We start from the raw sequence: 458,655 nt of genomic DNA on the forward strand, positions 1-458,655 counted from the left end.
GCGTTTCGACGTCGACGGCGAGCGCAATGCGACGGGCCAGGGGCAACTGTCCGCGTACCTGTTCTCGGATCGCGGGCTGTATCGGCCCGGCGATCCGTTCCACATCGGCCTGATCGTGCGCGCCGCGAGCTGGGCGCGCAGCCCGGCCGGCGTGCCGCTGCAGGCGGAGATCGTCGACCCGCGCGGGATCACCGTCGAGCGCAAGCCGGTGACGGTCGACGCGACCGGCTTCACCGAGCTCGGCTATACGACGGCCGAAACGGCGCCGACCGGCACGTGGACCGTCAACCTGTATATCGTCAAGGACGGCCAGCCCGGCGCGGAGCCGATCGGCAGCACGACGGTGCAGGTGAAGGAGTTCCTGCCCGACCGGATGAAGGTCGACGCGAAGCTGTCGCAGCAGGTGGTCGAAGGCTGGGTGAAGCCGAAGGGGCTGAAGGGCATCGTCGATGCGCAGAACCTGTTCGGCACGCCAGCGGAGAAGCGCCGCGTCGCGGCGACGCTGACGCTGCGCCCGGTGTGGCCGTCGTTCCGCAGCTGGCAGGGCTATCACTTCTTCGACGCCCGCCGCGCGAAGGAGGGCTATACGACGACGCTGCAGGACGGCACGACCGACGACAAGGGCCATGCGGAGTTCGACCTCGATCTCGACAAGTACGCGGACGCGACCTACCAGCTCTACTTCCAGGCGAAGGCCTATGAAGCGGAAGGCGGGCGCAACGTCGCCGCGAACGCGCAGACGCTCGTGTCGAACAACGACTGGCTCGTCGGCTACAAGTCGGTCGACGATCTCGGCTACGTGAAGCGCGGCAGCCCGCGCACGGTGCGGCTCGTCGCGATCGATCCGACCGCGAAGGCGATCGACGTGAAGGACCTGCGTGCGCAGCTCGTCGAGGAGCGCTACGTGTCGGTGCTGACCAAGCAGGATTCCGGCGCATATAAATACGACTCGCGGCTGAAGGAAGTGCCGGTCGACGACAAGCCGCTGGCGATTCCGGCGGCCGGGCTCGACTTCACGCTGCGCACCGACAAGCCGGGCAGCTATGCGCTCGTGATCCGCAACGCGGCCGGCGCGGCGGTGAACCGGATCGAGTATTCGGTCACGGGCGACGCGAACGTCACGCGCTCGCTCGACCGCAACGCGGAGCTGCAGGTGACGCTCGCGAAGCACGACTACAAGCCAGGCGAGCAGGTCGAGATCGCGATCCGCGCGCCTTACGCGGGCAGCGGCCTGATCACGATCGAGCGCGACAAGGTGTATGCGCACGCGTGGTTCCATGCGGATACGACCAGCTCGATCCAGCACATCACGGTGCCGGCCGGCTTCGAGGGCAACGGCTACATCAACGTGCAGTACATTCGCGATCCGTCGTCGGACGAGATCTTCATGAGCCCGCTGAGCTACGGCGTCGTGCCGTTCTCGGTGAACCTCGACGCGCGCCGCAACGCGGTGTCGGTCGATGCGCCGGCGCTCGTGAAGCCCGGCGACACGGTGAACTTCACCGTGCATTCGGCGAAGCCGGCGAAGGTCGTGGTGTTCGCAGTCGACGAGGGCATCCTGCAGGTCGCGCGCTACAAGCTCGGCGATCCGCTGAAGTTCTTCTTCCGCAAGCGGATGCTCGAAGTCGGCACGTCGCAGATCCTCGACCTGATCCTGCCGGACTTCGAGACGCTGATGGCGATGGCCGCGCCGGGCGGCGACGCCGACGATGCAATCGGCCGCCAGTTGAACCCGTTCAAGCGCAAGCGCGACAAGCCGGTCGTCTACTGGTCGGGGATCGTCGACGTGAACGGCGACACACGCTTGAGCTACACCGTGCCCGACTACTTCAACGGCAAGCTGCGCGTGATGGCCGTGTCGGTGTCGCCGGACCTGGTCGGTACGTTCGAAGGCGCGACGACGGTGCGCGGCGATTTCGTGCTGTCGCCGAACGTGCCGACGACACTCGCGCCGGGTGACGAGGCCGACGTCAGCGTCGGTGTCGCGAACAACCTGACGGGTGTCGGCAACCAGCCGGTGCCGGTCGCGGTCACGCTGAAGACGGGGCCGCAGTTGCAGGTGATCGGGCCGACCACGCAGAACGTCGCGCTCGCACCGCAGCACGAGGGTGTCGCGATGTTCCGCGTGAAGGCGACCGACACGCTCGGCTCGGGCTCGCTGTCGTTCGGCGCGCGTTATGGCGCGAAGGGCGCGCAGCAGCGCGTCGACGTGTCGGTGCGGCCGGCCGCCGCATTCCGCACGCAGCTCGACATCGCACGCCTCGATCCGGGCAAGAAGGCGAGCGTGCCGAACCTGCGGTCGATGTACGACGCGTATGCATCGCGCGACGCGAGCATCTCGACCGCGCCGCTCGTGCTGTCCGAAGGGTTGTCGTCGTATCTCGTCAACTTCGAGCACACCTGCAGCGAGCAACTGGTGAGTGCGGCCGTGCCGCGCGTGTTCGCGGCGAAGTGGCTGTCGGTGCGGGCGCTGACGAGCGCGATGCACGCAACCGACGCCGGTGCCGACGCGACGAACGCGGCGGCGATCACGCAGTTCCTCGGGGTGCTGCGCAGCCGGCAGAACGCACAGGGCGGGTTCGGGCTGTGGAGCGCGACACCCGACGCCGATCCGTTCGTGTCCGCGTACGCGATGCACGTGCTGCTCGACGCGCGCGAGCGCGGCATCGCGGTGCCGAAGGACATGCTCGACGCGGGCAATCAGTATCTGCAGAAGCTCGCGGCGAACGATTCGCTCGGCTCGCTCGACCTGCTGCGGCAGCGCGCGTACGCGGTGTATCTGCTGACGCGCCAGGGCAACGTGACGACCAACAGCCTCGCGGCCGTGCAGAAGCGGCTGCAGGATGCGTATCCGAACGACTGGAAGAACGATCTCGCAGCCGCATGGCTTGCCGCGTCGTACCAGCTGCTGAAGCAGGACAAGGAGGCCGCGGCGCTGATCGCGGGCCCGCAGGCGCTGCTCGAGCGCAAGCGCGCATCCGACGGCGGCTACGTGACGGGCTACTACCTCGATCCGCTGACGCGCGACGCGAGCGTGCTGTACCTGATCGCGAAGCACTTCCCGGACCGCGTGCGCAAGCTGTCGCCGCGCGCGATGGACAACCTCGCCGCGCCGCTCGTCGACAACCGCTACAACACGCTGTCGTCGGCGATGACGATCCTCGCGCTCGATGCGTATGCGGCGTCGAGTGCAGGCCAGCTCGACCAGCTCGCGATTGACGAGGTGCGCGCGGGCGCCGCGCCGAAGGACGTGTCGTCGATCCAGGCGAACCTCGTGCGCTCGGGCACGTGGTCGGCCGGTGCGTCGCGCGTCGACTTCGTGAACGGCAGCTCGCTGCCCGCGTGGTGGATCACGAGCCAGTCGGGCTACGACCGCGGCACGTCGACGAAGGCGATCAAGAACGGGCTGGAGATCGTGCGCGACTACACCGACACGGACGGCAAGCCGCTCGACAAGATCACGGTCGGCCAGGAGATCGACGTGCACCTGAAGATCCGTGCGACGGGTTCGGCGAGCGTCGGCAACATTGCAATCGTCGACCTGTTGCCGGGCGGCTTCGATCCGGTCATCGCGCCGCCGCCCGTCACCGACACGCAGGAGGGCGACAGCAACGGCGACGGCGGCGCGTCGGCGCCGGTGGCCGATGCACCATGGCGGTCGCCGATCGGCGTGAAGGGTTCCACGTGGCAGCCGCAGTTTGCGGACGTGCGCGAGGATCGTGTGGTGATCTACGGCACCGCGACGACCGACGTGCGCGAGTTCGTCTACCGGATCAAGGCGAGCAACGCGGGTCGCTTCATCGCGCCGCCGGCCTACGGCGAGTCGATGTACGACCGCCGCTTGCAGGCCCAGGCGCCCGGCGGGTCGACACTGACGGTGGAGCGCGTGCGATGACGATGAAGCTGCAACGTCGTTGCCGGCCGCGCCGGGTGCGAGGAGCGCCCGCGCGTGGCTGACGACGTTTCGGTGCGCCGGCACGTGCTGCACGGCGCCGGCCGCTGGCTGCATCGCTGGCAGAACTGGATCGCCGGCGTGCTGCTCGTGTTCGGCGCGCTGGCCGCGTGCCGGCTGTGGCCGCATCCGCCGCTGCGCGACTGGAAGCCGTCGTCGGTCGCGGTAACCGACGCACAGGGCCACTTGCTGCGGCTCACGCTCGCGAAGGACGATCGCTACCGGCTGTGGGTGCCGCTCGACCGGATGTCGCCGCAGCTCGTCGAAGCCGTGATGCTGCACGAGGACCGCTGGTTCTGGTGGCATCCCGGCTTCAACCCGTACGGGCTCGCACGCGGCGCGTGGATCACGTATGTGCGCGGCGGCGATCCGCAGGGCGGCTCGACGCTGACGATGCAGCTCGCGCGCTCGCTGTGGCGGCTGAACACGCGCACACCGACCGGCAAGCTCGAGCAGGTGGCGCGCGCGGTGCAGCTCGAACTGTTCTATTCGAAACGGCAGATCCTCGAAGCGTATCTGAACGATGCGCCGTACGGCCGCAACGTCGAAGGCGCGGGCACCGCGAGCGTCGTCTATTTCGACCGGATGCCCGACGCGCTGACGCTGCCCGAGGCGCTCGCGCTCGCGGTGATTCCACAGGACCCGGCGCGACGGGTGCGCGGCGGGCAGGATGAAATCAACCGCGCGCTGGCCGTGTCGCGCAACCGGCTGTATGCGCGCTGGCTGACGAAGCATCCGGGCGATGCGTCGCTCAAGCCGCTGTTTGCGTTGCCGCTTGCAATGCGGTCGCTGTCCGCGCTTCCGTTCGATGCGCCGCATGCGGTCGACCAGGCACTCGCCGCACGCAGCGCGTGGCGAACGTCCTCGAGTGCGACGGCGAACGACAGCGACGCCGATGCGCGGCTCGTGACGACGCTCGATCTCGACCTTCAACGCACACTCGAACGGCAGATCGCACGCTATGTCGCGCGCAACGACACGCGCGGCGTGCGCAACGCGGCGGCGATCCTCGTCGATACGCGCGACATGGGCGTGAAGGCGCTCGTCGGTTCCGCGAACTTCTTCGACCGCACGATCGACGGGCAGGTGAACGGCACGCTTGCGCGGCGCTCGCCGGGATCGACGCTCAAGCCGTTCATCTATGCGCTCGGTTTCGACCAGGGCGTGCTGCATCCGCAGACCGTGCTGCGCGACGTGCCGACCGCATTCGGCCCGTATGCGCCGGAGAATTTCGACGGTCATTTCCTCGGGCCGATCACCGCGACCGATGCACTGAACCGCAGCCGCAACGTGCCGGCCGTGTGGGTCGCGTCGCAGCTCAAGTCGCCCGATCTGTACCGGTTCCTGCAGGAAGCCGGCGTGCGCCGGCTCGCAAGCGCGCAGCACTACGGGCTCGCGCTGGTGCTCGGCGGCGGCGAAGTGACGATGCAGGATCTCGCGGCGCTCTACGCGATGCTCGCGAATCGCGGCGAGTTCCGGCCGCTGCGGCTGCGCGCGGACGAGCCGGCGCTGCCTGGCAAGCGCCTGCTGAGCGCCGAGGCGAGCTACATGACGATGGACATGCTGCGCCAGCATCTGCGCCCTGACGAGACGAGCGGCGCGCAGCCGTCGAGCGTGCCTGTCTACTGGAAGACCGGCACGTCATGGTCGTTCCGCGATGCGTGGACGGCCGGCGTGTTCGGCCCGTACGTGCTGGTCGTGTGGGTCGGCAACTTCGACAACTCGACCAATACGGCGTTCGTCGGCGTCGACGCGGCCGCGCCGCTGTTCTTTCAGGTTGTCGATGCGCTGAATGCCGAGCGCACGCTCGTCGAGCCGCCGCGCGCGATGCCGCCGAAGCTGAAGCGCGTGCGGATCTGCCTCGCGAGCGGCGACTTGCCGAACGAGTGGTGCCCGCAGCAGGGCTGGACGTGGTTCATTCCGGGCACGTCGCCGATTCGCGTGAGCACCGTGCATCGGCCGGTCGTGATCGACGAGGCGACGGGGAAGGCCGCGTGCCCGCCGTACGATGGCAAGCGCACGCATGCGGCGATCTTCGAGTTCTGGCCGTCGGATCTGCAGCAGGTGTTCGTGCAGGCAGGCATTCCGCGCCGACGGCCGCCCCAGAATGCGGACTGTCGCGACGCGGGGCAGGTCGAGGGTGATCCGCCGCGCATCACGTCGCCGCTGCGCGGGAGTACGTATGCGATGCGTGTGAAGAGTACGGAGGAGACGCGCATCGCATTCAACGCGACCGCAGATGCGAGTGCGCACGCGCTGTACTGGTTCGTCAACGATGTGTTCGTCGGGCGCGGTGTGCCGGGCGATGCGCTGTTCTGGCAGCCGCGGACGGCCGGCAGTTATACGGTGCGGGTGGTTGACGATCACGGGCGCAGCGATCAGCGGCCGTTGGCGGTGGGGTTGGAGCAGTAGGCGTTGCGTGGCTGTCGCCCGGGTTGCTGTCGGGTGACTGCGTCGACCTGTTCTGTGCTTGGAGGATTTCCGCAGACATGGGGCAGGCTGTCGGCATTCGGCCGGCGTCATCGTTCGACAACAGTGCAACGAGAAATGACATGATTGCAATCGATGTCGCGTGGAAACACGCTTTCGAGACAGAGCCGGTCCGGCTCGTTTCGGTGCTGGATCGGGATCGCTATGAGGTGCGCAAGCTCGAATTCTTTCGCGACGGCCAGGTGGGATTTGCCGACGATGCGAGGTCGTCGCATGGAACGGAGCTTGGAACGGTTCCCGTGCCGTCGCTGGTCGAGATCAACGCCGATCCTGAATTCGATGGAAGAGAGATCACGCTGGAAGATTTCGAAACGCTATGGTCGCGCCATGTGACACGTATCGATCGCGTCGACTGAGTGTGCGGCGTTGGGCGGCAATCAGTCGCTCGACATCAGCGCGTAGATTGTCGGCCCGATAACGAGAGTGTCGAACGTCATCGTCCGCCGATATCGGCGATATCGGAACCTGGGAAGCTGTTGCTGATCCATGCAGTCCACTTATGCGATGCCTTATGGACAAGAAAGCAAGAAACATCCTGGTCAGAACCTACTGGAGCAGCAAGGGATGGGTCGACAAAAAGGACAGGAACATCAGCGACGCCGATCTTGCCTATGCAAAGGAACAAGGCGTGATGTTTGCCCCCGTCACGCTGACGCACGACCAGAGCATTACGGCGATCAAGGAAATTCTGCCGAAGGTTACGCAGGATGCCGTAGCCAGGGCATTTTTAAGCAGCCTCTCGACGCGGCGGCTGGAATGGCGTTCGGCGTTGGCTTCTTTCGTGTGCGCGCAACGATTGTCGCCGCCGCATGAATACGTACCGAAGGTGAGCGGATACGGGTACACGAACGGTGTCATCACGCACACCACCTATCGCTGCGGCGTCTGCGATGGATCTCGGGAGTATGAAGCGGTGGACTTGAGCGTACTGAATTTCGAGCGCATCAAATGGGGCGGCGTGCGTCTCGGCGACCGGATGTATACCTTGCTCGATTTGCAGCAATTCCTGCGCGAAGAAATTTCGGAGCCCACGCAGGCCGACATCGACATTCTCAAGTCGATGCTTTCAGTGATCGCTCATAGCCAGCCAGGTGACTACCCGAGTGCGCTGAGGGACAACCTGGCGCCGGTCATCAAATCGTCGAAAAACGAGCGCGACGTGTTAATGGAAATTCTGGCTTGCGTTGATATTCTGCGACCGTCGTCTTACGACAGGCCCTCGCGAGGCAGGCACGATTGGCATTTCGTGGAGCACTGGCGCGGAGAGGACAAATACAACGAAGCGGCCGTGAAGCAGTATTTCGGCAAGTATCTCGATTGACAGGAGACCGCAACTTGCCCGGTTTGCAGGCCGGGTTGGCAGCACCGATTCAGCCTGCCTCGATTGCTGATTCCGCATATCGAAGCCAATGCTGGGTTCGGCCGAGTGGCGGCATTTCAAGAATGCTGCATGTCTCTTGCGGGGCGTCAGGCAACATCCATTGCAATCGCCAACGCGCCTTTTCTTCTTCTCTTCCGGCGCTTGCCGTAGCCGCTGGCGCGTAACGCCCCGCCCACCCCATCACCCATCATCCGCCTTCGCCTGCAGCCCCTTCAACCCCTGAATCACGACCAGCAGCGCGCGCCCATGCTCATCCGACCCGTCCCACGCGTCGACGATCGCGTCGCGCAGCAGGTCGTTGTACTGGCGGCGCGACGGCCCGGTGTCGACACCATAGAAACTGCATAGCTTATTGAATGGCGCGCTGCGGCGCAGCCGGTGCCCGTTCGACAGCCTCAGGCGCGATACGGTCGGCTGGCTGACCCCGGAGAGTCGCGCAATTTCGCTGGACGAGCGTGTATCTGCCATCAGGCGGCGCAACAGGTCTTGAACGGGAAAATCTTGGTCCGGGGCTTCCATGCGATGCATTATACCTATACAGTTACGGCTGTTGAATGGGCTTGCTGTCACCAGCGAGGCTGTATCCCCGAGAAAGTTGATGACACTGAAACACCTCCCACCCACGTTCTGCTGGACCAAGATCGGTACCGAGTCCGGCGAGGATTTGCCGACCGTCGTGCTCCGCAAGGAATGGGAGCGCCGGCTCGGGGGCGGGCGTTTTCTGTGGGGCATCAACCAGCCGCTCGGCAGCAGCGCGCAAGTCGCCGCGCATCGCACGGGCTCGCTGCTCGCGCTGTTTTCTCCGGTCGCATCGCGCCCGCGCGCGGGCGAGCGGAAAGACATGCTGCTGTGGAACGCATGGGTCGACGCAAGCGGGCAGGTGCGCCCGTTGCCGCCGCACACGTTCATCGCCAGTCGCTCGACCCTGCCGTCGGGCCGGCGCCGCGAACAGCACTACGCGCTCGTGTGCGCGTCGTCCACCGCGCTGACGGTCGGCACGCAATTGCGCGTGTTTCCCGATCACCTGCGCAGCGTGAGCACCGGCCAGCCGCTCGGCGCCGCACAGGGCGCGGCCGTGGTCGATTGCGTCGGGCGGGCGAAGGAGCAGACGGGCAAGAGCTATCCGCTCGCGCTGTCGGTCGAGCTCGAAGCACCGTATTTCGTGCGGCTCGCACAACCGTGCGTGCTGAAGGCACGCGATCTCGCGGAAGTGAACAAGGCCACGCGCGCGGGTGATTTCGATCGCTTCGTCGAGCTCGTCGCGCGCTTGCGCGGCCGTTCGCCGACGGACGCCGTGCGCGGCGTCACGCGTGATCTGTTCGATGTGCCGCCGATCGAAACGGCCGCCGCGTATGTTGCGCCCACGCACGCGGCGCGATTGCGCAACCGGCCGGCGGCCGAGCATCCGCGTGATCTCACCGGCGACCTGTTCGACCTGTCGCCGGGTGAAGCGGCCGCGTTCGCGGGCCTTGCGCATCCCCGTATCGGGCGCGCGTGACGAAACGCGCGCAGCAGATCGCGCAAGAATTTGTTGCAATCTCGCCATAGCGGAGCGGCGAGCGCAGAGAGACAATCGGCACGAAGCGCGCTGCGCGGCGGCCGATGCGTCGAACCTCGATGGGTCGTGGTTCACGCCGCCGACATGCGCACCACGCACACTGAGCGTCGGCGTGCTTCACACTGCAACCCTGAGGGAGAAGTGTCGATGTCGACCCACATCTGTTCGCGGGAAGCCCGGGCCGCGCAGCGCTTCGTCGAAGCCACGCGCAACGTCGATCAGGCGTTTCGCGCCGTGCGCGGCGAAAGCGACGACGACGTTTCGTCGGCGGAATACGCACTTGCGATGTCGCGCCTCGATCGTGCGCTCGACGAGCTGGCGCGTGCGCAGGAATTTTTCGATCGCGTCGTCAGCGCCGACACAGCGCACGACAACTGATCGAGCCGCATCAACGTTAAAGCGCGTCGGGCGACGCGCTTTCATTATCTTGCCGGGCATCGCTCCCGGCATGTCATTCAGTCATCCCGTTCCGACTTCAAACCTTGCGGCCTTCTACCGGATAGCCGGGATCGGTATAGCCGTGCGTCGAGGCATGCCCGGGCGGCACGAGCGAATCGACGAACCGTTCGTCGTCCGGGCCGAGTGCGAGCTTCAGCGCATCGACGTAGCTGTCCCAGTGTGCTTCGGTGCGCGGCCCCGCGATCGTCGAGCTGACGATGCGGTTCTTCATGACCCACGCGAGCGCGAACGCAACCGACGTCGTGCCGCGCGCGGCGGCATGCGCGGCCACCTGCTGCGCGATGTGCAACGATTCGGGGCGCCATTCCGTTTGCTGGATGCGACGGTCGCCGCGGCCCGCGCGCGAATCGGCGGGCGGCTGCGCATCGACTGCATATTTGCCGGTCAGTACGCCGCGCGCGAGCGGGCTGTACGGCACGACGCCGATCCCGTAATGCGCGGCGGCCGGAAGCTGTTCGACCTCGGCCGTGCGATCGACGAGGTTGTACAGCGGTTCGCTCGCGACCGGGCGATCGATGCCAAGCTGGTCCGCGAGCCGCACGATCTCGGCGATGCGCCAGCCCTTGAAGTTCGACAGCCCGAAGTAGCGCACCTTGCCTTGCCGGATCAGGTCGGCGATCGCGCGCATGCCTTCGTCGAGCGGCGCATCGGTCAGCGCGCGATGGAAATAGAGGATGTCGATGTAGTCGGTGCCGAGCCGCTTCAGGCTCGCGTCGACCGATTCGACGATCCAATTGCGCGACTGGCCCTGCCGGTTCGGCCCTGCGTCCGGCCCGGCCGGATAGCCGAACTTCGTCGCGACGACCCAGCTGTCGCGACGCGACGCAATCGCGCGGCCGACCACTTCTTCCGAGCGGCCGGCGTGATAGACGTCGGCCGTGTCGATGAAGTTGATGCCCTGGTCGAACGCCTTGTCGATGATGCGCGCCGATGTCGCTTCGTCGGTTTCGCCGCCGAACATCATTGCACCGAGACACAGCGGCGACACCTTGAGCGCGCTGCGCCCGAGATAGCGGTAATCCATGAAGGCTCCATGCGGGCGCGTGCCCGCCGGTTGAATGTAGGGATGCTGCGCTTACACGCCGGCTTCGTCGAACACGCGCTGCGCGATCGTCAGCGCCGAGCTTGCGGTCGGCCAGCCCGAGTAGAACGCGAGGTGCGTGATCGCTTCGACCAGCTCGTCGCGCGTGAGGCCGTTGTCGAGCGCTTTCTTCAGGTGGAATGGAAGTTCGTTGACGCGATACAGCGACACGAGGCTCGCGACCGTGACGAGGCTGCGATCGCGCGGCGACAGGCCGGGGCGCTGCCAGACGTCGCCGAACAGCACGTTGTCGGTGTAGTCGGCGAGGGCGGGGGCGATGGCGCCGAACGCTTTGCGTGCGGCGGAAGTCGGTTCGGACATCGAGGGCTCCGGGGAAGGTGGGGAACACCGTCGATGGTAGCCACCGATGCGTCTATCGATAATCCCCGTCAATCCGCATGCACTTATCGACCCGATTCATGAATCGCGGCGCAGGTGCGGCGCAAAGCGGGCTCATGCGCGATAGCGCAGCGCCTCGACGATCACCGCGAGCGCGCGCGACGACTGCCGCCGGCTCGCGTAGTACAGGTGATGACCGGGGAACGTCGGGCACCAGTCGGCAAGCACGCTGTCGAGGCGGCCGGCGTCGACATGCGGCGCCGCGAGTTCGGCGGGCACGTAGGCGAGCCCGTAGCCCGCGAGCGCCGCGTCGAGCGTTTCGTAGGTGCCGTTGAACGTGACCTGCCCGTCGACGCGCACCTGCAGCATCTCGTCCCCGCGCGCGAGCTCCCACGCGTACAGCGCGCCGTGCGTCGGCAGGCGCAGGTTGATGCAGTCGTGCGCGACCAGATCCTGCGGCGACACGGGGCGCGCGCGTTCCGCGAAATACGCGGGCGCGCCGACGATCGCCATCTTCATGTCGGCCGAGATGCGCACGGCGATCATGTCCTTCGCGACCTGGTCGCCGAGCCGCACGCCGACGTCGAAGCGCTCCGCGACGATGTCGGACAGCCCGTAGTCGTTCACGAACTCGACCTTCAGGTCGCGATAGTCGCGCAGGACCGGCGCGAGCTTCGGCCACAGCAGCGTGCGGATCACGAAGTCGGTCGCGTTGATGCGCACGGTGCCCGCGGGCTGGTCGCGCAGTTCCGCGAGCGCAGCCAGTTCGGCCTCGATTTCGTCGAAGCGCGGCGCGAGATTGAGCAGCAGGCGCTCGCCGGCTTCGGTCGGCGCGACGCTGCGTGTCGTGCGCGTGAGCAGCCGCACGCCGAGGCGGGTTTCGAGCGAGCGGATCGTATGGCTGAGCGCGGATTGCGAGACGCCGAGCTGCGCGGCCGCGCGCGTGAAGCTGCGCTCTCGCGCGACGGCGATGAAGGCGAGGAGATCCGCAAAGTTGTCGCGCGGCATGGAAGGTGTCGGGTGGTCGAGGCCCGCGCATCGTACCACCGGGTTCGACGGGCCGCGTCGTGTCGCTGCGTCGTGTCGCGGCGATGCGGCGCGCGTCAGCCCGCGCGGGTCATGCCCGGCGCATGGGGCGCGGGACGGTACGCATAGCCGCGCTGCTGGAACGACGTCGCGAAGAACCGCATCTGGTAGCGGATCGCATTCGCCCAGTAATCCCACGTGTGGCCGCCCGGCCGCTCCGCATAGTCGTGCGGCACGCCGAGCGCGACGAGCCGTTCGTGCAGCGTACGGTTCGAGCCGACGAACGCGTCGTCGCGGCCGCAATCGATCGTCAGGTCGAGATGCGCCCGCACGAACGCGCTGGCGCTGGCGACGATCACGTTGCGATCCCAGAACGACGGATGGCGGCCGGGGTCGCCGAATACGTGGTCGATGCCCGGCTCGTCCGCGCAGCAGCGCGGATCGACCGCGCCGCTGATGCTGCCGACCGCGCCGAACGTGTCGGGCCGGTCGAGCGCGATGCGCAGCGCGCCGAAGCCGCCCATGCTGAGCCCGGTGATCGCGCGGGCGCGTTGCGTGGCGATCGTGCGGAAGTGCAAGTCGATGTACGACACGACTTCGTCGCCAATGAAGGTTTCGTAGCGGCTGCCGGAATCGAACGGGCTGTCGATGTACCAGCTCTCGTGCCCGCCGTCGGGCATCACGAGGATCACGTGGTAGCGGTCGGCCAGCGCGGCGATGCGCGTGTTCGACGTCCAGTCGGTGTGATCGCCGCCCGAGCCGTGCAACAGATAGACGACCGGATAGCGGTCGCCGTCGCGGGTGCCGCGCGCATAGGCGTCGGGCAGCACGACGGTGGCCTTGAGCGTCTCCTTCATCGCGGCGCTGGGAATCACGACGACCCGCGCGTGAAAGGCGAGAGCAGGGCCTGAAATGGCGACCAGCAGAAGCAGCCAGAAGGCGCGTGCCAGGTACATCGATCCTCGCATGTGTCGACCCCATCCGGCGCCGGGCGCCGGGAAAACCCTGTTCGGACGACTCTAGCAACCGCGCCTTTCAACCATATTTCGGCGAATCCTACGGGTTGTCAGGCGGGCGGCGTGGACACGATGCGCCCGAGCGCCGCGCGAAACGCATCGGGTTGCTCGGCCGCGATCAGGTGCCCGCAGCGCTCGATCGTGTCGAAGCCGGCGCAGCGCGCGAGCGCCCGGTCGGGCACGTGCCAGCCTGCGCGCGAGCGTTCGCCGGCCATCAGCCAGACCGGATGACGCTCGAACACTTGCGCGAGTGTCTGCAGATAGCCCGGTTCGCCGGTCGTCGCGACTACCGAGCGGCCCATCGCGCGCAGCGTCGATGCGGGCTGATGCGCGAGCCAGCGGCGGGCGTCGTCGACGAGGCCCGGCGACGGCGCGTCGATCGCGCCACGCAGCCAGCCGTGCGGATCGGCACGCAGGCCGTCCAGCATTGCATCGGCTTCGGCAGGCGTCATGCGGCCGACCGACGCCGACCAGAACGCATCGTCGAGCGTGAAGTTGCCCTCGACGTTGACGATCCGCCGCACGCGTTCCGGGTGCGCATGCGCGAACAGCATCGCGATCGCGCCGCCGACCGAGTGGCCGACGACATCGACCGGCTGCGCGCCGAAGTGCGTATCGACGGTATGGCGAAGGTGCTCGACCTGCGCGGCGAGTGTGATCAAGTCGAACGGTACTGCGCGATGCGCGCCGTAGCCGAGCAGGTCGGGCGCGAGATGCGGGCCGTTCCACCCGCGCACGTCGAGCGTGCCGATGAAACCGTGGATGAAGACGACGGGCGTGGACTGGGTCATGGGGCGGGCGCGGCAGGAAGGGGCGGCAACGCGAGTTCGGCGAGCAGTTCGTCGAGTTCGAGCACGTGCGTGCGGTCGTGGTCGAGCAATTCGCGCACGAGTTCGTCGAGCGACATGCGGCGGAGGCCGTCGCGCAGCCCGCAGCGTGCGAGTTGCGCGGAATCGAGCGCGGCCGCGGTTGCACACAGCGCGGCGCGGCCCGTGCGGAATGCCGTGACGGCAGCGTCGAGCGGTTGCGCGAGATAGTCGCGTTGCGCGGCGAGCGCGGTGCCGTCGACGGATGCAATCACGGGCAGGTCGAGCGTGCGTACGGCGTCGATGCGCTCGGCGAACACCGCGTCGAGATCGCGCAGGTGGCACGCATGCTCGACGAGCGAGAAGCCCGTGCCGTCGGGGCGGCGTGTCCACAGGGCGGCCGGCACGTGCGCCGCATACGCGGCGAGCCGATCGGGCAGGCGCGCCAGCGCGGCGACGACGTCGGTGAACGGCAGCACCTGCGGATACGCGCTGAACACCGCGCCGTAGCTGAACAGCGTGCCGCCGAGCCGCCCGCGCGCCTGCACGACGTCGTGGCCGTGACGGCGCATGACTTCCGCGACCATCGCGCCGCAGAACTGGCGGGCGGTGGTGTCGGTTTCGATTTCGGGGAATTTCAGTGCGATCTCGTGCTGGATCGCACCGATCGCGGCGACGCCCACGCGCGACAGCGCCGCGAATTCGACGTAGCGCTCGGGTTGCGCGATCAGCGCTTCGAGCTGGACGCCGAGCGCGGTGAGGCGGAAACGGTCGAAGCGGGAATGCATGACGGGAGGGTTTCGGCGAGTAACGTGTCAAAACGATACGTTACTCGCCGGGGGGCGTCAACTGACGGAAGCGGGCAAGACGTTGGCTCACTCCTTGCCTGCGCCCTTGGCTGCCTGTTCGATCAGCTTCGCGACTTCGGCCGGGTGCGAGATGTACGCGACGTGGCTCGACTTGAGCTCGATCGTCTTGCTGCCGGCGCGTTGCGTCATGAAGCGTTCGAGCTCGGGGTTGATCGCGCGGTCTGCCGTGGCGACCACCGCCCAGCTCGGCTTGGTCCGCCATGCGGCATGCGTGATCGGCACGCCGAACGACTGCGCGGCCGGCGTCACCTGCGAGATCGCCATGAATTTCGCTTCGGCGGCCGGCACGTCGGCCGCGAAGTCGGCGTGGAACGACGCTTCGTCGAAATACAGATGGCCGTCTTCGGTGGCCTTGATCGCCTTCGTCGCGGGCGGCGTCTTCCTGGTCAGGTCGAGCGGGCTTTCGCCGGTGTCGGGCTGGAACGCGGCCACGTAGACGAGGCCCGCGACCTTGTCGTCGTTGCCGGCTTCGGTGATCACCGCGCCGCCGTAGCTGTGGCCGACGAGGATGCTCGGGCCGTCCTGCGCGTCGACGACACGCCGGGTTGCCTTCACGTCGTCGTCGAATGACGTTTCGGGCTGCTGAACGACGGAAACCTTGTAGCCGTCGCGCGTCAGGATGTTCGAGACGGCTTGCCAGCCCGAGCCGTCGGCGAAGTAGCCGTGAACCAGCACGACGTTCTTGACGGGGGCGGCGACGGCCGCGTGCGAACCGAATGCGGCGGCGGAAACGGCGAGTGCCGCGGCGATGTGGCGAAGTTGGGAAAAGCGCTTCATTTTCATTCTCCAGAAGGAAGGCAGGGTGGGGAAACCGTCGGATATCGACAGGCGTCTTGTTCTATCGATGGAGTCATCCTACTAGTAGGTAGAATGTTAAACAAGGAGAATTTGAGGCTGGAAAAGACTATCTCAGGGCAGTAAACTATCGCTGTTTTTCATCCGACTAGATGGTAGGCAAATATGACGGTATCGGGGGACAGTACGGCGGGCCGCATTCTCGAGGCCGGGCGCCAACTGATCATGCGGCGCGGCTACAGCGGGTTCAGCTATGCCGACATCGCCGAAGCGATCGACATCCGGAAGGCGAGCATCCACCACCATTTCCCGACGAAGGCGGATCTGGCGGTCGCGGTGCTGCAGCAGTCGCAGGCGAATTTCGATGCCGATATGTCGCTGCTCGACGCGAGCGGCGCCGACGCGCTGGTGCAGATGCGCGCGTATGTCGGCTACTGGGAACGCTGCATCGCGGACGACAGCGCGCCGTTCTGCGTCGCCGGCATGCTCGGCGCGGAGCTGCCCGCGCTGCCCGACGACGTCGCGCGGGCGGTGAGGGCGCATTTCGACGATCTCGCCGCATGGCTGGTGCGCGTGCTCGAGGCGGGGGTGAAAGACGGCGTCGTGCAGCCGGACATATCGGTGCAGACCGAGGCCGCGACATTCGTGTCGCTGGTCTACGGCGCGATGCTCGCCGCGCGGGCGTACGGCAATGCCGGGATGTTCCGGGACGTGACCGGCGGCGCGGTCGAGCGGCTCGCGGTACCGCGCACACGCGGGTGAGCCGCGCACGCATCAGCGGGTCGGAGCGGCGTCCGGCGGTGATGCGAAACCGTCTGACGCCGCCGCGATTTACGCGTGTTTCCCGGCCTCGGCTTGCGCGCTCAGCCGCGCCTTTTGCTCTTGCAATGCTTCCGTGAACGCCGGGCTGAAGTCTTCCGCCTCGAACAGCGGGCGGATCTCGATGTCGGAGTCGCCGGGCATCGGGTTCGGGCAGCGCTTCACCCATTCGACCGCTTCTTCCATCGATTTCACCTGCCACAGCCAGAAGCCGGCGACGAGTTCCTTCGTTTCGGCGAATGGGCCGTCGACGACGGTGCGGTTCTTGCCGGCAAAATGCACACGCTTGCCGCGCATGCTCGGGTGCAGCCCGTCGGCGGCGAGCAGGATGCCGGCTTGCGCCAGTTCTTCGTTGAACCGGCCCATCGCGGCGATCATTTCAGGGTCGGGCATCCGGCCGGATTCGGAATCGGTGGTGGCCTTGACGATGACGAGGACGCGCATGGTGGACTCTCCTTGAGTGGAACGAGGGGGCGCCGCCGGCCGTGCCGACGGCAAAACGAGCGGTTACGACAACACGACGCGTGAAGATGGCGCGAATCGACATCGGGCGTGAAGAATTTTCGCGTGCGGCCGCACCGGTGGGCCTGGCTGCGGAACCCGTCGTCAAAACTGGTATGCTGATCTTCACCACGTTCACGCGGAGGACGCCATGGCTGCTAAGGAAGTCTCGAAGAAGAAGTACCTGAAAATCCTGAACAAACGCCTGCGCGCCGAGCCGGCGGCTCCGGCCGGCGCGTCGTTTGTCTTTTTCCCGCTGGGTGCGAAGGCGAAGAACGCGACGGGCGTCGTGTCCGGCGACACGCGCAGCAAGCGCGAACTGGCGGTGATGGCCGCGGTGCAGCGCAAGGCGGCCGAAGAGTTCGTCGTCGCCGGCGCCTGACCGGAACCTGCTGCACCGCCGCTGGATTGCCGCCTCCGCCACTTACGCGGCGGCGGCCTCGCAATGTGCGATCGCGCCGGCGAGCACGCGCGGGATGTCGTGCGTGATGGCCGGGCCGTGCATCGGCAGGATGACGTCAAGATCGAGCGCCTGGATCCGGCGCAGCGCACTCGCCAGGTGGGCGAGCGAAGGCAGGTAGTCCGAGCGGCGGATCGAATCGACGATCGTCGGCGGCTTCGTCGCCGTAGCGCATCAGGATGTCCGACGACAGCAGCGCCTTGTACGCCGGCAGATACACGACCAGTGCATCCCATTGATGGACGTGCTTCGTGAAGATCGGTACGAGCTCGACGCCGGAGATCGTCGTCGGCTCGCCGTCCTTCAGCGGCTTCGTGCGTACACCGAAGATGTCGGCCAGCCCGTGCGTGCAGATCGGATGTGCGTACGCGACGAGCGCCGGATTGGCCGCGAGGAAGTCGGGCAGTGCGCCCATCTCGTCGACCTCGAAATGCGGAACGATCACGCTGCTCACCCTCGACGGCGTGATGCCGACGCTTGCGAGGCTCGCGGTCAGTTGCGGAAAGTTGGAACGCGTACCCGTTTCGATGCAGACGACGTCGCCGTTCGGCGACCGGACGAAGAACTGGCTGAAGCCGAGCTTCAGCTTGTCGATATAGGTCGTTGCGCGAAACAGGCCGCTGCGGATTTCTTCGATACGAGCGTTATCCATCGATGCGATCCTTGCGCGGGCAGTGGCGGCCGGACACCACCGTCGCGCGATCGCCGCGATGCGCCAGGCAGGCGCGCGACACGCGACACGGTGCCTCGACTCAGTCTAGCAGTGTCGGTCCGGCCGCGAATCCTGTCAGGTCATGCAGCAGCCGGCCGGGCCCGGCACTGAGCGAGCGCGTTCCCGGTCGTCACGAATCCCCCAGGTCGATCAGGCGCTCAGGACATCTTGTCCGCCGCCGCCGCGTACCTGCCACCGCCATCCGCTTCGTCGCCCGCCGCGAGTTGTTCCAGCGCGAGGCCCTTCGTCTCGATCCCGAGCGTCCACACGGCCAGCGCGGCCGCGATGAACGACAGCGCGCCGAGCGTGAACACGCCGCCCTGGCCGAACACCGGCAGCACGACGCCGACCACGTAAGGCCCGATCAACGAACCGACGCGCCCGATCGCCGACGCGAAGCCCGAGCCCGTCGCGCGCGCGCCGGTGCCGTACAGCTCCGGCGTATAGGTGTACAGCGCGGCCCACATCCCGAACAGGAAGAACTGCATCGCGAGGCCGGTGCCGATCAGCAGCGCCATGCTGCCGCCATACAGCGCGCTCTGGCCGTACGCGTACGCCATCACGCCGCCGCCGATCAGCGACGCGATGCAGGTCGGCTTGCGTCCCCAGCGTTCGACGAGCCACGCGGCGCACAGGAAGCCCGGCACGCCGCCGAGCGAGATCAGCACCGTGTAGAACACCGATTTCGTGACCTCGAAGCCGGCCTGCTGCAGCAGCGCGCCGAGCCACGACGTGAGGCCATAGAAACCGAGCAGCGCGAAGAACCACAGCAGCCACACCATCACCGTGCGGCGGCGGTACACGCCGCTCCAGATCTCGCGCAGCGCGCCGCGCCCGCGGGCGGCGACCGGCTCGGCCAGCCGCGACGGCGGCGGCAGCGTCGTGACGCCGGCCGAGCGCATCACCTTCGCCTCGATCGTGTGCATCACCGTGTCGGCTTCCGCATGTCGGCCCGCATGCTCGAGCCAGCGCGGCGATTCCGGCACGATGCGACGCACGACGAGCACGAACACGGCGGGAATCGCGAGCAGCGCGAACACCGTGCGCCAGCCGAACTGCGGCAGCACGAAGTACGCGACGATGCCGGCCGTGATGAAGCCGAGCGGCCAGAAGCCGTCCATCAGCGCGATCAGGCGGCCGCGCTTCTCGGTCGGCACGAATTCGGACAGCAAGGTCTGCGCGACCGGGAACTCCATCCCCATCCCGATCCCGAGCAGCACGCGGTAGACGATCAGCGCGTCGACGCTCTGCGCGGTCGAGCACAGATACGAGGCCGCGCCCCACAGCACCATGCTCCACTGGAACACGGGCCGGCGGCCGAAGCGGTCGGCGAGCAGGCCGGCGACGGCCGCGCCGAGCACCATTCCGAAGAAGCTCGCGCTCGCGACGAGGCCGGCGGCCGCGGTCGACAGCCCGAACTCCTTGCGGATCGAGCCGAGCACGAACGTCATCGTGCCGAGGTCGACCGAGTCGAAGAAGAATGCGATCGCGATGATGAAGAAGATCCGCTTGTGATAGCCGGAGAACGGCAGGCGTTCGAGCCGGGCGGCGGCGGAGGCGGGAGCGGTGGCGGCGGGCATGGCGTCCTCTGAAATGAAAAGGGGCCGCGAAGCGCGTGCTTCGCGGCCCCGATGCTTCATCTTCAGTAGACGCGACCACAAAATGCCGCATCAGAGGAAAAGCGCCACCTGCTTGCCCAAATGCGTCATCGGCAGCAGTGCGGGATGCGGCCGTCTTGCGTCAATTCTTCAGCTTGTAGCCGGTGCGGAACATCCACGCGACGATCGCCAGCAGGATCACGAGGAACAGCGACGTCGCGCCGAGGCTGACGCCTACGTGCACGTCGGCGATCCCGTAGAACGACCAGCGGAAGCCGCTGACCAGGTAGACGATCGGGTTGAACAGCGTGACGACGCGCCACGCGGGCGGCAGCATGTCGACCGAGTAGAAGCTGCCGCCGAGGAACGTGAGCGGCGTGATGATCAAGAGCGGCACGAGCTGCAGCTTCTCGAAGCTGTCGGCCCAGATGCCGATCACGAAGCCGAACAGGCTGAACGTGACCGCCGTCAGCACGAGGAACAGCACCATCCAGAACGGATGCAGGATGTGCAGCGGTACGAACAGGCCGGCCGTGGCGAGGATGATCACGCCGAGCAGGATCGACTTCGACGCGGCCGCGCCGACGTACGCGATCACGATCTCCCAGTACGACACGGGCGCGGAGAGAATCTCGTAGATCGTGCCCGTGAAGCGCGGGAAGTAGATGCCGAACGACGCGTTCGAGATGCTCTGCGACAGCAGCGACAGCATCACGAGGCCCGGCACGATGAACGAGCCGTAGCCGATGCCGTTCACGTCGCTGATGCGCGAGCCGATCGCGGAGCCGAACACCACGAAGTACAGCGACGTGGAGATCACCGGCGCGATGATGCTCTGCATCAGCGTGCGGCGCGTGCGGGCCATTTCTGCGCGGTAGATCGCGCGGATTCCATGCAGGTTCAAGTGTCAGGCTCCTTGCATGCCGTTGCGGCGGTTGTCGATCAGGCTGACGAAAATGTCCTCGAGCGAGCTCTGCGTCGTGTGCAGGTCGCGGAAGCTGATGCCGGCCGAGCCGAGCGCGTTGATCAGCTTCGCGATGCTCGCGTCGTCACGCTGCGAGTCGTACGTGTAGACGAGCGCGGCGCCGTCGGCCGCGCGTTCGAGCCCGAACGGCGCGAGCGCGGGCGGCACGTCCGCGAGCGGGTGCTCGAGCTGCACGGTGAGCTGCTTCTTGCCGAGCTTGCGCATCAGCTCGTGCTTTTCCTCGACGAGCACGAGCTCGCCGCCGAGGATGATGCCGATCCGGTCGGCCATTTCCTCGGCTTCCTCGATGTAGTGCGTGGTCAGCAGGATCGTCACGCCGTTGTCGCGCAGCGAGTCGACGAGCTTCCACATGTCGCGGCGCAGCTCGACGTCGACGCCGGCCGTCGGTTCGTCGAGGAACAGGATGCGCGGCTCGTGCGACAGCGCCTTCGCGATCATCACGCGGCGCTTCATGCCGCCCGAGAGCGTCATCAGCTTGTTGTCGCGCTTGTCCCACAGCGACAGCGCCTTCAGCGTCTTCTCGATGTACGCGGGATCGGGCGCCTTGCCGAACAGGCCGCGGCTGAACGACACGGTCGCCCAGACGGTCTCGAACGCGTCGGTGGTCAGTTCCTGCGGCACGAGGCCGATCATTTCGCGGGCCGCGCGGTAGTGATCGCGGATGTCGTGGCCGCCGACCGTCACGCGGCCTTCGGTCGGCGTGACGATGCCGCAGATCGAGCCGATCAGCGTCGTCTTGCCGGCGCCGTTCGGCCCGAGCAACGCGAAGATCTCGCCGGGGCGGATGTCGAGGGTCACGTGCTTCAGCGCCTGGAAGCCGGACGCGTAAGTCTTGGAGAGGTCGGAGACGGAAAGGATCGGTTGCATGCTCACGGATGGGGCGGCCAGCCGGCGCGACGGCGTGCGCCGCACGTGCCCGGCGTCGCCGCCGCTGCGAAGCGGCCGGGACCGGGGACGGCATGGCGAACGGGCGTCATGTCGAACGGCGTTGTGGTGCGGGATCGCAGGATCGCCATATTAGCAATCGGTAGATGGAAATGCATTCTCGTGGAAAGGGCGTGGGTTGCCGGTGCTGGATTTGCATGAATTGACTGCGCATCGCTGAATAACGCGGCGATTTATTTGCGATGCGCGAACAATTTGAGCCATTTTCGGCGAACCGGGCTGCGATCGTGTTTCCGCTCGGTGGCGGCGCGGCCGGCCGGCCGACTGTGCCGCCCGAAGGCCGTCGCGCCGTACCGGGACGGCGTGCGCGGCGCTCGCGATAATGCGTTTCTTTCATCGTTTACGGAGCGGCGCGCATGTCTTTGGTCGATTTCAAATCCGTGGCGGCGGCGCAGGCCGTCGCATGGAAATCCACGATCGTCGGCGAGGTCGGGCCGGCCAGGATCAAGGTGCTGCGCATGGATGCGCAGGCTTACGAAGCGGAAGTGCACGACTACAACGAAGGCCTGCTGGTGCTCGACGGCCGGATGATGCTCGAGGTCGCAGGCGAGACGATCATCGTGGAGGCCGGGCAGATGTACCTCGCGCGCGCCGGTGTGTCTCATGCGGTGCTGCCGGGCAGCCACGGCACGCTCGCGATCATCGACGTGTAAGGTTGCGCCGCAACATGCAGGCGGGCGGCTGAGGCCCGGCTGGCTTGGCCAGGCGCGGATTGGCGGCCGCCATTCAAACGCGTGTTATACCGCCCGGGTATTTGTCTGAGCAAATAAATTGAAGGCTGTTTGAAAATCTGTCAAATACCGTGTAAACGCTAGGATGGCGTGGTTTCGGTCGTTTGGAACTCTGCATCCATTTACTTGTGGGTATCGTCCGATCATAGTCTCCACCAACGACGCATCACGATAACGAATCAAGCGTACGGATGGAGACCCATACATGAGACGCCTATCCGCGGGGCCAGTCGGACTGCCGTTTCCCGTTTTTTCGCTGAATGCAGGCGCGATGCCGATCGCGTACCTGCGTTGTCCTGTCGCCGTGTAGCGGCGAACCATTTCCCGTTTCGATTGTTCGCACGGCGCCGTGCCGCATGACGGCGCCGCGGGAGAGCGCTTGCCTGCCGCCGCGGCGTGTGCCGCATGTGCCTGACCGGCATCGCGGCTGTCTTGCGCGCACCGTCATGCGCCGCGCGTTCGTGCCGCGGCGCGATACCAACCGGCGGGCCATGCAGCCTGTCCGGACGAGACTTGTCGTACCTGAAAAGGAGGGGTTGATGATTTGCATTCCTGAATGGCGGAAAGCGATCCTGTCGTGCGCGGTGCTGGCGCTACCGTTCGTTGCCGGTTGCGGCGGCGGCGACGATCCGGGGCCGATCGACGTGCCGCAGTGCTCGGGCAGCGCATGCGGGCCGAGCGGGGCCGAAACGACGCCGCCGGTCGTGACGAAGCTGTGTCCGGACGCGCTCGATTACACGACGACCTATACGGGCGGCGCAGGTAGCGGCGAGTACGTGAAGGTGAAGTTCGACACCACGAAGCTCACCTATCAGATGCAGTTCCTGGAATCGTCGGTGCCGACGTCGGCAGGGCAAGTCAACAATACCCGCGCGGGCTTGACGATCAGCGGCGCATTCCATCATCCGACCACGCTCCCGACGGCCGAGCAGAACCGCTGCGCATTCGTGCTCGACAGCGGCGCGACGAGCGACGGTGCGTATTCGGTGACGATCAACCGTGCCGATCCGCCGATGCTGTTCGTCGGCAATGGCGTGGTGGGCGGGGGGATTCCGGGGGCGACGATTGCGTTCGCCGGTCTTGAGCCGTTCCCGGGCGTCGTGCTTGGCGTCGTGCCGTCGCGCACTTTCGATTTCTATCCGTTCATCGGCTTCACCAACACCGAAACGGACTTTACGAAAGTGGCGGGTAACTACAACGAACTCGGGATCCACCTGTCGCCGGTCGGCGGAAACGCGCAGAGCAGCGCGGGGGCCGTCGGCTGGCAACCCGATGTCGTCAACTGGAACCAGACGTTCAATGCCGACGGCTCGTGCACCATCACGGCAGGCAGCGACTACTCGTGCCAGACCACAGGAACGCCGTGGGCGTTGCGCAAGAACGCGGACGGCTCGTCCGACAACGTGTTCGTGAGCAATCCCGTGGCGACCGCGGGCGGCGTGCCCATGTATCCGCTCGCGGGGCAGGGGTCCGCGATCGTGATTGCCGCACCTAGTCAGGCGAAGGGCATCATGATCGTCGGCAAGTTGAACGGCGTACTGGTGCCGATCGTGATTCGCGTGGGTTACACGCATATCGACGCGAGCAACCTCCTGGCATCGGTCGCTGACGCCGAGGTGGGAATCTCGATGCTGTCGCGGACCGCCGCCGTCGCGGCCAATTCGCTGAAGGGTGGCTTCATAGGCGCAACGAGCGCTTCAGCGTGCGGTATCGTGGCGCCCAGCACTGCCACGTTTGCGATCGCGACGTCCGGACCGAGCTTCAACAACAACATCCCGCATCCGGATCTGCCGGGCACCTTCGACGGCACCTTCTTCCTGGCACAGGCCGGCAGTTGCAACGACGGCACGGCCGTGTCGACGATGGCCGCGAACTATACGTCGACGCTGTTCCAGGGGGCTACCGCGGCATTCATCGATCCGCAGACGTCATCGGTGACCTCGCAGTTCGGGCTCGACTACACGCAGGCGACACCCGGCAAGATCAAGGTCACGGCCACGCAGAACTTCAACGCGAAGGGCGCCGGCGGCGACGTGGCGATCTTCAAGAAGGGCGATACGGGCTGGATCGTGAAGGCCGGCAACGTCTACGCGATGGTCGTCAACAACAGCCAGGTCAATCCGTTCTTCACGGTCGGCGCATTCGTCCAGTAACACTGCGTTGAACATGTAACACCGGCGGCGCATGCGTCGCCGCCGGCGAATCGAATTTCAAGAGGATTCCTATGAATTTGAAGCAATGGATGGCCGCGGCCTCGCTCGCGCCCGTGCTGGCAGCATGCGGCGGAGACGGCGACCCGCCGCCCGCACCGGCGGTCCGGCTGTGCCCGCAGACGATCGACTACAACACGGTGTTCATCGGCGGGTCGGGATCGGGCGAGCTCGTGAAGGTGCAGCTCGATACGACGAAGATGACGTACCGGATGACGTATCTCGCATCGCCGGTGCCGACCACCACGGGCACCGTGCAGCCGACGCGCGACACGGCGCCGGCCAACGTGGTCGACGGCACACTCGCGGACGAAACGGGGCTGCCGACCGTGAAGCTGAACCAGTGCACGTTCCGGATGCAGAACGCGAGCCTCGACCCGAACCGGCCCGCGCGGCTGTTCCTCGGCGAGGGCGTGCTGGGCGGCGCGATTCCCGGCGCGACGATTCAGTTCGACGGCGTGATCGGCGTCGGCAAGATCACGAAGACGACGTTCCCGTACTACCCGTTCATCAGCTTCTCGTCGCTGGAAACCGACCTGACGAAGATCGCAGGCAAGTACAACCAGCTCGGCTATCACCAGGTGCCGTCGCAGAGCTTCCAGCCGGTGGCGCTCGACCAGCAGGTGACGATCAACGCGGACGGCAGCTACGTCGAGACCGACAACTTCGGCAAGAAGAACGGCGGGCAGCCGCTTGCATCGAGCGCGACCGTGAACCAGCCGTTCACGCTGCGGCCCGATGCGCCGGCGTTCCAGTCGCTCAACTACCTGCCGCAGATTCCGCCGACGCTCGCGGCGGTCGATCCGGCGAAGGCCGGCAAGGGGATCCTGATCGTCGGCAAGCTGCGCAACCAGCTCGTGCCGATCTTCATCCGCACCGGCGCGGCCAACGCGGATCTCACGCAAGGCCCGCCGAGCGCGGACGACGAATCGGGCATCTCGTTCCTGAGCCCGCAGACGGCGATCGCGCAAGGCTCGCAGAACGGCGAGTACACGGGCGTCGACAGCGCGTTCAACTACCGCGCGACCGCGCTCGTCGGCGCGCAGGCCACGCTGCTCGATCCGTTCAATGCGTCGCAGGCTGCGCTCACGCGTGCGCTGAACCTCGACTACACGCAGAAGATGCCGGGCGTCGTGACGACCGTGCATGCGGATGCGGCGTCGGGGCCGGCGACCGGCAAGTTCGTGTTCACCGGCGGCGTATTCGGGTTCCTCGACATGAACGATACGAGCAACCCGTACTTCACGGTCGGCGCATTCGTGCAGTGACGCACGCCTGGATGGAGACACGGTGGCGCCGCGCGCGGAAGCGCGGCGCCCGGACAGAATGAGGGGAGACTTCATGAAGAAGCTGATTGTCGCGGGTGTCGTCGCAGGCGTGTCGACGCTCGCATCGGCCCAGCAGGCGGGCGACAACGTCGCGACGCTGGGGTGGCTGCACATCATGCCGCAGGATTCGACCAACGGGCTGACGACGAATCTTGCCGGCATGCCGATCAATGGGCCGCTGCGCCTGCCCGGGTCGTTCACGTCGCCGGGCACGAGCCTGACGGTCAACAACGCCGATACCGTCGGCCTCACGCTCACGCACTTCTTCACCGACCATATCGCGGTGACGTCGGTGCTCGGCGTGCCGCCCGAGTTCACGCTGACCGGGCACGGCACGATCCGGCCGCCCGGCCCGGCCGGTGCGCTCGGCAGCGTCAACATGGACAACCCGGCGAACCAGCCGGCGGTGAAGAACGCGCGGCAGTGGAGCCCGACGGTCATTCTGCAGTACTACTTCAATTCGCCGACGGCGCGGTTCCGCCCGTTCGTCGGGATCGGCGTGGCCTACAGCTGGTTCAGCAACATCGAGCTGAACGGCAACTTCGCGAAGGACATCAACGAGAACCTCGGCAGCGTGCTCGCGGCCGGCGCCGGCAAGCCGGGCCCGACGTCGGTGGAGGGCAAGGCGTCGTCGTCGTTCACGCCGGTCTACAACGTCGGCGCAAGCTATGCGATCGACAAGCACTGGGGCTTAACGGCGACGCTGACGTACATGCCGCTGAAGACCTACTCGTCGCTCGTGATCAAGGCGGCCGACGGCTCGACGCTCGCCACCACGCGCACGCGGCTGAAGGCCGATCCGCTGATCACGTTCGTCGGGATTTCCTACAAGTTCTGAGCCGTCCGGCGCGCATGACGCGCGTCGGCGGCTTCCTGCGACCGGCTGGCCGGACCCTTCCGGCAGGAAGGTCGCGTTCCTGGCGGCGTGCCGCCATTTGTGAAGAGAGGGGGCAGTTCAAATGAGCATTCGCAAAATCGTATCGCTTGTTGCTGCAGTGGCTTTCACCGCGGTTTCGGCCGCGCCTGCTTTCGCTGTCACCGTTTCGCGTGCCGACGGCCAGCCGATGAACCCGAACGGCGAGCCGTTCTCCGTATCGGGGCTCACCAACCTCAGCAAGGGATCGATCAGTGCAGCCTGTACCGCGACGTTCAACGGCACGATTACGTCGACCGGTATCGTCAACATCACGTCGACGCAGTTTTCCGGCGGCGGCACGTGCGGCTTGATCAGCGGCACGGCGAGCAGCACGTCGCCGTGGACGGGCCAGGCCGACAGCACGACGCAGTTGTCGATCAACAACGTGCACGTGAACGTCACGCTGCTCGGCGCGTGCGGCCCGAGCAAGGTGGTAACGGCATGGAACGATGCGAACTCGTCGCTGACGTTCAATAACTCCGTCCTGACGCCGAACTGCACGGTGTCCGGCACGGTCACGACGTCGCCGAAGTTCCACGTGCAGTAAGCGTCGCGGATCTAAGCGGGTGCCCGCCGCGCGCGAGGGCCGTGCGGTATGTGCGGCGGGCTTCCGCGGTTTCGATGGGTTCGTGCCGTCGCGTGTATCGGCGCGGCGGCCGGATTCATTCTGCAGAGCGGTCGCGTTTCTCGTGTAAGGCCGCCATATATCAAGAGAGAGGGCCATACAGATGAAAATTCGTCAAATTGCATCGCTTGTTGCTGCAGTGGTGTTCACTGCGGTTTCGGCTGCACCTGCTTTTGCGGTGACCGTTTCGCGCGCGGACGGCCAGCCGATGAATCCGAACGGCGAGCCGTTTTCGGCGGCGGGGCTCTCGACGCTCCAGAAGGGTGCGGTCAGTCCGATCAACTGTACGTTGACGCTCAACGGTACCGTCACGTCGACCGGCATCATCAATATCACGTCGACCCAATTCACCGGTGATGCCTTGTGCGGGTTGATCACGGGTAGTGCGTCCAGTGCGGCGCCGTGGACGGGGCAGGTGGACAGCACGACGCAAGTGTCGATCAACAACGTGAAGTTGAATGTGACCTTGCTCGGCACATGCGGGCCGAGCAAGGTCACGGCGGCGTGGAACGATCAGAACTCGTCGACGGCGTTCAACAACACCGTGCTGACGCCCGATTGCAACGTGAACGGCACGGTCATGACGTCGCCGAAGTTCCACGTTCAGTAAGCGATCGCAGATCGAAGCGGGGTGCTCGCTGTGCACTAAGAGCGTGCGGGAGGCACGCGGCTTTCCGCTTCCTCGATGCTTTCGAGCCTTCGTCCATATCAGCGCGACGACAGGCTGACCGTACGTATCGCGATCCGATGCGCACGGTGTTGCAGGGGCGGCACGGCGTACCGCGCCATCCGATCCGACTGAATTAAACACGATTCCAATTGGCCAGAACACTCCCGGAAGACCCATGCTTACCGATCCAGCAAAGTATGGAGATGCCCGCGGCGCGACGCCTGACCGGCTGCGCACGGCCGCGTGGCTGCAGTATCTGATCGAACATCTCAACGCTGTCGCGAGTGCAGCGGAGGCGGGTGACGTCGACGGCACGACCGTCATCGCGTCGCACGCGATACGCATGCGGGCTGGCGCGAACCTGTCTCGGGAAGCGACAGCGATGCTTCACCGGCTCGCGCCGTGGATCGCCTCGGACGGCGGCATTTGCGCATGCGATCTGAGCGACCCGCGCAGTGCATGCTCGCATGTGCCGTCGATGCAGCAGCTCGCCGACGCTGAACGCAGTTGTCCCGGCTCGCGCGCCGTGTTCGACACTGCGCACGGTGTGATCGATGCATGCACGTTCGACGACCCCGATGTCGGCTGGGCCGCACTCGATCGGATTGCCGGTGGTGTCGAATGCGGCGGGGGCGATGACGGCGAATGCACTGAACATGAAAAGGGCGCGCAGGACGACATGCCGCCAGCGAAGAACCTGAGAGAAAGACTGGCCGTGGTCGCGGCGGCGAGTGGGGAAACGTCGGTCATGTCGGGCACCGTCATCGACGCGATCGTGCTGCGCGTGTGCGGGCCGCGCGACGATGCATCGCGCATCGACGAGATGGCGGCGCTCGTGACGTTCTCGGCCGCACTCGCCGCTGGCGACGGGGCCTCTGTTGCCGCGTATGGCGGTCAGCACAACCTCGTTGCCCGGGCGATCCGCACGCATCGCGCCGATCTCGCGTCGGTGGACGGGCTGCTCGCGGCGTTGTCCGTGTGCCGGCTCGATCGGCTCGTCGGCGCGGGCAGCTTCTGGGCGTACTACCTGCTGGCGGGCATCGTGATTGCAGCGCCGGATGCCGTTCGGGAAGTCGGTCGCCGCTTTCATGGTGATGAATGGCAGGCGTGGCTCGATCACGTGCTCGCGTGGCCGGCGGTCAGTCGATTCGGGCCGAAGGAGGACGACGCGTTCGAAGGCCTGCGCGGTGCAATGAGCCTGACGTCGCGATGGAATCCGATCGTCCGCGGGAAGCGGATGCGGAAGCGGGGTGTTGTAACGCCCTGATTTGAGGAACACGGGGACACGGCAGGCTAATGCATCGCTTTTGCCGAATCGATACTCAAGGATTCCAAACGAATCGCGCACGAGCACCCTGGCTCGCGCCGAAATGACGGGCCTCGTTCGTACGCGCAAACGGGCGTCAGGCGGCGCGCTGAGCCTTCGTGCTGTCAGCGTCCACACCGGCCGCGCGCCACGCCGTCCACGCCATCTATCCTTCCAGACCGCCAGACCGCCAGACCGCCAGACCGCCAGACCGCCAGACCGCCAGACCGCCAGACCGTCAGACCGTCAGACCGTCAGACCGTCAGACCGTCTCGCGCCACCCCCGATCCAGGCACCATCGACCGAACGCAGTATGATTCCGCAGTCGATGCCGGCGATCGCTCCGCTATAACGGCCCGCCCGCACCGCCAAAGATCTGCCAAGCTTGTTGTAAGCCGGACGCAAACAGCCGCCGCGTGAGAGCGCCGCCGCGAACCCGCCGCCGGACCCCCTTCATCGAAACGGTCAGTCAGATGTCAAAGCAAAACAAGAAGATCCTCCTCCTGAGCGTCAGCGCCGGCGCCGGCCATACCCGGGCGGCCGAAGCGATCCGCGCGTTCGCCGACCACCATCCCGCCGGCATCGAAGCCACCCACCTGGACGTGATGGATTTCGTGTCCACCGGCTTCCGCAAGCTGTACACCGATCTCTACATCAAGCTCGTCAGCAGCCAGCCTGCGCTGTGGGGCTACCTGTACCAGAAGACCGACGAAGTCGATCCCGCCGCGCCGTCGCAGAAGATCCGGCGCGCGATCGAGCGGCTCAATTGCCGGGCACTGCTCGCGGAGATCGAGCGGCAGCGCCCGGACGCGATCATCTGCACGCACTTCCTGCCCGCCGAGCTGCTGTCGCGCGAGATCCGCAAGGGGCGCGTCGACACGCCGGTGTGGGTGCAGGTCACCGATTTCGACCTGCACAGCATGTGGGTCGTACCGAACATGCGCGGCTATTTCGCGGCCAACGACGAGATCGCGTGGCGCATGCACGCGCGCGGCATGGCGCCCGACACGGTGCACGTCAGCGGCATCCCGATCATGCCGGCGTTCGGCCAGCCGCTCGATCGCGCGACCTGCGCGGCCGAATTCGGCCTCGATCCCGCGCGCCCGACCTTCCTGATGATGTCCGGCGGCGCGGGCCTCGGCGGGCTCGACGTGCTGGCCGCGCGCCTGCTCGAGATGGAGGCCGACTTCCAGCTGATCGCGCTGGCCGGCAAGAACAAGGCGATGCTGACGTCGTTGCAGGAACTCGCCGCGCAGCATCCGGGCCGGCTGTTTCCGCAGGGCTTCACGCAGCAGGTCGAGCGCCTGATGGCCTGCGCCGATCTCGTGATCACGAAGCCGGGCGGCCTGACGACGTCCGAATGCCTGGCGATGCAGCTACCGATGATCGTCAACTCGCCGATTCCGGGCCAGGAAGAGCGCAACGCGGATTTCCTGCTCGAACAGGGTGTCGCGCTGAAGGCGATCGACGACGATGCGCTCGTCTACCGGATCCGCGCGTTGCTGCAGACGCCCGAGCGTCTCGCCGACATGCGCCGCCGTCTCGCGCCGCTCGGGCGGCCGCTCGCCGGCCGCTTCGTGCTCGATCGCGTGCTGGGCCTGGAGCCGGCCGCATGAGCGTCGCGCGTTTTGTGCCGACGCGCCATACGGTGTTCGTCGTTGCGTGGGTCGTGCTGCTCGCGTACTTCTTCGCGAACGTCGAGATCCAGATCGAAGGCAGCGCGGGCTGGGCCGCCAACCTGCCGACGTGGCGCATCGAGCATCACTGGCTGCTCGACCTCTTCTGGGGTGGGCGGCCGATGACCGGCTACCACGCGTGGGTGTTCCCGTTCGTCGCGCTGTTCTTTCACCTGCCGGCCGTGTTCAACGGACGGTGGTCGTGGCGCATCGAAGCCCGCATCATCGCGTGCATCATGGTGTTCTGGCTGACCGAGGATTTCCTGTGGTTCGTGCTGAATCCGGCGTATGGCCTGGCCCGCTTCAATCCGGCGAATGTGCCGTGGCATATCCACTGGCTGGGCGTGGCCCCGACCGACTACTGGACGATGAGCGCCGCTGCGATCGTGCTGTTCATGCTTTCCCGCGAGCGCAAGCGCGCCTTTTACTGATCTCCGACCCGACATGAAAATCGCCATCATTGCCGCGATCGCCGTTGCGTTTGCCGGGCGCGTGCAGCCGGCCCACGCGGACCCGGCCTCCGCGGTGTCCGCCCGGCCGATCAAATGGGCGCAGAGCGTGACCGATGCGCATGTGAACAACCTGCATCGCATCACGCCGACGCTGTACCGTAGCGCCCAGCTGTCGCGTTCGGACCTGCCGGAACTGCAGAAGCTCGGCATCCGCAAGGTCATCAGCTTCCGTTCGTTTCACGCGGACGACACCATCCTGGCCGGCACGCAGATCCGGATGCAGCGCATCCGGATCAACACGTGGGACATCCGCGACGAGGACATGGTGACCGCGCTGAAGGCGCTGCGCACGGCCGACCAGGACGGCCCGGTGCTGATCCACTGCCAGCACGGCGCCGATCGCACCGGCCTCGTGTCGGCGTTGTACCGGATGGTGTACCAGGGCTGGACGCGCGAGCAGGCGCTCGATGAACTGCAGCACGGCGGCTATGGGTTCCATCCGATCTGGCAGAACATTACGAACTACTTGAAACACGTCGACGTCGAGCGCTTGAAGCGAGAAGTGAACAGCGGCTGACGAATCCATGCAAAACGCCGCCGACAATTGCTGTCGGCGGCGTTTCGAAAGTACGTCGATGCGCGGGCAGCACGCCCGCCGTCGTCAGACCGTCTCCGGCTGCCGCACTGCCTTCGCGATATTGCGGGCCATTGCCCCGTTCGCGACGAAGTAAGGCACGTCCACGCGCGCAAGCGGCTTGCGCCCGCGAATCTTGTCCGCGATCTTCTCGGCGATCATGATCGTCGGCGCATTGAGGTTGCCGGTCGTGATGATCGGCATGATCGACGCATCGACGACGCGCAGCCCCTCCAACCCGTGCACGCGGCCTTCTTCATCGACCACGGCCATGTCGTCGTAACCCATCTTGCACGAGCACGACGGATGGAACGCGGTCTCCGCGCGGGCGCGCACGAACGCGTCGAGCTCCTTGTCGGACTTGCAGTCCGCACCCGGATTCAGCTCGCGGCCGCGATATCGATCAAGTGCCGGCTGCCGCATGATCTCGCGCGTCGCACGGATCGCATCGCGGAATTCGCGCCAGTCGAGCGCTTCGGCCATGTAGTTGAACAGGATGCTCGGATGGTCGTTCGGATCGCGCGAGCGCAGCTTCACGCGGCCGCGGCTCGGCGAGCGCATCGAGCCGACGTGCGCCTGGAAGCCGTGCATCTCGATCGCGTTCGAGCCGTTGTAGTTGATCGCAACAGGCAGGAAGTGATACTGGATGTTGGGCCACAGATCGTCGTCGCGCGTGCGGATGAAGCCGCCCGCCTCGAAGTGGTTGCTCGCGCCGAGGCCGGTGCCGTTCAGCATCCATTCGAGGCCGATCTTTGGCTGGTTCCACCACTTGAGCGCCGGGTACAGCGAGACCGGCTCCTTGCACTCGTACTGGATGTACATCTCCAGGTGATCCTGCAGGTTCTGGCCGACACCGGGCAGGTCGAGCACGACGGGAATGTCGAGTGCCTTCAACCACGCACCGGGGCCGACGCCCGAGCGCTGCAGCAGTTGCGGCGACGCGATCGCACCGCTGCACACGAGCACTTCGCGGCGCGCATGCGCGGTCGCACGTTCGCTGCCGCGCAGGTACGTGACGCCCGACGCGCGCTTGCCGTCGAACAGGATGCGATCGGCGAGCGCGTGCGTGACGATCTCGAGGTTCGACCGCACCTTCGCCTGGTCGAGGTAGCCGCGCGCGGTGCTGGCGCGGCGGCCCTTCGGCGTGACGGTGCGATCCATCGGGCCGAAGCCTTCCTGCTGATAGCCGTTCAGGTCGTCGGTGCGCGGATAGCCGGCCTGCACACCTGCATCGACCATGGCCTCGAACAGCGGGTTCACGCCCGGCTTGCTGGTCGTGACCGACACGGGGCCGCTGCCGCCGTGATAGTCGTTCGGGCCGACGTCGCGCGTTTCGGCCTTCTTGAAGTACGGCAGGCAGTCGAGATACGTCCAGTTCTCGAGGCCCTTGTGCGTCGACCAGTTGTCGTAGTCGAGCGCGTTGCCGCGGATGTAGCACATGCCGTTGATCAGCGACGAGCCGCCGAGCCCCTTGCCGCGGCCGCATTCCATCCGGCGGTTGTCCATGTACGGCTCGGGGTCGGTTTCGTAGGCCCAGTTGTAGCGGCGGCCCTGCAGCGGATAGGCGAGGGCGGCCGGCATCTGCGTGCGGAAGTCGAAGCGGTAGTCGGGGCCACCTGCTTCGAGCAGCAGCACCGTCACGTCCGGATCTTCCGTCAGGCGCGTTGCGAGCACGTTGCCCGCGGAACCTGCGCCGCAGATGATGTAGTCGTATTCGCGTGTCGTCATGACGGTCAGTCTCCTTTCGTGATCCTTAAAACACCGGGTTGTAGCGGCCGAGCTCGACCTGAACCGACTTGATTCGAGTGTAGTGCTCGAGCGTCGTGATGCCGTTCTCGCGTCCGACACCGGATTGCTTGTATCCGCCAACCGGCATCTCGGCCGGCGATTCGCCCCACGTGTTGATCCAGCAGATACCGGCTTCGAGACGATGGATCGTGCGGTGCGCGCGCGACAGGTTCTCGGTCACGACGCCGGCCGCGAGGCCGTAGTGCGTGTCGTTCGCGCGGGCGATCACTTCGTCCTCCGATTCGAAATCGAGGATGCTCATCACCGGCCCGAAGATTTCCTCGCGAACGATCTTCATGTCGTCGCGGCAATCGCCGAACACGGTCGGCGCGACGTACTGGCCGCTGCCGAAGTGGCCGTCGGTCAGGCGCGTGCCGCCCGCAAGCAGCTTCGCGCCTTCGGCCTTGCCGCTTTCGATGAAGCCGAGCACCTTGTCGAGCTGCGCGGCCGACACGAGCGGGCCGAAGTTGGTATCGGCATCGGTCGGCTTGCCGACGCGGATGCGCTTCACGCGCTCGAGCACACGCTGCGTGAATGCATCCTTGATCGAGCGGTGCACGAACACGCGCGTGCCGTTCGTGCAGACCTGGCCCGAGCTGAAGAAGTTGGCGGTCACCGCGATGTCGGCCGCGCGGTCGAGGTCCGCGTCGTCGAACACGATCAGCGGCGACTTGCCGCCGAGCTCCATCGTCACTTCCTTCAGCGACGATGCACCGGCCAGCGACATCACCTTCTTGCCGGTTTCGACGCCGCCGGTGAACGACACCTTCGCGATGTCCGGGTGGCCGGTCAGCAGCGCGCCGACCGAGCCGTCACCCTGCACGACGTTGAACACGCCGGCCGGCACGCCGGCTTCCGTATAGATTTCCGCGAGCTTCAGCGCGGTGAGCGGCGTGACTTCGCTCGGCTTGAACACCATCGCGTTGCCGGCCGCGAGCGCGGGGGCCGTCTTCCAGCATGCGATCTGGATCGGGTAGTTCCAGGCGCCGATGCCCGCGCACACGCCGAGCGGCTCGCGGCGCGTGTAGACGAACGACTCGGCGCGCAGCGGCACCTGCAGCCCTTCGATCGCGGTCGCGAGGCCCGCGTAATACTCGATCACGTCCGCGCCGGTGACGATGTCGACCGCGAGCGTCTCGCCGATCGGCTTGCCCGTGTCGCGCGTTTCCAGCGCCGCGAGCTCGTCGTTGCGCTCGCGCAGCAGGTCGACCGCGCGGCGCAGGATGCGCGAGCGCTGCATCGCGGTCATCGCGGCCCATTCACGCTGGCCTTCCTGCGCGGACGCCACCGCGCGGTCGACGTCGGCCGCGCTGGCCTGCTGCACCTGCGCGAGCAGTTCGCCGGTGGCGGGATCGAAGGTGTCGAAAGTCTTGCCGCTCGTGGCGTCGACGTAACCGCCGCCGATGTAGAGGCGCTGCAAACCGAATACGGACATGAGGATCTCCTTGAGGGCGACTGCGTCGCGCGTCAGTCGGACGCGAGCAGCAGGTCGATGTAATCGTGGGCGAGCTTCAATGCAGCCCGGGTGTCGATGGGGCCGCCGGCGAGTGCGCCGCGCAGCCACAGGCCGTCGATCAGCGCGGCGAGGCCGCTGGCGGCTTCGCGCGCTTGCGTGCGCGGCAACGCCTTCGCGAATTCGGCGCACAGGTTCGAGTGGAGGCGCCGCGTGTTGACGTGCTGCAGGCGCTTGAGCATCGGGTCGTGCATGCTCTGCGACCAGAACGCGAGCCAGGTCTTCATCACGGGCGCGCTGACCTGCGTGACGTCGAAGTTCGCGGCGACGATCGCGCGCAGCCGGGCGCGCGGATCCTTGCGTGCCGCCACGCGGCGGCGCGTGGTGGCCGACCACAGGTCGCGCAGCACGTGCCGCATCGTCGCTTCGAGCAGGCCGTCCTTGTCGCCGAAGTAGTGGCTGACGATGCCCGTCGAGATGTTCGCGCGTTGCGCGACCGACGCGAGCGTCGTGCCGGGCAGGCCCGCTTCGTCGATCGACCGCAGCGTGGCGTCGATCAACTGCGCGCGGCGAATCTCCCGCATTCCGACTTTCGGCATCGCGACTCCCTTCGCCCGGACGGGCCGTCCATGGAAGTCGAGAGCTTAGCGGTTTTTTATTGATCGTTCAATCAACAAAAAATCGGGGTCTGACGATGAAGACGGGTACCCGGCAGGTGCGCGAGGCCCTCCGATCCCGCGTTGTGCAGGTGCGGAAAAATGATTGAAAGATGATTAAGAAAGATGAAGTTTGTTTAAAACGCTTTCTGAAGCGAGCAATCAATCCGGTTAATCGTTGCAGGTGTCGAATCGATTACGGAATGAAAGAATAATGAGCTGTGTGATATTTGGTTAAGCGTGGAAGCCGACGCGCGAAACAGCGTCACGATTCATTCATGAAAATCCGTTTGAAATAGGCGAATGAAACGAATTAACGTATTGATTGTAAATGGAAATGTTTCGATTAAATAGGGATCGGCTGCCGCTCCGCAAACGATTGCGACCGCCCTCGATCGGATTCCGCTTACCATAAAAAATGCTGGAATAATTTGAATCTGCCGTATTTCCTAACAGAGTAGAGGGTATCGTTGGAATGACTTGAGTCAGTAATATTGTCCGTATTAGTATGGCGCCGCACTACGAGGAATGAATCGATGCCGCCGGTATTGCCGCGGTGCATTGGCCAATCGCGCGATTCGGACGCGCGTGACAAACCGGCGCAGTCATTGCGCACCTGCAGCATGCCGCGACGTCGAGACGCCGCATCCACCGGAGAACGACGATGCTGACCGAAAAACACGTGGTCCCGTTGCCGAATGGTCTGAAGGTCTACGTCGAACGGAACGTGTTCGACCCGGCGTTCGACACGGCAATGCTCGTCAACGGCGCGCTCGCGACGACCGCGTCGTTCGGGCAGACCGTCCAGTATCTCGGCGAGCGGATGAACACGATCTGCTTCGACCTGCCGTATGCGGGGCAGTCGCGCCAGCACAACCCGGGCTGCTTCATCCTGACGAAGGACGACGAAGCCGCGATCCTGCAGCACCTGGTCGAGCGCTTCGCGCCGGCGTACCTCGTGTCGGTGTCGTGGGGCGGCGTCGCGTCGCTGTTCGCGCTCGCACGCGGCTGCCCGAGCGTGCGGCGCGCGGCGATCTGCTCGTTCTCGCCGTTCCTGAACGACGCGATGGTCGACTACGTGACGCGCGCCCGCGACCACATCGCGGCCGGCGAGAACCTGAAGGCCGCGCAGCTGCTGAACGACACCGTCGGCCGCTACCTGCCGCGCATCATGAAGCTGTACAACTACCGGTATCTCACGCGCCTGCCGCGCGACGAGCAGGACCAGGTCGCGTTCCACGTCGACCAGATCCTGTCGCTGCAGCCGGAGCGCTACCTCAGCGAGTTCTCGAACATCGGCTGCGAGCTGCTGTTCCTGAACGGTGAGCGCGACGAGTACACGACGCCCGCCGACGTGCGCCAGCTCGGCGCGCACGTGCCGCGCGCACGGTTCGCGACGGTGCCGGACGCCGGCCACTTCCTCGACATCGAAGGCCGCGCGCAGCGCGAATACACGCGCTCGGCGTTGCTCGACTTTTTCTGCGGCGGGTCGCAGCTCGCCGCCGGCATGGCGCTCGCCGCCGCGCAGTCGTGCGTGCCCGCACCCATGCACGCGCTGTCGTCGTGACACCGCACGCCGTGCGTCCGATACGCGCGGCGCTCCCGAACTCCCATCCCAACGAGGCAGGCCCGCCGTGAATATCGTTCAGACCATCGCCATCGTCGTTCCGTGGGCCGTGTGGCTCGCCTACTGGATCGCCACTTCGCAAGGCGTGAAGACGACCGTGCGCAAGGAAGCGTCGCGCTCGCGCACGTTGCAGTCGATTCCGCTGATCGTCGGCGGCGCGCTGATCATCCTGCCCGATCCGTCGTGGCAGGCGCTCGTGCCGGACTGGCAGCGCTTCGGCCTGCAGGCGCAGTGCGGGCTCGCGGTGCTGGTGGCCGGCCTGCTGTTCTCGGTGTGGGCGCGGCTGCACCTCGGCACGAACTGGAGCGTGTCGGTCACGCTGAAGGAAGACCATGAGCTCGTCCGCACGGGGCCGTATGGGCTCGTGCGTCACCCGATCTATACGGGCTGCCTGATCGCGCTCGTCGGCGCCGCACTGATCGGCGGCGAATGGCGCGGTGCGATCGGCGTGCTGCTCGTGTTCGCGTCGCTCGCGTACAAGGTGCGCGTCGAGGAGAGCTGGCTGACCGGGTATTTCGGGCCGGCGTACACGCAGTACCGTCGCGAAGTCGCGGCGCTGATTCCCGGCTTCTACTGAACCCCGCGAGGCGCGCGATGGCGAAGATGATCGTGACCGCGATCGGCTCGGCGGGCGACGTGCATCCGCTGCTCGGCGTCGCGCGCACGCTCGCGGCGCGCGGTCACGACGTCGTGTTCTGCACGCATGCGCCGTTCGAGGCGGCGGTGCGCCGGTGCGGGTTCGCCTTCGTGCCGATCGGCACCGCGACCGACTACGAAGCCGCGATGGCGAACCCCGCGCTGTGGGATTCGCGCACGTCGTTTCGCACGCTGTGGGAGGTGATCGCGCCGACGCTGCGCCCGCATTACGACGCGCTGCGCGCGCTGACCGACGACGATACGGTGCTCGTCGGCACGCTGTGGGCGTTCTCCGCGCGCTTCATGCAGGAGCTGCACGGTACGCCGTACGTGTCGGTGCAGGTGTCGCCGTCGACGCTGCTGTCCGCGCATGCGCCGCCGACGCACCCGCGCCTGACGATTCCCGCGCGCTGGCCGCTGCCCGTGAAGGCGGCGCTGATGACGCTGATCGAGCGGCAGGTGCTCGATCGCACGTGCGGCCCCGCGCTCAACGCGGTGCGCCGCGCGCTCGGGCTCGCGCCGGCGCGGCGTGTGCTGGGCCGCTGGCTGCATTCGACCGATGGCGTGCTGTGCCTGTTTCCCGGCTGGTTCGCGCCGCCGCAGCCGGACTGGCCGTCGAATCATCTGCAAAGCGGTTTCCCGTTGTTCAACGATATTGCGACCCCCGAAGACGATGTGGCACTCGATGCGTATCTCGCGGCCGGTGAACCCCCGGTCGTGTTCACGGCCGGTTCGACACGCGTCGATCACGCGGCATACGCGCGCGCGGTGGCGGACGCGCTGCGCGCGACCGGCGCGCGCGGGATCCTGCTGACGCCGCACGATGCGGCGCCGGACAGTGACCGCTTGCTCGTGCGCTGCTTCGTGCCGATGCGCACGCTGCTGCCGCGCTGCCGCGCGCTCGTGCATCACGGCGGGATCGGCACCGCAGCGCTCGCGTTCGAAGCCGGAATCGCGCAGGTCGTCACGCCGTTCGCGCACGACCAGTTCGACAACGCGCAACGGGTCGCCGTGAGCGGCTGCGGCGTGCGGGTCGATGGCCCGGTCGACGGTGCGCGTCTCGGCGCGGCGCTCGCGCGCGTGCTCGGTGAACCTTCGTTCGCGGTGCACGCGGCGCGCACGCGCGCGCTGCTTGCCGCCGAGCGGGACGGCTGCGACGCCGCCGCCGATTTCATCGAACGGTTCGCACCGGCGCACGGGCGGGCTGCCGTGCGGCCCGAAGCCGCGGTGGCCGGCGCATGAGCACCGCGTCGCCGCTTCACGACGGGCCGGTCGCGCCGTCCGCGTTCGACGTGCCGGCGCCAGCGCCGGCCGCGCGGCCGGTGCGTGGCGTCCGGCTCGCGCTGCTGACGTTCGCGCTGTCGCTCGCGACCTTCATCGAGGTGCTCGATTCGACCGTGACGAACGTCGCGGTGCCGGCGATCTCCGGCAGTCTCGGCGTATCGAACAGCCAGGGCACGTGGGTGATCAGCTCGTATTCGGTCGCGGCCGCGATCGCGGTGCCGCTGACGGGCTGGCTCGCGCGCCGCGTCGGCGAGTTGCGGCTGTTCGTCGGCGCGATCCTGCTGTTCACGCTGACGTCGCTGCTGTGCGGGCTCGCGCGCGACCTGCACGTGCTGGTGATCTGCCGCGCGCTGCAGGGGCTGTTTTCCGGGCCGATGGTGCCGCTGTCGCAGACGATCCTGCTGCGCACGTTCCCGCCGGACAAGCGCACGATCGCGCTCGCGCTGTGGGCGATGACGGTGCTGCTCGCGCCGATCTTCGGGCCGGTGGTCGGCGGCTGGATCGTCGACAACTTCTCGTGGCCGTGGATCTTCCTGATCAATTTGCCGATCGGGCTGTTCTCGTTCGCGGTCTGCACCGCGATGCTGCGCCCTGACGCGCAACGCGGCACGGCCGGCCCGATCGACGTGCCGGGCATCGTGCTGCTCGTGATCGGCGTCGGCTCGCTGCAGGCGATGCTCGATCTCGGCCACGATCGCGGCTGGTTCGGCTCGCCGCTGATCGTCACGCTCGCGGTGGTCGCGGCGCTCTCGATCATGTCGCTGCTGATCTGGGAGGCGGGCGAAGCGCATCCCGTCGTCGATCTCAGCCTGTTCCGCGATCGCACGTTCTCGTTCTGTGTCCTGATCATCTCGCTCGGGATGATGAGCTTCTCGGTGGTCGGCGTCGTGTTTCCACTGTGGATGCAGGCCGTGATGGGCTACAACGCGTTTCACGCGGGGCTCGCCACGGCGTCGCTCGGCGTGCTCGCACTGGTGTTCTCGATCCTCGTCGGGCTGCACGCGCATCGCTTCGACGCGCGCGTGCTCGCGACCTTCGGCTTCCTCGTGTTCGCGGCCGTGCTCGCGTGGGATGCGCATTTCACGCTGAAGATGACGTTCGCGCAGATCGCCGCGCCGGGGCTGATCCAGGGGATCGGGCTGCCGTGCTTCTTCATTCCGCTGACCGCCGCGACGCTGTCGCGCATTCCGGACGACCGGCTCGCGGCCGCGTCGAGCCTGTCGAACTTCCTGCGCACGCTGTCCGCCGCGTTCGGCACCGCGATGAGCGTGACGCTGTGGGACAACCGCGCGACCTATCACTACGACGTCGTGTCGCAATCCGTCACGCACGCGTCGGCGAACACGCAGCGCTTCGTGCATACGCTGAACGCGATGGGCGTGGACGGCGTGCGCGAGCTGTCGACGCTGCACCAGGTCGTGATGCAGCAGGCTTACATGATGGCGACCAACGACATGTTCTGGATGGCGAGCATGACGTGTCTCGCCCTCGCGGCAATGATGTGGCTGACGCGGCCGAAACGCGGCGCGGCGGCGTCGTTCGGGCATTGAGGAGAGGAACATGACGACACTCGGCGCACTCGTGATCCTGTATCACCCGAGCGATGCACAGCTCGACGCGCTCGGCGCATGGCGGCACGCGTGCGACGCGCTGCTCGTCGTCGACAACACGCCGCAGCCCGATGCGCGGGCCCGCGAGCTGTGCGCGCGCGAGGGCATCGCGCTGCTGCATCACGGCAATCGCGGCGGAATCGCGGGCGCGTACAACGCGGGGCTCGCGGCGCTGTTTCGCGATCGGATCGACGCCGTCGCGCTGTTCGACCAGGATTCGTCGGTGCCGGCCGCGTATTTCCCCGCGATGCGCGAAGTCTGCGCGGGGCTTGGCGGGCGCCCGTTCCTGGCGGGCCCGCGCATCTTCGACGAAAACGCGCGCAGCTTCCTGCCCGAACTGTCGACCAACGGGATCGGGCTGCGCCGCCTGCGCATCGAGCCGGGCGCGTCGTTGCAGCGCTGCGCGTTCCTGATTTCGTCGGGCTGCGTCGTGTCGCGTGACGCGTTCGACGTGCTCGGCCGCTTCGACGAGACGCTGTTCATCGATCACGTCGATACCGAATACAGCTTCCGCGCGTTGTCGCGCAACGTGCCGCTCTATGTCGTGCCGTCGCTGGTGCTGCCGCACCGGATCGGCGCGAAGCAGCGTCATGCGCTTGGCCCTTTTGAAATGACGTCGATGAATCACTCGTGGCAACGGCGCTATTACAGCGCGCGCAATGCGGTGCAGCTCGGGATGCAGTACGGGTTGCGCTTTCCGGTGGCGATCGTGCCGAACCTGTTGACGATATGGCAGGTCGTGCAGATCGCGCTCGTCGAACGCGACAAGCGCGCGAAGCTCGCCGGCATTCTGTTCGGCGTCGCGGATGGCCTGTTCGGCCGGCTCGGGCCGCTCGAACGCACGCGGCCGCGTCTGGCCGCGCGTGCGCAACGCGTGCAGCAGGGATGAGGGGCGCGATGCGGCGTGTGAATGAAGCGGCGAAGGTGGCGCGTGGCGTGAAGGGCGGCTCGATGATGATCGTCGCCGCGGCCGCGTCGCTGGCGTTGGGCGGATGCGTGCCGTCGGGCTTCCTGCCGTCGCTGTCGTTGCGCGCGCCGGCCGACGATGCGCTCGCGCATACGGCCGGCCCCGGCGTGAACGGCGCGTGGCCCGCGCCCGACTGGGTGAAGCAGCTGCAGGACCCGCAGCTCGACGCGCTGGTCGCCGAGGCTGCGCAAAACAACCCCGACCTGCAGGTCGCGCAGGCGCGGCTGCGGATCGCGCAGGCACAGCTTCAGCAGTTCGATTCGTTGACGGGGCTGACGGGCACGGCTGGCGCGACCGTCAGCCGCGCGCGGATGCCGAAGCCGGGCGACGACGTCGCCAACGTGTCGGTCAGCGGCTATCGCGTGCCGGTGGAGATCTTCGGCGATCCGAACACCTCGCCGTCGTCGGTGTTCGTCGGGCTGACCTACCAGCTCGACCTGTGGGGCAAGAACCGCGCCGCGACGAAGAGCCTGATGTCGCTGCGCGAAGCGGCGCGGGTCGAGGCCGAGCAGGTGCGGCTCACGCTGGCGATCGCGATCGTCACCGTGTACTGCCAGCTCGACCAGGCGTATGCGACGCAGGACCTGCTGCAGCAGAAACTGAAGGTCAGCCAGCGCGTGACGACGGTGTTGCGCGAGCGCACCGCGCGCGGGCTCGACAACGCGTACGACGCGAGCGACGCATCGATCAAGCGCAGCAAGCTGCTCGCGCAGATCGCGATGAACGACGAGCAGATCAAGCTCGCGCAGCTGCAGCTCGGCGTGCTGTCCGGCCGTGGTCCAGAGCGCGGGCTCGCGCTGCAGCGGCCACGCGTTGGTGTCTTCGCGGGCGGCGCGCTGCCCGCGCGGCTGCCGGCCGACCTCCTGGGGCGCCGGCCCGACATCGTCGCCGCGCGCTTGCGTGTCGAAGCCGCGTTCGCGAATGCCGATTCGACGCGCGCACAGTTCTATCCGGACGTGAACCTCGTCGCGCTCGGCGGCGTGTTCGCGTTGACTCCCGCGTCGCTGTTCTCGCGCGATGCGCTCGCCGGTTCCATCGGCCCGGCGATCTCGCTGCCGATCTTCGATCGCGGCCGGCTGAAGGCGAAGCTCGGTGCGGATGTCGCGCAGGCCGACGTCGCGATCGGGCTGTACAACAAGACCGTCGACGACGCGCTCGGGCAGGTCGCGCAGTTCGTCACGTCGCTGCAGACGTCGCAGACGCTCGTCGCGCAGCAGCAGGACGCGGTCGCGGCCGCGCAGAAGATCGTTGAGATCGCAACCGACCGGCACCGGCGCGGCGTGCTGATGCAGAAGGACGTGGACGTCGCCGATCTCACGCTGATCGACGAGCGCGCGCAGATGATCGCGTTGCTCGGCCGGCAGCGGTCGCTGCGCATCGGGCTGATCGGCGCGCTGGGCGGCGGGTTCGATGCGGGCGCGACGGTTGCGCAGGCGCCGGTCGTGCATCGGGCGCGTAGCGGGGCGGCCAAGCGTGGCGCTTCGACTACCGCGCCCGCGGCGCCCGCGGTGGTCGCTGCGACCGCACCGACCGCGTCGACCGTATCGAACGCGTCGACCGCGAGCCGACCGGTGGCGACGCCGTCGGCCGATGTGCGTGCGGCGAGCGTGGCCGTGCCGCCGATCGTCGCTGCATCGAATGCGGGTTCCGCACGACGCGACGACGCGGCACGCACGCCGGCCGTCGCCGCGACACCGCGCAGTACCGCCGTTCTCGCGCGCACGGCCGCGGCGAATCCGGCGCCGAGCCCGTCGGTCACACCATCGATTCCCTTGTTCCAGCACGATCGTCTGATCGTTACGCAAAGCGACTGATGCACCACGACAACCTCCATTCCGCCGCGCCGCCGGCCGCACTGAACGACCCGGCACTCGACGCGCGCCGCGCGACGCGCCGCAAGCGCTTCATCGCGTTCTTCGCGGTCGTGCTGGTGGCCGCGCTCGCATGGATCGCGTACTGGCTGCTGAGCGATCGCTATTACGAAGACACCGACGACGCGTACGTCGCCGGCAGCATCGTCCAGGTCGCCGCGCAGATCCCCGGATCGGTGACCGACGTCGTGGTGGCCGATACGCAGGCCGTGCGCGCCGGCCAGACCCTCGTGAAGCTCGACGACACCGAGGCGTCCGTCGCGTTCGCGCAGGCGAAGGCGCAACTCGCGCAGGCGGTGCGGCAGGTCGCGAACGCGAAGATCTCGAACACGATGTACGTCGAGGCCGTGAATGCGCGGCGCGCCGACCTGGCGCTCGCGCAGCGCGCGTTCGCCGCACGCTCGGGCGCATCGGTCGAGATCGTCGCGCCCGAGGAACTCGCGCGTGCGCGCGCGGCGGTCGCCGGTGCGCAGGCGAATCTCGCGGCCGCGCAGGCGCAGCTCGATGCGGCACGCGCGCTCGGCACCCGGTTGCCCGTCGACGAGAGCCCGGCGGTCGTGCAGGCGGCCGCGCAGTTCAAGCTCGCGTACCGGAACCTGAAGCGCACGACGATCGTCGCGCCGGTCGACGGCACGATCGGGCAGCGTTCGGTGCAGGTCGGCCAGCAGGTCGGGCCCGGCGTGCCGCTGATGTCGATCGTGCAGCTCAACCAGCTGTGGATCGAGGCGAATTTCAAGGAAGGGCAGATTCGCCACATGCGCATCGGGCAGCCGGTCGAGGTCGTGTCGGATCTGTACGGCTCGCGCGTGACCTATCGCGGCCGCGTGCAGGGCTTCTCGGCGGGCACCGGCAGCGCGTTCTCGATGCTGCCGTCGCAGAACGCGGCCGGAAACTGGATCAAGGTCGTGCAGCGCGTGCCGGTCGTGATCGCGCTCGATGCGCGCGATCTCGCCGCGCATCCGCTGCGCGTCGGGCTGTCGATGCGCGCGACGGTCGACACGCACGATCGCAACGGCCACGCGCTCGACAGCGAGCCGCCGACGCCGGCCGTCAGCACGCGCGTGCACGACGGCGTCGCGAGCGACGCGGAAAGCGCCGCGGCCGCGATCATCCGCGACAATCAGGGCGGGTAACGCCGGCCCGCGAGTGGGGGCGGCTGGTTGTCACGACCGGCCCGCCGCCCGGCGCGTTGCGGCGCTCGCCAGCGCCTCCAGCGCCTCCAGCTCCATCACTATCCAGCGCGTCCCCCCGCGCGTCAAACCCTCCCGTCGTTTCCCACCCGACTTTCGCATTTCCGCCATCGATGTCGGCGCCGTTCAAACGCGTGTCGCGTTTGAGACATCGGCGCCCCTGCCTCCGGGACTACTCTCGAACAGCACGTTGCGCGTGCGCCGCATGGCGCCGGCGCGCCGCGGCGCCATCCAACGAGACATGGAGACAATACGATGAGCAGCAATCGAGGTGTCGTCTATCTTGGGCCGGGCCAGGTCGAAGTCCAGAAAATCGATTATCCGAAGATGGTCGACCCGAGCGGCCGCGCGATCGGCCACGGCGTGATCCTGAAAGTGGTGAGCACGAACATCTGCGGCTCCGACCAGCACATGGTGCGCGGCCGCACGACCGCGCCGGTTGGCCTCGTGCTCGGTCACGAGATCACGGGCGAGGTGGTCGAGATCGGCCGCGACGTCGAGACGCTGAAACTCGGCGATCTCGTGTCGGTGCCGTTCAACGTGGCCTGCGGCCGCTGTGCGATGTGCAAGGACACGCATACGGGCGTGTGCCTGAACGTGAACCCGTCGCGTGCCGGCGGCGCGTACGGCTACGTCGACATGGGCGGCTGGATCGGCGGCCAGGCCGAGTACGTGCTCGTGCCGTATGCCGATTTCAACCTGCTGAAATTCCCCGATCGCGATCAGGCCATGGCGAAGATCCGCGATCTGACCTGCCTGTCCGACATTCTGCCCACCGGTTATCACGGCGCGGTGAGCGCGGGCGTGAAGCCGGGCTCGACGGTCTACATCGCGGGTGCGGGCCCGGTCGGGATGGCGGCGGCCGCCTCGGCGCGCCTGCTCGGCGCGGCCGTGACGATCGTCGGCGACATGAACGCGGAACGCCTCGCACACGCACGCGCGATGGGCTTCGAGACGGTCGACCTGTCGAAGGACGCATCGCTCGGCGAGCAGATCGAGCAGATCCTCGGCGTGCCCGAGATCGACTGCGCGGTCGACTGCGTCGGCTTCGAGGCGCACGGCCACGGTTCGTCGGGCCATGCGGAGGAAGCGCCTGCGACCGTGCTGAACTCGCTGATGGAAATCACGCGCCCGGCCGGCGCGATCGGCATCCCGGGCCTGTACGTGACGGACGATCCGGGCGCGAAGGACAAGGCGGCGCAACACGGCAGCCTGAGCATCCGCTTCGGCCTCGGCTGGGCGAAGTCGCACTCGTTCTTTACGGGCCAGACGCCGGTGCTGAAGTACAACCGCAACCTGATGCAGGCGATCCTGTTCGACCGGCTGCCGATCGCGAAGATCGTCAACGTCGAAGTGATTTCGCTCGACCAGGCGCCGGAAGGCTACAAGAAGTTCGACGGCGGCGCGCCGCGTAAATTCGTCATCGACCCGCACGGGTTGCTGGCGGCGTAACGCGACCGACCACCGCGCGGCAATCGAAAGGGGCCGGGGCGCGCAAGCGCCTCGGCCCCTTGTGCGTTCCGGAAGCGCGCGCTTAATGCCCGCGATGGAACCGGGCGGGAAGCTCACGCGTGAACGATCGACCGGGCGCCATTCGCCCAGCTCCGTTCACGCGGTGCGCTCCATCGCAGCGTCGTACTGACCGCAGCAGGCCGCACTGTTCAGGCGTGCACGCAGCAGCAGCGCCTCCTGCGCGGCGCGTACGTTGGCTGCCTGTCCCTTCCACGCGGCCAGCGGCGGCTCCTGCAGCGCGCGTCCATAGGAAAAGCTCAGCACCCACGGCCGCCCGTCAACGCGATTCATCGCATCGAGATGCGCGGTCGCTTCCTCGGGCGTCTGTCCGCCGGACAGGAAGAAGATGCCGGGCACTTCGGCCGGCACGATGCTGCGCAACAGGCGCACCGTGGCTTCCGCGACTTCGGCGGGGGCTGCCTGCGCGGTGTGCGTGCTGCCCGCGACGACCATGCTCGGCTTGAGCAACATGTGCGCCAGCGCGACCCGGTGCCGGTGCAGCGCGTCGAACACGGCGTGCAGCACGGCGTCGGTCACTTGTGCGCAGCGGCCGATCGAATGATCGCCGTCCATCAGCACTTCCGGCTCGACGATCGGCACGACGCCTGCCTCCTGGCAGATCGCCGCATAGCGCGCCAGCGCTTCGGCGTTGGCTTCGATCGCCGCGTGGCCCGGCAGCGTGGCGGACACGTTGTACACCGCGCGCCATTTCGCGAACCGCGCGCCTTGCCGCTGGTAGCCGTCGAGGCGTGCCGCAAGCCCATCGAGCCCTTGCGTGATTTCGTCGCCGGGCGCGAGCGCGAGCGGAATCTTGCCTGCGTCGACCTTGATGCCGGGCACGATCTGCTGGCGGGCGGCGAGTTCGGGCAACGGCGTGCCATCGTCCGTACGTTGCCCGAGCGTCTCTTCATACAGGATCACGCCGCTGACGAATTCGCCGAGGCCCGGCGTCGACAGCAACAGGGTGCGCCATGCGCGGCGGTTCTCTTCGGTCGATTCGACCGCGATCGTCTTGAAGCGCTTCGCGATGGTCGGCCCGCTTTCGTCGGCCGCCAGCAAGCCTTTGCCATCCTGAACGAGTGCCTGGATCGTCGCCTGGAGTGTGCTCTCGGTGCTCATGGAATTCCTCCGCTGAAACCGCCGCGCGGCCGTGCCGACCGCGCGCCGTTCACTTCGTCACGGTCGTCACGCCGCCTTCCGATTTCATTCTTTGTCGCGCACCGGCCAGAACGCAAGGCGCGTGCGCCGGTGGCATCGTCCGTGCCGGGGCGGGTGCGTGATGCACCGGCGTTCGACGCGCGTGACGCGTCGCGCGAAACGGGCGTTGCCGGAAACGGGCCGCCGTTTCTTGCCGGGGAGGTGCAGGGGAGAGCCGGCCACGCATACGTTCGGCGCGGCCCGGAACACGGGCGCCCCGCGATCCCGGGCACCCGCAATTGCTGCGATAATCATCGCCCGTTCCCGACCCCATCGCCGCCGTTCGGCGGCATATCCACGGATGGCCAAGTCACTTCCCCTCGCAGCGTTGCACACGTTCGTCGAAGTGGCGCGCTGCGGCAGCATGAAACAGGCGGCCGACCAGCTCTGCATTTCGCCGGGCGCCGTCAGCCAGCATGTCCGCAATCTCGAGGATCGCCTCGCCGTGCGGCTGTTCGAGCGCACCGGCCGCGAACTCGAGCTGACCGGCACGGGCCGCGCGCTGTTCGACCAGCTTGCCGGCGGCTTCAACGAAATCGAGGCCGCATGGGCGAACGTGCACGGGGCGAACCGGCGCGTCGTCCGCCTCGCGGTGACGACCACCGCGTCCTTCGCGAACACGTGGCTCGTGCAGCGCCTCGGCGCATTCAATGCCGCGTACCCCGACATCGAAATCACCGTCGAAACGCGCGCGCAGCTGGTCGACCTGCGGCGCGACTATGTCGACGTCGCGATCCGGCACGGGTTGGGCCACTATCCCGGGCACGCATCGTTCCGCATCTGGACCCCCGAGCTGTGGCCCGTCTGCAGCCCGCATCTGCTCGATCCCGCCCGCCCGATCGCCGCGCCGGCCGATTGCATGTCGTATCCGCTGCTGCAGGACGCGGATCGCGCCGACTGGGCACTGTGGCTGCGCGCGCAGGGCATCGAGGATCCTCGTGCGCCGCGCGGCGCGAGCTTCAGCGAGGATGCGTTGCTGATCAAGGCGGCGGCTGCCGGGCAGGGCGTGGCGCTGGTGCGCGACATCTATGCGCGGGACGAAGTCGCGGCCGGCCGGCTGGTGCGCGTGCTCGCACGGCCTTGGCCGACCGAGTTGTCCTATTACGTCGTGTGCAGCGAAGCGCGCCAGCACGAGTGGAAGATCGCCGCGTTCCGCGACTGGCTCGCGACCGAGATCGGCGGCGGCGACGACGGCCCGCGCGACCTACTGGCGTGACCCGCGCACGGTGGCGGTCGCGAAGCCCTTGAGCTTGCCGGTCGCGAGCGCGGTGCCGAGCAGGATGATCGCGCACCCGGCGAGCGTCTGCACGGTGACGGTCTCGTGCAGGAAGATCGCGCCCCATACGACACCGAAGATCGGAATCAGGAACGTGACCGACGCCGCATATTGCGCGCCCGCGTTGCGGATCAGCCCGAAATACAGCAGATAGGCGACGGCCGTACAGATCGCGCCGAGCAGCACCACCGCGATCCACGCGGATGGTTGAACGGGGCCGTGTGGCCACCTCGGCAGCGCGAGCGGCACGAGCGCGACCGCCGCGAACAACTGGCTGCCGAACGCCGACACGAACGGCCGGACGTTCGCCAGCCTGCGCTTCGAGTAATGCGCGGCGAACCCGTACGACAGCGTCGCGAGCATCGCGGCAGCGATCGCGCGCGATGCGCCGGGCGTGCCGGCGCCGACTGCCGAACCGGCGAGCACGACGACACCCGCAAAACCCAGCGCGAGGCCGATCGCCTGCGGTTTCGTCAGCGGCGCACGCAGCCACACGTACGCGACGATCGCGGTCCACAACGGCGTCGTCGCATTCAGGATCGAATCGGTGCCGGCCGACACGAACAGCGCCGCGTAGGTCAGCAGGCAGAACGGCAGCGCCGAGTTCGTGATGCCTACGACGAACAGCGGCAACGCATGCGAGCGGAATTCCTGTCGCGCCTGCGCGCTGCGCAGCACCGGCGACAACAGCACGGCCGCGATCGCGACGCGCAGCGCGATCAGCGGGACGACGCCGAATTCCGGCGCGCCCATGCGCATGAACAGGAAGGACGCGCCCCAGATGGCGGCAAGGGCCACGAGTTGCAGTGCATTCATCGATGACTCCGTTCGGTGGATCAGGCGGCTGGCCGGAACGCAATACGCGAGATGCGAGATGCGCCGGTGCGGGCGAATGACCCATTGAACGTCACGCGTGAGTCGCGACGCAAACGAGGTTTTGTGACGGGTGGTTTAGAAAAATGAATCGACGAACGCGCCTGCGCGGACCACGCCTGCGCGCTCAGTGGCCGCGATAGAGCTGCGCGATTTGCTGCGTATTGCCGGCGGGGCGTCGGGCACGTGCGGTGTGCGTGCTCACGCGGTGGAGGGTATGTGGGCGATGCGCGGCACCGTGATTGCCTTTCCAGCCCGCCAGGCGAACCGTGGCGCTGGGGTGCGGCCGGTCGGGTGCGCGCATGGCCGGCGCCGCTCGCGCGACTGCCGTCCGTCCCGCGGGTGCGCGGGCGGCCTCCGGGCCCGGGCTGCCCGGTCGGGCGACCGTCGCCTGCGTTCCGTCAGTCGAATGAAACGGATAGACGGGTGCGGGCAAGACCGGTAGCACGGGGTCGTTCGATGCGTACGGGGCGACATCGCTCGCCATCGCGCGCGAATCATTCGAACCGCGACAGGCGGGATCGGCCTTGCATGTCCGGTCGACCACCACATAGCCGCCAACCAGCAGCACGAGTGTCAGGATGCTCAGGATCGGCGCGGTCGATGCGCGAGGCTGCTGGAACGCCGCGTTGCGAAGCGCGCGCGCGATGCGCGACGACCACGTGTGAAAGGCGCGCGGAGCATGCGTGGCATCCGGTGCGCGGGGGATCGAATCGAACGGCCAGTTCCGCCGTCCGCAGACGGGGCAGTGCTCGAGCGCACGGAAGGCCACGAAGCCGCATTCCCTGCAGCGGAAGCTGGCGGTGCGCCGCGCTTCGGCTCGCGCGGTCAGGATCGCGCGCCAGTCATCGCGTGCGCGAATGGTGCGATTGGGGAGGACTCGCATCGCTGGAAGTGGGTGGGCGCCGTCAACGAGGCGAATGTTCGCCGGCCGTCATGATCCGTTCCGGCACGGCAGTCGATCGGCCCGTGCCGGAATGCAGGGGAGCGTACCTCGTCGACTGTCGTTCGCATGCGGTGTTCATGGGATTCTCCGTGACATCGGGTGCGCGGAACACGTTCGTCCGTGATGGGCTACCGCTTCATTCTTGGTCGCCGGCGCGTGAAACGCAAGGCACAAACCGGCTGTCGTGAGTCGTCGGTTCCACGCTAACCGTCCCGCCGCTGCCGGGCCGCGAGCGTCCCGATGGTCTCCATCGCGTGCTCGACCGCCGGCGTCCACGGCCGGCCGTAATTGAGCCGAAGATAGCGGCGAAATCCACCGGTCGCGGAAAAGATCGGCCCCGGCGCGATGCTGACGCCGCTTTCCATCGCATCGCCGAACAGGTGCATCGCATCCACGCGCGGCGGCAGTTCGATCCACAGGAAATACCCGCCGCGCGGCGCGAACACTTCGGTGCCGGCCGGAAAATACGCGCGCACGGCCGCGAGCATCTGCGCCTGGTGCGCGGCGAGATTGCGGCGCAGCTTGCGCAGGAAGCGGTCGTACGCGCCGTCGCGCAAGTAGCTCGAAATCGCCATCTGTGCAGGCACGTCGGCCGCCGGCGCGCTTGCGCCCTTTGCCTGACGAATTTGCCGCACGTAGCGTCCGGCCGCGACCCAGCCGATCCGGAACCCGGGCGCGAGGCATTTCGAGAACGAGCCGCAATGCAGGACGAGACCGCTGTCGTCGTACAGCTTGGCGGGGCGCGTGGGTGACGTGCCGAAATGCAGCTCGCCGTAGACGTCGTCCTCGATCAGCGGCACGTTGCGTGCCGCGAGCAGGTCGATCAGTGCGCGCTTGCGCTCGTCGGTCAGCGTCGCGCCGGTCGGGTTGTGGAACGACGTCATGAACCAGCAGGCCCGCACCGGATGCGTGTCGAGCGCTTTCTCGAGCGCGTCGAGATCGAGGCCGGTGCGCGGGTCGACCGGAATCTCGACGGCCTTCAGGTGCAGGCGCTGCACGGCCTCCAGGGCCGCATGAAACGCCGGTCGCTCGATCGCGACGATATCGCCGGGGCGCGTCAACGCCTGCAGGCTGAGCGTCAGCGCTTCGAGCGCGCCGGTCGTGATGACGATCTCGTCCATCGGCAACGCCGCACCCGCATTCAGGTAGCGCAGCGCGATCTGGCGGCGCAGCCCGTCGTGGCCGGGCGGCGCGCCGGACAGCAGCGCCGTGCGATCCATGTTGCGGGCCGCCGACGCCATCGCGCGCCACAGGCTGCTCATCGGGAACAACGAATAGCTGGCGAAGGCGGAGCCGAGCGGGACGATGTTTTCGCATCTGAGCGAGTCGAGCAGCCGGAACAACGTATCGCCGTTGCCCGCCGGCGGGGTGGCCGGCTTGCGCGGCGGTTCATGGCCGAACCGCACGCGCTTGTCGTCGACGTTCGCAACGAAATAACCGGACCGTGCACGCGCGACGATCAGGCCCTCGCCTTCGAGCGCGTAGTACGCACGAAACACGGTGGACGGGCTCACGCCATAGGCGCGACACGCGGCGCGCACGGTGGGGATGCGCGTACCGGGGGCCAGATCTCCCCGCCGGATCGACTCGGAAATCGTTCGGGCGAGCTTCGCATAACGCTTCATGCCTGCCTCAAGTCGAGCAGCTTTGTGCCGAAAAAAGAGTAGCACGGCGCGCGCTGCGCCACAGGGTCGTTATCCCGTGATCCGCTCGTTTTTCACGGGCTCTGATCCTGTTTTTCGGCGCGACGCGCTGGCATGCTTTCGCCCCTCGAGCAATCTTTGTTCCCGACATTGACCGATACGGAATTCACGCTGTCCGCCGGCTGATCCGTGCCCCGTGCGCCTGTGCGTGCGAGGTGTAGTCAGCGGTGTCATGACCCTAACCGGAAAACCTCAGCGTGAAATTGAATACTCTCGTCGCGGGCCTCGTGGCCGGCGTTGCCCTCAACCTTCTCGGCGGCGCCGCGCAGGCCGCCTGCATCAGCAATCCGCCCACGCAATCCAACGCGTCGTTCCCCGCCGCACTGACCGGCAAGCTCGTCTATCACAGCTACGTCAAGTACGGCGACGGCACGAGCCAGCTGTTCCTGTACGACTTCTCGGCCCGTACGCTGACGCAACTGAGCAAGAGCGCGTGGGGCATCACCGATCCGATGAACGGCGTGTTCAGCCCCGACGGCAAGTGGCTCGCGTTCATGGGCATCAGCAACGGCGCATGGAACGTGTTCATGCTGCAGCTCGGCGCCGGCACGCCGCCCGTCAACCTGACCAACAGCACGGGCGCCACGCGCAACGAGGATCCGAAATTCAGCACGGACGGCAAGACGCTCGTGTTCAAGCAGAACGGCGACGTCAAGCAGGCGACGCTGTCGTACACGAGCGCGGGCCCGGTGTTCACGTCGGTCGTGAGCCTGACGAACGCACCCTCCGGCGCCGAATACTCGATGCCGTATCTTTCGCCGGATGCGAGCGCCGTGTACTACGCGACCGGCACGGGCGCGAACATGGGGCTGATGAAGCGCACGCTCGCGACCGGCGCCACCGCCACGTTCGATCACCCGGCCGGGCTGCAGACGTACTACCCGATCGTGCGCGCGGACGGCATGGTGTTCTACGCGCGCTGGAAAGACAGCGGCCAGGCCGACCAGATCTATGCGAAGACCGCGGACCCGGCGTCGACGCCGAACGCGTTGCCGATCAACGACTGCGTGAGCAACAACTCGGATCCGGCGCCGGTGAGCGGCACCAACTACGTGTTCTTCTCGTCGACGACGGCGGGCGGCTACCAGCTCTACGTCGGTGACGTGACGACCGGCCAGCGCTGGAGCCTGTCGCAGTTCGGCGTGAACGCCGACACGACGAAGGCCAAGCTCGGGTCCAGCTACTACGGCGGCCCGGCCGCCGCGCAGCCGACGCTGCTGTCGCAGGGTCGTCCGGCTGCCGCATCGGCGAGCTACAACGCGTCGCTCACGGCCGACAAGGCGTTCGACGGCAACACCACGAGCACGCGCTGGGATTCGCCGGAAGGCGCGGGCGTCGATCCGCAATGGATCTCCGTGGATCTCGGTGCGACGAAGACGATCAGCAGCATCGATCTCTACTGGGATGCGGGCGCGCTCGTGTATCAGATCCAGACGTCGAACGACAATGCGAACTGGACGACGATCTACTCGACCAACAACGGCGTGTCGTACGGCCACGTGACGCTGCCGAACCTGAACGGGCATGGCCGCTACGTGCGGATGCTCGGCACGAAGCGCGCGACGCAGTGGGGGTATTCGCTCGACGAAATGCAGGTGTGGGGATCGTAAGCGCAAAGAAAAAGCGACCTTCGAGGTCGCTTTTTTTTGCATCAAGCGCGGCGAGGATCACGCATGCAGCACGTGCACCGGAAATGCGGGGCTGGCGCTCGCCGCACCCTGCGCAAGCGGCGCGACCTGCTTGCGGCGCTCGCGGGTCGGCGCGACGCCGAACGCGTCGCGATAGCTCTTGCTGAAATGGCACGCCGACTGGAAGCCGCACGCCATCGTGATGTGCATGATCGACATGTCGGTCTGCAGCAGCAGTTCGCGCGCGCGGCGCAGCCGCAGCGTCAGGTAGTAGTGCGTCGGCGTCATGCCGAGGTGTTCGCGGAACAGGCGCTGCAGTTGCCGCTGCGACATGTTCGCGAGCCGCGCGAGTTCCTCGCGTGACAGTGGCTCCTCGATGTTGTTCTCCATCAGCGAGATCACTTCGAACAGCGACTTGTTCGCGGAGCCGAGGCGCGCGACCAGCGGCATGCGTTGCTGCGCGCTCGTGTCGCGCACGTGTTCGACGATGAACTGCTCGGCGATCTGCGTGACGCGCGCGGTGCCCACGCGCGCGGCGATCAGGTTCAGCATCATGTCGAGCGGCGCGACGCCGCCCGTGCACGTGATGCGGTCGCGGTCGATCACGAACAGCTCCTTCAGGAAGCGCGTGTCCGGAAACTCTTCCTTCAGCGCCGACATGTTCTCCCAGTGGATCGCGCACGCGTAGCCCGCGAGCAGCCCCGACTTCGCGAGCGCATAGGTGCCCGTGCACAGGCTGCCGAGCGGGATGCCCGCGCGCGCGAAGCGGCGCAGCGTCGACAGATGGGCGGGCGTGGTCGCGCGCTGCACGTCGACGCCGCCGCACACGAACACGATGTCGGGCTGCCCCACGCATTCGGCCGGGCCGGTGTCGACCGTCAGGCCGTTGCTCGCGGTGACCGGGCCGCCGTCCGGGCTGATGACCGACCAGCGGTAGAGCGGCTGGCCGCTCAGGTAGTTCGCCATCCGAAGCACCTCGATCGCATTGGTGAACGCGATCATCGTGAAGTTCGGTAACGGCATGAACGCGAAATGGGACAGCGACGCTGTGCGGTCGGGCGACATGGGGAGCGTTCCTAGAATCTCTAATAGCTTTACGCCCGGGGGCACCGATCGGGCTGCGATATTGTGTGAGCCAGCGCAACAAGCGTGCCATACGGCTAAACCCTAGATCCATACGTTGTCTGGCTGAAAGCGGCATGCTGCACTGCACCGTATTCGTGACGGGCTGCACCCCGACCGGGCGGCAATCGCACCGCCGGCGTGCCTGTTCATAGGTGAACTGGCTCGACCACTTTTGTTGGTCATCCGAAAAAGCACGACCGGTCACTTGTATAAAACGGACGCGGATGGCGGAAAAGGCAAAGAACGCGTCTAAATTCATCAATCCGCCGAAAATCCGAACGACAAGAATAGAGCCGTCGGCAGCCTTGTACGGGACGAGCGGGAAACCCAGGCAGGGCGGGCCTTGAGCTTCGGTTTCAGCCCCTTATTCTTCGTCACGGACGCACTATGTCGAACACCCAGCCTTTCTTCTCGCAGCCCCTTGCCGAGCGCGACGCGCCGGTGCGCAGCGCCATCCTGAAGGAACTCGAGCGTCAGCAGTCGCAGGTCGAGCTGATCGCGTCGGAAAACATCGTGTCGCGCGCCGTGCTCGAGGCGCAGGGCTCGGTGCTGACCAACAAGTACGCGGAAGGCTATCCCGGCAAGCGCTATTACGGCGGCTGCGAATTCGCGGATGAAGTCGAGGCGCTGGCAATCGAGCGCGTCAAGCAGATCTTCAATGCCGGCTATGCCAACGTGCAGCCGCACTCGGGCGCGCAGGCGAACGGCTCGGTGATGCTCGCGCTGGCCAAGCCGGGCGACACGGTGCTCGGCATGTCGCTCGACGCGGGCGGCCACCTGACGCACGGCGCGAAGCCGGCGCTGTCGGGCAAGTGGTTCAATGCCGTGCAGTACGGCGTGAACCGCGACACGATGCGGATCGACTACGACCAGGTCGAGGCGCTCGCGCACGAGCACAAGCCGAACCTGATCATCGCCGGCTTCTCGGCCTACCCGCGTGCGCTCGACTTCGCGCGCTTCCGTGCGATCGCCGACAGCGTCGGCGCGAAGCTGATGGTCGACATGGCGCACATCGCCGGCGTGATCGCCGCGGGCCGCCACGCGAACCCGGTCGAGCATGCGCACGTCGTCACGTCGACCACCCACAAGACGCTGCGCGGCCCGCGCGGCGGCTTCGTGCTGACCAACGACGAGGACATCGCGAAGAAGATCAACTCGGCCGTGTTCCCCGGCCTGCAGGGCGGCCCGCTGATGCACGTGATCGCCGGCAAGGCCGTCGCGTTCGGCGAAGTGCTGCACGCGGACTTCAAGACCTACATCGACAACGTGCTCGCGAACGCGCAGGCGCTCGGCGAAGTGCTGAAGGCGGGCGGCGTCGATCTCGTCACGGGCGGCACCGACAACCACCTGCTGCTGGTCGACCTGCGTCCGAAGGGCCTGAAGGGCGCGCCGGTCGAGCAGGCGCTGGAGCGCGCGGGCATCACCTGCAACAAGAACGGCATCCCGTTCGACACCGAGAAGCCGACCGTCACGTCGGGCATCCGCCTCGGCACGCCGGCCGGCACGACGCGCGGCTTCGGCGTCGCGGAGTTCCGCGAGGTGGGCCGCCTGATCCTGGAAGTGTTCGATGCGCTGCGCGCGAACCCGGAAGGCGACCACGCGACCGAACAGCGCGTGCGCCGCGAGATCTTCGCGTTGTGCGAACGCTTCCCGATCTATTGATCCCACCGACCCGACAATACTGGAGCAACACATGAGCACGCTGCATCAAGACAGCATCATCATCGACGGGCTGAACATCTCGAAGTTCGAGAAGCCGGTGTTCGAAGACATGCGCAAGGGGGGCATCACGGCCGCCAACTGCACGGTGTCGGTGTGGGAGAACTTCACCAAGACCGTCGACAACATCGGCGTGATGAAGAAGAAGATCCGCGACAACAGCGAGCTGCTGACGCTGGTGCGCACGACGGAAGACATCTTCCGCGCGAAGAAGGAAGACAAGACCGGCGTGATCCTCGGCTTCCAGAACGCGCACGCGTTCGAGGACAACATCGGCTACATCGAAGCGTTCGCCGACATGGGCGTGCGCGTCGTGCAGCTCTGCTACAACACGCAGAACCTGGTCGGCACCGGTTGCTACGAGCGTGACGGCGGCCTGTCGGACTTCGGCCGCGAAGTGATCACCGAGATGAACCGCGTCGGCATCATGGTCGACCTGTCGCACGTGGGCGGCAATACGTCGTCGGAAGCGATCGCGTTCTCGAAGAAGCCGGTGTGTTACTCGCACTGCCTGCCGTCGGGCCTGAAGGAGCATCCGCGCAACAAGAGCGACGAACAGCTGAAGGAGATCGCCGATGCGGGCGGCTTCGTCGGCGTGACGATGTTCGCGCCGTTCCTCAAGCGCGGGATCGAAGCGAACATCGACGACTACATCGAGGCGATCGACTACGTCGTGAACCTGATCGGCGAGGATGCGGTCGGCATCGGCACGGACTTCACGCAGGATTACGCGAAGGAATTCTTCGACATGCTGACGCATGACAAGGGCCGCTATCGCCAGCTGACGAACTTCGGCAAGGTGATCAACCCGGACGGCATCCGCACGATCGGCGAATTCCCGAACCTGACGGCGGCGATGGAACGCCACGGCTGGAAGGAGTCGCGTATCCGCAAGATCATGGGCGAGAACTGGGTGCGCGTGTTCAAGGACGTGTGGGGCGCATAAGCGCCGCGAACGCCGAACCCCCTTCAGCGATTCAACATTAAAAGAAATCGGGACGTGCCCGTGCAAGCCGCACGGGCGCGCGGACGATGTCGCGCCGGCGCACTGAGCCGCGCGGCCACTTTCCTCACGGAGTCACCACGATGCAACCGCAACTGCCGATCAACGTCGATCCCGATACCGGCGTCTGGACCACCGACGCGCTGCCGATGCTGTACGTGCCGCGTCACTTCTTCACGAACAACCACGTCGCCGTCGAGGAAGCGCTCGGCGTCGAAGCGTATGCCGAGATCCTCTACAAGGCCGGCTACAAATCCGCGTACCACTGGTGCGACAAGGAAGCGAAGCTGCACGGCCTGACCGGCATGGCCGTGTTCGAGCACTACCTGAAGCGCCTGTCGCAGCGCGGCTGGGGCCTGTTCTCGATCATCGAGGCCGATCCGGCCAGCGCGCGCGCGAAGATCGAGCTGCGCCACTCGTCGTTCGTGCTCCAGCAGCCGGGCAAGGAAGGCAAGCTCTGCTACATGTTCGCGGGCTGGTTCGCCGGCGCGATGGACTGGGTCAACGACACGACACCGGAAGGCAAGGGCGCGCCGCGTGCGCAATCTAAGGAAGTGCAGTGCGCGGCCGAGCATCACGACCACTGCGTCTTCGAAGTGTCGCCGATCGCGCACTGACGCCCTGACGCACGGATTCACCGAAGCACAACAACACCCGCAACACGAGACATTCGAACGCCAGAGGTCGCCAGCGATGCGTTATCCCCACCTGTTCAAACCCATGCAGCTGAACCAGCTGACGCTGCGCAACCGGATCGTCAGCACCGCGCATGCGGAGGTGTATGCCGAGCCGGGCGGCCTGCCGGGCGACCGCTATATCCGCTACTACGAAGAAAAGGCGAAGGGCGGCGTGGGCCTCGCGATCTGCGGCGGGTCGAGCCCGGTGTCGATCGACAGCCCGCAGGGCTGGTGGAAATCGGTGAACCTGTCGACCGACAAGATCATCGATCCGCTCACGCGCCTCGCCGACACGATGCACAAGCACGGCGCGAAGATCATGATCCAGGCGACGCACATGGGCCGCCGCTCGTCGTTCCACGGCGAGCACTGGCCGCACCTGATGTCGCCGTCGGGCGTGCGCGAACCCGTGCACCGCGGCAACGCGAAGATCATCGAGATCGAGGAAATCCGCCGCATCATCGGTGACTTCGCGGCCGCCGCGAAGCGCGTGAAGGCGGCCGGCATGGACGGCATCGAAATCTCGGCCGCCCACCAGCACCTGATCGACCAGTTCTGGAGCAAGCGTTCGAACCACCGCACCGACGAATGGGGCGGCAGCCTGGAGAACCGCCTGCGCTTCGGCATCGAAGTGCTGACGGCCGTGCGCGAGGCGGTGGGCAAGGACTTCTGCGTCGGCCTGCGCATGTGCGGCGACGAATTCCACGAGGACGGCCTCGATCACGAAGCGCTGAAGGAAATCGCGCAGGCGATGTCGGAGACGGGCCTGATCGACTACCTGAGCGTGGTCGGCTCGGGCGGTGACACGCACAACACGATCGCCAACTGCATGCCGCCGATGGCGCTGCCGCCGGAGCCGTTCGTGCACCTCGCGGCCGGCATCAAGTCGGTCGTGAAGATTCCGGTGATGCACGCGCAGAGCATCCGCGATGCGGGCCAGGCGGAGCGCCTGCTCGCGACCGGCATGATCGACCTGGTCGGCATGACGCGCGCGCAGATCGCCGATCCGCACATGGTGATCAAGATCCGCGACGGCCGCGAGGACGAAATCAAGCAGTGCGTCGGCGCGAACTACTGCATCGACCGCCAGTACAACGGCCTCGACGTGCTGTGCATCCAGAACGCGGCGACGTCGCGCGAAGCGACGATGCCGCACATCATCGAGAAGTCGCGCGGCCCGAAGCGCAAGGTCGTGGTGGTCGGCGCGGGCCCGGCGGGCCTGGAAGCGGCGCGCGTCGCGAAGCTGCGCGGCCACGACGTCGTGCTGTTCGAGAAGAATGCCGAAGTGGGCGGCCAGGTGATGATCGCCGCGAAGGCGCCGCAGCGCGAACAGATGTCGGGGATCATCCGCTGGTTCGACATGGAAACGAAGCGCCTGGGCGTCGACCGCCGTCTCGGCGTGGCCGCCGACGAGAAGATGATCATGGCCGAGAAGCCGGACATCGTCGTGCTCGCGACGGGCGGGTCGAGCTTCACGTGGCAGGTGCCGGGCTGGGGCGTGGCCGAGGGGCTGGCCGTCAGCTCGTGGGACATCCTGACCGGCAAGGTCGAGCCGAAGCAGAACGTGCTGCTGTTCGACGGCGTGAGCACGCATGCGGGCGCCGGCGTGGCCGACTTCATGGCGAGCCGCGGCTCGAAGGTCGAGGTCGTCACGCCGGACGTGAAGGTCGCCGACGATTGCGGCGGCACGACGTTCCCGATCTTCTATCGCCGTCTGTACGCATTCGGCGTGATCCCGACGCCGAACACGATGCTCGATCGCGTCTACGAAGAGGACGGCAAGCTGATCGCCGTGCTGCGCAACGAGTACACGGAAGAGCTGGAAGAGCGCGCAGTCGACCAGGTGGTGATCGAGAACGGCTCGTCGCCGAACGACGAGCTGTACTGGAAGCTCAAGCCGGAATCGGTGAACCGCGGCCAGATCGATCCGCACACGCTGTTCGCGGCCGAGCCGCAGCCGTGCCTGTCGGAAGAGCTCGGCAACGGCCGTTTCCTGCTGTTCCGTGTCGGCGACTGCATCTCGATGCACAACGTCCACGGGGCGATCTACGACTCGCTGCGTCTCGTGAAGGATTTCTAAACGATGAACCCGTCCTTCCTCATTACCGCCCTGTTGTGGCTGTCGGTGGCGGGGCTCGCATTCGCGGTCGCGAAGCGCTCGTCCTACTGGCGTCTGGGCCGGGCCACCGCGCCCGGCTCGTTCGGCGTCGCGAACCTGTTCGCGATCCCGAAGCGCTACTTCGTCGACCTGCACCACGTGGTCGCCCGTGATCCGTACATCGCGAAGACGCACGTCGCGACGGCCGGCGGCGCGATCGGCGCGCTCGCGCTGGTGTTCATCAACTACGGCCTCGCGATCTACTCGCCGTGGCTCGACAAGCTGATCTTCCTCGCGGCGCTCGCGATGCTGGTCGGCGCGGTGTTCGTGTGGCGCCGGCGTGCGGCCAAGGACGTGCCGGCCCGCCTGTCGCGCGGCCCGTGGAATACGCTGCCCTGGTTGCTCGGCTCGTTCGCGCTCGGCCTCGTGCTGTTCATGCTGGTGCCGACCGGCGCGATGTCGGGCGCGTTCGCGGTGCTCTGCGCCGTGCTGATCGGTGTCGGCGCCTTCACGATGACGGTCGGCGCCGCGAAGGGCGGCCCGATGAAGCATGCGATCGCAGGCCTCCTGCACCTGGCCTTCCATCCGCGCCAGGAACGCTTCGCGGCCACCCGCGACTCGTTCACGGGCAACGGTACGGCCACGCCGCCGACCGCGCTGAAGCTGCCGGACATCGAGCATCAGGAGTACGGCGTCGAGAAGCCGGTCGAATTCCGCTGGAACCAGCTGCTGAGCTTCGACGCGTGCGTGCAGTGCGGCAAGTGCGAAGCCGCGTGCCCCGCGTTCGCGTCGGGCCAGCCGCTGAACCCGAAGAAGCTGATCCAGGATCTGGTCGTCGGGATGGCGGGCGGCACCGATGCGGCGTACGCGGGCAGCCCGTCGCCGGGCCTCGCGGTCGGCCAGCATCGCGGCGAGCCGAACGGCCCGATCGTGTCGGGTCTGATCGAAGAGCAGACGCTGTGGTCGTGCACCACCTGCCGCGCGTGCGTGCAGGAATGCCCGATGCTGATCGAGCACGTCGACGCGATCGTCGACATGCGCCGCAACCGCACGCTCGTGCACGGCACGGTGCCGGGCAAGGGCCAGGAAGTGCTCGCGAACCTGCGCGAGACGGGCACGATGGGCGGCTACGACACGGCCGCGCGCTACGACTGGTCGGTCGACCTGAGCGCACCGGTCGCGCAACCGGGCAAGCCGGTCGACGTGCTGTTCGTTGCAGGTGAAGGCGCGTTCGACATGCGCTACCAGCGCACGCTGCGCGCGTTCGTCAAGGTGCTGAACAAGGCGGGTGTCGACTACGCGGTGCTCGGTTCGACCGAGACCGACACGGGCGATGTCGCCCGCCGGCTCGGCGACGAAGCGACGTTCCAGCAGATGGCGAAGCGCCTGATCGGCACGCTCGGCACGCTGTCGTACCAGCAGATCGTGACGGCCGACCCGCACGTGATGCACAGCCTGCGCAACGAATACCGTGCGCTCGGGCTGCGCGTGACGGTCAAGCACCACACGACTTTCCTCGCCGAACTCGCCGACAGCGGCAAGATCGCGCCGAAGGCCGTCGAAGCGCTGCAGGACAAGCGGACCACGTATCACGATCCGTGCTACCTCGGCCGCTACAACGGCGAGACGGACGCGCCGCGCAAGCTGCTGAAGACGATCGGCATCCAGGTCGTCGAGATGGAGCGCAACGGCATGCGCGGCCGCTGCTGCGGCGGTGGCGGCGGTGCGCCGCTGACCGACATCCCCGGCAAGCAGCGCATTCCCGACATCCGCATCGCCGACGCCCGCACGATCGGCGCGGACGTGGTCGCGGTTGCCTGCCCGAACTGCACGGCGATGCTCGAAGGCGTCGTGGGCCCGCGCCCCGACGTGCTCGACGTGGCCGAACTCGTTGCCGCCTCGCTGGAGTGAATCGATGAACACGATCAAGCGAATCGATCCGCGCCGGCCGTTCATCATCACGGCCGCCGGCCTGAAGCGCATCACGCTCGGCGAGGAAGGCAGCGCCGATGCGAACGCCGTGCACGGGTTCGCGCATGGTCATGGCGCAGCGGCCGCGAAGCCGCGCCGCGCGGTGCAGGATCCGAAGCACGTGATGCTGGTGGTCGCGCACAGTGAACGCGGCGCGCTCGACGATCATTCGCGGCAGGCGATCGCCGCCGCCGCATTGCTCGCCGATGCGCAGACCGAAGTCGCGCTGCTCGCGTTCGGCGAGCTGAAGGACGACGTGGCCGAACTGGGCGTCGACAAGCTGCTGGAACTCGCCGGCTTCGATCGGCGTACGTTCGACCCTGAAAGCGAATTGCAAGCGCTGCAGGCCTGCGTGGCGGCGCTCGCACCGAAACACGTGTTCGTGCCCGACAACGCGACGGGCGACGGTGATCTCGGCCGGCGCTACGCGGCGGCCGCCGGCGCGAGCGTCGCGACCCACGTCGTCGAGATCGATGCGAAGCACGTCGGCGCGTATGCGCAGGCCGGGCGCGCGTTTGCCACCCGTGCGCTGCCCGACGTGATCCTGCTCGCGCAGAACGCGGTCGACGCGAAGCTGCCGTTCGTCGGTACGGGCGAACGGCTGGCCGCCGACTTCATCCGCCCGGCGCACGACGCCGCGCAACCATACCGCGATCTCGGCCTCGACGAAATCGACGCGGCCCAGGTCGCGCTCGAGGAAGCCGATTTCATCGTATCGGCCGGCAACGGCGTGTCCGACATCGGCGCGTTCGAGCGGCTGGCCGGCGCATTCGGCGCGGCGATCGGCGCAAGCCGCGTCGCGGTCGACAACGGCCACTTCACGCGCGACAAGCAGGTCGGTGCGACCGGCAAGACGGTCGAGGCGAGCGTCTACATCGCGTTCGGCATCTCGGGCGCGGTGCAGCACCTGCAGGGGATCAAGGATTGCCGCCACGTGATCGCGGTGAACCTCGACGGCAGCGCGCCGATCGCGAAGCGCGCGAACCTGACGGTGGTCGGCGACGCGCAGGGCACGATTGCCGCACTGATCGAACAGGTGCAGGCCGCGCGCGCCGCGCGTGGCGAATCGCCGGCCGCGGTCGGCACCCGTGAACCGGAAGGAGTCGCTGCATGAACGCCCCCCGCCAGTTGCAACGCATCGCGGTGCTCGTGTCCGTCGGCCGCCATCCGGTCAGCGGTGTCGCGCGCTATAGCCGCAACGACGCGGCCGCGCTCGAAACCGGCCGCCAGCTCGCGGAGCGGCATCGCGCGAAGCTCGACGTGATCCATGCGGGCGACCCCGCGAATGCGGCGCTTGCCGAATATCTCGCGCTCGGCGCCCGGGAGGTCGAGGTGCTGGCCTGCCGCGACGGCGACGACGCCGTGCATGCGCTCGCCGCGCGCGTCGAGAGCTACGACCTCGTGCTGACCGGCACGCGCGCCGAGGGCGCGTACGACACCGGCATGCTGCCGTATCGCGTCGCCGCGGTGCTCGGCTATCCGCTGGTGGGTTCGGCCGTCGACGTGACGATCGAAGGCGGTCGCGTGGCCGTCCGGCAATTTTTGCCGAAGGGGCTGCGGCGGCGTGTCGACGCGGCGCTGCCGGCCGTCGTCGCCGTCCATCCGCTTGCCAATGCCGAGCCGCGCTATGCGTATGCGCGGCTGCGCGCCGGCGCGATCCGGCCGGCGCTCGCGGCGCCCGGCGCGGACGCCGACGCGGCCGCGTGGAAGGTCGGCCCGATCGAGCGTAAACCCGTAAAGCTGGTCGCTGCCGAGAAGCGCTCCGGGCATGCCCGGATGCTGTCCGCGACGACGACCGAAAGCCGTGGCGGCAACGTCGTAAATGAAGGGAGTTCGGTCGAAAAAGCACAAGTGATCCTCGCGTATTTGCGCGAGCATCAGCTCATCGACTACTGATTTTGATGCCTGTCGGCAAGAACCCAGGGATGCAAGGAATCCGGAGCAAACGATGAAAGTATCGGCAGACATTCGTGCATTGATCGAGCGGCGCAAGGAAGGGCACAGCCTCGAAGCGCCGTTCTACACGAGCGAGGACATCTTCGCGCTCGACATGGAGGCGATTTTCCGCCAGCACTGGATCCAGGTGGCGGTCGAGCCGGACATTCCGGAGCCGGGCGACTACGTGACCGTGGAACTGGGGAGCGATTCGATCCTGATCGTGCGCGACGACGACATGGCGATCCGCGCGTTCCACAACGTGTGCCGTCACCGCGGCGCGCGCCTGTGCAATGAAGACAAAGGCTCGGTCGGCAACATCGTGTGCCCGTACCACAGCTGGACCTACAACCTGACGGGCCAGTTGATGTTCGCCGAGCACATGGGCGAGAAGTTCGACCGCTGCAAGCACAGCCTGAAGTCGGTGCACGTCGAGAACCTCGCGGGCCTGATCTTCGTCTGCCTCGCCGACGAGCCGCCCGCCGACTTCGCGCAGCTGCGCGCCGAGATGGAGCCGTACCTGCTGCCGCACGATCTGCCGAACACGAAGATCGCCGCGCAGGTCGACATCATCGAGGAAGGCAACTGGAAGCTCACGATGGAGAACAACCGCGAGTGCTATCACTGCGTCGCGAACCATCCGGAGCTCACCATCTCGCTGTACGAATACGGCTTCGGCTACCAGCGCTCCGACGCGAACGCCGAAGGCATGGACGCGTTCGCGGAAACCTGCGTGCGGCGCGGCAAGGAGTGGGCCGAGATGGGCCTGCCGTCCGAGGAGATCGAGAAGCTGCTCGACGTGACGGGCTTCCGCACGCAGCGCCTGCCGCTCGATCGCCACGGCGAATCGCAGACGCTCGATGCGAAGGTCGCATCGAAGAAGCTGCTCGGCGGCTTCGACAAGGCCGACCTAGGCGGGCTGTCGTTCTGGACGCAGCCGAACTCGTGGCACCACTTCATGAGCGATCACATCGTGACGTTCTCGGTGATCCCGCTGTCGGCCGGCAAGACGCTCGTGCGCACGAAGTGGCTCGTGCACAAGGACGCGAAGGAAGGCATCGACTACGACGTGAAGAACCTCACGGCCGTGTGGAACGCGACCAACGACCAGGATCGCGCGCTCGTCGAATTCTCGCAGCGCGGCGCGACCAGCAGCGCGTACGAGCCGGGCCCGTATTCGCCGTTCACGGAAGGTCTCGTCGAAAAATTCTCGGCCTGGTACATCGGCCGGCTCGCCGAAAAAACCGGCGCGTAGTACCCAGAAGCGGACAAGCGGAGCAAGACATGATGCGAGATGCGGCCAACTTCGAGCCGACGGACAGCCGGGTGACGCGCCCGGCGTTCTGGAACGCCCTTCCCGAGCGCTGGACGAGCGACGTCGAGGAAACGCTGGTGTGCTGCCACGTGCGGCAGGAAACGCACGACGTGAAGAGTTTCTTCTTCCGTTCGCCGCAGGGCCGCTCGTTCTCGTTCGAGCCCGGGCAGTTCCTCACGCTCGAGCTCGACATCGACGGCGAAACGATCAATCGCTGCTACACGATCTCGTCGTCGCCCGCGCGGCCGCACACGGTGTCGATCACGGTGAAGCGCGTGCCGGGCGGCAAGGTGTCGAACTGGCTGCACGACAACCTGCAGCCGGGCGCCGCGGTGCGCGTGCTCGGCCCGGCCGGCGAATTCACGTGCGCACGGCATCCGGCGCGCAAGTACCTGTTCCTGTCGGCCGGCTCGGGCGTCACGCCGCTGATGTCGATGAGCCGCGCGCACCATGATCTCGCGGAGGATCGCGACATCCTGTTCGTGCACAGCGCGCGCACGCCGGACGACATCATCTTCGCGCGCGAGCTCGACCTGATCGCGTCGAACCACACGAATTTCCGCACGTCGTTCGTCGTCGAGCGCGTCGGCGCCCGCACCAACTGGCCGGGCGTCACGGGCTTCCTGACGCTGCCGCTGCTGAAGCTGATCGCACCGGATTTCATGGAGCGCGAAATCTTCACGTGCGGCCCCGCGCCGTACATGAAGGCCGTGCGCGACCTGCTCGACGAAGCCGGCTTCGATCGCAAGCAGTATCACGAGGAAAGCTTCTCGTTCGAAACGCTTGCCGAAACCGCAAGCGACGAATTGCTCGCCGATCTCGCCCCGCTGGCCGACGGCGCCGACACCGACACCGCAACGAAGCAGTACACGGTCAGCTTCGCGAAGAGCAATCGCGAGATTTCGTGCGGCTCGGAGCAGCACGTGCTGGATGCGGCGCGCCAGTCGGGCGTGCGGCTGCCGGCCTCGTGCACGCAGGGCATGTGCGGCACCTGCAAGGTGAAGCTCGTGTCGGGGCAGGTTGAAATGAAGCACAACGGCGGCATCCGCCAGCGCGAGATCGACCAGGGGATGGTGCTGCTGTGCTGCAGCAAGCCGCTGTCGGATCTCGTGATCGACAAGTAGTCGCAACACGCCATCGGCTGCCCGGGCGCGTCGCGTCCGGACAAGCATCCGTCGGAAAACAACGATACCGCGGATTTGTGGTTGAAGAACCTAGAGAGGCAACGCGCACGGTGCGCATATCAAGGAGATCGACCATGAAGCTGTTCGGAAAACTGTTGTGGACCGGCGCACTGTCGGCCATGGTGGCGCTGAGCGCGTCCGCACTTGCCGATACGAAGCCCACGCTGAAGATCGGTTACGTCGAAGGCTGGGACGACAGCGTGGCGACGTCGAACGTCGCGGCGCGCGTGATCGAGAAGAAGCTCGGCTACGAAGTGAAGCTCGTGCCGGTCGCTGCCGGGATCATGTGGCAGGGCGTCGCGCGCGGTGATCTCGATGCGACGCTGTCCGCGTGGCTGCCGGTCACGCACGGCTCGTACTGGGATGAATACAAGGCCAAGGTCGTCGACCTCGGCGCGAATTTCCCGGATGCAAAGATCGGCCTGATCGTGCCCGCCTACGTGAAGGCGAAGAGCATCGACGACCTGAACGCGGAGAAGGGCAGCTTCGGCGGCCGGATCGTCGGCATCGATGCCGGTGCCGGCGTGATGCGCAAGACCGACGACGCGATCAAGAGCTACGGGCTGAACTACACGCTGATGCCGAGCTCGGGCAGCGCGATGACGGCCGAGCTGTCGCGTTCGGTCAATGCGAGCAAGCCGGTGATCGTGACGGGCTGGGCGCCGCACTGGATGTTCGCGAAGTGGAAGCTGCGCTTCCTCGAGGATCCGAAGAAGGTGTTCGGCGGCGCGGAGCACGTCGACAGCGTCGTGAATCCGGGGCTCGAAACGAAGGCGAAGCCGGTGGTCGCGTTCCTGAAGAAATTCCAGTGGAAGCCGGGTGAAATCGACAGCGTGATGCTGGCGATCCAGAACGGCTCGAAGCCGGAAGCAGCCGCCGATGCGTGGATTGCAGCCCATGCGGATCGCGTGAATGCATGGACGGAAGGCGTGCAGTAAGCCGGCAGTGAATCGCCTCGATAACTAGATGAAGAGACAGTCCGGGAAAGGTCGGTAGTAATGCGAAATAATTGCACTGCGACACGACCTTATCCCGGAATTATTTTTTTGATTCTGCAGAAAAGTGCGTAAGTTGTTACACTAGCGCCCTTGTGCGGAGTCATCACAGGAGGAATTGGATGAGTCAGGCAGGACTGCGTGCGAATCGCACCAGTGATGTTGAGGCAACCATCTCACATGATTCGCCGGGCCACACGCTGCATCGTGGCCTGACTTGGAAAGACGCTTTTTGGGTAACGAGCGGCGTGCCGGCAGGCGTGCTGTTCACGATCGGCGGCGTATGCGCGACGATCGGCCAGCCCGCGTGGGCGATCTGGATCGCCGCGATCACGATGGGGCTGGTTCAAAGCGCGACTTATGCGGAAATATCGGGGCTATTTCCCCATAAATCGGGCGGCGCGTCCGTATATGGCGCGATCGGCTGGGTCCGTTACAGCAAGCTGATTGCCCCGGTTTCCGTGTGGTGCAACTGGCTCGCGTGGTCGCCGATGCTCGCGCTCGGCTGCGGCCTCGCGGCGAGCTATGCGCTCACGAGTCTCTTTCCCGCCGATGCGGCGGTGCTGCACTGGCAGCTCAAGGTTGCGGACCTCGGGTTCATCAAGCCGGGTCTGTCCCTGCGGATCAATGCGACGTTCATCATCGCGACGATCCTGCTTCTCATTACGTTCAAGCTTCAGCACAGCGGTGCATCGAAGGCTGCGCGTACGCAGCGCATTCTCGGCATCGCGTCGCTCACGCCGCTGTTGATCGTCGGCATCGTGCCGTTCGTCACGGGCGACGTGCCGATGTCGAACCTGCTCCCGCTGCTGCCGCTCGGTCACGACGCGCACGGCAATCTCACGGCCGCGACGTTCGGCTCGTGGAACGGGCAAGGCGTCACGATGGCGCTCGGTGCGATGTTCATGGCCGGCTGGGCGTCGTATGGCTTCGAGACGGCCGTCTGCTACACGCGTGAATTCCGTGACCCGCGTCGCGATACCGCCAAGGCGATCTTCTGGTCGGGCGCACTGTGCCTCGTCGTGATGACGCTCGTGCCGATGGCGTTCCAGGGCGCGCTCGGCACGCAGGCGATGCTCGATCCGTCGATCGGCGACGGCACCGGCGTCGCGGCCGCGATGGCGAAGATCGTCGGCGGTGGCGCGTGGGTCGCGAATGCGGTCGTCGTGATGCTGATGCTGTCGATCCTGCTGATCGTGATGACGTCGATGATGGGCTCGTCGCGTACGCTGTACCAGGCATCGGTCGACGGCTGGCTGCCGAAGTACCTGTCGCACGTGAATGAGCACGGCTCGCCCACGCGCGCGATGTGGACCGATCTCGGCTTCAACCTCGTGTTGCTGATGATGTCGGACTACATGACGGTGCTGTCGATCTCGAACGTCTGCTACATGCTGTTCGTATTCCTGAATCTTCAGTCGGGCTGGATCCACCGGATGGATCGCGGCAACTGGGATCGGCCGTTCCGCTGCCCGACGTGGCTGCTCGTCGGCGGCGCGATCTGCGGGTATGCGAACCTCGTCTATGTCGGCGCCGGTGCGAACCTGCAGGGCGACGGCACGCTGCGCAACGGGCTGATCGCGATGCTGCTGATCGTGCCGGTGTTCCTGTTCCGCCATTACTGGCAGGACCGCGGCCGGTTCCCCGCGCAGATGCAGCGCGACATGGAGCTCGAAGTGCCGAAGCGCGCGATGTGGCTGAACCTGATGCCTTACGTTGCGCTGGTTGGCGCGGGGCTGACGATCTGGCTGTCGTATTACTTCGCGTGGGTAAAGTGACGCGGTAGCGCACGCGCTGCGGCGCGCGGCGGCTCCGGAAACCGCACCCGGAGCGTCGCGTGGCGCATCGCGCGCAACGCGGCGACAAAAAAGGCTCGACCGGTACCTACCGGTCGAGCCTTTCTCGTTTCTGCCGCGTGTCGAACGCGACGCCTTTTCGCTTACGGAAACACCACCGTCCGATCCCCGTTCAGGAACACGCGCCGCTCGATGAACGCCTTCACCGCGCGTGCGAGCGTGAGCGATTCGACATCACGCCCGACCGCGAGCAGCTGCTCGGGGCGCAGCGCATGATCGACGCGCTCGACGACCTGCTCGATGATCGGGCCTTCGTCGAGATCGTCGGTGACGAAGTGCGCGGTCGCGCCGATCAGCTTCACGCCGCGCGCATGCGCCTGGTGATACGGCTTCGCGCCCTTGAAGCCGGGCAGGAACGAATGATGGATGTTGATCGCCCGGTTCGCGAGCTTCGCGCTGGTTTCTTGCGACAGCACCTGCATGTAGCGCGCGAGGATCACGAGTTCGGCGCCGCTCGATTCGAAGAAGTCGAGCCACTGCGCTTCCTGCTGCGCCTTCGTCTCGGCCGTGATCGGGAAGTGGCGGAACGGCAGCCCGTGCTGCGCGGCGAGCGGCTCGAAGTCGGGATGGTTCGACACGATGCCGACGATGTCCATCTTCAGCTCGCCCATCCGCCAGCGGAACAGCAGGTCCGCGAGGCAGTGCTCGAGCTTCGACACCATGATCAGCACCTTCGGCCGGGCGTTCACGTCGTGGATCGCCCACTGCATGTCGCCCTGATGGCCACCGAGCCCGGCCGCGATCGGTGCGAATTCGTGGCGCAGCGCATCGATCTGCAGCGTTTCATCCGTCGGATGAAACACGCAGCGCACGAAGAAGCGGTTGCTGAGATCGTCGTCGAACACGTTCAGCGCATCGACATAGCAGCGATGGCGATCGAGAAAGCCGACGACGGCGGCGACCTGGCCGGCCGCGCTTGCGCACGACAGTGTCAGGACGAATTGATCGGGGCGGTGCTCGGCGGTCATGAGATTCCTCGGATGGCATGGGCGCACGTCCGTGCGGCGGCGCACGAAAGCGCCGCGCCGCGCGGGTTGCGGGAGGCTCAAGTAAATCAGGACGATTTCGGGGCGGATAGAACCAACGCGCCGTGTGGCTGGTATCGGCGCGCCAGCACGCGGGGGCAGGGGGCGCCCGTCAAGCGCTCGCGCACGCGTCGAGCAGCCAGCGCCGGAACACGTGGGTCGCGTCCGGCTCGGGCCGCTGCGGCGGCCGCACCAGGAAGTAGCCGCGCGACGTGACGACCGGCGCGTCGACGAGCTTCACGAGCTGCCCCGACGCGACGAGTTCGTCGACGAGCGGCGACCAGCCGAGCGCGACGCCTTCGCCGAGCAGCGCCGCATGGATCACGAGCGCGTAGCTGTTGAAGGTCACGCCGCGCGCGGCGACGGCCGTATCGAGGCCGTGCGCGTCGAACCAGCCGGACCACGACAGCCAGCGCTCGGGGCGCGTCGGCTGCACGTGCAGCAACGGCAGGGCCGGCAGGTGCTCGGCCCGCGCGACGTGCGGGTGCGCGTCACGGAACGCGGGCGAGCAGACAGGCGTGACCGATTCCGGAAAGAGTCGCGCGGCGGTGCACGATGGCCAGTGGCCGTCGCCGAACAGGATCGCGATGTCGCCGTGGTCGCGCTGCGCGTCGTAATCCTGTGATGTCACGACGCGCACGTCGACATCCGGCATCACGCGCTTCAGCCCGGCCAGGCGGGGCATCAGCCAGTAGGTCGCGAAGCCGAAGTCGGTGACGATCGTGAGCGCGCCGTGCTCGCGGCGCGCGCGCAGGGTCGCGGTCGCGCCGCGCAGCGTGTCGAGGCTCAGCCGCACGGCTTCGTACAGGCACTCGCCGTCGGCCGTCAGCGTGACGCCGCGCGGGCTGCGCTCGAACAGCGGCACGCCCAGTTCGGCCTCGAGCTGGAACACCTGCTGGCTCACGGCCGGCTGCGTGGAGCCGAGCTCGCGCGCGGCGGCCGTGAAGCTCGCGAGCCGGGCGGCCGATTCGAACGCGCGCAGCGCCTGCATCGACGGTAACGGTTCGGATTTCGACATAAGTCTCTCTAATGGCCCCATAAGGGCCGGACGCCTACCCGCGCGAATTCGGGCGGGTGATAGTGCTTCGGACGGTGCGGTACCTGCGCTTCGCGGCCTGCTTCAAAACCTGCTTTCAAAGCCCGCTTCACGGGCGCCGCGCCACGCATTCCGCGATTCTAGCCAGCGCGGCTCGCCCGTGCGGCACTTTCGTCGAGCCGCTTCCGTCATGCCGGACGTCCCGCTGCGCGAGCGGCGCGCCGGTCCATTCGAACACCGTTTTCCCCACGACAGCCGATGACGAACCCGACACCCAACATCCTGATCCTGATGGCCGACCAGCTCACGCCGTTCGCGCTGCCGGCTTACGGCAATCGCGTCGCGCGCACGCCGACGCTGGACCGTCTCGCCGCGCAAGGCGTGGTGTTCGACGCCGCGTACTGCGCGAGCCCGCTGTGCGCGCCGTCGCGCTTCTCGCTGCTGACGGGCAAGCTGCCGTCGGGGATCGGCGCCTACGATAACGCCGCCGAATTGCCGGCGCAAACGCTGACCTTCGCGCACTACCTGCGCGCTGGCGGCTACCGGACGATGCTGTCCGGCAAGATGCATTTCTGCGGGCCCGACCAGCTGCACGGCTTCGAGGAGCGCCTCACGACCGACATCTATCCGGCCGATTTCGGCTGGGTGCCCGACTGGGACAGTCCGACCGAGCGGCCGAGCTGGTATCACAACATGAGTTCGGTGCTGGAGGCCGGCCCGTGCGTGCGCACGAACCAGCTCGATTTCGACGACGAGGTCACGTTCGCCGCGAAGCAGAAGCTGTACGACGTCGCGCGCGAGCGCGCGGCCGGGCACGATGCGCGGCCGTTCTGCATGGTCGTGTCGCTGACCCATCCGCACGACCCGTATGCGATCACGCGCGACTACTGGGATCTGTACCGCGACGAAGAAATCGACATGCCGGCCGTGTACCTCGATGCGGCCGAAAGCGACCCGCATTCGCAGCGGCTGCGCTTCGTCTGCGAGAACGACCGCACGCCGCCCACCGATGCGCAGATCCGCGCCGCGCGCCGCGCTTACTACGGCGCGACGTCCTACGTCGACGCTCAGTTCGGCAGCGTGCTGGCCGCGCTCGAACAATGCGGATTCGCCGACGATACGATCGTGATCGTCACGTCCGACCACGGCGACATGCTTGGCGAACGCGGGCTCTGGTACAAGATGACGTTCTTCGAAGGCGGCTGCCGCGTGCCGCTGATCGTCCATGCGCCGGGCCGCTTCGACGCCGCGCGCGTGCGCGGGCCCGTGTCGCACGTCGACCTGCTGCCGACGCTCGTCGACCTCGCCGGCGCCGCGCCGGCCGGCGGCTGGCCCGACCCGGTCGATGGCGCGAGCCTGGTGCCGCACCTGCACGGCACGCCGGCGCACGACGTCGCGCTCGGCGAATATCTGGCGGAAGGCGCGGTTGCGCCGGTCGTGATGATCCGCAGCGGCGACTGGAAGTACGTGCATTGCCCGCTCGATCCCGACCAGCTGTACAACCTGTCGGACGACCCGCGCGAGCTGACGAACCTGGCCGACACGCCGGAAGCGGCCGACGTGCTTGCCGCGTTCCGCGCGCAAGCCGCGCAGCGCTGGAACCTGCCCGAGCTGGACCGGCAGGTGCGCGCGAGCCAGCGGCGCCGACGCTTTCATTACGCGGCCACGACGCAGGGCCGCATTCAGGCGTGGGACTGGCAGCCGTTCACCGACGCGAGCCAGCGCTACATGCGCAATCACATCGAACTCGACACGCTCGAGGCGATGGCGCGGTTTCCGCGAGTCGGGCGCTGAGCGTACCGCATCGCGATCATTGAGGAACGACGGAGGAAGCGAACCATGAAACGGCAACGCAATGCAGCAATCCGAAGGATCGGCGCGGCGCTCGCCGCCGCCGCGTGCCTGATGACGACGCAGGCCGCGCACGCGGCCGACCCGCAGGCGTGCGGCGACGTGAAGATGGCGGCGCCCGGCTGGACCGACATCGATGCGACGAACGCGATGGCGGGCGTCGTGCTGAAGGCGCTCGGCTATCGGCAGGACGTGGCGAACCTGTCGGTGCCGATCACGTACCAGGGGCTCAAGAAAGGGCAGGTCGACGTGTTCCTCGGCAACTGGATGCCCGCGCAGGCGCCGCTCGTGAAGCCGTTCGTCGACGAGAAATCGATCGACGTGCTGCACGCGAACCTGAGCGGCGCGAAATTCACGCTCGCGGTGCCCGATTACGTGGCGGCTGCCGGCGTGCATACGTTCGCCGATCTCGCGCGCCATGCGGACCGCTTCGGCGGCAAGATCTACGGGATCGAGCCCGGCGCGCCCGCGAACCAGAACATCAAGCGGCTGCTGTCCGACCACGTGCTCGGGTCCGCGAACTGGTCGCTCGTCGAATCGAGCGAGACGGGCATGCTCACGCAGGTCGAGCGCGCGGTGCGCGACAAGCGCTGGATCGTGTTTCTCGCGTGGGAGCCGCACCTGATGAACACGAAGTTCCACCTGACCTACCTGTCGGGCGGCGATGCGTATTTCGGCCCGAACTACGGCGGTGCGACGGTCAATACGGTCACGCGTGCCGGGTTCGCCGGCCAGTGCACGAACCTCGCCAGGCTGTTCCGGCAGATGACGTTCTCCGTCGACGTCGAGAACCGGATGATCGCCGACATGCTCGACCACAAGACGTCGGCCGCGCTCGCGGCGCAGCATGCGTTGAAGGCCGACCCGGCGCTGGTCGCCGGCTGGCTCGACGGCGTGACGACGGCGGCCGGCGCACCGGGCCTGCCGGCCGTGCGCGCGGCCCTCGACGGCCGCTGATTTCCTCCCTTCCGGCGGCCGGTTTTTACCGTGCCGCCTGTCTACGTGTTTTCCCGATCCGTCGCATCGTGACCATTTAGTGTCGCCTTCAGACGGGTGACCCGAAATATGGGTTTGTATTTTTCGCCAATGGCTGCGTTATTGCGGAAAACGAAATACCAAAGCCAGCGGGCGTACCGAAATCGAATCCACCGGCGCATCGCGGCACGCGCCGGGACGAGATTCTATCCATCGAACGGTTCAGGGAGGGTGGTCGATAATGAAGCATACGAAAGTTGCCGTAGCCGCCGCGCTTGCATGCGCGGCCTGTATTCCCGCCATTGGCCATGCGCAAAGCAGCGTGACGCTGTACGGGATTCTCGACGCCGGCATCACGTACGTGAACAACACGGGCGGCTCGCACGTGGTCAAGTTCGACGACGGCGTCGCGTACGGGAACCGCTTCGGCCTCAAGGGCACGGAAGATCTCGGCGGCGGCCTGAAGGCCGTGTTCACGCTCGAGAGCGGCTTCCACCTCGGCAACGGGCAACTCGGCTTCGGCGGCGCGGAGTTCGGCCGCCAGGCGTATGTCGGCCTGCAGAACGACTGGGGCACGCTGTCGTTCGGCAACCAGCTCGACATCACGAACGAGCTCGTATCGATCTACAACATCTCCGCGTGGGGCAGCGGCTATGCGATCCACCAGGGCGACTTCGACCGCTTCAACGGCGACCGCCTGCCGAACTCGGTGAAGTTCCTGTCGAACGACCTGAGCGGCTTCAAGTTCGGCGCGATGTACTCGTTCGGCAACGTCGCGGGCAACTTCCACCGCAACAGCGCGTGGAGCGCGGGCGCGAGCTTCACGAAGGGCGACTTCTCGATCGGCGCCGCGTACACGCGCCTGAACAACCCGAACGGCATCTATGCGTTCGACCCGTACGCGATGATCGGCACGCACACGTTCCTCGGCCAGCAGACCGTCACCGTCGATCCGGCGACCGGCGCCCGCACCGACCTGTTCTCGAACACCGCGATGGACGTCGACAGCCAGGGCACGTTCGGCATCGGCACCAGCTACACGATCGGCAAGCTGACGCTCGACGCCAACTACTCGTACACGACGATCAAGGGCTTCGGCCAGTCGTCGCACATGCAGGTGTACGAAGGTGGCGGCCTGTACCAGTTCACGCCGGCGCTGAGCCTCATCGCGGGCTACCAGCACACGCGCTTCGAAGGCCACCACTGGAACCAGGGCACGGCCGGCCTGCACTACCTGCTGTCGAAGCGCACCGACATCTACATCTCCGGCGATTACCTGCGCGCGTCGCAAGGCGTCGATGCGGTGATCGGCTACAGCTTCACGCCGTCGACGACGCAGACGCAGGCCGACGTGCGGATCGGGATGCGGCATTCGTTCTGAGCGGGATGGGGTGGGGCAGCGACGTCTTCAGCGAGCGGTCTCTCTTTGGCGCGAACCTCGGTTCGCGCTTTTTTTTGCCGGCGTGAGCGGGCACGAAAGCCGTCCGTCCCGTGCCGGCAGCCTGGCCCCCACCGGGGGAGCAGCGCTCGGATGGTATTGACCATTGCCGTCTATAGGCGCTAGCATCGTCCGCATGCTTGATCTCGCCATTTCCCCCTCCTCGTTCATCGGTGCATGTTGTCAGAACATGCCAGGGGGACGTTGCGTCTAGCGAATTCGCTAAACATTCAAGCAATCGCCTTCCGGCCGCCTGTGATGCAAGACAGGCGGCCTTTTTGTTTTTGGGCCGACACTTTCCAGACGGAGAAACTCGATGCCGCTTGCGCTGTATGACACCTGGTCGCGTACCGTGCGCTCCTTCACGCCTATCCGGGCCGGGCAGGTCGGCATGTATTGCTGCGGCCCGACGGTCTACGACGATGCCCACATCGGCAACCTGAGAACCTACGTGTTCGAGGACCTCCTGCGCCGCGTACTGGAGCGCAACGGCTACGCGGTTCGGCACGTCGTCAATATCACCGACGTCGGCCATCTGACGTCGGATGCGGACGAAGGCGAAGACAAGATGGAGAAGGGCAGCCGTCGGACCGGCGAATCGGCATGGGCCATCGCGCGGCGCTACACCGACGCGTTCGTCCGGGACTGGCACGCGCTCAACCTGCTCGAGCCGACGGTGTGGTGCCGCGCCACCGATCACATCGCCGAACAGATCGCGTTCATCGATACGCTTGACCGGGCCGGCTACGTCTATCGGACGGACGACGGCCTCTACTTCGACACCAGTCGGCAGGACGACTACGGGTATCTCGCGCGGCTGGACCGCGCGGGGTTGCAGGCGGGCAAGCGGGTGGCATTGGGCGGAAAGCGGAGCATCACGGATTTTGCGTTGTGGAAGTTCAGCCCGGCCGGCGTCAAGCGGCAAATGGAATGGGACAGCCCGTGGGGGCGCGGCTTTCCAGGCTGGCATATCGAATGCTCGGCGATGTCGGCGAAGTATCTCGGGACGTTGTTCGATATCCATTGCGGCGGCGAGGATCATATCGCCGTGCATCACAGCAACGAGATCGCGCAGACGCGGGCGGCCCACGGCACGCAGCTCGCGAACTACTGGATGCACGGGCACTTCCTGACGCTCGACGCCGATACGAAGATGTCGAAGTCGAGCGGCGACTTCGTTCGTCTGCAGACCTTGCAGAGCCGCGGTGTCGATCCGCTCGCGTACCGCTATCTGTGCCTGACGGCCCATTATCGAAGCAAGCTGCATTTCACGTGGGCGTCGCTCGACGCGGCGCACACCGCGCTGAATCGACTGCGGCACCTCCATGCCGGCTGGCCGGACGGCGGGCGGGTCGATGCGGATTTCGCGGCGCGCTTCGATGCCGAAGTGAACGAGGACCTGAACCTGCCGAGGGCGCTCGCGGTGCTGTGGGATTTGGTCAGGAGCAACCTGCCGCCTACCACCCTGAAAGCGACCGTCGACAGCTTCGACGCGGTTCTGGGCCTCGGGTTGCGCGAATGGCGGCCGGTTGCGTTCGACGTTCCGGAACATGTCCGCGGGTTGCTCGGTGAGCGTGAGCGCGCGAGGGCGGACAAGGACTGGGCGCAAGCCGACCGGATTCGGGCAGCGTTGAGCGCCGAGGGCTGGAGAGTCGAGGACACGCCGGAAGGGCAACGTCTGTTCGGCATCGCGATGGGTTCGAGCGATACAGGTGGCCTGCCGCAGTAAAGCGCGCGGGCCGCCTGCATCGGAAGATCCTGTAGCCGGGCATCGACCCGGCGGCCGCGATCGGCGTGGCCGCCGGAATCGTCGGCACCCACACCTGCGGCCCGTTTTTCGCGGTTGGCATATCATCGCGCTTTGGCCGCGTCGGCACCGTTGTCGCGCGCACGCGTCGGCGTGCGCCGTCGTTTCTCGAACGGTACCGGCGCGCAGCGCCGCCTGCCGAGACCTCGATGACCGACTCCGTGCCCGACCCCAGCCCTTTATCCCCGTTACCCGCCAACCTGTTCCGCCATGTCCCGTTCCAGCGTTTCTGGGGCACGCGCGTCATGTCTTCCCTGGCTTTCCAGATCCTGTCGGTTGCCATCGGCTGGTACGTCTATGCGCTCACGCACAGCGCGTTCGCGCTCGGTCTCGTCGGCCTCGCGCAGTTCGTGCCGATGTTCGCGCTGACGCTCGTCGTCGGGCAGGTGGCCGACCGCTACGATCGTCGACGCATCGCGACGATCTGCCAGGGCGTCGAGGCGCTGGCCGCCGGCGTGTTCCTGCTCGGCGCCACGCAAGGGTGGCTGGCCGCACCGGCCGTGTACGCGCTCGCGGCGATCGTCGGCACGGCCCGCGCGTTCGAGTCGCCGTCGGTGTCGTCGCTGCTGCCGGCCGTCGTGCCGCGTACCGACCTGCCGCGCGCAACCGCGCTGTCGACGTCCGCGAACCAGGCCGCGCAGATCCTCGGGCCCGCGTTCGGCGGGCTGCTGTATGGCGTGGGCGCGCCCGCCGCGTTCGGCACGAGCGTCGTTGCATTCGCGATCGCGGCGGTGCTGAGCGGCACGATTCCGCTGCGCAGTGCGCCGCCCGCCCGCGAGCCGGTCACGCTGCGCTCGGTGTTTTCGGGGATCGCGTTCATCCGGCGCGAGCCGGCGATTCTCGGCGCGCTGTCGCTCGACCTGTTCGCGGTGCTGTTCGGCGGCGCGACCGCGCTGCTGCCGATCTACGCGCGCGACATCCTGCAGGTCGGCCCGTGGGGGTTCGGCGCGCTGCGTGCGGCGCCTGCGGTCGGCGCGCTCGCGGGCACGCTGTGGCTCACGCGGTTCCCGCTGAAGGGGCGCCCGGGTCGCGCGATGTTCGGCGGCGTGATCGCATTCGGCATCGCGACGATCGTGTTCGGGTTGTCGCGGCACTTCGCGCTGTCGCTCGTGGCGCTGGCCGCGCTCGGCGCGTCGGACGTCGTCAGCGTCGTCGTGCGGCTGTCGCTCGTGCAACTGCGTACGCCCGACGACATGCTCGGGCGCGTGAGCGCGGTCAATTCGCTGTTCATCGGTACGTCGAACCAGCTCGGCGAATTCGAGTCGGGCGTGACGGCCGCGTGGTGGGGCGCGCCGGCGGCGATCGTCGTGGGTGGCGCCGCGACGATTGCGGTCGCGCTCACGTGGATGCGGTTGTTCCCGCAACTGCGAAACATGACTTCGCTGGAACGAGAGCGCTGAGGCAATACCGACGCCGTTTTTGCGATCGTGTGGGTGGCCGGCGCGTAACGGTTGACGGTCAGGCGCCGGCGTCGCGCGCGACCCGCACGGCCGTGCCGTAGCAGATGACTTCCGTGACGCCCGCCCCGATCTCGGTCGAGTCGTAGCGCATCGCGACGATCGCATTCGCGCCGAGCTTGCGCGCGTCGCCGAGCATTTTGTCGAACGCTTGCTGGCGCGCCTTCTCGCACAGTGACGTATACAGCGTGATGTTGCCGCCGAAGAGGGTTTGCAGCGACGCGCCGAACGAGCCGACGATCGAGCGCGAGCGCACGATGATCCCCTGTGCGACGCCGAGCGAGCGGACGGTCGTGTGGCCGGGCAGGTCGAATGCGGTCGTGACGCGTTCGGGCGTGAGATCGTCGAACGAGCGGGAGATATCGGTCATGGCATTGCACCGTGTTGCAGAAGTGAGCGAATGACGATTCTATCTGGAACGGCAAACGGGTTCGGCCGGGTTCGAACGGGCGCGCCCGCACCACGCGCCCGTTCCACCGCCCCCGGCCGTCGCCGGGTCAACGCTTGACGGTCGCGCTGCCATCCCCGCCGAGATCGACCGCGTAGGCCAGCGCCAGCTTGCCAAACTTCAGCGCATGATTCGCCTGCCGATCCGAATTCTCCAGCGTGTCGTTCACGGTGTGGATATACGGGCTGTCGTTCTGGTCGGCCTCGAACGGGAACGACGCCGGATACCCTTGCGCATTCCACGACGCGTGATCCGAGCACGCATACCCGCACTGCGACGTGCCGATCGCGAGTTCCGGCAGGTAGGTCTTCGCCAGATTCGTCAGGTAGGTGTTCTGCGACGCGTTCGTGTAGTCGGTGATCAGGTAGATATCCTTCGGATCGCCCTTGTAGTTCGTCATGTCGAGCTGCAGCACGCCGACCACGTTCGCATTCTGCGCGCGGAACTGCTTCGCGATCGCTTTCGAGCCGAGCAGCCCGGCTTCCTCGGCTGCGTACCCGACGAACTTGATCGTGCGCTTCGGCTTGTAGTTGTTCGCCAGCAGCACGCGCAGCGCTTCGGTGAGGCTGGCGATGCCCGACGCATCGTCATCCGCCCCGGGCGAGCGCGTGTTCTCCGTCGTGCGGCCGACCGTCGAATCGAGGTGGCCGCCCAGCACGACGGTGCCCGCGGCCGGATCGCTGCCGCGAATCGTCAGGATCACGGATTTCTGCGGAAAGCCGGTGTGCGCGAACTGTTCGACGGTGATGTCGGCGCGCGAGCCCGCCAGCTGCTTCCACTGCAGTGCGAGCCAGTCCGATGCGGCGACGCCGTGCGACGTCGTGTAGTAGCGGTTCGTGAAGCCGGACAGCGACGTGATCGTGCCGACGATGTTGCTGGCCTGCAGCTGCTGGACCCACGCGCCGATCTGCGGCGCGTTCGATACCTTGTACACGGAGGCGGCGGCCTGTTTCGCGAGCGTCGGCGGCAACGGCTGCAGCGCCTGGCGCGCGTCGTCGAACGAGTCGTGCACGACATAGCCGGGCCCGTGGCCGCGCGTATGGTGGACGGCGTGGGCCAGCTCGCCGAGCCGTGAATCGTCGATTTCGACGACGTGAACGGTTTCGCGACGCGCGACGCCGTCGGCCGTCTTGCCGGTGTCGAGGGTCGTGCTGTATTGCGCGGTGGCGCCGGCGTCGATGCGTTGCAACTGGCGGAACGCCGCGTCGCCGAGTGTGATCCACACCGGCGTCGCGTGCGCGGCGGCGGTCAGCAGCATGCCGCCCAGCGCGGCGCTCAGGCGGGTCAGTTTCAGAGTAGGCATGTTCGATCTCGTGAGGATGGCGATGTCGAGGAAGAGGGCGCGCCGCAGGTCGTGCGAGGCGCCCCCGCCTGCTGCGGAATTACGACTTCTTCGGTACGGTCACGCCGTACGTGCAACTCTGGTTGTACGCATTGCCGATCGCGGTCAGCTGCGCGCTGCTGTAGCCGAGCGCGGACGCTGCCGTCAGCACGGCCTGCGCGGCGGCCTTCTGGTTGGTCGAGCTGTTGGTCATCGACAACCCTTTCAGGAACGCCTTGTCCATCGCCTGCGCACCGATCGCATCGCGCGCGACGAGGTTGCACGACGCCCAGTACTGGCCGGCCGTATGGATCTCCGCGCCGCGTGCCTGCGCGTAGGTGCGCCCGACGTTCCAGTTGGTCACGCGGCCGCCCCAGAACTCGTTGTGGCCGTCCCAGTTGTAGACCCAGTGGTATTGGGCATCCGACGGGCTCCACTGGTTGAAGTCGCGGCTGTACGCGGCGGCGAGATAGTCGCCGGTGCCTTCCGACAGTCCTTCCTGTTGCGACAGGCCGCCGTTCGTCACCCAGTCGTGGATGCCGTGGCCGAGCTCGTGGATCACGACGTCCGCATCCTCCGCGTCGTCGACGCCGCCTTGCCCGAAGGTCAGCCGGCCGCTGCTCGACGAGTACGACGAGTTGTCGTCGCCCGATTCGCCGTGCGGGTCGTACTGCACGCCGCCGGTGTACTGGTACGGCATCGCCTTGATGCCGAGCGTCTGGTTCACGTAACGCAGGAACGTGTCGATGTGGTAGTACACGTTCACGGCCTCGAAATACAGGTTGCCGCGCGTGAACTCGAACGCGGGCGTCGACTGCACGGGGCACGCCTTGTCGAGCGGCGCGTCGAAATCGATGCACGACGCGTACGGGCCCGTCAGCGTGTAGCGCCCGCCCGACTGCGCGAGATCCTTCAAGGTCACGCGCACGCGTGCAGCGGTGAGCTGCGAAGAGTCAGCGTCGTTGCTGTCCTTGAATCCCGTGCTGCCGTAGCTGCTCCTGGTCGGCGACAGCGGGTCGGGCCGGAACACGAAGCCCGTGCCGTCGGTCGCATAGAACGCCTTGTCCTCGGCGCGCAGCACGTCGCCGCTGCCCGCGTCGATCAGCAGCTCCCAGTCGCCTTTCGGGCCGTCGTTCGGGCGGCCGCGCACTTTCCACGCGGTATGCGTGCCGGTCTTGTCGACGAACGCGACGAGCTGCGCATCCAGGTTCGTGAAGCCGCTCACGCCGAGATACGCGCGGGCGCGATCGAGCGCCTGCTGCTGGTCGACGGCCTGCGACTTGCGCGACGTCGCGACCACGCCGTTGATCGTGTTGCTCGCGACGTACAGGATGCGACCGTCCTTCGCGACCGTTACCGCGATATCGCTCCCGTACACGGGCAAGCCGGCTGCCTGTTGCTGCAGGCGCACGACGGTGAAATCGGCATCGTTGCGCTCCGACGTGACGACGAGGCTCGCGAGCGCGGTCGCATCGAGCCCGAGCTGCGCGGCCTGCGACGCGACGAAGTCGCGCGCGGTGGCGGCGGGCGTCGTGGCGGTCTTCTTCGCGCGATACGCGGGGTTGTACAGCGTGACGGCGACGCCGTCTGCGCGGAACTGCCCGGCGGCCGTATCGGCCTTGGCGGCCGGCGGCGCGACGCCGCGCGTCAGGCTTTCGCGCAGGCTCGTTGCTTGCGGGTTCGACACTTTCGTATCGGCCGCGGTGCCGCCGACGATGCCGAAACCGAGCGCGAGACCCAGGGCGAGCGGCAGTGCTTTGCGTGATGTCTGCATACGTGATCCTCATCTCAACGGTTGGATACGCCCGCGCGTTCGTGGCGCGCAGGCACGACACGGCCCGCGCGCCGGCGCGATGGCGCCGGTGCGGCGAAGCGGTGTTGGGAGCGTCGACTGACTAAGGAACCCTAAATGTCAGGTCGAAAAGAAACAGGCAGGCGAAGAGGGGGAGAAGCGGGAGAAGAAGCGAACGGCAGGCAGGTGCGGCGACGGCGAAGCGAGCATCGTCATGTCATACCCCTCGGATCGGATCGATATCGGCGGCAGCCCGCATGGCGCGACGCACGTCGCGATGCGGCATGCATGTCGTTAGGCTGCCTATCTAACTTTTTTTGGTATGTTACAGAATATTTTCAACGACATTCCAATTTATTTTCGACGACCGCTTCGGTCCGTCGATCAATCGCCGGCATTGTTCAGCAAGCGGCAGGAATCGCTGCCCGAACGCACAATTCCGCGCCGGATTGTGTGTGAAACCGGCGACGATCAGCGCGTCGCGCGCCGGTCGTTGCGCGGGCTCAGCCCGAATCGCGTGCGATATGTGCGCGAGAAATGCGACGGCGATTCGAACCCGCACGCGACGCAAACCGACGTGATGCTCATGTCCGTCTGCTGCAGCAGTTCACGCGCGCGATCGAGGCGCAGGTTCAGGTAGAAATGCGTCGGCGTGTCGTTCAGCGTCGCGCTGAACAGCCGTTCGAGCTGGCGGCGCGTGATCGACACCTCCTGCGCGAGTGCATCGGAGCCGAGCGGGGTTTCCATGTGCCGCTGCATCGTGCCGATCACCTGGATCAGCTTGCGGTTGTGCACGCCGTAGCGTGCGGCGATCTCGAGCCGCTGGCTGTCGGAGCGCTGCCGGATCCGGCTGACGACGAACTGCTCGGAGATCGCCGCCGCGAGATCGGCGCCATGCCGCCGCCCGATCAGGTCGAGCATCATGTCGATCGACGCGGTGCCGCCCGCGCACGTGATGCGCCGGTCGTCGATCTCGAACAGCTCCTGCGTCGCGTTCAGCCCGGGGTAGCGTTCGCGGAACGCGGCCAGTGCTTCCCAGTGCAGCGTGAGCGGCTGCGATGCGTCGAACAGCCCGGCTTCCGCGAGCACGAAGCTGCCCGTGTCGATACCGCCGAGCGTTGCACCATGACGGTGCTGGCGGCGCAGCCAGTCGCCGATCGCGCGGGTGTAGCACACGAGCGGATCGAAACCCGCGACGACGAACACCGTATCGACCTTGTCGACCTCCGCGCACGCGGCCTCGGCGGCGACCGGTATGCCGTTGCTCGCGGCGACGGGCGCGCCGTCGGCGCTGATCACGTGCCAGCGATAGAGCTCGGTGCGAAAGCGGTTCGCGACGCGCAGCGGCTCGACCGCGGACATGAAGCCGAGTGCGGAGAAGCCGGGCAGCAGCAGGAAATGGAAATCCTCGGGCATCGGGGCAAGAGATGGAATCGGGTAGTCGTCGTCGCGCATCGTGCGCGGCAGCGAGCGGACGGGCAGGCGCCGCGGCCGGCTCGCGCGCGCCGAACGGTCAGCGGGAGATTATCGCGGGTTTTGCGCGGGCTCAGCGCGTTTTTGCGTCGCGCACGGCCCGGCGCGCGGTGGTCGACGGCAACTCGCCGAACTGCGCCTTGTACGCGCTCGCGAAATGCCCGAGATGCATGAAGCCCCAGCGCGCGGCCGCGTCGCTGATCGGCAGGTCGGCCTGCCGCGTATCGAGCAGCATCCGCCGCACTTGCGACAGGCGCAGCGAGCGCACGTAATTCAACGGGCTGGTCTGCACGACTGACTGGAAGCTGTTCTGCATCGTGCGCCGGCTCACGCGCAATTGCGTGCACAGGCTCAGTACGTCGACCGGTGCTTCGGGATGGCCGATCACGTAGTCGTGCACGCGGCGCACGATGTCGGCGCGACAGGCGTGCGTGAGACGGTTCGAAGGTTCGGGAATCCGGTACGTGAGGAGATCGACGAGCACGTTGCCGATCTCGCCGCGCAGTTCGCGCTGCGCGCGTGCGTCGCGGTAGGCGTCGGGTGCCGCCAGCACGCGCTCGAGTTGCGTGGCGACCTGCACGCTCGCGCGCATCAGCACGGCGGTGGGCATGTCGACGACGCCGCGCCGCAACGTGGCTTCGTCGACGCGCACATCGGCCGCATCCTCGACCTGCTGCATCAGCGCGCGATCGGCGACGACACCGATCAGCGACATGTCGTCGGGTGAATGCAGCTCGAACGGCGCACCGCCGCGCGCCATCACCATCGTGCCGCGCTCGATGCGCGCACCACCGAATGCGAATGCACCCGAGCCGGTGAGCGGCATGCCGAACACCGTATGGTCGTGCGGCAGTCTTCCGCGCTGGATGATGCGCACGTTGGCGGCTTCCTGGAACAGCTGCATGCCGTCCAGCACCGCATGCTTGACCGCGCTGCGATACGCGCCGGAGCCGATCTGGTCGTAGCGCTGGTTCCAGCCGCGCAGCGCCTCGGCATGCCGGTCCGCGTTGTCGAACCTCTCGTGAAACACGAACACAGCGCCTCCGGGTGCGTCGATCAGGACCGCGCAAGATTAAACCGACCGCCTGGTCGGCGCAATAAGGGGGAGCGCTATTCCGCGCGCATTTGTCAGAGGGTCGGAAGCGTCCGGCCGGCGCGGCTTTCAGGCGGTTTTCCAATATCCCGAATCGGCAAGCACGCGGTGCCGGTCCGGGTGCTGACCGGATTTATTGTCGAACTACAGTCGCCCCACATCACGTGATTCCCCAACTGGAGGCGACATGAGGACAAGGCGACGAACCGCGGTGCTCGCGGCGACGCTGGCGTTCGCGGCGGCATGGGCCGGCAGCGCGAACGCGACGGAAAAGCCGGAGGAACTGGTCGTGCAGAAGATGCCGCCATGGCATCCGCACGAGGTCTATATCGTCGACATCTCGATGCCGTCGATGACCGACGGACGCATCTACGTATATGACGCCGATGCGAAGAAACTGCTCGGCCAGATCGACGGCGGCTTCGGCCCGGGCTTCGCGATTTCGCCCGACCACAAGACGAGCTTCGTCGCGACGACCTACTTCTCGCGCGGCTCGCACGGCACGCGCACCGACGTCGTCGAGATGACCGACAACACGACGCTCGATCATGCGGGCGAGATCGTGATTCCGGCAAAGCATGCGCAGCATGTGCCGTCGCCGTACAACACCACGTTCAGCGCGGACGGCAAGCGGCTGTACGTCGCGAACATCACGCCGGCGGCCTCGGTGACGGTGATCGACGCGGTGTCGAAGCAGGTGCTGTCGGAGATCGACACGGCGGCCTGCGTGCTCGCGTATCCGTCGGGCAACGACCGCTTCACCGCGCTGTGCGAAAGCGGCAAGGCGCTGACCGTCACGCTCGATGCGAACGGCAAGGAAGCGAAGCGCACGATGTCGGAGGCGTTCATCGACGTCGACAAGGATCCGGCGTTCGTGAACGCGTCGCGCTACCAGGGCGCCTATCTGTTCACGACGTACGGCGGCAACGTGCGCAGCGCGGATTTCAGCGGCGACAAGCCCGCGTTCGGCAAGCCGTGGCCGCTCGTGACGGATGCCGAGCGCGCCGAAGGCTGGCGCCCGGGCGGCATGCAGCAGACGGCCGTGCAGGCCCGGCAAAACCGCTACTACGTGCTGATGCACAAGGGCGGCGACGGCTCGCACAAGGATCCCGGCACGCAGGTGTGGGTGGTCGACCTGAAGTCGAAGCAGCGTGTCGCGCGTTGGGATCTCGCGCAGCAGAAGGTCGATCCGCTCGTGTCGATCCAGGTCAGCGAGGACGACAAGCCGCTGTTCTATGGGCTGACGGCGACGTCCGACCTCGTCGTGATGGATGCGCGCACCGGCAAGCTGCAGCACGTCGAGAAGCAGATCGGCAACACGTCGTCGCTGCTCGTCAACCCGTGAGGCCGCGATGACGATCGATCCCGTACTTGCCACCAGCGCGCAGGCCGGCGCTGCCGTCGTCGTGCTGCTCGGCGCGTTCGCGAAGATGCGGCGGCCCGCCGCGTTCAGCCAGGCGCTCGCCGGCTACCGGCTGCTGCCCGACGCGCTGACCGCGCCCGTCGCGTTCGCGATTCCGCTCGCGGAAGCGATCGGCGCCGCGGCGCTGCTGTTTCCCGATACGCGCACGGCCGGCGCGATCGGTCTGGTCGCGCTGCTCGTGGCCTTCGCCGCCGCGATTGCGATCAATCTCGTGCGCGGCCACACCGACATCGACTGCGGCTGCTCCGGCTTCGCGGCGGCGCGCGCGGATGCGCCGCGCGGCATCGGCTGGCTGCACGTCGGGCGCGCGCTGCTGCTCGCCGCGCTGGCCGCGACCGCGCTCGTCGAGCCGGGTGCACGCGCGGTCGTGTGGTTCGACTACCTGACGCTGTTCTTCTCCGTGCTGCTGATCGTCTGCGCATTGCTCACCGTCGACGTGCTGCTCGCCAACCTACCGCGCCTTTCCCACTTGAGGAATTCATGATGCAAACCGCTCTCACCGTTTCCACCGCGCTGCTGTGGGTGGCCGTCGTCGCGCTCGGCGCGATCTGTCTCGCGCTCGTGCGCCAGATCGGCATCCTGTACGAACGCATCATGCCGGCCGGCGCGTTGATGATCGACAAGGGGCCGGCGGTCGGCGCGATCGCGCCGACGTTCGAACTGACCGACATTCGCGGCGCGCAGGTGAAGGTCGGCGGCTTCGATGCGTCGGGCAAGGCGACGCTGCTGTTCTTCCTGTCGCCGACGTGCCCCGTCTGCAAGAAGTTGCTGCCGCTGCTGCCGTCGCTGCAGGCGAGCGAATCGACGCCGGTGAACATCGTGCTCGCGAGCGATGGCGATGCCGACGAACACACGCGCTTCGCACGCAAGCACGACCTCGGGCGCTTCCCGTACGTGCTGTCGCAGGAGCTTGGCCTCGCGTACCAGATCGGCAAGCTGCCGTACGCGGTGCTGCTCGACGAAACCGGCACGGTGCGAGCGAAGGGGCTCGTCAATACGCGCGAGCATCTCGAGAGCCTGTTCGAAGCGAAGGAGCGCGGCGTTGCATCCCTGCAGCAGTTCGTGCACGGCGATCACGGCCACGACCACGACCACGACGCGCACGCGCAGCACGCATGACCGGCCGCCCCTCTTTCAACGTCAAGGGAGAACAACGACATGGGCCTGTTTGATTCATGGTTCGAGCGGTCGGCGCGCGGCGTCGCGCAGCACAGTTCGCGGCGCAGCGCGATGGCGAAGCTCGGCAAGGTGCTGGTGGGATCGGCGCTGCTGCCGCTGCTGCCCATCGATCGCACCGCGTATGCGGCCGATGCGGCATCGGGTGCGTCGGCTGCGTCCGGGGGCGCCGCGACGGCGGCGAGCGACGATCCGATGAGCTGCGACTACTGGAAATACTGCGCGATCGACGGGTGGCTGTGCAGTTGCTGCGGCGGCACGTCGAGCAGCTGCCCGCCGGGCACGACGCCTTCGCCGATTACGTGGATCGGCACCTGCCGTAACCCGCACGACGGTTCGGACTACATCGTGTCGTACAACGACTGCTGCGGCAAGACATCGTGCGGAAAATGCTTCTGCAACCGCAACGAGCGCGAGAAGCCGCTGTACAAGCTGTCGCTGAACAACGACATCAACTGGTGCATGGCCAACGGAAATTCGAACTATCACTGTTCGGTTTCGGTTCTGCTGGGAGCGGCAAAACAATGAAAGGGAAGCAGGCAGGGAAGTTCGCCGTCGCATGCATGACGGCCGTGACGGCCTTCGCGTTGCCGGCCGCCGCCGGCGCGCAGGAAACCGTGCATTACCCGGCCGGCAAGAGTCTGTTCGACGCGCAGTGCGCGGTATGCCACCAGGCGGGCGGCAAGGGGCAGGACGGCCTCGCGCCGCCGCTGACCGAGTATCCGGGCAAGTACGCGACGGCCGAGCCGGGGCGCGCGCAACTGGTCGCAACGTTGCTGCACGGGATGTTCGGCGAGATCAAGGTGCGCGACAAGCACTACAACTTCAAGATGCCGTCGTTTGCGAGCGCGAGCGATGACGACATCGCGCACGTGCTCAACTACGTCGTGTTCGATCTCAACGCGCAGCATGGTGACGCGAAGCCGTTCACGGCGGCTGATATCCGTGCGGCGCGCGCGAAGGCGATGGATGGCACGGCCGTTCATGCGCAACGCGAAGTCGTCATCAAGGGGCTCGGCCTGTGACGCTCGCGTGCGCGCCCCGTGTTGGCGACGCCGCGGCCCGCACGCGGTGTGCGATGTCGTCGTGGCTCGGCAGCGTGTCGCGTCGGCTGTCGTCGTTGCTGATGCTGGCCGGAGCAGTCGCAGGTTTGACCACGGCACCCGTGCATGCCGAAGGCGCGGCCGACGCGGCGCTCGCGCGCCAGCACTGGGTGCTCAACTGCATGGGCTGCCATACGGCGACGGGCGGCGGCATCCCCGGCAAGGTGCCGCCGCTCGCCAACTCGCTCGGCTATTTCACGCATCTGCCGGCCGGGCGCGAGTACGTGATGCGCGTGCCCGGCGCGTCGAATTCGGCGCTGTCGGACCAGGATCTCGCCGACGTGCTCAACTGGGTACTCACGACCATGAACCGCGACGCACTGCCGCGCGACTTCAAGCCTTATACGGCCGCCGAAGTCGCCGCGCACCGCCGTCCCGCCTTGTCCGACGTCGCGACCGTGCGCGCCGGCCTCGTGCGCGCGTTGCAGGCGCGCGGGATCGACGGCGTCACGGATCGCTATTGACCGACTCATTCAGGAAAACGAGGAATCAGGAAGATGGAGACGAACGAACATTTCCCGCTGCTCGACGCCACGCGCGCGTTTCTCGCGAAGCCGAAGAAGATGCTGATCGGCGCCGAGTGGTGCGACGCAGCGTCGGGCCGCCAGCTCGACGTCGTGAACCCGGCCGACGGCACCGTGCTCGCGCACGTGCCCGAAGCGGACGAGCACGACGTGCAGCAGGGCGTCGCCGCTGCGCGGCGCGCATTCGACGCGGGGCCGTGGCGCACCGCGAAGACCACCGACCGCGAGCGCCTGCTGCTCGCGCTCGCCGACCTGATCGAAGCGAATGCGCGCGAGCTGGCGGAGATCGAGTCGCTCGACAACGGCAAGCCCGTGATGGTGGCGCAGGGGCTCGACGTCGCGATGGCCGCGCAGTGCTTCCGCTACATGGCCGGCTGGGCGACGAAGATCGAAGGCAGCGTGATCGACGCGGGCATGCCTTACATGCCGGACAGCGAGATCTTCACCTATACGCGCAAGGAGCCCGTCGGCGTGGTCGGTGCGATCATTCCGTGGAATTTCCCGCTGCTGATGGCCGCGTGGAAGCTTGCGCCCGCACTGGCCACGGGCTGCACCGTGGTGTTGAAGCCCGCGGAAGATACGCCGCTCAGCGCGTTGCGCCTCGGCGAGCTGATTCAGGCGGCCGGCTTTCCCGACGGCGTCGTCAATATCGTCACCGGTTACGGTCACACGGCCGGCGCCGCGCTGTCGCGCGATCCGCGCGTCGACAAGATCGCATTCACGGGCTCGACGCAGACGGGCAAGACGATCGGCCACGCGGCGCTCGACAACATGACGCGGATGTCGCTCGAACTCGGCGGCAAGTCGCCGGTGATCGTGCTGCCCGACGTCGATCCCGACAAGGCCGCACTGGGCGTGGCGAACGCGATCTTCTTCAACCAGGGGCAGGTGTGCACGGCCGGGTCGCGCGCGTACATCCATGCGACGGTGTTTGACGACGTGATCGAGCGCGTCGCGAAGATCGCCGCGAGCCTGAAGATCGGCCCGGGGCTGGACCCGTCGACGCAGATCGGCCCGCTCGTCTCGGCGAAGCAGCGCCAGCGCGTGTGCGGCTATATCGACTCGGGCTTCGGCGAGGGCGCGCGCGCCGCCGCGGGCGGCCGGGCGATCGACGGCCCCGGCTTCTTCGTCGAACCCACCGTGCTGGTCGACACGACGCAGGCGATGCGCGTCGTGCGCGAGGAGATCTTCGGGCCGGTGCTCGTCGCGATGCCGTTCGACGACGTCGACACGGCCGTGCAGCTCGCCAACGACACGCCGTACGGCCTCGGCGCGAGCATCTGGTCGAACGACCTTTCCGCGATCCACAAGTTGATCCCGCGCATCGCGGCCGGCACGGTGTGGGTCAACTGCCACTCGCTGCTCGACAACGCGATGCCGTTCGGTGGGATGAAGCAGTCGGGTTTCGGTCGCGAACTCGGCCGTGCGGTGATCGACCAGTACACGGAAAGCAAGTCGGTGATGATGAACTACGCGTGAGCGTCGCGGCGGGTGCATGCGTTGCCGGCGGTTCGGCAACGCCCACGCATGGGGCAGCGACGCGAGACGTCACGCCCGAACCAGCACCACCCCGAGAATGAGGCACGCCGCGCCGGCCAGGCGGATCGGGCTGGCCGCATGCTGCTGGATGCCGAGCACGCCGAAGTGGTCGAACGCGAGCGCGCCGGTCATCTGCCCGACGACGATCAGCGCGAGCGTCGTCGCGGCGCCCAGTCGCGGCACCATCAGGATCGCGATGCCGACGAACACCGCGCCGAAGAACCCGCCGGTCCAGCTGAACCATGACGCGGCGCCGGTGGCGCCCCCGCTCAAGCGCGGATGCGGGGTCAGCAGCGCGACCGCGAGCATCGCGGCCAGGCCGACGAGGTAGCTGACCGAACCGGCCCACCACGGCGAGCCGAGCTGCGCACGGAGATTGGCGTTGAGCACCTGTTGCAACGCCACGCTGACGCCGGCGGCCACGACCAGAAGATAGGACAGGAGAGTAGTCACGACGAGGCAGGCTCCGGCGAAGTGGCCGTGACGGCGGCTCCGGCACGGCAGGCTTCCATTCTGGAAAGCGCGACGGTATAACGCAAATATCAAATCAGGCGCTTATCCATCTCTTTTCGGCATGCCATCCCTGAGGCAAATCCAGTATTTCCTGACCGTGGCCGATCTCGGCGGCTTCACGCCGGCCGCGAGCGCGCTCCACGTCGCGCAGTCGGCGCTCAGCCGGCAGATCGGTCAACTGGAAGACGAGCTGGGGTTTCCGCTGTTCGACCGGGAGCCGAGAGGGGTACGACTCACGCCGGCCGGCGCGCTCTATCGCGATCGCGTGGCGTCGATTCCGGCGACCCTGACCGCCGCGGCCGACGAGGGCGCGCAGTTGTCGCGCGGCGAAGCGGGCGTCTTGCGGCTCCTGCATTCGAGCACCGTTCCCGTCGGCAGCCTGATGCCGGTGCTCGAGCGCTTCATGCGCGCGTGTCCGGGCGCACGGATCGATCTCGACCGCGCGTCGTCCGAGGATCAGGTGCTGGAGATCGCGAACGGCAACGCCGATATCGGGATCGTTCGTCTGCCGGTGCTGCGCCGCGATTCGCGCGTGCGCTTCGTCGAGCTCGCGGCCGAGCGTCTGTGTGCGGCGGTGCCGGCCGATCATCCGCTGGCGGGCCGCAAGCGCATGGCGATCTCGCGACTGCGGCACGAACCGTTCGTATCGGCCGTCTATCGGGAGCGGGGCGGGCTCGCGCGCGTCGTGATCGATCTTTGCCTGAAGCGCGGCTTCGTGCCGGCGATCGCCCGGATCGTGTCGCCGAAGACGTCGATGCTGAATCTCGTCGCGGCCGGGCACGGCGTCGCGATCGTGCCGGAACGGATGGCGAGTCTCGGGATCGACGGCGTCGTCTTCGTGCCGATTTCCGATGAAGACGCCAGGTCGGTGTGCGCGCTGGTGTTGCCGGTCGCGCCGACGGTGCTGGCGGATGCGTTCGTGCGGGTGATCGGGGCATAAAAAAACGCCAACCCGTAACGTCACGGGTTGGCGTTTCGCGTGGCGATGACCGGTATCAGAACTGGTTCATCGTGTTGTCCTTGCCGGCCGCCTTCAGCGCTGCTTCGCCGCTGAAGTATTCCTTGTGATCGTCACCGATGTCCGAGCCGGACATGTTCTGGTGCTTCACGCAGGCGATACCCTGGCGGATTTCCTTGCGCTGCACGCCGGCCACGTAGCCCAGCATGCCCTGGTCGCCGAAGTATTCCTTGGCCAGGTTGTCGGTCGACAGCGCGGCGGTGTGGTACGTCGGCAGCGTGATCAGGTGATGGAAGATGCCGGCTTCACGCGATGCATCGGCCTGGAACGTACGGATCTTCTCGTCGGCCAGCTTGGCCAGTTCCGTGTCGTCGTATTCCACGCTCATCAGCTGCGCACGGTCGTAAGCCGACACGTCCTTGCCCTCGGCCTTCAGCGCGTCGTACGCCTGCTGGCGGAAGTTCAGCGTCCAGTTGAACGACGGGCTGTTGTTGTACACCAGCTTCGCGTTCGGGATGACCTTGCGGATTTCGCTGACCATGCCGCCGATCTGGGCGATGTGCGGTTTTTCGGTTTCGATCCACAGCAGGTCGGCGCCGTTCTGCAGCGACGTGATGCAGTCGAGCACGCAGCGCGCTTCGCCCGTGCCGGCGCGGAACTGGAACAGGTTGCTCGGCAGGCGCTTCGGACGCAGCAGCTTGCCGTCGCGCTTGATGACCACGTCACCGTTGCCCAGCTGGTCGGCCGACAGTTCTTCGCAGTCGAGGAAAGCGTTGTACTGGTCGCCCAGGTCGCCCGGCGTGTTGGTCACGGCGATCTGCTTGGTCAGGCCGGCGCCCAGCGAGTCGGTACGGGCGACGATGATGCCGTCGTCCACGCCCAGCTCCAGGAACGCGTAGCGAATCGCGCGGATCTTCGCGAGGAAGTCCTCGTGCGGCACCGTGACCTTGCCGTCCTGGTGGCCGCACTGCTTCTCGTCGGACACCTGGTTTTCGATCTGGATGCAGCATGCGCCTGCTTCGATGAACTGCTTGGCCAGCAGGTACGTGGCTTCCGCGTTGCCGAAACCGGCGTCGATGTCGGCGATGATCGGCACGACGTGCGTGACGTGGTTGTCGATCTTCTCCTGGATCGCGGCCTTCGCCGTGGCGTCCTTGGCGGCGTCGAGTTCGCGGAACAGGCCGCCGAGCTCACGGGCGTCGGCCTGGCGCAGGAACGTGTACAGCTCGCGGATCAGCGCGCTGACCGAGGTCTTTTCGTGCATCGACTGGTCCGGCAGCGGGCCGAACTCGGAGCGCAGCGCAGCGACCATCCAGCCGGACAGGTACAGGTAGCGGCGTTCGGTGCTGTTGAAGTGCTTCTTGATGGAGATCATCTTCTGCTGGCCGATGAAGCCGTGCCAGCAACCCAGCGACTGCGTGTACTTGGCCGGATCGGCGTCGTAGGCGGCCATGTCGGCGCGCATGATCTTCGCGGTGTACTTGGCGATGTCCAGGCCCGTCTTGAACTTGTTCTGGGCACGCATGCGGGCGGCGTACTCGGGGCTGATCGCATTCCACGCGCTGCCGTGGTTTTCCTTCAAACCGGCAACTGCCTTGATGTCGTCTTGATACTGGGCCATGTCAATCTCCTGGGAGCAAAGCGCGTTTGAGTAACTGGTTGAGCGTGCCCGCTACGTCTGTCGAAGCGGGCTGCATGGGATAAATAGTAACGCCGCCCATCGCGCTTTTGGCGATGTCTTATATAAGACATAAGACATTATTTTCTGTTGATTTTCAATGGGTTACGTTTCAGTTTTTGCAATGCAAAACAAGTTTTCAAGCGACGAAAAGGCGTCGGCGCGGGAAATTGGCGGGGATTCCGCAATACGAAATGCTCTTTCGGCTGCTGGAGGCCGGGCAAGCCTCACATGCGCCCGTGACACCCGATCGTCGGGGCGGTGCGAGCGGCGCTGAACCGCAGCCGCGCCGGCATGCCGTTTCGTCCGGGCCGGAATCGAAAACATCGCGCCGCATGCGGACAAGCCTGATCCATCGGAAATACGCGTAAAAACCCCGCCCATCAAGCCTCTCAAGAAACCTAGTGGTTTCCACTCATAGTCGCAAATAGTCAAGAACAGGTCGCCGCCGGTCTTCTCGCGACCAATATGGCTCGTTACTTTTACTCCCACGATGCAGGCCGGGCACACCCCGCGCACCGGCTGCCGCGAGTCAAACCGGGAGGTAACGAACCATGAAGTCGACGAAGATCGCCGCGCTTGTCGCGGCCGTGCTGGCGACCGGCGCGTTCACGCACGCGGCGCAGGCCGAAACGGATGCCGCGGCCTGCCGCACCGTGCGTTTCGCGGATATCGGCTGGACCGACATCACGTCGACCACGGCGCTCGCGTCGACCGTGTTCGAGGCGCTCGGCTACAAGCCGACCACGACGATCGCGTCGGTGCCGATCTCGTTCGCCGGCCTGAAGAGCAAGCAGCTCGACATATCGCTCGGCTACTGGTGGCCCGTGCAGCAGAAGCAGCTCCAGCCGTTCCTCGACAGCAAGTCGATCAACGTCGTCGAACCGCCGAACCTGTCGGGCGCGAAGGCGACGCTCGCGGTGCCGAGCTACGAGTACCAGGCGGGCCTGAAGACCTTCGAGGACATCGCGAAGCACCGCGCGGAACTCGACGGCAAGATCTACGGGATCGAGCCGGGCAGCAGCGCGAACGCGACGATCCAGAAGATGATCGACACGAACCAGTACGGGCTCGGCGGCTTCAAGCTCGTCGAATCGAGCGAGGCCGGGATGCTGGTGACCGTCGAGCGCGCGATCCGCGAGAAGAAGTGGGTGGTCTTCCTCGGCTGGGAACCGCATCCGATGAACATCCAGATCAGCATGAACTATCTGTCCGGCGGCGATGCGTCGTTCGGGCCGAACTACGGCGAAGCGCGCGTGTACACGCTCACGGCCCCCGACTTCATTTCCCGCTGCCCGAACGCCGGCAAGCTCGTCACGAACCTGCGCTTCTCGACGCAGCTCGAGAACCAGCTGATGCAGTCGGTGATGAACAAGACGAAGCCGGCCGAGGCCGCGAAGGCGTACCTGAAGAAGAACCCGCAGGTGCTCGATCCGTGGCTCGCGGGCGTCAAGACGTTCGACGGCAAGGATGGCCTGCCGGCCGTGAAGGCGTATCTCGGCCTGTGATGGTTGGCCCGCGGGCCGCACGCGGCGCGCGCCGACGAAACATCCGCATTGCGACACAACCCGATTCAAGCGAGGCAACCAGCATGAACCACGAAGTCATCATCACCTGCGCCGTCACCGGCGCGGGCGATACGGTCGGCAAGCATCCGGCGATTCCGGTCACGCCGAAGGAGATCGCGGCCGCCGCGATCGAGGCCGCGAAGGCCGGCGCAACGGTGGCGCACTGCCACGTGCGCGATCCGCAGACGGGGCGCGGCAGCCGCGACCCGAACCTGTACCGCGAAGTGGTCGACCGCATCCGCTCGGCCGACGTTGACGTGATCATCAACCTGACGGCCGGCATGGGCGGCGATCTCGAGATCGGCCCCGGCGAGGACCCGATGCGTTTCGGCAAGGGCACCGACCTGGTCGGCGGCCTCACGCGGCTCGCGCACGTCGAGGACTTGTTGCCCGAGATCTGCACGCTCGACTGCGGCACGCTGAATTTCGGTGACGGCGACTACATCTACGTATCGACGCCCGCGCAGCTGCGCGCCGGCGCGAAGCGCATCCAGGAACTCGGCGTGAAGCCGGAGCTGGAGATCTTCGACACGGGCCATCTGTGGTTCGCGAAGCAGTTGCTGAAGGAAGGGCTGCTCGACGATCCGCCGCTGTTCCAGCTGTGCCTCGGCATTCCGTGGGGCGCGCCGGCCGATACCGGCACGATGAAGGCGATGGTCGACAACCTGCCGCCGGGCGCGCACTGGGCCGGCTTTGGCATCGGCCGCATGCAGATGCCGATGGTCGCACAGGCGATGCTGCTTGGTGGCCACGTGCGGGTCGGCCTCGAAGACAACATCTGGCTCGATCGCGGCGTGCATGCGACCAACGGCACGCTCGTCGAGCGTGCAAGAGAGATCATCGAACGGCTCGGTGCCCGCGTGCTGACGCCGGCCGAAGGCCGCCGCAAGCTCGGCTTGCCGGCACGCGGCGAGCGTCCGCTCGAACGCCGTGCGATCGCCGAGTTCGCGTGAGTTTTTACCAGACTGATTGACATGACGCGGCGGCACGCACAGGCGCGGCCGCCCACCGATTTCCCCTGATTTGAAGGATGCGTTGACATGGCTGTGAAGACCGACATCAAGACGTTCGCCGCCATCGGCACCGGCGTGATCGGCAGCGGATGGATTTCCCGCGCGCTCGCGCACGGTCTCGACGTGGTCGTATGGGACCCGGCGCCGGGCGCGGAGGCGCGGCTGCGCGCGAACGTCGCGAACGCGTGGCCCGCGCTCGAACGCGTCGGCCTCGCACCGGGCGCCGACCCTGCGCGGCTGCGTTTCGTCTCGACGATCGAGGCCTGCGTCGCCGACGCGGATTTCATCCAGGAAAGCGCGCCCGAGCGCGAGGCGCTGAAGCTCGAACTGCACGAGCAGATCAGCCGTGCGGCGAAACCCGACGCGATCATCGCGTCGTCGACGTCGGGGCTGCTGCCGACGGATTTCTACGCGCGGGCGACGCATCCGGAGCGCTGCGTGGTCGGCCATCCATTCAATCCCGTCTACCTGCTGCCGCTCGTCGAGGTGCTCGGCGGCGCGCGCACGTCGCCGGAAGCGGTCGAAGGCGCGATGGAGGTCTATCGCAAGCTCGGCATGCGGCCGCTGCACGTGCGCAAGGAAGTGCCGGGCTTCATCGCCGACCGCCTGCTCGAAGCGTTGTGGCGCGAGGCGCTGCACCTCGTCAACGAAGGCGTCGCGACGACCGGCGAGATCGACGATGCGATCCGCTTCGGCGCGGGCATCCGCTGGTCGTTCATGGGCACGTTCCTGACCTACACGCTCGCGGGCGGCGATGCGGGCATGCGACACTTCATGCAGCAGTTCGGCCCCGCGCTCGAATTGCCGTGGACGAAGCTGGTCGCGCCCACGCTGACCGATGCGCTGATCGACAGCGTCGTCGAAGGCACGACCGAACAGCAGGGCACGCGCAGCATCAAGGAGCTCGAGCGCTATCGCGACGAGTGCATCACCGAGGTGCTGAAGTCGATCGCCGCGGTGAAGGCGCGGCACGGGATGCGATTCGAAGACTGAGGACGACAGACGATGACCGGCGATACCCCGCTGACGATTTACCGCGACGTGGTGCGGCCCGAATGGGTCGACTACAACGGCCACCTGCGCGATGCGTTCTACCTGCTGATTTTCAGCTTCGCGACCGATGCGCTGCTGGATCGCATCGGCCTCGATGACGCCGCGCGTCGCGAGCGGGGTCGCTCGGTCTACACGCTCGAAGCGCACGTGAACTACCTGCACGAGATCAAGGAGGGCACGCCGGTGCGCGTCGATGCGCGCGTGCTCGCACACGACGCGAAGCGGCTGCACCTGTATCTCGAGCTGTTCGCTGACGGGCACGACGATGCGGTGTCGGCGAGCGAGCAGATGCTGCTGCACGTCGATACGCGCGACGGCGCGAAATCGGCGCCGTTCGACGACGACGTGGCCGCCCGCGTGGCCGAGCTGCATGCGTTGCAGCGCGATGGCGCGGCGCCCGCGTATGCGGGCCGCGTGATCGGGCTGCCGCCGCGCCGATAACCTGCGCGAACCTTCGACCTCGGAGCGCACACGATGCTCGAACCGGAAATCGCGACGTTCGTTGCCGCCGTGGACGCGTGGTATCCGGCCGACGCGGCGGCGCGCTCGCCCGCCGAACAGCGCCGCCTGTACGACCGCTTCGCGGCCGAATGGACGCCGGCCGCGCTGCCGGCCGGCATCGTGCAGCAGGACGCCGTCTGGCACGCCGCCGACGGCCGTGCGATCGCGCTGCGGCGTTACACGTCCGCGCACCGCACGCCACGCGGCACGGTGCTGTTCTTTCATGGCGGCGGCTTCGTCGTCGGCTCGCTCGACAGTCATGCGCTGATCACCGCGCAACTGGCGGCCGATACGGGGCTCGACGTGATCGCGGCCGACTACCGGCTCGCGCCCGAGCATCGCGCGCCGGCCGCGCTCGAAGATTGCCTGGAGGTCACGCGCGCCGCGCGCGACGCACGCTGGCCGTTCGGGCCGTGCATGCATCCGCTGACGCTCGCGGGCGACAGCGCGGGCGGCATGCTCGCGGCGGCGGTGGCCACCGCGCTGCGCGATGCGGGCGAAGGCGGTATTGACGGCATCGCGCTCGTCTATCCGATGCTCGGGTTCGAACCGCAATCGCCCGCGCGCGAAACGGAAGCGCACGCGCCGATGCTGACGCTCGACGACGTCCATCGCTATCGCGCGCTGTACTGGGAAGGCGGCTTGCTCGATGCGCTGGGAGACGGTGACCCGCTGCTGCGCGCGTCGATACCGCTCGCGGCTTCGCGTTTCGACGGCCTGCCGCCGGTGCTCGCGATCGGCGCGGAACACGATCCGCTGCGCGACGACGCGCGCGTATACGTCGAACGGATTCGCGCGGCCGGCGGGGCCGCGCATTACTGGATGGGAGAAGGGCTGGTGCACGGCTGCTGGCGCGCGCTCGGAACGAGCCCGCAGGCGGCGCGGCTGCACCGGACGGTCGGCGGTTTTCTGCTCGCACCACACGCGTAGCGGGCGTTTCCGGGAGGCAACGATGCAGGCAGCGCAACACCGTATCGAGGACTGGCGGACGTTTTCGGCCGACGCGGCCATTGCGGCGGCGACGATTGGCGACGGCGCGGTGGACGTCGAATGGAGCGACACGCGACGATCGCCGTTTCATTTCGACTGGCTGCGCGACAACTGCGCGTGTTCCGCGTGCGTGCATGCCGTCACGCGTGAACAGGTGTTCGAGATCGCCGATGCGCGCGAGGATCTCTCCGCGCTCACGGTGCACGTCGAAACCGACGGCGCGCTGCATGTCGAGTGGAATGACGGACACCGCAGCGCGTGGTCGCCGGGCTGGTTGCGCGCGCATGCGTACGACGACGCGTCGCGCGCGGAGCGGCAGGCCGCGCACGGGCGGCACGTGTGGGCCGGCGACGACGCGACGGCCATCGGCGTGTTCGCGTGGCGCGACGTGATGGAGGACGACCGCGCATTGCTCGCGTGGCTCGCCGCGTTGCAACGCACGGGGCTGACGCTCGTCGAAGGCGTGCCGGCCGAGCGTGGCCGTGTCGACGAGATTGCGCGCCGCATCGGCCTGATCCGCGAGAGCAATTTCGGCGTGCTGTTCGACGTCGAATCGAAGCCGCGCCCGGACAGCAATGCGTATACGTCGCTGAACCTGCCGCCGCATACCGATTTGCCGACCCGCGAGCTGCAGCCGGGTGTGCAGTTCCTGCATTGCCTCGCGAACGACGCGACCGGCGGCGACAGCGTGTTCCTCGACGGCTTCGCGCTGGCTGATGCGCTGCGGCGCGAGCATCCGGCCGATTTCGAACAGCTTGCGGTGACGCCGTTCGAGTTCTGGAACAAGAGTGCGAACAGCGACTACCGCTGCTCGGCGCCGGTGATCGGGCTCGACGCGCGCGGCAACGTGACCGAGGTGCGTGTCGCGAACTTCCTGCGCGGGCCGCTCGATGCGCCGGCCGGCTCGGTCGCGGCCGTCTATCGCGCGTACCGGCGGTTCCTCGCGCTGGCGCGCGAGCCGCGCTTTCGCGTGCAGCGCCGGCTGCGGGCGGGCGACATGTGGGCGTTCGACAACCGCCGCGTGCTGCATGCGCGCACCGAGTTCGATCCGTCTACCGGCCGCCGGCACCTGCAGGGCTGCTACATCGATCGCGACGAACTGCTGTCGCGGTGGCGCGTGCTGTCGCGTTCGGCGCCTGCCGCGGCCGCGTCGCGCTGACGGGCGCGCGCGGTTTCGTCCTGCTCGCACGCATCCCTCGGAAATGAAAAAACACCCGGACGCCAGGCGCCCGGGCGAAGCCCCCCGTTGCCGGGCGGCGGAGGTATGCGTTTCATCAAAAAGGACGAGCCCCGCAAGGGGGCTCGTCCTGACTTTCGTGCTTCATCGCGCGACGCGCGGCGCCCGCCGAGGGCGCATCGGCTTACTGGCCGAAGAAGATCGAGTCGCGAGCGTTCGACGATGCGGCCGGGGCGCCCGAGTGGACGGCCGGAGCCGGTTGTGCGCCGTAGCCGCTGGTGTCGGCGCCATGAACACGCGCTTCGGCGCTCTGGATGTCGTTCGGGTAGTACGGGCTCGCCACGCCCGGCTTGTAGCCGGCTTGTTCGAGCTGGACCAGTTCGTTGCGCACTTGAGCGCGGGTCACGGTGCTTTGAGCGAATGCGCCAAACGAAGCGGACAGGGCGGCAGCGGCAACGACTGCGGAAACGAGCGATTTCATGATGACCTCCGGTGTTTTATTGAGTTCGCTCTCGACACCTTGTCTTAAGCGATTGATCAAATCTTAGTCATCGGAAGGTTCAGGGTAAACGCTGGTTTTGACGATAAATTGTTTCCTGGGTGGTAACAGTGGCGCGTCGAATCAGGCTTTCAACCGGCTTTCTTTTCGGTCGGTGCAACAAGTATCGCGAATCTTGCGGACGGCGAAGCGCGGTTCAGCGCACCTCGGCCGCCGTGTCGAACGACCGGCCCGGCGCGCGTCCGGCCGGTGCGCCCGAACTGAGGAAACGCACGCCCGTCGCCGCTTCCGAGGCTTCCCACAGCAGCGCCGCGGAGGCCACGTCGCGCGCCGCGCGGGGCACGCTCGCGGGCGCCGGCAGCCCGCGCGACTCGAACCAGCCGGACGGCCCGATGTACGCGCCGCCGGCGAGATCAGGCGAGGTTGCCGCATGAATCGCGGGCAGCGCGCCCTGGTCGGCCGGCTGCGCGAGATAACGGTTCGCGGCGCGCATCAGTGCGGCACGGGCGGGCGAACTGTCCATCGCCGGGCCCGCGAACTGCAGGTTGGTCGCCGCGTAGCCCGGGTGCGCGGCCACGCTGATCCCGGCGAACGCCGCGCGCTCGAAACGGCGTTGCAGCTCGATCGCGAACACGAGATTCGCGAGCTTGCTGTCGCAATAGGCGAGATAACGGTTGTAGCGGTGTTCGGCACGCAGGTCGTCGACGCGGATCCGGCCGCCGCGGTTCAAGCCGCTCGACATCGTCACGACCCGCGCCCGGCGCGCGGCGCGCAACGCGGGCAGCAGATGGCCGGTGAGCGCGAAATGGCCGAGGTGGTTGGTGCCGAACTGCATCTCGAAGCCGTCGTGCGTATGGCGCAGCGGCAGGAACATCACGCCGGCGTTGTTGCAGAGGATATCGACGCGCCCATGGCGTTCGGCCACATCGGCCGCGAAGCGTGCGATCGACGCGAGATCGGCGAGGTCGAGCGCGTCGACTTCGACGCGGGCATCGGGATGGAGCCGGCGGATCGCGTCGGCCGCCTGCGCGGCGCGGGCCGCGTCGCGGCAGCCCATCACGACCGTCGCGCCTTTCGCGGCCAGCGTTTCCGCCAGCTGCCAGCCGAGCCCGCTGTTGGCGCCGGTCACGACCGCGACCTTGCCGCCTTGCGCCGGGACGTGGCGCGCGCTCCATGCATGCATGTCTGCCTCCATTGGCGCGGCCGGGCGGCCGCGGCGCGTAATCATTACATTGAGTGGTGTAACGATAGTGCGCGCGGGCGTGGCAGACAAGCGGGGGAATTAGACCGGCGCTTCTAGGGCCGGCGCATCGGATGGCGCCGCGTGCAGTGACGCGCGGCCGGCAGGATTTACCTGCCGCCGGCCAGCGCGAGCACTTCGGCGGCGGAGATCATCGCGGCCGCGTTCGCGGGCGCCGGGCGTTCGGCCGGGCGGAAGACTTCGTCGCCGCGGTGGATCACCTGGCGCGACAGCGCGCAGGTGCCGGTGCGTTGCGCGAAGCGGCGGCGCCAGCGCTGCTCACCGTAATGACAGCGGCCGGGCTCGACCCAGCGGACGACGAGCAGCGTATCGGAACGTTCGAGGATTTCGACGTGGACGTCGGCGGGATCGAGCACAGGCAGGGATTTGGAGGCCTTCATTTTGCCGTTTCCTAAAGCTCGTGCGGTTCGGTCATGGCAGTGGATGTCACTACCCGATGGCGAATCCGTAGCGGTTTCCATGAGTGGTGCGCTAAATGTAAGCGTCTGTGACCGGAAAAAACATCCTGTCTGGCTCAAATTACCTTTTGCCGATTTAGAAACAATCCAGGCTTATTTTCTTGGAAACCACAGACAAAAACGCCCCGGACACGAAGCCCGGGGCGGAAAATCGGCCTGCGCGCCGTGTCTGCTCGCCCAGTCACGGAGCCCATCGCCGGGGGGACGGAGGTGCCCGCAGGGATCGAACGCGGGCGGGGTGGCGATGGACCGGATGCGCAGTCCGGTACGTCATGATGGCGCGCGCATCCCGTTGAGACCCTGACGTGAACATGACTTTTTCGTCAGTTTGGCGGGATGTCGTGCCCCGCTTGTGCGAAAGAATCGACTGGAAGGCCCGCCGGTATTGGATTTGTCCGAATCCTGGGGGGGCTCCCGGGCGCTATCGAACGTCGAATCCTTGCTCAACAGGCCGATTTCCCCACCCGGGTAAATACTGAATCCTGATTCCGTGACAAACGCGGAATCACTTCCTAAGATTGGTTGGACCTTTAGTCCTTTGTGCCAATCGGCCGACGGGTGGCCGGCTTCTTCGGGAGGTTGCTCATGAGATTGCAGGGCAAGCGCGCGCTGGTCACGGCGGCCGGGCAGGGCATCGGCCGCGCGACCGCGTTGCGGTTCGCGAGCGAGGGCGCCGACGTGCTGGCGACCGACATCAACGAAGCCGCGCTCGTGCGGCTCGAGGCCGACGCCGAGCGCGTGGGCGGCCGGCTGGCCACGCGTCGGCTCGACGTGACCGATGCGCAGGACGTCGCGGCGCTCGCCGCGAGCGAACGCGCGTTCGACGTGCTGTTCAACTGCGCGGGCTTCGTTCACCACGGCTCGATCCTCGACTGCGACGACGAAGCGTGGGCGTTCTCGCTGAACCTGAACGTCACGTCGATGTACCGGCTGATTCGCGCGCTGCTGCCCGCGATGCTCGAAGCGGGCGGCGCGTCGATCATCAACATGGCGTCGGCCGCGTCGAGCGTGAAGGGCGTGCCCAACCGCTTCGTCTACGGCACGACCAAGGCGGCCGTGATCGGCCTGACCAAGGCGGTGGCCGCCGATTTCGTCGAGCGGGGCATCCGCTGCAACGCGATCTGCCCGGGCACGATCGAATCGCCGTCGCTGGAGCAACGCATCGCGGACCAGGCGCGCACGCGCCACGTGTCGACCGACGAGGTGCGCCAGGCGTTCGTCGCGCGCCAGCCGATCGGACGCATCGGCCGCGCGGAGGAAGTGGCCGCGCTCGCGCTGTACCTCGCGTCCGACGAAGCGTCGTTCACGACCGGCGCGATCCACCTGATCGACGGCGGCTGGTCGAACTGACCGTGCCTAACCGGCCGTGTCGAACTAACCGCGCCCTCCCATTCACTTTCCGTATCGGCTCAACACGACATGAAACTGCTGAGATTTGGCGACAAACACCATGAAAAGCCGGGCCTGCTCGATGCGCAGGGCCATATCCGCGACCTGTCCGGCGTGATCGACGACATCGCCGGCGACGTGCTGGCGCCGGCGTCGCTCGCGCGGCTGCGCGACATTCCGCCGTCGTCGCTGCCGCTGGTCGAAGGCACGCCGCGGCTCGGCGCGTGCGTCGGCCGCGTCGGCAAGTTCATCTGCATCGGGCTCAACTATTCCGACCACGCGGCCGAATCGGGGATGGACGTACCGAAGGAGCCGGTCGTGTTCGGCAAGTGGACGAGCGCGATCTCGGGGCCGAACGACGACGTCGAGATTCCGCGCGGCTCGGAGAAAACCGACTGGGAAGTCGAGCTCGGCGTGGTGATCGGCCAGGGCGGCCGCTACATCGCGGAAGCCGACGCGCTGTCGCACGTCGCAGGCTACTGCGTCGTGAACGACGTGTCGGAGCGCGAATTCCAGCTCGAACGCGGCGGCACGTGGGACAAGGGCAAGGGCAACGACACGTTCGGGCCGCTCGGCCCGTGGCTCGTGACGGCCGACGAAGTGCCCGATCCGCATGCGCTGCGGTTGTGGCTCGACGTCGACGGCCATCGCTACCAGAACGGCACGACCGCGACGATGGTGTTCCGCGTGCCGCACCTGATCAGCTACCTGAGCCGCTTCATGAGCCTGCAGCCGGGCGACGTGATCTCGACCGGCACGCCGCCGGGTGTCGGCCTCGGGCAGAAGCCGCCCGTCTATCTGCGCGCCGGACAGGTGATCACGCTCGGCATCGACGGGCTCGGCGAGCAACGCCAGCGCACCGTGCAGGCCTGATTTCCTTTAACGGACGGTTCGTCATGCCTATCATTCGATCGATGCGCGTCCTCGACGTGCGCTTCCCGACCTCGCGCCAGCTCGACGGCTCCGACGCGATGAATCCGGACCCCGATTATTCGGCGGCCTACGTCGTGCTCGAAACCGACCATGACGGGCTCGAAGGTCACGGGCTCACGTTCACCATCGGGCGCGGCAACGAAATCTGCTGCGCGGCGATCGACGCGATGCGTCACCTCGTCGTCGGCCTCGATCTCGACTGGATCCGCGAAGACATGGGCCGCTTCTGGCGGCACGTCACGTCGGACAGCCAGTTGCGCTGGATCGGCCCCGACAAGGGCGCGATCCACCTGGCGACGGGCGCGGTCGTCAACGCGGTGTGGGATCTGTGGGCGAAAGCCGAACGCAAGCCGCTGTGGCGGCTCGTGGCCGACATGAGCCCCGAGGAGCTGGTGCGCGCGATCGACTTCCGCTACCTGACCGACTGCCTGACGCCGGACGAAGCGCTCGACCTGCTGCGCCGGCAGGCGCCGGCCAAGGCCGAACGGATCGCGCTGCTCGAGCGCGACGGCTACCCGTGCTACACGACGTCGGCCGGCTGGCTCGGCTACAGCGACGACAAGCTGCGGCGGCTGTGTCGCGAAGCCGTCGACGCCGGGTTCGAGTACGTGAAGCTGAAGGTCGGCGCGAACCTGGCGGACGACATTCGCCGCGTGACGATCGCGCGCGAGGTGATCGGCCCGGACCGCAAGCTGATGATCGACGCGAACCAGGTGTGGGAGGTGGACGAGGCGATCGACTGGGTGCGCGAGCTGGCGTTCGCGCGGCCGTGGTTCATCGAGGAGCCGACCAGCCCCGACGACGTCGAGGGGCATCGCAAGATCCGCGAGGCGATCGCGCCCGTGCAGGTCGCGACCGGCGAGATGTGCCAGAACCGCGTGCTGTTCAAGCAGTTCATCGCGCGCGGCGCGATCGACGTCGTGCAGATCGATGCGTGCCGGCTCGGCGGCGTGAACGAGATTCTCGCGGTGATGCTGATGGCCGCGAAGTACGGGCTGCCCGTGTGTCCGCACGCAGGCGGCGTCGGGTTGTGCGAGTACGTGCAGCATCTGTCGATGATCGATTACATCTGCATCGCCGGCACGAAGGAAGGGCGCGTGACGGAGTACGTCGATCACCTGCACGAGCATTTCGTCGAACCGTGCGTCGTGCGCGGCGCGGCCTACATGCCGCCGACGGCGCCCGGTTTCTCGATCGAGATGAAGCCCGAATCGCTGGAGCAGTACCGGTTCCGCGGCTGACACGCGTCGAGCGTGCCGACAACATGAACGACGGAGACGCGAAGTGGATTTGAATCTGCGACACAAGGTCGTGATCGTGACCGGCGGCGCGTCGGGCATCGGCGCCGCGATCTCGATGCGGCTGGCCGAAGAAGGTGCGATACCGGTGGTGATCGCGCGCCACGCGCCCGACGATGCGTTCTGGCGCGCCCTCGTGCAGAAGCAGCCGCAGGCCGCATGCCTCTCGGTCGAATTGCAGGACGATGCGCAGTGCCGCGATGCCGTTGCGGAAACGGTCACGCGCTTCGGCCGGCTCGACGGCCTGGTCAACAACGCGGGCGTCAACGACAGCATCGGGCTCGATGCCGGGCGCGACGCATTCGTCGCGTCGCTCGAACGCAACCTGATCCACTACTACGTGATGGCGCACTACAGCGTGCCGCACCTGAAGGCGACGCGCGGCGCGATCGTCAATGTTTCGTCGAAGACGGCCGTCACCGGGCAGGGCAACACGAGCGGTTATTGCGCGTCGAAGGGCGCGCAGCTCGCGTTGACGCGCGAATGGGCCGTCGCGTTGCGCGACGACGGCGTGCGCGTGAACGCGGTGATTCCGGCCGAGGTGATGACGCCGCTGTACCGGCGATGGCTCGACAGTTTCGACGACCCCGACGCGAAGCTGGCCGGCATCGCGGGCAAGGTGCCGCTCGGCCAACGCTTCACGACGGCCGACGAAATCGCCGATACGGCCGTGTTCCTGCTGTCGGAACGTGCCTCGCACACGACGGGCCAGTGGCTGTTCGTCGACGGCGGCTATACGCATCTCGACCGTGCGATCAGCTGAGGGCGGCGATCCATGCAACCCGACCTGACTCCGAACGCCGCGCCACCGTTGATCGCATTGACCGGCATCGGCAAGCGCTTCCCGGGCGTGCAGGCGCTCGACGACTGCCGCTTCGACCTGCGTGCCGGCGAAGTGCATGCGTTGATGGGCGAGAACGGCGCCGGCAAGTCGACGCTGATGAAGATCCTGGCGGGCGTCTACCCGCGCGACGACGGCGAGATCCGGATGGACGGCCGCGCGGTGGAGATCGCCGATCCGCGCGCCGCGCAGGCGCTCGGGATCGGCATCATCCATCAGGAACTGAACCTGATGAACCACCTGAGCGTCGCGCAGAACATCTTCATCGGCCGCGAGCCGCGCGGCCGCTTCGGCGTGTTCGTCGACGAAGACAAGCTGAATCGCGACGCGGCCGCGATCTTCGCGCGGATGCGGCTCGATCTCGACCCGCGTACGCCGGTCGGCCGGCTCACGGTGGCCAAGCAGCAGATGGTCGAGATCGCGAAGGCGCTGTCGTTCGACTCGCGCGTGCTGATCATGGACGAGCCGACCGCCGCGCTCAACAACGCGGAGATCGCCGAGCTGTTCCGCATCATCGGCGACCTGCGCGCGCATGGTGTCGGCATCGTCTATATCTCGCACAAGATGGACGAGCTGCGCCAGATCGCCGATCGCGTGACCGTGATGCGCGACGGCAAGTACGTGGCGACCGTGCCGATGGCGGACACGTCGATGGACACGATCATCGCGATGATGGTCGGCCGCCAGCTCGCGACCGAATTCCGCACGCCGCCCGATACGTCCGCGAACGACGTCGCGCTCGAAGTGCGCGGGCTGTCGCGCGGCCGCGCGATCCGCGATGTCGGCTTCACGCTGCGGCGCGGCGAGATCCTCGGCTTCGCCGGGTTGATGGGCGCCGGGCGCACCGAGGTCGCGCGCGCGGTGTTCGGCGCGGACCCGGTCGATGCGGGCGAGATCCGCGTGCACGGCAAGACCGTGACGATCCGCACGCCGGCCGATGCGGTGAAGCACGGCATCGGCTACCTGTCCGAGGATCGCAAGCACTTCGGGCTCGCGGTCGGGATGGACGTGCAGAACAACATCGCGCTGTCGAGCATGCGCCGCTTCGTGCGCCGCGGCGTGTTCCTCGATGCGCGTGCGTTGCGCGACACCGCGCAGTCGTACGTGCGGCAGCTCGCGATCCGTACGCCGTCGGTCGCGCAGCCGGCGCGGCTGCTGTCCGGCGGCAACCAGCAGAAGATCGTGATCGCGAAGTGGCTGCTGCGCGACTGCGACATCCTGTTCTTCGACGAACCGACGCGCGGCATCGACGTCGGCGCGAAAAGCGAGATCTACAAGCTGCTCGACGCGCTCGCCGCCGACGGCAAGGCGATCGTGATGATTTCGTCGGAGTTGCCGGAAGTGCTGCGCATGAGCCACCGGATTCTCGTGATGTGCGAAGGGCGCGTGACCGGCGAATTGCGCGCGGCCGACGCCACGCAGGAAAAGATCATGCAGCTCGCGACGCAGCGCGAGTCGACCGTATTGTCCTGAATCAGACGCCGAGACGCTTACCCGATCATGTCCAACGATACGCATCCCGTTCCGCCCCTCGCGTCCGGCGACACGCCGGCCGGCGCATCGAGCCTGAAGTCGCGCTTCTTCAACCCGGCCGCGCGGCAGAAGCTGCTCGCGTTCGCGAGCCTCGTGCTGCTGATCGTGTTCTTCAGCGTCGCGTCGCCGAACTTCCTCGAGGTCGACAACCTCGTCGCGATCCTGCAGGCCACCGCGGTGAACGGCGTGCTGGCCGTCGCCTGCACCTACGTGATCATCACGTCGGGCATCGACCTGTCGGTCGGCACGCTGATGACGTTCTGCGCGGTGATGGCCGGCGTCGTGCTGACGAAGTGGGGCCTGCCGCTGCCGCTCGGGATCCTCGCCGCGCTGTGTTTCGGTGCGCTGTCGGGCAGCGTATCGGGCTTCGTGATCGCGAAGATGAAGGTGCCGCCGTTCATCGCGACGCTCGGCATGATGATGCTGCTCAAGGGGCTGTCGCTCGTGATCTCGGGCACGCGGCCGATCTATTTCAACGACACGCCGGGCTTCACGTCGATTGCGCAGGATTCGCTGATCGGCGACCTGATTCCCGCGCTGCCGATTCCGAACGCGGTGCTGATCCTGTTCCTCGTCGCGATCGGCGCGTCGATCGTGCTGAACCGCACGATCTTCGGCCGCTACACGTTCGCGCTCGGCAGCAACGAGGAAGCGCTGCGGCTGTCGGGCGTGAACGTCGATGCGTGGAAGATCGCGGTCTACACGTTCAGCGGCGCGGTGTGCGGGATCGCGGGGCTGCTGATCGCGTCGCGGCTGAATTCCGCGCAGCCGGCGCTCGGGCAGGGCTACGAGCTCGATGCGATCGCGGCCGTCGTGATCGGCGGCACGTCGCTGTCGGGCGGCGCGGGCAGCATCGTCGGCACCATCATCGGCGCGTTCATCATGAGCGTGCTGACGAACGGCCTGCGCATCATGTCGGTCGCACAGGAATGGCAGACGGTCGTGACGGGCGTGATCATCATCCTCGCCGTCTACGTCGACATCCTGCGCCGGCGGCGCCGCTGACGGTCGCATTCACGCAGGCAGGTGCTTCATCGCCGGTTCCGGCCGGCGTCCCAGTCGTTCCAGTCGGTTGAGTCGATACGAAAAAAGGAGACGCGAAGTGATCAGGAGCAAGGTGTTGAACGCGATCGTCGGGCTGACGTTCGCCGTCGGCGTCACGGCCGGCGCGCAGGCGCAGGAAACCTACATCCCGCTGATCTCGAAGGGCTTCCAGCATCAGTTCTGGCAGGCCGTGAAAGCGGGCGCGATGCAGGCCGCGAAGGACTACAAGGTGAGGGTGACGTTCGACGGGCCGGAGACCGAGGCGATGGTCGACAAGCAGATCGACATGCTGTCGGCCGCGATCGCGAAGAAGCCGGCCGCGCTCGGCTTCGCGGCGCTCGACAGCAAGGCCGCGCTGCCGCTCTTGAAGAAGGCGCAGGCCGAGAAGATCCCGGTGATCGCGTTCGACTCGGGCGTGGACAGCGACATCCCGGTGACGACGGCCGCGACCAACAACAAGGCCGCCGCGGCGCTCGCCGCCGACAAGCTCGCCGCGCTGATCGGCGATGAGGGCGAGGTGGCCGTGGTCGCGCACGACCAGACGAGCCGCACCGGCATCGACCGCCGCGACGGCTTCCTCGAACGGATGAAGTCGGCGCATCCGAAGGTGCAGGTCGTCACCGTGCAGTACGGCGAAGGCGACCAGCTGAAGTCGACCGAGGTGACGAAGTCGATCCTGCAGGCGTATCCGAAGCTCAAGGGGCTGTTCGGCACCAACGAAGGCTCGGCGATCGGCGTGGTCAACGGCGTGCGCGAGATGAAGCGCAAGGTCGTGATCGTCGGGTACGATTCCGGCAAGCAGCAGAAGGACGCGATTCGCAGCGGGCTGATGGCCGGCGCGATCACGCAGAACCCGGTCGGGATCGGCTACAAGACGGTCGAGGCGGCCGTGAAGGCGATCAAGGGCGAGAAGCTGCCGAAGGTCATCGATACCGGTTTCTATTGGTACGACAAGACCAATATCGACGATCCGAAGATCACGGCGGTGTTGTACGACTGAACGTTGCGTCGCGCGGCGGTGGCGCGCGCCGCCGCCGCGGCGACCGGCCACGAGGGCATCATGGGCGCAGTGCGTATCGATTCGCATCAGCACTTCTGGCGCTATCGCGCCGCCGATTACCCGTGGATCGGCCCCGGCATGGGCGTGCTCGCGCGCGACTACCTGCCCGATGCGCTGTGGCCGCTGATGCATGCGCAGGCGATCGGCGCGTCGATCGCGGTGCAGGCGCGCGCCGGGCGCGACGAGACGGCGTTCCTGCTCGATCTCGCGCGCGACGATGCGCGCATCGCGGCGGTGGTCGGCTGGGAGGATCTCGCCGCGCCGCAGCTCGCGGATCGCATTGCCCAATGGCGCAGCCCGAAGCTGCGCGGGTTTCGTCACCAGGTGCAGGACGAAGCCGATGCCGGCGCGTTCGTCGCGGAGCCGGGCTTCAACCGCGGCATCGCGTGGCTGCAGGCGAACGGCTACGTGTACGACGTGCTCGTGTTCGAGCGCCAGTTGCGCGAGGTGTGGGCGTTTTGTGCGCGGCACGACGCGCACTGGCTCGTGCTCGATCACGTCGGCAAGCCCGCACTCGCCGACTTCGAGCGCGACGACACGGCGCTCGCGCGCTGGCGCGCCGCGTTGCGCGAGCTGGGCGCGCTGCCGCATGTCGTGTGCAAGCTGTCGGGGCTCGTGACCGAGGCCGACTGGAAGCGCGGGCTGCGCGGGAAGGACGTCCGGCGCATCGAGCAGTGTCTCGACGCGGCGCTCGACGCGTTCGGCCCGCAGCGGCTGATGTTCGGGTCGGACTGGCCCGTGTGCCTGCTGGCCGCGTCGTATGACGAAGTGGCGTCGATCATCGAGCGCTGGGCCGAATCGCGATTGTCGGCGGCCGAGCGCACCGCGCTGTGGGGCGGCACCGCCGCGCGTTGCTACGCGGTGCCGACGTGAGCGCGCGGTCGTGTGCGTTGGGGCGTGGCTTCGTCGGACGAATGGCGACGGGCGCCACGGAGTGTCGATGGTTGCGGCCGCATCGATGCTGCGCCCGATGCCCGGGGCCGAACCTTTAGAATAGGCGCAAACGGTTGCGTGCGATGCGCGCGGCCGTCCGGAACGAAACCGATCACCAGTCCCGACGTATGTCCATCCAGCCGATTCAGAACCGCCGCCTCTACCAGCAGATCGCCGACAAGCTCAGTGCGATGATCGAGTCCGGCGATTTTCCGCCGGGCAGCTACCTGCCGCCCGAGCGCGAACTGGCCGAACAGTTCGGCGTGTCGCGCACCTCGGTGCGCGAGGCGCTGATCGCGCTCGAAGTGAGCGGACTCGTGAGCGTGCGCGTCGGCGACGGCGTGAAGGTGCGCCATCCCGAAGCGGCCGCCGCGCCCGAGCCCACGCCTGTCCCTGCGGAGAAGGCCGCGCCGTTCACGATCGTCGAGATCGATCCCGAACTCGGCATCGCACTCGACCTCGATACCGAAATCCCGCCGTTCGCGTTGCTGCAGGCACGCCGGCTGATCGAGCCGGAAGCGGCGTCGCTGGCCGCGAAGCACGGCTCGGACGAGCAGATCGAAGGGATCCACGAGGCGTTCCTGCGCAACCAGGCAGACAACCTCAGCGGCTCGCTTACGCATCCGGGCGACCGGCTGTTTCATATCCGCATCGCGGAGGCGAGCGACAACGCCGCGTATGCGCTGATGATCAAGCAGCTGCTCGCGCACAAGTACGACCTGATGTTCCAGCGGCTGCAGTCGCTGTACATGCCGAACGACATGCCGCACCGGTCGGAACTCGAACACCGCGCGATCCTCGATGCGATCCGCGCACGCGACCCGGACGCCGCGCGCCGCGCGATGGCCGAGCATCTCGACGAAGTGATCCGCATCTTCGGCCGCGCGCTCGATTGAGCGCGCGTCGAAGCGTGACCGGTTGCCCGTTCAGAAGCGATCCGCGCGATACGGCGCCGGATCGGTGAACGGCGCTTCGCCCGTCATCATCTCGGCCAGCAGGCGGCCGGTGACGGGGCCGAGCGTCAGCCCGTGATGGTTGTGCCCGAACGCGAACCACAGCCCGCGATGCGCGGGCGCGGGGCCGATCACCGGGCGCATGTCGGGCGTGCACGGCCGGAAGCCGAGCCAGGGTTGCGGGTCGAGCCGCTCGCCGAAACCGAACACGGGCCGCGCGACGCGTTCCGCGCGTTCGAGCTGCACGCCGGTGGGCGGCACGCCGCGCCGCGCGATCTCGACGCCGGTCGTCAGCCGCAGCCCGCGCTTCATCGGGGCGATCACGTAACCGTATTCGCGATCGACGATCGGCGCCGACGGCACGCCGCGCGCGGACGGCGCGTAGTGCATGTGATAGCCGCGCTTCTCGCGCAGCGGGATCGTGTAGCCGAACTTGCCGAACACCGTGTCGGACCACGGGCCGAGCGCGACGACCACGGCCGGCGCGGCCGCCAGGCCGTCCTGCGTCCTGACCTGCCAGCCCGGCGACAGCGCGTCGAGGCTCGCCGCGTCGCCCGTCAGCAGCGTGCCGCCGCCCTGCACGAAGAGTTGCGCGTACGCTTTGACGAGCGCGGACGGGTCGACGACGCTTTTCGGATCGAGCCAGTGCAGCGCGCCGCAGAAGCCGGGCGCGAGGCTCGGTTCGTGCGCGCTCAGCGCGGCCGCATCGAGCGGCGTGATGCCGAGCCCGTGGCGGCGCGCGGTGAGCCTGGCTTCGGCCACGCCGCGTTCGAATGCGGCCGGCGTGCGGAACGCTTCCAGCCAGCCGTTCGCGCGGATAAGCTCGCCGGCGCCGGCCCGCGCGATCAGCGCGTCGTGCTCGACGATGCAGCGCTCGATCAGCGGCAGCATGTCGCGCGACGCCGCCGCGTGACGCAGCGGCGCCGATTCCCACCAGAAACGCGCGAGCCACGGCGCGAATGCGGGCAGCGACGCGCTGTGCCAGTAGAGATCGGTCGAGCGGTTCAGCGCATAGCGCATCAGCGTGAACGGGCTGCGCGGGAACGGATACGGTTCGACCGACGAGCGCTCGATCAGCCCCGCGTTGCCGAAGCTCGTGCCTTCGCCGGGCGCGCCGCGATCGACGAGGGCGACCTTGCGCCCGCGATCCTGCAGGTGGAGTGCCGCGGAGACGCCGACGATGCCTGCGCCGAGAACGATGACGTCGAAATCCATGAATGACGGTGACAGAGTAGGGTTAGCGGATGGACCGCTTGCGTGAAGATGCATGGTCCGTTCAGAACCCGAGGATACCTCCGGAGCGCACGGGTGCGTCGCGCGATGCCCGACGGTTGGGCGCGCATCGGGTTTCATGCGCGTCATGCCACGAAGCGACACGTTCGCTCGCCGGCGACAATCCGTTGGCGTTTCGTCCGGAAATGCGTCAATCTCATGCGCGCGCGCAATTCGCCAGCGATAGTCGATTGCGTGATCGACAGGTGTGCGGCTCCAGTCATTCCGGAATGACTGACAATGCCGGAAAACCGCGTTGCGGCGCGATTCGCCGGGACTCGTTTGTTTTTAAATTGCCGACTTGTGGTTATTTACCGTATCGGTAAATTATCCCGTGCTGCATCGCGGAAATGTCAAAGTTACCCGTCCCGGGAAATGAAGGCGGGCTGCATAATCAGCTGGCTGCCGGAATTCGAGGGGACTACTTAATTGAAAGGTATGGACTCGCCCGAGGCGGGCCGTTATGATGGCGCCGCTTGTCGTGAGAGACAGCCGATCCCCGCCAAGAAAAAGACATAAGCGTGGGAGAAAATGCCGATTTTCTCGAATGTTTGCCTGCTGGCGAATGCGATTGCATTGATTGCCTGAAAGCCGCGAATCGCATTCCGTCGAAGATGCATTCGGAAATTAATATTTCGGACATCGACATGTAGTAATGCCGCGTCGCCTGCGTCGCGGCAATCAGAAAAGAAAGCGAGAGGGCCCATGAAAGAGTTGCCAGGAATCGCCGGATTGGCCGAGTCCGCGGGATCGTCCCCGCTTGCCGGCGCGCTGCAGTCGGGCGCGATGCAAATGGCCGCGGCGGCGAATCCCGTCGTCGGCAAGATCGCGCCGACCGCATCGGCCGTCATGCAGGCCCTGGCCGCCGGCGGGAATCCGGCGCAGATCGCGGCGTCGATGGCCGCACCGGCGGCCGGCATGCTGAATCCGCTTGCCGGGCAACTCGCGTCCGGCGCGATGGCCGGCATGCGCGGCGCGGGCGCCTCGGCGATGCCGATGGCGGCTGCCGACGCGCCGCCGGCTGTCGACGATCACCCGCTCGCCGGGCAGCCGCTTTCCGATCTCGCTTCCGCACCGCAATTCTTCGTTCCGGGCCAGACGGCCGCACAGCCCGGCGCTTCGGCCGCGTCGTTGCCGTTCAGCGAGACGACGCGCCTGCTGCGCTTCCAGTCGTCGCTGACCGGCAACCGCGCGCTGTCGATCGCGGCGATCACCGGTGGCGAAGCGCTGTCGGAAATGCCCGGCTACACGCTCGACCTGATCACGCAGAATCCGTCGATCGACCTCAAGGACGTGCTGAACCAGGCGGTCGCCGTGAACATCACGCTCCAGGACGGATCGGAGCGGCAGATTCACGGCTATCTGGTCCGGTTCGGCTTCGAGCGCAACGACGGCGGCATCGCGCACTATCGCGGCGACCTAGCGCCGTGGCTCTGGTATCTCGGCAAGCGGGTCAACAGCCGGATCTATCAGCAGGTCACGGTGCTCGACGTGCTGCGCAAGGTCTTCGCCGATTACGGCGCGCTGGTCGATTACCAGACGCACATCAAGCAGGAACTGAAGCCCGAGGATTACGTCGTCCAGTTCCAGGAAAGCGACCTGAATTTCGTCAGCCGGCTGCTCGAGCGGCACGGGCTGTTCTACTACTTCGAATACCGGCAGGACGGTCACACGCTCGTGATCGCTGACGATTCGGCGTCCTGTCCCGACCAGGCGCACGATCCCGTCGTGACCTACAACGCGGCGAGCGGCGTGCAGCAGGCGGACCGCCTGACCGCGCTGTCGGCGAGCCGCGAAACCCAGCCCGGCGTGGTGGCGCTGCATACGTTCGACTACAAGCACCCGAAGGGCCGGCCTTACGTCGAACTGCCGACGCTGGCCGATCAGGGCAATGCACCGAAGCTCGAGGTGTACGACGGCAGTTCGGCATTCGCCTACAAGGACACCCGCGCGGGCGAGGCGGAAGCCAAGCGCCGGCTCGAGGTGTACGAGTGGCAGGCCAAGGTATTTCGCGGCGAATCCGGTTGCCGCGGGCTCACGGTCGGCCGCAAGTTCAAGATCGACGGGCACTTCTGGTTCGACCCGGCCAAGCAGGACGACAACACGTTCCTGGTCGTCGGGATCCGGATCGACGCGAAGAACAACTTCGACGATGCCTCGGCGCAGCCCGGCAGTTTCCGCAACGAACTGACGCTGATCCGCAGCAAGATTCCGTATCGTCCGGTGCGGCAACATGACAAGCCGGTGATGCCCGGCCCGCAGAGCGCGATCGTGGTCGGCCCGAAGGGGCAGGAGATTCATACCGACGGCATGGGCCGGATCAAGGTGCAGTTCCCGTGGGACCGCTACGGCAAGAACGACCAGGACAGCTCCTGCTGGATCCGCGTGTCGCAGCCGTGGGCAGGGCGCGGCTGGGGCACCGTTGCGATTCCGCGCGTGAACCAGGAGGTCATCGTCGATTTCCTCAACGGCGATCCCGACCGGCCGATCATCGTCGGCCGCATGTTCAACGCGGAACAGACGCCGCCCTACGACTTGCCCGACGGCGCGCACCAGATGGGTTTTCACAGCAACTCCACGCCCGGCGGCGGCGGGTTCTGCGAAGTCGTGATCCACGACAAGAAGGGCGAGGAACTGGTCAATATCCACAGCCAGAAGGATATGGCCACGACGGTCCAGAACAATCACGTGACGGTCGTGAACGGCCCGAACCAGACCAACGTCGTCACGCAGGGCCAGCACGCGAGCATCGTGCGCAAGGCGATTTCCGTGCAGTCGCAGGACGAGCACATCCAGCACACGGCGAAGACGGCGGTGATCCTGCATGCGCAGGAACAGCACATGGCGCTCAAGGCGAAGGGCCCCGTGCAGATCGAATCCGATACCGAGCACGTGCACGTCAAGGGCTCCCAGTCGATCGTGCTCGAATGCGGGAAGGCGAAGATCACGCTGTCGGCCGACGGGCAGATCGTGCTCGACGGCACGCGCGTGGTCGTGCTGGGCTCACAAAGTGTCGACCTGAATCCCGATGGCGCGACCGGGCCCGCGGCGCCGCCGCTCGTGCCGGTGAACGATCCGACCGATCCCGAGCCGAACGCCGCCGCGCCGGCGGCAGGGGGTGGCGGAGGAGGGGGCGGCGGCGGTGGCGGAGGGGCAGCCGCCGCTGCGCCGGCGCACGGGAAAAAGCAGGCGAAAGGCGCGCCGAAGAAAGCCGTGGCGACCGGGCTCGGCGCCGACGTCGACAAGCTCGCCGCGAAGTCGCCGACGCTCGAACACGACATCGCCAAGTTGCAGAAGGACGGCTGGCATATCCAGTACGGTCCGGCGAATCAGGGGTCGTCCACGAACAAGCACGGCCAGCCGCCGACGATCGTGATCGACGGCAACGACCGCGGCAATCCGCAGGCCGTCGTCCAGGGGCTCGCGCATGAAACCGGACACGCGCTGTACCCGGGCGCGCCGGATTTATCGAGCAAGACCAATTACGTCAACAGCGAACTGGCGGACGAAGGCGCGGCGACGATGAACAACATCAAGGTGCAGCGCGAAATCCTCGCGCACGGCGGCCCCGACATCCAGATCGCCGGCAATCCGGCCAATTCGCCGGCCTACAATGCCGCGTACAACCAGTTCGTGAAGAACGGCGACGCGAACGCGGCACGGGCCGCAATCGGCCACGTCTATGGCACGGGCGAATACGCGTCGGTGCCCGTCAACGGCCAGTATGTCAATTATCAAACGTACTACGGAAGCTGGTATGACCGTACTTACCCCCCGTCCCATTAAGCGCGGCCGCGGCGCGGCGATCGCCGCCTCGCTGCTGCTCGCATTGTCGCTGGGCATGACACCGGCTTGTTCGCAAGGATCGAAGAAGATGCACACCACCGTTCAACTCAGTCTCTGGCAAGTGATCGACCAGATCGGCGCGCATCAGCCGATCCGGCGCGAACCCGTCGAGCACCTGCTGCACGCGAAGCTCGCGCGCAGCGAATCGAGCAACGAATACTTCACGTTCTGGAGCAACGACGATGGCGCGCCGATCAAGCTCGACGACGGCACGCAGATCGAGCGCGTCGTGCTGCGCACGAGCAATGAAGGCGGCGCGCAGGGTGCGCTGACGTTGACGCTGTCCGGCCGTTGCGTCGGCCGCGACGACGTGAAGGCGCATTTCGCCGGGATGCGGATCGCCGGTACGCCGACGGGCCGCTCGCCGAACGAGGAGACGACGTTCCGCTCGGAGACCCCCTGGGGCGAACTCGTGTTCGGGTTCGCGGAGCGTAACCCCGATTGCCTGTCGAGCGTCGGTTTCGGCGAGAAGGCGAAGTAACGCGCGCCCCTCACGCATGTGCGTGGATCGATAAAAGGAAAAACGGAATGGCGGCTTACCGATTGCACGAGGGGCGCATGGCGTTGCCCGACGGCTGGCGCGACCAGACCATGAATGTGTTCCATTTGCCGGATGCGTCCGGTCGCAAGGACGTCGCATTCGTGGTGACGCGCGACTACGACACGCCGCTCGATGACGCCGGCGCGTACGCGGATGTGCAGCAGACGGCGTTCAAGCGCCAGTTTCCGGGCTACAAGCCGCTCGCGCGGGAGGCCGTCACGATCGGCGGACTGCCGGGCATCATGCTCGACTACCAGTGGCGCAGCGACAAGACGGTGCTGCGGCAGCGGCAGGCGATGGTCCGGCTCGACGACGCGATGCTGGTGTTCACGCTCAATGCACGCGTGGAGGATTTCGAGCGGCACGTGCCCGCGTGGACGTCGATCCTGGCGTCGTTCGTCGTGATGCCTCCGGTGCCGGATGAAGCCGATACGCCGGCGGCCGCGCACGAAAGCCTGCCGCACGTGTTTGCGCTGTCGGCCAAGACACGCGTGCTGCGCGTCTATCCGGACCTGCGCACGGTGTGCGAGCGGATCAGCACGCGCGAAGTCGAAGGTCACGACTGGGTGTTCTTCGCGAGCGACGGCTCGCCGCTCGAACCGAGCATTGTCCAGCACAGCCGCCAGGGGTTGTTCAAGGCGGAAGGGCGCTACGAGTTGCGGCCCAGCCGTGGCTATTCGGGGCTCCCGCTGCTGCGCCGGCTCGACGCGGTCACGGCCGTGGAGGGGGTGCCGCCGCTGGTCTCGCTGCAGGATATCGAAGCACATCTGCGTCAGCAGGCCGCCGCGCGGCCGGACGGCGCGTCGTCATGAGCGGTGCCGAGGCCGCCCTGCGCGCGGCCCGCATGGGCGACGAGATCGGGCATGGCTTCGGCCTGCTCGGCATGATCGCGGGCGCGGTGGTCGGCGCGGTGGTCGCGGCGGCCATCGTGACGGCGACCGCGGCCACCGGCGGCCTCGCGCTCGTCGCGATCATCGGCGGCTGCGTGGCGGGTGGCGGCCTTGCCGGCGGCGCGCTGGTCCGCGGCATCCAGAAAGCGGCCAACCTGCCCGGTCCAACCACCGGCATGCTGCATCAGGGATCGCCGAACGTCACGGTCAACAGTCGCTCCGCGCTGCGCGCCGGCGTCGACTATGCGGACGAATGCAACGGCCTGCCGTTCAATCATTTTCCGCAGACGCGGTTGCTGGTCGCGCAGGGGTCGCGCACCGTGACCGTCAACGGCAAGCCGATGGCGCGCCTGTCGATGAAGATGGAATGCGGCGCGGCCATCAAGACGGCGAGCGACAACGTGACGGTCGGCGGCGAGACCGTCACCGTCGTGGAGATTCACGACACGGAAGCGATGTTCGAGACGGCCCTCGAAGTGCTTGGCTTCGTCGCGCTCGGCGCGGCCGGGCTGGGCGCGCTCGCGGCCGGCCTGGGCGCCACCGCACTGTTCGCGGGCACCGTGATCGGCGCCAACGTCGGCCTGAATGCGCTCCATTCATGGGGCGAGTCGCTGGGCCCCGGCTACGGCGACATCATGGTCGGTGTCGCCGGGTTCGCGCTGCTCGGCCTGGGCGCGAAGGGCGCCGACACGGAAGCCGCGAAGAACGCGGTCGATGTGTTGAACCGCACCAAGGTGGAGATCGAGCCGAACACGCTCGGCGCGAACGGCGGCAACGTCCGCGTCACGACCAAGGGCGTGCCGCGCACGCTGTACGATCAGCTGCGCGCCAAGACGCCGAGCTCGAAGATCCAGAAGATGGTCAACGAGAACTACGAGCCGGGCATGGACGATCCCGCGCTGCCGGGCCTGACGATCGACAAGCCGCTGCATGCGGACCACATCGTATCGATGAAGGAGATCACCGAGATGCCCGGGTTCAAGGATCTGTCCTTCGACAACCAGGTCAAGGTCCTGAACAACTCCGACAACTTCACCGGCCTGAGCGAGACGGCGAACACGTCGAAGGGGTCGAAGTCCTATGCCGACTGGACCGAATACAAGAAGGGCGGCATCAAGGTCGACGAAGGATTCAGGCAGCAGATGATGCAGCGCGAGGCCGACAACCGGACGATGCTGCAGCAGCAGATCAAGGATTTGCTTGGCGATCAGCCCAAGTAGAATGTGTCGACGACGAATTCAAGGGTGAGTGGCAATGATTGAGCTATCCGCAACGACTTACACGGCCGAACTGAAGCGCTTCAAGCTGCGCGGCCAGGTCTGGCTTGCAGCGAACGAGATTCCCGCCGACGTGCAGGTGCCGACCGCATGGCGCGTGCTGCTGGATACGCCCGACGCCGCGCTGGGCAACTGGCTCGCGAAGATGTGGGCGGGCGTCGCCGGCCGCTTGCCGGCGGTCGAGCAGTTCTTCGCGGAGAAGCTGCGGCGCCCCGCCGTGTTCCAGAAGGAGAACGGCGATCTGTGCCTGCTCTATCCGTACACGGTCGAACAGGACGACCTGAACTTCTTCATCGGCCATCCGCCGCTCGGCGATCTCGTATCGGATGACATGCCGCTGTGGCGCGCATTGCCCGACGATCTGCGCAGCTTCTACCAGTTCACGCACAACGGCTGGACGTTCTTCCCTGCGAACTCGATGGGCCCGTTGCCGATCGGCGACCAGACCGCGCTGACGGACAAGCTCGACCTGACGCCCGACGAGACGCGCCAGCTCGGCGTGAATCCGGATCTCGTGTGGACGGTGTTCCAGAATGGCGGCGGCGACTATCTGTGCCTCGACCTGCGCGACAGCGCCGGCGACGGCAGCGACGCAGGGCGGATCTGGTGGCATGAGAATCCGACCGAACTCGAGCCGGTGGATTTCTGGGCCGTGATGAACGCGTGGTTCGAGATTTTCGTCGAGGAAGCCGACAAGCGATGATGAGACACGCCCGGCGCCTTTCGGGCGCCGGGCGTGTCGGCGTGGGCCGTCCGGCGCGTCCGTCGTCAGCTCATTTCGAACAGCTTCCCCCATCGCGCCAGCACGCGCGTATCGACCCCCGCCATCCTCAGCGTTTTCCACACCACGGTCGACACCGTGTCATAAGCTGCGATCCCGGTCGCCTGCTCGAACGGCCCGACCAGATGGGCGGCATGCAGGTTCGTGCAGAACGTCGCCACCGCATCCGGTCGCGCCCGCGCAGCCTGGCGCATCAGCGCCGCAAGCTGCGTATCGGGCACCTCCGCGAAGCTGAAGTTGTCGCGCAACCCGAGATGCTGTTCGCCCACGCATTCGATGCCGAGTTGCGCATACTGGCGCATGATCCGCTGCTGCACGTCGTCGAGATACGGCGTGACGAGACCGAGCCGCCGCACGCCGGTGCGTTCGAGCAGTTCGTTCAACGCGAGCACGGACGTCGTCGCCGGAATGCCGGTGGCCTTCTCGATGACGCGGCACAGCGCCGCGTCGCGTTCGAAGCCGAGCCAGCCGGCCGACGTGCCGCTCCAGCCGATCACGTCGACGCGCGCGTCGGCGAGCTGCCGCGCCGCGACGAGCATGCGCGCCGCGTCGAACTGGTCGAGCGCGGCCTCGGTGAGCGCAATCTCGGTCACGGTGAAGCGCGCGAAATGCACGCTGACGTCTGGCAGCCCGGCGACGATCGCGGTCGTCAGCGGTTCGAGCGCGGTGTTCGACGACGGCGTCAGGATGCCGATGCGGATGCGCGGATTCATCGCGGGGCGTCCGTTCAATCGAGCAACTGCCGCACGGCGTCAACGGCCTCGCGGCGCAGCGCGGCCAGGTCGAGGCCTGGAATCTCGCCGTTGTCCACCACGACGCGGCCGTTCACGATGTTGTACTTCACCGGCGCGGGCTCGCCGGCCGCAACCGGGGCGATTGCGTAATCGTGGAAGCCGTTGAAGCGCGGCCCGCTCACGTCGTACAGCACGAGATCGGCGGCCTGGCCCGGTTCCAGCGTGCCGACCGCGTTCAGCCCGAGCACGCGCGCGCCGCCTTGGGTGCCCCAGTGCAGCACCTCCTCGGCGGTGGTGGCCGCCGCACCGTGCGCCGCACGATGCACGAGCCAGGCGAAATTCGCTTCGTGCGTCATGCTGCCGGATTCGTTCGACGCGACACCGTCGACGCCGAGCGACACCGGCACGCCGGCCGCCGCCATGCGCGGCGCGGGCGCGATGCCGCTGCCGAGCCGCGCATTGCTGACGGGGCAGTGCGAGCAGCCGGTGCCCGTTTCGGCGAGCAGCGCGATTTCGTTCTCCTCGAGATGGACGAGGTGCGCGAACCACACATCGGGGCCGAGCCATTCGTGTTCGGCGACGAATTCGACCGGCAGCTTGCCGTAGCGCTCGCGACAGAAGTCCACGTAACGCGTCGTCTCCGACAGGTGCGAATGCAGCCGCAGGCCCATCCCGCGCGCGGCGCGTGCCACTTCGGGCAGCAGGTCGGGCGGCAGCGAGAAGGTCGGTGTCGTCGGGGCGACGACCACGCGCCGCATCGATGCCGTGCCCGCGTCGTGATAACGCGCCTTCAGGCGCTCGATGTCGGCAAGCATCTGGTCGAGCGTCTCGGGCTGCAATGCCGTGCCGGCGAAGCCCGGATGATCGCCGGCCGCCTGCAATGCGCCGCCGCGACACAGCACGAAACGCATCCCGAAGCTGGCCGCTTCGTCGAACAGCAGGTCGCCGGTCTCGGTCGTGCCGCCCGCGTGATACAGGTAGTGGTGATCGGCGCAGGTCGTCACGCCGGACAGTAGCAGCTCCGCGAAGCCGAGGCGTGCGGCGATGCGCGCGAGTGCCGGCGTGAAGCGCGCGACACGCGGATACGGCACGGCCGCAAGCCATTCCTGCAGGCCGGCGTTGATCCCGGCCGGCACGGCCTTCAGCAGGTTCTGGAACAGGTGATGATGCGTGTTGACCCAGCCCGGGTAGACGACGCAGTCGGTCGCGTCGATCACGCGTTCACCGGGCAGCGGTGCGAGATCAGGCGCAATCGTCTCGATCCGGCCGTCGCGGATGCGCAGGTCGGCCTGGCCGAGCCGCGCGGCGTCGCCGGTGCGGCCGCTCATGACCGCGATCGGGTTGCGGATCAGCAGCGAAGAAGAAGGAACGCTCATGGTCGGGTCTCCTCGGATACGGATAGTCGGGTTGTTGTTCGCCAGGCGCCGCGCGCGGGCTCGATGCCGCGCGCGGCATGCAGCCCGTCAGTCGCACTCGCGCGCCATCGGGCTGCCGTGCGCGGCGTCGGCGTGGACGTGCGATTCAACGGGGGCGGCCGCCGGCACACCGTTGAGCAGCGCGTTGAGCAGCACCGACACGAGGCACGCGAGCACGACGCCGCTGTGCAGGAACGGCTGCGTCCAGTCGGGCATGTGCGCGAACACCTTCGGCGCCATCACCGGAATCAGCGCGGTCGCGATCGTGAAGCCGACGATCAGCACGTTGTAGCGGTTGCCTTCGAAGTCGACTTTCGCGAGCGTCTGCACGCCGGCGGCGACCACCACGCCGAACATCGCGATACCGGCACCGCCGAGCGCGGCCGACGGCGTCGACGCGACGATCGCGCCGATCTTCGGCACCAGCGCGACGACGCACATCAGCACGCCGCTGACCGCGACGATCCAGCGGCTGCGCACGCCGGTCAGGATCACGAGCCCGACGTTCTCCATGAACGCGATGAACGGGAACGCGGCGAACGTGCCGGCGATCGCGCTCGCGACGCCGTTCGCCCGCAGCCCGCGCACCACGTCCTCCTCGCTCACCTGCTTCTCGACGATGTCGCCGATCGCGACGAACAGGCCCATCGACTCGACCATCTGCACGATCATCACGACGACCATCGTCAGCACCGGCACGATCGCGAACACCGGTGTGCCGAAGTGGAACGGGTAGGGCACGGTGAACCACGGCGCGGCGGCGACGTTCGTGAAGTTGCCCATCCCGAGCGCGATCGCGAGCAGGCTGCCCGCGACGAGCCCGATCAGCACCGACAGGTTGCGCAGGAACGCGTTCGCGAAGCGGTTGACCGCGAGGATCACGACCGCGACGACGAGCGCGACCGCGAGAAACGACAGCTCGCCGAACTGCAGCTTCGCTGCGTCGCCGCCGCCGGCCCACTGGTACGCGACCGGAAACAGCTGCAGCCCGATCACGGTGACGATGCAGCCGGTCACGACCGGCGGGAACAGGCGGCGCAGCCGGCCGACCAGCGGCGCGGCGAAGGTCGTGATGATGCCCGCGCCGATCACCGCGCCGCACACGCCGGCGAATCCCACGCCCGGCGTCAGGCCGATCGCGATCACGGGGCCGACGCTGCTGAACGCGACGCCCTGCAGGATCGGCAGGCGCACGCCGAGTTTCCAGACGCCGACCGTTTGCAGGATCGTCGAGATGCCGGAACAGAACAGCGCGGTGCTGATCAGCACGGTCGTGTCGGCGGGCGACATCTTCAACGCCGATGCGACGATCAGCGGCACCGCGATCGCGCCGATATAGGCGACGAGCATGTGTTGCAGGCCGAGCGTCAGCATCTGGCGGCGCGGCAGGACCCGATCGACGGGATGTGAAGCAGCGTTCATGGGCGAGTCTCCTGAGGTTCGTTTGCGGGCGGGCGCGCGATGCGCCCGCCTGGCGTGCCCGTCAGGCCGCGACCGCCGCGGCGAGACAGGCATGGAAGCGGTCGGTCAGCGCGGCGCGATCGAGGTCGCGGCCGATGAAAACGATGCGTGACGAGCGCGGCTCGCACCCCCACGCCTGCGCGGCGCGCAGTTCGATCACGCCGTGCACGCCCTGCAGCACGTAGCGCTGCGCGCGGCCCTGCACGGCGAGGATGCCCTTCATCCGGAACAGGTTCGCGGTATCGGCGCGGCGCAGCTCGCCGAGCCACGCCTCGAGCGCGTCGAGATCGACGTCCGCCTCCACTTCGATGCCGACCGACGACACGCTCGCGTCGTGTTCGTGATGATCGTGATCGTCGTCGTGTGCGCGGGCTTCGTGCGCGTGGTCGTCGTGCTCATGCTTGTGCTCGTGCTCGTGCTCGTGCTCATGCTCGTGCGCGTGTTCGTCCGCATGCGGCGCATCGGCCTGCAGCCCGTCGCTCTCGACGAGGATCTGCGCGAATTCGTTCGCGCCGATGCCGAGGATGCGATCGAGATCGACCTGCGCATAGCTCGACGTGACGATCTCCGCCGTCGTGTTCAGCGCGCGCAGCCGCGCGGTCAGCGCATCGACGTCCGGTGCGTCGACGAGGTCGACCTTGTTGATCACGATGCGGTCCGCGCAGACGATCTGGTCGACCGCCTGGTTGTCGCGGCCGTCGAGCACCAGATCGTCGAGGTGCGCGCGGATATGCTTCGCGTCGACCATCGTGACGACCGCGTCGAGCGCGACCTCCTTCGCGATCGGATCGTCGAGGAAGAAGGTCTGCGCGACCGGATACGGATCGGCGAGGCCGCTCGTCTCGACGATGATGTGATCGAGCCGGTCGGGGCGCGCGACGAGCATCCGCACGATCCGCACGAGATCCTCGCGCACCGCGCCGACGCAGCACACGCAGCCGTTGGTCATCTCGTAGATTTCCTCGGTCGATTCGAGCACGAGGCCGCCGTCGATGCCGATCTCGCCGAACTCGTTCTCGATCACCGCGATCTTGCGGCCGTGCTTCTCGCGCAGGATGTAGTTCAGCAGCGTGGTCTTGCCCGCGCCGAGAAAGCCGGTGAGCACGGTGACCGGAATCTTCTCGACGTCGCTGTGGGTGGTGTGGATGTGGGTCATGATGCATCTCCGTTGAGTCGGTTGGGCTGCGGGTTCGGCTGTGATGCGTTTTCTTTCCAGCGATGGACGGTGCGGGAATCGAGGTCGAACAGGTCGAGCACGCGGCCGAGCGTGTGGTCGATCATCTGGTCGAGCGAAGCGGGGCGCGCGTAGAACGCCGGCACCGGCGGCGCGACGATCGCGCCCATCTCCGTGACGGTGGCCATGTTGCGCAGGTGCGTGAGCGTGTACGGCGTCTCGCGTGCGAGCAGCACGAGCCGGCGGCGCTCCTTCAGCACGACGTCGGCCGCGCGCGAGATCAGGCCGGAGGAAAGACCGCTCGCGATCTCGGCGAGCGTCTTCATCGAGCACGGCGCGACGATCATCCCGAGCGTGCGGAACGACCCGCTCGAGATCGGCGCCGCGATGTCGTCGCTGCGGTACAGCACGCTCGCGAGCGCCGTGATGTCGGACAGCCGGAAGTCGGTCTCGTGCGCCATCGTCAGCGCAGCGGCGCGCGACACGACGACGTGCGTCTCGATGTCGAGGTCGCGCAGCAGCGCGAGCAGCCGCATCCCGTACACGAAGCCGGATGCACCGCTGATGCCGACCACGAGCCGCCGCGCGCTCATCGCGACGCTCCGCCGAGTTGCGCGATCACGTGTGCGGCACGCTGCATCGCGGCGTCGCCGACGCGTGCGCGCACGCCGTCGAAGCGCGAGCCGCGCGTCGCGTCGATCCCCATCCGCGACGTCGTGCCGTCGGCCGACGACGACGGATCGAGCGGGCTGCCGGGCAGGCCGTCGACGACGAACAGGTCGCGGTGCGGCTGGAAGTGCGTCGCGATGGCCCACAGCACCTGCGCGTCGTCGGTGATGTCGACGTCGCTGTCGACCGCGACGACGTTCTTCAGGTACGGATCCCAGCCGAGCAGCGCGAGCATGATCTGGCGCGCCTCGCCGTCGCGCGACTGCTTCAGCGCGACGTAGCAGTGAAAGTGCGTGCCGGAATTCGGATAGTGAATCGCGGTGACGGCCGGAAAGCGCGCCTTCAGCTTCTCGCTCATCTCGGCTTCGCGCGGCAGGCGCGCGAGCGTCAGGTGTTCCGCGTACGGGCCGCCGACCACGTCGACGAGCCATGCATCCTTGCGCCGCATCATCGCGTCGATGCGCAGCACGTTGTTGGTCGAGCGGTCCGACGAGTAGCCGGTGAATTCGCCGAACGGGCCTTCTTCCGCATGCGCGTCGGGATCGATCGTGCATTCGAGCACGAACTCGGCGGCGGCCGGCACGCCGATGCCGTGTCGCGGCGTGCGCACGAGCTGCAGCGGCGCGCCGAACAACCCGCCGGCAATCGCGCGCTCATCCGCGCCGAACGGCACGCGAGCGGCGGCCGCGAGCATGAACAGCGGATGCGCGCCGATCACCATCGCCACCTTGAGCGTGTCGCCGCGCGCCTTCGCGGTCTGCAGCATCCGCCACAGATGGCCGCGCGAATGCAGGCTCGTCGCCAGCGCGTTGCGCGCATGCGGCATCGAGCGGTGGTAGCTGAGGTTCGCGACGCCCGTCACCGGATCTTCGGCGACGATCACCGCGTTGGTCACGTAGGGCCCGCGATCGGTTTCGAAGTGGCGGATCATCGGCAACTGCGCGAGATCGACCGCGTCGCCTTCGGTCACCTGATCGAGCACGGGGCCGTGCGGCACGACGACCGGCGCGACGGGCGCGTTCGCACGCTGCTGCCACGCGTCGAACAGGCCGTTCGCATCGACGCCGAACAGCCGGCCGATGCGCGTGCGGGACGCAAATACGTTGGTGACGAGCGGTGTCGACACACCGTCGACGCGCTCGCAGACGAGCATCTCGTGTCGCCCGCGCGCGGCGAGCGACGCGACGACGGCCGTGACGTCCTGGTCGGCGGACAGCGGCTGCGCGAGCGTCAGCACGTCGTCCGGAAAGCGTTCGCGATAGGCGTTCGCGAAGTGATGAAAATCCTGCTGCTCGGCGAAAAAGCTGGACGCCATGATGCACTCCGTCGGATGCGGAAGGGGAAAGGCCGGATCGCACGCGTGTTCGATGCGGCACGCGATCCGGCTGCCGGCGCGTTACAGGTAGGTCGACGTGAGGCGCTTCTGCGCTTCGTCGAGATCCTTCGGCGGCCTGGTCGGCTCGATGCCGACGAGGCGGGCGATGTTGTTGCCCATGTAGTCCTCGAGGCCGTCCTCGTCGAGATCCATCCCCTGCGGCGCGGGCCCGCACAGCATTTCCAGCTCGCGCAGCCACATGCCGGGTTCGTTCGGCGGCGAATCGGTGCCGAACACGATCTTGTTGCGCGGCAGCTCGCGGGCGAACTCGACGATCCGCGACTGGTAGCACCAGCCCGATTCGCAGTACACGTTCGGCGTATCCATCGCCATCCAGAACGCTTCGAACGAGTAGTTGCCACCCGTCTGGATCCCGAAGTGACCGATGATGAAGTTCACCATCGGAAACTCGCGGATGATCGGATAGAACTGCGTCGGGATCGTGTACGGGCCGTCACCGGTGTGGATCAGCACGACGATGTTGTACTTCGCGCAGACCTTCATCGCGGGGCGCAGCCAGTCGAGCGCGCGATCGGGCCGGTAGCCGTGCATGTTCGCGTGCAGCTTCACCATCTTGAAGCCGTACTCCCTGATGTGGAATTCGAGCTCCGCCGCGCCGTTCTCCGGGCCCCAGCGCGGGTTGTACGTGAAGTTGCCGATGAAGCGGTCGGGGTACTTCTGCGTGAGCTCGGCGATATACGCCATGTAGTCGCGAATGCCTTCACGGCCGCGGCGGTTGCCGTCGCGATAGCCGGTGTTGCCCGGCGGCGGCTGGATGAAGCCCATGTCGATGCGGCGCGGCTTGCCGTTGATGATGTACGGGCCGTCCATCATCTTCAGCAGGCGTTCGCCGGTGAACGGTTCGCCGGTGTGGCGCCAGGCCTCGTCGACGAGGTTGGTCGGGTGCAGGTGCGTATCGATGATCATGCAATGCTCCGGAATCGGGAGAGAGGGGCGCGGGCGTCAGGCGGCGAGCAGGGCTTTCGCTTCGTCGACGGTGCGCGGCGCGGGCGTCGGTTCGAGGCCGATCATTCGCGCGGTGTTGTTGCCGAGGTAATCCTCGAGCGTGTCCTCGTCGAGATTCATCCCTTGCGGCGGATCGAAGCACAGCACCTCGAGCAGCCGCAGCCACATGCCCGGTTCGTTCGGCGGCGTGTCGGAGCCGAACAGGATCTTGTGCTTCGGCAGCACCTTCGCGAATTCGACGATCCGCGACTGCAGGCACCAGCCCGATTCGCAATACACGTTCGGCAGGTCCATCGCGAGCTGGAACGGCTCGAAGCAGTAGACGCCGCCCGTCTGCACCCCGAAGTGCGCCATGATGAAATTGACCGTCGGGAATTCCTTGATCATCGGCACCCACTCGGTCGGGATGCTGTACGGGCCGTCGCCGGTGTGCAGCTTCACGAGCACGCCGAGTTCCGCGCATTTCTTCAGCGCGGGGCGCAGCCAGTCGAGTGCGCGGTCGGGCCGGTACGCATGCATGTTGGCCTGGAACTGCACCATCTTGAAGCCGAGCTTGCGCACGTAGTGATCGATCGCGTTCACGCCGTTCTCCACCCCGCAGCGCGGGTTGTAGACGAAGCAGCCGATGAAGCGGTCGGGGTGCTTGCGCACCATCTCGACCGTATACGCCATGTACGCATCGATCGATTCGGTGCCCGACTTCTCGCCGTCGGTATACGTATAGATGGTGTTGCCTTGCGGCGGCTGGATGAACGCCTTGTCGACGCGGCGCGGCTTGCCGTTGATGAGGAACGGGCCGTTCATCGTCTCGATCAGGCGCTCGCCGGTGAACGGCGGGCCGTCGTGACGCCATGCGAGGTCGACGAGATTCGTCGGGTAACAGCTGGTGTCGATGATCATCTACTCGATCTCCTTGAGAGGAACCGGAAAGGCCGGTTGCCGTATCGCGGGCAGGCACGTCGATGAAGCGACCTGTCGGTCGGATTCATGCGGCCCTTTGCAAGGCGCATTATTTTTTTGCGCCTTCCCCTCGCCGGCATCGAGTGACACACTGCGACGTGCACTGCTGCTTGGGACCGAGTGTCACCAGCCGAATGTGCTCTGTACAATATTTTTTACTGACGCTCTTGATACGTTTGCGATATGGACATGCGTGTGTTGCGTTACTTCGCGGTGCTGGCCGACGAACTGCATTTCGGGCGCGCGGCCGCGCGGCTCCATATCTCGCAGCCGCCGTTGAGCCAGCAGATCCGGCTGCTCGAGGAGCAGCTCGGCACTGCGCTGTTCGTACGCTCGCAGCATCGCGTCGAATTGACCGAGGCAGGGAAAACACTGAAGGAGCAGGTGCCGCTGATCGTCGCGCAGTTCGATCGCGCGATCGATCTCACGCGTTGCGCGGGGCGCGGCGAAGTGGGGCGGCTCGCGGTCGGCATCATCAGCTCGGCGATGGTCGTGCCGATTCCGCGTGCGTTGCGCGTGTTCGCCGAACGCCATCCGCACGTGCACTGGTCGCTGCACGAGATGACGCCGGCCGCGCAGATCGATGCGCTGAAGGAGAAGCGGCTCGACGTGTGCTTCTTCCGGCTGTTCCAGGACGATCCGGCGATCCGCAGCGAGATCGTGGTGCGCGAAACGGCCGTGGCCGTGCTGCCGTCAGGCCATCCGCTCGCGTCGCGCGACGCGATCGCGCTCGGCGAGCTGGCCGGCGAGCAGTTCGTGTCATTCGGCTTGCGGCATTCGCAACTGGCGCGCTTCCTGCAGCAGAGCTGTGTCGATGCGCGCTTCACGCCGCGGATCGCGCACGAGGTCGTCGAGGTGCACACGCTGCTGTCGCTGGTGCGTGAAGGGCTGGGCGTCGCGCTGCTGCCCGCGTCGTCGCGGCAGATCTCGACGGGCGGCGTCGCGTTCGTGCCGCTGCTGCCGCCGGCGCTCGAGGTGTCGCTGCAGGCGCGCTACCGCGCGGACGATACGTCCGCGGTGCTCGGCGCGTTCCTCGACACCGTGCGCGAGGTCGCGGCGGAGTTCAGCGCGTAGCGGCGCGCATCAACATGCGAGCGACTGCGCGACCAGCGTACCGATCGCGTCGACCAGCGGCTTGACGCGCGCATGGCGCTCGCGCGGCCAGATCGCGTGCAGGTTGTAGTGCGTCGGAATCGCGATCGTGCAGAGTTCGACGAGCCGGCCGTCGCGGCGCGCATCCGCGGCGAGCAGCCCGCGCACCAGCCCGGCGCCGAGCCCGGACGCGAGCGTTGCGACGAGCCCCGCCGCGTTGTCGAACACGGCGATCGTGTCCGGTTCGACGGGTTCGAGGCCCGCCGCTTCGAGCCACGGAATCCACGACCGCTTCGTATAGCCGAGCAGCGGCAGCTCCAACACCTGTTCGGGCGTGAGCGGCGCGGTCAGCCCGTAACGTTCGAGCAGCGCCGGCGCGGCCATCGCGGTCAGCCGGTCGGGGCAGACCAGCGCGCTGTCCACGCCTTCCCATTCGCCGTAGCCATAGCGCAGCGCGACATCGATGTGGTCGAATGCATCGCGATCATGGCGCGGCGCTGACAGCACCGTCAGCGTCGTGCCGTCGAGCGTGCGCATCAATGCCGGCAGCCGCGCGGGCAGCCAGCCCTGCATCAGTTCCGGATCGACGTCGAGCCGGAGTGACGGCCCGGTCGTGCGCCCCTTCACCGACGACAGTGCGCGATCGATCTGCTCGAGCCCGTCCGACAACTGGTTCGCGAACAGCGTGCCGGCATCGGTCAGCATCACGCGGCCGCCGGCGCGGGCGAACAGCGGCTGGCCGATGAATTCCTCGAGCGAGCGAATCTGCTGGCTGATCGCGCTGTGCGTGAGCGCCAGCTGGCGTGCCGCGCTGGAAAAGCTGCCGACCCGCGCGGCGTGCAGAAACGCCTGCATCGACTGGATCGAAGGGTATCGCTTGAGCATCTGTTAGTCCGACTGACAGGGATTCGACGAAATGATCGCTGGCGCACCCGCGCATCGCGTTTCGATAATGCTCCGGAACCGCGCGATGGGCGCGGGCCGACCCAGGAATGCGAATCAGGAGACCGCGCATGATCGACATCGTCGTGAACGATACACGCCATTCGCTCGAGAATGTACCGGGGGATATGCCGTTGCTGTGGGTGCTGCGCGACCGGCTCAAGCTCACCGGCACGAAGTTCGGCTGCGGCAAGGGCCTGTGCGGCGCGTGCACCGTGCATCTCGACGGGCAGGCCGTGCGCGCGTGCCTGATTCCGGCCGTCGCCGCGCACGGGCGGCACGTGACGACGATCGAGGGGTTGTCGCCGGACGGGCGGCATCCGCTGCAACTCGCGTGGGTCGCCGAGGACGTGCCGCAATGCGGCTATTGCCAGCCGGGGCAGCTGATGCAGGCGGCCGCGCTGCTGAAGGGCGGGCAGCCGGTGGACGACGATGCCATCGTGCAGGCGATGTCGGGCAATATCTGCCGCTGCGGCACGTATGCACGTATTCACCGCGCGATCAAGCGTGCGGCGTCCGGCGATCCGTCGCTGAAGGCCGCGGCCGAACCCGCGAAGGAGGCGTGACATGCGCGACGATCACGCACCGGATGCACCGCATGGCGATGGCACGCCGCGCCGGCGTTTTCTCAAGCAGGGTTCGGCGCTGCTGGCCGCAGGCATCGCGATCGGCTTCCGGATGCCCGACGCGGCGGCCGCCGGCAAGCACGCGAGCGGCGATCCGCATCCGGCCGCCGGCGAATTCGAACCGAACGCGTGGGTGCGCGTGCTGCCCGACGACACGATCAAGCTCGTCGTGCACAAGCACGATTCGGGCACCGGCACGCGCACCGCGCTCGCGGCAGTGGTGGCCGAGGAGCTCGACGTCGATCCGTTCCGGGTCGACGTGATCACGCCGGAAGATCCGTTCTTCGCCGACTACCTTCATCCGCTGTGGAAAGTGTTCTCGACCGGCGGCAGCACGAGTGTCGCGATGGAGTACGACCGGCTGCGTCGAGCGGGCGCGACCGCGCGTGCGATGCTCGTCGAAGCGGCGGCGCATCAATGGGGCGTGCCCGCTTCTGCGTGTACGACGGCAGACGGCGCCGTGCTGCAGGCGTCGAGCGGCCGCCGGGCGACGTACGGCGCGCTCGCGCAGGTGGCCTCGCAGTTGCCGGCGCCGAAGCAGGTCGCGCTGAAAGATCCCGCGCAGTTCCGCTACATCGGCAAGCTGCGCAAGAAGCGCGGCGCCGCGCAGAAGGCCGACGGCTCGTTTCCGTACAGCATCGACGTGTCGCTGCCGGGGATGCTGGTCGCGGTCGTCACGCGTGCGCCGGTGATCGACGGCCGCGTGCGCAGCGTCGATGCGAAGGCGGCGCTCGCGATTCCCGGCGTGCGCGACGTGCTGCAGATTCCGCCGCGCCCCGACGTGCTCGGCGGCAACCAGGCCGGCGTCGCGGTGCTCGCGGACGACTACTGGTCCGCGCATCAAGGGCAGGCCGCGCTGACGATCGAATGGGAGGACAGCCTGTTCGAAACCTTCGACAGCAGCACGCTCGCCGCGCGCCAGGCCGCGTGGCTCGACGATCCGGCCGCGCGCGTCGTGCCGACGATCGCCGACGGCGATCCGGCGAAGGCCCATGCGGCCGGCGCGCGCACGATCGAGGCGTCGTATGCGATGCCGCACAAGGCCGCGAATCCGCTGGAGCCGATCAACCTCACGGTGTGGGCACGCAACGGCGGCATCGAGTACTGGGGCGGGCTGCAGGTGCCGTCGACCGCGATGGAAGCGGCGGAGGTGATCGGCGGCATTCCTTCGCATCGGGTGACGCTGCACGAGCTGGTGTCGGGCGGCAGCTTCGGCGCGCGCGAATCGAAGTACTGGCTGTTCGAGGCGACGTGGCTCGCGATGAAGACCGGCAAGCCCGTGAAGCTGATGAACAGCCGCGAGGACGAGATGCGCGCGCTGTTCTATCACGCGGCAAGCTACCACCGTGCGCACGCGGTGCTCGATGCGCAGGGCAATCTCGCGTCGCTGTGGCTGCGCGCCGTGATGCCCGCCTCGCCGCAGCAGTGGGAGCCCGGCTATCTCGAGCGCGCCGACCGGATGGATTTCAGCACGACCGAGGCCATCACGAAATGGGAGTTCGCGTATGCGGCGCCGCATCGCGACATCGGCTGGATCAGGATGGAGACGGGCGTGCCGACCGGCTGGTTCCGCGCGGTGAGCTACATCCCGAACGTGTTCGCGGTCGAATCGGTGATGGACGAGGCCGCGCACGCGGCGAAGCGCGACCCGGTCGAGTTCCGGCTCGCGCACATGCGCGACCGGCCGCGCCATGCGGCCGTGCTGCGTGAAGCGGCGCAACGAGCGGGGTGGGGCCAGCCGCTGCCGGACGGTGTCGCACTCGGCATCGCGACGAACCAGGCGTACGACAGCTATGTCGCGGTGGTCGCGCGGGTCGTGCGCAAGGACGGCGCGGTGCGCGTGGAGAAGCTGACGTGTGTCGCCGATTGCGGGATCGCGGTGTCGCCGGCCGGCGTCGACGAGCAACTGTACGGCGGCCTGATGTGGGGGCTCGGCCACGCGACGTCCGATCGCATCGACTTCCGGCACGGCCGCGTGCAGCAGTCGAACTTCGATACGTATCGCGTGATGCGGATGAGCGACATGCCCGATACCGACATTCACATCGTGCAGGGCGATCCGGCGAAGCCGGGCGGTGTCGGTGAGCTGTCGAGCCCGGCGGTGACGCCGGCGATTGCGAACGCGGTATTCCGGCTGACGGGGAAGCGGTTGCGGGAGACGCCTTTCGATTTGTCGGCGGTGGCGTAGCGTGACCGAACGTATGAAGTTTGACTCGCATCGGCCGCTATTCCGCTGATCAATGCGTCGACGTCGCAGCCGGGTCGACATCGGCGCATGCGTTCGCCCGCATCGTCGCGCGCAAGCGCCGATTCCGCACAAGTTCTCGCGCTGCTCGCGGGTGTTTCCCACTGGTTGGTGATGCGAATTTTTACCTAAGATGAAGCCATCATGCGCGTAATTCGGTGCCTGCACGTGCATGGAGGGAGGCGGGAGGCAGCGCCGGAGCGACGCCAGCGGATGTTGCCATCATGGATGCGAAAGTGTGCGCGTCGGCTGCCAGTCTCGCGACTGCAGCGACGCCAGCGGACGCGGCGGCAATCGCCGCGCGAACGGTGCCCGGCTGCCCGGGTCGAACCGCTCCGCTGCGCCAGGCGCTGGTCGCAATCGTTTGCGTTCTGGGGGCTGCACAGGCCGTGCTTGCCGGGGCTTCCGCCGAGGCGCTCGATCCCGCCGACACGGTGCGCATCGTTGCGCCCGCAAGCCCCGCGGATCCCGCCGGTCCGGGCGGGGCGACATCCGACACGGCCGTGCGTCAGGTCGTGCTGGGCATCATCAGTTTCACCCGTTGGCCGACGACACCCGTGCGCCTGCATCTGTGCGTCACGGGCCGGACCGACTATGCGCGCGGCCTGACCGATACGCTGCAGGCCGGCTCGACGCTGCTCGACGTGCAGCGTGTGCGCTTCGACGATCCCGCGCTCGGCATCGCCTGCGACATCGTCTATCTCGGCAACCTGGGCGCAGAGGAGCGCGCGCGCGTGGGGGCGGCGGTGGCCGGCCATCCGGTGCTGACAATTTCGGAACACGATCCATCCTGCACCGCGGGCGGCATGTTCTGTCTCAACGTCGATGGCGAGCGCGTGTCGTTCGACATCAATCTCGACGCGGTCGCACGCAGTGGCGTGCGCGTGCATCCGAACGTGCTCAATCTTGCGCGACGGCCGGGGGCACCATGACACGGCGCGCCCCTCCGGTCCCCCTGTCGCGCGTGTCGCGCCCGACGCTGCAAAGCGTGCTGCGTCGCGCGCACCTGCGCCTCGCATTCGTCGCCGTCACGATGGCCGCCGTGTCGTTGATCGTGGTGGCCGTGATTGCATTGCGTGCGTATGCCGGCAACAACCTGAACCTGATGGCCCGCTCGCTCGGGTATACGGTGGAGGCCGCGCTCGTGTTCGGCGACCGCATCGCGGCGGCCGAGGCGATCGGGCTGATCGCCGGCGATGAGGATGTCGCGCAGGTCGTGGTCACGGATAGCAAGGGCCAGCCGTTCGCGACGTGGCAGTTGCCTGCCGGCAGCGGGATCGCGCGGCTCGAGCGCGTCGTCGCCGACCTCGCGTTGCCGGGGCCCGTGACCGCGCCGGTGGTGCACGACGGCATCGTCGTCGGCCACGTCGTCGTGCGCGGCCGTGGGCATCAGTTCTTCGGATTCCTGCTTGGCGGCGTGGGCGGCATTCTCGGTTGCCTGGCCGTCAGCGTGATCGGTGCGTATATCAGCTCGCAACGCCTGCTGCGCAGCATCGTTTCGCCGTTGCGCGCGCTGGCGGGCGTCGCCCACGCGGTGCGGCGCGAACGTGCGTTCGCGCAGCGCGTCGAGCCCGCATCGATTGCCGAACTCAACCAGCTCGGCGACGACTTCAATGCATTGCTCGACGAATTCGAAGAGTGGCAGAACACGCTGCGCGACGAGAACGCGTCGCTCGAACACAAGGCGACGCACGATGCGCTCACGGGGCTGCCCAACCGCGTGCAGTTCGAGTCGCGTCTCGCACTCGCCCTCGGCGAAGCCGGGGTGACGGGGCAGCGGGTCGCGATCCTGTATCTCGATTGCGACCGCTTCAAGGAAATCAACGACTGCCTCGGCCACGACGCCGGCGACGCGGTGCTGATCGGCATCGCGTCACGGCTGCGCACGCAGGTGCGCGAGACCGACCTGGTCGCGCGCCTGGGCGGAGACGAATTCGCGGTCATGCTGCCGGCCGTGCGCGACGCGGGTAGCGTATGTCGTATTGCTGACGAGATCTTGTCCGGTATGGCGCCGTCGATCGAGCTGTCCGACGGCCGCGTGGTGGCCACCATGATGAGTGCCGGCGTTGCGCTGTATCCCGATCACGCGTCGGACGCGAGCGGCTTGCTGCGGGCGGCGGATGCCGCGATGTACCGCGCCAAGCGCGCCCGGCCAGGCTCGTGGCAACTGGCCGAAGGGGTCGCGGGGGCGGCTTGAGGTCCATCGTTTCACGCTGCGGGCGAGGCCGCGGCAGTGGGTTGGAAGAGCGCTCGCGATGCGCGTGCAATCGAAGGGGTCAATGATGAACAACACGTTTCCGGTGGGCATTGGGCGCATGTGCGTCGGCAGCGCGCTGCTTTTGTGCATGCTGCTGGGAGGCTGCAAGACGCCGCCGCTTCATCGTGGATTGACGCAGACGCAGGTCACCGCGCTCAAGTCGGCCGGTTTCCAGGAAACCCAGCAGGGTTTCGAGTTCGGCTCGACCGGGCCGATCCTGTTCGATTTCGATCGCTACAACCTCAAGCCCGATGTGCGGCGGATCGTCGAACGGATCGGTCGCACGCTCCACTCGGCGGGGATCAACGGGGTACGGGTTTATGGATATTCGGACCAGGAAGGCGTGGACAAGTATGACGTCGAATTGTCCAGGCGGCGGGCGGAGGTCGTCGCCCTTGAACTGGTCGACGTGGGGCTCGATGCGAAGCGCATCGCGGTCGTCGGGAAAGGGAAGAGCGATCCGGTCGGGGACAACAAGACGCCGGGAGGCAGGGCGCAGAACCGGCGGGCGGCGATCGTGGTGTCGCCGCGGTGAGCCGATGAGGCGGCGCGTGGCGTGTCGGTATGCCGTGCCGACGCGCACGGCATACCGCCCGTTGTAACGGTTTGCCATCATTGGCCCGAACATGTCCGAGCGGTCGTGTGCAGGCGACGAGCCTTGATGTTCGCGGAATACAGAACGCTCATCGACCGAATTCGTCGTCGCCAACGGGTGGCCGCTCGATTCATTGGAAATCAAAAGCCGGATTGCCCGAATAAGATCGTGCCGCTTTCATGAACGCTGCATCGCCGGACGCGCATGCAGCGACGGACGGAACGAGTATGGCCATCGAACCCAAGGATCTGCTGCCGCACTTCGAACGCGAGATGACGCTGCTGCGCCGGTCGGTGCAGGTGTTTGCTCAACGTTTTCCGAAGATAGCCGCTCGGCTGGCGATCACCGGCGAGCATTCGGACGATCCGCACGTCGAACGCCTGTTGCAGTCGTTCGCGCTGATGGCGGCGTGTCACGACATGCGTCTCGAAGATGACGTGCCTGCGTTTACGCACGGCTTTCTCGACACGCTGCACGGCGCTTTCCTGCGCCCGTTTCCATCGTGCGCCATTGCGCAATTTCATGGCGACCGCAGCAGCGAACTCACTGCGCCACGCGTCGTGCCGCGCGGCGATCGGCTGATCGCGCCCGTCGGCAAGGAAGTATTCCGCGTCGCGGACGACATCGCGATCGTGCCGCTGACGGTGTCGTCGGTGCGTTACACGACATCGTCGATCGCGCCGCGCGACGTCGCGTTGCCGCCTGAAACGACCGGTCTGCTGACCTTCACGTTCGAGCTGACTACGCCGAAGGCGACGTTCGCCATCGTGCCGGACACCGTGCGCCTGCACTTCACCGGTGCGCGAGAAATCGTCGCGGCGCTCACCGATGCCGTGTTGCTCCTTGCCGGCCGAAGCTTCGCCGAAGCAGGCGATTCAACGCGCTGGAAGCGCCTGCCGGACGCGGCATTCACGGCCGTCGGCTTCGAGCCCGCCGATGCGCTGCTCGACGTGCAGCCGGACGACGCGCTCTGGCCGTTCCACTTGCTGATGGCGTATTGCGCGGTGCCGGAGCGCTTCGACTTTGTCGACCTGGACATGCGGGCGATCAAGCGAATCGCCGGTGGCAGCCATCGCGTCGCGCTCCACCTCGCGATCGCGGGCGTGCATCCCGATTCGCACCGCGCACAGCGCCTGGCTGCCGCCACGGCCGGCCACGTCCGGTTGTTTTGCACGCCGGTCGTCAACCTGTTTCCCGACGACGCGCAGCCGATCGAGACGCGTGCCGGTTGCGCCCATTACGCGGTGACGGCGCTCGCGCAGGCGGGCGCGCCGCGCACGGCGATCTGGTCGATCGATACCGTGCGTCAAGTTTCCGACTCGGGCACGTCGACGCTTGCGCCGTTCCGGTCGCTGCGGCATGGCACGGACAGGCGTGCCGGGTTGTTCTGGACGATGTTGCGCGACGAGGCAAGGCGGGCACCGAGGGAGCCTGTCGATCCCCGGACCAAGAAGACGGAGGTGGCCCCGCCGCCGGCTCCGGCCGACGTTGCGGGGTCGCTCCGCGGTGTCGAACTGGAACTGGTCGACCAGGATGGGCGCCCCGCCGATCCCGGCCATCGCAAGCTGGAGATCCGGCTGTCGTGTACGCAGGGCGATCTGTCCGGGATGCAGGAGCGCGAACTGGCATTGCCCGCGGGCGATCCGGCGGGCACGGTCATGCTGCTGAACCGGCCGACGTCGAGCCGGCCGCCCGCTTTCCGCTACGGGGAGTTGTGGGACCTGCTGTCGCTCCTCGTGCCGCAGGCGATCCGGCTGGACAAGGGCGGCCTGACCCAGCTCAGGCGGCTGTGTGGACGCTGGGCGGAAGACGCCGTCGACACCGGCCGGCGCTTCGATGCGCTCGTGTCGTTGTCGACCGCGCGCGTGCGGTGCTGGCTGCCCGGCAAGCCGGCGTCGGCTTTCGTGCACGGGCTGGAAGTGCGGCTGGTCGTGGACGAGCAGCGGTTCGCCGCGTTCAGCCTGAGCGGCTTCGCGCAGGTGATGGACCGCTTTTTCGCGCCCTACGTGCCGGTCACCAGTTTCGTGCAGGTCGTGCTGTTTTCGGCCGCTACCGGCGCGCCGCTTCGGCGCGGCGCCCCGCGTCCGGGCACCCAGCCGCTGGTCTAGTTTTTCGATTTTCAGGGCCCGAACGAAAACGTTTGCGGGTATCTTTCAAGCGTTCGGGTTTTACCCTACATTATCGGGGCTGCGGGCCGGCGAGCCGGCTCATGGAACCTGAGATCACACGCAAGGAACAAGAATGAGTTTCGCTCCGAACGGGGGTATTCCCAGTGGATTGGGCGGTGGTGCGCTCGGCTCGTTGAGCGCGCTCGGGGGGCTCGCCGGCCCTGTGGCGTCGAGCGTGGCCGGCAGCGTCGGGCCGCTCGCCGGCCTGGCCGGGCACGTCGACACCGTCCAGCGCGCGATGCAACTCGCGCAGACCGGCTTCTCGCTGATGGACAAGACGCCCGGCGCGATTGCCGAAGCGATCAACAGCGCCGCCAACCCCGCGCGCCTGACCCAGCTCAATCGTTACGTCACGCTCGATACACCACTCGGCCCGGATGTGCTGCTGGTCAGCGCGGCCGTCGTCGACGAGCACGTGAACCGGTTGCCGGAGATCCACCTCGACCTGCTGTCGCATCGCCACGACCTGCGCCCCGAGGACCTGATCGGCCAGCAGGTCAAGATCCGCTTCGACCAGCAGGCGCGCCTGTCGACGCTCGAACGCGTCGTTGCATCGGGCGCCGCCGACAACGACCGTTACTTCGACGGCTACGTCGCGTCGTTCGACCGGGCCGGCAACCCCGGGAACGTCACGCAATACCACCTGACGGCTGTGCCGTGGTTCTGGTTCCTGACGCGCTCGACCGACTGCCGGATCTTCCAGAACAAGACCGCGCAGGACATCCTCACCGAGATCTTCCAGGAACACGGTTTCTCCGATTTCGTGTTCGACATCCGGACGAACCAGAAGCCGCTCGAGTACGTCGTGATGTACCAGGAGAGCTACTACAACTTCTGCGCGCGGCTGATGGAGCAGGAGGGGCTCGTGTGGACGCACCGCTACGAGAAGGACAAGCATTTTCTCGTGATCGGCGACACGAACCTGCTGTTCCGCCCGATCGACGGGCTCGCCTCCGTACCGTTCGCCGCGACCGAGGCCAGCGAGGACAGCGGCATCGACCAGTTGCATGAAGGCCGGCGCTTCGGCGTCGGCAAGGTCACGTTCCGCGACTTCAATCACCAGAATCCGTCGTCGCCGCTGATGCTGGTGGAGGCCGGGCCGCAAAACCTCAAGCATGCGCGGCTCGATGCGACCGAGCGCTTCGAGCACCAGTCGCTGTACGACCACGGCGACGACGGCCACCGCTATGCGCGTTTCGCGATGGAGGCCGAGGAGGCGCAAGCCCATCGCTATACCGGCGGCGGCTACGCGTGGCGCATGACGACGGCCGGCGCCGTGACCGTCGCGAATCACCCCGTCCTCGAGAACAACCAGGATTACGTGATTCTGCACGTGCGTCACGAGGCCGTGAACGACTATACGCAGCACAGCGCGAAGCTGCCGTACCGCAACAGCTTCTCGCTGCTGCCGAAGAAGGTTCCGTACCGTGCGCCGCGCGCGACGCCGAAGCCGGTGATTCACGGCACGCAGTCCGCGATCGTCGTCGGTCCGAAGGGCGAGGAAATCTATACGAACGGCAGCGCGGTGAAGGTGCATTTCCCGTGGGACCGGCGCGGCAAGAAGGACGGCTCCGATTCGATGTGGGTGCGCGTGTCGCAACCGTGGGCGGGCGACGGCTGGGGCGCGGCCGCGATTCCGCGGATCAAGCAGGAAGTGCTGGTGGCGTTCAATCAGGGCGATCCGGACAACCCGGTGATCGTCGGCCGCGTGTTCAACGGCGAGCAGGGCAATCCGTATCACGGCGCGGCCGGCCAGACGATGGGGATCAAGAGCCAGACGCACAAGGGGCAGGGGTCGAACGAAATCCGCATGACCGACACGAACGGCATGCAGGAATTCTTCATGCACGCGCAGAAGGACATGAACACCGTCGTCGAGAACAACGAGACGCACAAGGTGCTGGGGCCGATGCGTACCGTGCTGGTGGCAACGGGGAGCGAAGAGAAGCAGATCCCGCAGGGCAACCTGACCGAGACGATCGCCGAGAAACGCAGCACCACGGCGACCACCGTCGAGGTCACGACGCCGGCCAAGGATGGCGGCGGCGGTACGCAGGTCTACATGGCCGAGCGCGGCATCCTGCTGAAGGTGAAGGACAGCTCCATCTCGCTCGCGCCGGAAGGCATCCGCCTCGAGCACAAGGGCTCCGTGATCCTGATGACCGACGACGGCGTGATGGTCAACGGCAAGCGCATCGACCTCAACAAGTAACTCGAACGAAACCAGCCATGCACTACGCAATCCATGAAGGCACATTCGAGCTGCCCGACGCGGCGCTCGATCGCACCGTCAATATGCTGATTCTTCCCGTCGGCCCGGGCGGGCTGAGCCTCGTCGTGTCCCGCGGCCGGCTGCGCGAGCAGGAGTCGATCGATGCGTTCGTCGAGCGCGAATGGGCGCAGGCGTCGCGCACCGCGCAGAATCTGAACGTGCAGTCGAGACGCCCGGTGACGGTCGGGCGAGCGGAATGCCCCGGCGTGCAAACGGAATCGACGCATGAACAGGACGGCCGCACCTTTCACCAGATGCAGACGGCGTTTCGGCTCGATGCCGGCGGGCAGGTGATCGTGATGACGTTGACCAATGCAGCGCCGCTCAACGACGAACAACGTGCGCTCGCCGCGCGCATGCTGGAGAGCTTCCAGCCGCGCCCGGTTGCGCCCACGCTGGTTTCGGATGCCGGCCGCCCATGAGTCAGCCGGCCGCTCGTAAGGACGATCCCTTTACCCACACGACGCTCGCGGGCGACCTGCTCGGCATGGGCGGGTCGCTGCTGGGCGGCCTGGGGATCGGATGGGCGCTGACCACGATAGCGGAAGGTCTCGTGTTCGGTGCATTGGGTGCGCTCGAAATCGGCACCGGCGGCTTGGCGACGCCGATCGTGCTGGCGATCGGTGTCGGCGTGGCCGCTTACATGCAAGGCTCGGGTCTCAACGACAAGATCGATGAGGCCGCGAAGGGGCTTGGCAATGCCATTTCTCCGCCCGAGGAGAAGGGCACGATCCAGAACGGCTCGCCCGATGTGTTCGTCAACGGGAAGCCGGCCGCACGCGCGGCCGACGGCGCGGACATGGATCCGGTTCTGTGCAGCGATCACCCCGGCCCGCAATTCGTCGCGCAAGGGTCGGACGTGGTGTTCATCAACGATCTGCCGGCGGCGCGCGTTGACGACAAGACCACCTGTGACGGCACGATCTCGAAGGGCTCGCCGGATGTTTTCTTCGGCGGCGGCACGAAGACCGTGCGCGACATCAGTGCAGCGCGGCCGTGGGTCGCCGGACTCGGCGCGGCGATCGGTATCGCGCTTGCGCTCTGTGGTCGAGGCAAGGGAAGCTGGGGCGATTTCGTCAAGGGCAAGCTGCCGTGTCTCGCAATGAATTTCGCGGCCGGCCTATTCGGTACATGGCTCGGCAGCAAGATGCAGCCGTCGGCCGGCCATCCGGTCAACGTGATCACCGGCGGCAAGATTCTCGACGGCAGCGACGATACGGACTTCGTGTTGCCGGGCCCGCTGCCGATCGTCTGGCGGCGTTTTTACAGCAGCCACGACGATCGCGCCGATGGCCTGTTCGGGGCCGGCTGGAGCGTGCCGATCAGTGTCGAGTTGAGGTTGGCGCGAGAGAACGGCGTCGTCACGTCGATCACGTACTGGGACGAACAGGGGCGCGATATCGAGTTCCCGGCGGTGCCGCCGGGTGAGAGTCATTTCAGCGTGCCGGAAGGCATTTACCTGATTTGTACGGCTGGCGGTCACTATGTGGTCGAAACGGTCGATGGTGTGTATCGCGATTTCGGCCGCGCGGGCAGCGATGCCGACAGCGAGACGCTCAAGCTACGGCGGCTGGAGGATCGCAACGGCAACTGGATCGAGGTCGAGCAGGAATCGGCAGATGAGGTCGTGCGGCCGGTGCGGTTGTATGACAGCGCAGGTCGCGTGCTGACGCTGGGTTACGAGAAACCGCATCTTCGACGCATTGCCACGATCGAACTGACGCGTGGCGTGGACGGTGAACAACCCGACACGCTGGTGCGTTATGCGTACAACGACGCCGGCCAACTCGTGGCCGTGACCGATCGCAGCGGCCACACCGGGCGACGGTTCGCCTACGAGCATGGGTTGATGGTCCAGCACACGCTGCCTGGCGGCTTGAACTGCTTTTATGCGTGGCAGGGTGTCGGCCGCGACGCGCGTGTCGTGCGCCATTGGACCGACGACGGCGAGGCGTACACGTTCGACGCAGACCTCGCGCAGCGTTCGGTGACGATCACCGATCAGATCGGACGCGTGACGCAATGGACGTGGAACGAGGATCAGCAGCCGACGCGCTACACGGACGCCGAAGGGCATGTCTGGCAGCTCGAATGGAATGCGATGCGGCAGCTGGTGAGCACGACCGACCCGGCGGGCCATGTCACTCGCTTCGAGTACGACGAGCGCGGGCGGCAGACGCAGCGCATCGACGCGCTCGGCCAGGTCGAGCGGACAGAATGGAACGGACACTACGATTTGCCTGTTGCGGAAATCGATCCGACCAACGCCCGATGGATCTATCGTTACGACGCGCGCGGCAACCTGACGATGGCGCGCGATCCGGCGGGTTTCGCGACCGAGTATTACCGGGACGCGCGCGGGCTCGTGCATACGATTCGTGACGCGCGTGGTGGCTACAAGTTCCTCGAATGGAATGGCCGGGCGCAGTTGACCTCGTATACCGATTGTTCCGGCAAGGTCACACGGTTTGCGTATGACGCACGCGGTGCGCTCGCGCGGGTGACCGATGCGGCCGGGCAGGCCACCGTTTACGAAACGGATGCGATGGGGCGGGTTACGGGGATCGGGACGGCTGATGGCGCACGTCAGATGTTCCGTTACGACGCGGCCGGAAGGCTGATTGAGGTCATCGATCCGAACCAGCGCAGCACGCGCTATGAACTCAATCCGCGTGGATTGCTCTTGTCTCGCACGGATGCGGCGGGCCGGATCGTGCAGTTCGGCTATGACGACGCGTTCCGGTTGGCGAGCCTGACCAACGAGAACCATGAGACGTATCGCTTTCAGTATGATCATCGCGATCTCGTTTCCGCGCAGATCGGTCTCGATGGCCACAAGCGTACGTACGAGTACGACGTGTGCGGTCAAGGAACGATCGTACGCGATGGGCAGCTCGAGACGCGATACGAGCGCGATGCGATCGGGCAGCTGACGGCGAAACAAGCCGCGCACGAGCGTTGCGAATACCTGTATGACGAGGCCGGCCGGATCACATCGGCCGAGTTGTACACGCTTGCCGCTCGTGGGCCATCGTTGAAGAATCGGGTCAGCCTGAAGTACGACAAGCGTGGGGAAGTCGTCGAGGAATACACGCCGACTGGCTGGCTCGCGCACACGTACGACGAGCTTGGCAATCGTGTCAGCACGACGATTTCCGGCGAGCGCACGATCGACTGGCTGCATTATGGGTCCGGACACGTGCACCAGATTCGTTTCGACGGTGCCGCGGTTGCGGACATCGAACGGGACGATCTGCATCGTGAGGTGCTGCGGACGCAGGGCAAGCTGACGAGTCACTTCGGATATGACGCGGTGGGGCGCCGCGCGCGGCAAAGTGCGCAGCGCGGCGCGGCGGGCAGCGAGTTGCTTGCGAAGCAGTGGCAATACGATGCCGCTGGCGACGTGATCCAGAAGCGCGATCAGCGTTACGGCACGACGAGCTATCGGTATGACCCGACAGGGCGTATCGAACAGGCGGCGGGGCCGGGATTGCCGTCGGAAGTATTTCGCTGGGATGCGGCGGCCAACCTGGTGTCGAGCGATCATCCGGGCGGGTATGTCGAGCACAACCGGCTCAAGATGTTCGAGGACAAGCGGTTCGAGTACGACACGTATGGGCGGCTCGTTCGCAAGCGCAGTGGGCATGGCCCGGCTAAAGAGCTCACGCTTGAATACGACGATTGGAACCAGCTCAAGACAGTCGTGACGAAGGACCGGCTCGGGATCGCGACGACGCATTTCGAGTACGACGCGTTCGGTCGGCGGGTTCGGAAGCTCAATGGGAGTTATGCGAGTACGGATTTCCTGTGGGACGGCATGCGGTTGGTGCAGGAGACGTATCACGACCGTCAGGGCGAGGAAGCGCTGACGTACTTGTACGAGTCCAATAGTTATGTGCCGCTGGCGCGGATCGATCAGGGTAAGGCGGCGGCCAATGATGCGGATGTGCGGGATGCGGTTTATTACTTCCACAATGATGTTTCGGGGTTGCCGGAGGAATTGACTGACGCTGGTGGCGAGCTGGTTTGGCAGGCGCGCTACAAGGTGTGGGGCAATGCGGTGCAGGAGGAGTGGGTTGCGCGGGTGTCGCAGCGGCCGACAGCGGTGTGGGGAGAGGTTCAAGCGGCTGCGTCAGCGCCGGCGCACGCACCGCGACCGCAGAATCTGCGCTTCCAAGGGCAGTATCTGGACCGTGAAACGGGGCTGCACTACAACACGTTCCGGTTCTATGATCCCGATATCGGAAGGTTCATCAATCCGGATCCGATCGGGCTGATTGGCGGGATGAACTTGTACCAGTACGGATCGAATCCGATCGTATGGATTGACCCGTGGGGATGGGCGGCCGATAGGTTGCCGCGCACCAACGGTCGTTGGGACGGTGAACCTGGGAACAGCAACTGGTATTCCGACAATGCGAAAGTAAATGCCATTACAGGCAATGATCCGATTCCTTTCAAGGGGGGGCGTCCTGACTTCTCGACATGGTCAAAGGGTACGTTGACCTTCGAGAAAGACGTTCTTAACGGTACGCGGACTGATTTCCCAACGGTCTATGCTGAGCTTGGTCGTATCAAGGGAATTAGTGCGAACGCCGCCAAGAATCTCTTGAAAGAGAAGGGACTTACACCCCATCATTTGAGTGCGACGGAAATTCAGTTCATTCCATCTGACCTACATGGGAATGTCCCGCACACGGGATCTGCGGCAGATATGAGGAAGACGCGATGCTAGACAAACTTTCGCAACTCGGAGCAACTCCTGACAAATTGTCGTCGGAAAGGAAGATGCAGCTTTTAGCTTCCTTGGAGGCCGAGGTTGGCCTGCTTCCGGACGACTATAGAAACCTGTTGCTGCATTTCGGCGGGGATATCGAGTTCAATTCGCTCATCAAGTTTCGTTCTGATGAACCGTCACCGTGGGCAGCACAGGACGGTACCGATTCTTTAGAGCTTCTCTACGGACTGTCGAGCAAATACGGATCGACAATACTCGAGAGGTTCGAGACATATAAGGGCCGTATTCCGGCTGATTGGATTCCAATCGGAGAAGCACCTGGTGGAAATCAAGTCTGCCTCAGAATTCATCCAGCAGGTGCTCGATCGGTTGAGTTCTGGGATCATGAGAGCGAGGTCGGTCCGGGCTTGCGGCCACGCGGTACGGGCTTGACGAAAATCACCGACACGTTGCAGGAGTTTGTTAGCCGACTCACGCCGGAAGATCCGCCGGAGAATGCGCCTCGTGCTGTAAAGGTGGATCTTCAGTTTTGATATGTACGCGGGGCTATTCCCCACGTCCAACTCTGCCCAAGCCTCCGACACACGCACCGGCGTGACCCTGTGGGTTACGACCGGCGCGCTGCAACCGCACGACGGGCAAGATCCGGAATTATTGCAGGATGGAATAGGTGCTCCGTTAGCGGGGACCGGATCCTGCACGTGCGTCACGAGGCCGTGAACGACTATACGCAGCACAGCGCGAAGCTGCCGTACCGCAACAGCTTCTCGCTGCTGCCGAAGAAGATTCCGTACCGTGCGCCGCGCGCGACGCCGAAGCCAGTGATTCACGGCAAGCAAAATGCGTTCGATAACGGAGTGGTCTCCCCCAATGGAAAATGGGAAGGTATTTCCGGAAATGGTGTAAAGATTTACAGTTTGGTCGAATGATGGTGGGGATATTAATTCTGAATTGTTGGGGTGGGTTGATGGGCGCGGAGTTGAGGGGGATATTTGAGAAAAGATTGCAAGAGATTTTAAAGGAAAATATAAGCGAGCGAGGTGTCAAGATATCAAGGGGCGAGATCGTTGTTGAGCGAGAGGGTATGGGTAATGGGCGCATCGGATTCAGATTTCTGAGAAATGCAAACGGATATATTCTTTCTGCTGCCGCTGATTCTCCTAGTCTTCAGGATTTTTATGCGAGCAGAAATCCTCCATACAGACCGAAGATACCAACTGGTCTGGTTATGGCGATGAATACGTCTATGGAAACGGTAAAATCATTTTCCCCGAATGTCGGTGGGGCAATTGATCTGCCGCGGGATGAGGTGGAGGTTGAGTCGGCATGTCGATGGATATGTGAAAAGGTAGCGAGTATTTATTTGCCGAGGGTAATAAATGTGGTGGAGGTCAATTCTGGGTTGGTTCGAGATGTAATGGAAAATCCAAATTACTATTCATACCCGTTTCTGACCATTGTTTTCGCTGCAAAGAGAAATGGTATCGGCCGGAATGAGCTTGATACTGATTTTTTGCTGGGTAAAAAAGTGTCGGGGAATAAGTCGTTCGATGGTGAAATTTTGAAGGAGTATTTGTAGGATATGACGCGGTGGGTCGTCGTGCGCGGCAAACTGCGCAGCGCGGTACGGCGGGCGGTGAGTTGCTTGCGAAGCAGTGGCAATACGATGCCGCTGGCGACGTGATCCAGAAGCGCGATCAGCGTTACGGCACGACGAGCTATCGGTATGACCCGACGGGGCGCATCGAACAGGCGGCGGGGCCGGGATTGCCGTCGGAAGTATTTCGCTGGGATGCGGCGGTCAACCTGGTGTCGAGCGATCATCCGGGCGGGTATGTCGAGCACAACCGGCTCAAGATGTTCGAGGACAAGCGGTTCGAGTACGACACGTATGGGCGGCTCGTTCGCAAGCGCAGTGGGCATGGCCCGGCTAAAGAGCTCACGCTTGAATACGACGATTGGAACCAGCTCAAGACAGTCGTGACGAAGGACCGGCTCGGGATCGCGACGACGCATTTCGAGTACGACGCGTTTGGCCGGCGGATCCGGAAGCTCAATGGCAGTTATGCGAGTACGGATTTCCTGTGGGACGGCATGCGGTTGGTGCAGGAGACGTATCACGACCGTCAGGGCGAGGAAGCGCTGACGTACTTGTACGAGTCCAATAGTTATGTGCCGCTTGCCCGGATCGATCAGGGGAAGGCGGCGGCTAATGATGCAGATGCGCGGGATGCGGTTTATTACTTCCACAACGATGTATCGGGGTTGCCGGAGGAATTGACCGACGCGGGTGGCGAGCTGGTTTGGCAGGCGCGCTATAAGGTGTGGGGCAATGCGGTGCAGGAGGAGTGGATTGCGCGGATGCCGCAGCGGCCGACAGCGGTGTGGGGCCAGACGCAAGAAGCTGCGCTGCCGTCGGCCCAAGTACCAAGACCACAGAATCTGCGCTTCCAAGGGCAGTATCTGGACCGCGAGACCGGACTGCACTACAACACGTTCCGGTTCTATGATTCGGATATTGGTCGATTTATTACACAAGACCCTATTGGTCTGAATGGTGGCGTAAACCTATATCAGTACGCACCTAACTCACTGACATGGATTGATCCTCTTGGGTTAATGGTTTTGTATCGGTCCATGAGTCTTGATGAGTATAGTGGGCTTATGGAATCCGGTAAATGGACTATTAATGGCAATATGGAAGGGAAGTGGTTTGCTGAGTCTTACCAGGATGCGGTCAGGTGGGGTAATACGATGGGACATGGCGAGGGGGCTTTTAGTGTGGTGCAAGTAGACGTGCCTGATGATATAGCAGGAAAAATGCACAAGGATCCACACCTCGATGGAATTGGGCCTGCACGATATGCTGAGATAGAAGATCTTAATAATCCGAGATCAAGGGTCACTTGGAGTAAAGAGGTTAATTATTCTGGCTGTAGGTAAGGGTTGGAGGTGTCAAGTGCATTCCGTTAGAGTGGTTTGGATTTCTGAGGCGAAGGGGGGGAGGAAAAAGCCTCCCGCGGCAGGAAAATATTATTCTGTGTCTCGATTTTCTGAGGATGTTAATTGGCAAAATAATGCGTGGAGTGTTGTTTTTGATTTGGGTGATCCTTTTGAGTCAAATGAAGGAATGGTGAGTCTTGGTGAGGTTGATTTTCTCGTGGATAATGCCCCGAAGGAGCGAATGATAAATCATAAAACATTTGATATTTATGAGGGTCCCAAGAAGGTCGCGGAGGTAACTATACTTGATTAATGTAAATTAAGAAGAATGCATCGTGCGGGCACAGCGGAAAATGGCGCTGTGCTGGGGGGCATATGTCACCACGTCCACAGTGCCCGTGCGTCGTGGCCATAGATCCGGTGGCTGGTTCGCAAGCTCAGTGGGCATGGCCCGGCTAAAGAGCTCACGCTTGAATACGACGATTGGAACCGGCTCAAGACAGTCGTGACGAAGGACCGGCTCGGGATCGCGACGACGCATTTCGAGTACGACGCGTTTGGCCGGCGGATCCGGAAGCTCAATGGCAGTTATGCGAGTACGGATTTCCTGTGGGACGGCATGCGGTTGGTGCAGGAGACGTATCACGACCGTCAGGGCGAGGAAGCGCTGACGTACTTGTACGAGTCCAATAGTTATGTGCCGCTTGCCCGGATCGATCAAGGGAAGGCGGCGGCCAATGATGCGGATGTGCGGGATGCGGTTTATTACTTCCACAACGATGTTTCGGGATTGCCGGAGGAACTGACCGACGCGGGTGGCGAGCTGGTTTGGCAGGCTCGCTACAAGGTTTGGGGTAACGCGGTAACGGAGGAATGGGTCGCGCGGATGCCGCAGCGATCGATGCCGACTTGGAGGGGTGTACAGGGGACGTCGTCGGTAGCGGTTTCCGTGCCGCGGCCGCAGAATCTGCGTTTCCAAGGACAATATCTGGATCGAGAGACGGGGCTGCACTACAACCTTTTTCGATACTACGATCCTGATACTGGACGCTATATCAGCCCGGATCCGATCAAGTTGGTCGGTGGAACTAACCTATATCAATACGCTAATAGTAATCCGATAAACTGGGTTGATCCGCTTGGGTTGTTCGGATGTGATCCCAAGGCACGTAAGCACATTCTTTATGGTGATAGCCCTACCAGCGGTGGGCATATGTGGCCCGGTAATCCGGGGAAAACCGTATTTCCGGAATCTTGGAATGCGACAAAGATAATTTCGGAGGTCGATGGTATTGTTAATTCCCCGAGCACTAAATGGTATGCCCAGACAGGAACTGGGGGGCTCTAACTAAGGCAGGGGAGCGGGCCACATGGGTGTCTTGGGAAGTTCGAGATGGCGTGCAAATTCGCACAGTTTATCAGCCGGCTATCGGTAGGATAGTGACGGCGTTCCCTGATAGTGGACCTATTCCGATTTTGCCGGAGGCGAAGTAAATGAAGGATTTGGAGAGATTGAGGGTGCTTGGAGGAAGATTTAAGAATCGTCTTCCGGATCAGGTTATAAGTTTTTCTTTGGGGTACATCGATTTTAATGAGGCTCCTTTGGCGCTTGATGCTTTGTGCAATTATATTTGTGAGCATGATGTTGAGGTGTCGAGAGAAGAGTATGGTGAGATAGTTTCTCTGAATGAGATTTTTGGTTCTCCTCTTGGAAAGAAAATAATCTCATATTTGAAAAATCTATGTTCAGGCATTCAAAGAAGCGAATATTTCAAAGGCTGATGCCACCGGATATACGTGGCACCATCTGAACGACTTCAATCCTGAGACGGGGCGCACGACGATGCAACTGGTTGAAACGCAAGCACATATCGACACTTTCCCGCATGCGGGTTCGGCGGATCAATTTGCAAAGCATTTTGGCGTTGCATACGATTCCGCCGAGGCCGTACGGGTCGCCCAAGAGCAGGGATGGTTGAAGGGGCGTAGTCCCAAACGAGGATGCTAACGGAGGAAGTATGAAGCAAAATGAGTTCTCGAAGTCTGGACCCGCAATTGACCGATCGGGCATAGAGAAGCTCGAGAGCGATTTAGGCGTCCAGCTACCGGAAGCGATGAAGGGGCACTACCTGAAGTTCAATGGTGGCATGCCAGTTCTCGACGGGTTTCCAATGGAGGATGATTGGGAGCCGATATGGATCCATGAATTCCTTCCTATCGGAACGCAGGACGCTAGCAAGCCTAACGTTCAAAGCATTTATGCGCGAGTCGCGGGTCAGGGAGGATACCCTCGAACCTTTGTTCCATTTGCCACTGATCCTGGCGGTAATCTTTTCTGTATCGACACTGATAGCGGTGCCGTACATTATTGGTTGACCGACACCTACGACGAAATGTTGACGGACTTGGAGAATCGCCAGAAAGCTGATCGGCGTCTGACTGATTCATTTGACCAATTCATCAGCTCGCTCGTTTCTGAAGACGAGGCATTCGGCTAGCGTTCGGTCCTGCGAAGCGATGGCAATCCACGGCTGGGCGAACATTTGTAAGAAAGTTGAAACTGATCAAGCTCGCCAAGTCGCTGACCGGCCGCACCTTTCACCAGATGCCATTAGGAAGTGAGTATGTTCGATATCGAGTCACATAAAAAATATCTCGAATCAGTTCTTGCTGCTGGAAAGCTCGATAACCTTGCTCGTTTTGGTGTTTGGTGCTGTATTGGACTTACGCACGATGATTCAATATTCGAATTCCTTGCTACGCATGCAGGAAGTGCAGGCGCACAGATCAGACAGAGAGTCGGCGACTACCTGGATCAAGTGTGGAATGGAAACGAAAACTCCAATCCGCTAAGTGATCTGGAGCAGGTGGACTGGGATCCTGATGCAGTCGAAATGGAAGACGACGCTGCGGCCCAGGGGGCGACTGATTTGCTGGCGGGGCTATCCTTTTTGGCTCAATGGTGTACTGGGCACAATGTTGAACGATTGGTTGCATGCGCCGAGGTTCTGATAAATCGGATTGACTACTTGGAAAGTTTCGAGTTGATTGGTGGGCATGCGATGAATCCGGTTGAAAATGAAATGAACGCACAGAAGAACTTTGCCAGGGATCTTGTTGCAGGAATCTTGTCCGATCAGGACAAGAGGAAATATCACGAGTGGCTATTCAATCTCGGAACACCTTGAACAACAAACCTGTGCTGCGAGCGTTGTAAATAGCGGCGGTGTGCTGCGGGAGTATCGCCGGGACTCTATGCAAGTCCTGCAGGGGATGTGATGCACCCGCTGCCATAGGCACCCGCACCGCGGGGGCAATGTGAGGACAAGGAGACGGGTCACATCTTGGAACCTCCTTGGTTGAAGAGAAGAGGTCACGTGATGTTTTGAAGCGCGTAAATAAAGTGGATCGGTTGCTTATGAGGAAAGAATATTTCTGTTCCAGAACAGAGTTTCCATGTGGCCTCGGAGAGATTTTCACGGAATTTGTTGATGGTGTCGCGACGCGCCAGATTAGTCGACCTGACAATGGATCTGTCTACGCGTCGTCATCCCGGCACGATTGGAATCCTGATATTGGTTTTTTGCTATTTGACGGGATGAAGGACGAGCTTGAAATCTCACCACATGACGAAATCAACGAGGAGGATTTCGAGCGCGCCTGGAATGCTGCCGTGGGAAACGTTTCTTAACGACATAGGAAATGTGGGATACCCGTGAAAATCACCCCCCCCCTCAGGTCGCGCAAGTCTTATTCGTGTCCGAAGATCGGTGGAATGTGGCTAATCGATGATGCATGTTTTGTGTCGGGCGCGATGTGCAGATCCTGATTGGATGGGCAGGCTGATCATCACGCAACTGTAAGGGCCAACGTCGCACGATACGGTCGCGCTGTGCGAAGTCGCGCATCGTGCCGAGTAGGGCAGCCACAGCCGGCCTCCCCCAAACACCTCACCAACCGATATTGCAAGACGACCGCGACGTCCCCGCACCGCCCGTCGCCGTGCACTTCGTCCCCGCGCCGTTGTCATAAAACGTCCGCGTTTCCGGCTGCGGCACCGAAGGATCGAACGGATTCGGCGCCCCATGCGGACCGCGCGGCGCATCGTACGGCCGCTGCGGCGCATACGAACCGCCACTACCAGCAGGCCGCGATCCGTTAGCGCGCAGGTATTCATTCCAGTTCTCCGCGCGCTGTTCATATCCAGGCACCGCGCGACCAAAACTATCCTTCCCACCCGCACCAATCGCCACGCGGTTCGAGGGCAATACCAAATCGGGCTCGTGCTCAACCGACGGCGTCGGCACCACAAGCGCATCGCTCGTCACCCGCAACGGCCGCGTATCAGGCGTATCGAACGGACCGCGCTCCGCCGGTGCTGCGTACTCCAGGCGACTGTGGCCCATCCGCGCCGCATGCCCGTCATCTCGAGCCGCAGCCCGACGCTCTGACCGAAACACATTGGCACCCACCGACCGATCGGTCAGCGAATCGCGTCCGGAAGCATCGGCGGTAGAAACAGAAAGCGCACACGCGATCGCGGTGGCGGAAGAGAGGCAGAAAGGGTGATTCATCAGCGTTCCGAAGCAGGTGATATGCGATGAGAAAAAAACGGCAGATCACTGGCTGGCGGCTGGGCGACGGACGGGCGTCGAAGCGGCCCTGAAGCGACTGCGAGGCGCTGCGTACGCGACTCACAGGAAGGCTGGCTGGATTGCAGAAGCGAATTCGTATTATTTCATAAAAATAACAACTAGCTTCCAAGTGTTTAGTTTTGTTTGTAAACAGTAGGATTGACCGCTTCGACCGACCGCCCCGAGTTGGTGCCCACCAAAGCAATCATCAGTTGATTGATTTTCGGCGATCAGACCCTTAGCAGCCCGAAAACGCGCCGCACGAAATCCAAGATCGCCGAAAGCCAAGCGCAGCAAGGCAACCACCCGATCCGACTCATCCAATAGCAACCCAATTGCACCCCTGGCAAACGTTCTTGCCCCTCACGCGGTTGCGCCCCCATCGCCACCCCCACCGCCAAAACCCTCCGTGTTTTCCCTCGGTCGACCGGCATTTTTGACAGACGATTTAAAAACGCCCATATAATTTCGACTGCCTTGCCAATGGCTGTCGGACCATCCCTCCGAACAAGCGATTTGGCAAGCGGGGCAGGCGAAACGCTTGCGCAATGCAAGACGCATCACGATGTCTTTCCGAACCAGACGTCCCCTTTCGGGGACTGCAAGAGCCGGGCCCCGCTACGCAACATTCCGCCGGAGTTCCGTCTTCTATGTGTCTCGGGCGTGTCCCATGTCCTCGCCCCGGGTGCTGTTCGATTGCGCAAGTCATGCCGCCTTTGCCCGTATGACTAAACAACATCGAGGAGCTCCCAGATGACGTTGTCCCGTCTTACGTCCATTTCCGCCGCCGTGCTGTTCGCCGCCGGCGCCGCCGCCGCGCAAGCGGAAACCGTGAAGATCGCCATCGCTGGTCCGATGAGCGGTTCGGTCGCCCAATACGGCGACATGGTGAAGGCCGGCGCGCTGACCGCGATCGAGCAGGTCAACGCTGCAGGCGGTGCGGGCGGCAACAAGCTTGAAGTCGTGATGATGGACGATGCATGCGAACCGAAGCAGGCCGTCGCCGTCGCCAACAAGATCGTCAGCCAGAAGATCAAGTACGTGATCGGCCACGTGTGCTCGGGTTCGACGATCCCGGCCTCCGACATCTACGAGAACGAAGGCATCGTGATGGTCACGCCGTCGGCCACCGCGCCGCAACTGACGGAAGGCAAGAAGCGCCACTTCATCTTCCGCACGATCGGCCGTGACGACCAGCAAGGCCCGGCCGCCGCGCACTACATCATCAACAACGTGAAGCCGAAGAAGGTCGCGGTCCTGCACGACAAGCAGTCGTACGGCCAGGGCATCGCATCGTCGGTGAAGAAGGACCTCGAAGCCGCGAAGATTCCGGTCGTGCTGTTCGAAGGCATCAACGCCGGCGATTCGGACTACTCGGCGATCATCACGAAGCTGAAGTCGCAAGGCGTCGACTTCGTCTACTTCGGCGGCTACCACCCTGAAATGGGCCTGCTGATGCGCCAGGCGCGCGAGCAGGGCGTGAAGGCCACCTTCATGGGGCCTGAAGGCGTGGGCAACAAGGACGTGACGGCGATCGCCGGCCCGGCCTCGGAAGGCATGCTCGTCACGCTGCCGGCCGACTTCTCGGCCGATCCGGCCAACGCGGCGCTCGTGAAGGCGTTCGCGGACAAGAAGCGCGACCCGAACGGCCCGTTCCAGATGCCGTCGTACGCCGCGGTGAAGATCATCGCCGACTCGATCGCCGGAGCGAAGACGACCGATCCGACCAAGGTCGCCGCGTACATGCACAAGACGACGTTCGACACGCCGATCGGCAAGGTCGCGTATGACGCACAGGGCGACCTGAAGGCGTTCAAGTTCGTCGTGTACACGTGGCACAAGGACGCGACGAAGACCGCCGCCAAGTAAGACGGAGTACCCGCCCGCGCATTCCGCCCTGTCCGAGACCCGGACGGGGCGGGTGCGTATTGGCCGCGCATCTGCCCATTGCGCGGCCATGGGGCGGCCCGAGACGACACCGTGCGTTGCGCGCGGCCACGCCGTGATCCGGCGACGGCAGGCGACACGACGCCAACGGGAGCTTCCCGCACATGACTGACTTCTTTCCCCAATTCGCCCAGCAGCTGGTCAACGGCCTGACGCTGGGTGCGATCTATGCGCTGATCGCCATCGGCTATTCGATGGTCTACGGCATCATCGGCATGATCAACTTCGCCCACGGCGAGATCTACATGATCGGCGCGTACGTGGGCCTCGTGACCCTCACTGCCATCGGCATTTCCGCCGGCTATCCGCTGCCGCTGGTGCTCGGCGCCGCGCTGATCGTGTCGGTGATCGTCACCGGCCTGTACGGTTTCGCGGTCGAGCGCGTCGCGTATCGGCCGCTGCGCGGCGGCCCGCGCCTCGTGCCGCTGATCTCCGCGATCGGCATGTCGATCTTCCTGCAGAACTACGTGCAGATCGGCCAGGGCGCGCGCGACGTGTCCGTGCCCGTGCTGATCTCCGGCGCATTCGACATTCACCTCGGTGGCGACTTCGACGTGACCATCCCGTATTCGCGCCTGATGATCGTCTGCGTGACGCTCGTGCTGATGATCGCGCTCACGCTGTTCATCTCGCATTCGCGGATGGGCCGGGCGTGCCGCGCGTGCGCCGAGGACATGAAGATGGCGAACCTGCTCGGCATCGACACGAACCGCGTGATCTCGTTCACGTTCGTGCTCGGCGCGATGCTGGCGGCCGTCGGCGGCGTGCTGATCGGGCTGACGATCGGCAAGCTGAACCCGTATATCGGCTTCGTCGCGGGCATCAAGGCGTTCACCGCCGCGGTGCTCGGCGGGATCGGCAGCATCCCGGGCGCGATGCTCGGCGGCGTGCTGCTCGGCCTCGCGGAAACCTTCGCCGCAGGCTACATGCCGGCCGAGTACAAGGACGTCGTCGCGTTCGGCCTGCTCGTGCTGATCCTGCTCTTCCGCCCGACCGGCCTGCTCGGCAAGTCGGACATCGAAAAGGTTTGAGGGAGACGCAGATGAGTCAAGTCATTTCCGTTCGCCGCCCGGCCGCCGACGCTTCGATCGGCCAGGCGCTGAAAAATGCCGTGGCCGCCGCGTTCCTGACGGCGATCCTCACGATTCCGGTGCTCGGGCTGCAGCTGAAGCTCGAAGGCTACCAGGTGGTGCTCACGCCGCACTGGCGGCCGGTGTGGATCGCGGTCGCGGGCGTGTTCCTGTTCCAGCTGTTCAAGCCGTGGCTCGTGCGCGCGAAATCGTCGGTGAAGCTGCCGGCGCTGCCCGCGATGGGCGCGCAGCAGCAGCGCGTGATCGTCTGGGTGCTGCTCGCGGTCGGGCTCGTGTGGCCGTTCTTCGGCTCGCGCGGCGCGGTGGACGTCGCGACGCTCGCGCTGATCTACGTGATCCTCGGCCTCGGGCTGAACATCGTGGTCGGTTTCGCGGGGCTGCTGGATCTCGGCTATGTCGGGTTCTATGCGGTCGGCGGCTATACGTACGCGATGCTGAACCAGTACTTCGGGCTGTCGTTCTGGGAATGCCTGCCGCTCGCCGCGATCGCGGCCGCGACGTTCGGCTTCCTGCTCGGCTTCCCGGTGCTGCGGCTGCGCGGCGACTATCTCGCGATCGTCACGCTCGGCTTCGGCGAAATCATCCGCCTGCTCGCGAACAACCTGACGAGCCTGACGGGCGGCCCGGACGGCATCTCGGGCATTCCGAAACCGACGGTGTTCGGCTTCGAGATGGCGCGCAGCGCGAGCGTCGAAGGCGCGAAGACCTTCCATGAACTGATCGGGCTGGAATACAGCGGCGACCATGTGGTGATCTTCCTGTACCTGCTCGCGCTCGTGCTGGTCGGCTTCACGCTGTTCGTGACGAGCCGCCTGATCCGCATGCCGATGGGCCGTGCGTGGGAAGCGCTGCGCGACGACGAGATCGCATGCCGTTCGCTGGGACTGAACCCGACGCGCATCAAGCTGTCGGCGTTCACGCTCGGTGCGGCGTTCGCCGGTATCGGCGGCGCGTTCTTCGCGGCGCGCCAGGGCCTCGTGAATCCTGAATCGTTCACCTTCATCGAATCGGCGCTGATCCTCGCGATCGTCGTGCTCGGCGGGATGGGCTCGCAGCTCGGCGTGATTCTCGCGGCGATCCTGCTGACCGTGCTGCCGGAAGTCGCGCGCGGCTTCGCCGAGTACCGGATGCTGATCTTCGGTCTCGTGATGGTGTTGATGATGATGTGGCGTCCGCAGGGCCTGCTGCCCGCGAGCCGTCCCCACGTGGAGCTGCCGCAATGAGCGCGAATACGGAACTGTTGAAGGTCGCCGGGCTGCAGATGCGCTTCGGCGGGTTGCTCGCGGTGGACGGGATCGATTTCGACGTGCGTCGCGATGAGGTGTTCGCGATCATCGGGCCGAACGGCGCGGGCAAGACCACGGTGTTCAACTGCGTCGGCGGCTTCTACAAGCCGACCGGCGGCGACGTCGTGCTCGACGGCCACGCGATTGGCGGGCTGCCGAGCCACAAGATCGCGTTGAAGGGCCTCGTGCGGACGTTCCAGAACATCCGCCTGTTCAAGTCGCTGACCGTCGTCGAGAACCTGCTCGTCGCGCAGCATCGCAAGGTGAAGGCGGGGCTGCTGCCCGGCCTGTTCTCGACGCCCGCGTATCGCCGTGCCGAGAAGGAAGCGCTCGAACGCGCGGCCGTGTGGCTCGACCGGATGGGGCTGACGTCGGTCGCGAACCGGCCGGCGGGCACGCTGTCGTACGGGCACCAGCGGCGCCTGGAGATCGCGCGCTGCATGATCACCGAGCCGCGCCTCCTGATGCTCGACGAGCCGGCGGCCGGCCTCAACCCGCAGGAGAAGATCGAGCTGCAGCACCTGATCGACAAGCTGCGCCGCGAGTTCGGCGTATCGGTGCTGCTGATCGAGCACGACATGAGCCTCGTGATGGGCGTGTCCGACCGCATCCTCGTGATGGAGCACGGCCGGCCGATCGTGATCGGCACGCCGGAAGCGGTCCGCAACGACCCGCGCGTGATCAAGGCGTATCTGGGGGAAGAGTGATGCTGAAGCTGGAACAGGTTCATACGCACTACGGCGCGGTCGAGGCGCTCGCGGGCGTGTCGATCGAGGTGAACAAGGGCGAGATCGTTACGCTGATCGGCAGCAACGGCGCCGGCAAGACGACGCTGATGATGACCGTGTGCGGCACGCCGCGCGCGTCGTCGGGCCGCGTGCTGTTCGAGGGCAAGGACATCACCGCGATGTCGACGCACCAGATCATGCGGCAGGGGATGGCGATCTCGCCGGAAGGGCGGCGCGTGTTCCCGAGCCTGACGGTGCTCGAGAACCTGAAGATGGGCGGCTTCTTCGCGAGCCGCCACGAGATCGACGACGGCATCGAGCACGTGTTCAAGCTGTTTCCGCGCCTGAAGGAACGGGCGACGCAGCGGGCCGGCACGATGTCGGGCGGCGAACAGCAGATGCTGGCGATCGGCCGCGCGCTGATGAGCAAGCCGCGTCTGCTGCTGCTCGACGAACCGACGCTCGGTCTCGCACCGCTCGTGATCGCGCAGATCTTCGACATCATCCGCACGATCCGCGACGAAGGCGTCACGGTGTTCCTCGTCGAGCAGAACGCGAACAAGGCGCTGGGTGTGGCCGATCGCGGCTACGTGCTCGAAACGGGACGCGTGGTGCTCGCCGATACGGGCGCGAACCTGCTCGCGAACGATCGCATCAAGCAGGCGTATCTCGGCGGTTGATGCCGAAAGCCGCCGGCCTGCAACGGGCCGGCGGCGCGTCCTCTTTGCTTTCTCGTGCAAGGCCGGTTCCCGGCCTTGTCTTCATCCGATCCGGAACGTGCTTTTCAGAACGTCGCGCAGATGCAGCGCGGCGCGATTGCTGTCGTCCGTCAGGATGGTGATCAGGTGCGGCGGAAGATCGGGCAGCACGATCCCGGCGACGTGGCTCGTCAGGTTGCCGGACACGCGATCGTGTTCGATGAGGCCGACCGCGAGGCCATTTGCGATACACGCCTCGACCGCCGGCGAACTGGCGCTCTCGAGCAGCATCCGGTGCGGGATCTTAGCCTTCTTCAGCGCGTTCAGCGCGGTGTCGCGGTACGGGCAGCCCTGCAGTTGCACGGCGATCGGCAGCGGCGCGTCGGGATTGAACTTGAAGGTTCGCGCGGCGACCCACACCGGATGGGTCTTGCTGAGCAGCTCGCCGTGCGGCGTCGCTTTCGGCACCACGGCGATCGTGATGTCCAGCTGGCCGCGCGCGAACAGCGACTGCAGCTCTTCGCTGGAGCGTGCTTCGACCGTCAGTTCGAGCAGCGGCCGGTCGGCGGCGAAGCGCGGCAGGAATTCCGCCATGAAGTGCGCGGCGTACGAATCGGGGATGCCGAGCCGCAGCTTGCCGGTCAGCATCTGCGGCGACAGCGATTCGACGAGCCGGTCGTGGCTCAGCAGAAACTCGGTGGTGTCGCTCAGCAGCTTGTGGCCGTACTGCGTGAGCTCGACGGCCTGGTTGTTCCGCGTGAACAGGCGCTGCGCGACCATCTCCTCGAGCTTCTGGATCTGCGCGGTGACCGACGACGGGCTGCGATTCACATGAGCGGCCGCATTCTTGAAGCGGCCGAGCTTCGCGACGGCGTGGAAGGTTCGCAGCAGGTCGACGTCCAGGGTGCGCGGCATGATTTGGTTTTTCCGAATCAGTGATTCAGGTAATGTCGATTGACGGAATTATTGAGCATCCCATATTCTCGGTCAACAGGCAGGCAACGGCACGGAACAGCGGGGCATGTGGCACGCCGACGGCACCCGCTCCGTGCGGAACATCGTGCCGTCGGATCGATCCGGCTACGACGGCGGAAACCTTCCGTTGTACGAATCGACTGCGGAAACGCTCGACCGCCACGATCGCGAACGCCGGCATTCCGCGTATCATCGTCAAAGGGCTGACGTTGCAGCGCGCCCTCCGGGACGACGCCGATCTGCAGTATCACCGCCTCGGGCTCGAACCGATTCGCCCCGGGGATCTGGCAGACCCGCGCCTGTCCCCGGCAACTTTCTGAGAGCCGTCGCCCCATGCAGCTATTCCTGCTCCAGCTCGTTTTCGTGTTGTCGTGGAGTTCCGGCTTCATCGGCGCCAAGCTCGGCGCGGAGACGGCCGGCGCGTTCAACCTGCTGTTCTGGCGGTTCCTGCTCGTCACGCTGTGCCTCGCGATCGTCCTCAACCGGCAGCTCGCGCGCCTGACGTGGGAGAAGCTGCGCTATCACGCGGTGATCGGCTTCCTGTCGCAATTTCTTTACCTGGCCTGCGTGTATGTCGCGATTCAGCATGGCCTGCCGCCCGGCATTGCCGCGATCGTCGCCGCGATGCAGCCGCTCATCACGGCCGCGATGACGTCGCTCGAAGGCAGCGAGCGCAGCGGGGCGCGCCAGTGGGCGGGGCTCGTCGTCGGCTTCGTCGGCGTGGGCATCGTGATCGGCGGGCAGTATGCGCTGCCGGCCGGGTCGGTCGGGCTCGTGATGTACCTGCTGCCGCTGGTGTCCGCGCTGGGGCTGTCGATCGCGACGATCTATCAGCGGCGCCGCGCGCTGACGGCCGCGCGCAGCAACGAGGATGGGCTGTTTCTGCCGCTGTTCGTGCAGGGCTGCGTGAGCCTCGTGCTGTTCGCGGTGTGCGGGATCGTCACGGGCGACCTGCACGTGCCGACCCAGCCGAACGTGTGGGTGTCCGTCGTGTGGCTGACCGTGTTCTCGACCTTCATCGCGTACCTGTCGTTGTGGGCGCTGCTCAAGCGGATGCCCGCGACGCGCGTGGCGACCCTCGTCTATCTCGAACCGCCCGTGACGCTGATGTGGGCCGCGTGGATGTTCGGTGACCGGATCGAGGTGACGACCTATCTCGGCATCGTGGTCGTCGCGATCGGCGTGTGGCTGGCCGGCAAGCACGTGGAACGGCCCGCGCGGGCGCGGCGGGAGAACATGGGGGCGGCCGGCCGTTGATGCACTGGTTGCGCGCGCGGTTCCGGTGTAGCGTCGCGGTACTGTCATGCTCCGCGAAGGAACCCGATGAAAGTCAAACGGATCGTCGCCAATATCGACACCCGGTCAGTCGACGACGCCAAGCGCTTCTACCAACGGATCTTCGGCCTCGACCTGCTGATGGACCACGGCTGGATCGCGACCTACGGCAATGCCGAGCAGATGGACGTGCAGATCAGCTTCGCATCGCAGGGCGGATCGGGCACGCCGACGCCCGATCTGTCGATCGAGGTCGACGACGTCGATGACGCACTCGCACGCGTGCTTGCGGCCGGGATTCCGGTCGAGTACGGCCCGGCTGACGAGCCGTGGGGCGTGCGGCGGTTCTATGTGCGCGATCCGTTCGGCAAGCTGGTCAACGTGCTTGCGCATCGCTGATTCCGAAATACATCGCGGTGAGCTGCGTCGTGCCCGGTCACGCCTGGGCGTGACGGGGGGCGTACCGAGCGACGTCAATGTGTAGCCGAATCGGCTTCGATCGTAGCCGGTTGTGCTACATCCGGGCAATTCGTCCGAATCGGGACAAAATCGGCAACGCGGGCTGTATCGGGTAGCCAGAACGCCGGTGCATCACGCATGCAACGCCAACCCCTTCACCGCCTTGTCGACCGCCTTCTTCGGCCCGCGCAGCGCCAGCCCGACGAAGTCGAGGTTCTCCGCATCGCCGGCCCGAAACACGTCGCGGTTGGCCGCATCGTGCCCGGTCGAAAACATCGCATGCACGTAGGGCACGATCGTGAGCTCGCGCGACAGCGCCTGCCGGTGCGCGGCCTGCAGGCCGTTCAGGTCGGCCGCGAACACCAGCATCGGCTGGCCCAGCATGCGGCCGTAGCGGCGTCCCGCCGCATCCTCGTAAGGCTCGCCGAGCGCTTCGGGCGCTTCGGCCGCGACGCCCGTCGCGAGAAACGCGACGACATTGAGTTTCTGCCACGCGGCGAGATCGTTGCGCACGATCAGCGCGACCTTGGTATCGAACATGAGTGCTCCTTGTAGAGACGCTCATGATCGGCTGCCGCGCGCGATCAGTCTGGAACGTTTGTGCAGAGTTGCCGGTAAGCGGCCGGCGTGATCCGGTACGCGCGGCGGAACCAGCGGCCCAGGTGGCTCTGGTCGGCGAAGCCGACGTCCGCGGCCGCCTGCGCGGGCGTGCGGCCGGCCGCCAGCAGCCGGCGCGCGGCACGCAGCCGCAAGCGCACCAGGTACGCGTGCGGCGACGTGCCGAACGCGCGCTGGAACAGCCGCGTCAGCCGGAACCGGTCGATCCCGGCGACATGCGCGAGTTCGTCGAGCCCGATGTTGCCGTCCATGTGTTCATGCAGCAGATCGCGCACGCGTGCGATCGCGGGCGGCACGACGGCGCTTTCCAGCACGAGCGACCCGCGCAGTTCGCCGCCGAGCCGGATCAGCAGGCGGTCGAGCGTCTGGTCGCGCGCGAGCTTGCCTTCGTTGCCGTGGATCGCGAGAAACGCCTGGCGGATCGCGTCGACGAGGCCGCGATCGTCGACGAGCGTATGGCCGAACGACGCCTCGACGCCGCCGAGGCCCGGCAGGTCCAGCCGGCGCGCCGCGCGCTCGACCCACGCTTGCGGCAGGTACAGCATCCCGTAGGTGAAGCCGCCGGCTTCGGGCGCATGGCCATCGTGCAGCGCGCCCGGCTCGATCAGGATCGCGCGGCCCGGCACGCTCGTGTGCACCGACCGGTGGCACTGGAATTGCTGGACGCCCTGTTCGGTGAAGCCGACCAGCATGTCGTCATGATCGTGCGCATCGTAGGCATGGCCGTTGAAATGCGCATGCAGGCTTTCGATGCCGGTTTCCGCATCGCGTCGCGCGACGAGCCAGTGGCCGGTTGTGTCGATGTGCTTCGCGGGTGTCGTCATCGGATGCGTCGCGCGTTGTCGTTGCGTGACGAATAGTGTACGCAGGTCGCGGGGCAGCGGGGGCGGGTGCGCATCATGCTTCGTTTGCCGTCGCCTGTTCGTCGCGCGCATATTGCGCGGGCGGCCGGCCGACGTGGCGTGTGAACGCGACGCTGAAGGTGCTCGCGGAACTGTAGCCCACGCGCCCCGCGATCTCGGCGATGCGGCCCTCGTTGCGGCGGAGCAGATTCTTCGCGAGCGCCATGCGCCACGTGAGCAGGTATTCCATCGGCGCGACGCCGACTGCGCGGCTGAAGCGTTCGAAGAAGGTCGAGCGCGACAGCGCGGCTTCCCTGGCGAGCTCGACGACCGTCCACGGGTGCGCGGGGCGTGCGTGCATCCCGCGGAGCGCGGCGGCGAGACGGCTATCGGCGAGCCCGCGCACGAGGCCGGGCGACGCATCCGTGCCGGCCGAGAATCGCAAGGCCTCGATCAGCAGCACTTCCACGAGTCGCGACAGCACGAGTTCGCGCGCGGGCCGCTGCGCACGCGATTCGTCCCGCACCAGTTGCACGAGCGTGGTCAGGCGCGGCTCGCCGCGCACGTGCACGTATTGCGGCAGTAGCGACACCAGCAGCGCAGCGTCGGGCGAACTGAAACTGCAATGGCCGGCCATCATGCGCGTGTCGACCGGGCGGTCCGCGTCGCCGATCCGGTATTCGCCGTTGTCGAGCACGACCGGGGCGGCCGTTTCGACACCCGGCGGCGGTAGTTCGAAGCTGGAGATCGACACGCCGTAGGCAGCCGGAATCAACACGAAATCGCCGGGCAGCAGCTCGATCGGCGGATGTCCGTCGATCGCGACGCGGCACCCGCCATCCAGGACCGCGCAATAGAACGGCTCGCCGGCGACCGTCCGGCTGATGCGCCAGGGGCTCGCGCCGTGAACCAGCTTGGAATACCGCGTGCTCGGTTGCAGCAGCGTCACGACCTCGGCTAACGGATCGATCATCGCCGGACTCTCGCAAATGAAAATCGGATTTTCGATTGTAGCGAATACGGATCCGGCCATCTATCGTACGAACCCATGCTCAACACATCACAGGAGTGAGTTCGCATGAAGACCGTATTGATCACCGGCTGTTCCTCCGGCTTCGGCCTCGAGATCGCCCGCTATTTCCTGGCCCGCGACTGGCAGGTCGTCGCGACGATGCGTACGCCGCGCGAGGGCGTGCTGCCGCCGTCGGCGAACCTGCGCGTGCTGGCGCTCGATGTCACGAACCCCGACAGCATCCGCGCGGCGATCGATGCCGCCGGCCCGATCGACGTGCTCGTCAACAATGCAGGTTTCGGCGCGGCCGCACCGGCCGAACTGATGCCGATCGACACCGTGCGAGCGCTGTTCGAGACCAACACGATCGGTACGATCGCGGTGACGGAAGCCGTGCTGCCGCAGTTGCGCCGGCGTGGGGCCGGCGTCGTCGTGAACGTCACGTCGAGCGTCACGCTGAAGGTGCTGCCGCTGCTTGCCGCCTATCGCGCCAGCAAGGCGGCGGTCAATGCGTACACCGAATCGATGGCGCTCGAACTCGCGCCGTTCGGCGTGCGTGCGCATCTCGTGCTGCCGGGGCGTGCGCCCGACACGCGTTTCGCCGACAACGCGCGCGCGCACATGCATGGCTTCGAGCACGAGGCTTATGCGGAATTTGCCGCGGCGGTCTTTGCGCGCATCGTGGACGAATCCGCGCCGGTCACCCACGCGCAGGACGTCGCCGAAGCGGTATGGCGCGCGGCGACCGATCCGTCGAGCCCGATGCGCATTCCGGCCGGCGCCGATGCCGTCGCGTGGGCGGCGGAAGCGGGCTGAGGCGGGCCGAGGCTCGTCGGCGCGCGCGAGCGGTTGTTTGCCGGCGACCGGCGCCTGGGTGATGCAGGATGACGCCGGCCTGCAACGGGCCGGCGGCGCGATGCCACGCGCGCGGCGCGCCCGGCGTGCCGTTACAGCGCGCGCCGGATCGCCTGCTCGAGCAACGACAACCCGAGATCGATTTCCGCGTCGCTGACGGTCAGCGGCGGCGCGATCCGGAACACGCCGCCCATGCCCGGCAACTGCACGATGTTCATGCTGAGCCCGAGCTTCATGCATTCGCGCGTGATCTTCGCGCCGAGCCCGTCCGCCGGTTCCTTCGTGCGGCGATCCTTGACGATCTCGACGCCGAGCAGCAGCCCGCGTCCGCGCACGTCGCCGATGCAGTCGAAGCGTTCCATCAGGTCGAGCAGGCCGCGCCGGAGCCGGTCGCCCATCACGTTCGCCCGCTCGACGAGCCCGTCGCGCTGCACGACATCCAGCACGCGCAGGCCGACGGCCGCCGGCAGCGGGTCCGACACGTGCGTCGTGTAGAACAGGTAGCCGAGTTCGTGCGCGCGTTCCTCGATTGCCGCGGACGTCACCATCGCCGCGAGCGGCAGCCCGGCGCCGAGCGTCTTCGACAGCGTCAGGATGTCGGGCGTCACGCCGTCGCGCTGGCACGCGAACATCGTGCCGGTGCGGCCGACACCGGTCTGCGCCTCGTCGAGGATCAGCAGCATCCCGCGTTCCTCGCACTTGCGCTTGAGCGCCGCCATGTAGCCGTCCGGCAGTTCGATGATCCCGCCCGAGCTGAGGATCGGTTCCGCGATGAACGCCGCGAGGTTGCCGCTCGACTGGCGATCGATCAGGTCGAACGCGTAGTCGAGTTCAGCCAGATAGTCGTAGGCGCCGTTGTGCTCGAAGCGCGGCCGGTACGTGAACGGCGCCGGAATCGCGAACGAGCCGACGGCGGCCGGCCCGACGCCCTTGCGGCCGGCGCTGTAGGTGGCCGACGCGGCCGCGCCGGTCATCCCGTGCCACGACTGCGCGAAGCCGACGATCTCGTACTTGCCGGTGACGAGCTTCGCCATCCGGATCGCCGCTTCGTTCGACTCCGCGCCGGTGCTGAGCAACAGCGCGCGATCGAGCCCGGCGGGCGTGACGTCGGCGAGGCGCGTCGCGAGGTCGACGACCGGCCGCGACAGCATCCCGCTGAACAGGTGGTCGAGCTTGCCCGCGTATTCGCCGATCACGGACACGATCTCCGGATGGCTGTGGCCGAGCACCGCGCTCATCTGGCCCGACGTGAAATCGAGGATCGCGCGGCCGTCCGCGTCGTACACGAAGCTGCCCTTCGCGCGCTCGATGATCATCGGCTCGAACGTGCCGCCGTAGCGGACCAGGTGCTGCGTGGCGTTGCGCCAGAAGGTCGGGTCGTCGTTCAGGGACATCGGGCGTCTCCAGGAAGGGGCAGGGGGCGCTTGCAGTCTAGGTGCGCGTCTGGTTTGATGGAAACGAATAGTTCTAATGCAAGGTAGAAAAGGAGCTAATACCTTGGCGCTTTCGCTCGAAATCGACCTGCTGCGCTCGTTCGTCGTGATTGCCGAGGTGCGCGCGCTCAGCCGCGCGGCCGCGCGCGTCGGCCGGACCCAGTCCGCGCTCAGCCAGCAGATGAAGCGGCTCGAGGCGGCCGTCGACCAGCCGCTGTTCCAGCGCACCGGGCGCGGCGTGGTGCTGACCCATCCGGGCGAGCGGCTGCTGGTGCATGCGCAGCGCATCCTGCGGCTGCACGACGAGGCGATGGCCGACCTGTGCGGCACGGGGTTGTCGGGGACGATCCGCTTCGGCTGCCCGGACGATTACGCGGAGGTCTGGCTGCCTTCGCTGCTACGGCAGTTTTCGAGCCAGCATCCGCAGGCAATCGTCGAGGTCGTGTGCGGGCCGACGCCGCGGCTCATCGAGCAGCTGGACAAACGCGCAGTCGATCTGGCGATGATTTCATTGCCGGACGACGGCGCGAACGACGACATCATTCGCCGCGAGCAACTGGTCTGGATCGGCTATCCGGGGCTCGAACCCGCACATTTCGATCCGTTGCCGCTGGCGCTGTCCGATCGCGACACGCTCGACCACGTCGCGGCCTGCGAGGCGCTGGATCGCGCGGGCCGCGATTACCGCGTCGCGTATGCGAGCAGCAGTCTCGCGGGGCTGATCGCGCTGGTGCGTTCGGGGCAGGCGTTCGCGGTGATGACGCAGACGGCGGTGCCGGCCGACCTGGCGATCGTCACCGGCGATCCGCGCTTGCCGCCGTTGCCGGCCGTGGGTATTACGCTGAAGTTCGATCGCAAGCGGCCGTCGCATCTGACGGCGGCGTTCGCCGAGCATATCCGGCTCACGCTGCCGCTGTTGTGATGCGCGCGGCCGCCGCGCCGACGCATCACTCGACCGTCGACGAGGCCGACATCGTTGCCGGGCCGCGTGCGTCGGCATCGGCCGCCGCATCGCGCATGCGGATCGCCGCCTGCATGCCGGACAACTTGAGTTCGGTCTCCTGATATTCGTTGGCCGGCTCGGAATCGGCGACGATGCCGCAGCCCGCGAACAACCGGCACGCGCCGCCGTCGACCAGCGCCGAGCGCAGCGCGACGATGAAGTCGCCGTTGCCGTGCGCGTCGATCCAGCCGACGGGCGCCGCATACCAGCCGCGATCGAAGCCTTCATGCGCGCGGATGTGGTCGAGCGCTTCGGCGCGCGGATGGCCGGCCACGGCCGGCGTCGGGTGCAGCGCCGCGATGACCTGCAGCAGCGTCGCGTCCGCCTTCAGCGTTGCGCGGATCGGCGTGCTCAGGTGCTGCAGCCTCGGCAGCCGGTGCAGCGACGGTTGCTCGGGCACGTCGAGCGTGCGCGACAGCGGCGCGAGCGCCGCGCGGATCGCGTCGACGACGAGCGCGTGTTCGAGCCGTTCCTTCGCGGAATCCATCAAGGCCGCGCCGAGCGCGCGATCGTCGTCGGGCGTGGCGCCGCGCCGGATGGTCCCGGCCAGCGCATGCGTGCGCACGTCGCCGGCCGCGACACGCGCGAGCCGTTCCGGCGTGGCGCCGACGAAGCAAGCGCCTTCACGGCGGACCGCGAACAGGTGCGCATGCGCGTCGCGCTTGCGCAGCCGGCGCAGCAGCGGCGCGATGGCAACGGGCCGCGCGTACTGCTCGAGCACGTCGCGCGCGAGCACGACCTTGCCGAACGCGCCGCCGTGGATCGCGTCCACCGCGCGCCGGACTTCGTGCTGCCATTCGCTTGCCTGCAGCGCCTGCGTGTGCAGCAGATGCGGGGCATCGTCGTCATGGGCGGCGGCGAGCGTGCCGAGCGACTCGATGCGCGCGAGGCACGCATGCGCGAGCACGGCCGGATCGTCGTGCGCGGCGACGACGTGCTGGCAGACGGCCCAGTGCGCATCGCCTTCGCGCACGATCAGCAGCTTCGCCACCGTCATGCTCGCGTCGGGAAACGGCGCCCAGTGCGTGCTGCGTGGGCCATGCGAGTCGAACCGGAAGCCGCCGAAGAGGCGCGGCGGTTGCGGGCCGGCCATCACCGCATCGCGAACGAGCGTGCGCCAGCGTGCATCGATCTGCGCGAAGCGCGTGTCGCCGGTGGCGGTCAGTTCGAGCGCGCCGTCCCAGCCGAACAGCGTGACGGACGCATCGCCGGCCTCGTGGAAGCACCACGGCGTGGCGCCGTCGTCCCACGCGGCGATCAGGTCGAAGAAGTCGAGCGGGCGCAGCGGCACCGACACCGACGCGAGTGTCGGCGTGCCGGTGTCGGCGGCGCGCCGGGCCGCACGGGCGAAGGTGTCGTGCAGCAGCGGGAGGCCGGCGTTCATGCGAGCCCCCGCTGTTGCCGCCAATACTGCGTCTGCTGCGCGATGTACCACGCGATCAGGCCCGAGAACAGCGTCTCGACGTAGTCGGCATCGAGGCCGGCCTGTTCGGCCCAGCGGCGCCGGTCGGGCAGCATCGCGGCCACCCGTTCCGGCGCGGCGATGCTCGCTTCGTCGGGCTTGAAGCGCGACGCAGCCTTCACATACTGCATGCGCAGGCCGAGCGCTTCGATGATGTCGGCGTCCAGGCGATCGATGGCTTCGCGAATGTCGGGCAGCCCCGTGCAGGCGTCCGGTGTCTTCATGTGTACTCCTTTCCGTAACGAAGGGATTGGTCGATCCGTTCGACCAGATGCGCGATCACCGCCGGGTATTGGTGGCGCAGGTAGAAGTGGTCGCCGCTGAACGTCTCGATGCGGATCGGGCGCGACGCGACGTCCTGCCACGCATGCGCCTCGTCGTGGTCGAGCTCGGAATCGGCAAGCGGCAGCATCACGCCGAGCGGCGTCGTGAGCCGCGGCGGCCGGTCGCGGCGATACGTCTCGATCGCGCGGTAGTCGCTGCGGATCATCGGCAGGTAGAGCGCGCGCATTTCCGGATCGGCGAGCAGCGCGGCGTGCTCGCCGGACAGCCGCGCGACATCGCCTACCAGCGCATCGTCGGATTGCAGGTGCAGGTCCGACAGGCGCTGGCGATGCGGCGGCGGCAGCGCGGAGACGGCCAGGTAAAGCGGCGTCGCGCCGCGCGCTTCGAGCCGCGCCGCCACCTCGTACGCGAGCGCCGCGCCGAGGCTGTGCCCGAACAGCACGAGCGGCGCGTGGGCATAGCGTTGCAGCGCGTCGGCGGCGGGGCCGGCGAGTGCATCGATCGACGTCAGGCATGGCTCGCCGAAGCGTTCCTCGCGGCCCGGATACTGCAGCGCGAGCAGGTCGACGTCCCACGGCAGCGCGCGGCTCCAGCCGCGAAAGAAATTCGCGGTGCCGCCGGCGTGCGGGAAGCAGACGAGTTGCGCGCGCGGGCACGGCGACAGGCGCAGTTCGCGGATCCAGTTCGAATCGGTCGGCCGCGCGCTCATGCGGCGGCCGCCTGCAACTGGCGGCGCAGCAGGTCGCGCAGCGATTTCTTGCTGGTCTTGCCGATGCCGGTTTCCGGGAAGCGCGGCATGAACTCGATGCGATCGGGAATCTTGAACGCCGCGAGCCCGCAGTCGCGCAGGTAGCGTTTCAGCACCAGCCGGGAGGGTGCGGGCGCACGGGCGACGACGAACGCGCACGTGCGCTCGCCGAGCAACGGGTCGGGCATCGCGACCACCGCCGCGTCGTGCACCAGCGGATGCGCGAGCAACAGGTTCTCGACTTCCTCGGCGGAGACCTTCTCGCCGCCGCGATTGATCTGGTCCTTGTCGCGGCCTTCGACGACGAGGTCGCCGTCCGCGGTGCGCCGTACGCGGTCGCCGCTGCGATAGAAGCCGTCGGCCGTGAACGCGGTCGCGTTGTGCTCGGCGAGCCGGTAGTAGCCGCGGATCGTGTACGGGCCGCGCACCTGCAGTTCGCCGATTTCACCGGGCGCGACGGGTTCGCCGGCATCGTCGACGATGCGCACTTCGTCGCCGTCCGACACGGGGCGGCCCTGCGTGTGCGCGATCCGTTCGGGCGAATCGTCGAGCCGCGTGCAGCAGATGAGCCCTTCGGCCATCCCGAACACCTGCTGCAGCTGGCAGCCGAGCACGTGCGTCACGCGCGCGGCCGCGTGGTCCATCAGTCGCGCGCCGCCGACCTGCAGCACGCGCAGGCTCGACAGGTCGGCCCGCCGTTGCGGCTGTTCGTCGAGCCACAGCAGCGCGAGCGGCGGCACGAGCGCGGTATGCGTGACGCGCTCCCGCGCGATCAGCGCGAAGCTCTGTTCGGGCTCGGGCCGCCCGGTCGTGATGACGCGGCCGCCCGCGAGCAGCGCGCCGATCGTGCCGGGGCAGCACAGCGTGAAGTTGTGCGCCATCGGCAGCGCGGCGAGATATACGGTGCTGGCGTCGAAGCCGCTCGCGGCGCTGCACGCGCGCACGTTGTACAGGTATTCGCGGTGACGGCGCGGGATCAACTTCGGCGTGCCGGTCGTGCCGCCCGACAACTGGAAGCACGCGATGTCGTCGGCGCGCGCCGCGCATTCGCGCAGCGGCGGCGCATCGTACAGCGCGTCGAACGGCGTGAACGCGTGATCGCCGCCGGCCAGCACGACGTGCTCGAGCGTCGGGCAATCGGCCTGCAACGCGGCCGCGAGCGGGCGGCAGTCGAATTCGCCGAGTTGCGCCGCGCCCAGATATGCACGTGCGCCGGCGAAGCGGCAGAACGCGCCGATCTCGTAGTGCCGGTGAGCGGGGAGGGCGAGCACCGGTCGCACGCCGAGCTGGAACAGCGCGAAGCACGTCTCGATGAAGCGAGCGCCGTTCGGCAGGTGGACGACGACCGCGTCGCCGCGCGTCAGGCCGAGACGCGCGAAGCCGCCCGCCAACCGGCGGATGCGCGCCAGCAGGTCGCGATAGCTGAGCCGGCACGCGCCGTCGACGATGGCGAGCGCATCGGGATCGCGCTGCGCTTGTGCGTCGAGCGCATCGAAGAAAGTCGTGTCTTGCCAATAGCCGGCGTCGCTGTAGCGGCGCGCGAAGTCGTCGGGCCAGTCGGGCGCGTCGGCCGGGAAGGCCGGCGCCACGGAGGGAAGGGAGGATTGCATGCGCTGACCTTGGGTTCCGGCAAGTTGTCAGAAAATGTAAATGAGAGGTATTATCATTTGTAACAAGTGCCGCGATAGCGCCGTTTCTTTCGATATCGCGGCAATTTCATTCGATCGGGCGCCTGTCGCGCGGCGCCCGCCCGGCCCGGCCGGACAATCGGCCGGTTGCCGCCGGTGCGCGCCGGGCCGCGCGTGCCGCCTAACCAACGGACCTCCGATGAGCTCGACCTCCTTCGCTTCGTCACGACGTCACCCGCCGGTGCTCGTGCCCGGCAATCATCCGGGCGTGGTGCACATCGACGCGGGCATGAAACTCATGAGCGGCACGCTGTGCTCGGATAGCCGCGACTGGTACGAGGAGCCGCTCGAAAAAGGGCTGAAGCTCGTCCTCGTGCAGAGCGGGCAGTTGCGCTGCCGTGTGCCGGGCCAGCCCGAGCAGTGCATCAAGGGGCCGGGTCTGTGCGTGATCGCCAACGACGGCGAATTCACGACGCACCAGATCTACGACCGCGACACGCCGCTGCGCTACACGATCGTGCAGCTCGGCCTCGACGCGCTCGACCGCAACCTGAGCCTGTTGCCGGAGAAGATGCTCGCGCCGACGGGCGGCGATCCGCGCATCGTCAGTTGCCCGGCGTCGAAGGCGCTGCAGGCGCTCGCGGTGCAGATCGCGACCTGCCCGTTCGAGGGCGCGGTGCGCGAGTACTACCTGAAGGCCAAGGCCTTCGAGCTGACCGCGTTGAGCGCGCAGCTGCTGGCGACGCAGCGGCAGTTCGCGCCGGCCGACGTGCGCGTCACGTCGTCGGATGTCGAGCGCGTGTATGCGGCGAGCGACATCCTGACGCGCGAGCTTCAGCAGCCGCCCACGCTTGATGCGCTCGCGGGCCGGGTGGGGATGAATTCACGCAAGCTGACGGCCGGTTTCCGCAAGGTGTTCGGCACGAGCGTGTATGCGTACCTGCAGGAATACCGGCTGCGGACCGCGCACGCGATGCTGTGCGCGGAGGACGCGAACGTGTCGACCGTGGCGTACCGCGTCGGCTATAGCCCGGCCCATTTTTCGATCGCTTTCCGCAAGCGCTACGGCATTTCGCCGAGCGATATTCGTGCGTCGTCGAACGCGATCGACGACGTCGAGACGGAGCGCGCGGCAATCTAAAACAACTGACCGGCAGCCTAAAGCAATCGACAAGGCTCATGGGAGTGAATGAGATAGATTCTCATTCACGGGTGGCCGCCGCCGCGCGGATCCGCCATCGAACGACCCATACAAGGCGTGCCCATGAGCCAGACCGCTGTCGATTCCAGCATCGATCATTCCGATCCTTCCCGTTTTTCTCCCATTGCCTTTCGCTCGCAGCTCGTCGCGATGATCGCCGAGCTGCTCGACGAGCCCGTCGACGAAATCGCGTCGCTCGACGATGACGAGGACCTGCTGAGCTGCGGCCTCGATTCGATCCGGCTGATGTATCTGCAGACGCGCGTGAACCGCCTCGGCTACGCGCTGACGTTCGATGCGCTCACGCGTACGCCGACGCTCGGCGCGTGGGCCGAACTGCTCGCGAATGCGCCACGCGTCGCCGCGGCGATGCCTGATGCCGAGGCGGCCGAGGTCGTCGACGTCGACGTGCATGCGCCGTTCGACCTGTCCGCGGTGCAGCAGGCGTACTGGCTCGGCCGCGGCGATGGCGAAGTGCTCGGCAACGTGAGCTGTCATGCGTTCCTCGAGTTTCGCTCCCGTGCGATCGATCCCGTTCGTCTCGACGCGGCATGCCGGCTCGTGCGCGAGCGCCATCCGATGCTGCGTGCGCGCTTCACCGGGGGCCGCCAGCAGATCGTCGCGGCGCCGGACGCGCCGGTGTTCGCGCATGCGGACTGGCGCGACAGGACGGCCGCCGAGGCGGAAACCGAATGGGCGTCGCTGCGCGCGCGCCGGTCGCACGAATGTCTCGACGTCGAGCGCGCGCAGGTCTTCATGATGGGGCTCGTGCAAATGCCCGGCGGCGAGGATCGCGTGTGGCTGAGCGTCGACCTGCTCGCGGCCGACGTGGACAGCGTGCGGCTGCTGATGCAGGAAATCGGCGCTGCCTATGCCGAGCCGTCGGCGTTGCCCGACGCACCGTCGACGTGGTTCCCGGCCTGGCTCGCGCGTCGCGCGGCCGATACGCGCGATGCGCGGGCCACGGCGCGTGATGCGTGGCAGGCGCGACTCGCTACGCTGCCGGAAGGGCCGGCGCTGCCGCTCGCCCGTGCACCGGAAACGATCCGTGCGCCGCGTTTCAGCCGCATCGCGCATACGCTGAGCACGGCCGAACTCGCGCGCCTGCAGGCACGGGCCGCGCAGCATGGCGTCACGCTGTCGTCGGTGTTCGGCGCGGCGTTCGCCGCGGTGCTCGCACGCTGGAGCGGCCGTCACGCGTTCCTGCTCAACGTGCCGTTGTTCGACCGGCACGGCGATGCGCCCGATCTCGGCCGCGTGATCGCCGATTTCACGACGCTGCTGCTCGTCGAATGCGACCTGCGCGCCGACGCGAGCGCGGCCGACGCGGTGCGCGCGTTCCAGCAGCGGCTGCACGGCGCAATCGCGCAGGCCGCGTATCCGGCGCTCGACGTGCTGCGCGATGCGCGCCGGCAGGGCATGCCGCGCGCGGCGCCCGTCGTGTTCTCGTGCAACCTCGGCGATGCGCCGTTCGTGCCCGACGCATTCGCGCGCGTGTTCGGCGATCTGCACGACATGATTTCGCAGACCCCGCAGGTGTGGCTCGACCATCAGCTCTATCGCGTGCCGGACGGCGCGCTGCTCGCGTGGGACAGCGTCGACGGCCTGTTTCCCGACGGGATGATCGATGCGATGTTCGGCGCGTATGTCGCGCTCGTGCAGGCGCTGTGCGATCGCGACTGGCGGCTGCCGATCGCCGTCGAGCTGCCGTCCGCGCAACGACGCGTGCGCGACGCGCTCAACGCGGTGCCCGCACCCGGGCGGCCGCGCACGCTGCATGCCGACTTCTTCGCATTGGCCGCGCGCGAGCCGGCGGCCGTCGCGTTGCGGTGCGGCGAGCAAGCGGTGACGCGCGGCGACCTGGCCGCACGGGCGCTCGCGATCGCGGGCGGCTTGCGCGCGGCGGGCATCGGTCACGGCGACGCCGTCGAGATCAGTCTGCCGCGCGGGCCCGCACAGGTGGCCGCGGTGTTCGGCGTACTGGCCGCCGGCGCATGCTATGTCCCGCTCGACATCGCGCAGCCCGCCGCGCGCAAGGCGTTGATCGAACGCGCGGCCGGGGTAAAGGCCGTGATCGGCGACACGACGCTCGCCGATGCAGCGTTGCCGCATGTCGGCGTCGCGGCGCTGATGCGGCACGAACCGCTGGCCGCGCCGCTCGCCGTGGCGCCGCAGGCCACCGCGTACGTGATCTACACGTCCGGTTCGACGGGCGTGCCGAAAGGTGTCGAGATGACGCACGCGGCGGCGCTCAACACGATCGATGCGATCGATGCGCTGCTCGGCGTGCATGCGCAGGATCGCTTGCTCGCGGTATCGGCGCTCGATTTCGACTTGTCGGTGTACGACCTGTTCGGCGTGCTCGGTGCCGGTGCCGAGCTTGTGCTGCCGACCCAGGACGACGCGCGCGACGCGGCGCGCTGGATCGAGCTGATCGCGCAGCATCGCGTGACGCTGTGGAATTCGGCGCCTGCGCTGCTGGAGATGGCGCTGGCGGTGCCGGCCGCGGCCGACGCGTGCCGCAGCGTGCGCGCGGCGCTGTTGTCCGGCGACTGGATCGCACTCGATCTGCCGGCGCGCCTGCGTGAACGGTGCGGCGACGCGTGTGCATTCCATGCGCTCGGTGGCGCGACCGAGGCCGGCATCTGGTCGAATGTGCAGACGGTGCGCGACGTGCCGCCGCACTGGCGTTCGATTCCGTATGGCCGGCCGTTGCCGGGGCAGGCCTATCGTGTTGTCGATGCCGACGGCCGCGACGTGCCGGACTACGTGCCGGGCGAACTGCTGATCGGCGGCGACAGCCTCGCGCGCGGCTACCGGAACGATCCCGAGCTGACCGCGCAGCGCTTCGTGCAGCAAGCGTCGGGCCGCTGGTATCGCACGGGCGACCGGGGCCGCTACTGGCCCGACGGCACGCTCGAATTCCTGGGGCGCGAGGATCGCCAGGTGAAGGTGCGCGGGCACCGGATCGAGCTGGGCGAGATCGAGGCCGCTTTGGCCGCGCATCCGCTGATCGACGGTGCGTGTGCGAGCGTGGTCGGCGGCGAGGCCGCGCGCATCGCCGCGGCATTCGTGCCGGCCGATCGCGCACCGGATGCAACACCGTCATCGCCTGTACTCGCGGAAGCGGACATTGCCGATACGCTGCACGCTGAGGCGGCCGTCGCGCGCGCGGTCGCCGCTCGGCTGCTCGACGGCGATGCGGGCTTGCCGCCGTCGCTGCGCGTGCATTGGCATGCAAAGGATGACGTATCGATGTCGATCGACGGCGCGCTCGATCGGCTTGGCTGGTTTGCCGCCGATCTCGACGACCTGACCGGCGCGCTGCGTGCGCTCGCGGCGGACCCGGAAGGCGCCGCGCGGCGTGTGCCGCTCGATCCGCGGATCGCACCGCTGGCGTTCGCGGCGCGTCTGCCGGACGGCGCACGCGCGCTGCGCGAGTTTGGCGATGCACTGCAGGCCCAGGCCGCCGCGCGCACCGAACCGATGCGGGTCGCGGTGCTCGACGCGCGCGCCGGGCAATGGTTCGATGCGGGGCTCGGCGTGCTCGACGATCCGCGCTTCGACGTGACGCTGTTCGACGCGTCGCCGGGTCTGCTGCACAACGCGCACGCGTACTTCACACGAACGATGCCGACGTTGCAGGCGACGCAGGACGGCCTGCTGCCCGCCCGCCATCTCGGCCGGTTCGATTGCGTGATCAGCTTCGCGGCGGCGCACCTGCGAGACGATCCGCGCGAGACGTTCCGGATCGCGGCAGCGTTGCTGGCGCAGCATGGCCGCCTGCTGCTCGCCGACGTGCTGCGCGATTCGCCGCTGCGCGAACTCGTCGCGGGCGTGACGGGCGATGCGTCGCTGCCGCGGCTGTTTGCACCCGACGCGCTGGCGTCGGCGGCACACGCATGCGGCTTTGCGCTGGATGATTCGCGGAGCTGGCGCTCGACTGCCTTTGCCTGCATCGACGCGCGCCGTGTCGGCGAATCGGTCGCGCAAGCGGCACTGGCCGACTGGCTGCGCGTCCGGTTGCCCGACGCGATGCGTCCCGATGCGCTGTGGTGCGTCGCGCGCTGGCCGCTCAACGCGAACGGCAAGATCGACCGGCGAGCGGTGGGCGATGCGCTCGCGCGGGCGCTTGGCGACACCCCGGCCGCACACGATGCGTTCGTGCCGGCGGACGAACGGCAGGCGACGCTGCTCGCGTGCTGGGAGCACGCGCTTGGCCGCCCGGCGAATGCGCGTGACGCGACGTTCTTCGCGCTCGGCGGCGACAGCCTGCTCGCGACGCGCCTGCTCGCGCAGCTGCGCGAGCGGCTCGGCGTGCGGGTGGGGATGGCAGCGTTCTACCGGCAGCCGACGCTCGCGGGTCTCGCCGCGCAGCTCGACGAGGCCGCACCGGCCGCGCCGCCCTCGCACGCTGCGGGCGATGCGCCGGTTGCGACGATCGAGGAGGGCGTGCTGTGAGCTTCGATGACGTGCTCGATCTTTGCCGCGAACGCCAGATCGAACTGTGGTGCGACGACGGCGGACAATTGCGCTATCGCGCGCCGGCCGGCGCACTCGATGCAGACCTGGCCGCGCGCATCAAGGCCGAACGCGATACGTTTATCCGCTTCCTGCAGGACGGCGCGTGGCGCAGCGATCCGGCGCGCCGGCACGAGCGGTTCGCGCTGACGCCGGTGCAGGCCGCGTATGTGCTCGGCCGGCATGAATCGTTCGAGTTCGGCGGCAATGCGTGCCATCTGTATGTCGAATACGGGGAGCCCGCGAATCTCGACTGCGTGCGCTTCGAGGCGGCGTGGAATGCGTGCGTCGCGCGGCATCCGATGCTGCGCGCGATCGTCGAGGACAACGCATGGCAGCGTGTGCTGCCCGACGTGCCGTGGCAGCCGCTCACGGTGCATCACCTGCGCGAGGCCGATGCGAACGCATTCGACGCGCACGTGAAACGCGTGCGCGAGCGCCTCGACCATGCGGTGCATGCGCTCGACCGCTGGCCGGTGCTGCAGCCGGAAGTGAGCCTCGGGCCGGATGGCGCGGTACTGCACCTGTCCATCGACTTCACGCTGATCGACTACGCGAGCCTGCAGTTGCTGCTCGCCGAATGGCGGCGACGCTACGACGATCCGCAATGGCAGCCCGCGCCGCTCGACGCGACGTTCCGCGATTACGTCGTCAATGAAGCCCAGGCCGGCACGCGCGCCGATCATGCGCGTGACAAGGCGTGGTGGCTCGCGCGCATCGACGATCTGCCCGCGCGGCCCGATCTGCCGGTGGTGCCCGCGATGCGTGCCGACGCGCGGCCGCGCTTCACGCACCGGCATGCGCGGCTCGATCGCGCGCAATGGGCTGCGCTGAGCAGCTACGCGAGCCGTTTCGGGCTGAGTGCGGCAAGCGTCGCGCTGGCCGCGTTCGCCGAAGTCGTCGGCCGCTGGAGCCAGTCGCCCGCGTTCTGCCTGAACCTGACGGTGCTGAACCGTCCGCCCGTGCATCCGCGCATCGACGCGGTGCTCGGCGATTTCACCGCATTGAGCCTGCTCGCGGTCGACGTAACGCAAGGGCGCGATTTCGTCGAGCGTGCGCGCACGATCGGCGCGCGCATGTTCGACGACCTCGACCATCGCGCGTTTACCGGTGTCGACGTGATGCGCGAACTCGCGCGGCGGCGCGGCAAGGATGCGGCGCTGATGCCGGTGGTGTTCACGAGCGGCATCGGCAGTGTCGGCCGCCTGCTCGGTGAGCGAACGACCCGCGCCGAGCCGCCTCTCTACATGATCAGCCAGACGCCGCAGGTCTGGCTCGACTGCCAGGTGACCGATCAGTTCGGCGGACTGGAAATCGGCTGGGACGTGCGCGACGACCTGTTTCCGGACGGCATGCCCGCGGCGATGTTCGATGCGTATGTCGCGCTGCTGGGCCGGCTCGCGGCTGAAGCCGAGTGGTGGTCGCGCGAGGGTGACATCGTGCTGCCGTCCGCCGCGCCCGCCGCCGAGATCCATCCGGATGCCGATACGCATATCGCGGCCGGCTTCGCCGCGCGGGCGTTGCGTACGCCCGAGGCGCCGGTGGTGATCGATGCACAAGGGGCGCGCACGTATCGCGACGTCGCGCAGCACGCGGCGGCGTTGCGGTCAGCGCTTGAACAAGCCGGCGTCGGCGAGGGTGACACCGTCGCGGTGCTGATGCCGAAGTGCGCGCACCAGCTCGCGGCCGTGCTCGCGATCGTCCAGGCGGGCGCCGCGTACGTGCCGGTCGACAGCCGCCAGCCGGCGCTGCGGCAGCAGGCGATCCTGCGTAATGCGCGGGTTCGGGCGGTCGTCAGCGTGCAGGCGCTCGACTTCGAACATGATGGTTGCACGCGCATCGATATCGACACGTTGCCGATCGATCCGCAATGGCCGCCGCGCGCTGCGCATGAAATCGACGGCAACGCGCTCGCCTACGTGATCTATACGTCGGGCTCGACCGGCGAACCGAAGGGCGTGATGCTGAGCCACGCGGCCGTGTGCAACACGCTCGCCGACATCAGCGCGCGCCATGAAGTGGGCGACGGCGACGTGGTGCTCGGCCTGGCCGAACTGAGTTTCGACCTGTCCGTCTACGACTTCTTCGGCGCGACCGCGCGCGGCGCGTGCATCGTGCTGCCCGATCCGGCGCGCGGCAACGATCCGTCGCACTGGGCCGAGCTGATGGTGCGCCACCGCGTGACGCTGTGGAACTCGGTGCCCGCGCAAGGGCAGATGCTGATCGACTATCTCGAAGGCGAACCGGCGCTCGACGTGCCGGGCCCGCGCCGCGTGCTATGGTCGGGGGACTGGATTCCGGTGACGCTGCCCGCACGCTGGTGGCGGCGCTGGCCCGACAGCGCGTTGTTCAGCCTGGGCGGCGCGACCGAGGCGTCGATCTGGTCGATCGAGCATCCGATCCGTGCGGCGGACACGCAGCTTGCCAGCATTCCGTACGGCCGCGCGCTGACCGGGCAGACGATGGAAGTGCTCGACGCACTCGGCCGGCCGTGCCCGCCCGGCGTGCGCGGCGAGATCCATATCGGCGGGGTGGGGCTCGCAACGGGTTACGCGAACGATCCCGTGCGCACGGCCGAACGCTTCATCCGTCATCGCGACGGGCGCAGGCTGTATCGCACCGGCGATCTTGGCCGCGTGCGCGCCGACGGTTCGCTCGAATTCCTCGGGCGGCAGGACGATCAGGTGAAGATCCGCGGCTACCGGATCGAGCTGGCCGAGATCGACGCGGCGCTGACCGCGCATCCGCTCGTCGGCGCGGCTGCAACGATCGTGCTCGGCGAAGGCGCGGAGCGCCGGCTCGCGAGCTTCGCTTCGCTGCACGGCGTGGAATCGGCGCCGAACGCACAGGACGACGCGCTGCACGAGATCGCAAAGCAGGTGCGTACGGCGTTCGCCGCCGCGCGCTGGCCCGCGCATGCGGACGTGGTGAAGTCGGTCGCCCAGCTCGAAGCGGCCTGCGTCGCGTCGCTGGCCGCGTGGATCGTGCCGGCAGGCGAGCTGATCGAGGAGGCCGCGACGGATTTCGCGACGTTGTGCGAACGGCTGCGCGTGCCGGCGGCGCGACAGCATCTGCTGCGTCACTGGCTCGCGATGCTCGACAAGCATGGCGTGCTGCAAGCGGATGCCGAAGCAGGAGGCTGGCGTCTGCGGCCCGATACCCGCCATGCCGACGCTCACGCGTGCTGGGATGCGTTTGCGCAGCACGCATCGCCCGAACTGTGGCCGGCCGTCCTCGTCGACTACTTCCGCGACAGCGCGGGACGCCTCGACGCGCAGGTGGACGGCAGTGTGTCGCCCGCCGGCCTGATGTTCCCGGAAGGCGCATCGCATATCGCCGACGCGATGTACAGCGAAGGCGAACATGCACACGCACTGCACAACGGGATGGCGCAGGCCGTGCGCGCGATCGTCGCACGCGAGCCGCAGCGACCGTGGCGCATCCTCGAGATCGGCGCGGGAACGGCCGCGGCGACACGCGCGATCGTCGACGTCCTTGCACCGCTGGTCGAAGCGGGCGCGCGGATCGACTACCTGTTCAGCGACGTGTCGAGCTATTTCCTTGCCGCGGCGCGCGAGCGCTTCGCCGCGTATCCGTGGATGCGGTTCGTGCGGTTCGACATGAACGCACCGTTCGACGCGCAGGGCATCGCGCCGCATTCGATCGACGTCACGATCAGTTCCGGCGCATTGAACAACGCGCGCGACACGGTCGCGCTGATCGCCGGATTGCGGGCGCTGTCGGCGGCCGATGCGTGGTGGGTGATCCAGGAACTGACGACCGAGCATCCGGAGATCAGCATCAGCCAGGGGCTGATGATGGAAACGCCGAACGACGCGCGTGCCGAGTCGGCGCGGTTGTTCGTGCCGCGCGCGCAGTGGCTCGAATGGCTGCAGTCGGACGGCGGCGATCGTGCGCTCGGTTGCGTGGCGCCCGGCACGCCGCTCGACGCGCTCGGCTACGACATCCTGCTCGCGCACGTGAAGCGCGGCGCGGCGCGCATCGCGCCGGACGCGCTGCTGGCGTTCGTCGCGGAGCGCGTGCCGGGCTACATGGTGCCGTCGCAATTGCGCGTGCTCGACCGTCTGCCGGTGACCGCGAACGGCAAGATCGATCGCCGTACGCTGGCCGGCATCGCCGACATCCGCGAACCGGAGCCGGCGGCCGCGCGACCCGTCCACACGCACACCGCTGCCGATCCGTTGCTGGCCCGGTTGATCGGCTTGTGGGAAGCGGTGCTCGATACGCGCAACGTCACGCCGGATCAGGACTTCTTTGCGGCGGGCGGCGATTCGCTGCTGATCGCGCAACTCGTGTCGCGGCTGCGTGGCGAGGAGCCCCTTGCGCAAGCGCATCCGTTCGACCGGCTGCTGCGCTGGGTGCTAGCCCAACCGACACCCGCTGCGTTCGCGCAATGCCTGCGCGATGCGGGCGAGCAGCAGGCGGCCGCGACATCGCCTGCTGCCCCGCGCACGACCCACGCGTCGGCGGTCATCCACGCACCTGCGCCACGCGTGCGTGCCGACGTACGCCCGATTCCGCTCGCGCCGGGCGACGGCGTGCCGCGCGTGATCGTGCACGAAGGGCTCGGCACCGTGCATGCGTATCGTCCGGTCATGCCGGCGCTCGCGCGGCTTGGCCCGGTGCTCGGCTTCGCGGTGCGCGATGCGCAGGACTATCTCGAGGTGCCGGCGCGCCACCTGAACGCGACGCTCGGCCGGCGCTATGCCGATGCGTTGTGGCGCACCGGCGTGCGCGAAGTCGACGTGCTCGGCTACTGCTCGGGCGGGCTGGTCGCGCTCGAAATGGCGAAGTCGCTGGTGCAGCTCGGCGTCGACGTGCGCACGCTGGACATCGTGTCGAGCTACCGGATTCCGTACCTGATCGAAGACGAACGGCTCGTGCTGTTCAACTTCGCGGCGACGCTCGGGCTGCCGCTCGACGCGCTCGGGTTTCCGGAAACGTACGTGCTGGCCGACGCGCTCGCCGACGCATTGAAGGCCGACCCCGCGCGTCTCGCGCCCGGCAGCCTGCAGGCACAGCTGGAAATCTTCGGCGATCGCTGCGAGCCGCTCGACGCGTTGCGCCGCCGCGTGCTGCGCGCGGCGGCCGGATTGTCGATGCAGGACGCGGTCGCGCATCCGCTGCTCGACGAACGCGAACGGCTGTACCGGCTCTTCATGCATTCGGTGCAGGCGAGCCACTGGGCCGGCGACGCGCCTTATGCGGGCGCGCTGCGGCTGTTCGTGCCGGAGCGCTGCAACCCGCTGATTCCGCAGCAGCGCGCAGCGCTCACCGAATACTGGACGGCGCAGGCGCTCGGCGGCATCACGGCCGTCGATATCCCCGGTGGTCATTTCGACTGCCTGAATACCGCGTTCGTCGACACCCGCCTGAAGGAGGCGCAATGAAGGTTCATCCGCTGCCGGTCGTCGTGGCCGGCTCACGCTTCGGCCAGTTCTATGCGGCGGGCCTCGCGGCGTCCAGCGCGTATCGTGTCGCGGGCATCCTGGGGCAAGGCAGCGCGCGCACCGCCGCGCTGGCCGCGCGTGTCGGCGCGCCCGTGTTCGATGCGCCTGAATCACTGCCCGAGGACGTGCGGGTCGCGTGCATCGCGGTCGGCGGCGCGGCGCGCGGCGCCGACGGGGCCGGGCTCGCGTGCCGGCTGCTCGAACGCGGGATCGACGTCGTGATCGAGCATCCGCTGCTGCCCGACGAATGGAGTCGCGTGCTGCGCACCGCGTCGCGCCATGGCCGCCGCTGTCTGCTCAACAGCTTCTATCCGAACCTGCCGGTCGTCTCGCGTTTCATCGCCGTCGCGCGACGGCTGCGCGAAACGAGCGCGCCCGTGCATGCGGATGTCGTGTGCTCGGTGCAGGCCAGTTTCGCGGCGCTCGACGTGCTCGCGGCCGCGCTGCAGGGCGTGGGCCCGTGGTCGGTCGAGCCGGTCGGGCCGGCGCTGTCGTCGATGCGCGAATGCGCGATGGTGCTCGCCGAAACACCCGTGTCGCTGCGTGTGCACAACGAGATGGCGGCGGCCGACGATGGCCGGATGAGCGTGCTGTTCAGCATCACGCTGACGACGGACGCCGGCACGTGGACGCTCGCGTCGCCGCACGGCCCGCTGTGGTGGGCCCCCGCGCTGCGTGAACCGGAGATCGACGAACACGGGCTGTTCCCGATCTTCGGCGAGACGGCGGGCAGCGACATGCCGAGCATCCAGATCTGCGACGACGCGCGCGACACGTGGGGCGCGATTCATGCGCGCAGCTGGCCGCAAGCGGCCGTGCGCGCGGTCGATCGGCTCGTGTCGGGCGAAGGGCTGCACGCGTGCAACCAGCGCAGCATCGACGTGACACGTGTCTGGCAGCAACTGACGATGCAGCTCGGGTTTCCGGAGCAGCCGCCGGGCGACGCACGCGCGGCCACGCTCGGCATGCTGCTGGAGCGTGCCGCATGAAGGGGCCCTTGCTTTCGATGTTGCGGCCGTTCGCGGTGCCGCTCGTCGCGGCGGTCGTTTTGCAAGCGCTGGCGGGTGTCGCGTCGCTCGTGCCGTGGCTCGCGCTCGGCCGAATCGCCGACGCGTGGCGTGCAACCGCGCGGCTCGACGCGACGGCGCGCGGCTGGCTCGTCGCGGCCGTGGTGGCCGGCGTGTGCTGGCTGGGTGGCCAGACGGTCGCGCTGCACCTGACGCACCGGGTCGACGCCGATCTCGCCGACCGCTTGCGCAGGCGCCTCGCCGATCATCTGCAACGCCTGCCGCTCGGCTGGTTCGCGCGGGCAGGCAGCGATCGCGTCGCGCGTCACGTCGACCAGGACGTGCGTGCGCTGCACCAGCTCGTCGCGCACGCACCGGCCGATGTCACGCAACTCATCGTCGTGCCGTGCGCGGCGCTCGCGTGCCTGCTTTACCTGAATCCCGCGCTGCTTGCGTTCGCGCTCGTGCCGCTCGTCGCGGGTGCCGCGCTGTTTCGCTGGATGCGTTCGGCGCGGTTCGTGCCGGCCGTCGCGTCACGCAACGCGGCACTTGAACAGCTGATGGGCGACTACGCGCAGCTCGCGCAGAACCCGGCGCTCGTGCGGCAGTACCCGGGCGCCGGCATCGAGGCGGCCGCGCTTGAGTCGACCGGGCGCTTCGAACAGGCGTTTTCGGCGTGGGTCGGCCGCGTCGGCGGGCCCGGTGCGTGCACGCAGGTGCTGCTCGGCACGCCGTTCCTGCTCGCGTGGGTCGTGTTCGGCGCGATGTGGCTCACGGCCGGCCGCTTGCCGGTGGGCGAACTGTGCGCGTTCGCGCTGCTGATCTGGGCGGTGGCCGCGCCGGTGCGCGCGCTCGGCCACGGTGCCGACGCGTTGCGCGAGGCGCGCGCGGCCGCGGCACGCGTCGATGCGTTGCTCGCACTGCCGGTCTTGCCTGAACCTGCCGTTGGCGCCGCACAGGTGCCGCGCGATGCGTCGATCGAGCTGCGCGGCGTGCGTGTCGACATCGACGGCACGCCGATCCTGCGCGACATCGACGCGTCGATCGCGGCCGGCACGACCACCGCGATCGTGGGACCGTCAGGCGCGGGCAAGAGCACGCTGCTGATGCTGCTCGCCCGCTTCATGGATCCGGACCACGGCACGGTGCGGCTCGGCGGCGCCGATCTGCGGCTGCTCGCGTCGGATACGCGGCGCGAACAGATGGCGATGGTGTTCCAGCAGGCCGCCGCGCTCGACGTGTCGATGGCCGCGAACATCGCGCTTTACCGGCCCGATGCCGATCGCGACGCGATTCGCGCGGCCGCGCGCGCGGCCTGTCTCGACGAACGCATCGACGCGCTGCCGGGCGGCTACGACTGCGTGTGCGGGCGCGACGTGCGGCTGTCCGGCGGCGAACTGCAGCGGCTGGCGATCGCGCGTGCGCTGTTGTCGCCGGCGCCGCTGCTGCTGCTCGACGAACCGGCCTCGGCACTCGATCCGCAAACCGGGCGCGCATTGCGCAATGCGCTGCGCGGCGACGCGCGCACGCGCGTGATCGTCAGCCACGATCTCGACGCGATCCGGCATGCGGACCAGATTCTCGTGATGGATCGCGGCCGCATCGTCGAGCGCGGCACGCATGCGGCGCTGCTGGCCACGCGCGGGTTGTATGCAAGGCTATGGCGCGAATGCGGTGCCGCGGGTGAGGAGGCTGCATGATGATGAAGTCGCTCAAACGTTTGCAGTGCCTGCCCGCCGAAACCCGTCGCGCGCTGTGGCGCGGGGCGGGCTGGGCGGTGGCCGCCGCATTGCTCGACGGCGCCTGCGGATTGCTGCTCGTGCCGTTGATCCGCGCATGGTTTGCCGGCGCGCAGGCGGCCGTGCTGCACTGGACGATCGCGCTCGGCGCGCTGACGCTGTGCCACGCGTTCGTGCTGTACGTCGCGCAACGCGGCGGCTATCGCGCGGGCGGCGCGCTTGCGGCCGGTCTCGTCGAGCGCCTCGTGCGGCACCTGCCGCGCATCGCATCGTGGCAGGCCGTGCGCGACAGTCATCCGGCCGGGCTGTTGCGCGGGCCGGTGATGCAGGCGATGGGGATTCCCGCGCACCTGCTCGGGCCGCTGATCGGCGCGGTCGTGACGCCGCTCGCGGTCATCGCGGGGCTCGCGTGGATCGACTGGCGCATCGCGCTGTGCGTCGCGGCCGCGGCCGTGCTGCTGTTCGCATTGCTCGAACGCGGCGGCACGCGCACGCTCGCGTTCGAGCAATCGCGCGCGGCGGGCGATCGCGACATGGCCATGCAGCTTCAGACCTTCGCCGCGCATCAGGGGCTGCTGCGCTTCGCGGGCCAGGAAGGCGAAGCGCGCGCGGCGCTGCAGCACGCATTCGACGAGCAGCATCGCCGCACGCGTGCGCTGATGCGGCGCTCGCTGCCGATCGAGCTCGGCTTCGCCGGCGCGGTGCAGGGCGTGTTCGTCGCGATGCTGGTCGGCGGCGCGTGGGCCGTCTCCGCCGGCCGGCTCGATGCCGCGACGGCCGTGGCGGTGCTCGTGCTGCTCGTGCGCTTCATCGAGCCGCTCGCGCAGCTCACGCAGCTCGACCAGGCGCTGCGCGGCGGCTGGCGCGCGCTCGACACGGTGCTCGCGGTGCTGCATGCGCCGCTTTTCGACAGCCCCGAGCGCGGCACGCCGGTGCACGATGCGAGCGTCGACGCGGTGCGCGTCGGCTACCGGTCGGCCGCCGGTGCGACGCTGCTCGACGGCGTCGACCTGCATTGCCCGGCGGGCGGCTTCGTCGCGATCGTCGGCCCGACGGGGGCCGGCAAGAGCACGCTGCTGGGCCTGCTCGCACGGCTCGACGATCCGGCCGCCGGGCGCGTGCTGCTCGGCCGCGCCGACGTGCGGCACCTGAGCGAGGCGACGCTCGCCGCGACGCGCAACCTCGTGTTCCAGGACAACGGGCTGTTTCGCGGCAGCCTCGCGTGGAACGTGCGAATGGGCCGCCCGGACGCGACCGATGCCGAGCTGCGCGATGCACTGGACGCGGTCGGCCTGCTGCGCGACGCCGAGCGGTTGCCTGACGGGCTCGAATCCGACGTGGGGCCGGGCGGCCAGTTGCTGTCGGGCGGGCAGCGCCAGCGCGCGTGTCTTGCGCGTGCGCTGCTGGCGCGTGCACCGGTGCTGATGTTCGACGAGCCGACCGCGAGCCTCGACGAACTGAGCGCGCGGCGCGTGCGCGACAGCCTCGTCGCGCTGCGCGGGCAGCGCACGCGCATCGTCGTCACGCACCAGCCGGCACTCGCGGCGGCCGCCGATACGATCGTCGTGCTCGACGCGGGCCGGGTGCGGGCGACCGGCACGCACGCGCAGCTGGTCGAGACCGACGCGTGGTATGCGACGTTCGCCCGCGCGGGGCGGCCGTCCGACGTGTCGCCGACAGCCGACGCGGACGCGGAAGCCCGGCCGGCCGAATCCGAACACTGACGTGAACAATGCGATCCGGCATGCCCGGAATCGATAGGAAAAGCCCCTCGATCGAAAAATCGCCCGCCGGTTCTATTTGATAATGAGAATGATTATCAAATACGGGGGCGTGAATGCGGTACGAGGTGCTGGAACCTGGGAGATCAAGGACGAAGGGCGCACGCGTCGCCCGTTTGGAGCGACGGCGCTGGCGTCCGTCGCTGTATCTGGGCCTGCTGATCGCCGCGCATCCGGCGGCGGCGTTCGCCGAGACGGCGCCGGCCTCTGCGCCGGCGTCCGGCGCGGAAGTCCGGAAGGAGGGCACGACCGCCGCGAAGTCCGCCGCGGGCGAGCTGAAGGCGATCTCAGTGACCGCGTCGCGCGGCGTGGCCGACGATCCGTCGGTGGCGACGGTCGGCAAGATGCCGCTGGCGTTGCGGGAGATTCCGCAGTCGGTCAGCGTGACGACGCGCGAGCGGATCGACCAGCAGAACCTGTTCTCGCTCGACGAGGTGATGCAGCAATCGGCGGGCGTCACCGTGCAGCCGTACGTGCTGCTTACCACCGCGTATTTCGTGCGCGGCTTCAAGGTCGATTCGTTCGAATTCGACGGCGTGCCGGTGGTGATCGGCGACATGGCGAGCGCGCCGCAGGACATCTCCGTGTACGAACGCGTGGAAATCCTGCGCGGCGCGAACGGCCTGCTGCACGGCTCGGGGAACCCGGCCGCGACGGTCAACCTCGTGCGCAAGCGGCCGCAGTACCAGTTTTCCGCGAACGCGAGCGTGAGCGTCGGCAGCTGGGACCGCTATCGCGCGGAAGCCGACATCGGCGGCCCGCTCAATGCGGCCGGCACCGTGCGCAGCCGGCTCGTCGCCGCGTACGAGGATCGCCATTTCTTCTACGACCATGCGAAGCAGGACACGCGCTCGATCTACGGGATCACGGAAGTCGACGTGACGCGCGACACGCTGCTCACGTTCGGCGCGCAGTATCAGACGACGCGTTCGATACCCGACATGTCCGGCGTGCCGATGGCGCGGGACGGATCGAGCCTCGGCCTGTCGCGCTCGACGTTCCTCGACACCGCGTGGGGCCACTTCGACTGGGACACGACGCGCGCGTTCGCGTCGGTCGAGCAGAAGCTCGGCGCCGGCTGGAAGGCGAAGGTCAGCGGCGAATATCAGAGCGTGCGCTCGGACCTGAAGTACGCGGGCTCGTTCGGCGCAATCAACCCGGCGACCGGCGCGGGCGGTGCGCTCACGGGCGGCGCGTACCAGTTCAGCAGCTACAGCCGCAGCCTCGACGCGAACGTGCAGGGCCCGGTGCATGCGTTCGGGCTCACGCACGATTTGCTGTTCGGCGTGACCTACGCGAACAGCAGCAGCGGGCAGATGTCGGCGCAGTTGCAGGGCAACGTGGTCGGCACGCCGGTGAACGTGTACCGCTGGAACCCGAGCAGCGTGCCCGAGCCGGACGTCGGCCCGTACCAGCAGTCGCAGCAGAACGACATCTCGCAGAAGGGCGTGTACGGGCTCGGCCGCATCAAGCTCGCGGAACCCGTCACGCTCGTGCTCGGCGGCCGGCTGAGCTGGTGGAACCAGGACAGCCTCGGCGCGCATTACAACACCGGCCACCAGTTCACGCCGTACGGCGGGTTGATCTGGGATTTCGCGCACGACTGGTCGTGGTACGCGAGCTATGCGGAAGTGTTCCAACCGCAAACCAAATCGATGTGGGGCGGCGGCATCCTGACGCCGGTGAAGGGGCGCACCTACGAGACGGGCGTGAAGGGCGAACTGGCGGGCGGCAAGCTGAACGTGTCGCTCGCGGCGTTCCGCATCGATCTCGACAACAACCCGCAGGTCGATCTCGCGCATCCGTGCGCGGGGCCGAACTGCTACTACGTGAACGGCGGCAGCGTGCGCAGCCAGGGCTTCGAATTCGAGGCGAACGGCCGCATCACGCCGTGGTGGAGCGTATGGGCGAGCTACACGTACGACACGATGCGCTACGCGGACAACCTCGCGAACGCGGGCTCGTCGTTCGCGCCGCTGCTGAACCCGCGCCACCTGTTCCGGCTGTGGACGAACTACGACCTGCCGTGGCAGGAGCGGCGCTGGAGCGTCGGCGGCGGCGTGCAGGTGCAGAGCAGTTACTCGGCGCAGGCGAACGGCGTCACGATGAGCCAGGGCGGCTACGCGCTCGCGAGCGTGCGGCTCGGCTACCGCTACGACAAGCACTGGAGCGCGGCGGTCAACGTCAACAACCTGTTCGACCGCAAGTACTACCTGAGCCTGAGCAACCCGGGCTGGAACAACCGTTACGGAGAACCGCGCAACGTGATGCTGACCGTGCGCGGGCAGTTCTGATGGCGGGCGGCTGGGGGACGCGGGCGGTGCTGGCGATCGGCGGCGTGCTGCCGGGCGCGATCGCGCTCGCGGTCACGCTGGCCCGTCATTACCCGGCCGACGGCCTGAACCGGCTCTACGCGGCCGTGCTGCTGTCGCTTGCCGCGGGCGTCGCCGCGCTGCTGTGGGTGCTCGTCGCGCCCGGGCGGCGGCAGGCCGCGTGGCGCGCGGGTGCATGGCTCGCGGTGCTCGTGCCGTGCGCGATGTGCTGGGGAGGGCGCTGACATGGACGCGTCATTGCGTTCACGCTGGCGCGCGCTGCATCGCGGCGCCGGTGCGCTGTTCGGCGTGGTGCTGTTCGTCGTGCTGTTCAGCGGCACGTGGAGCCTCGCGACCGATTCGATGCAGGGCTGGTGGCGGCCGTCGTCGGTCGCCGTCGCGCGGCCGTCGCTTTCGCTGAATGAACTCGTTGCGCGCGCAGCGGCGCTCGGCGTGCCGTTGCGCGAGGCGCGCGTCGTGCTGCCGCGACCGGACGATCCGGCGATCCGTTTCTGCGACGCGCGCCAGGCGTGCACGCTGGCGCTCGACCCGGCGACGGGCAAGCGGCTGGCCGACGGCGGACGCGCGGCGTTGCTCGTCACGCTGCACAAGACGCTGTTCGCGGGCTTTCCCGGGCGCATCTTCGTGAGCCTGTGGGGGATCGTGCTGCTCGTGCTCATCGTCGCGGGCTTGATCGTGCATCACCGGCGCTGGCCCGATGCCGCGCGCATCCGGCGCGGCAAAGGATTGCGCGCCGCGCTGTTCGACCTGCACGCGGGGATCGGCCTGTGGGGCTCGCCGTGGCTCGTGCTGTTCGCGTTCACCGGCGCGTTGTCGGGGCTCGGCGCGCTCGGCACGGTGTCGCTCGCGGGCGTCGCGTATCCGGGGCAGCCGCAGCGTGCGTTCGCCGAACTGCTCGGCGGGCCGCCGCCTGCAACAGCCGGCGGCGCGTGGCAACGCGCGCCCGATCTCGATGCGCTGCTGCGGCGCGACGCGGCGCGCATGCCGGATTTCCGGCCCGAAGCGGTCGTGCTGCATGGCTGGGGCGATGCGAACGCGCGCGTCGAGATTGCCGGTACGACCGCCGGCCTGCCGAGCACGGCGGTGTTCGAGCGTCACCTGTATCGCGCGGCGGACGGGCAATGGCTCGCGGATGCCACGTCGCGCGGCCGAGGCTTCTGGCTGCGCACCTTCATCGCGGTGCAGCCGCTGCACTTCGCGCAATACGGCTGGGTGGGGGCGATGGGCGGCGTGCTGCGCGTCGTGCATTTCCTGATGGGGCTCGCCGCGTGCGCGCTGTGCGCGACGGGGCTGCATTTGTGGATCGAGCGGCGGCGCGCGCAGCAGGATCGCTCCGCGAACGTGCTGGCCGCCGCCGCCGTCGGCACCTGCGGCGGGCTCGTGCTCGCGGGCGGCGTACTGCTGTTCGCCGGGCGTGCGTTGCCCGCTGGCGTGCACGTCGATCATGTGCTCGCGATGCTGTTCTGGGCCGTGTGGGGCGGCGCGGTCGCGCTGGCGGCGTGCGTGGCCGATCGCGCGGTCTGGCTGCGCAGGCTGATGCGCGCGGCCGGTGCCGCGTACGGGCTGGCCGGCGTGACGCACTGCGCGATTGCGCTGCTCGGCGCGGGCGAACCCGTGTACTGGCCGATCGACGCGGCACTCGTCGCATTCGGCGCGTTGCTGCTGCGTGCCGCGCGCCGTCCGCGCCGGGATGCGCTGCGGCCCGCGCGCATGCCGGCCGGCGCTGAACCTTTTTAATGTCATGCAACTGGAGACTTCGATGCGCGATCTGCTCGAACATCGGCGCCTGGTCATCACGATCACGCTGCTTTACCTGTCACAGGGAATCCCGATCGGCATTGCGATGGACGCGATGCCGACCCTGCTGCGCCACGACGGCGCGCCGCTTCACGCACTGGCGTTCCTGCCGCTCGTCGGTTTGCCGTGGGTCGTGAAATTCCTGTGGGCGCCCGTCGTCGACAACCGCTGGTCGCCACGCATCGGGCGGCGGCGCAGCTGGATGCTGCCGATGCAGACGCTCGTCGTGCTGTGCCTCGGCAGCCTCGCGCAGATCGGCATGACGGTCGCGACGGCCGGGTGGGCGGTCGGCCTGCTGGCCGTCGCGTCGCTCGCGAGCGCGACGCAGGACATCGCGAACGACGGAATGGCCGCCGAGCACTTCAGCGGCGACACGCTCGCGAAGATCAACGCGATCCAGATCGCGGGCGTGATGATCGGCTTCTTCGGCGGCGGCGCCGGCACGTTGACGCTGATCGGCCTGTTCGGGCAGCGTGCCGCGTTTCTCGCGCTGGCTGCCGTGCCGCTCGCGAGCCTCGCGTGCGTGCTGTGGGTGCTGCCGAGCGATGCGGATCGTGCACGGGTGCAAGCCGAACCCAACGCGAGCCTCGTGCGCTTCGCGAAGCGGCCGCGTTCGTGGTCGCTGCTGTCGCTCGCGCTGCTGTCGGCGATGACGGCCGTATCGGGCTTCGGCCTGTCGAAGCTGTTTCTCAACGACGCGGGCTGGTCGCTCGACGCGATCGGGAAGCTCGGGATGGCCGGCGGCATCGTGACGGTTGTGCTCGGATGCGGCGGCGGCGCGTGGCTTGTCCGGTGGCTCGGGTTGTGGCCTGCGTTTACGGCCGGCGTGAGCTGTGCGGGCGCGGCCGCGCTGCTGTGGTTCGCGCAGGCGAGCGGATGGCTGCCGGTGGCGTCGTCGTGGGCGTGGCTGTGCACGGTGCTCGGTTCGCTGGCGACCGGGATCACGTCGGTGTCGATCATGACGGCCGGCATGCGCTTCGCGGGCGGCAGCGACCAGGCCGGCACCGACGTGACGGCCGTGCAGAGCACGCGCGATCTCGGCGAGCTGATCGCGTCGTCGACGATTTTGTCGCTGACCGCGAAGGTGGGTTATACGGGCGGGTTTCTCGCCGGTGTGGCGTTGGCGGTGCTGGCCGCGTTGATCGCAATGCGGTTGCGGCGGCGGGAGGCGGCGTATGCGGTGAAGGGGGAGGATGCGCTGGCGTCGTGAGTGACATGACGTACGCGTACGCTTCCGGCTGTCCGGACGGCAGTCGGGAGCGCGCGAATTCGCAGCAGCATGGTGCCCGGTTGCAGCCTGATGTGGGAATCGGAAACAGCGGTGCGCGATTGCGCGGGATGATCGTCGATCGTTGCCGGAATGCGTTTGTCGCATGTCGCGCAACGATGAGAGAAGAAATCCTGGTGCCGACGGCGAGACTCGAACTCGCACAGCTTTCGCCACTACCCCCTCAAGATAGCGTGTCTACCAATTTCACCACGTCGGCACTGCAAGGGGCGCAATTCTAGCGCGACGTTGCGCGTTTGTGAAGGGGGTGTGACAAGATCGGTGAATGCACGCAGGCGATCCCGGTAGAATTCGGGCGATCGACCCGACGATCGTCGCAACCGCCACCTGTTTTCTTCGCGTGACACACACCCTCGAACAACTGCAGGCCGGCCAGCTCGCCGGCGCACGGCAACTCAAGCTCGCATGCGGGTTGACGGAATTCCCGCGCGCGATCTTCGATCTCGCCGACACGCTCGAAGTGCTCGACCTCACCGGCAATGCGCTGTCCGCACTGCCGGACGACCTGCCGCGGCTGCACCGCCTGCGCATCCTGTTCGCGTCCGGCAACCGCTTCACCGCGTTCCCCGACGTGCTCGGCGCGTGCGGGCAGCTCGACATGATCGGCTTCAAGGCGAACCGGATTCAAACGGTGCCGAGCGGGTCGCTGCCGCGCGCGCTGCGCTGGCTGATCCTCACCGACAACGCCATCGACGCATTGCCGGCCGATATCGGCGATTGCTCGCGGCTGCAGAAGCTGATGCTCGCGGGCAACCGGCTGCGCGCGCTGCCGGCGGAAATGGCCGCCTGCCGCGCGCTCGAACTGGTGCGCCTGTCCGCGAACCGGCTGGACGCACTGCCCGACTGGCTGCTGCGCCTGCCGCGCCTCGCATGGCTCGCCGCCGCAGGCAACCCGTTCGGCGCCGCGCCGGAAGCCGCGGCGTCGGCCGGGCCCGAGGTCGCGAACGTCGACTGGGCATCGCTGGCCTGCGAGCAGAAGCTGGGCGAGGGCGCATCGGGCGTCATTTACCGCGCGCAATGGCGCGCGGACGGGCATCCGCCACGGGCGGTCGCGGTCAAGCTGTTCAAGGGCGCGGTGACGAGCGACGGCCTGCCCGATTGCGAAATGGCCGCGTGCCTGCACGCCGGCCGTCATCCGAGCATGATTCCGGTGATCGGCAAGGTGAGCGGGCATCCGGACGGCACGCACGGCCTCGTGATGGAACTGGTCGATCCCGCGCTCACGAACCTCGCCGGGCCGCCGAGCTTCGCGACCTGCACGCGCGACGTGTATGTGGCCGATGCGAAATTCACGCCGGTGGAGGCGGTGCGGATCGCGCATGGCATCGCGTCGGTGGCGGGCCATCTGCACGCCCGCGGCATCATGCATGGCGACCTGTACGCGCACAACATCCTGCACGATGGCGAAGGCGGTGCGCTGCTCGGGGATTTCGGCGCGGCGTCGCTCTATGACGTGAACGATCGCACGCGCGCTACAGCATTCGAACGGATCGAGGTGCGGGCGTTCGCCTATCTGCTCGGCGAGTTGCTTGAACGATGCGAACCGCGCACGTGGGCCGGCAGGGGCGCGCTCGATGCGCTCGCGGTGGTCTGCCTGAATGAAGACGTCGATGCGCGGCCGTCGTTCGGCGAGATCGCGACCGAGCTGGCCGCACACACACGCTGACGAGCGCGCGTCGGCTCAAGCCTGACGCGCAGTCAGCAGCCTGATCCCCAGCCCGACGAACAGCAGCCCGCTGGCGCGCTTGAGCGCACGCACCGCGCGGCTCATGCCGAAGCCGCGATGGAAGCGGCGCACGCCGGCCGAATAGACGCTGTGAACGACCACCACCGTGCACGCGATCGTCGCGTACATCACGACGAACTGCAGCGCGAGCGGGCGGTCGTGCACGATGAACTGCGGCATGAACGCCGACAGGAAGATCATCGTCTTCGGATTGCTGCCCGACACGAACAGCGCTTCGCGGAACAGTTTCCCGCGGTCGGGCACGGCGATCTCCGCCGCCCCGGTCGAAGCGGCGGCCTTGCGGTCGCCGCGCAATTGCCGGACACCGAGGAAGATCAGGTACGCGGCGCCGACCACCTTCATCGCGACGAACAGCGGTGGCATCGCGGCCAGCACCGCGCCGACGCCGAGCGCGACGAGTATCACGACCACCCCTTGCGCGACGAGGTTGCCCGCGATCGTCGCGGCCGTACCGTGCGTGCCGTAGCGCACCGTGTTGCGGATGACGAGCAGCACGTTCGGCCCCGGCGACAGCGTCGTGGCGAGATAGGCTGCGGCAAACAGCATCCAGGTCTGAATGGACATGCGGCGCTCCGAGAGGCGGTTCCGGCGGTCGGGATGAACCGATGATGCCACGCCAATAATGGGCGCAGGCTTGCGCCGGAACCACGCCGGCGCGGTGGGTCAGCTGGCGTCGCGCATGCAGTACGCCGGGATCGACGGCGGCGTATCGATCGCGGCGGGGCGCGTCATCCACGCGATCCACCCGGCCCATATCCCGCAGACGATCATCACGGCGACGTTCAGCGGCGTCCGGTAGCGGACGATCAGGTCGGCCAGCGGCAGGCGATGTTTCATGTGCATCTCCTTCGATCGGGGGCGGTGGACGTTACTGGCCGGCGTAGGTCGGCGCCTTGGCGTCGCAGGTCACGGACACCGTCGAGCCGTCCGCGAAATGCAGCCGGAACGGCACCTTCGTGCCGGGCGCGACGGCCTGGCGCGGTTGCTCCAGCATCACGTGATAGCTCTTCGGCTTGAAGGTCAGCGTGCCGTGCGCGGGCACTTCGACGGCGTCGACGTGGACCATCTTCGCGGTGCTGCCGCTCGTTTGCGTTTCATGCAGCATCGCCATCCCGTACGCGGGCGAGTCGAGGCCGGTCAGCGTGACGGGCGCGTCGCCGTCGTTCTTCAGCGTGAAGTAGCCGGACGACGGCACGGTGGCCGGCATCGCGCGAATCCAGCAGTTTTCTGCCTGCACGGCCGTCGCGGCGAACGTGGCGGGGGCTTGCAGCGCCAGCAGTGCGAACAGCAGGCCGGTCGGAATCAAGCGCTTCATGGTTGGTTCTCCTGATGGGTGGATGCAGTGGAAAAGGGGGCGACGCGGCCGGCGCGGAACGCCGATGCGCATCGCGGATCTCATTTCAGCGTGAACGCGTAGCGGCCTTGCGTGCGATGGCCGTCGCTGGCCACCGCGATCCACGCCACCGTGTACGTGCCGGCCGTCAGATTGGTCAGCGCGACCTGCATGCGCTTCCGGTTGCGTGCATCGACGGACGATTTCCCGTCGACGACCGATTGCCCATGGCTGTCGGTGACGGCGATTGAGCTGAAAGCGGGCTCGAGTGCTTCGCTGAAACCGATCGTGACTGCGTGCGGCGCGGTCGAAAGCGTGGCGTCGGCGGCCGGCTCCTGCGTCTTTGGAAGCGCATGAGCGTGGGCGGCCTGGATGACGACGAAGCCGAGTGCGGCGAGCGCGCCGCGAACGAAAGAGGGGGTGTTCATGATCGAATGTGCGAGTGGCGAATCGGATGGCGCAACACGGATTCGACGGACGGATGCACGTGTACCCTCGCAGCAGCACCGAGGGCGGCTGGCGTCAGCGCGAGCGTGCGCGGCCGGACGTTCGCCCGCGAGCGAATGTCGGCGTGACAGTACGAGCCGGAAGCCGCCAACCGCACGCACGGCACGACGCCGCGCGCAATACGGTGACACATGATCGTCCTTCGAAACGTGACAGGTCGCACACGCCGGCGGCGTGCGCGGGCCACGCGATGCTTGATGGCATCACGGGCATTGACGACGAATCAGGACGAGAACGGAGGGGCGCGCGGTTGTGCGGCCGTGTGCGGCAGCGCGCGGCGCAGGCTGTCGAAGCGGGTCGCTTCGCGGTGCTGAATGACGTGCACGTTGGCCGCGAACGTCAGTTCGGGCGCGGGCAGTGCGGGTGTGTGAGCAAGCAGGCTGCAGTAGCCGCATGCCTGGAGGTGGGCCGTCAGGCTCTTCTGCGACGAATCGGCGGCGGGCTCGCCGGTGGCCGGCGCGGCCGAGCAGTAGCCGGCCAGCAGCGTCTCGACGCGCTGCTGCGACGTCAGTGCCTGCGAGATCGTCGGCGCGAGCGCCGTCATCAGGATGGCGAGCATCCCGATCAGACTGCCGATCTTCCGGAGGCGACGACTCAGCATGCGATGCGCGGTGACGTACAGGCGACGATGGAGCGGATTATGCCACGCACGTCGATGCGCATGTCGGCACGAACCTGCGGCGTGGCGGCGCGCTACGCGTGCTTCGCCAGGTATTTCGTGATCAGCGTCATCTGTGCGGCCCAGCCCTGGTCGTTCATCTCGCGCGCCTTCGCGCGGCGCGCTTCGATCAACTGGTCGAAGCCCGTTTCGGTGACCGTGAGCAGTGTGCCGCCGGCCTGTGCGGCGAGCGTGAACGTGACGAGCGTCATCGGCTCGGACGCGTAATCGAAATTCGGGTCGATCGCGAACGGATGCCAGCGAAACGAGAACAGTTGCTTCGGCTCGAGTCGATCGACGACGATTTCGAACACAGTGCCCGCGTAGGGCTCTTGTGCCTTGGCGACGTCGTCGTCGACGCGTGTCGGCGTGATGCGGCCGAACAGCGGCTGGCCGGCCGCGAACGGCCCGTCGAACGTGACGCCGAACCACTGGCCGAATTCGCCGGAATTGCTGACGGCTTCCCACACGCGGTCGGGCGATGCGTTGAGCTGGGCCTGTTTTTCGATGCGATCGGTTTGCTGGGTCATGACGTTCTCCACTCCGGATCAACCTTTGCTGGACGGCATGCGCGAGCGCACGCCGCGTCTAGTCGAGCATGACCGCGTCGGGCACGTCGAGCACGAGGTCCGACGTCGCGACGGCCACGCACGGCAGCGTATAGCCGTCGGCCTTTTCCTCGCGGCTCAGCCCCGGCCATTCGATCGTGTAGCGTACGCTGCCGCTGACGATCCGGCAAAGGCAGCTTCGGCACGTGCCGTTGCGGCACGAGCGCGGCAGCGACACGTGCGCGAACGCGGCGGCTTCGAGCAGCGTCAGCGAATCGGGCGCATCGAAGGTCGCACCGAGCGGCTCGATGCGCACGAGGGGCAGGTGTTCCGGATCGGTCATGGCGGAGGCAGGGCGGGCGGCGGTTCGGCGGCAACGCGCCAAGCATACCCGAACGTGCTGGCGGCCGGCGCCGGCCGGCCGCCGGCGTCAATGCCGGCGCAGGTGCCGGTACACGGTATTGCGGGCGAGGCCGAGCTCGCGCGCGGCCGCCGACACGTTGCCGCCATGCCGCGCGAGCACGGCGTCGATCACCGCGGCCTGATGGCTTTGCAGTGTCGTGCCTTCGTGCGTGGCGGCCGATGCGGCCGGCGCCGCGATGGGCGCTGCCGGTGCGTCGTCGCAATCGAGCCAGAAATCGTCGGGCAAATGGGCGAGCGTGATTTCCGCTTCGTCTTCGGCGAGCATGCCGGCCGTACGCAGCACGTTGGTCATCTGGCGCAGGTTGCCGGGCCAGCGGTGGCGCGTGAACGCGTCGAGCACGTCGGCCGCGATACGGCGCGGCATCGGTTCGCTGCGCGCGAGCCGCGCGAGAATCCGCTCGACGAGCGCGGGCAGGTCGGTGCGTGCGGCGAGCGCCGGCAGCGTGACCGCGAGCCCGTTGATCCGGTAGAACAGGTCTTCGCGGAACGTGCCTTCCGCGATCATCGCGCGCAGGTCGCGATGGGTCGCGCAGACCACCCGCACGTCGACCGGCACCGCGCGCGCACCGCCGAGCGGCATCACCGCGCGTTCCTGCAGCACGCGCATCAGCCTGACCTGCTGCGCGAGCGGCATGTCGCCGATTTCGTCGAGAAACAGCGTGCCGCCGTCGGCCTGCACGATCTTGCCGGGGCTGCCGCGCTTGCGTGCGCCGGTAAATGCGCCGTCCTCGTAACCGAACAGTTCGGCCTCGATCAGCGAATCGGGCAGCGCCGCGCAGTTGACCGCGACGAACGGGCCGTCCGCACGCGGCGATGCCTGGTGCAGGGCGCGGGCGAGCCATTCCTTGCCGGTGCCGGTCTGGCCGAGGATCAGCAGCGGCAGGTCGCGCCCGCGGATCTTCGCGACGCGTTCGAGCACGGCGGCCATGCGTGCGTCGCCCGTGTCGAGCGTCGCGAACGTGATCGTGTCGGGGTCCGGCGTGCGCACCCGTGCGGCGGGCGTGGGCGGCGTGACGGCGACGGTGGTCTTGTGTGCTTCCGCGAATTCGCAGCGCGCCAGCACGCGGACGCCGGTCGACAGCGTGAGGCGGAACATCGCGCCGGGCGCGCGCGCCGCCTGCTGCGCGAGCTGGCCGAAGCGCATGCCGAACAGCGCGTCGCTGGCTTGATGCTGCAGTGCATCGAACGATGCGCCGAGCTGGAATTGCGCGCTGCGGTTCGCGGCGATCAGCCCGCCGTCGGGGCCGAAGGCGACGAGCCCGGCGAACAGCGAATCGACGCATTCCTCGTGTGCATGAAAGCGCAGCCGCAACGCTTCCGCGCACTGGTTCGCGAACAGGTGGTTCTCGATCAGTTGCGCGGACATCCGCACGAGCGCGAGCGTATGCGGGCTCGAGCCGCGCGGGTCGCCGCTCACGTCGAGCGTGCCGAGCGTGCGGCCGAACGGATCGAAGATCGGCGCGCACGAGCAGGTGAGGATGTGGTTGGCGCGCAGGAAGTGTTCGGACCCATGCACGGCGACGGCCTGGCCCGATGCGAGCGCGGTGCCGATCGCGTTGGTGCCGCGTGCGCCTTCCGTCCATGACACGCCGGTACACAGCGCGACGCGGTTGGCTTTCTCGATGAAGTCCGCGTCGCCGATGCTGTGCAGGATCACGCCGTCGGCGTCGGTCAGCAGCACGAGGCTTTGCGTGTCGGCGATCTGCGCGTGAAGGTTCTCCATCACCGGGCGGGCGTGCGAGAACAGTGCGTGATTCGTGTCGAGCAGTTCGCGCAGCGCGAGGCGCGACAGCGGCGAGAAATCCGGGCGTTCGTGCGCGCGCAGGCCGACCGCGGTCGAACGCGCATGCGCCTGCGCGAGCAGGTCGGTGCGACCCGCGGTGGCGGGCAGCACGAAAGGTTGCGGCATGACTTGTCTCCTGTCGACAGCAGTTAGCGCTTTAGCGCTTACTGCTGTCCCATGCTTCGCGGTCGGCAGCAGTTAGCACTTCAGCGCTTACTGATGTCCCATGCTTCGCGGTCGAACCCGGTGAGCATTTCAACACTCACTCAGGCCCCATGCTCCTCGAAATCGGCCGATCCGGCGCACGCCTACGCACCGAAATCCTCTACGGATTCCCGCCTTCGCGTGCGGCGCACCATCGGTGTGCGAACGGCAGCCATCCGGGTACGCATCATCATACAAGCGCCGCGTACGAAGCGCGACCGCGAACAAAATCCCCTTGCTTTTAAATGCCCGCCTGCAATGATGGAAATGGAGCACGCACGCGCCGTGTTCCGCATTGCAACATGCATGCGACGCGACATGCATCCGTTCGGGAGACGCATCATGGTTCGGACGGAACTGAGAGTCGTGCTGGCGGCCATCGCCACATTCATCATGCTGGGCGGCATCGCCGTGGCGATCCACGGGCTGCTGTTCGATCTGACCGATGCGGTGCGATACGGGGCGGCCGCGATCGCGGTGGGCGCCACGACGGCTGCCATCGCGCTCAACGTCTGGCCGAACGACCCTCACTGACGCCGGTTTCCGAAACGGTGCCGGATGCCGCGCTGATCTGACGAAATGCGCGTCGGAACGACGCACGCCGGAAAATTTGTCTCCTGCGCGAAACCGTCTAAAGTGGAAATCAACCGGCATGCATTGTCCGCGCCTATCCCCGCGGGCAGTGCCTCCGCCGGCGAGCCCGCGTACATTTCGTCCGGCCGGTAGCGGACGACGGACGCGGTCATTCGTTTTCTACCGGTCGAGGCGGCTCCCATGCAGATCCATTTCACGAACGAGAAGCCCGAGTATTCGGGGCGCGACCTGATGCTGGCGTTCACGGCGTTGGTCAATGGCGAGCGCGTCCAATGTCAGATCACCGCCGAGGCGCTGGAAGATCACTTCGGCGCGGCGTCGCCGCGCTTCGAGGACATGGTCGGCGCATTCGACCAGCACCGCGATCGTATCGAGGCGGCTGCACGTCGCCTGCTGTCGGAGACGCGTGCGCAATGCGTGACGCTGCGCAGCGGCTACGTCCGCTTCTACGAGGCCAACTGGCGCTGACGACACGACGCCCGTCTGGCGGCGCACGTCGCTGAACGCTGCGCACGCGAAGACGTTGCCTTGCACGCAATGCCGTTCGGCGGGGCCGGGCGGCATTTTCGTATGCGGGCTGTGCCGGGTTGCCCGCGCGTCGGCATGGCCGTGCGTGTCGATTCGTCAGGATCGCAGAAGAATCATGCGAAAACGAAAACGCCACCCGAAGGTGGCGTTTTTTCATCGTGCATCATGCCGCGCGCCGAAGCGCCGCCGTCATTCGCTGCCGAGATAGAAGAAGCGGAACAGGAACACGGCTGCGATGAGCCACACGATCGGCTTGACCGAGCGGGCCTGGCCGGTCAGCAGCTTGAGGCCGCCGTACGCGATGAAGCCGAATGCCACGCCGTTCGCGATCGAGTACGTGAACGGCATCAGCAGTGCGGTCAGTGCGGCCGGCACGGCTTCCGTGGCATCGTCCCACGGCACCTCGACCATTTCGCGCAGCATCAGGCACGACACGTACAGCAGGGCCGGTGCCGTCGCGTAGGCCGGCACGACGCCGGCAAGCGGCGCGATGAACAGGCACGCGAGGAACAGCACCGCGACGGTGATGGCCGTCACGCCCGTGCGGCCGCCGGCCTGCACGCCCGACGCGCTTTCGATATACGCGGTGGTCGACGACGTGCCGAGCACCGAGCCCGCGACGATCGCCGTGCTGTCGGCGAGCAGCGCCTTGTTCAGGCGGTTCATCTTGCCTTCGACGAGCAGGCCCGCGCGGTTCGCGACGCCCATCAGCGTGCCCGTCGCGTCGAACAGCTCGACGAGGAAGAACACGAGGATCACGTTGATGATGCCGGTCGACAGCGCGGCGCCGATGTCGAGCTTGAACAGCGTCGCGTCGATCGACGGCGGCGCGGAGAACACGCCGTGGAACTGGTTGTCACCGAAGAAGAACGACAGGATCGTGACGCCGATGATGCCGATCAGGATCGCGCCGCGCACGCGCAGGTGGTCGAGCGTGACGATCGTGAAGAAGCCGACGATCGCGAGGATCGTGTCGTGCTTGTGCAGGTCGCCCAGCGTGACGAGCGTGGCCGGGTTGCCGACGATCACGCCCGACGTCTTCAGCGAGATGATGCCGAGGAACAGGCCGATACCCGCGGTGATCGAGATCCGCAGCGATTTCGGAATGCCGTTGACGATCGCCTCTCGTACGCGGAACAGCGTGACGAGCAGGAACAGGCAGCCGGAGATGAACACCGCGCCGAGCGCGGCCTGCCACGTGAAGCCCATTCCCTTGACGACCGTGTACGCGAAATACGCGTTCAGGCCCATGCCGGGCGCGCATGCGATCGGGTAGTTCGCGTACAGCCCCATGATGAGCGACGCCAGCGCCGCGACGAGGCAGGTCGCGACGAACACGGATTCCTTCGGCATGCCGGCGTCGCCGAGGATCGCGGGGTTGACGAAGATGATGTAGGCCATCGTCAGGAACGTGGTGACGCCCGCGAGTATTTCGGTGCGGAAGTCGGTGCCGGCTTCAGCGAAGCCGAAATACCGCTTGATGGATTCCATGAAGGCGTTTCTCCGGTCGGTTGTCGTGTTGCTTGTTGTGCCGAATTGTTGTAAAGGCAGCGCGGCCGGCTTACTGTAACCAGCCACTATTGCCCGGCTATCGGCGGATTGTAATAGCGCGGATAGCTCGGACGATATAGTTGGAGGGCACGATCGAAAGATCGATCGGCTGCCTGCGCGCGAACGGTCTGGCAGCCCGGCCGCGCGACGAAGGCGCGCATTTTACCGGTTCGGGCGGAACGGGCCGGCAGAAATGGCTGAAACGGGAGCGGGATGCGCGAACGACGCCGGCCGATGCGTGCGCAACGGCGTGCAAGACGGCACGCGCGGTGGATCACGCGGCGTGGATGCGGGATGATGACATCCGACTGAAACGGAGCGCCCGCATGCTGCAAGAACGCGGGGCAGGCGGCGCGTGCGCGCGAACGCACGTGCGTGGCCGGTGCGGATGCCCGGCAGCGGCGTGCAGCGGCCATTCGTCAGTCCAGGCGGGTGCAGATATCGGGCTATCGTGCGCCGAAGCCGTCCCGCCCGCAACTGTCATTTCGTGAAGCGGGGGCGACTGTGGTTTCTGTGTAAAAGATTGCAAGACCCCATCGCATAAACCGGCAAGTCTTTCTAGGATAGATACACCGCGCATGCACACGCCGGCCGGAAATTGCCGACGCGGGGGAGTCGCAGTCCGTGCAGGCCGGGCGGTGAAGTGCGGTCAAGGCCGTTGCGTGTTCGGGCAGGCACGGCCGCTTGCGATTGCCCGATGCGGGTTCGTCCGTAATCACGGAGGTCAGCATGTTGAACTGGATCAGCCGTTGGGCGATGCGACACGCCCCCACGCCGGAAAAAACCGCTGCGTCGATGCTCGTGACGGCGCGCATGGAACTGTTCGCAGCCGAACAGCGCGTCATCGACGCGAAATTACAAGCGGATTACTGGCGCACACGTGTGTCATTCCTGGAAGAGGTGCAGAAGCAGGGCATCGATCCGTGGGTGACCTCGCAGGCAGCGCAACGTCCCGACCTCGAGTCCACTCCCCGAAGCACGGGCCCGCGTCTCGCCGCCAGCACCTGATGCACCTGCTGCATCCCGTCGCTGCGCACGGCGCGCGATCGGTCGCGGCACGCACTGGCGTGCCGCGTCATTGAAAGCGCACCCGCGATGCGATAGCGCGTCGCGGGTGCGTGCATTTCTTCGAGCAGGTTCAGTCGTTCAGCAACGTTTCGATGGCGGGTGCGGAAACCGCACCGGACATCATGCGGCCGTTCGCGTTGAACAGCGTCGGCGTGCCGCGCAGGCCCAACGCAAGGCCGAGCGAGCGGATCTGCGCGAGCGGTGCCGCACACGTGCCTGCAGCAGGTTGCACGTTGTCGATCATCCACGCTTTCCACGCCGCATTCCGGTCATTCGCGCACCAGACGCCGCGCGCATGCGCGGCGGCCTGCGGATGGAGTCCCTCGAGCGGATAGAGGAAGGTGTGAATGGTCACGTTGTCGATCCGTTCCAGCGTGCGCTCCAGTCTTTTGCAATAGGAACAATCCGGATCGGAGAAGACGTAGAGCGTCCGCTTGCCGTTGCCGCGGACCGTCTGGATCGCGTGGGCGCGCGCCATCGACGCCAGAACCGCGCCGGTGTCGCGCTCGGCAATGCGGGTGCCGGGGGGCAGCGTGATCGCGCCGGAAGACGCCGCGGGCGCGCCGTGACTTGCCGGTGCGGGCGCCGCGTTCAGGATGGAGGGGAGGCTCGCGAGCAGGCTCGAAAGCACGGTCAACCGGAGCAGCATTCGTTTTGTCATGTTGATTCGGTATGCGAATAGTTTGGAAGATCCGCACACCACGTACGTACGTGACCAACGAGTGCGAGTCCGGTTCAGTGCATGCCGTGAACGCGTCGGCGATGCCCGGCCGACCGGGCATCACGCCGGCGTGCTCGGGCAACGCGCACGGCGCTCAGTGGCCGGCGGCTTCCGCGCTTGCCTGGTCGTTCGCGTGGTCGCTGGTCTGTTGCTGGGCAGCGGGCGCGTCGTGATCAGGATCGTCGCAGGCCACGGCGTTGCCGCTGACGGCGAATGCTGCGGCGAGAGCAAGTATCACTCGGGATGCGTTCATCAGATAATCTCCGGTTTCGATGGGTGGGAACGCCTTCTCGGGTGACACAAGGCGTTCGGGATACGTAGTGTGTCCGCGCCGCATCGATGCGACCAACTTCCTGAAGAGAATCTCAATACGCGGGTGCTTTCGGTCCCTTGTTCCCGCTGGCGCGAGCGTCGCGGGCGGCTGACGGGCAACGTGCTTGCGCGGCCCGTCGTGTTCTCCGTTCGATTCACTGGACCGGACGGACGGCGCGCAAACTCGAAAAAAAAGCCTCGGCCGTTTCCGGCGAGGCCTGGTGTGACGGGCGGCGGTGCCCATCGGCGCGCTGACGCGCCGGCGCCATCGATGACGCACCGTTTCGTGCCTGTGCCCGGCGATGGATCGCGATGGCAATGAGCGCGAACACAGGCACGCGAGCGCGTGCGTCGCCGCGCGGTGGCGTCAACGGCAGTGTTCGACGCGGGCGCGGGTCACGCGTCGCGTTGCGCGAGCCCGTTCACGAGCAGCTCGGACAGCAGGCCCGTCATCCCTTCCGGGTGCGTGGCCGCGCGGGCCTTGAGCTGTTCGACGAGGTCGGCGTTGAGCTTGCAGGCGAACGGCACGAGGCCCTGTTCCTGGTCGAGCTTGCGCTGCGCGCGGCGGTCGAGCTTGGTGGCTTCTTCGGCGCCCTTGCCGAAACGCGCGGAGCTGGATTGCTTCAGCGCGTGCGTCAGCTTGAGCGCCTTGTTCTTTTCGAGATCGGTTTTCTTCATGGCCATCGCGGCACCTCCGGGAAATGAAGCCGCGATTGTACGCATTTCGGCGGGCGACGCCCGCCGAGCCCACGGGAAACCCGTTCAGGCACCCTTCGTCGTGCCCCAGTTGCCGCCGTGCGCGGCCGCCTGCGCGGCCGGCGAGCGGGCGAGGTAAGCGAGCGCCTGTTCGGTCGAGCCTTCGTGGTGCGGCGTATAGCCCGGCTTGAAATAGCGCAGCGCCGCGCCGATCACCTTCCAGAACGACGGCAGATGCCCGCGCCGCGAGCCTTGCCACCACGCGAGCACGAAACCCGGGTAGCGGCCGGCGGCCGGGTCGCGCCGGTACATGAACTTCGCGCCCGTCGTGATGTAGTAGAGCAGCAGCAGGATCACGAACGCCATGTGCACGCAGCGCTCCGGATAGGTGCCGCCCAGGTGCCGGTAGATGTCGAACGCGACCGTGCGGTGCTCGACTTCCTCGGCGCCGTGCCAGCGCAGCAGGTCGACCATCGTCGGGTCGGCCTTGCCTTCGTCGAGCCCGTGCGCGTTGAGCACCCAGTTGCCGAGATAGCCGAAGAAATGCTCGAGCGACGCGATCACCGCGAGCTGCTGGCGCAGCCAGAAACGCGTATGGCCGATCTTCAGCCCGAGCGGCTGTTCGCCGAGCACGCGCGTGAAGAGGCGATTGAGCTTCTGCGTGAACGGCTTCGTGTCGATCCCGTGCCGGTCGTAGTAGTGCTTGAGCACGCCGCCGTGCGAACGCGAATGCACGGCTTCCTGCCGCAGGAAGCCTTCGGCCTCGTCGCGCAGGCGCGCATCGGTGATCAGCGGCAACGCCTTGTTGTACACGCGGCAGAACCACAGTTCGCCTTCCGGGAACAGCAGGTTCAGCGTGTTGATGATGTGCGTGCTGCCCGGGTCGTTCGGCACCCAGGTAACCGGCGTGTCGCTGAAGTCGAACTTCACGTGCCGGGCCTTGATCTTGTGATAGTCGGCGGTATCGGTCATCTTGTGTCTCCCTGTGCGGCGTCGTGCGCCGTCAATGCGATGCCATGCTGACGCGGGCGATCATCCGGCCGAGCCACGGCATGAAGCGGCCGACGAAGCGCATCGCGTGCGCCTCGCCGCCGACCGCGACGACGGGGCGGTTGCGCAGCACGCCGTCGACCATCGCCTGCGCGACGGTTTCGGGTTTCAGGCCGCGCATCTGGTACAGCTTCGTCGCGCGCTTGCGCAGCCGCGCTTCGTCCTGTGCGTTGGCGCCCGCGTATTGCGTCGACGCCATGATTCCGGTCTCCGCGAAACCGGGGCACACGGCCGTCACGCCGATGCCTTGTTCCGCGAGTTCCGCGCGCATGCATTCGCTGAGCATCAGCACGGCGGCCTTCGTCGTCGCATACGCGGGCAGGTCGCGCGACGGCCCGAACGCGGCGGCCGAGGCGGTGTTGACGATGTGCCCGCCGGTGCCGCGCGCGGCCATCTGCTGCGCGAACAGCCGCGAGCCGTGGATCACGCCCCACAGGTTCACGTGCAGGATGCGCTCCCAGTGCCGCGTGCTCGTGTCGAGGATGCCGCCGGCCATGCCGATGCCCGCGTTGTTGATCACGACGTCCGCGCCGCCGAGTTCGCTGCCGACCCATGTCGCCAGCGCTTCCATTTCATCGGCGGACCCGACGTCGACCCGCTTCGCGTGCGCTTGCGCACCGGTGAGCCCGATCAGCAGCGCGGTGCGTTCGGCGCTCGCGAGGTCGATGTCGCACGCGACGATCGTCGCGCCTTCGCGGGCGAACGCGAGCGCCGCGCAGCGGCCGATGCCGCTGCCCGCGCCGGTCACCACCGCGACCTTGCCGCTGAAGCGGCCGCTCGTGGCGCGGCGGCGCGCGTTCGCGAGCGCGGGCGGTTCGTTGCCCGATTCGACCGCGTCGATCAGTTGCCCGGCGAGCGCCGCGAAGCGCGTCGGATCGGCGAGCGGCAGCCAGTGGCCGGCCGCGACTTCACGCCGGTAGTACTGCGGCACCCAGCGCGACAGGTTCTCGGACAACGCGGGGCTCACGTATTTGTCGCCGAGCGGCACGATCGTCTGCACCGGTGCATGCGCGTAACGCTCGCGCGGCGCGAACAGGCAGCGGATGAAGTTCGCGCGATAGAGGCGCACGCCGCGCGCGCCGTCGTCGGCTTGCGTCGGGCGCGGCGTGGCGGGCGTTTTTTCGAGCCGGCGAAGCAGGCGGGGCCACGCGCGGCCGAGCCACAGCCGCCAGCCGAGCTCGGGGATGAACGGCAGGTGGAACAGGTACACGTACCACGACCGCACGAGCTGGCCGCCGAGCTTGCCGAGCGACGCGGGCGTCGGGCGCAGCACGCGTTCGCGCAGCCAGAAGCCGACGTGGTCGAGGCACGGCCCCGAGCACGACGTGTACGACGCGATGCGGCCGGCGAGGCGCGGATCGGTGACGAATTCCCAGCCCTGGATCGAGCCCCAGTCGTGCGCGACCAGGTGCACGGCGCGGCCGGGGCAGAGCGCGTCGATCACCGCGACGAAGTCGTCGGTCAGCTTCGCGAGGTGGTAGTCGGCCGTGCGCTTCGGCACGCCGGACAGGCCCGCGCCGCGCACGTCGTATGCGATCACGTAGTGCTTGCGCGCGAGCAGCGGCGCGACGTGCTGCCAGACGCTGCTGTCGTCGGGGTAGCCGTGCACGAGCACGACCGGCGAGCGGGCCGGGTCGCCCCAGGTCTTGACCGCGAGCGTCAGGTCGCCGGAGGCGACCGCCGTTTCGCTGTGAACCGATTCGAACAGGGCCAGCGGCGCTTCGTCGGAAAGAGGCTGCATCGTGAGTCCGTCGTTCAGGGAGTCGGGAGGATGGGCGCGTGCGGGTCAGGCGGCGGCCGGCACGGTCGCGACGGCCTGCATCCGCTCGGCTTGGCGGCGCTGCCAGCGGCGCACGTGCGGCAGGTCGTCGTCGAGCCAGTACGCGTCGTCTTCGGTGATGACCAGCAGCTCTTCGAATTTCGCGCCGACGCCGGCGAAGCCGAGATGCGGCTCGACGGCCCACAGGCCCGGCACCGGCGCATGCTCGGAGCGGCGGTCGATCGACCACAGCGGCGACCAGCCTTGCTGTTTCGCCGCGCGGCCCTGGTCGAGCAGCAGGTTGCGCGTCGCGTTCAGCCCGAAGCGCGCGACGAAGCGCGGTTTCGACAGCTTGTGGATCTTCGCGACGCGATGCGCGAGCACCTTGAACGGATAGGCCTTGTGGCGCGGCTCGACGCCCTGGCGACGGCACAGCGCGTCGACTTCCTGCGCGACCTCGGCCATCGGCCGGCGTGCCTTCACGAGCCGCACGATCATGTCGCGGTGGTCCATCAGGTCGTCCTGCAGCTGTTCGAGGATCGGGTTGTGGCCGAGGCAGTGCGCGTAGCCGACGTCGGCCACGATGCCGTCGAGCACCGGCGCGACGTCGAGGATCACCGGCATGTCGGCTTCGAGCTGTCGTTTGCTCGGGAAGAACGCGAGATTGAAGCCGCCCATGTGCTTGAGGCCCGAGAAGCCCTCGAACGCGGTGCGGTCGCCGAACCACGCGAACGGCTTGTGCAGCCAGTCGTGCACGCCGTTGTCCTGCAGCCATTCGGTCAGCAGGCGCGCCGCTTCCTTTTCGGTGATGCCGGGGTAGAGCATCGCGCCGACGGTTTCGACGCAGCGGTACGCCAGCTGCTGGACCGCGCGGAATTGCGGCAGCTCGTCGAGGTGGACTTCCGGCAGCGGGGGATGGTCAGCCATGATGCGTCTCCGTTGGGGGCGCTGATCCGGAATGCGCCCGCCAGCGTCACCGTCACGGGTTATTCAGTCAGCATTTAATGTGTCATTGAGCGATGTAATGATCATAGACGGTTCCGGGACGCGCGCCAGCCCCCAGGGGTGAGGATTTGTCCTAATGAAGGGCCGAAGTGGAGTGGAAACTCTAGATTTAACGGAAGTTGGGCCGGACGCTCCCTGCGCCCCCCGTTCGGGGCGGGTGCACTGGCCGGGATCGTCACGAGCCGTCTGCCGGCGCCGGCCCGGACGGCCGCGCGCGCGGCCGCCTCGCGACGGCGCGACATGTCGCGCCGGATCAACTCCCCGTCGTGTCGCGACGTGACGCTGTCAAATTGCCGAAATAATTTCGTCACATCATTCGCCCCCGGTTCGGAGCCGTCCCGGCTTCGCCGCGCCGATCAGCGGCCGGTGCGCGGTGAGCCGCGCGGGATAGCGGTTGAAACCGATTCGACATTTCCACGGAGAGAGACCATGCAGCGCCGCCAGTTCATGAATACCCTTGCCGCGGCGACCGCCGCGACATCGCTGATGCTCAAGGCCGGCACGGCCGGCGCGAAGAGCGCAGCCGTGCCGGATGCGCTGGACCCGGGCCGCTGGTCGCCGTTCAACGCCGCGCGGCTGCAGGCGGTGCTCGACCAGCATGGCGTCGCCAGCGCGCACTACGACGACAAGCGCCGCCCGTACGCGGTGTTCGACTGGGACAACACGTGCATCATGAACGACTGCGAAGAGGCGCTGCTGATGTACCAGATCAACCATCTGCAGTACAAGCTGACGCCGGCCGAATTCGTCGACGTGATGTGGAAGGACGTGCCGAAGGGCGCGTTCATGAAGGACTACGCGACGGTGGACGGCAAGCCGGTGACGATGGAAGACCTCGCGGCCGACATCGAATCCGACTATCGCTGGCTCTACGCGAACTACCAGGGATTCGGCGGCGACAAGAGCCTCGACGAGATTCGCGAGACCGATCAGTTCAAGGATTTCCGCGCGAAGCTGTACTTCATGTACGACGCGATCTGCGACACGCATCCGCTCGAGATCGGCTACAAGTGGATCATCTATTTCTACAAGAACATGACGACCGCCGAGCTGCAGGCGATGGCGGAAGCGTCGAACAACTACGGCATCGGCGACGCGTTGCGCAAGGTCCGCTACGAAAGCCCGAAGACGCTGCCGGGCAAGGCCGGCGTGGTGGCCGACACGCATTTCCACGGCATTCGCATTCATGAGGAAATCCGCGCGGTGATGCATACGCTGCGCGCCAACGGCATCGACGTGTACGTCAGTACGGCATCGCTCGACGATGTCGTGCGTGTGTTCGCCGGCAATCCGAACTATGGCTACGGCGTGCCGCCCGGGAACGTGATCGGCTTGCGTCTCGACATGCGGGACGGCAAGTACACGAGCACGTATCCGGCCGGCTGGCATTTCAACTGGGGGCCCGGCAAGACGGTGGGCATTCGCAACGTCCTCGCGTCGAAGAAGGGCTATGGCCCGCTGCTGGTGTTCGGCGACAGCGACGGCGACGCGTGGATGCTGCGCGACTTCAAGGACACCGCGGCCGGCGTGATCGTCAACCGGATGAAGAAGGGCGAGATCGGCGCGGACAGCAAACTCGCGGCCGAACAGATCGGCAAGTCGGACGCGCGCTTCCTGCTGCAGGGCCGCGACGAGCACACGGGCCTGATGATCCCGGACGAGAAGTCGATCAAGTACGGCAAGACCGAGCGCAAGCTGCTGGCTTGACGCGTGCCGGGCGCTGGACGCAGGGCTGTTGCGGCCCAGCGTCCAGCGGAATCGGCAGCCGCGCCGCGCGGGCCGGAAACGAGCGTCTCAGCGCTCTCGCGGCGAGCCCAACCGCTCCAGCAACGCCCCCAGCAGATCGACCGGCAGCGGAAACACGATCGTCGAGTTCTTGTCCGCCGCGATCGTCGTCAGCGTCTGCAGGTAGCGCAACTGCATCGCCTGCGGCTGCAGCGCGAGCCGTTGCGCGGCCTGCAGCAGCTTCTCCGACGCCTGCAGCTCGCCTTCCGCATGAATCACCTTCGCGCGCCGCTCGCGCTCGGCCTCCGCCTGCCGCGCGATCGCGCGGATCATCGTCTCGTTCAGGTCGACGTGCTTGATCTCGACCGTCGACACCTTGATCCCCCACGCATCGGTCTGCGCGTCGAGCGTCTTCTGGATGTCGGCGTTCAGCTGCTCGCGCTCGGCAAGCAGCGCGTCGAGTTCGTGCTTGCCGAGCACCGCGCGCAGCGTCGTCTGCGCGAGCTGGCTCGTCGCCTCGAAGAAGCGCGCCACCTGGATCACGGCCTTCTCCGGGTCGACCACGCGGAAATACACGACCGCATTGACCTTCACCGACACGTTGTCGCGCGTGATCACGTCCTGCGCGGGCACGTCGAACACGACGGTGCGCAGGTCGATCCGCACGACCTGCTGGACGATCGGGATGATCAGCACGAGCCCCGGCCCCTTCACCTTCCAGAACCGGCCGAGCATGAACACCACGCCGCGCTCGTACTCGCGGAAGATGCGGATCGACGACGCGATGAGCACCACGACGAAGACGATCAGGATGCTGCTGAAGCCGAACGTGAAACCGATCATGAAGGTTCTCCCTGGTGTCGTTCTCGATGGGGTTCCTGCCCGGGCACGTCGTAGAGCGGGGCGACGGTGAGCAGCAGCCCGTGGCGGCCGGTGACGCGCACGCGGCAGCCGGCGGCAAGCGGCGCGCTGCTGGCCACGCGCCAGCGCTCGCCGCGCACGCGCGCCCAGCCGGCGGCGGACGGCGCGGCGCCGGCCGCGCCGTGCGGCTGGTCGGCCAGCAGGCCGTCGTCGAGCACTTCGCCGATGCTGCCGACCATCGCCTCGGCGCCCGTCACGACCGGGCGGCGGCGCGCGCGCAGCGCGACGCTCGATACGCCCGCGACGAGCAGCCCGCCGCCGAGCGCGAGGCTCGCGATCACGGGCCACGGAATCCCGTAGCCGGGCACGTCGGTGTCGATCAGCATCAGCGCGCCGATCGTGAACGACACGATCCCGCCGAACCCGAGCACGCCGAAGGTCGGCAGGAACGCCTCGGCGACCAGGCAGCCGAGACCGAGCAGCACGAGGCCGAGGCCCGCATAGCTGATCGGCAGCAGCTGCATCGCGAACAGCCCGACCAGCAGGCAGATCGTGCCGGCGACGCCCGGCAGCACGAAGCCGGGGTTCGCGAACTCGAAGAACAGGCCGTAGATGCCGATCGTCAGCAGGATCAGCGCGACGTTCGGGTCGGCGATGATCGCCAGGAAGCGGCTGCGCCAGTCGGGCTCGACCACGACGAGCGGCGCATGCGCGGTCGCGAGCCGCACCGTGCCGGCGGTGGTCGTCACGGTGTGGCCGTCGAGCTGGCGGGCGAGATCGGCCGGATCCTGCGCGATCAGGTCGACCACGTGCTGCGCGCGCGCCTCGCTCGCCGACAGGCTCACGGCCTCGCGCACCGCGCGCTCGGCCCATTCGGCATTGCGCCCGCGCAGTTGCGCGAGGCCGCGGATGTACGCGGAGGCGTCCTGTATCGCCTTGCGGATCTCGGTCGATTGGGTATCGGTCGGCAGCGCAGCTTGCGAAGCGGCCGCATCGGACGCGCCCGACGCGCCCGAGGTGCCCGAGGTGCCGGCCGGCATCCGCGGTGCCGCAGGATTCCCGCCCGGCGGCGCGGCGCCGCCGATGCCGAACTGCACGGGCGATGCCGCGCCGAGATTGGTGCCGGGCGCCATCGCCGCGAAGTGGCTGGCATAGACGATGTAGGTGCCCGCGCTCGCCGCCCGCGCGCCGCCCGGCGCGACGAACGCGGCGACCGGCACGGGCGAGCCGAGGATGGCTTTGATGATCTGCCGCATCGACGTGTCGAGGCCGCCGGGCGTGTCGAGCTGCAGGATCGCGAGCGGTGCGTGCTGGCGGGCCGCGCGATCGAGCGAGCGCACGATGAAGTCGGCGCTGGCCGGGCCGATCGCGCCGTTGATCGGGATCACGACTACCGGGCGGGTGGCGGGGGCTTCGGTGGGCGGCGGCGCGGCGACCGCGGCGCATACGACGAGCAGCGCCGCGAACAGCGCGGCGCGCGCGACCCGCGCGGACAGCGGGTGACGAGGGTGGCCGCCGGGCGTGGCAGGCGCCGGCGACGGCCCGTGACGGTGAAAGTGCATCGCGGCGTCCGGGCGGCGCGCGGCCGCGTGCCGTCCGGCTGGCGGAAAGGGCCTGGGCCCGATGCTTAAAGATTAGGCGGTTTCGGCACAAAGCGCGAAGCGACAGCCGCGCCGGCCGGCTTCAGCTCGCGCTACCGCCTCGTGCGAGCACTTCGTCGCGGTAGTCGGCCGGGCTGCGCCCGCTCCATTTGCGGAACGCGCGGTAGAACGCGCTCGGTTCCGCGAAACCGGTGGCGGCTGCGACGTCGGCGATCGTGCGCGCGGGGTCGGCCAGCGCCTCGAACGCGAGATCGCGCCGTAGCGTGTCCTTGATCGACTGGTACGCGTGGCCTTCCTGGTGCAGCTTGCGGCGCAGCGTGGCCTCGGCCACGTGCAGCCGCGCGGCCATCCCGCCGGCGCCTGGCCACGCGGCCGGCGGCATCCCGCGCAGCACCGCGCGCACGCGCTGCGCGAGCGCGTTCGGGTTGCGGTACTTGACGATGAAGCTCGCCGGCGCGTTGCGCAGGAACGTCTTCAGCGTCTTCGTGTTCTGCACGACCGGCAGTGTCGCGAATTCGGGATCGAAATCGACATACGAATCGGGCTCGTTGAAGCGCATGTCGTCACAGAACATCGACGGGTATTCGTGGTCGGCGGGCGGCGTGTCGCAGCGGAAGCTCGCATGCAGCAGCGGGATGCGCCGCCCGATCAGCCAGCAGGTGAGCCCGTACACGATGATGAAATAGGTCGCGTACGTGAACATCGCGGGCGTCGCACCGTTGTTGCGGTGCACGAAGCGCAGCCGCACGCGTTGCGGATTCGCCTCGAGCTCCGCGTGCAGGTCGTCGAGCACGCAGTGCATGAAATTCACCGCGCGCGCCATCGCGTGCAGGCCGTCGCGCGCGGTCAACGCCGCCTGGCTCATCGCGATGAAGCTGCCGCTGCGCATCGGGTGGCGATCCTGCCCGAAAAACTCGTCGTCGAGCGTGCGCGCGATCGCGTTCCACAGCGCGCCGTATTGTTGCGCGGACACCCGTGCGCGCGGCTGCCCGAGCAGCGCGGGCGCGATGCCGGCCTGCTCGAGCAGCGGCTCGGCGGCGACGCCGCGCCGCGTGGCGAGCGCGACGCTGTAAGCGACGAGGCTGATCGCGACGGTTCCCTTGTCTTCCTGCTTCATCCATGCCGCCGGTGTGGCAAAAACGCTCAGTGTAAATGAGCGACGCGAGCATCGAACAGTCGCGCCTGCTTGCCTACACTTGTTGCATCGAAACGCAAGGACGGTCGCGCCCGGCGGCCGCGGGAGACAGCAGCACCATGGACGAGCTTTACACCGAAGACCAGCGGATGATCCGCGACGCCGCGCGCGCGTTTGCCACCGAGATGCTGGCGCCGAACGCGGCGCAGTGGGACCACGATGCGCACCTGCCCGACGCGATCGTCGCGCAGCTCGGCGAACTCGGCCTGCTCGGGATGATCGTGCCGCAGGAGCTGGGCGGCTCGTATACGGACTACGTGGCCTACGCGCTGGCGATGGAAGAGGTCGCCGCCGGTGACGCCGCGTGCGCGACGATGATGAGCGTGCACAACTCGGTCGGCTGCGGGCCGATCCTCGGCTTCGGCACGCCGGCGCAGAAGGATCGCTGGCTGGCCGACATGGCGTCCGGCCGCGTGATCGGCGCGTTCTGCCTGACCGAGCCGCACGCCGGCTCCGAGGCGAACAACCTGCGCACGCGGGCGGAGCTGCGCGACGGCAAATGGGTGCTGAACGGCGCGAAGCAGTTCGTGACCAACGGCCAGCGTGCCGGCGTGGCGATCGTTTTTGCCATGACCGACCCGGAAGCCGGCAAGCGCGGCATTTCCGCGTTCCTGGTGCCGACCGACACGCCGGGCTTCATCGTCGGCAAGCCCGAGAAGAAGATGGGTATCCGGGCGTCGGATACGTGCCCGATCACGTTCGAGAACTGCGCGATTCCGGAAGAGAACCTGCTCGGCAATCGCGGCGAAGGGCTGAAGATCGCGCTGTCGAACCTCGAGGGCGGGCGCATCGGCATCGCCGCGCAGGCGCTCGGCATCGCGCGCGCCGCATTCGACAAGGCGCGCCGCTATGCGGGCGAACGCGTGCAGTTCGGCAAGCCGATCGCCGAGCACCAGGCGATCCAGCAGAAGCTCGCCGACATGGCCGTGCAGATCAACGCCGCGCGCCTGCTCGTGCATCACGCGGCGAAGCTGCGCACCGCCGGGCTGCCGTGCCTGTCGGAAGCGTCTCAGGCGAAGCTGTTCGCATCGGAGATGGCCGAGCGCGTGTGTTCGGACGCGATCCAGATCCACGGCGGCTACGGCTACCTGGTCGATTACGAAGTCGAGCGTCATTATCGCGACGCGCGCATCACGCAGATTTACGAAGGCACCAGCGAAGTGCAGCGGATGGTGATCGCGCGGCAGCTTTGAGCCACGGCGGTTACCCCGGCGACGACATCACGCAGGGCACGAGGGCAGCGCGGCGAACGCGGCACGCAACGACGTGACCGTGCGCCGCAACAGAGGCAACCGGGCATGGGCTGCAGCGCATGCCCGGTTGACCGTGAGGCATGGAGACTGGAGGACACGATGACGGTACAGGCATTCCTGGACGCGCGCGACTTTCTGCTGCGCCATCGCACCGACTACGAGACCGCGTACCGCGAGTTCGAGTGGCCGGTGCTCGACGCATTCAACTGGGCGCTCGACTACTTCGACCCGATGGCGCGCGGCAACGACCAGCCCGCGCTGTGGATCGTCGATGCGGCGACCGGCACGGGCGATCCGTATTCGTTCGCGCAGATGTCCGAGCGCTCGTCGCGGATCGCGAACTGGCTGCGCTCGATCGGCGTCGTGCGCGGCGACCGGATCCTGCTGATGCTGCCGAACCGTGTCGAGCTGTGGGACGCGATGCTCGCCGCGATGAAGCTCGGCGCGATCGTGCTGCCGGCCACCACGCAACTGTCGCCCGACGACGTACGCGACCGCGTGCAGATCGGCGGCGCGAAATACGCGATCGTCGACGAGAACGAAACCGCCAAGTTCGAACAGCCGGATCTCGGCCTCGCGCAGAAGATCGTCGCCGGCGCGCCGCGCGCGGGCTGGCTCGCGATGAACGACGGCTATGCGGCGAGCGCGGATTTCGAGCCGGACGCCATCACGCACGCGAACGATCCGATGCTGCTGTATTTCACGTCGGGCACGACGTCGAAGCCGAAGCTCGTCGAGCATACGCACCGCACCTATCCGGTCGGCCATCTGTCGACGATGTACTGGGTCGGCCTGCAGCCGGGCGACATCCACTGGAACATCAGCTCGCCGGGCTGGGCGAAGCACGCGTGGAGCTGCTTCTTCGCGCCCTGGAACGCGCAGGCATGCGTGTTCGCTTTCAACTACGCGCGCTTCGAGCCGAAGGTGGTGCTCGATGCGCTCGTCAAATACCAGGTGACGACGCTGTGCGCGCCGCCAACCGTGTGGCGCATGCTCGTGCAGCAGCCGCTCGCGTCGTTCGACGTGAAGCTGCGCGAGATCGTCGGCGCGGGCGAGCCGCTGAATCCCGAGATCATCGAGCGCGTGAAGAAGGCGTGGGGCATCGCGATCCGCGACGGCTACGGCCAGACCGAGACGACCTGCCTGATCGGCAACTCGCCGGGCCAGCCGGTCGTCGCGGGCTCGATGGGCCGGCCGCTGCCGGGCTACCGGATCGCGCTGCTCGACCCGGACGGCACGCCGGTGACCGAAGGCGAGGTCGCGCTGCCGCTCGGCGCGGACGTCGCGCGCCCGGTCGGGCTGATGAAAGGCTATGCGAACAACCCCGACGCGACGGCCTACGCGATGCGCGACGGCCACTACCGCACGTCGGACATCGCGATGCGCCGCGACGACGGTTACTACGTGTACATCGGCCGCGCGGACGACGTGTTCAAGTCGTCCGACTACCGGCTGAGCCCGTTCGAACTCGAAAGCGTGCTGATCGAGCATCCGGCGATCGCCGAGGCGGCCGTCGTGCCGAGCCCGGACCCCGTGCGGCTGTCGGTGCCGAAGACCTTCATCACGCTGCGGCAGGGCTACGAGGAGAGCCCCGAGCTCGCGCTGGACATCTTCCGCTTCTCGCGCGAGAAGCTCGCGCCGTACAAGCGCATTCGCCGCCTGCAGTTCGCGGAGCTGCCGAAGACGATCTCGGGGAAGATCCGCCGCGTCGAATTGCGCCGCCGCGAGATCGAGCGTGGCGACGATGCCAGTGAACGGATGCCCGGCGAATACTGGGAAGAGGATTTCGCCGCCGAACTGAAGTGACGTGACCGCGGGCCGCGCGCGCCGCATTCCGCGGCCGCTGCCCGCAGCCGAATTGAACCGGCCGCGCGGCGATATCGCGCTTCGCGGCCCTCTGCCAGGAGAAAGGATCGATGAACGCGAATTCGAAAGACGTGCCGACGGTCAAGCTGCTGATCGACGGCGCCTTCGTCGAGTCCGCCACGAACGAGTGGCGTGACATCGTCAACCCGGCGACGCAGCAGGTGCTCGCGCGCGTGCCGTTCGCGACCGTCGCGGAAGTCGACGCGGCCGTGCAGGCCGCGCATACCGCCTTCGCGACGTGGAAGAACACGCCGATCGCCGCGCGCATGCGCATCATGCTGAAGTTCCAGGATCTCGTGCGCACGAACCAGCAGCGCATCGCGAAGACGCTGACGGCCGAGCAGGGCAAGACGATTCCCGATGCCGAAGGCGACATCTTCCGCGGCCTCGAAGTGGTCGAGCACGCATGCTCGATCGGTTCGCTGCAGCTCGGCGAGTTCGCGGAGAACGTCGCGGGCGGGGTGGATACCTACACGCTGCGCCAGCCGCTCGGCGTGTGCGCGGGCATCACGCCGTTCAACTTCCCCGCGATGATTCCGCTGTGGATGTTCCCGATGGCGATCGTGTGCGGCAACACGTTCGTGCTGAAGCCGTCGGAGCAGGATCCGCTGTCGACGATGGAGCTCGTCGAGCTCGCGGTCGAGGCCGGTGTACCGAAAGGGGTACTGAACGTCGTGCACGGCGGCAAGGAAGTCGTCGATGCGATCTGCACGCATCCGCTCGTGAAGGCGATCTCGTTCGTCGGCTCGACGGCGGTCGGCACGCACGTGTACAACCTCGGCAGCGCGCACGGCAAGCGCGTGCAGTCGATGATGGGCGCGAAGAATCACGCCGTCGTGCTGCCCGATGCGAACCGCGAGCAGGCGATCAACGCGCTCGTCGGCGCGGGCTTCGGCGCGGCCGGCCAGCGCTGCATGGCCACGTCGGTCGCGGTGCTCGTCGGCAACGCGCGCGACTGGCTGCCGGACATCGTCGAGAAGGCAAAGGCGCTGAAGGTCAATGCGGGCGCGGAAGCCGGCACGGACGTCGGGCCGGTCGTGTCGAAGGCAGCGAAGGAACGCATCCTGTCGCTGATCGACGCGGGTGTGAAGGAAGGCGCGAAGCTCGAACTCGACGGCCGCGACGTAAAGGTGACCGGCTACGAGCAGGGCAATTTCGTCGGCCCGACGATCTTCTCGGGCGTGACGACCGACATGTCGGTCTACACGCATGAAATCTTCGGGCCCGTGCTGGTCGTGATGGAAGCCGACACGCTCGACGACGCGATCGCGCTCGTCAACGCGAACCCGTTCGGCAACGGCGTGGGGCTGTTCACGCAGAGCGGCGCGGCTGCGCGCAAGTTCCAGAGCGAAATCGACATCGGCCAGGTCGGCATCAACATCCCGATCCCGGTGCCCGTGCCGTTCTTCAGCTTCACGGGTTCGCGCGGCTCGAAGCTCGGCGATCTCGGCCCGTACGGCAAGCAGGTCGTGCAGTTCTATACGCAGACCAAGACGGTCACCGCGCGCTGGTTCGACGACGACACGACGGCCGGCCCGGTGAATACGACGATCCGGCTGCATTGAGCGGCGGAGGACACGAACATGAAAATCGGTTTTATCGGCCTCGGCCACATGGGCGCGCCGATGGCGCTGAACCTGCTGAAAGCAGGCCATGAAGTACATGCGTTCGACCTGAGCACCGACGCCTTGCGCGCGCTGCAGGATGCCGGCGCACAGGTGGCCGCGTCGCCGCGCGATGCGGCCTCGGGCGCGACGTTCGTCATCACGATGCTGCCGGCCGCGCCACACGTGCGCTCGGTGCTGTCCGGCGAGAACGGCGTGCTCGCCGGCCTCGGCGCGGGCGCGACCGTGATCGATTCGAGCACGATCGACCCGGCGAGCGCGCAGGCGTTCGGCGCGCTCGTGCGCGAGCACGGCGGCGCGTTCGTCGATGCGCCCGTGTCGGGCGGCACCGGCGGTGCGGCGGCCGGCACGCTGACCTTCATGGTCGGCGGCAGCGACGCGGATTTCGAGCGCGTGAAGCCGGTGCTCGCGGGCATGGGCAAGAACATCGTCTATTGCGGCGCGACGGGGATGGGGCAGGTCGCGAAGGTCTGCAACAACCTCGTGCTCGGCATCTCGATGGCGGCCGTGTCGGAGGCGATGTCGCTGGGCGTCGCGCTCGGCATCGACCCGAAGGTGCTGGCCGGCATCGTCAACACGTCGACCGGCCGCTGCTGGAGTTCCGACACCTACAACCCGTATCCGGGCGTAATCGAGACCGCGCCGTCGTCGCGCGGCTACTCGGGCGGCTTCGGCACCGACCTGATGCTGAAGGATCTCGGCCTCGCGAACGACGCCGCGAAGCAGGCGCGGCAGCCGGTCTATCTCGGCGCGCTCGCGCAGCAGCTGTACCAGACGATGAGCAGCCGCGGCGACGGCCAGCTCGATTTCTCGGCGGTGATCCGCCTGTACCAACCGGCAACGAAGAAGGACGCCTCATGATCGAACTCGACTACGTCGACGACGGCGCGATCGCGTGCGCGACGCTCAAGCGTCCGCCCGCGAACGCCTTTACCGCCGACGGGCTGCGGCAACTGCAGACAACCGTCGCCGAACTGAATGCGAACCCGCGCGTGCGCGCGCTGGTGATTACCGGCGACGGCCCGAAGTTCTTCAGCGCGGGTGCCGACCTCAACACGTTCGCCGACGGCGACCGCGCGGTTGCGCGCGCGATGGCGTCGCGTTTCGGCGCGGCGTTCGAGGCGCTGCACGACGCGCGCGTCGTGACGATCGCGGCGATCAACGGCTATGCGATGGGCGGCGGGCTCGAATGCGCGCTCGCGTGCGACCTGCGGATCGCGGAGACGCATGCGCAGATGGCGCTGCCCGAGCCGTCGGTCGGCCTGCTGCCCTGCGGCCTCGGCACGCAGACGCTGCCCTGGCTCGTCGGCGAAGGCTGGGCGAAGAAGATCATCCTGACCGGCGCGCGTGTCGATGCGGCCACGGCGCTGCGGATCGGCCTCGTCGAGGACGTCGTGGAGTCGGGCGCGGCACGCGATGCCGCGCTGGCGCTGGCACGCAACGTCGCACGGCAGAGCCCGCACGCGGTCGCTTACAGCAAGGAGCTGATCGGTCTCGCGCGCCGCGGCGTGCCGCGCGGCGCGGCGCTCGCGGTCGAGCGTGAACGTTTCGTCGACCTGTTCGACACGAACGATCCGCGCGAAGGCGTGGCCGCGTTCCTCGGCAAGCGCGCGCCGCAGTGGCACAACGACGGAGAGCCGCAACGATGAGCACGCCGGTGACGAATCACGACGCGTTCGCGGAGCACGCACCGGAGGTGCTGTTTCGCGTGGTGAACCGCGTGGCGCTGATCACGCTGAACCGGCCGGCCGCGCTCAATGCGCTGTCGTACCCGATGATCGGCGAGCTGGCCGCGCTGCTCGAGCGCTGCCGTGACGACGACCAGATCGTCGCGGTCGTGCTGCGCGGTGCGGGCGAGAAGGGCTTCTGCGCGGGCGGCGACGTGCGTGCGCTGTACCGGATGGTCGCGCAGCGCGAAACCTGGTTGCCGTTCTTCGTCGACGAATACCGGCTCGACTACGCGATCCATACGTTCCCGAAGCCGGTGGTCGCGCTGATGGACGGCGTGACGATGGGCGGCGGCATGGGCCTCGCGCAGGGCGCGGCGCTGCGTGTCGCGACCGAGCGCAGCAAGATCGCGATGCCGGAGACGCGTATCGGCCTCGTGCCCGATGTCGGCGCGACGCATTTCCTGTCGCGCATGCCGGCCGAACTCGAGCTGTACGTCGGGCTGACCGGCGCGATGCTGTCGGGCGCCGACGCGCTCACGGCGAAGCTCGCGGATCTGTGCGTGCCGTCCGCGTGGCTCGACACGTTCGAGACGCGCATCGAAAGCGTCAAGTGGGAAGGCGATGCGCTGCCGTTGCTGCGCAAGGTGTTCGAGCCGCCGTGCAACGTCGTGCCGCATGCGGCGCTCGACAGCCAGATGCCGTGGATCGTGCGTCATTTCGACAAGCGCTCGGCCGTCGAGCGGATCGTCGCGACGCTGACGCAGGATCTTGCGCGCGAGGAGCTGTCGCGCGAGCACCGTCAATGGCTGCAGGCGACGCTCGATGCGCTCACCGGCCATTCGCCGACGATGCTGTACGTGACGCGCGAGGCGCTGCTGCGCGGCCGCCAGATGACGCTGGCCGAATCGTTCCGGATGGAGCTCGGCATCGTCGCGCGCGCGATCGAGGAAGGCGACTTCTGCGAAGGCGTGCGTGCGCATCTGGTCGACAAGGATCGCAAGCCGCGCTGGGCGCCCGCGTCGCTCGTCGAGCTGCGCGCCGAACGCGTGCGGCACTTCCTCACGTCGCCGTGGAAGCTGTTCGCGCATCCGCTGCAGGATCTGGGGCAGGGGTGACATCGCGTGCCGGACGCAGGAGCGTGCGATGCACGCTCCCTGACTCGGTAAAGTTGCGACCAGACACTGCCTCGTATCGATCGGTGTCGATGTCGCTCCCGGTTGTCGCCGCGATCATGTGCGCGGCTCGCGCCGGCAGCGGGCGGATTGCCCCGGCGAGCGCCCGACCCGCGACCCCGACGGGAAGTGCGCCGGGAATCCGCCGCAGAACCACAGGCCGTCGTCGAATCAACTTCGACTGATTGACCGGACGTCGCCTTCCGGCCGTGGCGGCTCGCTCCGGAACGCGGTGGAACGACCGTCGTCGATAAAACGTACCGCCATCGCCGCCAGCACGGCCGGCAGGCCGATCGCCAGGAAATTCCAGTCGATCGGCAACTGCATGTCGACCAGGAGCCCGATGAAAATCGGCGCGAGAATGGCGCCGATTCGCCCCACGCCCAGCACCCAGCCGACGCCTGTCGACCGGATCTCGCCCGGATAGAACTGGCCCGCGTACGCACAGAGAAGGATTTGCGTGCCGATCGTGCAGGCCCCCGCGAGCGCGGCAAGCAACAGCGTGACTGGCGTCGGCAATGGATGACTCAACAGGATGATCGCAACCGATGCGAGCGAGAACATGGTCATCAGCACGCGCTTGATATGCAATCGGTCGGCAATCCAGCCGCCGCCTACTGCGCCCACTACGGCGCCGAGATTGAGCACGAGTATGACCGTCATCGCGGAGCCCATGCCGTAGCCCGCGCTCGCCATCAGCTTGACGAGCCACGAGCTCAATGCGTAGACCATGAAGAGGCAGATGAAGCAGGCAATCCAGAACATGATGGTGCTGGGGCCACGCCCGTCGCCGAGCAGCAGCTTCAGCGGCGCCCGCCCCGTTTCATCGTGTCGATGCCATAGCAAGCGGTCACCGCTGCCGATCTTCAATTCCGGATCGATCCGACGTGCGATGTCGGCCAAGGCCCGCTCCATTCCCTTGCCGGACAGGAACGACATCGATTCCGGCATGCCGCGCAGCAACAGCGGCACGAAGAGCAACGGCAAGCCTGCCGCGATGAACACGGATCGCCACCCGTAGCTGTCGATCATTGTCTTGCCCAGCAAGGCGGCCAACATGCCGCCCAGCGAGTAACCGCTGAACATCAGGGCCACCAGCGTGCCGCGCAGGCGACGGGGCGCATATTCGGTCATCTGTGCAATGACGTTCGGCATCACGCCGCCGATGCCGATTCCCGCGACGAACCTCGCGAGACCGAATTCGACCGGGTTCCGCGCGATTCCCGCCGCGACCGTAAAGACGCTGAACAGCACGACGCAAAGCGCCGTGGTTCTGCGACGACCGATCCGGTCGGAAACGGACCCGAGCAGAATGTTGCCGAATGTCATGCCGAATAGCGCCGAGCTGACCATGAATCCCGCCTTTGCCGGATTCACGGCCATCTCTCCCATGATGGCAGGCAGGGCAATGCCCACGATGGCGAGATCGTAGCCGTCGAAGACGATGACCAGCGCGCACCAGAACAAAACGACGTAATGCAGCCGGCCCAATTTCGCGTCGGCGACGACCTGTTGCAGATCTATCTTTCGCATGATCTCCTCGTGAATGGTTGGATTGACTCGACCACGGCTTGCCGGACGCGTGGTTTTCAGCTCGGAAAGCGCCGAAACGATTCGGAATTCGATCGATCCGGACGGCAGAGGGCAAGCGGCGAGATCGGGGCGTGCCGCCATGGCGGCAATGCCGTGCCACGCGAGTCGATCGGCAGAGCTGTGTGCGAATTCTTGGGAGGCCGAAATTCCGCGTCTATCCGGAATGTGCGGCAAAGGGAGGGTGACTATCCACTTTCGGCTGCTTTGTGAACGACAGCGGCGGTGCGTGGCGGTCCGCGAGTGTGGGGCAGTTTGCGTTGGCGTTGGCGTCGAGGCCCGGCATCCAGAGGCGGACGGTCATCCACGCGTGACGTGGATACACGCCGCGCCGGTGCGCGCGGCGCCACGTGCCGTCACCCGGTCGTCGCTCAGTCGTCGAACGTCGGCGTGATCGCGTTGACGAACGCATCGATCACGCAGCGCGTCTTGCGCGGCAGGTAGCGCGTCTTCGGCCAGATCGCGTGGATGTCGCCTTCGCAGACGAAGCAGCGGTCGAGCACGACCGTCATCTCGCCGCGCTTCACGTAGTGATCGAGCAGCCAGCTCGGTAGCCACGCGATGCCGAACCCCGATGCGCCGGCTGCCGCGATCGCCTGCACGTCGTCGAAACTGAGCTGGTGCGGCATGTCGATCCGTACCGTCGAGCCGTCCGGCGCGCGCAAGTCCCACGGCTGAACCACACCCGAGCGGGAATACGCGATCGTCCGGTGGTGCTTCAGATCGTCGAGCGTCTTCGGCGTCCCGTAGCGGGCGAGATACGACGGCGCCGCGCCGAGGCTGCCGTATTGCGTGCCGAGCCGCCGTACTGCGAGGCTCGTGCTGTCCGCGAGCGTGCCGATCCGCACCGCGAGGTCGATGCCTTCCTCGACGAGATCGACGAAACGGTCGGTGATCGATACATCGATCCGCAAATGCGGATAGGTGTGCGCGAGGTCGAGCACGACGGGCATCACGCAGTGATGCCCGAACGCGAGCGGCACGCTCAGGCGCAGCTTGCCGCGCGGCTCGTTGCGGCCGCAGTCGAGGTCGGCTTCGGCCGCTTCCAGTTCCGCGAGCGCACGCACGCAGCGGTCGTAGTACGCCTGGCCGTCGTCGGTCAGGCTCTGGCTGCGCGTCGTGCGCTGCAACAGCCGCGCGCCGAGCCGCTTCTCGAGCCGCGCGATCGCCTTGCCGACGGCCGAACGCGTCATGTCGAGGCGCTCCGCGGCGAGCGCGAAGCTGCCCGATTCCACTACCTGGACGAAGGTCGTCACGCCGTCGAGTCTGTCGGTCATGGGCGGGATTGAGTCCTGTGATTCCCCAGTCTGGAGAAATGCATGCGTCAATGGGGATGAAGATTCTCACTATAGTACCGATTCCCGTCCAGCGTGCGTCGCCGGCCGCACGCGGCGAATCCTTCTCACCTGGAGGCGCGCGGCCCGTTGCCGGGCCGTGGCGCAATACGCATGACGCTATCCGACTCCCGCAGGAATGCGGTCGCGCTCGCGGCCGTCTGTCTCACGTCGCTGATGTTCGGCCTCGAAATCTCGAGCGTGCCGGTGATCCTGCCGACGCTCGAACACGTGCTGCATGGCGATTTCAACGGCATGCAGTGGATCATGAACGCGTACACGATCGCGTGCACGACCGTGCTGATGGCGGCCGGCACGCTCGCCGACCGGTTCGGCCGCAAGCGCGTGTACGTGATCGGCACCGTGCTGTTCGGCGCGACGTCGCTGCTGTGCGGGCTCGCGCCGAACGTGCCGGTGCTCGTCGCGGGCCGGCTGCTGCAGGGCGCCAGCGGCGGCGCGATGCTGATCTGTCAGATTGCCGTGCTGTCGCACCAGTTCCGCGAGGGCCGCGAGCGCAGCCGCGCGTTCGGGATCTGGGGGATCGTGTTCGGCATCGGGCTCGGGTTCGGGCCGATCGTCGGCGGCGCGATCGTCGCGCTGGCAAGCTGGCCGTGGGTGTTCCTCGTCCATGCGCCGCTCGCGGCCGTCGCGCTCGTGATGATCGGCGGCGCGGTGCAGGAGTCGCGCGATCCGCACGCGGGCAGGCTCGACGTCGCAGGCATCGTCACGCTGTCGCTCGCGGTGCTCGGCCTGGCGTTCTACATCACGCAAAGCGCGGCACTCGGGCTGACCAGCGCGGCCGGCCTCGGCGTGCTCGGCGCGACCGTGCTGGCGCTGGCCGGCTTCTTCATCGCGGAACGCGCCAGTGCGCGGCCGATGTTCGATTTCTCGGTGTTCCGGATTCGCGCGTTCACCGGCGCGATCTTCGGTTCGATGGGGATGAACTTCAGCTTCTGGCCGTTCATGATCTACCTGCCGATCTGGTTCCAGGTTGCGCTCGGCTACGACAGCGTGACGGCCGGCCTCGCGTTGCTCGCGTACACGTTGCCGACGCTGGTCGCGCCGCCGTTCGGCGAACGGCTCGCGCTGCGCTACGGGCCGGGCGTCGTGATCCCGGGCGGCCTGTTCACGATCGCCGCGGGGTTCGCGCTGATGCGGATCGGCAGCGCGGCCGACCCTGCCAGCTGGATCACGATGCTGCCCGGCTGCGTGATCGCCGGCATCGGGCTCGGGCTCACGAATACCCCCGTCACCAACACGACGACGGGCGCGGTGCCGAGCTCGCGGGCCGGGATGGCGTCGGGTATCGACATGAGCGCGCGGATGATTTCGCTTGCGCTGAACATCGCGGCGATGGGCTTCGTGCTGGTCGCGGGGATCGTCGCGAGCCTGAAGAGCGGCGTCGCGGGCACGATCGGCGACGCGGCGCTGCGCCGCCTTGCACAGGAGATTGCGTCCGGCCGGACCGACGGGCTGCACGAGATCGCCCCGGCGCTCGCGCAGGCCGACCCGAGCGGCGCGGCGTTGCATGCGGCGCTCGTGCACGGGTTCGGCTGGGTGATGGTGTACGGCGCGGCGGGCGTGGCCGTGCTTGCGACGGCGAGCGCGGTGGCGTTCGCGCCGGCCCGACGCCGAGCGCCCGTGTGTGAATGACGCCGCGCATGATCGGCGCAGCCGGCCCGGTGCGCGCGCCGGTCAGGACATCCCGCCGCCGAGCGCGCGGTACAGCGTCATCTGGTTGTTGAGCCGGTTCAGGCGCGTCAGTTCGTCGGCGCTTTGCGCATCGCGCAGCCGCTGCTGCTGGTCGAGCCACGGCTGCACGGCGGTCGCGCCGGCCGCGAAGCGCGCGGCGGCCAGCTGTTCGGCGCGCTGCGCCTGGGCCAGCGACAGCGCGCGCTGTTCGGCTTCGCGTTCGAGCTGCACACGCGCCGACAGCGCGTTCTCGACTTCCGCGAGCGCCGTGTAGAGCTTCTGGCGGAACCCGACGACGGCTTCCTCGTACTGCGACTTCGACACCTTGATCTGCAGCTGCATCGTGTTCCACTGGATGAACGGCAGTGCCAGGCCCAGCCCGAGCGTGCCGACCGGATTCATCAGCACGCGCTCGAGGCTCGTGCTCGACGTGCCGGTCTGCCCGGTCAGCGTGAAGGTCGGATAGAAGCTCGTGCGCGTCGCGTCGACTTGTGCGAGCGATTCGCGCAGCCGGAATTCCGCCGCGCGCAGGTCGGGACGCCGGCCGAGCAGGCTCGCGGGCAGGCCGGCCACGACTTCCGGCGGCGCCGCGACGGGCAGTGCGGCCGGCTCGACCGCGCGCTGCTGCGGCGGCCGGTCGAACAGGATCGCGAGCGCGTGGCGATTCTCGGTGCGCTGCTGGATCAGTTGCGTCTGCGCGGCGCGTTGCGCGGCGAGGCTTTGTTCGGCCTGCGCGAGATCGAGCCCCGACACGGCGCCGGCCGTGTGCCGCGACCGCACGACCGCGAGCGTGCGGACCGCATACGCGATGTTCGCGTCGCCGAGCGCGATCTGCCGGTTCAGATAACCGATCTGCCAGTACAGCGACGCCGTCGTGCCGATCAGCGACAGCCGCGCGGCTTCGAGATCGGCGGCCGTCGCGTCGGCTTCCCAGCGTGCGGCGTCGCGCAGCGCGGCCAGCCGGCCCCACAGGTCGATTTCATAGCTGAGCGAACCGGTCACGCCGCTCGTCCGGCTCATCCGGTGCGTATCGAGCGTGCGCGATACGGCGCCGTTCGCGCCGACCGACACGTTCGGCGTCGGGTTCGTATCCGCGAGCCCGGCCTGCAGCTGCGCGCGGTACACGCGGATCGCCGCGATCGCGAGGTCGTTGTTGGCGCGCAGCGCATCGTCGATCAGCGCATCGAGCTGCGGATCGCCGAAGCTGCGCCACCAGTCGCGTGAGGTGGCCGGTGCGCCGGCCGCGACCGGTGCCTCCCAGTTCGCGGGCATCGCGACGGCGGGCAGCGGTTCGTGGCGCGCGCCTGCGCAGCCGGCGAGCAGCGCGGCCGCGCACGCGACTGCGCCCAGGCGGTGAAGGGGGGAGGAATGCGTCATGACAGGTCTTTCTTCAATCGCGCGCGAGCGCATCGATCGGATCGAGCCGCGATGCGTTGCGCGCGGGCATGAAGCCGAAAATCACACCGGTGAGCGTCGAGCAGACGAACGCGGTGACGATCGCGCCGGCCGAGAACACCATCTTCCACTGCGCGACGAACATCGAGAACAGCGCGCCGAGCCCGAACGACAATGCGATGCCGATCGTGCCGCCGAGCAGGCAGACGAGCACGGCCTCGACGAGAAACTGCTGCAGGATGTCGGACTGGCGCGCGCCGACCGCCATCCGGATGCCGATTTCGCGCGTGCGCTCGGTGACCGACACCAGCATGATGTTCATCACGCCGATCCCGCCGACGACGAGCGAGATCACCGCGATCAGCGACAGCAGCAAGGTGAGCGACTGCCCGGTCTTCTCGACGGTCTTCACCACGCTGTCCATGTTGTACGTGAAGAAGTCCTTGCGGCCGTGGCGCTGCGTCATCAGCTTTTCGAGGCTTTTCTCGGCGGCGGCGCTCGGCTGGCCGTCGCGCACGCGCACGGTGATGCTGTCGAGATAGCGCTGCCCGAACAGGCGCCCGCTCGCGGTGGTGTACGGCACCCACACGTTCAGGCTCTTCACGCTGCCGAACGCGCTTTTCTTGTCGGCCGTCACGCCGATCACGACGCACGGCACGTTGTCGACCAGGATCACTTCGCCGATCGGGTTGCGCGTCGCGCCGAACAGCTTGCGGCGCGTGTTCTGGTCGATCACGGCCACCTGCACCTGGCGGCGCACCGCGTCCTCGTCGAACGCGACACCCAGCGCGAAGCGCATCCCGCGCGCCTGGAAGAAGCGGTCGCCGACGCCGCTCACGAGCGCGTTCACGTCGACGTTGCGGTAGCGCAGCAGCAGCGTGCGCGACGTTTCGGGCGTCGCGCTGTCGACGTACGGCTGCTCGGCGAGCGCGGCGACGTCGGCCGGCACGAGCGTCTGGATCGCGTCGGCGCGGCTGTCGCCCCAGTCGGTGCCCGGATAGATGTTGATCGTGTTCGTGCCGATGCTGCCGATTTCGTCGAGCATGTAGCGCTTCGCGCCTTCGCCGATCGCGACGATCGACACGACCGACGTGATGCCGATGATGATGCCGAGCATCGTCAGCAGCGTGCGCAGCCGGTGCGACACGAGCGCGATCCATGCCATCCGGCACGCTTCGGCGAAGCGGCCGGAGCCGGCCGCGAAGCGTCGCGTGCGGGTGCCGGGCTCGGGATGCGCATCGGTGTCGACCGGTGCGGGCGGCGGTGGCGTGTCGCGGTGATCGCGGGCGGGTAGCGCGCTGGCTTCTGCGTCGTCGACGCCCGCTTCCGCGAGCGCTTCCGCATAGTGGCGGTTCGGCCGGTCGGCGACGATCTCGCCGTCGCTGATCTCGATGATGCGCTTCGCATGGCGCGCGACGGCCTTGTCGTGCGTGACGATGACGATCGTATGGCCGAGCGCGTTCAGCTCGTGCAGGATGCGGATCACGTCCTGGCCGCTTTTCGTGTCGAGCGCACCGGTCGGTTCGTCGGCGAGGATCACCTGGCCGCCGTTCATCAGCGCACGAGCGATGCTCACGCGCTGTTGCTGGCCGCCGGACAGCTGCCCGGGCCGGTGGTGCGCACGATCCGCGAGCCCGAGGCGTGCGAGCAGTTCGCGTGCGCGGGCGTGCCGTTCCGCGCGCGGCGTGCCGGCATAGATCGCGGGCATTTCGAGGTTCGCGACCGCGTCGACGTGCGGCAGCAGGTGGTAGCGCTGGAACACGAAGCCGAAGTGCTCGCGACGCAGTTGCGCGAGTTCGTCGCTGTCGAGCATGTGCGTGTCGCGGCCGCCGACCGTGTAGGTGCCTTCGCTCGGATGATCGAGGCAGCCGAGGATGTTCATCAGCGTCGACTTCCCGGAGCCCGACGCGCCGACGATCGCGACGATCTCGCCCGCGTGAATCGACAGGTTGACGTTGCTCAGGACAACGACATCCTTGTCGCCGGCCGGAAAGCGTCGCGTGACGGCGGCGAGTTTCAGCAGGGGCTGGCTCATCGTCACACCACGTCCGCCAGCGGCGCGTGGTCGTCACCGGCCGCTTCGCCGATCACGACGCGTTCGCCGTCCTTCAGGCCGGCCAGGACTTCGACGCGCACGTTGTTGTTGATGCCGATGCGCACGTTGCGCGTTTCCGTGCTGCCGTCGGCGCGCAGCACGCGCACCGCGTAGGTGCCGTCCTTGCGTTTTTCGCCGAGCGCGGCGGCCGGAATGCTGAGCGCGTTGCGTGCATTGCCGAGCACGATGTTGACTTGCGCGGTCATCGAGATGCGCAGCCGATGCTCGGGGTTCGGCACTTCGAACAGCGCGTTGTAGAACACGGCCGAATTCGGCTTCGTGCCGCCGCCGAGGTTAGCTTGCGAATCCGCGAAGTTCTGCGGGGCGGGCTCAATTGCGCGCAGTGCACCGTAGTGGCGCTTGTCGGGTTCACCAAGGATTGTGAAATAAGCGGACTGGCCTTGATGCAAGCGAATCACGTCAGCCTCGGATATCTGCGCTTTCACGGTCATCGTGTCGAGATCCGCGAGCTTAAGGATCACCGGTGCCTGCTGCTGGGCGATGACGGTTTGGCCTTCCTGCGTGACGATCGCGACGACTTCGCCGCTCATCGGCGCGACGATGCGCGTGTAACCGAGGTTGGCCTGCGCGGTTTCGATCTGGATGCGTGCCGAACGGATCTGCGCGGCGAGCGAAGCGAGGGTCGCGCGCTGCACGTCGAGCGTCGCGCGTGCGGCCTCGAACGATTCGCGCGAGGTTGCATCGTCGGGCAGCATCGCCTGCTGGCGCTTGAACGCGAGTTCCGCCTGCGTGAGCTGCGCGGCGGTCGATTGCTGCTGCGCGCGCAGGCTTTCTTCGCTGGCGCGGGCCTGGCGCAGCGCGTTTTCCGAGATCACGGGATCGATCTCGGCGAGCCACTGGCCCTTCGTGACCTTGTCGCCGAGCTTGACTTTCAGCGACTTCAACTGCCCGGACACCTGCGCACCGACGTCGACCTGCTTGAATGCCTGAAGCGCGCCGGTTGCCAGCACCGCGTTCTCGAGATCGCCGCGCGAGACGGGCGCGGACAGGTATTGCGGATGCTTCTCGGGCGCGAATAACGATAACGCGACACCTGCGGCGACTGCCACAGCAATGATGGTGGCCAGCACGATGCGTCGTCGGCGGCGGGACGTTTGATTCATGAGCATGCCGATAGGTTAAGTCGGGCGTCGGCGGTGCGTGCTGCCGATCCGGAGGAACCGTTCAGCTCGGCCGGCGGCGCGGTTCGACCGCGACACAGGTCGTGTGTGCCGGGCGCGGAAGCGTCGATTCGGATCAGCCGTTCATGGTAATCGAGAAAATCTCGCGAAATCGTGTGGAAATTGTGCTCAATTGTGGCGATGACGTCGCTGAAACCGAACCTCGATGTCGCCGTTGTTGCAATCGCCGAAGGTCGCGAATGAGCGACCTTCGGCGGCGACGGTGGTCTTCCGGTTTGCACATCGACTGCGAGCAACGGGAAACCAGCTTTTGCTGTTCCGGCGCGTAAAGGGGCAGGTACCGCTATTGGAGGTCCATGATTTCGGCCAGCTCTTTTCCGGAAACGAACCCTTCGACTCTTTTCCCGGATGGCAGGAATGTGGTCGGTGTTCCCTTGATGCCAAGTTTCTTTCCTAGCGAGAGGAGTTCCTTGGTAGCGTCCGGTGAGCATGAAGTTCGCGCGCGCGCGATCGTTCCTTTTTTCACCCATGTCCTCCAGGCAAGGGATGGGTCCTCTGCACAAAGGATCATCTCCGATTTGGCGACGGAATCTTGGGAGAGCACGGGGTACAGAAAAATATACAAGGTTGCGTCCGGAATCTTGTTCAGCTCGCGGCTCATTTTTTTGCAAAACGAACAATTCGGATCGAAGAATGTCGAAATGACGCGTTTCCCGCTGCCGTTTTGAATTTTGATTGCATGTCGAAGTGGCAGGTCACGGAGGGCTGCGCTGTTCATCTTGTTGAGCCGCGTTTCCGTCAGATTCTCCTGGCTGGACGCGTTGATTATTTCGCCAACGAGAATATAGATTCCGGTAGAGTTGCTGTAGAAAATTCGTGAATTTGCGACGATTTCATAGAGCCCGCCGATCGGTGATCGGGAGACGCTGCCTATTTCAAGCTCCGGAACTTTTTGCTGGAGAATCCGCTTCAGATGATCCTCCTGGGAAGCATGTGCGTTGTCGCAAATGGCGGCGAGAGCGAATGGCAGGAGTGATGCCGTGAATGATTTCGAAATTTTCGACATGGCGACAGGTCGTTGTGGCTCGAACGTTCATGTAACAGCAGATTAGCGGGAGGTCGACCGAATCTTGGTTTGTGTGACGTCGGAATCTGTCTGTTTTTCCACGATGCCGGACGTGACGAACTTTTCGATCCGATGGTAGAGAAAAATGTCGCCGGGGAAATCTTGATGCTCGCTGCCCAGTGTTTCCATGATGTGCAGCACCACTTCCGGAGAGGAGGTCCAGTTATTGCTTGTTGCGCCGGTAATGTATTTGTCGAAGTGGGACGCCGAAAACGAACGTAATTTCCCGGACGGGTTGAGCAGTCTGAAGTCGGCGTTCTCTTCGACCAGGTTTGCCCATTCCCGGGCATAAAGCTCGATTTCATTCGGATCTGCTTGGGGCGCTGTGACGGCAAGTCTCGCCATCCCGATAGGGTGGATGTCCTGGGCCGAGAATCGGATCAACGATATATTCCGCAGTTTGCAGATGCTTGCCCAGTGCAGGAAGTTCGCATATTCCTCGGATGAAGTCGGGTTCACCCATGCGCAAGCCCTTTCCTGATTTTTGACGGCGGTCGAGGTATCGCCGATCGTCACATTGTCCGGCACGTAGCCAAAATGCTCGCTGAACCATTCCGCAAGTGCGGGGTCATTGCGCTCCTTGAGCGGACCCAGATGCCAGTTTCCGGCGACGAGAATGCATGATCCAGAAAGTTCTCCGCTTGAAATTGCTGAGGAAACGGTGTCTAGAGAATACTCGGAGAACGTTATGTGGATTGCCGGCTGACGATCGGTCTCGTGATTCATTTCGGTGCCCTGGTGTTCACGAATATTGAGATGATAGTGCGTGGCTTCCTGGATGAGGAAATCGCCGCGAGTGGTTGTAGGTGCTGTTGATCTGCGAAGGAACACCGGTTTGCATCGTGGGGCTCGCGACGAGCCGGATCGTCATTTCAGACGGTGCAGCCGCTTACCATGGGCCACCAGCCGTTCGAGACGTTGCACTTTCTCAGGCAGTCCGCGCATCGCGTGACACCGGCGTTGCTGCCGGGTCTGCTCCCGTATCGCTGTATGCACATTGTGTAAGAAACGGAGCAGCTTGTGTATCCTCGGGTGTCGGTGCTGTTTGGCCCCCTGAGGATTTGATTTGCGAGACCATCTGCAGTGGCCATGCCGGTGTGAAGTAAAGAAGCGGCCATGCAACAAGCAGCTACGGTCGATCGGATCGCCTTTCTCATGATGATTTTGCTATTTTCAGACATCTATTTCTCCTTGGTTGAGGGTTGAAGATTGATGTGAAACTGTGGTGTGCGATGATTCTTTGTATTTGAGTGGATTGCATTTTTTAGGAATCCTGTGTTGATAAGGTTATTTTATTTTTCACGTGATTTTCAATGATTTATTTTTTTGAAATTTGTTGATTGTTGTTGATTGTTAAATTGGCTGGCGAGATTTGTCTAAATTGAGATTGTCGGTTGCGTGCCTCGGTAGTTGGGGCCGAGGTCGCGCGTTGATTTGGGATTGCTGTGGAATTCGTGTTGACGAATGCGCAGCCACTGGTGATTGGCCGGATTGTCAACGTGTCGAACGTACGGTGCGGCTTGGAGGCACCTTGCGCGAGTCAGTCGGCCATGCGTTGATAGCCGGGGGCGGGATGCGTGGCGCTCGACGCGCCGTGTTAGGGTGCTCCGCGACTGAACCGGGCGCGGTCGCGTTCGAGGTCGAGCACGTGGCGACCGCGCTGGTTGGGTGGCGGCGTGTGCGACGCGCGCAATTCTGGCAGGTTGTCGAGATGGAGGGCAGTGCGGTTCAGGCGTCTGTCGCCGTCGAAGAAGGTGGCATCGTGGTCGTGCCGCGTCATGCTTTGCCCGGACGCGTGTGCGCGAAGCCGATGCCGATCCGCAGGTTTACGAGGTCACCGCGACGAGCGCCATCATCGGCCGGTCGCGTTCCTCGTCGAGCGCGGGCAGCGCATCGACCTGCGCCTGCGTCGGTCCCCATTCGTCCAGGTGCGTGAGCGTGAAGCCGCTGCCGATCAGCAGGTTCACGAGCGTGCCGAGCGTACGGTGCTGCTTGACGACGCCCGGCGCGAGCCAGTCGGTCACGCGTTCACCTTCATGCTGGTAGCCGTCGAGCGGCCAGGCGCGGTTGCCCTGCGCATCGACGACGAAGCCGGGCCGGCGCGGCGCCGTATAAATGGGGTGCTCGATCGAGAACACGAGCCGCCCGCCGGGCACGAGCGCGCGATGAATCGTGCGCAGCAGTGTGTCGAGGTGCGCGACGTAGTGGAAGGCGAGCGAGCTGTACGCGAGATCGAATGCGGCGTTGGGCAACGCGAGCGTTTCGAGATCGGCGCGGCGGTACGTGATCGCCGGGTGCGCGGCGGTCGAGGCCGCGCGTTCGAGCATGCGCTCGGAGACATCGATGCCGAGCACGCTTGCCGCGCCCTGATCGGCCGCCCAGCGGCTGAACCAGCCGTAGCCGCAGCCGAGGTCGAGCACGCTGCGGCCGTGCAGGTCGGGCAGCAGCGCGCGCAGCGCGGGCCATTCGGGTGCGCCGTCGAGGCCGTGGATCGAGCGGTTCAGGCGGCTGTAGCCTTCGAAGAAGGCCGGGTCGTCGTAGATGTTTTGCGTCATGCGTAGCGCCTCGTGCGGGCAGGGTGCGCGGTGCCGCACGCCCGATCCCGCGAGCTTACGCGCGCTGCCCGCCCGCGTCGATCCGGCGTTGCGTGTCCGCGTCGACGATGTCGCGGATCGTGCTGAACAGCGGCGCGGCGTCGGTGTAGCGGCGGCCGTAGCCGAGATTGAACGCGTAGTCGAAATCGGGCGGGTTGCTGCCCTGGTTGTGCTGCAGGATCGTCTCGAGCTTGTCGAGCGCCTTCGCCGCGCGTGCTTCCGGCGTCGTCGCCGCCTCGTATTCATCCCACAGCGCGACGATCTCGTCGCGCCGCGCGGGATCGAGCGATGCGGTCAGCGTCAGCAGGTCGTCGCGCTCTTGCGCGCTTTTGTCGGGGTGCGCGGCTTGCTCGATCGCGGGAATGTCGCCGTGCAGCGCCTCGCCGAGATCGTGGACGACGCACAGCTTCAGCAGCTTCAGCGTGTCGATGCCGGGCAGCGCGTCGGCGAACACGAGCGCCATCAGGCACAGCCGCCAGCTGTGCTCGGCCGTGCTTTCCGCGCGTCCGGACGACGTGTGGCCGCTGCGCAGCACATCCTTCAGGCGTTCGGCTTCGCGCAGGAAAGCGAGCCGCGCGCGGATCGTATCGGGGGTCATGGTCGGCGTCCTTGCGATGAGCCGCCTAGCGTAATGCGGGTGGGCGTGCTTCGTCCACGCATGAAATATGCGTGACGGTGGCGCTTTGCCGGGCCGCTACTTCACGAAAAGTCCGGCCCAGCAGAACAGCGCGAAGAAGCCCGTTTGAACACCGACGATCAGGCTGAACAGCCAGGGGCTGCTGCGGCGCGCCACCCGCCTGCCGCCGGCGTTGGCCACACCCGAGCGAAGCGCAACGAGCACGGCCGCGCCCGTATAGAGAATGAACGCGACGATCACGAGTTCTCGCATGACAAGCGTCGACATGTGGCATGTCCCCTGGGCGTGCTGCCATTCACGTTGGTCTTTTTGCGTGGCATGCCGGACACGTTGAAGGTTGCCGCACCGTTGCCGGTATGCGGTGCTTCATCGCGACCCGGCAATCACGCATCCTGGAGCGTCTCCACGAGCCGCACGGCCGAGCCGTCCGACAGTGTCATCCGCGTCCACCGGCACATGCTGCCGCGGATCGGCACGACGCGCGACGCATTCGCACCGGTGTCGAATTCGACGCTCGGCGGCCCCGCGTGGTCATGCCAGCCGAGCGTGTCGAGCGCGGTTTCCATGCGGACGATCTCCGGCGTCGCGTAGCGCCACAGCGACGTGCCGAGCAACATCGACAGCGGTTGCGAGAATTCGGCCGCGCGCGCCGGGGAAGACGCGAGCAGGCGGTGCGTGAGGTCGCATACGAGATGCATGCGGCCCGCGCTGCCCGCGACGAGCCGTGCGAGCGCGTGATCGCCGGCCGAATCGAGGCGCGCGGCGAGCAACCGCTCGGCGGTCGCGCGCTCGTCGGGCGACATCTGCTGGCGGCCGGCCTCCCAGCGCGAGATCGTCGATTGCGCGACGCCGAACAGCTCGGCCGCATGGTTTTGCTTGACGCGATGCAGCGCGCGCCAGCGCTTGAGTTGCGGGCCGAGCGGCGGGGCGTGAAGCGGTGAGGCGGTCATGGTGGTGCTCCTGTTGCGCTCGTACCGCACGCCTTTACATGATCCGGATGCCGCCGTTCGCGTTGATCGCAATTGCCGCGAACGGCAAGAGCACGATGCCGCCCAGCACGAGCACGCCGTCGGCGGCAACCGTGACCGGCGTGGCGAGAATCCGCAGCCCCATGCCGAGCGCGGACGGCGATTGCCTGATATAGACCGAGTACGGCCGGTTGAACGGCTGCGTGCTCGTCTTGTACTTTTCGACGAACCCTTCCGTCGAATAGCGCTTGCCGCTGATGTCGCCTTCGAGCACGAGGCCGGCCTGCGCGGCGGTGAAGCCGTCGGCAACGGCCGCCTGCCGATCGTCGTCCGACGCGTCCTTCGGCAGCAAGATACGGTATTGGCCCGTGATGCTGCCGCCGCTCGCATGAAAGGCGGCGAACGTCGTGCGCAGCGATTTACGGTAACTGGACATCAAGACCGGCCGCAACTGCGCCGGCAGATCGAAGATGTAATGGTAGTCCGTGCCCAGGACGACGAGCTTCTTGCCGTCCTCGGTCATCATGAATCCGGACACGTGCTCGCTGTATCCGTCTTCCTTGTACAGCTTCGGCGTGAAGCAGCCCGACAGCGAGAGGCTGCTGGCGGCCACGCCGGCGGCCAGCAGGCGCCGGCGCGTGATCGATACGTTCATTGTTGTTGTCCCGTCTGTGCGGTTCAGTTCAGTGGCTTTCGCCCTCGGAAGCCGGATTCTCGCGTATCTGCCGCGCGTTGTCGAACGGGAAATCTGCCTTGGCAGCGGTCGATGGCCCCTGACCGTGCCGTGCCGACGACGTTGTCGCCGCCGCTTTCAACCGTCTCCGCCATATCTTATTATTCGGCCAGTGCGGAGGTATACCGGCCGCCAACGGTCATGTCGAGGCATGACGCGCCGGTACGAATTACCGCCTTTCGGCCGGCACTCTGCACGAGGCACGGTCGAAACGACAGGAAACGCGTGACCCGCGCGTATCCCGAAAAATGACGAGAGAGCGCGATGGTACGACTGGTCTTGCTGCTGCTGGGCATCGAATACTTGCGGACCCGCTGGCGCGGGCTGACCGTGCTCGGCTGGGCGTGGGTCGTCGCGGGCGTCGTGATCTTCGTCGATGCGCTCGACGGCGCGCTGCATTTCCCGATCCAGATCTTTGCGTGGCTGTTCCTGATCGAGGGGCTCGCGACGCTTGCGGTGGCCGGCAGCGGCGTCGGCGGGCAGCGCATCCTGCGCTACGTGAAGGGGATCGCGGTGGTGGTCGCTGCCGGGCTCGTGTTCGCGGGGCATCACCATGGCCATTTCCTGCTGTCGATGATCTTCGGCACGCTGTTCCTCGTCGACGGGCTGCTGCAGTGCACTGCAGCGTGGATGGTGCGCTATCGCCGCTGGAACGTCGCCTTCGCCTGGGGCGTCGTCGAGATTCTGCTGGCCATCTTCTTCTATCAGCCGTACCCGACGCACTATGTGGGCACCGTGCCGTACTGCCTCGGGCTGCTGCTGATGTTCGGCGGGATGCACATGCTGAGCCTCGCCGCGCGTGTGCGGCGGCTGACGCGCAATCCGGCGTTCGCGACGTCGCCGGCGCCGGCGCTCGCGCCCGATCTCGACGATACGCGCGACCGTCCGCATTTCGCGCAATCCGAATGGGACGGCCCGCCGGCCGACGGCGAGCATGCGCTCACCGTGCACGTGTGGACGCCGACCGGCACGTCGAAGGCCGAGGCGCAGCGCTATCCGGTGATCGACCGCTATATCGCGGCCGTGGACGTCAACGGTGTGATCTCGACCGGGCACGCGGCGCTGGAGTCGCCCGAGGGCATCTATATCAGCCTGTATCCGGGCGTCGAAATCGATCGTTCTCCGGACGAATTCACGCGCATCCTGCGCGCAACGCGAGAAAACGACGTGCCGGGCCTGTTCCAGCCTGACTACGCGACCGAGTCGAAGGCGTGGTGCCCGTCGACCGTGCGCGTGCGGATCCGCAACTATGATCCGTCGAAGCTGGATGCCTTCTGGACGTCGTACCGGCAGAACCTGACGTACAACCTCACGCATCGCAATTGCTCGAGCACGGTGTCGAACGCGCTCGAAGCCGCGCTCGACGGCGCGGTGTGGCGGCTGAAGGGCGCGCGGGCCGGGTGGGGCGCGTTCGTGCGGCTGCTGCTCACGCCCGAGCTGTGGGTCGCCGCGCAGATCCGCAAGCGCGCGGTGACGATGGCGTGGACGCCCGGGCTCACGCTCGACTATGCGCGCGCGCTGAGCATGCTCGCCGACCCGCGGCCGTTCGCGTGGTGGAAGGTCGCGCGCTCGGCCGTGAAGGCGATCATGGCGTCGCGCCGCACGTGGCGCGAGCAGGACCACGCGGCGCTGTCGCCCGGCGGATCGGAGGCGGCGTCGATGAAGTGATCGCGTGCCGCCGGACGCGGGCCCGGCGTCACTGCGGCCGCTCCGCGCGGCCGCGCGAGGTTGCCCGCCACGAGACCCCCCTACGCAAACAACAATGAACAAGACGAGAGCCTTCCGCATCCTGATTCCCGCCACGCTGGCGCTGACGAGCGCCGGCTTCGCGCAGGCGAGCGCGGACGAGGTGCCGCGCATGAGCAACGACGTGTACCGCATGTCGGTGTCGTTCTGCTCGAACGTCGCGGCCGCCGAGAAGATCGAGTGCCAGGGCGACATGATCGCCGCGGGCAGCCGGATCGTCGCGGCGATCGGCGGCCTGCCGCCGGCATCCGCCACGTCGATCGACGAAGGCGCGCGCAACAAGCTGCCGGCGGCGGAGCGCAAGGGGCTCGCGCCGGTCGAGCCGGGCGCGATCGACAAGGACGACGACCTTGCCGGTCTCGCCGGCATGGTGCGTCTGTGCGACGTCTACGAATCCGAGCCGGCGTCGCGCGCGCGGCATCATGCGGCGCTGAAGCAGCAGGCGCCGGACGCCGCACCGCGCGTCGAGGCGTTGCTGGCCGATGCGTCGACGGCGGCGCGCCAGCGCGTCAGCATCGGCGTGTGGCAGATCCTCGCGCTCGAAGGCCCCGAATCGATCACACGCGCGTGCACGCAGCTGGGCGCCGGGTCGTGACGGGCGGCGTGCCGCCGCGTTGGCGGCGCGCTTCAGACATGTGAAGCGGCGGGCGGCGCGCCAGCGCGTGCCACCGGAATCTTTCGTCCACCTTCACATTCGTGCCACGTTGCGTCGGCAACAATCGCGGACAGATATTCGACAACCTTGCGGCGCATCCCGCGACCGCAAGCCTTTTCCGAGGAAACGCCATGCTCAAGACGCTCGCCCGCGCCGCTGCCGCACTCGCCGTCGCTTCCGCTTCACTGCACGCCACCGCGCAGACCAGCTACGACTACCTGTTGCTCGCCGCGTCGTGGGAGCCCGGCTTCTGCGCATCGCACGACACGCCCGAATGCACGAACCTCGCCGGCACGTACGCGGCGACGAGCCTGTCCCTGCATGGCCTGTGGCCGAACAACTACGACGGCAACCAGCCGTTCTACTGCGGCGTGCCGCAGAACGACATCGACCTCGACAACGCGCACCAGTGGTGCAGCATGGACGCGTACCCGATCAGCAGCGCGACCCGCAACACGCTGTCGACGTACATGCCGGGCGTCGCGTCGTGCCTCGACAAGCACGAGTGGTTCAAGCACGGCACCTGCTCGAACTCGGCATCGCCCGATGCGTACTGGAACCAGGCGTCCGGCATGATCAGCCGGCTCGGCAACACGTCGTTCAACGCGTTCCTGCAGGCGAACGCGGGCAAGACGGTCACGCGTAACCAGCTGCTGTCGGCCTTCGAAGGCGCATTCGGCAGCAACACGCGCAGCGCGGTGTCGCTGAAGTGCACGAAGACGAACGGTGTCAGCTACTTCACCGAGGCATGGATCGCGGTGAAGACCAATGCGGCCGCGCAGTTCCCGAGCGCCGCCTCGCTCGTGACGGACGGCAATACGCAGGGCACGTGCCCGACGTCGGGCGTGTATATCGCGAAGTAACGGGGAAGGAAGGGGCGGTGCGCGCGACATCGGGCGCGCCGTCGCCCGTTACGACGAGGCAGGCGACGAGCCACAGCCCTGGGTCGTGCATGACGAGCGCGAGTAGTTCGTCGCCGGCATCGACCTCATCCTGAAGGGGATCGGCGCGGCCCGGTAGTCGTCATCCTGCGGGCCGATTCGCATGAAGCCGTTGACCTGTCACGCCCGCGCGACCGATTGTTTACTCGAGCAGCCGCAACGCGTCCGCGAGCGACAGCACCGTCGTGCGCGATTCGAAGGCGGTGGCGAACAGATGCTCGTGAACCACCGGATCCGGGTCGTAGCAGCAGTCCTTGACCGTGTACAAGCGGAAGTCCGCATCGCTCGCGTGGGCGATCGACGACAGCATCACGCCCGTCGACGCGATGCCGACCATGATCAGTGAATCGACACCTTGCTCGACCAGCCGCGCCTCCAGATCGGTGCCGAAGAACACGCTGGCGCGGTGCGCGACGATCAGCGGCTCGTCGGGCTGCCGGCCGAGTTCCGGGCACGGGCCGTCGTTGATGAAGCGGCCGAGCTGCTTGATGCCCTGGCCGTTCTTGTTGCGCGGGCTGACTTCCGGATAACCGGGGCTGAACCGGAGGTTCGCGAACCAGACGCCGATGCCGCCGGCCCGCGCCGCATCGCAGAGCCGGCGCGTATTGGCGAGCAATTCGGGCGCGACGGACGGAAAGAGGCCGAGGATGTCGGTCTGGTAATGCATGACGAGCAGCGCGGTGCTCGACGGCACGATGGCGGGAACCGGCGCGGACGGGCTGTCGCCGGGGTTCGTGCGGGTGGTCGTTGCGATATCCGATGCGTGTTGCCGAGTCATGAACGAGAGTCTCCGATAGCCCGCGAGGAATGTCAGCGTCCCCGATTTGTACCGGAAAATCGGGTCGGCTGCCGATGCGATTTTCGTAGGTTTTATCGTGTTGCGAGCCGGCGACCGTCACGCCGGCGTCGCATTCCTGCCGGCCGGCAATGTACTGGCGGTCGCCTTCATCGTCTCCGACGATAGCCGATAGCTGAATCCGGAATTCAGCGATGACGACGGATCGGATCATGGCCGCCCGACCTTTGCCTATCAGGGGCAGCGGCCGAAGTTGTGCGGATTGCCCCTATTACCCCTATTACCCGAGGCTGCCTATAATCGTCATCAACTTGCCCGAGAAATCGCGGTTACCAAGGTGAGGGGGTGTCCAAATGGGACAGTGCCGTCGCATCTATTCGCGCTTCGTCCTCGCAAGCTCGATCGCCGGTCTGGGATGTCTGGCAGGCGCAGGCCTCGCGTACGCGGAGGACAGTCCGTCGAGCGTGCCGACCGGGTTCAAGCCATCGGAAAGAACGATCAACGTCTATGCGGTGTATGGCGACGGACGCGCGACCAACGGCGGCGATATGCATTGGCGTGCGTACGAAGTCGGCTTCGGCGATGTCTTGAATGACTACCTCTCGGTCTACCTCGCGTATCTGAACGAGGGGCATCCCCTCGATCACCACCGTGACGGCTTCGCCGCCATAGGTTCGTTTCGTTGGCCGGTCGGCGATCGCCTGGCGCTCGAGTTGTCGGCGGGGCCGTATTTCAGCATGGACACGACACATGTCAACGACCAGCCGCGCAATGAAAAGCGATGGGGCGTGCGCGCCTCGGCAGCGGTGCGCTATTACGTCGTTCCCAACCGCTTCTTCCTCAAGGTGCAGTACAACCACGTGCAGATGATCGACGGATTCAACTCCGACGCGGTGCTCTTCGGCATCGGCTCGGATTTTGGCGGCGATCCTGGCCCGGCTTTTTCGGACGGCAAGACGCAGGTTGGCGTTTGGGCCGGGACATCGCAGACGAACCGTCCCCAAGTGCCCATCGAAAAAGGGTATATGGTCGAAGTCAAGCGGCCGCTCGGCAATGCGTGGGCCTATTCGGCGAGCTTCGTCTACGAAGGCAATAACGGCGTCGCCGGCCGAAGAGGTGTGGCGGCGCAATTCTGGTATGTCGCGCCGATCAAGAGCAAATGGACGCTTTCGGCAGGTGTGGGCCCGTATCTCTCGCATGATCGGGACGAGGTCGCGAGTAAAACGAGACTGAATGCCTTGCTCAGCGCGCAGGTGACCTATCAGGTAACGAACGATTGGGCGGCGAGCTTACGCTTTAATCGTGTCGCAACCGGCAACGACAAGGACCAGGACATGTTCATGGTCGGCGTGGCGCGCAATTTCTAGCGGCTCGGCTTGCACCGAATCGACATCGGCCTGCATGCGAGTGACCGTTTTACCTTCGGAAACGGCCCTTTGGAGGTCGGCGTTTTGTGCGGCCCAGTTGGGTCGATCGCAGCCGATGGCCGAATTCCCCATCAAGCGCATGCGCCGATATGACTCTGCCGCCGTTGCGCCAGGTGGCGCTCGCCTAACCCCGCCGCGTCAAAAAATCGACCTTCCCGAATAAGTCGTCAACCACTCCAGCGCCAACGTCCCCGCCAGCGAGTTCCCGTTCGCATCGAGCCCCGGCGCCCACACGCACACGGCCATTTCGCCCGGCAGCACCGCGACGATCCCGCCGCCGACGCCACTCTTCGCAGGCAACCCGACGCGATACACGAAATCCCCCGCCGCATCGTAGGTGCCACAAGTCAGCATCAGCGCCGACAGCCGCTTCGCGGAACTCGAATCGACGATCCGCTCGCCGGTGACCGGCGCGACGCCGCCGTTCGCGAGAAACAGCGCGGCGCGCGCGAGCTCGACGCAGTTCATCGTGATCGCGCACTGGCGGCAATACGCGTCGATCACCGTGTCGGGCGGCATCTGCATGTTGCCGAAGCTCGCCATGAAGTGCGCCATCGCGCGGTTGCGCTCCGCGTGCTGCAGCTCCGACTGCGCGACGCGCGAATCGTAGTCGATGTCGTTCGCGCCGATCAGCCGCCGCACGAATTCGACCAGCGCCGTCTCGGCCTTCACGAAGCGGCGGCACAGCACGTCAGTGACGACCAGTGCCCCGGCGTTGATGAACGGATTGCGCGGCTTGCCGCGCTCGCTCTCGAGCTGGACCAGCGAATTGAACGCGTTGCCGGACGGCTCGCGGCCGACCCGTTCCCACAGTTCGTCGCCGAGCAGCTGGAACGCGAGCGTGCACGCGAACAGCTTCGAGATGCTCTGGATCGAGAAGCGCTCGTACGCATCGCCCACCGTGCAAACGTTTCCGTCCAGCGTCACGACGGCCATCCCGAACTTGTCGGCAGGCACTTTCGCGAGTTCGGGGATGTAGTCGGCAACCCGGCCCTGGCCAATCCAGGGGGCGAGTTCGGTATGGATGCGTTCGAGGATCGTCTGGTAATTCATCAAGTCAGGCGGGTAGGTGAGTGGCCGGATTCAGGCGAGCCCGTATGGAACCGTCCCGGCGCCGATTCGTCAAGCTCGGACGATATCGAACCCTTATTTTCAAGACCTCTGAACAGGCAATCGGCCGGCGCAGTATCATGCGGTACGTTTCGGCCAATGGCCGGCGTCCGGCACGGGCCGGCGCCGCCGCCGCGGCTTCCCCGATGACCCGACCGCTGCCCATGTCTTTTCGCATCCTGCTCGTCGAAGACGACACCCGCCTGTCCACGCTGATCGCCGGCTACCTGCGCAAGAACGACTATGAAGTCGACACTGTGCTGCATGGTGACGCCGCGGTGCCGGCGATCCTGTCCATTCGTCCCGATCTCGTCATTCTCGACGTGAACCTGCCGGGCAAGGACGGCTTCGAAATCTGCCGCGAGGCACGCAAGCAGTACGACGGCGTGATCATCATGGTGACGGCGCGCGACGAGCCGTTCGACGAACTGCTCGGCCTCGAGTTCGGCGCGGACGACTACGTGCACAAGCCGGTCGAGCCGCGCATCCTGCTCGCGCGGATCAAGGCCCAGCTGCGCCGCGCGCCCGCGCGCGTGACCGAGAGCACCGCGCCGCAACCCGAGCGCTACGCGTTCGGCAAGTTCTCGATCGACCGCACCGACCGCTCCGTCGTGCTGCCCGACGGCAGCACGCCCGACCTGACGTCGGCCGAATTCGACCTGCTGTGGGCGCTCGTCTGCCATGCGGGCGAAGTCGTCAGCCGCGACGACCTGATGCTGCAGTTGCGCGGCGTCGAATTCGACGGCCTCGACCGCACGATCGACGGGCGCATCTCGAAGCTGCGCCGCAAGCTGCGCGACGACGCGAGCAACCCGCAGCGGATCAAGACGATCCGCAGCAAGGGTTACCAATTCAGCAAGCACGCGTGGGAATGACGCGGCGGTCGCACGACGCCGTCACGTTCCGCGCGGGCATTCCACCCGCCGGCCGGGAGCCGAGATGATCCGACGAACCCGTTCGCACCCCGATGCACCGCCGCTGCCGACGCTGCGCTACGTGAAGTGGCGCTGGCTGCATTTCCGCCGCGCGTGGACCGACACGCGCGCCGACCGCATCCCGAGCTGGTCGCGCCTTTACGTGCGCACGTACCTGCATCTGCTCGGCCTCGTGCTGCTGACGGCCCTCGTGCCGGCGCTCGCGCTGTGCGTCGAATTGTCGCCGCAGGTCGTGTGGCATGCGTTCGACTCGCTGCCCGGCGACATCTGGATCGTGCTCGTCTTCGTGTTCGCCGCACCCGCGCTCGCGGCGTACCGGTGGATGCGGCCCGTGTGGTCGGATCTCGTGATGGTGCGCGAGCGCGCGATCGACTTCACGGGCGGGCGCTTCAACACGCGTGCGCGCGAATCGCACAGCGTGATCATCGGCCCGCTCGCGCGGACGCTGAATGCGCTCGCGATGCGCATGGAACGGCTGATCGCCGCGCAGCGCGACCTGACGAACGGGATCTCGCACGAGCTGCGCACGCCGCTCGCGCGCGTGCGGTTCGCGCTCGAAATGCTGCGCGAACCGGGTTCCGCGGCCGAATACCAGGGCGCGCTCGAGAGCATCGCGCAGGACGTGACCGAGCTCGAAGAGCTGATCGACATGAGCCTCACGTATGCACGGCTCGAATACAGCTCGCTGCAGTCGAACCTCGAGATGACGGCCCCCGTCGCGTGGTTCGAGCATCAGGTCAGCGATGCGCAGCTGCTGTATCCGGAGCGCGCGATCGAGTCGCGCATCGCGATCGCATCGGACCTGCGCGTGAAGATGGACCGGCGGCTGATGTCGTATGCGATGCGCAACCTGTTGCGCAACGCGAGCAAGTACGCGAAATCGCGGATCGTCGTCGGGATCTCGCTCGTGCACAGCAACATCGGGATCTTCGTCGAGGACGACGGCCCCGGCGTGCCGGAGAGCGAACGCGAGCGAATCTTCGACGCATTCGTGCGCCTCGACCGCCGCACCGGCGGCTATGGCCTCGGCCTGTCGATCACGCGACAGGTGCTCCATGCGCACAACGGCCGGATCGCGGTCGTCGATCCCGTCGAGCTCGGCGGCGCGCGCTTCGAGATCAGCTGGCCGGTCTAGCGATACACGTCGCGGGCGCCGAGCCTCGTTAGTCACCACACCACGACACCACACAGCCGCGCGCGCCGGATTCGGGCGCGTCGCCGGCCGTTCCGGCCGCACCTTCCCCATCTCGATGCCTTCCCACACCGCAATCGCGTGGCGATTCGTTTGCCACGCGTACGCGCTTTGCATTACGATTGCAGTTGCAACTATATCGGCGGGCCGATCCATGACAGCGCAGGCGGGCGGCCCGCGACGCAGCAGTGAAGCCGGGGCCGCCGCGATGGCCGCCCCTTGTTCATGCATTCCTGTCCGGGTCACTCATCATGCGGTTGTTGAATATCGTGTCTTCTCCCCGCGGCGCCAGGTCGGCTTCGATCGCGGTCGCCACTGCCTTTGTCGATGCGTACCGGGAGACGGGCGCCACGATCGACGTCGATACGCTGAATGTCTGGGAGGAGGACTTGCCGGACTTCGACAGCGAGGCGATCGGCGCCAAGTACAAGGGCGTCGCCAACGCGCCGATGGATGAGGCGGAGCAGTCGATCTGGCGGCGCATCCAGTCGCTCGTGACGCGCTTTCAGGAGGCCGACCGGATCGTCGTCGGCGTGCCGATGTGGAATTTCGGCTATCCGTACAAGCTCAAGCAGCTGATCGATCTCGTCAGCCAGCGGAACATGCTGTTTTCGTTCGACGGCACGGCGTACGCGCCGTTGCTGGAGATTCCGCGCGCGCTGGTGATCCATGTTCGCGGGCAAAGCCGGGAACCCGGCGCGGGCGCCGACAATCCCGGTTTCCGGCATCAGGCCGATTACATCGAATTCTGGTTGAGGTTCATCGGCGTGAGCGAGGTCAGGAGTCTGACCGTCGAACACACGTGGGGGGCACGCGCAAGCGACAGTATCGAGCGGGCGCAAGCCCGCGCGGTCGCGATGGCGGCGGAGTTCTGACCCGGCCGGGCGGCGCGAGGCAGACGCGGCAGCCGCCGAAGCGGCAGCCGCGCATGCTCAGTAGGTACGGCCGAGCTGCAGGTAGAAGTTGCGGCGGCCGCCGGGCGCGAGCGCGACGCCGATGTACACGGGCCCGAACGCGGTCGACAGGCTCGTGAAGAACGTATAGCTCTGCTTGAGCGCACCGCCGCCGATCTGCTGGCCGCTCGACCAGACGTTGCCGACTTCCGCGCTGGCGCCCACCGACAGCGCCTTGATCGGAGATGCGTTGAACGTCATCAGCTGGTTCATGTAGGTCACCTGCGCATACGCGAGCTCGTTGCCGTTCAGCTGGTCGGCCGCATACGCGGACAGATGCTGGAAGCCGCCGAGCGTGAAATTGAACGCGTTGATCAGGTTGGTGCCGCCGATGCTCTTGCCGCCTTCGATCGTCGCGCTGACGCTGTGCCGGCCGAACTGCTGCGCGACCATCGCCTTGCCGTAGATCTCGGTGTACGGCGCGCTGTTGATGCTGTCGTCGAAGTCCGACGCCGAGCCCCCGTTGCGCGACACCAGCGAGCGTTCGATACGCAGTTCGGTGAAATAGCCCTTGCGCGGGAACAGCGGATCGTCGAGCTGGTCGATGACGAGCCGCGCGCGCGCGGTCAGCGCCTGCGACGTGAAGCTCGGCCACAGCAGCGACCGGCCGCTGCCGTCGTCGAACGGCACGTTGTAGGTCGGCGAGCCGTGCCCGGTCACATAACCGAGGCCGATCCGGAAATCGCCGAGGCGCCCGATCGGCAGGCCGAGATCGAGCCCGGCGCGCGCGGTCTGCATCAGGTACTGCGTGATCTTCACGTCGCCGGTGTCGTCGTACAGGTTCGCGTAGCGGCGCTGGTATTCCGCGTACGGCGACAGATAGACACCGTAGGCCATTGACAGCGGCTGGCGGAACTCGATGCGCGCCGATTGCAGGTCGCTGCCGATCGTCGTGTCCGCGCGGAATTCGAGCCCGGATTCGGTGAGCCACGGCCGCCGGTAGCCGACGTGCAGGCGGAAGCCGCCCTCATCGGTCGAACTGCTCGACATGCCGAGCCCGAACAGCAGGAAATTCGGCCCCCAGTATTTCTCGCGGGCATCGATCTCGAGCACGTTTTCGTCGCCGTGGCTCACGATCTGCTGCGTGACGCTCTCGAAGTTGCCGCCGGTCGTGAGCCCGAGCAGATCCTGGCTGACCGTGTTCGGATCGTAGGTGTCGCCCGGTTTCACGTGCAGCGCGTTGCTGACGACCTGCTTCGGCACGCCGCCGGTGGTCTTGATGTCGATGCGCGTGATCCGGATCGGCGGCGGCAGCGGCTGCGCGTGCGCGGACTGGTAGGCCGCGTACTGTTCCGGCGTGAGCGCGAAGCGCTTCAGCTTCGGCAGCGCCGCGGTCGCGGCGGCGGCGCCTGCGGCGATCGCCTGCTTCGCGTTCTGGAAATCGGTGAACGCGAGCGAGCCGAGGTCCGGCGTGAGCAGCACGTCCTGCGTGTCGAGCTGCTTGCGCTGCGCGGTCACGTTCTGGCGGATCAGGATGCCGACCATCTGCTGCATCACGTCGGCCGGCGACGCGAGCGCGTCGAGCGGACGCAGTTGCGAGCCGATGTCGACCGCGATCACGACGTTCGCGCCCATCTGCCGCGCGGTGTCGACGGGCAGGTTGCTGACGAGCCCGCCGTCCACGAGCGCACGCCCGTTGATCTCGGCCGGCGCGAACAGGCCCGGCATCGCCATGCTCGCGCGGATCGCGAGCGGCAGCGAGCCGCGGTCGAGCACCACCATCTGGCCCGTCTGCAGGTCGGTCGCGACCGCGCGGTACGGGATCGGCAGGCGGTCGAACGGCTGGTTGGTCGGCACGGCGGCCGTCCAGTTCGCGAGCAGCGCCTGCAGCCGGTTGCCCTGCACGAGGCCGACCGGCACCTTCACGCCTTTCTTGCCGAAGCCGAGCGTCAGCCCGTTGATGTACAGGCGCTCGTCCTCCCGGCTGGTTTGCGGCAGGTCCGCGCGCTCCGTCACGTCGAATGCGATGTCCGCGAGGTTGACCTCCGACAGCCGCTTCTGCATCTCGTCGGCAGCCATGCCGCTCGCGTACAGGCCGCCGACCACGGCGCCCATGCTGGTGCCCGCGATGCAGTCGATCGGGATGCGGTTGTCTTCCAGTACCTTCAGGACCCCGAGGTGCGCGTAGCCGCGCGCGCCGCCGCCGGACAGCACGAGGCCGATCGACGGGCGGCCGGCCGGGCCGCCGTCGGCTTCGCAGGTGTGCCCGGATGCGGCGGGCGTGGCAGCCGGCGCGCTGGCGGCAGCGACCGGGGCGGCGGCGGAGTCGGCTGCCGGCAGCGGTTGCGCGGCGACCGTGCAGCACCAGAAGGCGACGAGCGTCGTGCAAAGCGGGCGCACCCGCGCCCAGCGGAAGGAAACGGTCGCTGTCATGGAGGAAATACCTGGCGTGATCGGGCGTCTGAGGCCTGCCGGGAGCAGGCAAGACCGAGAGATTACCGTGTTTTACAGGCGCAATGCGAGAGGCTGTTGCGTAGCCGGAGGTGTCCTGGTCGGCACTTTTGACAATTGTTTCGCGAAAAAATCATCGGAATTGCCTAAAGTATCGGAACGATTTGCCGCTAAGTTCGTGATGGGGCGGCATGGACGCGCCGCGAAATGCAGCGCGGCTGCCCTGGTCCGTTCGATTACAAAGGTTTGATATGTCGACACCGCTGTTCGGAAAGTTGTTTGCGCAACCCGTTGCGATCGACCCTGGAACGGCGAGTACGCGGATTTATACGCACGAACGCGGCGTGGTGCTGAACCAGCCGTCGGTTGTCTGCTTCCGCAAGGCCGGTGCCGGTGCGACCGACGCCCGGCCGACGCTCGAGGCCGTCGGCGAGCTCGCGAAGGCGCTGCTCGGCCGTGAACCAGGGCATCTCGAAGCCGTGCGGCCGATGCGGCACGGCGTGATCGCCGACGCGCACGCGGCCGAGCAGATGATCCGCAGCTTCATCGACATGTCGCGCACGCGTTCGCGCTTCGGCCGTCGCGTCGAAGTCACGTTGTGCGTGCCGTCCGACGCGACGGCCGTCGAGCGCCGCGCGCTCCGCGAGGCCGCGTTTGCCGCGGGTGTGTCGGAGGTCGAACTGATCGAGGAATCGCTCGCGGCCGGGCTCGGCGCGGGCCTGCCGGTGACCGAGCCGGTCGGCTCGATGGTCGTCGATATCGGCGGCGGGACGACCGAAGTCGCGGTGATCGCGCTCGGCGGCATCGTCTACCGCGAGGCGATTCGCGTGGGCGGCAACCAGTTCGACGCAGCGATCGTCAACCATGTGCGCAACCTGTATGGCGTGCTGCTCGGCGAACAGACGGCCGAACACGTGAAGCAGACGATCGGCTCGGCCACCAGCGCGGTGCCGCGCCGGTCGACGCGCGCGGTCGGGCGGGGTGTCGGCGACGGGCTGCCGCGCTCGATCGAACTGTCCAACCACGACGTCGCGGACGCGCTGGCCGCGCCGCTCAAGCAGGTGATCGGCGCGGTGAAGTCGGTGCTGGAGAACGCGCCGGCCGAGCTCGTGACCGACATCGCGAATCGCGGCGTGGTGCTGACGGGCGGCGGCGCGCTGCTCGCGGATTTCGAACGCCTGCTGTACGACGAGACGGGGCTCGTCGCCCGGATCGCCGACGAGCCGGCCACCTGCGCGGTGCGCGGCGCGGGCGAGGCGATGGGGCGGCTCACGATGTGCCAGGTCGACTGATCCGGGTCGTGCCGGCCGGGCGTCGCCGAGCGGCGCGCGCATGCGCATCCATTCGATCTCCGTATTGCTTACCCGCCTCGCCGGGTAGCTGTCTCCGGTCGACTTTCGGGAAGGCCGTCCGCCGTCCGGCATCGGTCCGTTGCGTGGACACCCGAACGCGCATCGTGCTAGCGTGACGCGCCCGTCCGGGGCGGGGCAAGCCGCTACGCCCGACGACCTGAGAGACCGAAACCTTGAAAAACCACACCAAACGGGGCGTGTTTGCCCGCCTGGGCCGCCTGCTGGCCGTCGTCGCGTGCCTCTGGATCGTCGCGGCCGTTGCGCTCGTCGCGTCCGGGATGCGGATGCCGAGCGAGCCGGCCGACGTCGCCGTGATCTTCGGCAACGCGCTCGACGAGGCCGGCGCGCCGAAGCCCGTGCTCGCCGCCCGGCTCGACGTGGGCGTGCGCTGCTACCGCACGGGGCAGTGCCCGGCGTTCCTCGTCAGCGGCGCGATCGACGGCCCCGGGCTGAACGAGGCGACCGCGATGCGCGACTATCTCGTGGCGCGCGGCGTGCCGGCCGACCGGATCGCGGTCGACGATCAGGGCGACAACACACTCGCGACCGCGCAGCACACGCTCGCCTATCTGCAGGCGCATCGCGTGTCGCGTGTGGTGATCGTCAGCCAGTATTACCACCTCGCGCGGGCGCGCCTCGCGTTCGAGCGCGTCGGCATCGCGCGGGCGGACATCTCCGCCGCGTATCCGCGCCGTTTCCAGTTGCGCGACGTCTATTCGAGCTGGCGCGAAGTGCCGGCGTATGCGGTGTATGCGGCGCGGCTGTGGGTGAACCCCGATGCGCGGCCGGTTTCGTTCCGGCCGATGCTTTATCTGATGAGCCTGTTTTCGTAACGGGGATGGTGTTCGACCGATACGCGACGGAAATCCAAAGGATCGGCTAAATGTCGGATTTGCCTTCCTTTTGTCTGACAAATGACGGCGCGGGGGATTATCTCGTGTCGATATTTTTCGGGCGTGCGGATATTGCGTTGCAATAAATCATCGTGATAATCGCGCCGATATCGGTATTTTCACCGATGCGATTGATTTCCGTATTTTTTGATAAATATCAAATTAGCGGGCAAGCGGCATACGAAATTGCCTGTCTGAAGCGCCCCGATAAGTAAAAAATACGCGCTCGCTGCACCCCTGATATGCAAGGGTAAAGATCGACTGGAAAAGCCTGTTTTTTTGAACTAGCCTTGTCTGACAAAAGCAGGGCGGTAATCAAATCAACCAGAAAATCGCTGCAGAAAAACAGGGGCCACCGACATGTCATTCGACTAGTTTCACGCCTGCCTGCCAGGGCCAATTAAAGATTCGTCCATGAATTAGCCGGCGTCGCATCGCGACAGCCGGGGGGTACGCTTTTGTCCGCGATTTTCTGCGGCCGGCTGTTCGATTTCACGGTAATGCCAATTCCAATAACATGACGAGGGAAAGCATGAATCTTGCGCGTTCGAAAAAATCCGGCGAACCGTTTCCGAAATTGCTGTTGCCGACGGGTGTTTTCCTGGCGCTGTCCGGCGCCGGTATCGTGCCCGCCTATGCGACCTGTACCACCGCGGGCACGACGGTGACCTGCTCCGGGGTCGCCAACCCGCTGGCGCCGAACTATTCGAACAACGCGAACAACGTTCATGCCACCGTCAACGCCGGCGCGAGCGTTGGCGTGCTGCTCGGCGTCGGTGGCACCGCGATGTCGCTGACGGGCAACAACACCCAACTGACCAACAACGGCACGATCGACCCGTCGGCGCTCGGCACCGGCCTCGGCGTGCTGTCGAGCGGCACGGTGATCGGCAACGCGGCGGCGAGCGCCGGCACCACCGTCATCAACAACGGCACGATGAACGGCTCGACCGGCGTGGCGATCAGCGGCGTGACGGGCATGGCGCTGTCGGTTCAGAACGGCACGGGCGGCACGTCGACGATCAACAACACCGGCACGATCGGCTCGAACCCGCTGGTCGGCGCGACCCTCACCGGCGCGGATGCGCCCGTGGTCGCCGCGTACGGCGGCGCCACGGTCAACATGACGAACAGCGGGACGATCACCGGCCGCGTGTCGCTCGGTTCGAACGGCACGCCCGGGGCGGGCAATACGTTCGTCAACTCGGGCACGATCAACGGCAGCGTGTCAATGGGCGCGAACAGCACGAACGCGTTCACCGCCGTGACGGGCTCGTCGGTCAACACGGCGGGCGGCACCGGGGGCGCTCTGAACATCACGGTCGGCCCGATCACGCTCGGTATCGCGGCGACGGGCACGGTCGACGGCGGCGCGGGCGGTGACAACACGCTCAAGCTGCAACAGGGGGCGAGCGCGAACGGCACGATCGCGGCCAACAACTACATCAACTTCAATCACGTCGATGTCCAGAGCGGCAACTGGACGATCAACGGCGCGTCGACCGCGCAGGACGCGACGCTCGCGGGCGGCGTGGCGATCATCAACGACAACGCGTCGCTCGGCACCGGCACGATCACGGCCACCGGCGGTGCCCTGCAGGCGGGTGCGGCCGGGCTCAACGTCAGCAACAACGTGAGCCTCGGCGCGGGCGGCCTGACGGTGCAGGGTTCGACCGGGCTTACGCTATCGGGCACGGTATCGGGCGGCGGCGCGCTGACGAAGAACGACAGCGGCACGCTGACGCTGTCCGGCGCGAACAACTACACGGGCGGCACGAACCTGAACGCAGGCGGCCTCGTGGTCGGCAACAACGGGGCGCTCGGCACCGGTGCGCTGAACGTCAACGGCTCGGCCACGCTCGACTCGAGCACGAACGCGACGCTCAACAACACCGTCAATCTCGCCACGGGCACGACGCTGACGGTCGGCGGCAGCAACAATCTCGGACTGGCCGGCTCCATCAACGGCAACGGCGGCCTCGTGAAGAACGGTGCGGCAACGCTGACGCTGACGGGCACGAACACCTACACCGGCGACACGACGATCAACAGCGGCACGCTCGAGCTGGGTGCCGGCGGCAGCCTCGCGGCATCCGGCACGGTGAACCTGAGCAGCGCGGGCGCGACGTTCGACCTGAGCAACGCGTCGGGCACGCAGACGGTCGGCGCGCTGGCGGGCGCGGCCGGCTCGGCCGTGAACCTCGGCGGCAATTCGCTGACGTTGAACGGCAGCGGCAATGCGACGTACGCGGGCACGATCGGCGGCACGGGCGGCGTGACGCTGTCGGGCACGGGCACGCAGACGTTGACCGGCGCCAACGTGTACACGGGCGGAACGAACCTGAACGGCGGCAACCTCTCCGTCGGCAGCAATACGGCGCTCGGCCTCGGCGCGGTGAACGTGAACGGCTCGTCGACGCTCGACGCGATCACTAACGTATCGCTCGCGAACGGTGTCAACATCGCCACCGGCACGACGCTGACACTCGGCGGCAGCACGAATCTCGGCCTAAACGGCACGGTCTCGGGTGGCGGCGGTCTCGTGAAGAACGGCGCGGCGACCGTGACGCTGTCCGGCGCAAACAACTACGCCGGCGGCACGACCCTGAACGCAGGCGGCCTGGTGCTCGGCAACAATGCGGCGCTCGGCACGGGCGCGCTGACCGTCGGCGGCGCGGCGACGCTCGATACGAGCACGAACCTGTCGGTCAACAACGCCGTCAACCTCAACACCGGTTCGACTCTGACACTGGGCGGCAGCAATGCCCTCACGCTGAACGGCGGCATCGCCGGCGCGGGCGGGCTCGTGAAGGACGGCGCGGCGACCACGACGTTGACGGCCGCGAACACCTACACGGGCGGCACGACGATCAACGCGGGCACGCTGGCGATCAGCGGGGGCGGCAGCCTTGCGGCGACGGGCGCGGTGAACCTGGCCGGTGCGGGTGCGACGCTCGACGTGAGCGCCGCGACCGGTGCGCAGTCGATCGGTGCGCTGTCCGGTGTCGCCGGGACGAACGTCGCGCTGGGCGGTAACGCGCTGACGCTGGGCGGAACCGCCAGCGGCACCTTCAGCGGTGCGATCGGCGGCACCGGCAGCCTGACGCTGGCCGGCACCGGCACGCAGACGCTGAACGGCGCGAGCACCTACTCGGGCGGCACGAACCTGAGCGGCGGCAGCAGCGTGGTACTCGGCAACAACAGCGCGCTCGGTACCGGCGCGGTGAACGTCGCGGGCGCGGCAACGCTCGACACGAACACGAACGTGTCGGTCGCCAACGCGGTCAGTCTCGGCAACGGTTCGACGCTGACGCTGGGCGGCAGCAATGCGCTCGCGTTGAGCGGCGGCATTTCCGGCGCGGGCGGTCTCGTGAAGAACGGCCCGGCGACCACGACGCTGACGGGTGCGAACACCTACACGGGCGGCACGACGATCAACGCGGGCACGCTGGCGGTGGGCGCCGGCGGCAGCCTGGCGGCGACGGGCGCGGTGAACCTGGCAGGCGCGGGCGCGGCGCTCGACCTGGGCGCGGCGACCAGCGCCCAGACGATCGGTGCGCTGTCGGGTGTCGCGGGGACGGCCGTCAACATGGGCGGCAACGGGCTGACGCTGGGCGGGACCGCCAGCGGCACCTTCAGCGGCGTGATCGGCGGCACCGGCAGCCTGACGCTGGCCGGTACCGGCACGCAGACCCTGACGGGCGCGAACGTCTATACGGGCGGCACGAACCTGAACAGCGGCGGCCTGGTGCTCGGCAACAACGGGGCGCTCGGCGGCGGCGCGCTGAACGTCGGCGGCGCGGCGACGCTCGACACGAGCGCGAGCCTGTCGGTCAACAACGCGGTCAATCTCGGCACCGGCGCGACGCTGACGCTCGGCGGCAGCAACGCGCTCACGTTGAACGGCGACATCACCGGCGCGGGTGCCCTCGTGAAGAACGGCGCGGCGACGACGACGCTGACGAGCGCGGCCAACTACACGGGGGGCACGACGATCAACGCGGGCACGCTGGCGCTCGGTGCCGGCGGCAGCCTGGCGGCGACGGGCGCGGTGAACGTGGCCGGTGCGGGCGCGACGCTCGACCTGAGCGGCGCGACGGGCGCACAGACGATCGGCGCGCTGAGCGGCGTCGCCGGCTCGGCCGTGAGCCTCGGCGCGAACGGCCTGACGCTGAGCGGAACCGCCAGCGGCAATTTCGGCGGCACGATCGGCGGCACCGGCGGCCTGACCGTGGCCGGCACGGGCACGCAAACGCTGTCCGGTACGAACACGTACACGGGCGGCACGACGATCAACGGCGGCAGCACGCTGGCGCTCGGCGCGGGCGGCAGTCTCGCGTCGACGGGTACGGTGAACCTCGCCGGCACGGGCGCGACGTTCAACCTGAGCGGCGCATCGGGCCCGCAGGCGATCGGCGCGCTGACCGGGGTGGCCGGCACGAACGTGAATCTCGGTGCGAATGCGTTGACGTTGAACGGCAGCACCAATGGCACGTTCGGCGGCGTGATCGGCGGCGCCGGTAGCGTAACGTTCGCGGGTACCGGCACGCAGACGCTGACGGGCGCCAATACGTACACGGGTGGCACGACGATCAACGGTGGCAGCACGCTGGCGCTGGGTGCGGGCGGCAGCCTCGCGTCGGGCGGCGCAGTGAATCTCGCCGGTGCGGGCGCGACGTTCAACCTGAGCGGCGCATCGGGCGCGCAGACGATCGGCGCGTTGAATGGCGCGGCCAGTACGAACGTGGATCTGGGCGCGAACGGGCTGACGCTGAGCGGCACCGCCAGCGGCACGTTCGGCGGCGTGATCGGCGGCACCGGCAGCGTGACGTTCGCGGGCACCGGCACGCAGACGCTTATGGGTGCGAACACCTATACGGGCGGCACGACCATCAACGGCGGCAGCACACTGGCGTTGGGCGCGGGCGGCAGCCTCGCATCGGGCAGTGCGGTGAATCTCGCCGGCACGGGTGCGACGTTCAACCTGAGCGGCGCATCAGGCCCGCAGGCGATCGGCACGCTGAGCGGTATCGACGGCACGAGCGTGAACCTGGGCGCGAATGCGCTGACGTTGAACGGCAGCACCAACGGCACGTTCGGCGGCGTGATCGGTGGCACCGGCAGCGTGACGTTCGCGGGTACCGGCACGCAGACGCTGACGGGTGCGAATACCTACACGGGCGGTACGACGATCAACGGTGGCAGCACGGTGGCGCTGGGTGCGGGCGGCAGCCTCACGTCGGGCGGCGCGGTGAATCTCGCCGGCGCGGGCGCGACGTTCAACCTGAGCGGCGCATCGGGCACGCAGACGATCGGTGCGTTGAATGGCGCGGCCAATACGAACGTGGATCTGGGCGCGAACGGGTTGACGTTGAGCGGGACTGCCAGCGGCACGTTCGGTGGTGCGATCGGCGGCACCGGGGGGGTGACGTTCGCGGGCACCGGCACGCAGACGCTGACGGGTGCGAATACCTACACGGGCGGCACGACGATCGATGCCGGCAGCACGCTCGCGTTGGGCGCGGGCGGCAGCCTCGCGACGGGTAGCACGGTGAACCTGGCCGGCACGGGCGCGACGTTCAACCTGAGCGGCGCATCGGGCCCGCAGATACTCGGCACGCTGAGCGGCATCGGCGGCACGAGCGTGAACCTGGGCGCCAATGCGCTGACGTTGAACGGCAGCACCAACGGCACGTTCGGCGGCGTGATCGGCGGCACCGGCAGCGTGACGTTCGCGGGTACCGGTACGCAGACGCTGACGGGGGCGAACACGTACACGGGCGGCACGACCATCAACGGCGGCAGCACGCTGGCGCTCGGCGCGGGCGGCAGTCTCGCGTCGGGCAGCGCGGTGAATCTGGCCGGCACGGGCGCAACGCTCAACCTGAGCGGCGCATCGGGCACGCAGACGCTCGGCACGCTGTCCGGCGGCGCAGGCACGAACGTGAACCTCGGCGCGAATGGACTCACGCTGAACGGCAGCGGCAACAACACGTTCGGCGGCGCGATCGGCGGCACCGGCAGCGTGACGTTCGCGGGCGCCGGCACGCAGACGCTGACGGGCGCGAATACCTACACGGGCGGTACGACGATCAACGGTGGCAGCACGCTGGCATTGAGTGCGGGCGGCAGCCTCGCGTCGGGCAGCACGGTGAACCTGGCCGGCACGGGGGCGACGTTCGACGTGAGCGGCGCGACGGGTGCGCAGACACTCGGTGCGTTGAACGGCGCGGGCGGCACGAACGTGAACCTCGGCGGCAACGCACTGACGTTGAACGGAAGCGGCGGGACGTTCGGCGGCGCGATCGGCGGCACCGGCAGCGTGACGTTCGCGGGCGCCGGCACACAGACGCTGACGGGGGCGAACACGTACACGGGCGGCACGACGATCAACGGTGGAAGCACGCTGGCGCTCGGCGCGGGCGGCAGCCTCGCGTCGGGTAGCGCAGTGAATCTGGCCGGCACGGGCGCAATGCTCAACCTGAGCGGCGCATCGGGCGCGCAGACGCTCGGCACGCTGTCCGGCGGCACCGGCACGAACGTGAACCTCGGCGCGAATGGGCTCACGCTGAACGGCAGCGGCAACAACACGTTCGGCGGCGCGATCGGCGGCACCGGCAGCGTGACGTTCGCGGGCGCCGGCACGCAAACGCTGACGGGCGCGAACACCTACACGGGCGGCACGACCATCAACGGCGGCAGCACGCTGGCGCTCGGTGCGGGCGGCAGCCTCGCGTCGGGCAGCACGGTGAATCTGGCCGGCACGGGGGCGACGTTCAACGTGAGCGGCGCGACGGGCGCACAGACGATTGGTGCGCTGAACGGCGGCGCCGGCACGAACGTGACCCTCGGCACGAATGCGCTCACGCTGAACGGCAGCGGCAACGGCACGTTCGGTGGCGCGATCGGCGGCGCGGGCGGCGTGACGTTCGCCGGCACCGGCACGCAGACACTGACGGGCGCGAACACCTACACGGGCGGCACGACGATCAACGGCGGCAGCACGCTGGCACTTGGCGCGGGCGGCAGCCTCGCGTCGACGGGCGCGGTGAATCTCGCGGGCGCGGGGGCGACGTTCGATGCGAGCGGCGCGACAGGCGCGCAGACGATCGGTACGTTGAACGGCGCGGCCGGCGCGACCGTCAATCTCGGCGCCAATGCGTTGACGTTGAACGGCAGCGGCAACGGCACGTTCGGCGGGACGATCGGCGGCACGGGCGGCGTGACGATCGCCGGCACCGGCATCCAGACGCTGACGGGCGCGAACACGTATACGGGCGGCACCACGATCGCGGCCGGCGGCGCGCTGCAACTCGGCAACGGCGGCACGTCGGGCAGCATCGCCGGCAATGTCGTCGACAACGGCGCGCTGATCGTCAACCAATCCGGCAACGTGACGATTGCAAGCGTGCTGTCCGGCACCGGTTCGCTCACGCAGGCCGGCAGCGGGCAACTGACGCTGACGGGCGCCAGCACGCTGAGCGGCCCGACCACGGTCAGCGCGGGCACGCTCGCCGTGAACGGTTCGCTCGGACAGTCGACCGTGACCGTGCAGAACGGTGCGACGGTCACGGGCACCGGCACGATCGGCGGCCTCGTGGTGCAGGGCGGCGCGACGGCGGCCGCGTCGCAGCCGGGCGCGGCGCTGAACGTGGGCGGCAACGTCACGTTCCAGCCGGGCTCGACGTTCCAGGTCGCGGCCTCGCCGCAGCAAAGCGGCAGTCTCGCGGCAAGCGGCACGGCGACGCTGAACGGCGGCACCGTGCAGGTGCTGGCGAACCAGAGCGGCTACCAGCCGAGCACGACCTATACGATCCTTTCCGCAGGGTCGGGCGTGCAGGGCACGTTCAGCCAGGTGAATGCGAACTACGCGTTCCTCGCGCCGACGCTCAGCTACGATCCGGATCACGTGTACCTGCGGCTGGTCTCGAACGGTACCGCGTTTCCCGATGTCGCGACGACGCCGAACCAGCGCTCGGTCGCGGGCGCGCTCGGCGGGCTCGGCGCCGGCAACCCGCTGTACGACGCCGTGGTGACGACCGATGCGACGACCGCACGCCGCGCCTACGGGCTGCTCGACGGTGAACTGCAGGCGAGCCTGAAGAGCATGCTGCTGCTCGACAGCCGCTATGTGCGCGACGCGGTGACCGATCGTGTCCGCCAGGGCCTCGCGCCGGGATCGGGCCCGCTCGCGGCGCTGTCGTCGGGGGGCGCGGCCTTGTGCGGCGACAACACGGCCGGCGCGGTCGACCCGACGCTGCCGCCGGAACGCCGGATCGGCTCGCGCGACGGCTGCTACGGCGGCACGCCTTACCAGCCGGTCGTCTGGGGGCAGGCGTTCGGCGGCCGCAGCCGGCTCACCGGCGACGGCAACGCGTCGACGGTCAACCGCAGCATGACGGGCTTCATCGCCGGTGCCGACATGGCGCTCAACGACAAGTGGCGAGCGGGCCTGGCCGCGGGTGTCACGCACAGCTCGCTCGACAATGACCAGAGTTCGTCGGCGTCGGTGAACAGCTACTACCTGTCGCTGTACGGCGGCGCGCAGTACGGCGCGCTCGGCGTGCGCGGCGGCGCGTCGTACACGTGGTACCGGATCAACAGCGACCGTTCGCCGGGCTTCGCGGGCTTCTCCGATCATGATTCGGCCGGCTACGACGCGAATTCGGCGCAGGTGTTCGGCGAAGTCGGCTACGCGCTGCCGGTCGGGCCCGTGGCGATCGAACCGTTCGCGGGCCTCGCGTATGTGAACCTGCACACCGACGGCTATACGGAAACCGGTGGCGCGGCCGCGCTGCGCGCCGGCGGCGAGACGACGCACGTCGGCTTCTCGACCCTCGGCGTGCGCGCGGCGTCGCAGCTCGGCTCGATCGCGAGCGGCACGTTCACCGCACGCGGGACGGTCGGCTGGCGGCATGCGTTCGGCAACGTGACGCCGTCATCGGCGTTCACGTTCGCGAACGGCGGCACGTCGTTCCAGGTATCGGGCGTGCCGATTGCTCGCGACAGCGCCGTGCTCGAGGCCGGCATCGACGCGAACATCACGAAGCGCCTGACACTCGGCCTCACGTACAGCGGCCAGTACGGCAGCGGCGTGCGCGACAACGCGATACTCGGCAACATCCTGTGGAAGTTCTGAGCGGTTACTGATGTGCCTGAACGCGACGCCATGCGGCGACGGCAACGTCGCACGGTGTCGCGGCCTTTTTCCTCGCTGCGCACGTTCCCGGTTCTGTCCTATCCTGTGCGAAACACGCGACGCGCCGCGCGTTGCGACCCGACACAGGAGCATCGATGCCGAATCACGCTGAAGCCACGACGACCCAGGCGCCGCAAGTCGCGCCTGTTGCCCCGATCGCACCGACGGGCCCCGCCTTCATCGCGCCTGAAGCCGATCCGCAGGCACTGGCGCGCAACAACCAGTACGTGCTGAAATCCGGCGACGCGTTCGTGGTCAGCGACGCGCTCGGCGACATCGGCGGTCACGACGACGGCCTGTTCGTTGACGACATGCGCGTGCTGTCGACGTGGCGCCTGACCTTCGGCGGTCGCGCGCCGTCGCTGCTGTCGGGCGCGACCAGCGCCGACAACGCGTCGTTCACCGCACACCTGACGAACCGTCCGCTGCCGCCGCTCGGCGGCCACGAAACGCCCGAAGGCGTGATCCACATCGAGCGGATGCGCGTGCTCGCGGGCGACGTGCTTTACGAAGCGCTGACGCTGACGAACTACGGCGCGAGCGAAGCCGAGGTGCCGCTGTCGCTGTCGTTCGCGGCCGATTTCAAGGACATGTTCGAGGTGCGCGGCACACAGCGCCCGAAGCGCGGCACCGTGGCGGCGCCGCGTGTGGACGCGGGCGCGGTGCGGCTGCGCTATGACGGCCTCGACAGCGTCGAGCGCAACGTGACCGTGCATTTCTCGCCGGCGCCCGATGCGCTGTCGGTCGATCGTGCCGACTACACGCTGACGATCGCCGCGCAGGCCTGCGTGTCGATCTACCTGACCGTCGACGCGACGCTCGGCCCCGCGCATGCGGAAGGGCCGGGGTGCGGCCGCGTCGCGCTGCGCACCGCGCTCGTCGGCGTGCACCGCGAGATGCGCGCGCGGCGCGAATCGATGGCGCGCGTGAACACCGGCAATCCGCTGTTCGACGCGTGGCTCGACCGCTCGCTCGCGGATCTCGGGCTGCTCACGACGCAGCTCGACACGGGGCCGTACCCGTACGCGGGCATTCCGTGGTTCTCGACGCCGTTCGGCCGCGACGCGGTGATCACGTCGCTGCAGATGTTGTGGCTGCAGCCGTCGCTCGCGCGCGGCGTGCTGCGCTTTCTGGCCGAGCACCAGGCGCGCGAGACGTCCGCATTCCGCGACGCGGAGCCCGGCAAGATCATGCACGAGTTCCGCCGCAGCGAGATGGCCGCGACCGGCGAGGTGCCGTTCGCGCTGTACTACGGTGGGGTCGATACGACGCCGCTGTTCATCGTGCTCGCGGGCGCATACGTCGAACGCACCGGCGACGATGCGCTGATCGACGAGCTGTGGCCCGCGCTCGAGCGTGCCGCGCAATGGGTGATCGACAAGTGCGACCGCAATCCTTACGGACTGCTCGATTACCAGCGCACGTCGGAGCGCGGCCTCGCGAACCAGGGCTGGAAGGACAGCCACGATTCGGTGTTCCACGCGGACGGCCGCTTCCCGGACGGGCCGATCGCGCTCGTCGAGGTGCAGGCGTATGCGTGCGCGGCGCTCGATGCGATGTCGATGTGCTCGCACCGGCGCGGCCACGCGGCCGATGCCACCCGCTATGCGTTGCGCGCGAAGACGCTGCGCGAGCAGGTCGACGCGCTGTTCTGGATGCCGGAAGGCAATTTCTACGGCATCGCGCTCGATGGTCATGGCGACCTGTGCCGCGTGTTCGCGTCGAACGCGGGCCACCTGCTCGCATTCGGTCTACCCGACGCCGAGCGCGGCGCGGCGGTCGCCGGCGTGCTCGGCTCGGCGCTGTTCCAGACGGGTTGGGGCATCCGCACGCTCGCGGCCGGCCAGCCGCGCTTCAACCCGATGGCGTATCACAACGGCTCGGTGTGGCCGCACGACAATGCGCTGATCGCGCGCGGGCTGGCGCGCTACGGCGACAAGACCGCCGCGGTGAACCTGCTGCGTGCGCTGTTCGAGGCGGCAGTGAGCTTCGAGATGCGCCTGCCCGAACTGTTCTGCGGGTTCCCGCGCCGGCGCGGCGAACCGCCGACCGCGTATCCGGTGGCCTGCCTGCCGCAGGCGTGGGCGGCCGGTGCGCCGTTCATGATGCTGCAGGCCTGCCTCGGCGTGAGCATCGACGCAGCGCGCCACGAGGTGCGCGTCGAGCGCCCGACGCTGCCGGAAGGCGTCGACTGGCTGCGGATCGACGCGTTGCGCGTCGGTGACGAAACCGTGTCGCTCACGTTTCGCCGCGTCGACGGCCAGGTCGTCGCGGCGGCGGAGCAGCCGGGCCGCGTGAAGGTGGTCGCGGTGCTGTAGCGCGGCGCGGCGCGAACGTTGCGCGATGTCGCGCCACGTTCGCGTGCAGCGGCATAGAATCGTGACATGACCCTTGAACGATGGCGGAGGTAGACGATGACGACCGACAACCGGCCCGACGACAGCGAGCACAAGCTCGAGAATCTGGAAGCGGCGGTCGACCACCTGCACAAGTCGATCGAATCGCAGAGCATCGCGGTCGGCGCGGCGAAGGGCATCCTGTTCAGCCTGATCGAAACGCTCGGTGCGCTGATCGGCGATCCCGACCTGCCCGAGCATGCCCGCTCGGGTTACGAGGCGCTGCGCGACAAGGCGAGCGAATTGCGCGGCGGGCTCGACCGGCATTGATGCCCGGATGGCCCCGGCCCCGGCGCCTGCCGCACGGGCTGCGCCGGGGCTGCCCGATTCTATAGATGAAGCACAAAACGCCGTGCGCTCAAGGAGTTAGGTGGCCGGTACGCAGGATATCCACAAGCTTGCCAACACAATCTGTGGAGAACCGTCCGGCCCCGAGCCGGGTGCGGCGCGGGCCGTGCGAAAGCGCCGGCGCTGCCACAGGGTTGACCTCGCAAGGTCCGTGGATTGAATCCCCTTTTGTATCAGGATGTTACGCGCCGCATGGGAAGGATATCCACAGGCTTGCCAACATATTCTGTGGACAACTCGCAATCGATTGCGTCGCGACAGTTGAGGATCGGGCCGTCGGGGGCCGGCTCGCGACGCCCGTGAACAGAGGCTGCCCGATGTCTGCGTCGGAACGCTAATTCGTGCGCGATCAAGGGCTTAGGTCCCGGGTACCCAGGATATCCACATCCTTGCCAACACTTTCTGTGGACAAGCCGGGCCGGGTCATTCGGCCTGCGCCGTCGCGGCCGCCTCGGCCACGATCCAGTCGCGAAAGAGCGTCATCGCCGGCGTGAGCGGTTTCGACTTCAGCGAAGTGAGCCAGTAGCCGCCGGCGCGCACGTCGATGTCGAGCGGCCGCACGAGCTGGCCGAGCTGCAGTTCGCGCGCGAACATGCACGCCGGCGCGAGCGCGACGCCCGCGCCCTGCATCGCGGCCTCGACCATCAGCCGCGACGAATCGAACACGGGCCCGTTGACCGCCCACGGCGCGAGCTGCGCGGCGTCGAACCAGCCATGCCATTCGTCGGTGCGGTACGAGCGCAGCAGCGTTTCGTTCGCGAGATCGGCCGGTTGCGCGAGGCGCCGCGCGATGTCCGGCGCGCACAGCGCGGTGAGCGGCGCGTCGAGCAGACGCTCGTTGCGCGTGGCCGGCCAGTTGCCTTCCCCGAAGCGGATCGCGAAGTCGAGGCCCTCGGCGGCCAGGTCGACGACGTTGTTGTTGGTCCGCATCCGCAGCTCGACGAACGGATGCGTATCGCCGAACTGCTTCAAGCGCGGCATTAGCCAGCCTAGGGCAAAGGTGCCGACGACGCCGAGCGTCAGCACCTCGTGGAAGCGCCCGCCGTCGAACTGCTTGAGCACGGTCTCGATGCGGCTGAACGCGTCGCTGAGCACCGGCAGCAGCGCGCGCCCCTCGTCGGTGAGCCCGAGGCCGCGCGGCAGTCGCGTGAACAGCGTGCAGCCGAGCCGCTCCTCCAGCGAGCGCACCTGCTGGCTGACCGCGGCCTGGGTCACGCTCAGCTCGAGGCCGGCGCGCGTGAAGTTCAGGTGGCGCGCCGACGATTCGAACGCGCGCAGCGCATTGAGCGGAAGATGAGGGCGGAGCTTGGTCATAAGAATTTCTTTTGTCAGCGCTCAATTATCTTTGCTTGTCAGGCAACCGTAAAGTCCCGATAGTGCTGTCTCGCCGGCCGGGCGCGTTCAACATCCTTTCGCTCACATTCCACCACGAGACAACCGACATGACCTACTCATCGAAACGTCGAACCCTGTTGCTGGCCGCTGCGACGGCGCCGCTTGCGTTGACCGTTGCCGCATGCGCGTCGCGGCAGGCCGCGGCGTCGGACGACGCAACTGCCGCAGCCGCGGCTGTGACGCCCGCTGCAGCCGGGCAGATGCTGGCCGAGCTCGAACGCAGCGCCGGCGGCCGCCTTGGCGTGTGCGCGATCGACATCGCGAGCGGCCGGCGCGTGGAACATCGTCAGAACGAGCGCTTCCCGTTCTGCAGCACGTTCAAGGCGATGCTGAGCGCGGCGGTGCTGGCGCAGAGCGTCGAACGACCGGCGTTGCTGCAACAGCGCGTGACGTACACCAAGGCCGACCTCGTTAACTATTCGCCGGTGTCGGGCAAGCATGTCGATGACGGCATGACGGTCGCCGCGCTGTGCGAGGCCACGATCCAGTTCAGCGACAACTCGGCCGCGAACCTGCTGATGAAGCTGCTCGGCGGCCCGTCGGCGGTGACGGCCTATGCGCGCTCGATCGGCGACGACACGTTCCGGCTCGATCGATGGGAGACCGAACTGAATACCGCGCTGCCGGGCGACCCGCGCGACACGACGACGCCGGCCGCGATGGCCGCGAGCATGCGCGTGCTGATGGTCGGCGAGGCGTTGCCGGCCGCGCAGCGTGCGCAGCTCGTCGCGTGGATGCGCGGCAACAAGGTCGGCGACAAGCGGATCCGTGCGGGTGTGCCGGCCGGGTGGACGGTCGGCGACAAGACGGGCACCGGCGACTACGGGACGACCAACGACGCGGGTGTCGTGTGGTCGCCGTCGGGTGCGCCGATCGCGCTGGCCGTGTACTACACGCAGGCGCGTGCCGATGCGCGCGCGAAGGACGACGTGATCGCGTCGGTCGCACGCATCGTGGTCCGGGCATTCGGTTGAGGCGGGCGGCACGTCATGCGTGACGCGATCCGCATGCATGCCGTGCCGCAGCCGTGACCCGCGCGATCAAACGTTGTGCGATCAACGACTTAGCTCACGCATGCTCAGGATATCCACATGCTTGCCAACAAAAAGTGTGGACAAGCCCGCGCGCGGCCGCATCCGGCGTGGCGCGGGCCGCCGTGCCGCATTTGAGGCGGCGCGGACAAAGTCTTTCGGATCAAGCGCTTGGCCCTGGTATGCGCAGGCTATCCACACGCTTGCCAACACAATCTGTGGACAAGCCGGTTCGCACGCGAGAAAGGCGCCCGTTACGTGGCGAATGGGCGTGCGGGCGGCACTTTCCCGGCCGCGTGCCGCATTTGAAGCGGCGCGGACAAAGTCTTTCGGATCAAGCGCTTGATCGCGGTATGCGCAGGCTATCCACATGCTTGCCAACAAAATCTGTGGACAAGCCTGGCGGCCGCGCTGGCGACGATCAGGGCTGCCGATCGTCGACGGTGGGCCAGCGCGCGAACGCGAACACCCACAACATGATGAAGTTCAGGACCGGGACGAACATCGTCAGGATCCACCAGCCCGAATGCCCGGTGCGCCGAACGATGCGGACGTACGGATAGATGACGACGGCGACCAGCACGAGTGAGACGACCAGCTGCCACGCGGTGAAGTGTTCCATGGTCTTCCTCGGAGTGAGGTGTCGTGGTGCGGCACCGGCGGAACGGCCGGCGCGTTGAGCCGTCGCGCGAAGCCGATGATGCGCGGCCGCGTGCGGCTCGCGTGATCTTGACGCGTGGCGGGCGCGAGCGTCAAGGCGACGGTGAGGCGCTGCTGTCGCGCGGGATCGTGCGCTTGCGCGCAGGCCGGGGCCGTAGGGTGCCGCAACCGTGACGCCGTGCATGAAACGTCGTGCGATCAACGGGTTAGCGCAGGCGTGCGCAGGATATCCACAAGCTTGCCAACAAAATCTGTGGGTAAGTGGCGCCGCGCATGGCGGGCGCGTGTGCGCCGACTGCGGCGTGCGTCGTCGTGGCGTCGTGATGCGAAGTGCGGCGAAGCGGTGTATGCGCAGGCCATCAGCTGGGCCTCGTCTGCATCACGCGTGCCAAAGTCCGTCGGATCAAGGGCTTAGCGTTGCGGTGCGCAGGATATCCACAAGCTTGCCAACATTTTCTGTGGAGAAGTCCGGGTGCGCGAGCGACGCGCGACACGCCCGCCAATGCCACGCGTTGCCCCGATTCCCGTGTGCACTCACGCGGTGCAGATACCGGCCACACCGACTTTCTGGAACAGGTGCGGGCTCGCGACGGCGGACGACGGATAGGCCGACAGCTTGGCGACGAACGCCGGATGCGTGAACGCCGCGCGAAACGCCGCGGTCGATTCCCAGATCGCGTAGTTCAGGTAAGTCGGACTGTCGCCCAGCGCGCGATGCAACTGGGTCGAGATGAATCCCGGCTGCCGCTTCATGAATTCGGCGTCGTCCTTCCACACGGCGAGAAAGTCCGCTTCGTCGGCGGCGGCCAGCGTGAACACGTTGACGAGGACGACCGGCTCCGCGTCGATGGCGATCTGTTGCTGGATCGGAAAGGCCGGATCCATCGGTTTGAAATGAGGCATGGGAACTCCTATGGGTGACCGGGGTGATTGAACGTTCACGTCGATGCATCGGCGCCATGTGCACGGGACATCGCCGACAGCACGCGGATCGCTGCATCCAGGTCAGCCGAACTGAAATCGCCGGCGATGTCGCGGACATGCTGTTGCCACTGCCCGACCACGGCCTGATAGGCCGCCTCGCCGCGTGGCGTCAGCGCGTACAAAGGGGAACGCTTGTGTGCCGGATTGGGTAGCGACTCAACCAGCCCTTCGTCGGTCAGCACGTTGATCTGCTTCAGCACCGCCTGCCGCGTGATGCCCATCGCGTCGGCGATCTGCGGGATGTTCGGGGCTTCCGGCGCCAGCGAGATGGCGCCCAGCACCTGCCAGCGCGCACTGGTCAGGCCGTGCGGCCCGGCAAAGGTGTTGCCCCATTCGATCAGCAGGCCGTTCAAGCGGAATACGGACAGCGCGACGGTGGTCAACTTCGCGGATTTCGTCATGTTCGATACGCAGGATGAATTGACAACTACTTTACGTATTAGACAACTAGTTGTCAATTTTGCGATTAAACGTCACGGAACGAGGCCGGGTAGATAAACTGGCGATGCGATCCGGCACCGGTAACATTTGCCGCGCCGGATCGCAGGCCAACAATAAGGAACCTGGAGAGAAATCAGTGAGAACGATCTGGAAATCGATCGCCGTGCCGTTGATGGCGGCGGTATGCGGCACGAGTGCGCATGCCTGTCAGCCGGCCTATCGTCACACCGAGTATTTCGGCGAGCGCGCCTACCTGAGCGAACAAATTCGCGACAAGGTGCTCGACGATATCCGTGCCAATCACTACACCGTCATCGAGCCGCAAATCGGCTTGCTGTTCTATCCGATCGTCAGAAAGGGCAACGCGATCTACCTCGGCAACCAGCCGATCGCGACGGAGAAGGACTCGTTCTGGTATCTCGGGCACGGCTATTACCAGTTGAACGGCCAGCTCTATTACATGGGCGAGCGAGTCGGTGCGAATCCGAGCGGAGGCACCGTCGTCGTTCATGTCGAGGATCGCACGCGCCCGAGGCCGGACGACTATCCGAAGGGGCGACTGTATTGCCGTGTCGAGCATCACGCCAGCATCCTCGAAACCTCGGCCGGCCTGCGGATCGAGCGAATCGTCGACGACAACTGAGGCGGGTGCGTAGCTGACCCGGCGTGGCGCATTTGCCGCGCACGACCGGCAAACCCTTTCCGATCAATGGCTTGGTGTCGTTAATGGCAGGTTGTCCACAAGCTTGCCAACACAATCTGTGGAAAAGCCGTGCGTCGTGCGTCGCCCGCGCGTCAGGCCGGCTGCGGAAAGCGCACCGTGACGGTCAGCCCGCGTCCGCCGTGCGTGGTGCCGAGCGCGACCGTCGCGCGATGCTGTTCGGCGATCCGCTTGACGATCGACAGCCCGAGCCCGCTGCCCGACGACGTGACGGCCTGCGCGCCTTCACCGCGATAGAAGCGCTCCCACACGTCGTTGCGTTCGGCTTCCGGGATCCCGGGGCCGTCGTCGGCGACTTCGAGCACGGGCGTCGTGCCGTCGATCCGCGCGGACACATCGACGCGCGCACCGGCGCCCGCATAGCGGATCGCGTTGTCGACGAGGTTGTTCAGCAGCACGCGCAGCGTGTCCGCATTGCCCGACGTCATCACCGGCGTCGACACGATCGCGCCGAGATCGATCCGGTGCGCGTCGGCGACGCGCGTGCGATCCGATACCACCGACCGGCACAGCGCGGCGAGATCGACGGGCGCCGATGCGGAAGCGGCCGCCTGCGCGTCGGGCTCGAGGCGCGCGAGCGTCAGCAACTGCTCGGCGAGGTGGCCGAGGCGCGTCGTGCCCGCCTGGATCTGCGCGAGGATGTGCTCGCGTTCCTCGGCGGTCGCCGCGCGCCGCAGCAGCTGCGACTGGATCGACAGCCCCATGATCGGCGTGCGCAACTCGTGCGCGGCATCGGCGATGAAGTGGCGCTGCAGCGTGAACGAGCGGTCGAGGCGCGCGAGCAGGTCGTTGATCGCTTCGGCGAGCGGGCGGACTTCGTTCGGCATCGCGCCCACGTCGACCGGTTCCAGATTGTTCGCATTCCTTCGTTTGAGGCCGGATGCAATCGTGCGCAGCGGCCGCAGCCCCGCGCCGATGCCGAACCACAGGCCGATTGCGAGCAGCGGCAGCATCGAGAACACCGGCCACAGCAGGTGCACGGCGATGCCCGCGATCGCTTCCCATCGCGCGTGGCGTGCCTGCGCGAGCCGGATCGTCGTGCCGCCGCGCTCGGTCACATAGGTGCGCCACGGCTGGCCATCGACGTCGACGCTCGCGATGCCTTTCTGCTCGGGCGGCGGCAGTTTCGAATCGCGGTCGGTCGAATATACGAGCGCGCCGTTGCGCCACACCTGCAGCAGCACGGCGTCGGGATCGCTCGCTTCGAAGCCGTGCTTGCCGTTGGCATGGTTGCTGAACGACAGTTCGCCGTTCGGGCCGACGACGATCTGCTTCGACATGCTGCGCATCTGGTCGTCGAGCAGGTCGTCGAGTTCGCGCAGTGCGCCCCAGTAGGTGCCCGCACTCGCGACGAGGCCGATCACGCACGCGGCCGGCATCAGCCACGTCAGCAGGCGCCGCCGCAGCGACGCGTTGCGCCAGCGCGCGATCGCCCGTTGGATGCGCGTCATGCGCCGTCACCGATCCGGTAGCCGACGCCGCGCACCGTGCGGATCATGTCGTGGCCGAGTTTCTTGCGCAGGTTGTGAATATGCACCTGCACGGCGTTGCTCTCGATTTCCTCGCCCCAGCTGTACAGCCGTTCCTCGAACTGCTCGCGCGAGATCACCGCGCCCGGGTCGCGCATCAGCTCGTGCAGCAGCACGAACTCCTTCGGCGACAGCGGCACTTCGTCGTCGTTGAGCCAGACGAGGTGCTTGACGGGATCGAGCCGCAGCGGGCCGATCACGAGCGTCGTCTGCGCGCGGCCCGCATGGCGGCGGGTCACGGCGCGGATGCGGGCGAGCAGTTCGTCGAGCTCGAACGGCTTGACGAGATAGTCGTCGGCGCCGCTGTCGAGGCCCGCGATGCGGTCGGGCACGCCGTCGCGCGCGGTGATGATGATCGCGGGGAGGGTCTCGTCGCGGCGGCGCAGCGCGGCGAGCACCGACAGGCCGTCGCGGTTCGGCAGCCCGAGATCGAGCAGCAGCAGGCCGTAGCCGGTCGCGCGCAGCGCGAGCGACGCGGCGTCGCCGTCCTTCACCCAGTCGACCGCGAAGCCTTCCTGTTTGAGGCCCTGTTCGAGCCCGCTGCCGATCAGCGGATCGTCCTCGACGAGCAATACGCGCATGAATTCGTGTCTCTTCAACGGGGCGCCGTGGCACCCGGGGTTCCCATGATAAGCGCCCGTGTCTTAGGCGCAGCTTAAATGCGGGCGGCGCGCGGCGGGCGCTCCCGTGCGTCCGATGCGGCACCGCGTCGCTTTCGGGCGACCTTCAGGTTTGCTTAATCTTACGGTCCGTAATCTGGCGCCGTCGCGTTCAACGGGGCGCGGCGTCACATCGAAGAAGAGGACCACGATCATGAAACACCTGGCCAGAATCCTGACGGTTGCGCTCGCCACGCTGCCCGCCGCCGTCTACGCGCAATACACGGGGCCGTCCACGCTGACCACGACCACCGTGAAGGAGCTGCTCGCGAACGGCAAGGACGACCAGCACGTGCAGCTGCAGGGTCGCATCGTCAAGCATGTCGGCGGCGAGGATTACGAATTCGCCGATGCGACCGGCACGATCCGCGTCGAGATCGACCGCAAGCTGTGGGCGGCCGGCCAGCCCGTCAGCGACAAGAACGAAGTGAAGGTGACCGGCGAATTCGAGCGCAAATGGTCAGGCAGCGTGAAGGTCGACGCCGATCACGTCGAAGTGCTGCGCTGACCGGTGCGCGCGGGGCCGGTGATACCATGGACGACCGGTTCCCGTTCCCACCAAGATGGCCGCCAATTTCGACGAACTCGCGTCCCGGATCCGGGCGCAATTTTCCGAGCTGAGCCCGCAATTCCAGGCGGGCGCTGCCTTCCTGCTCGATCATCCCGACGAAGTCGCCACCTCGTCGATGCGCAAGGTCGCCCAGCGCGCGCAGGTGCAGCCCGCCTCGCTCGTGCGGCTCGCGCAGCAATTCGGTTTCCCCGGCTGGAACGAGCTGCGCGACCTGTGCGTGGCACGCGTACGCACGCGCCCCGAGCCGCTCACGCAGCGGGCACGCTCGCTCGTGCGGCCCGACGCGCAGGCGTCGCTCGCGCACGACCTGCTCGCCGCGCAACAACACAACCTGTCGGCCACCGCCGCGCAGAACGAGCACGCGCTCGCCGATGCCGCGAAACTGATCCGCAAGGCGTCGCACGTGCACGTCGCGGGGTTTCGCTCGTGTTATCCGGTCGCGTTCGGCTTCGTGTACGGCTACCGGCTGTTCCGTCCGACCGTGTCGCTGCTCAATGGCGTCGCCGGTTCGCTCGAGATGGAGCTGCGCACGATCGCGAAGCAGAGCGTGACCGTCGTCGTCAGTTTCGCGCCGTATTCGCAGGAAGCGACGCGCGTCGCGCAGGCCGCGAAGGCGCAGGGCAGCCGGATCGTCGCGATCACCGACAGCGCGGTGTCGCCGATCGCACTGCACGCGGATGCGCAACTGATCTTCACGCACGACAGCCCGTCGTTCTTTCCGTCGCTGGTGGCCGCGCATGCGATGGCCGAAGCGCTGGTCGCGCAGTTGCTGGCGCTCGAAGGCAGCGATGCGATCGCGGCGCTCGAGCGCACGGAAGCGGAACTGCACGCGAAGGGCGCTTACGTCGTCTGACGCGGTGCGTGCGGCGTCGCTCCTTCCTCATTCAGGATTCAAGCGGATTCAACCGATGACGTTCACATACGAGGTGACGGACGCGGGCGACGCGAACGTGCGCAAGCAGATCGTCGCGCCGCTCATCCGGTTCAACGAAAGCCAGGCGGGCCCGATCGACGCGCGTCCGCTGGCCGTGGTCGTGACCGATGGCGAGGGCGCGGTGGTCGGTGGCCTGTGGGGCAGCACGGCGTACGGCTGGCTGCATGTCGACCTGCTCGTGGTGCCCGAGGCCGCGCGCGGCCAGGGCGCGGGCACGCGCATCATGGATCTGGCCGAGGCGGAAGCCGTCGCGCGCGGCTGCCACAGCGCGTGGCTCGACACGTTCGACTTCCAGGCACGGCCGTTCTACGAGAAACGCGGCTATGTCCGCTTCGGGGAGCTGCCGGATTATCCGGTCGGACACGCGCGCATTTTCCTGACGAAGCAGCTCGCGGGCTGAGTGTCGCCGCCGCAGGGCGCGGCGCGGTTGACGTCGCCGCCGGCCGTCGCCTAGGATACCGGGCAGCGATGCAGGTCGCTTCCGGGTCCGCGGAAAGGGTTGAACCCACCTGTCGCAGCGAATTCAGCTTTCCCCCTGTCCTTTGTGCTGGCGGTATTGCGGACCTTCGGCCATTCACTGCACGAGGATCCGCATGAAAAAGCTGCCTCCCAACGCCCATCCCGATCATCTGAAAAAGCAGGCCAAGGCATTGTTGCGCCTGTACCGGCAAGGCGACGCCGATGCCGTCGCGCGCTTTGTCCGGTTTCTCCCTGCCGCCGCGAACCGCACGCACGACGAAGCGCTCGCGCTCGGGCTTCGGCTGCATGACGCGCAATCGTGCATCGCGCGCGAGTACGGCTTTGCGTCATGGGCCGATCTCGGCGCGTTCGTCGAAACGCATGCGCTGGCGGGGCAACAGCGCGCGCAGCTGGTCCGGCGCTGGCTCGACCTGGCGTACGGCGGCGACGTGACCGGTGGCGTCGACGCGCCCCGGCCGCGCGTCGCCGTGCAATTGTTGCTCGACCATCCCGAGCTCGTCGCGGACGATCCGACCATCGCCTGCGCGGCCGGCGACCTCGACGCCGTGAAGGCGGCGCTGGGCGCCGATCCCGGCTGGATCGCGCGCGCCGGCGGCCCGTTGAAGCTGCCGCCATTGGTCGCCGTCACGCATTCGCGGCTCGGGCAGCTTCCCGAGTTCGCCGCCAGGCTGCGCGCCTGCGCGCGTCTTCTGCTCGATGCCGGCGCCGATCCGAACCAGCGGATCGGCAACCGCTTTCCGCCTGCGTCGCTCGCCGAACCCGACGAAGCGGGGCCGCTGTCGGCGCTGTACGGCGCGGCGGGCGTCAATCGCGATCCGGTTCTCACCGCGATGCTGCTGGAAGCCGGCGCCGACCCGAACGACGGCGAATCGCTGTATCACTCGGTGGAGCATCCGGCCTGCACGCGCGTGCTGCTCGAACACGGCGCGCGGGTGGGCGGGACGAATGCGTTGCGGCGCGCGTTCGACATGCGCGATGCCGACGCGCTCGAACTGCTGCTCGCGCATGGCGGCGACCCGAACGAGCCGCCCGGCGCGGGGCTGGCGCAAACCTGGGGCGCGCCGTTGTTGCGAGCGATCGGCGTGCGCTGCTCGGCGCGCCACGTCGCCGCGCTGCTGGCGGCCGGCGCCGATCCCCGCGCGCAAACGCCGACAGGCATCAGTGCGTACCGGCTGGCGATGCAGACCGGGCTGTCCGACGTCGCGGCCTTGTTGCGGGCGGCCGGCGCGGAAGAGGCGCTCGACGCGGCGGACGCGTTCGTGGCGGCCTGCGCGCGCGCCGACGCCGACGATGCGCGGCGCATCCAGGCGCGGCATCCCGAACTGCCCGGCGCGCTGCCCGCTGAACGGCTGCGGTTGCTGCCGGACGCCGCCGCATGGGGTTCGGGCGACGCGGTGAAGGTCATGGTCGAACTGGGCTGGCCGATCGCCGCGCGCGGCGGCGACTGGGACGCGAGTGCGCTGAATCACGCGGTGTTCCGCGGCGACGCGGACTTGCTGGCGTTCCTGCTCGCGCACGGCGCGAACTGGCGCGACCTGCACGGGTTCGGGAGCGACGCGCTCGGCACGTTGTCGTGGGCATCCGTCAACGAACCGGAGCAGGTCGGCGCGGCCGACTGGGAGGCATGCGCGCGGGTGCTGCTCGCGCACGGCGTGCCGCACGCCACGCGGGATCCGTCGAATCCGGACGACGTGCTGATCGACGGCCGCGCGATGCGCTTCTCCGAGGCCGTCACCGACGTGTTGCTCGGCATCGACGGCGGGCCGGCCGCATCGATCTGAACAATCGTGGGCCGGCGACGGGCAGGCGGCGGCGCCGGCCCGCTCGTGGCCGGCTGCGGGCGTACGGTCGGCGTGCCGGGTTTTCCCGGTCGCGCGACGACATTTCGGCGAACGCTGAAACGTCGCGTGCACGACCGGCGTAAGCTCGGTCGTCACCTTCCTTCCGGAGTCCGCGATGACCCGTTCCGACCTGCAAGCCCGCCAAGCCGAAGCCTTCCGCGCCCTGCATGCGCGCCCCGGCGCCTTCATCATCCCGAACCCGTGGGACGCCGGCACCGCGCGACTGCTCGCGATGGCCGGCTTCGAGGCGCTCGCGACCACGAGTGCCGGCTACGCGTTTTCGAAAGGGCAGCCCGACAACGCGATCGACCGCGACGCGATGCTCGATCACATCGCCGAGATCGTCTCCGCGGGCGGCTTGCCCGTCAGCGCGGATCTGGAGAACGGCTTCGGCGACGCGCCCGACACGGTGGCCGAAACGATCCGGCTCGCCGCCGAGGCCGGCGCGGTGGGCGGCTCGATCGAGGATGCGACGGGCCGCGCCGATGCGCCGATCTATGCCCGCGACGCTGCGATCGAGCGTATCGCGGCGGCCGTCGCCGCGGCACGCGCGCTGCCGTTTCCGTTCACGCTGACGGCGCGCTGCGAAAACTACCTGCATGGCCGCCCCGACCTAGCCGACACGATCGCGCGGCTCGTCGCCTATCGCGATGCGGGCGCCGACGTGCTGTACGCGCCGGGCATCACCGATGCGGACGACATCGCGGCGGTGACGCAGGCGGTCGGCGCGCCCGTGAACGTCGTGATGGGGCTGCAGGGCGGCTTGCTGAGCCTCGACGCGCTGGCGGCGCTCGGCGTGAAGCGCGTGAGCGTCGGCGGCGCGCTGGCGCGGGCCGCGCTCGGCGCGTTTCTGCGCGCGGCGAAGGAGATGGCGCAGGACGGCACGTTTACGTTTACGCAAGCTGCCGTGCCCGGGCGCGATATCAACCGCTGGTTTGCGTCACCCGATAATTCGCCGGTTTTGTTCGGGGAATGAGCGCAGATAAATGGTGGGATCGTTTCCAGTCGAAAGCCGATTGACAATAATCAACCGATTTCGCGTCTGAATTAAACATCGGTGACGACGAAAAATACATCGTCTATTCTCCGCATTCCCGCCCGTTCGGCTGGCGCCGGCGCATAAGCCGCGCCGGACCGGGCGATCGGGCGATCGCCGGGCGCGTCGATGCCGCGCATTGTTGCATTTCCTCGGTCAGTATGTTTTTGACCGCGGGAGTTGCCGGCTGATTATTTGATTGATAATCTGCGGCACGTTCGAAAGGACAGTGGGTGGTCCGCCGGGAATATCGATATATATAAATGCTGAGAGAGCGATGACGAACCGAGAAAATCAACGCGTCAGGTTTCGCGTCGGCGATGTCGTGACGCTGAAGACGGGCGGGCCACGCATGACCGTCACCTATGCCGGGCCGGTCGTATTCGACGACGGCGACTGGCTGATCTGCCAGTGGTTCGACGAAAACGGCGAATTCCGGCAGGAAATGTTCCCTCACGACACGGTGGTGGCCGAGCCGCGCGCGATTTCGGCCGGGCGCGTTCGCATGCGGATGCAGTCGCATCGCTACCGGTCGGCTGCCTGACGATTCGCTGTCGTCGCGATGCCGTCACGCCCGGCACCCGCGCCGCGACATTTCACGTCAGCCCGAAACATGCGGCCGTGCACTGCGCCGATACTGTCTGCATGAACCCGACCGATTCCATCGCAGCGGTCACGCACCGCGATCCCTATCCCTATTATGCGGCGCTCGTCGACGGGCCGCCGCTCGCGTTCGACGCCACGCTCGGCCTGTGGGTCGCGAGCCGCGCGGCCGCCGTGACGGCCGTGCTCGGCCATCCGGCCTGCCGGGTTCGCCCGCTGGACGCCCCCGTGCCGCCCGCATTGCGCGGCACGACGGCCGGCGCGCTGTTCGGCGAGCTGGTGCGCATGAACGACGGCGCGTTGCGGCACGACGTGCCGAAGCAGGCGCTGCGCACGGCGTTCGCGCCGATCGACACGGCGGCGCTGCGCGACCGTGCCGCGCGGATTGCCGCACGGCGCTTGCCGGCGCCGGGCGATGCCGGCGCGTTGAACGCGTGGTGCATGACGGTGCCCGTTTGCGCGGTTGCCGATCTGCTCGGCTTCGACGAGACGCAGCTCGACGGTATCGCGGCGCAGGTCGTCGATTTCGTCGCCGCGCTGTCGCCGTTGTCGGATGCCGCGGCACTGGCCCGCGCGAGCGACGCTGCGCGAGCGCTGCTCGACCGGATGACAGCGCGCGTCGCGCAGACGCAGGCGCACGACGGCACGCTCGTTGCCGCCGTGCAGCAGGCGGCCCGCGCGTCGGGCTGGCACGCGAGCGGCGCGCTGGTCGCGAATCTCGTCGGGCTGCTGTCGCAGACCTGCGAGGCGACCGCCGCGTGGCTCGGCAATACGCTGGTGGCGTGGAACGGGGAAGCGGGGGCGCGCGCCGCGCGCGTCACGCCGGACGATGCCGCGCTCGACGCATTCGTTGCCGAAGTCGGGCGCTTCGATTCACCGGTGCAGAACACGCGCCGCTTCGTCGCATCGCGCACGGCGATCGAAGGCGTGAGCGTCGAAGCGGGCGACGCGATTCTCGTCGTGCTCGCCGCCGCGAACCGCGACCCGGCCGTGCATCGCGATCCGCACCGGTTCATCCCTGGCCGCGCGGCCGGGCCGAATTTCGGTTTCGGCACGGGGCCGCATGGTTGCCCGGGCGAGCGGATCGCGCGGGCAGTGACAGCGGGGGCGTTCGGGGCATGGCTGCGTGCGGGCGGCGTACCGCCGCACGGCGCGCTGGCGTGGGACTACCGCGCGTCGACCAACGTCAGGATGCCGAAGTTCGACGCGGTACGCTGAAGGGGAAAAAGGGACTTAGCGGCAACCTTGCTTCTCCGCCCATTGCTCCTGGGCGGCAACGCGGCGCTGCACGCGTTCGACGAGACCGGTCGAGAAGGTCCGCATGCTGATGCCACGGCGCTTCGCGAGGATCGTCTGCGCGACATCGGTGCGCGGGTTCGGCTGGCAGGCCCAGTACAGCGTCATCAGCCAGCCGATGCCGGTCCACCCGAACAGCGCGTTGAACATCGCGACCGTCAGCTTGTCGTGCCGGCCACGCCGGTCGGCAATGACCGCCGGCAGAAAATAGATCGCGATCGCGGCCACCGAACCGGCCACTTGAATCAGGACTGCGTTCTGCATGTTGCTGCTCCATCCGAACTGCAATGGAACCGAGTATCGCGCTTTTTCCGTTTGCGTGCAGGCCGTGGCCAAGCAATTGATTGTTGCGATTTTAATGACGATCAGCCGGCTTCGGCGTCCGCCGGCTGCACTTCGTTGCTCAGCGCGAAACCTTCGTCGAGCCAGCCCGTCACGCCGCCGATCATCAGCTTGACCGGCCGGCCGAGGCGCGCGAGCTGGATCGCCGCGCGTGCGGCGCCGTTGCAGTGCGGGCCCGCGCAGTAGACGACGAAGAGCGTGCCGGCCGGATAGCCGGCGAGCTTGCTCTCGATGATCTTGCGGCGCGGCAGGTTGCGGGCGCCGGGCACGTGGCCGGCGGCGAACTGATCGGGGCCGCGCACGTCGAGCAGCACGAAATCGGGCGCGCCCGATGCGAGCGCGTCGTGCACGTCCCAGCAATCGGTCTCGAAGCGCAGCGATGCCTCGAAATGCGCAAGGGCGGCGGGGCTGTCGGCGGCGGGGACGTCGGTGACGTAGGACATGGCAGGTTCTCCTGAAGATTGCGTGGAACGCGGTGGAATGAGGGGCAGTATCGCGGTTCGGCGCGTTTCGCGGCAGTGGCGCGATCGACAAGTTCCGGTAACATCGCGCCATGCACAATCATCTCGTCGTCGCGCTCGCCTACGATCGCCTCTGCACGTTCGAATTCGGCTGCGTGGTCGAACTGTTCGCCCTCGAACGCCCCGAGCTCGGGGTCGACTGGTATCGCTTCGCGGTCTGCGCGAGCGAGCCGGGGCCCGTGCGCGCGGCGGGCGGGATCACGGTCGCCGCGCCCTATCGGCTCGCGACGCTCGATCGCGCCGACACCATCGTGATTCCCGGCTGGCGCGATCCGGACGAACTGCCGCCGGAGCCGCTGCTGAAGAAACTGCGGGCCGCGCATCGTCGCGGCGCGCGGCTCTGCTCGATCTGTTCGGGCGTGTTCGTGCTGGCCGCGGCCGGCGTGCTCGACGGCCTCACGGTGACGACCCACTGGCGCTATGCGGAGAAACTGCAGGCGCGCTATCCGGCGCTGCGCGTGAATCCCGATGCGCTGTACGTCGACGAAGGGCAGGTGATCACCTCGGCCGGATCGGCGGCGGGGCTCGACATGTTGCTGCATCTCGTGCGCCGCGATCACGGCGGCGCGATCGCGAACCGGGTCGCGCAGCGCCTCGTGCTGCCGCCGCATCGCGACGGCGGGCAGGCGCAGTTCGTGCCGCGCCCGGTCGCGCCGGGCGGCACCGACCGGCTCGCGAAGCTGATCGACTGGATGCGCGCGCACGCGGCCGAGCCGCATACGCTTGCGTCGCTCGCCGCGCAGGCCGCGATGAGCACGCGCACGCTGCAGCGTCAGTTCGCGGACGCGACGGGGATGTCGCCGCTCGCGTGGCTGATCCGCGAACGCGTGAACGTCGCGAAGGACATGCTCGAAGCGCATCCCGCGCTGTCGCTCGCGCAGGTCGCGGCGCGTGCGGGGTTCGGTTCCGAGGAGTCGCTGCGCCGGCATTTCCGGCGTGTCGCGGCGACGAGCCCGGCCGCGTACCGGCGCGGGATGAGTCGCGGCGAAAGCACACGGGACGCCTGAGCGCGGTACCGATTCCTGCCGACGTTTTCTTCCGATGACACCGCAGTGGCGCAAGATCGCGCCTCACCGAGAGAGGCCGGCCGCCTGAGCGGCCGACGCCGCCTGCAAGTGGCGACGCGCGCCGCCGGGCGGCGGCACGGCGTCGGGTTGCGTTGCGTACTCAGCGCGTGCGGGTATCGCGCGCCTTCTGCTTGATGCACGCGATGCGATACACGCCATCCTCGACCTCGACACCGTGCGTGTCGTGCGTGAAGCCGGGGAAGCGCAGGTCGTACTGCTCGAGCGCCTTCAGGTAGCCGAGCAGCGGGCCGTCGGCCGGCCCCGCGTTCTCGCCGGGCATCAGCAGCGGAATGCCGGGCGGATAGGGCACGACGCCCGTCGCGACGGTGCGGCCTTCCATCTCCGCGAGCTCCAGCATCTCGATGTCGTTGTGCACCAGATGCTCGAACGCCTCGGCCGGGCTGTAGTCGGGCTTCGGCAGCGTCGAGAAGCCGCGCGACATCATCTCGGTCGTCTTCAGGTCGCTCATTGCGCTGAACATCAGGTCGCACAAGTCGCGCAGGCCGAGCTTGCCGTAGCGTTCCGGATAACGCGCGACGAGTTCGGGCAGCGCCTGCTCGAGCGGCGCGTTCGCATCGTAGTCGCGCTTGAAGTCGAGCAGCGTGTTGACGAGCGTGCCCCACTTGCCCTTCGTCACGCCGAGCGAGAACAGGAACAGGATCGTGAAGTCGGTCGTCTTCTCGACGACGATCCCGTGCCGGTCGAGATACGCGGTGACGACCGACGCGGGAATGCCGACCGGCATCAGCCCGCCGTGCGCCGCGACACCCGGCGTGACGATCGACACCTTGATCGGATCGAGCATGCAGTAGTCGTCCTCGATCTCGCCGAAGCCGTGCCACGTGTCGCCCGGATGCAGCACCCAGCACGACGGATCGGTGGCGAGCAGCGTCTCGTCCGCTTCGTGGAAGCGCACGCGCCGGCCCGTCTTGCGATCGACGACGCTATCGGGCTGCCAGCCGTTGAAGAACCAGTCGTTGTTCTCCGCGCATTCCGTATGCAGGCGCGCCAGCATCTGGCGGAACGCGACGGCCTCGCGGATCGCGTCGGTGGTCAGCGCCTCGCCGCCGGGGCCGTCCATCATCGCGGCGCTCACGTCATTCGACGCGATGATCGCGTAGTTCGGCGACGTCGACGCATGCATCATGTACGCCTCGTTGAAGCGGGCGTGCTCGATCGGGTTGCGGCCGTCGCGAACATGAATGAACGATGCCTGCGACAGCGCGGCGAGCAGCTTGTGCGTCGATTGCGTCGCGAACACGGTCGGCTTGCTCGCGTCGTGTTGCGACGGATCGCCGTGCATCGCGTGACGGTCGCGGTAGATCGGGTTGAAGCGCGCGTACCCGTACCATGCCTCGTCGAAATGCAATCGATCGACGCTCTGGCCGAGCAGTGCCTCGACGCGCGCGACGTTGTAGCAGAGGCCGTCGTACGTCGAGTTCGTGATCAGCGCATGCACGGGCGTCGGGTCGATGCCGTCGCGGCCGCGCACGAGTGGGTTCGCGTCGATTGCGAGGCGCACGGCGGCGGCCGTCAGCCGCTCGGGCATGATCGGCCCGATGATCCCGTAGTGGTTGCGCGACGGAATCAGGTAGGTCGGAATCGCGCCCGACATCGTCATCGCGTGCTCGGCCGACTTGTGGCAGTTGCGGTCGCACAGCGCGACTTGGTTGCGCGTGACGCTCGCCATCAGGATCACGCGGTTCGACATCGACGAGCCGTTCGTCACGTGATACGTGCGATGCGCGCCGAACACGCGCGCCGCATAGCGTTCGCTTTCGCCGATCGGGCCCGAGTGATCGAGCAGCGAGCCGAGTTCGCCGACCGAGATCGACAGGTCGGAGCGGAACAGCGATTCGCCGAAGAATTCGAAGTACGCACGGCCGACCGGCGATTTCAGGAACGCGGTGCCGCCCGTGTGGCCCGGCGTGTGCCACGAGTATTCGTACACGCGGGAAAACTTCGCGAGCGCGCGGAACATCGGTGGCAGCACGGTTTCGCGGTAGCGCTCGATCGCGGCGACGATGCGGCCGCCGATGAACGCGGTGGTGTCCTCCAGCATCCAGATGAAGTCGTCGGCCTTGCGCATCGCGTCGACCGGAATCGCGGACGCGCTCGCGCGGCTCGCGAGCAGGAACACGGGCACGGTCGCGTTGCGTGCGCGCATCGCGTCGAGTACGGCCTGCGCGGGCGCATGGTCGGCGTCGTTGCCGAGTTCCCAGTTGAGCAGCAGGCACTGGATCGCCGGATCGGCGGCAACCACCGCGCGCGCATCGTCGGCGGACGTCGCGATCACGACGTCGACGAGCCGCGCGCGCAGTTCCTCGGCAAGTGCCGTCGCGGCGCGCCCGGTGGCCGTGCGTTCATCGATGTCGTGCTGCACGAGCAGCGCCTTCATGCCGAGGCGGCGGAAGGCCGGTTGGGTCAAGGAAGCAGTCATTGTTTAATCCCCCGTTTGCTGGGTTGCCTGGACGCTCGCGGCAACGGCCGGCGAGCGCGCGTGAAGGGTGTCGGCCTGGTGACGGCCCACGGAGATCCAGAAGGTGGCGGCGAGCGCGGCGATGGTCACGCCGAGCGCGAGATAGCGCACCCAGCGCGGCGAGCGGCCGCCCGGATGGATGTGGGTTTCCTCGATCTCGCGCTGGCGGTTGATCGACAGCTCGTAGATGACGATCGTCGCGACGACGAAGATCAGCGACCAGCGCGTTTGCTGGCCGTCGGAGCCGACCATTGCCCACAGCGCGTAGACGGCGCCGATCAGGCCGACGATCGTGTAGAACGTGAACTGGTGCGACGGCATCTTGCCGTAGCCGAGCACCTTGATCGCGATGCACGAGTAGATGTACGGCAAGAGCGTCATGATCACGGCGATCGACGCGATCTTGCCGAACTGCTCGCTGGCGCTGGGCGACATCGTCGCGAGCACCTGCACCGACATGATCAGCGCGACGATCGCGAGGCCCGCGGACGGCACGTTCTTCGAGTTCACGCGGGCGAACACGCCGGCGAACAGCCCGTCGTCGGCGGCCGCCTTCGCGGTCTGGCCGACCAGCAGCGTCCACCCCGCGAGCGAGCCGAGGCAGCCGAGCGCCGCGCAGATCGCGACCGCGTTCGCGGCCGTGTCGCCGAGCGCGAGGCGCGCGGCATCCGCGAACGGCGCGCTCGAGGCGAGCAGCGCCTTGTTCGGGATCATCCCCATGATCACGGTCGAGCTGAGCACGTAGCAGACGGCCGCGAGCACGACACCGCCGACGGTTGCGATCGGCACGTTGCGCGACGGGTTCTCGACGACGCCGGCCGATACCGACGCACTCTCGACGCCGATGAACGCCCACAGCGTGAAGTTCAGCGTCGCGCCGATCGCGCTGAAGCTGTTGGTGCCCGACACGTTCCAGCCGGCGAAGTACACGTCCTTGCTGAACCAGAACCAGCCGAACACGGCCATCCCGAGGATCGGCACGAGCGCGAAGATCGTCGTGACCGACTGCACGCGGCCGACGACGTTCGGCCCGAGGATGTTCGCGTACGTGAACAGCCAGATCACGAAGATCTGCGCGAGCGCGAACACGAGCGGGTCCTTCAGGACCGGGAAGAAATGCGTGAGGTAGCCGAGGCCGGCGACCGCGAGGCCGACGTTGCCGAGCACGTTCGCGAGCCAGTAGATCAGGTTGGTCTGGTAGCCCATGTACGGGCCGAACGACTTGCGCGCATACGCATACGGGCCGCCGGCGGCCGGGTCGATCGCCGCGAGCTTCGCGAACACGAGCGCGAGCGACACGGCGCCGACGACGGTGATCAGCCAGCCGAAGATCGCGATGCCGCCGGTGGCGGCGAGGTTCGCGGGCAGCATGAAGACGCCGGAGCCCATCATGTTGCCCGCGACCATCAGCGTGGCGGGAATGACGCCGATTTTCGGCGCGGAAGCCGCGGCCGACGGGGCGGCGGCGCGGGAGGAGGACGAGCTGGCATCGGACATGCGACGCTCCTTGACGAGACGTGTTGCGGTTGAAGTGGCGCGGCGTGGCGCCGGTTGACGATTCCGGCATGAATCGTCGTTTTATTTAACGTTTTCATGTTATCGCCTTGGTGGTTTTTAATAAGGGTAAACGCCGGTATTTAATAACTTGAATATTGATGAATGTCATTGAAACCCGTGAATCGATGTTTGAATTTGGATGTGGGTGAGCCGTGCAGTAAGGATGTGGGCGTTTTCATTGGTCTCGGCCATGGATGGTGGGATCGCGCAGCTGAATCTGCCGTAAATAATCATTTTTCCCGATTCGGTTAAATCAATTCGTGACGTAAATGGCGCACCAATCGGGGTTCGGGTTTGTCGGTTAATATCGGGCGCATCAAACGCGCGCCGCCGGCGCGCGCGACCACCGCTTCTTCCCCGAGGACGATTCCGATGACGACGCTGCCTTCCCGTTTGCCGCTGATCCAGGCGCCGATGGTCGGTTCGCTGAGCCCGCTCGCGATCGCGGTGTGCGAAGCCGGCGGGCTCGGCTCGCTCGCGTGCGCGGCGCTCGGCCCGCAGCAACTACGCGACGAGATCGCGGCGATCCGGGCGCGCACGCCCGCGCCGTTTAACGTGAACTTCTTCTGCCACACGCCGCCGGCGCCCGACGCCGAGGTCGAGGCACGCTGGCGTGTGGCGCTCGCCGGTTATTACGCGGAAGCCGGTCTCGATCCGGCCGACGTGAAGGGCGGCCCCGGCCGCGCGCCGTTCGACGATGCGATGTGCGCGGTCGTCGAGGAGCTGCGCCCGGCCGTCGTCAGCTTCCATTTCGGGTTGCCGGATGATGCGCTGCTCGAGCGCGTGCGGCGCACGGGTGCGTGGGTGGTGTCGTCCGCGACGACCGTCGAGGAAGCGCGCTGGCTCGATGCGCGCGACGTCGACGCGATCGTCGCGCAGGGCGCGGAGGCGGGCGGCCATCGCGGGATGTTCCTGACCGACGACATCCACGCGCAACCGGGCCTGTTCGCATTGCTGCCGCAGATCGTCGACGCGGTGCGCGCGCCGGTGATCGCGGCCGGCGCGATCGCCGACGGGCGCGGCATCGCGGCGGCGTTCGCGCTCGGTGCACGCGCGGTGCAGATCGGCACGGGCTACCTGCTGACGCCGCAAGCCGGCCGCTCGGCACAGCATCGCGCGGCGGTGCGCGCCGCGCGCGACGACGGCACACGCATGACCAACCTGTACACGGGCCGCCCCGCGCGCGGGCTGCTGACGCGCTTCATGCGCGAGCAGGGGCCGATGAGCGCGCTCGCGCCGGCGTTCCCGCTCGCGACGGCCGCGGTCGATCCGCTGCGCGGCGCATTCGAGCGGCAGGGCCGCGACGACTTCTCGCTGCTGTGGTCGGGCGAGGCCGCGGCGCTCGCGCGTGAAGCGGATGCGGGCGAACTGACGCAACGCCTGTGGCGCGACGCGCTGGCGTGTGCGGCGGGGCTGCGCGACGCGTTCCCGCAGGCGGTCTGAGCGGCCGGGAAGGGGGCGCCGGCGCGGGAGCATCGGCGTATCATCTGGGTTTTCGTCAGCCCGATCCAGGCACCACCACCATGACCTCCGTCGACACTACCCCCGTCCTCGACCATGACAAGCTCGTTACCTTCATCGAGCGCAAGTGGAACGATGAAATCCTCCACGCCCTGACTGACTACATCGCGATCCCCGCGAAGAGCCCCGCATTCGACCCCGACTGGGCGAAACGCGGCTATCTCGAGCGCGTCGTCACCGATGCCGCGCAGTGGGCCGAGCGCCAGCCCGTGAAGGGCCTGAAGCTCGAGATCGTGCGCCTGCCCGGCCGCACGCCGGTGATCTTCTTCGAATCGCCCGCCACGCGCTCGGGCAGCACCGACACGATCCTGCTGTACGGCCACCTCGACAAGCAGCCCGAATTCGACGGCTGGCGCGCGGACCTCGGCCCGTGGACGCCGAAGTACGAGAACGGCAAGCTGTACGGCCGCGGCGGCGCGGACGACGGCTATGCGATCTACGCGAGCCTCGCGGCGCTCGGCGCGCTCGACGAGCAGGGCATCGAGCGGCCGCGCTGCGTCGGCCTGATCGAGACCTGCGAGGAATCGGGCAGCTACGACCTGCTGCCGTACGTCGATGCGCTGCGCGACCGGCTCGGCCAGGTGTCGCTCGTCGTGTGCCTCGATTCGGGCGCCGGCAACTACGACCAGATGTGGCTCACCACGTCGCTGCGCGGGCTCGTGTCCGGCGACCTGCAGGTCGAGGTGCTCGAGGAAGGCGTGCACTCGGGCGTGTTCGGCGGCATCGCGCCGTCGAGCTTCCGCGTGATGCGCCAGCTGTTCGAACGCCTCGAGGACGCGAAGAACGGCAACCTGCTGCCGGGCGTGTTCCATTGCGAGATTCCCGATAGCCGCGTGCGCGAGGCCGAAGCGGCCGCATCGATCCTCGGCGACGCCGTATGGAAGGGGCTGCCGTGGGCCTGCGGCGCGGACGGCAAGCCGGTGCTGCCGACCACGACCGATCCGCGCGAGGCGCTGCTGAATTCGACGTGGCGTCCGTCGCTGTCGGTCACCGGCGCGGCCGGCCTGCCGGCGCTCGCCGATGCGGGCAACGTGCTGCGTCCGCGCACCGCGTTCAAGCTGTCGCTGCGCCTGCCCCCGCTCGTCGACGCCGCGCAGGCCGTGCAGCAGCTGAAGGAACTGCTCGAACTCGATCCGCCGTACAACGCGAAGGTCACGTTCAAGCCGGACGCGGGTGCCGCGACGGGCTGGAGCGCGCCGGATCTCGCACCGTGGCTCGCGTCGTCGCTCGATGCCGCGTCGCGCCGCCACTTCGGCGCCGATTGCGCGTACATGGGGCTCGGCGGCACGATCCCGCTGATGAACGTGCTGCAGGAAGGGTTCCCGTCCGCGCAGTTCATGGTATGCGGCGTGCTCGGGCCGAAGTCGAACGCGCACGGCCCGAACGAATTCCTGCACGTGCCGTACGCGAAGAAGCTGACGGCGGCGGTCGCGGACGTGATCGCGACCGCGCGCTGATTGCTTCGCGCTCAGCAGTGACCACTGTCCGACCCAACTTCACGGAACCTTGCCGATGACCGCACTGCCGACGCCCGATACCGAACCGCTGCGCATGCGCGCCGAACCGCTGCATGCATTCGTCGCGGCACTCTGGGAGCGGGCCGGCAGCAGCGAGCGCGAGGCAAGGCTCGTCGCCGATCACCTGGTCGGCGCGAATCTCGCGGGCCACGATTCGCACGGGATCGGGATGATCCCGAACTACGTCGCGTCGTGGCGGGAAGGGCAGTTGCAGCTGAACGGGCACGCGTCGATCGCGCGCGACGGCGGCGCGGTGCTGACGATCGACGGTGGGCGCGGCTTCGGCCAGGTGATCGCGTTCGAGGCGATGGTCGAAGGGATCGACCGTGCGCGACGCATGGGCATCTGCGCGATCGGGCTGCGCGACGTGCATCATCTCGGCCGCATCGGGCATTGGGCCGAGCAGTGCGCGCGTTCGGGGCTCGTGTCGTTCCATTTCGTCAACGTGCCGGGCGACCTGCTGGTCGCGCCGCTGCACGGCACCGATCCGCGCTTCGGCACGAACCCGTTCTGCGCCGCGTATCCGCGTGCGGGCCAGCCGCCGCTGCTGCTCGATTTCGCGACGAGCGCGATCGCGTACGGCAAGACGCGCGTCGCGTACAACCAGGGCAAGCGCGTGCCGGCCGGGTCGCTGATCGATTCTCGCGGCCAGCCGACCGACGATCCGGCCGTGATGCATGAACAGCCGTTCGGTGCGCTGCTGCCGTTCGGGCTGCACAAGGGGTACGCGCTGGCGGCGATGTGCGAGATTTTCGGCGGCGCGCTCGTCGGCGGGCATACGACCTACGGTGACACGCTGCAGAAGACGAGCGCGATCGTCAACGGGATGCTGTCGGTGCTGATCGACCCGAACGCGTTCGATGCGGCCGACGCGCAGCGCGAAGCCGATGCGTTCGTCGCATGGGCGAAGGCGTCGCCGCAGGCGGGCGATGCGCCGGTGCAGGTGCCGGGCGAGCCGGAGGAAGCGAGCCGCGCGGCGCGCGGTGCCGGCGGCATCCCGGTCGATCGCGCGACGTGGCGGCAGATTCGCGAGAGCGCGGCGGCGATCGGCTTCGACGAAGCCGAGCTCGACGCGTGGACGCAGCGCTGCAGGGCATCCGCATGAGCTGGCAATCGGAACAGGCGCACGGCGAGGAGATCGCGTATCAGCTCGCGCCGCTCGGCAACGTCACGGTCGCGCGCTTCTTCAGCGGTGCGGCGCTGCGGCTCGACGGCGTGATGTTCGGCTTCATGTCGCGCGGGTCGCTGTTCCTGCGTGTGGATGACGTGAACCGTCCGGCGTTCGTCGCGGCGGGGATGGGGCCGTTCTCGTACGAGCGGCCCACGCGCACGGTTTCGCTCGACGGCTATTACGAAACGCCGGCCGACGTGCTCGAGGATGCCGGCGCGCTGTTCGACTGGTGCCGCAGCGCGTATCGCGCGGCGCTGCTGGCGGGGCCGCCGAAGCGCAAGGCCAGGGCGGTGGCGAAAGCGAAGCCGGCGCAGCAAGTGAAGCTCGCGTCGAAGCGGGTCGCCAAGCCGGTATCGAAAGGACTGCCGATAGCTGCGCCGGTTCAAGAAGCGAAGCCCGCGTCGAAGCGAATCGCCAAACCGGCATCGAAAGCGTCGCCGAAGCCTGCTTCTGCACAGGAAGCCAAGTCGGCATCGAAGCGAACGATCAAGCCGCCGTCGACACCGGCAGCGAAATCCCCGGCGAAGCGCAAGCAAACATAGTGCCGGCCGCGCGAAGCGAAAGCCGCGCGACTTTTCTTTTTTGTCGCCCCGGCCGTCGCCCGACGATTCACGCGACATGCGCCGGCTGGCACAAGGGCAGCCGGGGGAGGGACACAGTCACGAAAGCGTCAAGCGCGTGCCGCACCGCACATCCCCCATGCTTCACAACGGCGGCCTCGGCGTTTATGATCGGCGCGGGTTGCACCCGTGCCTGGCGCGACCCTCGCCGGCCTCGCCACCGGCTCCGCGAACGGCGCATCGTACGCCGCGCGGGACGCTTCCCCCCACTCATCATTCCAGACGGAGACAGCCGATGCTCGTCCTGATTCTCGGTTTAGCGATCTTCCTCGGTGTGCACTCGATCCGGATCGTCGCGGACGGCTGGCGGTCAGCGACGATCGAGCGGATCGGCGAGAAGCGCTGGAAGGGCCCCTATGCGATCGCGTCGATCATCGGCTTCGTGCTGATCATCTGGGGGTACGGCATCGCGCGCCAGGGCGCGACGCTGCTGTGGGTGTCGCCCGTCGGCGTGCGCCACCTCACCGGCATGCTGACCGCGATCGCGTTCGTGCTGATCGCCGCCTCCTACGTGCCCGGCAACCGCATCAAGACGCTGGTCGGCCATCCGATGGTGGCCGGCGTGGCGGTGTGGGCCATCGCGCACCTGCTCGCGAACGGCACGCTGCACGCAGTCGTGCTGTTCGGCGCGTTCTTCGTATGGGCGCTGGTCGATTTCGTCGTGTGGCGCGCGCGTGACCGCCGCGATGGCGTGCGCTATCCGGCGGGCAGGCTGTCGGGCGACGTCGTGGCGATCGTGGCCGGGCTCGTCGTGTGGGCGCTCTTCGCACTGTTCCTGCACGGCTGGCTGATCGGCGTGCGGCCGTTCGGCTGAGCGGCCAAGAGATTGAGCGGCCGAGAGATTGAACAACTGAGACGTCGAGCAACCGAGCGGCGGCCGACCGGCGCGCCGCTCACCCGCCTGGAGCAACGGTCAGCGCGCCTTCGCGCCGGCCGTCTCGCCGAGTTGTGCCGGCTTGCGGCGCAGGAAATAGGCCGCGACGATCGCCAGCGCCGTCAATACCGTGAACCAGAACTGGAAGCGTGAATCCGGGTTGAACGCCTGCGAGCCGAGCACGGCCACCAGCGCCAGCAGTGCGATCCAGTTCGACACCGGATAAAACCACGCGCGGAACGCCTGCGGATCGCGCGGCGCGTGCTTGTCCTGCCGGCGCATCGCGAAGTGCGCGACGATGATGAAGATCCACACGATCATCACGAACGCGCCGCTGCTCTTCGCGAGCATCAGGAACAGGTCGCCGCCGCTCACGAAGTGAACGCCGAGGATCGACACGCAGATCGCGAGACACAGCACGAGCGCGTTCATCGGCACGCCTTTCGCGTTGGTCCGGCCGAACATCGCGGGCGCGTGGCCGCGCTGGCTGAGCGAGAACAGCATGCGCGAGTTCGAGAACAGGAACGAGTTCATCACCGACATGAACGACACGAACAGCACGATCTTCATCGCGACGGCCGCGCCCGTGAAGCCCGCCATGCTGAACAGCGACACGTACGGCGATTTCAGGTTGGCCTTGTCGGTCCACGGCATGCACAGGATCAGGATCGACACCGAGCCGACGTAGAACACCATCACGCGCACGATCACGCTCTTGATCGCCCGGATCACGTTCTTGCTCGGGTTCTCGGATTCGCCCGCCGCGACGGCCGCGATTTCGCTGCCGCCGAGCGAGAAGATCACGACCATCACGCCGGCCAGCACGGGCGCCATGCCGTTCGGCATGAAGCCGCCGTGATCGGTCAGGTTCACGAGCCCCGGCGCGGGAATGCGCGGCTGGAAGCCGAGCAGGATCGATGCGCCGAGCGCCATGAAGATGATGATCGTCGTCACCTTCGCGAACGACAGCCAGTATTCCGCTTCGCCGAACGAGCGCACCGAGTACGCGTTGCTCGCGATCAGCGTGACGAGCATGAACAGCGCGCCGCCCCACACCGGCAGCCACGGCAGGAAATCGTGGAGGATCGCACCGAGCAGGATCGCCTCGACGGTGATCGTCATCATCGACTTGAACCAGTACAGCCAGCCGACCGCGAAGCCGGCCCATTCGCCGAGATAGCTGCTTGCGTAGGTGGAGAACGATCCGCTGTCGGGGTTGCGGGACGCCATTTCGCCGAGCATGAACATGACCAGCGTGACGATCACGCCGCCGATCAGGTACGACAGGATCGCCGCGGGGCCGGCGGTCGCGATGATGGCGCCGGAGCCGACGAACAGGCCCGCGCCGATCACGCCGCCAAGCGCGATCATCGTGATGTGCCGTTGCTTGAGGCTTTGCCTCAACGAGTTGTCCTGCATCTCCTACCTCTAGTTATTGTTGGCCCGTTGGCCGGGAACGCATCGGGCCGCGCGGCGGCAAGCGTGCTGCCGCCGCATGGGGCGCCGATGTCGAGGGAGCGTGTGTGACGCGATGTGCCGGGCCGCCGGCGGTGAATCGGAATGGCGGCCGCGAAGTGCCGGTCGGTGCCCGCGAGAGGGCGATGACGACGACCCCCGGATTGTGGGCGGACACCGTCGTCACGGCAAACGAGATATGCGAAAGACGTCTTGCGGTTTGCTCATCAATTGCCGCGATGGCGGCAGGCGTGCGCGCGCGTCAGATCGGCTTGGCGAACAACCCGACGGTCAGCACCGCGCCGATGCAGACGATCCCGATCCGCAGCACGCGTTCGTTCACGCGATGCAGCGCCCAGGTGCCGAGCAGCCCGCCGACGATCGCGCCGCCGCCGAGCGCGAGCGCCTTGCCCCAGTGCAGGTGCGGCGACGTCAGGAACAGCACGACGGCCGATGCGTTCATCACGCCCGCGAGCGCGTTCTTCGTCGACATCGCGTGGCGCGGCGACAGGCCGGCCATCGTCAGCACGGCCATCATCAGGAAGCCGAGCCCGCCGCCGAAGTAGCCGCCGTAGATCGCGATCATGAACTGCGAGAGCGCGGCGGGGACGGTGCCGAGGTGGGCCGTGCCTTCGCCCGGCTTGCGGAAAAAGCTGCCCCACGCGAACACGATCGTCGCGAACAGCACGAGCCACGGCACGAGGCGCGAGAAGATCGACGACGGAGTCTTCAGCAACAGCAGCCCGCCGAGCGCACCGCCGACCACGCTGATGAAGAACATCGCGCGAAACGACAGCCTGCCGACGCCGCGCACCATCTTGCGGCTCGCCCAGCCGGTCGTGACCTGCGCGGGAAACAGCGCGACCGTCGACGTGATGTTCGCCGCGAGCGGCGACATGCCCGACACGATCAGCGCGGGCAGCGTGACGAACGAGCCGCCGCCGGCGAGGGTGTTCTGCAGTCCGGCCCACAGGCCGGCGAGGATGACGAGAGCGAGCATGGGAGCGGGCGCGGAAGGTGGCGGGGCTCACCTGCCGGAAGCGGGCAGGCGCGGCGAACGCACGATGGTAATGCAGGACCGCGGGCGGCGTGAATGGGTGCGACCGCGGTGTCGTCGCGGGCCTTCCTGGCCGGCGCAGCCCACGGTGCCGGCTGGCCCGCGACCAAGGTCGAGGATGGCCCGGGCGGGCAGACGGGCGGTCTTACGACGTCGCGCGGCCAATGTCGGATTGTCGAACGACGCGCGTGAAATAGACTGGTTGATGAGCGGCGGGAAAGAACCGGCAGGGTTGGGGGGCAGCCGGCGTCCGGTGCGCTCGGGAACGCAGTTCCTGTTGACGGGTTCGATTCCGGCCACGCGGTGCCGGCGCGTCGGAATCGGGCCGCCTTTCCTCGGGGGACACGCATGGGCGCCGGCGGGCGAACAGGCGACCGGGTGTCGATCGCGGCCACGCGACGGCGCTTCGTTGCCGTTGCTCCGCCGCATCGGCGGAGCAAATGAATGTCGCAGTCGGGATGGTGCGCCGCGTGTGTCACGCGCCGTGCGATCGCCGTTGCTCGAACGCCTCGCGACCGCCAGCCGTTGGCCGGTCGTCGCGGGCGAACGGGCGTGAGAGAACAACCATGAAAAAGTCGTTTCGAGGGGTCGGTCCGAGTACGGCCGTCTGTCTGATCTGCACCGCATGTTTCGCCGCATCGCCGGCGGCCGCCTACACGCCGGGCGGTGTTCGTCATGCGCATCCGTCGCGCAGCGCGCCGGCGCTTTCGACCGTGACCGTCCAGCCGACGGCGAACGGCGGCGACCAGGCCGACGCGCTGCAGGCCGCGTTCGATGCATTGCAGCCGGGCCAGCGCCTCGTGCTCGCGCCGGGACGCTACATCGTCGGCCGGTCGCTGACGGTGTCCAAGGCGGACGTCGTGATCTCGGGCTATGGCGCGACGCTGGTTGCGACCAACCCGGCTGATCAGACCATCGTGATGAGCGGCAGCGGTTCGACGCTCGTCGGCGTCACGCTGGTCGGCACGGGTACGACGCGGCTGACGACGCCCGCATCGACGAAGGTCGAGGTGACGGGCACCGGCGTCCAGGTGCTCGGCGTGACGATCCAGGGTGGCGCCAGCGCCGGGATCTTCGTGTTCGGCGGCAACAGCGTGGCGATCGTGGGCAACACCGTGCAGGCGACGCTGGCCGACGGCATCCACACCACGTACGGCTCGACCAACGTGCTGGTGCGCGGCAACACGGTGAAGAACACCGGGGACGACCTGATCGCCGTCGTCAGCTACCAGGGCGACGGCCGCCTCAGCGCCAACGTGTTGATTGACGGGAACACGGTATCGGGAAACTACTGGGGGCGGGGCATCTCCGTGGTCGGCGGGCGGACCGTGACGATTTCGAACAACACCGTCAGCGGCGTGCAGAAGGCGGCCGGCATCCTGGTCGCGCAGGAGGATAGCTGGAAAACCTACGGCGTGTCGGACGTGCTGATCGAGAACAACGTCGTCGGCGCGATCCAGGACGGCACGAATGCGAACAACGGCCTGCCGCCTACCCATCAGGCCGCGATCGAGCTCGATACCTGGTCGGGGATGGTGTCGTACGTCGTCGTGAAGGGCAACCGCGTATCGGGCTCGGGCTATGACGGCTTCCGGGCGGTGGGGAACGTCTGCCATTTCGCGGTGGCCGACACGGCGCTCGCGTCGATCGCCGGCATGCCGGTGTCGCTGCTGACGAACAACTGCCCGGCCGCCGATATCGTCGCGTACGGCAATTCACTGGGTGGCGTGGCGCTGGCGACGCCGGTCGGTGCTTCCCCGTCCGGGACGATTCCGGCCGGCGGCGCGGTGACGTCGGGGATGCCGGCGGTGCGCACGAGCCTGATGCAGGCGAATGGCGCGGCCGCATCGGCGCGGAACTGACGATGTTCGCGACGCGCTGCCGGCCGTGCCATCGAACGGGGCGCCGCGCTATGCGTTCGGGGGCGCGGTTGCCCCCGGCGCCGTGGCGTCGTCCCCGGCGTCCGGATAGACGATCGTGCCGTCAGGCCGGATCACCGCGCCGGCCGTCAGGTGCGCGGGTTCCACGCGGTGGGGGCCCATGATGTGCAGCACCGTTTCGCCGCGCGCGATCAGGTAGTCGGACACGATCCGCCGGTGGCAGCGCCACCACACCGCTTCCGAGCACATGATCGCGCAGCGCTGCCCGTGTTCCGCGACGATAGCCGCTTCCGCTTGGCGACGTGTGCCCGACGCCGCCGCCACACGGCTTCGCGCCAGTATGTGCGGCCGTTGTTGCTCAAGCGCTCGTCAGGACGACATGGCTGCGCGGGATGCCCATGATCCGGTCGCCGATGTTCATTCCCCATTCGGTCATGTCGATGCCCTGACTCAATTGTTCAGCCTGCCAACGCGACAGGGCTGCATCGATGTCGGAATCCGCGGATTGCAGCGCCGTGGCCAACGTCAATGCGTTGGCGGCTGCCTTGGCGGTACTGCCCGCGGTATGAGGGCGCGGAACGAAGGCGGCGTCGCCCAGCAGGATCGCTCTGCCATACACCATCTGCTTCACCTGCAGATCCAGGATGGCCTGGACGAACGGTTCGTGGGTGGCTTCAACCAACGTCTGGAAAGTCGGCGCGAGAAGCGCCTTCGACGCCTGCGTCAGGCTGGCGAGGTCTTCGTCTTTCAATGCGCCCGGAGGCAGCGAAAACGAGTGGCGTATCCCGGAGCGGTCGGTCAATAACGATGAGAGTTCTTCGCCGTGGGCAACCTTCCGGTACCACACCCAGTTCCAGCGCCGCTGACCTTCCTGCGTCGACAGGTCTTCGCCCGGGACGAGATATTCGAGCATCAGGTGACCGGGGCCTTGCTGGAAGGCAAAGGTTCCCTTGAGAACATCCGCGGCGCTTGCCGGGAGTGCCGCTTCAGGAACGAGCCCGCGCCACGCGACATATCCGGCGTAGGTGGGTGCCAGGCCGGCAGAAACTTGTTCTCGGACCGTGGAGCGTGCGCCGTCCGCGCCGACGAGCAGATCGCCGGTTTCGATGCGGCCGCTGGCAAAGCAGGCGGTGATCCGGTCGCCGTTCTGTTCAAAGCGGACGAAGCGCTCGCCCGGATGAAAGACCTGCGCGGGCAGGTGCGCCTTCATCGTGCCGTAGAGCATGTTCCAGGACGTCTGGGTCTGCGGCATGAAGCTGCGCTGGATGACGCGATCGGTATGGTCCAGGTAGATGCGGTCGCCCGACCGCACGCCGAGCGCGGCGTCGGTCTGAATTCCGGCGAAATGAAATGCTGACAGGACGTCGCCCTGCAACACGATTCCACCCCCTCGGCTGTCCAGTTCACTCGGGGAGCGCTCGAAGATGTCGACGTCCCACCCCGCGGCTTGCAGCGTCGTTGCAGTAAAGAGCCCGCCGAGCGAGCCGCCGATGATCAGTGCGCGCGGCCTGGCTTTTGCGGTGGCGACCATGAATCTCTCCAAACGAGTAGCGTGTGTTGTGCTTGGCGCGCATGCCCGATTCAGCGAATCGAGCGTGCGCGCTTGCGTTCACCTGCAGGTGTCGGTTCAGACGGCGGCTTTGGCGGTTGTGTCGCCGGCGGCGTGCCGAAGCACTTCAGCGAGTACCGAAACCGGTTGTGCACCGCTAACCGGAACGCCGCCCACACGGATTGTCGGCACCGACCGGATGCCGGCCGCCCCGGCCCGCAGTTCGTCGGCAACGACTTCGCGCTCGCCGTCGTTCGTCGCCAGGAAACTGCGCACTTCGTCAGCGTCGAAACCCGTCCTTTCCGCGAGGCTGACCAAAACCTCGGCCATGCCGATGTCCTGTCCGTCGGAAAAGTAGGCCGAGAAAACCGCCTCGAACAGTGCTTCGGTCCGGGCCGCATCTCCCTTGGACTGAGCGAGGAACATCAGGCGATGGGCAAGCCGCGTGTTGGGCGTGACCGCTACGCGGTCGTAGTTGAATTCGACACCTGCGCGTTTGCCCGCCAGCGTGACGTCGGCATCCATTGCCTGCGAACGTGCCCAGCTTCCGAATTTGGCGCTGCGATAGGCTTTTCGATCGATTCCGTCCTTGGGCATGGTCGGATTGAGTTCATACGGAAGGTACTTGACGGTCGGTGCGACGGCCAGGTTGGCCTCCCGGAGCGCTGCCTTGAGATGTGCGTGGCCGATCCAGCACCACGGGCAGATGAAGTCGTACGTGACCTGGATGTCGAGCGGATTCATTTGGAGGCTCCTTGCGTTGACGGTTCAAGCACTTTAGGCTTTGCGTCAGGGTAAAAGAATATGAACCGATCGCAAACCAGCATTGCGGTGCGCGCAAAGATAAAGGACAAGGCATGGACAAGCTTCTTGCGTTGCGGGCATTCATCGACGTCGCGGAAACGGGGGGCTTTTCGAAGGCGGCCCGCCGCATGGGGGTGGCCACTTCGTCGGTGACGCGCCTGATGGACGCGTTGGAGAAGTCTCTTGGCAGCGCGTTGCTGACTCGCACGACGCGTCACGTGACGTTGACGGATGCCGGTTCCGCGTATCTGGAGCAGATCACGCGCGTGCTGTCGGACCTCGACGAAGCCGATGGGAGTGTGTCCGACACGGGTGGCGACGCGGTTGGACCGCTGCGTGTTTCGATGCCCGTGACCTTCGGGCGCCTGTGCCTGGGGCCGCACATCGCCGGCTTCCTGCAGCAGCATCCCCGCGTATCCCTGGATCTGGTGCTGTCGGATTCGTACCTGGATCTGGCGACCGAGCGAATTGACGTTGCGGTGCGCATCGGCACGCCTGCAAACCAGCCGAATCTGATCGTCAATCGCCTGGCGGAACATCATCGCTATGTCGTCGCGAGTCGTGACTATCTGGAAAGCAACGGAATGCCCGCTTCTCCGGACGATCTGCGAAACCATCAATGCCTGCGTTTTGCGTACCAGGCCGCGGTGCAGCGTTGGTCGTTCACTCGCGCAGGCAGCACCGAGCATGTCGAGATCAACGGCAGACTTTCGGTGAACAACTCGGACGTGCTGCGCGAGGCCGTGATCAGCGGGTTTGGCATCGCACTGCTTCCCCAATGGCTCGTCGAAGAGGATGTGATGGCGGGGCGGCTCACGCGTCTTTTCGAAGACTACTCGATCAACCCGCTCGACCAGACCGTCTGCGTTTATGCCGCCTATCTTCCGAATCGCCGCCACTCACGCAAAGTGCATGCGTTGCTTGAATTTCTTCGACATCGCATCACGCACTCCGGCGCGTTTTCGGATGCGTCGAGCTAGGCCGCGATCTCGCGCGGTCCCACGCTCCGGCGGCCGGCCACCCGAAGCCGCAAACACGCGCGCTCCGGCCATGACACTGCCCGATTTAACGCTTCATTACGATGGGCTGTCCGGAAAGGTGCTAGATTTGCGCATCGATAATTCGCAAGGCGGAGAGGGCAGACAGATGTTGAAGAAACTGGCGGGGATGGCCGTGGTGGTCGGTGCGGCGGCGGTGGTGTCGCTGCCGGCTGTGGCAGGCGACACGAACAACGCACTGGGCGGCGCGCTGGGTGGCGTCGCCGGCGCGGCGGTCGGTAACGCGATTGGCGGCAGCACGGGCACCGTGATCGGCGGGGCAGTGGGTGGTGGCGCGGGTGGTGCGGTGACGTCGAACAAACACGAACGCACGGGCGCGATCGTCGGCGGCGCACTGGGCGGCGGCGCAGGCGCCGCTGCGGGCAACGCGATGGGCGGCACGGCCGGCGGGCTCGTCGGCGCCGGCTTGGGCGGTGGCGCGGGCGCGGCGCTGGGCGGCCACGTGTCGCGCAACAACTCGCGTTCCAACGATCATTACCGCGGCAACAAGCACAAGAAGCGCCACAAGCACGACTGACCGGCGGTTCCCCGGCGAGTGTCGACGGCGCCGGGGTGCCGTGCATGAAGGGCGACGGAGGCGGTCAAGCGGTCAATCCGGCTTTCCGTCGCCGGTGATCAATGCGTTGAGCACCAGATCCGAGATCGTGCGGTAAGCCGCGTCGAAATCGTCGTTCCCCAGCGCACGCTTGCCGAGCACCAGCAGCATCTGGGGAGCGAAATCCGCATACGCCTGCGTGGCTGCCCAGATCAGGAAGAACAGGTGCTCGGCATCGACCTGCCTGACCTTGCCCTCCTCGATCCAGCGTTCGAGCACCCGGATGTCGTCGCGCAACACCGGAATCAGTTGTTTGCGAATTTCCTTTCCGTAGGTCCTGGCGCCGCCGATGATCTCCAGCGCAAATACCCGCGATCCATGCGGGCGATTTCTGGAGAATTCGAGTTTGGCCCGGATATAGGCCGACATGGCTTCCGCGGGCTCGCGATCGGGCGCCGCGAATTCCCGCATCCTGCCGAGCCAGTCCCGCAAGACGTCGTCCAGCACGCGTTGGTAGAGCGCCAGCTTCGTGGGGAAGTAGTACATCAGGTTCTGCTTCGACAGGCCGGCGGCCGCTGCGATCGTCGCAACGGAACTGCCCTCGAATCCGTCAATGGCAAACGATTCCTCGGCCGCGGCGAGAATGGTCGCCTCGAGCGTGTCGCGCAGCGCTTCGCGCCGGCCGTGAGGCCGGCCGGGCGCTTCCGCAGTCGGCTCGGACGGGTGCCTCACGATGCGTCCTCCGGCATGTCGGACCAGTGTCGTCGCCCGCTCAACGCGTGCCCGCTTCAGGATAGGTGATGTGTTCGGGCGTGCGCTGCATGATGACCTTCCCGGCACGGAGCGACACGCGCACCTTGGCCTGCGTGCGAACCACTTCATAGTCGGAATCCGCGTCGAGGATCAGCAGGTTGGCCGGCCGCCCGACCGCGATGCCATAGCGGTCCCCCAGGGACATCGCACGGGCGCTGTGCTCCGTCACGAAGTCGAGGCATCGCTGCAGGTCTTCGTAGCCGAGCATGTGGCACACGTGCAGGCCGACGTCGAGGATGCGCAGGATGTTGCCGTTGCCGATGGGATACCACGGATCCTTGATCGAATCCTGTCCGAAGCATACGTTGATGCCGGCGCGATCGAGTTCCGCGACACGCGTGATGCCGCGTCGTTTCGGGAACGTGTCGAAACGCCCCTGCAGATGGATGCTTTCGGTCGGACACGAAACAAAATGGATGTCCGAGCGCTTCAGCAACCGGAACAGCTTCGAGCAGTAGGCGTTGTCGTAGGAACCCATCGCGGTCGTGTGGCTGGCGGTGACGCGCGGGCCCATCCCGCGAACCCGCGCTTCCTCGGCAAGCACTTCCAGGAAGCGCGAGTGCGGATCGTCGGTTTCGTCGCAATGAACGTCGACCAGGCAGTCCTTGCGCTCCGCGAGTTCCATCAGGAACTTGATGGAGCTCACGCCCTGGTCGCGCGTGTTCTCGAAATGCGGAATGCCGCCCACGACGTCGGCCCCCATGTCGATCGCGCGCTCCATCAGCGCCCGTCCGTTCTCGAACGACTCGATGCCTTCCTGCGGGAAGGCGACGATCTGCAGATCGATGAGATCGCGCGCTTCGTCCCTGACCTCGAGCATCGCCTTCAACGCGGCAAGCGTGTGATCGGTGACGTCCACGTGCGTGCGCACGTGCTGGATGCCGTTGTCGCGCAACATGCCGATCGTGGTGTGGGCGCGGGCTTTCGTATCCTCATGGGTAATGGTGGCCTTGCGCTGGCCCCACCGCTCGATACCTTCGAACAGCGTGCCGCTCATGTTCCACTCGGGTTCGCCCGCGGTCAGCGTCGCATCCAGGTGGATATGCGGCTCGACCAGCGGCGGGATGACGAGATGGCTGCCCGCATCGATGACGTCGTCCCCTTGAGACGTCAGCGGCGACGGCTGGATGTCGATGCCGCGAATCGTGCCCGCATCGATGTCGATTGTGAAGAGGCCGCTACGGCCGCGCAATCTGGCGTTGATGATTTTCATGAGGATTCCTGTGGTTTTGGGGGCGGGAGGGCGCGCAGCGGAATCATTCACCCTGAACGGACGGCTCGCGCGTGAATGCGCGGGCAATCTGCAGCAGCACGATGTAGGCGGCGGCGGACGCCGCGATGCCGACGAGCGGCGCGATCCACGGCGAGGTATAGGCGAGTCCGGCGCCGATGGCATACGCGGCCAGGCCGACCAGGTTGAAGCGCGGAAGGCGGGCGGCGGCGAGCGACGGATATTGCCCGCGATGGCGGTACCAGTAGTCCGCCATGATCACGCCGCCGACCGGCGGAATGATCGAGCCGAGCAGCACCAGGAACGGAATCAGCCACGCATACATCCCGCCGACCGCGAGCACGATGCCGATCGCCGCGCCCACGAGTACGAGCGTGCGGCGCCGTTCGGTGCGCAGCAGATGGCATCCGGCGGCCGCCACGTTGTACATCGTCGGCCCCTGGATGGTCCAGAGATTGAGGCACAGCATCACGACCGCCGCGATCGACAGGCCCTGCAGCATCATCACCTCGACGATGTCGGCTTGCTGATAGACGATCGCGCAGTATGCGCCCGCGATGATCATCAGGCCGTTGCCCGCGAAGAATCCGATCATGCTGGCCGAGACGGCGCTGCGCGCGCTGCGTGCGAGGCGGGTCCAGTTGGTGGCCTGGGTCGCGCCGCTGGCAAAGGTGCCGATGACCATGGTCACGGCGGCCGAGAACGGCATCGGCTGGGACGGCGCGACATGCGTGAGGCCGGCCCACCCGCCGATATCGCGGGTGGCGATCCACATCGACGTCATCAGCAGCACGAACATCAGCGGCACGGAGACGCGCGACAGCACATCCATGCCGCGATAGCCGATGATGGCCGTGATCGAAAATCCGAAGCCGAAGAGGATCATCAGCGGCGTGGTCACGGCGGGCGGCCAGCCCAGCAGCTTGACCAATACGATCGCCACCGTCGCGGTTCCCCATGCGTACCAGCCGAGTTCGGCGAAGCCGAGCAGGAAATCGGACAGCTTGCTGCCCGTTTCCCCGAAGCAGAACCGCCCCATCAGCACCGCATTCAGGCCGCTGCGGGCGGCAATCAGCGCAAGCGACGCCGCATAGACGGCGAGCAACAGGTTTCCGATGACGGCGATCTGGATCATGCTGACGACGTCGAAGGCCACACCGATCTTGCCGCCGGCAAACATCGTTCCCGTGAAGAACGTGAAACTCAACAACACCATCGTGATGGACAGGAATCCGGTGCGTTTCTCGAGCGGGACTTCGCTCAGCGAGAATTCTCCGTGATCCGATTCGGCCATCGGGCTTGCATCCCGGTTCGTGGGCATCTTTCTGGTCTCCCGTCAGCGATTGGGTCGGGTCTGAAAGGGGTTACGGGGGCCGTGCTTGGATGGGTGACGCGCTGTTTCAGCGGGTCATTCTCTCAGTCCAAAATTTTTACAACCGTAAAAATTTCGTCCGGGTGGATGGCAGGAACCTTCACCGGGGCGGTGCGGTTCATGCGCAACGCGTGTCGTGTATCGGCCGATCCGGCGTTTTTTTGCCCGCTTGCCTCCGTGAAATTGCCGTGCTAATTTTTCATGAAATTTCTCGGCGTAATTTTCACGGGAGTCCGCATGTTCGTGCAGTCCGACCGTCACGTCGCAAGCTACTACGCCGGCACTTACCCGGCGCCGATCCCGCATCGTCCGACGCTGGACGAGCGCATCGATGCCGACGTGCTCGTCGTCGGCGCGGGTTTCAGCGGGCTGCATACGGCGTTGCGCCTGGCGCTCGCCGGCAAGCGGGTCGTCGTGCTCGAAGCGAGCCGCGTCGCGTGGGCCGCGTCGGGCCGCAACGGCGGGCAGGCGCTGCTCGGCTGGTCGTGCGACATGCAGCCGCTCAAGGATTCGCTCGGCCGCGACGGCGCGCGCCTGCTGTGGGACAGCATGCGCTGGGCCGCGGCCGAGGTGCGCGAACTGCCCGCGCGGCACGGTTTCGACATCGACTATCGGCCCGGCAGCCTGTGGGCGGCCGTGCGGCCGCGGCGTGTCGCGATGCTCGAGCAGGCGCGTGACGAAGCGGCCGAGCGCTGGGGCTACGACCGGCTGCGCGTGATCGGCCGTGACGAGATGCCCGAATGGATCGGCGGCACGCGTTACCTAGCGGCGCTGCACGATCCCGAGGCCGGCCACCTGAATCCGCTGAAACTCGCGCTCGGCCTCGCGCAGACGATCGAGCGCACGGGCGGCCGCATCTTCGAGCAGAGCCGCGTGCTCGACTGCCGCGAGACGGCCGGCGGCTACGTTGCCCGCACGGCGCGCGGCGAAGTACGCGCGGACGTGCTCGTGCTGGCCTGCAACGCCTACGTCGATCGGCTCGATCGCGATCTCGCGCGCCGGCTGCTGCCGGTCGGCACGTACCAGGTCGCGACCGCGCCGCTCGCACCCGACGTCGCCCGTTCGCTGCTGCCGCAGAACAGTTGCGTGATCGACAACCAGTTCGTGCCCGACTATTTCCGCCTGAGCCCCGACAACCGGCTGCTGTTCGGCGGCGGCTGCACGTATCTCGGCGGCATTCCGGCCGATATCGCGGCGGCGACGCGCCCGCACCTCGAACGGGTGTTCCCGCAGCTGGCCGGCGTGCCGATCGATTACGCGTGGGGCGGCCACATCGACATCAGCATGCGCCGCACGCCGGACATCGGCCGCCACGGGCAGCGTTTCTGGCTGCAGGGGTTCTCGGGGCACGGCGTGCTGCCGACGCTCGCCGGTGCGCGCGCGGTGGCCGACGCGGTGCTCGGCGACGAACGCCTGCTTGCGCAGTACCAGCGCATCCGCAACCCGCGCTTCCCCGGCGGCGACCGGCTCGCCGCGCCGCTGGAAGCGATCGGCAAGGCCTGGTACCGTCTGCGCGATACCGTCTGACTGCACCGGAACCCACCATGAATGAACAGGAAGAGATAGAAAGCCTGGCGATCCTGATCCGCGACCTGCGCAAGCATCGCAAGGTCACGCTCAACGATCTCGCGGAACGGATCGGCCGCTCGGTCGGCTTTCTGTCGCAGGTCGAGCGCGGGCTGTCGCGCCCGACGGTGGCGGATCTCACCGCGATCGGCGAGGCGCTCGGCGTGCCGACCACCTATTTCTACAGCCTGAGCAAGCCGCGCAGCGTGCCGTGGGTGACGCGGCCCGACGAGCGGCGCACCGTGTATTACGCGGCCGGCATTACCGACATCCTCGTGTCGCCGAACATGCGCTCGCGCTTCTCGATCCTCGAAAGCCATCTCGCGCCGGGTGCGAGCAGCGGCGAGCGGCCCGTCGACGACAGCGACGAGCAGGGCGGTTTCGTGCTCGAAGGCGAACTGACGATCTGGGTCGATGGCGACGATACGCCCGTCACGCTCGGCCCGAACGACGCATTCCAGCTTCCGGCGCACAAGCGCTTTCGTTATGCCAATCTGACCGATGCGCCGACGCGCGTGATCTGGGTATTCACCTGAATTTTCCGCGGGGCGCGCGGTGATGCAGGCCATCGCGCCACGCAGCATGTTTGCAGTACTGATTTAAATGCGGCGTTTGTTGTCGAGTGTGCCGCATGAATCCGGTTCGCCGCATCGCGGCACCGCCATACAAGACATGGAAAGGATGAGACATGGCTGACGTCGTTCCCGCGCTGGTCGCTGAGGTCCGCGCATTCCGGCAGGCGCATCCCGAGATCCGTTATGTCGACCTGATCTGCCTCGACCTGCCCGGGCATTTCTACGGCAAGCGCTACCCGATCGATGCGCTCGAGAAGGTGGCGGCCGGCTCGCTGCTGAAGCTGCCGCAGAACTGCATCCTGCTCGGCACGCAGGGCGGGCTCTACAAGATCGGCGACTACTGTTTCAACGACGGCGATCCAGACGCCGTGCGCCGGTTGATTCCCGGCACGCTGAAGCCGGTGACCTGGGAGAAGCAGCCGCTCGGCCAGATGCTGATCACGACGGACGGCACCGACGCGCCGGTCGAGTTCGAGCCGCGCGAGGTGCTGGCGCGCGTGCTGAAACGGCTCGCGCGGCGCGGCATCCGGCCGGTCGTCGCGTTCGAGCTCGAGTTCTACCTGTTTGCCGCGCAGCTCGAAGAGGGGATGCCGAAGTATCCGCGCGACCGCCTGTCCGATGATCGCGACGATCAGCCGAACATGCATATCGAGCGCCTGTCGCGCTTCTCCGACGTGCTGCACGAAATGGTCGACGTCGCGTGCGTGCAAGGAATCGACGCGACCGTGATCACCGCCGAGCTCGGGCCGGGCCAGTTCGAAATCAATTTCGGCCATTGCGACGACGGGCTGCGCGCGGCCGACTGGTCGGCGATGTTCTGCCGCAGCACGCGCGGCGTCGCGTTGCAGCACGGCTATCGCGCGAGCTTCATGGGCAAGCCGTACCTGCATGCGCCGGGCAGCGGGATGCACGTGCACGTGAGCCTCTACGACGATGCAGGGCGCAACCTGCTCGCGGCGGACGGGCAGCGGCCGCTGCGGCACGCGGTGGCCGGCTGCCTCGCGCTGCTGCCGCATTGCATGCCCGTGTTCGCGCCGAATCACAATGCGTTCCGGCGCTACGGATCGATGGTGAATGCGGCGAGTCGCGCGAGCTGGGGCTTCGAGGATCGCGACGCATGCATCCGGATTCCCGAGTCGGATGCGCGCAACTTGCGGATCGAGCACCGGCTCGCGAGTGCGGACGCGAACCCTTACCTCGTGCTCGCGGCGATTCTCACCGGGATGGAGCACGGGCTCGACGCGAAGCTCGAACCGATCGCGCCGCTCAACGAGGATCGCGGCAGTGGGATCGATTTCCCCAAGGAGATGCTGTCGGCTGTCGCCGGGATGCAGGAGCACGCGGCCGTGCGCGAAGGGCTCGGCAGCGAGTTCGTGATGGTGTATTGCGAGAACAAGCGGCAGGAGGAGCTGGATTTTCGCAATGAGATCGGGGCGCGGGAGTATCGGTGGTTCTTGTGATCGAATGCCATCGCTTGCGCGTCTTGGTCAGTCCCGCGCAGGCATCATCGGCAGGCCCGCTCCCCACGCGTTTGCGAGCGCTTCGATTTCGGCGCTCGGATCGACCTGTCGCGCGGCTTCATGCGTGTCTTTGCCGAACAGCCGGTGAGCGAACTCGCGTGCACGTAGCGTGATTGCCGTGGTTTTCCGGGTGCGTCGCAGCGTGAACGACGCGAGCGCTGCGTCGAGGTCGTTGCCTTTTCCATGCTCGTCGAGACAACGGGCGAGATGCCATGCGTCCTCGAGCGCCTGGCATGCGCCCTGTCCGGAGGTGGGGAGTGGTGCGTGCGCGGCGTCGCCGATCAACAGCACATTGCCGCGGTGCCATATGTCCACCGGATCGAGATCGTGCACGCGGATCTTCGCGATCGTGCCCGGCGGCGTCGCGCGCATCACGTTCGCGATGGGCGCGGGCCACCCGTCGAAGAGCCGTTCCAGCAGCGGGCCGGGATCGTCCGGTGCCGCATCGTCGCTATCGTCGATTTCAGCCTCGGCCCGGGCCGCTGCCCAGTACATGCGATGCCGGTTCAGCGCGACGATGCCGAATCGTTCGCGCTGGCCCCAGTAGTCGAATATCGACACGTCGTCGACCAGCGGCACATCGCTATGCGCGACGCCGATCCAGTTGACGAATCCCTGATAGACGGGCGTGGCGTCGCCGACCACGTAGCGTCGCGCGACGGAATTCATGCGGCCGTCCGCGCCGATCACGAGATCGGGGGCGATCGCCACGCCGTTGTCAAAGCGAACGATCGCGCGGCCATCGGTGCCGGTATCGATGGCTGTCGCGCAGTGACCGAAGCAGACTTCGATGTCGTGCGCGGCGACGTGCCGCGCCAGCACGGCTTGCAAGTCGCGCCGCAAGATCGAGCGCGTCGGGAAACCCATGTGGCGGTCGAGTTCGCCGATATCGAAGCGCTTGAACGCGGTGCCGTGCCGGTCCATGCACCGCATCGCATGCAGGTGGCCGCTGACCTCGACGATGTCCGGCAGGAGGCCGAGTTGCTCGAGCACGAAGCCGGCATTCGGCCAGAGCACGACGCCGGCGCCCATCGTCGTCGCGGACGGCCTGCGTTCATGGAGCCGTATCCGGTGACCCTGCCCGGCGAGTGCAAGCGCGGTGCTCATGCCGGCCACGCCGGCGCCGAGAATGGCGATATCCATGTTGATGCTCCCGTAGGTTCGTGTGCGTGCTCACGTCGGCGCGGGTTCGTGCGTCGGCGGCCACGCCTTGACTGGATCCGCATCGTAAATTACGGTCCCGAACGGGATAAGCCGTGAAAAACGGCGAGCTTTGATACCTGAAACGGGATAATGATGCGCAGCAAGCTGGATCTGAACGCGGTGCGCGTGTTCGTGTCGGTCGTCGACGAAGGCAGCTTTGCCGGCGCCGCGCGCGTGCTGTCGATACCCGGTTCCAACGTGAGCCGCCATGTGGCGCAACTGGAGTCGAGGCTTGGCGTGCGCCTGCTGGAGCGCAGCACGCGGCACCTGCGCATGACGGAGGCTGGGCGCCTGCTGCACGAGCGCGCGAAGCCGATGCTCGATGCACTGACGCTTGCTGAATTCGAACTGACCTCGCAGCAGACGGAGCTGCGCGGCGTGCTGAAGCTTTGCGTGCCCGGCGAAATCGGGCCGCGCATGCTCGGGCCGATCGTTGCGGAATTCGCGAGTCGCCATCCGCGTGTCGAAATCGATTGCGATACGAGCCTCGCAGGCGTCTCGACGCTGCGCGACGATATCGACCTGTCGATCATCGTCCATCGCGGCAAGCTGGACGACAGCGCGTTCGTCGTCAGGCCGCTCGTGAGCCTGCCGAGCGTCGTCGTGGCCGCGCCGTCGCTGATCGAGCGTACCGGCATGCCGACGCAGACGGAGCAGCTCAGGCAGTTGCCGTGCATCACGACGCTGAGCACGCTGAAAGGGCAACCGTGGCAGTTCGCCGACGGCGACGGGCGGATTCACAAGATTCCGGTCGCGAGCCGGTATCGCGTCAATAGCGGCGAAATGGCGGGTCTGGCGGCGGTGAACGGGATCGGCTTCGCGATTCTCGTCGAACGCGGATGCGCGGCCGAGCTGGCCGCCGGGCGGCTGGTGCGCGTGCCGCTGGAGATGACGCCGGCGCCGCTGGAACTGCTGGCCGCCTATTCGAGCCGCAATTCCGTCAACGCGAAGATCCGCGAGTTGCTGCAGCTGATGCAGGCGCGTCTGGCGGCAGGGGTGGCGATGCCGTCATGACGATCGTTTCGGCAATGCGCGCCAGTAGCGCACTTCTTCAATCGGCGCGCCTTCGATCTCGAACGTCTTGATGTCGTCTTCGGCGACGAAGCCCTCGCGTTCATAGAACGCCCGTGCACGATGGTTCTTCACCAGCACCCAGAGCGACACCCATTCATGGCCCAAATCATGCAGCGCACGGCATGCATGGTCGACGAGTGCCGCGCCGACACCTTGCCCGCAATGCGCTGGATGCAGATAGATCGCTTCGATTTCGCCCCAGGCGCGATCTTTGTCGGTGTCGCGCGTCGGGCCGTACGCGATCCAGCCGATCGGCTCGCCTTCCGTGAACGCGAGCGCGACACGCGGCCGTCCGGCGTCGAGCGCATGGCGCCACGAAGCGGTGCGTTTCTCGACCGACAGGCCGGCGAGGAACGCGGCCGGCATGATGTCCGGGTAGGTGGCCTGCCACGATGCGACGTGGATGGCGGCGATGGCCGGGGCATCGGCGGGCGTGGCAGGGCGGATGTCGATGTGCATCGTGTTCGGTGTCATGTGTACTCCGCCTGATCGGTTGCCGTGTGCCGCGCCGTCGCGCGCGGGATTCAATTCGCCGGATCCAGACTGGCGTCGATCGCAAAACGGTAATCGATCTCCACCTGCGATGCATCGCCCGGCACGTCGGTTTTCTTCAGCACGAATTCGAACGCGGGCTCGAACCAGCCGTTGCGCGGCACTTCTCCACCGAGGATCTCGACCTCATACCAGCCGTTGTCGATTTCAATCACGGGCCGGCCCGGTTCACGGTAACGCGCGAGCAGTGCGTTCACCGTCGTGTCGTTGAAGCGTTCGAGAATCCGCCACGTGCAGAGCATGACCGCACGATGCTCGACGCGCATCACGTACCCGCCGCGCCGATGCTGCAGGCGGCTTCCCGTCTTCCGCAATTCGGGTGTGTCGTCATCCAGCGTGAAGATGACCGTGTACGGATGGTTCTCGATGCCGGCGAGCGGAACGACGACACCTTCCAGCACGGCGCGATCGCCGCTGTCGCTCGTGGTGAACGCAGATGCGACGTCGTCCGGCAGTCCGTGTTGTTCCTTGAACCGCTTCAGCAGCAGGAGATCGCCGACGAGAAAATAGTCGACCAGATCGTTGAGGACTTCAGAGAATTCATGTCGCATCGCGGCTCCTTTCAAGGCTCCTTTCTCGGTGCCGATGCGCAGGGTTCGCAAGGGCGCGAAGCGCCGCGTCGCGAAACGTCTCGCGGCGCGGCACGCGCGACGCCCTTACTCGCCGAGCTTCGACGTCACGCAGCCCGTGCTCGAGCATTCGCGCTCACGCTCGCGCAGGAACGACAGCCGCGACTGCGTCATGTCGTTCGCGCACTGGATGTCCACGAGGTAGCTGTTATTGCGCGTCTCGCTGCACTGCGCGTCGCGTTGCTTCAGCCATGCGAGCTGGCCGGCCTTCAGCGTCGCCTGCTGGTCGCCGCTCAGTTGCTTGCGCAGGCGGCCGTATTCGTCGTTGAGATCGCGGTCGGACTGCGAGAACTGCGTGCTGGTGCAGTACACCTGGTCGAACGCACTGCGTGGCTTCCCGCAGCCGGCAGCGTGTGCGGTGAACGGAACGGCAAGTGCGAGCAGCGCGCAGGATGCGAGCAGATGCTTCATTTTCATGGTGAGGCTCCTGACTGGGTGAAAACCGTTGGGCCCGACGGGCGTGATCGTTGCTTACTTCGGTGTCGTGCACGCGTCGATCCCGCCGGCGATCGCGGTGGACAGCTTCTGGATCGTCTCGCGTCGCGCCAGCCGCGCTTCCTCGTCCGGATTGACGATCACGCCGGCTTCGACGAGCACCGCCGGAATCGGCGCGGTGCGCAGCACGACGAGATCGTCGAAGCGGTGGATGCCGAGTTGAGGGTCGATCAGCGGGCGATTCTCGCCGCGGATCGGCTGCGCGTGATACAGCGACGGCCGCTCGCCGGACGCGACCAGCCGCTCGGCGATCGCCTTCGCGCAACGCAGGCTTTCCGCATAGTGCGGATTGCGTTCCGACACGAACACCGAGAAGCCGCGGAATTCGCGCTGCCGGCCCGCGTCGATGAACTGCTGCTGCATCGAGTCGTGATGGATCGACACGAACAGGTTCGCGTCGGGCGCCTGCGTCGAACGCTGGTCGAGCGCGATCTCGCGGCCGTCGGCCGACGTGCGCAGCACGCGGTCACCATGCGCGGCGAGTTTCTCGGCGACCGCCGTGGACAGGTCGAGGTTGTACAGGTATTCGACGCGGCCGCTCGCACCGGTGGAGCCCGGGCGCGCCGGCGTATGGCCGGTATCGACGACGATGTAGCGCCCGGAGGCGGGTGCGGAGTCGGCCGCATGCAGCGCCAGCGGCGCGCCGAGCAGCGGGGCGCATGCGAGCACGCGCGCGGCGGCGCGCACGAACGGGCGAAGGCGTCGGATGGGTCGGTTCGTCATTGTTGTTGTCGAGGAGGGCATACGGCGCGTCGGACGGCGCGGCACGTCGGCCTGCTCAATGCAGTCGGAATGTCGGGCGATTATAGCGGCTGGCGGCGGCGCCGCAATGACGGATGACGGCCGTCAGGCCAGCACGCGCCGGGCGGCGAGCACGCCCCAGTACGACGCTTCCTCGAACAGCGACAGCCCGGACAGATCGGCATGCGCGAACACGACGGGGCCGTCGGCATCGCGCAGCGCGAGCAGCCCCGGCCGGCTCAGGAAGCCGACGTCGGGCGTTGCCATCGCGTGACCACGCACGGTGATCTCGAGCGCCGTCGCATGTTTCCACAGTTCGCGCCCGTAGACGGCCTGCAGGTCGATCGCCGCCTGTTCGCGCAACGCGTCGGGTCGGGCCTGCGCGAGCCAGCGGCGCGTGTCGTCGGGCGCTTGCGTGCTCAACGCCTGGTACGAGGAGAACACTGAGCGCGTCGGCGGCGACATGCGGATCAGCTGGTGCGTCGACACGACATAGCCGAGCCCCGCGCCGCCGTAGACGACGTTGTCCCACGCGAGCGGCACGCCCGCCTCCTCGGCCGGCATGCCGTCGAGCAGGAAGTTGGACACGAGCCACGGCGCACGCGGCGGCAGGTCGCGCGCGGGATCGAAGCCGTACGCGGCAAGCTGCGGAAACACGCGCGCCGCGACGAACAGCTGCATCGCGCAAACGACGCGCCGCGCCTTCAGCATGAACGTCGACAGCGTGCCGTCGTTGCCGACGCGCGCGCACAGCACGTCGACACCGCCCGCGCGCTCGGTCGCACGCACCGCGAAGCCGTCGCGCGACCATGCGGCCGAGCCGGTGCGCGCGGTGATCGAATCGGCGAGCTTCGTCACCATCGTGTGCAGCCCGTCGGGCCAGGTCAGCACCGCGCCGTCGCTCGCATCGCCCGCATGGCCGCCGCGCGACGAGAAATAGTGCAGGCCGGCCCATGCCGAAACATGCTCGTAGCCTGCGCCATAGTCGTCGCGGCAGCAGTAATTCAGGTACCAGTGCAGCGCCTTCGCGGTGTAGCCCTCGTCGACCAGCCACTGGCGGAACGAGCGCCGGTCCAGCACGCGCCAGTGCGGGTCGCGCGACGATTCCGCGATCGGGATGCAGAACACCTTGCGGCCATCGGCGCCGCGTGCGGTGCGCAGCCCGTCCGTGTACGCGAAGAAGCGTGCCTGCTGCGCGAGGTCGTCGGCGCCGAGGCCGGCCGTCGGCACGATGCCGTCCTGCCATTGCCCGGCGATGAAGAGCCGTTCGTCGGGCGCATGGACCAGCGCGCGCTCGTCGTACACCGGGCGCGCGGAAAACGGCGCCGCTTCGATCACGCCGAGATCGGCGAGCATGTCGCGCAGGTGCGTGGATTCGAGCGACGGCAGCGGCAGGTAGTGCGCGCCTTTCGGATAGCCGAGATCGCCGAAGCGGCCGCCGGCCGCGTTGCCGCCGAACTCCGGGCCGGCGAGCACCGTGAAGCGCTGGTGCCCCGCGCGTGCGAGCTGCCACGCGCACGACAGCCCGGCCGCGCCCGCACCGAGGATCGCGACGTCGGTCTCGATCGTGCCGGACGGCGGCGGCAGCGTTGCATGGTCGCGCAGCGCATGGCCTTCGCGCATGCCGGGGTAGCCGACATGCGGCGTCGTCTCGATCCAGCCGGTGCGCCCGCAGGCGGCGAGCGACGCGGCCGCCGACGCGACGAGGAACGTGCGGCGGTCCATCAGCGCAGCACGTGTTTCCAGTCGTCGTCGAAACGGCGCACGAGCGGCTGGTCGTTGAGTTCGTTCGGCGACATCGGCAGCGCCGGCATGTCGGCCGGGAAGTGGAACATCTCGGCGGCCGTCTGCGCGTCGAGCCAGCGCGTGGGCACCGCGTAGTGCGTCGGCACCGTGAAGTCGCGGCGCTTGCCGGCGATCACGAAACCCCAGTCGCCGAACGACGGCACGTAGCAGTGGTACGGCCACGTGTTGAGGCCGGCTTCGTGCAGCGTCGCGATGATGGTCCAGTACGCGTGCGGCGCGAAATACGGCGAGGTCGACTGGATCACCGCGTAGCCGTTCTCCGACAGGTGGCGTGCAAGCAGCCGGAACACCGGCACGGAATACAGCCGGCCGAGCCCGAAGTTGGTCGGGTCGGGAAAGTCGACGACGATCGCGTCGTACACGTCGGCGTTCGATTCGAGCCAGCGCACCGCGTCGTCGTTGATCACGTGCACGCGCGGGTCCTTCAGCGCGCCCTGGTTCAGCTTGACGAGCGGGGCGGACGTGGAGAACAGCTTCGTCATCGCGGGATCGAGATCGACGAGCGTGATCTGTTCGAGGTTGCGGTGCTTCAGCAGCTCGCGCACCGCGAGGCCGTCGCCGCCGCCGAGCACGAGCACGCGCTTCGCCCACGGCAGCGCCTCGATCGTCGGGTGGATCAGCGCCTCGTGATAGCGATGCTCGTCGCGCGACGAGAACTGCAGGTTGCCGTTCAGGTACAGCCGCATGTCGTCATGCCACTGCGTGAGCACGATGCGCTGGTACGGCGTCGTTTCCGAATAGATCGTCTCGTCGCCGTACACGCCGTGTTCGGCCCAGTGCGTGATGCGGTCAGACAGCGCGAAACCGGCGACGAGCAGCCCGATCACGAGCGACGCGCGCATCAGCTTGCCGCGTACGTTGCGGATCTCGTCGCGGAACAGGTGCGTCGTCCACAGCGCGACGAACGCATTCAGGAGCCCGAACAGGAAGCTGGTGCGCAGCAGGCCGAGACGCGGCGCGAGTACCAGCGGGAAGATCAGCGACACGGCGAGCGAGCCGAGATAGTCGAAGGTGAGCACTTCGCTGACGGTATGGCGGAACGCCTGGCGCCGCTGCTGGAACGCGCGCATCACGAGCGGGATCTCCATCCCGATCAGCAGGCCGAGCGCCAGCACGAGTGCATAGAGCGCCGCGCGGAACGGCGCGGCGAGCCACGCGAACACCGCGAACAGCAGCGCGGCCGACACGCCGCCGAGCAGGCCGACGAGCAGCTCGATGTCGACGAAGCGGTCGAGTACGTCGTCGTCCTCGACGAACTTCGCGAGCCACGAGCCGATCCCCATCGCAAACAGGTAGCTGCCGATCACCGACGAGAACTGCAGGATCGAATCGCCGAGCAGGTAGCTGGACAGCGCGCTGCTGATCAGTTCGTAGCCGAGCCCGCACGATGCGAGCACGAGAATCGACAGGACGAGCGCGCGCCTATGCAGCATCGGGTGTCCGTTGTGCGGCGGTCGGCAATGTGGATATACTGGCGCGGAATTTTGTCCGCTGGCCCTGCGCGGGCCGGCCGGCGACGGGGCGGCGAACCGAGCACAAAATCCGAGGGAAAGAATGAATAGTGCCTATCTCTATGCGGTTCATTTACTGTCGGCGTTCGTGCTGCTTCTGGTGTTCGCGGCAGTGTACCTGAAGGTCACCCCGTTCGACGAACTGGCGCTGATCCGCGACGGCAACGCCGCCGCGACGCTGTCGTTCGGCGGCGCGCTGATCGGCTTCTGCCTGACGCTCGCGTCCAGCATCGCGCACAATTCCACGCTCGGCGAAGTCGTGATCTGGGCTGTCGGCGCGATGGCCGTGCAACTGATCACCTATGCGGTGCTGACGCGCCTGATGCCCGGCATGAATCATGCGATCGAGGATCGCAACGTCGCGATGGGCGGCCTGATGGGCACCGCGTCGCTCGTCGTCGGCATCATCAATGCCGCCTGCCTGACCTGACGCGCCACGCGTTTCGAGGAGACCGACATGAGTCTGGGTTCATTCATCCGCAAGCAGTTCATCGACGTCCTGCAATGGACGGAAGACACCGACGGCGTGCTGGCCTGGCGCTATCCGATGGAAGACCAGGAAATCCAGTACGGCGGCAAGCTGACCGTGCGCGAGACGCAGGTCGCGATCTTCGTGAACGAAGGCAAGGTCGCCGACGTGTTCCAGCCGGGGCTGTACACGCTCGAAACGAACACGCTCCCGGTGCTCACGTACCTGAAGAACTGGGACAAACTCTTTCAGTCTCCTTTCAAATCGGACGTCTATTTCTTCAGCACGCGGCTGCAGCTCGGCCGGCGCTGGGGCACCGCGCAGCCGGTGACGATCCGCGATCGCGAATTCGGCTTCGTGCAGGTGCGCGCGTTCGGCATCTACTCGTACCGGATCGTCGATGCGGGCGCGTTCCATCGCGAAGTCAGCGGCACGCGCGCGCAGTACACGGTCGACGATCTCGAACAGCAACTGCGCAACCTGGTCGTCACCGCGATGAGCACGACGTTCGGCTCGGCCGACGTGCCGTTCGTCGACATGGCCGCGAACCAGTCGCTGTTGTCGCAGCGCGTCGCCGAGGCGCTGGTGCCGGTGTTCACGCGCTACGGCCTCGCGCTCGACGCGTTCGCGGTTGAAAGCGTGTCGCTGCCGGCCGAACTGCAGAAGGCGCTCGACCTGCGGATCGGCGCGGGGATGGCCGGCGATCTCGCGCGCGCCACGCAATACCAGACCGCGCAGGCGATTCCGCTCGCCGCGCAGAACCCGGGCGGCATCGCCGGGATCGGCGCGGGGCTTGCCGCGGGGGCGGCGATCGGGCAGGCGATGGCCGGCCAGATGGCGGGTGCCGCGCAACCGGCGCCGGCCGCCCCGCCTGCGCCCGCGCCTGCCGCGGCGCCGGTGGCCGCCGCACCGACTGCCGCGCCGGCGGAAGGCACCGATTACGTGCAGCGGCTCGAACAGTTGAAGGCGCTGTTCGACAAGGGCCTCGTGACCGAAGACGAATATTCGCGCGCGAAGGCCGAGATCCTCGCGAAGCTCACCCGGTAAGCGTCGCGCATGTTCAGTACCTCGTGCCCCCAGTGCGGCGCGCCGGTCGAGTTTCGCTCGGCGGCGGCGGTGATGGCCGTCTGCGCGTTCTGTCGCAGCACGCTGCTCAAGCGCGGCACCGACGTCGAACGCATCGGCGAACTGGCGACGGTGCTCGACGATGCGTCGCCGATCCAGATCGGCACGGCCGGTCGCTACGGCAAGCGTACGTTCACCGTGCTCGGGCGCATCCAGATGACCTACGACGCCGGCGCGTGGAGCGAGTGGTACGTCGTGTTCGACGACGGCACGTTCGGCTGGCTGTCGGATGCGTCGGGCCAGTATGCGATCACGGTGCGCGAGCCCGACGATGCGTCCGGCGGCGCATGGCCTGCGTTCGGCACGCTGGAACCGGGCATGCGGATCGACCATCGCGGCCGCGCGTTTCTCGTGTCGGACGTGCGCACCGCGCGCTGCACGGGCGGCGACGGCGAACTGCCGTTCCGCGTCGATGCCGGATGGGAGGCGCGCGTCGTCGACCTGCGCACCGGCAACGCGTTCGCGACCTACGACTATTCCGACGCCGATGCGAACGGCGGGAGCCCGGCCGTCTATACGGGCGAAGCCCTCGAATTCGACGCGCTCGCCTTCACCGGGCTGCGCGATACCGACCACGATACGCGCGAGAAGCGCGGCGCGGAGATGGTGCCGTTCGCGTGCCCGAGCTGCGGCGCGCCGCTGTCGTATGCGCCGAACGTGGCCGACTACGTGGTGTGCGGCAGTTGCCATGCGGGCGTGCAGTGCACGGCCGAGCAGCAGACCGTGTTCGCGGCGCAGCGCAAGCTCGAAGCGGTGAAGGGGGCGCTGGAGCTCGGCGCGATCGGCACGTTCGACGGCGTGAAGTACACGGTCATCGGGATGATGCGTTGCCGCGTGCCGGGCGACGAAGAGACGTGGGACGAATACCTGCTGCTGAATCCGACGCGCGGGTTCCTGTGGCTCGTGCAGAGCGAAGGGCGCTGGGAGCGCGTGCAGGTGCTCGACCAGTGGCCGACGATCGGCAGCGATGCCGACGTGACCGACGGCGACAAGACCTACCGCCTGCGCGAGGAATACGACTCGGAGGTCGTCTACGTGGTCGGTGCGTTCAACTGGCGCGTGCAGGTCGGCGATCGTACGTCGATCATCGACTACGGCTGGCAGAAGGACAAGCTGACGCGCGAGCGCAGCGACGCGGAGATCGTCTGGTCGCGCGCGCGGCCGCTGTCGGCCAGCACGCTTGCCGAACGCTTCGGCACGCCGGCGCTCGCGACGGCCGCGGCTGCGGCTGCAACCGGCGCCACCGTGACGACGGGCCTGTTCGGCCGGAAGGGCCCGCACAGTTTCGCGCCGCTGCCGCTCGTGTTCAGCGCGCTGCTCGTGATCCTGAACATGGGCTCGCTGTTCTCGTTCAGCGGCCGTTCCGTCTACCTGCTGATCGGCCTGCTGGTACTGTGGCTGCCCGAATGGCTGTGGAAGCGCTTTGCATCGGACGGGGGCAACGCGTGATCCGGTACATCCTCTACGGTATCTACGGCCTGATCGTCGTCACGCTGTTCAGCTGCGCATCGATCGGCGGCAGCGGCTCGGGCGGCAGCGGCTGGGGCAGTTCATCGGCGCGCAGCGGGTACTCGTCGTACGGGTCGCACAAATGACCGCGCGCGACGGGATCACGCCACCGCGCGCGACGTTCGGCTCGCATGTGCTGGCCGACCTGGCCGGCATCGACGTGGCGCTGCTGCGTGACGCCGCCCGGCTCGAGTCGATTCTCACCGAAGCGGCGCAGCAGGCCGGCGCGCGTGTGATCGGCGCGCATTTCCATCATTTCGGCGGCGAACATGGCGTGACGGGCGTCGTGCTGCTCGCCGAATCGCACATCACGATCCACACGTGGCCCGAGCATCGCTTCGCGGCCGTCGACGCGTTCATGTGCGGCGCGGCGCGTGCGGCCGATGCGGTCGATGCGATCGCCGCGGCGCTCGGCACGCAGGCGCAAGTCCGGCAGCAGGTTGCGCGCGGCGGCGCGCCGACGTGAGCGGGCGATTCACTTCCTTTGCCGATAGGCGCAACAGAATCCGGTGTGCCGCGTTGCTCGGCTGGGCGCTGCTTGCCGCCAACGCGGCCGACGCTGCCGCCGATGTACCGCCGAAGCCGCCGGGGCCGGTCGTGATGGTGCACTTCGATTACTACGAGAAGGACAAGGCGCGCCTTCATGCGCTGGAGCAACGGCTGGATCGTGCGGTGAAACAGGCCGGGGCCGGCGAGTTGGGCGAGACCGAATTGCATCGCGATGGCAACGACGGCTATCTATACTTTTACGGTGCAAGCGCCGACCGCCTGTACGCGATCGCGCGCCCGATACTGAAATCGTCAGGATGGCTGACGGGTACGGAGGTCACGTTGCGCCGCGAGGCGGGGGCGGAAACGTTCCCGTTGCGCGGGGACGGCGCACGTTAGCGCGGATGCGGGTCGAACGGCGCGGCTGGAGGAGCGGCCGTTGCGGATCGCGCCATGCAGTGCGTTTTTACGCTTGCGGGTGTCGGCGACAGGCTGCCGAGGCTTCGTTGCGATGACGCATCGCACGTCGATTCATGCCCGGGCGATTGCACGTCACGACGTTCCCGCTAACGCTCGAACCGGAACGACGACACGCTGTGCATCGTCGCGTCGTCGGTGCCGACGATACCCTGGGTATTCGCGACGGCCGCGCGCTTGCCGTTGCTCAGCACGGCCCAGTAGCATTCGCCGCCGGCCGCGTGGAAGCCGGTTTCCGGATCGCTGATGCCGCACGTGATCGTCGCGCGCATGCCGCGCCAGCCGGCGCCGGAGAAGCGTTCGACCGCTTGCGGCGTGCCGCGACCATACGTCGACATCCATTTGCCGTCGTCCTGCCGCTCGAAGCCGGCTTCCTTTTCCGCAACGGGTTCGAGCGCGCCATCGACGATCTCGAACGCAATGAAATAGCTGCTGTTCGTCATGTTGCGGCCGACGATCGCGACGCACCGGTCGCCGCCGATTTCCGGGCACGGCTTCTTGATCTGGCGGTTCCCGAGGTACTCGAACGAGATGCCGAGCACCGGGTCGCGATAGGTTTTCCAGCCCGCGTGCTTCACCTGCTTCAGCGCTGCCGTACGGTCGCGGTAAGCGGTGGCGATGCAGGCTGCATCGGCGCACGCATCGCGTTGCGCGAGCCATGCGCGTTGCGATCGGATGACGGCCTGCTGGTCGGCTGCGATGTCGATCGCGCCGTAGTAGGCGCTTGCCAATGTGCTGTCGGCCGACACGAGCGCCTTGTCGCTGCAGATCAGGCGCTCGGTGCGCGTCTTTGCGCGCGTGCAGTCGATGCTGTCGGCGTGGGCCGATAGCGAGAGGCCGATGGCGGCCAGCGTGAGACCCAGGCGAATACCAAACACGGATCGCTCCTCATCGGGTTGGAATGGCGGCTGTCACGCCGCCGTCACGTGATGCAGCGGCGCACGTGGTTCGTTAAGCCTCGAACCCCTGCGCCGTGCAGCGAGATACGGCGAGGTGAAATCAGCGATTGATCTGATCCGCCGAGATCAGCTCGGCCACCAGCACCTGCGCGGGCCCTTGCAGGTAATACTCTTGCTCGAGCGGCTCACGCAGCTTCATGAACGTTTCCGCGCCGATCTGCATCGTTTCGCCTGCGTGCATGCGCGCGCCGCTTTCCAGCAGGTAGTGCATCACGTTGTTGAAGATGCCCGAATAGCGTTCGCCTTCATGATGGCCTTCCGCGAGCGCGGCGAAATCGGGCAGGCCGAACACGTCGGCGCCATAGGTGCGCATCCACACGCCGTTGACGCCTTCGACTTCGTATTTCACGAAGCCGCAGAAGAACAGGTTCAGCGGGATGTCCCGCAGCACTTCGAGGCTTTCCGCGCCGAGTTCCTTCGCATTGAAGACGCCGGCCGGCAGCGACGTGTGCGCGTGCTCGTTCAGCACCGCGAGGCCGTTTTGTTCGGCGAGCGCGCCGGCGACGGCCGCCAGCGCGACATACTGGTCGAGCGGATTGGCTTCGTGCCCGGCGTAGTAGAGGATCACGTGGCTGCGGCTCGCGCGCACTTGCTGCTTCAGGTCCTGCCCGTAGTGGGCCGGCGCGACACACGCTTCCAGGGCCTCGGACGGATAGGGTGCGTCGAAGCCGACGAGCCGGACGACGTGGTTGCCCCAGCCGGCGAGCCCGAATACCTGCGCGAGCGTCGGCTCGGTCTCGACGCGCGCCTGCTTCATGCTCGGGTGGTACGCGCGCAGCGCGGCCGTCAGCGCGGCGATATCGACCTGCAGCGGGCCGTCGAAGACGACCGTCACGCTCAGCGGGTTCTCGACGTCGGGTGCCGCGACCAGCGCGACGGGGTTGTCGGGTTCTTCCTTGCGGCCAAAGAATCGGGATATCAGGCTCATTGGAGTAGGTTCGTGTCGAAGCCGTTGCAGGGAGCGGTGCCCCGTTCTCTCGGTCGGGGCGCGCCGTCGGGGTGACGGCCGCCCGTAGTTTCCCCGGGTTCGGCGAATCTGGCAAATGCGCGGTGCATGCCGGAGCGGCGCGGCAATGGCGCGTTCGGACGCATTAGATGGGAAGTGGCGCGGACGAGCCGGGCCGTACGGCCCGAGCTCGCCGGTCAGTGCGGCAGCGCTTCGGCTTCGGCCCAGCGCTTGAACGAATCGAGACGCCGGCGCGTCTGCACGAGGTAGAACGCGCCGATCAGCGGTTCGAGCAGCCAGCGTAGCCAGGCCGGCTGGGCGCGGAAGTGGTACGTGAATTTCACGTCGGTCGTGCCGGGCGTGTGCTCGGTGAAGTTCCAGCTGCCGCTGAAGCGCTCGAGCACTTTCGGCCCGTCGACCATTTCGACGGCGGCGACCTGCGGCGGACGGTACGAGATGTAGCGCGATACCATCGTTGCGCCCGACTGGCTGCGGCAGAACGCATCGACGCCGACGTCGGCCGTCATGCCGTCGAGCAGGTAGGCGTCGGTGAGGAAGCTGTCCCACACGAGCCGACGCGCGTAATCCTGCGACCACGTGAAGAGGCGTCTGCGATCGACGCCGACGGTGCGGCTGACTGAGATCCTCATGATGGCGGGCGCCCTGGCGCGGATTAGGATGAAATCGAGTGTAACCCGCCAATAACGCGCGTTTCGTCAGACTTCGTCAAGTCGAGGAGGGGCTCGAACGGGCTCGATTGACGCACCTCGGGATTTCCCCTAGGATTCGTTTCAACCCTTCGGGAAAGACCCGAAGCGTTTCAATCTCTTGAGGGAGCCTCATGAGTACGCAACAGAACCGGCGCTTCGACGCGCTCGTTTTCATTGGTCGTTTCCAGCCTCCGCATCGTGGTCACCTGAACGTGCTGAAGTCGGCACTGAGCCGGGCCGAGCGCGTGTGCGTGCTGATCGGATCGACCGACAAGCCCCGCACCATCAAAGATCCGTTCTCGTTCGACGAGCGCCGCCAGATGCTGGCTTCGCTGTTCGACGCGTCCGAGCGCGACCGCGTCACGATCGCGCCGTTGCAGGATTCGACCTACAACGACGGCGACTGGGTGCGCTGGGTGCAGGACGCCGTCGCGTCCGCGCTCGGCGACATCGCGCAGCGCAAGGTCGGGCTGATCGGCCACGAGAAGGACGCCACGTCGTATTACCTGCGGATGTTCCCGCAATGGGAGCTCGTCGACGTCGATGCGACCGAAGACATTTCCGCCACCGAGATCCGCGACCAGTATTTCGCCGAACGCACCAACAGCTTCGTGCAGTGGGCCGTGCCGGAACCCGTGTTCGGCTGGCTCGAGCGTTTCCGCACGCAGCCGGAATTCGCGCAGCTGAAGTCGGAGGCCGAATTCATCGCCGGGTATCGCAAGGCGTGGGCGGCGGCCCCGTATCCCGTCACGTTCGTGACGGTCGACGCGGTGGTCGTGCATTCGGGCCATATCCTGCTCGTGCGCCGCCGCAGCGAGCCGGGCCGCGGCCTGTGGGCGCTGCCGGGCGGGTTCGTGAATCAGGACGAGCGGCTCGACGCCGCTTGTATCCGCGAGCTGCGCGAGGAAACCGGCCTGAAGCTGCCGGAGCCCGTGCTGCGCGGCTCGATCAAGGATCGCCAGGTATTCGATCACCCGACGCGCTCGCTGCGCGGCCGCACGATTACGCATGCGTGCCTGTTCAACTTCCCGACCGGCGAGCTGCCGCGCGTGAAGGGCAGCGACGACGCCGACAAGGCGCGCTGGGTGCCGCTCAACGAATTCGCGCAGATGCGCAACGTGATGTTCGAGGATCACTTCGACATCGCGTATCACTTCCTGGGGAAGCTGTGATCCGCTGATTCCCCGCATTCCGTCCGCCGCGACAGACGCGGCGGCACTTCAACGGCCTAGAGGAGCTCTAGCCATGCAAAACGATCTCGGCGGCTTTGCCGCGGTTCTCGCCAATCCGATCCTCAACACGGATTCGTACAAGGCTTCCCACTTCCTGCAATATCCGCCCGACGCGTCGGCGATGTTCTCGTACGTCGAATCGCGCGGTGGCCGCTACGACCGCACGGTGTTCTTCGGCCTGCAGATGCTGCTGAAGGAATATCTGTGCAAGCCGATCACGCACGCGATGATCGACGAGGCGCGCGATTTCTTCACGGTGCATGGCGAGCCGTTCAACGAGGCAGGCTGGCGCTATATCGTCGAACGCTACGACGGCTACCTGCCGGTGAAGATCCGCGCGGTGCCCGAGGGCTCGGTCGTGCCGGTGCACAACGTGCTGATGACGGTCGAATGCGACGACCCGCAGGTGTTCTGGCTCGCGTCGTATCTCGAGACGATGCTGCTGCGCGTGTGGTATCCGGTGACGGTTGCGACGCGAAGCTGGCACCTGCGGCAGACGATCCGCCGCTTCCTGGAAAAGACCGACGACGATCTCGCGCAACTGCCGTTCAAGCTGCACGACTTCGGCGCACGCGGCGTGTCGAGCGCGGAGTCGGCCGCGATCGGCGGTGCCGCGCATCTCGTCAACTTCATGGGTTCGGATACGGTGCTCGGCGTGCTGGCCGCGAACCGCTTCTATCGGGAGCCGATGGCCGCGTACTCGGTGCCGGCGGCCGAGCACAGCACGATCACGTCGTGGGGCCGCGAACACGAAGCCGATGCGTACCGGAACATGATTCGCCGCTTTGGTCTGCCCGGCGCGATCGTGTCGGTCGTGTCGGACTCCTATGATCTGTTCGCCGCGCTCGATCTGTGGGGCGGCGAGCTTCGGCAGGCCGTGCTCGATTCCGGCGCGACGCTGGTCGTGCGGCCCGATTCGGGCGACCCGGTGGCGATCGTGCTGCAGACCGTGCGTGCGCTCGACGCATCGTTCGGCTCGACCGTGAACGGCAAGGGGCGGCGCGTGCTGAATCGCGTGCGCGTGATTCAGGGCGACGGTGTCGACGAACTGTCGATCGACGCGATTCTGTCCGCGCTCGACGACGCGGGTTATGCGGCCGGCAACGTCGTGTTCGGCATGGGCGGCGGGCTGCTGCAGCAGGTGAACCGCGATACGCAGCGCTTTGCGATGAAGTGCTCGGCGATCCGGCGCGGCGACGTGTGGCACGACGTCTGCAAGGATCCGGTCACCGATCAGGGCAAGCGCTCGAAGAAGGGGCGGCTCACGCTGCTGCGCAGTTTCCGCACCGGTGAGTATCGGACGACGACGCTGCCTGCCGCGTGGGACGACCGGATGCTGGAAGGCGAGTGGGAGGACGCGCTGGAGACGGTGTTCGATACGGGGCGCCTGCTCGTCGATACGTCGTTTGCGCAAGTGCGGGCGAGGGCGCACGCGGGGGAGGTGTGAGGCAGGCGGCGGGGCGGCGTGAGAGGCTCGGGTCACGCCGTCGCCGACGCGATGCGATCGCGATGTCGTTTGGCTGCGGACTACCTTAGTGAAGGGCTCTGGATGTCGGCGTGGTATGCGGATCACCGCACAGGCGCCGACATCCATCGTTGCAAAGCGGCACCAGTGTCAGTCCGATCTGAAGATAACCTTCGTAACCGGCGCTGTCTTTCGGATACGGTTTCGAGATGATGTGGGTATCAGACCAGATGTTCTCGTTCTTGACGCCGAGTTGTGTCAGGTATTCCTTCAGATTCGCCGCTCGTCGTAACGCGAGCGCTTGTGGATTGACTTCCCCGATGTAGGCGCCGGCAGTGACGATGCCACGAATCTCTGCATCCGGCCATTGACGCGCGCGAATGACCATCTCCGCAATTTTGACGCGATCCTCGTTAGGGATCGCGTCGGAATTGAGCGGGACGCTGTCAAGCATGTCTTCCGAAACGGTACAAGCCGTGGATGAAATCGAAAACGAGAGGCAGGACCAGACCGCGATGCTGATCACACGTGCAAGAAATTTCACCACAGAATCCTGTCGTCGAAAAATGAAATGGAGCAGGCAATGCTGTCTGCATTGTCGATCGCTACATCCGGACGCGGCTGAGCCCAGTAATTCAGGCCGGCGCCGAACCCATAGATTTCGTCTTCCGAGTTGAATGTGTCGACGTAGTGCGTGCATTCGTGAATCAGGACTTTCAGTTTGAAGTTGGTAGAAAGCCGGGCATCGGGAAGTGCGCAGAAGTTTGGGTAATCTGGTGTCGAGTCTTCGACGGACTATGTCATCTGATCGGCCGAACCAAGTCTGGACGCGGCGCTGTTCTTCCTGATCCCAAGCGGCGAGGCCATGAATTCGCTCGCGAATCAGGACAATTTCAGCGTCGCGCAGCCGAGCAATCAGGCGCCTGAATGTTTTGTTCGACATGTTTTCGCAGATTTGCGCCATGTCGAGTTCGATGGTGTGAGTGGATCCCGGTGTGGTGTTTGTATAGGTGGTTCCGCCGCATATCCATTCGTCGCATTCTTCGTGGTGCGTAGCGTCGCGTGAATCGAAGTTCTCGCTCATTGATTCGATAGTTATCCGGAAGAGGAGGAAAACTATCGACTGACGGAGGCATGCTCGTCTATTGGTCGTGTACGATTTGCGAAACGAGGTATCCCGAACGACATGCTCTATCGGATGTCGGCCTGCTTGGCTGCAGATGCCGAAGGCAGATTACCGATTCATTCCGTAGTTGTCCGCCCGATTGCCGGGCTTCATCATTCTCCAGCATGGATACGGTGGCTCGCGCGCATCCGCACGCCGCCACGCGGCTCCGTCCAGATCCTGAGCCCGGCGCGCGTGACGCGCCGGAGCGTTTCGCCCATCGCGTCCGCGAGGCGCGCACGCAGGCTGTCGACGTGGCGCCGGTACGTGCCGTCGACGAGCAACCGGTGGACGACGTTCGCGCCGATCTGCGCATGGCCGAACGACGTCGTGAGCTTCAGGTCGACGAGCACCTCGATCCATTCCGGGCGCGCGGCAACTGGCCGAGCGTTCGCGTGTTGCATCGCCTAACGGGAGATCGTCGTGCTTGGCCGCATACCCGTGCGTTCCGACGCGGGTAGCCCCGTGCGCGTACGCATCGCGTCGGCGACCGCGTCGCGTACGCAGGCCGCTGCGATTTCCGACGCACGGGTACGCGCCGCGCGCACAAGCCGGGCGATCACCAGCGGCTGGATCACCGTCGATTCCCGGATCGGACACTCGACGACGAGCGGCGAGCGCGTGACCGCCGGACTCTGCGTGATCAGCAGCGACACGCCGAGCCCACTCGCGACCATCGCCCGCACGAGTTCGATCGACACGGCGCGATAGCGGACGTTCGGCGACAAGCCGCATTGCCAGAACGGCGCCATCAGGAAGTCGCGGCTGTGCGGCAGGTCGATCAGGATGAATGGATGCTTGGCGAGATCGTGCAACGAAATCGCACGCTTGCGCTTCGCGAGCGCGGACCCGGCCGGTACGAGCGCATAGGGCCGTAGTTCGGCAAGGCATTCGCGCTCGATGTCTTCGGGCAAGCCTACGTCGTACATCAGTGCGAAGTCGATCTGCTGCTTGTGCAGTGCCATGTCGAGCTGCGCGAGATCGCCTTCGACAAAACGGATGTCCAGCCGTGGATGACGCTGCTGCGCGAGTTCCAGCACGCGCGGCAAATAGACCGGCGCAATCGTGCTGAATACGCCGATTTGCACGACGCCGCCCGGTTCGTCGCCCGCGTCGTCGGTTGCGAACGCCGACGCCGATGCCAGCAACTGACGTGCCTCCGCGAGCTTGCGCTCGCCGAAGTGCGTGAGCGTCATTCGCGTGCCCGCGCCGCGCGTGAACAGCGGGTCATCGAATAGCGCTTCGAGCTCGCGGATCGCCACCGAGATCGACGGTTGCGACACGTTCAGCGCGACCGCGGCCGCGGTCGTGCTGCCCGCTTCCGCGGCCGCGACGAAATAGCGAAGCAGTCTCAGCGACAGAGCCATGTCGAACCCATACGAAAATCTTATAGGAGTTAATTTATTCCGATATTTTATCTGATTGCCACACTCGAACAGAATCACCGCATCGGCCTACTCGGCCCGACCTTCAGGAGAGAGATGCCGTGACTGTGTCCAGGCTGCCGCTCGACGGCATACGTGTGATCGATTTTTCCCGGGTGCTCGCGGGGCCGCTGTGTTCGGCGCTGCTCGGCGACCTCGGCGCCGACGTGATCAAGATCGAGCCGCCCGCCGGCGACGACTATCGTGCGATCGGTCCGTTCGCGAATGGCGAGAGCGGGTTGTTCGCTGCGATGAACCGCAACAAGCGCAGTGTCGTGATCGACCTGAAGACCGCCGACGGGCAGGCGCTGGCGCAATCGCTGTGTGCGCAGGCGGACGTCGTCGTCGAGAATTTCCGCCCGGGCGTGGCCGATCGCCTCGGGATCGGCTATGCGGCGCTGTCGGCGCGCAATCGGGCACTGATCTACGCGAGCGTATCGGGATTCGGGCAGACCGGCCCGGAGTCGCACCGGCCCGCGTACGACATCATCCTTCAGGCGATGTGCGGCCTGATGGACGCGACCGGTTCACCGGACGGCGACCCGACGATGGTGGGCGATTCGGTGTCCGATGTGGTCAGCGGGATCTTCGCGTCGTGGGGCGTGCTGGCCGCACTCGTCGCACGCGATCGCACCGGCGAGGGCTCGCACGTCGATGTGTCGATGTTCGATGCGACGATGAATCTGACAGCAGCGCTGGTTGCACGCTATGCGACCACCGGCGTCGCGCAACCGCGCGTCGGCAATCGCCATCCGACGTCCGCGCCGTTTGGCGCGTATCGCGCGGCGGACGGTCATTTCGTCGTCGCGGTGCTCAACAACAAGCTGTTCAGCCTGCTTGCCGACACGATCGGCCATCCGGCGCTGGTCGACGATCCGCGGTTCGCGTCCGATGCGTCGCGTTGCGAGCACGAGGCTGCGTTGCGCGCCTGTATCGAACAGTGGGCCGCAACGCGTTCGGTCGCGGACGTCAACGCGTCGCTGAGCGCAGCGGGCATTCCGGTCGCACCGATCCGGAGCGTGCGGCAGGCGCTCGAAAGCGAACAGGCCCGCGTGCGGCGCCTGCTCGTCGAAACGACCGCGGCCGACGGCTCGACGATCCGGCTGCCCGTGCAGCCGCTGAAGTTTTCCGCGTATCCCGGCACGCGCACGACGCGCGCACCGCAACTCGGCGAGCACACACGCGAGGTGCTTGAGCGCATGCTCGGCCTCGACGACGCGGCGATTGCCGCGCTCGCGAAGGCCAGCGTGGTCCACGCGGCCGCCGACGCGGTCGATGCCAGTGCGGCGGTGACGCTCCATCAAACCAAAACCCGTCAGGAGATGAACGATGCTTAAACGACTGGGCGTGAGCGACGCCGACCTCGAAATCGCCGATGCGATTCGCCGTTTCGCACAGGCCGAACTCGCGCCGCATGCGGCGCAGGTCGATCGCGACGAAACCTCGACGACGTGCTACGTGCCGGCGCTGGCCGAACTCGGCGTGATGGGCATGAACCTGCCGGAGCGCTGGGGCGGAATCGGGGCATCGCCGGCCGCGATCATCCTCGCGCTGGCCGAGATCGCGAACGCATGCGCAGCGACGTCGTCGATGATCGGCGCGCACTATCTGGCGACCGATTCGGTGCTGATCGGCGGCGACGACGCATTGCGTGCGCGCTACCTGCCGGACGCTGCGACCGGCGCCAAGCTCGGCGCGTTCGCTCTGACCGAGCCGCAGGCCGGCTCCCATCCGGCGGGGATGACCACGCAGGCGGTGCGCGACGGCGACCGCTACCGTCTTCGTGGGGTGAAGCACTTCATCTCGAATGCGGACGCCGCGCAATTCATCGTCGTCTACGCGAAAACTGCGCCCGAACTCGGGACGCGCGGGATCAGCGCATTCGTCGTCGATCGCGATACGCCGGGCGTGTCGGTGTCGTCGCCGGAGAAGCTGATGGGCATCCACGGCGCGCCCGCGCACGAAGTCGCATTCGATTGTGTCGTGCCGGCGTCGAACCGGCTCGGTGAAGAGGGTAGCGGCTTTCGCACCGCGATGAAGGTGCTCGACAACAGCCGCCTCGACGTCGCGGCGACGAGCCTCGGGATCGCGGAAGCGGCGCTGGGCGATGCGATCGACTGGGCGAAGCAGCGCCACGTCGGTGGCGAACCACTCGCAAGCAAGCAGGGGCTGCAGTGGCGTTTCGCCGACATGAAGACGCAGCTCGAAGCCGCCTGGCTGCTGACGCTGCAGGCCGCTGCGCGGCGCGCGGCCGGCGAGCCGTTTACCGACATGGCATCGATGGCGAAGCTGTATGCGTCGGAGATGGTCGCGTTCGTGACGGACGCCGCATTGCAGATCCACGGCGGCTACGGCTTCACGCGGGAAATGCGGATCGAGCGCCTCATGCGTGATGCACGGATCCTGCGGATTTACGAAGGCTCGTCGGAGATCCAGCGCACGGTCATTGCACGCACGATGCTTGCATGACGGTGGTTGAAACCGGACTGGGGAACGAATGATGAAGATACTGGTGCCAGTGAAAAGAGTGGTCGATTACAACGTGAAGGTCCGCGTGAAGTCGGACAACACGGGTGTCGACATCGCGAACGTGAAGATGTCGATGAACCCGTTCGACGAAATCGCGGTTGAAGAAGCCGTGCGCCTGAAGGAAGCGGGCGTGGCGACCGAAGTGATCGCCGTATCGGTAGGCGTCGCGCAAGCGCAGGAAACGCTGCGTACGGCGCTGGCGATCGGCGCGGATCGCGCGATCCTCGTCGAGTCGAACGACAGCGTCGAGCCGCTGGGCGTCGCGAAGATCCTGAAGGCGCTGGTCGACAAGGAACAGCCGCAACTGGTGATCCTCGGCAAGCAGGCAATCGACGACGATTCGAACCAGACGGGCCAGATGCTGGCTGCGCTGGCAGGCCTCCCGCAAGCGACGTTCGCATCGAAAGTCACGGTGGCTGACGGTAAAGCAACGGTTGCACGCGAAGTCGATGGCGGTGCGGAAACGCTGTCGCTGACGCTGCCGGCCGTGATCACGACCGACCTGCGCCTGAACGAGCCGCGTTACGTGACGCTGCCGAACATCATGAAGGCGAAGAAGAAGCCGCTGGAAACCGTGAAGCCGGAAGACCTGGGTGTCGACGTCGCGCCGCGTCTGAAGACGCTGAAGGTGGTCGAGCCGCCGAAGCGCGCGGCCGGCGTGAAGGTGCCGGACGTGAAGACGCTGGTCGAGAAGCTGAAGACCGAAGCCAAGGTGCTGTAAGAGGGAGCGGAAAGAAATGACGATTCTGGTGATTGCAGAACACGATAACGCGTCGATCAAGGCCGCGACGCTGAACACGGTGGCGGCGGCAGCGAAGATCGGCGGCGACATTCACGTGCTGGTCGCGGGCCACAATGCGCAAGCGGCCGCGGATGCAGCAGCGAAGATCGCTGGTGTGTCGAAGGTACTCCTGGCCGACGCGCCGCAACTCGAAGCGGGCCTCGCGGAAAACGTCGAAGCGACCGCGCTGAACATCGCGAAGGATTACTCGCACATCCTCGCGCCGGCGACGGCCTACGGCAAGAACATCGCGCCGCGCATCGCCGCGAAGCTGGACGTCGCGCAGATCTCGGACATCACGGCAGTCGATTCGGCCGACACGTTCGAGCGCCCGATCTACGCGGGCAACGCGATCGCGACGGTGCAGTCGAGCGATCCGATCAAGGTCATCACGGTGCGTGCAACGGGTTTCGATCCGGTGGCAGCGGAAGGCGGCAGCGCATCGGTCGAGAAGATCGAAGCGGCAGCTGATGCAGGCAAGTCGCAGTTCGTGAGCCGTGAAGTGACGAAGCTGGACCGTCCGGAACTGACGAGCGCAAGCATCATCGTGTCGGGCGGCCGCGGTCTGGGCAGCGGCGAGAACTACACGAAGGTGCTGGAGCCGCTGGCGGACAAGCTGTCGGCAGCACTGGGCGCATCGCGCGCGGCAGTCGACGCGGGCTACGTGCCGAACGACTATCAAGTCGGCCAGACCGGCAAGATCGTTGCGCCGCAGCTGTACATCGCGGTCGGCATCTCCGGTGCGATCCAGCACCTGGCCGGCATGAAGGATTCGAAGGTGATCGTCGCGATCAACAAGGATCCCGAAGCGCCGATCTTCAGCGTGGCCGACTACGGTCTCGTCGGCGATCTGCACGAGCTGGTTCCGGCGCTGACCGTGTCGATCTGATTTCCCCCCAATCCGTCAGGATCGCCTGATCCTGCGCGCACCGTCTTCCCGTTGGGTCGGCGCGCGAACCCTGCACAGGACCTTTCCGGCTTCGCCGGCCGGTCGCCGTCGACGCACACCCGGGTGCGTTTGCGCGACCGGCTGGAACAGCTCCAGGGTCCGAGCGATTCCCAAGCGCAGTTTTCCACCGGTCAGGAGCCGAGCATGGAACGTACCGCTTCACCCGTCGCCCATTCATCGCTGATCGAGCGCCGCTCGATCGACTACATTCCCGAAGCCGAGCGCCACGGCAATCTCTTCAGTCAGTTCACCTTGTGGTTCGGCGCGAACCTGCAGGTCACGGCGGTTGTCGTCGGCGCGCTCGCGGTGGTGCTGGGCGGTGACGTGTTCTGGTCGCTGATCGGCCTGCTGGCGGGGCAGATGCTCGGTGGAGCGGTGATGGCGCTGCATGGCGCGCAAGGGCCGCAGCTCGGGTTGCCGCAAATGATCTCGAGCCGCGTGCAGTTCGGCGTGTACGGCGCGATCGTGCCGCTCGTGCTCGTCTGCGTGATGTATGTCGGATTCTCGGCGGGCGGTACGGTGCTGGCCGGACAGGCGATCTCGGAATTGCTGAGCGTCGACCATGCCACGGCGATTCTGATTTTCTCGGCGCTCATCGTCCTGCTCACGGGCCTAGGCTATCGCACGATTCATGCGATGGGCCGCGTCTCGAGTATCGTCGGCACCCTCGCGTTCCTGTACCTGTTCGCGAGCCTGTTGCACGGGCATGCGTTCAGCGTGCTGCTCGCGAATCGTCATTTCACGCTCGCGTCGTTTCTGCTCGCGGTGTCATTGTCCGCGTCGTGGCAGATCGCTTATGGCCCGTATGTCGCCGACTATTCCCGCTACCTGCCGAAGTCGACGTCGCCCAGGAAGACCTTTCTCGCGGTGTTCGCCGGTACCGTGATCGGCGCGCAGGTGTCGATGACGTTCGGCGTGCTGGCCGCCGCGCTCGCCGGCGATCGCTTTTCGGGGCACGAGGTCGCGTTCATTGTCGGCCTCGGCGCGACAGGCGCGATCGCCGCCGTGCTCTATCTGACGATCGCGCTGGGCAAGCTGACGATCACGACGCTCAATGCGTACGGCAGTGTCATGTCGGTTGCGGCGATCCTGACCGGATTCGGCGGCCGGCGCGAGATTTCACCGCGCACGCGCATCGTGTTCGTTTTGCTGACCGTCGCCGCATCGAGCGGCATCGCGCTCGCCGGACAGCACGATTTCCTGAAGGCGTTTTCGTCGTTTCTGCTGTTCCTGCTCGTGTTCTTCACGCCGTGGAGCGCGATCAACCTCATCGACTACTACTGCGTCACGCGCGGACGCTACGACGTGTCGGCGCTGTTCGATCCCGACGGCCGGTACGGGCGCTGGAACGTCGCGGGCATCGTGGTCTATGCACTCGGCGTGCTCGTGCAGATGCCGTTCGTCGCGACCGGGTTCTATACCGGGCCGTGGGTCGATGCGCTTGGCGGCGTGGACGTGTCGTGGATCGTCGGGATCGTCGTGCCGGGCCTGCTGTACTACATCGTGTCGCGCGGATCGACGGCGAACGTACCGGATCGACCGATCGCGCCGCGATCGGCCGGCGACGCCGAGTGACGCGACGTTCACGCGCGGGCAGACTCCGTGGGCCGCGCACCGCTGTCGTGCGGTGCCACCCGCACCGCCTCCATCGCCCGCGCCAGCGCATCGAACACCGCCGGTCCCTTGCAACGCGACACGTTGAAGCGCAGGTACGACGTTGCATTGTGCGAAGCGCTGAACACGTTACCGGGCGCGAGCACCACGTCGTGGTCCAGCGCATGGCGCGCGACGCGTGCGGCGTCGAGCCCGTCGGGCAACTCCGCCCACACGAACAGGCCGCCGCGCGGCTCCGTCCAGGTCCTGAGCCCGGCGCGCGTGACGCGCCGGAGCGTTTCGCCCATCGCGTCCGCGAGGCGCGCGCGCAGGCTGTCGACGTGGCGCCGGTACGTGCCGTCGACGAGCAGCCGGTGGACGACGTTCGCGCCGATCTGCGCATGGCCGAACGACGTCGCGAGCTTCAGGTCGACGAGCGCCTCGATCCATTCCGGGCGCGCGGCGACGTAGCCGCAGCGGATCGCGGCCGACAGCGTCTTCGAGAAGCTGCCGATCGACACGACCCGCGACAGCCCGTCGAAGGCCGCGAGGCGCGGTGCAGGCGTGCTCTCGAAATCCGCGAAGATGTCGTCCTCGACGATCAGCAGGCCGTGCTCGGCCGCGAGCGTCAGCAGCCGGTGCGCGACGGGCGCCGCGAGCGTTGCGCCGGTCGGGTTGTGCAGCGCGGAGTTGGTGATATACAGGCGCGGCCGGTGTTCGGCGAGCACCTGCTCGAAGCGCGCGAGATCGGGGCCGTTCGGCGTGTACGGGACGCTGACGATCCGCGCACGGTGCGCGCGCAGCAGCGCCTGGAAGTTGAAGTAGCACGGATCGTCGAGCACGACCGTGTCACCCGGCTCCAGCAGCAGCCGGCAGACGAGATCGAGCGCGTGCGAGCCGCCGTCGGTCAGCATGATCTGCGTGGGTTCGGCCTGGACGCCGTGCTGCGCAAGTCGCCAGGCGAGCTGCTGGCGCATCGCGGGCAGGCCGAGCGGTGTCGCATAGTCGGTCAGCGCGTCGGCTTCGTCGCGCGACGCGGCGCGCAGCGCGCGGCGCAGGCTCTCGTCGGGCAGCCACGACGGCGGCAGCCATCCGCAACCGGGCTTCACGGACGTCGGCGCCGCTTCGAGCGACTGGCGCGACAGCCACAGCGGATCGAGCCCGCGATCGAGCTGCGGGCCGAGATCGGCGAGCGCGAGCGGCGGCGCATGCCCCGACACATAGAAACCCGAGCCGCGCCGCGCGACCAGCACGCCTTCGCTCGCGAGCCGCTCGTACGCATCGACGACGGTCGATTTCGACACGCCCAGCGCGTCCGCCATCATCCGGATCGACGGCACGCGCGCGCCGGGCACCAGCGCGCGGCTCGCGATGCGTGCACGCAACGTATCCATCACGGTTTCCACCCGCGTGCGCGACGGGGTGGGTGGAACGGGAAGCGGGGCGGCCTGGCTCATGGCGAAGAATGAACTGTACGGCCGGTTGTCCAGTACAGTTTGTCCGAATTGTATTGGTCTGTAGCTTACGCGCTTTTCGCGGGCGGCGGATCATCGGTCATCCACTTTCCCCGTTCAGGATTTCCCGTGCAAAAGACGACCGACGGATGGCTCAGCGGCCTGCTGGGCGTGATCATCTTCAGTGGCTCGCTGCCCGCGACACGTATCGCGGTGCAGGGGCTCGATCCGCTGTTCCTCACCTTTGTGCGCGCGACGATCGCCGGCGCGCTCGGCCTGCTGCTGCTCGTCGGGCTGAAGCAGCGGCGCCCGACACGTGCCGAGGCGGTGTCGCTCGCCATCGTCGCGCTCGGGGTCGTGATCGGCTTTCCGTTGCTGACGGCGCTTGCGCTGAAGCACGTGACATCGGCGCACGCGATCGTGTTCGTCGGGTTGCTGCCGCTCGCGACCGCGCTGTTCGGCGTGTGGCGCGGCGGCGAACGGCCGCGGCTGCCGTTCTGGATCTTCTCGATCATCGGCAGCGGCGCGGTGGCCGCGTTTGCGTTGCGCAACGGCGGCCAGGCGTCGGTGGTCGGCGATGCGCTGATGCTGGCCGCGATCGTCGCGTGCGGGCTGGGCTACGCGGAAGGCGCCCGCCTGTCGCGCGAGCTCGGCGGCTGGCAGGTGATCTCGTGGGCGCTCGTGCTGTCGCTGCCGCTGATGCTGCCGCTCACGTGGTTCACCTGGCCGGTGTCGTTCGACGGGGTCGATGCTGCCGCGCTGTGGGGGCTTGCATACGTGTCGCTGTTCAGCATGCTGATCGGCTTCGTGTTCTGGTATCGCGGGCTCGCGCTCGGCGGGATCGCGGGCGTCGGTCAGTTGCAGCTGCTGCAGCCGTTCTTCGGCCTGCTGCTGGCGGCCGGCTTGCTGCACGAGACGGTGCCGCCGTCGATGGTCGCGGTGACGGTCGTCGTGGTCGGCTGCGTGGCGGGCGCGAAATACTTCTCGAAAATGGCGCCCGTGCGGCGCGCGGGCTGACGTACAAGCCTGAACCGATGCGCGGGCGCGACCGGTCGAAGGTCGCGTCCGCGCGCACTCAAGCGTCCGGCGTGCACACGCGCAAGCGGTGGCCGTCCGGGTCTAGCGCGACGAACGTCAGGCCGAACACGGCCGTCATCGGCGCTTGCTCGAACGGCACGCCGAGCGATTGCCATGCGTCGTACAGGCGCCTGACTTCGCGGTCGTCGTCGACCATGAACGCTAGTTCCGACCGGTGGCCGGCGCCGCCCGACACGAAATCGCGCGCACTGGTCGACCACAGGCCCAGGTGCAGCCCGTTGTCGAACGTGAACGCAGCATAGGTGGGAAACGCGGCGACCGGCGCGCGCCCGAACAGGCGCTCGTAGAACTGCGCGCTACGCGCCGGGTCCTCGACATACAGAAGAACGAGATTCGGGGAAGTCATGCGGAGCCATCCAGGGTTCGATTAAGATGCGTGTCATTCTATGAACGGATGCTGTCAGAAAGTGGCAGCATGGAACAATGACGCGTGCCGAACGATTGCTCTCGCTGCTGCAGGTGCTGCGGCGCCACCGCCGCCCGGTGAGCGGCCGCGTGCTGGCCGGGGAGCTCGGCATCAGCCTCCGTACGGTCTATCGCGATATCGCGTCGCTGCAGGCACAGGGCGCGGACATCGAAGGCGAGGCCGGTATCGGCTATGTGCTGCGTGCGGGATTCATGCTGCCGCCGCTGATGTTTTCGCAGGCGGAACTGGAAGCGCTGATGCTCGGCTTTCGCTGGGTCGGGAAGTTTGCCGATGCGCAGCTCACGGCGGCGGCTGCCGATGCACTCGCGAAGATTTCCGCGGTGCTGCCGGCCGAGCTGCGCCGCGAGATGGAATGCACGACACTGCTCGTCGGCCCGCGCACGATCGTGGACCGCGAAACCATCGACATGGGTGTCGTGCGCGCAGCGATCCGCACCGAAAGCAAGCTCGGGATCCGCTATGCGGGCGAGCGCCGGAAAACGATCGACGAACGAATCGTGTGGCCGTTCGCGCTCGGCTATTTCAATGACGTGCGGATCCTGGCGGCGTGGTGCGAAGACCGGAACGATTTCCGGCATTTCCGGACGGATCGCATCGTCGCGCTCGAACCGCTGGACGTGCGCTATCCGCGGCGGCGCGCGGCGTTGCTGAAGGCGTGGCGCGCGGCGGGTGCCGATGCGCGAGTGACGGTGAGGTAGTGGGCGGCCGGGGCGCGCAGGCCGCGCACCCCGTTCCGTCATGCAGGCGTTACTCGAACGTTTCGAGCGCGAGCAGTTCTTCAATGGTCTGCCGGCGGCGGATCAGCCGCGGCGCGCCGCGATCGACGAGCACTTCCGGTGCGAGCGGCCGGCTGTTGTAGTTCGATGACATTGACGCGCCATACGCGCCTGCATCATGCAGGAACAGCAGGTCGCCGATCTGCGGCTGCGCCAGCTTGCGGTGCGTGACCACGCCGCCCGCGTCCTGCGTGAACACGTCGCCCGATTCGCACAGCGGCCCGGCGATCGCGAGATCGACGAGCGGCCGTCCGGCCGGCAGCGCGCCATCGTGCGTGTGCACCGACACCGCGTGGTAGCTGCCGTACATCGACGGGCGCATCAGGTCGTTGAAGCCCGCGTCGATCAGCACGAAGTCGTGCTTCGGCCGGCGGTTGACGGCCTGCACTTCGGTGACGAGCGTGCCGGCTTCGGCGACGAGGAAGCGACCCGGCTCGATCTCGATGCGCACCGGGTGGCCGAGGTGACGCTCGATCCGCTTGCGCGCGGCGTCCCACTGGCTGAAGTAGTGACCGACGTCGACGCGCGGCTCGCCGTCGCGATACGGGATCGACAGGCCGCCACCGGCCGAGATCGCGTCGATGTCATGGCCGAGCGACGTGACGAGATCGACCATCGCATCACACACCTGCGACAGGTGGCCGTAGTCGACGCCCGAGCCGATGTGCATGTGGATGCCGACGAGCTTCAGCCCGTACTGGCGCACGATCTCGATCGCGCGCGGCACGTCGTCGATCCAGATGCCGTGCTTGCTCTGCGGGCCGCCGGTGTTGGTCTTGTTGCTGTGGCCGTGGCCGAAACCGGGGTTGACGCGCAGCCACACGCGGTGGCCGGGCGCGTGCTCGCCGATGCGGGCGAGCATGTCGAGTGAACCGGCGTTCACGGTCACGCCGTGCTTCAGCACGGCCGCGAGCGTCGGGCGGTCGATCAGGTCGGCCGTGAACACCACGCCTTCCGGCTCGCCGGCGGGGCTGAACCCGGCCGCGAGGCTGCGCTCGATCTCGCCGAGCGACACCGCATCGACGCACGCGCCTTCCTCGCGCATCAGCTTCAGGATATGGACGTTCGAGTTCGCCTTCTGCGCATAGCGGATCACGTCGAACTGGCGCAGTTGGGCGATGCGGTCGCGGATGACGTCGGCGTCGTACACCCACAGCGGGGTGCCGTATTGCTGCGCGAGCGTCGCGAGCTGGCGGGAATCGAGAGACATGGCAGATGAATCGGGTCGAATGAACGGATAACGGGAATGATGCGCCAGATTGCCTATCCAGTAAAATGCCTGTTTATCGACATTCGATTCATATCTGATATAGCCGATCATGCTCACGCACCGCCATATCGAGGTCTTTCGCGCGCTGATGGTCACCGGCAGCACGACACGCGCAGCCGAGATGCTCTATACGTCGCAACCGACGATCAGCCGCGAGCTTGCGCGCATGGAGCAGGTCGTGGGCTTCGCGCTGTTCGAGCGTGCGCACGGCCGGCTGCGGCCGACGATGGCCGCGCTCACGCTGTTCGACGACGTGCGGCTCGCGTATGTGGGGCTTGAACGTGTCGCGGCAACCGCCGCGCGCCTGCGCGAGTTTCGTGACGGTCAACTGTCGGTGATCGCGCTGCCGGCGTTCTCGCACGCGATCCTGCCCGGTGCGTGCCGGCGTTTTAGCGAGCAGCATGCTGGCGTCAGCGTGTCGGTGGCGACGCAGGAATCGCCGGTGCTCGAAGAGTGGCTGACCGCGCAGCGTTACGACCTCGGGCTGACCGAGCGCGACGTCGCGCCGGCCGGCACCGTGCTCACGCCGCTGCTCGAAGTCGACGAAGTGTGCGTGCTGCCCGACGGCCATCCGCTGCTCGCGCAGGACGCGATCGATCTGCCGGATCTCGCGGATCGCCCGTTCGTGAGCCTGTCGCTGAACGATCCGTACCGCATCCTGATCGACGAGGCGTTCGCGCAGCTCGGCGTGGCGCCGCGCTCGGTCGTCGAAACACCGTCGGCCGTGTCGGTGTGTGCGTTCGTGCGGCAGGGGCTCGGTGCCGCGATCGTCAATCCGCTGACCGCGCTCGATTTCGTCGGGCGCGACCTGCACGTGCGGCCGCTCACGCGCTCGTTTCCGTACCGGGTCAGCGTGATCGTGCCCGAGCACCGGCCGAAGAGCCTGCTCGTCGATGCGTTTGCCGACGCGTTGCGCGGCGAGGCGAAGGCGATTCGCCGCCGGTTGGCCGCGCTCCTCGGCTGACGCGGCCGTATGATCGGTGTTTCGCCGCCATCGCCGCCACTTTCCGGAATCCTTCATGACCGACGCTTCTGCTTCCCTCGAACCACCGATCCTCACCGGCGAACACGTCGAACTGAGGCCGCTCGATTCATCCGACCGGCAGGCGCTGCTGGACGCGGCCGCCGACGGCCAGCTGTGGAACCTGAAGGTCACGGTCGTGCCGGGCCCCGAGACGATCGACGCGTATATCGACACCGCATTGCAGGGGCGTTCGGCCGGCACCGTGATGCCGTTTGCGATCGTCGATCGCGCATCGGGCCGCGTGATCGGCAGCACGCGTTTCTGGAAGATCGATCGCAAGAACCGCAAGCTCGAGATCGGCCATACGTGGTTGAGCGAATCGGCGCAGCGCACGCGCGCAAATACCGAAGCGAAATGGCTGCTGCTGGGCTATGCGTTCGACGTGCTGCACTGCGTGCGCGTGCAGTTCACGACCGACGAGCTGAACGAGAAATCGCGCGCGGCGATCCTGCGGCTCGGTGCGAAGCAGGAAGGGATCGTGCGGCACGAACGGATCATGCCGGATGGCCGCAAGCGCAATTCGGTGCGCTTCAGCATCATCGACGACGAATGGCCGGAGGTGCGTGCGCGGCTGCTGGCGAAGCTTGCGACGTAACGTATCACGCGTGAAGCGTGACATATGACGTGCGTCGCGCCGCCGGAAGGGGAGCCGCGACGCGACGACAGGGGGAAGCAGTGCGCCGCGCGTGATGCGCGGCGCTGCGGCGCGTTACTGCGCCGATGCGAGGTGGTGGCGTTCCGCGAGCTTCTGCGCGTCAGCGTAGTGCTTCTGCAGGATCGGCAGCGACTGGCGTGCGACTTCCTTCAGCTTCGTGTCGCGGCCCGACGCGATTTCGGCCTGGAATGCCGAGATGGTCTTCTGCTGGCCGGCGAGCGCGACCTGCTCGATATACGCCTTGTCGAACTCGGCGCCGCGCAGGTTCTTGATGCTGCTCAGCACGGCCGTGTCGGGATCGTTGGCCGGCACGTCGACGCCGCGCGGGCTGGCCGCGCGCATCGCCTGGATGATCTTTTCATCGTCGGTCGACACGCGTTGCGCGAACGCCTTGACCTGGCTGTCCGACGTGCGCGAATCGGCGATGCGTGCCGCGTCGTGCTGCGTCGACACGGTCTTCGTGCCGTCGGTGATGAAGGCCTGGTCGGCTTCGTGGATACGCGTCGCGGCGGCGGCCGGTGCGTTCGGCGAGGCCGGTGCCGGTTGTGCGGTTTGCGCGGTCGCCGTCACGGCGACGAGCAGCAGGCCAGCGGCAGACAAAGCAAGGCGCGAGAGTTGGGGAAAGCGGTTCATGGGACCTCCTTTCAATCGGGGCTCTGGTTGAAAAACGGATCACGTGATCCGTCGCTGTGCGAGAGACCGGGCGCGCCCGGGCCGGATTCGACCGCCGCTCTGCCGCGGCGCCGGTCGAAGTGTTTCCCGGCCCGACTGATTCTAGGAGAGCGATCCGGTAGCAGGTGCAACCGCGCTGTGGTTTGTGTAACGGATGGTAAGACGAATCGGTGAGCCAGCACGCCGACAGGTAGTGCGTACCTGTTGCGTGTGCGACGGCGGCAATTTTTGCGTGCATGACGCGTGCGGGATGCACGTGGGTGTCATCCGCATTTCATCGTCGTGCGGCTGTGTCGTGCGATGACGTGCGCATCGTGCGAAGGGGCGAACCGGATGCGCGCAGCGCGCGCATGCGTCACACGCGATCGAGCAATGCGTCGAGACGCGGCAGCAACGGTGTCGCGCAATGCGCCTGCAACGCGTCCGGCGCGGTGTAGCCCCACGCGACGCCCTGGAATGCGATGCGCGCGCGACGTGCCGCGTCGGCGTCGCGGATTTCATCGCCGACGTACAGCACTTCGTCGCTGCGCACGCCGGCCTCATGAACGAGTGCGCGCAGGCGACGCGCCTTGCCGAACAGCGGAATGCCGCACGCGAAATGCTCGACACGGCTGCTGGCGTGCGGGCCGAGCCGGTCACGCACGATCGCCTCGGTATTCGACGTGGCGATCGCGATGCGGATGCCGCGCGCGGCGAGCGCGTCGAACGTTTCGTCGACGCCGGGGAACAGCGCCACTTGCGCGACGCGCGGCTGCATCAGGCGGCGCATGTCGATCGTCACGCGCGGCACTTTCCACATCGGCACGTCGAGCGCGCGAATGATGTCGCGCGCCGACATGCCGCGCAGCGCCGGGCGCAGGTCGGGCGTGGCGTCGCGAAAGCCGTGCATGCGCGACGCTTCCGACAGCGCCGCGAGAAAGCTGTCGAGCGAATCGGCGAGCGTGCCGTCGAAGTCGAATGCGATGAGGCGGTAGGGCATGGAGCGGCATGGCGCACTTGTTGGGCAGGTGACATTGTCACCGAATCTGCTGAAAGCCGATCTCGTAGTCGCCGCTCGCGACGATCGAGGCGACCGGACGGCTGGTGCGGACGAGCGACATGCGAGAGAAAGCCCGGTATGCTGTCCGGCACCCGCAATGGCGGTTTCCCGATGCACATTCGTTTCCGGATCGATCACATGACAATCACTCGTGCACGTCTTGCAATGTGGATGCTGGGTGCAGCCTTTACGGTGGCAGCCGCGACGCAGGTATCTGCCGCACCGGAAAAGCGCTGCGGATGGCTTGAGAATCCGTCGCCGGCCAACTGGTGGCTGAACGACAAGGACGGCACCTGGACACTGTTGACGATGGGCAACGAGCCGGTACCGGGCCTCGACAAGATGCCCGACATGTCGACGAAGGGCTGGGTCGTCACCAACGCCGGCGGGCATGGCTACGGTTGCGCATGCCTCGACCTCGAAATTGACCCGCGCACGCGCGAGGTGACGCGGATAGTCGCGGCGCGGCCGCTGCCGTTGAAGCGTTGCAAGGCAGATCGCGCGTTGCGGGCGCCATGAGCCGCGGGGCGATGCTATTCGTAGTGGTAGCGGCAGGACACGATGCTGATCTGCAAGTCGTCAGCCTCGTAGACCAGACGGTTCGTGTCGTCGATACGGCGCGACCAGAAGCCGGAGAGATATGCCTTTAACGGTTCGGGTTTGCCGATGCCTTCGAACGGCGTTCGCTGGGCTTCGCGAATGAGCTGGTTGATGCGCTTGAGCGTCTTGCGATCCTGCCCCTGCCAGTAGACATAGTCGTCCCACGCGTCGGAAGTAAAGAGCACGCGGCGTACACTCATTCGTCATCCGCCGCGAGCTTGTGTTCCTTTGCCTTGCCCTTGCGTAGTTGTGCGATCGAACGCTCGAGATGGGCGACGTTGGCCGGCGAGCGCAGCAAGTGCACCGTCTCCATCAGGCTGTCGTAGTAGTCCTGCGACATGATGACGGCGTTCGGTGCATCGCGGCGCGTGATGAGCGTCACGTCCGCATCGTCGACGACCTGGTCGATAACAGTCTTCAGATTGCCACGGGCATCCGAAAAAGGAATCGTGCGCATGATTGCCTCACTTGTACATATAACGGTACAAGTTTAGCACAGTCGATAGATGTGTACGGTTTGCTGTACAAGTCGACGGCGCCAGCCTCGTTACACACCAGAATCGTCCCGGAATGAGCATGCGCGCCGTCTGGCCGTGACGACAAGTATCGCCGCTTGTAGCCCGCCGCGGCGCGCGGTATCGTCAGCGTCTCGCCTTCCGCCCCCCCAACCGGAGACCGACGTGCCCGCTGCCACCCCCGCCACGCTGAGATTTTCCACCGACAAGCGCGAACTCGACGTCGACGCGATCTTCGACTTCCTGCATCGCGACGCGTACTGGTCGCAGGGCATTCCGCGCGACGTGGTCGAGCGGGCGATCGAGGGCTCGCTGTGTTTCGGCGCCTACGTGGGCGACCGGCTCGTCGGGTTCGCGCGGCTCGTGACCGATCACGCGACGTTCGCATACCTGTGCGACGTGTTCGTGCTGCCGGCCGAGCGCGGCAACGGCTACGGCCGCGCGCTGATCGACCACGTGTTTGCACAGGAGATGGTGCAGGGCCTGCGCCGCATCATGCTCGTGACGTCCGATGCGCATGCGCTGTATCGGCCGGTCGGCTTCGAGCCGTGCGCGAATCCCGAACGGATGATGGAGATCCGCCGCCCGGACATCTACGCGAAACGCTGACGCGCGGCGCAGCGCATACAATACGCGCTTTCCGTTTTTGCCGAAGAGAAGCCCATCATGACCGAACAGGAAGCCGAACAGCTCGCGACGCATCGCCATTACAAGGGCGGGCTGTACCGCTACATCGGCGTCGCCCGCCATTCCGAAACCGAGGAATCGGTGGTCGTGTACGAACACCTGTGGCCGCATGCGCGCGGGCTGTGGGTACGGCCGGAAGCGATGTTCAACGGGAACCTCGAAGACGGCACGCCGCGTTTCCGCAAGTTGCGCGACTGATTGACGGCCGGCGCGTAGACATCCGCGCCGCCGCCGTGCCAGCCGGCTGCGTGGGCGGCTACGCGCCGGCCAGCGCCTTCACCAGCTCCGGCGGGGCCTGCTGCCCGACCGTGACTTCCGGCGTGCCGTGCCACGCCGCGAGCTTCTTCACCGCCTTCGCGACATCGGCTGCGAGCCCCGTGCCGAACCGCACGCCAGGCTCGACATGCACGGCCTTCAGTTCGAACGTGCCGAGCGTGCGATGCGCCTTCGCGTCGATGCGCCCGACCAGCCGCCCGCGATGCAGCACCGGCAGGCAGAAATAGCCGTAACGCCGCTTGTGCCCGGGCGTATAGCATTCGATCGTGTAGTCGAATCCGAACAGCGTCGACGCACGCCGCCGGTCCCATACCACCGGATCGAACGGCGACAGCAGCGTCGTGACCGTGGAGCGCAGCGTGTCGGCCTCCGCGGCCGGCAGCAACGCTTCGAGCGAGCGATGCACGTAGGCGGGCTCCTTCCAGTCGTCGATCGCCACCGGGATCAGGTCGCCCGCGTCCGCGAGCTGCTCGAGCTCCGTGCGGTAGGAGCGGCGCGGCAGCCGATAGTAGTCGGCCACCCAGTCCGCGCGCACGACACCGAGCGCCCGGCACGTGTAGTCGAGCAGCGCGGGCAGCACGGCGTGGCGCGGCGGCAGGTCGCGCGTGTCGTCCCAGTCGGGCAGCACGCGCTCGCGCACGTCGTACACGCGCTGGAAATTGCGGCGTTCCGACACCATCAGGTCGCCCGTCGTGAACAGCACTTCCAGGTGCCGCTTCTCGGGCTTGCGATCCCACCAGCCGTTGCCTTTCACACCATCCTCGCGGGCGAAATCGGCCGACCGTACCGGGCCCTCGGCCCGAATCCGCGCGAGCAGCCGCTCGATGTCGGGACGATTCTGCTCATGCCACTCGGCCGCGTATTTCCAGCCCATTCCCGACGGATCGAGCATCTTGTAGCGCATCAGGCCGAACTGCTCGACCGGCAGGAAGCACGCTTCGTGCGACCAGTATTCGAACAGGCGCGCCTCGGCGAGATGTTCGTCGAGCCACTGCGGCGAGAAATCGCCGAGACGGCTGAACAGCACGAGATACGGGCTGCGCGCGACGACGTGAATGGTGTCGATCTGCAGCTGCGCCATCCGGCGGATCGTGTCGAGCACGTCGGATTTGGTTGCCTTGCGGCGGGGCGGCGTCAGCAGGCCTTGCGCGGCGAGATGCAGCGCGCGGGCGGCGGCGGTCGAGAGCGTAAGCATCGGAAGGGCGGCCGGGAGTGATGGTCGGGAACCACTTTAGCGCGAAAGCGGCGCGCGCGTGCGACGTGCCGATGCACCGCGTCTGACAATGCTTGACAGATGCGTTGCGCAAGTTTCCCTATAGTGCAGTTCATGGCGCAACGATAAACACGCGCAACGATTTTGCTTCCGACGCACATATGTCCATGGCACGCAGGAAGTGAATCCGGGATTCTCAACCCCCATCGGGAGACCCGGAGCCCTGAGCGGACATCCATGCGGCTGTGCACCGGCCCCGTGTGGATGTCCGCTGATTTTTTTGTATTTTCCGGTTTTGCTTCGCGGGCGGTTTTTCCTTTTGCCCGTTTGGCCCCTCTCGTGATTTCCCGCCCGTCTGCCTGATCGCTATTGCCGCTTGCCGCGCGCGACTTCGTCGCCGGCGCCGGGCGGCAGCCGCCGCGTGATCGGAATCGACGCGAACGAGCACAGCCCGACCACGAGAAACGCGGGCCAGAAATCCGACCACATCATCTTCTGATGGCCCTGCAGCCAGTGCGAAATGTGCAGCACGAGGCCGGCGACCGTCACGCCCAGGCCGAGCGACATCTGCTGCACGACGCTGCCGAGGCTCGTCGCGCGGCCCGCGTCGCGCGGCGAGATGTCCGCATAGATCATCGAGTTCAGGCTCGTGAACTGCAGCGCCGGGAAGATGCCGCCGACGAGCACGATCAGCCAGATCGCCCAGGTCGCCATGCCGGGATGGAACACGCCGTACGCGGCGATCGCGAGCCCCGCGAAGGCCGCGTTGTAGATCAGCACCGTGCGGAAGCCGAAGCGGCGCAGCGTGTGGGTGGCCGTCGAGCGGCTCATCGCGCCGCCGAACGCGGACGCGCACGTGATGAGCCCTGAATGGAACGCGCTCATGCCGAGCCCTTCCTGCAGCGCGAGCGGCAGCAGGAACGGCACCGCGCCGAGGCCGATACGGAACAGCGACCCGCCGACGACGCTCGCGTGATACGTGGGGATCTTGAGGAAGCTGAGGTCGAGCACCGGTCGCTCCTTGCGGCGCGCGTACGGTACGTACAGCGCGAGCAGGGCGGTGCCGGCCACGCACATGACGAGCGCGTTCGAGCGTGACGTGAGCGAGCCGTCGATCAGCGTGAGGCCCATCAGTAGCAGCGCGGCGCCGCTGGCCGACAGCAGGAAGCCGAACCAGTCGAGCGGGCCCGGATCGGGCTCGCGCGTGTTCGCGATGTGCTTGCTGGCGAGATAGATCCCGTAGATGCCGATCGGCACGTTGATGAAGAAGATCATCCGCCAGTGCAGGTAGGTCGTGATGAAGCCGCCGACGAGCGGCCCGACCGTGGGCCCGAACAGCGCGGGAATCGCCAGGTAGTTCATCGCGCGCACGAGGTCCGAGCGCGGCACGGCGCGGAAGATGATGATGCGGCCGACGGGCACCATCATCGCGCCGCCCACGCCCTGGATGAAGCGCGCGAACGTGAGCACGCCGAGGGAATTGGAGGCCGCGCACATCAGCGAGCCGACGACGAAGATGCCGATTGCGGTGCGGAATACGGAACGTGCGCTGAAGCGGTCGGCCAGCCAGCCGCAGATCGGAATGAACACGCCGAGCCCGACCACGTAGGCCGTGATCGCAATGTTCAACGTGACGGGGCTGTGCCCGAAGTCCCTCGCCATCGCGGGAAGGGCGGTGACGATGATGTTCGCGTCGACGCTTTCCATGAACAACGCACAGGCAACGATGAGCGGTGCTAGAAAGACGGGCGACATGGGCTGGGCGCGCGGTAAAGGCGCCATTATGCCCACAATGTGACCGTTGAGTCACGTACGACAACAGTTGTTCCGCATGTTGCAACAGTCGTCTCGGTTGGCGGCGGCGTGGAAAGAACGACTGCATGGCGCTGCTGTGCGCGCTCGGGCTGCGCGATGCGCCGCGCCCGACTTCGTCGCGCACGATCTGCTCGCGATCGTGAAACGGCGAGTCGATGCAGCGGGCGCGCGCGGCGAGACCGGTGCGGATGCGCGCGACGCGCGCGCGTGGCGGGCCATGTCCGGTTATCTGTATCTGCGCGAGTTGCACGAATCGAAACTTGCTTGATGTGCACGTTTCGTGCGACAGTCAGACCCACTCGCACCACAAAACGACGCGCATCGATCGAGGGCCATCGAGACGAGCGCGCGCGCGAACGAGACCTCGTGCCGACCCACTCACCATCGAAAGGAGGGGACACGTCATGACGTCACGTCGTGCCGCATCGATCGCATCGCGCTTCTCGAGTCGCTTCTCAAGTCGTTACTCAGCTCGACTCTCACCACCTCTCGCGCCACCCGCGCCGCGTCTTCGCTGGGCTGCCGCGCTGGCCGTCGCGTATCTCGCCGTTGCCGGCTGCGCCGCCCAGGCCGACAACGCGAACCAGGCCGCCGCGCAGGCAGCTGCCCAGTCGGCCCCGCCGGCTACGGCCGCGATTGCCGCTCCCGCCTCGGGCACGCTGCTGCCGCCGCCGAGCCAGCTCTACGGCGACCTGTTCGTCGCGGTGCAGACCGCGCAGCTCTATCCCGACCAGAAGACCTTCGTGGACGCGACGCCCGATGGCGATCCGGCGACGATCGTGCAGTTGTATCAGCAACAGAAATCGCAGCCGGGCTTCTCGCTGAAGGCGTTCGTCGCCCAGCATTTCACGCCGCCGCCGGAAGGCGGCGTGACGCCGCCGCCGAACCAGACGCTGCGCCAGCACATCGACTGGCTGTGGCCGCAGCTCACGCGCACGAGCACGACGGTGCCGCCGTACAGCTCGCTGATCCCGCTGCCGAAGCCGTATGTCGTGCCCGGCGGCCGCTTCCGCGAAGGCTACTACTGGGACACCTATTTCACGATGCTCGGGCTGCAGGTGTCGGGCCGCGAGGATCTCGTCGACAACATGCTCGACAACTTCGCCCATCTGATCGACACGATCGGGCACATCCCGAACGGCAACCGCACGTACTACGCGAGCCGCTCGCAGCCGCCGTTCTTCGCGTACATGGTCACGCTCGCCGCGCAGGCCGAAGGCGACAAGGTCTATCAGAAATACCTGCCGGCACTGCGCAAGGAACATGCGTACTGGATGCAGGGCGAAGCCACGACGCCGCGCGGGCAGGCCACGCGCCATGTGGTCGCGATGCCCGACGGTGCGGTGCTGAACCGCTACTGGGACGCGAGCGATACGCCGCGCGACGAGTCGTATCTCGAGGACGTGACGACCGCGAAGTCGGTGCCGGCGCGTCCGGCGAACGAGGTCTACCGCGACCTGCGCGCGGGCGCCGAAAGCGGCTGGGACTACAGCTCGCGCTGGTTCGGCGACGGCAAGACGCTCGCGACGATCCGCACGACGTCGATCGTGCCGGTCGACCTGAACAGCCTGATGTTCCATCTCGAGACGACGATCGTGAAGGGCTGCGCGGTCACGCGCGACGTGGCGTGCGTGACCGATTTTTCCGCGCGCGCGGCGCGGCGGGCGGCCGCGATCAACCGCTATCTGTGGAACCGCCGCGGCTACTACGGCGACTACGACTGGCAACAGCGCAAGCCGCGCGACGCGGTGACGGCCGCTGCGCTGTATCCATTGTTCGCGGGCGTGGCGTGGCCCGAGCGCGCGAAGGCGACCGCGCGCGAGGTGCGCAAGACGCTGCTGCAGCCGGGCGGCCTCGCGACGACCACCGAGAACACCGGGCAGCAGTGGGATGCGCCGAACGGCTGGGCGCCGTTGCAGTGGATCGCGATCGACGGGCTGCGCCGCTATGGCGAACCGGCGCTTGCGAAGGACATCGGCACGCGCTTCCTGTCCGACGTGAAGCATGTGTATGCGACCGAAGGCAAGCTCGTCGAGAAGTACGTGGTCGAAGGCGCCGGCACGGGCGGCGGCGGGGGCGGTGAATATCCGCTGCAGGACGGTTTCGGCTGGACCAACGGCGTCACGCTGAAACTGCTCGGGCTGTACGGCGAGTGACGCGCGGCGCGCGCCGCGCGCTGGCACCGTCAGAAAACGCACGGGCCGGACTGTCGCGCAAGCGGCCGTCCGGCCCGTGTTTGCTTCAGGCCTGCTTTAGAACGTGATCGTCGTGCGTACGCCGACCACCGTTTCGTCGCCGATGCGCGCACCGGCCGCGTTTGGGTTCGGGATGCCGCCGCCCGGACGGAAGAAGTGCTGCAGGTCGGCCTGCAGTTGCCACCACGGCGCGACCTGGTACTGGTATGTCGCTTCGACGACCGTCTCCGCGCGGCGTACCGGATAGCCGGGCGTCGTGTAGACGCCCGTGTCGCCGTCGAGGCCGCGCGCATGCGAGCCGATCTTCGCGTAGCCGACCGCGATGCCCGCGACGTCGTTGTCGCGTCCCTTGAACGGCGCCTTCAGCGTCACGCCTGCATTGGCCGCGAAATCGACGATATTGCGATCGCCCGGTGCGCCCATCACGCGCGCGAACACGCCGACCGAGCGCGGGCTGTCGGCCGACGGCCGCCACACCATCTGGTCCGCGACCGCATAGAACCCGTAGTTGCCGCGATGGGTGGCGGCAATGCCGTTGCTCGCCGGATCCGCGAGCGACAGGCCATCGGTGCCGTAGCGCGGGTCGTTCGCATGCTGCGACTGATACCAGAAGCCGAGCTTGTACGTGCCCGGCAGGCCGGCCGGTTGCGGCGCCTTCGGGTCGGCGGGCGGCGCGTTCAGCGCGTACTGCACTTCGCCGATCACGAATGCGCCGCTGCGCAGGTTGAAGTTGGTGCCGTGCGCGTTCAGCACCTGCGCATCGCCGTCGCTGCGGCCGGCCGGGTTGCCGTCGAATACGCCGACCATCGCGGTCCACGCATCGGACGGCTTCACACGCAGCCGCACGCCGAGCGACGACAGCGGATACGCGGGGCCGCCGGCCGGCAGGTCGGTCGACGGCAGCACGGGCCAGCCGAACGTGGCGTTCATGAACGTCGCCGCGTTCTGGCTCACCATGAATTCCTGGTCGACGCTCTGCTGGCCGACCTTCACGTCGACCTTGCCGTCGAGCAGCGACTGCTGGTACCAGAGCTCCCACAGGCGCGTGGTCGAATTCGCCTCGATGCCGGTCGCGGTCTGCAGCGTCTGCAGATAGCGCTGCGTGAGGTTGGTGCCGTGAATCTGCAGCGCCGACACGTTGAACGTGCCGCCCGGCAGGCCGACCGCCTTGCCCGTGTCGACGTTGAAACCGAATTGCGTGAGCCCCTGGTACGCGCCGCCGCGATGCGTGCCGCCCGACGTGTTGTACAGGTACTCGCTGGTTTCCTGCAGGCTCAGCGTGATGCCGTGATCGCCGAGCACGTCGCGCAGGCCGCCCATGTTGCCGAGCAGGTTCGAGCGTTCCCAGAAGCCGGTGGGAGCGGGCGCGGCAGCATCGGCGGCCTGTTGTGCGGGCGCGGCGGCGTCGCTGGCGCCGGCCGCCGGTTCGGCCGCGGCCGGTGACGACGCTTGCGCGAACGCGGGCGTGGCGGCGAGCGACAGCAGCAGCGTGGCGAGCGCATTGACGCGGCGCTTGCGCGGGACGGGTTCGAGGTAGTTCTTCATGTGGGTTCCGTTGACGGTTTGATTAGTTAGGCTGAAGAAACGAAAACGTGATGCGGGAAGCGTGGCGAGACCGGGGCGCGGCGGCACCTGGCGCGTGGCGCTGCCGCACGACGGAGGGGCTTACGGCAGCCAGCCGCCGATGCGGCCCACCTGCGCGAAGCCGAGGCGCGGCGCAGCCGAGCACAGCAGCGCGACGAGGGCGACCGCGGCGGCCATCACGGCGACCAGCAGGCAGTCGAGCGGGCGGGGCGCGGCCGGCACGTGGGCGAGCGCCGTGCCGCGCCAGTTGCTGAACGCGTGGGCGAGCGGCGAGAGGCCGGATACGAATGAACGGTCGCATGCGACATGCGCGATGCGCTTGAGTCTGACCGCGAACGATTGAAGAAACATGACGCTGCCTCCGTCCGGTCCGGCTCGGGCCGGACGACGTGGTCGAGCGCGGGCGCGTGACGCGGCCTGCGATCGGAGGGTGGAACGTAATGGAGCGTGCAACGGACGAACCGGCGATGGCCGGCCCGGAAGGAAGCGCGCTAACCCGACGAATGCGAGCTAGCGGCGAAAGACATGCGTCTGGCTGCTATCTCGCGATGGCTTGGCCGGCCTGGACCGGCATCGAACTGCAACTAGAGCATGTGTCCACGGAGGGACTCCCTTGATGAATTGCGGCGGATTGTATTCGCGTCGTTTGCTGCAGCGCAAGTAAAAAACGCATAAAAATGGCGCATGTTGCGCGGGCGCTTCGGCGGCCCGTTCCGGCACGGGCCGCGCAGCGGATCGGCAACGAAGGGCGCGCGACCTGACGGGGTGCCGCGTTGTTCATACGCATCGATTCTCGGCTGCACCGCATGCGCTGAAAGGTTGCGCCACGTGTTTTCAAGGGCAATTCTTTCAGTGATGCGGCGCGCGAAATTTATTTCGAGAAATGGGGTTTGGAGGGGTTGACTTCACTTTTGGGCGGTCCATAGAATCCGGCATCTTCACTCTTGGGGCCGCCGCCTTGGACGCCTGCAGTAGTCGATCTTCGAACGAAATTTCCGCCTGAGCGACCGACGTCCGCGCCTCATCGAAGCCGCCGTTTGTCTCCCAGGCAAACGGTGCGCGCAGCAGTACTCCGCAGCAAATTCCTACGTGCACCCTGATTCGCGCCGGTTAGCGTGATGCGTTTTCGCATGCGCCCGCCGGTTTCACCGCCGCCTGGCAGGCGGCCGCGTTCGCGCACGCCTTTCGTCGGCTCGCGAATCCCGGCCTGCCCGCCTGACGGCGGTCAACCGTGTTCTCCGGAACACCGCACAGGAGCCGCCATGAACGACAGTGACAGTTGTCCCTTATGCCCGTTGCACGCACCGACCCTTTTGAACCCGGGTCGCAGGGACAATCCGGCCGACTAGCCTGACACGTCGTTCAGGCCCCGGACTGGCCCCGCGCCCACCACGCGGCCGGCAGCCTGCCGTCGCCGCACGGAGCCAGATCATGAACTTCGGCCTTCTGCTGTCGAATCTCCCGCACGTCACGGAATCGCGCAACCGCTACGACGCGATGCTGATGCTCGACGCCCGTCCGCGGGTGTTCTCCCGCCTGTTGAACCAGCTGAAAGCGTTGATCCGCTGAATGACGCACCGAGCGCGTCTCGGCATGCGCACGTGCAACTGCCCGAGGGCAGGCGCCACGTGCGCATTCCAAGACCACACGCTCATCGCATCGAATAACCATTAGCCGTACGGAACACATCATGTCCACGCCATCCAACGTTTCTCCACCGATCGCCGTCGAACGCAGCGCCGTGCTCGACGAAGCCCACCTGGGCGACATCCGCGGTGCGCTCGGTACGATCGCGCATCACGACACCGGCTCGCGCGGCACGTGGTGGGCACGCCTGCGCACACTGCTCGCGATCATCGGCCCGGGCCTCATCGTGATGGTCGGCGACAACGACGCCGGTGCATTCGGCACCTACACGCAGGCCGGCCAGAACTACGGCACGACGCTGCTGTGGACGCTGCTGCTGCTCGTGCCCGTGCTGTACGTGAACCAGGAAATGGTGCTGCGCCTCGGCGCGGTCACGGGTGTCGGCCACGCGCGCCTGATCTTCGAACGCTTCGGCAAGTTCTGGGGCGCGTTCAGCGTGATCGACCTGTTCCTGCTCAATGCGCTCACCATCGTCACCGAGTTCATCGGCATCACGTTCGTGCTGGATTTCTTCGGGCTGCCGAAGGTGGCCGGCGTGTGCGTGGCCGCGGCGTTGACCATGGCCGCGGTGAGTACCGGCGACTTCAGGCGCTTCGAGCGGTTCGCGATCGGGCTGTGCGTGCTGAGCCTGCTGCTCGTGCCGGTGCTCGTGTCGATCCATCCGCCCGTCGCGCAGATGTCGCGCGATTTCTTCGTGCCGAACTGGCCCGCGCACGCGAAGCTGTCGGACGTGATGCTGCTCGTGATCGGCATCGTCGGCACGACGGTTGCGCCATGGCAGCTGTTCTTCCAGCAGAGCTACGTGATCGACAAGCGCATCACGCCGCGCTTCATGAAGTATGAGAAGGCCGACCTGTGGATCGGCATCGTGTTCGTGCTGATCGGCGCGGTCGCGATGATCGGGTTCAGCGCCGCGCTGTTCAACGGGCATCCGGAAGCCGGCAACTTCACCGATGCGGGCGGCATCATCGCCGGCCTCGAGAAGTATGCGGGCCGCACGAGCGCGACGCTGTTCGCCGTGGCGCTGCTCGACGCGTGCATCATCGGCGCGGCGGCCGTATCGCTGTCGACGGCCTATGCGATCGGCGACGTGTTCAAGATCCGCCACTCGCTGCACCGCGGCGTGTCCGATGCGAAGGGCTTCTATCTCGTGTATTTCGGCATCGTCGCGGCCGCGGCCACGCTCGTGCTGATTCCGGGCAGCCCGCTCGGCCTGCTGACCGAAGCCGTGCAGACGCTCGCAGGCGTGCTGCTGCCGAGCGCGACGGTGTTCCTGCTGGTGCTGTGCAACGACCGCCAGGTGCTCGGCCCGTGGGTCAACTCGACGAAGCTCAACGTGTTCACCGGCGCGGTGATCTGGGTGCTCGTGCTGCTGTCGATCATCCTCACGGCATCGGTGATGTATCCGGATATCAGCGGCGAAGCGATCGTCGACGTGCTGGTCGGCGGCACCGTGCTCGCGATCACGGGCTATATCGCCACGGTATTGATCCGCCGCAACAAGCGCGTGGTCGAGCCGGCCGTCGATCGCTCGTTGCGCGACACGTGGCGCATGCCGCCGCTCGACACGCTCGAGCCGCAGAACATGACGGTCGTGACGCGAATCTGGATGGCCGTGCTGCGCGGCTATCTCGTGATCGCGGTCGGTCTCGTGATCGTCAAGGTGGTGCAGATGACGCTGCTGAAGTAACGCAGGCCGTCTTCCAGGAAGCGGCGCCGGACCCGGCACCGCGCCGCAACCCGCACATGCCGGCCCTCGAGGCCGGCATGTGCGTTTACGCGTCCGCTTGCGACATGCTGCGCACGCCGCGCGACCGTCAGATCAGCTCGAGCTTCGACGTCAGGTACGTGAGCTGGATCCGGTTCGCGACGCCGAAGCGTTTGCGCAGCTTGCGCAGGTGATAGTCGACGTTGTGTGCGCTGGTGTCGAGGCGCCGGCCGATCTCCTTGTCGGAGGCGCCTTCGGCGATGCCGAGCAGCAGCTCCTGCTCGAACGGCGTGAGCCCGTTCACCGCGCGTTCGCGCGACGTCGAGATCAGCTGCGGCGACGCGAACTTGTGCACCGACAGCCCGATCGACAGCGCCTGCTCGATCGTCGCCGGCGTGATCCATTCGCGCGTGCGGCGCGGCGCGGTGAAGCTCATGAACGCATGCAGCCGCGTGCCGGGCACGGCCATCGAATACATGATGCCGCTGCACATTCCGTCGTCGTGCATCGTCTGCAGGAAGCCGTCGAGCGCGGCCGGCGTCGCACGCGGGCCGTCGTCGCGCTCGCGGTGTTCGCGGCGCAACTGCTGCAGGTCCCACACGATCGGCATGTTGCACACGCGCGCGCCGAGCGTGCGCGGGTCGATGTCGTGATGGCTGTGCCGCACGTAGTCGCCGCGATAGGTGGCCGGCGTGAAGGCTTCGTGCAGGTAGAGACTTTCGACGCGCTCATGCGCGAATTCGAGCGCGAAGTATGCGAACGTCGAGAAGCCCGTCAGGTGCAGCAGGCTTGCGACGATGCGGCTGCGTTCGGCCGTGCTCTGCGCGTGCGCGAGCGTATCGGCGACGCCGAGCTTCGGCGCGTGCGGCTGCGTGAGCTCGCCGCGCTTCACGTCGTCGCACCAGACGACCTGCACGGGGCGCTCCCGCAGCACGTCCGGGCACGCGTTCAACCCGTGCGTCGGGCGGGGAAAGGTTGGGGCGACCGCTTCTTCATGCAATGCAATATCGGACATGTGCCATCCCTCGGAATCGACGCGCATCGCCTGGCGGCGGCCGTATCGTGTACGGCGTTCGTGGCGGTGCGATCGAGCATCGTGTGATATGCGCCGATCGTCATCCCTGACGAAACGCGGGGGCATTGTACAAAAATGCCTGTGTATGCGTAATATGCCGTAATACTAATGGCGGCGGAAGATTCCTATTCGCACGCCTATAACGAAGACCAGACAATCCATAAAGAAAAGACCAGATCGTGACGGGGCGCAGTTTCACATATTGGGAAAGGGCGGGCTCCTCATGACATATGCTGACGGCGCACCACGCGTCGAGTGGTTTTCGCAGGCCGATATCGCAACGACTGCGGCTTATTCGAATCAATATCAGGCAATCGGGCACGACGTTTTTACCGGCGCTCAAATTGAATCCGGTAAAACCGACCTTGCTCCGGTCGATTTCGCGCAATGCCATGCGCGCTTGCGGCAAATCGGTTTCAGTACGCTCGGTTATGGCGCTTTCGAAATGATCGGGCGGCGCATCCTGTGCGCGCATCTGTTGCGCGACCTCGCGCCCGCAACGTTCATGCAGCCGTTCATCGAAGGAATGCTCTACGAGAGCGACCCGCGGTTCGCACAGGTGCGGCAGAGCGGCTTTCCGGTCGCGTGGCGGCTCGACGAGATCGAGGCGGCCGCGCAGGGCAGCGGCGACCGCAAGATGCTGGCGCTCGCCGGCCATCTGCGCGCGCATGCGATGAATAGCGGCGTGCTGTTCGGCCTGTCGGCCCCGCGTCTCGATTTGCGTGTCGCGGTGAACGTGACGTCGGAGACGCACGGCACCGACTGGATCGACGATCGCGTGATCGGCGGTGCGCTGTCGGTGAGCCTCGCGGTGCATCGTGTCGCGTTGCCGTTCCTCGAGGCACGCATCGCACGGATGCGCGGCTTCGCGCTCGGCGACGAGCAGCAGCAGGTGCTCGACCGTCTCGTGCACGGGCTGTCCGACCAGGAGATCGCGAGCGCGCTGCGCACGTCGCTGCACAAGGTCGGCCACCATATCCGCTCGCTCGAAAAGCTCTTCAACGTGCAGAACCGCGCGCAGCTTGCGTATCTGGCGGCGCGCCGGCTGCCGTCCTGACGCGGTCCGTTCTCCGTTTTCCGCATGACCGATGATCGCCGGGCCGGCCCGTCCGTGGCCTGCCCGGCGGGGCACGTCGGCCGCGCGTACCGTCGTGATGCACGCACGCTGCTTGACAGCGTTTTTTTCGAGTGATTGCGGCATTCACCAGTGAATTATTGCTGATTTATTTCTTCGTAATATGGCTCGACCGTCACGCCGGACGGCGGGCCGCGAGGTTGCGCCATGCGTGACGGAACTGGTCAACAGGGGCAGACAAATCAATGTGCGGAATCGACGGCTTTCTGAATAGCGTCGCCTTCGATGAGGAGACAGCGCGCGGCACGCTCGCGCGCATGACGGCAAGCCTCGCGCATCGCGGGCCGGACGGACAGGGGATCTGGGTCGATCCGGAAGCCGGCATCGCGCTCGGCCACCGTCGGCTCGCGATCGTCGACCTGTCGGTACACGGCCGACAGCCGATGGCATCCACGTGCGGCCGCTACGTCATGGTCTTCAATGGCGAAATCTACAACCATCGCGAACTGCGCGCGGAGCTCGAGCGCGCGGGTCGCGCACCGGCGTGGCGTGGCCACTCCGACAGCGAGGTGCTGATCGCGGCGATCGTCGCGTGGGGTGTCGAGGCGACGTTGCGGCGCGCGACCGGCATGTTCGCGATCGCGCTGTGGAATCGCGAATCGCGGGTGCTGACGCTCGCGCGCGACCGGATCGGCGAGAAGCCGCTCTACTATGGCCGGATCGGCGACGCGCTCGTGTTCGCGTCCGAGCTGAAGGCGCTGCGCGGCTATCCGGGTTTCGACGGCGCGATCGATCGCGACGCACTGTGCCTGTACCTGCGCCAGTCGAGCGTGCCCGCGCCGCACACGATCTATCGTGGCATCCGCAAGTTGCCGCCCGGCACGTATATCCAGTTCGAGCATGCGCGCGACACGCCGCGCCTGCGGGCGTACTGGACGCTCGATCAGGCGATCGAGGACGGTCGCGCGCAGCCGTTCGAGGGCAACGCCGACGAGGCCGTCGGCCAGCTCGACGCGGTCTTGCGTCAGGCCGTCGCGCGGCAGATGGAGGCCGACGTGCCGCTCGGCGCGTTCCTGTCGGGCGGCATCGATTCGTCGACGATCGTCGCGCTGATGCAGGCGCAATCGTCGACGCCGGTCGATACGTTCACGATCGGCTTCCATGAAGCCGGCTACGACGAAGCCGGGTACGCGAAGGCGGTTGCGCGTCATCTCGGCACGCGTCATACCGAGCTCTACGTCACGGCCGACCACGCGCTCGGCGTCGTGCCGAAGCTGCCGTCGATCTACGACGAACCGTTCTCCGATGCGTCGCAGATCCCGACCTTTCTCGTGTCCGAGCTGACGCGCCGGCACGTGAAGGTGAGCCTGTCCGGCGATGGCGGCGACGAGCTGTTCGGCGGCTATACACGCTACTTCCTGACGCCGCGCCTGTGGCGCAAGCTGCATCGTGTCCCCGGTGCCGTGCGCGCACGGATCGCCGCCGCGCTGCATGCGTTGCGGCCCGATCATGCGGACCAGCTCGCGGCCGTCGCGCAGGGTGCATGGGGCGGCGTGGAGGCACGCGAATCGGCCGCGCGCATCGGCGATCGCCTGCACAAGCTCGGCCACGTGATGACGGCCGAGAGCCGCATCGGGCTGTACCGGCTGCTGATGTCGTCGGTGCATCATCCGGAGCGCCTCGCGCTGTCGGGGCAGGAGCCGGCGACGCCGCTCGACACCGTATCCGCGTGGCCCGCGCACCTGAGCTTCGCCGAGCAGGCGATGGCGATCGATACGCTCACGTACCTGCCGACCGACATCCTCGCGAAAGTCGATCGCGCGGCGATGGCCGTGAGCCTCGAAACGCGCATGCCGTTCCTCGATCATCACGTCGTCGAATTCGCGTGGCGCGTACCGGCGGCGGTGCGTTTGCCGGAAGGGCAATCGAAGGTGCTGCTGCGCCGGCTGCTCGACCGGTACGTGCCGTCCGCGCTGATCGACCGGCCGAAGCAGGGCTTCTGCGCGCCCGTCGATCACTGGCTGCGCGGCTCGCTGCGGGATTGGGCCGAGGCGCTGCTGCGGCCGTCGCGGTTGCGCGAGGAAGGCTTCTTCGATGCGGCCGCGGTCGAGCGCCTGTGGCGGCAGCACGTGACCGGGCGGATGAACTGGCAGCACCAGTTGTGGACGGTGCTGATGTTTCAGGCGTGGCTGGAGGCGCAGCGCGCCGCATAACGCGGCGCACTGCGCGTCGTCACTCGTCGAGGCAGCGCATGCAGCGCTGCTTCGCGGCGTTCGAGTGCAGGCCGCGGCACATCGTCATCACGGGTCGCGCATGGCACGAAGGCGGATCGGCGGACGCCGCGGGCGACGCCTGCCGGCGTGCGCGCTCGGGCGGGGTGGTCGCGGCGGCATCCATTCGTCGCTGGCGTGCGGGCAGCGTGTCGCGCCCGGCGCTGCCCTCATCGGGATTGCCGGACGTCATCGACGCGACGTGCAGCGTGTCGTCGCTGGCTGCATGCGCAACGGGTGGCGGCGTGGCGCACATGAGCGCAACCAGCGCATACAGGCAGGCGACAACGGTTCGCGAAGCGGGCATCTTCATGGTCATTCCGTTCGTTCCGGGGCCGGCGGCGCGGAGGGCGCGCGGCTGCTGCGTCGATTGTAGGGACGACGCAGGCCGCGTGTCACGCCGGAATCCGTCGTCACGGGCATGGACGGTGGCATGGGCGGCGATGGACGCAGCGGGCGCGACGAAGCGTGACGCGTGACGCGTGAGGATGTTCGGCTGCCGGCGCGCAAAAGCGACCGCCGCCCGGAGGCGGCGGTCGGGTCGCGACTGGCTGGCGGGCCGGGCGGCGTGCAGGCCGCGCCCGACGGGCGGGCCGCGAGGCGCTGCGGATCGCCGCAGCGCGGTGGGGGGAGCGTGGCCGGCGCGCCGCGTGCGGGCGGCGCGGGGGAAGCGTCAGGCGTAGTCGGCGGCCATCACGGCCTGCGGCGCCACGCGCAGGATCGGCGCGGCTTCGTGGCGCTCGACGTGCGTCATCGCCGCACCGAACAGCACGAGACGATAGCCGACCGCATAGATCGGAATGATCCGCAGATTCTTGTCGTGATCGAGCTGCAGCTTCGAGCGAATACGCGAGATATGGGTGTCGAGCGTGCGCGACGACACGCCGAGTTCACGACCCCACACGGCTTCCTGGATTGCCTGCCGCGGCACGACCTTGTTCATGTTGTCGAGCAGGAATTCGACGACGTCGAATTCACGCGGCGTGACATCAATGATCTTGTTGTCGATTTCGATCGTGCGGCGCACGAAGTTGATTTTTATGTTGTCGATGTACAGGTATTTGCAATCCATGGTGGCCCTCGCATGTCCATAAAGGAGTGTTTGCGGGTCCTGTGCTGCAACTTCCGGGCCAGGGAGTGGATCGCCGGAGATCGACAGGGGGCGGCGCCCGTGCAGGCGGCGCGGCAGCCTTGAATTTAAAAGAATTTTTAACGGAAGGCGTGGGGCGTAGAGAAAAGGGGGCGGGACAACCGTGAAGGATTGTTACGTAGCATCGGCAGGCGACGTTACGGGCGTTACGTCCGACGTAACGTGTCGGGCGAGGCGGGGGGCGCGGCCGGCGGAGCGTCGCCGCGGCCGAATGGAGAACCCTACATCGAACCCTACATGGGTCGATTGATTTTCTATACGAATCAATGCGTTACGGGTATTTTTTTTGCCGACATCGAACCCTACATTGCCGGCCCCCCTGAATAAAAAACACCGGCCGCGAGACGTCTGCGCCCCGCGGCCGGCGTTTCGGCCCATCCTCAAGCCTTCGCGCTATCCGCCGAATCGAACGGCAGCACGTAATGCCGCTTGCCCGTCGCCGCGAAGATCGCGTTCGCGACCGCCGGCCCGATCGGCGCGACGCCCGGCTCGCCGACCCCGGTCGGCGCTTCGGCCGACGGCACGATATGCACCTCGACCTTCGGCATTTCGGCCATCCGCAGCACGTGGTAGCCGTCGAAGTTGCGCTGCTCGACCTGGCCGTCCTTCAGCGTGATCGCGCTGTGCATCGCCGCGCCGAGCCCGAAGCCGATGCCGCCCTCCATCTGCGCGGCGACGATGTCGGGATTGATCGCGATCCCGCAATCGACCGCGCACACCACGCGCTCGACCTTCACCTTGCCGTCCGCGTCGACCGACACCTCGGCCACCTGCGCGACATAGCTCTTGAACGCCTCGGCGACCGCGATCCCGCGCCCGCGCCCCTTCGGCAGCGGCTTGGCCGGATCCCAGCCGGCCTTTTGCGCGGCCAGGTCCAGCACCGCGCGCATGCGCGGCTCCTTCGCGAGCAGGTCGCGGCGAAACGCGTACGGATCCTTGCCCGCCGTGTGCGCGGCTTCGTCGATGAACGCCTCGACAGCGTACGCCGTGTGCGAGCTGCCGACCACGCGCCACCACAGCACGGGCAGGCCGACCTTGGTGGTGGTGAGTTCGACCGACACGTTCGGCACCGCGTACGGCAGGTTCGCCGCGCCCTCGACCGAGGTGGCGTCGACGCCGTTCTTCACCATGAACGCCTCGAACGGCGTGCCGGCGAGGATCGACTGGCCGACGATCCGGTGGCGCCAGCCGACCAGCTTGCCGTCCGCGGTCAGCCCCGCGTCGAGCTTGTGGAAGTACATCGGCCGGTAGAAGCCGCCCTGGATATCGTCCTCGCGCGTCCACTGCAGCTTGACGGGCTTGCCGTCCGCGCCGAGCGCCTTCGCGATCGACACGGCCTCGACCACGTAGTCCGACCACGCGTTCGCGCGCCGGCCGAAGCTGCCGCCCGCGTACAGCGTGTGGATCTGCACCTGCTCGGGCTTCAGGCCGGCCGTCCGGGCCGCGTTGGCCTGGTCGACGGTCTGGAACTGGTCGCCGGCCCAGATCTCGCAGCTGTTCGCCGTCAGCTTGACGACCGCGTCGAGCGGCTCCATCGGCGCGTGCGCGAGATACGGGAATTCGTACGTGGCGCTGATCTTGCGCGCCGCGCCCGTGATCGCCGCATCGGCATCGCCGTCCTTGCGCGCCGACGTGCCCGGCTTGTCGGCGAGCTGCCGGTATTCGCGCATGATCTCGTCCGAGCCGCGCTTTTCGGCGTTCGTTTCGTCCCATTCGATCTTCAGCGCGTCGCGGCCCTGTTTTGCGGCCCAGAAGCCGGTGCCGACGACGGCGACGCCGCCCGGCACCTGCACGACCGACACGACGCCCGGCACGGCCTTGGCCGCCGTCGCGTCGAACGACTTCACCTTCGCGCCGAAGCGGGGCGGGCGCTGCAGCAGCGCGACGCGCATGCCGGGGACGGTCGTGTCGAGCGTGAAATGCGCGGTGCCGTTCGATTTGGCCGACGCGTCGACGCGCGGAATGGGGTGACCGATCAGCTTGAAATCGGCCGGCTGCTTCAGCGTGACCTTGTCCGGCACCGGCAGCTTCGCCGCATCGGCGACGAGCGTGCCGTACGCGGCCGTCTTGCCGCTCTTCGCATGCGTGACGACGCCATTGGCGGTCGTCAGCTCGCTCGCCGGCACCTTCCAGCGGGCCGCCGCGGCCGATACCAGCATCGCGCGGGCCTTGCCGCCGGCTTCGCGCAGCTGCTGCCACGAGTTCGACATGGCCGAGCTGCCGCCCGTCCCCTGCATCGTGCCGAACGCGAGGTTCGCGTAGCGTTTCGCATCGGCGGGGGCGCTTTCGACGCGCACGTGCGACCAGTCGGCGTCGAGCTCCTCGGCGACGATCGTCGCGATGCCCGTATACGCGCCCTGGCCCATTTCGACGTGCTTCGCGATGACCGTGACGGTGCCGTCGGGCGTGATGCGCAGGAACGCATTCGGCGCAAAACCGGCGGCGGGCGCGGTCGCGGCGAGCGCGCGGCGGCCGAAGCCGCTGAAGTCGAAGCCGATGGTCAGGCTGACGGCGGCCGCGGCGCCCGCGGCCTTCAGGAACGTGCGGCGCGACGGACGCACCGACCCGGTGTTGTCGAGTTCGATCGTCATGGTCAGGCTCCCAGCGTCGCGGCCGCGTCGTGGATCGCCGCCCGGATGCGGGCGTAGGTCGCACAGCGGCACAGGTTGCCGTTCATCGCGGCGTCGATGTCCGCGTCGGTCGGCTTCGGGTTCTGTTCGAGCAGCGCGGTGGCCGACATGATCTGGCCGGACTGGCAGTAGCCGCACTGCGGCACCTGCAGCTTGACCCAGGCGGCCTGCACGGCCTGCGCGGGCTTGCTCTGCAGGCCTTCGATCGTCGTGACGTGCTTGCCCGCGATGCCGGCGAGCGGCAGCACGCACGAGCGGACGGCCTGGCCTTCGAGATGCACGGTGCACGCGCCGCACTGCGCCATGCCGCAGCCGAACTTCGTGCCGGTCAGTCCCGCGTGTTCGCGAATCGCCCAGAGGACGGGCATCGACGGATCGGCGTCGAGCGTGACGTTCTTGCCGTTCAGGACAAAGGAGGTAGGCATTGTGATTGTCTCCGTGGGGAAAACCCGGCATGCGCCCGGTTACAGGGTCTGCTCACGCTCATAGCGGGCTTGCGCTGGCCCCAGAAGGGCCGAGCGCAAGGAATGCGACGCAGCGAATACTCGACGTATTCGCAAGGAGCATGACGCCGCGATCGGCCCTTCTGGGGGCCAGCCCCACGAATGAATTTATCCAAAACAGGGGAACGTGCGTTGCCGGCCGTATTGCGGCGTCGATCGTCGCTTGTCCCCCAAGGGGACTTCCTTCGGGGCGTTTGGCTCGGCCAAACGGCGCTCCTCACTCCTTGCACTACGACCGGCAACGCACGTTCGCAAGCCCGCTATGAGCGTGAGCAGGCCCTGAGTGTGCGCGAGCGGCCGGTTTTTGCGTCTACCCAATCCTGCAAATTTATTGAACAATCCTGCAAATCCCCGGCAGGCGGCGGGCGGTTTCGCTATGCTCCCGCGACATGAGGAAATTGATCGAGGAAGCGTCATGGACATGACCGATATCGTGCGTCGCGCGCATCCGGGCAGCGCGAGCTGGCGACGCTGATCAGCCGCTTCGCGCCCGCGGACGGCTCGCATTCAACGGCCGTGCCGGGTTTGATGCTGCACCGGCACACGCGGCCGGTCGATCTCGGCTGCGGCGTGTCGCGGGCCGCGCTCGTGATCGCCGCGCAGGGCTCGAAGCGCGTGATCGTGGCCGGCCAGGCTTACGAGTACGACGCGCAGAATTGCCTGATTACCTCCATCGACTTGCCGATCCTGTCGCGCGTGACGTCCGCGTCACCGGACGCGCCGTACCTGTGCCTGTCGCTGACGCTCGATCCGCAGCGCATCGTCGAGCTCGCGGCCGAGATGCGGCTGCCCGAACCCGATGCGGGCCCCGAAGGCGAGGGGATCGCGCTCGCCGAGCTGACGCCGCCGCTGCTCGATGCCGCGCTGCGGCTGATGCGGCTGCTCGATACGCCGGCCGACATTGCGGTCGTCGCGCCGCTGATCGAAAAGGAACTGCTGTACCGGCTGATGACGAGCGGGCAGGGCACGCGGCTGCGGCACATGGCGATCGCGGGCAGCCAGACGCACCGGATCGCCCGCGCGATCGAATGGATCCGCGATCACTTCGCGGAGCCGATGCGCGTCGAGTCGCTCGCGCAGGCGGTCAACATGAGCGTGTCGTCGCTGCACCATCATTTCAAGCACGTGACGACGCTGAGCCCGCTGCAGTACCAGAAGCAGTTACGGTTGCACGAGGCGCGACGGCTGCTGCTGCGGCAGGGCGGCGACGTCGGGTCGGTGGCCGCCGTCGTCGGCTACGAAAGCGCGTCGCAGTTCAGCCGCGAATACAGCCGGCTGTTCGGCGCGCCGCCGATGCGCGACGTCGTGCAGTTGCGCAGGAAGGAACTGCTCGGCTGACGGCCGATTGCTGAAAGCCGGCGCGCCGTCGATCGCCGCACCGGTCACCTGGCGACCACCGTCGTCTGCAGGAAGGCCGGCGCGATCCGCCAGTCCGGCACGTAATGCGCGGGCCACGCGCCGGGCGTATCGACCGCGTTGAAATACACCACGGCCTTCAGCAGCGGATAGCGCCACAGCGACCGCTGGAATTCGTCGAGGGCCGCGCGCTTGCGCGCATTCGACCCATCGACGCCGAGTTCCGTGACCATCACCGGCAGCCCGTAGTCGGCCACCCGCTCGTACTTGGTCCGCAGGACGCTCGCGGCGGACGCATGGCCGCCGGCCGGCCAGATCGCGCAGCGTGGGCAGTCGAACACGGACAGGCCGATGTCGTCCACATAGCCGCGGCCCGGGAAATAGTCGTCGAGGTTCCGGTTGCCGGCCGGCGACCACACGAAGCGGATCTGGTCGGTCATCGCGCGGCAGGCGGTCACGACCCGCCGGTACGCCTGCACGTAGGCCGATGCATCGCCGATGGCCCACGGATAGCGCCCGGTGTCGGCCTCCATCTCGTGGCCCCAGCGCACGAACACGGGGCTTTTCAGCGCGGCGAGCGCCGAGCAGGTGGTCGCGATCCGCGCGTCGTAGCGCCCGTGCGCGATATCGTCGAGCAGCGCGCCTGGCCGCGTGTCGCCGGCCGCCCAGGGCTCGACGGTCAGCATCAGCGAGCGGTTGCGCGCCTGCGCGTTTCGGTACGCATCGTCGATTTCCGCGCGGATGTCGGGCGCGTTCCACGACACGAACACATGGTCGAACGCGAGATTCCGCTCACCCGCGAGCGTGTTGTCGGGATCGTAGGCGCCGAGTTCGGGCTGCTTCACCGGTTCGCCCGGCACGGGCGCGACCACGGCCGGCAATCCCGAGCGCCACATCATCGCCTGCCAGCCTTTCGGCGCGCGCAGCCCGATGCCCGACAGCAGTATCGCGAGCGCGAACACGAACAGCGCGTTGCGCACCGGCAGGCGGCTGAAGAACATCTGCCTGAACGCCGACCACTGGAGCCCTTGCTCCCGGCCGTGATTCACCGTGACGACGGCCGCGATCACCAGATACAGGATGCTCGTCAGCGTCGAGAACAGGTAGAAACCGGCGGCGTTGCGCGGATCCTCGACCGTGACGACGGGCAGGCTGCAGAACAGCGAGATCAGCAGATACGGGGCGACCACCCGCAGCGGCGCGTCCTGTTCGATCGCGCCGCCCTTCGGCGTGACCTTGAACGGAAATTCCTTGCCGCGCACGCAGTCGAACACCGCCGACACGCAGCCGAGCACGACCCACGGCCAGCGTGCGAACACGAACGACAGCCCTTCCCACGACAGCAGTTTCGTATTCAGCGGGCGGCACGACTGGGTCGAATGCGTGGCCCAGGTCACGACGCACAGCAGCAGCACGGCCAGCGGCAGCGCGTAGGTGAGGTACGTGAGGTAGTCGACGTGCGCCCACACGCGGCCCGTGAGCAGCGCGACGACCGGAATCACGACGCCGCCGGCCATCGCGAGCGCGCACAGCGGGTACCACAGCTGGCAGAACAGGAACTGCGCTTTCAGCTTCAGCGGCAGCCCCATGAAATAGCGGCGCGTGTAGCGCAGCATGATGATCATCACGCTCTTGGACCACTGGAATTCCTGCGTGGCGAGGTCGCCGAACGTGCGCGGCCCTTCGCCGTTCGCGATTGCGTTCAGCGCATGCATGCCGCGCCAGCCCTTCGAATTGAAGATCATCGTGGTCGAGTGATCCTCCGCGAGCTCGGGCCCGAGCCCGCCGATCTCGCGCAGCGCGCGGCAGCGCACCGCATAGTGCGAGCCGATGCACAGCGGCGCGAGGCCGCCCGCATAGCCGGCCTGCATCGTGCCGTGCAGCGGCCCCTCGACGTTCACGCGCCCGCGTGCGCTCCAGCTCACGGCCGCATTGCTGTCGCAGATGCTCGGCGCCGACACGTAGCCGACTGCCGGATCGACGAACGGCCGCAGCATCTCCTCGAGATAGGTGCGGGTCGGCACGTGATCGGCATCGAGCTGCGACACGAAATCGTAGTGGTCGTAGCCGACCCTGTCGTAGAAGTACGCGAGATTGCCTTCCTTGCACCTGGTCCGGCGCGGCCAGCTCGTCCGGTGGTACGCGGCGACGCCGCGCCGCGTCGACACGAACACGCCGTGGTCGCGGCACCAGTCGAGCGTCTCGGGCGACGGGTCCTCATCGGCGAGCCACGTATCGTGCGGGTAGGTCTGGTCGAGCATCGCGAGCAGCGTCGTGCGGACGATGTCGAACGGCTCGGACGGCGCCTTGGTGACGACCATCGCGACGCGCCAGTCGCGCGGCACCGACAGCGCGGGGTTCGGCACGACCGCCGAGCGGATGATGAAGATGAAGTAGCCGGGAATGAAGGTGGTCCAGAACAGCACGAAGCAGTTGACGCCGAAGCGGAAGGCGTCGACGTAGTGCTCGTCGCGCAACCACCAGCGCCAGAAGATGCCCAGCGCGACGAACCAGCCCAGCGCGAGGAGGTGGAAGACGATACGGGTCCCGCTGTCCATCAACGGGACGACGAGCGGAACGTCCGCGTTCATCGATGCGGCGCGATCCGCTTCGGAGGAGGGGGTGTCGGCGGTATCCGGCGCAGGGCCGCCCGCGAGCGACGCAACCAGCTTCTTCATGGTGCTCTCCCGTCAAGGTCAGATCATCAGTCTTGAAGCAGGCCGCGTGGCAGCCGGGTGTCCTCGCTGGCAGGCGGTTGTTCCGGTGCCGGGTCGGCCGGCGTGCGTTCGCCGCACGCGCGGCCCACGCGCTCGTAGCGGCGAAAGCCGCTGTCGACGGCGAGCCGTTCGCTGAACAGGTTGCGCATGTCGAGCATCACGGGATCGGCCATGTGATCCGCGAGGTCGGCGAGATCGAGTGCCTCGAACGCTTTCCATTCGGTCATCACGACGACGGCGTCCGCGCTGCGCACCGCGTCGATCGCGGAGCCCTCCATGAAGACCTGCGGCAGCAGCCGCGACGCTTCGTGCGGACGCGCCGGGTCGTACGCGCGGATATGCGCGCCCGCGCCGACGAGCAGCTGGATCACGTCGATGCTCGGGCTTTCGCGCACGTCGTCGGTCTGGCCTTTGAACGTGAGGCCGAGCACCGCGATGCGCTTGTCCTTGATCGAGCCGCCGCAGGCTTTTTCGATGCGGCGCAGGATCTGCTCCTTGCGCAGCGCGTTCGATTCGATCGCCGCGCTGACGATGCGCAGCGGCACCGCATGCTCGGAAGCCGTCGCCTTCAGCGCACGCGTGTCCTTCGGGAAGCACGAGCCGCCCCAGCCGGGGCCGGCCTTCAGGAACGACGCGCCGATGCGGCGGTCGAGGCCCATTCCGTTCGCGACCAGTTCGACATCGGCGCCGACGGCTTCGCACAGGTCCGAGATCTCGTTGATGTAGCTGATCTTCACCGCGAGGAACGCATTCGCCGCGTACTTCACGAGTTCGGCCGTTTCGATCTCGGTCGCGAGCACGAGATGGCCCATCGCTTCCAGCGGCGCATAGATGGCCTTCATGATCTCGATCGCACGCGGATGCTCGGCGCCGAACACGACGCGGTCCGGGTGCATGAAATCGTCGATCGCCGAGCCTTCGCGCAGGAACTCCGGATTCGATGCGATCGCCGCGTCGATGCCGTCCGGCGCGCAGCGCTCGACGATCTGCTTGACGATCCGGTTGGTGCCGACCGGCACCGTCGACTTCGTGACGACGACCGCGAAGCCGGTCAGGTTCGACGCGATCTCGCGCGCGGCCGCCTCGACGTACCGCAGATCCGCCTGGTCGGTGCCCGGCAGCGTCGGCGTGCCGACCGCGATGAATACCGCGTCGCGATCGCGCACGCTCGCCGCGAGGTCGCTGCTGAAGCGCAGCGTGCCGCGTTCGACGTTGCGGGCGACGACGGCGTCGAGGCCCGGTTCGTAGATCGGCATGCAGCCTTCGTTCAGCGCGTCGATCTTGCCGCGATTGTTGTCGATGCAGACGACGTCATGCCCGAGATCCGCAAAGCACGCGCCGCTGACCAGCCCGACGTAGCCCGTGCCGACGATGGCGATCCGTACCTTCATGGTGATTCCCCTGCGTGGCGTTCAAGGAAACTTGCTCAATTGCCGGATTCGAATTGCAGTGCTTTCTGAAACCACGCCGCGGCGTGTTCGACCATCGGTTCGATCGCGGTGAAACGCGGCCGCCAGCCGAGCACGAGTGCGGCCTTCGTGGCGTCGGCGTACAACTCGGGCGGGTCGCCCGGGCGGCGCGCGGCCGTTACCGTCGGCACGCGGCGGCCCGTCACGGCTTCGACGGCGCGCAGTGCGTCGAGCACCGACGTTCCTTTGCCGGTGCCGAGATTCAGTGCGACGCTGTGGCCGCCGCCGCACAGATAGGCAGTTGCTTTCAGGTGCGCGTCGGCGAGGTCGCTCACATGCACGTAGTCGCGAATCGCCGAGCCGTCGGGCGTCGGGTAGTCGGTGCCCATCACCTGGAACGCCCGGCCGGTGCCGAGTGCCGCGCGGATCGCGAGCGGCAGCGCGTGCGTTTCCGGTTCGTGGCATTCGCCGATCTCGCCGTCAGGGTCCGCGCCGGCCGCGTTGAAGTAGCGCAGCGCGACCCACTTCAGCCCGTACGCGCGCTCGAAATCGGCGGCCATCCGTTCCATTGCGTACTTCGTGAAGCCGTACGGATTGATCGGGTGTTGCGGCGTGCGCTCCGAGATCGGCAGCCCGTCCGGAATGCCGTACGTCGCGCACGACGACGACATCACGATCTTGCCGACGCCGGCCGCGTGCATCGCGCTCAGCAGCGTGCAGGTGCCGGTGACGTTGACCGTGTAATAGCGGTCGGGCGCGAGCACCGAATCGCCGACGTACGCGAGCGCGGCGAAATGGATCACGACATCGGGCCGATGCGTGGCGAACACCTTCGACAGCGCGTCGCGGTCGAGAAGGTCGGCCGCGACGAGCGGCCCCCAGCGAACCGCGTCGCGATGGCCGGTCGACAGGTTGTCGTAGGCGACCGGTTCGTGTCCCGCCGCCGCGAGCGCCTTGCAGGTATGGCTGCCGATGTAGCCCGCTCCGCCTGTCACGAGCACTTTCATGCCGTGGCCCCGGTCACGCGCAGCACCGGCTCGAGCCACAGTTCACGGCTGAAATAGTCGACGGTCCGGCGCAGCCCTTCGTCGAGATCGATGCCCGGCCGCCAGCCGAGCTCGGCCGAGGCCACCGAGATGTCGGGCTTGCGCTGGTGCGGATCGTCGATCGGCAGCGGCCGGAACACGATCTCCGATGTCGAGCCCGTCATCGCGAGCACTTTCTCCGCGAGCTCGATCATCGTGAATTCGCCGGGGTTGCCGATGTTGACCGGCGTGCCGACGTTGCGCTCGGCGCTCATCAGGCAGAAGAAGCCGTCGATCAGGTCGCTGGCGAAGCAGAACGAGCGCGTCTGCCGGCCGTCGCCGTAGATCTCGAGCGGCGCGCCGTTGAGCGCGCCGACGATGAAGTTCGACACGACGCGGCCGTCGCGCGGCGACATCCGCGGGCCGTAGGTGTTGAAGATGCGCGCGACACGCACGTCGACGCCGTGCGTGCGGTAGTAGTCGTAGCACAGCGCCTCGGCCGCGCGCTTGCCTTCGTCGTAGCACGCGCGCGGGCCGATCGTGTTCACGTTGCCGCGATAGGTTTCCGTTTGCGGATGCACGTCCGGGTCGCCGTAGATCTCGCTGGTCGACGCCTGGAATACGCGTGCGCCCGTCTTGCGCGCGAGCATGAGGCAGTGGTTCATGCCGAGCACGTTGGTCATCATCGTATGGACGGGATCGATCTGGTAGGTGGGCGGCGATGCCGCGCACGCGAGATTCCAGATCTCGTCCACCTGCAGTTGCGGCAGGCCGAGCGATACGTCGCCCTTCACGAATTCGAAGCGGCCGGACGCCTTCAGGTCGGCGACGTTGAGCTTGCGCCCCGTCAGCAGGCTGTCGATGCACGTGACGGACGCGCCCTCCATGACCAGGCGCTCGCATACGTAGCTGCCGAGAAAGCCGGCGCCGCCCGTCACCAGGACGCGCTGACCGGCGCGCGTCTCGAGCGCGACCCTGTCATTCATGGCTTTCTCCTTCGTCGAGCAGCTCGAGAAACCACACGTCGATTTGCTCGACGGCGGTGCGCACGCGTTCCATCCCGCCGCACGGGTAGCGCTTCGGCAAGCGCCGGTTCGCATGGGCCGAGGTCGACGAAGCGCCGCGACAGGCGCTCCGGTTTCGTTGACTACCCCGTTGAAGCTTGAACGACGCGCACGTCGATCGATCGGTGGTGATCTTCATCGCCTTTTCCCCGATTCGCTGATGGACGAGCAGGCCGCCGTTCGTGATCTTGTGCCTCGGCGTGCCGCTCGGTGAGAGCCGGAGATCAGGCAATCGGCATGCCATGAACGATGCCGTCGCGATGCGCACGGAACCGGCGGCGCGATTGCCGCGCGCTATGCGGGCTTCTGTTTCATGCATGTATCGTGGGGACAGAAAAGCGAGCGGGGAAATTGCCGGATCGATGCGATTCGATACGACGAAACGCACGATAAATCAGGCTTTTGCGGGAATCGCGTCGTCAAAAAGGTGTTGAGTTTGAATGTTTCATCAATGAGAAATGCGTGGATAACGGATTAAAAACGTTTCCCGAATGTGCCGCGAATCGAGTGATCCGGTGCGTGAAAGGCAGGGCGAATGAAAGTGAAAAAATGATGTGCGGGGTGACGGGGGCGAGATTTTTCATTTGTTTTAATTATTACGCCGCCGCGAAAGTTTTATTTTTTACGGTCGATTTCGGCCCGCGAGCGGCGTGTGATCCTGTCGGTATTTTCACGGATGAATCAAATCCGTCTCGGTCATCAGGGGAAACGCCTGTCGAAGACGTGCCGGAGGCTGCTCTGTCGGGCTTTCGGCGCGCGGTGTCGGGCGAATCGATTCTCGTTTCTGATGGCACGGGAAGGGGGCGTACCTGCCGCGCCCCCCGGTTTGCAGGCAGAAATGCCCGCGCCGCCGGCCTTGCGCGGCAGCCCGGTTCTCAAGTTTGAAACACTCGTTCATCTGGCCGCCCGGGCCGGGCCCGCGGGCCGGATTCGTCCGTCTAATCCGGCGATTGCGTCGCGACGCTCAACGATCGGGGCGGGCGTCAGACTGTTATTGCGATACATTCCTGAAACAAAAAATGTCATTCCCGGCGCTGCGGGCCGCTGTGGCGGGCATGTGACGAGCGCAATCTGCGGTGGAATATCGCGTGGCACGCTGCTTGCGGTAATGGACGCACCGGCGGGCGGCTGAAACGAAGTAACAAAGCGGTGGGGCGGCCAACTCGTCAATAAGCAGTCGGGGAAACGGCGATGAAGACCATAAGTTGTAGATTGATCGGCGCGTACTTTGCGCATCAGTGGGGGAGTCGGAAAGGCCGGGGTGACGCTCGCGACGCTGTGCCAGCTTCGCGAGTCGTGCTGTCCCGGTTTCTTGCCCGCCGCGCGCTCCGCGTGCTGGCGCGGTTGTCGCGCCGCACGGCAGTCGGGCGACAGCGGTACTCGCTCTCATTCAGTTCACCCGGATGGATCAGGCTGTTCGTGCCGGACAGCGTGATGCCGATTCGTCCTCGGCCATGCAGGGCCGCTTCGATCGCGCCTGGCCCATGCCGGCGCCGGCCGGATTAGATCGAACGCCTGTCGGCCGGATTATCCGGAAGACGCTTCTTCGATAGCTCAGGGAGAAGACACGCCACCTGGCTGCAACGCAGTCGTTTGTCGCTCGCGTAAAAGGTGTATTTCAAGCGGCGCTGCAATTTGCGGTGGTTAATGTATTCGCGAATTTTCGATTCCGGAAATGGGGTGTCGATTTATGGCATGCCGTCCGGCGGGGTATCGAATATCGCAAGCCGGAAAGAAGTGCGCATCGTTCCGGTCTGTCATGCAATGGTGTTTTCGATGCAAGGCCAATGTTCATAAAAATAATAGAAAACACCTACCAAAAAAATTTGGATAACCAAAAATCTCGAAGCTAAGCTTCGTCTGGCCAAAATCGCAAAAAAACGTGATTTAAAAGGCAACAGTATTTTATTGATTGGATAGTGATCCTTAATTTTTAGGATTGCTCAAGTCAGGAAGGTTGATGGCGTGCGATCTTCCTGATTCACTCCGTCCACGCCGTTTTGGAGTCGACCATGAAGAAGCTTCTGATTGCAGCAGCAGTTCTGGCGGTTTCGGGTGCAGCGTTCGCCGGCAGCGGCACGGTGTCGAGCAGCAATTCGTCGAGCGGCGGTTCGACGATGGCTGGCGTTGCAGGGTTCGGTCATTTCTCCGCGACCGATTCCGGTTCGGCACTCGGTGCAGCCGGCGCACTGGCCGGCGGCCCGGGCAGCGGTTCGGTCTCGTACACGAACCACACCCAATCGTCGTCGGTTGGTGGCTTCGGCTTCGGTGGTGCACAAGCAGGCGGCACCAGCGGCGCGAATGCCGGCTCGATCGGCTGGACGTATCACCACTAAGCCGCGACGCGTAGCGTTCGTCATTGGCTGGCGGTACGGATGCCGGGTTCCGCTCGATGGGGGTTGACCCGGCTCCGCCACCGCCGAACACACTCACAGCAAGGAATTGCTATGAAAGCCAAAGTCTTTTTAGCGACAGCGCTCACCGTCATTTCGTCCGCTGCGTTGGCAGCCGGATCGTCCACGACCAACCAGACGCAATCCGTTGCGGCGGGTGTTTCCGGTTCGGTGCTGGTCGGCTCCGGCAGCTATACCAGCAATTCGACTTCGACGGCCGGCGCGAATGCAGGCAGTACCGTGACACCCGCCGGTTCCGCCGGCACGGCGTCCGCGTTTCACAACTCGACTTCGACAGCCAGCGGGTCGGGGACGAACGGAGGCGCGTTCGCGGCAGGCGGCGGTATCGGTGCCGCCGGATCGTTCGCTGGAAACAGCAAAACGAACGAGAACGCGAATGCGCTGTCGGGAGGGGTGACCGCCACGATCGTACTCGGCGCGAACCACTACACGGCTACGGGTGCGAACGACAACGGCAATGCCAATGCGGGTGCCGTGGGGCTGACGGGCAGTGGTGGGTCGGGCGCGATCGCGGGCTCGAATCACTACAACTCGTCGACCGTGTGGAGTACCGGCCCGGCCGGTTCGCCGTCCGCATCGGGCGGAAGCCAGGGCGACTCGAGCGCAACCGGGAGCAGTCATTAGTCAGGGGTGGGGGGGACCAGTTTCCCTGCGACGCTGGTCTCTTTTCCGCATTGTTGTCACGTAAGGAGTTGGCATGAAGCAGAACCTGATTGCCGCCGCTCTGATGCTCGCGTCTCTGACGGCGTATGGCGCTGACCGTGCTGCCGATGGTGTGCAATCGAATTTGCAGACGTCAAACAACCCTGACCAGACAACCAAACCGTCAGAACAACAAACGCTTTCTTCGGGCAGTGCCATCGGCGGACCAGACGCCCAGCAGTGGCAGGGCATGTCGGCAGGCTCATGGTCCCAGCTGGGCAACGGCTGGAAGCAGTTCGGGGAAGCAGCGAAAACTGAAGGCATTCAGGGGAATTAGTACGGTTGCCTGGGTGGGAGGTCAAACCTCGTCCGGAGAGTGAAATGAACAGCAACAGGATCAAGGTGGCATGTGCGGCGATGTTCGCGATGACCACGATCGGTGCCCAGGCACAAACCGCCGACTCGACGTCGAGCGCGCAGTCGTCGAGCGGCTCGACGGCGATCAGCCAGGGCGGTGGCTCGAGCATGAACACGAACACCACGAGCTCGCGCGGCGGCAATGCCACCAGCTCCAGCGGGGTGCGCGGCAGCGGCAATTCGACCGTGAATCTGAACGTGACGATGCCGTCCAGCACGAGCGGCGGCTCGGGCATCACGCCGCAGAGCACCAATTCGCTGCAGTCGTCCGGCGCGCCCGGCACCAACCCGTACAACACCCAGTCGTCGGAAAACGTCAATTACTCCGGGACGCAGACGATCAAGACGAACCCCTCGATCCAGGCGCCAGGCCTCACGACCACGCTGTCCGATACCTGCATGGGCTCGGTGAGCGTCGGTGTGTCGTTCCCCGGGTTCGGCGCGACGGGCGGCACGACGCTGGTCGACCAGGCCTGCGTGCGACGTCTCGATGCGCGTGAATTCCGTGCGATGGGCCTGACCGACGTGGCGCTCGCGCTGCTTTGCCAGAGCGACGCGAACCGGCGTGCGGTGGAGGCGACCGGGCACCTGTGCCCGGGCACGACCGCGCCGCTCGCCCGTTCGAACGTGGCGCCGAGCGTGGAAGCGACGGTCGCCGACGACGTGAAGTATCGCGATCCGATCGTGCGCGACCGCATGGGCTTGCCGCCGCTCGGCGCTGCCGCGCCGGCACCGGCGCAGCCCCGTCCGGTGGCGACGTCTTTCGTGCAGGCAGCACCCGTGTCGGTGCCGGTACCCGTGCCCGTGCCGTCGATGGCGCCGGTTGCCGCTGCGCCGGCTGCTGCAGCACCGGCTGTCGCAGCTGCTGCGCCGGCTGTTGCAGTACCGGCTGCCGCGCCGGCAGTGGCAGCGCCTGCCGTTGCGGCCGCACCGGCCGTCGCGGCCCCCGCCGTTGCAGCCGCGGCGCCGGCCGTAGCCGCAGCACCTGCGGTGGCTGCCGCACCTGCAGCGTCGGTCGTCCCGGCGGCTGCGATGGCTGCCGTGCCGGCTGCCGCCGTGATCGCCGCACCGGTAGTCGCGGACAAGGCATCGCAAGCGCCTGCCACACCGGTCGCCGACACGAAGGCACCCGAGCCGGTGCAGCCGGTCGCCGACAAGGCACCGGAACCTGCACCGGCAGTCGCCGACAAGGCACCGGAACCCGCACCGGCAGTCGCCGACAAGGCACCGGAACCCGCACCGGTGGTGGCCGACAAGGCCCCTGAACCTGCACCGACGGTCGCCGACAAGGCCCCCGAGCCCGTGCAGCCCGTCGCCGACAAGGCGCCGGAGCCGATGCCGGCCGCGCCCGACAACGCAGCGCAGGCCGCTGCCGCGCCGGCTGCGGACACGACGCCGGCGGCTGCCGTCGTCGCGGCGCCCGCGGCTGAAGCCGCGATGCCCGCCCCGGCAGCCGATGCGAAGGCCGCCGAGCCGGCGCCGGTCGCCGCGGCAGCGCCCGCACCGGAAGCCGCGCAGCCTGCCGTAGCCGCGGCGCCTGCCGACATGCCGACCGCCGACGCGAAGGTGCCGGAAGCAGCGGCTGCGCAGCCCGCCGACATGCCCGCGTTGTCCGATCCGGCGCAAGCATTGCCGCCGGCTTCGGTCGACCAGCAGGCCGCCCCGGCTGCACCGGTCGTGCCGGCTCCGGCGGTCATCTCGACGAGCACGTCGTCGTAAGCACGCGGGTCGGTTTCCCGTGTGACCGGAACACCGGCCGCACGGGAGACGTTCGACCCCGATGCCCGACGGTCGTTGCCTGTTTGACGGGTGTTGATCCCATCCCCGAGGTCAACACCTCTTTTTGCCTGACGAGGATGCAAGGAGGCCTCAATCATGAGGATCTTTTTGGTCGCTCTGTTGTTGTACAGCGCACAAGCCGCGGCGCAGTCGGTATTTCAGAACCCGGCGGTCTTCGTGATCCTGGGCGAGCAGACCGCCGCGAACGCCGTGAGCGTTCAGCAGGCGCTGTCGACGCTCGGTCGCGCCGACAACACGGCATGCGCGCCGATGATGATGATCGGCGATCCGCAGATGATCTACATGATGCCGGAGGAAGGTCACGCCCCGTCGTGGCAATCGCCGGTGTACGGCCGTGGCGCGCCGTTCGAAGCGCAGAAGGGGCCGACATCGACCGGCAAGACGGTCGGCGCGATGCAGCACGCCGAGGACATGCAGACGCAGCCATGGAGCGACGGCAGCGCGATCACGCAGAAGATCGCCGGCGAGTCGAGCGTGACGGCGGCGGATCGGGTGAGCGGGTGGCAGCGCAACGGGCTCGGCTCGATCGAGACGGCCCCTGCGACGGAAGTCACGGTGAACGGCAAGACCTACCGCGCCTATCGTGACGACCTCAACCGTTCCGCGAAGCCGGTCGTCGAGCCGCAGATCTACACGCAGCGCGTCGTGTTCTGCCGATAACGAAACGTCAATCCGAGGACGGCCCGGCGCCGCGCCGCGGGACCACGATGTCCCGCCCCGCGCGATCCGGCGACGGCCGTTTCGACCACCCATCCAAGCGACGAGGCCATCGTGAACTATTGCTGCCAGATCAGGGTGTCGGGCCCGCAGGATCTCGAACGCGAGGCGGGACCGGCGCCGTTCGTTGCCGTCCGGCGCAACCATGTCGTGCCGCCGCGGCCGCTCGTCTACCTGTCGCAGCAGCACGATGCCGCGCTTGTCGACTGCCTCGCGTCACGCGGCTGGGACGTGTGGCGCGCGAAAACCGTTGCGGACGCACTGAATCTCGTCAGGGTGAACCGCCCGCATGCGGGCATCGTCGATTTCGGCAGCTTCGCGTCGCCCGACGTCAAGTCGTTCGAAACGCTGCTACGCGATCCGCGCGTCGGCTGGGTCGCGCTCGCCGACCATGAGCGCCTGCGGGATCTCACCATCGCGCGCCTGATTCGCCACTGCTGCTTCGACTACGTGCGCAATGCGAACGCCTATACGACGATCGGCTATCTGGTCGGCCATGCATACGGGATGCTGAAGCTCGCGGACGGCAGCCCGGACGCCGATGCCGCGCCCCCCGGCGGCACGATGATCGGCTCGTGCGACGCCATGCGCCGGTTGTTCGCGACGATCCGCAAGGTCGCGAACACGGATGCCACCGTCTTCGTCGCCGGCGAATCCGGCACCGGCAAGGAGCTGACGGCGGCGGCGATCCACCAGCAATCGTTGCGCGCCGACGCGCCCTTCGTCGCCGTGAACTGCGCGGCCATTCCGCCGGCGCTGCTGCAGGCCGAACTGTTCGGCCACGAGCGCGGTGCGTTCACGGGCGCGCACCAGCGCAAGATCGGCCGGATCGAGGCCGCGCACGGCGGCACGCTGTTTCTCGACGAAATCGGCGACATGCCGTTCGAGAGCCAGGCGAGCCTGCTGCGCTTCCTGCAGGAAGGCACGATCGAGCGGCTCGGCGGGCACGCGTCGATTCCGGTGGATGTGCGGATCGTGTCGGCGACCCACGTCGATCTCGAGGCCGCGATGCAGGCGGGGCGGTTCCGTGCCGACCTGTACTACCGCCTGTGCGTGCTGCGCATCGACGAGCCGCCGCTGCGCGTGCGCGGCCGCGACATCATGCTGCTCGCCGACCACGTGCTGCGGCGCTATCGCGGCGACAGTTCGCTCCGGATTCGCGGCTTCATGCCGTGCGCGATCGAGGCGATCCACAACTACCCATGGCCCGGCAACGTGCGCGAGCTGATCAACCGGATCCGGTTCGCGGTCGTGATGACGAACGGCCCGATGATCTCGGCCACGGATCTCGAACTGCACCCGTACACGTCGAGGCGGCCGCCGACGCTCGCGGAAGCGCGCCGGCAGGCCGAGCGGCACGCGATCGAGGAAACGCTGATGCGCCACCGCCACCAGCATGCGGATGTGGCGGCCGAGCTGGGCATCTCGCGCGCGACGCTGTACCGGCTGATGACCTCGCACGGGCTGCACGGCTGACGCGCTGCGGCAAACCGCCGCTCAAGACCGCGCGATGTCGGCCGTTAAGACAGGAAACGGCCCGTCCGGACCGCCGCTGCAGCCCTGCTGCGCGCGGCCGGCACGCGGCGCATCACGCTTATCCGAGGTTACCGTGGCAGAGTGCAGTCACTGCGGCAGGACGTTCCTGGTCGGCGGGCGGTCGATCGACGGCCGCCGCTATTGCCGTCCGGCGTGCGCGCAAGCGCATCCGATCGTCGTCGAGGCGGAACGGGTGCCCGACGCGAAAGTCTGGGAGTACGTGCACGACTGGCGTTACGGGCCGTGCCCGATCTGCGGTCGCGACGACCAGCCGGTGGATGTCCATGCGTCGCATCGCGTCGTGTCGCTGCTGTTCGTCACGCGCTGGGCGACGCGACGCCATGTGTGCTGCCGGCGTTGCGGCCGCAGGAAGCAGGCGGTCGCGCTGCTGGCGTCGGCCGCGTTCGGCTGGTGGGGGGTGCCGTGGGGCCTCGTGCTGACGCCGATCCAGCTCGTGCGCAACGCGCTCGGGCTGGCCGCGCGCGACCCGGCGGTCGCGACGCAGCAGTTCGAACAGCTCGTGCGGCGCAAGCTGGCGGCGCGCCGGCTGCGGCGCGCACGGCAGGGCGCCGGCGCCTGAGCGCGCGGCCCGGCGCGCCGCGCGCGATCAGGCGGCCGGCCGCTCGAAGCCCGATGCGACCCAGCGCTCGGCGCTGGCCTTGTTGAGCTTGAACCCGGCCGACACCTTCGCTTCGGCCAGCAGCTCGCCATACGGATCGAATGCCTTGAGCTGCGCGTACGGCTCGAATTCGTCCGGCACGATGTCGAGCGTCACCGACACATCCTGGTCGTCCTCGCCCTGAACCGTCACTTCCTTGTGCAGCATCGCGCGCCGCTGCTGCTCGTGCCGCATCAGCACCTCGGTCGCGGTCTTCACGAGCGTGCGGAACGCGTTCGCGTCCATCGGCTTCGGGTTCTTCTTGTCGCGGCCCATGGTCCACGGCCCGACGAGCGCGGGCTCGGACTCGCCGTCCTTGATCATCTCGACGGCCCAGCCGTCGTCGTCTTCGTTCTTGATGATGCGGGCCGTCCAGCCGTTGTCGCGCCAGAGGCCGTCTTCGTGGATGGAGGTGTCGTCGGGTTGCAGGTCGGATTCGGTCATGGGGAAAGCGGGGGTACGGGCAGCCGGCAAACGGGCGGCGGCGCGCGGCCGGCATCGGCGCGTCGCGCGCCGCCGGTGGCCCGGTGCGGGATGCAAAGGCGTCGATTTTACCTGCTGGCCGGTCGCTTGGCCCGCATCGGCCGCCACGCTGGCCATTCGACCGAGGTCCGCGGCGACCCGCCGCCCTGTGTCGGACATTCGAACCGGCGCAAATATCAAACTCGTATTACGTCCCCGGCGGCCGATCCCGATGCCGTCCGATATCCCGCCTGCGCGCAGCTTCATAGAATCGACCTTCAGGCTAAAAATAGCCTGAATGTCCTTTCAACGCCAAACCGGCCGTGCGCGTTCCATGTCGCGCGGCCGATGAACCATCTGGAACTGCGCATGAGGAAATTCAATGTTCGCGTCGTTTTCGCGTACGACTGGCCGTTGACGCTGGCCGGCATCGAGCAGGTCGCGAGCAGCGGCTGTGCGATCGAGATCGTCGCGGTGTACCGGAGCGTGGCCGAACTGGTCGCGTCCCTCGGCGGCGTCGATTGCGATCTCGTGCTGGTCGACTATGCGATCCGGGCCGACGAGCAGATGGACGGCCTTGCGCTGTTCGACTGGCTGCGGCGCACGCGTCCGAACGTCGGGATCGTCGCGCTGGTCGCGAACGAGAATCCGCTGATCTTCGGGTCGATCCTCGCGATCGGCGGCGTGAGCATCGTCAGCAAGTTCGACGAGGTCGGCCATATCGTCACGGCCATTCATTCGAGCTACAGCGGCGGGCGTTACCTGTCGCCGCTCGTCAGGCGCGCGGTCGACGCATTCGGCGAGCGCGGCGAGGCGCCCGTGAAGCTGTCGGCGCGCGAGATCGACGTCATTCGCCTGTATCTGTCGGGGGTGCCGATCAAGACGATCGCGCAGCGTCTGAGCAAGGGCAAGCAGACGGTCAGCGCGCAGAAGATCAGTGCGATGAAGAAGCTCGGCGTGAGCAACGACGTCGAGCTGATCCAGCGGGCGGCGGGGTTGGGGCTCGGCACTGGCCTGACCGCGTCACGGCCCGGCCGCGCCGCGTGAGCACGCGTGCGCCGGGCAGCCGCCGTCAGGCCGGCAACGCGAACCGCGTCACCGCATCCCGCAACGCCTCGGCCTGATCGCGCAGCGAATGCGCGGCGGCCGCGGCTTCCTCGACGAGCGCCGCGTTCTGCTGCGTCACCTGATCCATCTCGCCCACCGCGCGATTGACCTGCTCGATCCCGGCGCTCTGTTCGCGCGACGCATGGCTGATCTCGTCGAGGATCTCGTTCACGCGCCGCACCGACTGCACGATCTCGGCCATCGTCTCGCCCGCGTGCGTGACGAGCGCAGCACCTTGCTCGACGGTCTCGTTCGACGACACGATCAGCGACTTGATCTCCTTCGCCGCCGTCGCCGAGCGTTGCGCGAGCGAGCGCACCTCGGCCGCGACCACCGCGAAGCCGCGGCCCTGTTCGCCGGCACGCGCAGCCTCGACCGCCGCGTTCAGCGCGAGGATGTTGGTCTGGAACGCGATCCCGTCGATCACGCCGATGATGTCGCCGATCTTGTGCGAGCGGTCGGTGATCTCGTTCATCGTGCGCACGACGTCGTCGACCACCGCGCTGCCGCGCGTCGCCACCTGCGCGGCCTGGTCGGCGAGCGACGCGGCCTGCGCGGCGCTGTCCGCGTTCTGCTTCACGTTCGCGGTCATCTGGTCCATGCTCGACGCGGTCTGTACGAGCGCGGCCGCCTGTTCCTCGGTGCGCTGCGACAGGTCCGTGTTGCCGGACGCGATCTCGCTCGCGCCGACGTTGATGTTCTCGGTGCCCATCCGCACGCGCGACACCATGTCGATCAGCCCGCCCTGCATCGTGTGCAGCGCATGCAGCAGGCTGCCGCGATCGTCCTGCTTCACGGTCACGCGCGCGGTCAGGTCGCCCTGCGCGATGCGCTGCGCGGCGTCGAGCGCCACTTCCAGTTCGCCGCCGAGGTTCGCGCGCACGCTTTTCAGCACCAGCACCATCACGGCGGTCGCGATCCCGCCGAGCACGGCCGTCATCGCGAGCCAGCGGCCGACGCTTTCGAGCACCGCCGAGCGGACGTCGTTCATGTACATGCCGGTCACGAGATACCAGTCCCACGGCGCGAAGCGCTGCACCGCGCTGGTTTTGTCCTGCGGCTTGTCGGCGCCCGGCTTCGGCCACAGATACTCGACGAAGCCCTTGCCGCCTTCCAGGTTGCCGGCCTTCACGATCTCGACGAACAGGTGCTTGCCGTTCGGATCGGTGAAATTCGACACGTCCTTGCCGTTGAGCTCGGACTTGATCGGATGCATCACGATCACCGGCTTCGAGTCGTTGATCGAGATGTAGCCGTCCGCGCCGTGGCGCATCGCGGCAATCGCCTCGAGCGCCTTCTGCTTCGCTTCGGCTTCCGGCAGCGCGTTCTGCTGCGACAGCTTGTAGAAATGGTCGGTCACGCTCGCGGCCTGCGCGACCAGCGACGCGAGCTGGTCGCGGCGGTCCGTGATCATCGATGCGCGCGTCTGCCATGCGCCGAGCCCGGCGATCACGAGCAGGCCGAGCCAGAGGATGACGATCATCGAGGCGAGTTTCTGATTCAGGGAAAGGTTGCGCATGGTGTGTGGTCGGTCGATCGTGGAAGCTCGCCATAACGGCGTGACGGGATAAGTGTCTTGACGGCGCCCGATGCGCGTCGCCGTAGACGGGAAATCCCTTAGAAGGTGCCGCGAAATTAACGGTCGCGGTGTTGGTCCTTTTCGGCAAGTCACGCGGCAAGGGTCTGGAAGGGGCCGGATGTCAACGGGAATGGATAAATGACAGGAGCAGCAATGAAAGTGGAGATGAGCCCACGGCGAAGCGTTGAAAGGCCTAAAAGAGTCGCGCGCTAAGTTTGGGGATGAGCGGATTCGAGCGACTGGCGACGGGATAGTGCATGCCGATGAACAAATGGATGCTTACGTAGGAACGGCGGTAGATGCGGTCTGCAGTTGATCGAAGGCATGTTCGAAACCGACGTCATCGATCGCGCCGGCGCCGAACGGATCAAATCGATGCTGGATCGCCATATCGAGAAGGCTCGCAGGGATGAACTATGACGACGATCGATCACCCAGCGCGGTGTGCCCGCGCAGCTTCGGAGGGCCACGTCATCGGCGCGACGCCGCGCTTGCCACGGCTGACGACTTAATCGAGTAAATGCATATCTCAAAATATGTCGCTGCCGAATGATTCTGTAACTTTGGTATGCTAGCGACCAAATTCCGAGTTTCGCGGCGTGGTCCCCGTGACCGCCCGCTTAAAAGACCAAGTCACGAATAAGAACGATGAGAGCGCGGGTATGTCGATAGCTGAAACCCTTCGAAGTTTTTCGTCCGGTCTGGTTGACTGGAACCAGCGGCCCGTCGCCCTCAATTTTGGGCAAGCGCAAAGCGCGGTCGGTCATCTACTGGCGCTTCATCACGCGGATATCCACGAAGGATTGCTGACCGGTATCGACGGCTATCTGAACTGCGTTTCGACACACGACAACCTGTCTCCCAAGCTGCTTCTCGGTCTGCCAGTGTCGGTGCGCCTCACGACCGACCGGGGCGGCTTGCAGACGATCAACGCGATCGTTCGCGATGTGCAGGTGGGCCAATCGGACGGCGAATTGACCGTCTATCGATTAAACGTTTGCGACGCTTTGTCGCTGATGGACCGCCGCACGAACTCTCGCATATTCCGTTCGCGTAACGTTATCGACATTCTCGCGACGCTGATGAACGAATGGCGGCAACGGAGTGCGGCGCTGGCCCGCGCGTTCGAATTCGACCTGTCCAGCCTGCGTCGTGAACGCTACCCGGCGCGCGAACTCACGCGACAGGTCAACGAGTCGGATGCACGATTTGTCCGCCGGCTGCTGCGGCGCGAAGGGATCACGGTGTTTGCGAAGGCAGGCTCGGCTGGCGGTGCGCGCAGCATCACCGACGAGCGACCGATTCACACACTCGTCTTTTGCGATGACCCGATGCGGCTTGCCGAAGCACCGGCCGGTGCTGTGCGCCTGCATCCGCGCGATGCAGGGACCGAACAACGCGACACGGTAACGCTCTTTGCGCACTATCAGAGCCTTTCGGCCGGTAAGGCGAGCCGGCCATCGTGGGACTACAAGAAGGCCCGCATGGACGATTCCGCCGTCGCTACCGGTATCGATCAGGGCGAGTCCGGCAACGACCTTGCGCGATTGCTGACCGATGTTGCGATCGACATTCCACACGTCGGCGATTCATGGAACGATCATGAACGCATCACGCGCAACCGGATGCTGGCGCACCAGTTCGCAGCGGAGCGGTACGACGGTATCAGCAGCGTCCGCGATATGCCGGTCGGTTCATGGTTCACGCTGACGGGCGATCCGGAACTCGACATGAAGCCGGCCGATCAGCGCCAGTTCGTCGTTACGTCGGTTCGTCACGATATCTGGAACAACCTTCCGAAAGACCTGACCGGCCGCGTGATCGCGCTATTCGCAGCGAGCCGAAACATTGCGCAGACCGTGCTACCCGCGCCGACCGACGTGTCGGGGCAGGAAGACACGCGCTACGAAAACAGTTTCACGTGCGTCCGGCGCGGCGTGCCGCTCAAACCTTCCTACGATCCGAAGATCGATTTGCCGCCCGTACACCTGCTGACCGGAACGATTGTCGGCACGGAGGGAGAGGAAGTGTTTTGCGACGCAGACGGCCGCGTGCGCGTGCTGATTCACGGCCTCGATCCGGCGGACCATACGCACGCGCAAGGCGTCGGAACGAATGGACTGGCGGGCGACAGCGCGCCGATTCGTGTCGGGGCGAGTTTGGCGGGCGGCAACTTCGGCGCGCTTTTTCTGCCCCGCGTCGGAATGGAAGTTTTATTGGGCTGTCTTTCAGGCGACCCGGACCGTTTGGTCATCATCGCGGTTTTGAGTAACGGCGCGAACCCGCCTGCGACGTTCACCCATACCGGCGCGCTGCCGGGCAACCGGTACGTGTCCGGGATCAAGACGAAGGAGATTAAGGGGCGACGTTATAACCAACTACGTCTTGACGATACCCCCTCGCAAATTTCCGCACAGCTAGCGAGCGAACATGCGCACACGCAATTGAATTTGGGGTATCTCACGCAGCCCCGGAAGGATGGACACGGGACCGACCGGGGCGAGGGTGCGGAACTGCGCACCGACGCTGCCGCCGCGCTGCGCGCCGCACAAGGCATTCTGTTGACGACCTACGCACGCTCACAGGCGAGCGGGGGGCAGCTCGACCGCGACGAACTCGTTGGCCTGCTCGGCCAGTGCACGGAGCTCTTCAAATCGCTTGGCGACTATGCCGGCCAGCACGGTGGACAAGCCGCCGACACGGCCGGGCAAGCGACCATTGCCGATGCGTTCAAGGAATGGAAGCCCGGAGGAACGGGATCGGGTGCGGCCGGCGATGGGGCCGCGCTGATGGCGTTCGGCGCGCAGGCCGGATCGCTCAACGTCACGCCGAAAACGCACGTGACCTATGCCGGCGTGAACATCGATCAAGTGGCGCAGCAACACGTGCAAGTCACCAGCGGCGAGCGTATTAACCTGCACGGAGGACGTGGCGTCGCGATGTTCGCACATAGCGAAGGCGTGTCGGCCATCGCAAATCAAGGCAAGGTCACGATTCAATCGCAGAACGACGATACGCAAGTCGATTCGGCGAAGAACATCCAACTCACTGCGGCCGGCGGCAAGCTCGCGGGCATGGCGAGCGATCAGGTGGTGTTCATCACGTCGGGGGGCGCATATCTCAAGCTGCACGGCAGCGATATTGAACTCGGTTGCCCCGGCACCTTCACGGTGAAATCGGCCGGCCATTCGTGGGATGGGCCCGCCAGCATGTCCGCGGACATGCCGAAATTCGATCATGCGGCGCTCGGCCGCGTGCCGAAGCTCGTTCGTGCCGCGGACGGCAACGCGGCGGCAGGGTTCGACGGACAGGTACAAAAGGCGTCGGGGGCGCTGTCGAATCTGAAGACCGATGCGGTCGGCGAACTGCCGGCGGTGCATGCCGACCAGTTCGAAAAGCTGGCGGTGCAGTTCGTCAAGAAGAACGTATAAGCAAGGGCCGGAGTTTTGATGACCAATTATTTTCTCGATCCTCGACCGGTAGCCGACGCGCGCACCGACGAACCGACCACAAAATCCGATGCGGCGGGCGCAACTGCATCGCGCGGAGAACCGCCGCCTATTGTTGTGGGTCGTGCCGAAGGGCCGACCTTGTTCGACAAGGACAACCGGCTTATCTGCATCAAGCAAATGCCGCTGCCCGGCATCGTCATCTTCGTGCACGGCGTGAACTCCGAAGGCGAATGGTTCGAGGCGGCGGAGGAAGGACTGTGCAAGGGCCTCAATCGTCGGCTCGGCCGTCTTGATGATCAATTGAAGTACCAAGGCATTGACGCCGGCCAATTGAAGCCCGCGAAGTACACGGAAAGCCTGACGCCGGACGGATTTCTGAATCCAAAGTTGCTTGCGGACAACTACATCAAACCCGATCCGTCGTTCTCGAACGTGATTCACTTCCGGTGGGGTTATCGGGCGACCGTCGAAGAATTGAAGGAATACGGAGACAAGATTTTCCTGAACGAACAGGACTATTGGGGCGGCGGTCCGTTCACGAATGGATGTTCGAGTCTCCCCGATCTTTGGCATGGCGGACTTGATGATCGTGCATTCGGTTGGACAAGCGTGCAGGCCATCAACCCGACCAATCGGCCCCTGTATCGCGCGCCGCCCCGCGCGTATGGCGCCCTTGCCGCCTTGCGCCTTGCCAAGCTGATCGAGTCGATCCGCCGCATGCAGGCCACCGTACCGATTACCGTCGTATGTCACAGTCAAGGCAACATTGTGGGCCTCACGGCGGCGTTCTTCGGCGATGCACTGCCCGACGTTGAAGACCCGTGGGGACACAAGGGGCGATGCGTGGCGGATGCCTACGTGCTGGCAAACGCACCATACAGCTTTGCGAAGGGGGACGGCCCGTATAAATCTTCCACGGGAATGGATACGTGGTCGCAACGTGAGACGAAAGACCCGCACGGGAATCGCGGACGGCAGACCTACGCAGCGCGCACGCAGACGTTTGGCAAGTTTCTGTCGATCATCGGCACGCGCAAAGCGTACGAACTTCCTGCCGACAAGATCGATGAAGACATGGGGAACAGTCGGGTATCGCCGACGAGCAACAAGTCGTATGCAGCACAGGAAGACCGTGTGCGTCACGGTCTGAATGAATCGACATATGGCCGCGTCACGGCGTACTGTTGTCCGCATGATCAGGTGATTTCGGCGGTGACGGTTCAAGGGATTGGCTGGCGCGGTATCAGCAAGCTTGAAATCAACGATATCGGTGTTCCCGGCGTACTGACGCAGCGTGTCTTCGCATCGGGTTTCGATGTCGGCGTGCAGAAAGACTATCGATATTGGGAAGACGACTGGCGGCATGTACAGAAAGGGACGACTCCGGGATTCTGGTATCCGCCGTCGCCGCCGGCAAAATTCGGTCTGGTTGGTGCGCTCAAAGGAAACGAGTCGGTCTGGGGGATGATGGGGACATTAATTACCGCCCCCCTCATGTACGCGGGAACTGCTGCGACTGCTGCACTGAAGATGTTTCGCGTGAATGAAGACCCGCCGAAGGGCTGGACCGTGACTGCGGATGCCCCCGCGCTGGATCAACCGTTCCCGCCGAAGGCGAAGCGGTTCGGCAAGCCGATCGCGCCGACAGAAGATGGACCGGCCAAAAGCGACTTCAACGAAGGCAACGATCCGCCGTCCGCATGGCGCGACGCGAGCAAGGCGGATGCGGACAAGCGAGCCGACGACCCCTACGACGTTTACAAGTCGAAGAACAAGGACGGTGACGCCCAAGGTACGGCTGAGAGTGAAACCGGACAACGCTACGAGGATCGCGCGCTGATGCGTTTGGAAGCACGACGTGCGATGAACTCTGATTGGGTTGATAAGGACGGTCACGTGATCGGTGAAGATGGGAAAAGCGCTGTGCCCGAAGGCTATACGGATTGGCGCAACAAGCAGATCACGGACGGGATGGACCGTGGCCAGACCAATAACCCGACAAACCACTCAACAACGATGACCAATGCGGATCATGCCGAATATGCGCTTGCGTATGATGTGGCGGTTGGCCTGTGCTATCTGACGGAAAAGCAAATCAAGGCGCTGCGCATTGAAGCAGATTGGCGGATGGGGAATGGTATTCCGGAAAGCAATCCAAACAGAAAATATGCCAAGTATTTTAGATCTGGCATTCTCGATGAGCTCCCGATGCATAAATGGGTCCACAAAGAGAACGGCGAAGGCAACATGCCCGGCAAGATTGCTGACGAGCGCGAAGGTCAGGCTCATTTGAAGGTCGGAGGCGTAGTATGAAGGCGCTGATCGCTACATGGCCTCGACGTGTCGCTGTCGCTGCTTTGGTATGGATGGTCGCGGCCCTACTCATGGCGACGCTGATGGCGCACGCGGAGCAACCGGACCCGGGACACTTGGAAATAGGAGATTGGATGAAACGATTCGTAGTCGCGCCTGGCATGCTGGCGCTTGTGGTGTTTTTGTTCACCACGGCCATGATGCGGCCGGCACAGGCCGCCCCCGCCCAGACACCCACCGGCAAGGCAGCGCCAGTAGCGGAAGAACCGGCGAAGCCGTTTGTCGCGCAGGTCGTCGGACTGATTTGGTTGAATCCGCTCGAACGCAAGGACTATCCGACCGAATGGCAATTGTTGTGGACGCAAGGACTCGCCGCACCGAACAAGAACGATGACATGGTTCGCACCGATCCGAAATCGTTCTCGACGCTCAAATCAATCGGGGCATTGGTGTACGGCAACGAAGGTGAAGAAACATTCAAGGGCTTCTATCATAAATACATGGAAGCCTTTTTGGATTTGCTGCGTAACCGCTACGCGATGAATCCGTCGTACTTCTATACAGTGCAGTCCGACAATCCAAAGAATTGGCGTGAACTTGCTGGAATTCGTGTTGAATTGGCAATTCCCAAGAGGCTCGACATCACCGAGTCCAGAGAATTCTTGACCAAAGAGATCAGGGAAACTTTCTTGATCGGAAACCGGAATTTCCCGAAAGTATGGAGCCGCGACACGCCCCCTGATGTGCAGGTCACGCAAGGCGGTGCGAACGCCGGCTTTACGTCGCTGAACAAGGCGTTGAACTACTTGCAGACGAACCCCGACAAGAGCGTGTGGGTCATGAATTGGGATGCGCCGAGTTTTCCGCCCACGGACGCGCAGATTAACGAGAATCTTGTTGTACTGTTCCTCGCCGGCCCGACCTTCAACACGGAGCGTGAACCGCTCGCATGGATCGGCAAGGCGGCGACGGGCGACACGAAGGACTTCTCGCCGAAGGTTGGCACAACGCGCACTGTGCAGGCGTGGAAGGCGACTATAGACCACGCGGCACGCAATGCCGGCGTCGCGGTTACTGACCTGAAATACATCGTCCACGATGCAGGTAAAGGCAGTGATGCGGCCTCGAACCGTCTTGTCGGCCTGTCGCAAACGCTCACCGAAGTTCTGCCGGAATACGACCACTCAAAGCAGACGTTCAACACGGCGGCGCTGCTCGGCGACATGGGGACCGGTAGCGCATTGACCGACGTTGCACTGGCGATCGGCCGGATCAATCACTTTGGCGGTAACGCACTGGTTGCGGGCACCACCGATGCGGAGCATCCGGTCGCGGTTGTCGTCCTGCCGCCGTCAAAGTTGACGACGATCGATCCGAACAAGGATTGGTTCCGCGCGCGTGGCGGAAACAATGCTTACCTGCCGTGGTGGGGTCGCCGACACGATACTGATTACGGTCAGCAGGGATATTCGTGGTGATGTAGTCGGCGCGGCGGCACGTGCACATGTGCGCGCTGCCGCGCCGAGTCATTCAGGGCTGGAGATATGCGGGGAATTGTCCGGGTAGACGATGTACATACGCACGGTGGGCGGGTGGAAACCGGAGCCGGTACGAGCAAGGTAATGGGCCGCGCGGTCGCTCGCATCGGCGACACGTGTTCCTGTCCGATTCACGGCGCTTGCGTGATCGTCGAAGGTGACGTGGAATTCAAGGTTGAAGGCCAGGCCGCCGCGTTCGACGGCCACAAGACCTCATGCGGTGCCGAATTGATTTCATCCCTTCCGACTTCCGGACGTGTTTGAATGCGGAAGACCCGTGCATGACCGCCGAGCAGTTCCGCGGATCAAGCCGTTGAACCAGTGAGCGTTGCATGAGACATGCGTCCGGCGCCTGGGCAGCGGCGCGGCACCGAACGAAACCGAAAGGAGGCAACGATGCGAATTCTGGTGGTAGGGGCCGGCGCGGTCGGCGGGTATTTCGGCGGCCGGCTGGCCGCGGCGGGGCGCGACGTGACGTTCCTGGTGCGCGACGGCCGCGCGGCCGCGCTGGCGCGCGACGGGCTGCTGATCCGCAGCCCGCGCGGCGACCTGACGCTCGCGAACGTGCAGACCGTGCGCGCGGGCGATACGGGGGCCGGCGTCGCGCCGTTCGACCTCGTGCTGCTGAGCTGCAAGGCGTACAGCCTCGACGATGCAATTCAGTCGTTCGCGCCGTTCGTCGGCCCGCAGACGCTGATCCTGCCGATGCTCAACGGGATGCGTCATCTCGACGTGCTACGCGACCGGTTCGGCGCCGCGCAGGTGCTCGGCGGGCTGTGCGTGATCGCGGCGACGCTCGATCGCGAGCAGCGCATCGTGCACCTCAACGACACGCACGGGGTCACCTTCGGCGAACTCGCGGGCGGTGAATCGCCGCGCGTGCGCGCGGTGGCCGACGTGCTCGGCGGCGCGGGGTTCGATGTGACGCTCAGCGACAACGTGGTCGCGCGGATGTGGGAAAAATGGGTGTTCCTCGCGACGCTCGCCGCGAGCACGTCGCTGTTCCGCGGCTCGGTGGGCGACATTCTCGCCGCGCCGGACGGCCGTCGCCTGCTCGAGACGATGCTCGGCGAATGCAGCGCGATTGCCGAGCACAATGGCCACCGGCCCGAGCCGGCCGCCATCGAGCGGATGCAGCGAATGGTGCTGACGCCGTCGCCGCTGACCGCGTCGATGCTGCGCGACGTCGAGAACCATGCGCGCGTCGAAGCCGATCACGTGATCGGCGACCTGCTCGCGCGCCGCGACCCGGAGGCGGCCGATACGCTGTCGCTGCTGCGGATCGCGTACAACCACCTGAAGGCATACGAAGTGCGGACGGCGCGCGAGCACGCGGCCGCATGAGCACCGGAGCGGGCGGCCACCCGGCCGTTCCGCGCTGCACAAATTTGTCGTCCGGCGCCCTGTGCGGCCGGAATGCGCAAAAAAGTATCGGAAATCAGGCGTAAAGTTGGTGGAGCCGCGCGCTCGATCGACCTACATTGCTTCCCATGCGACCGGTCGCGTCGCCGCGTGAAATACGCGGCGCACGCGCGCAACGAACCGGCCAGCGAGACATGGGAATGGAGACGCCAACCATGATGCACCCCGATCTGGAAGTGGTCGACGTGCGACGCGACGAGTCGTTCAAGGTCTGGTCGCACGGCTATCCGTATCGCACGATCCGCTGGCACTTCCATCCCGAATTCGAACTGCACCTGATCGTCGCGACGCGCGGCAAGTATTTCGTCGGCGACCACATCGGCTCGTTCGGCCCCGGCCATCTCGTGCTGCTCGGCCCGAACCTGCCGCACAACTGGGTCAGCGACATGGCCGAAGGCGAAACCGTCGAGCGCCGCAATCTCGTGATCCAGTTCGATCCCGCGTTCGTGCGCCGCTGCATGGACGCGTTTCCCGAATGCCGCGACGCGCAGGCGCTGCTTGACGATGCGCGGCGCGGGGTCGGCTTCGACGCGGCGACCAGCGCCGCGATCGCGCCGCTGTTCGACGCACTGCTGGCCGCGCGCGGCATGCGCCGCATCGCGCTGTTCATGACGATCCTCGAACGGCTTTGCGGGGCGGCCGAACGCACGCTGCTCGCGAGCCCCGCGTACGACCAGGCCGACGTCACGCCCACGCGGCTCAGCCATGCGCTGTCCTACATCGGCAAGAACCTTGCGTCCGAGCTGCGGGAAGCCGATCTCGCGCAACTGACCGGGCAGAGCGTCAGCGCGTTCTCGCGAGCGTTCCATCGCCAGACGGGCATGCCGTTCGTGCAGTACGTGAATCGTCTGCGGATTGAGTCCGCGTGCCAGATGCTGCTCGCCGACGACGCGAGCATCACCGATATCTGCTTCCAGGCCGGCTTCAACAACGTGTCGAACTTCAACCGCCAGTTCCGCGCGGTGAAGGGGATGGCGCCGTCCGAATTCCGCGCGCTGCAGCGCCTGAACGCGCGCAGCCGCGAGCTCGCGCTGCACGCGGCGCCGACCGGCAATCCGCTGCCGCCGCGTGTCGTCACGGCCGGCATCCCCGAGCTCGCGCCGCAGCCAGGATGATCGCGGGGCCGCGGCCCGCCTGACTTTCCCGACCGTTTCACCCAGCGCAATCGCGTCGCCCACGTCGCGAGGGGCGCGTTCAACCACGAAAAAGCTGCACACATAACCGGAGACACCGTCATGACGCATGCATCGCCCGCTTCATCCCCCCGTCGCGCCGCCCGTATGGCGGTGATTGCCGCGCTCGCCGTCGCGGCCTGGCTGCCCGCTGCCGCCGTGCAGGCCGCACCGCTGCGCATCGGCATGACGTTTCAGGAGCTGAACAACCCGTATTTCGTGACGATGCAGAAGGCGCTGAACGACGCGGCCGCGTCGATCGGCGCGCAGGTCGTCGTCACCGACGCGCATCACGACGTCAGCAAGCAGGTGAGCGACGTCGAGGACATGCTGCAGAAGAAGATCGACATCCTGCTCGTGAACCCGACCGATTCGACCGGCATCCAGTCGGCGATCACGCAGGCGAAGAAGGCCGGCGCGGTGGTGGTGGCCGTCGATGCGAACGCGAACGGCCCGGTCGATTCGTTCGTCGGCTCGAAGAACTACGACGCGGGCGTGATGTCGTGCGACTACCTCGCGAAGGCGATCGGCGGCAGCGGCGAGGTCGCCATTCTCGACGGCATCCCGGTCGTGCCGATTCTCGAACGCGTGCGCGGCTGCAAGGCCGGGCTCGCGAAATACCCGAACGTGAAGCTGGTCGACACGCAGAACGGCAAGCAGGAGCGCGCGACCGCGCTGTCGGTCACGGAAAACATGATCTCCGCGCATCCGAACCTGAAGGGCATCTTCAGCGTGAACGACGGCGGCGCGATGGGCTCGCTCGCCGCGATCGAGAGTTCGGGCAAGGACATCAAGCTGACGAGCGTCGACGGCGCGCCCGAGGCGATCGCCGCGATCCAGAAGCCGAATTCGAAGTTCATCGAGACGACCGCGCAGTTCCCGGCCGACCAGGTGCGCATCGCGCTCGGCATCGCGATCGCGCGCAAGTGGGGCGCGACGGTGCCGAAGGCGATTCCAGTCGACGTGAAGGTGGTCGATCGCGGCAACGCGAAGGGCTTCAGCTGGTGAACGACGTGCGATGCGACGCGAAGGGCGGCGGCACGGCCGGCGCTCTTCGCACGGAGAAGCCGATGGACACGATACTCAGGCTCAGCCACATCACGAAAAGCTTTCCGGGCGTAAAGGCGCTCTCCGACATTGATCTGGAGATTGCGCGCGGCGAGATCCACGCGCTGCTCGGCGAGAACGGCGCGGGCAAGTCGACGCTGATGAAGGTCCTGTGCGGCATTCATCAGCCGGATGCCGGCACGATCGAGATCGACGGCACCGCCCGCCATTTCGCGGACTATCACGATGCGGTCGCGGCCGGCGTCGGCATCGTGTTCCAGGAATTCAGCCTGATTCCGCATCTCGACGCCGTCGACAACCTGTTCCTCGGCCGCGAGCTGCGCAACCGCTGGGGTGCGCGCGACCGCAAGCGGATGCGTCACGCGGCGGCCGCGATCTTCGCGCGGCTCGGCGTGGCGATCGATCTCGATGCGCCGATCCGTGCGCTGTCGGTCGCGCAGCAGCAGTTCGTCGAGATCGGCAAGGCGCTGTCGCTCGACGCGCGCATCCTGATCCTCGACGAACCGACCGCCACGCTCACGCCGGCCGAGGCCGAGCACCTGTTCGCGATCATGCGCGAGCTGAAGCGGCAGGGCGTCGCGATGATCTTCATCTCGCATCACCTCGACGAGATCTTCGCGGTGTGCGACCGCATCACGGTGCTGCGCGATGGCCAGTACGTGGCGACGACCGACGTCGCGCGCACGGACGTCGAGCAACTGGTACGGATGATGGTCGGCCGCCGGATCGAAAGCAGCTTTCCGCCGAAACCGGCGCGCGCGGCCGATGCGCCGCGGGTGCTGGAGGTCAACGAACTGCAGATCGAGCGCGGCGGCCCGGTGAACCGCTTCACGCTGCATGCCGGCGAGATCCTCGGCTTCGCCGGGCTGGTCGGCTCGGGCCGCACGGAAACCGCGCTCGCGGTGATCGGCGCGACGCGTGCGCACCGCAAGGACGTGCGCGTGCGCGGCACGGCGGCGAAGCTCGCCGATCCGGCCGACGCGCTGCGCGCGGGCATCGGCATCCTGCCGGAGAGCCGCAAGACGGAAGGGCTCATCACGTCGTTCTCGATCCGCGACAACATCTCGCTGAACAACCTCGGCAAGTACCGGTCGATGCGCTGGCTGATCGACCGCCGCGACGAGGCGCGCACCACGCACGACGTGGTGCGGCGCGTCGGCGTGAAGGCGCCGTCGATCCACACCGAGGTCGCGACGTTGTCCGGCGGCAACCAGCAGAAGGTCGTGATCGCGCGCTGGCTGAACCATCACACGTCGGTGCTGATCTTCGACGAGCCGACGCGCGGCATCGACGTCGGCGCGAAAGCCGAAATCTACGGGCTGATGCGCGAACTCACCGCGCGCGGCTACGCCATCATCATGATCTCGTCCGAGTTGCCGGAAATCGTCGGCATGTGCGATCGCGTCGCCGTGTTCCGGCAGGGCCGCATCGAGGCGACGCTCGCAGGCGACGAGATCGATCCCGACACGGTCATGACCTATGCCACGGCCGGCACGCGAGGAGCGACCCATGAACCTGCCTGATTCTTCTTCCACGCGTTCCACGACGCTCGCGGCGACAGCCGGACACGGCGACGCACCGCCGCCACGCGCGAGGTGGGCGCAGCTGCGGCGCTCGACGCTGTTCTATCCGCTCGTCGGCCTGATCGTCGTGTGCATCGCGATGATGATCGCGAGCCCGAGCTTCCTGTCCGCCGCGAACCTGGAGAACGTGCTGCGCCAGGTGTCGATCAACGCGATCATCGCGGTCGGCATGACCTGCGTGATCCTGACCGGCGGGATCGACCTGTCGGTCGGCTCGGTGATGGCGCTGTCGGGCACGCTCGCGGCCGGGCTGATGGTCGCGGGCGTGAACGCGGTTGCGGCGCTCGCGATCGGCATCGCGGTCGGCTTCGGTTTCGGTTTCCTGAACGGCGTGTTCGTCGCGTTCGCGGGGATGCCGCCGATCATCGTCACGCTCGCGACGATGGGTATCGCGCGCGGCCTGGCATTGATCTACACGGGCGGCTATCCGATCGACGGCTTGCCCGACTGGGTCGCGTTCTTCGGCAGCGGCAAGGTGTTCGGCATCCAGGCGCCCGTGCTGATCATGCTGGTGGTCTATGCCGTCGCGTGGCTGCTGCTCGACCGGATGCCGTTCGGCCGCTACGTGTATGCGATCGGCGGCAACGAGCAGGCGACGCGGCTCACCGGCGTGCGGGTCGCGCGCGTGAAGCTGATCGTCTACACGCTGGCCGGCCTCACGTCGGCGCTCGCCGCGATCGTGCTGACCGGGCGCCTGATGAGCGGTCAGCCGAACGCAGGCGTGGGCTTCGAGCTCGACGCGATCGCGGCTGTCGTGATGGGCGGCACGTCGATCTCCGGCGGGCGCGGTGCGATCCTCGGCACGCTGGTCGGCGCGCTGCTGCTCGGCGTGCTCAACAACGGGCTGAACATGATCGGCGTGAACCCGTATGTGCAGAACGTGATCAAGGGCGGAATCATCCTGCTCGCGATCTACATCAGCCGCGAACGGTCGCGGTAGCGATCGATTCATCAGTCATCCAGATCATCCACGAAAGAGACTATCCATGACGACACCCGAAGCCCTGCCGCGGATGACCGCGGTCGTCTGCCACGGCCCCGAGGACTACCGCGTCGAACAGGTCGCGAAGCCGCGCCCCGGCGCGAACGAGCTCGTGATCCGCATCGCCGCATGCGGAATCTGCGCGAGCGACTGCAAGTGCTACACGGGCGCGAAGATGTTCTGGGGCGGCCCGAGCCCATGGGTGAAGGCGCCCGTGATTCCCGGCCACGAATTCTTCGGCCACGTCGAAGCGCTCGGTGACGGCGCGGCCGGGCATTTCGGCGTGGCGGTGGGCGACCGCGTGATCGCCGAGCAGATCGTGCCATGCGGCAAGTGCCGCTATTGCAAGTCGGGCCAGTACTGGATGTGCGAAGTGCACAACATCTTCGGCTTCCAGCGCGAGGTGGCCGACGGCGGGATGGCCGAGTACATGCGCATTCCGCCGACCGCGATCGTCCACAAGATTCCGCTCGGCGTGTCGCTCGAGGACGCGGCGATCATCGAGCCGCTGTCGTGCGCGATCCATACGGTGAACCGTGGCGACGTCCAGCTCGACGACGTGGTCGTGATCGCGGGCGCGGGCCCGCTCGGGCTGATGATGACGCAGGTCGCGCACCTGAAGACGCCGAAGAAGCTCGTCGTGATCGACCTGATCGACGAGCGGCTGGAACTCGCGCGCGAGTACGGTGCCGACGTGACGATCAACCCGGCGCGCGACGATGCGCGCGAGATCGTCCGGTCGCTCACCGACGGCTACGGCTGCGACGTCTACATCGAGACGACCGGCGCGCCGGTCGGCGTGAGCCAGGGGCTCGACCTGATCCGCAAGCTCGGCCGCTTCGTCGAATTCAGCGTGTTTGGCGAGGATGCGACCGTCGACTGGTCGATCATCGGCGATCGCAAGGAGCTCGACGTACGCGGCGCGCACCTGGGGCCATACTGCTACCCGATCGCGATCGACCTGCTCGCGCGCGGGCTCGTCACGTCGAAAGGCATCGTCACGCACGATTTCGCGCTCGAGGACTGGGACGACGCGATCCGCGTCGCGAAATCGCCCGAATCGATCAAGGTGCTGCTGAAACCGGCCCGCTGACGGCCGGCGTGCGCCTCACCGGAGACATCATGGAATACGTCATAGGCGTCGATATCGGCACGCAGAGCACCAAGGCGCTGCTCGTCGACCGGCACGGCACGATCGTCGCGCGGCGCTCGGCCGGCTACCAGCCCGATACGCCGCGCCCGCTGTGGGCCGAGCAATGGCCGCAGGTGTGGTTCGATGCGGTGCTCGCGTGCATCGCGGGCTGCGTGAGCGATGCGCGCGCGCAGGGCGTGCCGGCCGATGCGATTCGCGCGGTGTGCGTGGGCAGCCTGTACGGCGGCTCGGGCATTCCGGTCGACATCGACATGCGGCCGCTCCATCCGTGCCTGATCTGGATGGACCGGCGCGCGACCGCGGAAGTCGACTGGGTCAACGCGAACGTGAACGTCGAGCGGCTGCGCGTGATCACGGGCAACGGCGTCGACAGCTACTACGGCTTCACGAAGATGCTGTGGCTGCGCGACCAGCGGCCGGACGTGTGGGCGAACGTGCGCTATTTCCTGCCGCCGAACGCGTACGTGATCTACCTGCTGACCGGCGAGGTCGCGGTCGATCACAGTTCGGCCGGCAATATCGGCGGCGTGTACGACGTCGCGCGCCGCGAGTGGTCCGACGACGCGCTCGACATGCTCGGCATTCCGGCGACGATGATGCCCGAGCGGCTCGTCGAATCGACGGACATCGTCGGCGGGCTGCTGTCGCAATGGACGGAGCAGCTCGGGCTGCCGGCCGGCATGGCCGTCGTCGCCGGCGGCGTCGATGCGGCCGTCGCGACCTTCGCGGCCGGCGCGACGCGCGCGGGGCAGCATGTCGCGATGATCGGCACCAGCATGTGCTGGGGTTACGTGAGCCGGCACGTCGATGCGCGTCACGGGCTCGTCAGCATGCCGCACGTGTTCAACGGGCAGCGCGACCTCTACGTGTTCGGCGGCGCGATCACGGCCGGCGCGTCGGTTGCGTGGTTTCGCGACCAGTTCTGCAACGCGGAAATCGATGCGGCACGCCTGCTGCCGCACGGCGATCCGCACGTGCTGCTCGAGGAAGCAGCCGAAGGCGTGCCGCCGGGCGCCGACGGCGTGCTGTTCCTGCCGTACCTGATGGGCGAGCGCAGCCCCGTGTGGGACGCGAAGGCGAGCGGTGCGTTCGTCGGGCTGAGTCTCGCGCATACGCGCGCGCACCTGTATCGCGCGGTGCTCGAAGGTGTCGCGTTCGCGTTGCGGCACAACATCGAGGCCGGCCGGCGCGGCGCGGTGGCGCTGGATGACCGGCTGATCGTCGTGGGCGGGGCCGCGCATTCGGCGCTGTGGATGCAGATCATCGCGGACGTGACGGGCTTCCCGGTGTGGACGATCGAGCAGGACGTCGAAGCCGCGATGGGGGCGGCCTTGCTCGCGGGCGTCGGGGCAGGGCTCGTGTCACACGACGACGCGCAAGGCGGCTGGGTCACGCTCGTCGAGCGCGCACGGCCCGATGCCGGACGCGCGAAAGCGTATGCGGCGCGCTTTGCGCTTTATACGGCGCTGTATCCGGCGCTCAAACCGATCATGCACGAGTTGCACACGCCATCATGAAGACACGGTTCGACTTCGGCGGTTCGCGGGTACTCGTCACGGGGGCGTCGAGCGGGATCGGGCGCGCGTGCGCGGTCGCGCTGGCGCAGGCGGGCGCGCAGGTCGTCGCGGCCGGGCGCGACATGGCCGCGCTCGATGCGCTGGCCGGCGAGGCCGCGTGCGAGACGCTGCGACTCGACGTCGGTGGCGACGAGCACGCGATCGATACGGCGCTCGCCGCGCACGATGCGTTCGACGGCCTCGTGAATTGCGCGGGGATCGCGTCACTCGAATCGGCGCTCGAGGTGAGCGCCGCGCATTTTGATCGCGTGATGGCCGTCAATGCACGCGGCGCGGCGCTCGTTGCCCGGGCCGTCGCACGGAAGATGATCGCGCGCGACGCGCGTGGCGTCGCGCACGCGCGGGGCAGCATCGTCAACGTATCGAGCCAGGCCGCGCTCGTCGGCTTGCCCGCGCATCTGAGTTACTGCGCGTCGAAGGCGGCGATGGATGCGATCACGCGCGTGCTGTGCATCGAACTCGGGCCGCACGGCATTCGTGTGAACAGTGTGAACCCGACCGTCACGCTCACGCCGATGGCGCAGTTCGCGTGGAGCGAACCGGAAAAGCGGGCGCCGATGCTGGCCGCGATTCCGCTCGGGCGATTCGCGGAGCCGGACGAGGTCGTCGAACCGATCCTGTTCTTGCTCAGCGACGCGGCGTCGATGGTCAGCGGCGTGTCGTTGCCGATCGACGGCGGGTATACGGCGCGCTAGCCAACCTCATGCGGCGCCGACGGCGCATGACGGGAACCCGCGGTGAATGCGCGGCGCGACAGCCCTGAGGCTAGACAGGATCCTTGCTCGGCGGTCCGTCCGGTTGCTGCGGGTTGTCGTGATGGCCGGGCGGCGACGAGAACGGATCGTCTTCCGGATCGCGGTTCGGGTCGGCCGGTGGCTCGGGCGTCGGGGTCGTGTGATCGGTCATGGAGGACTCGCGCGGTGCGTGACGGCGGTGGCGCGGCAGGGGCGCCTCGTCTCCGTTATAGCCAATCGGGCGTGCGTTTGCAGCGGGATTGTGGCGGCGGGTGGTGTGTCGCCGGTGCAATCCGGGCCCGGGCCGCTTTCGGGCAGGCGCCCGCCGCGCGCGGCGCGTGCGCTGTATTGCACCGCGCGCTCTGCGCGATCCCGGTCAGCGCAAATCCGCCGGTGTATCGACGTCGCGCACGATGCCGGGATCGTCGACGTCGAGCAGCCTGACCGGCGCGCTGGCGAACAGCGCGCGGGCGCCCGTGTCGCCGTCGAGCGCGGCGAGCGCATCGAAATGGTGCGCGGCGAACCCGACCGGATGGCCGCGCACGCCGCGGTGCGCGGGCGCGACGATCGACGCGTCGTCGGCGTCGAGCGCGCGCGTGACGGCTTCATAGGTGGACGCCGCGATCCACGGCATGTCGCCGAGCGCGACGAGCCAGCTGTTCGCGTCGGGCGTCGCGCGCACGCCGGCCGCGAGGCTCGCGCCCATGCCGCGCGCGGCGTCGGGTGCATAGACGACGTGGCAGCCGGCTTCGTTCAGCAGCATCGCGAGTTTTTCGGCACCGGGACGCACGACGGCGATCACGTCGGCCGTGGCCGCCGCGAGATGACGGGCGGCCGCGACCGCAACCGGCGTGCCGTCGGGAAGCAGCGCGAGCAGCTTGCTGTGCAGGCCGCTCGGGTCGAAGCGCTGACCGAGGCCGCCCGCGAGGAGGACGCCGGTGGCGAGTGACGCATAGGACATCGGCGCGGGGGAGAGTGATGCAGGTGCTGCGATTGTGCGGGAGCGGGCAGGGATCGACAAGTGAGGATGTTACCGAGGCGGGCGCGTTTCGTCGGAAAGAATGTCAGCACGCGGCTTCGTCGAGCATGTTTTCTTCGACGGGGCCGTAGATGGCGTGCGATTGATCGTGCATCACGGCCCAATAGCGGTCCCCGAACGACCAATGCCACCATTCCGACGGGTAATTGGTGAAGCCGGCGCCCGTCAGCGCGGTGATCAGCACCTGACGGTTGCGGGCGGCTGCGCGGCTGATGAACGGGTTGTGCGTGTAGCACGCGCCGGATGATTCCTGGTCGGTGGCATCGAGCATGCAACCCATGTCGAGCTCGATGCCATCCGCCGAGATGAGCGTCAGGTCGACAGCTGCGCCCGTCGGGTGCGCGGCGACTTCCGGCGGTGCAACGTAGTGGCTCGTCAGTGCGACCAGGGTGTCTTCATCCGGCAACGGCTTCAGCGTCCGGCGCAGGTGCGCGAGATGCCCGGTGAAGTAGTGACGCTGCAGGGCCAGCGGGCGATAGCCCTCCTTGACGTACAGGCGCAGGCCGGCGGGGAGCGCGTGCGCTGCGGCGATCAGCCGGTCCGCCACGCCACGACGCACTTTCAGGAAATGCGGGCTCTTGTTTGCGACGTCGTCGGGGCCGGGCGCGACAGCGATACGGTCATGGAAGCCTGCGAGATCGACAAACCCTTCGTGCGACTCCAGCAGGGCAATGGACCGGACAACGGGATCGGAGAGCGAAATCACGATAGTGGACGAAGTGGCGCAATGACGGTTGCGGGCCACGTCCGGCTGGCAGCAGGAAGCGCTATTGCACGAGGCCGGGTGCTCGTGGTTGATTTGGTCAGACGAATCGCCAATATGCCAGAGTCCGGCGGAGGATGTGTCGCGGTTTCCGCTGCGGGAGCGTGAGCCTCTTATCCTCGCGTATCGATGGTCGTGCCTGCGTGGCCGCCGTCGTTTCGCGTGTCGTGTGGCGGCGCCTCCCAACCGCTTTCCTCGATTGGATCGACGGGACCGTCGTAGCGCACGACGGAGCCGCGCAATACGTCCAGCGGCTGCATTGCATATCGTTGGTTACGCATCCGCCCACTTCCTCAGCAGGTTGTGATAAATCCCCGTCAATGAAATGACCATCGGGTCCTTCGCCCCTTTCTCGGCGGACAGTGCCTGAATCTGCGTATCGAGCTGGAACAGCAGCGTGCGATCGCCGTCGTCGCGCACCATGCTCTGGATCCAGAAGAACGACGCGACGCGCGCGCCGCGCGTCACGGGCGTGACGTGATGCAGGCTCGACGCCGGATACAGCACGAGGTCGCCCGCCGGCAGCTTCGCGCGATGCGTGCCGTACGTATCCTCGACACACAGCTCGCCGCCATCGTACGCATCGGGTTCTTCGAGAAACAGCGTCGCCGACAGGTCGCTGCGCACGCGGAAATCCGTGCCGCGCAGCAGCCGGATCGCGTTGTCGACGTGCGTGCCGAACGTCTCGCCGCCTTCGTAGCGATTGAACAGCGGCGGAAACACCTTGAGCGGCAGCGCCGCCGAGAAGAACAGCGGATGGTGTGCGAGCGCGTCCTGGATCGCGTCGCCCACCGCGCGTGCGGCCGGCGCGCCTTCCGGCAATTGCCGGTTGCGTTTCGCGAGCGCCGACTGCGTGCCGGACGTCGCATTGCCGTCGACCCATTCGGCCGCATCGAGCAGTTCGCGACATTGCGCGACCTGCGCTTTCGTCAATACGCCGGGGACGTGAAGCATCATGATATGGATTCCGTACAGTGCGGCTGCGGCTGTGGTGGCGTTTGCAATTCCAGCGCCGCCGCACGAAACGCGTCGATCGGCGACGACGCGAGATACGCGCGCATCTTCGCGACGAACGCGGGGGTAGCGGTGGCCGGCACGCGCGCAAGCCACGCGAGCGCTTCGTCGATGCGCCCGCGCTCGGCGAGCAGCCGTGCAAGGTTGAACTGGCCGCGGAAGTCGCCCGCCACGGCGGCGCGTCGATAGTGGTCGAACGCGGCGTCGGTATCGACCGGTACGACCCAGCCGTCCTCGTAGAAGCCGCCGATCAGGTTGATCGATTTCGCGTGGCCGAGCGCGGCCGCGCGCTGGAACCAGTCGAGCGCCTCGGCGCGATTCTCGTCGACGCCGTTACCGAGCGCGAGCGCCGTCGCGTAGTTGTACATGCCCCAGTCGAGCCCCGCCTGCGCGGCGAGCCGGTACCAGTACACGGCGACCGGCGCGCACGCGGCCGTGCCCCAGCCGAACTCGTAGCAGCGGCCGAGCATGTTCATCGCCATCGCGTGGCCGGCGCGCGCCGCGTGCCGGAACCAGTTGAACGCGCCCGCCGGATCGCGCGCGACGCCATGTCCGTCGAGCAGGTATTGCCCGTAGACGGCCTGGGCATCGACGATGCCGTTGTCGGCCGCCGCCGCGACCCACGCGGCGGCGCGCTCGGGCGGCCCGGCCAGGATGTCGGCGAACTCGCGCGGCGAAACCGACGCGAGCGCCTTCAGCGACACGGCTTCCATCGATCAGTAGCGCGCGTTCAGCGTGACGAACGCCGAGCGGCCCGGTGCGATCGACGCGTAGTGCGCCGGATACGCCTGGTCGAAGTAGGTGCGGTTGAACAGGTTGTTCACGTTCAGCTGCAGGCCGAGCTTCTTGTTGATGCGGTACTGCGCCATCGCATCGAAGCGCCAGTACGACGGCACCGCGTGCTGGTTCGCGGGATCGCCGAACACCTGCGACATGTAGAACGCGCCGCCGCCGACGGTGAACTTCGGCGTCACGTCGTAGTTCGACCACATCGTGAAGCTGTGCTTCGGCGTGTTCGGGAACCGGTTGCCGTTGTTCGCCGTGTCCTTGCCGTTGTCGCGTAGCTCGCTCTTCATGTACGTATAGCCGCCGAACAACTGCCACTGCTTCGTGATCTGGCCCGCGACGCCGAGTTCGAGACCCTGCACGCGCTTGTTGCCGACCATCGCATACTGGTTGTTCGGCAGCGTCACGCGCGCATTCGTCGTATCGATCTGGAACAGCGCGGCGGTCAGCGCGAGCTTGTCGTTCAGCACGTTCCACTTCGTGCCGAGCTCGATGCTGCGGTTCTTTTCCGGCGCCAGCTGATCGGCGTTCGAGCCGACGCCGCCGCGGCCCGGCGTGAGCGACTGCGTTTCGCTGCCTTCGCCGAGCATCATGCCGGCCGGCGTCGACGACGTCGCGTACGACGCGTAGATGCTGCCGTTCTGCGCGGGCTTGAACACGAGGCCGGCCTGCCAGTTCACGAGCGTGTCGTCACGCGTGGTGGTCTTGCCGCCGTTGGCCTTGGTGTCGGTGAAGCGGGTCGAGTAGTCGTCGATGCGCACGCCGCCGTTGACTTGCCAGCGCGGCGTGATCTCGATCGTGTCGAAGCCGTAGATCGACTTCGTCACGGTGCGGGCACGCGCGTAGTCGTTGTTGCGCGTGATCGAGCCGGCCCACGGGTCGTTCGGGTTCGGCGACCACAGGCTCGTGCAGTTGTAGCCCGACGCCGCGCCGATGCCGTTCTGGCAGATCTTGCCGTTCGCGGCGGCGACGTTGTACGTGTCGCGCTTGCCCCATTCGCGCGACAGCTCGATACCGGTCGTGAAGCTGTGCTTGAACGGGCCGGTGCGGAATTCGCCGAACAGCTCGGTCTGGTTCGCGATGCTGTTGATCGCGCTGTTGCGGGTGTTCGCGCGCCGCCAGACCTTGCCGTTGACCACGTTGCCCTGGCTGTCGTCGGGCTGCGTCCAGATGTAGTCCTGCGTCGATTCCGTATAGCGCGTGGTGTTGCGGATCGTCAGCGACGACGTGATGTCGTGCTCGATCTTCAGCGTACTGATGTCCGACGTCGTCTTGCGGAAATCGCGGTTGGTCAGGCCGTAGAAGTTGTGGCGGTCGACGGGCGCCGGGCCGTCGGTGGCGACGCCTTTCGGGAGGTTGAAGCCGTAGTAGTACGGGATGCCGCCGTCGGGCAGGTCGTCCGTCTGCAGGTGGTAGTAGCTCGCGACGACGCGCGTCGACGTGCCGAGGCCGAACGCGATCGACGGTGCGACGCCCCAGCGCTCGTTGTTCACCGCGTCGCGGCCGGCGACGTCGTTGTTGTGGCTCATCAGGTTCAGGCGGAACGCGGCGTGATCGGCGAACTGCCAGTTGCCGTCGGCCGTGAAGCGGCGATAGCGGTCGGTACCGAGGCCCGCGCTCGCGGCGGCGGTGGTGCCGAGGTGCGGGGCCTTTGTGATCAGGTTGATGCTGCCGCCCGCGCCGCCGCGGCCGCCGTACGCGCCGTCGGAACCCTTGGTGATCTCGATGCGCTCGGTGTTGAAGATCTCGCGCGTCGTCGCGCCGGTGTCGCGCATGCCGTCGACGAACATGCTGCCCTGCGTGTCGTAGCCGCGGATGAACGGACGATCGCCGAGCGGGTTGCCGCCTTCGCCGGCGCCGAACGTGATGCCGGGCACGGTGCGCAGCGCTTCGGTCAATGTTGACGCGCCGCTGTTCTGGATCAGCTCCTGCGGGATCACGGTGACGGATTTCGGCGTGTCGACGAGCGGCGCGGTGAATTTCGCGGAAGCGGAGAAGTCGGCCTTGTAGCTGTGCTCGGCCTTGCCCTGGACTTCGATCGGTGCGAGATGGCCTTCGGTGCCGGCCGGGGCGGGCGGCGGCGTGCCGTCCGCCGCGAAGGCCGGGCTTGCGGCGAGCACGCTGCACAGGGTGGTGAATTTACCGAGCTTCAGCTCGTCGGGACGTGACTTCATGGTGCGCTTCGACCTCGCGGTGTGGCCCCGGGGGCGGTGCGCTACGGGAATGTGCATGCCGCCGGGAATTATTACGATTTGTTTTCAGGCGGCATTCTATGTAATTTTTTATTGAATGAGAAGCGTTCTTGTTAGCGTTAGTAAGGAAAGTGTCAACTAATGTGACGGGGTGGTCTGGGCAGGGTCAATGGCCGATCGGCCAGGTGTGACGTGCTTATCAGGCGGGTTAGAGTGATTGCGACGCGCGATGTCGCGCCGTTCGAGTCGGTCGGCCTGCGGGTAATCGATCCGTGGGCGTCCTAGGCGCTGATTGCCTACCTTTCCACCGCGCGTAAAAAAAGCGCGCCGGGCTGCCCGGCGCGCTTTCCGTTGAACTGCGGGGGCGCCTGACTGGCTCGCCCCGCAGTTCCTTCTCAATCGACCCCGTGAAACACCGCATCCTCCGGCCCGAGATAGGCCGGCGGGCGCCACGTCGCGTCGCGCATCGAATGCTGGACGAGGTTCTCGACGCCGAGCAGCACCGCGAAGATCGCCATCCGCACCGGAATGCCGTTGTCGGTCTGGCGGAAGATCGCGAGGCGCGGGTCGCGGTTCAGGTCGACCGACAGGTCGTTCGCGCCGGGCCGGCTGTCGCGCGGCAGCGGGTGCATGATCAGCGTGTCCGGCTTGCACACCGAATCGACGAGCGCCTGGTTGATCTGGAAATCCGGCGTGTAGCCTTCGAACGACTCGTCGGTGAAGCGCTCCTTCTGGATCCGCGTTGCATAGACGACGTCCGCGCCGCGCAGCCCGGCTGCGAGATCGGTCGTCTGCTCGATCACATGGCCGTTCGTCGCGATCTGGTCGACGATGTAGGCCGGCATCTCGAGCGTCGGCGGCGACACGAGCGTGAACTTGAGCCCGCGGTACAGCGCGAGCAGCTTGACGAGCGAGTGCACCGTGCGGCCGTACTTGAGGTCGCCGACCAGCGCGATGTGCGCGCCGTCCACGATCTTGCCGAGCCGCGAGAACTCGCGCTGGATCGTATAGAGATCGAGCAGCGCCTGGCTCGGGTGCTCGCCGGGGCCGTCGCCGCCGTTGATCACGGGCAGGTTGGTCGCGCGCGCGAACTCGGCCACCGAGCCTTTCTCCGGATGGCGGATCACGAGCGCGTCGACATAGCCGGCCATCACGCGGCTCGTGTCGTAGATCGATTCGCCCTTGGCCATCGACGAGAACGTGAAGCCCGTCGTGTCGCACACCGAACCGCCGAGCCGGCAGAAGGCGGCGCCGAACGACACGCGCGTACGCGTGCTGGCCTCGAAGAACAGGTTACCGAGCACCGCACCTTCCAGCACGCGCGAAATCTTGTGGCGGCGCGCGATCGGCTGCATGACGTCGGCCACGCGAAACAGCGCCTCGACCGATTCCCGCGAGAACTGGTCGACCGACAGCAGTTGCGGCTTGCCCTCGAAAAAGAACTGCTTGGCGAGCCCCTGGTTATCTACGCTTTGCGTATAGTTGCCGCCTTCCGGCACCGAGCGCTCGACGATTTCCGACACGAAGCGCTCGACGATCTCGGGCATCCCGCGCGATTCCTGCGAATCGTCGGGCAGAAGCCAGGTATCCAGCGCGCGCCGGCTCACACCGATGCGGCTGGCGAACGCTTCGCGCGTCATGTTGAGGCGGCGCATGGCGTCGCGGAGGAAGGCTTGCTGGGGAACGGTCATCGGCGGCTCCTGACGAAAAATATACGCGGTGCGTATATTAGTTCCTCGCGTGTTGAAGTCAAGGAAAATCTGCGCGAACCGGCTGTATGGCCCGAGTGACAGCGGCGGGTTCGGACTGGCGCGCGGCGGCCGTCTCCGTATAATCAGGTCAGGCCCCGTGCCCAGCATCTGCCGGGCGCGACGCCGCAAACGATTCGCCCGTCGGGCTTGTTGATTCCAAGGAGAATGAGAATGACGCGTACGATTGCTGCAATGCTGCTGGTGGTGACCGCCGCGCTTGCCGGTTGCAACACGGTCGCCGGTGTGGGGCAGGACATTTCGAAGGGCGGCCAGGCGATCAGCGATTCGGCTGAAAAGGCCAAGTAAGCCGACCGGTTCCGGAATGCAGAAGGCGCCGGGCCGTCCCGCGATTGCGGGGCGGCCCGGCGCCTTTTTTCTTTTGGCCGGCGCTCGATGCCGGTGGCGTCAGGCGTGCTCGACGAACGCGTAACGGCCTTCGACCTTGCGCGGCGTGAACCAGCCGTAGTCGGGGAACAGGCGGTTGCGGACGAACCAGACATAGCCCACCAGCAGGACCGTGATCGCGAGGCTCGGCAGCGCGGTCGACGGATCGCGTCCGAGCTCGGCGATGGTCTTCGGCACCTGCAGCAGCGACAGCAGGATGAACGCGTGGTACGCGCCGACACGATGGGTTGCAAAGCCCCAGATGAACAGCAGCGACAGCGGCACGGTCAGCGCGAGGAATACCAGCACGAGGCCGTTGCCGGCGCCGGTGGCGAAGAAGTAGTACGCGAGCATGAGGCTGATCGCGAGCTGGGCGATGCCGAGCGCGACCAGGATCCGGATGTGCAGCTTGTTCTGGCGGCAGCGTTCGGGATCGGGGCGCGACGCGATCAGGTGCGCGAGCACGCGATCCTTGAGTCCCTGTCCGGACAGTTCGGCCAACGTGTCGGCCTTCCTCGTTCCCGCGGACAGCAGCACCGCGATTCTTGTTTTGGCTTCCTTCCTGTTCATTGCGTGGCGGATTGTTGTGCGATGGTTGTCAAAGGTCCCGGCCACGCGAATATTGCATCTTGCGGGGTGGTGCGCAACGGTTTTGCGGTGCGCGGACACATTCCTACAGTTGCGGGCCGCACGGGGGAAACGCGAGGATCGACGGGTTATACGGCGGGGCGGAGACGCCGCCGTTTCCGCAACGAAGCAACGAAGCAACGACGCGATGAGCGCAAGTCAGTCGGTGGCGGTTTGCGCGGCGGGCGTGGGGCGGGACGGTCGATCCGGATTCGCCGGGTGCGTATAGCGTGCTTCGGCTGGCGGTTCGCGTCGCCGCGTCGCGCCGACGACCATGCCGGCAACGACGAGCGCGATACCCGCGATACGCGTGGCGCTGAGCGTTTCGCCGAACAGCGCGACCGCGAACAGCACGGCCGAGACCGGCGCGACCGCCGTGAACAGCGCGGCCTCGGTTCCGCTCGTGCGCGCCGAACCGGCATACCAGCACAGGTAGCCGAGCACGGTCGGCACCAGCGCGTAGTAGGCGATCGCTGACACCGCGTCGACGGTCCAGCCGGTCGCCACCGCGTGCCATTCGAACGCGGCGGGCACGAGGGCGAGCACGAAGCCGAGGCCGGACATCGCGGTGGACAGCGCCAGCGGCGGCAACGGTGCGGCCAGCCGCCGGTTGAGCAGGATGAATATGGCTTCGCAGGCGACGGCGGCCAGCACCAGCGCATCGCCGGCGAGCGTGCGGAGCGACGGCAGGGCCTGGCCGGGCGCGAACGTGACGAACAGCACGCCGGCCGTTGCGAGCGCGGCGGCCACCCAGTCGCGCGGTGTCTGCCGCTCGCGCAGCACGACGGCCGCGATCAGCGTCGACATCGCGGGCAGCGTGCCGAGCATCACGCCCGCATCGAGCGGCGACGACAGCTTCGTGCCGCAGATCAGCAGCACCGTATAACCGACGCCGCCCGCCGCCGCCTGGATGACGAGCAGCACGGCGTCGCGCGTGGAGATGCGTGGCCAGCGCATGCGCTGCGCACACATCAGCGCGAACAGCAGCGGTGTCGCGATCAGGAAGCGCAGCGCGGTGGCCGCGAACGGCGGCAGGCCGCCGGCCGCGAGACGGCTCGCGATGACGGTGCTGCCGACGCCTGCCATTGCGGCGGCGAGATAGAGATAGCCAATCAGTCGTGTCTTCATGCGCCGCATCGTCGCGTACGGCGTTGATGCGCGTCTTGAACGAAATTGCAGCGCGCGCGGGCATGTCGAATACGGAGCGCGTGACTCTGCATGCTTGGGCCGCAGGGGCGGGCGACAGCCACCGCGAGCAGCGCATGGCGCGGCGTGCCGTCGCAGTTGTCGATGTGAGCGCAGCCTTCGAGGCCGGTGTGTTTGGCGACGAGCCCCGCTGGATGGCGGCGGCGTCAAACGGCCTGCGTGAACCGCCCCGGCGTGATCCCGAACTGGCGCGCGAACGCACGCGTCAAATGGCTTTGATCGGCAAAGCCCGCTTCGGCTGCGGCATCGGCGATCGGCAAGCCGCTGGCAAGCAGCGCGCGCGCCAGCCGCGCACGCGACTGGATCAGGTACGCGTGCGGCGTGATGCCGACTTCGCGGGCAAACCCGCGCAGCAGCTGGAAGCGGCTGACGCCGCTCAGGTCGGCCAGCTCGGCGAGCGAAACGGGCGCGGCCGGCACCGCGTCGAGCCGCTCCCGGGCGAGGCGGATTGCCGGTGCGACGCCCGCCGCCGGCAGCGTGCGGTTCGCGTGCCGGGCAAGCAGCCCGGCGACGAGCATCACGAGCGCTTCGTCGCGGGCAAGCGGCTGGGATTCACCCGCGACGATACGCGCGTGTAGTTGGCCGACGGCAGCCGTGAGCCGCGCGTCGCGTACCGCCGGATGCGCCAGTTCGACGCCGCCGAGGCCTTCTTCCGCTGCCACGCCCGCGACCAGCGCGGGTGCGAGGTACAGCATCCGCCAGTGCCGGCCCGTGCCGGCCTCGATCGGCGAGCCGTCGTGCATCTCGCCCGGGTTGACCATGATCGCGTCGCCGGCCAGCGCGTCGACCTGCCCGCGGCCGCTCCACGACCGGTGCGCGCCGCTGACGATCACACCGACCCCGAATTCGTCGTGCGCGTGGCGCGGAAATGCACGGTCGGATTCGAGGCTGATTGCCTCGATGCCTTCGCCGGTCCGTCGGTAATGGGTGACGCGGTGCATGTGCGCTCCTCGCGCCGGTTGCGGCGCGGATGTCATGCACTTTAGCGTGTTCCGGCGCCGCGCGCCCTTCATCCTTTTGGCCGATACCGCGCGGCGCGCGTAGCCCGCACCATGTGCACATGAGCAGCGTACACGGCCCGCCGGGCCTGAAGCTGCGCGGGAGGCGGCAGGTGGAACGACAGGATCCGGTATTCATTCAGGTTGGCGCGCTCGCGGACGGCTTCGCGCCGGAAGCGAACATCCTCGCATCCGTCGACGCGCTCGCCGGGCGGACACTTGCGCTCGGCGACGCATCGGGTGCATGGCGCGTCTATACGTTCGAGCCCGGCGCACTGCAGTGGCGCGATGCGGCGACCGATACGGGCGGCCGCGAGCCGTGTCGCGTGACGCGGCTGCGCGACGGGCTGTACTTCGTCGACTACATCGATTCGGCCGCCCGCGCGACATCGGTCAGTCTCGTGATCGACCTCGACAACGGTGTATGGACGTCGGTCGTCGGCGCGCTGCCGACTGAAGCCGACACGCGCATCGACGCGTTCACACGGGTTGCGCGCGGGCTGCCGCTGACGGGCGTCGAGGCCGAGTTCCGGCACGGCACGCTCGGCGGCCACACGCAGCCGGGGCCGTTGCACGGGCCCACGCGCGAGCTGATCGGCAAGCGGACGATGTATCGCTATAGCCCGACCGAATGCTACGAGCACATCTACCTGAACGAGAATTTCTATGCGTGGCAGTGCCTGCAGGGTGTCGAAGGCGGGCTGGCCGATGTCGATCGCTGTCATTACTTCAGGATTGCAGACGCGCTGTATCTGTTCGTGTGGCGAGAAAAGGTGGTGCCGACGCTCGGCGTCGTGCTGATCGACCTCGCGCAGCGCAAGACCGACGGCAAGATCTTCGGCTACCAGGGCGGCGATTTCGGCACGCTGTCGAACTTCCCCGTCGGCGCGCACGCGCAGGTGCTCAACGAAACCGTGCATCCGCTCGGCGGCGAGGCGCAGCGATGAATGCCGTGCCGGGCAGCGGCCGCCTGCGGGCGGATTTCAACGGGCGCGTCGTGCTTGTCACGGGCGCCGCGCAGGGGATCGGCGCGGCGATCGCACGCCGATTCGCGGAATCCGACGCGTTCGTCGCGCTCGCCGACCTGAACGGCGAGGCGGCCGCCGCGCAGGCCGATGCGCTCGCGAGCACGGGCGGCGAGGCGCGCGCCTATCGGGTGGATGCCGCCAGCCGCGACGAACTGGGCGCACTGGTTGCGGCGGTCGAGCGCGACGGTGGCCGGCTCGATGTGGTCGTCCACAATGCCGCGTATTTTCCGCTGACGCCGTTCACGCAGATCGACGAGCCGACGCTCGACCGGACGCTCTCGGTCAACCTGTCGGCGCTGTTCTGGCTCGCGCAGGCCGCGTTGCCGGCATTCGAGCGTGCGGGAGCGGGGCGGCTGCTCGTCACGTCGTCGGTGACGGGGCCGCGTGTCGCGTATCCGGGGCTCGCGCATTACGCGGCGTCGAAGGCTGGCGTGAACGGCTTCATTCGCGCGGCCGCGCTTGAGCTCGCGCGCCGCAACGTGACGGTGAACGGCGTCGAGCCGGGCATGATTCGCACGCCGGCGGCCGGCAATCTCGGCGACGCGTCGGTCGCGACGCAGATCGCGCGCGACATTCCGCTCGCGCGGATGGGCGAACCGGAAGATATCGCGAACGCGATGCTGTTTCTCGCATCGGCGGATGCCGCTTACATTACGGGGCAGACGATCGTCGTCGACGGCGGTGCGACGCTGCCCGAGAGCGGTGCGGTGCTTGGCGGCGCGTGACGGTGACCCGCGCCCCCGCTCGGCGAATGAACCTCGGCCGATAACTTACCAGCGAATGCGGCAGGACGATTACTCGTCGAATTTCGCAAGCGGCCGTGGCGGCGAAGCCGGCTGGCGTGATCTTGAACGCCGGCCATGCGGGACGTCAGGCGCCGGCCGGCGAGATTCATGGCGGCCTGGATGTCGCGGATCGGGCGATTGACGACCTCCACGGAAATCGGCACCGAACCTCTTCTTGCGTTGAACAAAAAACGTCTGCGCTGCCAAGCGCGTGTGCCGCCCGTCGCGCATCGCCGCGATTACAGCCAGCCGTTGCGGATGAACTCGACGATCGAATAGCGGCGGTGCTCGAGATCGTGCAGCCGAACAGCATCGACGATGCGCGACACGCCATCGGCGTAAGGCGTCGCACCCACCACGCGCGATTCGAACTGCAGGCTGCACGCGCCGTCGTCGATGCGGATCCGGTGAATCGCGTGGCGGCCGAGCTGATCGTCGGCGACCGCGAATTCGCTGCGTTGCACGTCCGGGTCGCGCACGGAGCGGATGTCTTCCGGCCGCACGCCGAGCGACTGGCCGATCCCGACGGCCGTGCCGGGGACGGACGTCTTGCCGGCCTGGTGCGACTCCGTCACGCTGATCCGGCAGTCGTGAAACAGGTGGCCGCTGGTTTCCAGCATGCTCATGAACTTGAGCATCAGGATGTTCGTGTTCGGGCACAGCACGACCGGGAAAGCGTGCGAGCCGGTTTCGAGCTCGGAGCCGGTCGACAGTTCGACGAGTGGCGATCCGGTGGCCTCGCAGAACGCGATCACGGCGGGGAGTTCGCGGCCGGAACCGGCATGCACGACGATCGTTCGGGCGTCGCTGCGCTGCGCGTCGTTGCGCGCGCTGTCCGACCAGGGGATCACGCGGCAGGTGGCCGGGTCGAGCCGGTGCGCGTCGAGCAGTTCGCTGGCCAGCTTGCCGGTTCCTACGACGAGTACTTGCATGACATTCACGGATTGAAGTTCAGGATTCGGGACGGGAAATGAAGCGGGCCGTCGGGTGGTCCGGCACGGTCGCGGCACGTGGCGCCGGACCGGCCTCGCGCATTATGCCCGGCCGCTCGCCCGCGTGCCCGCCGGGCCTCGCAGGCGGCGGCCCGGTGCGTCAGCTCGCCGACACCGTCGGCAGCCACGCATTTGCCGCGTTCTGCGTCGCGCGTTGTTTCGCGATCGAGCACGCGAGGCGGTCCGTATCGGATGCCACCGTGTCGTGCTGCGCTTCCGACACGCCATGCAGGCCGGCGCCAACCGCGGCATCGCCCTGACAACCCGGGCGAAACGACGGAGGAACCGCGCCGTCGCAGCCTCGTCGCGGTGCGCACGGACGCGTGAACGGCGCTACCCTGTGGCACATTGCCGGCCACGCACGCATGCCGCGGCCGGCATCGCTCATGCAACACGCATCATCAAGCAACCCTCGATCCAGGAGAAAACATCGATGGAACACGATTTCAAAGGCAAGGCAGTCGCGATCACCGGCGGATTCGGTCACCTGGGCATCGCGACGGCCGCGTGGCTCGGCGAGCGCGGCGCACGCGTCGCGCTGATCGGCCGCGGCGCGGCCCCGGCGGCGCAGGCGCTGCCCGGCGTGCCGGCCGACGCGCTGCGCATCGGCGGCATCGATCTCGTCGATCCGCAGGCCGCCGCGCAGGCGCTCGATACCGTGCAGCGCGAATTCGGCCGGGTCGATGCGCTGCTGAACATCGCGGGCGCGTTCGTGTGGCAGACGATCGCCGACGGCGACGCCGCCACGTGGGACCGCATGTACGAACTGAACGTGAAGACCGCGCTGAACGCATCGAAGGCCGCGCTGCCGCACCTGCTGGCGAACCCGGCCGGGCGCATCGTCAACATCGGCGCGGGCGCGGCGTTCAAGGCCGGCACGGGGATGGGCGCATACGCGGCCGCGAAGGCCGGCGTCGCGCGGCTCACCGAGGCGCTGGCGGCCGAACTGCTCGACCGCGGCGTGACGGTGAACGCGATCCTGCCGAGCATCATCGATACGCCGCCGAACCGCGCCGACATGCCGGACGCGGATTTCACGCGCTGGGTGAAGCCGGAGCAGATCGCGGCGACGATCGGCTTCCTGTTGTCGGCCGACGCGCAGGCGATCACCGGCGCGTCGATTCCGGTGACCGGCCGCGTGGCATAGCGCGGCGGGGCAAGGGCGGGGGCTCGCGCGGCGGCCGGCCGTGCGTACAATGTCGCACCGGATTGCGCGAGCCCTGACTGAGACCATGCATCAGCCCACTATCCTGATCGTCGAAGATGAAGTGGCGATCGCGGACACGATCATCTATGCCCTCGGCACCGACGGCATGCAGACCGTCCACTGCATGCTCGGCCAGGCGGCGCTCGACCACCTGCGCGACACGCGCGTCGATCTCGTGGTGCTCGACGTCGGCCTGCCGGATCTCAGCGGCTTCGAGGTGTGCCGGCGGCTGCGCACGTTCTCCGACGTGCCGGTGATCTTCCTCACCGCGCGGCACGATGAAATCGACCGGATCGTCGGGCTCGAGATCGGTGCCGACGATTACGTGGTCAAGCCGTTTTCGCCGCGCGAACTGGCGGCGCGGGTGCGCGTGATTCTGCGGCGCTTCTACCGGACGGCTGCGCCCGAATCGATCCCCACGCCTGTGGTACCCGTACCCGCGCCGGCCGAGACAACCGCACCGGGTTTCACACTCGACACCGACGGCGCCCGCATATCGTGGCTCGGCCACGCACTGGACCTCACGCGCTACGAGTTCGGGCTGCTGGCGCTGCTGGTCCGGCATCCGGGGCGCATCTACTCGCGTGAGCAACTGATGGACCTCGTGTGGCACGAGGCATTCGATTCGGCCGACCGCACGGTCGACACGCACATCAAGACGTTGCGCGCGAAGCTGCGCGCGATCGACCCCGAGCGCGACCCGATCCGCACGCATCGCGGGATGGGTTATTCGCTGCAACCGTAACGACCGGCTCCGTCCATGCATATCGGCCTGCGCATCTTCTTCGGTTTTTTCCTGATCGTCGGCCTGGCTGCGCTGATCACGCTGCGCGTGTTCGTGCAGGAGGTGAAGCCGGGTGTGCGCGAGGCGATGGAGGACACGCTCGTCGATACCGCGCAGGTGCTCGCGACGCTGGCCGCCGACGACCTGGCGAACGGCCACATTGCCAACGGCGCGTTCGCGCGGCAACTGTCGAACCTGCACGAACGCCCGATCAGCGCGAACGTATGGGGCGTGCAGAAGAACACGATCGGCTACCGTCTCTACATCACCGACGCGCACGGCATCGTGCGCTACGACTCGTCCGGCCGCGCGGTCGGGCAGGACTATTCGCGCTGGAACGACGTGTACCGGACGCTGCGCGGCGAGTACGGCGCGCGCAGCACGCGCAGCGATCCGAACGATGACAGTAGCACCGTGATGCACGTGGCGGCGCCGATCCGGCACGGCAACGAGATCATTGGCGTGCTGACGATCGCGAAGCCGAACCAGACGGTCGCGCCGTTCATCGCGCGCAGCCAGCGCAAGATCATGCTGTACGGCGCGCTGCTGATGGGCGGCGCGATCCTGATCGGCGTGGCCTGCACGTGGTGGCTGGTGGTCGGGCTGCGGCGCCTGCAGCGCTATGCGCGCGCGATCGCGGCGGGCGAGCGGGCCGACATGCCGCTACAGGGCGCAAGCGAGCTGGCCGAGCTCGGGCGCGCGGTGGAAAGCATGCATCAGCGGCTGGAAGACCGGCAGTACGTCGAGACCTATATCCACACGCTCACGCACGAGATGAAGAGCCCGCTGGCGGCAATCAGCGGCGCGGCCGAACTGCTGCAGGAAGACATGCCGGTGACGAACCGGCGGCGCTTCACCGAGAACATCCGCCGCCAGGCCGGCCGACTCGAACAGATGATCCGCAAGCTGCTCGCGCTCGCCGAAGTCGAGCAGAAGCAGCGCCTGTCGGTGCGCGAACCGGTCGCGCTGCGGCCGGTGCTCGAACAGCTCGTCGACGATATCGAGCCGCGCGCGCGGCAGCGCGGCGTGAACCTCGCGATCGACGCGCACGACGCGGCCGATCCGGCAGTCGTCGAAGGCGATCCGTTCCTGCTGCGCCAGGCGCTCGGCAACCTGCTCGACAACGCGCTGGATTTCGCGCCGCAGGGCAGCACGATCCGCATCGCGCTCGAACGGCAGCCGGCGGGTAAGGCCCATGTCGCGGTCGTGCGTGTGACCGACGACGGCCCCGGCGTGCCCGACTACGCACTGGCGCGCGTGTTCGAGCGCTTCTATTCGCTGCCGCGCCCCGACGGCCAGGATCGCAGCACGGGCCTTGGGCTGTGTTTCGTCCGCGAGGTCGCGATGCTGCACCGCGGCCAGGTCGCGCTCGCGAACCGCGACGAAGGCGGCGCGTGCGCGACGCTCACGCTGCCGTCGGCGGGCTGAACTCCCTTCAACTTCACGTTCGCCACACCTTCGCTTCACACCGGCTTCAATCGCCCTTCACCGGGGCGGCTCATGCTGACCGTACCCTTTTACTCCGGTACCTGTCGGCCATGAATCGAGTCCTGTTGTTCAAATTCGCGATCACCGCGTTTCTCGCGCTGCTGATCCTGATCCCGCTGCAGATGGTGCAAAGCATCGTGCATGAACGTGCCGCGTATCGCCGGGATGCGCTGCAGAGCATCTGGTCGAGCTATGCGGGGCCGCAGACGGTGGCGGGCCCCGTGCTCGTCGTGCACTACACGGAAGTCACGCGGGTGCGCGACGATTCGCCGGCCGGCGGCGCGACGAAGACGAGCCTGCGCAGCGAGACGAAGCGCCTGCTCGTGTTTCCGAAGACGCTGAACGTCGACGGCACGCTGACGACCAGCGTCCGGTATCGCGGCATTCACAAGGCGCTGGTGTACGAGCTGGCGAGCCGGATGACCGGCACGCTGGCGTTGCCGGACCTGAAGAAGCTGCCGCAGGCGGACGGCCACGTGAGCTTCAAGATCGACGATGCCTATGTGTCGATCGGCATCGGCGACATTCGCGGGCTGACCGCGCAGCCCGACTTGCGCATCGGCGGCACGCGCTTCGACGTCGAGCAGGGCACGCGGCTGGACAGCCTGCGCCAGGGCGTGCACGCGAACGTCGATCTCGCGGCGCTGGCGGACGCAAACGCAGGGGCGGTCGTGCCGTTCAGCGTCGACCTGCCGTTGCGCGGGGCGGATTCCGTCGCGTTCGCACCGGTGGGCGACCAGAACGATTTCTCGCTGAAATCGACGTGGCCGCATCCGAGTTTCGACGGCGCATTCCTGCCGAACAACCGCACGGTCGATGCGCGCGGCTTCACCGGCAACTGGCGCGTGACGTCGTTCAACACGAAGGCGCGTGAGCAGATCATCTCGGGCGACGGGGAAGGCGCGATCGAAATGGCGTCGGTGTCGGTGATCGAACCCGTGAACGTCTATCTGCAGGCCGAACGTGCGACGAAGTACGGCGCGCTGTTCGTGATGCTCACGTTCGCGAGCTTCTTCATGTACGAGCTCGTGAAGCGGCTGCGCATTCACCCGATCCAGTACACGCTGGTCGGCCTGTCGCTCGCGCTGTTCTTCCTGTTGCTGCTGAGCCTGTCCGAACACATCAAGTTCGCGTATGCGTATCTCGCGGCGAGCGGTGCATGTATCGGGTTGCTCGCCTTCTACCTGTCGTTCGTGCTGCACAGCGTGAAGCGCGGGGCGGTGTTCGCGGTGCTGCTCGCGGTGCTGTACGCGGCGCTCTACGGGTTGCTGCTGTCGGAAGACAACGCGCTGATGCTCGGTTCGCTGCTGCTGTTCGCGATCCTCGCCGGCATCATGACGCTCACGCGCCGCGTCGACTGGTATTCGCTCGGTGCCGCGTGGCAGCCGCTGGCCGACAAGGCGGCGGCGGGTGCCGCGAAGCCGGGCGCGCAGGTGAAGTAAGCGCGCGAGGTGTGGGCAGGCGCGCCGGTCGGGAACTTCACGACCGGCGCGTCATATGGCACATCGCCATATCGCCACATCGCCGCTTCACGCGCGCGATGCAGGCCGTCGAAAACGCGCCAGCGGAATCTCTGCAACAGCGGTGATCTCGATCAGCAGATCGGGATGGTAGAGACGCTCGACCTGGACGGTCGTCGTCACGGGATAGGGCTCGGCGAAGTAGGTCTTGCGGATGTCGCCGGCCTGCATGAAGGCATCGATGTCGGTCGCGTAGTGAACGAGCGAGATCACGTCCTGCATCTGTCCGCCCATCGTGGCGAGCACGGCGCGGATGTTGTCGAGCGTCTGGCGTACCTGCATGCGCATGTCGCCGTGGCCGACCACCCGGCCGTCGCGGTCGAGCGACACTTGCCCCTTCAGGTGCACGATCCGGCCATCGCCCTGGATCACGGCCATCGAGAACGCGCCGAACGGCGCCCAGACTTCCGGCGGATTCACTGCTTCGGCCATCGTGCGGCTCCTGTGGGGCGATGACGAGGATGCGGCGGCGAGCGTCGCGGTGGGTTCGGGCCGTGCGTCGGCCGGAACGCGATGGAAGCGAGACATCGACAGCGTCGCCGGGTTCGCCGACAATCGCGCCATTATGGATCAGCGCCCGGCGAAGCGTGAGCGACGCCACGGCGGCAACGACGACACCCCATGGACGACATCCGGATCATCAGGGATCTCGCGGAAATCGAGGACACCGCCTACATCGAGCTCATGCGCGGGCCGTATGCGCGCAAGTGCTGGAACGAGGGATCGCTGTTTTTCAGGGAGGAAGTCTTCGGCCTGCTCGAAGCGGCGATCTCGCGGCAGATCCCGGACTACGATCATTACGCGTTCAATGGCATCGGCATGCCGGACTGGCTTCGGATCATTGACGAACTGGACGATACGCGCAGCATGCTGGGCGACGCCACGCAGCGAACGGCGGCACTCGACCGGCTCGGCTTCGTGTTCCGCGATTCGCGGCAGGATTTCATCGACCGTCTGGACGCGAGTTGCGCCGCGCTTGCGGAAGTGATTGCCGAAATCGATGCATGGACACGCGAGGTCCGGATTCGCCACGATCAGGTGACGATATTGGGGATATGACGCCGCGTGGCATGGCCCGCGCGGCACGCATATCGGGCGGCATCCGCTTATACTGAGCGCGTCCATTCATTCGATTTTCGCCGTGCCCAACACTGCCTCTCCGGATCCGTCCGTCGACGATCCCCGTCCGACCCCGCCCATCCAGCCCGAACTCGAAGACTGCTGCAACAGCGGTTGCTCGCCGTGCGTCTTCGATCTCTACGACGAAGCACTCGCGCGGTATCGCGTCGAGCTGGCCGAATGGGAAGCGCGCCAGGCGCAACGCAAGCATCACGCGTGATGCCCGAGACCGGCGAGCGGCCGCACCTGCATCGGCACCGCTTCCGCATCAGACCCTGCCGTCGCAACGCTTCCCGTCCCGCTTACCCGCCTGCATGCAGCCGCCGATGCAGCGGCCCGAGCATCGCCGACAGCACAATGCATACGAGCAGGACGGCCGTCAGCGCGAACATCGACGTCCTGAAGCCCTGCACGTAATCGAGCGCGGCCGGATGCGCGCCGAGCCGGGCGAAGAACACGCCGCCGAGCGTGGCCGCGCCGACAGCCGCGCCGATCTGCAGCATCGCGGTGACCATGCCGGAGGCGACACCCGCGCGCGCCGTGTCGACTTCCGCGAGCACGATCCGCACGACCGACGGCAGCACGAGGCCCTGGCCGATCCCGATCGCCGCGATCCCCACGTAGAAGCCGGCGCCCGGCGCGGCTGCACCCGCCAGCGCGGCGGCCGTCGCGACGCCGGCCGCGAGCATCGCGAAACCGAGCGTGAGCACGCGATAGCCGCCGAACCGGCCGACGAGTCGCGGCATCAGCAGCGGGCTCGACAGGAAACCGAGCCCGAGCGGCAGGATCGCGAGCCCGGACGCGAGCGGCGACCAGTTCAGGCAGCCCTGCAGGTAGATCCCGTAGCTCAGGAAGAACGCGCTCAGCGTGTAGAACAGGAACGCCAGTACGAGCCCGAGGGCGACGACGGGATTGCGGAACAGGCGCACGTCGAGCAGCGGATCATGGCCGCCCGCGAGACGGCGCGCCTCGACCGCCAGCAGCGCGCCGAGCATCGGCAGCGCGCCGACGAGGCACGCGACCATCCACAGCGGCCAGCCGGCCTCGCGCCCGTGCGTGAGCGGATAGACGAGCATCAGCAGGAACAGCGACAGCAGCACCATGCCCGGCACGTCGATGCGCTGGCCTTTCGGCGGGCGGCTTTCCGGGATGAAGCGCCAGCTGCCGATCAGCGCCAGGATGCCGATCGGCAGGTTGACGAGGAAGATCGCGCGCCAGCCGAGCCCGAACGGATGCAGGCTGATCAACGCGCCGCCGCCGAGCTGGCCGATCACGGCCGCGAGGCCGAACACGAAACCGTAGAAGCCCATCACGCGCACCTGCTCCTGCGGGGTGAACACGCTGCGGATCGTCGCGAGCACTTGCGGCGCGAGGATCGCGGCGAACAGGCCCTGCAGCACGCGGCCGCCGACCAGCACCGCGCCGCTGCCGGCGAGCCCGCACAGCGTCGACGCGACGACGAAGCCGGCCATCCCGATCATGAACATCCGCTTGCGGCCGTACAGGTCGCCGAGCCGGCCGCCGGTGATCTGCACGACGGCGTTCGCGCAAGCGTACGCCGATACGACCAGCTGCAGCTCGGCCGGGCGCGCGCCGATGCCGTCGCGGATGGCCGGCAGCGCGAGATTCACAATGAAGTAGTCGAGCGGCGGCAAAATCGCGCCAACCAGCAGGACCACCAGCGCCCAGCCGTGGTGGCTGCGCGGCGTCGCCGCGGCGGCCGTGCCGGCCGGCACGCAGGGGGCAAGGGTGTCGTTCGTCATGGAAGCAAGTCCGAAAGAATGAGTGCCATGTTCACGCCGGATGCGGCGACAGAGGCGCCGGTTCGGCCGTGGGCGGGCGATTGACCCCCATTCTGGGTGGTGACGATGAATCGGAAAAGCGGGAATTGGTGGTAGCATCCATCGGGTTAATCGATGGATGGGGAATGGCGATGCGCGGTTTCGACCTGGATCAGTTGCGTACTTTCGCGGCGGTCGCGGATGCCGGCAGCCTGACGGCCGCCGCGCCGCTGCTGCACCTGTCGCAGTCGACGGTCAGCGAGCAGGTGCGCAAGCTCGAATCGCGCGCCGGCGTGCCGCTGTTCGTGCGCAGCAAGCGCGGGGTCGAGCCGACGCCGGCCGGCTCGCGGCTGCTGCAGCATGCGCGGCGCATCGTCGCGCTGAACGAGGCCGCGTTCGACGAAGTGCGCGGGCAGGCGATCAAGGGCGAGCTGCGCGTCGCGATCACCGATTATTACCGGACCAACGAAGTCGCGGGCCTGCTCGCGCGGCTGCGGGAGTGCTACCCGCAACTGAGCCTGCACGTCAGCGCGATGAAGAGTGCCGATATCGAGGCCGCGCATGCGCGCGGGCAGGTCGATCTCGGCGTGGTGATGAACCTGTCGAGCGGGCCGTTCCGGCCGGCGTCGGCCGATACGCGCTGGGTGCTGCGGCGCGAGCCGCTGTCGTGGGTCGCATCGCCCGCGCTCGCCGAGCAGTTGCCCGAGCCGCTGCCGCTCGTGCTGCTGCCGGACGACTGCATGATGCATCAGGTCGCGGTGCGCTCGCTCGACGAGCAGCACATGCCGTACCGGCTCGTGCACAGCGCGTCGGGCGTGGCCGGGCTGCAGTCGATGCTGGCGGCGGGGCTCGGGGTGGGCTGCCTGTGCGCGTCGGCGATCGGCGACGGCATGATGCGGCTCGGCGCGAAATACCGGCTGCCGCCGCTGCCCGATGCGGTGTTTTCGCTGACGCCGCCGATGCCCGGCGAACGCGAAGCCGTCACGCAGGCGCGCGAGGTGCTGTCGCGGCAATTGCTGATGTGAAACCGGGCCGCACGACTGGCGGCGGCGCGTCCCTGAGAGGCGCGCGAAGGAACATAAAAATGAACGACGAACTGCAACGCCAGATGGACGCGAAGCTGCAGGATGCGCTGGAGCGCGTGGTCGACGAACGCTCACTGATCCAGTTTCTGCGCGTGCTCGGCCACGACTGGAACACGGAGCGCCAGCTCGAGGCCGACGTGCCGCCGTCGCCGTACGCCCGCGCCGCGCTCGGCTGGGAAAACCGCTCGATCGGCGAGTACCTGGACGCGATGGTCGACTGGGCCGAGGCGTCGGAAGAAGGGCTGCGTTTCTACGACGTGCCCGACAATCCGTGGCGGCGCATGGCGGACATCCTGTTCGCCGGGAAAATCTACGAATAGCGCCGCGCGGGCGCTGCGTTCACTTCGTCCGTGCCGTCGCCGCGAACCGTTTATTCGACGATTTCGCCGCTCACATACGCATGCAGCCCGTCGGCCAGCGCATCGAACACCGCGCGGCAGCGCGGGCTCGACCGCAGGTCCTCGTGCATCACGACCCAGGTTTCCAGCTGCATCGCGAGCGTGTCCGGCAGCACCCGCACGAGCCGCGCGTCACGTTTCGCGAGCCCGCTCTGGCAGAAGCCGATCCCGTAGCCGGCGCGGATCATCGCGAGCTGGGCGAGGTTGCTGTCGGTGCGCAGCGAGAACGCATCGCGCTTCCACAGCGGCATGCTGCGGCCCATCGAGCGGATGAACGGCGTGACCGTATCGAAGCCGATCAGCGCGTGATGCGCGAGTGCGTCGGTCGTCTCGGGCACGCCGTTGTGCGCCAGGTAATCGTCGCGCGCATACAGCCCGACATCGACCGCGCCGATACGCCGCGCAACCAGCGCCTCCTGCGTGGGCGGCGCCATCCGGACCGCGATGTCGGCCTCGCGCTTGAGCACGTCCTGGAGGCGGTCGGTCGGCACCAGTTCGATGACGAGCCCCGGGTGGTTGCGCCGCAATTGCGCGAGCATCGGCGGCAGCACTTCGACGGCGATCACGTCGCTGGCCGAGATCCGCACGATGCCGCGCACGCCGGCGCCGTGGCTCGCGGCCGCGCGCTCGAACGCGGCCGCCGCGCTGCGTAGCGCCTCTGCATGGCCGCGCAGCGCGAGCGCCGCCTCGGTCGGCAGCAGGCCGGACGGCGAGCGCGTGAACAGCGTCTGGCCGAACGCGGCCTCCAGCGCCGCGACGTGGCGGCCGGCCGTCGGCTGCGTAATGCCGAGGGCGCGTGCCGCGCCCGACAGCGAGCCTTCCGTCAGCACGGCGAGAAAGGTGCGGTAGCGTTCCCAGTTCAGATCGGTGGTCATGCATAAATGTATAGCTGATCCATCAGGTTCGGCAATTCCTTGATAGCCGAAGCCGCGCCAGAATGCTTGCCATCACGGACATTCATTCAAGGAGAGCGGCAATGACGACCCACGCAGGCGGGACGCAACGACAGGCACTCGTGCTCGGCGCGAGCGGCGGGATTGGCGGGGAAGTCGCGCGGCAGTTGCGCGATGCGGGCTGGCAAGTGCGCGGGTTGAAGCGCGGGCTCGATGCCGAAGTCGTGGAGCGCGACGGCATCACCTGGATGCGCGGTGACGCGATGGATCGCGACGCGGTCGTCCGCGCCGCGCGCGGCTGCGGCGTGATCGTGCATGCGGTGAATCCGCCGGGCTACCGGAACTGGGCCGGGCAGGTGCTGCCGATGATCGACAACACGATCGCGGCGGCAAAGGCGGAGCGGGCCACCGTCGTGTTGCCGGGCACCGTCTACAACTACGGCGCCGATGCGTTTCCGGTGCTGGTCGAAGATGCGCCGCAGCATCCGTCGACGCGCAAGGGCGCGATTCGCGTCGAGCTGGAGCGCCGGCTGCAGGAGGCGGCCGGGCAGGGCGTCCGCACGATCATCGTGCGGGCCGGCGATTTCTTCGGGCCGAAGCTCACCGGCAACAGCTGGTTCGCGGCGGGGCTCGTCAAGGCCGGGCAGCCGGTTGCGTCGATCAGCGTGCCGGGGCGGGATGGCATCGGGCACCAATGGTCGTACGTGCCGGACGCCGCGCGCGCGATGGTCGAGCTGATCGAGCGGCGCGACACGCTGGAACCGTTCGCGCGCTTTCATCTCGGCGGGCATTGGGATGCGGATGGCACGCAGATGGCGGAGGCCGTGCGCCGCGTCGCGCAGCGGCACGGGTTGCGGCCGACGGTGCGCAAGTTCCCGTGGTGGTTCGTGTGGGCGGCGGCGCCGTTCGTCACGACGCTGCGCGAATTGCTCGAGATGCGCTACCTGTGGCGCGAGCCGATCCGGCTCGACAACACGCGGGTGACCGCGGTGCTCGGCCGTGAGCCGGTGACGCCGCTCGACACGGCGGTGGAAGCGACGCTGGTGGGCCTCGGGTGTCTCAAGTGAGCAACGGCTCGTGCCTGGGTCCATGCTCCGGCACGGGCGGGCACGATGGCGAACCGCAGCACCTGCGGCACAACAATTCTCCACATACCCGGGCACGTCCGATGCGCATCATGTCGGCTCATGTCGATCAGGCGGAAACGGGGGCGCAATGTTGCATTTCGGATGGAAAGTGTCGGTTGCGGGCGCAATGATGCTTGCATTGAGCGGGTGTACCAACCTGGCTGGTGTGCTGTATTGCGGCAACTCGCAGCTCAACTTTCCCGATTATCACTGCTTTTAGGCGTATTAGCGGGAGCCGGCGCGGCGACAGAACGCTGGCGAGCCCATCTGCCGCGCCTCGTTGCCCGTTATGCCACGACCGGTAACACTTCCACGGCGTAGCGGTGCCGAAGGCTGCGCCCCAGCACCGGATCGTGCAGCTCCATCTCGAACGCCTCGCCGTCACCCATTGCCGCGATCGGGCCATGCACGGCGACCGTGCCGCCATACATCGCGCCGCGCGCGGGCATCGTCCGGCCGTCATCGAAGCGCTGCCACAGCACCTCGGGCGCAAGCAAACCACTCACCGCGCCGTGCTGGTACGCCGTCCGCTCGCCATCGCGCGAAATCAGCCACGAACGCATCTCGATCGCATCCCAGTGATCCGCAACGTCCGCGTGAAGCCACGCGTCGTGGCCGAGCGGTTTCGCGCACACCTGTTTCGACACCGCGACGCCGTACGCTTCGACCTCACGATCCGTATGATCGGAGCCGACGGTCACGAGCGTGCCGGCCGGGCTGTCGACCAGCACGCATTCGATCTCGCCGCCCGATCGTGCGCCGAGCACGCCGATCGCGGGCGCCTGCGTCAGCAGCGCGGCCGACACGCGATAGAAGCAGGGCGTGGTCGACGGCGGCGCGACGCCGAGCGCCGCGAGTTCGTCGATATGGGCCTGGATTGCGGCCGGATCGCGGCCGGCCCAGCCGGCGATCACGACGCGCGCGATTTCGACGTCGACGGTGGCCGGCGCACCTTTCCGGGGAATGACATTAAACGACAGGGTTGGCATACGGCTATCCGTTTGAAGTGCGAAGGAATGAAACGGCTTGCTGGCGGCGACGTTCAATCCGCGAGCGGCTTGTGCGCGGTTTCGCGTGCGACGAGGAGCGCGATCGACGTGACGACGAGCGCGGCGGCGACATACAGCGACACGGCCGTCGTCGTGCCCGTCTGCCGGAACAGCGCGGCGATCACGAGCGGCGCGAAGCCGCCGCCGACGATGCCGGCGAGCGTGTACGCGAGCGACGAGCCCGCATAGCGCACGCGGGTCGGGAACTGTTCGGTCACGAACGCGCCCTGCGGGCCGTACATCACCGCGTGGATCACGAGGCCGATCGCGACGGCCGCGACGATCGCGCCGGGTCGCGCCGAATCGAGCAGCGTGAAGAACACGAACGCCCACACGATGCCGGCGAGCGCGCCGCCGAGATACACGGGCCGGCGGCCGAAGCGGTCCGACAGCGCGCCGAAGCACGGCACCGCGAGCGCGTTGCAGGCCGTGCCGATCATCACGGCCGTCAAGGCGACGGGGCGCGACAGGTGCAGCACGGTCGTTACGTAGGTGAGCGTGAACACGACGATCAGCGCATACAGCACGTCCGAGCCGATCCGCGAGCCACCCGCGATCAGCAGGCGCTTCCAGTGGACCTTCAGCACGTCGGCGACGGGCACCTCGGCAGTCGCGTGCGATTCGGCGAGCTGCTCGAACTGCGGCGTTTCGTCGACGCCGCGCCGCAGCCAGAAGCCGAACACGACGAGCAGCGCGCTGGCCGCGAACGGTACGCGCCAGCCCCACGACAGGAAGTCGCCGGACGTGGTCGACAGCGTCACGAGCGCGATGCAGCCGGTGCCGAGCAGCGTGCCGAACGACGGGCCGATCTGCGTCCACGATGCGGACAGCCCGCGCCGCTTCTGGTCGCCGTGCTCGACCGACAGCAGCACCGCGCCGGCCCATTCGCCGCCGAGCGCGACGCCCTGCACGAAGCGCAGCGCGACGAGCAGGATCGGGCTCAGGATGCCGGCCTGCGCATAGGTCGGCAGCGCGCCCATCAATGCGGTCGTCACGCCCATCAGCACGAGCGTGAGCATCAGCACCGCGCGGCGGCCGATACGGTCGCCGAGATTGCCGAACACGAAGCCGCCGAGCGGGCGCGACACGTAGCCGACCGCATAGGTCGAGAACGCGAGGATCGTGCCGGCCAGCGGATCGACCGACGGAAAGAACAGGTGGTTGAAGACGAGCGCGGCGAGCGTGTTGTAGATCGTGAAGTCGTACCACTCGAGCGACGTGCCGATCATGCTCGCGGTCGCGAGTCGGCTGTTGCGGACGCGGCGGGGCGCGTGGGCGGCGGGCTGGGCGAGAGTGCTCATGGTGTCGGGCATGTCGTGTCGGGGAACGGGATGAAACGCCGGGCCGATGCGCGGGTGTGCATCGCGCATGCGGCGTGGTCGGCGTGGGTGATCAGGCCGAACATGCGGCGACAGCGGGTTCGGTTTCGACGTCGCCGCGCGTTATATGCAGCGGCGCGGCGGCGCGGCGGCGCGCCACAGCATCTCGAAGGTGCGCACGTCGTCGTGCCCGGCGAGCATGGCGGCCACGCGGCGGGTCGCGGCCGCATCGCTGCCTTCGATCAGCACGAGCGCATCGGCAGCCGGGCGGGCGGCCGCATCGGCGCCGATCGGCGCGGAAAGATCAGGCGCGGTGCAAAAGAGCCGCGCGGCGTGGATGCCCGGTTCGTGCAGCACGTCATCGAAGCGCTCGCGCAGGTGCGGCACGTCGATGCGATCCGGCGGCAGCACGAATAGCGCGAGATGCGCGCCTTCACCGTCGCCGGCCTCAATCGTCAGTTCTCCGACGCGTCGCTGCGTGCCCGTCATGCGCTCGAAGTTCGCGAGCGACCATGCGGTCTGCTGCGTGAACGCGCGCCGGTACGCGCCGCCATGGAACACGTCGAGCGCGTCCGTCACGTACAGCGCGAGGTACTTGCGCGGGCCGCGGTCGGTCGCACGAAAGCGCCGCGCGTGCGTGAAGCCGGGAATCGCGACACGCTCCTGCATGTGCTCGCGGTCGTACCACGCGTTGAAATCGGCTTCGTGCGCGGGGTCGATATCCGTCCAGACGCAAAGCTGGCCGTGTGGAAGGGAAAGGCGGGTCATCGCGGGGTTCCTCGTGACGGGGTGTGTCAGGAACCGCAGTTTCCCGAAGACGGGCCGCACCCGTCCAACAAGAAAACAAATTCGCGGTGAACAGGTTTTCTTATGAGCGGCGCGGGCGGCGCTTCGCCGGGGGCGTGGCGGGCGGGGCGGATGGCGTCGTGCGTTTCGCTTTTGCCGGTGCTTTCGCTTTGGTCTTTGTCGCGGGACGGGCGGGTGTTTTGTCCACGCTGTCGGGCGCGGTCGTCTTTGCGTGATGCGTGGCGGCGGCCGTCGCGCGCGCGACTTCGCTGGCCAGTTCCGCGATGCGCGCGGCCACCGGCAGGCCCTGGCTGCGATACGTCGCGACGAGCGGCAGCGCGGGGAATTCGGGTTCGACGTCGAGCAGTTCGAGCGTGCCTTCGTGCAGCTCACGCCCGATGATCGCGGGCGGCAGCGCGGCCACGCCGAAACCGTCGGCGACGAGGCGGATCATCGCGGCGACCGACGTGATGCAGTTGATGCTGGCCGGCCGCTCGACGGCCGCGAACAGCCGCTCGATCGTCGCGTGCGGGCCCGAGTGGCGCGAGAAGCTGATGATCGGGAATGCCGCGAGGCGCGCGACGTCGAGCGCCTGGCCGCCGAGCCCGAGGCGCGGGCTGGCCGCCCAGCGCACCGGGAATTCGCACAACGGCAGGTTCGTGAAATCGGGGCCCGGCACCGGGTCGGTCTGCAGGATCAGGTCGACGCCGTCGGTGCTGAGCAGGCGGATCAGGTGCAGCGTCGTGTCGCTCGTGATCTCGACGTCGAGGCGCGGATAGCGCTCGCGCAATTGCGCCATCAGCGCGGGGAACCAGCTGTGCACGATCGATTCGATCACGCCGATCCGGATCAGGCCCGCATCGCTCGCCGCATCGATGTCGCGGCGCATTTCGCCGTCGAGCCGCACGATCCGCTCCGCGTACGCGAGCATGCGGCGCCCGGCGGGCGTGAGCGTGGCCGAGCGCGTGTTGCGGTCGAACAGGCGGACGTCGAATGCTTCCTCGAGCGACGCGATGCGGCTCGATACGGCGGCCTGTGTGGTGTGCAGTTTTTCGGCCGTGAGCCGGAAGTTTTCCAGCTTCGCGAGCCAGACGAAGGTTTCAAGAAACCGGATGTTCATCGACGTTCGAACCGTGAGGCAGTGCCGGGCGGGGCGGCGGGATCGGTCGATGGTAGCGGATTTTCGGGGGCGGGAAATAAGCGGGCGACGTGGCGCGCGTGCGTGGGCAGGCGCTGGAGGACGGGAGGACCTGAACGCAACGCCGCCCGCGACGCGTACGTCACGCGAGCGGCACACCCATGCGCATCAAAGCTTGTCGAACGCGAGCGTCGGCACGTCCACCACCATCGCGCCGCCGTCGGCAACGAGCGTCGCGCCGGTCACGAACGACGCGTCCGGCGACGCGAGGAACGCGCACACTGCCGCGATCTCGTCCGGGTCGGCCGCGCGCCGCAGCGGCACGTCGGCGCTGACGCGTGCATACGCGCCGTCGAGCGTGTCGCCGTGCGCCGACATCAGCGGTTCCATCTCCGCGTCGGCCATCGGCGTGCGGACCCAGCCGGGGCACACCGCATTCGCCCGCACGCCGTGCGGCCCGTAGTCACGTGCGAGCGACCGGGCGAGCCCGAGCAGCGCGTGCTTGCCGACCGTGTAGCCGCACACGCCGGGCCCGGCCGCGAGCGCGGCGATCGACGCGACCAGCACGATGCTGCCGCGCTGCGCGATCAGGTCGGGCAGGCACGCGCGCGCGCTGACGAACGCGGTGTCGAGGTTCGCGTGCATCGCGTCGCGCCACTGCGCGTCGTCGGTTTCGTCCGCGCGGCCGAGCCCGTGGCCGCCCGCGCACGCGACGAGCGCATCGACGCGGCCGAAGCGTTCGGCGATCCGCGGCAGGAAGCGGGCCCAGTCGGCGGTGCTCGCGGCATCGCCGGCCAGCGCGAGGCCGCCCGTTTCGGCGGCCAGCGCGTCGAGCGGCGCCTGGCGCCGCCCGATCAGCACGACGCGGTCGCCCCGGCGGGCGAAGCGGCGCGCGCAAGCGGCGCCGATACCGGTGCCCGCGCCGGTGATCGCGATCGTGCGGGGTGTCGGGTGGGTCATGTCGTGCTCCGGAAAGGTGTCGTTTCCGGTCACTTTAGGCGGCGCCGGCGAGCGCCGGTATCAGCCGAAAGGATGAACGCGGGCGGCATTCGGGCGACCGGCGCGGTAGCGGGCCATTTTGCAAAGGCTGACGATGTCCGGCGCCGAATCGCTCTATCCTCCACATTTTTGCGATAAGTCACGAAAGCCCGGCAGAATAGCGCGGGCGGGCCGCGCATCGACGCGCGGCGCATCGGCCGGCCGATTCCGTCGTGCGAGCGGAGCGGCAGGCCGGCGATCCCGGCAGCAGCGCACACCCCGTGCGCGGGCGTTGCATCGGCCGGGGATCGTGTCACGACAACCTATCGCCCGGTTGCGCGCTCGCGTGCCGGACCATCGACAAGAACAGGGAGGGCCGGCTATGAGGCTGGACGACGAAAGGGAAAGCACGAACGTCGAGGATCGCCGCGGCGCCGGCGGGTTCGGCGGCGGGCGTGGCGCGACGATCGGCATCGGCACGATCGTGGTTGCGTTCGCCGCGTCGTATTTCTTCGGGATCGACCCGCGCGTGATACTCGAAGGCGCGTCGGCGCTGCAGGGCCGCCAGCAGCAGGCGCAGCCCGCGCCCGCGCAGCGGCAGGGCGAGCCGGCGAACGACACGGGCGCGGTGTTCACGCGCAAGGTGCTCGGCAATATCGAGCGCACGTGGACGGGCGTGTTCAATACCCAGCTGCACGCGCAGTACCAGCCGCCGACGCTCGTGATGTTCACGAACTCGACGCCGACCGCATGCGGCACGGGCCAGACCGCGATGGGGCCGTTCTACTGCCCGGGCGACCGCAAGGTGTACATCGATCTCGGTTTCTACGACGAACTGCGCAAGCGTTTCGGCGCGGGCGGCGATTTCGCGCAGGCTTACGTGATCGCGCACGAGGTCGGCCATCACGTGCAGAACCTGCTCGGCATTTCCGACAAGGTCGACGCCGCGCGCCGGCGGGCGAGCCAGGCGCACTCGAACGCGCTGTCGGTGCGGATGGAGCTGCAGGCCGACTGCTTCGCCGGTGTGTGGGCGAACAACGCGCAGCGCGCGAACCAGCGGCTGATGGAACCCGGCGATTTCGAGCAGGGGCTGAAGGCGGCCGCCGCGATCGGCGACGACCGGCTGCAGCAGCAAGGGCAGGGCTATGTCGTGCCGGAGAGCTTCACGCACGGCACCAGCGACCAGCGCGTGTACTGGCTGCGGCGCGGGATGGAGTCGGGCGAGCTGAGCGCCTGCGACACGTTCGCCGCGAACGCACGCTGAATCGAGCGCGTGCCTGGCCGCGCGCCTGCATCGTTCCGGCCGGAGGGTGAATCCTCCGTACCGGCCGGGCCGGGACGATTTGCCGATTTGCGCTCACCGGCGCTTTTCGGCGCCGGTAGGCTGGCCCGAACTTCGATCTTCAATAAGTTCGCCCGCCAGCCGATTCCACCATGCCGACCTCATCCGTTCCCGCCGACCCGGCCGCCGCCGACTGGCCACGCGCGCTGCGCGCGTGCGTGGACGCGTTCGACGCGTTCGCGAGCCCGTCCGCGATCGTGTTCTACCGGCTCGACCAGAGCGGCGAACCGGCCGATTTCGAGCTGTTCGGGATGCCGGAATCGATGCATCGCACCTATGTCGCGCGCTACCGGATGCTCGATCCGCTGCATCCGTCGCGCTGCGCGGCCGGTGAGCGCGCGGTCGTCACGCTTGCGTCCCAATTGCCTGACGAAAGGCGCGACGCGTCCGCGTACTGGACCCGCTTCCTGCGGCGGCACGACGTGGCCGACGTCGTCGAGATCTGGCTGCGCGATGCGGGCCGCACGGTCGGTGCGTTCTCGCTGCTGCGCTTCGAGGCGGGCGACACGCGCGGCGGCGTGGCCGGCAACAGCACGGCCGCGCGGTTCGCGCCCGGCGAGATCGAAGCGCTCGTGCGGCTGCAGCCGGTGGCCGAAGCCGCGCTGAGCCCGCTGCTGCGCGCGCGGCGCGGGATCCACCGGATCGGCTGCGAGGAGCGGCTGACCTACCGCGAGGAGCAGATCGCGCGCCTCGTGCGCGACGGCCGCTCGAACAAGGAGATCGCCCGCGATCTCGCGCTCGGCCAGCCGACCGTCAAGACGCACCTGATGCGGATGTACCGCAAGCTCGGCGTGTCGAACCGCACGGAACTGGTGGGGGCGCTGTTCCTGTAATTCATCGGATAATTGCGATCCGGACTTCGAACCTTTCGCGATCGCCGATTCATGAATATCAAAGTCAAAGCGCTGCTGGCCGTGCTGCTTGTCTTGCTGGGTGTTTCGACGGCCTCGACGGCCTTCGCGCAAGAAAGCGAGCCCGATCGTTGCCTCGTGCTGCGACCGACCCAAATTGCCCCGGACGACGTCGGCGAGGCCGCTGATTATCCCGGTGGCGGGTGGCTCGGGCTGATTCCGGTCGGAAACCGCTGGACGCTCGCACCGGCAAGCGTCCGGTTCGAACCGTCGCAACCGGGCGGCGACATCGTCGACATCAAGTCAAACCTCGGAAAAGCCGTGGCGCTGTTCCGCTGCAAGTGGCTCAGGCAGGGCAAGGTCGACGCGGCGAACCTGGCGTTCCCGAAAGACGGAAGGGCGATCGAGCCCGGCGCCAGCCCGCTGCGCTTCGATTTCCACGGCCGCCGGTACGCACTGCATCACACGGCATCCGGTGCGGCGATTGCCGAAGGCGATGGCAAGCGGTCGGTCCTGCATGATTTTGGCGGCGGCTCGCCGCCGTTCAGCGCGTCGCTGATCTGGGCGGGCGACCTCGATCGCGACGGCCGACCGGACTTCCTGATGGAATTCGAAAGCGACCTCGGCGCCAGCTTTTGCCTGTTTACATCGGGCAGTGCGAAGGAAAACGAACTGGTCGGCGGCGCCCGCTGCATGTACTTCAGCGGCTGACCGAGGCTGCTGCCCCCGGCCGGCTTTCCACGTCGATCGCCAGCCACCCCGCGCGGTTCGAACCCGCGCCTCCCCAGCGCCCACGCGCTGCCAATTTGCGCTCACCGGGCGCGAACCCTCGTCGATACAGTGGAACGACGCCCGCGTGCCCGTGCGCACGCGGTCCAGCCACGACAATCCTCGAGATGCCCATGAGCACCACGAATTTCGTCGCCGTCAGCGACACCGTGCGCACCTTCGTTGCGCGCGACTTCGGCCTCTTCATCGACGGTGAAATGCAGCCCGCGCACGCGGCCGCGCGGCTCGACGTGTACGACCCCGCGACGGGCGAGCGGCTTGCGACGGTCGCGGATGCCGACGCACACGACGTCGACCGCGCGGTCGCCAGCGCGAAGCATGCATTCGACACCCGCGTATGGAGCGGCCTGCGCCCGGCCGACCGCGAACGCATCCTGCTGAAACTCGCCGACCTGATCGAAGCCGACGCCGAAACGCTCGCGCAGCTCGAAACGCTGAACCAGGGCAAGTCGATCCACGTGTCGCGCGCGATCGAGGTTGGCGCGAGCGTCGAATACGTGCGCTACATGGCCGGCTGGGCGACCAAGATCACCGGCCAGACGCTCGACGTGTCGATCCCGTTCCCGCCCGGCGCGCGCTATACGGCCTATACGCGCAAGGAGCCGGTCGGCGTGGTCGCGGCGATCGTGCCGTGGAATTTCCCGCTGATGATCGCGGTGTGGAAGCTGATTCCCGCGCTCGCGGCCGGCTGCACGATCGTGCTGAAGCCGTCGCCGGAAACGCCGCTCACCGCGCTGCGCCTGGCCGAGCTCGCACGCGAGGCCGGCGTGCCGCCCGGCGTGTTCAACGTCGTCACCGGCGGCCGCGTGTGCGGCGCCGCGCTCGCGAGCCACCCGTCGATCGCGAAGATCTCGTTCACGGGCTCGACCGCGACCGGCAAGCTGGTCGGCGCGGCGGCCGTGCAGAACATGACGCGCTTCTCGCTCGAGCTCGGCGGCAAGAACCCGATCGTGATGCTCGACGACATCGACGTCGCGCAGGCGCTCGACGGCGTCGCCGCCGGCGCGTTCTTCAACCAGGGGCAGGTGTGCGCGGCCGCATCGCGCATCTATGTGCACCGCAGCAAGTTCAGGCAGCTCGCGGACGGCCTCGCGGGCGTCGCGCAGTCGATGAAGCTCGGCGCGGGCCTCGACACGACCGCGCAGATCAACCCGCTGGTCTCCGCGCACCATCGCGACAAGGTCGTCCAGCACATCGAAGGCGCGCGCCGCGCGGGCCTCACGTTCCTCGCGGGCGGCACGCCGGCCGACGACCTGCCCGGCTACTACGTGAAGCCGGCGGTGATCGCCGATCCGCATCCGGACAGCGCGATCGTGCGCGACGAAGTGTTCGGCCCGGTGATCGTCGTCATGCCGTTCGACGACGCGGCCGATGCAGTGCGTCTCGCGAACGCGTCGCCGTACGGCCTTGCCGCGAGCCTCTGGAGCAACGACCTGACGCGCGTGATGAACCTCGTGCCGCAGATCGAGGCCGGCACCGTGTGGGTGAATTGCCATATCCCGCTCGACCCGTCGATGCCGTTCGGCGGCTACAAGCAATCGGGCATCGGCCGCGAATTCGGCCAGCACGCGATCGAAGGCTTCACCGAAACCAAATCCGTCTGCATCGCGCACTGACGCGCGGCCTCAACCTCAACCGATCCGACAGTGGAGACTGCAATGAGCTACAACGAAGCGAAATTCTGGCACCCGATGCTGCACCCGAACGAGATGAAGCAGCGCAAGCCGATCCGCATCGTGCGCGGCGACGGCTGCTACGTGTTCGACGAACAGGGCCGCAAGCTCGTCGACGGCGTCGCGGGCCTGTGGAACGTGAACGTCGGCCACAACCGCCAGGAAGTGAAGGACGCGATCGTGCGCCAGCTCGACGAGCTCGAATACTTCCAGCTGTTCGACGGCATTTCGCATCCGCGCGCGGAGGAGCTGTCGAAGAAGGTGATCGACATGCTCGAGCCGGAAGGGATGCGCCGCGTGCTGTACAGCTCGGGCGGCTCCGACTCGATCGAGACCGCGCTGAAGATCGCGCGCCAGTACTGGAAAGTGCGCGGCCAGGCCGACCGCACGAAGTTCATCTCGCTGAAGCAGGGTTATCACGGCACGCACTTCGGCGGTGCGTCGGTGAACGGCAACACGGTGTTCCGCCGCAACTACGAGCCGAACCTGCCGGGCTGCTTCCACGTCGAGACGCCGTGGCTGTACCGCAACCCGTTCACGCAGGATCCCGAAGCACTCGGCCGGATCTGCGCGGAGATGTTGGAACGCGAGATCCAGTTCCAGAGCCCCGACACGGTGGCCGCGTTCATCGCGGAGCCGATCCAGGGCGCGGGCGGCGTGATCGTGCCGCCGGCCAACTACTGGCCGCTGGTACGCGAGGTGTGCGACCGTTACGGCGTCCTGCTGATCGCCGACGAGGTCGTGACGGGCTTCGGCCGCAGCGGCAGTATGTTCGGCAGCCGCGGCTGGGGCGTGCGCCCGGACATCATGTGTCTCGCGAAGGGGATCTCGTCGGGCTACGTGCCGCTCGGCGCGACGGTCGTGAACGCACGGATCGAGGACGCATTCGCCGCGAATGCCGATTTCGGCGGCGCGATCATGCACGGCTACACGTATGCGGGCCATCCGGTCGCCTGCGCGGCGGCGATCGCGAGCCTCGACATCGTCGTGAAGGAGGACCTGCCGGCGAACGCGGCGAAGCAGGGCGCGTATCTGCTCGAAGCGTTGAAGCCGTTCGCGGAACGCTTCGCGGCGGTCGGCGAAGTGCGCGGCAAGGGGCTGATGCTCGCGCTCGACCTGGTCGCGAACAAGGACACGCGCGAGCCGATCGACCCGCTCTCGGGCTATGCGAACGCGGTCGCGGAAGTCGCGCGCGAGAACGGCGTGCTGGTGCGTCCGGTCGGCACGAAGATCATCCTGTCGCCGCCGCTCGTGATCCAGCGCGAGCAGCTCGACCGGATCGTCGACGCGCTGGCGGCGGGCTTCGAGGCCGTGCCGTTCGCGTGATGGCGTGACCCCGTGACTCCGTGACGGCACGCCGGCGGCGGGCAGCGTGGCCGCCGCCGGTTTGCCAATTTGCGCTATGACCGGATTATTTTGCCTGCGTATTTTTTCGACATCGGATCGAGGTGTGATCGACAAGTGGCCCGGGTATCGAAGCGCTGAAGCGCCGCCCGGGCCGACCGCATAGCCATGGAACCCCGGCCGCCGACGAAGCGGCGGCCGGGGTCGACACAGGAAGGAGACAGGGATGTCGGGATGGTCTGGAGTTACCGGCGCAGCGGGCGACACGCCCGCCGGCACGCCGGCTGAAGCGGGAGGCGGCACGGCGCTGAAGGCGGGGGCGGTCGGCTTTCCGACCGCGCTGGCGAGCGCCGTCGGCCTCATCATGGCAAGCCCGGTGATTCTCACCGCGACGTCGGGCTTCGGGATGGGCGGCTGGGCGTTCGCGGTCGCGATGATCATCGCGTTCGTGATGATGCAGGCGCAGGCGACCACCTTCTCGGAAGCCGCCGCGATGCTGCCGACGGCCGGCTCGGTTTACGATTACCTGTCGTGCGGGCTCGGCCGCTTCTGGGCGATCACCGGCACGATCTCCGCGTATTTCCTCGTGCACGTGTTCGCCGGCACGGCGGAAACGATCCTGAGCGGCATCATGGCGCTCGTCAATTTCGAATCGCTGAATGCCGCGTTCGAGAAGCACAACAGCTCGTGGCTCGTCGGCGTCGGCCTCGTCGTCACGTTCGCGATCACCAACATCATCGGCATCAAGGTGTTCAGCAAGCTCGAGATCGTGCTGACGGCCGGCATGTGGCTGTCGCTGATGATCTTCGGGATCCTCGGGCTCGCGGCCGCGCCGGCCGTGCATCTCGACGGCTGGTTCGGCGGCTCGGAAGTCGGCACGTCGGTGCCGGCCGTGCTGTCGCTGGTCGGGATGGCGATGTTCATGTTCGTCGGCTGCGAGTTCGTCACGCCGCTCGCGCCGGAAATGAAGGCGCCGGGCAAGACGATTCCGCGTGCGATGGCGCTGGGCCTCGTCGGCGTCGCGATCTGCATGTTCCTGTACGGCGCGGCGATCCGCCGCCAGGTCGCGAACGTGCCGGTGAGCGCCGACGGCCTCACGCACCTGCTCGACACGCCGGGCGCGATTCCCGCGTTCGCGCTGCAGGTGCTCGGGCCGTTCGGCCGCATCTGGTTCGGCATCGCGTTCCTGTGCGCGGGCGCCGCGACGATCAACACGCTGATGGCCGGGCTGCCGCGCATCCTGTACGGGATGGCGATCGACGGCGCGCTGCCGCGCTGCTTCGCGTACCTGCATCCGCGCTTCAAGACGCCGGTGGTCGGTATCGTCGCCGCGGCGATCGTGCCGATCTTCCATGCGTGGCTGATCAACGGCAATCTCGACAGCATCCTGCACCTCGTGCTCGCCGCGACCTGCGCGTGGGGCACCGCGTACCTGCTCGTCACCGCGTCGGTCGTGATGCTGCGGATTCGCCGCCCGGACCTGCCGCGCCCGTACCGTTCGCCGCTGTTCCCGCTGCCGCAGATCGTGTCGAGCGTCGGCATCATCCTGGCGATCTGGTACATCACGCCGCCGGGCATGAACGCGCGCGACATCTACGTGCCGTTCGGCGCGATGCTCGGGCTCACCGCGCTGTACGCGCTGTTCTGGACGCTCGTCGTGCAGCGCCGGCATCCGTTCAAGCCGGTGCCGGTCGAGGAAGTGCTGCGCAACGAGCACGTCGCATCGTGAAGCTCGCGCTCGCCCGCTGGCGCGCGGCGCCCGATGCGCCGCCGCCCGGCCACCGGCCCGGCGCGATCGCCGCACGCGTGCTGGCGGATTTGGGCGCCGAGCGGGATGCCGATGGCGCTGGCAGCCTGACGGCCCGCCTGCCGAACGGCATGCGCGTGAGGGTCGACGAGCGCGTCGACCGCCAGTTCCTGATGCATACGGTCAGCGTGAAGGTGGCGGTAACCGCAGCCGGCCCGGCCGTGCAAGGCGGCGCGCGCGTGCGCCAGACCGGCTGGCTGCGCTGCACGGGTATCGACGCGGTGATCGTGCCAGGATGCGACCCCGGTTTCGTCGATGCGGTAGCCGCGCTGGTCGCCGAGCCGTCGCTGGCCGACGCGCTGCGGCCGCTGCACCTGACCGACTGCACGATCGACGCGCGCGACGGCCGCTGGACGCTCGCGATCGTGCCGTTCGGCGGCAGCGAGGTCGTGAACCGGATGCCGTCGTTCCGCCGCTACGTCCGCCTGACGGGCGAGCAGTCCGCCGCGCTGTCGGCGGCCTGTCTTGCGTTCGAAACCGCACTACGCAGGATATTGCACGGGTAAGCTGTGGCGTTGCGCGCCGGGGAACCGGCGGCCGCGTTTAGGGGTTTTACCGGAGATGCCGATGCTGTTCCAGTCACGCTCACACGAAGACGTGCACGATCACGGGCTCGCGATCGCGGGCTGGCATCAGGTCTACCGCCAGATGACGCCGGGCCGCTTCAAGGGCACCGTCACGCAGGTGCTGTACGACGATTTCCACTTCTTCCGCGAAACGACCAACCGGCGGGTCGCGCAAACCGGGCTCGCGCCGGCCGGGCGCACGTCGCTCGCGGTGCCGCTGTCCGTGCCGCTCGCGGGCACGTTCCAGGGCCAGCCCGTCGACGGCTATGCGCTGCTCGCGCTGCGCGCCGGCGAGGATTTCGAATTCCACACGCCGGAAGGGATGGGGCTCGTCGGGATCAGCGCGGCGTCCGACATGGTCGACGAGTTGTGCGAAGCCGAATTCGGCGCATCGGGCGCGCGCAAGCTGCGCCACGTGACGCGGCTGTCCGACGAGCAGGGCGTCGCGCTCGGCGTGCGGCTGTCGTCGCTGATCGACGATGCGCAGCGCAACCCGGGCCACCTCGAATACGCGGCCACCCGCAAGATGTTCCGCGACGCGATGCTCGGCATGTTCCTCGATGCGCTCGAGCAGGGGATCGGCGTCGAGCGCCGCGACATCACGCACGCCACCTACAGCGACATCGTGAGCCGTTGCGAGAAGCATCTGCGCGACCGGCCCGAGGAACCCGTCACCGTGCTGGAACTGTGCCGCGCGCTGCGCTGCAGCCGCCGCACGCTGCAAACGAGTTTTCAACGCGTGGCCGACGTCACGCCGGTCGGCTATCTGCGCACGATCCGGCTGAACGCGGTGCGCCGCCTGCTGCGCACGACGCCCGTGCAGCAGCTCGGCGTCGGCGAGGCCGCCGCGAGCTGGGGGTTCACGCACCTCGGCTATTTCGCGCGCGAGTATCGCGACCTGTTCGGCGAGCTGCCGTCGCAGACGACGCGCCCCGAATGACGCACGCGCGCCGCAACGGCGTCGTCGAGCACGGTCGCGGGCAACGCGTGCGACTGTTTGCCGATTTGCGATAGAGGTCCTGAATTTTCGCTGGATAGAGTCCTGTCACCCATATCGATAACCCCATCGATCTGCACTGCGAATCGATGACAACAGAGGGGCGGGACATGAAGATCGGACGACGACTGGCCGCGGCTGCGGCGACGCTGGGTTGCATGCACGCACACGCGCAGACCTCGGGCAGCGTGACGCTGTACGGCACCGTGGACACCGGCATCATCTACTCGACGAACCAGCAGTTCACGCGCGCCGACGGCAGCACGGGCGGCGGCCACGCATGGCAGATGGGTGGCGGCAACCTCGTGCCGTCACGCTTCGGCTTCCAGGGCGCCGAGCCGCTCGGCGGCGGGCTCAATGCGGTGTTCACGCTCGAGCAGCAGTTTCTTTCGGCGAACGGGCAGGCGCTGCAGGGCGGCACGGCCTTCAGCCGGCAGGCATGGGTCGGGCTGCGCCAGGACGGGATCGGCACGCTCGGCCTCGGCCGCCAGTACGACTCGTACACCGACATGCTCGGTGCGTACGTGTCGAGCAACAACTGGGCGACGCCGTACGGCTCGCACCTCGGCGACGTCGACAACCTGAATGCCGCATTCAACTTCAACAACGCGGTGAAGTTCACCAGCGCCGATTTCAACGGCCTCACGTTCGGCGGCACGTTCAGCTTCGGCGGACAGGCCGGCGATTTCTCCGCGAAGCGCGGTTACGCGGTGGCCGCGACGTACACGCGCGCACCGGTCGCGTTCTCGGTCGGCTACCTCGACCTGCACCAGCCGCTCGACGCGGCGCTCGGCGGCGCGAACGGCTATATCGGCGATTTCTCGTGCAGCAACCCGGGGGCGATGTATTGCCTGCTGCAGGACGCGGGCTCGATGCGCGCATTCGGCGCGGGCGGGTCGGTCACGTTCGGCGACGCGACGATCGCGCTCACCTATACGCATACGCGCCTCGGCGACAGCCGCTATTTCTCGACCACCGCGCAGCCGCGCACGCAGGCTTTCACGTTCGATATCGGCGAGGTGAACGCCACGTACATGTTCACGCCCGCGCTGCAGGGCGGCGTCGCCTATATCTTCAACGCCGCGCATACCGACGGGCGCGGCACGACGCGGTTCCACCAGGTGAACGTCGGCACGAACTACAGCCTGTCGAAGCGCACGGCGCTGTATGCGGTCGCGATCGGCCAGATCGCGAGCGGGAAGGGGCTCGGCACCGACGCGGACGGCAACGCGGTGAACTACGCGCAGATCCCGGTGCTCGCGAACAGCAACTCGAGCCGGCAACTGGCGGTGATGGCGGGTATTCGCGTGAATTTTTGAGCGCGGGACACGGAACGCGGGACACGGCGCGCGGAACGCGGAACGCGGGCAGCTATCAGCGTGCAACGGGTGGCGGGCATAGGGTGGGCGGAGGGCCGCCGGGCTGCTGCCCGACTCGCTGCGGCAGGCGCCGCGTACCGGCGATCGCCGCGTGCCATAAATTCTTAACGATCGGCGTGAACAATGGCATTCGCTACAGGCGGCCGGAAGCATCTCCCGCGTTGCACACGTGTGCAACGCCCGGCCGTCCCGCCACCACGCCGAACGAGAGAGACCTCATGACCTTGCTGAGCCGCCTGCGCGCGCTGTCCGCCGCCCTTGCGCTGTCCTTCGCCGCCACGCACGCCGTTGCCGCGGATCTCGTCATCGCAGGCCGCGACGATATCTACGGCAAGGGGCTGGCCGACGCCGTCGCCGGCTTCAACAAGCTGCATCCGGGCACCGAGATCGAGCTGCTCAAGCTGCCGAACGCGAACCTGTACCAGAAGCTCAAGCTGTCGATGCGCGAAGGCACCGGCGCATACGACCTCGTGATGATGGACGACACGTGGGCGCCCGAATTCATCGGCAACGGCTGGCTGAAGCCGCTGCCCGCGTCGCTTGCTGACGCCGATCTCGTGCCGTCCGCCGTCGCGCTCGGCCGCAACGCGGCCGGCGCGCTGTACGCGCTGCCGATCGTCGGCAACGTCGAGATGTTCGCGTACCGCAAGGACCTGCTCGCGAAGTACAAGCTGCAGCCGCCGCGCAACTGGGACGACGTGCTGAAGATCGCGCAGACGGTCGGCGGTGCGGACAAGAGCGTGTCGGGCGTCGTGTTCCGCGGCACGAAGGGCAACCCGGTCGTGACGGGCTTCCTGCCGATCCTGTGGGCCTATGGCGGCGACGTGTTCGACCGTGCCGGCAACGTGACGATCGATTCGCGTGAGGCGCAAGCCGCGCTGAAGACCTTCCTCGCGCTGAAGGCATCCGCGCCGAAGGACGTCGACGTGTACGGCGCGGCGGAAGTGCGCGATGCGCTGCAGCGCGGCACCGCCGCGCAGTCGATCGAGGTCTGGCCGGCGTGGGTGCCGGCGCTCGACGATCCGAAGCAGTCGCGCGTGGTCGGCCAGATCGCGCTGCAGCCGCCGCCCGGGCAGACCGCCGGCCCGGCGCCGATGCTCGGCATCTGGCAGATGGGCATCCCGAAGGACGCGCCGCACGCGAAGCTCGCGCAGGATTTCCTCGCGTACCTGACCGCCCGCGACACGCAGACGCGCCTCGCCGGCATCGGCATTCCGCCGACCCGCCGCAGTGTGTTCAACGATCCGGCGCTGGTGCGCCAGTACCGCTGGTATCCGGATCAGCTGAAGGCGCTCGAAGCCGGCCGTGCGCGGCCGCGCGTGAACGACTGGCAGCAGGTCGAGAGCATTCTCGGCGACCAGCTGCAGCTCGCGCTGACGGGGCAGGCCGCACCCGACGCCGCGCTGCGCCAGGCACAGCAGAAGATCGCGCAGGCGACGGCCGCGGCCGGCAAGTGACGGCTCGCCTCGAACTCTCGCCGGGACCCAGCGCATGAAAGCTTTCGGCCGCAGCCTGCCGTTCGTCGCGCTGCTCGGGCCCGCGCTGCTGGTGCTCGCCGCGCTCGCGCTGTATCCGGTCGCGCAGGTGCTGATCGATTCGTTCTGCCAGGTCGACTACTCGGCCGGCCGGCGCGCCTTCGCCGGGCTCGCGAACTATCGTGCGGTGCTCGGCGACGAGGCGTTCACGGTCGGCTTCGGCAACACGCTGCGCTTCACGATCGTCGCGTCGCTCGCCGAAGTCGCGCTGGGTTTCGGCCTCGCGCTGCTGTTCGTGCGCGCGTTTCCGGGGCGGCGCATCGCGCTGCCGCTCGCGATCCTGCCGATGATGCTGTCCACGCTCGTGTGCTCGGCGATCTGGCGCAACTGGCTCAACTTCGACGGTTTCCTGAACGCGCTGCTCGCGGCGTTCGACATCGAAGGCGTGCGCTGGCTGTCCGATCCGCATCTCGCGCTGTGGTCGCTCGCGCTCGTCGACGTGTGGCAGTGGACGCCGATGGCGTTCCTGATCGTGCTCGCCGGGCTGCAGTCGATCCCGCAGGAGCTGTACGAAGCCGCGCGCACCGACGGCGCGAGCGAGTGGCAGTGCCTGCGCGACATCACGCTGCCGCTCGCGGCGCCGCAGATCGGCCTCGCGCTGCTGCTGCGCTCGATCGACACGTTCAAGCTGTTCGACAAGGTCTATGCGCTGACGGGCGGCGGCCCCGGCAACGCGACCCAGACGCTGTCGACCTATATCTACGACACGGGCTTCCGCTTCTTCAACGTCGGGCCGGCAAGTGCCGCGTCGGTGCTGATGCTCGCGGCGTCCGCGCTGCTGGTCTCGGGGTACGTATGGCAGACGGTTCGCAAGCGGCGCGCATGACGGCGCAACCCGCCCGCATCACGGGCGCGAGAACGGGCGCTGCTTTTGGTCGCGCGGTGCCCTGGGCATTGCGCTTCGTCGCACTCGCGCTGTTGCTGCTGCCGTGCCTGTGGATGGCCGGCGCGGCCTTCATGCCGACGCTCGAACGCCTCGATCATCCGTTACGGATCTGGCCGGCCGCGCCGACCTTCGAGCATTTCGCGTCGGTCTGGTCGAACGGCATCGGTGCACCGCTGTTCAATTCGTTGCTGGTCGGCTTCGGCACGACGCTGCTCGCGCTGGCGCTCGCGTTTCCGGCCGCGTACGCGCTCGTGCGGCTGCGGTTTCCGGCGCGGCTCGACCTGCTGTTCCTGGTGCTCGTGCTCGCGTTGAAGCTGATGCCGCCGATCACGATCGCGGTGCCGCTGTTCGCGCTCGCGAAGCGGCTGCACCTGCTCGACTCGACGCTCGGCCTGATGCTCGCGTACCAGATCTACGCGTTGCCGATGGCGATCTGGATGCTGCTCGCGTTCGTGCGCGACGTGCCGATCGAATACGAGGAAGCCGCCTGCATCGACGGCGCGGGGCTTGCTCGACGCCTCGTGCAGATCGTGCTGCCGCTGTGCGCGCCCGGGCTGATCGCGACCGCGATCTTCGTGTTCATCGCCGCGTGGAACGAATTCCTGATCGCGCTGCTGTTCGTGTCGACGCCGAGCCGCTTCACGCTGCCGCTCGCGATTGCCGGCTACGTGACCGAGAACGGCATCGACTGGGGCGACCTGATGAGCGCGGGCCTGATGGCGTCGCTGCCCACGCTGGCCGTGGCCGGCTATGTGCAGCGCTACCTGTTGCGCGGGTTCGCGGGCGGGCTGAAGTGACGCGCGGCGTCGCCGCGCCCGATGCTCCCTGGTTATGCGCAGCTGGCCCGCACCACCTGCGTGACCGGCACGATGCGCGTGCGCGACGGGCCGTCGAACGCCTGCATCCGGTCCGCGAGCAGGTCGACCGCCGCGTGCGCGAGGCCGCGCGTGTCCTGCCGCAGCGTCGTGAGCCGGTACGCATCGTATTCGGCGGCGGGGATGTCGTCGAAGCCGATCACGCGCACGTCGTCCGGCACGCGCAACCCGAATTCGCTGCGCGCGACGTCGATCACGCCAAGCGCGAGCAGGTCGGACGAGCAGAACACGCCGTCGGGCCGCTTGCCGTTCCCGAACAGTTGCCGCGCGGCGTCGACGCCGCTTGCATGCGTGTCGGACGGCGTGTCGAGCACGTGCGCGAGTGTCGCGTCGAACGCATCGCCGCGCCCGATCGCCTGCTCGAACGCGGTGGCGCGCGACTGCGCGCTGTAGCTCGCGCCGCGCGGCCCGACGAACGCGAGCCGGCGCGCACCGGCCCGCACGAGCCGCTGCGCTGCGTGGACGGCGCCCGCCGCGTTGTCGCTGACGACGATGTCCGCGCCCGGCAGGTTCGCCTCGCGGTTGATCATCACGACCGGGATCCGGTGTTCGAGATACTGCTGCGCGACCGACAGCGGCGGCGATGCGGACGTCATCACGAGGCCCGCGATCCGGTAGCTGAGCAACTGCTCGAGCGATTGCCGGACCTGGCGCGGATCTTCCGCATTGGTCACGAGCGGCGTGAGCGCGCGCTGCCCGAGCGCGGCCATCAGGTCCGACAGCAGCCGCGCGCGAAACGGATTCTCGAACCCGGCCGTCACGACGCCGATCATGCTGCTGCGCTGCGTGATCATGTCGCGGGCGATCAGGTTGACCTGGTAGCCGAGCGCGCGCGCGGCGACCATCACGCGCTCACGTGTCTGCGGGGCGATGCTCGCCGTCGGCGAGAATGCACGCGACACCGCGGAGCGCGACACGCCGGCGCGCGCCGCGACATCCGATGCCGTGACCCACGGCTTTCTTTCCTTGTCATTCATCGATTCATGATCCCTTCGAGCCACGATACGTGCATGCCGCCCGCCGACTGGATGTCGGCGCTCGACGATGCGCGGCTGCTGCATACGCTGACCCTACCGGGCAGCCATGACACCTGTGCGTATACCGTCGACGATCGGCTGGTGCGCACCCAGCGTGCGCCGCTCGATGCCCAGCTCGCGCATGGCGTGCGGCTGCTCGACATCCGCTGCCGGCACGTGCGCGATGCGTTCGACATCCATCACGGCGGCATCGCGCTCGGCATGACGTTCGACGACGTGCTGGCAACCTGCGCGCGTTTTCTCGACGCGCATCCGCGCGAATGCATCGTGATGTCGGTGAAGGACGAATGGCCGGCGCACGCGTGCACGCGCAGTTTCGATGCGACGTTCGACGCGCATCGCGCGCGGCATCCGCGGCTGCGCTGGCATGCCGGCGGCACGCTGCCCGCGCTCGGCGACGTGCGCGGCGCGATCGTGCTGCTGCGCCGCTTTCGCAGCAGCCGTCCGCTCGGCATCGACTTGACCGCATGGCCCGACAATGCGACGTTCACGATCGACCACCCCGATGGTGCATTCGTGATCCAGGACGAATACCGCGTGCCGGTCGCCGCGTCGATCGGCTGGAAGTGGCGTGCGATCGACGCACTGCTGACGGATTTGCCGTCGCCGGACAGCGGCCGCTGGGCGATCAACTTCTGCAGCGGAACCGGGATGGGCGCGAATCCGTCGGTGGTCGCACACGGCGACGGCAACGTGCGGGGCATTCATGCGCGGCTGGCCGCACGGCTGCGCGAGCAGCCCGGCCCGTATGGCGCGATGCTGCTCGACTTCTGCGATGACGACGACTGGGCGCTGGTGCGCGCGCTGATCGCGTGCAACGACCATGTGCCGGCGCCGGGCGTCTGGCGCAAGACGTTTCGCTGTTAGCGGAGATTGGCGCTGAAGAACGCGAGTGCCTTCGCGTCGAGTGTTTCGTGGAAGGCCACGCGGTCGAATCCCTTCGCATCGGTACAGACTTCAGGCGAGTCGTGCGCCAGTGATTCGGAGCACGGCGCGAGAAACGCGAAATGCGCGGAATTCGGCACGACGTGGAATTCCGGCCGTTGCGGCAGCATGCCGGCCAGCGCGGGGACCGTTTCCGGCTCCACGCCGTCGCCGCCCGCTTCGGACGCCCAGAGCTGGATCGGCGCATGCACGTCTTTCAGCGTATCGGCGGTCGGGAATTCGTTCATCGGGTCGGCGATCACGTAGGCCTTGATCCGCGGATCGTGCGCCAGCGGCTGGCGCGGCAGGTCATGGTCGCGGATCTGCTTGCAGATCAACCAGGTCGGGTCCGGGCAGGCCACGTGCGCGTGCACGAAATCCGGATTGGCGCCGGCCAGCACGAGGCCCGTATAGCCGCCGCGCGAGAAGCCGAAGAAGCCGATCCGCGCGGGATCGATGTGCGCGGCGTCGGGCCCGTTGGACAGCATGTAGTCGACCAGGCGCTTGATGTCCTCCGGCCGCTCCGCCAGCTCCCTCAGGTCGGCCGCGCGGCTCATGTCGGCATGCGTGTCGCCGGGATGGTTGATCGCCGCGACGACGTAGCCCGAGTCGGCAAGCGTTTCGGCGAGGTCGTGATGCCCGAAGTACGTGCCGGCATGGCCGTGCGAAATCACGACCAGCGGCAGCTTGTCGCCGACGGTCGGGCAGTTGCGTTGCCCTTTCAGCAGGAACGGGCCGATCGTGAGCGATTGCGCGGGTGCCGCGCAGGGGGGCCAAATGACCGCCCGCAACTCGTGGCCGGCCGCATTGGCCGGGATGCTGAGGAACTTGATGCCGGCCGCGTGCGCGACCGTGGCGGACAGGCAGAGCAGGACAGCCGATAGCCAGGTTTTCATTGAGGTCCCCGGGGCAGGCGCGCGGCGGGCCGCCTTCGCGACTCGCCGTATCGTGACGAAAATCGGCGGTTGTGTATAGCTGTAAGAAGCGACGAACGGTTCGTTCGCGACACTTCGTAACGAATCATCGGGCAGTAAGCGGGCACGCACCGGGACGACACGCGCTTGTGGCGTGGAGGGCGTCGAGACGCTTGAATGAAGAGGCGCTCGGTCAGAATGAATCCGGCAGGTTCGTCAGCGCATCTCGTCATTGCTAGAATCACCGCGCTCTGAGGAGGATCCAGCATGACGCAATGCAAGACTTTTTATCGGGCATTCAGGGACAACATGGATGCCCTCGGTTTACCCGCGCCAGCAAGCCTGTTTGCTGCGCAGCAAACCGCAACCGGCACGCTCGCGGCTATTCTCGGCGTGCTCAAGACGCTCGGCCCGACTGCTACTGTTGGCGAACTGATCGGAGCAACGACCGGACTGGAACTGCTGGCAGCCGCGTCAGCACTCGGGGCGAGCTTTTACGTCGGTGCGGCGATCGGCAGCCTGATTGTGGCTGCCGACGCGTCGCTGGTGTGCGACAAGCGCGGCGTGGCCGCTGTCGACGGCATTCGCGTCTGGGCGGCTCGTCGCGGTCTTGTGATTCCGCAAGATGTCTATCGCGTGATCGAACGGTATCCGGAGGTACTTCGACCCATGCCAGTCAGTGTGACGTTTGCGATCCGCGCACGCGCAATCGGGAGGGCGACCGCATGAGCAGAATGGCAGACGGAATCAGTCTGATCGCCGCGGCTGTTGTAGTCGCAGCTGTTGCATGGGCACTGCTGCATTACTCGGGGAACTGGTTTTTTCCCGTTGCGACGCTCGTCGCGCTGGTTGCATTGCTCGCGGACAATCGACGGTTGAGAAAGCGCCTGCGCGACCTGGGAGATGACCCGCGCTTACGGAAGTAACGCTTCCTGCACGTCAGGCGTTACAGAATGCCATCAGCGCGCCTCGATTCCACATCAGCGCGTCGCGATCGCCACTGCCGCACCGGCCATCGCGGTCGCGCTCGTGCGGTTCGCGAACCGCTTCGCGCGCGCCGACGTCAGGAAAGCCCGTGCGCGCGACGCAAGCAGCGACCAGAAGCAGTCGGCCAGGATCAGGACCGCGAGCATCGTGCCGACCAGCTCGGCCCACGCGGTCACGCCGACGTGCGTGAGATCGACGATGGTCGGCAGCAGCGCGAGATAGAACACCATGATCTTCGGGTTGCCGAGCGTGACGAGCATGCCCGCGACGAACATCCGCCACGGCGACTGGCCGCGCGGGAGGTCGTCGGCGCCGGTCCCGGTCGGCGCGGTCCACATCTTCCATGCGAGGAACAGCAGGTACGCGACGCCGAGCAGTTTCAGCACGATCAGCCCGGCCGCGAACGTGCGCGCGAACGCGGACAGCCCCGCGACCGCGAGCGTGAGCCACAGCGCTTCGCCGACCCACATGGCCGCGAGGAACGGCAGCACGTCACGCACGCCGTTCGTCAGCACGCGCGCGACCAGCGCGGCGACGCTCGGCCCGGGCGTGCCGGCGGTGACGAGCAGGGTGACAGCGAAGACGGCGAGCGCGGACAGCGTCATGACGAACCTCGTGGGTGGGGCGTTCGAAACGTATGAGGTTTCGATTATAGTGACGGCCGTTCCAGACTGTCTGCCTGAATTGCCGTCATGACTGCACCGATCCTGATCCGTCCCGCCACGCGGGAAGACGCGGCCGCGATGGCCGCCGTCGAAGTGGCTGCCGCGCAGCGGTTTCGCGAAATCGGCATGACCCACATCGCGGAAGCCGAGCCGACCGATACGGCCGCCGTACTCGTGCGCATCGATGGCGGCCGGGCTTATGTGGCGGTCGATGCGCACGGCACGTGCGTCGGGTTTGCGTTCTACCGGCTGCTCGATGCGCAGCGGCTTTATCTGGAAGAGCTGGATGTCGCGCCGTCGCATGCCGGACAGCGGATCGGCGCGCGCCTGATCGAACAGGTGACGGCACGCGCGGCGCAGGAAGGGATCGCGGAGGTCGTGCTGTCGACGTTTCGCGACGCGCCGTGGAATGCGCCGTACTACGCGCGCCTGGGTTTCAGCATCGTCGACGCCGCCGCGCTCGACGACACGCTGCGCGCGATCCGCGCGCACCACGTATCGCTCGGCCTCGACGAGACGCAGCGCGTGTTCATGCGGGCGGACGTGCGCCGCTGAACACGCGCTGCCGTGCCGTCAGGCCGCGTCGCTCAGCGCCGGGTAATCGGTATAACCCGTTTCGCCTTCCGCGTAGAACGTCTCCGGCACCGGCTTGTTGAGCGGTGCGCCGAGTTCGAGGCGGCGCGGCAGGTCGGGGTTCGCGATGAACAGCTTGCCCCATGCGATCGCGTCGGCGCTGCCGTCCTCGAGCGCAGCCTGCGCGGTGTCGAGCGTGAACTGCTCGTTCGCGATCAGCGGGCCGCCGAACGCTTCCTTCAGGCGCGGGCTCAAGTGGTCGCCCGAGTACGACTCACGCGTGAAGATGAAGGCGATCTTGCGACGGCCGAGTTCGCGCGCGACATAGCCGAACGTTGCCGCCGGATCGGAATCGCCCATCGTGTGCGCGTCGCCGCGCGGGGCAAGGTGCACGCCGACGCGGCCGGCGCCCCACACGTCGATTGCCGCATCGACCACTTCGAGCAGCAGGCGTGCGCGGTTCTCGATCGGGCCGCCATATGCATCGGTGCGGTGGTTGGTGCTGTCCTGCAGGAACTGGTCGAGCAGGTAGCCGTTCGCGCCGTGGATCTCGACACCGTCGAAGCCGGCGGCCTTCGCGTTTTCCGCACCCTTGCGGTACGCGGCGACGATGCCCGGGATTTCGTCGAGCTCGAGTGCGCGCGGCGTCACGTACGGGCGCTGCGGACGCACGAGGCTCACGTGGCCGCCGGCGGCGATCGCGCTCGGCGCGACCGGCAGGTCGCCGTTCAGGAACACCGGGTCGGAGATCCGGCCGACGTGCCAGAGTTGCAGCACGATGCGCCCACCGGCCGCATGCACGGCCTGCGTCACCTGTTTCCAGCCCTCGACCTGCTCATCGGACCAGATGCCGGGGGTGTCCGCGTAGCCGACGCCCTGCGGCGTGACCGACGTTGCCTCGGTAATGATCAGGCCGGCCGTCGCGCGCTCGGCGTAGTAGCGGGCCATCAGCGCGTTCGGCACGCGCGTCGCGCCCGCACGGGAGCGGGTGAGCGGCGCCATCACGATGCGGTTCGGCAGGGTCAGGTCGCCGAGGGTGACGGGATCGAACAGGGTGGGCATGGCAAATAACCTCTTCACGAAAGGCGGGAAACCGTCGCGTCATGGGCGACGGCGCTCCGCATGGCCGGTTCGGCCGTGTTGACTAGAGTTCGCGGCGCAGGGCGTCGTGAAATGCGTCGATGACGGCCTCGTTGCGTTGAAAGAACGCCCACTGGCCGATCCGTGTCGACGTCACGAGCCCCGCGCGTTGCAGCGTCGCGAGGTGCGCGGAGACGGTCGACTGCGACAGCCCGCAGCGCGCGTCGATCTGGCCCGCGCAGACGCCGTGTTCATACGGCAGCGTCTGGTTCGGGAAATGCTCGCCCGGCGTTTTCAGCCAGAGGAGGATTTCCCGGCGCACGGGGTTCGAGAGCGCTTTCAGGATGGCTTCGATGTCGAGTTCGGTCGGCATGGATCGGGCGGGCGTTTCAGTCAGGCAAACAGGTATCGTCGATGGGCGAATCTTATATCGGAACTTGACGATATGTTTGAAAGCATTGCTGGCAATGGGGTTGATAGCGAAATGCGATAACGGGGATGGATCGTTGTGACCCTCGAGGGTGCAGGGCGGGTCGTTCCGCAACGGCGCGATCCGGCCCTCAGTCGGACAGTCCGAAGATCTAGTACCGTCCTGCGTCGCATCGACATGCGCGACAGAATCCAGCACGCGTATCACGGGCGGATGGCCATACACCCGCTCGACCATCGCCTTGTATTCGTCGCCATGCCAGAAATCACGGTCGATCCTCCGTCGGCAAATCAGGGGAATGAACTTCACATGCCGACGTACGAGACGGAAACCGTGTCGCATGCGCTTCAAGCGGCAGGCGCAGTGCATTCGCGAGATAACTGACCGTCCGATAGAAGCCCGCCAGCATCAGCAGCTCGAGCCGTGCCTCGTCACTGAAATGCCGGCACAGCGTGTGCCACAGGTCATCGTCGATATCGCAGTGCCGATGCAGCGCATCGCACATCCGGATCAGCACCCGGTCGTCGTCGTTCCAGCATGTGTCGTCAGCCGAGCCGCAAGCCAACGACCGGATTTGCTCGCTGCTCAGCTTCGCCGTCCGGGCGAACACGGCGACATGCACGCCCCATTCGTATTCGCACCCGCAAAGCGCGGTAGTGCGGTCGATGACGATCTCGCGTTGCCGGATGTCGAGATGGCCCTTGTCCAGCAGGCCGGCGGCAAAGAATTTCGTGAACAGGCGCGGATCGCGCGCGAGCGTGGTGAAGAGTCGCAACGGTGGGTGGCCCTGCATGATCCGGTCGATCGAAGCCGCGATGTCGGGTTCGAACGGCGGTGATGCGGATGCAATACGCTGAGTCATGTGAGCCCCGTGCCCGAGACGATGCATGCGTGGAAGCGTAGGCGTCGTGCTTTAAAAAGTAAAGCAGAACCGAGGCGCGATTCAAGCGATTGACTCTGCCTGGCGTTTGCTTTAAAAAGTACAGCATGACCACACCAAAAATCGGACAGCGCGTTCGCGGATCGAAGACGGGACGACCCATCATGGTCGTGCTGGATCTGCTTGGGCGGCGGACTACGCTGCGCATCCTGTGGGAACTGCGCGGCGAGCCGCTCACATTCCGCGCACTGCAGGAAGCCTGCGAAACGAATGCGCGCCTGCTCAATACGCGGCTGGCCGAGCTCAAGGCATCGGGCCTCGTCGAGCATGGCGAGGGCGGCTACTGCATGACGGCCGAAGGCCGGCGGCTCGAGGCGGCGCTGCAACCGTTGCTGGGGTGGGCAAAACAATGGGCGAAGCGCGACCCGGACGGGTTCGACGCGGCCGATCGCGAGCAATCCGGTCAGGAACGCTGATCGATCGACACGCGGATGCGCATCGCAACGTCATGCCGGTTCGCGCGTCGCGCGCAAGCCGATTTTTTTCGGAGCGTCCTTTCATGCCTGTTCAGGCCGTCATCTTCGATTTCGATCTGACGCTGGCGGATTCGTCCGCCGCAATCATCGAATGCACGGAATACGCGCTGCATCGGCTGGATGCCGCCGGCGCGACACCGGCGCAGATCGGTGCCGTGATCGGGCTGCCGCTGCACGAAATGTTCCGCTTGCTGACGGGTGAAACCGAGCCGGCGCGGGCCGACGCGTTTGCGCGCCACTTCGTGGCACGCGCCGACGAGATCATGGTGCACGGCACGCGCATCTATCCCGATGTCCCGTCGCTGCTTGCGCGTCTGCGCGAGCAGGGTCTCGCGGTCGCGATCGTGTCGTCGAAGTTCCGCTACCGGATCGAGGCGATTCTTGCGCTGAACGAACTGCAGTCGCTCGTCGACGTGCTGATCGGCGGCGAGGACGTGCAGCGTCACAAGCCTGATCCCGAAGGGCTCGTGCTGGCGCTGGCGCGGCTGGGCGTGCCGGCCCGTTCGGCGATCTACGTGGGTGACCATGCGGTGGATGCGCAGGCGGCCGAGCGTGCCGGCGTGGCGTTCGTCGGCGCGGTGAGCGGGATGACGTCGTTCGATGGATGGGCACGCGCGGGCAAGCAGGCGGTGGCCACGCATATCGGCGAACTGGACGCGATCGTGCAACGGATGCAGCGCGATGCGTCCGAAGCGTCGGGCTGACGCGCCCCGGCCCGTCGATCGTCGGGATGTCGATGACCCTGACGATCCGCTTCCAGGTCAGCTTGATCGACTCGCCGGCGGCTGGTGGGGCCGGTGACGGATGCCGGGAATGGGCGGGCGGCGCGAACGCGGCGCAGAACCGGCCCACTGACGCGCTTCCCGTAACCGTCCGGCAGCGCGCGACGGATTCTGCGACCATCGCCGTTAAAGTCATATCCGCCACTCGATCCGTCGCCATGTCACTCATTTCCGTTGCCTTTGCAAGCATCCGGCGCTCACGCGTATTGCCGGCCGCCCGAACCCTGGCGTTCGCGATTTCGGTCGCGGCAGCCCTCGGCGTCCTGGGCGGCGCGCATCCGGCCGAAGCCGCCACGCCCACCCAGCGCGAACGTCTCGAAGCACCGGTGAAGGCAGTCGCCGACCAGCACTTGACCGTCGACACGCCGCAGGGCAACGCGATGTTGCCCGTCTATGCCGACCATCCCGTCGACAAGGCGGCACCTGACGTCACGCGTGTGTTCATCGTGATTCACGGCACGCTGCGCAACGCCGACGCTTATTACGCATCGGGGCTCAAGGTGGTCGAGAAGGCCGGTGCAGTGGGCCAGGGCACGATGGTCGTCGCGCCGCAATTCCTGACACGCGCCGATACGCGTGCGTTCTCGCTGCCCGCGCCGACGCTCGCCTGGACCCAGGAAGGATGGAAGGGCGGCGAACCGGCCCGCCAGCCAGCCCCGATCAGCTCGTTCGCCGCGCTCGACGCATTGCTCGCGCATTTCGCCGACCGCGGCCTGTATCCCGCGTTGTCGACGGTCGTCGTGATTGGCCACTCCGCCGGCGCGCAGTTGCTGCAGCGTTACGCGGTGGCCGGGCACGAAGGCGATGCGCTCGCGCGGGCCGGCATCGCGGTGCGCTATGTGGTCGCGAACCCGTCGAGCTACCTGTATTTCGACGACGAACGGCCGGACGGCCAGCCGATCGCAGGCGGAACCTGCCCGAGCGCGACCGAATGGAAATACGGGCTGAAGTCGGCACCGCCTTATGTTGCGTCGCAGGACGTGCGCGATCTCGAAACGCGCTATGCCGCGCGTCATGTCGTGTACCTGCTCGGCCAGGCCGACACGAACCCTTACACCCACTTCATCGACCGCTCATGCGCGGCCATGGCGCAAGGCCCGTACCGGCTCGCACGCGGGCTCGCGTATTTCGACTATCTGAAGAAACGGCATCCTGACGATCTCGCGCAACAGGTCGTCGAAGTGCCGGGCGTCGGGCATGACGGCCTCGGCATGTTCACGTCCGCTTGTGGGCTGGCCGTGCTGTTCGGGCAAGCGTTGCCGCAATCGTGTCCGGTCGTTGCCGGCACGGCGCCGGACATGCGCTCGGCAGCGCAGTGAGCGTGCGTGCGAGGTCCGCGCACGGCGAAAATCGATCGGTCAGAGACATGCAGGCTCGCGGTTCAGGATGACGGCGGTGCCGGGCGCGCTCCCCATGAACATCACGATCCTCGATGACTATTTCGACACGCTGCGCGGGACGGTGTGCTGATGGTCGAGGTGAACGCAGCCGGACGGGCCCGGCTTCAGGCTGGTCGCGCGCGATCGAGCCGAAGCGCTCGGCGCGCGATAGCGGCGCCGCGTATCACGCCGGATCTTCCGTGATCGGCGGCCCGCTGGCGTCGAATACCGTCAGCCCTTCCGTCGGGTCCGTCGGTGTCTCCCACGGACGCGCCGCGATGGCCCGTTGTGCGGCCTCGTAGCCGGCCTGTCGGCGGGCCTCGATGCCGGCCGGCGTGAAATCGATGTCCTTGAACTGATTGTCGTCGGCGAGTCGCGGCGCCGCGAGCTTGATCAGATGCATCGTGGTTTCGCATCCCCACGCGGCGAGCCGGCGCACGGCCGGCGACGCGCGCTCGGCTTCCGGCACGTGCCGGGCCAGCTCGCGGATCACGTGGCGCAGCCGGTGGATCTGCTGCTGGCGCGCGATGTGGCTGTCGGTGCGGCTCGCGTACTGGATGTCCTTCTGCCGCTCCGACACCTGCCAGATGCTCTGGGGCTCGGGGCCGGCCGGGTTCCACATCTGGACCGAGAAGATGATCGAGCTGCGGCGCGGATTGTCGTCGAGCACGACCTCGACCGGCGTGTTCGAATACACGCCACCATCCCAGTACGGCTCGCCGTCGATCCTGATCGCCGGGAACGCGGGCGGCAGCGCGCCGGAACTCATGATGTGCTCGAGCGACAGTCGCGTATCGCGGGAATCGAAATAGCGCATCGTGCCCGAGCACGCATTGACCGCGCTGACGGTCAGGCGCGGGTGGCCGGCGTTCAGCAGCTCGGGATCGATCAGCGACGCAAGGGTGTCGCGCAGCGGCGCGATCCGGTAATACGACGCGCGATCGACGCCGAGGCGGACCATCGGCCCGAGCCACGAGGCCGGATTGGGCTGGAAGAATCCCGCGATGCCGCCGCCGATGATCATCAGCTCGGCCAGCGTCCGGTTCCAGCCGGGCAGCAGCGGCCCAGTGTCGAAACGGGTCCGTTCGGTCACGCGGCGCCAGAATGCCGACAGCTTCTCGTAACGCTGCGCTGGCGGGTTCCCGGCGATCAGCGCCGCGTTGATCGCGCCGATCGACGTCCCGACCACCCAGTCGGGCCGGATACCGGCTTCGTCCATCGCCTGAAAGACGCCGAGCTGGAATGCGCCCAGTGCGCCGCCGCCCTGGAGCACGAGCACCACTTGCCCGGGGAGATCCATGCGTGCCGGCTGGCTCGCGGTCATGGCTGGCCTCGCTGCGTGTGATAGTGGGTCGGGTACGAACGGTTCGATTCAGTTTAGGCGATCGACGGCGGACGGGCCGCCCGCGGTGCAACGGGCGGCCGCGTTTGATTCGACGTCAGTCGCTTCCGACCCTCAAGCGCGTGTCGTGACGCGCCGCGTCATTCGACCGTGATGGTCTCCTTCATGTACGGGTGAATCCCGCAGAACACCTTGTAGACGCCCGGCTTGTCGAAGCGGAACGCGTACGTCTCGTCCTGGTCGAGCGCCTTCGAATGAAAGATGCCCGCGTCGTTGACGACGGTGTGCGGTTCCCCGTCGAGGTTCTTCCACGTGATCGTCGTGCCGGCCTTGATCGTCGTCGACATCGGCGAAAACATGAAGTTGCGGATCGTCACGAGCGTGCCGTCGGGGCCCTGCGCGAACGCGCTGAGCGGGGCGGTGGCGCACAGGAGCAGCGCCGCGATGAGGCTGGATGGCTTGAAACGGGTCATGTCGGTCTCCCTTGGGTTCAGTGCGTCAGGCCAGCGTCGCATCGCGCAGCGACGACGCGACCGGATGGCCCGCGAATTCGACGGTCGTCACGCCGAGCATCGACGGCAGCCGGTCGCGCGGCACGGTGAGCGGCACGGGGCCCGGGCCGTTGCCGGCCGTCGGCTGCGGGAACGCGGTGGAGCGCGCGGTGTGGAACGTCACGTTGCCCTCGACCTTCGACACGATCTGGTGGATGTGCCCGTTCAACACGGTGACCGAACCGAAGCGGCGCAGCAGCGCCATCGTCTGCGGCGCGTCGCCGGTGCCCCAGCCCCACGGCTCGTAGATGGTCCACATCGGCATGTGCGAGAACACGACGATCGGCGTGCTCGACGAGCGGCCCTTGAGATCCTGCGCGAGCCACGCGAGCTGGTCGTCGCCGAAGCTGCCGAGCCCGTTCGGCTTGAAGTGCATCACGTTGACGAGGCCGATGAAGTGCACGCCCGCGTGGTCGAAGCTGTAATAGCCGCGGTTGTCCGACGCCTTGCCGAACCGGCCGAAATATTCGGCGCCCGAACCGTCGGTGACGTCGTGCTCGCCGGGCACCGTATGCAGTTCCGGCACGCGCAACGCGGCGAGCAGTTGCGACGCGTGGTCGAACTCCTCGGGCTTGGACAGGTGCGTGATGTCGCCGGTATGGATGGCCAGCGCGGGCATCGCCGGCATGCCGTTGACGAGCTCGATCGTCTGCTTCAGCGTGGCCGATACGTCGGGGTTCGCGTCCTTGTTGAAGCCGATGTGCGTGTCGCTGATCTGCACGAACAGCGGGCGGCCCGCGTTGGCGGGGAGCGCGTCGCCGGTCTGCGCGAGCGCGAGGTCGAACGGCGTCAGGACGCCGCCCGACAGCGTAAACAGCGTGCCGAGGCCGCCGAAGGCCATGCACTGCAGGGCCTTGCGGCGCGACGGGTTGGTGGGGGTCGATGAAGACATGTGAGCCTCGCATTCGTGTGACGAAACCGGACGGCCGGATCGTCCTGGAATAAGCCGGCGCCTTCGCGTGCCATACCGGCGCAGCGGCGAATTTATTCCCGCCAGTTACAAGGTCGAACGCCCGTGTTTGCGGCTTGCGCGGCGATCCGGGATGCCTGTCGGATGACCTGTCAATGTCCTGTAAGTGACACGTCACATTTGCGTCACGACCGATCGATAGCCTGCCACTCCGAGTCACCTCTCCGGAGCCCCTTCATGCCGAATCTCGCGGCAACGGAAACCAGTGGTGCGGTCAGCACCCGCACGCGCATCGTCAGCCTCGCGCTGTTCTTTCTGATCATTGCCTGCGGCATCGTCTACGTCGGTATCCACCTGAGTGCCGACCTCAGTCCCGTCAAGGAAAGCTCGGTCCTCCCGTTCCTGCTGCTGATCGTCGCGCTGCTGATCGCGCTCGGCTTCGAATTCGTGAACGGCTTCCACGACACCGCGAACGCGGTCGCGACCGTCATCTATACGCACTCGCTCGACCCGCACCTCGCCGTCGTGTGGTCCGGCCTCTGGAACCTGTTCGGCGTGCTCGTGTCGAGCGGCGCCGTCGCGTTCGGGATCCTGCAGTTGCTGCCGGTCGAGCTGATCCTGCAGGTGGGCAGCGGCTCGGGCTTCGCGATGGTGTTCTCGCTGCTGATCGCGGCCGTCACGTGGAACCTCGCGACCTGGTATTTCGGGTTGCCGTCGTCGAGTTCGCACACGCTCGTCGGCTCGATCATCGGCGTCGGCCTGATGAACCAGATCGTCAGCGGCCCGTCGGGCACGAGCGGCGTCGACTGGAACCAGGCGCTCGGCGTCGGCAAGGCGCTGCTGTTCTCGCCGCTGATCGGCTTCGTGCTGTCCGCGCTCGTGCTGTTGTTGCTGAAGGCGCTCGTGCGCGTGCCGGCGCTGTACCAGGAGCCGAAGGGCAACAAGCCGCCGCCGTTCTGGATCCGCCTGCTGCTGATCCTCACCTGCACGGGCGTGTCGTTCGCGCACGGCTCGAACGACGGGCAGAAGGGCATGGGGCTGATCATGCTGATCCTGATCGGCGTGATGCCGACCGCGTATGCGCTGAACAAGGCCGTGACGCCCGATCAGACGAGCACGTTCGTCGCGGTGGCGCGCCACGCGTCGACGACGCTCGTCAAATATGCGGACCCGGCTGCCCGGTCGACCGACCCGCGAGCCGATGTCGAGGCCTACGTGCGCACGCACAAGCTGACGCCGGCGACGATTCCCGCACTGGGCAAGCTCACCGACACCATTGCCGACCAGGTCGCGCAGGCCGGCGGCATCTCGAGCGTGCCGCAGAACCTCGTCGACAACGTGCGCAACAACATGTACGTCGCGTCGGAGGCGATCCGGTTGATGGAGAAGGCGAAGGCGCCGGCGTTCTCGGTCGAGGACGCGAGCGCGCTCGAGGCGTTCAAGAAGCAGATGGACCGCGCGACGAAATTCATCCCGACGTGGGTGAAGGTCGCGGTCGCGATCGCGCTCGGCCTCGGCACGATGGTCGGGTGGAAGCGGATCGTCGTGACGGTCGGCGAGAAGATCGGCAAGTCGCATCTCACCTACGGGCAGGGCGCATCGGCCGAGGCCGTCGCGATGCTGACGATCGGGATGGCCGACGCGTACGGGCTGCCGGTGTCGACGACGCACGTGCTCGCGTCGGGCGTGGCCGGCACGATGACGGCCAGCGGCGCGGGCCTGCGCTGGGATACGGTGCGCAACCTCGTGCTCGCGTGGGTGCTGACGCTGCCCGCGTCGATCGCGCTGTCCGCCGCCCTGTACTGGCTGCTGCACGGGCTGTTCTGATTCGCGCCGGGGGCGCGACGCCCGGCCGCGCGACACGCGGCTGGACCCATCGATTTTCAATTCAACACAAGACGCTACCGATGGATATCAGTTTCTTCGATCCGAATCGCACCGCCAACGCGTCCGCGTGGCGCGTGCTGCCCAACCGCTGGGACGTGGTCGCGTTTCCGCTGATCATCGGCATACTCGCGATGGCGATCGTCGGCTTCCACCAGACGATGGCGCCGATCGGCGTGCTGCAGACGCAGAAGATCTCGCTCGATCCGTCGAACCTGCCCGAATACGCGTTGCGCACCACGCTGCGGATGCTTGCCGCGATGGTCGCATCGCTCGTGTTCACGCTCGTCTACGGCACGCTCGCCGCGAAAAGCCGCCGCGCGGGCATGGTGCTGATCCCGATCCTCGACATCCTGCAGTCGGTGCCGGTGCTCGGCTATATTTCGTTTACCGTCACGTTCGTCCTCGCGCTGTTTCCGGGCCGCGTGCTCGGTGCGGAGCTGGCTGCGATCTTCGCGATCTTCACGAGCCAGGCGTGGAACATGACGTTCAGCTTCTACCAGTCGCTGCGCACGGTGCCGCGCGACCTGAGCGAAGTGTCGCGCGGCTTTCACCTGACGCCGTGGCAACGCTTCTGGAAGCTCGAGGTGCCGTTCTCGATGCCGGGGCTGATCTGGAACATGATGATGTCGATGTCGGGCGGCTGGTTCTTCGTCGTCGCATCGGAGGCGATCACCGTCGGCAACCAGACCATCACGCTGCCGGGCATCGGCGCGTATCTGGCGCAGGCGATCTCGGACAAGAATCTCGGCGCGGTGGGCTGGGTGATCGTCGCGATGTCGGTCGTGATCCTCGCCTACGACCAGTTCCTGTTCCGCCCGCTGGTCGCGTGGGCCGACAAGTTCCGGATGGAAAACACCGCGTCGGGCGATGCGCCGCAATCCTGGCTGCTCGACATGATGCGCCGCACGCACCTGATCCATCAGCTGCTCGTGCCGGCCGGCTGGCTGCTGTCGCAGGCCGCGCGGATTCCGCTGCGCTTTCCGTCGCTGACAAGCACGCGTACGCGCGGTGCATCGTCGCGTGGCTCGTCGCGCATCGGCGACATCGTGTGGGGCGCGTTCGTGATCCTGCTGACGGCGTACGTCGTGTGGCGTGTCGTCACGTTCGTCGCGACCGGCGTGACG

Annotated in this window: 406 protein-coding genes, 1 tRNA gene and 6 pseudogenes (2 of these 413 running past the window's edge); 240 read left to right on the forward strand and 173 right to left on the reverse strand. The window is 67.0% G+C overall.

Translation table 11 applies throughout. The annotated features are described in order from the left end of the window. The 4 genes from CFB45_RS18535 to CFB45_RS18550 all read left to right on the forward strand — a co-directional run. Positions 1-3,895, forward strand: partial view of an MG2 domain-containing protein gene (locus CFB45_RS18535; protein WP_089426799.1) — the 3' portion only. It extends 2,108 nt beyond the left edge of the window; 3,895 of the gene's 6,003 nt are visible here — the last part of the coding sequence; its start codon lies beyond the left edge, outside the window; it ends in the stop codon at positions 3,893-3,895. 54 nt (positions 3,896-3,949) lie between these two features. After that, on the forward strand, positions 3,950-6,364 hold the full coding sequence (pbpC, locus tag CFB45_RS18540) for a penicillin-binding protein 1C (RefSeq protein WP_089426800.1): 2,415 nt from the start codon (positions 3,950-3,952) through the stop codon (positions 6,362-6,364). 140 nt (positions 6,365-6,504) lie between these two features. Next, a complete protein-coding gene (locus CFB45_RS18545) occupies positions 6,505-6,798 on the forward strand; it encodes a DUF6881 domain-containing protein (RefSeq protein ID WP_089426801.1) in 294 nt (97 codons plus the stop codon). A 155-nt stretch (positions 6,799-6,953) separates the two neighbouring features. Next, the gene (locus tag CFB45_RS18550) at positions 6,954-7,763 is read left to right on the forward strand and encodes a hypothetical protein (protein ID WP_089426802.1); all 810 of its coding nucleotides are present in this window, start codon (positions 6,954-6,956) and stop codon (positions 7,761-7,763) included. A 240-nt stretch (positions 7,764-8,003) separates the two neighbouring features. Here the strand turns inward: CFB45_RS18550 and CFB45_RS18555 are convergent, their stop codons facing one another. Beyond that, positions 8,004-8,342, reverse strand: a complete 339-nt coding sequence (locus CFB45_RS18555; RefSeq protein ID WP_011354126.1) for a helix-turn-helix domain-containing protein — start codon at positions 8,340-8,342, stop codon at positions 8,004-8,006. Positions 8,343-8,421: 79 nt separating this feature from the next. Here CFB45_RS18555 and CFB45_RS18560 point away from each other — a divergent pair, with 79 nt between their 5' ends. Both CFB45_RS18560 and CFB45_RS18565 read left to right on the forward strand, forming a co-directional pair. Continuing rightward, positions 8,422-9,321, forward strand: a complete 900-nt coding sequence (locus tag CFB45_RS18560; protein ID WP_089426803.1) for a hypothetical protein — start codon at positions 8,422-8,424, stop codon at positions 9,319-9,321. A gap of 207 nt (positions 9,322-9,528) precedes the next feature. Beyond that, positions 9,529-9,759 (forward strand): hypothetical protein, encoded by a 231-nt coding sequence (locus CFB45_RS18565; protein WP_089429039.1) that lies wholly within the window; start codon positions 9,529-9,531, stop codon positions 9,757-9,759. A 97-nt stretch (positions 9,760-9,856) separates the two neighbouring features. Here the strand turns inward: CFB45_RS18565 and CFB45_RS18570 are convergent, their stop codons facing one another. The 7 genes from CFB45_RS18570 to CFB45_RS18600 form a co-directional block, all read right to left on the reverse strand. Then, on the reverse strand, positions 9,857-10,864 hold the full coding sequence (locus CFB45_RS18570; protein ID WP_089426804.1) for an aldo/keto reductase: 1,008 nt from the start codon (positions 10,862-10,864) through the stop codon (positions 9,857-9,859). 51 nt (positions 10,865-10,915) lie between these two features. Then, positions 10,916-11,242 (reverse strand): carboxymuconolactone decarboxylase family protein, encoded by a 327-nt coding sequence (locus CFB45_RS18575; RefSeq protein WP_039369463.1) that lies wholly within the window; start codon positions 11,240-11,242, stop codon positions 10,916-10,918. Between the two features lie 132 nt (positions 11,243-11,374). Beyond that, positions 11,375-12,268 (reverse strand): LysR family transcriptional regulator, encoded by an 894-nt coding sequence (locus CFB45_RS18580; protein ID WP_089426805.1) that lies wholly within the window; start codon positions 12,266-12,268, stop codon positions 11,375-11,377. 95 nt (positions 12,269-12,363) lie between these two features. Continuing rightward, positions 12,364-13,242 carry an alpha/beta hydrolase gene (locus CFB45_RS18585; protein ID WP_174973825.1) on the reverse strand — a complete coding sequence of 293 codons (879 nt, stop codon included), beginning with the start codon at positions 13,240-13,242 and terminating at the stop codon, positions 12,364-12,366. Between the two features lie 110 nt (positions 13,243-13,352). After that, complete coding sequence (locus CFB45_RS18590) at positions 13,353-14,093, reverse strand: alpha/beta hydrolase family protein (RefSeq protein WP_089426807.1); 741 nt, start codon at positions 14,091-14,093, stop codon at positions 13,353-13,355. Beyond that, positions 14,090-14,896 carry a DinB family protein gene (locus tag CFB45_RS18595; protein WP_089426808.1) on the reverse strand — a complete coding sequence of 269 codons (807 nt, stop codon included), beginning with the start codon at positions 14,894-14,896 and terminating at the stop codon, positions 14,090-14,092. Before CFB45_RS18595 ends, CFB45_RS18590 begins: the two co-directional genes overlap by 4 nt. Before the next feature lie 87 nt (positions 14,897-14,983). Then, positions 14,984-15,754, reverse strand: a complete 771-nt coding sequence (locus CFB45_RS18600) for an alpha/beta hydrolase (protein WP_089426809.1) — start codon at positions 15,752-15,754, stop codon at positions 14,984-14,986. A 183-nt stretch (positions 15,755-15,937) separates the two neighbouring features. Here CFB45_RS18600 and CFB45_RS18605 point away from each other — a divergent pair, with 183 nt between their 5' ends. After that, positions 15,938-16,534: a TetR/AcrR family transcriptional regulator gene (locus CFB45_RS18605; RefSeq protein WP_089426810.1), complete on the forward strand. Its 597-nt coding sequence runs from the start codon at positions 15,938-15,940 to the stop codon at positions 16,532-16,534. A 69-nt stretch (positions 16,535-16,603) separates the two neighbouring features. Here the strand turns inward: CFB45_RS18605 and CFB45_RS18610 are convergent, their stop codons facing one another. Continuing rightward, a complete protein-coding gene (locus tag CFB45_RS18610; RefSeq protein WP_089426811.1) occupies positions 16,604-17,035 on the reverse strand; it encodes a YciI family protein in 432 nt (143 codons plus the stop codon). A gap of 208 nt (positions 17,036-17,243) precedes the next feature. Between CFB45_RS18610 and CFB45_RS18615 the strand changes: the two genes are divergently transcribed. After that, positions 17,244-17,474 carry a hypothetical protein gene (locus CFB45_RS18615; protein WP_046549636.1) on the forward strand — a complete coding sequence of 77 codons (231 nt, stop codon included), beginning with the start codon at positions 17,244-17,246 and terminating at the stop codon, positions 17,472-17,474. 42 nt (positions 17,475-17,516) lie between these two features. Here the strand turns inward: CFB45_RS18615 and CFB45_RS18620 are convergent. The 4 genes and pseudogenes from CFB45_RS18620 to CFB45_RS18635 all read right to left on the reverse strand — a co-directional run bounded on the left by CFB45_RS18620 (position 17,517) and on the right by CFB45_RS18635 (position 21,714). Continuing rightward, positions 17,517-18,204, reverse strand: a pseudogene (locus CFB45_RS18620) (MBL fold metallo-hydrolase). A 218-nt stretch (positions 18,205-18,422) separates the two neighbouring features. Next, positions 18,423-19,844, reverse strand: a complete 1,422-nt coding sequence (locus tag CFB45_RS18625) for an MFS transporter (RefSeq protein WP_089426812.1) — start codon at positions 19,842-19,844, stop codon at positions 18,423-18,425. A 160-nt stretch (positions 19,845-20,004) separates the two neighbouring features. Next, on the reverse strand, positions 20,005-20,766 hold the full coding sequence (locus CFB45_RS18630; protein ID WP_083266168.1) for an ABC transporter permease: 762 nt from the start codon (positions 20,764-20,766) through the stop codon (positions 20,005-20,007). A 3-nt stretch (positions 20,767-20,769) separates the two neighbouring features. Then, positions 20,770-21,714 (reverse strand): ABC transporter ATP-binding protein, encoded by a 945-nt coding sequence (locus CFB45_RS18635; protein ID WP_089426813.1) that lies wholly within the window; start codon positions 21,712-21,714, stop codon positions 20,770-20,772. 434 nt (positions 21,715-22,148) lie between these two features. Here CFB45_RS18635 and CFB45_RS18645 point away from each other — a divergent pair, with 434 nt between their 5' ends. The 10 genes from CFB45_RS18645 to CFB45_RS18690 all read left to right on the forward strand — a co-directional run bounded on the left by CFB45_RS18645 (position 22,149) and on the right by CFB45_RS18690 (position 32,283). Then, entirely contained in the window at positions 22,149-22,445 is a 297-nt protein-coding gene (locus CFB45_RS18645; RefSeq protein ID WP_089426814.1) for a cupin domain-containing protein, read from the forward strand. 617 nt (positions 22,446-23,062) lie between these two features. Continuing rightward, a complete protein-coding gene (locus tag CFB45_RS18650; protein ID WP_089426815.1) occupies positions 23,063-24,676 on the forward strand; it encodes a DUF2957 domain-containing protein in 1,614 nt (537 codons plus the stop codon). Between the two features lie 71 nt (positions 24,677-24,747). Further along, the gene (locus tag CFB45_RS18655; protein WP_089426816.1) at positions 24,748-26,001 is read left to right on the forward strand and encodes a DUF2957 domain-containing protein; all 1,254 of its coding nucleotides are present in this window, start codon (positions 24,748-24,750) and stop codon (positions 25,999-26,001) included. A 73-nt stretch (positions 26,002-26,074) separates the two neighbouring features. Next, complete coding sequence (locus CFB45_RS18660) at positions 26,075-26,899, forward strand: OmpW/AlkL family protein (protein WP_089426817.1); 825 nt, start codon at positions 26,075-26,077, stop codon at positions 26,897-26,899. Between the two features lie 121 nt (positions 26,900-27,020). Beyond that, complete coding sequence (locus tag CFB45_RS18665) at positions 27,021-27,524, forward strand: activator protein (RefSeq protein WP_089426818.1); 504 nt, start codon at positions 27,021-27,023, stop codon at positions 27,522-27,524. A gap of 181 nt (positions 27,525-27,705) precedes the next feature. Then, entirely contained in the window at positions 27,706-28,212 is a 507-nt protein-coding gene (locus tag CFB45_RS18670) for an activator protein (RefSeq protein WP_089426819.1), read from the forward strand. Between the two features lie 235 nt (positions 28,213-28,447). Next, a complete protein-coding gene (locus tag CFB45_RS18675) occupies positions 28,448-29,539 on the forward strand; it encodes a hypothetical protein (RefSeq protein ID WP_089426820.1) in 1,092 nt (363 codons plus the stop codon). Positions 29,540-30,051: 512 nt separating this feature from the next. After that, positions 30,052-31,194 carry an MGDG synthase family glycosyltransferase gene (locus CFB45_RS18680; protein WP_089426821.1) on the forward strand — a complete coding sequence of 381 codons (1,143 nt, stop codon included), beginning with the start codon at positions 30,052-30,054 and terminating at the stop codon, positions 31,192-31,194. Then, positions 31,191-31,685, forward strand: a complete 495-nt coding sequence (locus CFB45_RS18685) for a hypothetical protein (protein WP_089426822.1) — start codon at positions 31,191-31,193, stop codon at positions 31,683-31,685. Before CFB45_RS18680 ends, CFB45_RS18685 begins: the two co-directional genes overlap by 4 nt. A 13-nt stretch (positions 31,686-31,698) precedes the next feature. Continuing rightward, on the forward strand, positions 31,699-32,283 hold the full coding sequence (locus CFB45_RS18690) for a dual specificity protein phosphatase family protein (RefSeq protein ID WP_089426823.1): 585 nt from the start codon (positions 31,699-31,701) through the stop codon (positions 32,281-32,283). Positions 32,284-32,367: 84 nt separating this feature from the next. Here the strand turns inward: CFB45_RS18690 and betA are convergent, their stop codons facing one another. The 3 genes from betA to betI are packed head-to-tail and all read right to left on the reverse strand — an operon-like array spanning position 32,368 to position 36,180. Further along, on the reverse strand, positions 32,368-34,068 hold the full coding sequence (betA, locus tag CFB45_RS18695; protein ID WP_089426824.1) for a choline dehydrogenase: 1,701 nt from the start codon (positions 34,066-34,068) through the stop codon (positions 32,368-32,370). Positions 34,069-34,093: 25 nt separating this feature from the next. Continuing rightward, positions 34,094-35,563, reverse strand: a complete 1,470-nt coding sequence (gene betB, locus CFB45_RS18700) for a betaine-aldehyde dehydrogenase (protein ID WP_011354163.1) — start codon at positions 35,561-35,563, stop codon at positions 34,094-34,096. Positions 35,564-35,595: 32 nt separating this feature from the next. After that, the gene (betI, locus tag CFB45_RS18705; protein WP_089426825.1) at positions 35,596-36,180 is read right to left on the reverse strand and encodes a transcriptional regulator BetI; all 585 of its coding nucleotides are present in this window, start codon (positions 36,178-36,180) and stop codon (positions 35,596-35,598) included. Positions 36,181-36,901: 721 nt separating this feature from the next. On the opposite strand from betI, the gene CFB45_RS18710 reads away from it, so the two are divergent. The 8 genes from CFB45_RS18710 (at position 36,902) to fdhA (ending at position 46,874) form a co-directional block, all read left to right on the forward strand. Beyond that, entirely contained in the window at positions 36,902-37,804 is a 903-nt protein-coding gene (locus CFB45_RS18710; RefSeq protein ID WP_089429040.1) for an alpha/beta fold hydrolase, read from the forward strand. A 67-nt stretch (positions 37,805-37,871) separates the two neighbouring features. Then, a complete protein-coding gene (locus CFB45_RS18715; protein ID WP_046549619.1) occupies positions 37,872-38,441 on the forward strand; it encodes a methyltransferase family protein in 570 nt (189 codons plus the stop codon). Between the two features lie 17 nt (positions 38,442-38,458). Continuing rightward, positions 38,459-39,742 (forward strand): glycosyltransferase, encoded by a 1,284-nt coding sequence (locus CFB45_RS18720; RefSeq protein ID WP_089426826.1) that lies wholly within the window; start codon positions 38,459-38,461, stop codon positions 39,740-39,742. After that, positions 39,739-41,334: a DHA2 family efflux MFS transporter permease subunit gene (locus tag CFB45_RS18725; RefSeq protein ID WP_089426827.1), complete on the forward strand. Its 1,596-nt coding sequence runs from the start codon at positions 39,739-39,741 to the stop codon at positions 41,332-41,334. Before CFB45_RS18720 ends, CFB45_RS18725 begins: the two co-directional genes overlap by 4 nt. Positions 41,335-41,344: 10 nt before the next feature. Further along, the gene (locus tag CFB45_RS18730) at positions 41,345-42,283 is read left to right on the forward strand and encodes a glycosyltransferase family 2 protein (protein WP_089426828.1); all 939 of its coding nucleotides are present in this window, start codon (positions 41,345-41,347) and stop codon (positions 42,281-42,283) included. A gap of 62 nt (positions 42,284-42,345) precedes the next feature. Next, positions 42,346-44,175, forward strand: a complete 1,830-nt coding sequence (locus CFB45_RS18735; RefSeq protein ID WP_373558425.1) for an efflux transporter outer membrane subunit — start codon at positions 42,346-42,348, stop codon at positions 44,173-44,175. Next, a complete protein-coding gene (locus tag CFB45_RS18740; RefSeq protein WP_089426830.1) occupies positions 44,175-45,365 on the forward strand; it encodes an HlyD family secretion protein in 1,191 nt (396 codons plus the stop codon). Before CFB45_RS18735 ends, CFB45_RS18740 begins: the two co-directional genes overlap by 1 nt. 312 nt (positions 45,366-45,677) lie before the next feature. Continuing rightward, positions 45,678-46,874, forward strand: coding sequence for a formaldehyde dehydrogenase, glutathione-independent (gene fdhA, locus CFB45_RS18745; protein ID WP_059525191.1), 1,197 nt, complete (start codon positions 45,678-45,680; stop codon positions 46,872-46,874). Between the two features lie 156 nt (positions 46,875-47,030). On the opposite strand, the gene CFB45_RS18750 is transcribed toward fdhA, so the two are convergent. After that, positions 47,031-48,053 carry a class I fructose-bisphosphate aldolase gene (locus CFB45_RS18750; protein WP_089426831.1) on the reverse strand — a complete coding sequence of 341 codons (1,023 nt, stop codon included), beginning with the start codon at positions 48,051-48,053 and terminating at the stop codon, positions 47,031-47,033. A gap of 379 nt (positions 48,054-48,432) precedes the next feature. Between CFB45_RS18750 and CFB45_RS18755 the strand changes: the two genes are divergently transcribed. Then, complete coding sequence (locus tag CFB45_RS18755) at positions 48,433-49,347, forward strand: LysR substrate-binding domain-containing protein (protein ID WP_089426832.1); 915 nt, start codon at positions 48,433-48,435, stop codon at positions 49,345-49,347. On the opposite strand, the gene CFB45_RS18760 is transcribed toward CFB45_RS18755, so the two are convergent. The 3 genes from CFB45_RS18760 to CFB45_RS18770 form a co-directional block, all read right to left on the reverse strand. Continuing rightward, the gene (locus tag CFB45_RS18760) at positions 49,336-50,223 is read right to left on the reverse strand and encodes a DMT family transporter (protein ID WP_089426833.1); all 888 of its coding nucleotides are present in this window, start codon (positions 50,221-50,223) and stop codon (positions 49,336-49,338) included. The genes CFB45_RS18755 and CFB45_RS18760 overlap by 12 nt on opposite strands. 184 nt (positions 50,224-50,407) lie before the next feature. Continuing rightward, positions 50,408-51,166, reverse strand: a complete 759-nt coding sequence (locus tag CFB45_RS18765; RefSeq protein ID WP_089426834.1) for a hypothetical protein — start codon at positions 51,164-51,166, stop codon at positions 50,408-50,410. Between the two features lie 263 nt (positions 51,167-51,429). Then, positions 51,430-52,851 (reverse strand): aminotransferase-like domain-containing protein, encoded by a 1,422-nt coding sequence (locus CFB45_RS18770; protein WP_089426835.1) that lies wholly within the window; start codon positions 52,849-52,851, stop codon positions 51,430-51,432. A gap of 275 nt (positions 52,852-53,126) precedes the next feature. Between CFB45_RS18770 and CFB45_RS18775 the strand changes: the two genes are divergently transcribed. Beyond that, positions 53,127-54,539 (forward strand): discoidin domain-containing protein, encoded by a 1,413-nt coding sequence (locus tag CFB45_RS18775; RefSeq protein ID WP_089426836.1) that lies wholly within the window; start codon positions 53,127-53,129, stop codon positions 54,537-54,539. Between the two features lie 57 nt (positions 54,540-54,596). Here CFB45_RS18775 and CFB45_RS18780 read toward each other — a convergent pair whose 3' ends face one another. Then, positions 54,597-55,622 (reverse strand): GlxA family transcriptional regulator, encoded by a 1,026-nt coding sequence (locus CFB45_RS18780; protein WP_089426837.1) that lies wholly within the window; start codon positions 55,620-55,622, stop codon positions 54,597-54,599. 447 nt (positions 55,623-56,069) lie between these two features. Here CFB45_RS18780 and CFB45_RS18785 point away from each other — a divergent pair, with 447 nt between their 5' ends. From CFB45_RS18785 to CFB45_RS18835, 11 genes are all read left to right on the forward strand, one after another. Beyond that, positions 56,070-57,344, forward strand: a complete 1,275-nt coding sequence (locus CFB45_RS18785) for a serine hydroxymethyltransferase (RefSeq protein ID WP_059239231.1) — start codon at positions 56,070-56,072, stop codon at positions 57,342-57,344. A 31-nt stretch (positions 57,345-57,375) separates the two neighbouring features. Beyond that, on the forward strand, positions 57,376-58,347 hold the full coding sequence (locus tag CFB45_RS18790; protein ID WP_042588480.1) for a dipeptidase: 972 nt from the start codon (positions 57,376-57,378) through the stop codon (positions 58,345-58,347). 140 nt (positions 58,348-58,487) lie between these two features. Then, positions 58,488-59,021 (forward strand): DUF5943 domain-containing protein, encoded by a 534-nt coding sequence (locus CFB45_RS18795; protein WP_006488993.1) that lies wholly within the window; start codon positions 58,488-58,490, stop codon positions 59,019-59,021. Positions 59,022-59,097: 76 nt separating this feature from the next. Continuing rightward, positions 59,098-61,161: an NADH:flavin oxidoreductase gene (locus CFB45_RS18800; protein ID WP_021160633.1), complete on the forward strand. Its 2,064-nt coding sequence runs from the start codon at positions 59,098-59,100 to the stop codon at positions 61,159-61,161. Positions 61,162-61,164: 3 nt separating this feature from the next. Further along, complete coding sequence (locus CFB45_RS18805) at positions 61,165-63,090, forward strand: (Fe-S)-binding protein (RefSeq protein ID WP_089426838.1); 1,926 nt, start codon at positions 61,165-61,167, stop codon at positions 63,088-63,090. Between the two features lie 4 nt (positions 63,091-63,094). Further along, complete coding sequence (locus CFB45_RS18810) at positions 63,095-64,264, forward strand: electron transfer flavoprotein subunit alpha/FixB family protein (RefSeq protein ID WP_089426839.1); 1,170 nt, start codon at positions 63,095-63,097, stop codon at positions 64,262-64,264. Continuing rightward, complete coding sequence (locus CFB45_RS18815) at positions 64,261-65,046, forward strand: electron transfer flavoprotein subunit beta/FixA family protein (protein WP_089426840.1); 786 nt, start codon at positions 64,261-64,263, stop codon at positions 65,044-65,046. Before CFB45_RS18810 ends, CFB45_RS18815 begins: the two co-directional genes overlap by 4 nt. A 52-nt stretch (positions 65,047-65,098) precedes the next feature. Then, positions 65,099-66,340, forward strand: a complete 1,242-nt coding sequence (locus tag CFB45_RS18820; protein ID WP_089426841.1) for an aromatic ring-hydroxylating oxygenase subunit alpha — start codon at positions 65,099-65,101, stop codon at positions 66,338-66,340. Between the two features lie 29 nt (positions 66,341-66,369). Beyond that, positions 66,370-67,524 (forward strand): hybrid-cluster NAD(P)-dependent oxidoreductase, encoded by a 1,155-nt coding sequence (locus CFB45_RS18825; protein ID WP_089426842.1) that lies wholly within the window; start codon positions 66,370-66,372, stop codon positions 67,522-67,524. 134 nt (positions 67,525-67,658) lie between these two features. After that, a complete protein-coding gene (locus CFB45_RS18830) occupies positions 67,659-68,522 on the forward strand; it encodes a glycine betaine ABC transporter substrate-binding protein (protein WP_089426843.1) in 864 nt (287 codons plus the stop codon). 179 nt (positions 68,523-68,701) lie between these two features. Next, entirely contained in the window at positions 68,702-70,357 is a 1,656-nt protein-coding gene (locus CFB45_RS18835) for an APC family permease (protein WP_089426844.1), read from the forward strand. 161 nt (positions 70,358-70,518) lie between these two features. On the opposite strand, the gene purU is transcribed toward CFB45_RS18835, so the two are convergent. Then, positions 70,519-71,403 (reverse strand): formyltetrahydrofolate deformylase, encoded by an 885-nt coding sequence (gene purU, locus CFB45_RS18840; RefSeq protein WP_089426845.1) that lies wholly within the window; start codon positions 71,401-71,403, stop codon positions 70,519-70,521. Positions 71,404-71,572: 169 nt separating this feature from the next. Further along, complete coding sequence (locus CFB45_RS18845) at positions 71,573-72,478, reverse strand: choline sulfate utilization transcriptional regulator (RefSeq protein WP_089426846.1); 906 nt, start codon at positions 72,476-72,478, stop codon at positions 71,573-71,575. Between the two features lie 276 nt (positions 72,479-72,754). Here CFB45_RS18845 and betC point away from each other — a divergent pair, with 276 nt between their 5' ends. From betC to CFB45_RS18870, 5 genes are all read left to right on the forward strand, one after another. Further along, the gene (betC, locus tag CFB45_RS18850; RefSeq protein ID WP_089426847.1) at positions 72,755-74,290 is read left to right on the forward strand and encodes a choline-sulfatase; all 1,536 of its coding nucleotides are present in this window, start codon (positions 72,755-72,757) and stop codon (positions 74,288-74,290) included. Positions 74,291-74,335: 45 nt separating this feature from the next. Next, entirely contained in the window at positions 74,336-75,304 is a 969-nt protein-coding gene (gene choX, locus CFB45_RS18855) for a choline ABC transporter substrate-binding protein (RefSeq protein ID WP_089426848.1), read from the forward strand. 259 nt (positions 75,305-75,563) lie between these two features. Continuing rightward, on the forward strand, positions 75,564-76,703 hold the full coding sequence (locus tag CFB45_RS18860; protein WP_089426849.1) for a porin: 1,140 nt from the start codon (positions 75,564-75,566) through the stop codon (positions 76,701-76,703). A 373-nt stretch (positions 76,704-77,076) separates the two neighbouring features. Beyond that, positions 77,077-78,489: a cysteine--tRNA ligase gene (cysS, locus tag CFB45_RS18865; RefSeq protein WP_089426850.1), complete on the forward strand. Its 1,413-nt coding sequence runs from the start codon at positions 77,077-77,079 to the stop codon at positions 78,487-78,489. Between the two features lie 227 nt (positions 78,490-78,716). Then, entirely contained in the window at positions 78,717-79,967 is a 1,251-nt protein-coding gene (locus tag CFB45_RS18870; RefSeq protein WP_089429041.1) for an MFS transporter, read from the forward strand. A 58-nt stretch (positions 79,968-80,025) separates the two neighbouring features. On the opposite strand, the gene CFB45_RS18875 is transcribed toward CFB45_RS18870, so the two are convergent. The 5 genes from CFB45_RS18875 to CFB45_RS18895 form a co-directional block, all read right to left on the reverse strand. Continuing rightward, entirely contained in the window at positions 80,026-80,394 is a 369-nt protein-coding gene (locus CFB45_RS18875) for a YbjQ family protein (RefSeq protein ID WP_069252350.1), read from the reverse strand. Between the two features lie 127 nt (positions 80,395-80,521). Continuing rightward, positions 80,522-81,775, reverse strand: coding sequence for a M20/M25/M40 family metallo-hydrolase (locus CFB45_RS18880; RefSeq protein ID WP_089426851.1), 1,254 nt, complete (start codon positions 81,773-81,775; stop codon positions 80,522-80,524). Between the two features lie 79 nt (positions 81,776-81,854). After that, the gene (locus CFB45_RS18885; RefSeq protein ID WP_089426852.1) at positions 81,855-83,567 is read right to left on the reverse strand and encodes a M36 family metallopeptidase; all 1,713 of its coding nucleotides are present in this window, start codon (positions 83,565-83,567) and stop codon (positions 81,855-81,857) included. A 489-nt stretch (positions 83,568-84,056) separates the two neighbouring features. Further along, a complete protein-coding gene (locus tag CFB45_RS18890; protein WP_089426853.1) occupies positions 84,057-85,001 on the reverse strand; it encodes a GlxA family transcriptional regulator in 945 nt (314 codons plus the stop codon). A 130-nt stretch (positions 85,002-85,131) separates the two neighbouring features. Beyond that, a complete protein-coding gene (locus CFB45_RS18895) occupies positions 85,132-86,094 on the reverse strand; it encodes a helix-turn-helix domain-containing protein (protein ID WP_089426854.1) in 963 nt (320 codons plus the stop codon). A 244-nt stretch (positions 86,095-86,338) separates the two neighbouring features. On the opposite strand from CFB45_RS18895, the gene CFB45_RS18900 reads away from it, so the two are divergent. The 7 genes from CFB45_RS18900 to CFB45_RS18930 are packed head-to-tail and all read left to right on the forward strand — an operon-like array spanning position 86,339 to position 91,856. Then, entirely contained in the window at positions 86,339-87,496 is a 1,158-nt protein-coding gene (locus tag CFB45_RS18900; RefSeq protein WP_089426855.1) for an amine dehydrogenase large subunit, read from the forward strand. Between the two features lie 7 nt (positions 87,497-87,503). Next, on the forward strand, positions 87,504-88,058 hold the full coding sequence (locus tag CFB45_RS18905) for a MauE/DoxX family redox-associated membrane protein (RefSeq protein WP_089426856.1): 555 nt from the start codon (positions 87,504-87,506) through the stop codon (positions 88,056-88,058). Beyond that, positions 88,055-88,693 (forward strand): methylamine dehydrogenase accessory protein MauD, encoded by a 639-nt coding sequence (gene mauD, locus CFB45_RS18910; protein ID WP_089426857.1) that lies wholly within the window; start codon positions 88,055-88,057, stop codon positions 88,691-88,693. Before CFB45_RS18905 ends, mauD begins: the two co-directional genes overlap by 4 nt. 39 nt (positions 88,694-88,732) lie before the next feature. After that, positions 88,733-89,278, forward strand: coding sequence for a methylamine dehydrogenase light chain (locus tag CFB45_RS18915; protein ID WP_089426858.1), 546 nt, complete (start codon positions 88,733-88,735; stop codon positions 89,276-89,278). Beyond that, positions 89,275-89,775: a c-type cytochrome gene (locus tag CFB45_RS18920; protein WP_089426859.1), complete on the forward strand. Its 501-nt coding sequence runs from the start codon at positions 89,275-89,277 to the stop codon at positions 89,773-89,775. Before CFB45_RS18915 ends, CFB45_RS18920 begins: the two co-directional genes overlap by 4 nt. 53 nt (positions 89,776-89,828) lie before the next feature. Further along, positions 89,829-90,317, forward strand: a complete 489-nt coding sequence (locus tag CFB45_RS18925) for a c-type cytochrome (RefSeq protein WP_089429042.1) — start codon at positions 89,829-89,831, stop codon at positions 90,315-90,317. Between the two features lie 33 nt (positions 90,318-90,350). Next, entirely contained in the window at positions 90,351-91,856 is a 1,506-nt protein-coding gene (locus tag CFB45_RS18930; RefSeq protein ID WP_089426860.1) for an aldehyde dehydrogenase family protein, read from the forward strand. Positions 91,857-91,925: 69 nt separating this feature from the next. On the opposite strand, the gene CFB45_RS18935 is transcribed toward CFB45_RS18930, so the two are convergent. Beyond that, positions 91,926-92,369 carry a DMT family transporter gene (locus CFB45_RS18935; RefSeq protein ID WP_089426861.1) on the reverse strand — a complete coding sequence of 148 codons (444 nt, stop codon included), beginning with the start codon at positions 92,367-92,369 and terminating at the stop codon, positions 91,926-91,928. A gap of 121 nt (positions 92,370-92,490) precedes the next feature. On the opposite strand from CFB45_RS18935, the gene CFB45_RS18940 reads away from it, so the two are divergent. Next, entirely contained in the window at positions 92,491-93,369 is an 879-nt protein-coding gene (locus CFB45_RS18940; protein WP_089426862.1) for a LysR family transcriptional regulator, read from the forward strand. Positions 93,370-93,424: 55 nt separating this feature from the next. Here the strand turns inward: CFB45_RS18940 and CFB45_RS18945 are convergent, their stop codons facing one another. Further along, entirely contained in the window at positions 93,425-95,008 is a 1,584-nt protein-coding gene (locus tag CFB45_RS18945; RefSeq protein WP_089426863.1) for an isocitrate lyase, read from the reverse strand. 611 nt (positions 95,009-95,619) lie between these two features. Between CFB45_RS18945 and CFB45_RS18950 the strand changes: the two genes are divergently transcribed. The 6 genes from CFB45_RS18950 (at position 95,620) to CFB45_RS18975 (ending at position 101,349) form a co-directional block, all read left to right on the forward strand. Next, the gene (locus tag CFB45_RS18950; RefSeq protein ID WP_089426864.1) at positions 95,620-96,573 is read left to right on the forward strand and encodes a choline ABC transporter substrate-binding protein; all 954 of its coding nucleotides are present in this window, start codon (positions 95,620-95,622) and stop codon (positions 96,571-96,573) included. 83 nt (positions 96,574-96,656) lie between these two features. Further along, complete coding sequence (locus CFB45_RS18955) at positions 96,657-97,586, forward strand: 3-keto-5-aminohexanoate cleavage protein (RefSeq protein WP_039366557.1); 930 nt, start codon at positions 96,657-96,659, stop codon at positions 97,584-97,586. Between the two features lie 87 nt (positions 97,587-97,673). Next, positions 97,674-98,639, forward strand: coding sequence for an L-carnitine dehydrogenase (locus CFB45_RS18960; protein WP_011547128.1), 966 nt, complete (start codon positions 97,674-97,676; stop codon positions 98,637-98,639). 12 nt (positions 98,640-98,651) lie between these two features. Next, entirely contained in the window at positions 98,652-99,140 is a 489-nt protein-coding gene (locus tag CFB45_RS18965) for a thioesterase family protein (protein WP_089426865.1), read from the forward strand. A gap of 33 nt (positions 99,141-99,173) precedes the next feature. Further along, the gene (locus tag CFB45_RS18970) at positions 99,174-100,130 is read left to right on the forward strand and encodes an alpha/beta hydrolase (protein WP_089426866.1); all 957 of its coding nucleotides are present in this window, start codon (positions 99,174-99,176) and stop codon (positions 100,128-100,130) included. Positions 100,131-100,152: 22 nt separating this feature from the next. After that, positions 100,153-101,349 (forward strand): TauD/TfdA family dioxygenase, encoded by a 1,197-nt coding sequence (locus tag CFB45_RS18975; protein WP_089426867.1) that lies wholly within the window; start codon positions 100,153-100,155, stop codon positions 101,347-101,349. 202 nt (positions 101,350-101,551) lie between these two features. Here the strand turns inward: CFB45_RS18975 and CFB45_RS18980 are convergent, their stop codons facing one another. The 3 genes from CFB45_RS18980 to CFB45_RS18990 form a co-directional block, all read right to left on the reverse strand. Further along, on the reverse strand, positions 101,552-101,848 hold the full coding sequence (locus CFB45_RS18980) for a DUF4148 domain-containing protein (protein ID WP_089426868.1): 297 nt from the start codon (positions 101,846-101,848) through the stop codon (positions 101,552-101,554). A gap of 214 nt (positions 101,849-102,062) precedes the next feature. Beyond that, positions 102,063-103,049: an oxidoreductase gene (locus CFB45_RS18985; protein WP_089429043.1), complete on the reverse strand. Its 987-nt coding sequence runs from the start codon at positions 103,047-103,049 to the stop codon at positions 102,063-102,065. 167 nt (positions 103,050-103,216) lie between these two features. Continuing rightward, a complete protein-coding gene (locus tag CFB45_RS18990) occupies positions 103,217-103,507 on the reverse strand; it encodes a DUF3331 domain-containing protein (protein ID WP_069252332.1) in 291 nt (96 codons plus the stop codon). Positions 103,508-104,170: 663 nt separating this feature from the next. Between CFB45_RS18990 and CFB45_RS18995 the strand changes: the two genes are divergently transcribed. From CFB45_RS18995 to CFB45_RS19035, 9 genes are all read left to right on the forward strand, one after another. Next, positions 104,171-104,935, forward strand: a complete 765-nt coding sequence (locus tag CFB45_RS18995; protein WP_089426869.1) for an SDR family oxidoreductase — start codon at positions 104,171-104,173, stop codon at positions 104,933-104,935. A 69-nt stretch (positions 104,936-105,004) separates the two neighbouring features. After that, entirely contained in the window at positions 105,005-105,847 is an 843-nt protein-coding gene (locus tag CFB45_RS19000; protein WP_089426870.1) for an ureidoglycolate lyase, read from the forward strand. A 23-nt stretch (positions 105,848-105,870) separates the two neighbouring features. Continuing rightward, on the forward strand, positions 105,871-107,148 hold the full coding sequence (locus tag CFB45_RS19005) for an L-fuconate dehydratase (RefSeq protein WP_089426871.1): 1,278 nt from the start codon (positions 105,871-105,873) through the stop codon (positions 107,146-107,148). Between the two features lie 43 nt (positions 107,149-107,191). After that, positions 107,192-107,968 carry an SDR family oxidoreductase gene (locus tag CFB45_RS19010; protein WP_089426872.1) on the forward strand — a complete coding sequence of 259 codons (777 nt, stop codon included), beginning with the start codon at positions 107,192-107,194 and terminating at the stop codon, positions 107,966-107,968. A gap of 12 nt (positions 107,969-107,980) precedes the next feature. Then, entirely contained in the window at positions 107,981-109,519 is a 1,539-nt protein-coding gene (locus CFB45_RS19015; protein ID WP_089426873.1) for a sugar ABC transporter ATP-binding protein, read from the forward strand. A 27-nt stretch (positions 109,520-109,546) separates the two neighbouring features. Beyond that, the gene (locus CFB45_RS19020) at positions 109,547-110,584 is read left to right on the forward strand and encodes an ABC transporter permease (RefSeq protein ID WP_089426874.1); all 1,038 of its coding nucleotides are present in this window, start codon (positions 109,547-109,549) and stop codon (positions 110,582-110,584) included. 97 nt (positions 110,585-110,681) lie between these two features. After that, positions 110,682-111,623, forward strand: coding sequence for an ABC transporter substrate-binding protein (locus tag CFB45_RS19025; protein WP_089426875.1), 942 nt, complete (start codon positions 110,682-110,684; stop codon positions 111,621-111,623). 60 nt (positions 111,624-111,683) lie between these two features. After that, positions 111,684-112,556, forward strand: a complete 873-nt coding sequence (locus CFB45_RS19030; protein ID WP_089429044.1) for an amidohydrolase family protein — start codon at positions 111,684-111,686, stop codon at positions 112,554-112,556. 188 nt (positions 112,557-112,744) lie between these two features. After that, entirely contained in the window at positions 112,745-113,512 is a 768-nt protein-coding gene (locus CFB45_RS19035) for a FadR/GntR family transcriptional regulator (protein ID WP_089426876.1), read from the forward strand. Positions 113,513-113,542: 30 nt separating this feature from the next. On the opposite strand, the gene CFB45_RS19040 is transcribed toward CFB45_RS19035, so the two are convergent. Continuing rightward, positions 113,543-114,784, reverse strand: coding sequence for an NAD(P)/FAD-dependent oxidoreductase (locus CFB45_RS19040; protein WP_089426877.1), 1,242 nt, complete (start codon positions 114,782-114,784; stop codon positions 113,543-113,545). 518 nt (positions 114,785-115,302) lie between these two features. Next, complete coding sequence (locus CFB45_RS39040; protein ID WP_174973743.1) at positions 115,303-115,761, reverse strand: hypothetical protein; 459 nt, start codon at positions 115,759-115,761, stop codon at positions 115,303-115,305. Here CFB45_RS39040 and CFB45_RS19045 point away from each other — a divergent pair. The 5 genes from CFB45_RS19045 (at position 115,760) to CFB45_RS19065 (ending at position 122,098) form a co-directional block, all read left to right on the forward strand. Further along, on the forward strand, positions 115,760-118,627 hold the full coding sequence (locus CFB45_RS19045; RefSeq protein ID WP_174973741.1) for a type VI secretion system Vgr family protein: 2,868 nt from the start codon (positions 115,760-115,762) through the stop codon (positions 118,625-118,627). The two genes, CFB45_RS39040 and CFB45_RS19045, sit on opposite strands and share 2 nt — an antisense overlap. A gap of 88 nt (positions 118,628-118,715) precedes the next feature. Next, positions 118,716-119,168 (forward strand): hypothetical protein, encoded by a 453-nt coding sequence (locus CFB45_RS19050; RefSeq protein WP_089496388.1) that lies wholly within the window; start codon positions 118,716-118,718, stop codon positions 119,166-119,168. Between the two features lie 47 nt (positions 119,169-119,215). Continuing rightward, positions 119,216-120,040, forward strand: a complete 825-nt coding sequence (locus CFB45_RS19055; RefSeq protein WP_089426880.1) for a DcrB-related protein — start codon at positions 119,216-119,218, stop codon at positions 120,038-120,040. Continuing rightward, entirely contained in the window at positions 120,037-121,338 is a 1,302-nt protein-coding gene (locus tag CFB45_RS19060) for a PAAR domain-containing protein (RefSeq protein WP_089426881.1), read from the forward strand. The genes CFB45_RS19055 and CFB45_RS19060 overlap by 4 nt, the downstream gene beginning before the upstream one ends. A gap of 34 nt (positions 121,339-121,372) precedes the next feature. Then, complete coding sequence (locus CFB45_RS19065; protein ID WP_089426882.1) at positions 121,373-122,098, forward strand: SMI1/KNR4 family protein; 726 nt, start codon at positions 121,373-121,375, stop codon at positions 122,096-122,098. A gap of 65 nt (positions 122,099-122,163) precedes the next feature. On the opposite strand, the gene CFB45_RS19070 is transcribed toward CFB45_RS19065, so the two are convergent. From CFB45_RS19070 to CFB45_RS19105, 8 genes are all read right to left on the reverse strand, one after another. Further along, positions 122,164-122,889: a maleate cis-trans isomerase family protein gene (locus CFB45_RS19070; protein WP_089426883.1), complete on the reverse strand. Its 726-nt coding sequence runs from the start codon at positions 122,887-122,889 to the stop codon at positions 122,164-122,166. 14 nt (positions 122,890-122,903) lie between these two features. Beyond that, positions 122,904-124,286, reverse strand: coding sequence for an amidohydrolase family protein (locus CFB45_RS19075; RefSeq protein ID WP_089426884.1), 1,383 nt, complete (start codon positions 124,284-124,286; stop codon positions 122,904-122,906). An 87-nt stretch (positions 124,287-124,373) separates the two neighbouring features. Then, entirely contained in the window at positions 124,374-125,747 is a 1,374-nt protein-coding gene (locus tag CFB45_RS19080; protein ID WP_089426885.1) for a nucleobase:cation symporter-2 family protein, read from the reverse strand. Between the two features lie 61 nt (positions 125,748-125,808). Further along, positions 125,809-126,942 carry a CobW family GTP-binding protein gene (locus tag CFB45_RS19085; RefSeq protein WP_089426886.1) on the reverse strand — a complete coding sequence of 378 codons (1,134 nt, stop codon included), beginning with the start codon at positions 126,940-126,942 and terminating at the stop codon, positions 125,809-125,811. Next, positions 126,939-127,553, reverse strand: a complete 615-nt coding sequence (locus CFB45_RS19090; protein WP_089426887.1) for a UbiX family flavin prenyltransferase — start codon at positions 127,551-127,553, stop codon at positions 126,939-126,941. The genes CFB45_RS19085 and CFB45_RS19090 overlap by 4 nt, the downstream gene beginning before the upstream one ends. Next, on the reverse strand, positions 127,550-128,944 hold the full coding sequence (locus CFB45_RS19095) for a UbiD family decarboxylase (RefSeq protein ID WP_089426888.1): 1,395 nt from the start codon (positions 128,942-128,944) through the stop codon (positions 127,550-127,552). Before CFB45_RS19095 ends, CFB45_RS19090 begins: the two co-directional genes overlap by 4 nt. 81 nt (positions 128,945-129,025) lie before the next feature. After that, complete coding sequence (locus CFB45_RS19100) at positions 129,026-129,931, reverse strand: amidohydrolase family protein (RefSeq protein ID WP_089426889.1); 906 nt, start codon at positions 129,929-129,931, stop codon at positions 129,026-129,028. Between the two features lie 36 nt (positions 129,932-129,967). Further along, positions 129,968-130,870, reverse strand: a complete 903-nt coding sequence (locus CFB45_RS19105) for an amidohydrolase family protein (protein ID WP_011354246.1) — start codon at positions 130,868-130,870, stop codon at positions 129,968-129,970. A gap of 243 nt (positions 130,871-131,113) precedes the next feature. Between CFB45_RS19105 and CFB45_RS19110 the strand changes: the two genes are divergently transcribed. Further along, entirely contained in the window at positions 131,114-132,004 is an 891-nt protein-coding gene (locus CFB45_RS19110) for a LysR substrate-binding domain-containing protein (protein ID WP_089426890.1), read from the forward strand. Positions 132,005-132,013: 9 nt separating this feature from the next. On the opposite strand, the gene CFB45_RS19115 is transcribed toward CFB45_RS19110, so the two are convergent. Further along, positions 132,014-132,907, reverse strand: a complete 894-nt coding sequence (locus CFB45_RS19115) for a LysR substrate-binding domain-containing protein (RefSeq protein WP_089426891.1) — start codon at positions 132,905-132,907, stop codon at positions 132,014-132,016. Between the two features lie 128 nt (positions 132,908-133,035). Here CFB45_RS19115 and CFB45_RS19120 point away from each other — a divergent pair, with 128 nt between their 5' ends. The 19 genes and pseudogenes from CFB45_RS19120 to CFB45_RS38485 all read left to right on the forward strand — a co-directional run bounded on the left by CFB45_RS19120 (position 133,036) and on the right by CFB45_RS38485 (position 154,499). After that, the gene (locus CFB45_RS19120) at positions 133,036-133,530 is read left to right on the forward strand and encodes a (2Fe-2S)-binding protein (protein WP_089426892.1); all 495 of its coding nucleotides are present in this window, start codon (positions 133,036-133,038) and stop codon (positions 133,528-133,530) included. A gap of 1 nt (position 133,531) precedes the next feature. Next, entirely contained in the window at positions 133,532-135,778 is a 2,247-nt protein-coding gene (locus CFB45_RS19125) for a xanthine dehydrogenase family protein molybdopterin-binding subunit (protein WP_089426893.1), read from the forward strand. Between the two features lie 281 nt (positions 135,779-136,059). Continuing rightward, complete coding sequence (locus CFB45_RS19130) at positions 136,060-136,767, forward strand: YfiR family protein (protein ID WP_089426894.1); 708 nt, start codon at positions 136,060-136,062, stop codon at positions 136,765-136,767. Then, positions 136,764-138,032, forward strand: coding sequence for a diguanylate cyclase domain-containing protein (locus tag CFB45_RS19135; protein ID WP_089426895.1), 1,269 nt, complete (start codon positions 136,764-136,766; stop codon positions 138,030-138,032). The genes CFB45_RS19130 and CFB45_RS19135 overlap by 4 nt, the downstream gene beginning before the upstream one ends. Before the next feature lie 85 nt (positions 138,033-138,117). Beyond that, positions 138,118-138,627, forward strand: a complete 510-nt coding sequence (locus CFB45_RS19140; protein WP_089429045.1) for an OmpA family protein — start codon at positions 138,118-138,120, stop codon at positions 138,625-138,627. A gap of 287 nt (positions 138,628-138,914) precedes the next feature. Next, positions 138,915-140,795: a type VI secretion system baseplate subunit TssF gene (tssF, locus tag CFB45_RS19145; protein ID WP_089426896.1), complete on the forward strand. Its 1,881-nt coding sequence runs from the start codon at positions 138,915-138,917 to the stop codon at positions 140,793-140,795. A 133-nt stretch (positions 140,796-140,928) separates the two neighbouring features. Then, positions 140,929-143,067 (forward strand): type VI secretion system Vgr family protein, encoded by a 2,139-nt coding sequence (locus CFB45_RS19150; protein WP_089426897.1) that lies wholly within the window; start codon positions 140,929-140,931, stop codon positions 143,065-143,067. A gap of 17 nt (positions 143,068-143,084) precedes the next feature. Next, the gene (locus CFB45_RS19155; RefSeq protein WP_059584433.1) at positions 143,085-143,549 is read left to right on the forward strand and encodes a DcrB-related protein; all 465 of its coding nucleotides are present in this window, start codon (positions 143,085-143,087) and stop codon (positions 143,547-143,549) included. After that, the gene (locus tag CFB45_RS19160; RefSeq protein WP_256978274.1) at positions 143,546-147,862 is read left to right on the forward strand and encodes an RHS repeat-associated core domain-containing protein; all 4,317 of its coding nucleotides are present in this window, start codon (positions 143,546-143,548) and stop codon (positions 147,860-147,862) included. The genes CFB45_RS19155 and CFB45_RS19160 overlap by 4 nt, the downstream gene beginning before the upstream one ends. Next, the gene (locus CFB45_RS19165; protein ID WP_089426898.1) at positions 147,856-148,398 is read left to right on the forward strand and encodes an SMI1/KNR4 family protein; all 543 of its coding nucleotides are present in this window, start codon (positions 147,856-147,858) and stop codon (positions 148,396-148,398) included. Before CFB45_RS19160 ends, CFB45_RS19165 begins: the two co-directional genes overlap by 7 nt. A 159-nt stretch (positions 148,399-148,557) precedes the next feature. Next, a pseudogene (locus CFB45_RS19170) lies at positions 148,558-148,779 on the forward strand (type VI secretion system Vgr family protein); the annotation flags it as partial. Positions 148,780-148,832: 53 nt separating this feature from the next. After that, positions 148,833-149,444, forward strand: a complete 612-nt coding sequence (locus CFB45_RS39485; RefSeq protein WP_256978276.1) for a hypothetical protein — start codon at positions 148,833-148,835, stop codon at positions 149,442-149,444. Positions 149,445-149,455: 11 nt separating this feature from the next. After that, positions 149,456-150,808 carry an RHS repeat domain-containing protein gene (locus tag CFB45_RS19175; RefSeq protein WP_256978277.1) on the forward strand — a complete coding sequence of 451 codons (1,353 nt, stop codon included), beginning with the start codon at positions 149,456-149,458 and terminating at the stop codon, positions 150,806-150,808. Between the two features lie 505 nt (positions 150,809-151,313). After that, positions 151,314-152,156, forward strand: a complete 843-nt coding sequence (locus tag CFB45_RS39275) for an RHS repeat-associated core domain-containing protein (RefSeq protein WP_306427033.1) — start codon at positions 151,314-151,316, stop codon at positions 152,154-152,156. Between the two features lie 146 nt (positions 152,157-152,302). After that, positions 152,303-152,590 (forward strand): MafI family immunity protein, encoded by a 288-nt coding sequence (locus CFB45_RS38475; RefSeq protein WP_143329901.1) that lies wholly within the window; start codon positions 152,303-152,305, stop codon positions 152,588-152,590. Between the two features lie 25 nt (positions 152,591-152,615). After that, positions 152,616-152,816 (forward strand): hypothetical protein, encoded by a 201-nt coding sequence (locus CFB45_RS39815; RefSeq protein ID WP_373558426.1) that lies wholly within the window; start codon positions 152,616-152,618, stop codon positions 152,814-152,816. 10 nt (positions 152,817-152,826) lie between these two features. Continuing rightward, a complete protein-coding gene (locus tag CFB45_RS19195; protein WP_089426902.1) occupies positions 152,827-153,306 on the forward strand; it encodes an SMI1/KNR4 family protein in 480 nt (159 codons plus the stop codon). Positions 153,307-153,432: 126 nt separating this feature from the next. Further along, on the forward strand, positions 153,433-153,996 hold the full coding sequence (locus CFB45_RS38480) for a hypothetical protein (RefSeq protein ID WP_124578458.1): 564 nt from the start codon (positions 153,433-153,435) through the stop codon (positions 153,994-153,996). A 167-nt stretch (positions 153,997-154,163) separates the two neighbouring features. Further along, the gene (locus tag CFB45_RS38485; protein ID WP_144025208.1) at positions 154,164-154,499 is read left to right on the forward strand and encodes a hypothetical protein; all 336 of its coding nucleotides are present in this window, start codon (positions 154,164-154,166) and stop codon (positions 154,497-154,499) included. A 259-nt stretch (positions 154,500-154,758) separates the two neighbouring features. Here CFB45_RS38485 and CFB45_RS19200 read toward each other — a convergent pair whose 3' ends face one another. Continuing rightward, entirely contained in the window at positions 154,759-155,382 is a 624-nt protein-coding gene (locus CFB45_RS19200; RefSeq protein WP_089426903.1) for a hypothetical protein, read from the reverse strand. Positions 155,383-156,195: 813 nt separating this feature from the next. Between CFB45_RS19200 and CFB45_RS19205 the strand changes: the two genes are divergently transcribed. The 5 genes from CFB45_RS19205 to CFB45_RS19225 all read left to right on the forward strand — a co-directional run bounded on the left by CFB45_RS19205 (position 156,196) and on the right by CFB45_RS19225 (position 161,174). Then, positions 156,196-157,311 (forward strand): branched-chain amino acid ABC transporter substrate-binding protein, encoded by a 1,116-nt coding sequence (locus CFB45_RS19205; protein ID WP_089426904.1) that lies wholly within the window; start codon positions 156,196-156,198, stop codon positions 157,309-157,311. 182 nt (positions 157,312-157,493) lie between these two features. Continuing rightward, positions 157,494-158,420 (forward strand): high-affinity branched-chain amino acid ABC transporter permease LivH, encoded by a 927-nt coding sequence (gene livH, locus CFB45_RS19210; protein ID WP_041493199.1) that lies wholly within the window; start codon positions 157,494-157,496, stop codon positions 158,418-158,420. Between the two features lie 11 nt (positions 158,421-158,431). Further along, positions 158,432-159,703 (forward strand): high-affinity branched-chain amino acid ABC transporter permease LivM, encoded by a 1,272-nt coding sequence (locus tag CFB45_RS19215; RefSeq protein WP_089426905.1) that lies wholly within the window; start codon positions 158,432-158,434, stop codon positions 159,701-159,703. Then, a complete protein-coding gene (gene livG / locus CFB45_RS19220; protein WP_069252315.1) occupies positions 159,700-160,473 on the forward strand; it encodes a high-affinity branched-chain amino acid ABC transporter ATP-binding protein LivG in 774 nt (257 codons plus the stop codon). Before CFB45_RS19215 ends, livG begins: the two co-directional genes overlap by 4 nt. Next, on the forward strand, positions 160,473-161,174 hold the full coding sequence (locus CFB45_RS19225) for an ABC transporter ATP-binding protein (RefSeq protein WP_039366289.1): 702 nt from the start codon (positions 160,473-160,475) through the stop codon (positions 161,172-161,174). The genes livG and CFB45_RS19225 overlap by 1 nt, the downstream gene beginning before the upstream one ends. Before the next feature lie 81 nt (positions 161,175-161,255). On the opposite strand, the gene CFB45_RS19230 is transcribed toward CFB45_RS19225, so the two are convergent. Continuing rightward, complete coding sequence (locus CFB45_RS19230) at positions 161,256-162,107, reverse strand: LysR substrate-binding domain-containing protein (RefSeq protein ID WP_089426906.1); 852 nt, start codon at positions 162,105-162,107, stop codon at positions 161,256-161,258. Between the two features lie 85 nt (positions 162,108-162,192). Between CFB45_RS19230 and CFB45_RS39820 the strand changes: the two are divergent. The 3 genes and pseudogenes from CFB45_RS39820 to CFB45_RS19245 all read left to right on the forward strand — a co-directional run. After that, positions 162,193-162,487 (forward strand): annotated as a pseudogene (locus tag CFB45_RS39820) (2OG-Fe(II) oxygenase); the annotation flags it as partial. Positions 162,488-162,500: 13 nt separating this feature from the next. Then, on the forward strand, positions 162,501-163,424 hold the full coding sequence (locus tag CFB45_RS19240) for a DMT family transporter (RefSeq protein WP_089426907.1): 924 nt from the start codon (positions 162,501-162,503) through the stop codon (positions 163,422-163,424). A 66-nt stretch (positions 163,425-163,490) separates the two neighbouring features. Next, complete coding sequence (locus CFB45_RS19245; RefSeq protein ID WP_089426908.1) at positions 163,491-163,841, forward strand: VOC family protein; 351 nt, start codon at positions 163,491-163,493, stop codon at positions 163,839-163,841. 192 nt (positions 163,842-164,033) lie between these two features. Here CFB45_RS19245 and CFB45_RS19250 read toward each other — a convergent pair whose 3' ends face one another. From CFB45_RS19250 to CFB45_RS19260, 3 genes are all read right to left on the reverse strand, one after another. Next, complete coding sequence (locus tag CFB45_RS19250; protein ID WP_089426909.1) at positions 164,034-164,441, reverse strand: DUF2000 domain-containing protein; 408 nt, start codon at positions 164,439-164,441, stop codon at positions 164,034-164,036. Positions 164,442-164,485: 44 nt separating this feature from the next. Further along, positions 164,486-165,343, reverse strand: a complete 858-nt coding sequence (locus CFB45_RS19255; protein WP_089426910.1) for an AraC family transcriptional regulator — start codon at positions 165,341-165,343, stop codon at positions 164,486-164,488. A 73-nt stretch (positions 165,344-165,416) separates the two neighbouring features. Then, positions 165,417-166,394 carry an AraC family transcriptional regulator gene (locus CFB45_RS19260; protein ID WP_089426911.1) on the reverse strand — a complete coding sequence of 326 codons (978 nt, stop codon included), beginning with the start codon at positions 166,392-166,394 and terminating at the stop codon, positions 165,417-165,419. Positions 166,395-166,439: 45 nt separating this feature from the next. On the opposite strand from CFB45_RS19260, the gene CFB45_RS19265 reads away from it, so the two are divergent. After that, entirely contained in the window at positions 166,440-167,189 is a 750-nt protein-coding gene (locus tag CFB45_RS19265; protein WP_089426912.1) for an SDR family oxidoreductase, read from the forward strand. Positions 167,190-167,320: 131 nt separating this feature from the next. Here CFB45_RS19265 and CFB45_RS19270 read toward each other — a convergent pair whose 3' ends face one another. Then, a complete protein-coding gene (locus CFB45_RS19270) occupies positions 167,321-168,622 on the reverse strand; it encodes an aspartate aminotransferase family protein (protein WP_089426913.1) in 1,302 nt (433 codons plus the stop codon). A gap of 76 nt (positions 168,623-168,698) precedes the next feature. Between CFB45_RS19270 and CFB45_RS19275 the strand changes: the two genes are divergently transcribed. Beyond that, positions 168,699-169,583 carry a LysR family transcriptional regulator gene (locus tag CFB45_RS19275; protein ID WP_089426914.1) on the forward strand — a complete coding sequence of 295 codons (885 nt, stop codon included), beginning with the start codon at positions 168,699-168,701 and terminating at the stop codon, positions 169,581-169,583. A 25-nt stretch (positions 169,584-169,608) separates the two neighbouring features. On the opposite strand, the gene CFB45_RS19280 is transcribed toward CFB45_RS19275, so the two are convergent. The 4 genes from CFB45_RS19280 to CFB45_RS19295 are packed head-to-tail and all read right to left on the reverse strand — an operon-like array spanning position 169,609 to position 173,769. Next, entirely contained in the window at positions 169,609-171,048 is a 1,440-nt protein-coding gene (locus tag CFB45_RS19280) for an isochorismate synthase (RefSeq protein WP_089426915.1), read from the reverse strand. Continuing rightward, complete coding sequence (locus tag CFB45_RS19285) at positions 171,045-171,350, reverse strand: isochorismate lyase (protein WP_089426916.1); 306 nt, start codon at positions 171,348-171,350, stop codon at positions 171,045-171,047. Before CFB45_RS19285 ends, CFB45_RS19280 begins: the two co-directional genes overlap by 4 nt. Further along, positions 171,347-172,120 (reverse strand): thioesterase II family protein, encoded by a 774-nt coding sequence (locus tag CFB45_RS19290; RefSeq protein WP_089426917.1) that lies wholly within the window; start codon positions 172,118-172,120, stop codon positions 171,347-171,349. Before CFB45_RS19290 ends, CFB45_RS19285 begins: the two co-directional genes overlap by 4 nt. After that, the gene (locus CFB45_RS19295) at positions 172,117-173,769 is read right to left on the reverse strand and encodes a (2,3-dihydroxybenzoyl)adenylate synthase (protein WP_089426918.1); all 1,653 of its coding nucleotides are present in this window, start codon (positions 173,767-173,769) and stop codon (positions 172,117-172,119) included. The genes CFB45_RS19290 and CFB45_RS19295 overlap by 4 nt, the downstream gene beginning before the upstream one ends. 217 nt (positions 173,770-173,986) lie before the next feature. Between CFB45_RS19295 and CFB45_RS19300 the strand changes: the two genes are divergently transcribed. From CFB45_RS19300 to CFB45_RS19345, 10 genes are all read left to right on the forward strand, one after another. After that, on the forward strand, positions 173,987-174,928 hold the full coding sequence (locus tag CFB45_RS19300; protein ID WP_089426919.1) for a helix-turn-helix domain-containing protein: 942 nt from the start codon (positions 173,987-173,989) through the stop codon (positions 174,926-174,928). A 123-nt stretch (positions 174,929-175,051) separates the two neighbouring features. Continuing rightward, on the forward strand, positions 175,052-179,449 hold the full coding sequence (locus CFB45_RS19305) for a non-ribosomal peptide synthetase (protein WP_089426920.1): 4,398 nt from the start codon (positions 175,052-175,054) through the stop codon (positions 179,447-179,449). Further along, complete coding sequence (locus CFB45_RS19310) at positions 179,446-184,920, forward strand: non-ribosomal peptide synthetase (protein ID WP_089426921.1); 5,475 nt, start codon at positions 179,446-179,448, stop codon at positions 184,918-184,920. The genes CFB45_RS19305 and CFB45_RS19310 overlap by 4 nt, the downstream gene beginning before the upstream one ends. After that, positions 184,917-185,969, forward strand: coding sequence for a Gfo/Idh/MocA family oxidoreductase (locus CFB45_RS19315; RefSeq protein WP_089426922.1), 1,053 nt, complete (start codon positions 184,917-184,919; stop codon positions 185,967-185,969). Before CFB45_RS19310 ends, CFB45_RS19315 begins: the two co-directional genes overlap by 4 nt. Further along, positions 185,966-187,687 carry an ABC transporter ATP-binding protein gene (locus CFB45_RS19320; RefSeq protein ID WP_089426923.1) on the forward strand — a complete coding sequence of 574 codons (1,722 nt, stop codon included), beginning with the start codon at positions 185,966-185,968 and terminating at the stop codon, positions 187,685-187,687. Before CFB45_RS19315 ends, CFB45_RS19320 begins: the two co-directional genes overlap by 4 nt. After that, positions 187,684-189,450: an ABC transporter ATP-binding protein gene (locus CFB45_RS19325; RefSeq protein WP_373558415.1), complete on the forward strand. Its 1,767-nt coding sequence runs from the start codon at positions 187,684-187,686 to the stop codon at positions 189,448-189,450. The genes CFB45_RS19320 and CFB45_RS19325 overlap by 4 nt, the downstream gene beginning before the upstream one ends. A gap of 113 nt (positions 189,451-189,563) precedes the next feature. Then, the gene (locus CFB45_RS19330; RefSeq protein WP_089426924.1) at positions 189,564-191,801 is read left to right on the forward strand and encodes a TonB-dependent siderophore receptor; all 2,238 of its coding nucleotides are present in this window, start codon (positions 189,564-189,566) and stop codon (positions 191,799-191,801) included. Then, a complete protein-coding gene (locus tag CFB45_RS19335) occupies positions 191,801-192,064 on the forward strand; it encodes a hypothetical protein (protein WP_089426925.1) in 264 nt (87 codons plus the stop codon). Before CFB45_RS19330 ends, CFB45_RS19335 begins: the two co-directional genes overlap by 1 nt. A gap of 1 nt (position 192,065) precedes the next feature. After that, the gene (locus CFB45_RS19340) at positions 192,066-193,577 is read left to right on the forward strand and encodes a PepSY-associated TM helix domain-containing protein (protein WP_089426926.1); all 1,512 of its coding nucleotides are present in this window, start codon (positions 192,066-192,068) and stop codon (positions 193,575-193,577) included. Between the two features lie 22 nt (positions 193,578-193,599). Further along, complete coding sequence (locus CFB45_RS19345) at positions 193,600-194,847, forward strand: RhtX/FptX family siderophore transporter (protein ID WP_089429047.1); 1,248 nt, start codon at positions 193,600-193,602, stop codon at positions 194,845-194,847. Between the two features lie 192 nt (positions 194,848-195,039). Here CFB45_RS19345 and CFB45_RS19350 read toward each other — a convergent pair. After that, positions 195,040-195,124: transfer RNA gene (locus tag CFB45_RS19350), tRNA-Leu, on the reverse strand. Between the two features lie 141 nt (positions 195,125-195,265). On the opposite strand from CFB45_RS19350, the gene CFB45_RS19355 reads away from it, so the two are divergent. Next, positions 195,266-196,591, forward strand: a complete 1,326-nt coding sequence (locus CFB45_RS19355) for a leucine-rich repeat-containing protein kinase family protein (protein ID WP_089426927.1) — start codon at positions 195,266-195,268, stop codon at positions 196,589-196,591. A 15-nt stretch (positions 196,592-196,606) separates the two neighbouring features. On the opposite strand, the gene CFB45_RS19360 is transcribed toward CFB45_RS19355, so the two are convergent. The 8 genes from CFB45_RS19360 to CFB45_RS19395 all read right to left on the reverse strand — a co-directional run bounded on the left by CFB45_RS19360 (position 196,607) and on the right by CFB45_RS19395 (position 202,050). Next, positions 196,607-197,236 carry a LysE family translocator gene (locus tag CFB45_RS19360; RefSeq protein WP_089426928.1) on the reverse strand — a complete coding sequence of 210 codons (630 nt, stop codon included), beginning with the start codon at positions 197,234-197,236 and terminating at the stop codon, positions 196,607-196,609. Between the two features lie 99 nt (positions 197,237-197,335). Then, a complete protein-coding gene (locus tag CFB45_RS39050; protein WP_166895179.1) occupies positions 197,336-197,509 on the reverse strand; it encodes a hypothetical protein in 174 nt (57 codons plus the stop codon). 31 nt (positions 197,510-197,540) lie between these two features. Beyond that, the gene (locus CFB45_RS19370) at positions 197,541-197,987 is read right to left on the reverse strand and encodes a copper chaperone PCu(A)C (RefSeq protein ID WP_089426929.1); all 447 of its coding nucleotides are present in this window, start codon (positions 197,985-197,987) and stop codon (positions 197,541-197,543) included. Positions 197,988-198,067: 80 nt separating this feature from the next. Continuing rightward, positions 198,068-198,433, reverse strand: coding sequence for a copper homeostasis periplasmic binding protein CopC (copC, locus tag CFB45_RS19375; RefSeq protein ID WP_089426930.1), 366 nt, complete (start codon positions 198,431-198,433; stop codon positions 198,068-198,070). A gap of 302 nt (positions 198,434-198,735) precedes the next feature. After that, positions 198,736-199,113: a DUF2946 domain-containing protein gene (locus CFB45_RS19380; RefSeq protein ID WP_089426931.1), complete on the reverse strand. Its 378-nt coding sequence runs from the start codon at positions 199,111-199,113 to the stop codon at positions 198,736-198,738. A gap of 92 nt (positions 199,114-199,205) precedes the next feature. Continuing rightward, a complete protein-coding gene (locus CFB45_RS19385) occupies positions 199,206-199,700 on the reverse strand; it encodes an SRPBCC family protein (protein WP_089426932.1) in 495 nt (164 codons plus the stop codon). 58 nt (positions 199,701-199,758) lie between these two features. Next, on the reverse strand, positions 199,759-200,061 hold the full coding sequence (locus CFB45_RS19390; RefSeq protein WP_089426933.1) for a 2Fe-2S iron-sulfur cluster-binding protein: 303 nt from the start codon (positions 200,059-200,061) through the stop codon (positions 199,759-199,761). A gap of 87 nt (positions 200,062-200,148) precedes the next feature. Continuing rightward, entirely contained in the window at positions 200,149-202,050 is a 1,902-nt protein-coding gene (locus CFB45_RS19395; RefSeq protein WP_089426934.1) for a sigma-54-dependent Fis family transcriptional regulator, read from the reverse strand. Between the two features lie 336 nt (positions 202,051-202,386). Here CFB45_RS19395 and CFB45_RS39495 point away from each other — a divergent pair, with 336 nt between their 5' ends. Together CFB45_RS39495 and CFB45_RS19405 are read left to right on the forward strand one after the other, a co-directional pair. Further along, complete coding sequence (locus CFB45_RS39495) at positions 202,387-202,662, forward strand: DUF2964 domain-containing protein (protein ID WP_264163869.1); 276 nt, start codon at positions 202,387-202,389, stop codon at positions 202,660-202,662. 240 nt (positions 202,663-202,902) lie between these two features. Then, positions 202,903-203,190, forward strand: a complete 288-nt coding sequence (locus CFB45_RS19405; RefSeq protein ID WP_011354308.1) for a DUF1488 domain-containing protein — start codon at positions 202,903-202,905, stop codon at positions 203,188-203,190. Positions 203,191-203,439: 249 nt separating this feature from the next. On the opposite strand, the gene CFB45_RS19410 is transcribed toward CFB45_RS19405, so the two are convergent. Continuing rightward, positions 203,440-204,741, reverse strand: coding sequence for an NCS2 family permease (locus CFB45_RS19410; protein WP_089426935.1), 1,302 nt, complete (start codon positions 204,739-204,741; stop codon positions 203,440-203,442). Between the two features lie 140 nt (positions 204,742-204,881). On the opposite strand from CFB45_RS19410, the gene CFB45_RS39500 reads away from it, so the two are divergent. Then, positions 204,882-205,292 (forward strand): hypothetical protein, encoded by a 411-nt coding sequence (locus tag CFB45_RS39500; RefSeq protein ID WP_256978284.1) that lies wholly within the window; start codon positions 204,882-204,884, stop codon positions 205,290-205,292. Between the two features lie 238 nt (positions 205,293-205,530). Further along, entirely contained in the window at positions 205,531-205,809 is a 279-nt protein-coding gene (locus CFB45_RS19425) for a hypothetical protein (protein WP_011354312.1), read from the forward strand. A gap of 130 nt (positions 205,810-205,939) precedes the next feature. Here the strand turns inward: CFB45_RS19425 and CFB45_RS19430 are convergent, their stop codons facing one another. The 6 genes from CFB45_RS19430 to CFB45_RS19450 all read right to left on the reverse strand — a co-directional run bounded on the left by CFB45_RS19430 (position 205,940) and on the right by CFB45_RS19450 (position 211,334). Continuing rightward, a complete protein-coding gene (locus CFB45_RS19430; RefSeq protein ID WP_144025209.1) occupies positions 205,940-206,569 on the reverse strand; it encodes a DsbC family protein in 630 nt (209 codons plus the stop codon). Positions 206,570-206,684: 115 nt separating this feature from the next. Then, positions 206,685-206,843 (reverse strand): hypothetical protein, encoded by a 159-nt coding sequence (locus CFB45_RS39055; RefSeq protein WP_175240184.1) that lies wholly within the window; start codon positions 206,841-206,843, stop codon positions 206,685-206,687. A 455-nt stretch (positions 206,844-207,298) separates the two neighbouring features. After that, a complete protein-coding gene (locus CFB45_RS19435; protein WP_089426937.1) occupies positions 207,299-207,586 on the reverse strand; it encodes a hypothetical protein in 288 nt (95 codons plus the stop codon). 78 nt (positions 207,587-207,664) lie between these two features. Next, positions 207,665-208,570 (reverse strand): metal-dependent hydrolase, encoded by a 906-nt coding sequence (locus CFB45_RS19440; RefSeq protein WP_089426938.1) that lies wholly within the window; start codon positions 208,568-208,570, stop codon positions 207,665-207,667. 31 nt (positions 208,571-208,601) lie between these two features. Continuing rightward, positions 208,602-210,389, reverse strand: coding sequence for an SDR family oxidoreductase (locus tag CFB45_RS19445; protein WP_089426939.1), 1,788 nt, complete (start codon positions 210,387-210,389; stop codon positions 208,602-208,604). Positions 210,390-210,434: 45 nt separating this feature from the next. Continuing rightward, positions 210,435-211,334: a M24 family metallopeptidase gene (locus CFB45_RS19450; protein WP_089426940.1), complete on the reverse strand. Its 900-nt coding sequence runs from the start codon at positions 211,332-211,334 to the stop codon at positions 210,435-210,437. A gap of 507 nt (positions 211,335-211,841) precedes the next feature. Here CFB45_RS19450 and CFB45_RS19455 point away from each other — a divergent pair. Beyond that, on the forward strand, positions 211,842-213,119 hold the full coding sequence (locus tag CFB45_RS19455; RefSeq protein WP_089426941.1) for a haloacid dehalogenase-like hydrolase: 1,278 nt from the start codon (positions 211,842-211,844) through the stop codon (positions 213,117-213,119). Between the two features lie 87 nt (positions 213,120-213,206). Here the strand turns inward: CFB45_RS19455 and CFB45_RS19460 are convergent, their stop codons facing one another. The 3 genes from CFB45_RS19460 to CFB45_RS19470 all read right to left on the reverse strand — a co-directional run bounded on the left by CFB45_RS19460 (position 213,207) and on the right by CFB45_RS19470 (position 216,716). Next, positions 213,207-213,980, reverse strand: a complete 774-nt coding sequence (locus CFB45_RS19460; protein WP_089426942.1) for a slipin family protein — start codon at positions 213,978-213,980, stop codon at positions 213,207-213,209. Beyond that, on the reverse strand, positions 213,977-215,560 hold the full coding sequence (locus tag CFB45_RS19465; protein WP_089426943.1) for an NfeD family protein: 1,584 nt from the start codon (positions 215,558-215,560) through the stop codon (positions 213,977-213,979). Before CFB45_RS19465 ends, CFB45_RS19460 begins: the two co-directional genes overlap by 4 nt. 121 nt (positions 215,561-215,681) lie before the next feature. Further along, positions 215,682-216,716 carry an AraC family transcriptional regulator gene (locus CFB45_RS19470; protein WP_089426944.1) on the reverse strand — a complete coding sequence of 345 codons (1,035 nt, stop codon included), beginning with the start codon at positions 216,714-216,716 and terminating at the stop codon, positions 215,682-215,684. Between the two features lie 137 nt (positions 216,717-216,853). Here CFB45_RS19470 and CFB45_RS19475 point away from each other — a divergent pair, with 137 nt between their 5' ends. From CFB45_RS19475 to CFB45_RS19500, 6 genes are all read left to right on the forward strand, one after another. Beyond that, positions 216,854-217,987 carry an acyl-CoA dehydrogenase family protein gene (locus CFB45_RS19475; protein ID WP_089429048.1) on the forward strand — a complete coding sequence of 378 codons (1,134 nt, stop codon included), beginning with the start codon at positions 216,854-216,856 and terminating at the stop codon, positions 217,985-217,987. A 159-nt stretch (positions 217,988-218,146) separates the two neighbouring features. Next, a complete protein-coding gene (locus CFB45_RS19480; protein ID WP_089426945.1) occupies positions 218,147-219,853 on the forward strand; it encodes an AMP-binding protein in 1,707 nt (568 codons plus the stop codon). 110 nt (positions 219,854-219,963) lie between these two features. Beyond that, a complete protein-coding gene (locus tag CFB45_RS19485) occupies positions 219,964-221,478 on the forward strand; it encodes a CoA-acylating methylmalonate-semialdehyde dehydrogenase (RefSeq protein ID WP_089426946.1) in 1,515 nt (504 codons plus the stop codon). An 18-nt stretch (positions 221,479-221,496) separates the two neighbouring features. After that, positions 221,497-222,399 carry a 3-hydroxyisobutyrate dehydrogenase gene (gene mmsB / locus CFB45_RS19490; RefSeq protein ID WP_089426947.1) on the forward strand — a complete coding sequence of 301 codons (903 nt, stop codon included), beginning with the start codon at positions 221,497-221,499 and terminating at the stop codon, positions 222,397-222,399. Further along, positions 222,396-223,187, forward strand: a complete 792-nt coding sequence (locus CFB45_RS19495; RefSeq protein ID WP_089426948.1) for an enoyl-CoA hydratase — start codon at positions 222,396-222,398, stop codon at positions 223,185-223,187. The genes mmsB and CFB45_RS19495 overlap by 4 nt, the downstream gene beginning before the upstream one ends. Next, positions 223,184-224,323 (forward strand): enoyl-CoA hydratase/isomerase family protein, encoded by a 1,140-nt coding sequence (locus CFB45_RS19500; protein WP_089426949.1) that lies wholly within the window; start codon positions 223,184-223,186, stop codon positions 224,321-224,323. Before CFB45_RS19495 ends, CFB45_RS19500 begins: the two co-directional genes overlap by 4 nt. 228 nt (positions 224,324-224,551) lie before the next feature. Here the strand turns inward: CFB45_RS19500 and CFB45_RS19505 are convergent, their stop codons facing one another. Then, a complete protein-coding gene (locus CFB45_RS19505) occupies positions 224,552-225,913 on the reverse strand; it encodes an MFS transporter (protein WP_089426950.1) in 1,362 nt (453 codons plus the stop codon). 428 nt (positions 225,914-226,341) lie between these two features. Beyond that, a complete protein-coding gene (locus CFB45_RS19510) occupies positions 226,342-227,247 on the reverse strand; it encodes a LysR family transcriptional regulator (protein WP_089426951.1) in 906 nt (301 codons plus the stop codon). A 171-nt stretch (positions 227,248-227,418) separates the two neighbouring features. On the opposite strand from CFB45_RS19510, the gene CFB45_RS19515 reads away from it, so the two are divergent. After that, positions 227,419-228,957, forward strand: a complete 1,539-nt coding sequence (locus CFB45_RS19515; RefSeq protein ID WP_089426952.1) for an MFS transporter — start codon at positions 227,419-227,421, stop codon at positions 228,955-228,957. A gap of 42 nt (positions 228,958-228,999) precedes the next feature. On the opposite strand, the gene CFB45_RS19520 is transcribed toward CFB45_RS19515, so the two are convergent. From CFB45_RS19520 to CFB45_RS19570, 11 genes are all read right to left on the reverse strand, one after another. After that, positions 229,000-230,373, reverse strand: coding sequence for an efflux transporter outer membrane subunit (locus CFB45_RS19520; RefSeq protein WP_089426953.1), 1,374 nt, complete (start codon positions 230,371-230,373; stop codon positions 229,000-229,002). 13 nt (positions 230,374-230,386) lie between these two features. Then, complete coding sequence (locus CFB45_RS19525; RefSeq protein WP_089426954.1) at positions 230,387-232,426, reverse strand: MacB family efflux pump subunit; 2,040 nt, start codon at positions 232,424-232,426, stop codon at positions 230,387-230,389. A 2-nt stretch (positions 232,427-232,428) separates the two neighbouring features. Then, positions 232,429-233,610, reverse strand: coding sequence for a macrolide transporter subunit MacA (macA, locus tag CFB45_RS19530; RefSeq protein WP_089429049.1), 1,182 nt, complete (start codon positions 233,608-233,610; stop codon positions 232,429-232,431). Between the two features lie 361 nt (positions 233,611-233,971). Beyond that, positions 233,972-234,694: a DsbC family protein gene (locus CFB45_RS19535; RefSeq protein WP_089426955.1), complete on the reverse strand. Its 723-nt coding sequence runs from the start codon at positions 234,692-234,694 to the stop codon at positions 233,972-233,974. 42 nt (positions 234,695-234,736) lie between these two features. Further along, positions 234,737-235,585: a DUF3658 domain-containing protein gene (locus CFB45_RS19540; RefSeq protein WP_254600213.1), complete on the reverse strand. Its 849-nt coding sequence runs from the start codon at positions 235,583-235,585 to the stop codon at positions 234,737-234,739. Between the two features lie 766 nt (positions 235,586-236,351). After that, the gene (locus CFB45_RS19545) at positions 236,352-236,534 is read right to left on the reverse strand and encodes a hypothetical protein (RefSeq protein ID WP_089426957.1); all 183 of its coding nucleotides are present in this window, start codon (positions 236,532-236,534) and stop codon (positions 236,352-236,354) included. Positions 236,535-236,580: 46 nt separating this feature from the next. Continuing rightward, positions 236,581-237,309: a class I SAM-dependent methyltransferase gene (locus tag CFB45_RS19550; RefSeq protein WP_089426958.1), complete on the reverse strand. Its 729-nt coding sequence runs from the start codon at positions 237,307-237,309 to the stop codon at positions 236,581-236,583. A 55-nt stretch (positions 237,310-237,364) separates the two neighbouring features. Next, on the reverse strand, positions 237,365-237,946 hold the full coding sequence (locus tag CFB45_RS19555; RefSeq protein WP_089426959.1) for an HD domain-containing protein: 582 nt from the start codon (positions 237,944-237,946) through the stop codon (positions 237,365-237,367). Positions 237,947-238,042: 96 nt separating this feature from the next. After that, positions 238,043-238,252, reverse strand: a complete 210-nt coding sequence (locus CFB45_RS19560) for a hypothetical protein (RefSeq protein WP_089433044.1) — start codon at positions 238,250-238,252, stop codon at positions 238,043-238,045. Between the two features lie 116 nt (positions 238,253-238,368). Beyond that, positions 238,369-238,935 (reverse strand): helix-turn-helix domain-containing protein, encoded by a 567-nt coding sequence (locus CFB45_RS19565; RefSeq protein ID WP_089426961.1) that lies wholly within the window; start codon positions 238,933-238,935, stop codon positions 238,369-238,371. Positions 238,936-238,969: 34 nt separating this feature from the next. Then, on the reverse strand, positions 238,970-239,608 hold the full coding sequence (locus CFB45_RS19570; RefSeq protein WP_089426962.1) for a hypothetical protein: 639 nt from the start codon (positions 239,606-239,608) through the stop codon (positions 238,970-238,972). 342 nt (positions 239,609-239,950) lie between these two features. Between CFB45_RS19570 and CFB45_RS19575 the strand changes: the two genes are divergently transcribed. The 3 genes from CFB45_RS19575 to CFB45_RS19585 all read left to right on the forward strand — a co-directional run bounded on the left by CFB45_RS19575 (position 239,951) and on the right by CFB45_RS19585 (position 242,950). Next, positions 239,951-241,354 (forward strand): HdeD family acid-resistance protein, encoded by a 1,404-nt coding sequence (locus CFB45_RS19575; protein ID WP_089426963.1) that lies wholly within the window; start codon positions 239,951-239,953, stop codon positions 241,352-241,354. A gap of 94 nt (positions 241,355-241,448) precedes the next feature. Continuing rightward, the gene (locus CFB45_RS19580) at positions 241,449-242,027 is read left to right on the forward strand and encodes a hypothetical protein (protein WP_089426964.1); all 579 of its coding nucleotides are present in this window, start codon (positions 241,449-241,451) and stop codon (positions 242,025-242,027) included. Between the two features lie 191 nt (positions 242,028-242,218). After that, positions 242,219-242,950: a ribonuclease T2 gene (locus CFB45_RS19585; protein WP_089426965.1), complete on the forward strand. Its 732-nt coding sequence runs from the start codon at positions 242,219-242,221 to the stop codon at positions 242,948-242,950. A 220-nt stretch (positions 242,951-243,170) separates the two neighbouring features. On the opposite strand, the gene CFB45_RS19590 is transcribed toward CFB45_RS19585, so the two are convergent. After that, entirely contained in the window at positions 243,171-243,806 is a 636-nt protein-coding gene (locus tag CFB45_RS19590) for an isochorismatase family cysteine hydrolase (protein ID WP_089426966.1), read from the reverse strand. 371 nt (positions 243,807-244,177) lie between these two features. On the opposite strand from CFB45_RS19590, the gene CFB45_RS19595 reads away from it, so the two are divergent. Continuing rightward, positions 244,178-245,191 carry a hypothetical protein gene (locus tag CFB45_RS19595; RefSeq protein ID WP_089426967.1) on the forward strand — a complete coding sequence of 338 codons (1,014 nt, stop codon included), beginning with the start codon at positions 244,178-244,180 and terminating at the stop codon, positions 245,189-245,191. A 198-nt stretch (positions 245,192-245,389) separates the two neighbouring features. Here the strand turns inward: CFB45_RS19595 and CFB45_RS19600 are convergent, their stop codons facing one another. Beyond that, entirely contained in the window at positions 245,390-246,304 is a 915-nt protein-coding gene (locus CFB45_RS19600) for a glutaminase (protein ID WP_011354359.1), read from the reverse strand. Between the two features lie 221 nt (positions 246,305-246,525). Between CFB45_RS19600 and CFB45_RS19605 the strand changes: the two genes are divergently transcribed. From CFB45_RS19605 to CFB45_RS19615, 3 genes are all read left to right on the forward strand, one after another. Continuing rightward, entirely contained in the window at positions 246,526-247,236 is a 711-nt protein-coding gene (locus tag CFB45_RS19605) for a response regulator (RefSeq protein ID WP_039366515.1), read from the forward strand. Between the two features lie 64 nt (positions 247,237-247,300). Further along, positions 247,301-248,431, forward strand: coding sequence for an ATP-binding protein (locus tag CFB45_RS19610; RefSeq protein ID WP_089426968.1), 1,131 nt, complete (start codon positions 247,301-247,303; stop codon positions 248,429-248,431). 308 nt (positions 248,432-248,739) lie between these two features. Next, positions 248,740-249,363 (forward strand): FMN-dependent NADH-azoreductase, encoded by a 624-nt coding sequence (locus tag CFB45_RS19615; protein ID WP_089426969.1) that lies wholly within the window; start codon positions 248,740-248,742, stop codon positions 249,361-249,363. Between the two features lie 57 nt (positions 249,364-249,420). Here the strand turns inward: CFB45_RS19615 and CFB45_RS19620 are convergent, their stop codons facing one another. Then, complete coding sequence (locus CFB45_RS19620) at positions 249,421-251,814, reverse strand: patatin-like phospholipase family protein (protein WP_089426970.1); 2,394 nt, start codon at positions 251,812-251,814, stop codon at positions 249,421-249,423. 269 nt (positions 251,815-252,083) lie between these two features. Here CFB45_RS19620 and CFB45_RS19625 point away from each other — a divergent pair, with 269 nt between their 5' ends. The 5 genes from CFB45_RS19625 (at position 252,084) to CFB45_RS19645 (ending at position 265,942) form a co-directional block, all read left to right on the forward strand. Beyond that, positions 252,084-253,124 carry a rod shape-determining protein gene (locus CFB45_RS19625; protein WP_089426971.1) on the forward strand — a complete coding sequence of 347 codons (1,041 nt, stop codon included), beginning with the start codon at positions 252,084-252,086 and terminating at the stop codon, positions 253,122-253,124. A gap of 233 nt (positions 253,125-253,357) precedes the next feature. Further along, a complete protein-coding gene (locus CFB45_RS19630) occupies positions 253,358-254,017 on the forward strand; it encodes a YdcF family protein (protein WP_089426972.1) in 660 nt (219 codons plus the stop codon). Positions 254,018-254,609: 592 nt separating this feature from the next. After that, positions 254,610-263,216: an autotransporter-associated beta strand repeat-containing protein gene (locus tag CFB45_RS19635; protein ID WP_089426973.1), complete on the forward strand. Its 8,607-nt coding sequence runs from the start codon at positions 254,610-254,612 to the stop codon at positions 263,214-263,216. A gap of 155 nt (positions 263,217-263,371) precedes the next feature. Continuing rightward, the gene (locus CFB45_RS19640) at positions 263,372-265,594 is read left to right on the forward strand and encodes an amylo-alpha-1,6-glucosidase (protein WP_089426974.1); all 2,223 of its coding nucleotides are present in this window, start codon (positions 263,372-263,374) and stop codon (positions 265,592-265,594) included. Positions 265,595-265,690: 96 nt separating this feature from the next. Next, complete coding sequence (locus CFB45_RS19645) at positions 265,691-265,942, forward strand: hypothetical protein (RefSeq protein ID WP_011354368.1); 252 nt, start codon at positions 265,691-265,693, stop codon at positions 265,940-265,942. A 501-nt stretch (positions 265,943-266,443) separates the two neighbouring features. On the opposite strand, the gene penR is transcribed toward CFB45_RS19645, so the two are convergent. Next, positions 266,444-267,334: a beta-lactamase transcriptional regulator PenR gene (gene penR, locus CFB45_RS19650; protein WP_089426975.1), complete on the reverse strand. Its 891-nt coding sequence runs from the start codon at positions 267,332-267,334 to the stop codon at positions 266,444-266,446. Positions 267,335-267,462: 128 nt separating this feature from the next. On the opposite strand from penR, the gene blaPEN-bcc reads away from it, so the two are divergent. Next, the gene (blaPEN-bcc, locus tag CFB45_RS19655) at positions 267,463-268,389 is read left to right on the forward strand and encodes a PEN family class A beta-lactamase, Bcc-type (RefSeq protein ID WP_089426976.1); all 927 of its coding nucleotides are present in this window, start codon (positions 267,463-267,465) and stop codon (positions 268,387-268,389) included. 478 nt (positions 268,390-268,867) lie between these two features. Here the strand turns inward: blaPEN-bcc and CFB45_RS19660 are convergent, their stop codons facing one another. From CFB45_RS19660 to CFB45_RS19670, 3 genes are all read right to left on the reverse strand, one after another. Beyond that, the gene (locus tag CFB45_RS19660; protein ID WP_046548390.1) at positions 268,868-269,068 is read right to left on the reverse strand and encodes a membrane protein; all 201 of its coding nucleotides are present in this window, start codon (positions 269,066-269,068) and stop codon (positions 268,868-268,870) included. 572 nt (positions 269,069-269,640) lie between these two features. Then, the gene (locus CFB45_RS19665; protein ID WP_089426977.1) at positions 269,641-270,009 is read right to left on the reverse strand and encodes an antibiotic biosynthesis monooxygenase family protein; all 369 of its coding nucleotides are present in this window, start codon (positions 270,007-270,009) and stop codon (positions 269,641-269,643) included. A gap of 35 nt (positions 270,010-270,044) precedes the next feature. Beyond that, the gene (locus CFB45_RS19670; protein WP_089426978.1) at positions 270,045-270,491 is read right to left on the reverse strand and encodes a MarR family winged helix-turn-helix transcriptional regulator; all 447 of its coding nucleotides are present in this window, start codon (positions 270,489-270,491) and stop codon (positions 270,045-270,047) included. Positions 270,492-270,667: 176 nt separating this feature from the next. On the opposite strand from CFB45_RS19670, the gene CFB45_RS19675 reads away from it, so the two are divergent. After that, complete coding sequence (locus tag CFB45_RS19675; RefSeq protein ID WP_144025210.1) at positions 270,668-271,174, forward strand: hypothetical protein; 507 nt, start codon at positions 270,668-270,670, stop codon at positions 271,172-271,174. 152 nt (positions 271,175-271,326) lie between these two features. On the opposite strand, the gene CFB45_RS19680 is transcribed toward CFB45_RS19675, so the two are convergent. Both CFB45_RS19680 and CFB45_RS19685 read right to left on the reverse strand, forming a co-directional pair. Continuing rightward, positions 271,327-272,703 (reverse strand): ATP-binding protein, encoded by a 1,377-nt coding sequence (locus CFB45_RS19680; RefSeq protein WP_089426980.1) that lies wholly within the window; start codon positions 272,701-272,703, stop codon positions 271,327-271,329. Next, positions 272,700-273,362: a response regulator gene (locus CFB45_RS19685; protein WP_089426981.1), complete on the reverse strand. Its 663-nt coding sequence runs from the start codon at positions 273,360-273,362 to the stop codon at positions 272,700-272,702. The genes CFB45_RS19680 and CFB45_RS19685 overlap by 4 nt, the downstream gene beginning before the upstream one ends. A gap of 232 nt (positions 273,363-273,594) precedes the next feature. Here CFB45_RS19685 and CFB45_RS19690 point away from each other — a divergent pair, with 232 nt between their 5' ends. The 5 genes from CFB45_RS19690 (at position 273,595) to CFB45_RS19710 (ending at position 278,242) form a co-directional block, all read left to right on the forward strand. Next, entirely contained in the window at positions 273,595-273,948 is a 354-nt protein-coding gene (locus CFB45_RS19690) for a YgiW/YdeI family stress tolerance OB fold protein (protein WP_089426982.1), read from the forward strand. A gap of 55 nt (positions 273,949-274,003) precedes the next feature. Further along, on the forward strand, positions 274,004-274,864 hold the full coding sequence (locus tag CFB45_RS19695) for a MurR/RpiR family transcriptional regulator (protein ID WP_089426983.1): 861 nt from the start codon (positions 274,004-274,006) through the stop codon (positions 274,862-274,864). Positions 274,865-274,919: 55 nt separating this feature from the next. After that, positions 274,920-275,345, forward strand: a complete 426-nt coding sequence (locus CFB45_RS19700; RefSeq protein ID WP_089426984.1) for a GNAT family N-acetyltransferase — start codon at positions 274,920-274,922, stop codon at positions 275,343-275,345. Between the two features lie 193 nt (positions 275,346-275,538). Beyond that, positions 275,539-277,206 (forward strand): ankyrin repeat domain-containing protein, encoded by a 1,668-nt coding sequence (locus CFB45_RS19705; protein ID WP_089426985.1) that lies wholly within the window; start codon positions 275,539-275,541, stop codon positions 277,204-277,206. A gap of 175 nt (positions 277,207-277,381) precedes the next feature. Beyond that, complete coding sequence (locus CFB45_RS19710) at positions 277,382-278,242, forward strand: isocitrate lyase/PEP mutase family protein (RefSeq protein ID WP_089426986.1); 861 nt, start codon at positions 277,382-277,384, stop codon at positions 278,240-278,242. A 71-nt stretch (positions 278,243-278,313) separates the two neighbouring features. Here CFB45_RS19710 and CFB45_RS39505 read toward each other — a convergent pair whose 3' ends face one another. Beyond that, positions 278,314-278,442, reverse strand: coding sequence for a hypothetical protein (locus CFB45_RS39505; RefSeq protein WP_256978286.1), 129 nt, complete (start codon positions 278,440-278,442; stop codon positions 278,314-278,316). 137 nt (positions 278,443-278,579) lie between these two features. On the opposite strand from CFB45_RS39505, the gene CFB45_RS19715 reads away from it, so the two are divergent. Further along, positions 278,580-278,846 (forward strand): YodC family protein, encoded by a 267-nt coding sequence (locus tag CFB45_RS19715; RefSeq protein ID WP_089426987.1) that lies wholly within the window; start codon positions 278,580-278,582, stop codon positions 278,844-278,846. 101 nt (positions 278,847-278,947) lie between these two features. After that, positions 278,948-280,123, forward strand: a complete 1,176-nt coding sequence (locus CFB45_RS19720; RefSeq protein ID WP_089429050.1) for a cytochrome P450 — start codon at positions 278,948-278,950, stop codon at positions 280,121-280,123. Positions 280,124-280,138: 15 nt separating this feature from the next. Here CFB45_RS19720 and CFB45_RS19725 read toward each other — a convergent pair whose 3' ends face one another. Both CFB45_RS19725 and CFB45_RS19730 read right to left on the reverse strand, forming a co-directional pair. Continuing rightward, positions 280,139-280,465: a superinfection immunity protein gene (locus CFB45_RS19725; RefSeq protein ID WP_011354384.1), complete on the reverse strand. Its 327-nt coding sequence runs from the start codon at positions 280,463-280,465 to the stop codon at positions 280,139-280,141. Positions 280,466-280,566: 101 nt separating this feature from the next. Continuing rightward, positions 280,567-280,986 (reverse strand): rhodanese-like domain-containing protein, encoded by a 420-nt coding sequence (locus CFB45_RS19730; RefSeq protein ID WP_089426988.1) that lies wholly within the window; start codon positions 280,984-280,986, stop codon positions 280,567-280,569. Positions 280,987-281,096: 110 nt separating this feature from the next. Between CFB45_RS19730 and ftrA the strand changes: the two genes are divergently transcribed. Beyond that, positions 281,097-282,071: a transcriptional regulator FtrA gene (gene ftrA, locus CFB45_RS19735; RefSeq protein ID WP_089426989.1), complete on the forward strand. Its 975-nt coding sequence runs from the start codon at positions 281,097-281,099 to the stop codon at positions 282,069-282,071. A 160-nt stretch (positions 282,072-282,231) separates the two neighbouring features. Here the strand turns inward: ftrA and CFB45_RS19740 are convergent, their stop codons facing one another. Both CFB45_RS19740 and adiC read right to left on the reverse strand, forming a co-directional pair. Further along, positions 282,232-284,571, reverse strand: coding sequence for an Orn/Lys/Arg decarboxylase N-terminal domain-containing protein (locus CFB45_RS19740; protein ID WP_089426990.1), 2,340 nt, complete (start codon positions 284,569-284,571; stop codon positions 282,232-282,234). Positions 284,572-284,574: 3 nt separating this feature from the next. After that, the gene (gene adiC, locus CFB45_RS19745; protein WP_089426991.1) at positions 284,575-286,107 is read right to left on the reverse strand and encodes an arginine/agmatine antiporter; all 1,533 of its coding nucleotides are present in this window, start codon (positions 286,105-286,107) and stop codon (positions 284,575-284,577) included. Positions 286,108-286,539: 432 nt separating this feature from the next. On the opposite strand from adiC, the gene CFB45_RS19750 reads away from it, so the two are divergent. The 5 genes from CFB45_RS19750 to CFB45_RS19770 all read left to right on the forward strand — a co-directional run bounded on the left by CFB45_RS19750 (position 286,540) and on the right by CFB45_RS19770 (position 291,810). Continuing rightward, entirely contained in the window at positions 286,540-287,610 is a 1,071-nt protein-coding gene (locus CFB45_RS19750; protein WP_089426992.1) for an NAD(P)H-dependent flavin oxidoreductase, read from the forward strand. 80 nt (positions 287,611-287,690) lie between these two features. Then, a complete protein-coding gene (locus CFB45_RS19755; RefSeq protein WP_046548379.1) occupies positions 287,691-289,145 on the forward strand; it encodes a M20 family metallopeptidase in 1,455 nt (484 codons plus the stop codon). Between the two features lie 55 nt (positions 289,146-289,200). After that, positions 289,201-290,310 (forward strand): malate/lactate/ureidoglycolate dehydrogenase, encoded by a 1,110-nt coding sequence (locus CFB45_RS19760; protein ID WP_089426993.1) that lies wholly within the window; start codon positions 289,201-289,203, stop codon positions 290,308-290,310. Then, positions 290,307-290,918, forward strand: coding sequence for a TfoX/Sxy family protein (locus CFB45_RS19765; RefSeq protein ID WP_089429051.1), 612 nt, complete (start codon positions 290,307-290,309; stop codon positions 290,916-290,918). Before CFB45_RS19760 ends, CFB45_RS19765 begins: the two co-directional genes overlap by 4 nt. Before the next feature lie 313 nt (positions 290,919-291,231). After that, positions 291,232-291,810: an NnrU family protein gene (locus CFB45_RS19770; RefSeq protein WP_089426994.1), complete on the forward strand. Its 579-nt coding sequence runs from the start codon at positions 291,232-291,234 to the stop codon at positions 291,808-291,810. A gap of 99 nt (positions 291,811-291,909) precedes the next feature. On the opposite strand, the gene CFB45_RS19775 is transcribed toward CFB45_RS19770, so the two are convergent. Together CFB45_RS19775 and CFB45_RS19785 are read right to left on the reverse strand one after the other, a co-directional pair. Then, positions 291,910-293,289 carry an amino acid permease gene (locus tag CFB45_RS19775; RefSeq protein WP_089426995.1) on the reverse strand — a complete coding sequence of 460 codons (1,380 nt, stop codon included), beginning with the start codon at positions 293,287-293,289 and terminating at the stop codon, positions 291,910-291,912. 298 nt (positions 293,290-293,587) lie between these two features. Continuing rightward, positions 293,588-294,325 carry a sulfite exporter TauE/SafE family protein gene (locus tag CFB45_RS19785; RefSeq protein WP_089426996.1) on the reverse strand — a complete coding sequence of 246 codons (738 nt, stop codon included), beginning with the start codon at positions 294,323-294,325 and terminating at the stop codon, positions 293,588-293,590. 623 nt (positions 294,326-294,948) lie between these two features. On the opposite strand from CFB45_RS19785, the gene CFB45_RS19790 reads away from it, so the two are divergent. Next, entirely contained in the window at positions 294,949-296,244 is a 1,296-nt protein-coding gene (locus CFB45_RS19790) for a right-handed parallel beta-helix repeat-containing protein (protein WP_089426997.1), read from the forward strand. Between the two features lie 48 nt (positions 296,245-296,292). Here the strand turns inward: CFB45_RS19790 and CFB45_RS19795 are convergent, their stop codons facing one another. The 3 genes from CFB45_RS19795 to CFB45_RS19805 form a co-directional block, all read right to left on the reverse strand. Then, positions 296,293-296,586, reverse strand: a complete 294-nt coding sequence (locus CFB45_RS19795) for a DUF488 family protein (RefSeq protein ID WP_089433019.1) — start codon at positions 296,584-296,586, stop codon at positions 296,293-296,295. Positions 296,587-296,620: 34 nt separating this feature from the next. Further along, complete coding sequence (locus CFB45_RS19800) at positions 296,621-297,793, reverse strand: FAD binding domain-containing protein (protein WP_089429052.1); 1,173 nt, start codon at positions 297,791-297,793, stop codon at positions 296,621-296,623. Positions 297,794-297,889: 96 nt separating this feature from the next. Further along, entirely contained in the window at positions 297,890-298,555 is a 666-nt protein-coding gene (locus CFB45_RS19805) for a DsbA family oxidoreductase (protein WP_089426998.1), read from the reverse strand. Between the two features lie 113 nt (positions 298,556-298,668). Here CFB45_RS19805 and CFB45_RS19810 point away from each other — a divergent pair, with 113 nt between their 5' ends. Both CFB45_RS19810 and CFB45_RS19815 read left to right on the forward strand, forming a co-directional pair. Further along, the gene (locus CFB45_RS19810) at positions 298,669-299,595 is read left to right on the forward strand and encodes a LysR family transcriptional regulator (protein WP_089426999.1); all 927 of its coding nucleotides are present in this window, start codon (positions 298,669-298,671) and stop codon (positions 299,593-299,595) included. A gap of 166 nt (positions 299,596-299,761) precedes the next feature. Beyond that, positions 299,762-300,190, forward strand: coding sequence for a hypothetical protein (locus CFB45_RS19815; RefSeq protein WP_089427000.1), 429 nt, complete (start codon positions 299,762-299,764; stop codon positions 300,188-300,190). Positions 300,191-300,262: 72 nt separating this feature from the next. Here CFB45_RS19815 and CFB45_RS19820 read toward each other — a convergent pair whose 3' ends face one another. Genes CFB45_RS19820 through codB form a run of 3 tightly spaced genes read right to left on the reverse strand, consistent with a single transcriptional unit; the run spans position 300,263 to position 303,573 of the window. After that, positions 300,263-300,940: a TetR/AcrR family transcriptional regulator gene (locus tag CFB45_RS19820; RefSeq protein WP_089427001.1), complete on the reverse strand. Its 678-nt coding sequence runs from the start codon at positions 300,938-300,940 to the stop codon at positions 300,263-300,265. A gap of 40 nt (positions 300,941-300,980) precedes the next feature. After that, complete coding sequence (gene codA / locus CFB45_RS19825) at positions 300,981-302,234, reverse strand: cytosine deaminase (protein WP_089427002.1); 1,254 nt, start codon at positions 302,232-302,234, stop codon at positions 300,981-300,983. Between the two features lie 43 nt (positions 302,235-302,277). Next, a complete protein-coding gene (gene codB, locus CFB45_RS19830; RefSeq protein ID WP_367620789.1) occupies positions 302,278-303,573 on the reverse strand; it encodes a cytosine permease in 1,296 nt (431 codons plus the stop codon). 288 nt (positions 303,574-303,861) lie between these two features. Here codB and CFB45_RS19835 point away from each other — a divergent pair, with 288 nt between their 5' ends. The 3 genes from CFB45_RS19835 to CFB45_RS19845 all read left to right on the forward strand — a co-directional run bounded on the left by CFB45_RS19835 (position 303,862) and on the right by CFB45_RS19845 (position 307,225). Beyond that, on the forward strand, positions 303,862-305,151 hold the full coding sequence (locus CFB45_RS19835) for an NAD(P)/FAD-dependent oxidoreductase (RefSeq protein ID WP_089427003.1): 1,290 nt from the start codon (positions 303,862-303,864) through the stop codon (positions 305,149-305,151). Positions 305,152-305,168: 17 nt separating this feature from the next. After that, the gene (locus CFB45_RS19840) at positions 305,169-305,726 is read left to right on the forward strand and encodes a helix-turn-helix domain-containing protein (protein WP_089427004.1); all 558 of its coding nucleotides are present in this window, start codon (positions 305,169-305,171) and stop codon (positions 305,724-305,726) included. Positions 305,727-305,878: 152 nt separating this feature from the next. Further along, entirely contained in the window at positions 305,879-307,225 is a 1,347-nt protein-coding gene (locus CFB45_RS19845) for a glutamine synthetase family protein (RefSeq protein ID WP_089427005.1), read from the forward strand. A gap of 27 nt (positions 307,226-307,252) precedes the next feature. Here CFB45_RS19845 and CFB45_RS19850 read toward each other — a convergent pair whose 3' ends face one another. After that, positions 307,253-308,428, reverse strand: a complete 1,176-nt coding sequence (locus CFB45_RS19850) for an FAD-dependent oxidoreductase (RefSeq protein WP_089427006.1) — start codon at positions 308,426-308,428, stop codon at positions 307,253-307,255. Positions 308,429-308,581: 153 nt separating this feature from the next. Here CFB45_RS19850 and CFB45_RS19855 point away from each other — a divergent pair, with 153 nt between their 5' ends. Next, entirely contained in the window at positions 308,582-309,502 is a 921-nt protein-coding gene (locus tag CFB45_RS19855; RefSeq protein ID WP_089429054.1) for a LysR family transcriptional regulator, read from the forward strand. Here CFB45_RS19855 and CFB45_RS19860 read toward each other — a convergent pair. The 6 genes from CFB45_RS19860 to CFB45_RS19885 form a co-directional block, all read right to left on the reverse strand. Next, positions 309,497-310,036 carry a GNAT family N-acetyltransferase gene (locus tag CFB45_RS19860; RefSeq protein ID WP_089427007.1) on the reverse strand — a complete coding sequence of 180 codons (540 nt, stop codon included), beginning with the start codon at positions 310,034-310,036 and terminating at the stop codon, positions 309,497-309,499. The two genes, CFB45_RS19855 and CFB45_RS19860, sit on opposite strands and share 6 nt — an antisense overlap. Before the next feature lie 50 nt (positions 310,037-310,086). After that, complete coding sequence (locus CFB45_RS19865; RefSeq protein ID WP_089427008.1) at positions 310,087-310,665, reverse strand: hypothetical protein; 579 nt, start codon at positions 310,663-310,665, stop codon at positions 310,087-310,089. Between the two features lie 105 nt (positions 310,666-310,770). Further along, the gene (locus tag CFB45_RS19870; RefSeq protein ID WP_089427009.1) at positions 310,771-311,160 is read right to left on the reverse strand and encodes a lysozyme inhibitor LprI family protein; all 390 of its coding nucleotides are present in this window, start codon (positions 311,158-311,160) and stop codon (positions 310,771-310,773) included. A gap of 54 nt (positions 311,161-311,214) precedes the next feature. Next, complete coding sequence (locus CFB45_RS19875; protein ID WP_089427010.1) at positions 311,215-311,961, reverse strand: N-acetylmuramoyl-L-alanine amidase family protein; 747 nt, start codon at positions 311,959-311,961, stop codon at positions 311,215-311,217. A 123-nt stretch (positions 311,962-312,084) separates the two neighbouring features. Continuing rightward, positions 312,085-313,704: an NAD(P)/FAD-dependent oxidoreductase gene (locus tag CFB45_RS19880; RefSeq protein WP_089427011.1), complete on the reverse strand. Its 1,620-nt coding sequence runs from the start codon at positions 313,702-313,704 to the stop codon at positions 312,085-312,087. Continuing rightward, positions 313,704-315,218: a polyamine aminopropyltransferase gene (locus CFB45_RS19885; protein ID WP_089427012.1), complete on the reverse strand. Its 1,515-nt coding sequence runs from the start codon at positions 315,216-315,218 to the stop codon at positions 313,704-313,706. Before CFB45_RS19885 ends, CFB45_RS19880 begins: the two co-directional genes overlap by 1 nt. Before the next feature lie 121 nt (positions 315,219-315,339). On the opposite strand from CFB45_RS19885, the gene CFB45_RS19890 reads away from it, so the two are divergent. From CFB45_RS19890 to CFB45_RS19910, 6 genes are read left to right on the forward strand one after another with little or no spacing between them, the layout of a single operon-like run. Next, the gene (locus CFB45_RS19890) at positions 315,340-315,726 is read left to right on the forward strand and encodes a DUF350 domain-containing protein (RefSeq protein WP_089427013.1); all 387 of its coding nucleotides are present in this window, start codon (positions 315,340-315,342) and stop codon (positions 315,724-315,726) included. Positions 315,727-315,753: 27 nt separating this feature from the next. Then, positions 315,754-316,812, forward strand: a complete 1,059-nt coding sequence (locus CFB45_RS19895) for an SPFH domain-containing protein (protein WP_089427014.1) — start codon at positions 315,754-315,756, stop codon at positions 316,810-316,812. A gap of 9 nt (positions 316,813-316,821) precedes the next feature. Next, positions 316,822-318,339 (forward strand): DUF4178 domain-containing protein, encoded by a 1,518-nt coding sequence (locus tag CFB45_RS19900; RefSeq protein WP_089427015.1) that lies wholly within the window; start codon positions 316,822-316,824, stop codon positions 318,337-318,339. Continuing rightward, the gene (locus tag CFB45_RS39060; RefSeq protein WP_155291822.1) at positions 318,336-318,485 is read left to right on the forward strand and encodes a hypothetical protein; all 150 of its coding nucleotides are present in this window, start codon (positions 318,336-318,338) and stop codon (positions 318,483-318,485) included. The genes CFB45_RS19900 and CFB45_RS39060 overlap by 4 nt, the downstream gene beginning before the upstream one ends. Further along, the gene (speD, locus tag CFB45_RS19905; RefSeq protein ID WP_089427016.1) at positions 318,482-318,865 is read left to right on the forward strand and encodes an adenosylmethionine decarboxylase; all 384 of its coding nucleotides are present in this window, start codon (positions 318,482-318,484) and stop codon (positions 318,863-318,865) included. The genes CFB45_RS39060 and speD overlap by 4 nt, the downstream gene beginning before the upstream one ends. A 53-nt stretch (positions 318,866-318,918) precedes the next feature. After that, entirely contained in the window at positions 318,919-319,287 is a 369-nt protein-coding gene (locus CFB45_RS19910; RefSeq protein ID WP_254600211.1) for a hypothetical protein, read from the forward strand. Between the two features lie 167 nt (positions 319,288-319,454). On the opposite strand, the gene CFB45_RS19915 is transcribed toward CFB45_RS19910, so the two are convergent. From CFB45_RS19915 to CFB45_RS19925, 3 genes are all read right to left on the reverse strand, one after another. Continuing rightward, on the reverse strand, positions 319,455-320,243 hold the full coding sequence (locus tag CFB45_RS19915; RefSeq protein WP_089427018.1) for a lysozyme inhibitor LprI family protein: 789 nt from the start codon (positions 320,241-320,243) through the stop codon (positions 319,455-319,457). Positions 320,244-320,364: 121 nt separating this feature from the next. After that, positions 320,365-321,252 carry a DUF4261 domain-containing protein gene (locus tag CFB45_RS19920; protein WP_089427019.1) on the reverse strand — a complete coding sequence of 296 codons (888 nt, stop codon included), beginning with the start codon at positions 321,250-321,252 and terminating at the stop codon, positions 320,365-320,367. Between the two features lie 215 nt (positions 321,253-321,467). Beyond that, entirely contained in the window at positions 321,468-321,920 is a 453-nt protein-coding gene (locus tag CFB45_RS19925; RefSeq protein WP_089427020.1) for a type II toxin-antitoxin system RatA family toxin, read from the reverse strand. Between the two features lie 191 nt (positions 321,921-322,111). Between CFB45_RS19925 and CFB45_RS19930 the strand changes: the two genes are divergently transcribed. Further along, the gene (locus tag CFB45_RS19930) at positions 322,112-323,152 is read left to right on the forward strand and encodes a bifunctional nicotinamide-nucleotide adenylyltransferase/Nudix hydroxylase (RefSeq protein ID WP_089427021.1); all 1,041 of its coding nucleotides are present in this window, start codon (positions 322,112-322,114) and stop codon (positions 323,150-323,152) included. A gap of 73 nt (positions 323,153-323,225) precedes the next feature. After that, positions 323,226-324,659, forward strand: coding sequence for a nicotinate phosphoribosyltransferase (locus tag CFB45_RS19935; RefSeq protein WP_089427022.1), 1,434 nt, complete (start codon positions 323,226-323,228; stop codon positions 324,657-324,659). An 85-nt stretch (positions 324,660-324,744) separates the two neighbouring features. On the opposite strand, the gene CFB45_RS39510 is transcribed toward CFB45_RS19935, so the two are convergent. The 3 genes and pseudogenes from CFB45_RS39510 to CFB45_RS19955 form a co-directional block, all read right to left on the reverse strand. Then, positions 324,745-325,761 carry a hypothetical protein gene (locus tag CFB45_RS39510; protein ID WP_256978288.1) on the reverse strand — a complete coding sequence of 339 codons (1,017 nt, stop codon included), beginning with the start codon at positions 325,759-325,761 and terminating at the stop codon, positions 324,745-324,747. Between the two features lie 233 nt (positions 325,762-325,994). After that, a pseudogene (locus tag CFB45_RS19950) lies at positions 325,995-326,222 on the reverse strand (PLP-dependent aminotransferase family protein); the annotation flags it as partial. Between the two features lie 27 nt (positions 326,223-326,249). Continuing rightward, entirely contained in the window at positions 326,250-327,209 is a 960-nt protein-coding gene (locus CFB45_RS19955) for a LysR family transcriptional regulator (RefSeq protein ID WP_089427024.1), read from the reverse strand. Positions 327,210-327,328: 119 nt separating this feature from the next. Here CFB45_RS19955 and CFB45_RS19960 point away from each other — a divergent pair, with 119 nt between their 5' ends. From CFB45_RS19960 to CFB45_RS19980, 5 genes are all read left to right on the forward strand, one after another. Then, entirely contained in the window at positions 327,329-328,603 is a 1,275-nt protein-coding gene (locus tag CFB45_RS19960; RefSeq protein WP_089427025.1) for a CaiB/BaiF CoA transferase family protein, read from the forward strand. Continuing rightward, a complete protein-coding gene (locus CFB45_RS19965; RefSeq protein ID WP_089427026.1) occupies positions 328,596-329,735 on the forward strand; it encodes an acyl-CoA dehydrogenase family protein in 1,140 nt (379 codons plus the stop codon). Before CFB45_RS19960 ends, CFB45_RS19965 begins: the two co-directional genes overlap by 8 nt. 31 nt (positions 329,736-329,766) lie before the next feature. Next, positions 329,767-330,516, forward strand: a complete 750-nt coding sequence (locus CFB45_RS19970) for an electron transfer flavoprotein subunit beta/FixA family protein (RefSeq protein WP_089424812.1) — start codon at positions 329,767-329,769, stop codon at positions 330,514-330,516. Between the two features lie 16 nt (positions 330,517-330,532). Then, on the forward strand, positions 330,533-331,465 hold the full coding sequence (locus CFB45_RS19975; protein ID WP_089427027.1) for an electron transfer flavoprotein subunit alpha/FixB family protein: 933 nt from the start codon (positions 330,533-330,535) through the stop codon (positions 331,463-331,465). A 204-nt stretch (positions 331,466-331,669) separates the two neighbouring features. Next, on the forward strand, positions 331,670-333,100 hold the full coding sequence (locus CFB45_RS19980; RefSeq protein WP_089427028.1) for a purine-cytosine permease family protein: 1,431 nt from the start codon (positions 331,670-331,672) through the stop codon (positions 333,098-333,100). A gap of 8 nt (positions 333,101-333,108) precedes the next feature. Here the strand turns inward: CFB45_RS19980 and CFB45_RS19985 are convergent, their stop codons facing one another. Beyond that, positions 333,109-334,575, reverse strand: a complete 1,467-nt coding sequence (locus tag CFB45_RS19985; protein WP_089427029.1) for an aminotransferase-like domain-containing protein — start codon at positions 334,573-334,575, stop codon at positions 333,109-333,111. A gap of 126 nt (positions 334,576-334,701) precedes the next feature. Between CFB45_RS19985 and CFB45_RS19990 the strand changes: the two genes are divergently transcribed. Continuing rightward, a complete protein-coding gene (locus tag CFB45_RS19990; RefSeq protein ID WP_089427030.1) occupies positions 334,702-335,589 on the forward strand; it encodes a DMT family transporter in 888 nt (295 codons plus the stop codon). 58 nt (positions 335,590-335,647) lie between these two features. Here the strand turns inward: CFB45_RS19990 and CFB45_RS19995 are convergent, their stop codons facing one another. Beyond that, positions 335,648-336,016 carry a VOC family protein gene (locus tag CFB45_RS19995; protein ID WP_089427031.1) on the reverse strand — a complete coding sequence of 123 codons (369 nt, stop codon included), beginning with the start codon at positions 336,014-336,016 and terminating at the stop codon, positions 335,648-335,650. 77 nt (positions 336,017-336,093) lie between these two features. Between CFB45_RS19995 and CFB45_RS20000 the strand changes: the two genes are divergently transcribed. Next, positions 336,094-336,795, forward strand: a complete 702-nt coding sequence (locus tag CFB45_RS20000) for a helix-turn-helix transcriptional regulator (protein ID WP_089427032.1) — start codon at positions 336,094-336,096, stop codon at positions 336,793-336,795. 49 nt (positions 336,796-336,844) lie between these two features. Here CFB45_RS20000 and lysA read toward each other — a convergent pair whose 3' ends face one another. After that, positions 336,845-338,083, reverse strand: coding sequence for a diaminopimelate decarboxylase (lysA, locus tag CFB45_RS20005; protein WP_089427033.1), 1,239 nt, complete (start codon positions 338,081-338,083; stop codon positions 336,845-336,847). Positions 338,084-338,192: 109 nt separating this feature from the next. Here lysA and CFB45_RS20010 point away from each other — a divergent pair, with 109 nt between their 5' ends. Beyond that, the gene (locus tag CFB45_RS20010) at positions 338,193-339,107 is read left to right on the forward strand and encodes a LysR family transcriptional regulator (RefSeq protein ID WP_089427034.1); all 915 of its coding nucleotides are present in this window, start codon (positions 338,193-338,195) and stop codon (positions 339,105-339,107) included. 55 nt (positions 339,108-339,162) lie between these two features. Beyond that, the gene (locus tag CFB45_RS20015; RefSeq protein ID WP_089427035.1) at positions 339,163-339,762 is read left to right on the forward strand and encodes a GNAT family N-acetyltransferase; all 600 of its coding nucleotides are present in this window, start codon (positions 339,163-339,165) and stop codon (positions 339,760-339,762) included. A gap of 114 nt (positions 339,763-339,876) precedes the next feature. Here CFB45_RS20015 and CFB45_RS20020 read toward each other — a convergent pair whose 3' ends face one another. Together CFB45_RS20020 and CFB45_RS20025 are read right to left on the reverse strand one after the other, a co-directional pair. Then, positions 339,877-340,455, reverse strand: a complete 579-nt coding sequence (locus CFB45_RS20020) for a DUF4142 domain-containing protein (RefSeq protein WP_089427036.1) — start codon at positions 340,453-340,455, stop codon at positions 339,877-339,879. A 394-nt stretch (positions 340,456-340,849) separates the two neighbouring features. After that, the gene (locus CFB45_RS20025) at positions 340,850-341,473 is read right to left on the reverse strand and encodes an HAD hydrolase-like protein (RefSeq protein WP_089427037.1); all 624 of its coding nucleotides are present in this window, start codon (positions 341,471-341,473) and stop codon (positions 340,850-340,852) included. 138 nt (positions 341,474-341,611) lie between these two features. Between CFB45_RS20025 and CFB45_RS20030 the strand changes: the two genes are divergently transcribed. Beyond that, positions 341,612-342,052: a DUF4087 domain-containing protein gene (locus CFB45_RS20030; RefSeq protein ID WP_089427038.1), complete on the forward strand. Its 441-nt coding sequence runs from the start codon at positions 341,612-341,614 to the stop codon at positions 342,050-342,052. Positions 342,053-342,066: 14 nt separating this feature from the next. Here CFB45_RS20030 and CFB45_RS20035 read toward each other — a convergent pair whose 3' ends face one another. Then, positions 342,067-342,333, reverse strand: coding sequence for a Txe/YoeB family addiction module toxin (locus CFB45_RS20035; RefSeq protein ID WP_089427039.1), 267 nt, complete (start codon positions 342,331-342,333; stop codon positions 342,067-342,069). Then, positions 342,330-342,590, reverse strand: a complete 261-nt coding sequence (locus CFB45_RS20040) for a type II toxin-antitoxin system Phd/YefM family antitoxin (RefSeq protein WP_089427040.1) — start codon at positions 342,588-342,590, stop codon at positions 342,330-342,332. Before CFB45_RS20040 ends, CFB45_RS20035 begins: the two co-directional genes overlap by 4 nt. Positions 342,591-342,813: 223 nt before the next feature. On the opposite strand from CFB45_RS20040, the gene CFB45_RS20045 reads away from it, so the two are divergent. Together CFB45_RS20045 and CFB45_RS20050 are read left to right on the forward strand one after the other, a co-directional pair. Beyond that, positions 342,814-343,257 (forward strand): GNAT family N-acetyltransferase, encoded by a 444-nt coding sequence (locus tag CFB45_RS20045; RefSeq protein ID WP_089427041.1) that lies wholly within the window; start codon positions 342,814-342,816, stop codon positions 343,255-343,257. A 57-nt stretch (positions 343,258-343,314) separates the two neighbouring features. Continuing rightward, positions 343,315-343,533: a DUF1653 domain-containing protein gene (locus CFB45_RS20050; RefSeq protein WP_006480837.1), complete on the forward strand. Its 219-nt coding sequence runs from the start codon at positions 343,315-343,317 to the stop codon at positions 343,531-343,533. Between the two features lie 58 nt (positions 343,534-343,591). On the opposite strand, the gene CFB45_RS20055 is transcribed toward CFB45_RS20050, so the two are convergent. Together CFB45_RS20055 and CFB45_RS20060 are read right to left on the reverse strand one after the other, a co-directional pair. Then, on the reverse strand, positions 343,592-344,806 hold the full coding sequence (locus tag CFB45_RS20055) for a winged helix-turn-helix domain-containing protein (protein ID WP_089427042.1): 1,215 nt from the start codon (positions 344,804-344,806) through the stop codon (positions 343,592-343,594). Positions 344,807-345,190: 384 nt separating this feature from the next. Next, entirely contained in the window at positions 345,191-346,579 is a 1,389-nt protein-coding gene (locus CFB45_RS20060; protein ID WP_089427043.1) for an MFS transporter, read from the reverse strand. 76 nt (positions 346,580-346,655) lie between these two features. Between CFB45_RS20060 and CFB45_RS20065 the strand changes: the two genes are divergently transcribed. Beyond that, entirely contained in the window at positions 346,656-346,907 is a 252-nt protein-coding gene (locus tag CFB45_RS20065) for a hypothetical protein (protein WP_373558416.1), read from the forward strand. Between the two features lie 136 nt (positions 346,908-347,043). After that, positions 347,044-348,795 (forward strand): alpha,alpha-trehalase TreA, encoded by a 1,752-nt coding sequence (gene treA / locus CFB45_RS20070; protein ID WP_089427044.1) that lies wholly within the window; start codon positions 347,044-347,046, stop codon positions 348,793-348,795. 96 nt (positions 348,796-348,891) lie between these two features. On the opposite strand, the gene CFB45_RS20075 is transcribed toward treA, so the two are convergent. Both CFB45_RS20075 and CFB45_RS20080 read right to left on the reverse strand, forming a co-directional pair. Continuing rightward, on the reverse strand, positions 348,892-350,379 hold the full coding sequence (locus CFB45_RS20075; protein ID WP_089427045.1) for a carbohydrate porin: 1,488 nt from the start codon (positions 350,377-350,379) through the stop codon (positions 348,892-348,894). Between the two features lie 120 nt (positions 350,380-350,499). Then, complete coding sequence (locus CFB45_RS20080) at positions 350,500-350,769, reverse strand: hypothetical protein (RefSeq protein WP_089427046.1); 270 nt, start codon at positions 350,767-350,769, stop codon at positions 350,500-350,502. 1,080 nt (positions 350,770-351,849) lie between these two features. On the opposite strand from CFB45_RS20080, the gene CFB45_RS39065 reads away from it, so the two are divergent. Both CFB45_RS39065 and CFB45_RS20085 read left to right on the forward strand, forming a co-directional pair. Beyond that, positions 351,850-351,987: a hypothetical protein gene (locus CFB45_RS39065; protein ID WP_179255081.1), complete on the forward strand. Its 138-nt coding sequence runs from the start codon at positions 351,850-351,852 to the stop codon at positions 351,985-351,987. 121 nt (positions 351,988-352,108) lie between these two features. After that, complete coding sequence (locus tag CFB45_RS20085; protein ID WP_089427047.1) at positions 352,109-353,755, forward strand: Nramp family divalent metal transporter; 1,647 nt, start codon at positions 352,109-352,111, stop codon at positions 353,753-353,755. A 127-nt stretch (positions 353,756-353,882) separates the two neighbouring features. Here the strand turns inward: CFB45_RS20085 and CFB45_RS20090 are convergent, their stop codons facing one another. Beyond that, the gene (locus CFB45_RS20090) at positions 353,883-354,788 is read right to left on the reverse strand and encodes a helix-turn-helix transcriptional regulator (protein WP_089427048.1); all 906 of its coding nucleotides are present in this window, start codon (positions 354,786-354,788) and stop codon (positions 353,883-353,885) included. A 283-nt stretch (positions 354,789-355,071) separates the two neighbouring features. Between CFB45_RS20090 and CFB45_RS20095 the strand changes: the two genes are divergently transcribed. Both CFB45_RS20095 and asnB read left to right on the forward strand, forming a co-directional pair. Next, positions 355,072-355,905: a helix-turn-helix transcriptional regulator gene (locus CFB45_RS20095; RefSeq protein WP_089427049.1), complete on the forward strand. Its 834-nt coding sequence runs from the start codon at positions 355,072-355,074 to the stop codon at positions 355,903-355,905. Between the two features lie 263 nt (positions 355,906-356,168). After that, a complete protein-coding gene (gene asnB / locus CFB45_RS20100; protein WP_089427050.1) occupies positions 356,169-358,136 on the forward strand; it encodes an asparagine synthase (glutamine-hydrolyzing) in 1,968 nt (655 codons plus the stop codon). A 19-nt stretch (positions 358,137-358,155) separates the two neighbouring features. Here asnB and CFB45_RS20105 read toward each other — a convergent pair. The 4 genes and pseudogenes from CFB45_RS20105 to CFB45_RS20120 all read right to left on the reverse strand — a co-directional run. Further along, positions 358,156-358,341, reverse strand: a pseudogene (locus CFB45_RS20105) (lytic transglycosylase); the annotation flags it as partial. 525 nt (positions 358,342-358,866) lie between these two features. Continuing rightward, a complete protein-coding gene (locus tag CFB45_RS20110) occupies positions 358,867-359,265 on the reverse strand; it encodes a winged helix-turn-helix domain-containing protein (RefSeq protein ID WP_089427051.1) in 399 nt (132 codons plus the stop codon). 458 nt (positions 359,266-359,723) lie between these two features. Next, entirely contained in the window at positions 359,724-361,934 is a 2,211-nt protein-coding gene (locus tag CFB45_RS20115) for a xanthine dehydrogenase family protein molybdopterin-binding subunit (protein WP_089427052.1), read from the reverse strand. 2 nt (positions 361,935-361,936) lie between these two features. After that, the gene (locus CFB45_RS20120) at positions 361,937-362,398 is read right to left on the reverse strand and encodes a (2Fe-2S)-binding protein (protein WP_006480868.1); all 462 of its coding nucleotides are present in this window, start codon (positions 362,396-362,398) and stop codon (positions 361,937-361,939) included. A gap of 493 nt (positions 362,399-362,891) precedes the next feature. Between CFB45_RS20120 and CFB45_RS20125 the strand changes: the two are divergent. Beyond that, positions 362,892-363,814 (forward strand): annotated as a pseudogene (locus tag CFB45_RS20125) (AraC family transcriptional regulator N-terminal domain-containing protein). Between the two features lie 44 nt (positions 363,815-363,858). Here CFB45_RS20125 and CFB45_RS20130 read toward each other — a convergent pair. Genes CFB45_RS20130 through CFB45_RS20150 form a run of 5 tightly spaced genes read right to left on the reverse strand, consistent with a single transcriptional unit; the run spans position 363,859 to position 370,435 of the window. Beyond that, positions 363,859-366,510: a glycosyltransferase family 2 protein gene (locus CFB45_RS20130; protein WP_089427053.1), complete on the reverse strand. Its 2,652-nt coding sequence runs from the start codon at positions 366,508-366,510 to the stop codon at positions 363,859-363,861. Positions 366,511-366,536: 26 nt separating this feature from the next. Then, a complete protein-coding gene (locus CFB45_RS20135; protein ID WP_144025211.1) occupies positions 366,537-367,940 on the reverse strand; it encodes a UDP-glucose dehydrogenase family protein in 1,404 nt (467 codons plus the stop codon). A 35-nt stretch (positions 367,941-367,975) separates the two neighbouring features. Continuing rightward, positions 367,976-368,965 (reverse strand): UDP-glucose 4-epimerase GalE, encoded by a 990-nt coding sequence (galE, locus tag CFB45_RS20140; protein WP_089427054.1) that lies wholly within the window; start codon positions 368,963-368,965, stop codon positions 367,976-367,978. Further along, positions 368,962-369,969, reverse strand: coding sequence for a UDP-glucuronic acid decarboxylase family protein (locus tag CFB45_RS20145; RefSeq protein WP_089427055.1), 1,008 nt, complete (start codon positions 369,967-369,969; stop codon positions 368,962-368,964). Before CFB45_RS20145 ends, galE begins: the two co-directional genes overlap by 4 nt. Continuing rightward, positions 369,962-370,435: a hypothetical protein gene (locus CFB45_RS20150; RefSeq protein WP_256978289.1), complete on the reverse strand. Its 474-nt coding sequence runs from the start codon at positions 370,433-370,435 to the stop codon at positions 369,962-369,964. Before CFB45_RS20150 ends, CFB45_RS20145 begins: the two co-directional genes overlap by 8 nt. Positions 370,436-370,449: 14 nt before the next feature. On the opposite strand from CFB45_RS20150, the gene CFB45_RS38495 reads away from it, so the two are divergent. From CFB45_RS38495 to CFB45_RS20195, 8 genes are all read left to right on the forward strand, one after another. After that, entirely contained in the window at positions 370,450-370,932 is a 483-nt protein-coding gene (locus tag CFB45_RS38495; RefSeq protein WP_179255082.1) for a hypothetical protein, read from the forward strand. Positions 370,933-372,059: 1,127 nt separating this feature from the next. Beyond that, positions 372,060-372,383, forward strand: a complete 324-nt coding sequence (locus CFB45_RS20165; protein WP_089427058.1) for a hypothetical protein — start codon at positions 372,060-372,062, stop codon at positions 372,381-372,383. Positions 372,384-372,494: 111 nt separating this feature from the next. Further along, positions 372,495-373,085: a hypothetical protein gene (locus tag CFB45_RS20170; protein WP_089427059.1), complete on the forward strand. Its 591-nt coding sequence runs from the start codon at positions 372,495-372,497 to the stop codon at positions 373,083-373,085. Between the two features lie 73 nt (positions 373,086-373,158). Then, on the forward strand, positions 373,159-373,440 hold the full coding sequence (locus CFB45_RS20175; protein ID WP_089427060.1) for a hypothetical protein: 282 nt from the start codon (positions 373,159-373,161) through the stop codon (positions 373,438-373,440). Positions 373,441-373,484: 44 nt separating this feature from the next. Continuing rightward, entirely contained in the window at positions 373,485-375,239 is a 1,755-nt protein-coding gene (locus tag CFB45_RS20180) for a chemotaxis protein CheA (RefSeq protein WP_089427061.1), read from the forward strand. 156 nt (positions 375,240-375,395) lie between these two features. Beyond that, the gene (locus tag CFB45_RS20185; protein ID WP_089427062.1) at positions 375,396-375,980 is read left to right on the forward strand and encodes a hypothetical protein; all 585 of its coding nucleotides are present in this window, start codon (positions 375,396-375,398) and stop codon (positions 375,978-375,980) included. A 111-nt stretch (positions 375,981-376,091) separates the two neighbouring features. Then, complete coding sequence (locus tag CFB45_RS20190) at positions 376,092-377,513, forward strand: sigma-54 dependent transcriptional regulator (protein WP_089427063.1); 1,422 nt, start codon at positions 376,092-376,094, stop codon at positions 377,511-377,513. A 133-nt stretch (positions 377,514-377,646) separates the two neighbouring features. Then, positions 377,647-378,153, forward strand: coding sequence for a hypothetical protein (locus tag CFB45_RS20195; RefSeq protein ID WP_089427064.1), 507 nt, complete (start codon positions 377,647-377,649; stop codon positions 378,151-378,153). Positions 378,154-378,180: 27 nt separating this feature from the next. Here the strand turns inward: CFB45_RS20195 and CFB45_RS20200 are convergent, their stop codons facing one another. Further along, positions 378,181-378,675: a hypothetical protein gene (locus CFB45_RS20200; protein WP_069252109.1), complete on the reverse strand. Its 495-nt coding sequence runs from the start codon at positions 378,673-378,675 to the stop codon at positions 378,181-378,183. Between the two features lie 387 nt (positions 378,676-379,062). On the opposite strand from CFB45_RS20200, the gene CFB45_RS20210 reads away from it, so the two are divergent. Beyond that, positions 379,063-379,740, forward strand: coding sequence for a response regulator transcription factor (locus CFB45_RS20210; RefSeq protein ID WP_089429056.1), 678 nt, complete (start codon positions 379,063-379,065; stop codon positions 379,738-379,740). A 25-nt stretch (positions 379,741-379,765) separates the two neighbouring features. On the opposite strand, the gene CFB45_RS20215 is transcribed toward CFB45_RS20210, so the two are convergent. Then, complete coding sequence (locus CFB45_RS20215) at positions 379,766-381,319, reverse strand: methyl-accepting chemotaxis protein (RefSeq protein WP_089427065.1); 1,554 nt, start codon at positions 381,317-381,319, stop codon at positions 379,766-379,768. A 722-nt stretch (positions 381,320-382,041) separates the two neighbouring features. Between CFB45_RS20215 and CFB45_RS20220 the strand changes: the two genes are divergently transcribed. From CFB45_RS20220 to CFB45_RS20275, 12 genes are all read left to right on the forward strand, one after another. Beyond that, the gene (locus tag CFB45_RS20220) at positions 382,042-384,810 is read left to right on the forward strand and encodes a type VI secretion system Vgr family protein (RefSeq protein WP_089427066.1); all 2,769 of its coding nucleotides are present in this window, start codon (positions 382,042-382,044) and stop codon (positions 384,808-384,810) included. Between the two features lie 18 nt (positions 384,811-384,828). After that, a complete protein-coding gene (locus CFB45_RS20225; RefSeq protein ID WP_179255083.1) occupies positions 384,829-387,144 on the forward strand; it encodes a T6SS effector phospholipase Tle3 domain-containing protein in 2,316 nt (771 codons plus the stop codon). Beyond that, on the forward strand, positions 387,141-388,622 hold the full coding sequence (locus CFB45_RS20230; RefSeq protein WP_174972161.1) for a virulence factor: 1,482 nt from the start codon (positions 387,141-387,143) through the stop codon (positions 388,620-388,622). The genes CFB45_RS20225 and CFB45_RS20230 overlap by 4 nt, the downstream gene beginning before the upstream one ends. 66 nt (positions 388,623-388,688) lie before the next feature. Next, positions 388,689-388,946: a PAAR domain-containing protein gene (locus tag CFB45_RS20235; protein ID WP_089427067.1), complete on the forward strand. Its 258-nt coding sequence runs from the start codon at positions 388,689-388,691 to the stop codon at positions 388,944-388,946. A gap of 132 nt (positions 388,947-389,078) precedes the next feature. Next, positions 389,079-390,026: a 2-dehydropantoate 2-reductase gene (panE, locus tag CFB45_RS20240; protein ID WP_089429059.1), complete on the forward strand. Its 948-nt coding sequence runs from the start codon at positions 389,079-389,081 to the stop codon at positions 390,024-390,026. Between the two features lie 233 nt (positions 390,027-390,259). Further along, entirely contained in the window at positions 390,260-391,219 is a 960-nt protein-coding gene (locus tag CFB45_RS20245; protein WP_089427068.1) for an AraC family transcriptional regulator, read from the forward strand. Between the two features lie 120 nt (positions 391,220-391,339). After that, complete coding sequence (locus CFB45_RS20250) at positions 391,340-392,284, forward strand: substrate-binding domain-containing protein (protein ID WP_089427069.1); 945 nt, start codon at positions 391,340-391,342, stop codon at positions 392,282-392,284. A gap of 62 nt (positions 392,285-392,346) precedes the next feature. Beyond that, positions 392,347-393,867 (forward strand): sugar ABC transporter ATP-binding protein, encoded by a 1,521-nt coding sequence (locus CFB45_RS20255; protein WP_089429060.1) that lies wholly within the window; start codon positions 392,347-392,349, stop codon positions 393,865-393,867. Beyond that, positions 393,854-394,867: an ABC transporter permease gene (locus tag CFB45_RS20260; protein WP_089427070.1), complete on the forward strand. Its 1,014-nt coding sequence runs from the start codon at positions 393,854-393,856 to the stop codon at positions 394,865-394,867. The genes CFB45_RS20255 and CFB45_RS20260 overlap by 14 nt, the downstream gene beginning before the upstream one ends. A gap of 46 nt (positions 394,868-394,913) precedes the next feature. Further along, on the forward strand, positions 394,914-396,002 hold the full coding sequence (locus CFB45_RS20265) for an alcohol dehydrogenase catalytic domain-containing protein (RefSeq protein WP_089427071.1): 1,089 nt from the start codon (positions 394,914-394,916) through the stop codon (positions 396,000-396,002). 29 nt (positions 396,003-396,031) lie between these two features. Next, positions 396,032-397,579: an FGGY-family carbohydrate kinase gene (locus CFB45_RS20270; RefSeq protein ID WP_089429061.1), complete on the forward strand. Its 1,548-nt coding sequence runs from the start codon at positions 396,032-396,034 to the stop codon at positions 397,577-397,579. Next, positions 397,576-398,334 carry an SDR family oxidoreductase gene (locus CFB45_RS20275; protein ID WP_089427072.1) on the forward strand — a complete coding sequence of 253 codons (759 nt, stop codon included), beginning with the start codon at positions 397,576-397,578 and terminating at the stop codon, positions 398,332-398,334. Before CFB45_RS20270 ends, CFB45_RS20275 begins: the two co-directional genes overlap by 4 nt. Before the next feature lie 70 nt (positions 398,335-398,404). Here the strand turns inward: CFB45_RS20275 and CFB45_RS39070 are convergent, their stop codons facing one another. From CFB45_RS39070 to CFB45_RS20305, 8 genes are all read right to left on the reverse strand, one after another. Beyond that, entirely contained in the window at positions 398,405-398,545 is a 141-nt protein-coding gene (locus CFB45_RS39070; protein WP_174972170.1) for a hypothetical protein, read from the reverse strand. A gap of 204 nt (positions 398,546-398,749) precedes the next feature. Then, positions 398,750-399,334 carry a nucleotidyltransferase family protein gene (locus CFB45_RS20280; protein ID WP_089427073.1) on the reverse strand — a complete coding sequence of 195 codons (585 nt, stop codon included), beginning with the start codon at positions 399,332-399,334 and terminating at the stop codon, positions 398,750-398,752. 103 nt (positions 399,335-399,437) lie between these two features. Further along, positions 399,438-400,118, reverse strand: coding sequence for a M15 family metallopeptidase (locus CFB45_RS20285; RefSeq protein ID WP_254600163.1), 681 nt, complete (start codon positions 400,116-400,118; stop codon positions 399,438-399,440). Positions 400,119-400,288: 170 nt separating this feature from the next. Beyond that, entirely contained in the window at positions 400,289-400,435 is a 147-nt protein-coding gene (locus CFB45_RS39515) for a hypothetical protein (RefSeq protein ID WP_254600164.1), read from the reverse strand. Between the two features lie 13 nt (positions 400,436-400,448). Further along, the gene (locus tag CFB45_RS20290) at positions 400,449-401,132 is read right to left on the reverse strand and encodes a Fe2+-dependent dioxygenase (RefSeq protein WP_089427075.1); all 684 of its coding nucleotides are present in this window, start codon (positions 401,130-401,132) and stop codon (positions 400,449-400,451) included. After that, positions 401,129-401,902: a tetratricopeptide repeat protein gene (locus CFB45_RS20295; protein ID WP_089427076.1), complete on the reverse strand. Its 774-nt coding sequence runs from the start codon at positions 401,900-401,902 to the stop codon at positions 401,129-401,131. The genes CFB45_RS20290 and CFB45_RS20295 overlap by 4 nt, the downstream gene beginning before the upstream one ends. Positions 401,903-401,905: 3 nt before the next feature. After that, the gene (locus CFB45_RS20300; RefSeq protein ID WP_089427077.1) at positions 401,906-404,149 is read right to left on the reverse strand and encodes a TonB-dependent receptor; all 2,244 of its coding nucleotides are present in this window, start codon (positions 404,147-404,149) and stop codon (positions 401,906-401,908) included. A gap of 413 nt (positions 404,150-404,562) precedes the next feature. Further along, a complete protein-coding gene (locus CFB45_RS20305) occupies positions 404,563-405,858 on the reverse strand; it encodes an aspartate carbamoyltransferase (RefSeq protein WP_089427078.1) in 1,296 nt (431 codons plus the stop codon). 231 nt (positions 405,859-406,089) lie between these two features. Between CFB45_RS20305 and CFB45_RS20310 the strand changes: the two genes are divergently transcribed. Next, positions 406,090-406,224 (forward strand): entericidin A/B family lipoprotein, encoded by a 135-nt coding sequence (locus tag CFB45_RS20310; RefSeq protein WP_006485835.1) that lies wholly within the window; start codon positions 406,090-406,092, stop codon positions 406,222-406,224. Positions 406,225-406,323: 99 nt separating this feature from the next. Here CFB45_RS20310 and CFB45_RS20315 read toward each other — a convergent pair whose 3' ends face one another. The 3 genes from CFB45_RS20315 to CFB45_RS20325 all read right to left on the reverse strand — a co-directional run bounded on the left by CFB45_RS20315 (position 406,324) and on the right by CFB45_RS20325 (position 409,076). Next, a complete protein-coding gene (locus CFB45_RS20315) occupies positions 406,324-406,872 on the reverse strand; it encodes a permease (RefSeq protein WP_089427079.1) in 549 nt (182 codons plus the stop codon). 216 nt (positions 406,873-407,088) lie between these two features. Next, positions 407,089-408,057, reverse strand: coding sequence for a DMT family transporter (locus tag CFB45_RS20320; RefSeq protein ID WP_256978290.1), 969 nt, complete (start codon positions 408,055-408,057; stop codon positions 407,089-407,091). Between the two features lie 224 nt (positions 408,058-408,281). Beyond that, positions 408,282-409,076: an AraC family transcriptional regulator gene (locus tag CFB45_RS20325; RefSeq protein ID WP_089427081.1), complete on the reverse strand. Its 795-nt coding sequence runs from the start codon at positions 409,074-409,076 to the stop codon at positions 408,282-408,284. 170 nt (positions 409,077-409,246) lie between these two features. On the opposite strand from CFB45_RS20325, the gene CFB45_RS20330 reads away from it, so the two are divergent. Together CFB45_RS20330 and CFB45_RS20335 are read left to right on the forward strand one after the other, a co-directional pair. Further along, positions 409,247-410,080 (forward strand): molybdenum cofactor biosynthesis F family protein, encoded by an 834-nt coding sequence (locus CFB45_RS20330; protein WP_089429062.1) that lies wholly within the window; start codon positions 409,247-409,249, stop codon positions 410,078-410,080. After that, positions 410,077-410,886: an SDR family oxidoreductase gene (locus CFB45_RS20335; protein ID WP_089427082.1), complete on the forward strand. Its 810-nt coding sequence runs from the start codon at positions 410,077-410,079 to the stop codon at positions 410,884-410,886. The genes CFB45_RS20330 and CFB45_RS20335 overlap by 4 nt, the downstream gene beginning before the upstream one ends. Before the next feature lie 299 nt (positions 410,887-411,185). On the opposite strand, the gene CFB45_RS20340 is transcribed toward CFB45_RS20335, so the two are convergent. Next, on the reverse strand, positions 411,186-411,878 hold the full coding sequence (locus tag CFB45_RS20340) for a dihydrodipicolinate reductase (RefSeq protein ID WP_089427083.1): 693 nt from the start codon (positions 411,876-411,878) through the stop codon (positions 411,186-411,188). Between the two features lie 493 nt (positions 411,879-412,371). On the opposite strand from CFB45_RS20340, the gene CFB45_RS20350 reads away from it, so the two are divergent. From CFB45_RS20350 to creD, 4 genes are all read left to right on the forward strand, one after another. After that, positions 412,372-413,085: an SDR family NAD(P)-dependent oxidoreductase gene (locus CFB45_RS20350; RefSeq protein ID WP_089427085.1), complete on the forward strand. Its 714-nt coding sequence runs from the start codon at positions 412,372-412,374 to the stop codon at positions 413,083-413,085. 85 nt (positions 413,086-413,170) lie between these two features. Beyond that, the gene (gene creB / locus CFB45_RS20355) at positions 413,171-413,890 is read left to right on the forward strand and encodes a two-component system response regulator CreB (protein WP_089427086.1); all 720 of its coding nucleotides are present in this window, start codon (positions 413,171-413,173) and stop codon (positions 413,888-413,890) included. A gap of 15 nt (positions 413,891-413,905) precedes the next feature. Next, the gene (gene creC, locus CFB45_RS20360; protein ID WP_089427087.1) at positions 413,906-415,357 is read left to right on the forward strand and encodes a two-component system sensor histidine kinase CreC; all 1,452 of its coding nucleotides are present in this window, start codon (positions 413,906-413,908) and stop codon (positions 415,355-415,357) included. A gap of 110 nt (positions 415,358-415,467) precedes the next feature. After that, positions 415,468-416,859 carry a cell envelope integrity protein CreD gene (creD, locus tag CFB45_RS20365; protein WP_089427088.1) on the forward strand — a complete coding sequence of 464 codons (1,392 nt, stop codon included), beginning with the start codon at positions 415,468-415,470 and terminating at the stop codon, positions 416,857-416,859. A gap of 87 nt (positions 416,860-416,946) precedes the next feature. On the opposite strand, the gene CFB45_RS20370 is transcribed toward creD, so the two are convergent. Then, positions 416,947-417,369 (reverse strand): RidA family protein, encoded by a 423-nt coding sequence (locus CFB45_RS20370; RefSeq protein WP_089429063.1) that lies wholly within the window; start codon positions 417,367-417,369, stop codon positions 416,947-416,949. 189 nt (positions 417,370-417,558) lie between these two features. Here CFB45_RS20370 and CFB45_RS20375 point away from each other — a divergent pair, with 189 nt between their 5' ends. Further along, the gene (locus tag CFB45_RS20375) at positions 417,559-417,996 is read left to right on the forward strand and encodes a hypothetical protein (RefSeq protein ID WP_256978291.1); all 438 of its coding nucleotides are present in this window, start codon (positions 417,559-417,561) and stop codon (positions 417,994-417,996) included. 82 nt (positions 417,997-418,078) lie between these two features. Next, a complete protein-coding gene (locus CFB45_RS20380) occupies positions 418,079-418,276 on the forward strand; it encodes an oxidoreductase-like domain-containing protein (protein ID WP_069252077.1) in 198 nt (65 codons plus the stop codon). Positions 418,277-418,358: 82 nt separating this feature from the next. Here CFB45_RS20380 and CFB45_RS20385 read toward each other — a convergent pair whose 3' ends face one another. Further along, entirely contained in the window at positions 418,359-419,819 is a 1,461-nt protein-coding gene (locus CFB45_RS20385) for an MFS transporter (protein ID WP_089427089.1), read from the reverse strand. A gap of 170 nt (positions 419,820-419,989) precedes the next feature. On the opposite strand from CFB45_RS20385, the gene CFB45_RS20390 reads away from it, so the two are divergent. After that, positions 419,990-420,862 carry a LysR family transcriptional regulator gene (locus tag CFB45_RS20390; protein ID WP_089429065.1) on the forward strand — a complete coding sequence of 291 codons (873 nt, stop codon included), beginning with the start codon at positions 419,990-419,992 and terminating at the stop codon, positions 420,860-420,862. Between the two features lie 59 nt (positions 420,863-420,921). After that, positions 420,922-421,242, forward strand: a complete 321-nt coding sequence (locus CFB45_RS20395; RefSeq protein ID WP_089427090.1) for a DUF7660 family protein — start codon at positions 420,922-420,924, stop codon at positions 421,240-421,242. A gap of 50 nt (positions 421,243-421,292) precedes the next feature. Here the strand turns inward: CFB45_RS20395 and CFB45_RS20400 are convergent, their stop codons facing one another. Beyond that, positions 421,293-422,195, reverse strand: coding sequence for a LysR family transcriptional regulator (locus tag CFB45_RS20400; RefSeq protein WP_089427091.1), 903 nt, complete (start codon positions 422,193-422,195; stop codon positions 421,293-421,295). Between the two features lie 101 nt (positions 422,196-422,296). Between CFB45_RS20400 and CFB45_RS20405 the strand changes: the two genes are divergently transcribed. Continuing rightward, positions 422,297-423,280 carry an NAD-dependent epimerase/dehydratase family protein gene (locus tag CFB45_RS20405; RefSeq protein WP_089427092.1) on the forward strand — a complete coding sequence of 328 codons (984 nt, stop codon included), beginning with the start codon at positions 422,297-422,299 and terminating at the stop codon, positions 423,278-423,280. 347 nt (positions 423,281-423,627) lie between these two features. Here CFB45_RS20405 and CFB45_RS20410 read toward each other — a convergent pair whose 3' ends face one another. The 5 genes from CFB45_RS20410 to CFB45_RS20430 form a co-directional block, all read right to left on the reverse strand. Next, the gene (locus tag CFB45_RS20410; protein WP_089427093.1) at positions 423,628-424,329 is read right to left on the reverse strand and encodes a DUF2848 domain-containing protein; all 702 of its coding nucleotides are present in this window, start codon (positions 424,327-424,329) and stop codon (positions 423,628-423,630) included. 53 nt (positions 424,330-424,382) lie between these two features. After that, a complete protein-coding gene (locus CFB45_RS20415; RefSeq protein WP_089427094.1) occupies positions 424,383-425,702 on the reverse strand; it encodes an MFS transporter in 1,320 nt (439 codons plus the stop codon). 129 nt (positions 425,703-425,831) lie between these two features. Further along, positions 425,832-426,476: a DUF4286 family protein gene (locus CFB45_RS20420; RefSeq protein WP_089427095.1), complete on the reverse strand. Its 645-nt coding sequence runs from the start codon at positions 426,474-426,476 to the stop codon at positions 425,832-425,834. A gap of 100 nt (positions 426,477-426,576) precedes the next feature. After that, positions 426,577-427,614: a LysR family transcriptional regulator gene (locus CFB45_RS20425; RefSeq protein WP_089427096.1), complete on the reverse strand. Its 1,038-nt coding sequence runs from the start codon at positions 427,612-427,614 to the stop codon at positions 426,577-426,579. Between the two features lie 186 nt (positions 427,615-427,800). Next, a complete protein-coding gene (locus CFB45_RS20430) occupies positions 427,801-428,592 on the reverse strand; it encodes an SDR family NAD(P)-dependent oxidoreductase (RefSeq protein WP_069252998.1) in 792 nt (263 codons plus the stop codon). Between the two features lie 400 nt (positions 428,593-428,992). Between CFB45_RS20430 and ypfJ the strand changes: the two genes are divergently transcribed. From ypfJ to CFB45_RS20490, 12 genes are all read left to right on the forward strand, one after another. After that, on the forward strand, positions 428,993-429,874 hold the full coding sequence (gene ypfJ, locus CFB45_RS20435) for a KPN_02809 family neutral zinc metallopeptidase (protein ID WP_089427097.1): 882 nt from the start codon (positions 428,993-428,995) through the stop codon (positions 429,872-429,874). A gap of 170 nt (positions 429,875-430,044) precedes the next feature. Next, the gene (locus CFB45_RS20440; RefSeq protein ID WP_089427098.1) at positions 430,045-430,785 is read left to right on the forward strand and encodes a helix-turn-helix transcriptional regulator; all 741 of its coding nucleotides are present in this window, start codon (positions 430,045-430,047) and stop codon (positions 430,783-430,785) included. Between the two features lie 51 nt (positions 430,786-430,836). Then, a complete protein-coding gene (locus CFB45_RS20445) occupies positions 430,837-431,514 on the forward strand; it encodes a hypothetical protein (RefSeq protein ID WP_089427099.1) in 678 nt (225 codons plus the stop codon). A gap of 191 nt (positions 431,515-431,705) precedes the next feature. After that, positions 431,706-433,208 (forward strand): aldehyde dehydrogenase family protein, encoded by a 1,503-nt coding sequence (locus tag CFB45_RS20450; protein ID WP_089427100.1) that lies wholly within the window; start codon positions 431,706-431,708, stop codon positions 433,206-433,208. Positions 433,209-433,250: 42 nt separating this feature from the next. Next, entirely contained in the window at positions 433,251-434,591 is a 1,341-nt protein-coding gene (locus CFB45_RS20455) for an aspartate aminotransferase family protein (RefSeq protein ID WP_089427101.1), read from the forward strand. Positions 434,592-434,835: 244 nt separating this feature from the next. Further along, entirely contained in the window at positions 434,836-436,338 is a 1,503-nt protein-coding gene (locus CFB45_RS20460; protein WP_089427102.1) for an APC family permease, read from the forward strand. Next, a complete protein-coding gene (locus tag CFB45_RS20465) occupies positions 436,335-436,922 on the forward strand; it encodes a DUF3156 family protein (protein WP_089427103.1) in 588 nt (195 codons plus the stop codon). The genes CFB45_RS20460 and CFB45_RS20465 overlap by 4 nt, the downstream gene beginning before the upstream one ends. A gap of 61 nt (positions 436,923-436,983) precedes the next feature. Beyond that, a complete protein-coding gene (locus CFB45_RS20470) occupies positions 436,984-437,922 on the forward strand; it encodes a helix-turn-helix domain-containing protein (RefSeq protein WP_039344159.1) in 939 nt (312 codons plus the stop codon). A 167-nt stretch (positions 437,923-438,089) separates the two neighbouring features. After that, entirely contained in the window at positions 438,090-439,298 is a 1,209-nt protein-coding gene (locus CFB45_RS20475) for a porin (protein WP_089427104.1), read from the forward strand. A gap of 278 nt (positions 439,299-439,576) precedes the next feature. After that, a complete protein-coding gene (locus CFB45_RS20480; RefSeq protein ID WP_039343900.1) occupies positions 439,577-440,815 on the forward strand; it encodes an ABC transporter substrate-binding protein in 1,239 nt (412 codons plus the stop codon). Positions 440,816-440,849: 34 nt separating this feature from the next. Beyond that, positions 440,850-441,719, forward strand: coding sequence for a carbohydrate ABC transporter permease (locus CFB45_RS20485; protein WP_089427105.1), 870 nt, complete (start codon positions 440,850-440,852; stop codon positions 441,717-441,719). Further along, positions 441,689-442,576 carry a carbohydrate ABC transporter permease gene (locus tag CFB45_RS20490; RefSeq protein ID WP_373558417.1) on the forward strand — a complete coding sequence of 296 codons (888 nt, stop codon included), beginning with the start codon at positions 441,689-441,691 and terminating at the stop codon, positions 442,574-442,576. The genes CFB45_RS20485 and CFB45_RS20490 overlap by 31 nt, the downstream gene beginning before the upstream one ends. A gap of 32 nt (positions 442,577-442,608) precedes the next feature. On the opposite strand, the gene CFB45_RS20495 is transcribed toward CFB45_RS20490, so the two are convergent. Next, the gene (locus tag CFB45_RS20495; protein WP_089427107.1) at positions 442,609-443,631 is read right to left on the reverse strand and encodes a LacI family DNA-binding transcriptional regulator; all 1,023 of its coding nucleotides are present in this window, start codon (positions 443,629-443,631) and stop codon (positions 442,609-442,611) included. Between the two features lie 6 nt (positions 443,632-443,637). Here CFB45_RS20495 and CFB45_RS20500 point away from each other — a divergent pair, with 6 nt between their 5' ends. Continuing rightward, the gene (locus CFB45_RS20500) at positions 443,638-444,558 is read left to right on the forward strand and encodes a phosphatidylinositol-specific phospholipase C (RefSeq protein WP_179255084.1); all 921 of its coding nucleotides are present in this window, start codon (positions 443,638-443,640) and stop codon (positions 444,556-444,558) included. On the opposite strand, the gene CFB45_RS20505 is transcribed toward CFB45_RS20500, so the two are convergent. After that, positions 444,555-445,511, reverse strand: coding sequence for an alpha/beta hydrolase family protein (locus CFB45_RS20505; protein WP_089427109.1), 957 nt, complete (start codon positions 445,509-445,511; stop codon positions 444,555-444,557). The two genes, CFB45_RS20500 and CFB45_RS20505, sit on opposite strands and share 4 nt — an antisense overlap. Before the next feature lie 285 nt (positions 445,512-445,796). On the opposite strand from CFB45_RS20505, the gene CFB45_RS20510 reads away from it, so the two are divergent. Together CFB45_RS20510 and CFB45_RS20515 are read left to right on the forward strand one after the other, a co-directional pair. Next, entirely contained in the window at positions 445,797-446,258 is a 462-nt protein-coding gene (locus tag CFB45_RS20510; protein WP_089427110.1) for a hypothetical protein, read from the forward strand. Beyond that, entirely contained in the window at positions 446,255-446,455 is a 201-nt protein-coding gene (locus tag CFB45_RS20515) for a hypothetical protein (protein WP_089427111.1), read from the forward strand. The genes CFB45_RS20510 and CFB45_RS20515 overlap by 4 nt, the downstream gene beginning before the upstream one ends. 54 nt (positions 446,456-446,509) lie before the next feature. Here the strand turns inward: CFB45_RS20515 and CFB45_RS20520 are convergent, their stop codons facing one another. Next, complete coding sequence (locus CFB45_RS20520; RefSeq protein WP_089427112.1) at positions 446,510-447,121, reverse strand: LysE family translocator; 612 nt, start codon at positions 447,119-447,121, stop codon at positions 446,510-446,512. A gap of 87 nt (positions 447,122-447,208) precedes the next feature. Here CFB45_RS20520 and CFB45_RS20525 point away from each other — a divergent pair, with 87 nt between their 5' ends. Next, positions 447,209-447,736 carry a GNAT family N-acetyltransferase gene (locus tag CFB45_RS20525; protein ID WP_089427113.1) on the forward strand — a complete coding sequence of 176 codons (528 nt, stop codon included), beginning with the start codon at positions 447,209-447,211 and terminating at the stop codon, positions 447,734-447,736. Between the two features lie 18 nt (positions 447,737-447,754). Here CFB45_RS20525 and CFB45_RS20530 read toward each other — a convergent pair whose 3' ends face one another. The 3 genes from CFB45_RS20530 to CFB45_RS20540 all read right to left on the reverse strand — a co-directional run bounded on the left by CFB45_RS20530 (position 447,755) and on the right by CFB45_RS20540 (position 450,126). Beyond that, on the reverse strand, positions 447,755-448,816 hold the full coding sequence (locus CFB45_RS20530; RefSeq protein ID WP_089427114.1) for an alkene reductase: 1,062 nt from the start codon (positions 448,814-448,816) through the stop codon (positions 447,755-447,757). Positions 448,817-448,898: 82 nt separating this feature from the next. Continuing rightward, positions 448,899-449,207, reverse strand: coding sequence for an ArsR/SmtB family transcription factor (locus CFB45_RS20535; protein ID WP_089427115.1), 309 nt, complete (start codon positions 449,205-449,207; stop codon positions 448,899-448,901). Positions 449,208-449,529: 322 nt separating this feature from the next. Next, positions 449,530-450,126, reverse strand: coding sequence for a carboxymuconolactone decarboxylase family protein (locus CFB45_RS20540; RefSeq protein WP_089427116.1), 597 nt, complete (start codon positions 450,124-450,126; stop codon positions 449,530-449,532). Positions 450,127-450,308: 182 nt separating this feature from the next. Between CFB45_RS20540 and CFB45_RS20545 the strand changes: the two genes are divergently transcribed. From CFB45_RS20545 to CFB45_RS20555, 3 genes are all read left to right on the forward strand, one after another. Further along, positions 450,309-450,620 (forward strand): winged helix-turn-helix transcriptional regulator, encoded by a 312-nt coding sequence (locus CFB45_RS20545; RefSeq protein WP_231937848.1) that lies wholly within the window; start codon positions 450,309-450,311, stop codon positions 450,618-450,620. A gap of 83 nt (positions 450,621-450,703) precedes the next feature. Next, positions 450,704-451,384, forward strand: coding sequence for an HAD family hydrolase (locus CFB45_RS20550; RefSeq protein WP_089429066.1), 681 nt, complete (start codon positions 450,704-450,706; stop codon positions 451,382-451,384). Between the two features lie 236 nt (positions 451,385-451,620). Continuing rightward, entirely contained in the window at positions 451,621-452,781 is a 1,161-nt protein-coding gene (locus tag CFB45_RS20555; protein ID WP_089427117.1) for an alpha/beta fold hydrolase, read from the forward strand. 244 nt (positions 452,782-453,025) lie between these two features. Here the strand turns inward: CFB45_RS20555 and CFB45_RS20560 are convergent, their stop codons facing one another. The 3 genes from CFB45_RS20560 to CFB45_RS20570 all read right to left on the reverse strand — a co-directional run bounded on the left by CFB45_RS20560 (position 453,026) and on the right by CFB45_RS20570 (position 455,626). Next, complete coding sequence (locus CFB45_RS20560; RefSeq protein ID WP_089427118.1) at positions 453,026-454,165, reverse strand: patatin-like phospholipase family protein; 1,140 nt, start codon at positions 454,163-454,165, stop codon at positions 453,026-453,028. Positions 454,166-454,323: 158 nt separating this feature from the next. Further along, complete coding sequence (locus CFB45_RS20565) at positions 454,324-454,656, reverse strand: cupredoxin domain-containing protein (protein ID WP_089427119.1); 333 nt, start codon at positions 454,654-454,656, stop codon at positions 454,324-454,326. A gap of 25 nt (positions 454,657-454,681) precedes the next feature. Next, complete coding sequence (locus CFB45_RS20570) at positions 454,682-455,626, reverse strand: metallophosphoesterase family protein (protein ID WP_089427120.1); 945 nt, start codon at positions 455,624-455,626, stop codon at positions 454,682-454,684. A gap of 255 nt (positions 455,627-455,881) precedes the next feature. On the opposite strand from CFB45_RS20570, the gene CFB45_RS20575 reads away from it, so the two are divergent. Together CFB45_RS20575 and CFB45_RS20580 are read left to right on the forward strand one after the other, a co-directional pair. Next, positions 455,882-457,471: an inorganic phosphate transporter gene (locus CFB45_RS20575; RefSeq protein WP_089427121.1), complete on the forward strand. Its 1,590-nt coding sequence runs from the start codon at positions 455,882-455,884 to the stop codon at positions 457,469-457,471. 80 nt (positions 457,472-457,551) lie between these two features. Further along, a protein-coding gene (locus CFB45_RS20580; RefSeq protein ID WP_089427122.1) for an ABC transporter permease crosses the window boundary here: on the forward strand, positions 457,552-458,655 show its 5' portion. Its footprint extends 651 nt past the window's final position; only the first 1,104 of its 1,755 coding nucleotides appear in the window; it begins with the start codon at positions 457,552-457,554; the stop codon falls past the right edge of the window.

The sequence above is a fragment of the Burkholderia sp. HI2500 genome, from assembly GCF_002223055.1.
GTDB lineage: Bacteria > Pseudomonadota > Gammaproteobacteria > Burkholderiales > Burkholderiaceae > Burkholderia.

Excerpts from the sequence above, each read along its gene's own strand:
- CFB45_RS18545 (WP_089426801.1), top strand. The coding sequence starts at position 6,505 with ATGATTGCAATCGATGTCGCGTGGAAACACGCTTTCGAGACAGAGCCG.
- CFB45_RS18550 (WP_089426802.1), top strand. The coding sequence starts at position 6,954 with ATGGACAAGAAAGCAAGAAACATCCTGGTCAGAACCTACTGGAGCAGC.
- CFB45_RS18555 (WP_011354126.1), bottom strand. The coding sequence starts at position 8,342 with ATGGAAGCCCCGGACCAAGATTTTCCCGTTCAAGACCTGTTGCGCCGC.
- CFB45_RS18560 (WP_089426803.1), top strand. The coding sequence starts at position 8,422 with ATGACACTGAAACACCTCCCACCCACGTTCTGCTGGACCAAGATCGGT.
- CFB45_RS18565 (WP_089429039.1), top strand. The coding sequence starts at position 9,529 with ATGTCGACCCACATCTGTTCGCGGGAAGCCCGGGCCGCGCAGCGCTTC.
- CFB45_RS18570 (WP_089426804.1), bottom strand. The coding sequence starts at position 10,864 with ATGGATTACCGCTATCTCGGGCGCAGCGCGCTCAAGGTGTCGCCGCTG.
- CFB45_RS18575 (WP_039369463.1), bottom strand. The coding sequence starts at position 11,242 with ATGTCCGAACCGACTTCCGCCGCACGCAAAGCGTTCGGCGCCATCGCC.
- CFB45_RS18580 (WP_089426805.1), bottom strand. The coding sequence starts at position 12,268 with ATGCCGCGCGACAACTTTGCGGATCTCCTCGCCTTCATCGCCGTCGCG.
- CFB45_RS18585 (WP_174973825.1), bottom strand. The coding sequence starts at position 13,242 with ATGTACCTGGCACGCGCCTTCTGGCTGCTTCTGCTGGTCGCCATTTCA.
- CFB45_RS18590 (WP_089426807.1), bottom strand. The coding sequence starts at position 14,093 with ATGACCCAGTCCACGCCCGTCGTCTTCATCCACGGTTTCATCGGCACG.
- CFB45_RS18595 (WP_089426808.1), bottom strand. The coding sequence starts at position 14,896 with ATGCATTCCCGCTTCGACCGTTTCCGCCTCACCGCGCTCGGCGTCCAG.
- CFB45_RS18600 (WP_089426809.1), bottom strand. The coding sequence starts at position 15,754 with ATGAAGCGCTTTTCCCAACTTCGCCACATCGCCGCGGCACTCGCCGTT.
- CFB45_RS18605 (WP_089426810.1), top strand. The coding sequence starts at position 15,938 with ATGACGGTATCGGGGGACAGTACGGCGGGCCGCATTCTCGAGGCCGGG.
- CFB45_RS18610 (WP_089426811.1), bottom strand. The coding sequence starts at position 17,035 with ATGCGCGTCCTCGTCATCGTCAAGGCCACCACCGATTCCGAATCCGGC.
- CFB45_RS18615 (WP_046549636.1), top strand. The coding sequence starts at position 17,244 with ATGGCTGCTAAGGAAGTCTCGAAGAAGAAGTACCTGAAAATCCTGAAC.
- CFB45_RS18625 (WP_089426812.1), bottom strand. The coding sequence starts at position 19,844 with ATGCCCGCCGCCACCGCTCCCGCCTCCGCCGCCGCCCGGCTCGAACGC.
- CFB45_RS18635 (WP_089426813.1), bottom strand. The coding sequence starts at position 21,714 with ATGCAACCGATCCTTTCCGTCTCCGACCTCTCCAAGACTTACGCGTCC.
- CFB45_RS18645 (WP_089426814.1), top strand. The coding sequence starts at position 22,149 with ATGTCTTTGGTCGATTTCAAATCCGTGGCGGCGGCGCAGGCCGTCGCA.
- CFB45_RS18650 (WP_089426815.1), top strand. The coding sequence starts at position 23,063 with ATGATTTGCATTCCTGAATGGCGGAAAGCGATCCTGTCGTGCGCGGTG.
- CFB45_RS18655 (WP_089426816.1), top strand. The coding sequence starts at position 24,748 with ATGAATTTGAAGCAATGGATGGCCGCGGCCTCGCTCGCGCCCGTGCTG.
- CFB45_RS18660 (WP_089426817.1), top strand. The coding sequence starts at position 26,075 with ATGAAGAAGCTGATTGTCGCGGGTGTCGTCGCAGGCGTGTCGACGCTC.
- CFB45_RS18665 (WP_089426818.1), top strand. The coding sequence starts at position 27,021 with ATGAGCATTCGCAAAATCGTATCGCTTGTTGCTGCAGTGGCTTTCACC.
- CFB45_RS18670 (WP_089426819.1), top strand. The coding sequence starts at position 27,706 with ATGAAAATTCGTCAAATTGCATCGCTTGTTGCTGCAGTGGTGTTCACT.
- CFB45_RS18675 (WP_089426820.1), top strand. The coding sequence starts at position 28,448 with ATGCTTACCGATCCAGCAAAGTATGGAGATGCCCGCGGCGCGACGCCT.
- CFB45_RS18680 (WP_089426821.1), top strand. The coding sequence starts at position 30,052 with ATGTCAAAGCAAAACAAGAAGATCCTCCTCCTGAGCGTCAGCGCCGGC.
- CFB45_RS18685 (WP_089426822.1), top strand. The coding sequence starts at position 31,191 with ATGAGCGTCGCGCGTTTTGTGCCGACGCGCCATACGGTGTTCGTCGTT.
- CFB45_RS18690 (WP_089426823.1), top strand. The coding sequence starts at position 31,699 with ATGAAAATCGCCATCATTGCCGCGATCGCCGTTGCGTTTGCCGGGCGC.
- betA (WP_089426824.1), bottom strand. The coding sequence starts at position 34,068 with ATGACGACACGCGAATACGACTACATCATCTGCGGCGCAGGTTCCGCG.
- betB (WP_011354163.1), bottom strand. The coding sequence starts at position 35,563 with ATGTCCGTATTCGGTTTGCAGCGCCTCTACATCGGCGGCGGTTACGTC.
- betI (WP_089426825.1), bottom strand. The coding sequence starts at position 36,180 with ATGCCGAAAGTCGGAATGCGGGAGATTCGCCGCGCGCAGTTGATCGAC.
- CFB45_RS18710 (WP_089429040.1), top strand. The coding sequence starts at position 36,902 with ATGCTGACCGAAAAACACGTGGTCCCGTTGCCGAATGGTCTGAAGGTC.
- CFB45_RS18720 (WP_089426826.1), top strand. The coding sequence starts at position 38,459 with ATGGCGAAGATGATCGTGACCGCGATCGGCTCGGCGGGCGACGTGCAT.
- CFB45_RS18725 (WP_089426827.1), top strand. The coding sequence starts at position 39,739 with ATGAGCACCGCGTCGCCGCTTCACGACGGGCCGGTCGCGCCGTCCGCG.
- CFB45_RS18730 (WP_089426828.1), top strand. The coding sequence starts at position 41,345 with ATGACGACACTCGGCGCACTCGTGATCCTGTATCACCCGAGCGATGCA.
- CFB45_RS18735 (WP_373558425.1), top strand. The coding sequence starts at position 42,346 with ATGATGATCGTCGCCGCGGCCGCGTCGCTGGCGTTGGGCGGATGCGTG.
- CFB45_RS18740 (WP_089426830.1), top strand. The coding sequence starts at position 44,175 with ATGCACCACGACAACCTCCATTCCGCCGCGCCGCCGGCCGCACTGAAC.
- fdhA (WP_059525191.1), top strand. The coding sequence starts at position 45,678 with ATGAGCAGCAATCGAGGTGTCGTCTATCTTGGGCCGGGCCAGGTCGAA.
- CFB45_RS18750 (WP_089426831.1), bottom strand. The coding sequence starts at position 48,053 with ATGAGCACCGAGAGCACACTCCAGGCGACGATCCAGGCACTCGTTCAG.
- CFB45_RS18755 (WP_089426832.1), top strand. The coding sequence starts at position 48,433 with ATGGCCAAGTCACTTCCCCTCGCAGCGTTGCACACGTTCGTCGAAGTG.
- CFB45_RS18760 (WP_089426833.1), bottom strand. The coding sequence starts at position 50,223 with ATGAATGCACTGCAACTCGTGGCCCTTGCCGCCATCTGGGGCGCGTCC.
- CFB45_RS18765 (WP_089426834.1), bottom strand. The coding sequence starts at position 51,166 with ATGCGAGTCCTCCCCAATCGCACCATTCGCGCACGCGATGACTGGCGC.
- CFB45_RS18770 (WP_089426835.1), bottom strand. The coding sequence starts at position 52,851 with ATGAAGCGTTATGCGAAGCTCGCCCGAACGATTTCCGAGTCGATCCGG.
- CFB45_RS18780 (WP_089426837.1), bottom strand. The coding sequence starts at position 55,622 with ATGTCGCCCGACCGCACAGCGTCGCTGTCCCATTTCGCGTTCATGCCG.
- CFB45_RS18785 (WP_059239231.1), top strand. The coding sequence starts at position 56,070 with ATGTCGAACACCCAGCCTTTCTTCTCGCAGCCCCTTGCCGAGCGCGAC.
- CFB45_RS18790 (WP_042588480.1), top strand. The coding sequence starts at position 57,376 with ATGAGCACGCTGCATCAAGACAGCATCATCATCGACGGGCTGAACATC.
- CFB45_RS18795 (WP_006488993.1), top strand. The coding sequence starts at position 58,488 with ATGCAACCGCAACTGCCGATCAACGTCGATCCCGATACCGGCGTCTGG.
- CFB45_RS18800 (WP_021160633.1), top strand. The coding sequence starts at position 59,098 with ATGCGTTATCCCCACCTGTTCAAACCCATGCAGCTGAACCAGCTGACG.
- CFB45_RS18805 (WP_089426838.1), top strand. The coding sequence starts at position 61,165 with ATGAACCCGTCCTTCCTCATTACCGCCCTGTTGTGGCTGTCGGTGGCG.
- CFB45_RS18810 (WP_089426839.1), top strand. The coding sequence starts at position 63,095 with ATGAACACGATCAAGCGAATCGATCCGCGCCGGCCGTTCATCATCACG.
- CFB45_RS18815 (WP_089426840.1), top strand. The coding sequence starts at position 64,261 with ATGAACGCCCCCCGCCAGTTGCAACGCATCGCGGTGCTCGTGTCCGTC.
- CFB45_RS18820 (WP_089426841.1), top strand. The coding sequence starts at position 65,099 with ATGAAAGTATCGGCAGACATTCGTGCATTGATCGAGCGGCGCAAGGAA.
- CFB45_RS18825 (WP_089426842.1), top strand. The coding sequence starts at position 66,370 with ATGATGCGAGATGCGGCCAACTTCGAGCCGACGGACAGCCGGGTGACG.
- CFB45_RS18830 (WP_089426843.1), top strand. The coding sequence starts at position 67,659 with ATGAAGCTGTTCGGAAAACTGTTGTGGACCGGCGCACTGTCGGCCATG.
- CFB45_RS18835 (WP_089426844.1), top strand. The coding sequence starts at position 68,702 with ATGAGTCAGGCAGGACTGCGTGCGAATCGCACCAGTGATGTTGAGGCA.
- purU (WP_089426845.1), bottom strand. The coding sequence starts at position 71,403 with ATGACCGCCGAGCACCGCCCCGATCAATTCGTCCTGACACTGTCGTGC.
- CFB45_RS18845 (WP_089426846.1), bottom strand. The coding sequence starts at position 72,478 with ATGTCGAAATCCGAACCGTTACCGTCGATGCAGGCGCTGCGCGCGTTC.
- betC (WP_089426847.1), top strand. The coding sequence starts at position 72,755 with ATGACGAACCCGACACCCAACATCCTGATCCTGATGGCCGACCAGCTC.
- choX (WP_089426848.1), top strand. The coding sequence starts at position 74,336 with ATGAAACGGCAACGCAATGCAGCAATCCGAAGGATCGGCGCGGCGCTC.
- CFB45_RS18860 (WP_089426849.1), top strand. The coding sequence starts at position 75,564 with ATGAAGCATACGAAAGTTGCCGTAGCCGCCGCGCTTGCATGCGCGGCC.
- cysS (WP_089426850.1), top strand. The coding sequence starts at position 77,077 with ATGCCGCTTGCGCTGTATGACACCTGGTCGCGTACCGTGCGCTCCTTC.
- CFB45_RS18870 (WP_089429041.1), top strand. The coding sequence starts at position 78,717 with ATGACCGACTCCGTGCCCGACCCCAGCCCTTTATCCCCGTTACCCGCC.
- CFB45_RS18875 (WP_069252350.1), bottom strand. The coding sequence starts at position 80,394 with ATGACCGATATCTCCCGCTCGTTCGACGATCTCACGCCCGAACGCGTC.
- CFB45_RS18880 (WP_089426851.1), bottom strand. The coding sequence starts at position 81,775 with ATGCCTACTCTGAAACTGACCCGCCTGAGCGCCGCGCTGGGCGGCATG.
- CFB45_RS18885 (WP_089426852.1), bottom strand. The coding sequence starts at position 83,567 with ATGCAGACATCACGCAAAGCACTGCCGCTCGCCCTGGGTCTCGCGCTC.
- CFB45_RS18890 (WP_089426853.1), bottom strand. The coding sequence starts at position 85,001 with ATGCCCGAGGATTTCCATTTCCTGCTGCTGCCCGGCTTCTCCGCACTC.
- CFB45_RS18900 (WP_089426855.1), top strand. The coding sequence starts at position 86,339 with ATGAGGACAAGGCGACGAACCGCGGTGCTCGCGGCGACGCTGGCGTTC.
- CFB45_RS18905 (WP_089426856.1), top strand. The coding sequence starts at position 87,504 with ATGACGATCGATCCCGTACTTGCCACCAGCGCGCAGGCCGGCGCTGCC.
- mauD (WP_089426857.1), top strand. The coding sequence starts at position 88,055 with ATGATGCAAACCGCTCTCACCGTTTCCACCGCGCTGCTGTGGGTGGCC.
- CFB45_RS18915 (WP_089426858.1), top strand. The coding sequence starts at position 88,733 with ATGGGCCTGTTTGATTCATGGTTCGAGCGGTCGGCGCGCGGCGTCGCG.
- CFB45_RS18920 (WP_089426859.1), top strand. The coding sequence starts at position 89,275 with ATGAAAGGGAAGCAGGCAGGGAAGTTCGCCGTCGCATGCATGACGGCC.
- CFB45_RS18925 (WP_089429042.1), top strand. The coding sequence starts at position 89,829 with ATGTCGTCGTGGCTCGGCAGCGTGTCGCGTCGGCTGTCGTCGTTGCTG.
- CFB45_RS18930 (WP_089426860.1), top strand. The coding sequence starts at position 90,351 with ATGGAGACGAACGAACATTTCCCGCTGCTCGACGCCACGCGCGCGTTT.
- CFB45_RS18940 (WP_089426862.1), top strand. The coding sequence starts at position 92,491 with ATGCCATCCCTGAGGCAAATCCAGTATTTCCTGACCGTGGCCGATCTC.
- CFB45_RS18945 (WP_089426863.1), bottom strand. The coding sequence starts at position 95,008 with ATGGCCCAGTATCAAGACGACATCAAGGCAGTTGCCGGTTTGAAGGAA.
- CFB45_RS18950 (WP_089426864.1), top strand. The coding sequence starts at position 95,620 with ATGAAGTCGACGAAGATCGCCGCGCTTGTCGCGGCCGTGCTGGCGACC.
- CFB45_RS18955 (WP_039366557.1), top strand. The coding sequence starts at position 96,657 with ATGAACCACGAAGTCATCATCACCTGCGCCGTCACCGGCGCGGGCGAT.
- CFB45_RS18960 (WP_011547128.1), top strand. The coding sequence starts at position 97,674 with ATGGCTGTGAAGACCGACATCAAGACGTTCGCCGCCATCGGCACCGGC.
- CFB45_RS18965 (WP_089426865.1), top strand. The coding sequence starts at position 98,652 with ATGACCGGCGATACCCCGCTGACGATTTACCGCGACGTGGTGCGGCCC.
- CFB45_RS18970 (WP_089426866.1), top strand. The coding sequence starts at position 99,174 with ATGCTCGAACCGGAAATCGCGACGTTCGTTGCCGCCGTGGACGCGTGG.
- CFB45_RS18975 (WP_089426867.1), top strand. The coding sequence starts at position 100,153 with ATGCAGGCAGCGCAACACCGTATCGAGGACTGGCGGACGTTTTCGGCC.
- CFB45_RS18980 (WP_089426868.1), bottom strand. The coding sequence starts at position 101,848 with ATGAAATCGCTCGTTTCCGCAGTCGTTGCCGCTGCCGCCCTGTCCGCT.
- CFB45_RS18985 (WP_089429043.1), bottom strand. The coding sequence starts at position 103,049 with ATGCATGCATGGAGCGCGCGCCACGTCCCGGCGCAAGGCGGCAAGGTC.
- CFB45_RS18990 (WP_069252332.1), bottom strand. The coding sequence starts at position 103,507 with ATGAAGGCCTCCAAATCCCTGCCTGTGCTCGATCCCGCCGACGTCCAC.
- CFB45_RS18995 (WP_089426869.1), top strand. The coding sequence starts at position 104,171 with ATGAGATTGCAGGGCAAGCGCGCGCTGGTCACGGCGGCCGGGCAGGGC.
- CFB45_RS19000 (WP_089426870.1), top strand. The coding sequence starts at position 105,005 with ATGAAACTGCTGAGATTTGGCGACAAACACCATGAAAAGCCGGGCCTG.
- CFB45_RS19005 (WP_089426871.1), top strand. The coding sequence starts at position 105,871 with ATGCCTATCATTCGATCGATGCGCGTCCTCGACGTGCGCTTCCCGACC.
- CFB45_RS19015 (WP_089426873.1), top strand. The coding sequence starts at position 107,981 with ATGCAACCCGACCTGACTCCGAACGCCGCGCCACCGTTGATCGCATTG.
- CFB45_RS19020 (WP_089426874.1), top strand. The coding sequence starts at position 109,547 with ATGTCCAACGATACGCATCCCGTTCCGCCCCTCGCGTCCGGCGACACG.
- CFB45_RS19030 (WP_089429044.1), top strand. The coding sequence starts at position 111,684 with ATGGGCGCAGTGCGTATCGATTCGCATCAGCACTTCTGGCGCTATCGC.
- CFB45_RS19035 (WP_089426876.1), top strand. The coding sequence starts at position 112,745 with ATGTCCATCCAGCCGATTCAGAACCGCCGCCTCTACCAGCAGATCGCC.
- CFB45_RS19040 (WP_089426877.1), bottom strand. The coding sequence starts at position 114,784 with ATGGATTTCGACGTCATCGTTCTCGGCGCAGGCATCGTCGGCGTCTCC.
- CFB45_RS19045 (WP_174973741.1), top strand. The coding sequence starts at position 115,760 with ATGCTGAATCCGCTTGCCGGGCAACTCGCGTCCGGCGCGATGGCCGGC.
- CFB45_RS39040 (WP_174973743.1), bottom strand. The coding sequence starts at position 115,761 with ATGCCGGCCGCCGGTGCGGCCATCGACGCCGCGATCTGCGCCGGATTC.
- CFB45_RS19050 (WP_089496388.1), top strand. The coding sequence starts at position 118,716 with ATGCACACCACCGTTCAACTCAGTCTCTGGCAAGTGATCGACCAGATC.
- CFB45_RS19055 (WP_089426880.1), top strand. The coding sequence starts at position 119,216 with ATGGCGGCTTACCGATTGCACGAGGGGCGCATGGCGTTGCCCGACGGC.
- CFB45_RS19060 (WP_089426881.1), top strand. The coding sequence starts at position 120,037 with ATGAGCGGTGCCGAGGCCGCCCTGCGCGCGGCCCGCATGGGCGACGAG.
- CFB45_RS19065 (WP_089426882.1), top strand. The coding sequence starts at position 121,373 with ATGATTGAGCTATCCGCAACGACTTACACGGCCGAACTGAAGCGCTTC.
- CFB45_RS19070 (WP_089426883.1), bottom strand. The coding sequence starts at position 122,889 with ATGAATCCGCGCATCCGCATCGGCATCCTGACGCCGTCGTCGAACACC.
- CFB45_RS19075 (WP_089426884.1), bottom strand. The coding sequence starts at position 124,286 with ATGAGCGTTCCTTCTTCTTCGCTGCTGATCCGCAACCCGATCGCGGTC.
- CFB45_RS19080 (WP_089426885.1), bottom strand. The coding sequence starts at position 125,747 with ATGAACGCTGCTTCACATCCCGTCGATCGGGTCCTGCCGCGCCGCCAG.
- CFB45_RS19085 (WP_089426886.1), bottom strand. The coding sequence starts at position 126,942 with ATGACCCACATCCACACCACCCACAGCGACGTCGAGAAGATTCCGGTC.
- CFB45_RS19090 (WP_089426887.1), bottom strand. The coding sequence starts at position 127,553 with ATGAGCGCGCGGCGGCTCGTGGTCGGCATCAGCGGTGCATCCGGCTTC.
- CFB45_RS19095 (WP_089426888.1), bottom strand. The coding sequence starts at position 128,944 with ATGGCGTCCAGCTTTTTCGCCGAGCAGCAGGATTTTCATCACTTCGCG.
- CFB45_RS19100 (WP_089426889.1), bottom strand. The coding sequence starts at position 129,931 with ATGATCATCGATACGCACCTGCACCCGACCAACCTCGTCGACGAGGCC.
- CFB45_RS19105 (WP_011354246.1), bottom strand. The coding sequence starts at position 130,870 with ATGATCATCGACACCAGCTGTTACCCGACGAATCTCGTCGACCTCGCA.
- CFB45_RS19110 (WP_089426890.1), top strand. The coding sequence starts at position 131,114 with ATGGACATGCGTGTGTTGCGTTACTTCGCGGTGCTGGCCGACGAACTG.
- CFB45_RS19115 (WP_089426891.1), bottom strand. The coding sequence starts at position 132,907 with ATGCTCAAGCGATACCCTTCGATCCAGTCGATGCAGGCGTTTCTGCAC.
- CFB45_RS19120 (WP_089426892.1), top strand. The coding sequence starts at position 133,036 with ATGATCGACATCGTCGTGAACGATACACGCCATTCGCTCGAGAATGTA.
- CFB45_RS19125 (WP_089426893.1), top strand. The coding sequence starts at position 133,532 with ATGCGCGACGATCACGCACCGGATGCACCGCATGGCGATGGCACGCCG.
- CFB45_RS19130 (WP_089426894.1), top strand. The coding sequence starts at position 136,060 with ATGGATGCGAAAGTGTGCGCGTCGGCTGCCAGTCTCGCGACTGCAGCG.
- CFB45_RS19135 (WP_089426895.1), top strand. The coding sequence starts at position 136,764 with ATGACACGGCGCGCCCCTCCGGTCCCCCTGTCGCGCGTGTCGCGCCCG.
- CFB45_RS19140 (WP_089429045.1), top strand. The coding sequence starts at position 138,118 with ATGAACAACACGTTTCCGGTGGGCATTGGGCGCATGTGCGTCGGCAGC.
- tssF (WP_089426896.1), top strand. The coding sequence starts at position 138,915 with ATGGCCATCGAACCCAAGGATCTGCTGCCGCACTTCGAACGCGAGATG.
- CFB45_RS19150 (WP_089426897.1), top strand. The coding sequence starts at position 140,929 with ATGAGTTTCGCTCCGAACGGGGGTATTCCCAGTGGATTGGGCGGTGGT.
- CFB45_RS19155 (WP_059584433.1), top strand. The coding sequence starts at position 143,085 with ATGCACTACGCAATCCATGAAGGCACATTCGAGCTGCCCGACGCGGCG.
- CFB45_RS19160 (WP_256978274.1), top strand. The coding sequence starts at position 143,546 with ATGAGTCAGCCGGCCGCTCGTAAGGACGATCCCTTTACCCACACGACG.
- CFB45_RS19165 (WP_089426898.1), top strand. The coding sequence starts at position 147,856 with ATGCTAGACAAACTTTCGCAACTCGGAGCAACTCCTGACAAATTGTCG.
- CFB45_RS39485 (WP_256978276.1), top strand. The coding sequence starts at position 148,833 with ATGGGCGCGGAGTTGAGGGGGATATTTGAGAAAAGATTGCAAGAGATT.
- CFB45_RS38475 (WP_143329901.1), top strand. The coding sequence starts at position 152,303 with ATGAAGGATTTGGAGAGATTGAGGGTGCTTGGAGGAAGATTTAAGAAT.
- CFB45_RS19195 (WP_089426902.1), top strand. The coding sequence starts at position 152,827 with ATGAAGCAAAATGAGTTCTCGAAGTCTGGACCCGCAATTGACCGATCG.
- CFB45_RS38480 (WP_124578458.1), top strand. The coding sequence starts at position 153,433 with ATGTTCGATATCGAGTCACATAAAAAATATCTCGAATCAGTTCTTGCT.
- CFB45_RS19200 (WP_089426903.1), bottom strand. The coding sequence starts at position 155,382 with ATGAATCACCCTTTCTGCCTCTCTTCCGCCACCGCGATCGCGTGTGCG.
- CFB45_RS19205 (WP_089426904.1), top strand. The coding sequence starts at position 156,196 with ATGACGTTGTCCCGTCTTACGTCCATTTCCGCCGCCGTGCTGTTCGCC.
- livH (WP_041493199.1), top strand. The coding sequence starts at position 157,494 with ATGACTGACTTCTTTCCCCAATTCGCCCAGCAGCTGGTCAACGGCCTG.
- CFB45_RS19215 (WP_089426905.1), top strand. The coding sequence starts at position 158,432 with ATGAGTCAAGTCATTTCCGTTCGCCGCCCGGCCGCCGACGCTTCGATC.
- livG (WP_069252315.1), top strand. The coding sequence starts at position 159,700 with ATGAGCGCGAATACGGAACTGTTGAAGGTCGCCGGGCTGCAGATGCGC.
- CFB45_RS19225 (WP_039366289.1), top strand. The coding sequence starts at position 160,473 with ATGCTGAAGCTGGAACAGGTTCATACGCACTACGGCGCGGTCGAGGCG.
- CFB45_RS19230 (WP_089426906.1), bottom strand. The coding sequence starts at position 162,107 with ATGCCGCGCACCCTGGACGTCGACCTGCTGCGAACCTTCCACGCCGTC.
- CFB45_RS19240 (WP_089426907.1), top strand. The coding sequence starts at position 162,501 with ATGCAGCTATTCCTGCTCCAGCTCGTTTTCGTGTTGTCGTGGAGTTCC.
- CFB45_RS19245 (WP_089426908.1), top strand. The coding sequence starts at position 163,491 with ATGAAAGTCAAACGGATCGTCGCCAATATCGACACCCGGTCAGTCGAC.
- CFB45_RS19250 (WP_089426909.1), bottom strand. The coding sequence starts at position 164,441 with ATGTTCGATACCAAGGTCGCGCTGATCGTGCGCAACGATCTCGCCGCG.
- CFB45_RS19255 (WP_089426910.1), bottom strand. The coding sequence starts at position 165,343 with ATGACGACACCCGCGAAGCACATCGACACAACCGGCCACTGGCTCGTC.
- CFB45_RS19260 (WP_089426911.1), bottom strand. The coding sequence starts at position 166,394 with ATGGCCGGATCCGTATTCGCTACAATCGAAAATCCGATTTTCATTTGC.
- CFB45_RS19265 (WP_089426912.1), top strand. The coding sequence starts at position 166,440 with ATGAAGACCGTATTGATCACCGGCTGTTCCTCCGGCTTCGGCCTCGAG.
- CFB45_RS19270 (WP_089426913.1), bottom strand. The coding sequence starts at position 168,622 with ATGTCCCTGAACGACGACCCGACCTTCTGGCGCAACGCCACGCAGCAC.
- CFB45_RS19275 (WP_089426914.1), top strand. The coding sequence starts at position 168,699 with ATGCAAGGTAGAAAAGGAGCTAATACCTTGGCGCTTTCGCTCGAAATC.
- CFB45_RS19280 (WP_089426915.1), bottom strand. The coding sequence starts at position 171,048 with ATGAACGCCGGCCTCCCGCTGCTGCACGACACCTTCGCCCGTGCGGCC.
- CFB45_RS19285 (WP_089426916.1), bottom strand. The coding sequence starts at position 171,350 with ATGAAGACACCGGACGCCTGCACGGGGCTGCCCGACATTCGCGAAGCC.
- CFB45_RS19290 (WP_089426917.1), bottom strand. The coding sequence starts at position 172,120 with ATGAGCGCGCGGCCGACCGATTCGAACTGGATCCGCGAACTGCGCCTG.
- CFB45_RS19295 (WP_089426918.1), bottom strand. The coding sequence starts at position 173,769 with ATGCAATCCTCCCTTCCCTCCGTGGCGCCGGCCTTCCCGGCCGACGCG.
- CFB45_RS19300 (WP_089426919.1), top strand. The coding sequence starts at position 173,987 with ATGAGCTCGACCTCCTTCGCTTCGTCACGACGTCACCCGCCGGTGCTC.
- CFB45_RS19305 (WP_089426920.1), top strand. The coding sequence starts at position 175,052 with ATGAGCCAGACCGCTGTCGATTCCAGCATCGATCATTCCGATCCTTCC.
- CFB45_RS19315 (WP_089426922.1), top strand. The coding sequence starts at position 184,917 with ATGAAGGTTCATCCGCTGCCGGTCGTCGTGGCCGGCTCACGCTTCGGC.
- CFB45_RS19320 (WP_089426923.1), top strand. The coding sequence starts at position 185,966 with ATGAAGGGGCCCTTGCTTTCGATGTTGCGGCCGTTCGCGGTGCCGCTC.
- CFB45_RS19325 (WP_373558415.1), top strand. The coding sequence starts at position 187,684 with ATGATGATGAAGTCGCTCAAACGTTTGCAGTGCCTGCCCGCCGAAACC.
- CFB45_RS19330 (WP_089426924.1), top strand. The coding sequence starts at position 189,564 with ATGCGGTACGAGGTGCTGGAACCTGGGAGATCAAGGACGAAGGGCGCA.
- CFB45_RS19335 (WP_089426925.1), top strand. The coding sequence starts at position 191,801 with ATGGCGGGCGGCTGGGGGACGCGGGCGGTGCTGGCGATCGGCGGCGTG.
- CFB45_RS19340 (WP_089426926.1), top strand. The coding sequence starts at position 192,066 with ATGGACGCGTCATTGCGTTCACGCTGGCGCGCGCTGCATCGCGGCGCC.
- CFB45_RS19345 (WP_089429047.1), top strand. The coding sequence starts at position 193,600 with ATGCGCGATCTGCTCGAACATCGGCGCCTGGTCATCACGATCACGCTG.
- CFB45_RS19360 (WP_089426928.1), bottom strand. The coding sequence starts at position 197,236 with ATGTCCATTCAGACCTGGATGCTGTTTGCCGCAGCCTATCTCGCCACG.
- CFB45_RS39050 (WP_166895179.1), bottom strand. The coding sequence starts at position 197,509 with ATGAAACATCGCCTGCCGCTGGCCGACCTGATCGTCCGCTACCGGACG.
- CFB45_RS19370 (WP_089426929.1), bottom strand. The coding sequence starts at position 197,987 with ATGAAGCGCTTGATTCCGACCGGCCTGCTGTTCGCACTGCTGGCGCTG.
- copC (WP_089426930.1), bottom strand. The coding sequence starts at position 198,433 with ATGAACACCCCCTCTTTCGTTCGCGGCGCGCTCGCCGCACTCGGCTTC.
- CFB45_RS19380 (WP_089426931.1), bottom strand. The coding sequence starts at position 199,113 with ATGCTGAGTCGTCGCCTCCGGAAGATCGGCAGTCTGATCGGGATGCTC.
- CFB45_RS19385 (WP_089426932.1), bottom strand. The coding sequence starts at position 199,700 with ATGACCCAGCAAACCGATCGCATCGAAAAACAGGCCCAGCTCAACGCA.
- CFB45_RS19390 (WP_089426933.1), bottom strand. The coding sequence starts at position 200,061 with ATGACCGATCCGGAACACCTGCCCCTCGTGCGCATCGAGCCGCTCGGT.
- CFB45_RS19395 (WP_089426934.1), bottom strand. The coding sequence starts at position 202,050 with ATGCCGCAACCTTTCGTGCTGCCCGCCACCGCGGGTCGCACCGACCTG.
- CFB45_RS39495 (WP_264163869.1), top strand. The coding sequence starts at position 202,387 with ATGATGGAAATGGAGCACGCACGCGCCGTGTTCCGCATTGCAACATGC.
- CFB45_RS19405 (WP_011354308.1), top strand. The coding sequence starts at position 202,903 with ATGCAGATCCATTTCACGAACGAGAAGCCCGAGTATTCGGGGCGCGAC.
- CFB45_RS19410 (WP_089426935.1), bottom strand. The coding sequence starts at position 204,741 with ATGGAATCCATCAAGCGGTATTTCGGCTTCGCTGAAGCCGGCACCGAC.
- CFB45_RS19425 (WP_011354312.1), top strand. The coding sequence starts at position 205,531 with ATGTTGAACTGGATCAGCCGTTGGGCGATGCGACACGCCCCCACGCCG.
- CFB45_RS39055 (WP_175240184.1), bottom strand. The coding sequence starts at position 206,843 with ATGAACGCATCCCGAGTGATACTTGCTCTCGCCGCAGCATTCGCCGTC.
- CFB45_RS19435 (WP_089426937.1), bottom strand. The coding sequence starts at position 207,586 with ATGGCCATGAAGAAAACCGATCTCGAAAAGAACAAGGCGCTCAAGCTG.
- CFB45_RS19440 (WP_089426938.1), bottom strand. The coding sequence starts at position 208,570 with ATGACCGATACCGCCGACTATCACAAGATCAAGGCCCGGCACGTGAAG.
- CFB45_RS19445 (WP_089426939.1), bottom strand. The coding sequence starts at position 210,389 with ATGCAGCCTCTTTCCGACGAAGCGCCGCTGGCCCTGTTCGAATCGGTT.
- CFB45_RS19450 (WP_089426940.1), bottom strand. The coding sequence starts at position 211,334 with ATGGCTGACCATCCCCCGCTGCCGGAAGTCCACCTCGACGAGCTGCCG.
- CFB45_RS19455 (WP_089426941.1), top strand. The coding sequence starts at position 211,842 with ATGCAGCGCCGCCAGTTCATGAATACCCTTGCCGCGGCGACCGCCGCG.
- CFB45_RS19460 (WP_089426942.1), bottom strand. The coding sequence starts at position 213,980 with ATGATCGGTTTCACGTTCGGCTTCAGCAGCATCCTGATCGTCTTCGTC.
- CFB45_RS19465 (WP_089426943.1), bottom strand. The coding sequence starts at position 215,560 with ATGCACTTTCACCGTCACGGGCCGTCGCCGGCGCCTGCCACGCCCGGC.
- CFB45_RS19470 (WP_089426944.1), bottom strand. The coding sequence starts at position 216,716 with ATGAAGCAGGAAGACAAGGGAACCGTCGCGATCAGCCTCGTCGCTTAC.
- CFB45_RS19475 (WP_089429048.1), top strand. The coding sequence starts at position 216,854 with ATGGACGAGCTTTACACCGAAGACCAGCGGATGATCCGCGACGCCGCG.
- CFB45_RS19480 (WP_089426945.1), top strand. The coding sequence starts at position 218,147 with ATGACGGTACAGGCATTCCTGGACGCGCGCGACTTTCTGCTGCGCCAT.
- CFB45_RS19485 (WP_089426946.1), top strand. The coding sequence starts at position 219,964 with ATGAACGCGAATTCGAAAGACGTGCCGACGGTCAAGCTGCTGATCGAC.
- mmsB (WP_089426947.1), top strand. The coding sequence starts at position 221,497 with ATGAAAATCGGTTTTATCGGCCTCGGCCACATGGGCGCGCCGATGGCG.
- CFB45_RS19495 (WP_089426948.1), top strand. The coding sequence starts at position 222,396 with ATGATCGAACTCGACTACGTCGACGACGGCGCGATCGCGTGCGCGACG.
- CFB45_RS19500 (WP_089426949.1), top strand. The coding sequence starts at position 223,184 with ATGAGCACGCCGGTGACGAATCACGACGCGTTCGCGGAGCACGCACCG.
- CFB45_RS19505 (WP_089426950.1), bottom strand. The coding sequence starts at position 225,913 with ATGCGAAAGATAGATCTGCAACAGGTCGTCGCCGACGCGAAATTGGGC.
- CFB45_RS19510 (WP_089426951.1), bottom strand. The coding sequence starts at position 227,247 with ATGACCGACAGACTCGACGGCGTGACGACCTTCGTCCAGGTAGTGGAA.
- CFB45_RS19515 (WP_089426952.1), top strand. The coding sequence starts at position 227,419 with ATGACGCTATCCGACTCCCGCAGGAATGCGGTCGCGCTCGCGGCCGTC.
- CFB45_RS19520 (WP_089426953.1), bottom strand. The coding sequence starts at position 230,373 with ATGACGCATTCCTCCCCCCTTCACCGCCTGGGCGCAGTCGCGTGCGCG.
- CFB45_RS19525 (WP_089426954.1), bottom strand. The coding sequence starts at position 232,426 with ATGAGCCAGCCCCTGCTGAAACTCGCCGCCGTCACGCGACGCTTTCCG.
- macA (WP_089429049.1), bottom strand. The coding sequence starts at position 233,610 with ATGAATCAAACGTCCCGCCGCCGACGACGCATCGTGCTGGCCACCATC.
- CFB45_RS19535 (WP_089426955.1), bottom strand. The coding sequence starts at position 234,694 with ATGTCGAAAATTTCGAAATCATTCACGGCATCACTCCTGCCATTCGCT.
- CFB45_RS19545 (WP_089426957.1), bottom strand. The coding sequence starts at position 236,534 with ATGACGCGGCACGACCACGATGCCACCTTCTTCGACGGCGACAGACGC.
- CFB45_RS19550 (WP_089426958.1), bottom strand. The coding sequence starts at position 237,309 with ATGACGCAAAACATCTACGACGACCCGGCCTTCTTCGAAGGCTACAGC.
- CFB45_RS19555 (WP_089426959.1), bottom strand. The coding sequence starts at position 237,946 with ATGACCCCCGATACGATCCGCGCGCGGCTCGCTTTCCTGCGCGAAGCC.
- CFB45_RS19560 (WP_089433044.1), bottom strand. The coding sequence starts at position 238,252 with ATGTCGACGCTTGTCATGCGAGAACTCGTGATCGTCGCGTTCATTCTC.
- CFB45_RS19565 (WP_089426961.1), bottom strand. The coding sequence starts at position 238,935 with ATGACCGCCTCACCGCTTCACGCCCCGCCGCTCGGCCCGCAACTCAAG.
- CFB45_RS19570 (WP_089426962.1), bottom strand. The coding sequence starts at position 239,608 with ATGAACGTATCGATCACGCGCCGGCGCCTGCTGGCCGCCGGCGTGGCC.
- CFB45_RS19575 (WP_089426963.1), top strand. The coding sequence starts at position 239,951 with ATGGTACGACTGGTCTTGCTGCTGCTGGGCATCGAATACTTGCGGACC.
- CFB45_RS19580 (WP_089426964.1), top strand. The coding sequence starts at position 241,449 with ATGAACAAGACGAGAGCCTTCCGCATCCTGATTCCCGCCACGCTGGCG.
- CFB45_RS19585 (WP_089426965.1), top strand. The coding sequence starts at position 242,219 with ATGCTCAAGACGCTCGCCCGCGCCGCTGCCGCACTCGCCGTCGCTTCC.
- CFB45_RS19590 (WP_089426966.1), bottom strand. The coding sequence starts at position 243,806 with ATGACTCGGCAACACGCATCGGATATCGCAACGACCACCCGCACGAAC.
- CFB45_RS19595 (WP_089426967.1), top strand. The coding sequence starts at position 244,178 with ATGGGACAGTGCCGTCGCATCTATTCGCGCTTCGTCCTCGCAAGCTCG.
- CFB45_RS19600 (WP_011354359.1), bottom strand. The coding sequence starts at position 246,304 with ATGAATTACCAGACGATCCTCGAACGCATCCATACCGAACTCGCCCCC.
- CFB45_RS19605 (WP_039366515.1), top strand. The coding sequence starts at position 246,526 with ATGTCTTTTCGCATCCTGCTCGTCGAAGACGACACCCGCCTGTCCACG.
- CFB45_RS19610 (WP_089426968.1), top strand. The coding sequence starts at position 247,301 with ATGATCCGACGAACCCGTTCGCACCCCGATGCACCGCCGCTGCCGACG.
- CFB45_RS19615 (WP_089426969.1), top strand. The coding sequence starts at position 248,740 with ATGCGGTTGTTGAATATCGTGTCTTCTCCCCGCGGCGCCAGGTCGGCT.
- CFB45_RS19620 (WP_089426970.1), bottom strand. The coding sequence starts at position 251,814 with ATGACAGCGACCGTTTCCTTCCGCTGGGCGCGGGTGCGCCCGCTTTGC.
- CFB45_RS19625 (WP_089426971.1), top strand. The coding sequence starts at position 252,084 with ATGTCGACACCGCTGTTCGGAAAGTTGTTTGCGCAACCCGTTGCGATC.
- CFB45_RS19635 (WP_089426973.1), top strand. The coding sequence starts at position 254,610 with ATGAATCTTGCGCGTTCGAAAAAATCCGGCGAACCGTTTCCGAAATTG.
- CFB45_RS19640 (WP_089426974.1), top strand. The coding sequence starts at position 263,372 with ATGCCGAATCACGCTGAAGCCACGACGACCCAGGCGCCGCAAGTCGCG.
- CFB45_RS19645 (WP_011354368.1), top strand. The coding sequence starts at position 265,691 with ATGACGACCGACAACCGGCCCGACGACAGCGAGCACAAGCTCGAGAAT.
- penR (WP_089426975.1), bottom strand. The coding sequence starts at position 267,334 with ATGACCAAGCTCCGCCCTCATCTTCCGCTCAATGCGCTGCGCGCGTTC.
- blaPEN-bcc (WP_089426976.1), top strand. The coding sequence starts at position 267,463 with ATGACCTACTCATCGAAACGTCGAACCCTGTTGCTGGCCGCTGCGACG.
- CFB45_RS19660 (WP_046548390.1), bottom strand. The coding sequence starts at position 269,068 with ATGGAACACTTCACCGCGTGGCAGCTGGTCGTCTCACTCGTGCTGGTC.
- CFB45_RS19665 (WP_089426977.1), bottom strand. The coding sequence starts at position 270,009 with ATGCCTCATTTCAAACCGATGGATCCGGCCTTTCCGATCCAGCAACAG.
- CFB45_RS19670 (WP_089426978.1), bottom strand. The coding sequence starts at position 270,491 with ATGACGAAATCCGCGAAGTTGACCACCGTCGCGCTGTCCGTATTCCGC.
- CFB45_RS19680 (WP_089426980.1), bottom strand. The coding sequence starts at position 272,703 with ATGACGCGCATCCAACGGGCGATCGCGCGCTGGCGCAACGCGTCGCTG.
- CFB45_RS19685 (WP_089426981.1), bottom strand. The coding sequence starts at position 273,362 with ATGCGCGTATTGCTCGTCGAGGACGATCCGCTGATCGGCAGCGGGCTC.
- CFB45_RS19690 (WP_089426982.1), top strand. The coding sequence starts at position 273,595 with ATGAAACACCTGGCCAGAATCCTGACGGTTGCGCTCGCCACGCTGCCC.
- CFB45_RS19695 (WP_089426983.1), top strand. The coding sequence starts at position 274,004 with ATGGCCGCCAATTTCGACGAACTCGCGTCCCGGATCCGGGCGCAATTT.
- CFB45_RS19700 (WP_089426984.1), top strand. The coding sequence starts at position 274,920 with ATGACGTTCACATACGAGGTGACGGACGCGGGCGACGCGAACGTGCGC.
- CFB45_RS19705 (WP_089426985.1), top strand. The coding sequence starts at position 275,539 with ATGAAAAAGCTGCCTCCCAACGCCCATCCCGATCATCTGAAAAAGCAG.
- CFB45_RS19710 (WP_089426986.1), top strand. The coding sequence starts at position 277,382 with ATGACCCGTTCCGACCTGCAAGCCCGCCAAGCCGAAGCCTTCCGCGCC.
- CFB45_RS39505 (WP_256978286.1), bottom strand. The coding sequence starts at position 278,442 with ATGCGCGGCATCGACGCGCCCGGCGATCGCCCGATCGCCCGGTCCGGC.
- CFB45_RS19715 (WP_089426987.1), top strand. The coding sequence starts at position 278,580 with ATGACGAACCGAGAAAATCAACGCGTCAGGTTTCGCGTCGGCGATGTC.
- CFB45_RS19720 (WP_089429050.1), top strand. The coding sequence starts at position 278,948 with ATGAACCCGACCGATTCCATCGCAGCGGTCACGCACCGCGATCCCTAT.
- CFB45_RS19725 (WP_011354384.1), bottom strand. The coding sequence starts at position 280,465 with ATGCAGAACGCAGTCCTGATTCAAGTGGCCGGTTCGGTGGCCGCGATC.
- CFB45_RS19730 (WP_089426988.1), bottom strand. The coding sequence starts at position 280,986 with ATGTCCTACGTCACCGACGTCCCCGCCGCCGACAGCCCCGCCGCCCTT.
- ftrA (WP_089426989.1), top strand. The coding sequence starts at position 281,097 with ATGCACAATCATCTCGTCGTCGCGCTCGCCTACGATCGCCTCTGCACG.
- CFB45_RS19740 (WP_089426990.1), bottom strand. The coding sequence starts at position 284,571 with ATGACTGCTTCCTTGACCCAACCGGCCTTCCGCCGCCTCGGCATGAAG.
- adiC (WP_089426991.1), bottom strand. The coding sequence starts at position 286,107 with ATGTCCGATGCCAGCTCGTCCTCCTCCCGCGCCGCCGCCCCGTCGGCC.
- CFB45_RS19750 (WP_089426992.1), top strand. The coding sequence starts at position 286,540 with ATGACGACGCTGCCTTCCCGTTTGCCGCTGATCCAGGCGCCGATGGTC.
- CFB45_RS19755 (WP_046548379.1), top strand. The coding sequence starts at position 287,691 with ATGACCTCCGTCGACACTACCCCCGTCCTCGACCATGACAAGCTCGTT.
- CFB45_RS19760 (WP_089426993.1), top strand. The coding sequence starts at position 289,201 with ATGACCGCACTGCCGACGCCCGATACCGAACCGCTGCGCATGCGCGCC.
- CFB45_RS19765 (WP_089429051.1), top strand. The coding sequence starts at position 290,307 with ATGAGCTGGCAATCGGAACAGGCGCACGGCGAGGAGATCGCGTATCAG.
- CFB45_RS19770 (WP_089426994.1), top strand. The coding sequence starts at position 291,232 with ATGCTCGTCCTGATTCTCGGTTTAGCGATCTTCCTCGGTGTGCACTCG.
- CFB45_RS19775 (WP_089426995.1), bottom strand. The coding sequence starts at position 293,289 with ATGCAGGACAACTCGTTGAGGCAAAGCCTCAAGCAACGGCACATCACG.
- CFB45_RS19785 (WP_089426996.1), bottom strand. The coding sequence starts at position 294,325 with ATGCTCGCTCTCGTCATCCTCGCCGGCCTGTGGGCCGGACTGCAGAAC.
- CFB45_RS19790 (WP_089426997.1), top strand. The coding sequence starts at position 294,949 with ATGAAAAAGTCGTTTCGAGGGGTCGGTCCGAGTACGGCCGTCTGTCTG.
- CFB45_RS19800 (WP_089429052.1), bottom strand. The coding sequence starts at position 297,793 with ATGGTCGCCACCGCAAAAGCCAGGCCGCGCGCACTGATCATCGGCGGC.
- CFB45_RS19805 (WP_089426998.1), bottom strand. The coding sequence starts at position 298,555 with ATGAATCCGCTCGACATCCAGGTCACGTACGACTTCATCTGCCCGTGG.
- CFB45_RS19810 (WP_089426999.1), top strand. The coding sequence starts at position 298,669 with ATGGACAAGCTTCTTGCGTTGCGGGCATTCATCGACGTCGCGGAAACG.
- CFB45_RS19815 (WP_089427000.1), top strand. The coding sequence starts at position 299,762 with ATGTTGAAGAAACTGGCGGGGATGGCCGTGGTGGTCGGTGCGGCGGCG.
- codA (WP_089427002.1), bottom strand. The coding sequence starts at position 302,234 with ATGAAAATCATCAACGCCAGATTGCGCGGCCGTAGCGGCCTCTTCACA.
- codB (WP_367620789.1), bottom strand. The coding sequence starts at position 303,573 with ATGCCCACGAACCGGGATGCAAGCCCGATGGCCGAATCGGATCACGGA.
- CFB45_RS19835 (WP_089427003.1), top strand. The coding sequence starts at position 303,862 with ATGTTCGTGCAGTCCGACCGTCACGTCGCAAGCTACTACGCCGGCACT.
- CFB45_RS19840 (WP_089427004.1), top strand. The coding sequence starts at position 305,169 with ATGAATGAACAGGAAGAGATAGAAAGCCTGGCGATCCTGATCCGCGAC.
- CFB45_RS19845 (WP_089427005.1), top strand. The coding sequence starts at position 305,879 with ATGGCTGACGTCGTTCCCGCGCTGGTCGCTGAGGTCCGCGCATTCCGG.
- CFB45_RS19850 (WP_089427006.1), bottom strand. The coding sequence starts at position 308,428 with ATGGATATCGCCATTCTCGGCGCCGGCGTGGCCGGCATGAGCACCGCG.
- CFB45_RS19855 (WP_089429054.1), top strand. The coding sequence starts at position 308,582 with ATGCGCAGCAAGCTGGATCTGAACGCGGTGCGCGTGTTCGTGTCGGTC.
- CFB45_RS19860 (WP_089427007.1), bottom strand. The coding sequence starts at position 310,036 with ATGACACCGAACACGATGCACATCGACATCCGCCCTGCCACGCCCGCC.
- CFB45_RS19865 (WP_089427008.1), bottom strand. The coding sequence starts at position 310,665 with ATGCGACATGAATTCTCTGAAGTCCTCAACGATCTGGTCGACTATTTT.
- CFB45_RS19870 (WP_089427009.1), bottom strand. The coding sequence starts at position 311,160 with ATGAAAATGAAGCATCTGCTCGCATCCTGCGCGCTGCTCGCACTTGCC.
- CFB45_RS19875 (WP_089427010.1), bottom strand. The coding sequence starts at position 311,961 with ATGACGAACCGACCCATCCGACGCCTTCGCCCGTTCGTGCGCGCCGCC.
- CFB45_RS19880 (WP_089427011.1), bottom strand. The coding sequence starts at position 313,704 with ATGGACCGCCGCACGTTCCTCGTCGCGTCGGCGGCCGCGTCGCTCGCC.
- CFB45_RS19885 (WP_089427012.1), bottom strand. The coding sequence starts at position 315,218 with ATGCTGCATAGGCGCGCGCTCGTCCTGTCGATTCTCGTGCTCGCATCG.
- CFB45_RS19890 (WP_089427013.1), top strand. The coding sequence starts at position 315,340 with ATGAATAGTGCCTATCTCTATGCGGTTCATTTACTGTCGGCGTTCGTG.
- CFB45_RS19895 (WP_089427014.1), top strand. The coding sequence starts at position 315,754 with ATGAGTCTGGGTTCATTCATCCGCAAGCAGTTCATCGACGTCCTGCAA.
- CFB45_RS19900 (WP_089427015.1), top strand. The coding sequence starts at position 316,822 with ATGTTCAGTACCTCGTGCCCCCAGTGCGGCGCGCCGGTCGAGTTTCGC.
- speD (WP_089427016.1), top strand. The coding sequence starts at position 318,482 with ATGACCGCGCGCGACGGGATCACGCCACCGCGCGCGACGTTCGGCTCG.
- CFB45_RS19920 (WP_089427019.1), bottom strand. The coding sequence starts at position 321,252 with ATGAGCCTGATATCCCGATTCTTTGGCCGCAAGGAAGAACCCGACAAC.
- CFB45_RS19925 (WP_089427020.1), bottom strand. The coding sequence starts at position 321,920 with ATGAGGATCTCAGTCAGCCGCACCGTCGGCGTCGATCGCAGACGCCTC.
- CFB45_RS19930 (WP_089427021.1), top strand. The coding sequence starts at position 322,112 with ATGAGTACGCAACAGAACCGGCGCTTCGACGCGCTCGTTTTCATTGGT.
- CFB45_RS19935 (WP_089427022.1), top strand. The coding sequence starts at position 323,226 with ATGCAAAACGATCTCGGCGGCTTTGCCGCGGTTCTCGCCAATCCGATC.
- CFB45_RS39510 (WP_256978288.1), bottom strand. The coding sequence starts at position 325,761 with ATGAGCGAGAACTTCGATTCACGCGACGCTACGCACCACGAAGAATGC.
- CFB45_RS19955 (WP_089427024.1), bottom strand. The coding sequence starts at position 327,209 with ATGGCTCTGTCGCTGAGACTGCTTCGCTATTTCGTCGCGGCCGCGGAA.
- CFB45_RS19965 (WP_089427026.1), top strand. The coding sequence starts at position 328,596 with ATGCTTAAACGACTGGGCGTGAGCGACGCCGACCTCGAAATCGCCGAT.
- CFB45_RS19970 (WP_089424812.1), top strand. The coding sequence starts at position 329,767 with ATGAAGATACTGGTGCCAGTGAAAAGAGTGGTCGATTACAACGTGAAG.
- CFB45_RS19975 (WP_089427027.1), top strand. The coding sequence starts at position 330,533 with ATGACGATTCTGGTGATTGCAGAACACGATAACGCGTCGATCAAGGCC.
- CFB45_RS19980 (WP_089427028.1), top strand. The coding sequence starts at position 331,670 with ATGGAACGTACCGCTTCACCCGTCGCCCATTCATCGCTGATCGAGCGC.
- CFB45_RS19985 (WP_089427029.1), bottom strand. The coding sequence starts at position 334,575 with ATGAGCCAGGCCGCCCCGCTTCCCGTTCCACCCACCCCGTCGCGCACG.
- CFB45_RS19995 (WP_089427031.1), bottom strand. The coding sequence starts at position 336,016 with ATGACTTCCCCGAATCTCGTTCTTCTGTATGTCGAGGACCCGGCGCGT.
- CFB45_RS20000 (WP_089427032.1), top strand. The coding sequence starts at position 336,094 with ATGACGCGTGCCGAACGATTGCTCTCGCTGCTGCAGGTGCTGCGGCGC.
- lysA (WP_089427033.1), bottom strand. The coding sequence starts at position 338,083 with ATGTCTCTCGATTCCCGCCAGCTCGCGACGCTCGCGCAGCAATACGGC.
- CFB45_RS20010 (WP_089427034.1), top strand. The coding sequence starts at position 338,193 with ATGCTCACGCACCGCCATATCGAGGTCTTTCGCGCGCTGATGGTCACC.
- CFB45_RS20015 (WP_089427035.1), top strand. The coding sequence starts at position 339,163 with ATGACCGACGCTTCTGCTTCCCTCGAACCACCGATCCTCACCGGCGAA.
- CFB45_RS20020 (WP_089427036.1), bottom strand. The coding sequence starts at position 340,455 with ATGAACCGCTTTCCCCAACTCTCGCGCCTTGCTTTGTCTGCCGCTGGC.
- CFB45_RS20025 (WP_089427037.1), bottom strand. The coding sequence starts at position 341,473 with ATGCCCTACCGCCTCATCGCATTCGACTTCGACGGCACGCTCGCCGAT.
- CFB45_RS20030 (WP_089427038.1), top strand. The coding sequence starts at position 341,612 with ATGCTGTCCGGCACCCGCAATGGCGGTTTCCCGATGCACATTCGTTTC.
- CFB45_RS20035 (WP_089427039.1), bottom strand. The coding sequence starts at position 342,333 with ATGAGTGTACGCCGCGTGCTCTTTACTTCCGACGCGTGGGACGACTAT.
- CFB45_RS20040 (WP_089427040.1), bottom strand. The coding sequence starts at position 342,590 with ATGCGCACGATTCCTTTTTCGGATGCCCGTGGCAATCTGAAGACTGTT.
- CFB45_RS20050 (WP_006480837.1), top strand. The coding sequence starts at position 343,315 with ATGACCGAACAGGAAGCCGAACAGCTCGCGACGCATCGCCATTACAAG.
- CFB45_RS20055 (WP_089427042.1), bottom strand. The coding sequence starts at position 344,806 with ATGCTTACGCTCTCGACCGCCGCCGCCCGCGCGCTGCATCTCGCCGCG.
- CFB45_RS20060 (WP_089427043.1), bottom strand. The coding sequence starts at position 346,579 with ATGTCGCCCGTCTTTCTAGCACCGCTCATCGTTGCCTGTGCGTTGTTC.
- CFB45_RS20065 (WP_373558416.1), top strand. The coding sequence starts at position 346,656 with ATGTTGCAACAGTCGTCTCGGTTGGCGGCGGCGTGGAAAGAACGACTG.
- treA (WP_089427044.1), top strand. The coding sequence starts at position 347,044 with ATGACGTCACGTCGTGCCGCATCGATCGCATCGCGCTTCTCGAGTCGC.
- CFB45_RS20075 (WP_089427045.1), bottom strand. The coding sequence starts at position 350,379 with ATGAAGAACTACCTCGAACCCGTCCCGCGCAAGCGCCGCGTCAATGCG.
- CFB45_RS20080 (WP_089427046.1), bottom strand. The coding sequence starts at position 350,769 with ATGTTTCTTCAATCGTTCGCGGTCAGACTCAAGCGCATCGCGCATGTC.
- CFB45_RS39065 (WP_179255081.1), top strand. The coding sequence starts at position 351,850 with ATGAACTTCGGCCTTCTGCTGTCGAATCTCCCGCACGTCACGGAATCG.
- CFB45_RS20085 (WP_089427047.1), top strand. The coding sequence starts at position 352,109 with ATGTCCACGCCATCCAACGTTTCTCCACCGATCGCCGTCGAACGCAGC.
- CFB45_RS20090 (WP_089427048.1), bottom strand. The coding sequence starts at position 354,788 with ATGTCCGATATTGCATTGCATGAAGAAGCGGTCGCCCCAACCTTTCCC.
- CFB45_RS20095 (WP_089427049.1), top strand. The coding sequence starts at position 355,072 with ATGACATATGCTGACGGCGCACCACGCGTCGAGTGGTTTTCGCAGGCC.
- asnB (WP_089427050.1), top strand. The coding sequence starts at position 356,169 with ATGTGCGGAATCGACGGCTTTCTGAATAGCGTCGCCTTCGATGAGGAG.
- CFB45_RS20110 (WP_089427051.1), bottom strand. The coding sequence starts at position 359,265 with ATGGATTGCAAATACCTGTACATCGACAACATAAAAATCAACTTCGTG.
- CFB45_RS20115 (WP_089427052.1), bottom strand. The coding sequence starts at position 361,934 with ATGACGATCGAACTCGACAACACCGGGTCGGTGCGTCCGTCGCGCCGC.
- CFB45_RS20120 (WP_006480868.1), bottom strand. The coding sequence starts at position 362,398 with ATGCCTACCTCCTTTGTCCTGAACGGCAAGAACGTCACGCTCGACGCC.
- CFB45_RS20130 (WP_089427053.1), bottom strand. The coding sequence starts at position 366,510 with ATGAAGAAGCTGGTTGCGTCGCTCGCGGGCGGCCCTGCGCCGGATACC.
- CFB45_RS20135 (WP_144025211.1), bottom strand. The coding sequence starts at position 367,940 with ATGAAGGTACGGATCGCCATCGTCGGCACGGGCTACGTCGGGCTGGTC.
- galE (WP_089427054.1), bottom strand. The coding sequence starts at position 368,965 with ATGAAAGTGCTCGTGACAGGCGGAGCGGGCTACATCGGCAGCCATACC.
- CFB45_RS20145 (WP_089427055.1), bottom strand. The coding sequence starts at position 369,969 with ATGAATGACAGGGTCGCGCTCGAGACGCGCGCCGGTCAGCGCGTCCTG.
- CFB45_RS20165 (WP_089427058.1), top strand. The coding sequence starts at position 372,060 with ATGAAGAAGCTTCTGATTGCAGCAGCAGTTCTGGCGGTTTCGGGTGCA.
- CFB45_RS20170 (WP_089427059.1), top strand. The coding sequence starts at position 372,495 with ATGAAAGCCAAAGTCTTTTTAGCGACAGCGCTCACCGTCATTTCGTCC.
- CFB45_RS20175 (WP_089427060.1), top strand. The coding sequence starts at position 373,159 with ATGAAGCAGAACCTGATTGCCGCCGCTCTGATGCTCGCGTCTCTGACG.
- CFB45_RS20180 (WP_089427061.1), top strand. The coding sequence starts at position 373,485 with ATGAACAGCAACAGGATCAAGGTGGCATGTGCGGCGATGTTCGCGATG.
- CFB45_RS20185 (WP_089427062.1), top strand. The coding sequence starts at position 375,396 with ATGAGGATCTTTTTGGTCGCTCTGTTGTTGTACAGCGCACAAGCCGCG.
- CFB45_RS20200 (WP_069252109.1), bottom strand. The coding sequence starts at position 378,675 with ATGACCGAATCCGACCTGCAACCCGACGACACCTCCATCCACGAAGAC.
- CFB45_RS20210 (WP_089429056.1), top strand. The coding sequence starts at position 379,063 with ATGAGGAAATTCAATGTTCGCGTCGTTTTCGCGTACGACTGGCCGTTG.
- CFB45_RS20215 (WP_089427065.1), bottom strand. The coding sequence starts at position 381,319 with ATGCGCAACCTTTCCCTGAATCAGAAACTCGCCTCGATGATCGTCATC.
- CFB45_RS20220 (WP_089427066.1), top strand. The coding sequence starts at position 382,042 with ATGTCGATAGCTGAAACCCTTCGAAGTTTTTCGTCCGGTCTGGTTGAC.
- CFB45_RS20225 (WP_179255083.1), top strand. The coding sequence starts at position 384,829 with ATGACCAATTATTTTCTCGATCCTCGACCGGTAGCCGACGCGCGCACC.
- CFB45_RS20230 (WP_174972161.1), top strand. The coding sequence starts at position 387,141 with ATGAAGGCGCTGATCGCTACATGGCCTCGACGTGTCGCTGTCGCTGCT.
- CFB45_RS20235 (WP_089427067.1), top strand. The coding sequence starts at position 388,689 with ATGCGGGGAATTGTCCGGGTAGACGATGTACATACGCACGGTGGGCGG.
- panE (WP_089429059.1), top strand. The coding sequence starts at position 389,079 with ATGCGAATTCTGGTGGTAGGGGCCGGCGCGGTCGGCGGGTATTTCGGC.
- CFB45_RS20245 (WP_089427068.1), top strand. The coding sequence starts at position 390,260 with ATGATGCACCCCGATCTGGAAGTGGTCGACGTGCGACGCGACGAGTCG.
- CFB45_RS20250 (WP_089427069.1), top strand. The coding sequence starts at position 391,340 with ATGACGCATGCATCGCCCGCTTCATCCCCCCGTCGCGCCGCCCGTATG.
- CFB45_RS20255 (WP_089429060.1), top strand. The coding sequence starts at position 392,347 with ATGGACACGATACTCAGGCTCAGCCACATCACGAAAAGCTTTCCGGGC.
- CFB45_RS20260 (WP_089427070.1), top strand. The coding sequence starts at position 393,854 with ATGAACCTGCCTGATTCTTCTTCCACGCGTTCCACGACGCTCGCGGCG.
- CFB45_RS20265 (WP_089427071.1), top strand. The coding sequence starts at position 394,914 with ATGACGACACCCGAAGCCCTGCCGCGGATGACCGCGGTCGTCTGCCAC.
- CFB45_RS20270 (WP_089429061.1), top strand. The coding sequence starts at position 396,032 with ATGGAATACGTCATAGGCGTCGATATCGGCACGCAGAGCACCAAGGCG.
- CFB45_RS20275 (WP_089427072.1), top strand. The coding sequence starts at position 397,576 with ATGAAGACACGGTTCGACTTCGGCGGTTCGCGGGTACTCGTCACGGGG.
- CFB45_RS39070 (WP_174972170.1), bottom strand. The coding sequence starts at position 398,545 with ATGACCGATCACACGACCCCGACGCCCGAGCCACCGGCCGACCCGAAC.
- CFB45_RS20280 (WP_089427073.1), bottom strand. The coding sequence starts at position 399,334 with ATGTCCTATGCGTCACTCGCCACCGGCGTCCTCCTCGCGGGCGGCCTC.
- CFB45_RS39515 (WP_254600164.1), bottom strand. The coding sequence starts at position 400,435 with ATGCAGCCGCTGGACGTATTGCGCGGCTCCGTCGTGCGCTACGACGGT.
- CFB45_RS20290 (WP_089427075.1), bottom strand. The coding sequence starts at position 401,132 with ATGATGCTTCACGTCCCCGGCGTATTGACGAAAGCGCAGGTCGCGCAA.
- CFB45_RS20295 (WP_089427076.1), bottom strand. The coding sequence starts at position 401,902 with ATGGAAGCCGTGTCGCTGAAGGCGCTCGCGTCGGTTTCGCCGCGCGAG.
- CFB45_RS20300 (WP_089427077.1), bottom strand. The coding sequence starts at position 404,149 with ATGAAGTCACGTCCCGACGAGCTGAAGCTCGGTAAATTCACCACCCTG.
- CFB45_RS20305 (WP_089427078.1), bottom strand. The coding sequence starts at position 405,858 with ATGACCGTTCCCCAGCAAGCCTTCCTCCGCGACGCCATGCGCCGCCTC.
- CFB45_RS20310 (WP_006485835.1), top strand. The coding sequence starts at position 406,090 with ATGACGCGTACGATTGCTGCAATGCTGCTGGTGGTGACCGCCGCGCTT.
- CFB45_RS20315 (WP_089427079.1), bottom strand. The coding sequence starts at position 406,872 with ATGAACAGGAAGGAAGCCAAAACAAGAATCGCGGTGCTGCTGTCCGCG.
- CFB45_RS20320 (WP_256978290.1), bottom strand. The coding sequence starts at position 408,057 with ATGAAGACACGACTGATTGGCTATCTCTATCTCGCCGCCGCAATGGCA.
- CFB45_RS20325 (WP_089427081.1), bottom strand. The coding sequence starts at position 409,076 with ATGCACCGCGTCACCCATTACCGACGGACCGGCGAAGGCATCGAGGCA.
- CFB45_RS20335 (WP_089427082.1), top strand. The coding sequence starts at position 410,077 with ATGAATGCCGTGCCGGGCAGCGGCCGCCTGCGGGCGGATTTCAACGGG.
- CFB45_RS20340 (WP_089427083.1), bottom strand. The coding sequence starts at position 411,878 with ATGCAAGTACTCGTCGTAGGAACCGGCAAGCTGGCCAGCGAACTGCTC.
- CFB45_RS20350 (WP_089427085.1), top strand. The coding sequence starts at position 412,372 with ATGGAACACGATTTCAAAGGCAAGGCAGTCGCGATCACCGGCGGATTC.
- creB (WP_089427086.1), top strand. The coding sequence starts at position 413,171 with ATGCATCAGCCCACTATCCTGATCGTCGAAGATGAAGTGGCGATCGCG.
- creC (WP_089427087.1), top strand. The coding sequence starts at position 413,906 with ATGCATATCGGCCTGCGCATCTTCTTCGGTTTTTTCCTGATCGTCGGC.
- creD (WP_089427088.1), top strand. The coding sequence starts at position 415,468 with ATGAATCGAGTCCTGTTGTTCAAATTCGCGATCACCGCGTTTCTCGCG.
- CFB45_RS20370 (WP_089429063.1), bottom strand. The coding sequence starts at position 417,369 with ATGGCCGAAGCAGTGAATCCGCCGGAAGTCTGGGCGCCGTTCGGCGCG.
- CFB45_RS20375 (WP_256978291.1), top strand. The coding sequence starts at position 417,559 with ATGGACGACATCCGGATCATCAGGGATCTCGCGGAAATCGAGGACACC.
- CFB45_RS20385 (WP_089427089.1), bottom strand. The coding sequence starts at position 419,819 with ATGACGAACGACACCCTTGCCCCCTGCGTGCCGGCCGGCACGGCCGCC.
- CFB45_RS20390 (WP_089429065.1), top strand. The coding sequence starts at position 419,990 with ATGCGCGGTTTCGACCTGGATCAGTTGCGTACTTTCGCGGCGGTCGCG.
- CFB45_RS20395 (WP_089427090.1), top strand. The coding sequence starts at position 420,922 with ATGAACGACGAACTGCAACGCCAGATGGACGCGAAGCTGCAGGATGCG.
- CFB45_RS20400 (WP_089427091.1), bottom strand. The coding sequence starts at position 422,195 with ATGACCACCGATCTGAACTGGGAACGCTACCGCACCTTTCTCGCCGTG.
- CFB45_RS20405 (WP_089427092.1), top strand. The coding sequence starts at position 422,297 with ATGACGACCCACGCAGGCGGGACGCAACGACAGGCACTCGTGCTCGGC.
- CFB45_RS20410 (WP_089427093.1), bottom strand. The coding sequence starts at position 424,329 with ATGCCAACCCTGTCGTTTAATGTCATTCCCCGGAAAGGTGCGCCGGCC.
- CFB45_RS20415 (WP_089427094.1), bottom strand. The coding sequence starts at position 425,702 with ATGCCCGACACCATGAGCACTCTCGCCCAGCCCGCCGCCCACGCGCCC.
- CFB45_RS20420 (WP_089427095.1), bottom strand. The coding sequence starts at position 426,476 with ATGACCCGCCTTTCCCTTCCACACGGCCAGCTTTGCGTCTGGACGGAT.
- CFB45_RS20425 (WP_089427096.1), bottom strand. The coding sequence starts at position 427,614 with ATGAACATCCGGTTTCTTGAAACCTTCGTCTGGCTCGCGAAGCTGGAA.
- CFB45_RS20430 (WP_069252998.1), bottom strand. The coding sequence starts at position 428,592 with ATGACCCACCCGACACCCCGCACGATCGCGATCACCGGCGCGGGCACC.
- ypfJ (WP_089427097.1), top strand. The coding sequence starts at position 428,993 with ATGAGGCTGGACGACGAAAGGGAAAGCACGAACGTCGAGGATCGCCGC.
- CFB45_RS20440 (WP_089427098.1), top strand. The coding sequence starts at position 430,045 with ATGCCGACCTCATCCGTTCCCGCCGACCCGGCCGCCGCCGACTGGCCA.
- CFB45_RS20445 (WP_089427099.1), top strand. The coding sequence starts at position 430,837 with ATGAATATCAAAGTCAAAGCGCTGCTGGCCGTGCTGCTTGTCTTGCTG.
- CFB45_RS20450 (WP_089427100.1), top strand. The coding sequence starts at position 431,706 with ATGAGCACCACGAATTTCGTCGCCGTCAGCGACACCGTGCGCACCTTC.
- CFB45_RS20455 (WP_089427101.1), top strand. The coding sequence starts at position 433,251 with ATGAGCTACAACGAAGCGAAATTCTGGCACCCGATGCTGCACCCGAAC.
- CFB45_RS20460 (WP_089427102.1), top strand. The coding sequence starts at position 434,836 with ATGTCGGGATGGTCTGGAGTTACCGGCGCAGCGGGCGACACGCCCGCC.
- CFB45_RS20470 (WP_039344159.1), top strand. The coding sequence starts at position 436,984 with ATGCTGTTCCAGTCACGCTCACACGAAGACGTGCACGATCACGGGCTC.
- CFB45_RS20475 (WP_089427104.1), top strand. The coding sequence starts at position 438,090 with ATGAAGATCGGACGACGACTGGCCGCGGCTGCGGCGACGCTGGGTTGC.
- CFB45_RS20480 (WP_039343900.1), top strand. The coding sequence starts at position 439,577 with ATGACCTTGCTGAGCCGCCTGCGCGCGCTGTCCGCCGCCCTTGCGCTG.
- CFB45_RS20485 (WP_089427105.1), top strand. The coding sequence starts at position 440,850 with ATGAAAGCTTTCGGCCGCAGCCTGCCGTTCGTCGCGCTGCTCGGGCCC.
- CFB45_RS20490 (WP_373558417.1), top strand. The coding sequence starts at position 441,689 with ATGGCAGACGGTTCGCAAGCGGCGCGCATGACGGCGCAACCCGCCCGC.
- CFB45_RS20495 (WP_089427107.1), bottom strand. The coding sequence starts at position 443,631 with ATGAATGACAAGGAAAGAAAGCCGTGGGTCACGGCATCGGATGTCGCG.
- CFB45_RS20500 (WP_179255084.1), top strand. The coding sequence starts at position 443,638 with ATGATCCCTTCGAGCCACGATACGTGCATGCCGCCCGCCGACTGGATG.
- CFB45_RS20505 (WP_089427109.1), bottom strand. The coding sequence starts at position 445,511 with ATGAAAACCTGGCTATCGGCTGTCCTGCTCTGCCTGTCCGCCACGGTC.
- CFB45_RS20510 (WP_089427110.1), top strand. The coding sequence starts at position 445,797 with ATGACGCAATGCAAGACTTTTTATCGGGCATTCAGGGACAACATGGAT.
- CFB45_RS20515 (WP_089427111.1), top strand. The coding sequence starts at position 446,255 with ATGAGCAGAATGGCAGACGGAATCAGTCTGATCGCCGCGGCTGTTGTA.
- CFB45_RS20520 (WP_089427112.1), bottom strand. The coding sequence starts at position 447,121 with ATGACGCTGTCCGCGCTCGCCGTCTTCGCTGTCACCCTGCTCGTCACC.
- CFB45_RS20525 (WP_089427113.1), top strand. The coding sequence starts at position 447,209 with ATGACTGCACCGATCCTGATCCGTCCCGCCACGCGGGAAGACGCGGCC.
- CFB45_RS20530 (WP_089427114.1), bottom strand. The coding sequence starts at position 448,816 with ATGCCCACCCTGTTCGATCCCGTCACCCTCGGCGACCTGACCCTGCCG.
- CFB45_RS20535 (WP_089427115.1), bottom strand. The coding sequence starts at position 449,207 with ATGCCGACCGAACTCGACATCGAAGCCATCCTGAAAGCGCTCTCGAAC.
- CFB45_RS20540 (WP_089427116.1), bottom strand. The coding sequence starts at position 450,126 with ATGACTCAGCGTATTGCATCCGCATCACCGCCGTTCGAACCCGACATC.
- CFB45_RS20545 (WP_231937848.1), top strand. The coding sequence starts at position 450,309 with ATGGTCGTGCTGGATCTGCTTGGGCGGCGGACTACGCTGCGCATCCTG.
- CFB45_RS20550 (WP_089429066.1), top strand. The coding sequence starts at position 450,704 with ATGCCTGTTCAGGCCGTCATCTTCGATTTCGATCTGACGCTGGCGGAT.
- CFB45_RS20555 (WP_089427117.1), top strand. The coding sequence starts at position 451,621 with ATGTCACTCATTTCCGTTGCCTTTGCAAGCATCCGGCGCTCACGCGTA.
- CFB45_RS20560 (WP_089427118.1), bottom strand. The coding sequence starts at position 454,165 with ATGACCGCGAGCCAGCCGGCACGCATGGATCTCCCCGGGCAAGTGGTG.
- CFB45_RS20565 (WP_089427119.1), bottom strand. The coding sequence starts at position 454,656 with ATGACCCGTTTCAAGCCATCCAGCCTCATCGCGGCGCTGCTCCTGTGC.
- CFB45_RS20570 (WP_089427120.1), bottom strand. The coding sequence starts at position 455,626 with ATGTCTTCATCGACCCCCACCAACCCGTCGCGCCGCAAGGCCCTGCAG.
- CFB45_RS20575 (WP_089427121.1), top strand. The coding sequence starts at position 455,882 with ATGCCGAATCTCGCGGCAACGGAAACCAGTGGTGCGGTCAGCACCCGC.